Origin of the sequence: Sphingomonas gei (assembly GCF_004792685.1) — a bacterium.
Taxonomy (GTDB): Bacteria; Pseudomonadota; Alphaproteobacteria; order Sphingomonadales; family Sphingomonadaceae; genus Sphingomonas; species Sphingomonas gei.
This window is the reverse complement of the sequence record NZ_SRXT01000004.1, coordinates 1-450,085: the sequence shown is the minus strand read 5'-3', so window position 1 is coordinate 450,085 and position 450,085 is coordinate 1. Positions and strand designations below refer to the sequence as shown.

The following is a 450,085-nucleotide window of genomic DNA, read 5'->3' as shown; positions in this document are numbered from 1 at the left end:
GCGCGGAGTCGAGCTGGACGGCAGGTTCGCGAGCGGGCCGTTCAGCGTGGCGGCGTCCTACGCCTTCGTTGATTCGCGCGTCCACGCCTCCGGCATCGCTGCCGGGCTGGACGATCTTCGCCCCGCGCAGACCGCGGCGCACCAGGCCTCGACGACGCTGGCTTGGCGCCGCGGCGATCTGGGGGCGTCGCTCACCGCACGCTATGCCTCGCCGCAATTCGAAGACGATCAGAACAGCCGCGAGCTGGCGGACGCGCTCACCTTCGACGCCGTGGCGGCGCTTCCGATGACGCAGAACCTGAGCATCGAGGCGCGCGCCGAGAACCTCGCCGATGCGCGAGTCGAGGCCGGGATCAGCGGCCCCGGCGTGGTCGAACGGGCGACGCCGCGCACTTTTTGGCTGGGGCTGCGCTACCGGCTGCGCTGATGCTCAGGGGTGCGGCAGGGAGACCAGCCGGTCGAACAGCGCAAGATAGTCGGAGATCGGATCGCCCTGCGCGATGATCGGAGCAGGGCGGATCGCAGCGGGGCCAAGCCAGTGATCGAGCGCTGCGATCAGCGCCCCGGCGTCGTCGCGCGCGACGACGGTCCCCAGCTCCGGCCCCGCCACGATCTCGCGCACCGCGACGCTCGATTCGGTCGATACCACCGGCGTCCCCACCGAAAGCGCCTCGCACAGCACGCCGGGAACGCCTTCATAGTCCGAAGTCAGCACCGCCACCGCCGCACCTTCCAGCGCGGGCAACGGATCGCCGGCGTGGCCAGGCATCGACACGCGCGCCGACAGGCCGAGCGCGGCCACTTGTGCCTCCAGTTCGCCGCGCAAGCTGCCTTCGCCGAGGATCAGCAAATGGACTTCGCGATCGCCGATCCGCACCATAGCGTCGATCAGCCGGTCCCAGCGCTTCTGCGGCTCGAGCCGTCCCAGGCCGACGATATAGCGCCTCGCGGGAAGCGCTACCGGCGCCGCGTCGGGACGCGGCAAGGCCGGCGGGTTGGCAATTATGCTGACGCGTTCGGGCGCGAGGCCCATCTCGGCCACCGCCTCCGCCGCCATCGCCGGAGTCATCGCGACGACATGATCGACGAAATGCGGGTGAAGCCGGAGCCACCGGCGATAGGCCCAGGCCTCCAAGCCGCTTTGCTCGGGCCGGACCAGCGCGTTGGACACCTTGGCGACGATCGCCGGCGACTCGCGCCCCAGGCGCAACCGAGTCAACGCGGCGACGCCGCTATAGTGATTGCCCGGGCAGAAGATCAGGTCCGGCACCACCCTGCGGACATGCCCGGCGAGCGCGAACAGCGCCGAATAGCGCGCATCGCCGAGGGAGACCAGGTCGACCCCTTGGGGGATCTCCGCGGCGAGTGGCCCTTCATCGCTGCCGACCACGAGAGTCACGCGGCGGCCGGCGCGCAGCCAGCCCTCGGCCATGCGCAACAGCGCCCGCTCGACTCCGCCGCCACGCATCGTCTGGGCGTAGCTGAGGATGTGCTGGGCGGTTCGGGTATCAGTGCGCTGCAACATCGGCCCTTGCGGTTTGCCATCCTTAGGCCCAAATCCACTCGGCAATAAACCGCATTCTGCTGTCAGTCCGCCATCTCCGCACTGCGCCCATTTCGGGGAGGTGATGCAAGACGCGGAAACAAAGTGATATTTGTTTTTACGTGTCTGCAGCGGAAACCAACCCAGTGAACAAATCAGCAGTGGAGGCTTCGGTGAACACCAGCGCTGTCGAAGCCCCGTTGGCGAGCGCGCCCGACCTTGCCGGGCTCGAACCCGTCGAGAAGATCCGGCGCCGCTGGCCGATGCTGCTGGGCGGCGCGCTGACGCTGCTGATGATCGGCGCGCTCGCGCACGAATTGTTCGGATCGGGGCTGGTCGCGCTTTCGCGCAGCGTGCCGACCAACCCCCTCTTCTACCTGGCCTTCGCGCTTTACTATCTCGGGCCGCCGACCTTCGATTACATCATCTTCCGCCGCCTGTGGGGGATCCCGCTCGACGGCATGGCGGCGCTTCACAAGAAGCGGATCTCGAACGAGGTGCTGCTCGGTTATTCGGGCGAGGCCTATTTCTATGCCTGGGCACGCCAGCGCACGCAGATGGTCGCGGCGCCGTTCGGCGCAGTGAAGGACGTGACGATCCTTTCGGCGATCGCCGGCAACGGCATCACTTTTCTGGGCATCACCCTGGCGCTGCCTTTCGGGATCGACCTGCTCACCGCGATCCAGCAGAAGCTGGTGCTCGGTTCGCTCGGGTTGATCATCGCCACCTCGCTTCCTTTCCTGATCTTCTCGCGCCGGGTGTTCTCGCTTCCGCGTCCGACATTGTGGTGGATCTTCGGCATCCACTGCACGCGGCTGGTGCTGGGATCGTTCTTTATCGCGCTCGCCTGGCACGCGGCGATGCCGCAGGTGTCGCTGATGGTGTGGCTGTTCCTCGCGGCGGCGCGGCTGCTCGCCTGGCGCCTGCCGCTGGTGCCCAACAAGGAACTGGTCTTCGCCACGTTCGCGATCATGCTGATCGGTCAGGGCGCGGCGCTGTCGGACCTGATGGCGCTGATCGCCGCACTCAGCCTGCTGGTCCATGTGGCGCTGATCGCGGGCTTCAGCCTCCATTCGCTGCTTTCGAGGAAGTCTCAATGATTCGCACCTTCACCCCGGCTGTCGCCGCAATAGGTGCCGCGGTGCTGGCGTTCGCTGCAGCCCCCGCTGCTGCCGACCCGGTCGACGGATCCTGTGCGTTGCCCGGCGGCCCGCGCGTCCAGGTGAACGTGACGGGGCTCAAGGATCGCACCGGCCGGCTCAAGCTCGAACTCTACCCGGCGAACGAAGCCGATTTTCTGAAGGACGATCGCTCGCTGGTGCGCGAGGGAAAGCCGTTTCGACGCGTCTGGGCGACGATGCCCGCTTCCGGCCCGGTCACTTTGTGCATCCGCGCACCGAGCGCCGGGCAATGGGCATTGCTGTTCACCCATGACCGCGACGGCAAGAACAAGTTCAACTTCTGGCAGGACGGCGCGGGCTTTCCGAGCAACCAGCGACTCGGGCGCAGCCGTCCCAAGGTCCGCCAGGCGCTGGTCAACGTGGCGGCCAGTGGCGGCCAGATCACCGTACGGGCGCAATATCTGAAGGGTCTCGGCGGCTTCGGCCCGCTCGACTGAGGAGGCGATCATGCGCATCGTCGACGTCAACGAATTCTACTCGCCCACCGGGGGCGGGGTGCGGACCTATATCGATCGCAAGATCGGGATCATGGCCGATCTGGGCCACGAGCTGACCGTCATCGCGCCGGCGCTCGAAGAGGGTGTGGAGGATCGCCCGGGCGGCGGCCGCATTCTCTGGGTCAAGTCGCCGGCTTTGGCGCTCGATCGCAACTACTGCATCTTCGTCAAGGACGAGCCGGTCTGGGCGTTGCTCGACCAGCTCCAGCCCGACATCGTCGAATGCAGCTCGCCCTGGCTCCCCGCCTGGACCGTCGCCAACTGGAAGGGCGCCTCGCTCAAGGTCTTCTTCGCGCATGGCGACCAGATGGGTGCCTATCCGCAGCGCTGGCTCGACAATATCGCCACGCCGATCCAGGTCGAACGCGCGTTCGCCTGGTACACGCGCTACATGAATCGCTTCCTCGGCCATTACGACGCGTTCGTCACCAACGGCCCGGCGCTGGCCAAGCGCTTCCGCCGCCGCGGCATGAAGGTCGACGCGTCGATGCCTCTCGGGATCGAGCGCAGCTGGTTCTCGCCCGATCTGCGCGACGAGAAGCTGCGCGTGGCGCTGCTCGAGCAATGCGGGCTGCCGCCCGAGGGACATCTGCTGCTCGGGCTCGGCCGTCATCACAAGGAAAAGCGCTGGCCGCTGGTGATCGATGCCGTCGAGGCGGCGGCGACCGATTTGCCCGTCGGGCTGATCCTGATCGGCGACGGCCCCGAGCGCCGCAAGCTGGAGGACCGCATCGCCGACAGCCCGCATATCCGCATCTTCCGCCCGGTATATGACCGCGTCCGCCTGTCGCGGATCATGGCGAGCTGCGACGCATTGGTCCATGGCTCCGATGCCGAGCCGTTCGGGCTGGTCGCGTCGGAGGCGCTGGCCTCCGGCCTGCCGCTGATCGGCCCCGACGAGGGCGGGTTCGCGGAAATCGCCGATCCGCTGTTCGCCGAAACCTATGCGGCGCGCGACGCGCTGTCGGCCGCCGACGCGATCCGCCGGATGTTCGCGCGCGAGCCGGTGATCCTGCGCGCCGCCGCCTGTGTCGCGGCCGGCAAGGTGCGCAGCGACCGCGACCACACGGTCGAGCTGATGGCCTATTATTCGGAACTGCTCGACAGGCGCGCCCGCGCCGCCGCTTGAAGCGGCGGCGTCAGCAACAGCAGCCGCAGCCGTCCGTCGCCCACCTTTAGCCGCTTCGCGATGCGCGGTTCGGCGATGCGCTCGATCTCCGAATCGAGCCCCGGGTCTCCTCCCGACCAGCGCGCTTCTCCGCCCAGAAGCACGACCGGCGGCAAATCGTTCGGCCGAAGGCGCCCAACCGACACGAGGTGGAAGCGGCGCTCATCGGCTTCGGAGATCAGTGCTTTGCTGCGGAGAAAGAACGGTCCTGCGGCAAAGCGCCGGTCCGGAAGCCTTTCCGCGCCGGGAAGGAGTTGCGGCGCGGTCGACGCGACCGGGCCGTGGGCCCCGGCCGCGTCCAGCGCCCGGTCGATGGCCCGGCCTTCGTCGAGCACGCGGACCATCGGGATTCCTTCGACCGCAGCGCTGCCGAACGCGATCACCGTGGGCGCCAGCCCGGCGAGCGCGAAGGCGGTGAACGCAAACCTTTGCCATTGCAGTTGTGAATCATCCCAGACCCGCGCCAGCCGCACAAACAAAGGCGGCAGCAGCGGCAGCAGATATTGCCGCCAGGTCGGCTCGGGCAGCACCGCCGAAATCAGCCCTACGCCAATGAGGAGATGGAGCAGCCAGTCGATCCGCGCGTGACCGCGCCACGCGCGCAGCCGGGAGGCGACCAGCAGCAGTGCGGGGAGCGCCGCACCAAGCGCCAGAAACTTGGCGAGATCGATCAACCGGAATGCCAGCGTGAGCTTGTATCCCTTGCCCCCGCTCGCGAAATATTGCCGCGGCGCGTCGGCGGGGAAAGTGAAGACGCCAAACCGAAAGGCCTCCGGCGCCAGGCTGGCGAGCCCCAATACGAGCGCGGTCGGCAACGCTGCCCCCACGGCGACCCACAAGGGACGATGCGCACGATCGAGCAGCGTCCACGCCCCATATGCAGCGGCAGGAAGCGCGTAACTGGCCTTTGTCGCGGCTGCGGCGGCCAGCAGCAGCCCCGCGCAGAATGCGGCGAGGGGCGTACGCCGCCGTCCTTCGCCGGCAATGATGAGCCAGAGCGCACCCGCCAGCAATGCTACCGGAAGCGCGTCGTTGCGCGCGCTGCCCGTGCCGAACAACAGGATGTCGGTGGCCGCGAACAGTCCTGCCGCGATCAGCGCGGGGCGAACTCCCACCGCCGCAGCGCGCGCGGCGCGATACACGAACATCACGGCAAGCGCGCCCAGCACCGCATTGATCAGCCGAAGCCCCGGATACGCGTAGGCGCCTAGCAGCTTGGCGACACTGCCGAACAGCAACGGCTGGAGGGGGGTCTGCAGATAGGCATAATCGCGATAGGGAAGCAGCCCCTCGCCCGAGAGCACTGCCGCGGCGACATATTGGCTCTCGTCATGATCGATCGGCCGCGCCATCGCGAACAAGGCGAACACCAGAACCAGCGCGGCAAGCGCCGCGGGTCTCCCGAACGCGGCACCGGGAAGCGGAGCGGCGGCGATCACTGGATATGGAAGGGCAAGGGGTGGTCCCGGCTCGGTGGCAATTCTTTCCCTATGCCCTTTTCGGCACGCGCCACAATGTTCAATCCGGGGCAGTGGGGCCCTCGGCCCAGCCGTCGCCCAAGCACGCTTTATTCCGCCGCGATCTGCGGTCCGAAATCGAGCTCGGCCTGCGCGACGCGCCAGAAGCTGCGGCGATGGTGGGGCGTCGGGCCGAGGACGCGCAATGCCTCCTGGTGGACCTTGGCCGAATAGCCCTTGTTGCTCGCCCAGCCATAGCCGGGATGTTCCGCGTCGAGCGCCTGCATCATGCAGTCGCGCTTGTGCTTGGCGACGATCGAGGCGGCGGCGATCGACATGCACAGCGCGTCGCCGCTGACCACGGCGTGGCTCTGATGGTCCCAATCGGGGCAGCGATTGCCGTCGACGAGCACGAAGGCCGGCCGGAACCCCAGCGCCTCGACCGCGCGGTGCATCGCCAGCATCGATGCCCAGAAGATGTTGATCGTGTCGATTTCCTCGACGCTCGCCATCCCCACGCCGACCTTGGCGCAGGCGAGCAATTCGGCGCACAGCCGTTCGCGCTTTGCCGCGGTGAGCACTTTCGAATCGTCGATGCCCTCGGGGATGCATTTGGGGTCGAGCACGACCGCTGCAGCGACCACGGGGCCGGCGAGCGGCCCGCGCCCTGCCTCATCGACGCCGGCGACGGGCCCCTTGTGCAGCCGCTTGTAGCGGCGTTCGAACTTCAGATCGGGTCCCGGATTTTTAGGCATCGTCCAGCCGCCATGGCGGATAGCGGCGCATCTCGCCAGCCTGATAGAGACGAATCGCATTGCCCGCCGGATCGCGCAGCCGCGCCTCGCGCCAGCCCCATTGCTCGTCCTTGGGCTCCTGCTCGAATTCGAAGCCCTGCTGCTGAAGATAGGCGACCGTCACGTCGAGATCGCCGCATTCGAAATAGACCACCGGGGCGGTATATGCCTCGTCAGTCGCGATCGAGAAGGTGGCGCCGCCCTCGGTTTCGAAGCGGGCATAACGCGGGCTGGCGCGCACCACCTGGCGAAGCCCGAGCAGTCGATAGAAGCGCTCGCTCGCGGCAAGGTCGCGTGCGGGCACGGTGACCTGGTTGAGCATCGGCTCGAAGAAGCTCATGTTGAGATCGAGCCGCACTGCCTGCTGCCCCATCGGGCCGTGGCCCCGCCCGAGCCCCGGTGCCTCGCGCATCGCAATCCGGACGAAACGCCGCGCACGGTTGACCGCTTCGGGGAGGTCCCATTCCTGGGCAAGTCCGCAGGCGATCGCTGACGACAGGGTACAGCCGGTGCCGTGGGTCGCTTCGGTATCGATCCGCGGGTCGCTCCATTCAATTTCGGGCGGGTCGTCGGGGTTGACCGAGTAAAGCCGGTCGGTGACCTGGGGCTCGGCTGCGTGCCCGCCTTTGACCAGCACCGCGCAGCCATGTGCCGTGACCAGAGCCGCCGGATCGCCGCCCAGCGCCTCGAGTTCGGGCAGATTGGGCGTCACCACCGTCGCGCGCGCCATCAGCCGCTCGAACGCGGCGATCGTCGCGTCGTCGGCGAGCGTCGCGCCGCTGGTCGCGACCATCACCGGATCGAACACCACCGGGACACCGGGCAGCTCCCCGAGCTTTTCGGCCACCGCCAGCGCGGTACGCGCCGAGCCGATCATACCGATCTTGATAGCGTCGACGCCAATATCGCGCACGACCGCGTCGATCTGCGCGAGGACCATGTCGGTGGGGATCAGGTGGACGCCGCGCACGCCCAGCGTGTTTTGCGCAGTGATCGCAGTGATCGCCGTCATCGCATGGCCGCCGAGCATGGTGACGGTCTTGATGTCGGCCTGGATGCCGGCGCCGCCGCCCGAATCAGAACCGGCAATGATCAGGATACGCGGCGTCACTGGCTCATCCCTTGAACTTGCGTTCCGTCGAAGCGGGGCGACGCTGGAGCGCTGCACCCGTTCGAGTCGGCCGGTCCATCAATTCGCCGCCGCAATTCGGGCATTGCTCATCGAGCGCATCGGCGCAGGCCGCGCAGAACGTGCATTCGAACGAGCAGATGAATCCGCCGGGATCGTCGGCAGGCAGGTCGACTCCGCAGCGTTCGCAGTCGGGGCGCATTTCGAGCATCAGCGCGCCCCCTTCTCGCCGTCATAATAATCGACATCGTCCGCAACCCGGAAAATGTGACGCACCGATCGCGCACCACGCTCGCCCGCGACGATGCTGATCTTGCCCGAATCGGGATATTCGCAGGTCTCGATCTCGACCAGGTTCGACACGGCGAGATAGCGCATGTCGGTGCTGCCGGTGTTGACGATCTGGTGCGCGACCTCGGCGCCGCCGGTTGGGCAGGCGATCACGTCCATCGCGCGGATCGGGTGGCGCGCGCTCCCGAAGCGCAGCTCGCCCGCGCCTTCGAGGATGAAGAACATCTCCTCCTCGCCGTGGTGGCTATGGAACGGGCATTGGACCTTGCCCGGCGGAAGCACCGTCAGATTGTAGCCGAGCTTGCGCGCGCCGATCAGGTCGCTGATCGTCGCGCGGCGCGAGGTGTAAATGCCGTTATCCTCGACATCGTCGAACTCGACCGCGTCTAGATTGACGACGGGACCGGTCATTTCCTCTCCCATGATGGACAGGAGCTATCCCCGTTCGTGCTGAGCCTGTCGAAGCACCGTTTCTTTCCCGATCCGTGGACGAAGAACGGCCCTTCGACAGGCTCAGGGCGAACGGAGGGGGCGGTGGTCACGCCGCCGCCGCGCGCACTGCGTCGCACACGCGATCGACCACCGCCTCGACCTGCCCGCGATCGTCGCCTTCGGCCATCACCCGGATCACCGGCTCGGTGCCCGAGGCGCGAATCACCAGCCGCCCCTTGCCGTCGAGCTCGGCCTCGGCTCCAGCGATGGCATCCTTTACCCGCGCGTCGTCGAGCGGCTTGCCGCCCTTGAAGCGGACATTCTTGAGGATCTGCGGCAGCGGATCGAAGCGGTGGAGCACTTCGCTGGCCGGCGCGCCGGCGCGGACCAGCTCGGCGAGCACCTGCAGCGCGGCGATCAGCCCGTCGCCGGTGGTGGCATAATCGGAGAGGATGATATGTCCGCTCTGCTCGCCGCCGACATTATAGCCCGAGGCGCGCATCTTCTCGAGGACGTAACGGTCGCCCACGGCAGTGCGCACCATCCCCAGCCCCTGCGCTGCGAGGTGGCGCTCGAGTCCAAGATTGGACATCACGGTGGTCACCAGCCCGCCGCCGGCGAGCCGGCCCTGCCGCGCCCAGCCGGACGCGATCAGCGCCATCAACTGGTCGCCGTCGATCACCCGCCCGGTCTCGTCGGCGACGATCAGCCGGTCGGCGTCACCGTCGAGCGCGATGCCGATCTGCGCACCCGATGCGACGACGGTCTCGCACAAGGTATCGGGCGCGGTCGAGCCGACGCCGTCGTTGATGTTCTTGCCATTGGGCGTGACGCCGATCGCGATCACTTCGGCACCGAGCTCCCACAAAGCGGAAGGCGCGACCTGATAGGCGGCGCCATTGGCGCAATCGATCACCACCTTGAGCCCGTCCAGGGTGAGATCGCCGGGGAAGGTCGACTTGGCAGCGTGGGTGTAGCGCCCCCGCGCATCCTCGACGCGCCGTGCCCGGCCGATATCCGCCGCGGCGGCGAGCGGCACTTCGCCGTCGATCAGCGCCTCGATCGCGAGCTCGTCGGCATCCGAGAGCTTGTAGCCGTCGGGCCCGAACAGCTTGATGCCGTTATCGGCATAGGGATTGTGGCTCGCAGAGATCATCACGCCCATGTCGGCGCGCATCGACTGGGTGAGCATCGCCACCGCAGGAGTCGGCATCGGCCCGACCAGGACGACGTCCATGCCGACGCTGGTGAACCCGGCGACCATCGCGTTTTCGAGCATGTAACCCGACAGGCGCGTGTCCTTGCCGATCACCACGCGGTGGCGGTGATCGCCGCGTGCGAAATGCGCGCCCGCGGCCATTCCCACCTTCATCGCCATCGCCGCGGTCATCGTCGAGACGTTGGTGGTGCCGCGGATTCCGTCGGTGCCGAAATATTTTCTTGCCATGCCCTGCCTGTTCGCGCCCTTGTGGCGTTTCGTGCCCGCAGAGATAGCGGCGAAAACTACAAAGGGCGAGCATGTCGCAACCTACTCGTATTCTTCTCAGCCTGATCGCCGGGCTGACCGTCGGCGCGCTGTTCGCGGCCTATGCGCCGCAGACCGGGCTCAGCGTCGCCGAATGGGCGCAGCCGATCGGCCAGGCGTGGCTCAACGGGCTGCAGATGACGATCGTCCCGCTGGTCGTCGCGTTGCTGATCACCGGCGTCACCGCTACTGCCGAAGCCGCCCAGGCAGGCCGGCTGGCAGGGCGCGCGATCGCCTTCTACGTGATCGTGCTGTTCCTGTCGGCGGCGGCGGCCGCGGTGCTGACTCCGCTCTTCCTCCACATCTGGCCGCTGCCGCAGGAATCGGCGGCGAGCCTGCGCGCGGCGCTGGTCGGTGCGGAGAAGATCGGGCCGGTGCCCCCGCTGGGAGAATTCTTCGCGGCGATCATCCCCGCCAACATCATCAAGGCGGCGGCGGAAAACGCCTTCCTGTCGCTGATCATCTTTTCGCTGGTCTTTGCATTCGCGATCACGCGCGTCGGCGGGGATCAGCGCAAGCTGCTCGTCGGCTTCTTCGCGGCGCTGCGCGACGCGATGCTGGTGGTGATCGACTGGGTGCTGTGGATCGCGCCGATCGGCGTGTTCGCGCTCGCATTGGTAGTCGGTGCCAAGGCCGGAACCGGCGCGTTCGGCGCGCTGATCCACTACATCCTCATCGTCGCGGGCGTCGGCTTCGTCGTCGCGCTATTCGCCTATCCGGTAGCGGTTTTCGGTGGCCGGGTGCGCTTCGCCCGCTATGTCCGCGGAGCATTGCCGAGCCAGGCGGTGGCGATCAGCACGCAATCCTCACTGGCCACGCTGCCGGTGATGATCGAGGGCGCGAGCGCCCTCGAGGTCCCGGTTGTCGTCTCCGGGGTCACCCTGCCGCTGGCCGTGGCGATCTTCCGCGCGACGGGTCCGGCGATGAACTTCGCGGTGGCGATCTATGTCGCGACATGGTTCGGCGTGCCGCTCAACCCCGCAACGCTGGCAGTCGGAACCGTCGTCGCGGCGCTCACCTCGCTCGGCTCGGTAAGCCTGCCCGGCACGGTCAGCTATGTCAGCGCGATCGCGCCGGTGGCCGCGACGATCGGTGCGCCGGTGGCGCCGCTGGGCCTCCTCGTCGCGGTCGAGACGCTGCCCGACATCATGCGTACCGTCGGCAACGTCACCTGGGACCTCGCGGCGACGACCTGGCTGTCGCGCCGCGCGGGCAAAGTGCCGCTCGACGAGGCGGACGCGATGCTTCGACACGACTCGGTTTAGCTTGGGGGCTCGCCAAGGGCTATTTCAGCAGGACCAGTTCCTCGGCCATGCTCGGATGCAGCGCGACGGTGTCGTCGAACGCTTCCTTGGTGAGTCCCGCCTTGACCGCCACGGCCGCGGCCTGGAGAATCTCGGGCGCGTCGGGGCCGATCATGTGGATGCCGACTACCCGGCCGGTCATCCCGTCGCACACCATCTTGTAGAGCGCGCGCTCGTTGCGGTTGGCGAGCACGTTCTTCATCGCGCGGAAGTCCGAGGCGTATACCTTGACCGAGCCGAGCTTGTTGCGCGCTTCCCCCTCGGTCATCCCGACGCTGGCGATCGGCGGATGGCTGAACACTGCGCTCGGCACGCAGCTATAGTCGACCGTCCGCGGATTGTTGCCGAAGATGGTGTCGGCGAACGCCTGCCCCTCGCGGATCGCGATCGGGGTCAGCTGGATGCGGTTGGTCACATCGCCGACCGCGTAGATGCTGTCGATCGTCGAGCGGTTCTGCGCGTCGACCTTGACCGCGCCCTTGGCGTCGATTTCCACCCCGACATCCTCGAGCCCCAGTCCGGTGGAATTGGGCACGCGCCCCGTGGCGAACAGGACGACGTCCACTTCCATCGGATCCTGCCCTGCGAGGAAGACTTTGAGGCAGCCATTTTCGAGCTTCTCGATTCGCTCGAACTCGGCGTGGAAGCGGAAGTCGATGCCCTTGGTCAGCGAGATCTGGAGCAGCCGGTCGCGGACCGAGTGATCATAGCCGCGCAGGATCACGTCGGTGCGGTTGACCACGGTGACGTGGCTGCCGAATTCGTTGAAGATCCCGGCGAATTCATTGGCGATATAGCCGCCGCCGGCGATCAGGATGCGTCTCGGCAATTTATCGAGGTGGAAGACCTCGTTCGACGTGATGCCATGCTCGTTGCCCGGGAATTCGGGAATGTGCGGATGCGCGCCGGTGGCGATCAGGATATATTTCGCAGTGATCTTCTTGCCCGACGCCAGGGCCACTTCGTGCGGGCCGGTGACGGTGGCGCGCTCGAGGATGATCTCGGCGCCGGCATTGTCGAGGCCCTGGGTGTAGAGCCCGTTGAGGCGGTCGACATCGGCGAGGACATTGTCGCGCAATGTCGCCCAGTCGAAGCTGCAATCGGGGACGTTCCAGCCGAAACGCCGCGCATCCTTGAGATCCTCGGCGAAATGCGCGCCATAGACGAGCAATTTCTTGGGCACGCAGCCGCGGATCACGCAGGTGCCGCCAACGCGGTATTCCTCGGCGACCGCTACCCTAGCGCCATAGGCCGCCGACACCCGCGAGGCGCGAACCCCGCCCGACCCGGCGCCGATGACGAACAGGTCATAATCATAGTCGGCCACCATTGCTCTCCCGCGCGTCGATCAGGGGCGCGAGATAGGCGGTGTGGGGCACGATGCCAATGACGGCGCGCTACCGCTTGCGCACGAACTCCGCGCGGAGAACCAGGCCCTTGATGCCTTCATACTTGCAGTCGATCTCCTGCGCGTCGCCGGTCAGCCGGATCGACTTGATCAGCGTGCCGCGCTTGAGCGTCTGGCCCGCGCCCTTGACGGTCAGGTCCTTGATCAGGGTCACCTGATCGCCGTCCTGCAGGATATTGCCGACCGAATCACGGACCTCGACCGTGTCGGCCGCGCCCGTCGCCGCAGCGTCGGCGGCGGGGATCCATTCCCCGCTCGCCTCGTCGTATACATAATCTTCGCCGCCGCCGGGCATCAACCGAATGCCCGCTGGATGAGATCGGTGGTCGAGGCGTCGAAATCACCGCCGTGCTCGGCGGCCCTCGCCATCTCCTTGCCGAGCTCGACGCCGAACTGGTCGAACGGGTTGATCCCGAGCAGCACTGCGTTGACGAAGGTGCGCTGCTCGTAGAACGCCAGCAGCGCGCCCAGGGTGCGCGGATCGAGATCGCTGAGCAGCAAGGTCGAGGATGGCCGGTCGCCGGGATAGGCGCGGGCGAGGTCCTGATGCTCCTTGCCCGCCATCAACGCCGCGCCCTGCGCGAACATGTTGAGCAGCAACTGGCGGTGATGCAAATCGCCCTGGGCGTGGCCCGGCTCGATCACCCCGACGAACTCGACCGGGACCAGCCGGGTGCCCTGGTGGAGCAACTGGAACACCGCGTGCTGCGCATCGGTGCCCACCCCGCCCCAGGTGATCGGCGCGGTCGGCCAGGTTACCGGCTCGCCGTCGGCAGTGACGCGCTTGCCGTTCGATTCCATCTCGAGTTGCTGGAGGTAGCTCGGCAGCAGCCGCAGCCTCTCGTCATAGGCGAAGGTCGCTCGCGTCTCGCAGCCGAGTGCCTGCGTGTAATAAAGGTCGGCGAACGCCGCGAGCGCCGGGGCGTTCCGCGCGAGCGGAGTCAGGCGGAAATGGCGGTCCATCTCGGCCGCGCCTTCCAGCATTTCCTCGAACGCATCCCAGCCGAGCGCCAATGCCGCGGGGAAGCCGATCGACGACCATAAGGAATAGCGCCCGCCGACGCTTTCGGCGAAGGGCAGCACGCGCGTCTCGTCGATACCCCATTCGACTGCCTTGTCGGGCGCCGCGGTCAGCGCGACGACGCGGCCATAGGGATCCTCGACGCCGTTGCCCGACAGCCAGGCGAGCGCGCTCTCGGCGTTGAGCAAGGTCTCGGTGGTAGTGAAGGTCTTGGAGGCGATTGCGATCAGGGTCGCCTGCGGGTCGAAGCGATCGAGCGCTTCCTCCAGCGCCGCGCCGTCGACGTTGGAGACCACCGCCACGTCGTAGCGATCGGCGTCGCGGCCAAGCGCATCGACCAGCAGCTCGGGTCCCAGCGCCGACCCGCCGATGCCGATATGCAGGATGTGGCGAACCGGGCCGAGCGCCTCGGCCTCGATCGCATCGATCAGCGCGCGCATCCGCGCCTGAAAGCCGCGTGCCCGCGCCACGCTGTCGGGCGAACCCTCGCCGCGTTCGGCGGTGTGCTCGACTGCGCGGCCTTCGGTGACGTTGATCGCTTCGCCGGCGAACAGCGCATCGCGCTTGGCGGCGAGCCCCATCGACTCGGCAAGCGCCGCGAAGGCCTGAACCGCTTCCCCGGTCAGATGCGTCTTCGACCAGTCGAAATGGATCCCCGCCACGTCGAGCGAAAGCGCCGCTAGCCGCGCCGGATCCTTGTCGAACAATTGCTTGAGCGAGGCGGGCTTGAGGGCGTGAATCGTCGACCAGTCGGGCAATGCCATGTTCATCTCCTTGAACGCAGGCTGCCCCTATCGTCCCGCACCCCGCGCTTCCAGCGCTATTCAGCCGCTTGACCTACCCGCCCAGCCCAAGCAGAGCACAGTCCATGGAAAACGCGCCCTCCGCAGAGCCCGAAACGCCCGCCATCGAAGCGCCCAAGCCCTATTCGGTGGGCACGGCGGCGGAAAAGCCCAAGTCCGAATGGCGCGACCTCGCGTCGTTCCTGATCAAGCTGGCGCTGATCGTGTTCGTAGTGCGCAGCTTCATCTTCTCGCCCTTCTCGATCCCGAGCGAATCGATGCTGCCGCGGCTGCTGATCGGCGACTATCTGTTCATCACCAAATGGAATTACGGCTATTCGAAGCATTCGCTGCCGTGGAGCCTGCCGCTGATTCCGGGCCGCATCTTTCCGGGCACGCCGGCGCGCGGCGACGTGGTGGTGTTCAAGGCGCCGCCGGGCAACGATACCGACTGGATCAAGCGAGTCATCGGACTGCCGGGCGACAGCGTCCAGATGGTCGGCGGCCAGTTGATCCTCAACGGCAAGCCGATCCCCAAGAATCGCGTCGCGCAGTTCGTGCTGCCGATCTCGCCCAATTTCGAGCGCTGCCAGCCGCAATTCCAGAATGTCGATGCCGAGGGCAACGGCGTGTGCAGCATCCCGCGCTTCCGCGAGACCCTGCCCAACGGCAAGAGCTATGACGTGCTCGACCAGGGCACCTATCCCAAGGACAATACCGGCATCTACACCGTCCCCGCCGGCCACGTCTTCCTGATGGGCGACAATCGCGACAATTCGACCGACAGCCGCTTCAGCCACGCCGATGGCGGCATCGAGTTCGTGCCGCTGGAGAATATCGAAGGCAAGGCCGTGGTTAATTTCTGGTCGACCGACGGCAGCGCCAATTGGTTCCTGCCCTGGACCTGGTTCACCGCGGCGCGCTGGGATCGGCTGGGAGAAGGCTTCTGACCCCCCCGGCTCTGGGGGGATGGATCGCTGAAACCTTCGGCCGCAAGCCCGGTGACATTGCCGCCTATCAGCGTGCGCTGACGCATGGCAGCCAGGCCGCGGCCAATTACGAGCGGATGGAGTTTCTCGGCGATCGCGTGCTCGGGCTCGTCATCGCCGAGTGGCTGTTCGAGTGTTTCGCCGAGGAGCCCGAGGGTGCGTTGTCGCGCCGGCTCAACGCGCTGGTGACCGGGCCGGTCTGCGCCGAAGTGGCGCGCGAAGTCGGCGTGGTCCCGTATCTGCGGCTCGGCAAGCAGGCGCGCGAGGACGGCGCCGCGGACAGCGACAATGTGCTCGGCGACGTGATCGAGGCGTTGATCGGCGCCTTCTACCTCGAATTCGGGCTGGAGGCGGCACGCGGCTTCATCCGCAAGGCGTGGGCCTCCCGGATCGACACCCAGGGCCAGGCGCCCAAGCATCCCAAGTCGGCGCTGCAGGAATGGGCCGCGGCGAACAATCGCCGGCCGCCCGAATATGAAGTCGTCGAGCGTTCGGGCCCCAACCATTCGCCGCGCTTCACGGTGAAGGTGGCGATCGGCAAGCTTCCCGAGGCGACCGGCGAAGGGACGAGCAAGCAGGAGGCCGAGACGGCGGCGGCCGCGGCGTTGCTGGAGAAGTTGGAGTCGAAATAGGGTCGGTAAAACGCCCTTCGTTCCTGTAGCAGTCTCGCACGATGAGCTTCTGGGTTTATATCCTGAAGTGCCGCGACGGCGCCTATTACACCGCACACCGAAGACGTCGCAACACGAGTCGCGCACCACCAATCCGGCACGATCAAGGGTTTTACCTCGCAGCGTCTCCCCGTGACTTTGGCCCGGTGTGCCGATTTCAGCACCCGCTACGAGGCGATCGCGAGCGAACGGCAAATCAAAGGCTGGACCCGCGCGAAGAAGGAAGCGCTGATCGCCGGCGACTGGGAACGCCTGTCCTCGCTCGCGCGCAATCGCCAAGACGATGGCCGCCCTTCGACAAGCGCAGGGCGAACGGCTAGGGGAGAGGGCGATCCCAAGAACCGTTCGCCCTGAGCTTGTCGAAGGGCAAAAGCCCGAACCGCGAGAAGAATGACCGAACCCACCACCCCCCATTGCGGCGTCGTCGCAATCGTCGGCGCGCCCAATGCCGGCAAGTCCACGCTCGTCAATGCGCTCGTCGGCCAGAAGGTCGCGATCGTCAGCCCCAAGGCGCAAACCACGCGCGCCCGGCTGATGGGCATCGCGATCCATGGCGACGTCCAGCTCGTGCTCGTCGACACGCCGGGCATCTTCACCCCCGAGCGCCGGCTCGATCGCGCGATGGTCGCCGCCGCATGGGAAGGCACCGACGGCGCCGACCTGATCGCTTTGGTGGTCGACGGCAAGGGCGGCACCGGATCCAAGGTCCGCCAGGTGATCGAAAGCCTGGCCGGCCGGCCCGAGCGCAAGATCCTGATCCTCAACAAGGTCGACATTGCCGACAAGCCGCGCCTGCTCGGCCATGCCGCCAAGCTCAACGAGATGCTGCCGTTCGACGAGACCTGGTTCGTCAGCGCGCAGACCGGCGACGGCGTCCCCGAATTGAAGGATGCGCTCGCCGCAGCGATGCCTGAAAGCGCCTGGCATTTCCCCGAGGACCAGGTCTCCGACGCCACCGAGCGGATGATCGCCGCCGAAGTCACCCGCGAGCAGCTCTATCTCCAGCTCCATGCCGAGCTGCCTTATGCGAGCGCGGTCGAGACCGAGAAATATTCGGAGCGGCCCGACGGGTCGGTCGAGATCCACCAGCAGATCCTCGTCGCGCGCGACACCCAGCGCGCGATCGTGCTCGGCAAGGGCGGGACGCGGATCAAGGAGATCGGCGCCCGCGCCCGCGCCGAATTGTCGCGGATCATGGGAGTGCCGGTGCACCTCTATCTCCACGTCAAGGTCAACCCGAAATGGCAGGAAGATCGCGAGCTCTACCGCGACATCGGGCTCGACTGGGTGGACTGAAGCAAATCCTGCTACCCGTTCGCCCTGAGCTTGTCGAAGGGCGCCTCTCCACAGAGGTTCAACTTGCGGCACCCGGCCCTCGACAGGCTCAGGACTTAATTGCACCAATCCCTTGCAATGTAGGATTTGGTTTGCTGAGGTCGATGCGCCGCCCTCCAGCGGCCGCTCTTTGACAATTTGAATGCCGACCGAAAACAACGCAGGTCTGCTGCATTCCGGCATCGCCCGTTTGCCGCCCGACATGCGCGATAGTGTGACCTTGGTGTGACCTTCGGCGCGCAGGATGCGCGCGCGCCGGCGCAATCCCCGGCTTTTGCCAGGGCGGGAACCTACGGAGCAAGCATCTCCTCCACCCATGTCGGCACCAGCACCCCCGCCGGCCCCATCCGGCTCTCGGCGAACCACAGGCTCCCCTCGGAGGGATCGAGGTTGAGCTCGAGCGTCGCCGCCCCGCGATGCCGCGCTGTCTGGACGAAGCCGGCGGCGGGATAGACCGCGCCTGACGTGCCGATCGAAACGAACAAATCCGCCTCGGCGAGCGCCGCTTCGATACGCTCCATCTCGTACGGCATCTCGCCGAAGAACACGATGTCGGGGCGCAGCGCCGGAGTGCCGCAATTCGGGCATTCGGTCTGCGGCGGCAGCGCCTCTTCCCATGCGGTGCGGATGCCACACGCCGCGCACAACGCCGATTTGAGCTCGCCGTGCATGTGGAGCAGTCGCGTCGATCCGGCGCGCTCATGCAGATCGTCGACATTCTGGGTGACGAGCAGCAACTCCCCCGGCCATTGCGCATCGAGCCGGGCCAGCGCGCGGTGCGCGGCATTGGGCGCGACGCTGGCGAGCTTGGCGCGCCGCTCGTCATAGAAGCGGTGGACCAGTTCAGGATCGCGCGCGAGCGCCTGCGGGGTGCAGACATCCTCGACGCGATGCCCTTCCCACACCCCGCCCGGTCCGCGGAAGGTCGCGACGCCGCTCTCGGCGGAGACGCCCGCGCCGGTGAGAATCACGATGTTGTGGATATCGGCCATCGCCGACCTCTACCGCCCGCCATGCGGCTGCCGCAAATGCGCTGTTTGATTGCCTGCAGATACTCCGGAGTATTTGCCGATGCTGCTGCCGCTCGCCCTGCTGATCGCCGTCACCGCGTCGCAGCAGCGCACGCTGGTCCCAGGCGGAGACGATGACGGTACGCAGGCGATCGCCGCCGAACCGCGCTGCGACCCCGCCGCCCAGGACGAAATATGCATCAAGGCGAATCCCAACCGCTATCGCCTCGAAAGGATCGAGCCGCGCTATGTCCAGCCGCGGGCGCGCGCGGCGCAGGCGCTGGGGCCGGGCGAAATTTCGATCGAGGCCGAGCAGCGCGAATTGCCGGGCGCGACGGCGCCCGCCGCGATGGTGCGCTTCCGAATGCCGTTCGGGCGCAAGAAGCCGAAATAGCCCCTGTCGCCCCGCCCCCCGATTGTGCCACAGCAGGCGCCATGACGAGCATCGGCATTTTCGGAAGCATGGGGCGGATGGGGCAGGCCATCGCCGCGGTCGCGCCCAGCCTCGGCGGGCAAATCGCCGGCGGCGCGGACATCAGCGACAACCCCGCAGATCTTGCCCGCAAGGCGGATGTGCTGGTCGATTTCTCCGCCCCCGCGGCACTCGAAGCGCATCTGGGGGCGGCGCGCGCCGCATGGACGCCGATCGTGATCGGTACCACCGGCCTGAACGCGCACCATCATGCGCTGATCGACGCCGCCGCGGCGGAGATCCCGGTGCTCCAGACCGGCAATACCTCGCTCGGCGTCGGGCTGCTCGCGCGGCTGGTGCGCGAAGCCGCGGCGCGGCTCGGCCCCGATTGGGACATCGAGATCGTCGAGATGCACCACCGCAACAAGGCCGATGCGCCGTCGGGCACTGCGCTGATGCTCGGCAACGCTGCGGCGCACGGCATCGGCACCACGCTCGCCGAGGCCGGCGTGACCGATCGCGCCGGGCTGACCGGTCCGCGCGCGGACGGGACGATCGGCATGGCGTCGCTGCGCGGCGGCTCGGTGGTGGGCGATCACAGCGTGATCTTCGCCACCGCCGGCGAGCGCATCGAGCTCACCCACCGCGCCGACGATCGCGCGATCTTCGCGCGCGGCGCCGTCCAGGCGGCCTTGTGGCTCAAGGGCCAGCAGCCCGGCCGCTACACGATGGACGAGGTGCTCGGGATTTGAACAAGGCGGAAATCGTCGAGTTCTTCGCGCGGCTCGCCGCCGACAATCCGCACCCGGAGACCGAACTCGAATACAGCAATGCCTTCACCTTGCTCGTCGCGGTGGTGCTCTCGGCGCAGATGACCGATGCCGGGGTCAACAAGGCCACCCGCATCCTGTTCGCCGAGGCCGATACGCCCGAAAAGATGCTCGCGCTGGGCGAAGAGACGCTCAAGCAGCGGCTGCGCACGATCAACTTCTACAACACCAAGGCGCGGAACGTGCTCGCGCTCAGCCAGGCGCTGATCGAGCGGCACGGCAGCGAGGTCCCCGCCGACCGCGACCTGCTCGAAACGCTGCCGGGCGTCGGACGCAAGACCGCCAATGTCGTGCTCAATTGCGCGTTCGGGCGCGAGACCTTCGCCGTCGACACGCATATCTTCCGCGTCGGCAACCGCACTGGGCTGGCGCGCGGCAAGACCCCGCTCGACGTCGAACTGAAGCTCGACAAGCGCGTACCCCAACCCTTCCGCCTTCACGCGCATCACTGGCTGATCCTGCACGGCCGCTACACCTGCAAGGCGCGCACCCCCGAATGCTGGCGCTGCGTGGTCGCCGATCTCTGTGCGTACAAGCCCAAGACCCCCGCCCCGCCGGCGCGCGAGCAGAGGACGCGCTGACGAGGAAACGGCTGGCGCGGCGCGTTTTGCTTTGCTAGGCGCGGCGTTCAGGCACCCGTAGCTCAGCTGGATAGAGCGCTGCCCTCCGAAGGCAGAGGCCACTGGTTCGAATCCAGTCGGGTGCACCAAGTTTCAGCCGCTTGGATGCCTGCACCGGTGGCAGTGCGGAAACGTACGGATAGCATCGTCGGACGAATTGGTCTGTATTGGAACAATCCTTCACGCGCTTCACGGGGGAGGAGGCATGCGATTCGCTCTCGCGATGCAGCGGCAGTGCAGCCAGCTCCGGGCATTAGCCCTGCGAGGGCGTGTCGAGGTTTACAGATGCGCCGCTGAATTGGAGTGCGCCCCCCTGCCACTGACCGCTTTCAGCATCTTCGGCGTTGCACCCCACTGGCAGATTCTGGGCGCATCGGCAGCCGCGCCCAGGTGCCTATTCCTCCGCTGCGAAATCGGTCGAGCGCGTCAGGTCCTCCCAGCGATCGATCTCCTCGATGACCGTGCCAAGCTTTTCACGCGCCCGGCGCAGCGCATCGGTGCCGAGCAGCAGATGCACTGGCGGATGTGCCGAATCCGCGAGAGCGAGGATTGCAGCTGCAGCACGATCCGGGTCGCCGATCTGGCGACCGGCCATCGCATCGAGAATCGCGACCGACTTTCCCACGCTCTCGGCATAATTGCCCGCGCCTTGGCTGCGCCGGATCGAATGATCGCTGAGGAAGTCGGTACGGAAGGCGCCCGGCGCGACCGCGGTAGCCTTCAGACCGAACGGAGCAATCTCCTGCGCCAGGCTCTGGGTCATGCCCTCCAGAGCGGATTTGGTGGCGGCATAGAGGCCCGATGACCCCGTTGGCGCGCGCCCTGCAATCGAAGTGAGGTTGATGATATGCCCGCTTCCCTGCCGGCGCAGCTCCGGCAGCGCGGCCCGAATGATCGCAAATGGCGCGAAGACATTGACCGCGAACAGCCTTTCGAACTCCGCATCTTTTGCCTCCTCCAGCGCGCCCAGCAGACCATAGCCTGCGTTGTTGACCACCACATCGACGCGGCCGGCTGTGGCGAACGCGTCCCCGACCGCGGACTCGATCGCCTTGGTATCGGTCAGATCGAGCCTCTGAACGTGCAGCAGGCCATTGCCTGTCGCGATTTCCGGCCGCCCTTCGCGCACGGTGCCGATGACGGTGTCACCGCGCGCCAGCGCCGCTTCCGCGAGCGCCTTGCCGAGCCCGCGCGAAATACCGGTAATGAACCATGTCTTCATAGCCGCTCTCCTTCGCGACCGGATATAGGAGCGCGACTTGTGGGTATAATCGCCTCACTCCTTCGAAGGCTTGTAAGCTCCGCTTCACAATGCTGTTAGGACATCATGATCCACCCCAGTGAATTTGGCGCGCTGCGGGCGTTCGCCGCGGTTGCCGAGCAGCGCAGCTTCAGCCGGGCGGCACAACAATTGGGTGTTTCGGCGTCGGCACTGAGCCAGATCGTTCGCGGGCTTGAAGAACGGTTGAGCATCCGCTTGCTCAACCGGACGACGCGCAGCGTATCGCTCACCGAGGCAGGCAGCGTCCTGCTTGCCGAAATAACACCGGCGATCGCGTCGCTTTCCGGCGCACTGGATCATGCGCGCAATGCCGGCAATCGGCCCGCCGGCACGGTGCGCCTGCACTGCTTCCATGCTGCTGCCGACTCCTTCGTCGTGCCGGTCCTGCCGGCCTTGGCCCGCGACTATCCCGAAATCCTGCTGGACCTGACGCTTGACGACACGGTCGTGGATATCGTCGCGGGCGGCTATGATGCCGGAATTCGCATCGGCGAAGTGATCGAGCGCGACATGGTGGCGATCCGGCTGGGCGGCGAAATCCGGCAACTCGCGGTCGCCTCTCCAGCCTATCTCGCCGAACATGGCACCCCAGGGATCCCGAAGGATCTGCTCGATCATCGCTGCATCCGCTGGCGCTGGCCGGGCCACGAAAGCACCTATGCGTGGGAATTCTTCGAAGACGGCCACTGGTTTTCCGTCGGCGTCGACGGGCCGCTCATCACCAGCAGCCGCGCCGTCATGCTCGAGGCCGCATTGGCGGGTGTCGGCATCGCTTTCCTCAAGGAGGAATCCGTAGCCGGCGCCTTCGCCGACGGACGTCTCATACCGCTGCTCGCAGAGTGGTCCGTACCGTTTCCCGGTTATTATTTGTGCTATCCGCAACAACGGCAAATGGCGCCTGCGCTGCGGGCGGTGGTGGATGCGATCACGGCATCCAGTGAAACCAGATAGCGAAAACTGGACCCGCGCCTCCTGGCAACCCCGTCGAGCAACCACGTCACCAACGACTGGCAGACGAGGGCCGATAACGACTAATCATCCCGTGGAGAAATTTTCCCGGCCCTCGGCATAAGCGGGTCAAAGGCATCGTCCCCGCCCCAGCTGTTGAGCCGCAGGTCATACCCGCCGGGCTTCTTTCCGACTGGGACATGGATGCCTATCACGGCAAAGCCGTTGTCGATGGCGTGCTGAAGCTCGCGATGCATGTCCGGATCCCAGGACTCGCCCTTCTCGGCCCATCCCAGACAGCGTTCCTTGGGCGATTTCGCGCCCGGCCCGGCGGCGGCGTTCACGCCGTTCTTCGAATATTTCGCCTCGACCACATAGACGATGCCATTGTCACGATCGATCAACAGGCCATCGGCGCCGTTGTTGCTGGTGTTCTGGAACGGCCGCATATTCAGCCCGAGTTCGTTGAAGGCGGCATAGAGCCCGACCGTCTCGCCGGTCCAGCCCGACCGCCCGGGCTCGACCGTGATCGTCTTGTCGTCGCGCTCGCGGTCATATTTGACGACCATGTGCTGCATCATGTCGTCCCGGACATCGATGACCTGCCCCTTGCGCCGAACGATCGCATCCATCGCTTCGGCACCCGTCGTCGGTGCCGCAGGCGGCTCCCACCCGCGCATCCGCTCGCGCGCCTCGGTCAGCTCGTCGCGGGGTTTGGTCGAAAGGTCGAACGGATCGAAGGGTGGCTCACCCGGGGGGGCGGGCGGTCCGCCACCCGGGCGGCGCCCAGCGCCGTCGGTCGCGGGCGCCGGCGGGTCGGGTTCGCCATCGCCGCCCTCGGTCAGCGTCGTGGTTCCCACGGCCGCCGCGCGCGGCCGTTGCTGCGCGCCACCGCTGCCGGCGCTCGCCGATGCGGAAGTTCCGGTTCCGCCCGGCGACCGACCATATCCCGCGGCAACCCCCATGACGATGCCCGTCGCCATGCCAACCGCGTCCATCCCACTGATCCCGGTACCAGCGGATGCCGGCTCGAGGCCGATCGGAATTCCGATCGCGCCGCCTGCGTCGATAGCCTCGAGTCGTTGCTTGTCCGGATGGACGTACAATGTCCTGTCGTCGCGCGCGGCGACCTGCTCCGCGGCATCGCGGTTCGGCGCGAGCGCGGGCTCGGCGGCTTCGCCCGACTGGCGGTCCGCTTGCGGCGGCGCGGGTGGCGGCTCGGATGCAGGCTCGGCCGCTTCCTGCTGGTCCTGTTTTTGCTCGGTGCGAGCGTCCTCGGCCGCAGCGGCCTGTTCGGCAGCGACCGCGCGGCGCTGACGTTCGCTTTCCTCTGCCGACTGACGCCGTTCCTCCTCGCGACGGGCGGTCTCTTCCTCGGCCTTGCGCGCCTCTTCGCGCTGGGTGACCTCGGCCTCGACGCGGGCCGTTTCCTCCGCATCGCGTTCGGCTTGCTCGCTGGCCTCCTGCGCAGCGTCCTCGGCCTTCTTCGCTTCCTCTCTGATCGTCTCCTCAACCTCGGCAGCCGCCGCATCGGCCGCGGCTTTGGTCTCTTCCTCGACCCGTTGCGCGACTTCGGCCTCCCTGGCGGCGTCGGCCTCTGCCGATGCCTGATCCACGGCGTCCTTCGCGTCGGACTCCGCGGTTTCGGCCGCTTCCTCGATATCCTCGGCAGCGTGCTCCGCCGCCTCCGCGGCGCCCTCGGAGGCTTCGGCATCCTGCTCGAGCGCCGCGTCGGTGGCCTCCTGCCCTTCCTCGACCGCCCAATCGGCGGCGTCCTCGATCGCTTCGCCGGCATCTTCGACGGCTTCGTCCGCGGCTTCGGTGACCTTGGGGGCTATTCGTCTTCGGGCGGCGGTTCGTCATCGGCTTCGGGTTCCGGTTCCAGGGGCACCGCGTCGGCACCCACCGGCTCCGCTTCCGACGGCCCGGCGGCTTCGTCCGCTTGCTCCGCCTCGTCGCGATCCGGGTTCGGCCTCGCTTCGGCGTCCGGTTCGCCTGCAGGATCGTCGGCGACCGCTTCTTCGGGCTCAGGCCGGATCTGGCCTTCATCTTCGATCGGAGGCTCGGGCTGGCCTTCCTGGGCGACTGCCTCGGGCTCGGGTCCGTCGCCAGACGGAGGCGTCTCCTCCACGGCCTCCGCCTCCGCAGGCGACGTGTCGGCCACCGCTTCAGGCCGGGGTTCATCTTCGGTTTCGGATTGCGGCACGGCTTCGGCGGCACTTGCCTCTTCGTTGCCGGCTGGTAGGTCCTCAGGCTCGGCGGCAGGGGCCGACGCTTCGTCGATAGCGTCGTCCATTTCCACCTGCCGGGTATCGGCCGCTTCGGCCTGCGGTTCGTCCTCGGCGACGAAAGGCGCCTCGCCGTCCTGCTCGGCGGGCGTGGTCACGTCCGCCTCCTCGATCGGCGGATCCGCGACTGGTTCGTCTTCGCCAACCGGCTCGGAGACCGTCGCCGAATCCTCGGCGTCGGCAGCGAGCGGCGATTCTTCGCCGGCACCGGTCTCGCCGCTTTCTTCCCTAGTCGGTTGCGAAGCAGCTTCGCTCGCGCCGTCGCTGTCGGCGACTTCCGCGTCGTCGGGAGCCGGCTCCGCCGGCGGAGCGGGTTGTTCCTCGATCTCGCCGTCGGCCGTCGGTGGCGGCGTATCGTCGGCGGCAGTCTCCGGCGGCATCTCGCCATCCTCCTCGCCCGACGGGACCAAGGCTGCGTCATTCTCGATCGGCACAGCCGCAGCTTCGTCTTCGCCGACAGGCTCCGCGGCCGACGCGGTATCGTCCGCTTCGCCATCGGCCGCGGGGAGCGGTTCGGCCTCGGCTGGGCCGGTGTCGCTCTCGATGCCGGGCTGCGGAGCAGCTTCGCGCGCCTCTTCGCTGTCGACGGCTTCCTCGTCCGGCAGCTCCACCGTGGGACCGGTCTCCTCGTCGGCCGCACCGTCGATTTCGACCGGGGCATCGGTCGTCTCCGTTTCGGTCCGCGGCTGGGTAGCCATCGCGTCGTCGTCCCGCACTTCGCCGGTCTCGAGAGTTTCCGGGACCTCCCCGTCCTCGCCGCCCGGCGCGACGGCGTCCGCGCCCTCGATCGGAGCGTCCGTGGCCTCGGGATCCGTCTCGGCCGCAAACGGCGCCTCGGATGAGTCCATAGCCTCGTCGACGGCGGGCTCCGCCGTCCCATCGTCGAGCGCCGCTTCGGGCGTATCCCCGCCGGCTTCGAGTGTGGTCGCGGCAGGGGGCTCGGCGGGGCCCTCGGCAGCATCGATCGCCTGTTCGGGCTCGGCTTCGAGGTCGGCCGCGGTTTCGCCGGCAGGTTCGGGCACGTCGCCCGACGGCGCTGCCGCTTCGGCCGAATCGGCCGGTGTCTCGGCACTGGTATCGTCGCCGGCCACGGCTTCGGTCGGGGCCGCTTCGCCGAGGTCGCCGGTCTCGTGCGCCTGATCGCCCGCCGGATCGGTCTCGACTTCGGCAGGCGCCGGCTCAAAGCTGTCCATTTCGGGCGGCGGGGCGGCATCGGGCTCGGGACCGCGCAGGCCCGCCTCCTCGAGCGGTTCGGGCTGCTCGTCGCGCTCGGTGGTCCGGTACGCCTCGCGCATCGCAGCCTGCTGCTCCGCGCGATCGCGATCGCCCTGCTCGCGCGAGGTTTCCAGATAATCGCCGGATATCGCCGACGCCTCGCCGATCGCCTCGATCGGGGCCCGGTCGCGCAGGCTCATCTGGCCTTCATCCGAGCTGATCGTCGGTTCGGTCGATTGCGCGACTTCGGGCGTATCCACGCGCGGCGGAGCCACCACCTGCTCGATCATCCCGGCCGCAGGCATCGCCTCGGCCATCGCCGGCGGCGGCATGTCCGGCGGCCGCTGTGGCGGTTCGAACGTCTCGATCACCGGCGCCTGCACCGGCTCGGGAGCGGGCATGTCTTCCGGATCCATCATCGCGGCGGCTCCGCCGAAGCGTCACGCAGCGCTTCCACGCGCGCCGCGATCGCTTTGGGGAACTGGGTCTCGGCGATCCGGCCGATCAGCGCCCATTGCAGCATCTCGCGCAGATCGGCGGACAGCGTGTCGAACCCGGCGGCGCGTTCGGCGAAGCATCGCTCGAGCGCCTGCTTTGCAGCAGCGGGGTCCTGCGTCTCGGTGAGCGAGTCGCTGATCGTGTAATAGACTTTGGAATCGCCGAGATAGCTGTCGACCAGCTGCTTGAGCCCCGCCGTGCTGCGCCGATCGAGCCAACCCTGCGCGCCGCCATAGCCCGATTTGGCGGCCGCTTCACCCGGCGCACCATCGGCGCCGTCGTGCGCATTGCCCGGCTCGACATAGGGCGCCGCCTCGGGCGGCACCAACCCCTTCGCCTCGGCATTGGCGCGCATCTGTGCGATCAGATCTTCGTTGGGGAACGGGCCTTTTTCCAGCGGTCCCTTGGCGTCCTCCGAACGCATCAGCACCGGCTGGCCTGCGTCGCGGTCGATCACGATCGCGTCGCCGGTCTTGAGCCGGGTCCGCGCATAACGCTGCTGGGCGTCGTTGAGGTTGAGCTCGTTGGCGAGGCGCTCGAACCCCGGCCGATCGGACAGCCGGGTGAGGATCTTGATGTACGAATTGTCGAGCACGCCGCCGACCAGGCTGCTCGGACGCTGATCCATTACGAGGATGCCCTGGCCGAACTTGCGCACTTCGGCGAGCATCATGTTGAGGTCCTCGGCGCTCTTGCCCTCGACTCCTTCGCCCTCGCCGCCGCCCAGCAGGCGATGCGCCTCCTCGATGAACATGACGTGGATGCGGCTTTCGTCCTTGCGATACGCCCATTCGATATGGCCCGCGAGCTGGGTCAGCAGAAAGGCCATGACCAGTGAGATGTTCGAGGAATCGCCCAGTCCGCCCATCTCGATCACGACCGGGCGGCGCAGCAATTTCTGCATGAACTCGCCGTTATTGCCCTCCACGTTGATGATGTGGCCGACCTTCTTGCCGATCGCGTTGACGCGGATCGTGCTGGCGCCGCGGATCACCCCGATCGACTCCTTCGAACCTTCGTACAGGCTCACCGCCTTTTCGTTCACTTCGTCGCGGATCGCCTCGGCGAAGCTAGCGAGCGTGGGCGCGAAGCTGTCGAGCCCGCCTTTCTGGTCCATCCGCATCGGCGGGTGGCCGCCGGCATAGCGCGGATCGGTGTAGATGCGCTCGAGCGCGCCTTCGTAGATCGCCGGCACGGGATCGAACATCTGGAACGCCGCGCGGAACGCGGCGAGGATGCGGGTGGCGTGGTTGCGCACGGTGACTCCCGGCGGCACCGAGAACGGATTGAACTGCAAGGGACATTCGTCGCGATCGCCGACGGTATAGACGACCAGATCCTCCTTGAGCGACGCATCGCGCATCAGCATGCGGAATTCCTGGCCCGTCGACGGATCGAGCACGAGGAACGGCACCTTGTGGTCCCGCCACAGCTGGATCAGCAGCGAGAATGCCAGGTTGGTCTTGCCGCTGCCCGGAGCGCCGACGAGCAGCGACGGCTTCATCAGATCGCCCAACGTGACGCAGAACGGCAGCCCCGCGCCGCCCTCGGCGTCGGGGCCCAGCAGCTTCTCGCGCTGATACATATAACCGATCATCACCTTGTCGGCCTTGCTCGCCTTTTTCTCGGATCCCTCGGGCTTCTCGGGTCCGGCCTCGGCGAAGCGGTCCCTCGCCAGCGTCTCGGGCGGGATCACGAACGGCGCCTCGGCGGTACTCAGCGCCGAGGTCTGCCCCGGCCGGTCGTAAATCGGCACATGGAACAGGCTCACTGCCTCGTCGGGGGTGACCACCCCGCCGAGATCGACCTTGTACGGGCTCGCGGCGTTGGGCGGGCTGCGTCCCCAGCGCGATTGGGTGAGCATCCGGAAGCTCTCCACCGCCTCGTCGCGCTCGTCGGCGGCGGGGCGGGCGATCCCCGGCCGGTTCCAGCCGATCGCCCCCGCCTCGTCGTCGGGCGGCGGGTTCGACAATGCCGAGCGCACGCTGCCGATCACTGCCTCGGGCACCTGCCCGCGCGCGGCGAGCGTGACGCGCGTCGTGAACACGGTGTCGGCATAGGTCGTCAGCCGTTCGTAGATGTGCCGGCCGCGATGGATGTACGAGATCGTCGACGCGTTCGCCGAGGCGGTCGCCACTAGCTCGGCGCGCATCATCTCCTCGGTCACCACGCCGTCGGTGCGGACCTGCTCGCCCTGGCTGGCCTTGCGGGTGAGATCCTCGGTGATCACCGAGAACCAGCGCCCGGCGAGCGCGATGAAATCGAGCCCCTGCCCGTTCGACAGCTGCACCGGCTGCAGCTCGACGCGCACCGCGGTCGGCGTCGACGTCTGCGACAAGGTCTCTATGATCGACAGCCACGGATCGCGCCGGTTGTCGGCCCAGAAGCGATGCGGGACATATTGCATCGACGGCTGGCTCCACGCCGTCAGCACGTCCTCGAACTTGCGGATCTCGACTATGTCGATCGGCACCGCGCCGCCCTCGAACAGAGCCCTGGCCAGCTCGGCGCGATCCATCCAGTGCGGACTGCCATAAGCGAAGATGCCCTCTTGCGGGAAGGTCCGCCGCGCCTGCTCGGCGAACGCCGCGACTTCGCGCTTCGCGCTCTCGGCGTCGGGCTGGGCACTGCGCAGCAGGATGTGGCAGCGCACCCGCGCGTTGAAATGCGATTCGTCGGGGCGTGAAGCGAATTGCAGCGCGATCGAACGATTGCGCCCGGGCTGGTGCAACTCGCTGATGAACGAGCGGAAGCGATAGAGCACCGCGCCGACGACATCGCCCTTCTGAGCGCCCTCGGGGGAAAGCGCGGGGAGCGACGGAATCTCGAAGCCGGTGACGGCGTAGAAGAGCAGGTGCGAGGATTGCGGCACCGATCCGAAGAACGGCGCGAGGTCGTCGGTGCAGACGATCTCGGGTCCGGTCAATTGCATCGGCGGGGCTTTCCTGGCGGCACGCGAATCAACAGACGTACGGCTTGTAGAGCTTCCACGGCGGCCCCTCGGCGAGCGCGATCTTGAGGTATCGCTCGGCGGAGTCGAGGCCCATGAACATCCCCATATTGCTGCCCATCATCATCATGCCGATCTGCTGCTGCTGGATGTTGCTGGTCACCTGCATCGCGATCATGATCTCGCGCTGGGTCGGGCCGTAGTTGCCGGCGCGGCGGACGAGCAGCTCCTGCTGGTCCTGCTGCTCGGCCTGCGCGCGCGGATCGGCGGCGAGCGCGGCGACTTCGGGATCGCCCTGCAGCTGGCGCATACCCTGCGGGCTCTGCATCGCCGCCTGCAGATCGGGACGGCGCTTGATCAGCTCGGCCTGCGCCACCTCGGCGAAGCCGTGCAGCTCGCGCAGCGCGCCGATCGTCATGAACGCCTGCAGATCGAGCGGATCGAGCCGCGCCGGATCGATCGCCATCAGCAGCCGCGGGATCGGGCTGAAATTGGGGATCTGCAACGTCATCGCATATTGCTGGACCACGTCCTGCCGGCGCCCGATGCCCTGTTGCAGGCGGATCGATTCGAGCAATTGCGGCGCTTCCTGCGGGCTCAGCCAGGCGAGCCATGGCGGCAGCATTCCCTGCTGGATCAGCGCGCCGACGTCCTGCTCGGTCAGCTGCGCGATCCGCGCCTGCCCTTCCCGGCTCTCGATCCAGTGGCGGATGTCCTTGGGAATGCGGCCATACGCCGCCTTGTCGATCTGGCGCAGCTGGCCGAGCCAGAACAGATAGCGTTGCCACGGCAGCACCTTCATCTGCTTTTCGAGCTGGTTCTCCTGATAGCCGATCTCGAGCGTCGCGGCGTTGATGTCGATCGTCTCGTCGATCGCCGGGCAGAAATAGCGGATGTGGAAGTCCTGCGGGCCGAGCTGCCCGCCGATGCGCGCGGGATCGATCATCCAGATCATGTTGACCGGCGCGGTGAACGCATCACCATCGGTCAGCGGCGCTTCGAGCCGGCGGCGTCCGGGATGCCCGACCTGCTCGGGCATTTCGGCGCCCGGCGACGCCATGAAGCTCCATGTCGAATCGCAATATTCGCCCGGCCGCAGCCGCGAATAGAGCCGCAGGTCATAGGAGCCGTCGGGACCGGCGAAGCTCACCGCCTGGATCGGCTGCATGTTTGGCCCGGCGACTGCCCGCACTGCCACGAACGCGCCCTTGAACATCACCCGCAGCCAATCTTCCTTGAGCTGCCAGATCGGAAACCCCTGCCCGCCCGCGCCGACCTGCTCCCAGCATTCGGGGTCGATCTTGCGCAGCGTCGCCCATTTCTGGGCCGGATCCACAAGGGCGGCGCTGGCCATCCGCGTAGTGCGCCACTGCCACGCGGCATGCCGCTACACCTCCGCGGCGGGCGGAGGCCCGTAGGGGTTGTCGTGCGGCTGGCCGTCTTGCGCCAGAAGATAGAGCAACGGGAGGAAGCCGACATAAGGGATCAGCACCAGCAAGTTCCACAGCCCCGGCTTGCCGGTATCGTGCAGCCTGCGGCTGGCTTCGGCGAGCCCGCTGACGGCGATGACCACGACCGCCACGAACGCGAGGATGGCGAGCGTTCCCGCTTCGCCATATTGCACATCCTCATCGAGCGCGATCAGCAGCGCGCCGATCAGTGCGGCTGCGGCGCGCCACGCGAACATCCGCCAATACGCACGCTTCGCCATCCGTCCCTTGAACTCGAAATCGGTGAAAAGACGCCGGGTTATAGCGTTGGCCGACGGCTTTCCCGTAGCCGGAAAGGGCGGCGGGCCCAACGGTGCGGGCGGCGGCGGGGTCTTCTGCTGCCGCACGACCACCGGCTCGGGGACAGGCAGCGGATCCGGCTGACGTCCGCCGTCAGGCCGGCTATCCTCCAGAATTGCATCCGACGCGGGAGTTTGCGCGTCGGCCGGTGCGGACGCAGCCGGCGGGATTTCGTCGACAGGCTCCAATTCGGGCAGGTCCGCGCGTGCTTCAGGATCGTCCCCATCGGGCTCGGGCGCAAGATCCGGTTCGAACGCTTCGGGCGCGACCGTCGGCATAGGCGATCCGCAGATTTCGCAGCGCGGCTGCGCACGGACGGTCAGATGGCAGGCGGGGCACTCGATCATGTCGTATGCGTCGGCACCCATGCGCGAGCCCCCAGCCAGCCGCGAAGACTGGCGCCAGATGCAGTGAAGCATCGCGCTTCACCATGCTGAACAGACGCAGGATACATCCCCTTTAATCAAGATAACAGCGCTGGAAAGTTAGTTCAAGGACGCCGCAAGGTCTTCGAGCATCAAATACGTGGGCCACAACTGGCTGGCGACCGCTTCCTTTAGGCGTTGCTTGTGCGCCGAACGGCGTCGACAGCTTGGTCCACATTCTTTCCAGCAGCGAAGACGCCCGTCGGGCGATCAGTGTACGAAACATTCAGGTGCACGGTTGTCGAGTGTCGTGAACCACGAACGCTCGCTTGTGTCGCTTCGCGACCCGAAAGCAGCGGGAGGCAGCGACAGCTACGATTTGCGGTCCCCCGCCTCTTCGGCGCACGCTTTTCCTCGATTTGTGGTTTCGATCTCCGGTCTGCGCCTCTATCGTGCGCCACAAGGGGAAGCATATGGGCATTTTCGATTTTCTCTCGAAGCAGTTCGTCGACGTCATCGATTGGGTGGATGAGCCCGGGACGCTGGCGATCCGCTATCCCATGGAAGACCGCGAGATCCAGAACGGCGCCCAGCTCACGGTGCGTTCGGGCCAGACCGCCTTATTCTACAACGAAGGACAGCTCGCCGATGCCTTCCTGCCCGGGCTCTACACGCTCGAGACCGGCAATCTGCCGGTGCTCACGTCGCTGCTCAACTGGGACAAGGGCTTCGCCTCGCCGTTCAAGGCCGACATCTATTATTACAGCCAGAAGGAACAGACCGGGCTGAAATGGGGCACCACCCAGCCGATCACCGTGCGCGACAAGGAATTCGGCCCGCTGCGCGTCCGCGCCTTCGGCTCCTATTCGTTCCGGATCGAGAGCGTGCCGACCTTCGCAGTCAAGATGATGGGCTCGCTCGACCGGCTGACTCTCGGCGATCTCGAGCCGCAGCTGCGCGGCGCGATCGCGACCGCCATCGCATCGGCGCTGGGAACCGGCGAGATCGCGTTCCTCGACCTGGCCGCGAACCAGGCGGCCTTGTCCGAGCAGCTCAAGGCCGCGGTCGAGCCCGCCTTCGCCGGGTGGGGGCTCAGCTGCACCAGCTTCTTCATCGAGAGCCTGTCCCTGCCCGAGGAAGTCCAGGCGCATCTCGACAAGGCCAGCTCGATGCGCGTGGTGGGCGACCTCGACCGGTTCGTCCGCTTCCAGAGCGCGCAGGCGATCGAGACCGCCGCCGGCCAGTCGGGCGGCGTCGCGGGCGCCGGGGCGGGAATGGCAGCGGGCGTGGCAATCGGCCAGAGCATGGCGAGCGGCATCGGCGCGGCGCCCGCAGCCCCGGCCGCGGCGCCCGGCGAGGACGCCTATGCGCAGATCGAGAAGCTGCACAAATTGCAGACGATCGGCGCGATCACGCAAGAGGAGTTCGACGCCAAGAAGGCGGAGCTGCTCAGCCGCATCCGCTGATTGGGACTTGGGCGCATGAGTCTTCACCTCCCCTGCCCCAATTGCGGCGCCGATGTCGTGTTCCGCTCGCCGGCATTGCCCAACCGGGTCTGCGACTATTGCCGCTCGATGCTGGTGCGCAGCGATGCCGGCGTGGCCAAGGTGGGCGAAGTCGCGGCGTTGCCGTTCGATGTCAGCCCGGTGCAGATCGGCATGCGCGGGCGCGCCGACGACAACGGCTTCGAAGTAATCGGCCGCGTCCGCTGGGCGTGGACCGACGGCGCGTGGAACGAGTGGCTCTTGCTGTTCGACGATGGCGCCAATGCCTGGCTGGGCGAGGCGATGGGGCAGTTCATGCTGCTTCGCGAGCAGCCGATCGGCAAGGTGCGCACCCGCGCGCTGCGCGAAATCGCCAACGGCAAGGACGCGCGGCCGGGCACCGAGTTTCAGCTCGATCAGGAGAAGATGGTCGTCGCCGATGCGCGCGAAGTGGTCTGCGTCGCTGCTGAAGGCGAATTGCCGTTCACTGCGCGGAGCGGATGGAGGCTCTACAGCGTCGACTTGCGCGGGCGGCACGGCCAATGCGCGACGCTCCAGCGCGACGATCAGGAAGTGACCTTCTACAAGGGCCGCTATGTGACTCTCGCCGAGCTGGCGCCGCGCGGGCTGCGTGCGATCGAAGGATGGACGCTGCCTTCCTATGCAGCCTGATACGGCCATCGAGCCCCAGCCCGCCCCGGCGGCGCGGGCGCTGACCTGCCCCTCGTGCGGCGGCAGCGTCGCGTTGCGCGCGGCGGGCTACACCGTCCATGTCGCCTGCCAATATTGCAGCTCGATCCTCGATGTCACCGATCCGCAGGTCAAGCTGGTCACGGCGTATAATCAGCACCTGGCCGAGCTCGAAATCCCGCTCGGAACGCGCGGCGTGCTGCGCGGAGTCGAATGGGAAGCGATCGGCTATCTCCAGCGCTCCGAGGACGGCGATTATGGCTGGGAGGAGTATCTCCTCTTCAATCCGTATCACGGCTATCGCTGGCTGGTGAAGGTCCGCGGCGGCTGGAGCATGGGCGAAGCGCTGACCGTGACGCCCGATTGGCTGTCTTACGATCAGCTCGTAGTCAACGGGGAAAACTACACCCATTTCTTCGCCGACGGCGAGGCGCGGGTCGATTACGTGCTCGGCGAATTCTACTGGCGCGTCGCGGTTGGCGAGCGGGTCAAGACCGCCGATTGGGTCCGCTCCGGCGTCATGCTCTCGCGCGAGGAGAATGCCAGCGAAGTCAGCTGGACCCGCAATGCCTGGCTCGCGCCCGCCGAGATGCGAAAGGCTTTCGCCATCCGGCCGGAGGCAATCTGGCCGCCCTTGCCGCACCAGCCTTCGCCCTGGGGTGCCTGGCTCAGGACCGGGGCGAAGATCGGCGCGCTTGCCTTTGCCTTCCTGCTCGTCTTCGCGCTTTTCTTCGGCGGCACCAGCTGGACCGCGGCGGGAAGCTTCCCGGTCGCCGCCGACGGGCGCGAGCAAAGCGTCACGCTCGGGCCGATCGTGCTGCCGCACCGCTACCAGAGCGTCCATCTTCGCGCCGACGTGCCGCAGCTGGAAAATGGCTGGGTCGATCTCGACTACAGCCTGGTCGAGCGCAAGACGCAGCAGGTCTACGAAGCGTATGGCGCGGCCGAACGCTATTCGGGCACCGATTTCGACGGCCCCTGGAGCGAAGGTTCGCGAAAGGCCGAAGTGTCGATCGCCAGCGTGCCCGTCGGCACCTACGATCTGGTGGTGGAATATAAGGCCAATCGCTGGTCCGGCGCGTCCGGCTATGCCGAGACCGCCGGCTGGATGGACCCCGCCGCCGCGCCGGTGGTGCAAGTGGAAGTGCGGCGCGGCGCGGTCTACGGCTCGAACCTGCTGATCGCATTGCTCCTGCTCGCAGCTCCCCTGGGGCTCGCGCTGATCTGGCACCTCGCGTTCGAAACGGCACGCAAGAGCGAAAGCGATTTCGCCCCTTCCGGAGAGGATGACGACGAATGAACAATCGCACTTTCGTCTATGGGCTCTGGTGCCTCGGCGTCGCGGGGCTGTTCATCATGAGCACCGTCTATGCCTGGTCGCCTTTCGCACAAGGAAGCCGGGCGCGCACCCATGGCGGCTTCTATGGCCCCACTCACAAATAGGAGATCGAAATGGTCACCACCCTGCCTGCGGTGCTGAGCACCCTGCTCTATTCGGTCATCGGCATGATCGTGTTCGTCATCGGCTTTGTGATCCTCGACCTGCTCACGCCGGGCAAGCTCTGGCAGGAGATCGAGCAGAAGCAGAATGTCGCGGTGGCGATCTTCGCCGGCGCGGTCGCGATCGGGCTGGCGATCATCGTTGCCGCCGCCATCCATGGCTGAAGCCGATCCTGCGCGACCCAGAATCCGGGCGTCCGCCTCCACTGCCGCCCTGCTCGCGTCCGCTTTCGTCGTCTCGACCTGCGGGCTGATCTACGAGTTGCTGGCGAGCACTCTGGCAAGCTATCTGCTCGGCGACAGCGTCACTCAATTCTCCACCGTGATCGGCAGCTATCTGTTCGCGATGGGCCTCGGCAGCTGGTGCTCGCGTTACGTGAAGCGCGACGAATTGCGGTTGTTCGTCCGCATCGAGCTGATGATCGCCCTGCTCGGCGGAAGCTCGGCCTGCGCCTTGTTCCTGCTCTTCCCGCTGGTCGAGCATTTTCGCGTCGCGCTGTACGGGCTGGTGCTGGCGATCGGTTTCCTCGTCGGGCTCGAAATCCCGCTGCTCATCCGCATCCTGCGCGGCTTCGATTTCCGGGAGACCGTGTCGAACGTGCTGACCTTCGACTATGTCGGCGCACTGGTCGCCAGCCTGCTCTTCCCGCTGCTGCTGATGCCGCATCTCGGAATGATCCGCACCGGCTTCCTGTTCGGCATCTTCAACGCCGGCGTCGGGCTGGCGCTGTTGTTCACACTCCCGCGCACCGCCGGCTACCGCACCGAGAAGGTCGCGTCGGTGCTCGTGCTGATCGCGCTGATCGCGGGCTTCGTCGCGTCCGACCGGCTCCAGCGCTGGGCCGAAGTGGCGAGCTATGGCGAACCGGTGATCTACGCGACGAGCACCAGGTTCCAGCGGATCGTACTCACCCGCCGCGACGACGATGTCCGGCTGTATCTCAACGGCAATCTGCAATTCTCGTCGCGCGACGAATATCGCTATCACGAGGCGCTGGTGCATCCCGCGCTGGGCCGCGTCGCCAATCCGCGCAACGTGCTGATCCTCGGCGGCGGCGACGGCCTCGCCGCGCGCGAGGTGTTCAAGCATCCCGAAGTCCGGCACCTCACCTTGGTCGATCTCGACGGCGAGATGACCAGCCTGTTCTCGCGGACGGCAATGCTGTCGCGGCTCAATCGCGGCGCGCTGACCGACCCGCGGATGACCGTGATCAATGCCGACGGCTTCCGCTGGGCGCGCGAGGCCAGGGGGCGATACGACGCAATCATCGTCGATTTCCCCGATCCGGTCGATTATTCGGTGGGCAAGCTCTACACCGACACCTTCTACCGCGCAGCGCGGAAGCTGCTCGCCCCCGGCGGGATGATGGTCGTCCAGAGCACCTCGCCGCTGGTCGCCCCCAATGCCTTCTGGACGGTCGCCTCGACGCTCGAGGCAGCCGGGCTGCAGACCCGCGGGTATCACGTCTATGTGCCGAGCTTCGGTGAATGGGGGTTCATCCTCGCCTCGGTCGGACCGATCCCGGCGCGGGGCAACATCCCGACGGGCCGCTTCCTGACCCCGACGATCGACCAGAGGCTGTTCGATTTCCCGCCGGACATGGCGCGCCGGCCGACACCGGTGAACCGGCTCGACAACCAGGTGCTGGTCCGCGAGTTCGCCAACGCCTGGGACAAATATGAAGGCTGACCGCCGCTTCGTGCTCGGCCTCGGCTTCGGCGCCACCACCGTCGCCGCGGCGGGCGGCGGGCTGGCTTATGCGCTCGGGCGCGAGGCGCCGCTGCCCGGGGGTGCGCTGGCCGGTGCCGACATGGCGCGCGGGCATCGGCTCAGGACCGGCGGTTTCCCCGCACCCGATCGATTCGAGGAAGTCGACCTCGTCATCGCCGGCGGCGGCGTCGCGGGCCTGTCGGCCGGGTGGCGGCTGACCGACGCGGGGTTCGATCGGTTCAGGCTGCTCGAGCTCGAAGACCAGGTCGGCGGCAATGCGCGGAGCGGCCGCAACCCTGTCTCGGCCTACCCGCTTGGCGCGCACTATCTCCCCGTCGCCAATCGCGAAGCCAAGGCGCTCCGCCATCTGCTGCGCCAGCTCGGCATGATCACCGGCGATTCGGAAGGGATTCCGGTCTACGATCCGGAACAACTCTGCGCCGACATGCAGGAACGGCTGTTCTGGCAAGGCCGCTGGCAGGAAGGGCTGATCCCGCGCACCGGCATCACTGCGCGGGATCGCCGCGATCTCGCCGCTTTCGAGGCCGCGATGTCGGCTTTCTCGAAGCGTATCGGTGCCGACGGCAAGCCGGCCTTCGCGTTGCCGATGGCGTACAGCTCGCGCGACGCCGACCTGACGGCGCTCGACACGATGAGCTTCGCCGCCTGGCTCGATCGGCAGGGCTGGCATTCGCCGGTGCTGCGCGCGCATGTCCGCTATGCGATGCGCGACGATTACGGCACCGAGCCGCGCGAAGTCTCGGCCTGGGCCGGCATGCATTATTTCGCGGCGCGCCGTGGCTGGGCGGCAAACGGTGCCGGCGACAACGAGCTCGCCTGGCCCGAGGGCAATGCCAGACTGACCCAACGGCTCGCCGGCTTTTTCCCGCAGCGGATCGCCCCGGGCCACATCGTCCATCGCGTTGCGCGCGAGGGGGAGCACATCCTGGTCGACAGCTTCGACGTTGCCGCGAAATCCACGACCCGCACCCGTGCGCGCGCCGCAATCCTGGCATTGCCGCACTTCATCGCCGCTCGCATTTGCGACGGGATCGAAGGCCCGGCGGGCTTCAGCTACGCCCCCTGGTTGGTCGCCAATATCACCGTCGACCGGCTGCCGGCCGGGCGCGGCGTCCCGCTTGCCTGGGACAATGTTTCGAGCACCAGCGAATCGCTCGGCTATGTCGTGGCTACGCACCAGGGTCCGGACGCAATTACTTCGGCGACCGTGCTCACCTGGTATCTGCCCTTGTCGGACATGCCGCCTGCTCAGGCCCGACAATTGCTCGTGCAGAGGTCCGCGGACGAATGGAAGCGTATCGTTCGCGACGATCTGCTCGGCATGCATCCGGAACTCGACGGCGCGATCCAGAGCATCGAGCTGTGGCGCTGGGGCCACGCCATGATCCGTCCGACACCCGGCTTCCTGTGGCGCGGCGACACCGTCGAGCCCGGTCCGCCTTTGTTTCTCGCCCACTCGGATCTCAGCGGCCTTTCGCTGTTCGAGGAGGCGCATTATCGCGGCGTCCATGCCGCCGAGCGGGCGATGGCGATGCTCGGTCATGCGCATGAAAGCCTGTTGTGATCGAGGCCTATCAAGGACAGCATCTGATTGCCGACCTGTCCGGCGGCACGCGTCTCGACGATGTCGGCAATATAGAGCGCTGTCTGATCCATGCCGCGGCTGCAGCCGGCGCGACCCTGCTCCAGGTGAGACTGCACAGTTTCGGCTCCGGTCAGGGTGTCACCGGCGTGGCGATGCTCGCCGAATCGCATATCTCGATTCACACCTGGCCCGAATATAGCAGCGCCTGCGTCGATATCTTCATGTGTGGGCGGAGCCACGATCTCGACGCTGCGCTCGACGCCATCATGCAGTGCCTCGGCGGGCAGATCAGACGCCGAACACTGCTGACGAGGAGCATCGTATAGACCGCTCTTGGCGGAAAGCTGCTGCCTGCAGATCGCTGAGCGCAAGAAACAGCAGGAATGGATGCGCGCCGAGCGCGGGAGGCCAAACAGAGAAGCGCGTCAAGCGAATCCCATGAGGGGGCAATACGCCTTAAAACACTGCATTGTTTAAAACATTAAGTTCGGTTAGGCCCTCGGTCATGCCTGCGACCCAATCCTCCCCGCTCGTCTCGGAGCTCGGTACCGAGCGCCGGATCGTCATTTGCTCCGCTCTGGCGTTGACCCTGCTTTCGCTGGTGTTCCGCAACGATCGCGCACTTCTGCTCGGACCGGGCGCGCCGGGCGACCGCGAGGCGAGCGCATTCACCGCCGTCGTCGCGCCGCCGGCGGTGAATGGTCCGACGTTTTCCGCCTTTTCCGGGCCGGTAGCCGGCCCGCGTCGGGTGGGCACCCGTGCCCCCGGCATCCGCGGTGGCGTTGCTCCTGCCTACACTCCCGGCTTCGTGGCGCCGGCAACGGCCCCCGGCACCTCGCCGGGCGCTGCCGAACCTGCCGCCGCGCCTGCGCTCCCGGTCCAATTGGCGAGCACCAATGGCCCGGCGCGCAGCTACACTCCGCAAATGGCGAGCTTCATCGGGCTGCCGGGCGGCGTGATCTTCGGCTCGGGCAACACCACGCCGACCAACCCGACCGATCCCACGAATCCCACCAATCCGACCAACCCTACCGATCCGACAAACCCCACCAACCCGACTGATCCCACGGGCCCGACGACGCCCCCGGATCCGGGCCCCGGCGCGGTCCCCGAGCCGGTGAGCTGGGCGTTGATGATTCTGGGTATCGGTATGGTCGGAGCGTCGCTGCGCCGCCGTCGGGCCGCAGAGCCCGCGCGTTCGGGGCTCGTCGCCGCGGCATAACCCCTTCCGGCGTCAGAGCCGGTCGCTGCCGATCACCATCTGATCGCCGTCGAGCGTGATCGGCCCGAGCTTGCTCAGCACGCTCTGGCCCAACAGCGACACCTTGAGACCGCCTGACGGGACTGCGGCGGGCATCGCCTCGAACGCGCGCCCGCCCACTTCGAGCGTGTCGGCGCTGACCCACGACATCGTCGCAGGCCCCGATGCGGTCTGCAGCGCGCCGGCGATCGAATCGCCGTCGGCGCGCAGCTTGGCCCGGGCGGCATCCTCCGCGGACAGGATCAGTGCAGTCGCACCGGTGTCGATCAGGAAGCGCACGCGCGTCCCGTTGACTTGCCCGTGGATGTAGAAAAGCCCGTCCGGCGCACGATCGAGCACTATACGCTTGCTCTCGTGCGATGGTCGAGCGTCCGGCACCGGTGCGGCGATCGCGACGGAGGCGATCGGCGCGACCGGTGTGGCACGCACTGGCGGCTGCGCCGACGCGGCCACCAATGCGGTGCCCGTCGCGATCATCGCAGCCAGCCAGAGGAAACGCTCGTCGACCATGCCGGCCGATGTCGCATATCGCCCTGAACATATGGCGAAAGCAGATGGTTAACGCTTAGCCAATCGCGTGCGGGGTTCCGCTCCTGCGCGTTTCGCCGAGCCGGCGAAGCCGCCAGCGCTGCACGCCCGCCGCGGCGCCGAGGACCAGCGCGACCAGCAGGCATTGGAACGCGCCCCAGAAATACGAGACCCGCATCGCGAAATTGCTCGTGTAGAGCACATAATGCGGGGTTGCGACTTCGTAGCCGGCATCGTTGTACAGGCGAATGATGTCGCCGCGCAGCGCGTTGCGCCGCAGCGTGCCCGAAATCTCTTCCAGCTTCGGCGCCTCGGGGCCGGCGCTGGTCTGGACGAAATAGCGGAGCTTGTTGCCCTTCTCACCCTTGCCCATCATCGGCACGAAGCGCACCCCCCAGCCCGAAAGCGGCGTATCGGCATCCATCACGGCGATGCGATCATAGCGGACATTGCCCGAGAGCGTCGCCGCGCCATCGTCGTGCACGATCAGGTCCGCACTGCGCGAGTCGATCCGCGCGGGCGTCCCGGTGGCGAGCGACAGGCTGAATGCGTAAACGAGCAGGCCGATGGCGCCGATCCCGGCGAGAACCGCCAGCACCGCGAGGAACCGGACGAGAAGCCGTCCCTGGCCATAGACCGTCGACGCCTTGCGCTCGCGCTGCGACAGCACATAGAGCACCGGAACCCCGAGCAGCACGACGAGCAGGCACGCCGAAGCCAGCGGGAAATAGCCGCCGAATTGCGCGAACTGCCATTCGGCGAAGCGCGCGATCAGCCCGGTATAGAGCGCGGTCTGCCAGATGAAGAACAAGGCGACGATCGCGAGCCAGCCGATGAGCAGGCGGCTGACGCTGATCGCACGCCTGGATCGCGCCGCTGCAGGCTCGGTGGTATCGGTCATCTGGTCTTCCCCTGTGTGCGATGGTTACCGCAGATGCGAACAACAGCACATCCGGCACGGAAATTCCATGGTTTCAACGCGCTGCCGGGCCAAAACCTTCGCGGTAGCGGATCTGGGTTTCCCGGCGTTCCTTCGCGACGACTGCCTCGAGTCGACGCGCGAGCCTTTCGCGCCGGATGACGGCATCGGCGACCTTGTTGGCCTGCTCGCCCACGATCGCCGCGGGTTCGCGTGCCTGCACCGCCGCGAGCCGCGCCGGCGTCCCACCGGCAAGTGCGACCGGCGCTGTCCCCGCACCGAGCAGGGCGGACGCCTCGGTCGCCGGAAGCTGTGCCGAATCGACACGCAGGCTCCGCCGCTGGAACGATAATTTCCGCGCCGCCAGCCGGCCCGCCGCTTCGTCGATCGTCGCCGCGCCCGCGACGACGCGCACGCCCTCCACGCTCGAAGGAACGATCTCGTCGAGCGTCAGGAATTGCCGCCCGGCGAACATCCACGGCCGGCCGGCGATGAAGTTCGAAATCTCGGCAGCGCTCGGCGCCGGCAGCTCGGAGGCCATCTGGTCATTGAACATGTCGATCAGGATGTCGGCGCGCGCGCGGCGGATCGCGGCGAGATATTCGGGACTGAGATCGAGTTCGCGTGCGCGCGCCGCGCGCAGCAGCAATTCGCGTTCGACGAGTCGATCGAGCGCCGGGCCGGGCGAATCGCCCTGCGCGCCCAGCCGCGCCGCCGCAGCCAGCTCGCCCTGAAGATCGCGCTTGGTAATCGCATCGCCGCCGACCGAGGCGAGGACCTGCCCCTTGGGGGAAGGCTCCTGGTCGCACGCGGCGAGCAGCAACATTGCCGCAATCGACGATCCGAAAAGCCCATGGGTGCCAATGCGCCGCGGCTCGGCTAAGCACGTGCGCAGCAGCTGGGGGAAAGAATTTTGCATACGGCCTATGACTGGGTGACGGTTCTGCTGTTCGGAGGAATCGCGACCTTGTTTCTCCAGCGTTCGGTCGGGCGCCCGGTCGCGGGGGACCGCATCCTCGCTTATCTGCCGGCGGTGCTCGGCTGTGCCGTGGCGAACTATTGCGGCAATAGCGGCTGGCACCTGCCCGCTTTGCTGCTGCTCGCCGCGACGATCGCCTATATTCTGGTCCGGCTGCGGCCGTGGGTAAGCAGCTAGCATTCTCAAATTCCCCGTCCGAGCAGAAGCCGCCGGCCCGGACCGGCAAGCGCCTCGACCAGCAGGCTGTTGAACTGGACCAGCGTATCGATCGCAAACGCCTTTGGCTGCGCGCTCGTCGACAATCGCACCAATACGCCGTCGGGCAAGTCGCGCGTCAGGCCGCGCTTGAGGATCTCGATCCGGCTGGCCCACTCGCTTTCGGGAAACATGCTGCCGATCCGCGTCCAATAGAGAATCTGCTCGACTCGGCCCGGCCGCGCCGCCGACAGCGTCGAGGTCGAGACCGTGCGGGGGCCGATTTGCACGGGCAGGCGCTCGGTTTCGCCGATCGACCAGCCCGACGCGGGATAGCAGGTCTCGGGCCGATGGAGCTGGAGCCCGTAATCCTGCGTGCTGCCATAAGCGATGACGAGAGTAACTGCGGGCTTGCCCGGCGCGACATAGCCGCGGGCGAGGTAGCGATCGTAGATCCGCTTGCTCAATTCATCGCGCGACGGCAGCACGGCGTCGAAACCGGGCGCGGCATGATAGTCGCCGAGCGCGAGCGGCACCGCGGCGTCGAGCTGTTCCTGGCTGATCGGCGACGGCGGCGCGACCGGCCGCGCCAGCGCCGCCGCGGCGCCGCCGCCCGCGAGCATAGCGCCGACGATGAAAGCGCGCCGATCCACCTCAGTCATTGCGCCGGCTTTCGACTCGCCTGGGCAACGCGCGATCGAGCGCGACGAGCAGCGCCAGCGAGACCACGAACATCAGAAACCCCGCGGCGGGATGCGCTGCGGTCTCGAGCACCTGCTCGCCGCGCCAATGGACCAGCGCGATCAACAGCATCACCCGCACGACATTGGCGAAGATCGCCAGCGGGACGATCGCCAGCGCGAGGATCAGGCTCTCATGCCAGCGCCGCCGCCGCTGCCAGAAGATGTAGAACAGCCCGATCGCAGTGAGGCTGAAGATCGAATTGAGCCCCGCGCACGCCGCCTCGACGAGCAATTCGAACTGGTCGATGTAGAGCAGGCTGCCGCTATAGGCGACATCCCATCCCAATGCCGCCAGCGCGCGGACCGATCCATAAGCGACGCCGGTCTTGAGCGTGCCGGTGAGCGCCATCTCCACTGCATAAGGCAACGGCACCAGGCACAGCAGATAGGCCAGCGGGAAGGCAAGACGCCGCAGCAGCACCCGGCCCACGCAACCGTAGAGCGCGGCGACAGCGCCCAGCCATGCCGCGAGGCAGGCGAGCGAGAGCATCCCGATCATGCGGGCAACGACGTACAGCAAGACCGCGACGGCGAACCACAGGATCGTCCAGCCGAGATGGCCGGGAGCAGCGCGTGCCCGCGAACGCCGATATTCGAACCACAGTGCCCAGATTCCGGTCAGCAGGATGATCGGGCCCTGCGCGCCCTGCGGCGTCGACCAGGTGCGCGTGGCCAGACCGGTCAGTGCGGGCAGCAGCCACGCGGCGGCGACGACCAGCAGTACCAATTGCGCCGCGCGCGACATCTTGGCGTCCGGCGCCAGCGCAGCTGGGACCAACGCGGTCGATTCCAGCGATGCACGATGCCCGGCCACTAAACTTACCCCCAAAGTCGATCCTCTTAGCCGATTCGCCCGACCGGGCAATGCGTTGCTGGACAGCGCCGCGCGCCTCGACCACAGCAATGCCATGTCACTTGCCGCCAAACTGCTCCTCGGTGCCGCCGCGATCGGACTCGCCACGGTGGCGGCGCTGTCGGCCCAGGATCATAGTCCCCGCCGCGCGCCTTCGGGGCCGCCGGGCGGTCTCGGCCTCGTCCCGAGCTTTGCCGAGGAATTTGACGGGCCCATGCTCGACAAGAATCGCTGGATCTTCGGCTTTTACGATCCACGCCGCGAGCAGCCGACGGTCGCCAAGCGCAGCCTGTGGGGCAATCGCGAGCTCCAGCTCTATTTCGACTCGGCATTTCTGGGATTGGGCATCAACCCGTTCCGGCTGGGCGATGGCGTGCTCACGATCGAGGCGTCACCCTTGTCTCCGCAGGCCAGCGCCGCGGCGCAGGCCGCCATCGCGGCGGAGACTCCCAACGTCCGCGACAGCGCGCTGCGCAACGTGCGCTACAGCTCGGGCCTGATCTCGACGCGCAGCCGCTTCGCCCAGACCTATGGCTATTTCGAGATCCGCGCGCGCTGGTCGGGCGGCAAGGGGCTGTGGCCGGCATTCTGGCTGCTGCCGGCAAGCGGCAAATGGCCGCCCGAGATCGACATCCTCGAAGCGCATGGCGACAAGCCTCGAATCGCCTATCACAGCGTGCATTCGAACGCAGTGAAGGCAACGACGAAGACGGGGGCGATCAGCGGCACCGGTCAGGACTTCCATACTTATGGTGCGCTGTGGACCGCGCGCTCGATCGACTATTTCATCGACGGCGTGAAGACCGCGACCCTGCCGACCCCGGCGGACATGCACCAGCCGATGTACATGCTAGCCAATCTAGCGGTCGGCGGCGCCTGGCCGGGCAACCCCGATGCCGCGACGCGTTTTCCGGCGACGATGCAGATCGACTATGTCCGGGCATGGCGTTTCAAGGGCGCGAATTGAGCCGGCGGTCTACCGCAGCGATCAGGTCGTATCACGAAGGTTAAAATCGGCAGAAGGGTTAGGGGAGTGGGACTCAGTCCCCCTCATCCTTCCCACGCGCTTCGCGAGCCCCCTTCGCTCTCCCACAGGGGAGAGGGAGCTCTGTCCGCCAACCGCACCGGCCGTTCTCGATTTACGCGCTACCACCCAACCAAGCGCGGAAGTCCGCGGTGGCCGCCTCGGCCCCGAAATGCCGCCGGGCGGCAGCCAATGCGGCGGCGGCGAGCGCGGCGCGGCCATCGGGGTCGCGCTGAAGCCCGGCTATCGCCTGCGCAAAAGCATCCGCATCATCGGCCTGGGCCACCGCGCCCGCCACGAGCGTCTCGACGCCTTGCAGCGTCGTGGCAGTGACCACGCTCGCTTTGCCGTGCGCCAGCGCCTCGACCAATTTGATCTTGAGGCCCGAGCCGTGGAGCAGAGGCGAGACCACGATCCCCGCCTGTCGATAAAGCGCGGCGAGATCGTCGACCAGTCCGAGCAGTTCGACTCCTTCGGGCGCGCCGGCGATCGCCGATCCGACCGTCCCCGCCACCAGCAGCCGGCTGCGCGGCGCGGCGGCGCGAACCGCGGGCCAGACGCTGTCGACGAACCATTGCAGCCCATGGACATTGGGCGCGGTGTTGCTGCCGACGAAGAGCAGGATATCCGGATCGCCCGGCTGCGGCTCGGCAACCGAGTCGATCGCCATCGGCACGAGCACCGGCAGCGTCTCCGGCACATAAGCGGCGACGAACTGCGCTTCGGTCGCCTGGATCGCGAGGACGGCATCGGCGCGGCCGAGCAAGTCGATCTCGGTCGCCTGGTCGAGCGCCGCGACGCTGTCTCCCTTTCCCTTGTCGAACTGCCCGGCGCGCGCGCTGAACAGATCGTGCATCACGATCGCAGTGCGCATCGCGGGGTCGAGCAGATAGGGCAGGGCCTCGGTCTGGAAGACATAGTCGGCGATCGCGACGCGCCCCATCCCCCGGCCGTGCCGCGCTACGTAGAGAAGGTCGTCGCGCGTCCAGGGCGCGGCGATCGCATAGGGCGCCTTGCGCTCGGCCACCCAGGCGCCGGTCGCGCCGAGGCGGCGCAGCAGACGCGTGGCGACGCCGTGCGCGGCGCCGGCGAAGATCGCGGGACGCGACGCGACGAGCATCCCGCCGATCCTGCGTCCGCCGCGCACCTGGATCGTCTCGAACACCTCCATCTCGGGACGCAACCGAAAGAACGGGACCCGCCCGAACAGCACCGGCGACGGCTGGAGCAGATGCGGCACCAGCCCCGCCTCGCGCGCCGCGCGCGCCAGCCCGAGCAGATAGGCCGAGCTCCCGTTGGTCGCGCCCATCAGTCGCTGCCGGCTGATGAACAGCACTGCCTTCGGATCGGCCTCGCGCACCTTCGGCTCCGGCAATGCCCGCGCCCGCATCCGGCCAAGCACCGCAGCGATCGGCTGGCGGAGCAGGAGCAACGCGCCCGGAGTCGCAAGCGCGGCGCGCGCTGCGCCACTAGCATCGCGGCGCTTGAGCGCGTCGACGAACCGCGCGAATCCCCAGGCGCGGCGCAGCGCCGCATATTTGCGGCGCCATGCGGCTTGCACCGCTGGCGCTTGCCCGGTCAGGACCGCGCGCTGGCGATCGGCCGCGGCGAGCATCTTGTCGGCATTGGCGGGCGAAAGCCGGTGCGAGATCGAGCTGCCATGCTTGCGATAGAAATACATCGGACGAGGGACGAGGCGGTAGCGCGCGCCCGCGGCCAGCGCGCGGAGCACCACATCGTCATCCTCGGCAATCCGCAGCCGTGCGTCGTAGCGAATCCCCGAACCGCGCAGCCAATCGAGCCGGAACATCGGCTTGAGGAACCCCAGATTGGGCCGGCCTCCATACATCAGGGTCTCGTCGAGATAGTCGCGCAGCGTGATCCACTGGCCGCCGGAGCGCCGTCGCGCGTCGAGATGCCCGTCGACCGCATCGGGCCGGTCATGGTCGAATACCAGCAGATCGTCGGCCACCATCGTCGCATCGGCGCGAATCGCTTCCTCGATCAGCCGCCGCGAGCGATCCGGATGGAGCAGATCGTCGCCGTCGAGCACTGCCAGCCAGCTTCCCTGCGCCTCATCGATCGCGTGGTTGCGCGCGCCGCCGGGGCCCGCATTCTCCGCCAATTGGAAGGCCCGAACGCGGTTATCCTCCGCCGCGAGGCGCTGGGCCAGCGCCCAGCTGCCGTCGGTCGAGCGATCGTCGACAATCAGCACTTCGACGCCCACCCCGCGCTGCGCCAGTGCACTCTCCACGGCATCGCGGAGGAAGCGCTCACCGTTGAAATTGGCGATCGCGAAGCTGATCGATGGTCGGTTCACTTGTCCCCCGGGGCAGCTGGGTTGCCGCTCCCCCGCCTAGGGAGCGGCTTGGGAAGTGGCAATTGCCGGCGACGCTTATCGGCGACGCATCCAGCGGAGATCGCCCCATTTTCGGACTTGGCGCGCGCCCGGATGGCAATGGGTTAGCGCTGGCGGCGGCACGGCACCGCGTGTAGCGAAGCGGCATGGCGATCGGCGTGACCATCGAGCCCTTTGTGGTGCCGCCTGCACGCGGGTGGATGCGGCGGCGGGCGAGCACCGACGGACAGCGGGTCATCGCGATCGGCGACATTCACGGGCGTTGGGACCTGCTCGAGACGCTGATCCGGGCAGTCGAGCAGCACGTCACCACCGGGCCGGCGATCCCGAATCAGCTGGTTTTCCTCGGCGACTTCATCGATCGCGGGCCCGACAGCCGCCGTGTCGTAGACTTCCTCCGCTCGGCCCAGAAGAATTCGCCGCGAGTCCATGTCCTGCTCGGCAACCACGAACAGGCGATGCTCCACTCCGTAGAAGGCAATTCGGACGCGCAAGGCATGTGGCTCGAACACGGTGCTGCGGCGACCTTGCGCAGCTTCGGTGCGGATTTGCCCCATCCCGGCGAGGACAATTATGCGTTCGGCGCACGAATCGCCGGCGCGCTCGGCGCCGAGACGATCGACTGGCTGCGCGACTTGCCGCTGTCCTTCAGGCTGGGCGGCTATTTCTTCTGTCACGCCGGCGTCCGCCCCGGTCGCTCGCTCGGGAAACAATCGGTGGAAGACCTGCTCTGGATTCGCGAAGCCTTCCTCGACAGCGAGCGACAGCACGGCGCAGTGATCGTCCACGGCCATTCGGTCGCCGAGGACATCGAGATCCGGCCCAACCGGATCGGCGTGGACACCGGCGCCTATCGCACCGGCAAGCTCTCCGCAGTCATCCTGTCCGATTCCGGAAACTGGGCGATCTCAACTCAAGATGACGCTGCGCCCGCACGCCGCAGGATGACCGGAGCCCATTCTTGATGCATCGCCCGACCCCCGCCCCGGAAACCATTGCCGACGCTCCACGGAGGACTGTCCATTTCGGGCTGCTCGACGGGCTGCGCGGAGTCGCGGCGATCGCCGTGGTGCTGATGCACATCGGCGAGATCTTCCTCCTGCCGGATTGGTTTCCGCAGGCCTATCTCGCGGTCCCATTCTTCTTCGTGCTGAGCGGCTTCGTCATCTCTTATGCCTATGAAGACGGGCTGATGCGGACCGGGCGTCTGCGCGACTTCGCCCGCGTTCGAATCGAGCGGCTCTACCCGCTTTTGCTCATCGGCCTCGGCTTCGGCGCGGCGCTTCTCGTGATCAAGGCCTCGTTCGGCGACGACCGATTTTCGTTGCCTTTGCTCATCGGGATGATCGTCGCTGCGCTCGCAATGATCCCGCTGCCGGGCCCCGCAGCTTTCACGATCCTGCCGCCGCAATGGTCGCTCGCGATTGAATTGTGGGGGAATATCGCCCATTTCGCGCTGCGCCGCTGGATCAGCGTCGCGCGGCTGACGCTGGCGCTCCCCATATTCTTCGTGGCGATGGCGGCCGCGGCGTTCGTCTTCGGTGGCCTCGGGACCGGGTGGAGCCTTGCCAATATCGTCGGCGGGATCGCGACCTTTGCCTTTTGCTACGGCGCCGGGATCCTGATCCATCATCTATGGAAGCAAAACCGCCTCCCCCGCTTGCGCATGTCGGTCTGGCTGATCGCCGGCCTGCTCGTCGCCTCGCTCGTGATGCCGCAGGCGCTACGCACGCCCGCCAACGCGGTACGCGACATCCTCTGCGCGGGGCTGCTCTATCCGCTTCTCCTCGTCGCCGCGATCCAGGTCGAGCCCGGCGCGCGGCTGCGCGCGATCAGCGACTGGTTCGGTCGCCTCTCCTACCCGCTCTACATCACCCATTTTCCGGTGGTGAGCTTCTGCTGCCTGGCGCTGCTCCGCTTCGACCTCCCGCAATGGGCGCTCTACGCCAGCGTGCTGCCGATCGCCGGGGTGGCAATCGTCGCGGCGTGGCTGATGCTGACGCGAGTCGACGAACCCGCCCGCCGCTGGCTCAAGCAGTCGCGCAAGGCGCGCTACGCTCCTAGCGCCGGCCCGGCCTGACACATTGGCGCAACCAATTGCGCTTTTCCGCTGCGCTGCAAAATGTTAGGCGGCAGCCTGAGCTCACCCGGAAAGTCAAACCAATGAAGTTTCGCGCAATCATCAACGCGTTCGCGCTCGCTCTTTCAGTGGCGATGCCGCTGGCCAGCGCAGTTGGCGCCACGTTGCAGAGCAGCGACGAACGCCCGCCCATCTATACGCTCGATTCGGGCGACAAGATTCGGGTGGTTGTCTATGGCGAGCAGTCGCTCAACGGCGAATATTCGGTCGGCCCTGCCGGCGACGTCGCTTTCCCGCTGATCGGCAACCTTCCCGCCAAGGGCAAGAGCGTCGCCGAGCTCCAACAGGCGATCACCGCCAAGCTCGCCACCGGCTATATCCTCGATCCGCGCGTGAGCGTCGAAGTGCTCAGCTTTCGACCATTCTACATCCTCGGCGAAGTAAACCGCCCCGGCCAATATCCCTATGCGACCGATCTCTCGGTCGATCAGGCGGTAGCGACGGCGGGCGGCTACACCTACCGCGCCAGCAAGTCGAAGATCTTCATCCGCCATCTCGGCGAGCGCGAAGTCGAGTATAAGCTCGGCAAGGGCAAGGTCGTCTGGGTGCGGCCGGGCGATTCGATCCGCGTCGGCGAGCGCTATTTCTGATCCTCCTGAGGCCGCCGCGCGCGGGATGATGCGATGAATCAAGCTGCGAGCATCGCGCGACCCAGGATCGCCCAGCGGTCGATGGACCTGTTATACTGGTTCGATGCGGTGTGGACCGCCGCGGCGATGGGCAGCGTGCTGTTCGCGTACGCGCTGGGCTCGAAGGCCGCATTGGTGATCCTCGCGCTGATGCCGGTCTATTTCGCAGTACGCTTTCGCGAAACGCCGCGGCTGCTTGCCGCCATAGCGCCGATCCTGCTGCTGCCGGGCTTCGCGATGGCATCGGCGATCTGGTCGCTCGAGCCCGGAACGAGCCTCTATTACGGTTTCCAATATTTCGTCACCGTGATGGTCGGCGCGACGATCGGTGCGGGGACCGACCGACGTCAGGCCTTGTACGGCCTGTTCGCGGCCTTCGCCGTGCTCGCCGTCACCAGCCTGATTTTTGGACGTGAAGTCGGCTGGGGCGGCGGTGGTGCGTCGCGTGTCACCACTGCGTTCGCGGGAATGACCGGGAGCAAGAACGCCGCCGCCGATACCGCCGCCGGCGGCGTCATCGTCGCCTGCGCGATGCTCGCCTTCGCGCTCCGCGAGCGCCGGCTGCTGTGGATCGGCGCGGCGGCGGTGATCGTCGCGATCGACTTGTGGATCCTGCGCCGTGCCGAATCGACCGGTGCGCTTGTCGCGTGCCTGGTGGCGGTACTCGCCTTGATCGGCTGGAACCTCGCGCGTCTGGTCTCGCCGCAGGCGCGCACGGCGTTGTTCATGTCGCTCGGTGGGACGGTGGTGCTCGCCGCCGCGCTCCAGAAATTATGGCTGATGCCGCTGGTCAGCGCGTTGCTCAAGGCGACCGGCAAGGATCCGACGCTGACCGGCCGCACCTATATCTGGGACAAGGCCTTTTCGCTGATCGAGGCGCGCCCGGTGCTCGGGCTCGGCTACAGCGCGTTCTGGCGGCACGGCAATATCGATGCCGAAGGCCTGTGGCTGTTTGCGGGCATTCAGGGGCGCGCCGGCTTCAACTTCCACAACACCTTCATCGAGATTCTCGTCCATCTCGGCTTTCTCGGTCTCGGCCTGTTCGCACTCGTCGCCTGCGGATATTTCGTGCTGCTCGTCATCCGGACGATGCGCGCGCCGAACGACCTCGGCATCCTGTTCTGCGCCTATCTGAGCTATGTCGCTGTGCGGCTTTCGATCGAGACCCAGGCCTTCGGCCCGTTCACTTTCTCGACGACGATGGTGATGGCCGGGCTGGGTTGCGCCGCCTGGGGGCGGAGCCAGGCGCGAAAGCCGGCCACCGTTGCGCCCGCCCGCGCCGCGCCGCGCTGGCGCAGCGTCTGAATCTCAGCGCGGCGGCTGGGTGCGACCGCGCAGCCGCACCAGTAGTTTCTCTACGAGTGCGATGGCCCGCCACAGGGCGATGCCCACCGCCGCGCTGGCCGCGACCGCCGGGATAGCCGTGACGAGCGTCCCGTGCTGGCTGATGAAATGCAGCACGAACGGGTGGCACATATAGATGTAGAGGCTCGCCGACGCGACGATCGCCGCACCGCGTGCCACCAGCGGCGGTGCCGAAATCCGTCGTACGTTGATCAGCAGCCAGACCGCGCCGATTTGAGTGGCGATGAAAATCCACTGGCGCAGGCTCGGCGCGTCGCCGGACAATCTGCGCACCGCATCGTAGAATGCGGGAAGGCCGTCGCCCGAGACCCCGGCGACTTGCTCGAAGCCAAAGCTCCACACCAACCCGACCGCCGCGAGCACCCACGCCACCCGCTTGCGCGCGGCGGTATCGGCTTCGAAGATCAGCCAGCCCAGCGCGAATATCCAACCCACTGAAATCAGCGTCTGCGAGTAAAATGGCCAGAAGCCACGGAGGAATGGCCCCACCATCCCGAGCGGCAGCAGGGTTGCGACGAGGACGAGCGCGAAGCGCCAGGCCGAAGCGCGCATCGCCGTTCGCGCCCAGCCGAGCGACAGCAGCCCGGTGAACAGCAGCACGTAGAGCAGATAGTCTTCCATGAACCAGTAAGGCACGAGAAGACGATTACCCGCAGCGTTGGTAACCCCCTCGGTGAAGTTGCTGACCAGTAGATATTGCGGCCAGAACATCCGGTGGTGACCGACCAAAGTCAGCGTCACGAATGCGAAATAGGGCAGCAGGACGCGCCAGAATGTTGCCGCTAGCAAGGCCCGCCCGCGGCCCTGCAACACCTTCGGCACCTGGAAGCGCGCGAAATTCTGGCCCGCCACGAGCATCAGCGCGACGGCGGCACCCCCGGCCGCATTGATCCAGGCATGGTCGAGCACGACGAGCAGGATCGCGATCGCGCGCACCAGCACGCTGCTGTCGACGACCGCGCCCGTGCCTTTGACGGGCGACAGCTGATCGAGTGCCGCCAGCGGCATGTGTTCCCAGCGTTCGGGAAGATAGCCCAACCGCTCGTCGATCAGCATCGAGACATGAACGTAATTGAGCGAATCGCCGCCAAGCTCGATGAAGCTCGCCGATTCGGGGACCTCGGCGATCCCGAGCAGTCTGGCGACCGCCGATCGCAGCGAATGGGCGCCGTCCTCGTCGAGCGGCAGGTCGATCGCGATCGGCGTCAGCACTCCGCTTTCCTCGGCGATCCGCGCGAGTTCGCGCCGCTGGACCTTGCCCGTCGCCGTCACCGGCAGCGCCGCGAGCCGAAGAAGATGAAGCGCATTGCCCGGCGAGAGACCGTGCTCCGCCAGTGCCGCGCGGGCGATTGCGAGAATTTCGGCATCCGGCGGGGCGACCGTATCTTCCACAGCGATGAGGATTCCGTCGCCACGCTGCGTGTCGGGCACGCGCGTGGCCGCGAGGCCGCCGGCCAAGGACAGCCGGGCGCGCAGCTTCTCCTCGAGCAGCTCGGGGACCAGCTTGATGCCGCCGCAGTTGATCAGATCGTCGGCGCGCCCCTGGAAATACAGGAAGCCGTCCTCGATCGCGCCCAGATCGTTGGTGACGAGCCATCCGTCCGCGTCGACGAGCGCGTGCCAACCGTCATTGTCGATCCAATGCGATGCCACATGGGGACCACGAATTCGGATCCTGCCGTCTTCGGCAATGCCGATCTCGGTTGCGCCGACCGGCTGGCCGACCGAATCGAGCGCGGCACCGCGAGTGCCGGCGATATCGAGCAGGGTGGTTCGCGACGCTTCGGTCAGCCCGTAATGCTGGACAATCCGCGCATTGGGGAACAGGCTTCGCAGCGCCTCCTTTTCGGCGCAGCTCAAATATTGGCTGCCGAGTTCCATCCAGCGAAGCGAAGCCCCCGCCACGCCGATCTGGTCGCAATGTTCGAGCAGGACGCGTGCGAGCGTCGGTACGAGCGACAAGGCGTTGACTTCGCCGGCAGCGAGCATCGCCCCGAACTCGCGCGGATCGAATCCCTTTTCGGGGAGGTAGATCGCGCCGCCCGCCGCGGCGGCGGCGCGAACGCGGCCCAGGCCGAATGAAAAGGTCGGGGGAACCCCGAGATACTCCCGGATTTCAGGGGTGACCCCCATGAATGCGTTCAGCCGGCCGATCGTATCGGCGACGGCGTCGTGGCTCAGTGCGATCCCCTTGGGGGTGCCGGTCGTGCCCGAAGTGAAGCTGACTTGCGCGATCGACGCGCCGCCGCGGGCAGGCAGGCTCTCCGAGAACCAGCCTTGGCGCTCGCCCGTCCGCACGAATCTGCGAATCTTCAGGCCCGGGTAGCGCGTGGCGATTTCGGCACTCGCCGCGATCACGAACGCCTCGCCATCACGCGTGCATTGGAATACGGCGCCGACGAAGTCGATCGAGGCGCGCGCCTCGATGGCGACGACTTCAAGTACCCGCGGTGTCACGCCGAATTCTCCTGGCCAGCCGCGCGCGTTGCATCGCGGCTCTCTCGCAGGTCCCGAATGGTGTTGCAATGCCGCAAAACCGTGTCGCGACGGCACAATCTCGCCCTTCGGCATGCCGCTAGGTTATCTTAGGTTATGTTTGTAAAATGCGCTGGCATTTGAATTTTTGTTCCAACGCCAGTCTCACTGTCCCGCGTTCGCACATTTAATGTTGCAACGCAGTACATTCTTATTGATTAATGTTCCACACTCACAGAGCGAAGCTGACGATCTATGTGGGCGAAAACGTCTTTGTGTAAGCTCTTGAATTCTCAATCGGCGCGGGTAATGGATTTTTGCTGCGGTGCAGCATTCGATGCTGTAGCGCAGGTTTCAGCGTCGCAAGACGAGGTTCGAGGTAAGTACGCATGCAGCAAGCGTCGATCATGGCGCCATTGAGGATCGAAATGCCCGCCCTGGCGCTACCGCGCTGGTTGCGGACGATCGATGTCGGCGGCGCGGCGCTGGCGCTTGTCTTTTTCGCGCCGGTGCTGCTCCTCGTCGTGCTCGCGATGCTGCTGTGCGACCGTGGCCCCGTGCTGTTTCGCCATAAGCGGATCGGCCACAATGGCCGCGAGTTCCTGTGCCTGAAATTCCGGACGATGGTCGTCGATGCCGATGAGCGTCTCCAACATCTGCTGGCGACGTGCCCCGAATCGCGCGCATCGTGGCTCCGCGACCAGAAGCTCAAGAACGATCCGCGCGTCACCCTGGTCGGCAAGTTCCTCCGAGTCAGCAGTTTGGACGAACTCCCGCAGTTCTGGAATGTGCTGGTCGGCGAGATGAGTCTGGTCGGGCCGCGCCCGATCACGCAGAGCGAAGTCGGGCGCTATGGCCGTTACTTCCTGGATTATATCAGCGTGCGTCCCGGCATCACTGGATTGTGGCAGATCAGCGGACGCAACGACGTGTCCTATCGGCGCCGCGTGGCGATGGACGTCACTTATGCGCGCAGCCAGAGCCTGACGCTGTACATGCGGATCTTGGTATTCACCGTGCCCGCCGTGTTGATGGCGCGCGGATCAAGCTGACCTCAAAAAACCACTTGTGCGACGCCCGCCCAGAAAGCGAGCGAAATCCCAGCCGCGATCAAGACGCCGCGAAAGCTGGCCAAGGAACGTGGTGCGTCCGCGCCGTCTCCGATGCGCTGCAGCATGAATGCATTGTGTTGCAGAAATAGTCCGCGCGCTCCGCGGTGTATCGAGGCGATGGATTTCTTCACTTCGCTCTCCCAGGGTCTTCGCCCTTTAACCATGATTATCAACCCATGCCTGTCTTACCTAAAAGCCGCATTGACGCAAATCGTTTCCACCGCGACACTATCAGGCGTTCTACCTACGCGATCTACCGATGGTGCGATGCTAATGCGGAGCCTCCCTCTCAATCCCCACGCCGCGTTTACGCACCGGAAACCTATTCCATTTATCGCACGAACCCATGAGCGCAGCACTGAAGCACAATATGTCCGCCCAGCCGCTGTCGCGCGGCGATCGCCGCGCGGGTGATCGGCGCTCCGTGGCGGAAGCAAGCACGCTGCGCGGGCCGGACGACGCTCCAATCGACGTAATCGTCGGCGACCTCTCTGCCAGCGGCTTCAATATCCAGTGCCCGAAGCCGTTGCCGATCGGCGCGATGGTCCAGCTAGGCCTGCCGGGAAGCGGCCGCTTCGCCGCGCGCGTCGTGCGCAGCGATGGTGATACCTATGGCTGCGAATTCACAGAATATCTGTCAGACGTCCATGTGAGCGACGCATTCCCGACAACCAACGTCGCGCAATTGTTCGTCGCCCCGTCCGAATGGGAGTGGGCTGAGCCGAAGCTCGGCAAATGGCCTCGCCCGGTCCGCGCCTCGGTAGCCATCGGCGGAACCCTCGCCCTCTGGGCAGCGATCCTCTGGGCATTGCTGGGCTGACTCGCCGCGCTTAGTGGATCTCAATATTTTCCTGCTAGATTAACGGCTTAGCGACCATCCCTGTTCTATAGTGACATTAGTCACTCTCGATCGGGATTATCGCCGTGATCCATCGTATTGCTTGCTTCCCAATATTTATGCTCGCGCTCTCCGGCTGCGGCGGCGAGAGCGGCAGCGAAACCGCCGCCGGCGTCGTCGTGGTCGTCCCCCCCAGCGAGCCGGTGGCAGTGGTGGTGCCGACGCCGACCCCCTCCCCCACGCCCGAGCCCGCGCAAAGCGCCGAAGCTGCGGGCGCGGTGGCCGCGCTCGATCCGATCGCCCAATATACCTATCCCGCGATCGCGACCGCCTCGATCGGCGACGTCAATTATCCGCTCGGCGCGACGCAAGTGGACATCCCCGTCCGCCTCGATCACGCGACGCCCAATACCGTGCATGTGCGCGTCAAGACCGCAAACGGCTCGGGCACCAACTATGTCTATTCGGGTGCCTATTTCGAGGCGGTCGACAAATATCTCATATTCCGTCCCGGCGACCCGCTGGTGCAGACGATCAGCGTCAAGATCGTCAAGACCAAGGAGGGTGGCCATTTCAAGGTCTCCTTCCCCGAAGCGCCGCAGGGCGCCAATGCCGGCGTATCGAGCGCGATCGTGACGTCGAAGGCCGGCGCCCTCGCGACCAAGCCGATCATCGCCGGATTCCGCCTGCCGCGGACCTTCAAGGCAAGCGGCACACTCGCCTATGACTTGAACCCGGCAACGGTGCGCTGGTCGGACAAGGGTGGTGCCGGCATCCTCTCCACCTCGTTCACGCACGGCCGCGCCCAGACCGGCAACGCCGAGACCGGGCTCTATCTGGACAATACGCTGCATCCCTCGGCCGAGCCTGCCTTCGCGATCAAGAACGGCAAGCTCGTCATTCACAGCCAGAAGCTGGCGACCCCGCTGACCTATGGCGGCGTGAGCTACAAATACGGCGCGGCGATGCTCAGCGGCCGCAACACCCCCGAGACCCAAGTCACCTACGGCCAGTATGAATGGGTCGCGACAATGCCCAATCGCCGCGGCTCCTGGCCCGCATTGTGGCTGATCGGGGTGCGCGGCTGGCCGCCCGAAATCGACGTCTATGAGGGCTTCGGCCAGAACAGCAATTGGGATTTCGAGCGCGACATCTCGGCCAACATCCATGGCGGCCCGATCAACCAGCGCAAGTTCACCCGCAGCATGTGGATCGACGCGACCACGGCCTATGGAATCGGCAACATCGCGTCGGCGACGCATCGCTATGCAGTCGACATCCAGGCCGATTACATCACCTGGTTCGTCGACGGGATCGAGACACATCAGGCGCGCAATCCGTTCAGCGAGCCCTTTTATCCGGTGATGAACGTCGCAGTGAAGACCAGCAGCGCCTTCACCGATGGATCCGGCGACATGGCGATTGCTTCGTTCAAGGTGTGGCGGAACCGCTGACCGGGGCGGCGGGTCCCGCCGGGGCCGGGGCGCCTCCGGACTGGCGGCTGAGGCACTCGCCCAGATTGGTGCGGCGCGTCCGGCTGCAATCCCAGCGCATGCGGTCCTGCTTGAGGCCCGGATCGCGCAGATAGTGGAAGGTCATCGCCTCGAGCTGCGACGTCGAGGCGGGCAGCGCCTTGGGAGTCAGCACCGCGCTGGGCCACGCCATGAACAGGCAACGCGGCCGCGCGCCGCATGCCTGTTTCGCCAGCGCGGGATAGCTGTCGGCGGCGACGTCGGCACCCAACGTCACCAGAAAGGCGTCGGGATTGTTCGCGGTCGGTGCGAAGCTCGGCGAGGGCGGCGGGGCGGCCGAGGTCACGGCAGCGGCAATCGCCGCAGCCGCGGCCGCTGCCGCTTCGGCATCGCCGGCAAGAGCGGCGTCTCGATGCGCCTCGGAAATCGCCGCAAGCTGCGGAATCAACGGTTCGACACCCCCATAAGCAGCGAAGAAAGCCGGCGGCCGCCCCCAGCCGCCTGTCCAGCGGAAGAACAGATGCGTCTTGACCGCGGTGACCTTGTCGAGGCTCGAACTCCAATAAGGCACCACCCAGTCGGTGTGATAGTGTGTCGCGAGGCCCACCGAAGCGAAGACATTGCCGGCCAGCGCCTGCGCCGCGATCGCCCGCGCGCGCGCCCAGGCGGCCGGCGGCGGCATGCGCGTCATCGCGCCGTCGCAGGTAAATGTGAACTGGCACCCGGTCTTGCGCTCGGATCCCTGGAACACCACGCCGCACACGGTATGCGGAAAGGCCGGGTGCCGCACGCGGTTGAGCACGACCTGCGCCACGGCGCGCTCGCCGACTGCGTCGTCGCCCGCTTCGTAGAGGACGGCCGCGGCCAGGCAATCGGTCGCGCGCACGATATCCGCGGTGCTTCCGCCGGCGATGAACTTGCGCGCCGCCGGGTTTGGCAGAGTCGAGAAAGGCACGGCGGCGTTGATCGCACGGGCGTCCGAAGCGGGCAGCGGCTTCAACTCGAGCGGCTCGACCGCCGGTAGCGGCGCATCGATACCCGGAAGCTTCACCGCGACACCGGCGGCTTGCGCTGTGACAGCCGGCTGACGTTTTTCTGGCTGGGCCGAGCGCCACAGCACTGCGCCCATGACCCCGACGACGAGCAACGCGGCGCACGCAAGTGCAGCAACGACGATCGACCGCCGCCGCGCATCCTGGCGTCGCGCTTGCCGCATTATCTCGATACGCGCCGCCGCGTCCCGTGCATTATCGTACATCAACATCCGCCGTCTAAAATCCGCGCTTTGGGAAGTTGTCCCCTGCCCCCGCATGTCTGCGCAAACGCATATAGAGTCGCCGGGCGGCATGCGTTCTCCGCCCTAACTCGACCGTGATCCTACCGCAACGCAGCAAAAAACGCTCGAATTACCGGAAATGTCCCGGAAACACGCAGCGACCCGCGCTTTGGCGTTGAACTTTACTAAATATCACTGTTGTATCGAGTGAGTCCGGCTTTCGGAGCATTGCCGGTGGGGGCCATAAATGACGGGGACTGGTGGGGACGACGATCGAGTCTATTGGGCGGATACCGCCAAGGGACTGATCATCCTGATCATCGTGCTGTCGCACGGCGGTCTTTTCGTTGAAGGGGCGGGCTATCCGCAAGCGACGCTCCGCAACGCGATCGGAGCAGTGACTCCCGTCGGCATGCCGCTTTTCTTCATGATCTCGGGCATGTTTTCGCGGCGCTACCTCGACGGCAGCTGGAGCGGCTTCTGGCACGGCCGGCTCAAGGCGTTGATCTGGGTGCTGCTGATCTGGATTCCGATCGACTGGCTGCTGTTTTCGATCTTCCCCAATTTCCGCGATCCGACCCACGGCAAGCATCTCTGGCAGATCCTGACTGCGTGGATCTTCCCGTCTTCCTATCTCTGGTTCATCTGGAGCCTCGGCGCCTATTCGCTGCTCGCCTGGCTATTGGGACGGCGCCACGCGAAAATCTGCGCAGCGGCGGCGCTGGCGGTAACCTTGGCGATGCTCGGGCTGACGACCTGGCATCTCGACCATTACGGGCTGCACCTGCTCGCACAGGATTATTATCTGCGTGGCGCGCTGAGCTTCTTCTTCTATTTTTACTTCGGCTATGTGTGTCGCGACCTCATCCTTCGCGCCGCGACGCTTCCTACGGTGCCGGCTACTGTGGTGGCGCTCGTCGGTTACGGCGTGCTGGCGTGGATCGCCTCGACGGTTACCAGCGTGGCCCCCGGCGCGGTGATCAAATTCGTCGCAGTGGGCGTCGGCATGGTCGGCGCAATCTATCTCGGCAAAACGCTGGGCGTCCGTCGCGATACGCGACGCTTCTTCGGGCGGCTTGGGCAGATGACGCTGCCGATCTATCTCACCCATTTGCTGTTCATGATGCCGTTGGTCTATTGGCTCGCCAGCCTCCACAGCCCCTATCTCCTTGGATCGGGCGTAGCGCTGGCGATCGCCGTGTCGATCATCAGCATCCTCGGATCGGTGGCGATCACACAGCTCGCGATCGCGCTGAACCTCACCTTTTTCTTCTTTCCCCCCAAATTGCGGCTGCTCGCTCGGATCGCCGCGCTGTTCGGTCGCGGCGAAACCGCAACGGATGGGAGCGGCGAGACGCCGGAAGCCGAAGCCCGCAGCTGACCTGGTCAGCCCTGAGGGAGTGAACGCACCGCAATGGCGGCGGGCGTCCTGCCGAACAGCCACTGCGCCAGGAAACCGGTACCCCAGGCGGCATGCATGATCATCGCCGCGACGCCGGCCAGCATCGCGCATCGCGAGCGCTGGCGCGCTCCGATGGCAATACCGGCGACAAGGCAGAGCAGTGCCCAGGCGAGCGCCGGGACCGCCAATATCGGCAGCCAGGGCGAACCGAGTGCGAGCAGCAGCGCCAACGGCGGCGCCAGGGGAATGAGTTGGCGAAGCCGCGGCCGCATCCTGTGCAGCGCGATCGTCTGCGCGCGGCCTTTGCCATAGCCGCGATACTGGCGCCAAAGCCCGCGCATGTCGCGGCGCGGGAAATAAGTGATCGCGTGCGCCGGTTCGAGCCAGATCCGCCCGATCGTGCCGAGCCGGTGATCGAGCTCGGCATCCTCATTATGCGACATCGCCTGATTATATCCTCCCGCCCCGCGGAACGCGGCGATGTCCATCAGCGCATGATGGCCGTGCTCGACGAATTGGCCGTGGCCGACATGGCGATGGGCCGAGCCACCGGTGCCGAGCACCGAATTCTGCGCCGCGGCGCAGGCGATCTGGAAGCAATGTACCCCGCGCGTCTGCATCGGCACGACCACCGAAACCGCGCCCACCGCCTCGGCAGTGGCAACGAGACCGCCGGCATAATCGTCGGGATACAGGCAATGCGCATCGACGCGCACCAGCCAGCGCGCCGTATCGCCGAAGCGCGCGACGGCATCGTTGATTCCCGCGCTCTGGATCCGATCTGGATTGTCGAGCAGCATGACTCGCGAATCGGCTGCGGCGTGTTCGGCGACGATGCGCCGCGTGTCGTCGGTGCTGCCGCCATCGGCGACGACGATCCGCAGCGCAGCCGGATCGGCGCGCAGCTGACCCAGCAGCGCACCGATATGCTCCTGCTCGTTGAGCGTGGGGACGACGACCAGCGCGCCGCTCACGCGCTTTTTCCTTCGAGTGCTACTCGAAGCGCGCGGCAGTCCGCGATCGTCGCAGTGAGATCGCCCGGATCGAGTGCCGTCACCGCAGCGCGAAGTGTCGCATAGTCCGCTTGCGACAGCGTACCGAGCGCAGCCAGCGCTTCCAGTCCATCATCGATCGTCAGCCCCGCATTATGCGAATCGAGCCATTTGCCCGTTTCGACCGAGCGAAGCGCGATCGGCACCACGCCAAAGCTCGCCGCCTCGTACAGCCGATTGGGCAGCAGCCATTTCGAGTTGAGCCCTTCTTCGAAATAATCGATCGCCCAGGCGAAATGACAGGGCTGGTAGAACCGAGGCAGATCCTCGGCGGCATAGGGCCCGAGATAGCGCAGGTGCGGCGCCGCGGCGACGCGCACCTCGAAATCGTCGAACACCGCGGGCGACGGGCGCCCCGCGATATGGACTTCGATCCGTCCCGCATGTCTCGCCGCCAGCGCCGCGAGGATGTCGAAGGTCCGCGCACAACGCAGCATTCCGAACCACGCGATTACCCAGGGTGGGCCGGACGACGGGACAAGCGGCTGCGGCGGCGCGCCGTCGAGCACGAACAGCTTGTTCTCCAGCAGCAGCACCGGGGCGTGAAGCGTCGGCCGGTGCGCGAAATAGTCGCGTTCGAATGCCGGCGACGAAGTCAGGACCAGATCGACACGCACGAGCATCCACGCCTCGATCGCCTGGAGCAGCCGCGCCGGCCACGAGCTTCCCAGCAGCAGCCGGTGAATATCGAGGCATTCGTAGACGATCCGGGCGCGCGGCGCCGCCTTGCGGGCACGCAGCGCCAAGGCCAGTGCCTCGAGATTGCGTCCAACGATCACGTCGCAGCCCTGCGCGGCGGCAAGCAGCCGGCCGGGCAATGCGATATTGCGGAGCACTGCGGCCACGCGCTGGACGAAGCGCGCATCCTGCGTCCGCCCGAGGTCGATCACCGGCGCGCCCGCGACATCGGCGGGGACCGCGTCGCGTCGACGGAAACCGGCGACCACGACGTCCACCTCCGCCGCACGGAACATCTGCACCCGACGGATCACCGCCGAATCGTGAAGGTCGTGAACTATATAGAGCAGCTTCAAGCAACGGCCTCCTGGAGCCCGGACGAGGAATTGGACGCGGACGAGGCACTGCGTTCGGCGCGAAACGCGCGGCTGAATGCAGTCATCACCACCCAGGCGGCGACGCTTCCGCCGAGCGCGAAAAGGAACTGCGGGATGGGCTGGTCGGGCAGCAACGCGTGGCGCCACAGATAGAGGAAGAACAAATGGAGCAGGAACACCGTGAACGCCGCCTGGCTGATCACGCGCACCGCCTGGCCGATCGGCCGCGGGAGCGACATGCGCGGCACCGTCACCCAGATCGCAGTCGCCGCGCAGAGCCACCAGAAATCCGATTTGGCCGGCCCGAACGCGACCAGCGCCCCGGCCGCCGCGCATGCCACCACCGCGAGGCGGCGCACGATCGGCCACTTCCCCGAACCGGCATGAAGCGCCGAATAAGCGAGCATCCCGAGCAGGAAGTTCCACGCGTAGAAATGCAGCAGCCGGCCGCGCGACTCCGCGGGCTCGAGCCATTCGGGAGCGATGGCGCGGATCGCCAGCGCGGCGACGAACGCGACCAGAAACGCCTCGAACGGCCTGGCGTGGACCAGACGCGCCAGCGGCTCGATGTGGAAGATCAGCCAGAAAAGCAGCAACAGCCCGATCAGCACCTGCGGATACCAGATCTGCAGAAGCTCGGGGTGGTGCCAGGTGAACCAGTTGCTGTAGAATAGTAGATATCCCGGCGCGGGTTCATGGCCGGTGACCAGCCAGTCGAGCAACACGATCAGGAGCGTCGGCCAGGCGACTCGCCATGCCAGCATCAGGCACGATCGCCGGAATGCCTGCGAGGTGGCGCCGTGGAACGAATAGCGCGCGAGATTGAAGCCCGAGAGCAAGATGAGGAAGGTCAGCCCACCCCCCATCCCGAAACCGGTCTCGTTCTGCACCGGATGCGCGTGGTTGAACACGATCGCGGCAATGGCGAGCGCGCGGAGTACCGTCTCGGTCTCGACCGACATGCGGGCGAAGTGCTTCATCGAAACCTCGCTTGCTCGAGGTCACCCAGCGCCATTCCCTCCCAGCCTTCGGGCAGATGGCCAAGATGGTCCTCGAGCGCGAGCGCGACCTGGATGTAGCTGAGCGAATCGCCGCCGAGCGCCCGGAAGCTGCCCTGCCCGCCCGCGACATAGCCGCCGACGAACATCGCGAAGATCTCGGCCACGCTGTTCCAGCCCGGCTTGCCCATGCCGAGAATCGCCAGCCCCTCGGCCCAGGCGCGGCGGTAGAAAGCCGGCGAAGTGAAGATGTCGACCACGCTCCGCCGGCCGGCGGCGGGTGCGCCGCGCGCGTCCTCGAGGATGCGGCGATAGTCGATTTTGCCGCTCGACAACCGTGGAATCGCATCGAGCGCGATCACCGTCACGCTGTGCGGCGGCAGCTTGTAGCGATCACAAAGCTGCGCGTGCAGCGCCGCGCGCGCCGCCGCATCGCCGCTCTCCGTCACGATGATTAGCCCCACATCGTCGCCGGTCGCCACCGCGTCGGCGAGCATCGCGCGGGCATCGGCCTGGACCTCGTCGAGATTGATCCGCAGCCCGAACGGCTTCACGAACCGCGCAACACGGCCAACGATGCGATAGAACCCGTCGGCGTCGCGCCGGGCGATATCGCCGGTTGCGAGCCGATCGAGCCGCGTTTCGAGCGCCAGATCTCCCCGCCCGGTCGCATAGCCCATCATGACGCTGGGGCCGCGGAAGATCAGTTCGCCCTCGCCTTCGCCCGCGACCGTCCGGCCCTCGCCATCGACCAGGTCGAAGGCGCCGCCGGGGATCGGCCGACCGATATGATCGGCGTGCGTGGCGGCGCGTTCGGGGGGCAGCCACGCCATGCGCGGCGCCGCCTCGGTCTGGCCGTACATCACGAAGAACCGCCAGCCGCGTTCGGCACCCAGTGCCGCGAAATGGCGGACCAACGCGGGTTCGAGCCGCCCGCCGGCCTGCGCGACGTGCCGCAGCGTGTCGAGGCCCGCCCAGCCATCGCCCTGGCGGGCGAGCATCTCGAAACTGTAGGGCACGCCGGAGAAGTTCGTCGCCTCATGCCGCCGAGCCTGTTCCCAGAAACCGGGATTGGTCACCGATTCGTCGGTGAGGATCAATGCGGCGCCCACGGCGAGATGCGAATTGATCACCGACATGCCGAACGAATAATTATATTTGAGGCTGGTCATCGCCCGGTCGTCGGGGCCGAGGCCGAGATACTGCGCAATCGCTTGCGCATTGGCGCCGAGCGCATCGCCCGAGAGCTTGACCAGCTTGGGCGATCCGGTGGTGCCCGACGTCGACAGCAACACGGCGAGCGAGGGCGCGAGCGGGCGCTCTGCTCTCTCCGGCACAGCGTGATCGAGCGGCGTCCAGGCGATCACGCGATCGGGCGCGTAGCGCGTGATCAGGTCGCTCAGCCCGGTCTGGTCCGCAGCGAACAGAAAGACCGGATCCTCGCGTCCGAGACAGGCGAGATATTCGACGATCGACGCGATCTCGTTGCGCGCCTCGAGGAATATCAGCTCGCGCTCTGCGCCGCGCGATGCCGCCGCCGCCTCGACCAAATCGGCCAGTTCGGCATAGCTGCAGGTCCGATCGCCTTCGAACAGCGCGGGCCGCCCACCATGCGTGCGCAGATCCCCGAGCGGCGTCAGCGTCGCGCGACTCACGGCTGCGCCGGCGCCCCGCGCGGTCGCACGCGCTGCATCGCGGACGCGACCAGGCCCGCAGCCATTTCGAACATCGTGGCGAGCAGCGCGCGGCCCGGCTTGGTCAGCAGGTGCGCGAGCAGCCCGAGCGCATACGCCAGCGGCATCGCGACGCAGAGCAGAACGGGGGTCGACATCATCCCGCCGATCGCGTGGACCAGCAGCGCTGCGGCGACTGCGCCCAGCCCCGGCTCGAGCATCACCAGATACAGGTCCCGCGTCCGCACGCTGGTGCCCTGCACGCAATAGGCGTTGAGCAAAGGCGTGCGCAGCAGCAGCACGATGAACAGGCTCGTCGCCACGCCCTCGACACCCCAACGCAGCCCGATCGCGATCGCGATCAGCGTCGTCGCCGTCGAAACCACCCCCCAGCGGAGCATCTCACGGCCGCGCCCGCTGCTGATGAACAGCCAGCCCGTCGCGTTGGAGACCGGCTGGAGCAGGCTCGCCAGTCCGAGCCAGAAGAAGATCGGCCCCGCCGCCGCCCAGGTATCGCCGAGCAGGAAGATCATCAGCCGATCGCTCGTCGCGACCGCGACGGTGATCCCCGGCGTCGCCACCAGCAGGATCGCGCGGACCGAAAGCAGGAACGAGCGGCGATAGCGCTCCGGCTCGTCGCGCAGGCGGCTGAGAATCGGCAGCATCAGCCGCCCGAGCGGGCCGTTGATCGTCTGGAGCGGGAGCATCATCAGCTTGAAGCTGCGATCATAAAGGCCCAGCGCGATGCTCCCCGCGAACTTCGCGATCAGCACGTTGTCGGCGTTGCGCCCGATATAGTTGAGCACATTGAACCCGGTGAGATTGCCGCCGAAGCGCGCCATCTGCCCGGTGCCCGCCAGCGTGATCTTCCAGCTCGGCCGCCACGGCGTGACTGTCCAGGTCAGCACCACCTGCACGAGAGTCCCTGCCATCGTCCCGATCCACAGGGCCCAATAATTGCGCAGCAGATAGGCGGCGATCAGCGCGCCGAGAAAGGTCACCACGGCATTGGCGATGTCGATCGCGCTGAGCACGCCAAAGCGCATGTCGCGATTGAGCAGCGCGCTGTGCTGAAGCGCGGTTCCCGACAGCAGCACCCCGACCGCGCTCGCGGCAGTCACGTAACCCGCACGAACGTCGCCATAGAACCACGCCGCCAGCGGCGCGCAGAGCAGCAACGCGAAGAAGATCGCTGCGGAAGCCGCCATGTTGATCCAGAACAGGCCGTTCGACTGGCCGGGGCTCATCGTCCGCGCCTGAATCGTCGCCGATCCGAGGCCGAGGTCCTGAAACAGGACGATGAAGCCGACCACCGGCGCCGCCATCGCCATCACACCGTAATCGTCGGGCGAAAGCAGCCGCGAGATGACGACCGTCGAAAGCACGGTGAGGACCAGCCGCACGACTTGCGTCACACCCAGAAAAACGGCGCTGTTCGCGGCCTTTCGGCCAAAGGAAGGCTCGGTCTCGCCTGGCGGGGAAGAACTCATATAAGGTAAGGGCCCGAAACCAGGACAGGAAATCGCGCCACCCTTAGCCGGGACAGTCGCGCCACGCGAGCCCGATTGTTGCAACGCAACATCATCATTGACCGATATTGCTACACAATGCGAGGGGCGGCGGATGGGAGTGCGATGATGTTGGGCGCGTGGCGTATCCGCTTATGGCTGAAGCGAAGGCAGCGCGCGCGTCTCGACCGCGCGGCACACGCGGCCGTAGCCGCCTTCCCGACCATCGCACAGCGTCGCCCACACGGGCTCGCAACGCCGCTGATCGTCAACCTCACTTCCTATCCCGCACGCTACCCGACGCTCGCGCCGACATTGCGCAGCCTGCTGGACCAATCGCTCGCCGCCGACCGCACGATCCTCTGGCTTGCGCACCAGGACGTGGAAGTACTTCCCGACGCGGTGCGGCAGCTCGAGTCGCACGGCCTCGAGGTCCGGAGCTGCGACGATCTGCGCTCGTACAAGAAGCTCATCCCCGCGCTGACGCAATGGCCCGAGGCCATACACGTCACCGCCGACGACGACGTGTATTACCCGCCAGACTGGCTCGCCGGGCTCGTCGGGGCGCATGATCCCCTGCGCCCGAGCGTGATCGGTTGGCGCGCGCATCTCGCGCGGGCCTCCGCATCGGGCGTGCTGCCCTATCGCGAATGGGAAATGGCAACTGCGCGCACCGAGGCCGAGCCGGGCACCGCGCTCTTCCCCACTGGGATCGGCGGCGTGCTCTATCCGCCCGGCAGCCTTCACCCCGACGTGCGCGATCGCGCGCAATTCACTGCGCTGTGCCCGCAAGGCGACGATATCTGGTTTTACTGGATGGCGCGTCGCCAGGGTATGCGTCATCGCCGGGTCGACGGGTGGATCGACTTCATCGAATGGCCGGCGAGCCAACAGGCCGGCCTGCGCGTCGACAATATCGAGCGCGACGGGAACGATCGCCAGATCCAGGCGATGGAGGCGGTCTATGGCCCCTTCCCGCTCTAGTTCGCGTTCCCCCACGCGCGGATCACATGAGGTAACGCGTTGACTCGCATCAGCTTCCTGCTGCCCACGTTCAATCGGGCCGCCTATATCGCCGAATCGATCCACGCCGTGCGCGCGCAGATGGGCCCGGCGGACGAATTGCTGGTGATCGACGACGGCTCGACCGACGACACCCCCGCGATCGTCGCGGGGATTGTAGGCGTCGGCTATGTTCGCCAGGACAATGCCGGCAAGTCGGTCGCGCTCAATCGCGGCATGGCGCGCACCGACGGCGAATTCGTGATGATCTGCGACGATGACGACGTGTTGCGGCCGGATACGGTCGCGCCGCTGCTCGCAACGCTGGAGACGCGCAATGCAGGCTTCGCCTTTGGCCGCTATTCGCGCTTCACCACCGACGCGTCGGGCAAGTGGAACGACCTCGGCACCGGCTATTGGCCCGACCTCGGCTCGGGATCGCTGGTCCGGCACATCCTCGAGGATGCGTTCGTGATGCAGAACGCCGCTTTGGTTCGCCGCTCGGCCTATGAAAAGGTCGGCCCGTTCGACGAGACGATGCTCCGCTCGCTCGACTACGAGATGTTCGTGCGGCTCGCATTGGCGGTGCCCGCCGCCTATCTCGACCGCTACATCTTCGACCAGCGCAAGCATGAGGGCGCGCGCGGCCCGGCCAGCGCGCTCCACGCCGCCTCGGCATCCGACCAGGTCTGGCGCGAATGGGATCGGCGCATCTTCGGCACGCTCCACGCGCGGCTGCCGATCCAGGGCTATGAAGGGCTGCTCGAAGGCAGCGAGCCCCTGGTGCTGCGCCGTGCGGCGCTGCTCCAGCGCGCCTGCATCAACGCCCGGCACGATCTGTGGGAGGGCGCGGTCGACGATCTCGAAGCCGCTGCCGCCGCTGCGCAGGGCACACCGCTGACCGCCGTCGAAGTCGAGATTGCGGGGCGCATCCTCAACGGCAAGCACGGCTTTCCCGGCGCGTTCGCCCCCGAAATTCTGCCGCGGCTGAAGGCACTCGCCACGCAGCGCGAGATTGGCAGGCAAGTCGTCGAGGCGATGATCGCCGGCGCGCTGTGGCAACTCAAGAGCCGGGTCCCCGGCGAGGCTGCAGCACTCCGGCGGCTGACGACCGATCTCGTCGGGCCGGCCCGCACGGCATGGCTCCTCGTCCGGCGCAAGCTCGGGCTCGGCAAGCCGTCCGCCGGCAGCGTATGCGAGCGGAACGCGGCGCTGCTGCCCGACGCGGGCTAGCCCCGGCGGCCGAACTTCCGATTGAGCCACTTGCGCACCGGCACGTCGAAGGCACGCGCGAACACCAGTGCCGCAACCATCGCGATCCCCACCGAGAGCGCCAGCATCGCGGCATTGGGCAGATGCAGCCGCCACAGCAGCGCTTCGGAGAGCGCGAGCAGCGGGAAGTGGGTGATGTACAACGGATAGGAAAGCTCGCCGCTCACCCGCATCACGCCATTCCATCGTCCCGCTGCGCGATCGTTGCTCGCCAGCACGATGATTGCGGGGAAGACCAGCATCGTCATCGCGAGATCATAAGCGGCGTTGGCGGCACCGGGAAGCAGCGAGGGCAGCAACGCCGCGATCAGCACCACCGACAGCAGCGGAAAGGGCAGCGCAAGCGCCGGCCAATGCTTCGTTTTGCGCAGGCGATAGAGCCCCACACCCGCGAAGAAGGCGAAGCCGACGCGGACAAATCCCGCGTGAAGCTCGCCCCATTTCCATCCGGCATTGAGCCCGTCGAATCCAAGCGAGGTCGCGATCATCGCGATGCCGAACAACAGGACGACGACACCAAGCGCGCGCCCGCGGAGCCACGGGACGCATGCCGCGAACGCCAGGTTGGCGACGACTTCGAAGAACAGCGACCAGGAAGGCTCGTTGAGCGCGAACGGCAGCGGGAACAGCGCCGGGGGGATCGGCACCAGCAAAGCCGCGAACGGGAACGCAGCGGCGGTCCGCAGGATGTCTCCAGGAACGTGGTGAGTCAGTGCCTGCAGGCACAGCCACGCGGCCCCGAGCACTGCGCCGATCAGGATCATCGGATAGAGCCGGATCACGCGCAGCAATGCGAAGCTGCGCAGGCTCAGCCGCCGCTCGATCAGCCGCTGCTCATATGCCAGCGCAACGACCAGGCCGCTCAGCATGAAGAAGAAGTCGACGGCCAGATAAGCGTGCTGGATGAAGTCCGAATCATCGGCGATCCACCAGCGCCGATGATAGACGACCACCGCGAGCGCCGCGACGCCGCGCAAGCCGTCGAGCGCCAGCAGGTGATTGCGGTGCGGCGGCGGAAGCGCCGGGTCCGGCGCCTCGAGCGCAGTGTGTCCCAAAATGATTCCCCCAGGCTGGCGGCTGCCTAGCGCACGGCAGCAAAACCGACAATCGCCGCTCGGCGCTTGACCGCCGGTGCGCGCGAGAGGAAGGGGGTGCCGACGCAGAATGCCCTGGCATCCGGGCGTTGAACCGGGGGCGGCATTTAAATGGAAGCGTGCGTTTGCGTGATCATTCCGGCGTACGACGCCGCGGCGACGATCGGTCGCGCGGTGGCGTCGGCGCTCGCGCAGCCCGAAGTCGCCGAGGTTATCGTCGTCGACGATGCCTCGGGCGACGCCACGATCGCCCAGGCGCGCGCCGCCGATGACGGGTCGCAGCGGCTGTCGGTTCTCGCCCTGCCCGACAATCGCGGCCCTTCCGCTGCGCGCAATGCAGCGATCCACGCTGGGCGGGCGCCGCTGCTGGCAATCCTCGATGCCGACGACTTTTTGCTGCCCGGACGATTCGCCCGCCTGCTCGCACGGCCCGGCTGGGACTTCATCGCCGACAATATCCTGTTCGTACCCGAGGGTGCCGAGGATGCGCCGGTTCCCGTGCTGGCCGATCGGCATCGCCGCCTCGCGCTCCACGAATTCGTCGCGCGCAACATCTCGCGCCCCGGCCATCCCCGCGCCGAGCTCGGTTTCCTCAAGCCGTTGATTCGGCGCGCGGCGCTGGAGAAGATCGGATTGCGCTACCAGGAGGATATCCGGCTGGGAGAGGACTATCTGCTCTACGCCGAGGCACTGGCGCGCGGCGCCGTCTTCGAATTGTCCGAGGCGTGCGGATATGTCGCGGTAGAGCGCGCCACCTCGCTGAGCGGGCGCCACCGTACCGAAGATCTCGGGCGATTGCTCGCGGCCGACCGGCGGCTGGCCGGACATCCGGACATAGCGGCGGCGGACCGGGCGATCCTCGGCCGGCACGTCGCCGCGCTCGACACCAAGCACGCGCATCGCCGATTCCTCGACGACAAGCGCACCGCCGGCATGCGGCACGCGATGCTGCCGTTGCTCGGCCACCCCCGCCGGCTGTTGGGCATTGCCAGGGCGATCGTGCGGGACAAGTTCGGCGCGCCCTCCGCAACCGGGCCGATCGCGGCCAGGCTGCTGTTCGGCCCGGACGAGTTCGAGTGATCGAATCACTGCACGCCGTCCCCGACGCGATTATCGAGTGTGACGTGCTGATCATCGGCGCCGGGGCTGCGGGAATCACGCTCGCCTCGTTGCTCGACGACGGCCATCGCGACGTCGTGCTCGCCGAAGGTGGCGGAATGGCCGTGGATGCCACGGCGCAGTCGCTGTTCAAGAGCGTGCAGCAGCGGGGTACGCCGTTCGCGGCGCAGGAGGGGCGCTATCGCGTGTTCGGGGGGACGACGGTGGCCTGGACCGGGCGCTGCGCCGAACTCGACCCGATCGATTTCGCCGAGCGCGCGTGGATCCCGGGCAGTGGCTGGCCGATTACGCACGCCGAACTGGCCGCATTCTATCCGCAGGCGATGCGGCTTTGCGGCTTCGCCGATGGCTGGGAAGGCGTTCCCACCGCCGCCGACAACGATATTCCGGCTGAACTCGAGCGATTCGTCTGGCGATTCTGGCATGACGGCGGCGGGCGCTACCAGAATTTCGGCGAGCGCTTCGCCGCCGATTTCCGGCGCTCGCTAAGGCTGCGAGTCCTTCTCGACGCCAACCTCACCCGAATCGAGCCCGCCGCCGACAGGACCGACGCGCACCTCCGTACCGCCGACGGAGCCCGACGCACGGTGCGTGCCCGGCAGATCGTATTGTGTTGCGGCGGGATCGAAAATGCGCGGTTGCTGCTCAACCTGGCGGAGGACAGCCCGAACCTGCTCGCAGGCGTCGCCCCGGTCATCGGGCGCTATTTCATGCAGCACCCGCGCGCCGCGACGGCGCGTTTCGCGCTGGACCGGAGTCAGTCCAAGCGACTCCAGCGGATGTTCAATCGCTTTCGCCGCGCAAAGGGCCTCGAATATGAGGCAGGGCTGAGTCTGAGCGCAGCGACGCAGGCCAGGCACGGCCTCGCCAATGCCTCGGCGGTGTTTCGCTACGCCCGGCGCGGCTGGGGCCTCGACAGTCTGATCGACGTGGCGGCGCATCCTGGCGACGGCCTGATTTCGGGGCTGCGGCGACTGCGCGGGCGCGAACCCTTGCTCGGGCCGGTCACGGCGTCCTTGGTGGTCGATCTCGAACAGGCACCCGACTTCGATAGCCGGATCACTCTCGCCCGCCGCCGCGACTCGCTCGGGCTGCGCCATGCCGCGATCGACTGGCGCGTCGGCGCGATCGAACAACGCACTTCGCGCTTCCTCACCGCGGCGGTTCATTACTGGCTGCGGGCAGGCGGTCTCGCGCGTCCGCTCGCTCTCCCGGGCCTCGAGTCCAGCGGCGCGCTCGAGGCAGGGGGAATGTTCGAGAGCTATCATCATCTCGGCGCGACGCGGATGGCGACATCGCCGCGCAATGGCGTGGTCGATACCGATTTGCGCATCCACGGCACCCAGGGCCTTTATGTCTGCGGCGGATCGGTGATGCCGACCGGCGGGCATGTCAATCCAACCCTCACCATCGTCGCGCTCGCGGCGCGGCTGGCGAAGCATCTTGGGCAAAGCTGACGCCGTGACCGATTATCGTACAGTTTAACTTAAATAATTGCGTATGCTGCAACTGCGAACAATGTATAGCTCGCGCTTTCCTGCCACGTCCATCGATCGAGGTCAGTCATTAACAGCATCACTTTGGCGGACGGCGACAGCGCCAACCCCTCGACAGCGGGCGAAGATCAGCCGGAGACCCGTGCACCGATCGAGACGCGCGCCAACATCCTTCCTGATCCGCGCGTCGTGTGGATGGTGTTCCGCCGCAACATCTGGCTGTTCCTCGGCGTGGTCGTGCTTGTCGCGGGCGCTGCCGCGACCTGGACGCTGCTGCAGACTCCGATCTATTCGGCAACCGCAAGCCTGCTGATCGATCCGATCGCTCCCGACGTAGTCAATTTGAAGTCGGTCACGCCGGACCTTCCGGGGACCAGCGATGTCGTCGACACCCAGGTGCGGCTGATCCAGTCGCCACAGATCGCGCGCCGCGCCGCCGATGCTTATGCCAAGCTGCGTCCCAACGACGCTCGCTCGGCAGCGGCCGGTCGCGCCGAGTTGGCTTCGACCATGGCGAAGATGCTTGCGGTGAACCGCGCCGGACTTACCTTCGTGATCGATATCGAAGCCGAATCGACCGATCCGCAATTTGCGGCCGACACTGCCAATCTCTACGCCGAGCAATATATTGCCGCCCAGCGCGACGCGAAGGTCGGCGCGAATCAGCAGGCGAGCACCTGGCTGACCTCGCGCACCGCGGAACTGCGCGACGCCTCGTCGCAGGCCGATGCGGCGTTGCAGCAGTACAAGATCGCCAATGGCCTGCTCAGCTCCAATGGCGCGACCAACGCCGAGCAGGAAGTCTCGACGCTCAATCAGCAGATCGCCGTGGCCAAGGCCGATCTCGCTGAGAAGTCAGGCCGGCTCGCCGCCGCGCGCGCGCAGCTTCGCGCCGGCGGCGGCGGCGCCGATGTCGGCGCGGCGCTGGGTTCGGGAACGATCGGCAGCCTGCGCCAGAGCGAAGCGGTTGCCAGTTCGGAAGTCGCCCAACTCGAAGCGCGTTATGGCGCGCTCCATCCCGAGCTGGTCAAGGCACAGAGCCAGCTCAAGGAGATACGCGTACAGATCCAGCAGGAGATCGACCGGATCCTCTCAAATCTCGAAGCCGATGTCCGCGTGTCGTCGTCGCGGCTTTCGTCGCTGCAGGGAAGCCAGTCGCGCGCCAATGGAGCGCTCGCAGGCAACAACTCGGCCGGCGTCGGCATGATGGCGCTCCAGCGCAAGTCCGATGCCGCGAAGGCGATCTACGAGACCTTTCTCAACCGCCTTCGCGAGACCAGCGCGCAACAAGGGCTCCAGCAGGCCGATTCGCGCATCGCGGCGGCAGCCGAGGCACCGAAGAGCCCCGATTTCCCCAATCACAAGCTCGCTGCCTTGGGCGGGATCGGCGGCGGCATCGCGCTGGGGCTGATCGCGATCGCGCTTGCCGAATATCTCCAGGGCGGTGTCCGCACCAAGACCGATGTCGAGCGCCGGCTGCGCGTCCGTTATGCCGGCGCGGTGCCGACTCTCCAGTCGACGCTTGGCAAGATGCGCGCCACCGAGCCGCCGCAGGATTATATCGTCTCGCACCCGCTCTCGGTGTTCGCCGAATCGCTTCGTGCGCTCCAGGCGTTCCTGCTGCTCGGCGGCGGAGCGGCGCAGGGGGGTCGCGTCGTCGCGGTCGCCTCGGCACTGCCGCAGGAAGGCAAGACCACCACGTCGGTCTGCCTCGCGCGGACCGCGGCGCTGGGCGGCGCCCGCACGGTCTTGGTCGATTGCGACCTTCGCCGGCGCGGCTCGAGCGAGCAGTTCATCCACGAGAAGCGCCCCGGCCTGTACGAATATATGCGCGGCGAAGTCTCGCTCGACGAGGCGCTGGTGGTCGATCCGGCGAGTGGCGCCTATGTCCTCGGAACTTCGGAATCGCAGCAGGATGCACGTGATCCGCTGACGCCGAATAATCTCGGGCGGCTGATCGCCGAGCTGCGCAAGCGCTTCGACGTGGTCATCCTCGATACCGCGCCGGTGCTCGGCGTCGCCGACGCCCGCGCAGTCGCGGCCGCGGCGGATCGGGTGCTGGTGATCTCACGCTGGGCAAAGACGTCGCTGCGCGCGGTAGAAGCCGCAATCGACGTGTTGCTCGACGCCGGCGCCAAGATCAGCGGCATCGCACTGACGCAGGTGGACATCACCCGCTACGCGAGCACGGGTCACAGCGACACCTACGGCTACCAGAAGAAGTTTCGCGGTTACTACACCAATTGAAGGGGGATGGTCGGATGACCACGGCCAAGACAGACGCGCGTCGGCGCGCAGCCAAATCATGTGCAGCCATGCTGGCGAGCGCCGCGAGTTTCGCGGCCAGCTGCGCAGCGGCGCAAACCGCACCGGTACAGAGCGTGACCGGGCGCGAACGCACTCGGCTCGAAGACAATTCGCACCAGGTCGGCGCGTTCCGGGTGACGCCGCAGATCGCTGTCGATGCGTCGTATGACGACAATATCTACGCGACCGACAGCGACAAGCGTGGCGACGTCTATCTGACGATCCACCCGCAGCTAGACGTCAAGTCGACCTGGTCGCGCAACGCGCTCAACTTCACCGGCTATTTCGACCGGGACGTCCACGCTAAATATACCGGTGAAGACGTATCAGAATATGGCGCGTCGCTGGACGGCCGCTACGATATCTCGCGCCAGACGCGAATCTATCTCGGCGTCGATGCCGCACGCAGCGCCGAGCGGCGCGGCAGCCTGTCGAGCTTCACGCAATCGGCGGAGCCGGTGCGCTACAACAGCTTCATCGCCAATGGTGCGTTCGAGCAGGACATGGGCAGCCTGCGGCTTCGCGGCGAGGGCCGCTTTCGCCGGGTGACCTATGAGGATGCGCTGCTGGCCAACGGTACCAAGATCGACCAGGCCTTCCGCGCGTTCGACATTTACAGCGGCACGGCGCAGGCGAGCTATGACCTCAATACGCTGACCAGCTTCGTCCTGCGCGGGACGCTGGAGCAGCGCCGCTACGACCTGCGTCCGGGCGATGTCGGGTTCGATCCGTTGACTGCAGTCGATCGCAGCGGCGACAGCACGCTGGTCGAGGTGGGCGTCACGCGCGAGATCACCAATTTGCTCTCGGGCACGGTGCGCCTCGGCTATCTGAGCTTCCGCTATCCCGATCCCAGGCTCAACGATGTCAATGGCGTTTCTTATTACGCCAACATCAACTGGAACATCACGCCGCTCACCACCTTGCGGGCGATCGCTCAGCGCCGCGTCGACGAGACCACATCGCCCATCACCGCGGGCAACCTGCGCGACGAGATCAGCGTCTCAGCCGATCACGAGTTGCTGCGCGCGTTGATCCTGCACGCCGATGGGCGGTACGCCTGGATCAACCCGTCGGTGGCCGACGGCGTCACGTCGCTGATCGACAATAGCAGCCGCGAGACCGAATTGGGCTTCGGCGCGCGCTATTATATCGGGCGCAAGCTGCGCCTCGACGCGGATTACACGCATCAGAAGCGCGCATCGGACAATCCGTTGCTATCCTACGTCTCGAATATCGTGACGGTCGGGGTGAGCTTCATGTTCTGATGCGGGCAGGTGCTGCGGCACCTTCCTCTTGTTCAAATCGTTATGCATCGGCGCTCGGCGCCCCAGGAGATCTACGCTCAATGACGATCAAGCCGCTACGCAAGGCCGTTTTCCCCGTTGGCGGTCTGGGCACGCGCTTCCTCCCCGCGACCAAGGCGATGCCCAAGGAGATGCTGCCGATCGTCGATCGGCCGCTGATCCAATATGCCGTCGACGAGGCGATCGAGGCCGGCATTGAGCAGATGATCTTCGTCACCGGTCGCGGCAAGTCGGCGATCGAGGACCATTTCGATATCGCCTATGAGCTCGAAACGACGATGACTTCGCGCGGCAAGTCGCTCGAAATTCTCGACGCGACTCGCCTCAGGCCGGGTGCAGTCGCCTATGTCCGCCAACAGGAGCCGATGGGCCTCGGCCATGCCGTCTGGTGCGCCCGCCACATCGTCGGCGACGAACCGTTCGCGGTGTTGCTCGCCGACGACTTCATGGTCGGCAAGCCCGGCTGCCTCAAGCAGATGGTCGAAGCGTATAATCGGGTCGGCGGCAATCTGATCTGCGCCGAGATCGTCCCCGACGACCAGACCCACCGCTACGGAATCATCACGCCGGGCACACGGAATGGCGCGCTGACTGAAGTGCAGGGCCTTGTCGAGAAGCCGGCCGCCGGGACGGCGCCTTCGAACCTGTCGGTGATCGGCCGCTACATCCTCCAGCCCGAAGTGATGCAGGTGCTCGAGGGACAGCAAAAGGGCGCGGGCGGCGAGATCCAGCTCACCGACGCGATGGCGCAGATGATCGGCGACCAGGCGTTCCACGGCGTCACCTTCGAAGGAACGCGCTACGATTGCGGCGACAAGGCAGGCTTCGTCCAGGCCAATATCGCGACGGCGCTGTCCCGCTCGGACATCGCACCGGCTATCGAGGCATTCCTTCGCACGACGCAGCGCTAGGATCGGTTCGGTTTCGACGGATCCGTTCCCCTGCGAACGCAGGGGGTCCAGGGTCGCGAGCGACGCGCTCTGGGGCCCTGCTTTCGCAGGGGAACTGAATTGCGATCAATCGCGCTGGCAGCGATCGCTCTGGAGCGCCCAGCCCTTACCGCGGATCGACACGATATACTCGCCGCCGTCGCTGGCCAGCTTGAGCTTCTGGCGAAGGTTCGAGACGAACACGTCGATCACCCCGATCCCAGGCTTGTCCTCGCGCGGATAGAGCGCCGCGAAGATCGCATCGCGCGAAACCGGCTCGGACGGCGCTTCCCAGATTTCGGCAAGCACGCGCGTCTCGGTGTCGCTGAGCGGCAACCGGCGCTGGCCGATATAGAAAATGCCTTCGTCGCGGCGAAGCGAGCGCGGAGGTGCGCGCCGCCGGGGTGCGTCGCTGGCCCACGGCTCGAGCGCGGCGAGCATTTGAGTGAGCGCCTCGGGCGCCAGCAGAGCAGGCATTGGATCGGAAGCGGCGCCGTCCTGCGTAAGCCCACGCGTGCGGCGCACTGCGTCGAGCAACTCGCTGAGCACCTGCCGCGTATCGACAAGCCGCTCCTCGCACGTCAGCAACAGATCGGCCATGTGATTGCGCTCAGCGTGCATCAGGCCCCTTCTCAAATGTTGGCCCTGCCAACGCTACATCGTCATCTCGCGGTTGCAGCATACATCATTCGCGACTGCAGCAAAGCCGCGACTGCCCTGCGCTGTAAGCGAATTGTCCCAATTCGATCGTGACGAGTCGAGAACGACTCATTTAGCCCGCGGACACTCAGCTCCCGTCGCTGCGCAGGGTCAGCACTTCGACCCCATTCCCGGTGACCGCGACGGTGTGCTCGAATTGCGCCGAAAGCTTGCGATCCTTCGTGACGACCGTCCATCCGTCCGCTTCGGTCGAAACCATGCGGGTGCCCTGGTTCACCATCGGCTCGACGGTGAATACCATGCCCTCACGCAGCTCGAGGCCGGTTCCCGGTCGACCGAAATTGAGCACTTGGGGTTCCTCGTGCATCTCGCGGCCGATGCCGTGCCCGCAATATTCCCGGACGACCGAATAGCCGTTCTTCTTGGCATGCCGCTCGATCGCGAAACCGATATCCCCGAGCCGCGCTCCCGGCCGCACCTGCTTTATGCCTTGCCACATCGCTTCCTGCGCCACGCGCACCAGCCTGCGCGCCGCCGGCGGCGCATTGCCGACGAGGTAGGTCTTGCTCGAATCGGCTATGAAGCCGTTCTTCTCCAGCGTGATATCGAGATTGATGATGTCGCCGTCGCGGATGATCGCGTCCGCGTCGGGCACGCCGTGGCACACGACATGGTTGATCGAGCAGTTCAGCACATATTGGAAGCCATATTGCCCCTTGCTCGCGGGCCGCGCGGCAAGATCCACGGTGATGAACTGCTCGACCAGATCGTTGACCTGCATCGTCGACATGCCGGCAAGATCCTGCCCGTCGAGCATTTCGAAAACCGAGGCGAGCAGCTTGCCCGAGGTTCGCATCAGCATCAATTCGTCGGGAGTCTTGACCATGTTCAGGCGGCCATCGCGCCCGGCCCGCCGGCCTGCGCAGCCTCGCGCTGCATCTTCACGATCTGGTTGAAAGACAAAGTCGGATTGGCCTCGGCGAGCATCCCGATCTTCATCCAGAACTCGGCCTGCGCGTTGATCGAGCGGCACATGATCGTGCTCGCGCGACGGGCCTCCTCGTGAAGCGCGCCGTCGATTTTCACAATGCCCATCAAATTCCCGATCGAAGATACCACGATACGAAGCATATACGTTTCGTATACTCGATTCAACCGAGGCGAAGGCATGTACTTCAGTCCTGGGGGGGCGCTACCTGTACCTCGACGGCGGGGCGCGCCAGGAAGCGGCTATACGCCCAGCTTATCCCGATCAGCACCACGCCGAGCGCTAGGAACGACAGGATGCGCAGCACGCCGTCGAGCGCGGCGGCATCGATCAGGAACACCTTGAACGTCACCAGGGTCAGCAATGCCAGCCCGGCGAGCCGCAGATCGTGTATCCCGGCAGCGATCCCCCGCCACAACCAGAACAATGCCACCCCGAGCAGCGCTGCCGAATAGCCGCCATTTTCCAGCGTGCCGACCGGGCCGGTCAGGATGCTGCCATGCGTCGCCTGGCGTATCACCGCGAGCGCGGTGGCGATCGTCAGCAGCGCCGCCCCGACGCGCCAGCCGCGCGCTTTCGGCAGCAACCATAGCCAGAAGGCGGCGAGCGCGGTGTGCACCACGGCGGCGTTGAGCAGCGGCAGCGCGCCCACTGCCTGCGGCTCGATCACCGGATTGAGGACCAGCAGGTCGAACCACACCAGCCGCAACAGTCCGAGCCCGAGCAGGATCTTCGCAAGCGACGTAAAGCGGCGGCGGCGCAGCAGGATCCAGCCGGCGGCAAGGCATGCCTGGGTGAGCAGCGCACGCTCGACGAAGCCGAATTCGACGAAACGCGGCAGGGCCGCGATCGCTAGCGCCTGCTTGGCCAGCGCATAGGCGAGCAGGATCGCGACGCCGATCGCCATGCTACCGACCAGCCGCCGGGCACGCCCGAGCTGTCGCGCGTCGAGCAGCGCCACGAGCAAGGCGGCGCTGGGCAGCGCGAGCGCGCGGAACAGATCGGGCAAGGCGGGGAGGGCCAGATAGGGCAGCGAATCACCGGCCAGCGACGCGACGATCAGCTTGGCCAGCCCGAAAAGCGGTATCGCGGCGACGACCAAAGCGGCGAGATAGGGCAGCGCCGGAAGCACGAACAGCGCCGGCGCGCGCGCGACACGCGCCCAGCCGGCAAGCCCGAGCACCGCCAATGCGAGCGGCAGTCCCAGCCACGCGCCGGGCAGGAACCGCGCGAGGCCGAGCGCGGCGAGCAGGGCCGCGGCGAGCGTGGCGGCGACCAATACGGGATCGCCGGCGTCGCTCCTGACACGCCATGCCAGCCTCGCACAGGCCCCGGCGGCGAGCAGTTCGATCACGCCCCAGATTGCCGGCGCGAGCAGCGAAGGCGCGCAAGCGTGCGCCACCAGCAGCGGCCCCGCCGTGCCGCCGAGGGCCAGCGCGGCCCAGCTGCGCCCGCGACTGGCGAGCAGATGGCCGGGAAGCGCGAACAGCAACGTCGCGACAATCGCCGCAATCGGAGTCGCGCTGCGCTCGGGCTGGAGCAACGCGAGCCCCTCGAGCACCAGGAGGAAGCCGAGCGCCGCCAGTGCCGCAGGCAGATATAGCGATCGGCGCCACGACAGGAACAGCGCCGCGCCGGCCAGCACGAGGTAGAAGCTCCACGCCAGCGCGCCGAATTCGAGCGCCGGCGCGAGCGCCAGCAACTGGACGAAGCCGGCGACGAGCGGAGCCAGCCGCAACCAGCGATTGTGCGTGCCGGTGGCGGGCAGCGCCGCGCTGGCGCAGACGGCGAGCAGCATGGTGAAGGCGCCGACTGCCGACAGGTCGTCGCCACCGGGCAGCGCGACGATCAGAAAATTGATCCAGCCGAAACCGGCGATGCTGGCGACAAGCGCGAGCCAGCCCCAGCCGCGATGGATCGCCAGCCCGAACAATGCTGCGATGAACAAGCCGAGATACACCAGCAGCGGGCCGATCCCCGCCGCGTCGAATCCGGCGACGAGCGGCGCCACGAAGCCGCCGATCAGCGCCATCACTGCGGTCGGCGGGCCATGGCGCAGCGCCAGTCCCATTGCCGCGGCAGTGACCAAGACCACTGCGACGAACGCCGTGAGCGGAGGGATCAGATGGTAGAGCGCGGCCGCCATGTAGAGCGTGCCGTAGAGGCTGGCGATGCCGGCGCCGGCAAGCACTTGCGCGACGCGCGGGTCTTCGGCGGTCGCGGGCAAGCGGCGCGCCGCCTCGCTGAGCGCGATCAGCGCCACGCCGAACAAGGCGGCGAGCAGCGTGCGCACCGCCGGGCCGAGCAGTCCACTCTCGATCGAATAGCGAACGAGAAAGAAGCCGGCGAGGACGAGCGCGGCGCCGCCGATCCATATCGGCAGCCGGCCGCCGATCAGCGACTCGAGGTTGAGCGCCGGCGCGGGCTCCGCTCGGATTGGGGCCCGTGCGATGGCTGGATCGGCGGAGCGGTGCGCAGCTGCAATCACCCGCGCGGCTGGTCGTACGACGTCCGGCGTCGCAGGCGTCCCGACTGCCTCCGGCCGTGCGTTCTGCGGCGTTGCAACAAAACGGGACTCGTGACTCTCGGGGGAGGAGACGAGTGACTCGACGCGGCGCAACTCCTGTTCCACAAAGCGCAGGCGACGCAGGACCACGAAGAAGGCCGCGCCGACACCAAGGGCTAACAGGAGCGTCAAAGCGTTCACTGCGTCTCCTTGGCACAGCGGATTCGCGCTGTCGTGGCAAACCAGATGTTCCCGGGGTCCGGAAGGTCAGGTTTGCAGCATGATGGAGAGAATGTCCGATGATCGTATATGGTTCGACGCTGTCGCCCTATGTGCGCAAATGCATGGTGTTCGGGGCCGAAAAAGGGCTGACTCTCGAATTGCAGCAAGCCGGCCTTGGCCGCGGTAGCCCCGATTTCGACGCCGCCAGTCCGTTCGGCAAGATACCGGCCTTCAAGGACGAGGATTTCCTGATCTCGGATTCGTCCGCAATCGTGGCGTATCTCGAAGCCAAATATCCGGAGCCCAATCTGATCCCGCCAGAGCCGCGCGCCCGCGCGCGAACGATCTGGTATGACGAACTGGCCGATACGATGGTGATGGCGGCAGGCACTGCGATCTTCGGCAATCGCTTCGTGCTGCCGCGCGTGCTCAAGCAGCAATGCGACCACGAAGCCGCCGACCACGCCGAACGCGACTTGCTACCGCCGCTGTTCGACTATCTGGAGAAGGTCATCCCGGCGAGCGGCTTCCTCGTCGAGGACCGGCTGACGCTCGCCGATATCGCAGTGGCGAGCCCTTTCGCCACGCTCGGCTGCATCGGCGTGGCGGCGGACGCGTCGCGCTACCCGCGCACCGCCGCCTATATCGCGGCGATATTGGCACGGCCGAGCTTCGCGTCGATTGTCGCGAAGGACCATGCCGTGGTCGCCGCAATGGGCGGACCGGTGACGGCACCGCAGCTGGCCTGAGGCGAGTAGCCAAGCCGCACTCCACGCCCTAAATGCGCGGGATGCGGTTCGCCTTCACCAAATGCCACGGCTCGGGGAATGACTTTCCCCTGATCGATGCGCGCGGGATCACGCTCGACGATTCCGACTGGGCACGCGTGGCGCGCGCACTTGCCGATCGCGACGGGCCGGTGGGGGGTGACGGGCTGTTGCTGCTCGTCGGCGGCGATGGCGGACACGCCTTTGGCATGCGGATGTTCAATTCGGACGGCTCCGAAGCCGAAACCTGCCTCAATGGCCTGCGCTGCGTGGCGCGTGCCGGGTTCGAGGCGCTCGGGCTCAAGACCGCACGGGTAAAGCTCAAGACCAGCTCGGCCGACGTCGCACGGGAGGCCGAACTCGCGCCCGGCGTGGTGACAATTCGCACGATCGTCGGACCAGCCTCGCTCGAGCCGATGGATGTCGGCCTGATCGGCCCGCTGTCCGAACTCCCGAGCACCCGCAGCTTCACGGCGGTGGCGATGCCCAACCCACATCTGGTGACGTTCGTCGACACGATCGACGAAGCCGAACTGGTCGCATTGGGCGAATATTGCGAGGCAGGGCCGGCGTTGATCCCCGGCCGCGCGAACGTGTCGTTCGTCGAGCTGCGGGGCGCCGATCTGTTCGTGCGTACCTTCGAGCGCGGCGTCGGGCTGACCGACAGTTGCGGCAGCGCGATGGCGGCATCGGTGCTCGCCGCGGGACTGACCGGGAGCGTCCCGATCGGCGCGCAAGTGCGGGTGTTCAACAAGGGCGGGCTGGTCCGCGGACGCGCCGACGCCGACCGCATGGTGACGATCAGCGGCAATGCCACTTTCCTCTACGATGCGAGCGTCGAAATCGATCTTCCGGACGAGCGAGCCCAGCCCCCCGAAATCCACGCCCGGCACGAGGACGAAGCCGGGGCATGGAACGCGGCAGTCGCGGCGCTCGGCTGAGCTTGCAAGCCCGGAAGGGCCTGGCTAGCCTGGCTCGATCAGAAGGCCGGACCACCGGCGCCGCGAGAGGAATGCCGATGCCATGGGTCCGTTCGCTAGCAGCCGCGCTGCTGGCACTGCCGCTTTCGCTCGCCGCGCAGGACGTGCCCGAAGCGCAGCTCCCGACAATCGACAAGCCCCTCCCCCCAGCGTCGGACCGCACGCCGCGCGCCAACGTGATGCTCGCCGACTATCGCTACGATGACCTGCTCTGGGAAAACGACCGCACCGCGCACCGCATCTACGGCCATGCGCTCGAAGCCTATGAGCCGCCGTCGGGATCGGGAATCGACAGCTGGGGCAAGAACGTCGCCTGGCCGTTCATGGACCGGCAGCTCAAGAGCGGCGACCAGCACGGCTTTCACGGCGAGGGCCTCGACTATTACAATGTCGGCACGTCGCGCGGCGCGGGCGGGCTGGGCATCTGGCTCGACAACAAATTGTGGACCTCACGCAATTTCACGAAGCACCGCATCCTCCGCAACGGTCCCGACGCTGCCGACTTCGAAGTCGATTATGCGCCGTGGCCGGTCGCTGTGACACGCAAGGTCTGGGAGTCTCGGCGCTTCACGCTGCCGATGGGCACCCACTTCACCCGCATGGTTTCGACCCTCGGTTCGGACAAGCCAGGGCTGCTGGTCGTGGGGATCGGGATCGCCCGCAAACCCACCGGTGCCGAGGGCGAGTTGACCGTCGACAAAGCGCGCGGACTGCTGTCGTGGTGGGGCCCCGAAGAGCGCGGACATGGCCGCATGGCGATCGCCTTGCGCTTCGATCCGTCGATGCTCGTCGATGTCGTCAAGGATGCCGACAATCATCTTGCTTTGCTCCGCGTCACGCCGGGCAAGCCGTTCGTCTATTATTCGGGCTCGGCCTGGAATCTGGGCAATGGCGGCTTCCGCACGCGCGGCGACTGGGACCGCTATGCGGCGGCGGAGCGCGTGACCTTCGCTGCTCCGGCCGCGGGACGATGATCGCCGCGTAGTTCGCCGCCGGCTCAACGCAGCCGGTAATGATCCGCGAGCCGATCGAGCGCGATGCCGAGCACCAGCTTGCCGGCGCGGCTCGGCCATCCCAGCGCCTTCTCCGCGGCTGCCAGCCCTTCGCCGGCGCAGACCACGCGCCACAGCACGTCGGCCAGCCCGGGCCCTGCCGCCGACACCGCCGCGTCGAAGCGGCGTTTCGCGCCGATCTGCGCCAGCGTGGGATCTTCGGCGGGCGCAGCACCGCGCGGTGCGCGCGGGCTGGCGTCCCAGCGCATCGTCACACGCGGGCCCAGCGCCGCGATCTCGTAATCGGTCCGCAGCCGCTCGCCCGCCTCGAATTGCCGCGCATCGACATGCCCGCGCGACCGCAGCCAGCTCAATGGCGACTCGGCAAGGTTGACGGTGACGCTCCGTCGTCCCTGCGCCCGTGCACCGGTTGCGCCAGCCGCATCGATCTTCCGCTCTGCGAGTTCGCGCATTTCGTACTCCTTTCGTTCGATTCGCCGCTATTGCCACGGAGTCCTGTTTGTAGGAAAGAGGAAAAACCAAATCGGTTAGGAGACGGGCGATGATCACCGCCATTCGCGAGGTTCGGCGTGCCAAGGGGCTCACGCTCGACGATGTCGCGCGGCGCTGCGACCCGCCGACCACGGCGCAGACGATCGGCCGGCTCGAGACGGGCACGCGCACCGTCTCGGTCGGTTGGCTCAATCGCATTGCCGCGGCGCTCGGAGTCGACGCGTCGGACCTGGTGCGCCTGCCCGACCGGCCGGAAATCGCCGTTGCCGCGATCCTCGACGGCAGCGGCGCGCAGGCGCCGCGGCGGCCTGCTTCGGTGGTCCCGCCGCGCGGCGAGCCGGGGATGGTCGCCGTCACCGTGGGCGGCGGCATCGGCGATTATCGCGCCGGCGACGAGATCTGGTGCGACCGTCTCGCCCCCGATGGTTATGCCCGCGCGCTCAACCGCGACGTGCTGGTGCCCCGTCCAGCCGGGCGCTTCGTGTTTGGCCGGCTGATCGGGCGCGAAGGCGACAAGCTGCATTTGCTGCCGCTCGGTGCCGGCGCACGCCAGCAGGTAGTGAGCGATCCGCCCTGGATTGCCTGCGCGGTGCGGCTGGTCCGCGCGCTCTAGTCCTTCCGTCGGAGCCCCTTGCCGAGCGCAGCGCGGAGGCGCAGTCTGCGATCAGAAAAGGGCAAAATGCAGGAGGGGACTGCGATGATCAGAACAGCGATGGCAATCGCCGCGGTGGCGATGTTCGCCGTGCCCGCGCTGGCCGAGGACTGGGATTTCGTCCTGGCCAACAACACCGGCAAGCCGATCAAGGGAATCGACATCTCCGCCGCCGGCGCCGGCAGCTGGGTCGCAAACAAGGTCGAGCCCGAGGCGAAGAAGAGCGATACCAAGCCGGGGGGCCGCATGACGGTGCATTTCGACAAGGGCAGCGGCTGCAAATACGACGTCAAGGCGACCTTCGCCGACGACACCAGTGCGATCTGGTCGAACATCAACGTCTGCGACAACGCCTATGTGACGCTCAACTACGCCAATGGCGCGCCGACCTTCAAGGCCAGCTGAGCGACCGGTGCCAGGGGATGGTGGGCGCTGACGGGCTCGAACCGCCGACCCTCTCGGTGTAAACGAGATGCTCTACCAACTGAGCTAAGCGCCCTTGCACCCCGCCGATGCCAAAAGCCGCGTCCCGGGGCAAGGCTTCAAACGAGATAGAGCCCGGCGCGCTTCACCGCGCTGGCATAGCTGCGCATGCCGTCGATCCCCTTGGCGCTCAGTCCGATATAGGCGCGCCGGCGGTCGCTGGGGTCGGCCTGGCGCTCGAACAGCCCCGCTTCGTGCAGCGTGCCGATCCAGCGCAGCGCCGTCGTGGGCGGCACCGCCGCGGCGATGCACAGGCTGGAGACCGACACCTGGCGCCGCTCGAGCTGCGCCGCGAACAAGTCGAGCAGCATGTCCCAGGCCGGGTCGGCGAACAGCTCGTCGGCGAAGAACTGCGCCCGCATTCGCCGTGCGCGGATCACCGAGCGAATCTCCGCAGCGTCGATCTCCACGCCCGGCGCCGGATCGGGCCCGCGATAACCGCTGCCGCGATCGCGCACGCCGACCCGCGGCTCGGCATCGTCGCTGCGGGTCAGCCGCGCCAGCGTCTCGGCGATCCGCGCCACTTCCTCGCTCAATCGGCGCAGGCGGACCGACTCGGCCTCGCGATTGACGTCGTCCATCACGCCGCGGGCATGCCATTTGGCGCCAGCGATCGCGCTGAGCCGCTCGGCACGCGCAGGGTTGCACAGGATCTGGCAATGCGGGCCGAGCAATTGCGCTACGGCGACGTCGACCTGCTCGGGCAGGACCGTCGCAACGATGCCCAGCGAACGTTCGCGCGCCATCGTATCCGCGCGCGCCAATACCAGGTCGAGCAAGGCATCGGGCGCTCCCGCCGCTTCGATCACGATGAGATCGAGTCCATCATAATTGCTGAGATCGGCCGACGCCTCGCCGAAGGATACGCGTTTGCGCGCGGTGCAGCCGGCGAGCGCGAGCGCATCGAGCGCCGCCGCCGCGACATCGGCGCTGTCGGCAATGACCAATGCGGCCGGAGCGCCGCTGGCATAGCCTTGGTTCGGGGCTTCTTGGAGCATGGTCAATCCCGCCATCACCTGCCTCAGGTTCGTCTTCTGTTCCGGAGATGCCGCATGGCCCCGAAACAATTGAGTCCGAATTCCTCCGTTTCGGAGGTTATGAGGCGACCCGCGCGGCGAGTTGGTCGATCAAGCGTCCATTACGGATCGAGTGGCGAGGTACTATTCCCCGTTCCCCCCATCGATCGCAGTCTAGTCGAGCGACTTAACGATCTCTTCCACCATCTTCTTGGCATCGGCCAGAAGCATCATCGTATTGTCGCGGTAAAACAACTCGTTGTCCACACCCGCATAGCCGACCCCGCCCATCGAGCGCTTGATGAACAGCACCGTCTTGGCTTTTTCGACATCGAGCACCGGCATGCCGTAGATCGGCGACGACTTGTCGGTCTTCGCGGCGGGGTTGGTGACGTCGTTGGCGCCGATGACGAAGGCGACATCGGTCTGCGCGAACTCGCTGTTGATGTCCTCGAGCTCGAACACTTCGTCATAGGGCACATTGGCTTCGGCGAGCAGCACGTTCATATGCCCGGGCATGCGGCCCGCAACGGGATGGATGGCGTATTTCACCCGCACGCCATGCGCCTTGAGCTTGTCGCCCATCTCCCTGAGTGCGTGCTGCGCCTGCGCCACGGCCATGCCGTAGCCGGGGACGATGATGACTTGCTCGGCCTGGCTCATCAGGAACGCCGCGTCCTCGGCGCTGCCGCGCTTCCACGGCCGATCGCTCGCCGCTGCGGCCGCGCCGCCGCTGCTGTCGCCGCCAAAGCCGCCGGCGATGACGCTGATGAAGCTGCGGTTCATCGCGCGGCACATGATGTAGCTGAGGATCGCACCCGAGCTGCCGACCAAGGCGCCGGTGACGATCATCGCGGTGTTGTGGAGCGTGAACCCCATCGCCGCCGCGGCCCAGCCCGAATAGGAGTTGAGCATCGACACCACGACCGGCATGTCCGCCCCGCCGATCGGCACGATCAGCAGGAAGCCGATCACAAAGCTCAGCACGGTAATCGTCCAGAAGATCCAGGGCGACTGGTCGGTGACGAAATAGGCGATCAGCCCAAGGATCGAGGCAAGCAGCGCGAGATTGATGACGTGCCGGCCGGGCAGCAGGATCGGCTTGCCGCTCATATTGCCGTTGAGCTTGAGGAACGCGATCACCGATCCGGAGAAAGTGATCGCGCCGATCGCGACGCCGAGCGCCATTTCGATCCGGCTGACCGGCAGGATGGTGATCAGGTCGGGCCCGTAGATCGGCCGGATCACCTGCGCGATGCCGAACGCCAGCGGATTGAGGAACGCGGCTGCGGCGACGAGCACCGCGGCGAGGCCGACGAGGCTGTGGAACGCAGCGACAAGCTGCGGCATTGCGGTCATGGCAATACGGCGGGCAGTGACAATGCCAATGGCAGCGCCGAGCCCGATAGCTCCCAGTATCTCCACCACCACGAGCGGATCCCAGAAGTTCCAGCGATCGTCGATCCTTCCACCACCTGCGTCAAACGGAGGGACGACAACCGGAAGATGCGTCACGAGAGTCGTAACCACCGCGATCGCCATGCCGATCATGCCGAAGCGATTGCCGCGCTGGCTGGTGACGGGGCTCGAAAGCCCGCGCAATGCGAGGATGAAGCAGACGCCCGCGACCAGATAGGCCAGCGACACCCAGGGGCTCACTGCGACGGCATGTTCCATCTCAGCGTACCTTCTTTTTGTACATCGCCAGCATCCGCGCGGTCACCGCGAAGCCGCCGAAGATGTTGACGCTGGCCAGCACCACGGCGAGCAGCCCGAGCCATTTGGAAACCGTGCCCCCATTGCCCAGCCCGGCGGCGGCAGCTGCGATCAGCGCGCCGACGATGATCACCGACGAGATCGCATTGGTCACCGCCATTAATGGCGTGTGCAGCGCCGGCGTGACCGACCAGACGACGTAATAGCCGACGAAGCAGGCCAATACGAAGATCGACAGGATCGAGATGAAGTCCATCGGCTTGCCTTCCCGCTGTTGCGGCTCAATAAAAATTGTACGTCGTACTGGTCATCACGCCGAACGGCTGTCGCGGCATCGCAGCCGAAACGCGAACCAGCATCTTGCCTTCCTGCTCGGCAATCGCAGTGAATTTGGCACCCATCACGGTGAGCTCACGCGGCATCTCAGTCGATTTGAATGAAATCGGCGCGGTCAGCCGGTCGACCTGGCCTTCGCGACCAAAGGCAATCATGAAGCTCTCGCGACTGTAGATGTTGAAATAATTCCGGCGTTCGATCGCTACGAAATATTCGTCGCGCATCGTCTCCGGCGCAACCTCACGATAGGCGGTCTCGGCGATCGGCTTGGGCTTCTTCGGATATTTCCCGGCGAGCGTCAGCAGCCCCTTGGTCTGGCTGACCGCGCTGAACCATCCATCGAAATCGCCATCCCTGTCCGAATCGATCAGGCATGGCTGAAACGACGCGCCGATCAGCTTCTGCTTGGCGACTTCGGCAATGCAGAAGACCTTTGCGCCCTCGGTCCCCGCCGCGATCAGCTGGGTCCCGGAAACCAGCTTCGCTTTACCGCCGCCCAAAGCTATATCGGAACCGAGTTCGGCCAGGCCGGTGGGTAGCAGGCGTTGCTTGAGCACGAACTCGCCGCTGGCCAAGGCCCGGTCGCCCATGGGCGCAGAGGACGGCTGAACGATCCAAAGGCTTTGCAGATCGCGCGACTGAGCATGCCCCATCGAAGGCGTCGCGAGAATCGCCGCGGCAGCCAGGACCTGCGCCAAGGCCGGCCTTTCCGTTCTACCCACCGCCATATCTGACATGCTTCCCCCCATGCGTCGCCGGCTTTCAGCCCTTCAGTCTGTCGTTGACCACCTTACCGCCCTGGGTCAGCCGCACCGCGTTGCCGATTTCCTCGTCGAGCACCGGTCTGCCGGTTTCCTTGTCCCAAAAGGCAGAGAGGAAGTTGAACAAATTGCGCGCGAACAGCGCCGAGGTGTCCGCCGCGAGCCGCGAGGGCACGTTGCGGTGGCCGACGATCTTGACGCCGTGGACGGTCACCACTTCGCCCGCTACCGCGCCCTCGACATTGCCGCCCGCCTCGACCGCGAGGTCGACGATCACGCTGCCCGGCTTCATGCTGGCGATCTGTGCGTCGCTGATCAGCCGCGGTGCGGGCCGCCCCGGGATCAGCGCGGTGGTGATCACGATGTCCTGCTTCGCAATATGCGAAGAGACGAGTTCGGCCTGTGCTGCCTTATATTCGTCGGACATCTCGGTGGCGTAGCCGCCGCTGCCTTCGCCTTCGATGCCCTGGACGTTCTCGACGAAGATGGGTTTCGCACCGAGCGACTGGATCTGCTCCCTGGTCGCCGCGCGCACGTCGGTGGCCGAGACCTGCGCGCCCAGCCGCCGTGCCGTGGCGATCGCCTGCAGCCCGGCGACGCCGACTCCCATCACGAACACCTTGGCGGCGCTCACCGTGCCCGCCGCAGTCATCATCATCGGGAAGGCGCGGCCATATTCGGAAGCGGCGTCGAGCACGGCCTTGTAGCCCGACAGGTTCGATTGCGACGACAGGATGTCCATCGACTGCGCGCGCGTGATCCGCGGCATCAATTCCATCGCCAGTGCCTCGGCGCCGAGCGCGGCATAACGATCGACTCGCGCGCGCTCACCGAACGGGTTAAGCCCGGCGACGATCCACGCGCCCTGCTTCAAACCGGCAAGCTGGTCGGGATCGGGCCCCTGCACGCCGAGCACGATATCGGCATCGGCGAGCACTTGCGCGCGCGCACCGACCGTCGCGCCGGCATCGGCATAGCCCTGATCGGCGATCGACGCCGTCTCGCCCGCACCCGCCTCGACCGCGACGGTGGCCCCCAGCCCGATGAATTTCTTGACGGTCTCGGGAGTCGCGGAGACCCGCCGCTCGCCGGCGGCGGTCTCTTTGAGCACCGCGATCTTCACGTCAGCTGGCGATCATGAAGACGACGAAGGCGCCCACTGCAGCCGACGCGATCGTGCCCCACAGCATCAGCCGGGTGAACCCGCCATAGGTCTCGGCATGGGTCTGGACTTCGGTGCTGCTTTCGCCGGTATCGGCCATGCGACTGGATCCCCTCTGTGCAACGTTTGCCGGACCTTACCCGCCGCACCGCGCTGCCTCAACCCCGGGCAAGAAAACATCGGCGGCGCCCAGGCTTAAGCCCGCCTTTACCCATGGCGATTATGGGATACGACCTGAATTGGGACATTAGGAACAGACGGATGACGCGCAACGGGCAGCGCCTCCTGATGCTGATCGACGACGAGCCGGCGCAGCGCCGCCTCGTCGCGGCCATCGCCGCGCGCCGCGGATGGCGCACGATCTTCGCCGGCGAATCGGAAATCGCGATCGCGACGCTCGGCACCCCCGACGGGATGGCGCTCGATGCGATCATCCTCGACCAGGCTTCGTCCGACGCCGATGCCGCCGCGCTGATCGGCGCGTTGCGCGAGCGGCGCCCGCAGCTGCCCATCCTCGTGCTCACTGCTAACAGCTCGGCCGCCGCCGCGGTCAGCGCGATGCGCGCCGGCGCGACCGATTTCCTCGTCAAGCCGATCGCCGCGGAGCGGCTCCTCGCCGCGCTGGAGGCGGCGGCCGGCGGCCTCACTGCCGGCGAGCTCCGTCCGCTCACCGAAAAGCTCTCGGTCAGCCTAGCCTTCGACGAGATCGTCGGCAGCGCGCCGCAATTCCGCGCCGCATTGGCCATCGCGGCCAAGGCCGCCCGCGCCCGCGTCCCGGTACTGATCGAAGGCGAAAGCGGAGTCGGCAAGGAAGTCGTCGCCGAAGCGATCCACGCCGCGAGCCCGCGCAGCCGCAAGCCGGCGATCGCTGTCAATTGCGGCGCGATCCCCGCCAATCTCGTCGAATCGGAACTGTTCGGACACGAAAAGGGCGCGTTCACCGGCGCGTTCGAGCGCAAGATCGGCCGCTTCCAGGATGCCGATGGCGGCACGCTGTTCCTCGACGAAGTCGGCGAGATGCCGCTCGACGCCCAGGTCAAACTGCTCCGCGTGCTGCAGACCGGCGAAATCCAGCCGCTCGGCGCGCGCCACCCGCGCGAAGTCGACGTCCGAGTGATCGCCGCGACCAACAAGAGCCTGCTCGCCGAAGTCGAGGCGGGGCGCTTTCGCGAAGACCTGTATTACCGGCTCAACGTCGTCCAGGTGACGATCCCCGCGCTGCGCGAGCGCGCCGGCGACATTCCGGCGCTCGCCCGCCACCTGCTCGCGCGAATCGCCGAGCAGCCCGGGCTTCGCCAGATCGGCATCACCGACGACGCGCTGGCCTTGCTCGGCAGCTATGACTGGCCGGGCAATGTCCGCCAGCTCCAGAACGCCTTGTTCCGCGCCGCGGTACTCTGCGAAGGCGACGGGCTTACCCGCGCCGACTTTCCGCAGATCGCCCAGCTTGCCGCTGGTCGCCCCGCCGGCAGCGCGCCGCCGCAGCATGGCTCGGGCAATGCCGGCGTCACCCTGTTCCGCCCCGACGGCAATCTGCGCGCGCTCGACGAGATCGAGGCGGACGTCATCCGGCTCGCGATCGGCCATTATCGCGGGCGGATGACTGAAGTCGCGCGGCGGCTCGGCATCGGCCGCTCGACGCTCTATCGCAAGCTCGGCGAGCTCGGCATCGACCAGAGCGCTGCCTGACGGCTCAGCGCGCGGCGACCGGCCGCGCGCGCCACAGGCTCAGCCCGGGCTGGCGCGCTTCGGTCGTGCCGCCGAGCGGCTGCTCGATCCCCACGGTCACGAGCAGCCTCGCGGGATCATAATCGCCGCGCTTCAGCGTGAAGAAATGCCCGCGCCGCACCAGCAACGCGCGGGCGGCGTGCGCGTCGATGCGTGGCGCGGAGACCAGTCCCTCGGCCCAGCGATCGGAACCGCCTGCGGGATGCGACACGATAACCAGCCTCAGCCGCGCGCGGGCGGCGTCGACATAGTGGCGCGCGGCAACTCCCATCGCGTCCCCCTCGACCAGGAGGACGGCCTGCGGATCGGCCTTCGCCATTGCCGCCACCGCCTGCGGCCACGCTTCGCTTTCCCGCATCGGAAGCCAGCGCAGCGTCGCGCCGACCTGCAGCGCGAGAATCACGGCGATCAGCGCCAGCCGGACCGGACGCGCGCGCTGCCCCGCCAGCGCCACCGCCAGCAGCACGAGCATCGGCCCGGCTGCCCAAAACAAGGTTCGCGGCAGGAAGATCGGCAGCTTCTGGCTCAGCGTCCAGAGCGCGACCGGCGCGCCGACCGCGAGGATCGCGAGCAGCACCACCATGGGACGCCGATCGCGCACGGCGAACCAGCCCAGTCCCCCCAGCCACGCCAAAACGAGCAGCGGCGCCACGGCGATCTTCTCGGCGGCGAGATAGAGCGGGAGATAGATCACCGCGGTCATCTCGAGCGCGGCGCCGGGATCGGGCCGGGCAATCCAGCCGAAGGTCGATGCAGCCGCGCCGGCCTGGCCAAGGCTGATCCAGCCCCACCAGCTCCACAGCAAGGCCACCCCTGCGTTCGCCGCGAGCCACCGCGCCAAAGCCCTCGGATCGCGGCGCAGCAGCCAGAGCATTGCGACATTCGCCAATGCGACGAACACGACCATCGTGGTGTGCGCATAGAGCGCGACCAATGCCGCGAGCGCATAGCCGGCCAGCGGCGCGAGGCGCGGACGCTCGAGATAGGCCCTTATCGCGATGCATCCGAACAGAGCAGCGGTCTGGGCGAGGATATAGCCGCGGACTTCCTGCGAGAAGTCCAGATGCGCCGCCGACGTGGCGAAGAGCGCCGCCGCGAGAAGCCCGGCCCAGCTGCCACCGATCCGCCGCGCGAGCCACCACGCGGCGGCGATGCCGGCGGTTCCAATCGTCACGGAGACCATCTGCACTGCGGTGTCGCCATCGCCGAACAGCGCCATCCAGCCCTTGAGCAACGTGTAATAAAGCGGCGGGTTGGCCTCGCGCGCCATCCAGCCGCTCCACAGCAATTCGAGCGGCTGGTGCGCCAGGGTGACTGCGGCGATCTCGTCGAACCATAGCGAATAGCCCGAGGTGGCAACGCGCAATGCGACGGCGCCGAGCAGGATCGGAACGACGAGCAGATCGCCGCGGCTCCAATCCGCTCTCGCGCCATTCGTCAAAGCCTGTCCCCCACCCGCACTTTAGCCGGGCTGACGCGCGACCAAAGCGGCATCGCGCAGCCCGCGCCAGATACGCAGCGCCTGCGCGGTCTCGAACACGTCGTGGACGCGGAGCAATTGGACCCCCAATTCGGCGCCCTTGAGCGCCACGGCGAGCGAGCCGCCGAGCCGCGCCTCGGCCGGCGCCTCGTTGGCCAGCGCGCCGATCATCCGCTTGCGACTGGCGCCCAGCACCAATCCGCAGCCGATGCCATGGAACAGCGCCAGGCCGTTGAGCAAAGCGAGGTTGTCCGACAGCGACTTGCCGAAGCCGATGCCCGGATCGATCAGGACGCGCGACCGATCGATCCCGCGCGCCACCGCTTCGTCGACGCGGCGCGCGAGCCAGTCATAGACCTCGACCACCACATCGCCATAATTGCCGGCGTCATGCCCGGTCTTGGCGGGATCGGGCGAGTGCATCAGCACCACCGGGCATCCGGCCGCCACCGCGACATCGAGCGCGCGATCGTCGTATAGCAGGGCCGAGACGTCGTTGATCAGTTTCGCGCCCGCGCCGAGTGCCGCCTCCATTACCGCGGCCTTGCGCGTATCGACCGACACCGCCGCGCCGCTGCGCGCCAGCCGCTCGATCACCGGCGCGATGCGCGCAATCTCGTCGCCTTCCCACACGCTCGCCGCGCCCGGCCGAGTCGATTCGCCCCCGACATCCACGATGGCCGCGCCTGCCACGGTCATGTCGACTCCGACCTGCGCCGCCCCGGCGGGATCGCCGACATGGCGGCCGCCATCGGAGAAGCTGTCCGGCGTGACGTTGAGAATGCCCATCACCTGCGGCTGATCGAGCCGCACGACCCGCGCGCCGAGTTGCAGTGGTGCGCGCGGTGCCGAGATGCGGGCCGCAAGGCTCTGCAGTCCTTCGTCCTGCGGCAGATCGGCGACCGGAATGGTTCGCTGCGCGATCCGCCGGCCGTCCTGCACCGCGATCAACTCATAAGCGGAGAACCAGCACAGTCCGCCCGCCAGCCGCGCCACCGCGCCATCGCGCCCGACCGGCGTGTCGGCGAACTGAACCGGACGCAGATAGCGCCGGGCGGTGGCGGGAAAATCGAGCACGGCACCTCAAAAGTAGCGAAGGTCACACCAGGGTCACACTGACGACGCTGTTTTTCGGGTTCCGCATCAACGGTATGGCGCCCGACTCGACCCGAGGCGAGCACAGCAAGCGAAATCCTACATTGCAAGCCCGATCAGGGCTGCGTGGCGAGCAGCCAGGTCTGGCGGAGCGCATCGATCGGCTTGAGCGCGCCCTCGTCCTCATAATGCCACCACGTCCAGCCATTGCACGACGGCGCGTTCTGCAAGGTCGCGCCGAGCTTGTGGATCGAGCCCGCGGCATCGCCGCACTTGAGCGAACCATCGGCGCCGACCACCGCGCGGTGCCGCCGCTTCGAATCGAACAGCAAAGTGCCCGGCGCGAGATAGCCGTTCTCGACCAATTGCCCGAATGCCACCCGCGGCGCCGCCTTGGGCGCCTGCATCGTGGTCAGTGCCGATTCGTCGAGCGGCAATGCCGCGTCGATCCGCGCCTGCGCCGCATCGACATAGACGCCTTCGCGATCGATCCCGATCCAGCGCCGGCCGAGCCGTTTGGCGACCGCGCCGGTGGTGCCGGTGCCGAAGAACGGGTCGAGCACGACATCGCCCTTCTTGGTGCTCGCCAGCAGGATCCGGTAGAGCAAAGCCTCGGGCTTCTGGGTCGGATGGACCTTGTAGCCGTCCTTCTTGAGCCGCTCCTGCCCGCCGCAGATCGGGAATTCCCAGTCGCTGCGCATCTGGAGCTCGTCGTTGAGCGTCTTCATGCTGCGATAGTTGAAAGTGTAGCGCGCCTTCTCGCCCTTGGACGCCCAGATCAGCGTTTCGTGCGCGTTGGTGAAGCGGGTGCCCTTGAAATTGGGCATCGGATTGGCCTTGCGCCAGATGATGTCGTTGAGGATCCAGAAGCCGAGATCCTGGATCGCCGAACCCACCTTGAAGATGTTGTGATAGCTGCCGATCACCCAGATCGAGCCGTCGTCCTTGAGGATGCGCCGCGCCTCGGCCAGCCATTCGCGAGTGAATTTGTCGTACGCGGCGAGGCTGTCGAACTTGTCCCATTCGTCGGTGACGGCGTCGACATGGCTGCCGTCGGGGCGATTCAAGTCGCCGCCGAGCTGGAGATTGTACGGCGGATCGGCGAAGATCAGGTCGATCGACTTGGCCGGCAGCGCCTTCATCGCCGCGATGCAATCGCCCCGCAGGATGGTGTCGAGCGGCAGCACCGGCTCCACAGCCGTGCGGCCCCGCACGTTCACCTTTTCCAACACCCCCATGCACTCAACTCCCTTGCCCGAACCCCCGTATTCGCGGGTCGCGGAGTCCGTCGTCAAGCAAACATTGGTTAACGAAAATGGCTGCTAAAACGTTAACGGCGCAGAACATTCAGGCATCCGCCCAGATGTTGAGTCAAGAAGTTATCCACAGGCGCAAGCGCTGGTGGTGTGGCCGAAAAGACTCAGGTCGGGAGAGCGCGCAACTTTAGCCGCGGGCTCCATGTGGTTCGAGCATCCATCCTTGTGCTCCTGCAGAAGCAGGAGCCCAGGGCGGCAAGCGTGGACTTTGTAACCCTGGGCTCCTGCTTCCGCAGGAGCACGGGAACAGTTCGACGCCGCCCTCAGGCCGCGGTGCCGCCCACGGTCAGCCCCTCGACCAGCAGGGTCGGCTGTCCGACCCCGGCGGGGACCGACTGTCCACCCTTGCCGCACATGCCGACGCCTTCGTCGAGCGCGAAATCATTGCCGATCCCGGTGACGCGAGTCAGCACCGACGGGCCGTCGCCGATCAGGGTCGCGCCCTTGATCGGGCGCCCCAGCTTGCCGTTCTCGATCCGGTACGCCTCGGTGCACGAGAAGACGAACTTGCCCGAGACGATGTCGACCTGGCCGCCGCCGAAGCTTTTGGCATAGATGCCCTTCTTGACGCGCGACATCAGCTCGGCGGGATCATCGTTGCCGGCCTTCATGAAGGTGTTGGTCATCCGTGGCATCGGCGCGTGCTGGAACGATTCGCGGCGGCCGTTGCCGGTCGGCTCGCCCCCCATCAGCCGGGCGTTGAGGCGGTCCTGCATATAGCCCTTTAGGATACCGTCCTCGATCAGCACGGTTTCGCGCGTCGGCGTGCCTTCGTCATCGATCGACAGCGAGCCGCGGCGATCGTGGAGCGAGCCATCGTCGACCACGGTGACGCCCGGCGCCGCGACGCGCTCGCCGATCCGCCCCGCAAAGGCACTGGTGCCTTTGCGATTGAAATCGCCCTCGAGCCCGTGGCCGATCGCTTCGTGGAGCAGCACCCCGGGCCAGCCGGGGCCGCACAGCACCGTCATGTCGCCCGCGGGCGCATCCTCGGCATCGAGATTGACCAGCGCCTGGGCCAGTGCCTCGTCGATCGCGCGGTTCCAGGTCGCGGGCTCGAACAGCCGGTCGTAGAGCGTGCGCCCGCCGGTGCCGAAGCTCCCGGTCTCGCGGCGGCCATTGGTCTCGACGACGACCGACACGTTGAGCCGGACCAGCGGACGGACGTCCGTGGCGATGAAGCCGTCGGGGCGGACGATCTCAACCACCCCCCACGATCCGGTGAGCCCGACCGAGACCTGCACCACCCTGGGATCGCGGGCGCGCGCCGCGGCGTCGATCGTCTGGCACAGATTCACCTTGTCGGCGAACGCGACCAGATCGAGCGGATCGCCGTCGGTATAGAGGTGCCGGTTATTGCCCTGCGGCGGCGGTGCCTTGCCCGCCTTGCCCGGCTCGATCAGCGCCATCGTCTCCGCCGCGCGCCGGATCGCCGCCGGGCTGATCTCGTTGGCGTGCGCGAACGCCGTGGTCTCGCCAGAGACCGCGCGCAGCCCGAAGCCCGATTGCGTGTCGAAGCTCGCGGTCTTCAGCCGCCCGTCGTCGAAGCCGAACGCCTCGGACTTGCGGTATTGGAGATAGAGCTCGCCGTCCTCGGCGTTCGCCAGCGCCTCGGCGGTGAGCCGCGTTGCGGTTTCGGGGTCGAGCTCGCGATAGAGATAGGCGCGGGGATCGGAGGGTATCTGCATCCCTCCGATATAGGCGCGTCAGACGCTGGCGCCAGCCGGATGGTCGGGCAATTGACTCTGGTCGGCGCCGTCGGCGGGTCCGCCGATCAGCACGAAGCGGCGGTCGCAATAGCCGCAATCGACATAGCCATGCTCGTCGATCTGCAGGAACACCCGCGGATGGCCCAATGCGGCGGGCACGCCGGGTCCGCTGCCGTCGCAGGCGATGCGGGCGTGGGAAGTGCGGATCGTCTCGGGCAAGGGCGCGGTCATGAGTCGCCGATAGCAAGGCGGGGGCATGCCTTCAATCGCTTCCAACGGGGAGAGCGAAGTCCGTGCCACGCTAGGCGCTTGGCGCGCGCGCCGCCACGGCCTAGAGCCTGCCCCATGACTCAGGCCGCGATCGAGATCGACAATCTGTGCAAGACCTACGCCGGCGGCAAGCGCGCGCTCGACGGCGTCAGCTTCGAAGTGCCGCGCGGACAGATATTCGGGCTGCTCGGCCCCAACGGCGCCGGCAAGTCGACCTTGATCAACATCCTCGCCGGGCTGGTCAACAAGACCGAAGGCCGCGCGACGATCTGGGGCTTCGACGTCGATGCGCACCCGCGCAACGCCAAAGCGAGCATCGGCATCGTCAATCAGGAGATCACCTTCGATCCCTTCTTCACCCCACGCGAGACGCTCGAGATTCAGGCCGGGCTGTACGGCGTTCCCAAGGCGCAGCGCGATCCAATGGCGCTGCTGCGCGCCGTGCATCTCGAGGACAAGGCCGACGCCTATTCGCGCACGCTCTCCGGGGGGATGAAGCGCCGGCTGATGGTCGCCAAGGCGATGGTCCATTCGCCGCCGATCATCATCCTCGACGAGCCCACCGCCGGCGTCGATGTCGAACTGCGCCAGCAGCTCTGGGCCTATGTCAAATCGCTCAATGCGCGCGGCGTGACGGTGGTGCTGACCACGCATTATCTCGAGGAAGCCGAGCAGCTCTGCGACCGCATCGCGATCATCAACCACGGCAAGTTGATCGCCAACAAGCCGACCCGCGAACTGGTCGGCATGGCGCAGGAGAAAGTGGTCGAAGTCACCGTCGACCGCGACGTGGCGGCGCTTCCCGAGAATGTCTGCTTCCAGAAGATCGAACTCAAGGCCGGGCGGACTTTGGTCATCACGTTCCGCAAGGACCAGGCGAATGCGGGCGAAGTGCTCGGTGCGGTGCAGAGTGGCGGCTATGGTATTGTCGATGTGTCGACTCGCGAGGCCGATCTGGAGGACGTGTTCCTCAACCTGACCCGGGCCGTCGGATAGGGTCTGCGCGACATCATCACATCCGTCACCCCCGCGAAGGCGGGGGCCCATCTCCCAAGCTGGCAACCGAGTGCTCCGGTGCGCTTGGTGATTCGGCAGGAGATGGATCCCCGCTTTCGCGGGGATGACGGAGGGGGGCATGCCGAGCGCATTGCGCGATGGCCGCCATCTGCCGCAAAGGATTAAGAGCGCAGGAGCTCTTTAAGAGTTTGCTGCGATACTCCCGGGATGACGAACGCTCCAAACGCACCGTGCGCCGGGTGCCGCGACGGCGCCGGGCTCGATTTCGAATTCTCGATGGCGTTCCAGCCGATCGTCGACATCGTCCATGGCGCGCCGTTCGCCTATGAGGCGCTGGTCCGCGGCCCCGCGGGGGAGGCCGCGGCGAGCGTGCTGTCGCGCGTGTCCGACGCCAATCGCTATGCGTTCGACCAGCAATGCCGCGTCAAGGCGATCGAGCTCGCCGCCAAAGCCGGGCTGATCGAAAGCGGCGCACGGCTCTCGATCAATTTCCTGCCCAATGCAGTCTATTCGCCCGCCGCGTGCATCCAGCTGACGCTCAAGACCGCCAAGGCGACCGGCTTTCCGACCGACCGGCTGATCTTCGAATTCACCGAGAATGAGGAGATGGCCGACCCCGACCATGTCGCCAATATCATTGCGACCTATCAGAAGATGGGCTTCGGAACCGCGCTGGACGATTTCGGGGCGGGCTATGCCGGGCTCAATCTGCTGGCGCGGTTTCAGCCCGACATCATCAAGCTCGACATGGAATTGATCCGCGGGCTCGACACCAGCATGCCGCGGCGGATGATCGTCGAGGGCGTGGTCAGGATGTGCGCCGCGCTGGGCGTGACGGTGATCGCCGAGGGGATCGAGACCGCAGGCGAGCTCGACGCGCTGCGGGCGATGGGCGTGCGCTACATCCAGGGCTTCTATTTCGCCCGGCCGGGATTCGAAATGCTTCCGCCCGTGACGCTCCATTTGGGCGAGGAACGGCGCACCGCCTGAACGGGCTCAGCGGCGGTGCCGAGCGAAGAACGCCCACATCGCCTCGTTGTCCGCGACCCATTCGTGCCCCGCCCCCGGCGTGATCCGCGCGATCACCTCCGCACCGTTCGCGCAGCCCCCATAGCCGCGCTCGATCACGCCGCTCGCCAGCGTGCGCTCCAGCAACGGCCGGCGGCAGGCGTCGAGGTCGGCCCAGCGCGCTTCGGCCCTGCCCATGGGATATTGCCAGTACGGCGCGCCGCCGCCTTCGATCGGATTGGTGGTGTCCTTGCCGCCGGCGAAGGCGATCACCGGCATCGGGCGCGCCGGGCGGCACGTGGCGGGATCGGGGAAACGTGGATCGGCTGCCGAAGGGTTGCCGGCACGCAAGCCCACCACTGGCGCGATCGCGGCGAAGCGGTCCGCGGCGACGCAGCCTAGCCACGAGCTCATCCGTCCGCCGCCCGACAGCCCGGTGGCATAGACGCGGCGGTTATCGGCGCAGCCCTGCGCGACGAGCCAGTCGATCGTCTTGCCAAGGAACGCAACGTCGTCGGCATCCTCCGGCCCGGGCACCTTGCCGGTGACGGTCGGCACGCCCGGGATGTTCCAGACATAGCCCTTGTCCGCGGCGATCCCGCCATCGGGCGCAGCGAGCAGGAAGCCGTGGCGGTCGGCGGTCGCTTCGAGCTTCGACCCGGCAAGGATCGCGGCGCCGTCGCCGCCGCTGCCGTGGAGGACGAAGACCAGCGGCGCACTGCCCCGCGATTTCGCCGGCACGTGGAGGAGCAGCGAACGCCCGGTATCGCCAATCGCGACGCGCTGGGTGGTGCCGGGCGCGCCGAGCGTGCAGGCGCCGGCGGCGGGGGCGAAGACCAGGGCGAGCGCCAGCCCGACGAAACCCAGGCTTTGGCGGCGCATATCTCTCTCCATTTGCATCGCGGCGGGCTTAGCGCCTAGTCGGAGGCCGAACCAGCGGAAGAGACATGCCCGGCGATCCTCACACCAGCGACATCCTCGTCATCGGCTCGGGCGCAGCGGGGCTCACCGCCGCGCTCAACCTCGCCGCGCGCTTCAAGGTCACCGTGCTCGCCAAGGGGGCGCTCAACGAAGGTTCGACGGCCTGGGCGCAGGGCGGCATCGCCGCGGTGCTCGAACCCGGCGACACTTTCGAGAACCATGTCGAGGACACGATGGTCGCCGGCGCCGGGCTCAACGACCGCGCCACCGTCGAGATGGTGGTCGAGAACGCTCCCGCGGCGATCGAGCGGCTGGCCAAGCTCGGCGTGCCGTTCAACACCGACAAGGGCTCGCTGCATCTGACTCGCGAGGGCGGCCACAGCCATCGCCGCATCGTCCATGTCGACGACGCCACCGGCTGGGCGGTGCAGGAGGCGTTGCTCAAGGCGGCGCGCGCCAATCCCAACATCACCCTCGTCCCCGACATGGTGGTGATCGACTTGGCCACCAGCCGCCACGAGCAGCGTTATTCGGGCGCGGGCAGCGTCTGGGGGGTCTATGCCTTCAACCGCGCGACCAACCGTGTCGAACTGTTCACCGCCAACGCGACCGTGCTCGCAACCGGCGGCGCGGGGCGGACCTATCTGTTCTCGACTGCGCCCAAGGGCGCGACCGGCGACGGCATCGCGATGGCGTGGCGCGCGGGGTGCCGCATCTCCAACATGGAGTTCATGCAGTTCCACCCGACCTGCCTGTACAATCTCGAGGTCAAGAACTTCCTGATCACCGAGGCGGTGCGCGGCGAGGGCGGACAGCTCAAGATCCCGGGCACCGGCTATCGCTTCATGCCCGATTTCGACTCGCGGCTGGAGCTCGCCCCGCGCGACGTGGTGGCGCGCGCGATTGATCACGAGATCAAGCGGCTCGGGCTCGATTACGTCCATCTCGACATCAGCCATATGGGCGCGGATTTCGTGAAGCAGCATTTCCCGACGATCCACGCCCGGCTGCTCGATCTCGACATCGACATGACCCGCGAACCGATCCCGGTGGTGCCCGCGCAGCATTACACTTGCGGCGGCGTGGTGGTCGATCGCGACGGGCGCACCGACTTGCCCAACCTCTATGCCGCCGGCGAAGTCAGCCAGTCGGGGCTGCACGGCGCCAATCGCCTCGCCTCCAATTCATTGCTCGAATGCTTCGTGTTCGGCGAAGCCGTCGCCAACCACATCGCCGCTAATTGGGGCGATCTCGCCCCGCCGCCGCCGATCCGGCAATGGGACGAGAGCCGAGTCACCGATTCCGACGAGGAAGTGGTGATCAAGCAGAACTGGACCGAGATCCGCCGCTTCATGTGGAATTATGTCGGCATCGTCCGCTCGACCAAGCGGCTCGAGCGCGCCGCGCACCGCATCCAGATGCTGCGCGGCGAAGTGAACGACTATTACGGCCATTTCCGCGTCACCGGCGATCTGATCGAATTGCGCAACTTGCTCGAAAGCGCCGATTTGATCGTCCGATCGGCGCTCCACCGCAAGGAGAGCCGCGGGCTGCATTATACGCTCGATTATCCCGAGACGCTCGATGTGGCGGTGGATACGGTGCTGGTTCCGTAGGCGAGACCATATTCCAGGCCGTCACCCCCGCGAAAGCGGGGGCCCATCTCCCGACCTGTCACCAAACCCACCCGCCGTCATCGTGGCTATCGCAGGAGATGGATCCCCGCTTTCGCGGGGATGACGGGAATGGGCGTCCGCTCAGCTGAGACACAACGGCCAGTCGCCGCAAATCAATCCAGGCTCTTGCTCGCCTGCTCGAACATGTCCTTGCTCAGCCCCGGGCTCGCCACGATCCGCTCGAGCTCGGAGCGCATCTTGGCGGCGCGGCCCGCGTCGAAGCGCTTCCAGCGGCCCAGCGGCGGGATCAGCTTGGCGGCGGTCTGCGGATTGAGCTTGTCGAGCGCGATCAACTGGTCCGCGACGAAGCGGTAGCCGCGGCCCGACACATGGTGGAAGGCGCGCTGGTTGACACTGAACGCGCCGATCAGCGAGCGCGCGCGATTGGGATTCGACAAGGTGAAATCGCGGTGCGCGGACAGCCGCTCGACCATTTCGGCGGTATCCTCGCGCGCCGACAGCGCCTGCGCCTGGAACCATTTGTCGAGCACCAGGCCATTGCCCTGATAGCGCTTGTAGAATTCCTCGAGCGCCTCCTCGCGCAGCGGCGAGGCGCCGTTGACCAGAGTCGTCAGCCCGCCCTGCCGATCGGTCATGTTGTCGGCACGCGAGAATTGCTCGAACGCCAGTTCGTCGGCATCCGCCGCGCCGCTCGCGGCGATATAGCCGAGCGACACCGTCTTGAGCCGCCGCGCGCCCTTGGCCGAGGGCGAATATTCGAAGCGGTTGGCGAGGCTGCCTTCATAGGCGGCGCGCCATTCGCCTTCGAGCGCCGTGCCGAGATCCTGGCGCAGCGCCTCGCGCGCGCGGAAGATCGCCTCGGGCTCGACCAGCGCCATCTGGTCGCCGATGAAGCTGTCCGACGGCAGCAGCACCGCTTCGGCGACGAAAGCGCGATCGAGCGCGGAGTCGGTCAGCGTGTTGCGCACCGCGTCGATCACCGGCTGATGATCGGCGCTGCCATTGGTCACCGAAGTCACCAAGGTGTCGAGCATCAATTGCTGCATCGCCTCGTAGCGCGCGAACGGATCGTCGTCGTGCGCCGAGAGGAAGGCGAGGTCCTTCGCGGTGCGGTTGGTCTCGATCACGATCGGCGCCGAGAAGCCGCGATTGATCGACAGCACCGGCGTCTCGGAGAGATTTTCGAACACCAGTTCCTGCGCGTCTTCCTTGAGCAGGATCAGTTGCTCGTCGCACATCGGCCGGCCGGTGAACCCGCCGAACAATTTGAGCTTGAGCGGGAGCACCATCGGCTCCTTGACCGGCTGGCCCGGAGTCGGGGGCACGAGCTGGCGCAGGCTGAGCCGCGCGCGGCCGCCTTCCTGCGCGAGCGTCGCCGACACGCGCGGGGTGCCCGCCTGGCTGTACCAGCGGCGGAACTGCGTCAGGTCCATGCCGCCCGCCTGCTCCATGCACTGGACGAAATCCTCGCAGGTCGCGGCGGTGCCGTCGAAGCGATCGAAATAGAGATCGGTCGCGGCGCGGAATTTGTCAGGGCCGAGGATCGTCGCCATCATCCGGATGACTTCGGCGCCCTTGTTGTAGATCGTCGCGGTGTAGAAGTTCGAGATCTCGATATATTCGTCGGGGCGCACCGGATGCGCGAGCGGGCCCGAATCCTCGGGGAACTGGCTGGCGCGCAAGCCCCGGACGTCCTCGATCCTTTTGACCGCGGCGCTGCCCTGGTCGGCCGAGAAGCTCTGGTCGCGAAAGACGGTGAAGCCTTCCTTGAGCGAGAGCTGGAACCAGTCGCGGCAAGTGACTCGGTTGCCCGACCAATTGTGGAAATATTCGTGCGCGACCACCGCGGCGATCGCGTCGTAGTCGTAATCGGTGGCGGTGTCGGGGTCCGCCAGGATGTAGCGGCTGTTGAAGACGTTGAGCCCCTTATTCTCCATCGCGCCGAAGTTGAAATCGTCGACCGCGACGATGTTGAACACGTCGAGATCATATTCGCGGCCATAGACCTTCTCGTCCCACGCCATGCTGAGCTTGAGCGCGGCGAGCGCGTGATCGGTCTTGGCGAGATCGGGCGCGCGCACCCAGATGCCGAGCTGGACGTCGCGCCCCGACATCGTCGTGAAGCTGCCGCGATTGGCGACGAGGTCACCCGCCACCAAAGCGAACAGATAGCTCGGCTTGAGGAACGGATCGTGCCATTCGGCCCAATGCCTGCCGCCCTCGAGATCGCCCTGCGCGATCGGATCGCCATTGGCGAGCAGCACCGGGAAGCGCGTCTTGTCGGCAGTCAGCTTGACTTTGTAGCGGCTGAGCACGTCGGGCCGGTCGGGGAAGAAAGTGATGCGGCGGAAGCCCTCGGCCTCACACTGGGTGCACAGCATGCCCGACGAGGCATAGAGCCCCTGGAGCTGCGTGTTGCGCTCGGGCGCGATCTCGACTTCGGTCTCGATCGTGTGCGCCGAGCCGGCGAGCGGCACCACGAGGTTGGGCCCGTCCATGTGCCAGCCCGTCGCTTCGGCACCGTCGACCTTGACGTTGAGCGCGGTCAGCCCGTCGCCGTCGAGCCGCAGCGGCCGGTCGTGCGTGCCGTTACGCTCCACCCACAAGGTCGTGCGCACCCGCGTCGCCGCTGGATCGAGATCGAAATCGAGCGCGATCTCCGGAACGCGCCAATCGGGTTCGCGGTAATCCTCGCGGCGCGTCACGTTGGGCGCCTGGGTTGCGGTCTGAGCGTCTGCCATCATGCTCGCGATATAGGAACAGCCCCTTGGCCCGCCACCATAAACTGTGCGCTTGCCTAACGGTTGCGCGCTGCTACCGGTAAGTCATTCCAGACTCTTGAGGACTTTCCATGCTTCGATTGACTGCGCCGCTCGGCCTGGTCGCGCTTGCCGCGGTTCCGGCGCTCGCGCAGGAGGCCCCGGCCCCCATTGCCCAGACCAATGCTTTGCGCAACGCCGCGCTTCCCGCCGACCAGGCGGCGCTCAAGAGCCACATCATGTTCCTCGCCTCGGACCAGATGCGCGGCCGCGAGGCGGGCAGCGCCGAATATGACATCGCCGCGCAATATGTGGCGTCGCAATTCTACGAGCAGGGCCTGCGCCCCGCCGGCGACCAGGGATCGTACCTCCAGAAGGTGCCGCTGATCCGCTACAAGCCCGCCGACAAGGGCAGCATGGCGTTCGTGCGCAAGGGCGGCCAGCCGGTCGCGCTGGTCTTCGGCCAGGACTATCTTCCCGCCGGCAACCCGAGCAAGACCGCCTATCAGCTGACCGCGCCGGTCGTGTTCGTCGGCTATGGCATCGCCGGCCTGGGTCGCGACGATTACAGGGGCGTCGACGTGAAGGGCAAGATCGTCGCCTTTTTCGGTGGTGCGCCGTCGAAATTCCCCGCCGAGGAGCGCGCCCATTTCGGCAGCCCCGCGTCGAAGGCCGAGATCGCCATGCGCAAGGGCGCGGTCGGCTATATCAGCCTCGAATCGCCGCGCACCGGCCATGGCAGCTATCCGTTCAGCGCAGTCGCCGCCAATTGGGACCGCGCGCGGGTGACCTGGGCGGAGGCCGACGGCACCGGCCACCTGCCCACGCCGACCGCGCCTGCGCTCGGCATGCTGAGCAAGGCCGCCGCCGCGCGGCTGTTCGACGGCGCCAGGGTCAAATGGGCCGACGTCGCCAGGCTCGCCCAGGACGATGATGCCAGGTTCAAGGCGATCGAGCTGCCGGTGACGCTGTCGGTGACGCTCAACACCGCCAACACGCCGATCACCAGCTACAATGTCGCCGGGATCCTGCCCGGCAGCGATCCGGCGATCGGCAAGGAAGTCGTCGTGCTGTCGGCGCATCTCGACCATGTCGGCGTCGGCAAGGCCGATGCGAAGGGCGACACGATCTATAACGGCGCGATGGACAATGCCGTCGGCGTGGCCTCGCTGATCGAGGAGGCGCGCCGCTTCGGGGCCTCGGGCAAGCCGCCGCGCCGTTCGGTGCTGTTCCTGGCGGTCACCGCGGAAGAGCTGGGCCTCGTCGGTGCCGATTATTTCGCGCAGAATCCGACCGTGCCGAAGCAGAGCATCGTCGCCGACGTCAATCTCGACATGCCGATCCTCACCTATAAGTTCGAGGACGTCACGCCGTTCGGCGCGGCGCATTCGACGCTGGGCGAGACGGTGGCGCGCGCCGCGGCGCAGATCGGCGTCGGCATGGGCGGCGATCCGCGTCCCGACGAAGCGTTCTTCGTCCGCTCGGACCATTATCGCTTCGTCCAGCAGGGCATCCCCTCGGTGTTCCTGTGGCCGGGCGAGAAGGGCCCGGGCAAGGCGGCGACCGATGCGTTCCTGAGCACGCATTACCACCAGCCCTCCGACGATCTGGTCCAGCAGCCGGCGATCGACTGGGAATCGGGCGCGCGCTTCGTCGACGTCAATTATCGCATCGCCCGCGAGATTGCCGATGCCGACGCCAAGCCGATGTGGAAGAAAGGCGACTTCTTCGGCACGCTGTTCGGCGGACCGATGGAGAAGTAAGTTGCGCAAGGCCCTGATCCTCCTCCCTTTGCTCTTCGCCGCTCCTGCGCTCGCGCAGGAGCTCACCCCTGCGGAGGCCGCGCTCAAGGCGCATGTCGCCTTCCTCGCCTCGGATGCGATGCGCGGGCGCGACACTGGATCGCCCGAGCTTGCCGTCGCCGAGCAATATGCCGCCGCGCAGATGCTCGCCGTCGGATTGAAACCGGGCGGACCGAACGGCGCGTGGCTCCAGCCCGTCCCGCTCCTCGCCTACAAGCCGGCGGACCATGGCAGCCTCGTCCTCAAGCGCGGTTCGGCCGAGACAATACTCGAATGGGGCAAGGATTATATTCCCCGCGCGGTGCCGTCGAATCCCAAGCTCTCGCTGTCGGGCCCGGTCGTCTTCGCGGGCTATGGCAGCGAGGCGGAGTATAAGGGCCTCCACGTCAAGGGCGCGATCGTCGCGGTCCTGCGCGACGCGCCGCACTCGAATGCGAGCGACGTTCGCGCGCATCTCGGCACGCCGGTCGAGCAGTCCCGCACCGCCGCCGCGCATGGCGCGATCGGCATCATCCTGATCGAGGGCAATGCCCGCCACGCAATCTATTCCTTCGCCGCCACCGTCCCCCATGCCCAGAGCGAGGCGATGACCTGGCAGGGGTCGCCCGATGGCGGCGCCGCCCCGGCGTTCAGCTATCTGGGCTTCGACGGTGCCGCCCGGCTGTTTGCCGGTTCGAAGATCAAATGGGACGAGGTGCTCGCCGCCGACAAGGCCGACAGGAAGCTGCCGCTCGGCCCGCTCGGCGTCACCGCGACCGGCACCGCCAACACCGCGCTCCGCACGCTGACCAGCAACAATGTCGTCGGCCTGATCGAGGGCACCGACAAGAAGGCCGAATATGTCGTGATCTCGGCGCATCTCGATCATGTCGGCGTCGGCGATCCCGATGCGAAGGGCGACACGATCTACAACGGCGCGATGGACAATGCCGTCGGCACCGCATCGATGCTCGAAGTGGCCAGGGCATTCACTGCCTCGGGCAAACGCCCGCGCCGCTCGGTTCTGTTCGTCGCGGTCACCGCCGAGGAACAGGGGCTGGTCGGCTCGGATTATTTCGCTGCCAACCCGACCGTGCCCAAGGGCAGCATCGTCGCCGACGTCAATCTCGACATGCCGGTGCTCACTTACAAGTTCGAGGACCTGGTGGTCTACGGCGCCGATCGCACCAGCATCGGGCCGACCGTGGCGGCGGTCGCCAGGGCCGAGGGGCTGACGCTCACCCCCGATCCCGCGCCCGAGCAAGCCAGCTTCGTGCGCTCGGATCATTACAGCTTCGTGCGCGCCGGCATTCCCGCGGTGTCGCTCGAGCCCGGCCCCAAGGGCCCCGGCAAAGCGGCGATCGACGCATTCGGCGAGAAGCACTACCACCAGCCATCGGACGAAGTGGCGCTGATCGACTTCAGCCAAGGCGTCCGCTTCGTGAAGCTCAATTACGCGATCGCCCGCGCGCTGGCCGACGGCGACCAGCGGCCCTTGTGGAACAAGGGCGATTTCTTCGGCCTGCTGTACAACGGCGCCGGAGCGAAGTGAGCTGGCTCCGAGCCCCCTTCTTCTTGCTCCCCTCCCTGCAAGGGAGGGGCTGGGGGTGGGTGCGCGGCGCAGCCGCGCGCGCGCGCGCAGTAAAGCGCGACAATCGGGGCATCGAGCCTCGATTGTCGCAACCCACCCCTAACCCCTCCCTTGCAGGGAGGGGAATTCTATGGGCCGCGCTGCTTCTTGCTTCGCCCGCCCACGCCCAGCAGCTTCCGCCCGAGCAGGCCGCGCTCGAGGCGCATGTCCGGTTCCTCGCCTCGGACGCGCTGCGCGGCCGCGAGGCGGGAACGCACGAGTACGACATCGCCGCCGAATATGTCGCGGCGCAGATGCTCGCGCTCGGGCTGAAGCCCGGCGCCGAGGGCAGCTGGTTCCAGCCGGTCGGGCTCGCCGCCTACAAGCCCGCCGAAAAGGCGAAATGGACGCTCACCCGCGGCGGCACGGCGATCCCGCTCCAGTTCGGGATCGACTTCGTCAATCAGGGGATCGCCACTACCCCCGCTTTCGCTGCCGAAGGGCAGATCGTCTTCGCGGGCTATGGCCTGGTCTATCCCGAGGGCAAGCGCGACGATTATCGCGGGCTCGACGTCCGCGGCAAGATCGTCGCGATCTATGCCGGGGTCCCCGAAGGACTGCCGGGCGAGGTCGCTGCGCATCTCGGCGACGACGACCAGAAGGCGCGGCTCGCCGCGGCGCGCGGCGCCAGGGCAGTGGTCATCGTCGAATCGCTCGAGCGCCGATCCGAATTCCCGATCGAGGCGATGGCGCCTTATTATGATTTCGAACGGACGACCTGGATCGGCGCGGACGGCAAGGCGCATATCCTGTCGCCCGGTGCGCCGGTGGTCGGGTTGCTCGGCCAGGCAGGTGCCGAAAAGCTGTTCGCCGGCTCGCGGATCCGCTGGCGCGACGTGCTCGGCGCGGAGCTAAGCGGCACGCGCATGCCCACCGGCCCGCTCGCCGGAACGCTCAAGGTCGCCGCGAAAACGAACGTGCGCACGACGCGCAGCAGCAACGTGGTCGGCATCCTGCCGGGCTCGGACCCAGCGCTGCGGGGCGAGTTCGTCGTGCTGTCGGCGCATCTCGACCATATGGGCGTCGGCGAACCCGAAAAGGGCGACGCGATCTACAATGGGGCGCTGGACAATGCCGCCGGGGTGGCGGCGATGCTCGAAGTGGCGCACGCTTTCCAGGCTTCAGGCAAGCCGCCGCGCCGCTCGATCCTGTTCGTCGCGCTCACCGCCGAGGAAAAGGGGCTGGTCGGCTCGAGCTATTTCGCCGCGCGTCCCGGCCTGCCGGCGGGCGGCGCCCTCGTCGCCGACATCAATCTCGACATGCCGATCCTCACCTATCCGCTGCAGGACATCGTCGTGCTCGGCGGCGAGCGCTCGAGCCTCGGCGCGGCCTATGCTGCTGCGGCGGCGGCCGAAGGGCTCAGGGTCGTTCCCGATCCGGCGCCCGAGGAGATGTTCTTCGTCCGATCGGATCATTACAGCTTCGTCCAGGCGGGCGTCCCGGCGGTCTCGATCGACAGCGGCCCCGGCGGCCCCGGCGCGGCGGCGCAGCAGGAGTTTCTCGCCAGCCATTATCACAAGCCTTCGGACGATCTGTCGCTGGCGATCGACTGGGCCGCCGCGGCCAAGTTCACCCGCGTCAATTATGCCGCCGCGCGCGCGATCGCCGATGCCGATGCCCGCCCGCGCTGGAACAAGGGCGATTTCTTCGGCGTCGCGTTCGGCGGCCATGGCGCACGCTGACAGATGCGCCTGCTGATCTTCGGCCTCGGCTATACCGGAACGGCGCTCGCGCGGCACCTCGCCCCCGGCGGCTGGCGCATCGCGGCGGTAACTCGCGACGGGCGCGACGACAGCATCGCCTTTGCCGATGCCGAGCGGGTGGCCTTTGAAATCGGCCATGCGACGCACATCGTCTCGACAGTCGCGCCCGACCAGGCCGACCCGATCCTCGCGGCGTTCGGCGCGCAGATCGCCGATGCGCGGGGCTGGCTCGGCTATCTGTCCTCGACCGGAGTTTATGGCGATACGCGCGGCGCCTGGGTCGACGAGACCGCCCCCACCGGTACCGGCCGCCGCACGGCGCGTAGCGAGGCGGATGCGGCGTGGCTGGCGCTCGGCGCGCGCGTGTTCCGCCTGCCCGGAATCTACGGCCCCGGCCGTTCGCCGCTAGACCGGATTGCCCGGGGCGCTGGCGCGCGGATCGATGTCCCGGGGCAGGTCTTCAGCCGCGTCCATCTCGAAGATCTCGTCGCCGGCGTGGTTGCGGGGTTCAACGCGCCGGCGGGGATCTACAACCTCGCCGACGATCTGCCCGCACCGCAAAGCGATGTCGTCGCTTATGCCTGCGCGCTGCTGGGCATGCCCGCGCCGCCGCTGGTCCCGTTGGAGCAGGCCGATCTCAGCCCGCAGGCGCAGGCCTTCTATTCGGAGAACCGCCGCGTCGCGAACGGCAAGGCGAAGCGCGTGCTGCGCTGGCGGCTGCGTTTCCCCGATTACCGATTGGGCCTGCGCGCCTTGAGCGCCAGCACCAGCCCGATCATCACCAATGCCGCCCCCGCCACGGCGAGCAGCGACCAGCGATAGCCTTCGAAGATGGTCGAGAGCAGCATCGCGATCACCGGGATCAGCACGCTGGTATAGGCTGCCTTGGCCGGGCCGATCGTGCGGATCAGCTGGAAATAGATGGTGAAGGCCAAAGCCGATCCGAACACCCCGAGATAGAGCGTCCCCGCGACATAGCTCCACCGCATCTCGATCACCGGCGGCCCGGTGGTGACCCATGCGAACGCCGCATCGATCGCCGCGCCGATCAGCATCGACCAGCCCAAGGTCGTCGCCATCGGATAGGCCCTGGCGGTCTTCGTCGCCTGCATCACATTGGCAATCGAGGCGGAGAGCACACCGAGCAACGCGATACCGATCCCGATCAGCGCCGCGTCCGGCCCGGCGTCGCTCAGCCGCGCCTCGTGGAGGAAGAGCAACGCCACGCCCGCCATCGCCACTGCCGATCCGATCAGCAGCTGGCGCCCCATCAACTGGCCGAGGAAGATCCGCGCGAGGATCGCATTGGGCACCAGCAGCAGCGCATAGACGATCGCCACCACCCCCGAAGTGATGTGCTGCTCGGCGCGGTAGACGAAGTTGAAGTTGAGCACGAACTGCGCGAAGCCGAGCGCCGCGGCAAACCCCCAGCCGCGGGCGTCTAGTCGCAGCGAATCGCGCCGGATCAGCGCCCAGCCGAGGATCACCACCCCCGCGACGGCAAAGCGATACGCCACCGACCAGCTCGCCGGCACCACCGAGAGCTGGTCGCGGATCACGATCCAGGTCGATCCCCAGACGAATGTGACGACGAGGAACGGGATCAGGACGGAGAGGCGGGCGGATTGGGGCGGCGGCGCCTCGCTCACAGCTTCGCGATCGCGTCCGCGAGTGGCCGGATCGCGTCCTCGCTCTGGTCCCACGACGTCACCAGCCGCACTTCGCCCGGTGCCCAATCGTAAAAATCGAAGCCCAACGCCCGCAGCGACGCGGCCTCCTCGGGCGTGACCTTGAGGAACACTTCATTCGCTTCGACCGGATGCGCCAGCCGATCGCCCGCCGCCTGCGCCAGCAATTGCGCTCCGGCATTGGCCGCGCGCGCATTGGCCAGCCACAGATCGCCGTCGAGCATCGCCAGCAACTGCGCCGCCAGATAGCGGCCTTTCGACAACAGCAACCCTGCGCGTTTGCGCCGGTAGAGCGTCGCATCGGCCAACTCGGTTCGGAAGAAGATCAGCGCCTCGGCACTCATCCCGCCATTCTTGACGAAGCCGAAGCTGAGTATGTCGACGCCAGCGCGCCACGTCACGTCCGCCGGCGCGCAATCGAGGTGCGCAACGGCATTTGCAAAGCGTGCGCCGTCCATATGCAGACCCAGTTTGCGCGCTTTGGCGAGTTCGCCGATCGCCGCGACCTCGTCGGGCGAATAAACGAGGCCGTATTCGGTGGCGTTGGTGATCGAGAGTGCGTGCGGCTGAACCCAATGGACGCCGCTCTGGACGCGGTCGAGCACCGCCGTCGCGCCATCCGGAGTCAGCTTGGCGCCGGGCCCCTCGGCGAGCGCCAATTTGGCGCCGTGGGTGTAGAATTCGGGCGCGCCGCACTCGTCGTTCTGGATATGCGCATCGCGGTGGCACACGACGCTGCCGTGCGGCGGGCACAAGGCGGCGAGCGCCAGTGCATTCGCCGACGTCCCCGACGGTACCCACAAAGCCCGCACCGGGGTTTCGAACAGCTCGGAAAACGCGCCATCGAGCTGTTGCGACCAGCGATCGCCGTCATAAGCAGTGTCGAGCGTGTTCGCCCGCGCCAGCGCCTCGAGCACTTGGCTGCAGACCGGGGCGGCATTGTCGGAGAAAAAGCGCATGCCCCGCATTGCGGAGCCGCGCCCGTCAGGTCAATTCCCCTATTCCTCGCCGCGCCGCCCGTCATAGCCGCGCGGCGGCGGGCCCGGCACGTCGTCCTCGGGCGGGAGTTCCTCGTCCTCCGGTCGGTCGCGCGGCCCCTGCACGTCGGTCTCCACGCCCGAACCCTCGACGAAATCGCCGACGCTGTTGAGCACGTCGTCGAGCGTCATCTCGTTGTCGAATTCGTCTTCCACCACCGGCGCCGGCGGCAGCGACACGCCCAATGCGCGCATCATGAAATCGCGCCATACCCGCGCCGGGATCCCGCCGCCCGAAAGACCGGGGATCGGCGAATTGTCGTCATTGCCGATCCACACCGCCGCTACCAGATCGCCGGCATAGCCGATGAACCACGCATCACGCGCATCCTGGGTCGTGCCGGTCTTGCCGAAGGCGGGGATCGACAATGCCGCGCTGCGCCCGGTCCCCGACGTCACCACCGTCTGGAGCATCGAACGCAGATCCTCGAGTTCGCCGCCCGGGATTCGCGTCGCCGAACCCAGCCGCGCGGCGAGCCAGTCGTCCGCCGAATCATCGTCGTTGAGCCCGCGCGGGCGCACCGGATAGCTGCCATTGGCCACCGCGGCATAGGCTGCGGTCAATTCGAGCAAGGACACCGACGAGGTTCCGAGCCCGATCGAGGCTTCGTTGGCGATCGGAGTCGAGATGCCGAGGTCGCGCGCCGCGCGGATCACCTTGCCGACGCCGATCTCGTTGGTCAGCCGCGCCGCCACCACGTTGCTCGATTTGGCGAACGCCTGGCGCAGGGTGATCTTGCCGGCATAGCGCCCGTCGCTGTTGGTCGGCGACCATTCGCCGATCGTCACGCGCGAATCGTCGACGATGCTGTCGGGCGTCATCCCCGAGCGCAGCGCCGCGAGATAGACGAACAGCTTGAAGGTCGATCCCGGCTGGCGCCGCGCCTGGGTGGCACGGTTGAACGGGCTGTCGCGATAATTCTTGCCGCCGACCATCGCCACGACTCGCCCGTCGGGCCGCATCGCGACCAGCGCGATCTGGGTCTTGCGAAGTCCGGCGCCGCGCACCGCGCGCTCGGCGGCGGTCTGGATATTGGTCTCCAGCGTAGTGCGCACGGTCTGCTCGGTGGCGACGCCGCCGGCGCGGTCGCGCGCCTCGGGCAGCACCCAATCGGCGAAATAGGTCCCGTTGGGCAATTCCTTGCTTTTGCTCACCCTGAGCACCGCCGGGCGCACCCGCGCCGCCTCGGCTTCGGTCAGCGCGCCGCTGGCGACCATCGCGCCGATCACCAGCCGCTGCCGGTCGCGCGCGCCCTTGAGGTTGCCCGTCGGCGCCAGCCGGCTCGGCGCCTTGACCAGCCCGGCGAGCAGGCTCGCCTGGCTCACCGTCAGATTCTCCGGCGCAGTGCTGAAATAATGCTGCGCGGCGGCGCGCAGGCCATAGACGTTGTCGCCGAAATAGACGTTCGAGAGATAGCGCGAGAGAATCTCGTCCTTCGACAGCCACGCCTCGAGCCAGAATGCGATCATCACTTCGCGCAGCTTGCGCGTCATCGTCCGGTCGGAGGTCAGGAAGGCATTCTTGGCGAGCTGCTGGGTGATCGTGCTGCCGCCCTGCGAACCGCCATCGCTGGTCGCATTGTGGAAGAAGGCGCGCAGGATGCCGCGCGGATCGACGCCGAGATGCCCGAAGAAGCGCCGGTCCTCGATCGCGACGAACGCCGCGCCAACATGCTCGGGCAGTTTCGACACGTCGACCGGGGCGGCGATCACCGCGCCGCGCCGCGCGATCGGCTTGCCTTCGGCCGAGAGCAGAGTGATCGAAGGCGGCGCCGGCGGCTGTAGCGACTTGGACAAGGGCGCGGTCAGCGCCAGCCACGCGACCGCCAGCACGAACAGCAGGATCAGCCCGGCCACGCCCCAGCTCAGCCAGCGCCAGCGAAAGCGGAAGCGTTTCCGAGCGACGGGAAGTTCGGGCGCGTCGCCATCGCCCGACGGCGGCGTTCCGTCGGGAGGCCCGGGCGGTGGCGGCGGAGGCGGCGGAGACGCGGTGCGCCAGAACGGATCGGAGGTCAGGCTGGGCCGTGGCGCCTCGGGCACCGGCACGCCGATCGTCATCGCGGGCGGCGCGGCCTCGGCCTTCGGGCGCCAGGCGCGCGCCGGCGCACGCGAGTCCGTGGCCGAGTCGGTCGGTCGCCTGAGCGGGAAGCGGACGTCGTCGGAGCCGGGTTCACGGGCCATCAGCGCCTCTTATCCGCCCCTGGCGCTTGGGAAAAGCACAACACGGTGTATTGTTAGGATAATACGGCGCGCGGCGCAAGGAAAGGCGTTCAGGCCTCCAGTTCGACGTCCCAATACAGCCAGTCGCGCCAGGTCTGGTGGAGATAATGCGGCGGGAAGCGGCGGCCATGCTCCTGGAGCTGCCAGCTGGTCGGCCGGATCGGCTCGATATGAAGCGGCATCGCCGCCTGTTTGGGCGTGCGCCCGCCCTTTTTTAGGTTGCACGGCGCGCAGGCAGTCGCGACATTTTCCCAGGTGGTACGCCCGCCCTGGGCGCGGGGAATGACATGGTCGAAGGTGAGGTCGCGCTGGGTCCCGCAATATTGGCAGGAGAATTTGTCGCGGAGGAACAGGTTGAAGCGCGTGAAGGCGGGGAATTGCGAGGGGCGAACATATTGTTTGAGCGCGATGACCGAAGGCAGCTTCAGCCTCGCGCTGGGACTTCGCACCTCGCGTTCGTAGAAGGAGACGACGTCGACCCGATCGAGGAACAGCGCCTTGATCGCGGTCTGCCACGGCCACACGCTGAGCGGATAGTAACTGAGCGGCGTGAAATCGGCGTTGAGCACGAGCGCGGGGCAACTGTCCGGATGACGAATAAGATCGGGATGATACATGCGCTCCCTCACCAATTGCGGCCGCCCCTACCTGACCGGCAACGGTGACGGGCACATGACAGCATATGCCGCGACTCGCGGTCAAGGGCCGGTTTGATGGAAGTGCACACCCGATTCGCGCCGAGCCCGACCGGGCGGCTTCACCTCGGCCATGCCTTTTCGGCGATCCAGGCGCATGATTTCGCGCGCGTCGCGGGCGGGCGCTTCAGCCTGCGCATCGAAGATATCGACGGCACCCGCAGCCGGCGCGAGCATGTCGAGGCGATTTTGCGCGATCTCGAATGGCTGGGGCTGGGCTGGGACGGTCCTGTGACCTTCCAGTCGCGGCGGCTGGACCTCTACCAGCAGGCGCTGGACCGGCTCCGCGTCATGGGGCTGCTCTACCCCTGCTTCTGCACCCGCGCCGACATCGCCGCGAGCCTGTCGGCGCCGCACGGATCCGAAGGGGCGGTGTATCCGGGGACTTGCCGCGGGCTTGCGACGCCGGACCTGTCCAGGCCGCACAGCTGGCGGCTCGATGTAGGGCGGGCGATCGAGCTCCCTCTCCCTTTGGGAGAGGGAAGGGGCCCGCCGCCGTCAGGCGGTGGGAAGGGTGAGGCCAGCACGTTTCGACATGCTGCCCTCACCCTTCCGCCGGCTATGCCGGCTCCCTCCCTCTCCCAAAGGGAGAGGGATTTGACGTGGCACGACGCGCTCGCCGGCTCAGTCCGCGCCGACCCGCTCGCCCATGGCGATGTCGTCCTCGCCCGAAAGGACGCCCCCGCTTCCTACCATCTCGCAGTCACCGTCGACGATGCCGCGCAGGGGATCACGCATGTCGTCCGCGGCAAGGACCTGTTCCACGCCACCCATATCCACCGCCTGCTCCAGGCGCTGCTCGGCCTGCCGACCCCGGAATACCGCCACCACGCATTGCTGCTCGGCCCCGACGGCCAGCGCCTCGCCAAGCGCCACGGCGCGCCGAGCCTCGAGGCGATGCGCCTCGCCGGCGAGGATGGCCGCGCGCTCGCCGATCGGTTGCGTGCAGGGCTGCTGCCAGTTGGCTTCGCGCCGGCAAAGGCGTAGGGAGCCGGCATGACCTTCTTCCTTGCCGCCCTGCTCATTGCCGCGATGCTCGCGGTGGTCTTCGTGCTCATCAAGGGGCTGGTCAACATGGCCCAGACCACCACCAAGGATCTCGAAGGCGACGGCCCGAGCGAGCGCGCGCTCCGCTCGAACAAACTGATGCAGCAGCGCATCCTGTTCCAGGCAGTGGCGATCGCGATCATCGCGCTGATCCTGCTGATCATGTCTTCCAAGGGCTGATCGCCGGAGTCGCGCCCGCTCAGCGGATCAGCATCGCCACGCACCAGATCAACGCGACCAGCATCACGCCGATCAGCACCACCAGTTCGAGATCGAGCAGGGGCGGACGGCGCATCGTCTCGCCCCCATTAGGCCTATAGGAAGCCGAGATGCGTCACCAGCGACTGGTGCAGCGTGCCCTTGAACTTGAGCCCCACCACGCCTTCGCCGGCCCAGCACACCCGGGCCGGCATCGGCGCGAGATGCGCGATCGCGATCCACACTTCGTCGCCTTCGTGCAGACCCCAGGTGTAGATCTTGCAGCCCTCGATCGAGACGTCGGCGACTTCGCCCTTGATCCGGCGCACTTCGCCGCTGGCGCGGATCGTCGCAGTCAGCGCAGTCGGAGTGCGCGGATTGGTGCGTCGGTCGGCTTCGGCGAGCCGGGCGATCAGAGCATCGTTCTTGTCGTCGATCGGGTTCATGGCGAGACTCCCCTGGCTCACCTTTGGCATGAGGATGTTTACGCAGCCTCTCGCGATAGCCTTAGCGACGGAGTAACTGCGTTCGCCGCAAGCCATGGCAAATCGCGTGATGCGGGCGTAGGACCGCGCCGATGGTCAAGCTCAACAAGATCTACACGCGGACGGGCGACGACGGCAGCACCGGGCTGGTCGACGGATCGCGCGTGTCGAAGGCCGATCCGCGGATGGCGGCGATCGGCGATGTCGACGAAGCCAACAGCGCGATCGGCGTGGCGCGCGCCGCGATCGGCCCGGGCAGTTTCAGCGAGATGCTCGCCCGAATCCAGAACGACTTGTTCGATCTCGGCGCCGATCTCGCCACCCCGGTCGAGATCGAAGGCGCGCTGCGCATCGTGCCCGGCCAGATCGAATGGCTCGAGGAGCGGATCGACCACCTCAATACCGCGCTCGATCCGCTGACCAGCTTCATCCTTCCCGCGGGCGAGCCCGGCGCCGCGGCGCTGCACCTTGCGCGCGCCGTGGTGCGGCGCGCCGAGCGGACGACCGTGGCAGCCGGCGCCCAGGTTGCGTTGCGCCCCGAAGCGCTCACCTACCTCAACCGCCTGTCCGATCTGCTGTTCGTCGCCGCGCGTGCGATGAACCTAAACGGCGCGGGTGACGTTCTGTGGGTACCGGGGGCATCGCGCTGATCTAGATTGATTTCTATTGACGCTACGGCCGCCGCGATCTAGAGGAACATTATGAGAACGGAGCGCGACGTAAACCCGGATCCCTCCGCGCTCGCGTCCCGTTTCGCCGCGGTTCGTGCGCTCAGCGCCGCGCTCGTCGCGCCGCTCTCGGATGCCGATGCGACGATTCAGTCGATGGACGATGCCTCGCCCGCCAAATGGCATTTGGCGCATACGACGTGGTTCTTCGAGACCTTCGTGCTGCGCGATCACGTGCCCGGCTACCGCGTGCAGGACGATCGTTTCCCGTTCCTGTTCAACAGCTATTACGAAGCCGAGGGCCAGCGCCACGCCCGTCCGCGTCGCGGCATGCTGTCGCGTCCTTCGCTCGACGAGATTATGGGCTATCGCGCCACGGTGAACGCGGCGTTGCTGGGTGCGCTTCCCGATCTGCCGGCCGACGCGCGCGATCTGGTCGCGCTGGGCTGCCATCACGAGGAGCAGCATCAGGAACTGCTGCTCACCGACATTCTCCATCATTTCTCGGTGAATCCGCTCCAGCCGGCAATGTGGCAGGGCGCGCCCAAGGTCCCGGTCGCGATGCCCGGGCCGGTCGAGTGGATCGAGGGCAGGACGGGGCTGGTCGAGGTCGGGCACGACGAGTCAAGCAAGCGTGAAAACACGCGTATCGAGTCAAGCGAGTCAACCGGCGATACGATCGATGCGGCCGGTTCCGGCTTCGCCTTCGATTGCGAAGGGCCGCGCCACGCCGCCTTGCTCCATCCGCACGCGCTCGCCGATCGCACCGTCACCAATGGCGAATGGGCCGCGTTCATCGCCGACGGCGGCTATGCCGAGCCGCGCCACTGGCTTTCGGACGGCTGGGCATGGGTGCAAGCGCAAGGCATCGTTGCGCCGCTATATTGGGAGCGGAGCGAGGGCGGCTGGAGCCGCTTCGGGCTCGACGGCCGCCGCCCGGTCGATCCGGCCGCGCCGGTGGCCCATGTCAGCTTCTTCGAGGCCGATGCCTATGCCGGCTGGGCCGGCGCGCGGCTGCCTACTGAATTCGAATGGGAGGCGGCGGCGAGCGGCCATGACTCGAACGGCGGCAACCAGCTCGATGCCGCCGGTGCCGTCGAGCCACGTCCGTCGTCTGGTGGCCCCGCCTTTTTCGGCGATGTCTGGGAATGGACCGGCAGCGCCTTCCGCCCCTATCCGGGCTTCCGCGCCGCCGAAGGCGCAGTCGGCGAATATAACGGCAAGTTCATGAGCGGCCAGTTCGTGCTGCGCGGCGGCAGCTGCGCGACGCCGCGCGGGCATGTCCGGGCAAGCTATCGCAACTTCTTCTATCCGCACCAGCGCTGGCAGTTCACCGGCGTACGCCTGGCCAAGGATCTGTAACGATGCTCAAGCAGGAACAAGAGGATGGCGAGCGCGGCCTCGCCGATCCCAATTTCCGCGCCGATGTGCTGACCGGCCTCGCCGCGCGGCCGCGGGCGATCCCCGCACGCTGGTTCTACGATCGCCGCGGCTCCGAATTGTTCGAAGCGATCACCGACCTGCCCGAATATTATCCGACGCGCACCGAGACGGCATTGCTGATGCAGATCGGCCCGCAACTGGGCGCGCTCGCGGCGCGCAATGCCGCGGTGGTCGAGTTCGGCTCGGGCTCGTCGGCCAAGACGCCGATCCTGCTGCGCGCGATTCACCCCGCCGCGTATGTGCCGATCGACATTTCGGGCGAATTCCTCCGTCATTCGGCGCAGGCGCTCGCCGGCAGCTTCCCGGGACTTCCGGTGCTTCCGGTCGAGGCCGATTTCCTGCGCCCGCTGCCGCTGCCGGGCGAAGTCTCGGGGTTGCCCAAGCTCGGCTTCTTCCCCGGATCGACGATCGGCAACATGAATGCCTATCACGCGGTCGATCTGCTCCGCGCGATGCGCGACTGGCTGGGCGAAGGCGCACGACTGCTGATCGGGATGGACCGGGTCAAGTCGCCCGACATATTGATCCCGGCTTATGACGACGCGCAGGGCGTCACTGCCGCGTTCAACCTCAATTTGCTCGAGCGGATCAATCGCGAGCTTGCGGGCACGATCCCGGTCGACGCGTTCCGCCACCGTGCGATATGGAACCCCGATGCCGCCCGCATCGAGATGCACCTCGAGGCGCAGCGCGACGTGACCTTCAGCGTCGACGGCCGGGCGTTCGAGATGGCGGCGGGCGAGACGATCCATACCGAGAACAGCCACAAATATGGCCCCAATGGTGCCCGCATGCTGCTGCGCGCCGGCGGCTGGACGCCGATCCGCGAATGGACCGATCCCAAGGACTGGTTCGCGCTGGTGCTGTGCGAAGCGCAGCCGCTGCGGACGGCGCCGTGACCGTTCAGCGATAGACCGGCTCGGCCTTCCAGGTTCGCAGCCAGTTGATCGATCCGCGGCACTCGCCCATCGACCGCAGCTCGATCAGGCGGAAGCCCTTGCCGTTCCAGACATAGCTCGCGCTCTCGCCGCAATCGCCGATCCCGCGGCCCTTGGCGTGGGTGCCCAGCACGCTGGTCTTGGCGTCCCACCACGCATTGGTGAGCATCGCCGCCTCGCCGCTGCCGTCGCCCGAATAATCCATATCGGCGACCGCCGCCTTGCCGCCGCGCACGACGAAGGGCACGCTGTTGATGTTGTAGGCGCCACTGCCGCACGGCAGCAGCGCCAGAGTCGCACCGCCCCCCAGCGCGAAGGTCTGAACCGCGCTTTCCTTGTCGGACTCGGCCAGGTCCTCGTCGCAGCCCGCAGCCTTTTCCATTTGCTTGCGCAACACGGCGCTCACGGTGGCGGGCGTGCCGCCGCTACGCAATGCGGCGATGCGCGGCACCGCGGGCCCGGCAGGAACGCTGGCGGCGGGCTTCGCGCCCTTGGCCGCCGCCGCGGTGACGGTGCCGGCACGGCCCTGCCCGGCATCGATGAAGCGCAGCGCCGCGGAGGACCCCTTGAGCGAGATCGTGGCGATCGTCCCCCTGGCGTTGGCGAGCGTGAGCGCGCTTCCCTCGATCAAAGCGGCGACGATGCGCGCGGCTTCGGCGCCACCGAACCGCACCGCGCCGTCTTTCGGTACGCCCTGCGCCACCGGCTTGCCGTCGATCCTGAGCGCGACGTTATCGGTCGCCTTGGCCGAATCGACCGTAATTTCGAAGCCGCCCTGCGGCCCCGGCGCGCGGCGGATCGAGGCCGCCAGCGGGCCATCCTCGGGCCAGTCGCCTTCGCCCATCAGCGAGGTCATCTCGCAGATTGCGAGATTGTCGCAGGCCACCGCCCAGTCGCCATAGGTCTGCGAGGCGCCGGCGGCGGGATCGGCGGCGAGGAGCAGGAGCGCGAGCGTCAACATCCCCGGCGTCTAGCCGAGCCCGGCGCGGGGCGGTAGGGGCAGCGCATAAGTTGATCGTGGAGACGGACGATGCAGACGGTTGGAGTGATCGGCGCGGGACAGATGGGCGCGGGCATCGCGCAGGTTTCGGCGCAGGCGGGCTATTCGGTATTGCTCTCCGACATGGACCAGGCGCGGGCCGAGGCGGGCAAGGCCGGGATCGGCAAGCAGCTCGCCCGCGCGGTCGAGAAGGAAAAGATCAGCGCCGCCGATGCCGAAGCGGCGCTCGGCCGTATCACGCCGATCGGTGAACTTGCCGCGATGGCGCCCTGTGCGCTGGTGATCGAGGCGGCGACCGAGCGCGAGGCGGTCAAGCGGACGATCTTCGAGACGGTCGGCAAGGCACTTGGCCCAGACGCGATCCTCGCGAGCAACACCTCGTCGATCCCGATCACCCGCCTCGCCCAAGCCGCGCCCGATGCCGCGCGTTTCATGGGGGTGCACTTCTTCAACCCGGTGCCGGTGATGGGACTGATCGAATTGATCCGTGGCCTTGCCACGTCGGACGCGACGGTGGCGGCGGTCGAGAAATTCGGCGAGTCACTCGGCAAGCGCATCGTCCACGCCAACGACGCGCCGGGCTTCATCGTCAATCGCGTGCTGATGCCGATGCTCAACGAAGCCTGCTTCGCGCTCGGCGAGGGCGTCGCAACGATCCCCGATATCGACGCCGCCTGCCAGCTCGGGCTCAACCATCCGATGGGTCCGTTCGCGCTTGCCGATTTCATCGGGCTAGACACGTGCCTGGAGATCACCCGCGTGCTGTTCGAAGGCACCGGCGACCCCAAATTCCGGCCGGCGCCCGTGCTGGTCAAATATGTCGAGGCGGGCTGGTACGGCCGCAAGACCAAGCGCGGCTTCTACGATTATTCGGGGCCGGAGCCGGTGCCGACGCGCTAAGGCAGCAACAGCCCCGCCAGCGCCGCGCTCATCAGGTTCGCCAGGCTGCCCGCGATCAGCGCGCGGATGCCGAGCTTGGCGATCATCGGGCGCTGGTTGGGGGCGAGGCTGCCGGTCGCCGCCATCTGGATGGCGATCGAGCTGAAATTGGCGAAGCCGCACAGCGCGAAGGTGATGATCGCCACGGTGCGCGGCGCGAGATCCTTCATCTCGCCGAGCTGGATGAACGCGACGAATTCGTTGAGCACGACCTTGGTGCCGAACAGCCCGCCCGCCGCAGTCGCCTCGTGCCACGAGATGCCGAGCAGGTACATCACCGGCGCGAACACGCTGCCGATGATCTTCTGGAAGCTGAGATCCTTGAACCATTGCGCCCATTCGGCATTGCCGCTGGCATAGACCACCCAGTTTCCCGCCCCGCCGAGCAGCCCGTTGGCGAGCGCGACCAGGGCGACGAATGCCAGCACCATCGCGCCCACCGCGACGGCGATCTTGACGCCGGTCGATGCGCCGGTCGCCGCGGCCATGATCAGATTGGCGGCGCGCTCCTCCTCGAGGTCGTGCTCGGCGACCTTGATCACTTGGTCTTCGGGATCGTCGCCGAGCGGCAGTTCGCCGTTTGCCGGGACAAGCTCGTCGGGCATGATGATCTTGGCCATCAGCAGCCCGCCCGGCGCTCCCATGAACGACGCGGCGAGCAGATAGGGCAAAGCCTGCGGCCCGAGCAGGCTGGCATAGGCGGCGAGGATCGTCCCCGCGACACCCGCCATGCCCACGGTCATCACCGCAAACAATTGCGGCGGAGTCAGCCGCGCCAGATAGGGGCGGATCACCAGTGGCGACTCGCTCTGCCCGACGAAGATGTTGGCGGCGGCGCACAAGGATTCGACCTTGCTGGTGCCCACCACTTTCTCGATTCCCCCGCCGATCCAGCGGATGACGAACTGCATCACGCCGACATGGTACAGGATCGACACCAAGGCCGCGAAGAAGATGATCACGGGGAGCGCCGCGATCGCGAAGCTCTGCCCGCCGAGCTCTGGCCTGGCGAGCGGGCCGAACAGGAAGCTGGTGCCCGCCCCGGCATAGCCGAGCAGCGCCGAGACGCCGTTCGACAGCCCGTGCAGCGCGGCCTTGCCCCATTCGGTACGCAGCACGAGGACCGCTATCCCGGCCTGCAACGCAAATGCCGAGCCGACGACGCGCAGCCGGATCGCCCGCCGGTTGCCCGAAAGCAGCCAGGCGATCGCGAGGATCGCGATGATACCAAAAATGCCGATCGGAAACTGAGTCATCCGCTGGTCTGCGCCCCCGAGCCGGCTCCCCGATTTGGCCAGCAAAACCGGGAGCATACACGCTGCGGGCGATCAAACCAGAGGAAGTGCGGCATCTTTCGCGGCGGCTTGTTTCCCGCTAGCGTCGTGCCATGGAAAGCCGTCCCTACATCACCCGTTCGCTCTTTTTCCTCTCGATCTTCTACGGTGGCATGGTCTGCATCGCCGGCGTGCTCGGCAACAAGCAAGTGTCGCTTGGCCCTATCTCGGAGATCGGCAATTGGGTGGGCGTCGGGCCGCTCGCAGTGGAGGCGGGCATCTTCGCCTTCCTGCTGCTGGTAGCGGTGTCGAGTGCGGTCGCCGAACTTAACGGCCCCGATACCGCGCGACGACTGGTGCTGTGGGGCTTCGTCCCGCTGATCACTTCGGTGCTGCTCTCGCTGCTGGTGCTGGCGCTCCCCGCCTCGCCGAGCATGGAGCCTGACCGGCTGAACGCCTTCGCGCTGATGATGTCGGGAACCCCGCGGATCTGGCTGGGGGGGATCGTCGCTTATGGCATCTCGCAGATCCTGAACGTCACGATCTTCAGCGCGCTCAAGGCGGGCGGCGGCAAGCTGCTGTGGCTGCGCGCGGCGATCGCGAGCATGCTCAGCCAGATCGCCGACACGTTGATCTTCATCGGCATCGCCTTTTACGGCGTGTTCCCGATCCAGGAACTGCTCGTCGGCCAGATGCTGACCAAGGTGGTGCTCAGCCTCGTGCTGGTGCCGCCCTTGATCTATTTCTTCGTCGGGCTCGGCCGCTTCCTCGATCGCCGGCGCTCGCTCTAAGGGAACAATCCTCCTTCGCGCAGCGGCGGAAGGGGGACCATGAAGTGGTGGAGGGCCCTCTCCACCGGCTATCGCCCGCGGCTCCGCCCCCTCCGTCGCCTTTGGCGACACCTCCCCCGCTTCGCGAGGGGGGATTGTCGACGGCGCCGTCATCACCATTGCCGCTGGTGCGCGTGCGCCGTAAAGCGCGCGCGATGACCGACAACGCACCCGATCCGGCCTTGCTCGCCAAGGCCGAAACGCTCACCGAAGCGCTGCCCTATCTGCAGCGTTATGCGGGCGCGACCTTCGTCGTGAAATATGGCGGCCATGCGATGGGCGACCCCGAGCTGGCGCGCGATTTCGCCGAGGATGTCGTGCTGCTCCAGGCGGTCGGGATCAATCCGATCGTCGTCCATGGCGGCGGGCCGCAGATCGGCGCGATGCTCAAGCGGCTGGGCGTCGAATCGGAGTTCGTCGGGGGCCTGCGCGTCACCGATGCCGAGACCGCCAAGATCGCCGAGATGGTCCTCGCCGGATCGATCAACAAGGAAATCGTCGGCTGGATCGGCCAGGCCGGCGGCAAGGGCGTCGGCATTTCGGGCAAAGATGCGGGCCTCGTCACTGCCGAGAAGGTCCAGGGCCGCGAGCCCAATCCGCTGAGCGGGATCGAGCGCCATGTCGATCTCGGCTTCGTCGGCGAGCCGGTCGCGGTCGACCCGTCGATCCTGCGCTCGCTCGCGGCGCAGGGGTTCATTCCTGTGGTGGCGCCAATCGCGATGGGCGTCGACGGCCACACCTACAACATCAACGCCGACACGATGGCAGGGGCGATCGCCGCGGCGTGCGGCGCCAAGCGCTTCTTCCTGCTCACCGACGTGGCCGGCGTACTCGACAAAGCGGGCGATCTGATGACCGACCTGGATCCCGCAGGCGTCGCCGCGCTCCAGGCCGACGGCACGATATCGGGAGGCATGATCCCCAAGGTCGAGACCTGCGTCGCGGCGGTTCAGGCCGGAGTCGACGCGGCGGTGATCCTCGACGGACGCGTGCCGCACGCGATGCTGCTCGAGATCTTCACCCGGCGCGGCGCGGGCACGCTGGTCCACGTCTGAACCACGCACTATCTAATGCCAAACACCTCTCACGGAGAACGGGTTTGATCCTGATCCTCGACATCCTCCAGATCATCCTGACCGTCATCTGGTGGATCATCATCGTCCAGGCCATTCTGTCCTGGCTGATCGCATTCAACGTGATCAGCACGCACAACGAATATGTCGGCGCGATCTGGCGCGCGCTCCAGACGATCACCGATCCGATCTATCGGCCGATCCGGCGGGTGCTGCCCGATTTCGGCGGGCTCGATCTTTCGCCGATGGTGGTGCTGGTGATCCTGCTGATCCTCCAGCAGGCAGTGATGCCCGCGCTCTACCGCGTCGCGATCGGCGCACCGCTCTGAGCCGCGAGGGCGCGGCGTGGAAGCTGCGCCCCGACGGTATCGAAATCGCAGTCCGCGTGACGCCGCGCGCCGGTCGTGACGCGTTCGCGGCTGGCACTGACACTCATTTTACGGCGCGGCTGGCTGCACCGCCGGTTGAGGGCGCGGCGAATTCGGCGCTGGTCCAGCTGGTCGCCAAGGCGTTCGGCGTACCGAAGCGCGCCGTTACCTTGATCGCGGGCGACACCGCCCGGCTGAAGCGGCTTGCGATCACCGGCGACGCGCATGCGCTGGCGAAAATTGCCGCCAGCCTTTATGGACACGAGCCATGAGCGCAGCACTGATCGACGGCAAGGCATTCGCGGCGGGCCTCCGCGCCCGCATTGCAGAGCGGGTTCCCGCATTTCGGGAGGCGGCGGGCCGCGCGCCCGGGCTCGCGGTGGTATTGGTCGGCGAGGACCCGGCATCGGCGGTCTATGTCCGTTCCAAGGGCAAGCAGACCCGCGAGGCCGGCATGGAAAGCTTCGAACACAAGCTCCCCGCCGATGCCGATCAGGCGACCTTGCTGGCGCTGGTCGAGCAGCTCAATGCCGATCCCGCGGTGGACGGCATCCTCGTCCAATTGCCGCTGCCCGCGCATATCGACGCCGACGAAGTGCTGCTCCGCATCGATCCCGACAAGGATGTCGACGGCTTCCACCCGGTCAACGCCGGCCGGCTCGCCACCGGGCTGCCGGGGTTCGTGCCGTGCACCCCGCTCGGCTGCCTGATGCTGCTCGAAGACCGGCTCGGCGATCTCTCGGGTCTCGACGCAGTCGTGATCGGCCGATCCAACATCGTCGGCAAGCCCATGGCGGCGTTGCTCACCGCGAAGAGCTGCACCGTCACGCTCGCGCATTCGCGCACGCACAACCTGCCGCATTATCTCCGCCACGCCGACATCGTCGTCGCCGCAGTCGGTCGCCCCCACTTCGTCAAGGGCGAATGGCTCAAGCCCGGCGCCACGGTGATCGACGTCGGCATCAACCGCACAGAGAATGGCCTGACCGGCGACGTCGACTTCGACAGCGCCGCGAGCGTGGCGGGCGCGATCACCCCGGTGCCCGGCGGCGTCGGCCCGATGACGATCGCGGTCCTGCTGCGCAATACTTTGGTTGCGGCCCACCGCCGCGAGGGAGTCGCTCTCGACGAAGGGGAGATCTGATGCTGGCTGTGCTGCTGCTCCAGGCCGTCACTCCGGAAACGGCGGTCGAGGCCGAGCGCGCATTCAGCCGTGCGGCACTAACGCAAGGTCAGTGGACGGCGTTCCGGGAATTCGCCGCCACAGACAGCACGATGTTCGTGCCCGCACCGGTCAAGGCACAGGATTGGCTTAGGGATCGGAAAGACCCGCCACGTTCGGTAGAATGGTGGCCAACTGACAGCTACGTATCGTGTGACGGCAATCTCGCGGTGAACACCGGCGGCTGGAAACGGCCCGATGGATCGCTCGGCTATTTCACCACGGTCTGGCTGCGTCAGCCCGACGGCAGATTCAAATGGCTTGTTGATCACGGCGATGGCCTCAAGATTGCGCGCGTGCGCTTAACCGACCCAAAGGTGATGCGGGCGAGTTGCAGCGGCGCGAAAACACGCGGCCATCTCGGCGATTCCGTGATCAACCCCGAGGAGAAATCGGAAATTCATTTTTCATCCGATGGATCGCTGATCTGGCAATGGCGGGTAACGCCGGACGGGGCCCGAATGTTTAAGGCCTCTCTCTGGACCGGCACGGCCTATAAGACTGTGATCACCGACCAAGTGCCCGCACCCAAATGATCGAGCTCTTCATCTCCTCGTTCATCACCTTCTTCGTGGTGATCGATCCGCCGGGCTGCGCGCCGATCTTCGCCGGGCTGACCGCCGGCGCCAGCGGGGTGCACCGCCGCGCGATGGCGATGCGCGCGGTTCTGGTCGCCTCGGCGATATTGTTCGGCTTCGCCTTGTTCGGCGAGGCGTTGCTCCGCGCGCTCGGCATCAGCCTCAATGCGTTCCGCATCGCCGGCGGGATCATGCTGTTCCTGATCGCACTCGAGATGGTGTTCGAGAAACGCACCGAACGCCGCGAGGACCGCGCCGAGAAGATCCGCGCCGAGGAACCTGCCGACATCTCGATCTTCCCGATGGCGATGCCGATGATCGCCGGGCCGGGATCGATCGCCTCGGTGATGCTGCTGATGTCGCAGAGCGAAGGGATCGCGCGTTCGGCAGTGGTGCTCGCGGCGATGGCCTCGATCCTCGCGCTGACCCTGGTCGCATTGCTGATCGCCGGCCCGATCATGCGCGTGGTCGGCGCCAAGATCGAAGCGGTGGTGTCGCGACTGCTCGGCGTGCTGCTCGCCGCGCTCGCCGCGCAATTCGTGATCGACGGGCTGCGCGCCAGCTTCAGCGCAGGGGCGGCACTTTCGGGGCATTGACCGGCGTTTCGGGCAAGTCGTAGCGGATCCGCCACAGCCGGAACGGCGACTTTTCCGGCAGCTCTACCGGCTCGAGCCAGCGCGGCACCTGGTTGCGATGCAGCTGGCCATAAAAGCCGTCCGGACTGCGCGAGCGATAGACCGTGGTCTCCGCCATGTCCGGGCAGATCAGCAGATATTGCGCCTTGTGCCGTGCCGCGATCGCCCGGAAGCCGCTCGCCGGCCCGGTGAACGCGTGGTGCACGTCGAGGATCGCGTCGCCGTTGCGGTGATACGGCCCGGCAATCGCATCGTGATGGGTGATCGTGATCAGCCGCGGTCCCATGTCGACATGGCTGAACAGGATCGCCCGCGGGATCGCGTCGAGCTGCCGCAGCGGCGTCATCCGCGCGCAGGCGGCATTGGCCTGGGCAACCTTGTCGGGGCCGATCTTGCCGGGCTTGCCCTTGTCCGCGGGCAGCCACGGCAGGACAAGTCCGGCGAAAAGCCCCGAGACGAGCAGGAAGGCAATCGCCGAGCCGAACACCCGGACCAGCATCGACGAGCGGGCGAGGAACCACGGCACCACCAGCCACGCCAAGGCCGTCGCCCCCGGCACGCTCAGCATCTGTGCGGCGGGTCCGGCGCGGATCTGCCAGAGCAGCATCGCCGCGGCGAACGCGGTGAACAAGGCGATCGCTGCCCAGGCAACCGCCGCCTCGCTGCGCCGCGCGCGCCATGTCGCGACCAGCGCGCCGAGTATGCCGATCACCGGCAGCACTGCGATCGGGAAGCCGGTCTTGAACGGGTGCCGGTAGATCGGCCGCGCCTCGCGGACATTGTTGAGCCAGGTCCGCGCGAGCTCGTCCGAAACCTGTTCGGGCCGGCCGAGGCATTGTGGGAACAGCGCCACGAACCCGGCCACGATCACGCTCCCCGCCGCGGCGGCGAGCGCGAGACGAAGCCAGCGATTCTGGGGGCGCAGCAAGGACAATGCGAACAGCAGGGTCCCCGCGGCCATCACCACGCTCAGCCATACCGGAGTCAGCGCGTCGCAGCGCATCGCCTGATTGGCATTCGAGGCGAACAGCGCGAAGCCCAGCGCCGACCCGCCCGCGAGGCTGAGGCCATAGACCTGCATCCGCCGTGCGTCGCCGCCGTCCCACACCCAGCGCAAGGCGATGATCGCCCCCGCCATCGCGCAATAAGGCAGCATCTCGAGTCCGATGCTCAGCGACAGCGCACTCGACAGCCCCACGGTGGCTCCGCCGCGCGCGCGGCTTGTGTCGGCGAGGCCGGCGACGGTGAGCGCGAGACAGGCGAGCTGCCAGCCATGATGGTCGATGCGCATCGGCGCATACATCAGGATGGTCGACGTGCAGCCCATCAGCACGATCAGCGCAAGCGGCCAGGCATGAGGCGCGACCAGCCGGCGGACGGTGAGGCCGAGCCCGGTCATCGTCACCGCCAGCGGGATCAGCGGAGCGAAGCCGCACGCCCATTTCTCCGCCATCACAGTCCCGACGAACGGCTTGAGCAGCAGGATCAGCGCGGCGATCGGCAAATCGACGATGCGGCTCCAATGGATGTCGAACCCGCCCATCGCCGGATCGAGCCGGTATTGGCGGAGATCGTACCAGCCCTGCCCGGCGAGCAGGCCGCGGACCTGCATCAGCCGCATATTGTCGTCGGTGTCGCCAAGCACGAGCCAATTGATATTGCCCTGGCGCTGCCACAGATACCAGACGACCACGCCCAGCCAGAACAGCAGCATGCCGGCCAGCCAGCGGCGGTCCAGTTCGTCTTTCAGGCGCACGCCGCTTATTCCGCTCAGCTTCAAAATTGCTTCCCTCGCTCCGCGCTACGCATTAGGGCGGCGCCCTGCGCGAGGGCAAGCTAGACTAGTGACGGCATTCTTGCATCGGATGGAATCCCTGATGGCCAGCGGCGTGCTCGGCCAGCTGATCCGCTTCGGCATCGCCGGCGGGATTTCCACGCTGATCTATTCGGCAGTCTATCTGCCGCTCGCCTATTTCGTCCTGGCCAAGAACATGGCGGTGGTCGCGGTGTTGCCGGCATTTTTCGTCGCGGCGACCTGCGGCTTTTTCCTGCACAGCATCTGGAGCTTCAGGGGGCACGGCACGCGCGATACCAGCGGGCGGCAGCATTTGAAGTTTTTCCTGGTCCAGGGCTTCGGGCTGGTGCTCAATGCGTTGTTCACCTGGGTGATCACCGGACCGCTTCACGGGCCGCAATGGCTGCCGCTGGTGCCGATCGTGCTGATCACACCGCTCGCGACTTTCGCGCTCAACCGCCAATGGGTATTCGGCTGATATGGACCGTATCGTTTATGAGCGCATGGCCGAGCACGACACCACGCATTGGTGGTATCGCGCGCGCCGCGACATCCTCGCCGATTACCTCACGCGCTGGGGCGATCTGCCCAAGGATGCGCGGATCCTCGAGATCGGCTGCGGCACCGGGCACAATCTGCCGATGCTCGCACAGTTCGGCGAGATCGACGCGATCGAGATCGACGAAACCGCGGGCGCCAAGGCGAGCGAGCGGCTTGGCAAGCCCGTCGGCACCGCGCCGCTCCCCGAGCTGGTCGGAGTGGAGCCTGGCAGCTACGATTTGGTCGCGGTGCTCGACGTGATCGAGCATGTCGAGGACGATGTCGCGGCGCTGAAGGCGATCGCCGCGGCGCTCAAGCCCGGCGGCAGGATCCTGATCACGGTGCCGGCACACCAATGGATGTGGAGCGCGCACGACGTGGTCAATCACCACAAGCGGCGTTATTCGAAGGCGGGGTTCGCGGCATTGCTCGACAAGGCCGGACTGGAGGGTCGCAAGCTCGGTTATTTCAATTCCTTGCTGTTTCCCGTCGCAGTGGCGGCGCGCTTCGCGGGCAAGCTGATGGGCAAGGACGATAGCGACGATTCGCCGCCGCCCAAGCTACTCAACACCTTGTTCGAAGGCATCTTCCGGCTTGAGCGGCATGTGGTCGGCCGGGTGCCGCTGCCTCCCGGGCTGTCGCTGATCGCGCTGGCGACAGTGAAGCGCTGAGCGGCTCCGCTACTCCGCCACCTCGCTCCGCGCGACCTGCGGCGAGACGCTGACTTCGCCCGAATCCTCGAAGCGATAGCCGAGCGACGCGTGCCCCAGCACCGGCCCGGCGACATCCGCTACCAGATAGAGCGGCCGCCGCTTGGACTCGACATAGAGCCGCCCGAGATATTCGCCGATCATCCCGAGCACGAACATCTGGACCGCGCCGAGCACCACGACGACGAGCATCAGCGAGGTCCAGCCCGGGATCGCGCGGCCGAACAGCCAGCCGACCAGAATGTAGAGCACGAGCAGGGCCGAGGCGGCAGTCAGCAGCAGCCCAACATGGCTGGCGAAGCGCAATGGAGCGGTCGAGAAGCCGGTGATCGCGTCGATGGCAAAGCGGATCATCTTGCCGAGCGGATATTTGCTCTCCCCGGCGTGCCGTTCGTGCCGGTCATAGGGAAACGGCACCTGCTTGAATCCGATCCACGCCACCATCCCGCGGATGAAGCGCGCCTGTTCGGGCAGCGACAGAAACGCGTCGAGCGCACGCCGCGTCATCAGCCGGAAGTCACCGGTATCGAGCGGGATCGGCGTGTCGGTGATCCGGTCGAGCATGCGATAGAAGAACGCCGCGGTGATCTTCTTGAAGATCGTCTCGCCATCGCGCTTGCGCCGCACCGCATAGACGACGTCGGCGCCCTGGCTCTTCATCGCCGCGCGCATGTCGGTGAGCAATTCGGGCGGATCCTGGAGATCGGCATCGATGATCAATATCTCGTCGCCCGCGCACAGATCGAGCCCGGCGGTGAGCGCGAGTTGATGGCCATGGTTGCGCGACAGATTGATCGCGACGAGACGCGGATCGCCTTCGGACAGCCGCTGCATCACCTTCCAGCTGGCGTCGCGCGAGCCGTCGTTGATCAGCACGATCTCGTAATCATTGCCCACCGCCGCCTGCGCCGCAGCCGAGATGCGCGCGTGCAGCATGTCGAGGCACGCCTCTTCATTGTAGCAAGGGACGACGACGGAAAGCTTGGGCCTCTTCATGACCGGCCGCTGTAGCGGGGCATGAGGGCGGCGTCACATGAAAATCCGCCGAACCGCCCTCCCCCGACGGGAGAGGGAATTAGGCCCGCTCTACCGAATTGACGACGTCCGCCGCGCGGAGCGCCGCGAGCAGCCGCATCAGATGCGTCGCGTTGCGGACCTCGACGTCGATCGCATTGGTGTGGAACGTCGTGTCGCGATTGTCCATCCGGAGCCCGAGGATGTTGGCCTTCTGCGCGCCGATCAAGGTCGCCACCGCGCCCAGCGCACCGGGCTCGTTCTTGAGCGTCACCGCGATCCGCGCGATGCCGCCCTCGGCGCGGTCGCCCCAGGTCAAGTCGACCCAATCCTCCTCGTCGGTCTCGCCGAGTCCGGCGCAGTCGATCCGGTGAACCTCGATCGGCTCGCCGGGCCGGCGCACCCCGACGATGCGATCACCCGGGACCGGGCGGCAATCCTCGGAGAAGTTGAACGCGACCCCGGGAGTCAGCCCCTTGATGTCGATTGCCCGCGCCTGGCTGGGCATTTCCTGCTCGGCGCCCTCGGTAGAGCCCGGCATCACCGCTTCCATCACTTGCGCATCGGTCAGCTTGCGCCGCGCGATCGCCTCCATCAGCGCACCCTCGTCGGCGAGCTTCAAGCGCTTGAGCGCATCCGTGAGCGCGCCCTCGCCCGCTGGCGTCGGCAGCCGCTGGACGATCTCGTCATACAGTTTGCGGCCGAGCGCCACCGTCTCGTCGCGCTCCTTGTGGCGGATGTGCCGGCGGATCGCCGCGCGCGCCTTGCCGGTGATCGCGAAGTTGAGCCAGTTTGCCTGCGGCTCCTGCGCTTTCGAGCGCAGGATCGCGACCTGGTCGCCCTGCTGGATCTCGGTGCGCAGCGGCACCACCTTGCCGTTGACCTTGGCGCCGACCGCCTGGTCGCCGAGATCGGTATGGACGGCATATGCGAAGTCGATCGGCGTCGCGCCCTTGGGCAGCTGGATCAGCTCGCCCTTGGGGGTGAAGGCGAAGATCCGATCCTGGTACATCGCCATCCGGGTATGCTCGAGCAGCTCCTCGGGGCTTTCGGCATGTTCGAGGATCTCGATCAGGTCGCGGATCCAGCTGACCTGGGTATCGGGGCGCACCGAATCCTGCTTGTATGCCCAGTGTGCGGCGAGGCCGAATTCGGCACGGGCATGCATGTCGCGCGTGCGGATCTGGATTTCGACGCGGGTATCGCCGGCGTGCATGATCGTCGTGTGGAGCGAGCGATAGCCGTTGCGCTTGGGCGTCGAGATGTAATCCTTGAACCGCCCCGGCACCATCGGCCAGCGCCGGTGGATCACCCCGAGCGCACGGTAACATTCCTCTTCACTTTCGACGATCGCGCGGAACGCCATCACGTCGCTGAGCTGCTCGAGCGACACATGGCGCTCGGACATCTTCTTCCAGATCGAATAAGGATGCTTCTCGCGTCCCGAAATCTCCCCCTCGACGCCGCCGCGCGCAAGCAGCAGCTTGAGGCCCGAGGCGATCTTGGCGATGCGGTCCTCGCCTTCGACCTTCAGGCTCTCGAGCCGCTTGGTGATGCTCTCATAGGCTTCGGGCTCGAGCTCGCGGAAAGCGAGCGTCTGCATCTCCTTCATGAACTCGTACATGCCGATCCGCTCGGCGAGCGGGGCATAGATGTCCATCGTCTCGCGGGCGATGCGCTTGCGCTTGTCCGGGTTCTTGATGAAGTGGAGCGTGCGCATATTGTGCAGCCGGTCTGCCAGCTTGACCAGCAGCACGCGGATGTCGTCGGACATTGCGAGCAGGAACTTGCGGAGGTTTTCCGCGGCGCGCTCGCTCTCGGTCTGCGCCTCGATCTTGGAGAGCTTGGTCACCCCGTCGACCATCCGCGCGACATTGTCGCCGAACAGCCGGCGGATCTCCTCGGGCGTGGCGACGGTATCCTCGATTGTGTCGTGGAGGATCGCCGTCGCGATGGTCTCGGCATCGAGATGCAAGTCGGTGAGGATGCCGGCGACTTCGATCGGATGGCTGAAATAGGGATCGCCGCTCGCGCGCTTCTGGCTGCCATGCGCGTTGACCGAGAAGACATACGCGCGGTTGAGCAACGCCTCGTCGGCTTCGGGGTCGTAGGACAGGACCCGGTCTACAAGTTCATATTGACGCAGCACGGGGCCTAGATGGCGCCCCGTGCTGCTGCATTGCAATGTTTTTCGCGGCCTAGCGCGCCTTGGTGTTGCACTTGGCGAGCGCATCCGCGTCGAAGTCCGCGCCGCCCGCGCGGAACGACTGGAGCTGGCCGACTTCGCGGGCGACGAGTTCGCAGACGATGTGGTCGCGCGCATTCGCCTTGGACGCGACGCAGACGCCTTCGCCGCATTTCCAGATCGTCGAGCGCGTGACCAAGCTGTTCTTCTCGGGCGACGTCACCGGCGTCGCGGCATAATAGCCGCGTGCGGTCTGGGCGAAGCCGGTCGCAGGGGTGAGCGCCAGCGTGGCCGCGGCAGCTGCCGCGACGGCAAGATATCGGGTCATATCGTCCTCCTGGGGAACTTCCGGGCGCAACATCAGTTGCGAATCAATACCTAATTGACACACAGGTAAGTTGCAAGCAGAAACTATTGCTGCGTCGCAATGTGTTATCCCGTTTCTCGGGTCGGCGAATTGGAGTAGAGTGCTCAGTCATGGGTGGTGCGGTCCGAGAGTCGCTGCGTGAGCTGGCGAAAGAGTGCAGCCTTCCGGCTGCGCTGGAGGCGATGGGGGAGCGCTGGTCGTTCCTGATCCTGCGCGGCTCGTTCAACGGACTGCATCATTTCGAGGAGTTCCAGTCGGAGCTCGGCATCGCGCGCAATATCCTTGCCAACCGGCTGGCGCGGCTGGTCGACAAGGATATTCTCGTGCGCCGGCCTTGCCCCGAGGATCGCCGCAAGATCGAATATCGCCTCACCGACAAGGGTTATGCGCTGTTGCCGACGATGGTCGCGCTACGCCAATGGGGCGAGCGCTGGGAGACCTGCGTACCTGCCTCGCCGGTATTGGTCGACGCGCGCGACCGCCGGCCGATCGCGCCCGTGACGGTCCAGGCGCAGGACGGCCGCGTGCTCCAGAAGGGCGATCTCGTCTGGGCGCTTCCCGAGGACGTGTTCGACGAGCCCGAGATGCGTGCCGCCGAATAGCGGCATCGAGCGGCGGGTCCTCGCCATGCTGCACCGCAAGATTTAGGTGCCGTTTACCATTCGTTAACGTCTCCCGTTCATATTTCGACAATAGTTTTCGACAATTCGGACGTTGATCGGAGGATCGCCAATGTATCGGCGCATCGCCACGCTTTTTCTGTGTGCAACGCTTGCCGCCTGCGCGGCCAAGGCTCCCCCGCCGCAGGTGGTGTTCGTCAGCACCGTCAAGGTCGAGGAGCCGCCGGCATGGCGCGCCTCGATCCGCCCGGAAGACGAGGCCCGGCTCGGCGATCTGCGGGCGAACTGGGATGGCCTGCACGCGAAGCTGACGCCGCGCGTCCGCACCGCACAGGGTAGATTGGTCGATCCGCAGGCAGGTCTCGACATGCCGGGGGTGACTCCCGGCTCCTATCATTGCCGGGTAGTCAAGCTGCGCACCCCGCGGCGCGGCGCGGCGACCGTCCGCAGCTCGTCGAACGACTTCTGTTACGTGTCGGGCACGGCGGAGGGCGTCGCCTTCGTCAAGCAGACCGGCGCCGATCCCGCCGCCGGCTATTTCTACCCCGACGGCAAGCGCTATGTCTTCCTCGGCGCACGCCAGCGTCGCGCGGGGGACAATTCGATCGGCTATGGCAACCAGCCCGCCCGCGACATGGTCGGCGTAGTCGAGCGCGTCGGCGGGTTCCGCTGGCGGCTGGCGGTAGCCGGCGCCGACGGACGCCAGCTCGACATCTACGAGCTCACCCCGGTCCCGGTCGACCAGCAGCCGCGCGGCTGAGGGGCCGCCATAGGCGCACAGAAGACTCCATTTCGGATACATTTTCGTCCGAAGCGGACCTGAACCGTGGCACGATGCGCTTGTGGCAGAAGGCGGCACTCCTCGGGTAGAATATGCGTGCGAGCGCTGCGGCAGCGTGGCCGTGACGCGCGACGCCTGGGCCGAATGGAACCTGGAAAGCCAAGCCTGGGTGCTCAGCGAGATATTCGATTTCGCCTTTTGCCACACCTGCGCCCGCGAGAGCCGGTTGACCGAACGCGCGGGGCGGTAGGCGCGCGCATCATGATCCTTCGCTGGAGGGGAGGATGAAGCTCCTCTATTCCTCCACCCCCAGCTGCCAGAGCACGAACGCCATTTCGTCGGCGGATTCCCTGAGGCTCTCCCAGCGGCCCGACTTGCCGCCATGCCCCGCGCCCATGTTCGTCTTGAGCACCAGAATATTGTCGTCGGTCTTGGTCGCGCGCAGCTTGGCGGCCCATTTGGCGGGCTCCCAATAGGTTACCCGCGGATCGTTGAGCCCGCCCGAGATGAACAAGGGCGGATAATCCTGCGCGCGGACATTGTCGTAGGGCGAATAGGACCGGATCAGTTCGAACGCCTTGGGGTCCTCGATCGGATTGCCCCATTCGGGCCATTCGCCCGGAGTCAGCGGCAGCTCGGCATCGAGCATCGTGTTGAGCACGTCGACGAACGGAACATCGGCGACCACTGCGCCCCACAATTCGGGGTCCGAATTGACCACCGCGCCCATCAGCTCGCCGCCGGCGGATCGCCCGGCGATCGCGATTCCCCCCGCATGGGTGAAGCCCCGCTCGACCAGCCCCTTCGCCACGTCGACGAAATCGTTGAAGGTGTTGCTGCGCTTCTCGAGCTTGCCTTCGTGATACCAGGTCTGGCCGAGATCGTCGCCGCCGCGGATATGCGCGATCGCGAAGGCCATGCCGCGGTCGAGGAACGACATCCGGCTGGTCGAGAAGCCTGGCGGGACCGCATAGCCGTAGGCGCCATAGGCATAGAGATAGAGCTTGCCGCTACCGTCACGCGGGAAGTCCTTCGGATAGACGATCGACACCGGCACCTCGACTCCGTCGCGCGCCGCGATCTTGATCCGCTCGGTGCGGTATTTCGACGCGTCATAGCCGCTCGGGATTTCCTGCACCTTGAGCGTCTCGATCGCGCCGGTGGCGACGATGTAGTCCTGCACCGTCCCCGGCGTGACCATCGATTCATAACTCAGCCGCAATTTATCGACGGCATATTCGGGATTGTCGGCCAGGCCGGCGACATAGCTCGCCTCGGGAAATTCCAGCCGCACGGGGGCGATTGCGGGATCGTAGCGGTGCAGCTCGACTTGATCGAGCCCGTCCTCGCGGCCCTCGACGATGAAAAAATCGGCGAAGCACGCCACCCCGGTCATATAGAAATGCGGCGAAGCCGCGATCCGTTCGACCCACTCGCCCGGATCGGCAATGCTCGCGGTGACCAGCCGGAATTGCGGGTCCACATCGTTGGTGTGGATGAACAAGGTGTCGCCGTGCAGGTCGACGTCATATTCGCGGCCACGCTTGCGCGGGCTGACCAGGATCGGATCGGCGAGCGGATCTTGGGCGGGATAGAGCCGGATCTCGGTGGTTTCGTGGTCGCTGGTGGTCAGCAGGATCCACTTGCGGTCGCTGCTCGTCTCGGCGCCGACCGAGAAGCCGAGTTCCTCCTCATAATAGATCACCACGTCTTCGGCGGGGCTGGTGCCCAGCCGGTGCAGCTTGATCGTCCGCGTCCGCCAATTCTCGTCGGTAACGCCATAGAGGATGGCGTCGCCCCCGGCAGTGAAGACGATGTTGCCGATCGTCCCCTCGATCGAGACATCGCCCCATTTGCCTGCGGCGCCTTCGATCTTCTCGCCGATCGCGGCACCGCCGCTCAGATCCTTGAAGCGGATCGTGTAGCGCTCGCCGCCGTCATCGTCGGTCGAATAGGCCATCAGCGCGCCGTCCTCGCTGATCGTGATCGCGCCCACGCGGAAATATTCCTTGCCCGCCGCGAGCGCCGGCTCGTCGAGGATCAGTTCGTCCGCGCCGCCCGCTACCGGCTTGCGCCACCAGCGCGGATATTCGCCGCCGGTCTCGTAATCGGTCCAGTAGAGCCAGTCGCCGTCCTTTTGCGGCACGGTCGATTCGTCTTCCTTGATCCGGCCGCGCATCTCCAGGAACAGCCGCTCGCTGAGCGGCTTCAGCGGCGCGATCACCGTCTCGAAATAGGCGTTCTCTTCGTCGAGATAGGCGAGCACATCCTTGTCGGTGACTTCGGGATAGCCGGGATCACGCAACCACGCCCAGGGATCCTCGATGGTCACGCCGTGGACGGAGAAGCTGTGCGGGCGGGTGGCGGCGACGGGGGGCTTGGCAAGATCGGTCATCCCCCGCCCATATCGCAGCTTGGCCGCGTGTCGAAGCCCCTCGTTCAGCCGAGCGGCAACGCCGGCTGGCCACCCTGGTTGGCACGGACGATCCGGTTGCGCCCTGTCTCCTTGGCCTCGTAGAGCGCCTTGTCGGCGCACGCGATCGAATCGTCCAGCGCCTCGCCACCGAAGCGGCAGATCCCGGCGGAGAAGGTCAGCGCTTGGCCGTCGCACACGATCAGCGGACTCGCGATCAGACGCCGGCCGACGCGCGCGAGCACCCGCGCCGCTTCTTCCTCGGTCGCCCCGCGGAACAACACGGCGAATTCCTCGCCGCCCCAGCGCGCGACCAGATCGCCGCGGCGAAGCTCGGACGACAGCCGCGCCGCGAAGTCGCGCAGCACGCGGTCGCCCTCGTCATGCCCGAAGCGATCGTTGACCGCCTTGAACCGGTCGAGGTCGAGCAATGCGATCGCCCCGCGCTGCTCGGCCGGCAGCAAATCCTCGACGTCGGCGATGAAGCCGCGCCGGTTGCGCACGCCGGTGAGCAGATCTTCCTTGGCCGCGAGATCGAGCGTGCGCATCCGTGATTCGGCTGCGCTCGCCGCACGGTTGACGCTGCCGAGCAGGCTGCCGATGACATCGTCGCTGCCATCGGGCAGCGGCGCGACGGTGCCGCCCTCCTCAAGGGTCGCGAGTGCGCCCTGCGCGACATGGATCGGCGCGAGCATCGCGCCGATGCCGTACAAGGCGATCCCCATGCCCACGACCGTCGCGAGGAGGAGCAGCAGGAATTCAGGGAGCGCCAGCCGCCCGCTAGCCGCGCCCCAGCCGGCATAAGCGAGCAAAGGGATATGCGTCGCGACGAAGCAGAGCGCGAACAGTCGCATGCGGAAGCTGCGCGGAAACAGGAACGAGCTGGCCAGATAGAAGCGCATGATCCCTCGGACATGGTGCGGCGATCGTCGCCTGTCCGGCCAATCGTCTCAAAAAACCGTAAAGCCGCCGTCAAGCGCGCGGCGGGCGAACGGGTTCCTTAGCTCGAGCAGCCGCGCGCAGTCACCGGCCAGTCACCGACGATCGTGTCGCCTTCGAGCACCCAGAACCGGTCATAGAGATTGACCGTCGGATCGCAGTGCGGCGGCATCAGCGTCACCCGTCCGCCGAGTTGCGGCAGATTGTCGCCAAACAATGCGCCATGCTCGTCGCCGGTAAAGGCGTAGCGGCTCGCGCGCGGCGCGCCGGCGAGCACCACCGGCACCCCCGCATCGGTGGCGAAGGCCTTGAGTCCCGAATCGATCGTCACCATTCCCGGGGTGTTCGCGCTCACTACGGTGGCGTCGACGAACAAAGCCGGCTCGAAGCGCGGGCCGGCGAGCTCGCAATCCGTATATTCGCGATCGAGAAATACGTACGATCCGACCTGCAGCTCGGTGAACACGCCCAGCGACGCATCGATCGCGAACGTACCGGTGCCGCCCCCCGTCACGATCGGCACGTCGAACCCCGCCCCGCGCAATTCCGCCAGCACCGTATCGAGATATTCGGTCCGCTCGACGATCGCGGCGCGCCGTTCGGCGAGGCTGTGGATATGTTGATGCGAGCCGCAATAATATTGGACGCCGCCCAGCCGCAGCGTTCCGGTGGCAGCGATCGCCTGCGCCAGCGCGACCGCCGCCGCGGCGGAAGTCACGCCGGTGCGGTGGCTTCCCGGATCGACGTCGACGAATACGGTGAGGCCCCCGGCGCCTGAACCCAGCGCCCGCACATTCTCGGGGTGATCGACCACTACCGACAGCGTGATGCGCCGGTTGAGCGCCGCCAGCCTATCGATCGCCGGTGGCGCCACCACGGGCGAAGTCAGGTGGATGTTGGCGACGCCGGCGTCCGCCTGTGCCTCGGCCTCGGCCAGCTTGGCGCAGCAGATGCCGACGGCCCCCGCGGCGATCTGGCGCAGCGCAATGTCCGCGCTCTTGTGCGTCTTGGCATGCGGCCGCAGCGCGATGCCCTGCGCCTCGGCGAACGCGGCCATCGCCGCGATATTGCGCTCCAGCGCGGCGCGGTCGACGATCAAGGCGGGGGTGGGCAGCGCGCTGCGGGGAAAGGCCATTGCCCCTCTTAGCGCTTCCAAAATAGGATTCCATCGGCCAACACCGTCCGATTGCGGAGGCCAGCTTCCCGCGCGCGATGCGACACGCGCCTGGACCGTGAAGTTCGGCTCCCCCCTGAGAAGTTCGAGGATTGGTGCCATGTCCAGCTATGCCGACCGTCTCCACGCTCTCCGCGAGCAATTGAAGCGTGACCGGCTCGACGGCTTCGTCGTGCCGCTTACCGACGAGCATATGTCCGAATATGTCGGCGCTTATGCCCAGCGGCTCGCCTGGCTGACCGGCTTCCAGGGCAGCGCCGGCGGCGCGGTGGTGCTGTCCAGCGAGGCCGCGATCTTCACCGACGGGCGCTACACGCTCCAGGTCCGCCAGCAGGTCTCGGCCGACGACTGGGAATATGTCCCGGTGCCGCAGGTCAGCATCGCAAGCTGGCTCGGCGAACACGCCCCCGATGGCGGGCGGATCGGCTATGACCCGTGGCTGCACACTCGCGCCTGGGTCGACGAAGCACGCAAAGCGCTGGCCGAACGCGGCGCCGAGCTGGTCGCCGTCGACACCAATCCGATCGACGCGGTGTGGCCCGATCGCCCTGCCCCCTCCGACGCGACGCTGAGCGTCCAGGACGATGCGGCCGCCGGCCGTACCTCCGCCGCCAAGCGCGCCGAGATCGCCGAATGGCTGTCAGCGCGAAAGGCCGACGCGGTCGTGCTGTCGGCGCTCGATTCGATCGCCTGGGCATTCAACATCCGCGGCAACGATGTCAGCCACACCCCGGTCGCGCTGGCCTATGCGATCGTGAATGCCGACGGCACTGCGGACCTGTTCGTCGCGCCCGAAAAGATCACCGATGCGGTACGCCAGCATCTCGGCAATGCTTGTCGGCTCCACGATCGCGCCGCCTTCGCGCCCGCGCTTAAGGGCTTTGCCGGCAAGCGCGTCGCCGCCGATCCCGAGCGCGCCGTTGCCGCGATCTTCGATTCGCTCGATGCGGGCGGGGCGAAGGTGCTGAGCCTGCGCGATCCCGTGGTGCTGGCCAAAGCGCTCAAGAACCCGGCCGAGATCGCCGGGCACAAAGCGGCGCAGGCACGCGACGGCGCGGCGCTGGTGCGCTTCCTCAAATGGTTCGAGGAAACCGCGCCCGCCGGGGGGCTCACCGAAATGTCGGCGGCGGACAAGCTGAAGCAATTCCGCGATGCGACCGGCCTGCTCAAGGATCTGAGCTTCGACACGATCTCCGCCACCGGCCCGAACGGCGCAATCCCGCATTACAAGGTGACTGCGGAATCGAGCCTGCCGATCGAGACCGGCCAGCTCTATCTGGTCGATTCGGGCGGCCAATATGCCGACGGCACCACCGATGTGACGCGCGTCGTACCGGTGGGCGAGCCGACCGCGGAAATGAAGGACCGCTTCACCCGCGTGCTCAAGGGCCATATCGGCATCGCCACTGCGCTGTTCCCCGACGGTACCACCGGCGCCCAGCTCGACAGCTTCGCGCGCGCGCCGCTCTGGCAGATCGGGCTCGATTTTGGCCACGGCACCGGCCACGGCGTCGGCGCCTATCTCTCGGTCCATGAAGGGCCGCAGCGGATCGCCCAGCCTTTCTATCCCGGCGGCCAGAGCCTCGAGCCGCTGCGCGCCGGCATGTTCCTGTCGAACGAGCCCGGTTATTACAAAGCGGGCGAATACGGCATCCGCATCGAGAATCTGGTGCTGATCGTCGACGCCGCGATTCCCGGCGCCGAGCAGCCGATGCTCGGCTTCGAAACGCTCACCTTCGCGCCGATCGAGCGGCGGCTGATCGAACCGGCGCTGTTAACCCCAAAGGAACTTCAGTGGGTTAATATGTACCACGCGCGGGTGCTCGAAGTGATCGGCCCGCAACTGGGTGGGGAAGAACGGCAATGGTTGGAAGCGAAGGTCGCGCCAATCGGATGATGTGGTTCCTGGCGGGTGCCGTCACCATGGCGATGTACCTGATGGGCCCGCACGTCCTGATCGACAAGGGCTATGCCTTGGGATCGTCCGCCGCAGGCTGGGTGAAGTCGCGCTGAGGCTCGGCCTGCGCACGCGCCTGCTGCTTGCGTTTCCTGAGATTGGCTCGCAGCGCCTCGGCGCGCCGGGCCTGTTTTTCCGCATCGTTCATGCGGAGCACCGATAAACCGGCCGGCTTCGGGTTGACAATCACTCGCCCCCAAGCACATAGGCCCCTCCCGCCCGGTCCCCGACCGGCGAGTGCTGCCGTAGCTCAGTGGTAGAGCGCATCCTTGGTAAGGCTGAGGTCGTGAGTTCAATCCTCACCGGCAGCACCATTTTTTCAAAGGCTTAGCGAGACTTGCCTTCGGGCACCCGGTCCACGAAGGACGCCGCGCCTGCGACGACGGGAGGGTCGGTTCGGGAACCGACAGCAACCTCGCTAAGGTGTGTCCCTCGAGATCCCGAAGTCCAGATTCTCGCCCGCGGCATAGGCATCCCATTGCCGGCGGGTGCGGAAGGCGCCCTGCCCCTTGTCCCACGCCGAGCCCGAATAATAGACGAACGGCTTTCCGGGCGTGACCCGCAACAGGACCAGGTGATTGTCCGCGTCGGCCCGTATCTCGGCGATCATCGCGGGATCGACGCGAAGCGCAATCGCCATGCGGCCATGATCGCCCTCCGCCGGGCCCCACCAGGATAGCAGGCCTCTCGCCCGGTCGACGGTAAGGTCGCCGGCCCCCTGGCCGGTGGTCCTTTTGCCGATGCCGATGCCGACCAGCATCGGCTTCGAATCGTCGGACGCGATCGTCGAGACCATGCGCGTGAAATGCGTGCCGAGCGGGAGGGTGAAACGCCGCGTTTCCCAGACCCTGCGGCTCACGCCGACCGGCCACGGCGCATAATCGACCGTGAAATCGGCGGACTTTCCGCCCGGCGACAGGATGCGATGCCGGACATAGTTGCGCGAAGTCCACAGCTTGTTGTCGTGCCAGATGCCGAGCCCGCCGGCGCCGCGAGTCGAGCCGACATTGTAGAAATCCAGACCTTCCCCGCGATAGCCGTGCTGATCGCCGCTGCGCAGCTGGCGATCGGCGAAGGGCCAGCCGACATTCTTGCCCCAGGAATCGATCCCCGAGCCGGAAGGCGGCTCCGCTGCCTCGAGCGCGTGCCCATAGATCCGATGCGCAGTGCGATCATTCTCCCACAGCAGATCGTCATAGCGATAGTCGGCAAGCACCACCGCAGCCTGGGCTTCCCGGCTGGGCGGCGGTGGCAAGCTGCCCGTGGCGGCAGGCATTGAGGGCGCGTCTGCGCGCTGCGCCGAACCAGGCAGCGGCAGCGCCATGGCCACCGGTATCGCCAGCGCCGCGAATGCGCTCCGAACGATCAAATTTCGCATCGAGCCTCTCCTTTTGCTGCTTCCGGTCGCCGCCAGAGGCACGGTGGGCATTGCCGCTTCGAATCGGCTTGCGCGCTCCCATTATAAACCGAATTTATTTAAGTTGTCATATGACTGATAACAGCTACAGTCGGGGGGCACGGAGCAGACTCGCACCGGCACAGAGGAGAGGGCTTTTGGGGCAAGCCGGTAACGACGCTGCGCATGACGATCGCCCATCGCTTCGCAAGCGGCGGCCATCGCTGGTCGAGGCGGCGTGCGAACATATCCGCGCCAGCATCGTATCGGGCACCTATTGGCCCGGCGCGCAGCTTCCGACCGAAGCCGAGTTCGTCGACGTGCTGGGGGTGAGCCGCACCGTGATCCGCGAAGCGGCGGCGCGGTTGGCGGCGGAAGGCCTGGTCGAAGCCCGCCAGGGCAAAGGCCTCTTCGTCAGTGACACTGCGCGATACCAGGCGTTTCAGATCACCCGCGACGAGGTCGACAATCTCGGCGACGTGATCCAGTTGCTCGAGCTTCGGCTGTGCGTCGAGACCGAGATGGCGGCGCTGGCCGCCGAGCGGCGGACCGAAGTCGACGTGATGAACATGCGGCAGCAGCTCAAGATTTTGGCGGAGGCTGCGGTCGGCATGGAGGATTCGGTGAAAGCCGATGTCGAATTCCACAGCGTCATCGCGCGGGCGAGCAAGAACGCCTATTACGTCAAGCTGATCGACTTTCTGGGGGTGCGGCTGGTTCCGCCGCGATCGCTGTATCTGCGCCAGGGCCAGGCCTATGCCGGCGACAGCTACAAGGCAGTGATCAGTGCGGAACATGAAGCCATCCTCGACGCGATCATCTGTCGCGACCCCGAGCGCGCCCGGATTGCCGCACACACCCATATGAGCGGAAGCCTCAAGCGGCACCGCGGGCTTCACGACTTTATCGCGGCCGGCGCTTCGACCGGCTGAGCCGAACACACCGCAAATATCAGACCTGAAGACAGTTCGGGCACCGACATTGCCGAAAGATCAACAGATCACGGCCGAGTTGTATGACATCTTATAGGGAGAGGTTCTTTGAAGGTTTGGCTTCGCGCCTCAGTGGCGATGATCGCGCTGGCAGGCGGCGCACATGCGGCAATCGCGCAGACGGCGGCGGCGCCGGATCCGGTGGCTAACCAGCAAGCCGATTCCCCGACGGCAGCGGATCCGCAGGACGGTGCGAGTGAAATCGTCGTTACCGGCATCCGGCAGAGCCTTGCCCGCGCCGCCGAGATCAAGCGCGAGTCGACCGCCGTGGTCGATTCGATCGTCGCCGAGGATATCGGCAAGCTTCCCGATCTGACCACTGCGTCGGCGCTCCAGCGTGTTCCCGGCGTGCAGGTGGTGGTCGGCGGCAACAACGAGATCGTCGGCGCGCGTATCCGCGGCCTCGACGACATCGTCACCACGCTGAACGGCCGCGAGATCTTCACCGGGGTCGGGCGCGGCTTCGCCTTCCAGGACCTGCCGGCGGAAGCGCTCGCTGGAGTCGACGTCTACAAGTCCAATTCGGCGGAGCGAATCGAAGGCGGCGTCGCGGGCGGCGTCAATCTGCGCCTGCGCCGGGCGCTCGACTTCAAGGAGCTGACCCTATCGGGCAGCGCGCGCGCGACCTATCTGCAGGAAGCCGGCTCCAAGAACACGATCAACCCGGCGGTGAGCCTGCTCGCGGCAAACCGGTGGTCGACCGGCATCGGCGATATCGCGGCGATGGCCAGCCTGTCCTACCAGCGCAACGAATATGCCCGGCCGATCGCCTGGAACGACTGGACCCGGAGCACCAACGCCGCTCCGGGGAGCACCACGCCCAATCTACAATCGCCCACGGGCTTCGCGGCCGCCACCGAGTTCGGCCATTACGAACGCCCGCAAGCCAATTTCTCGGTCGAATGGGCGCCCGATACGAGCACGAAGATCTATGTCGAAGGATTATACGCCGGATATCGCGGCAACGTCTTCCAGGCGCGTCCGACCTTCCGCGGCTTCACAGCCACGTCTTTCCAGGCGCAAGCCGGCGACACTTGCGAAGACTTCGCGGTCGGCCCCGACGGCTATTACACCTCGAACCTCCGCGGCCCCGCCAACCCGACCGGAACCGGCACGATCCAGCGGCTGTGCAACGCGACCGGCTACACCGCGCGCAATCTCGAATATTACACTGCGACGGTGGCCAACAAGGCCAGCACCGACATCTATGTGATGGCTACCGGCTTCAACAAGGAATTCGGCGCACTCACCTGGAACACCGACTTCTCCTATGAATCGTCGACGAGCCGGAACAACAGCTTCCGTGTCGATATCGGCAAGCGCATCCCCGAACTCATCCAGGTTCGCGACGTGGATCACGAAGTTCAGGCGACGATGCCCGGCAATCCGATGAACGATCCGGCCGGCCTGACCTTCGTCAACGGCATGACCGAAGACATCAACCGCAGCCGCGGCACCTTGTGGTCGGTCATGAGCGACATGAAGTACGACTTCGACGGCGTCCTCGACTATATCCAGGGCGGTGTGCGCGTCGCCAGACGCAAGGCGGATTTCGAGCAATATCTCGGCGGCCCGCCGGCACCGGGCGGCTCGTTCGTCACGCCGCTGGCCACCGCGGGCCTTCCTGCCGATATTCTGGCGCAGGCGCCCGGCGTTCCGCAGATGAACGAGGGCGCGTCCTTCCTGCAGATCGACCCCGAATATCTGTTGAAGGAGTCGATCAAGCGGCAGTTCCGGACGCTGTACCGCATCTCCCCGGACACCCCGGCGTTCGACCCGACTCGCGACTATGACGCGCAGGAGAAAGCCTATGCCGGCTTCCTGCAGGCAGGGTACGCGTTCGGGCTGTCCGACACGATCTCGGTCGACGGCATGGTCGGCGCCCGCCTCACGCGGACCGACCGCACCATCGCCGGAGCAGGACGCGTGACCGATCCGGTAACCAGCACGTCACGAGTGGTATTGGTCAATCGCTCGACCAGCGACACCGACCTGCTCCCCAATGCCAGCGCGCGAATCAAGTTCGGCGGCGGTCTGCAGGCGCGCTTCAATTATTCGAAGACGCTGTCGCGGCCCAGCTTCGGCCAGCTCAATCCCGGCCTCAGCTATGTCGTATCCTACGTCAACACGATCCAGAACTCCGGGTCGGGCGGCAATCCCGACCTCAAGCCGCAAAAGGCCGACAGCTACGATGCGTCGCTCGAATATTATTTCGGGCGCAGCAACTACGTCTCCGCGGTGGCCTTCTATCGCGACATCAAGGACCGGGTGATTACCGGTACCGAGGTGCGGACGATCGACAGCCTGCAATATGTGATCTCGACGCCGCGCAACCTTGGCTCGGCCAAGATCAAGGGCATCGAAGTCGGCGGGCAGCTGTTCCTCGATTTCCTTCCGGAGGGGCTGGACGGGGCCGGCCTGATCGGCAACTTCACGATCATCGACAGCGAAGTGACGACGCCCGGCGACCGGCTCCAGGGCCTGCCGCTGCTCGGCGTCTCCAAATATAATTTCAACGCCGGGCTGATCTACGAGAAATACGGTGTCTCGGCGCGAGCGATCTACACCTATCGCTCGCAATATTTCGACGCCGACATCACCAACGGCCTGTCGCTCCGGCCGGTCTCGATCCCGGTCGGGCTCAACGGTATCCGTGCGGCGGGACGCCTCGACTTCGGCTTGAATTACGACCTGACGTCGAACATCACCGTGAGCCTGGCAGGGACCAACGTTACCGGACAGCGGACCCGCAACTTCGAATCGCGCGAGGATTTCGTCCGCGAGGTCCGTAACGACGACACGACCTATTCGCTCGGGGTTCGCTTCAACTTTTAAGTGCACTTCGTTCGCCTCGGCTCACAGGCAAGACAGACGCGGCCGCCCGGTCGGCCGGACAGGAGAGATAGTTTTGAGCAAGAATCGAATGTTCGTGGCGCTTCAGCTCGCTGCCGCTCTGGCGACAACTAGCTTCATCGCGATCGATACGGCGAATGCGCAGGTGGCCGCGTTCAGTCAGCCGCAGGCGCTACCCGGGGATGTGCGGGTCGCGCGGACACAGGACGCAGTGACGATCGACTGGCCTTCGGCGCAAGGCGAGCGGGCGCAGCTTGTCCTTTCGCTCGATCGGAGCAAGCCGCTGATCAGCGCGCTCTCCGTTGCAGGCAAGACGGTTATCGGCGGGGTCGATCCCGCCGGCGTGGTCACGGTCGGCACGCGCGACCTCAAGCAGGGCTGGACGATCTTCTTCGACAATCCCCGCACGCGCCCGTTCGAGAGCTTCCCGCTGACCCTGACGCGTAGCGACATCAGCGTCCGCGCCGAGGGCGGCTATACCCGGGTGATCGTCGGCGGCGCGACGGCGGGACCGTTCTCGGGCAGTTATCAGTTCACGATCTACCCCGGCTCGCGACTGGTTCGTGCGGCGATGGTAATGGCGACGCAGCGCCCGGCGACTGCCTATACCTTCGATACCGGCCTCAGCGTCGCATCCTCGGCGGCGCTGCCATGGCGCTCGATCGCCTTCACCGACATGGCCGATGCGCTGGTCCGCCAGGAAGGCGATGCGTCGCGCAAGCCGGCGGTCTCGCCCAAGGTCCGCGCGCGCATGATCGTGGCGGAAGGAACCGGCGGCGGTTCGCTAGGCATCGTGCCGCCGCCGCACCAATATTATTACCCGCTCGATTACGCCAATAACGACAATTCGACCTGGTATGGCAGCGACTATCGCAATCTCAGCGGGCGCACCGGCTTCGGCGTGCGGCAGACGCTGGAGGGCGATCGCCGCTGGGTGCCCTGGGTCAACGCCCCGCCCGGATCGCAACAGGACATGGGCGTGTTCCTGCTGCCCGACGGCGGCGATGCCGCGAGCGTCACCAAGGCCGCATTGGCCTATACCCGGGACGATCGCTTCAAGGCACTCGAAGGGCATCACACCTTCAGCAGCCATTACCATGTCGAGCACACCGAGGCCTATCTCAACACCGCGCGGTTCCAGCAATCGACCGGCATTCCCGACGGGCTCGAGGCACCCGACTTCGTCAAGCGCTTCAAGGCGATGAACGTCGAGATCGTCCATCTGGCCGAGCTTCATCTGGGGCGCGAGGCGCTCGATCGTGCCGGCGACCGGCTGACGCTGCTCAAGACGATGCACACCGAGACCGCCCGGCTGTCGGACGACAAGTTGCTGCTGCTCCCGGGCGAGGAGCCCAACGTCCATCTCGGCGGGCATTGGCTCAGCTTCTTCCCCAAACCCGTTTATTGGACGCTGGACCGCAAGGAAGGGCAACCTTTCGTCGAGGACGATCCGGTGCTCGGCAAGGTCTATCATGTCGGCTCGCAGGACGACGTGCTCAAGCTGATGGAGGCCGAGCACGGCTTGATGTGGACCGCGCACCCGCGGATCAAGGGCTCCTATGGCTTCCCCGACTCGCACAAGGACACTGCGTTCTTCAAGAGCGACCGTTTCCTCGGCGGCGCGTGGAAGAACATGCCGGTGGATTATTCGCAGCCGCGCCTCGGCTGGCGCGTGCTCGACACGCTCGACGACATGAACAATTGGGCGGCCAAGCCTTCCGAGCGCAAGTTCGCGCCGGGCGAAGTCGACGTGTTCCAGATCTCGGCCGAGAGCGAGCTCTACGCGCATATGAACATCAACTATCTGCGGCTCGACGGTCCGCTTCCCCGCTACGCCGACGGGTGGCCCACAGTGCTCGACGCACTGCGCGGCGGGCGCTTCTTCACCACCACCGGCGAAGTGCTGATCCCCGAATTCACCATCGACGGCGCGAAGAGCGGCGAAGAAGCCGCGTTCGGGCGCAACACCCTGGTGCGCGCCAACGTCGAATGGACCTTTCCGCTCGCCTTCGCCGAAATCGTCAGCGGCGACGGCACCAAGGTCTATCGCGATCGCATCGACCTGGCCGGCAGCGCGCCGTTCGGCAGCCGCACGATCGAGAAGCGGATCGACCTGCGCGGCCGCAAATGGGCGCGAGTCGAAGTGTGGGACGTCGCGACCAACGGCGCCTACACGCCGCCGGTCTTCCTGAAATCCAAGTGAACCCCTGAGGGCGCCGGCCAGCCGCGGGCATCTCCGGGTGCTCGCGGCCGGGATGCCGCTTGATGGCCATGGTCTGGAGCCTGGCCAACCTGCGTCCCGGAGCAGATTGCGGCGGCCGTGTTGGCGCCTGCATCTCGTGACTACTGTCCGGCTAAAGTCCGACTGCGGCGAACAAGATGGACGCGGGCGAAGCCGATGTGCCATCCGTGGGCAAACGTCGGCGGCTGACCGGCGCTCAGGGGATGATCCGAGAGGGAGAGATCATGATTTCGATTCGGGCGATACTGGTCGCGCTCATGATGCCCGCAGCCGCGCTGGCGCAGGATTCGATGGAACAAGCGCGCGCGATCGCCGACGCCACACCCTCCGCGCCGCAGCATTTGTCGCTCGTCGAACTACCCCTTCCAGCGGGCAAGGCGATCGCGCTGTTCGACGGTCGCAGCCTTCGCGGCTGGACGGCATGGCTCGGCTATCCCGATCCGAGCGTAACCTACAAGGCAAATCCCGGCGCCGTGCCGATCGGAGTCGGGCGCGATACCCGCGGCGACTTCGCGGTCCGGCAAGTCGACGGTGCGCCGGCGATCTGGGTCAAGGGCGAAACCTGGGGGAGCCTGGTGCATCGCGCGGACCTTCGCGACTACCACCTTCGGCTGCAGTATAAATGGGGGGCGAAGACCTGGGCGCCGCGCGTGGAGGCGCCGCGGAACAACGGCCTGCTCTATCATAGCCATGGCGCGCCGGGGGAGGTGTTCGGGACCTGGCGGCCATCGGTCGAATTCGAGATCATGAAGGGATCGACCGGGATGGTCGTCACCGTCGGCACCAAGGTGCGCGCGCAGACCAAGGTGGCGTTCGATCCGTCGCTGATCGCCCCGCATTTGCGCTTTCGCCTCGGGGGACGCCCGGTCGATATGATCAACGGTACCCCGACCTGGAACGTCGAGGCGGCAAGCGACGCGGAGCGCCCAATCGGCGCGTGGAACACGCTCGATCTCTATGTCCTCGGCGACCGCGCGATCCACGTCGTCAACGGGGTGCCTACCGCCGAGGTAACAGGCCTGGCGACGATTTCGCCGGACGGCACGCGATCGCCGCTCACCCACGGCCATATCCAGCTCCAGTCCGAAGGAGCGGAAACCTGGTTCCGGGCGATCACCATCGAGCCGATCCGCGCCTTGCCGAAGATCGTCGGCACGAACGGTTAGCCTATCGCGCTGGATGCGACTCACCCCGGGCCATGGGCGGGGGCAACCTATTCGAAACCAAAGGCGCTTAGGGGGTGTCTAGGAGCAGGATATGTACAGCATTCAGGTCGATACGGCGCATGATGTCGTCGAGGTGACGCTTGGCGGCCTGATGCCGCTGGACGAAGTGGCGGCCTATATCGCCGATCTCAAGCACACGATCGCCACGCACAAACTCGATGGCAACTACGCGATGGTCATCGACGTGTCCGCCTGTCCGATCCAGTCGCAGGACATGATCAAGGCGATGGGCGCACACATGGCGACGATGCCGAAGGCGCGTTCGCTTGCGATCGTCACGGGCAGCTCGCTCGCCCGGATGCAGATCCGGCGGCTGTTCACCCAGCCCTATGCCCGGATCGTTGCCACCCTCGACCAGGGTCGTGCTTGGGTCATATCTGGAACCGAGCCGACTGCTTGACGCTCTGTGCGGCATATCCGGAAAGCGGCGCGTCGCACGACGGATCAATCTAAAATGGCTTGGCCACTGCCAGCACCGCGATGATCGCGACTGCGAGAGCCACAGCAGCCGGGACGCGCGGCGGACGAGCGGCCGGACCCTGTCGCTCGCCCGGCCATAAACGTCGGAGCCTACCCGACTGGATGCCGTGGAGCCCGGTGAGCGCCACCACGAAGATCAGCTTCGTCCACAGCCAATGACTCGAGAACCATGCTCCGGTGGCGGCCACCAATGTGCCCGACAGCCAGACCATCAGCATCGCCGGAACCGTGACGAGACGATCCCACCGCGCGATGATGCGCAGCGTCTCGGCGCCGCCTCGCGCCTGCGCCGCGATTCCCAGCGACTGCGCGAAAAGGCCCCCGACGAAGATCAGAACCGCAGCGACGTGCACGCCCTTCAGCCAGAGGTAGACCATTTCTGCTCCCCGACTCGGTTCGCGGCGGCATCGACCTGCTTCCGGCGCAGGAGGCCGGCGTTGGCGAAACCTCCGAACGGTATGAATGCCGCAACGATCAACCGCGTCACCTCATGCCGAGACCAGCCGCCGCCCGATACCGTCGCGATGACGCTCCACGCATAAGCGACGAACGCAACCCCGTGGACGGGGCCCATGATCCGGGTAGCCGCCGGATATCCCAAAGCATGCTTGAGCGGCACCGCGATGCCGAGCAGGATCAGCAGCGTCGTCGCCTCCGCGAAGGAGGCAAGGCGCAGCCGGCGGATCTGGGCCTCGTCGGCGTTCGCCACCCCGTCCCCGGCCGCGCTCATGCGCTCGCCGCCTGCAGGTCTGCCGGATTGGCGCCGCTCCGCTGGAGCACCGCCACCAGCGCATGTCGGGCGCGCCGGCCGGCGTGAGGATCCCGGTGGAATCGCATCGAGACATGGTGCGCGAGATATATCCCGCAAAGCTCCCAGACGATCTGGTCACCGTCGGCGTCCGGATACAAATGCCCGAGATCGATTGCCGCCTGAACAGCGGTCCGGAGCAACGCGCGCCACTCCTGATCCGCGCTGGAGACGCAATCGCGCACGACGCCGGGCACATCGTCGAGTTCGAACAGCCCGGCCGCGATCGGACAGCCGCCGCGAAGCCCTGCGCGTGCGGACCAGCCGAACCACAGGCCGACCAGCGCCATCAGCCGGGGCAGCCCTTCCGGATTGCGCAGCGCCGGCTCCACCACATGCTTGTGCGCCATGTCTCTGGCGGCGTCGAGAAGCGCGATCTCCAATGCCTCGCGTGATTGGAAGTGAGCGAACAACCCGCTTTTCGACAGGTTCGTGGCCTCGGCTAGCCGACCGATCGTGACGGAAGCGAAGCCCCCCTCGCTAAGCCTTTGAAGGCCTTCCGAGATGACCTTGTCGCGTGTTGCTGCTGATTTCATATCTTTTAGTACGAACGGTCGTGCTAATCTGCAAGTCGTATCTTGGCTTGTCAGATGCGGCATGGCTTCCAAGGTGAGCGGCGATCGATGAACTGGCGGCATTGGCGCCCCCGTTTCCCTCCTTGCAAGCCGGCCTCGGTTCCCCGATCAGGCGACTGAGCAAGGAGATGCCGGATGAAGACCAGAGCCGCAGTCGCATTCGAGGCGAAGAAGCCGCTGGAGATCGTCGAGCTCGATCTCGAAGGGCCGAGGCCCGGCGAAGTGCTGGTCGAGATCATGGCCACCGGCATCTGCCATACCGACGCCTACACGCTCGACGGTTTTGATTCCGAGGGCATCTTTCCCTCGGTCCTCGGCCACGAAGGCGCGGGAATCGTGCGCGAGCTAGGCGCCGGGGTCACCAGCGTGGCGCCGGGCGACCATGTCATCCCGCTCTACACCCCCGAATGCCGCCAGTGTAAATCGTGCCTGTCGGGCAAGACCAACCTGTGCACGGCGATCCGCGCGACCCAGGGCAAGGGGCTGATGCCCGACGGGACCAGCCGGTTCAGCTACAAGGGCCAGCCGATCTTCCATTATATGGGCTGTTCGACCTTCTCTAACTTCACCGTGCTGCCCGAGATCGCAGTGGCGAAGATCCGCGAGGACGCGCCGTTCCAGACGAGCTGCTATATCGGCTGCGGCGTCACCACCGGCGTCGGCGCGGTGGTCAACACCGCCAAGGTGCAGGTCGGCGACAATGTGGTCGTGTTCGGGCTCGGCGGCATCGGCCTCAACGTGCTTCAGGGCGCGCGGATGGCGAGTGCCGGCAAGATCATCGGCGTCGACATCAACCCCGATCGCGAGGAATGGGGCCGCCGATTCGGGATGACCGACTTCATCGACGCGCGCGGCAAATCGCGCGAGGCGACGATCGCCGAGATCCTCGCGCTCACCGACGGCGGCGCCGACTTCACCTTCGATTGCACGGGCAACACCGAAGTGATGCGCACCGCACTCGAGGCATGCCATCGCGGCTGGGGCACCAGCATCATCATCGGCGTGGCCGAAGCCGGCAAGGAGATCGCCACGCGCCCGTTCCAGTTGGTCACCGGGCGCAACTGGCGCGGCACGGCATTCGGCGGCGCCAAGGGGCGGACCGACGTACCCAAAATCGTCGACTGGTACATGAACGGCAAGATCCAGATCGATCCGATGATCACCCATGTTCTGAGCCTCGACGAGATCAACAAGGGCTTCGACCTGATGCACTCAGGCGAGAGCATCCGCAGCGTCGTGGTCTATTGATGGACAAGGTCAATCTGGCCGAGAAGTTCGCCGCTTTCTCCGATCACTGGGCGCCGCGGCGCGTGGCCGGCTACAACGGCAACGATATCCGCATCGTCAAGGTCGAGGGCGAATTCGTCTGGCACACGCATGACGATACCGACGACTTCTTCCTCGTTGTCGATGGCGAACTCGACATCGAACTGCGCGACCGAACCGTTACGCTCGGCCCGGGCGAGCTCTTCGTCGTACCCCGCGGGGTAGAGCATCGCCCGGTTGCGCGCCGCGGCGAAGTGCGGCTGATCAATATCGAGCCCGGCGGCACGCACAATCTGGGCGAAGGATCGCCGCAACGGCCCGTGGTCGAGGGCTGATGACTCCGTCCTGGCTGCTCACCCTCGATTGCGCGGACCGGCCGGGGATCGTGGCGGCGGTCAGCGGCTTTCTTGCCGGGCGCGACGGCTTCATCCTCGACAGTCAGCAATATGCCGATCTCGACGCCGGCCGCTTCTTCATGCGCGTCGAGTTCAAGGCGGCGGGCGCGCCGCTGGACACCGATTCACTGCGCACCGCCTTTGCCCCCGTCGCCGAAAGCCTGGCGCTGAACTGGGCACTTTCGGACGCGGCCGCCCAGCCGCGCGTAGTGATCGCCGTGTCGCAGGGGTCGCATTGCCTCAACGACCTGCTGCATCGCCGGCAGACCCGGTCGCTGGGCGTCGAAATCGTCGGCGTGGTCTCGAACCACGAAACGCTGCGCCCACTCACCGAATGGCACGGCCTCCCCTTCACTTTGCTTCCCGCGGACAAGACGGCGCAGGAAGCCGCGATGCGCGAGCGCTTCGAAGCGCTGGGCGCGGACTATCTCGTCCTCGCGCGCTATATGCAGATCCTGTCGCCGGCGTTGGTCGAGCGGCTGGCGGGGCGCTGCATCAACATCCATCACAGCTTCCTGCCGAGCTTCAAGGGCGCGCGGCCCTATCATCGCGCGCACGAGCGGGGCGTAAAGCTGATCGGCGCCACGGCGCATTTCGTCACCAGCGAGCTGGACGAGGGGCCGATCATCGAACAGGCCGTCGAACGGATCGATCACCGCGCCTCGATCGACGACATGATCCGCATCGGCCGCGACATCGAAGCGCAGGTGCTTGCCCGCGCAGTGCAATGGGTGGGCGCCCGGCGGGTGTTCCTCAACGGCCTTCGCACGATCGTCTTCCGGTAAGGACTCGCATGGAAACCCTCTCCACCCACAAGGCGCATGGCGGCGTGCAGGGCGTCTATCGCCACGCCTCGGCAGCGACCGGCACCGACATGATTTTTTCGGTCTATGTCCCGCCGCATGCGGCGGGCGCGAAGCTGCCGGTGCTCTGGTATCTCTCGGGGCTGACCTGCACCCATGCCAACGTCACCGACAAGGGCGAATATCGCCGTGCCTGCGCCGAACAGGGCGTGATATTCGTCGCGCCCGACACTTCGCCGCGAGGCGAGGGCGTGCCGGACGACGAGGCCTATGATTTCGGCCAGGGCGCCGGCTTCTATGTCGATGCGACCGAGGCGCCCTGGACGTCGCACTTCCAGATGCGCGACTATATCGAACGCGAGCTGCCCGAGCTGATCGCCGCCGAATTCCCCGCCGACCTGGCACGGCAGGGGATCACCGGCCATTCGATGGGCGGGCACGGTGCGCTGACCGTGGCGCTGCGCAATCCCGGGCGGTTCCGCAGCGTCTCGGCCTTCGCGCCGATCGTCGCGCCGAGCGTCGTGCCCTGGGGCGAGAAGGCGCTCGCCGGCTATCTCGGCACCGATCGCGCGGCGTGGCGGCGCTATGACGCCTGCGCGCTGATCCTCGATGGCGCGCGCGTGCCCGAGCTGCTCGTCGATGTCGGCGACGCCGACCCGTTTCTCCACGAGCAGCTCCGCCCCGAGCTGCTGCAGGCAGCCTGTGACGCTGCCCATATCCCGCTGACGCTGCGGCTCCAGCCGGGCTACGATCACAGCTATTATTTCGTCTCGAGCTTCCTTGCCGATCATGTCGCTTGGCACGCGCTGCGGCTGAAGGCGTGAGCCGCTACGACGTCCTGATCGTCGGCGCCGGGCATGCCGGCGCCCAGGCCGCGATCGCGCTGCGCCAGCACAAGTTCGCCGGATCGATCGGGCTGCTCGGCGACGAGCCCGAGCTGCCTTATGAGCGCCCGCCGCTCTCCAAGGAATATCTCGCTGGCGACAAGCCGTTCGAGCGGCTGCTGATCCGCAACGCCGCGTTCTGGGACGAGCGGCAGGTGGCACTGCTTCCCGGGCGCTCGGTGACGCGAGTCGACTCGGTCAACCACGATGTCACCACTGCCGATGGGGAGACGATCGGCTATGGCACGCTGATCTGGGCGACCGGCGGCAAGCCCCGGCGGCTGGCCTGTATCGGCGGCGATCTGGCCGGGATCCACACCGTCCGCACCCGCGCCGATGTCGATGCGATGATCGCCGAACTGCCCGACGTGCGCCACGTCGCGGTGATCGGCGGGGGCTATATCGGATTGGAGGCTGCGGCGGTGCTGGCGAAGCTCGGCCGCGAAGTGACCGTGCTCGAGGCGCAGGACCGCGTGCTGGCGCGGGTCGCCGGCGAGCCGCTGTCGCGCTTCTTCGAGACGGAACACCGCGCCCACGGCGTCGAGATCCGGCTCGGCGTCACCGTCGAGGCGATCGAAGGCAGCGGCCGCGTCACTGGCGTCCGGCTCACCGGCGGCGAGACCGTGCCCGCCGAGATGGCGATCGTCGGCATCGGCATCGAGCCGGCCGTCGCGCCGTTGCTCGATGCCGGCGCGAATGGCGGCAATGGCGTGCTGGTCGACGCGCAATGCCGCGCTTCGCTGCCGGACATATTCGCCGTCGGCGATTGCGCGCTGCATGCCAATCGCTTCGCCGAGGATCGCTGCATTCGACTCGAATCGGTGCAGAACGCCAACGATCAGGCGACGGTGGCGGCCAAGACGATATTAGGCATCGAGGCTGCTTATGACTCGGTGCCGTGGTTCTGGTCGAACCAGTACGACCTCAAGCTCCAGACCATCGGCATCTCGTCCGGGCATGAGGCGACCGTCCTGCGCGGCGATCCGGCGAGCCGCAGCTTCTCGCTGCTCTATCTGCGCGCCAGCCGCGTGATCGCGCTCGATTGCGTCAATGCGACCAGGGACTATGTCCAGGGCCGCAAGCTCGTGCTCGAAGCGGCGGCGATCGATCCGGCGCGGCTTGCAGACAGCCTGACCCCGCTCAAGGACCTCGCAGCCGTGGATATTCCAAAAGGGGCAACAGGATGCTGAACTTTTTGCGGCCGGCGCTGGCCGCCCTCGCGCTGGCTATCGCCGCCCCGGCACATGCGCAGGCGCTCAAGGACGCCGATCCGGCATTGTGGGTGGTGGAGGATGCCGACACCACAATCTATCTGTTCGGCACCGTGCATGTGCTCAAGCCGGGGCTCAGCTGGTTCGACGAAGCGGTCTGGGCGGCGTTCAACCAGAGCGATCAGATCATGCTCGAGATGATCGAGCCCGATCAGGCGACGATGGCGGGCATGATCATGAAGCTCGCAGTCAATCCCGCCGGCCCCGCGCTGACCGACAAATTGCCCGCCGAAAAGCGCCCGGCTTATACCAAGGCGCTTGCCGATCTCGGCATCCCGGCAGCATCGCTCGATCGGTTCGATCCGTGGTTCGCCGCCGTCACGCTGAGCGTCGCGGGGCTGCCCAAGCTCGGCTACAATCCCGAGAGCGGGGCCGAGCGCACCATCTCCGCCGCCGCCAAGGCCGCGGGCAAGAAGCTGGAAGGGCTCGAGACCGCCGAACAGCAGCTCGGCTATTTCGACTCGCTGCCCGAGCCGCTCCAGATCCAGTTCCTCGTCTCGACGGTGGACGAGTTCCCGAAAATGGGCAGCGAGCTCGACAAGATGGTGGCGAGCTGGGCCGCGGGCGATCCCGAATCGCTGGCGGCTTTGCTCAACGAAGGCATGCGCGAGACACCGGAGATCGGCAAAAGGCTGTTGTCCGATCGCAACGCGCGCTGGGCCGAATGGATCGAGCAGCGCATGCAGACTCCCGGAAATGTGTTCATCGCCGTCGGCGCCGGGCACCTTGCAGGTCGCGACAGCGTTCAGGCGTGGCTGGCGAAGCGCAAGCTCTCCGCCAAGCACATCCGCTACTGATTGCTCTCGGAGAGATTCGCATGTCCAAAGGCCCGCGCCCCCTTCTCGGCCTCCTTGCCGGCGTCGCCGCCGGACTGGTCGCCTCAGCCGCAATGGCGGCGTTCCAGGCGCAGGCGCAGAAGCTGTTGCCCGACAATGGCGACGAGGATCCGGCGACGGTGAAGGCGGCCGATGCCGCGAGCCTGGCAGTGATTGGCGATCCCGTTCCCGAGCTGTATCGTGCGGCGGCGGGACAAGCGGTCCATTATGTCGCCGGCGCCGTGATCGGCGGCATCTATGGCGTGCTCGCCGAATACCGGCCCGAGGCGCGTTCGGGGTTTGGCAGCGCCTATGGCATCGCCACCGCCGCATTGGTCGACGAGGCTGCGGTGCCCGCTGCGGGGCTCGCGCCGGCGGCGGACGAGACACCGTTGATCGCGCACGCTTATGGCGCCGCATCGCACCTTGTCTATGGCTGGGTTCTCGAAGGCGTGCGCGCGCTGATCGCCGGGCGGCGCTAGAGCAGCAAGTCTTGGGTCGCCGCATTGCGGCCCACCGGACCGCCCCCAGTGCGGCGGATATGCTCCTGCTCGGCAGTGTGGCGGACGTCGATATCGCGGTCGCCCAGGAAGACCGCGAGCGAGTCGTCGTCGATCTCGCTCCATTCCTTGCCGCGATCGGGGCCGTAGCGGACCCGCGGCAGCAGCCCGGGTTCGTTCGACCATGCAATCAATTGCTCGACGCTGGCTTCGTTGAGCATGTCGCGCAGATGAAAGGCCGTGACGTAGGCGTCGGGAAACGCGCGGTGCGCCGGCAGGCCGCGTTCGTGCTCCATCCCCACGGGCTTGCGCCAATAGCGCAGCATCTGGTTCGAGAAGCCCGGCGAACTCGGCCATAGCCGCATCGCGCATTTCCAGGTGCAGATCCAGTCGGCGCCGCGGGTGAGAGAGGCCGTGCAGAATTGCTGCTCGAAATCGGCGCGGTGCGCCGCCAGCGCGATGCGGCGCGGCCATGGATCGAGCACCGGCCGGGCGACATCGTGCCAATACGGCGCGTCGGCGACGTCCTCGTCGCGGATATGGTGGACCGCCATCGTCAGCGGCGGAATCTGGCGGCCTGGATTGACCATCCGGTTGCCGCCGTCGCCATAAATCTCCCAGCGCCCATCGGGCTGGAGCGCAATGTCCTGCCAGCCAATCTCGCAGACGCCGTGCGCAGGCGGTGCCTGGCCGGTGGTTTCGAGATCAATGACGCGGATGAGCGAGGGGGCGCGGGAGGCCATGCCGGCTAGGTGGGGCGTGACGTCATGAAATACCAGCCGAAACTTGCGGCTACTTCGTCGACACCGCCGTCGGGTCGCTTGGAGCGCCGCTCTCCTGCCCGACACGGGCCTTGTGCTTCTGCAGCAGCTCCTCGGCGCGTTCGGCCAGTTCCTTGGTCGCCTCGATGCTTTCGCGAAGCGCGGCCTGCGCGTCTTCTATCTCGGCAATGTCCTTGACGGTCTTTTCACGCACGGCCCGCTCCCACTCGAGCGGACAAACTCTTGATCCAGATCAAGGTTCCATCCGCTCAAGTGGTGGCGTGAATCAATGTGCGGCTTGCGGACCCCGCTCCAGCCCGCTTGCGGCGAGCTGCGCATCGATCATCGCCATCAGTCGATCGAGGCCATCCTGGCTCTTGGCCTCGGCGCGCGCAACGAGCACGTCCTGGGTGTTCGAGGCGCGCAGCAGCCACCAGCCATCGGGGGTGTTGACGCGCGCACCGTCGGTGCGGTTGACGTCGGCGCCTTCGGCCTCGAGCCGCTCGAGCACTTCGTCGATCACCGCGAACTTGCGCGTATCCGATACTTGGAAGCGCATCTCCGGCGTGTTGATCATCGCCGGCATCTCGTCCTTGATCTGGGTGAGCGACTTGCCGATCACATGGACCGCCTGGATCAGCCGGATCGCGGCATATTGCGCGTCGTCGAAGCCATAATAATTGTGCGCGAAGAAGATATGGCCGCTCATCTCGCCCGCCAGCGGCGCCCCGGTTTCCTTCATCTTGGTCTTGATCAAGCTGTGCCCGGTCTTCCACATCAAAGGCTGACCGCCCAGCTCGGCGACGCGGTCGTACAGCGCCTGGCTGGCCTTGACGTCGGCGATGATCGTCGCGCCGGGCAGCTCGCGCAGCACGGGTTCGGCCAAAATGGACAGAAGCTGGTCGCCCCAGACCACCCGGCCCTGTCCGTCGATCGCGCCCAGCCGGTCGCCGTCGCCGTCGAAAGCCAGTCCGAAATCGAGGTTCTTCTCGGCGACAAGTCGCTTGAGGTCGGCGAGGTTCTTTTCCTCGGTGGGATCGGGATGATGGTTCGGGAAATTGCCGTCCACTTCGGTGAAGATCGTATGATGCTCACCCGGCAGCAACTTGACGAGCTTCTCGACCACCGGACCGGCGGCGCCATTGCCCGTATCCCATCCGACGCGATAGGCGCCGCCGGCGTACCCTGCCATCAGCCGCCCGACATAATCGTCGAGGATGTCGTAGTCGCTGACAATGCCCTCGTCGCCGGGCTCGACCGATTCCCAGTCGCCTTGCTCGGCCATCCGGCCGAGCGTCTGGATGTCCTCGCCGAAGAACGGGAGATGCTGCAGCACCATCTTGAAGCCGTTGTAATTGCCGGGATTATGGCTGCCGGTTATCTGGATGCCGCCATCTACCTCGAGCACTGCCTCGGCATAATATAGCATCGGCGTGGGGCCGAGGCCGATGCGCACCACGTCGCAGCCCGACGCTGTCAGCCCTTCGACCAGAGCCGCCTCGAACTCGAGCGACGAGTTGCGGCCGTCACGGCCCACCGCCACCCGGTGCCCGCCGGCGCGGCGGACCAGGGTTGCGAAGCCGCGGCCGATCGCGCGCGCGTCATCGGGTCCGAGCGCTTCCCCCACGATTCCGCGAATGTCGTACTCGCGCAGCGAAGTGGGATCGAAACGGTGCGTCATGGTGCCTCCGGGGAAGATGTTGCCCGCGTAAATCGCGAGCGGGGCGAAAGTTCAATTGCGCATGCGTAACAAGCGCGAAGCGGCGGCCCGTGTGGGCTATGCGCTACGGCGAAGCAACGTATCGCGCGCCGCATTGATCCGCCGGGTCAGCTCCTCCGATCCGCCCTTGTCGGGATGGACCGCGCTGACCAGCCGGCGGTGCGCGCTGCGGATCGCTTGCTCGTCGGCATCGGCGCCGACGCCGAGGATCGCGCGGGCTTCGTCCTGCGGCATTTTGGGCGCGCGAGGCTTGGGCCGGGGCTTGACGAACAGGTACCAGAGCGCAGCGAAGATCAGCGCCGCGAGGATAGCCTTGGCCATCAGGCGAACAGCGGCATGGTGACTTCGGGAAGTGCGAGTCCCGCCATCATTTCGCGCAACTCCTGTCGCGCGGCGACATGGCTGAGCCCCATCTCGCCGAATTCGCGACTGTCGAGCATCGTCAGCCCCTGCGGAAACAGTTCGCGATAGATGACGCGCTCGGACAGGCCGGAGATCACCCGAAAGCCGACGCGCTTGGAGAGCTGGTCGATCGCTTCGGAGACGCGGCGCATGTTGCGCGCCTCGATGTGCTGCATGCGATTGCGCAGCACCACCCAGTCGATCGTCTCGCCATCGGCCTTGGCGCGGCGCTTGCGCGATTCCCAGATCAGCTCGGAATAGAAGCTCGGGCGGGTGACCTTGTAGGTATCGGGATCGACATGGCCGATCAGGTCGAAATCGACGAAGCTGTCGTTCATCGGGGTGACGAGCGTGTCGGCGTTGGTGACGGCGATGCGGGCGAACTTGTCGTCGCGCCCCGGCGTGTCGATGACCAGGAAGTCGGCGCGCGAACCGAGCCGTTCGAGCGCATCGGAAAAGAAATCCATGCTCTCGCCGTCATGCGTCTCATATTCAGGCGTCGGCAGTTCGCGCCCCATCCGCTTGACCGTCGCGCGGCGATTGTCGAGATAGCGCCCCATCGTGCGCTGGCGATGATCCAAGTCGAAGCATGCCACCCGCGCACCCTTCGCGGCGAGCGCGATCGCTGCGTGGACTGCCGTCGTGGACTTGCCGGTGCCGCCCTTTTCATTGGCAAAAACGAGCACGTGCAAGCGCTTAGCTCCGTCGGTCAATCGCACAACATCCTTTATTGATCCAGCCGCCCGCGCCCCATAGAAGGCCGCGCTCCTGTTGTATCGAAAGTGATCAAGCGTGCAAACCGTCCGTCAACTCGATGCCCTTCGCGGCGCCGTCGCCACTTGGCGCGCGGCGGGCGAACGCGTCGCGCTGGTGCCGACGATGGGGGCGCTGCACGACGGGCACATGGCGCTGGTCGAGGCGGCGAAGCGCGCGGCGCAACGCGTGGTGGTGTCGATCTTCGTCAATCCGAAGCAGTTCGGCCCGAACGAGGATCTAGCCCAATATCCGCGCAAGGAGCTGGCGGATTCGCGGATGCTCGCGGCGGCGGGAGTCGACTTGCTGTGGCTGCCGCCGGTCGAAACGATGTATCCCGCGGGCTTCGCCACCAACATCTCGGTGGGTGGCGTGAGCGAGGTGCTCGACGGCGCGCATCGCCCCGGCCATTTCGACGGAGTCGCGACGGTGGTGGCGAAGCTATTCAACCAGGTCCGGCCGGATGTCGCCTTGTTCGGCGAAAAGGACTGGCAACAGCTCGCCGTGATTCGCCGTCTCGTCGCGGACCTCGATCTCGACCTCGAAATCCAGGGGGTGATGACCCAGCGTGAGGATGACGGGCTCGCGCTCTCGTCGCGCAACGCATACCTGACTCCCGAGGACCGCGCGCAGGCGGTGGCGCTGCCGCGTGCGCTGGGTCTGGTCGAACGGACGATCGCCAAAAGCGGCGACTCGGAAGCGGCGCTGGCGCAGGCGCGCGAGATACTGACCGCCGCGGGCTTCGATATCGATTATGTCACGCTGGCCGATGCCGAGACGCTGGGCGACCCGATCGAGGGCCGTGCGATGCGGTTGCTCGCCGCGGCTCGGATCGGCGGCACGCGGCTGATCGACAACATTCCCGTGACTACGAGTGAATACGGTTAACCGCATTAACCTTTTGTTTCCCGCTTACCTGCCAATCCTTGCAACACTAGGGATCAGCAATTGGATGAGCGGCAATGGCCAACAGCATCAAGAGCGCACGTTTCCTGATCGAGAGCCGGCTGAGTGACGCAGCGCGCGGTGACTCGAAGGCATGTTTCGATTTGGGCATCGTCTATTCGAGCGGCGCCGAGGGCGTCGCCGTCGATCTGGTCGAAGCGCATAAATGGTTCAACATCGCCGCCGTCTCGGGCAGCGACCGCGCCGCCGAGTGCCGCGCCGAGATTTCCGAGGACATGACCGCGCGCGAGATCACCGACGCGCAAAAGGCAGCGCGGGCCTGGCTGCGTGGGCTGGAGATGCGCGCGGCCTGAGGTTGGTGTCTCTCAGCGACCACGGTCGTCATCCCCGCGAAAGCGGGGACCCATCTCCCGCACGCTCCACTCGATACAACAGCTGTCGTCTTCGCTGGATTCGCCGGAGATGGGGCCCCGCTTTCGCGGGGGGTGACGATGATTATTCCTTAGCGGCTTTCTTAACCGCCGGCTTCTTGGCAGCAGCCTTCTTGGCCGGCGCTTTGGCCGCCGCCTTTTTCGGCGCGACCTTTTTCTTGCCCTTGCCCTTGGGCGGTCCCGCCGCCGCACGCGCGTCGATCAACTGGGCGGCTTCCTCGAGCGTCAGCTGGTCCTTGTCGATCGACTTGGGCAAAGTCGCATTGGTCTCGCCATCGGTGACATAGGCGCCGTAGCGGCCTTCCATCAGCTTGATCTCGGCTTCGGTGCGCGGATGCGGCCCGAGTATCTTGAGCGGCTCACGCGCGGCCCCCCGCGCCGGGCGCCCGCCATTAGCCGCCGCCTCGGCGAGCTTGACCACGGCGGCGTTCATCCCGGTCTCGAACACTTCGGCGGTCGACTGGAGCCGGGCATATTTGCCGGCATGCGCCAGATACGGGCCGTAGCGGCCGATCGACGCCGTGATCGGCTGGCCGCTCTCGGGATGGTTACCCACCGTCCGCGGCAGCTTGAGCAGCTTGAGCGCCCATTCGAGATCGAGCTCGACATCCTTGGGGATCGACGCACGCGCCGCCTCCTTGCCCTCGCCGAGCTGGATATAAGGGCCGAAGCGCCCCGATTTGCGCTCGACGTTGAGCCCGGTGTCGGGGTCCACGCCCAGCACTTCGGGCCCGGTCGATTCGGCGCCGTCGCCCCCCGGCTCGCCGAAGCGGCGGGTGAATTTGCAGTCGGGATAGTTCGAGCACGCCACGAATGCGCCGAACTTGCCGCCGCGCAGCGCCAGCCGACCATTGCCGCAATTGGGGCAGAGCCGCGGATCGCTGCCATCGGCCTTGGCCGGAAACAGATAGGGTTCGAGGAACAGATCGAGCGCGGCGGTGACTTCGCTCGGCTTCTGCTCCATCACTTCCGTCGTGCGCGGCTTGAAATCCTTCCAGAAGGATTCGAGCACTGCCTGCCATTCGGCGCGGCCGCCGGAGACGTCGTCCAGCTCTTCCTCGAGCTCGGCGGTGAAATCATATCCGACATATTTCTCGAAGAAGCGCTCGAGGAACGCCGTCACCAGCCGGCCGCTCTCCTCCGCGAAGAAGCGGTTCTTCTCGATCCGCACATAAGCGCGATCCTTGAGGGTCTGGATGATCGAAGCATAGGTCGACGGGCGGCCGATGCCGAGCTCCTCGAGCCGCTTGACCAAGGAGGCTTCGGAGAAGCGCGGCGGCGGCTGGGTGAAATGCTGCTCGGCGTTGACCGCCTTCTTGGCCGGCGCGTCGCCCGCGGACATGCGCGGCAGGCGGCGCGAATCCTCGTCGCCCTCATCGTCGCGGCCTTCTTCGTAGAGCGCGAGATAGCCGGGGAAGAGCACGACCTGGCCGGTGGCGCGCAGCCCGTGCTGGCCGGTGCCGTCCTCGAGGTCGATCGTGGTGCGTTCCATCCGCGCCGACGCCATCTGGCTGGCGAGCGCACGCTTCCAGATCAGGTCGTACAGCCGGCCATGATCGCCGCTGCCGGCCTTGTCCTTGGAAAAGTCGGTCGGGCGGATCGCCTCATGGGCTTCCTGCGCGTTCTTGGCCTTGGTGGTGTAGATTCGTGGTTTGTCGGGCACGTAGCCGCCGTCATAGCGCGTCGCGACGGCCCTGCGCGCCTCCTGGATCGCATCCGGGTCCATCTGGACGCCGTCGGTACGCATATAGGTGATCGCGCCGTCCTCGTAGAGCCCCTGCGCGATGCGCATCGTGTGGCTCGCCGAGAAGCCGAGCTTGCGCGCGGCTTCCTGCTGTAGCGTCGAGGTGGTGAAGGGCGGCGGCGGGTTGCGCATCGCCGGCTTGGTCTCGACCGAGGCGACCGAGAAGCGGCCCTCCTCGACCGCCTTCTTGGCGGCGAGCGCAGTGCCTTCCGCGCCGATCGTCAGGCGATCGATCTTGTCGCCCTTATATTTGACCAGCCGCGCTACGAACGGGGTGCCGTCCTGCTCCATGTCGGCGGTGACCGACCAATATTCCTGGGGCTTGAAGCTCTCGATCTCGCGCTCGCGATCGACGATGATGCGCAGCGCGACCGATTGCACGCGGCCGGCCGACTTGGCGCCCGGCAACTTGCGCCACAGCACCGGCGAGAGCGTGAAGCCGACGAGATAGTCGAGCGCACGCCGGGCGCGATAGGCATCGATCAGATCGGTATCGAGCTCGCGCGGGGCCTTCATCGCCGCCAGGATCGCCGGCTTGGTGATCGCATTGAAGGTGACTCGCTCGACTTCCTTGGGAAGCACCTTCTTGTTGCGGAGCACTTCCTGGACGTGCCAGCTGATCGCCTCGCCTTCGCGATCGGGATCGGTCGCGAGGATCAGGCGGTCGGCAGTCTTGGCGAGATCGGAGATCGCCTTTAGCTGCTTCGACTTGTCGGCATAGGTCTCCCACTCCATCGCGAACCCGTCTTCGGGGTTCACCGACCCGTCGCGCGGCGGCAGGTCGCGGACATGGCCGTAGGAAGCGAGGACGCGATAGTCCGAGCCGAGATATTTTTCGATGGTCTTCGCCTTGGCGGGCGATTCGACGATGACGAGCTGCATGGGGGTTAAGCTATCCTCACGTGTACGCGTGTAAGGTGGGGACCGGTTGGAGGCGGCGTCAAGCGGGGTCGTTGCGGAACCGCACGGATCGTGGGGCGTATCCAGCGCGCGCAGCATGGAGGCCGAATTGACCAACCCGGAATCCCTGCCGCCCCCCGCACCCCGCCGTCGCCGCATCTGGATCGCCTTGCTGGTGCTCGCGGCGCTGCTCGCCGCGGGCGCGATCGCCCTGATGATCTTCGCGCGCGACACCGCCGTCGAGCCGCCGCCCCGCGTGACCGATCCGATCGAGGCGCCGCGCCACGTCTCGGCGATCGCCGTGCCGCTCGACGTCAACACCTCGGTGTTGTCGCAGGCGCTGGAGCGGGCGATCCCGCGCACTTTGTGGTCGATCGACAAGCATCTCGACGAATGCGTTCCGCCGGCGCGGGTGCGGCTGTTCAAGAAGAGCCTGAAGGTCACGCCGTCGCTGGGCTGCACCGTCACCGGCACGGTCACCCGCGCGCCGGTCCGGCTGCGTGGACAAGGCGAGGACATCATCGCCGACGTGCCGATCCACGCGACGATCGCCGCACGCGATGTCGGCGGTGTGCTGAAGGGCAAGACCGCGACCGGATCGGCGATGGTCCATGCCCGCGTCCGGCTGACGCTGCACGAGGACTGGCGCGCGACGGCCAAGGTGGATCTCGCTTATGACTGGACCGACCCTCCCGGGATCGACTTGCTGGGCAAGCGAATCACCTTCACCGACAAGGCCGACGAGAAGCTCCAGCCGATCGTCGCCGAGCTGGAGCGCACGCTGCCGGCGGAGATCGCCAAGCTCAACATCCGCGCCAAGGTCGCCGATGCGTGGCGCCAGAGCTTCACCGCGCTGGAACTCAACAAAGACAACCCGCCGGTGTGGATGCGGATAACGCCGCAGCGGCTGAGCTATGGCGGATACAGCCTGTCGGGCGGCAAGCTGCGGCTCAAGCTGGGAATGGCGGCGCTGACCGAGACCTTTGTCGGCCCGCGCCCGCAGGATCCGAAACCCATCCCGCTCCCGCCGCTGACCCGCGACGCAGGCGGTGCGCAATTGCGCTTCTTCGTGCCGGTGATCGCCGATTATGCCCAGCTCGAGCCGGTGATCCTGAAGGCGCTGACCAAAAGATCGCAGCGGCCGTTCGAGTTGCCCGGGATCGGGCCGGTGCGGGCGCGATTCGAGAAGGTCGTCGGCTACGGCACGAGCGGCGGGCGGATCGCGGTGGGTCTCACGCTGATGGCCCACCCCGAGGGCAGCAGCGAGGAGACGCGCGGGATCGTCTGGATCACCGCGAAGCCGGTCAATGCGCCCAATTCGCAGCGCGTCGCGTTCGAGGCGCTGGCGGTGAACGGCAACACCGATGGCGTCGGCGGCGACATTCTGGTCCAGCTCGTCCGCAATCCGGCGGTCGCGACTGTCGTCGCGCAATCGCTCACCCAGAATTTCGAGCGCGATTTCCAGAAATTGCTCGGCAAGGTCGAGCGCGCGATCGTCGAAAAAAGGACCGGCGACTTCGTCATCCGCGCGGACATCGGCGACGTCCGCACCGGCGTGCTGCAGGCGGGTGGGCAGGGACTGTATCTGCCGGTCTGGGCCGATGGTTCGGCGCGAGTCGAGTATCGGCCGCACTGATCGTGCGTGAAGTCAGGCGAGGCTCACTCTGCCGCCGGCGTGGCGCTCCAACCGTCCGGCGAGTTCGAGCTCGAGCAGTACCGTCTGGACGATCGCCGGGCTGAGCGCAGCCTGGCGGACGAGCTCGTCCACCTGGACCGGGACCGGGCCGAGCAGGCCGGTAACCTTGCGTCGCTCGGCATCGCTGGCGTCCGCGGGCGGGGGACCTTCGAAGCGGCTGGCGGGCGAACGCACGGCGCGCGCGTCGATCGGGCGGATCGCCTCGAGGATATCCGCGACCGACTGGACCAACGTCGCGCCCTCGCGGATCAGCAAATTGCAGCCTTGCGCCCGCGGATCGAGCGGCGAGCCGGGCACCGCCATCACTTCGCGGCCGGCTTCGGCGGCGATCCGCGCCGTGATCAGCGAACCCGATCTCGGCGCGGCCTCGACCACCACGGTGCCGGTCGCCAGACCGGCGATGATCCGGTTGCGCGAAGGGAAGAAGCGGGCGAGCGGCTCGGTGCCGGGCGGCTGCTCGGCGATCAGCAGGCCTTCGCGCGCCACCCGCTCCTGCAACTCTGCATTTTCCGGCGGGAAGGCGATGTCGATCCCGCTGGCGATTACCCCGATCGTGCCGCCGGCGAGCGACCCGAAATGCGATGCGGTGTCGACGCCACGCGCCAGCCCCGAAACCACCGTGACGCCCTGCTCGGCCAGCCCGAGTGCGAGCTGGCGGGCGAACCGGCACGCCGCCGCCGAGGCATTGCGCGCGCCGACCATCGCGACGCAGATCCGTTCGGCGAGCGCGACTTGCCCGCGCACGATCAGCGCCGGCGGCGCGCTCTCCAGCTCGGCGAGCAGCAGCGGATAGTCCGGATCGTCGAGGAACAGGTGGCGCGCGCCGAGCTTCTCGACCACGGCGATCTCGCGCCGGATCGCGCCCGGGTCGGCAATCACGGGGACACGCCCGCCGCCGCGCGCCGCCAGCATCGGCAGCGCCTCGAGTGCCGCAGCGGCGGTGCCGAAACGGGCGATCAGATGCCGATAAGTGATCGGGCCGATATTCGCCGAGCGCAGCAGCCGCAGCCGTGCCTCGCGCGGATCAGCCATGCGTGCTGCCGATGCGCGGCTCGGTGCCGCTCAGCAGACGGTCGATATTCTCGCGGTGCTTCCACAACACGATCAAGGCGAGTGCGAGCAGCAGCAGGACCAGGTCGATGCGACCCCAGAACGCCGCGCTGACCGGCGCGCTGATCGCCGCGCTGATCCCGGCGAGCGACGAGATGCGCAATGCCGCGAGCAGCCCGAGCCAGACCGCTGCATAGACCAGGCCCGAAGGCCAATGCAGCGCAACGACGATGCCCATCAACGTCGCGACGCCCTTGCCGCCGCGGAAGCGCAGCCACACCGGGTAGCAATGGCCGAGGAACGCCCCCATTCCGGCGAGCACCGCCGTTCCCGGAAACAGCCAGTCGGCGAGCAGCACCGCCGCCGCGCCCTTGGCGAGATCGAGCAGCAAGGTCGCCGCCGCAAGCCCCTTGCGGCCGGTGCGCAGCACGTTGGTAGCGCCGATATTGCCCGAGCCGATCTGGCGCAGGTCGCCCGCCCCGGCGATTCGCGTGAGCAGCACGCCGAACGGGATCGATCCCAGCAGATAGCCGAGCAGGATCGCGGCAGCGGCAGGCATCCAGACGATTTCGGTTGGCAAAATAGACCCCCTGTCGCCGCCAACATAATCCATGTCGGGTAGGGCGCAACTGCCGTGCCCCTACGGTTGACGGAGGCCCGGCTGCGAGCCATGCGCCCGGCATGACCGACAGCCGCCCGATCCTGTTCTTCGATTCCGGCGTCGGCGGGCTTTCGGTGCTCGCGCCGACGGCGCGGCTGCTGCCGCAAGCGCCATTGGTCTATGTCGCCGATTCGGCCGGTTTTCCCTATGGGACGCGTAGCGAGGCCGAAATCGCCGCGCGGGTCCCGGCGTTGCTCGGTCGGCTTGCCGAGCGTTACGATCCGCGGCTGATCGTGATCGCGTGCAACACGGCCTCGACGATCGCGCTCCAGCATGTCCGGGCGGCGCTCGACGTGCCGATCGTCGGCACCGTTCCGGCGATCAAGCCCGCCGCCGAGCGCAGCCGGACGCGCGTGATCGGCGTACTCGGCACCGATGCGACGGTGCGGCAACCCTATGTCGACGATCTCGCCGCGCGGTTTGCCGCCGACTGCACCGTGATCCGGCACGGTTCGGCCGAGCTCGTCGAACTGGCCGAAGCCGCGCTCGGCGGCGAGCGGCCGTCGATCGCTACGGTTCGGGACGCGCTGGCAGGGCTTTTGTCGCAAGACCGCGCCGGCGAGATCGACGTGATCGTCAATGCCTGCACGCACTTTCCGCTGATCCAGGACGCGCTCGAGTCTGCGATTGGCGGCAAGGTCAGCTTCATCGATGGCGGCGCCGGAATAGCGCGGCGCGTGGCGTATTTGACGGCAGGCCAGCAATGGCCAGAGCCAATTTCCGGGCGCGCGGTATTCACTGCAAGGAGCGCACGTACCGACAAGCTTGCGCCTGCGCTGGCGCGGTTCGGGCTGGTCGAAGTCGAGACGCTCTAGGCTCCCGCTGCCATCGCATTTGTTGCCGTGTTTTGCAGCAAGCTCGAATAGCGTTCTGCCAATTCGAGATGGACCTGTTGGGCGACCGTATTTTCCGCCCGCGCAGCATGGTCGCGCTCCTGCCGTTCGCGCCGCCGATAATATTCGAGGTCCCGGCTGTTGTTGTTACCGCTCATGTTGCCGCTCCACTGACCAAGCGAGAGCATGTATCTCTCTGCCGCGGACTTGCTTGCGCCCCGATTCGCCCGCGATACGAATCACATAGCATTCCGGCAGCTTGCGGATCATGATCCGGATCAGGACTTTACCATACGCTTTAAAATCTTTTCTATGGCTTTGGATGAGAATGCGGCATTCCGGCCGCGCATATCGCACGCGGCATTCTATCCTTCCGTATGGGTGGAATTCGACGGATTTTGGGGGTAGGGAGCGGGCCCATGCACACCAAGGACAGCCCGGCACCCGCAGTCGACTATTCGCGGGTCTTCAATCAGGCGATCGGCCGGCTCCACGCCGAAGGCCGATACCGGGTGTTCATCGATGTTCTGCGCAACAAGGGCGCTTATCCCAATGCGCGCTGCTTCGCCGGGCATAACGGCCCCAAGCCGATCGTCGTGTGGTGCTCGAACGATTATCTCGCAATGGGCCAGCATCCCGATGTGATCGCGGCGATGGAGGAAGCGCTCCACGATGTCGGCGCGGGCTCGGGCGGCACGCGCAACATCGGCGGCAACACCCATTACCATATCGAGCTCGAGCGCGAGCTCGCCGACCTGCACGGCAAGGAAGGCGCCTTGCTGTTCACTTCGGGCTATGTCTCGAACGAGGCGACGCTGTCGACGCTTGCGAAGCTGATGCCCGGCTGCATCGTCTATTCGGACGAGTTGAACCACGCCTCGATGATCGCCGGCATCCGCAATTCGGGCTGCGAGAAGCGCGTGTTCCGCCACAACGATCTCGCGCATCTCGAGGAGTTGCTCGCCGCCGACGATCCCTCGGCGCCCAAGCTGATCGCGTTCGAGAGCGTCTATTCGATGGACGCCGACATCGCGCCGATCGCCCAAATCTGCGACCTCGCCGACAAGTACAATGCGCTAACCTATCTCGACGAGGTCCATGCCGTCGGCATGTACGGCGCGCGCGGCGGCGGCATCTCCGAGCGCGACGGCGTGGCCGAGCGCATCACGATCATCGAAGGCACCTTGGGCAAGGCGTTCGGGGTGATGGGCGGCTATATCGCCGCCGACCAGGTCGTCATCGACGTGATCCGCAGCTATGCCCCAGGCTTCATCTTCACCACCTCGCTGTCGCCGGTGCTGGTCGCCGGGGCGCTCGCCAGCGTGCGGCATCTCAAGGCCTCCACCGCCGAGCGCGACGGCCAGCAGGCTTCGGCCGCCAGGCTCAAGGCGCTGATGGCCGAGGCCGGGTTGCCGGTGCTCCCGTCGACCACGCATATCGTGCCGCTGATGGTCGGCGATCCGGTCAAGGCCAAGAAGATCAGCGACGTGCTGCTCGCCGAATACGGCGTCTACGTCCAGCCGATCAACTATCCCACCGTGCCGCGCGGCAGCGAGCGGCTGCGCTTCACCCCCGGCCCCGCGCACGACGAAGCGATGATGCGCGAACTCGTCGGCGCATTGGTCGAGATCTGGGGACGGCTGGAGCTTCGGCTCGCGGCGTAAGCAGCGGGACGCGCGGCGGCTCAGTCGAGCGTGATCGTCGTATCCCCACCGGGAACCCGAAGCGGGTGACCGAAACCAACGACTTCCTGTACGCTATATCCGTCGGCGTTTGGGTCGGTCATCACCCGTACGACTTGGGCGGCAGCGTCGATAACCCAATAATTCGCCACGCCGGCCCGGCCATAATCGATGCGCTTGACGCCTAGATCGCGCGAGAGCGTAGTATCGGCGATCTCGACGACCAGCATGACATCCTTGCCTTCAGGCATGCGGTCCGAGGGGAGATCGCTGGCATAAACCGCGATGTCTGCCGCGCGGACCGTCGTCTCGTCTATCCTGATGGCAAGGTCCGATGCGATTCGGAAGTTCTCGACGGGCAGCACGCTGCGCAATTGAAGCGCGACCGAGATGTTGCGCTCGCCATGCGACGGTAAGGCCGGCATCATCTTTTCGAGCACCCCCTCAGCCAGCTCGGCTCGCATGTCCGCGAAAGCCCCGAGCCGCATCATCCGCTCGAAATCGGCTGCGGTGAAGGCTATTCGCCAGTCCTGATCGGAGGCAATGCGAACCTGCTCGTTCATATCCTCACACTATCACGACATCCGGCGCCATGCGACTCCTACGCCCGGCGCAGCGCGGCGCTCCACGCATAGCCACGATGTAGCGGCGTGAAGTCCAGCCCCAGCCCTTCCGCCTCGGCGACACGCTTGAGCACCGCCGGCAACTCGCGACGGGGAAAGACATGGAAGTCGTTGAGCGATTTGAAGTGCAGCCGCCTCGCCCAGCCCGGCAGCCGCTCATATTGGCCGAAATCGACGATGTGGAGGCTGCCGCCCGGGGCCAGACACGCCGCGCCGCGCTCGATCGCTTCCTGCCAGGGCGGGATCATCGACAAGGTGTAGCTCATGAACGCGCGGTCGACCTGCGCCAGCCCGAACAGCGTCTCCACATCGAAGCTGCCGGCATCGCCCTGGGCGAGGGTGATCCGGTCGCCCAGGCCCGCGCCTGCCACCGACTTGCGGGCGGTTTCCAGCATCGCCTCGCTGATGTCGAAGCCGTAGAAGCGCGCATCGGGCCATCGCCGCGCCGCGACGATCAAGTTGCGCGCGGTGCCGCAGCCGACCTCGAGCACGCTGCCGTTCGGCGGCGGCGCGAGCTGCGCAATCAGGCGGTCACGCCCGAACAGGTAGAATTTCCGCGTGAAGTCGTAGATGTGGCGGTGGAACGCATAGACTGCATCCATCGCCTGCTTCTGTTCCGCAGCGCCGCCGGCCTGACTCATAGATGCGGCTTCAGCGTCCACAGGTGCGTTGCGCCATAGACCGAGGAGCGATCGCGGCGGGTCCAGTCGGCGAGTTGCGCCGGATCGGCATATTGCCACTGGTCGAGGATCGCCGGCGCCACATGCCCCACCACGACGTCGGGCACCGCTGCGGTGCGATACAGCACCCGCGCGCCGGGCTTGGCAGTGCGGGTGATCTCGCTCCAGATCCGGGTCAGCTGCGCATCGGTCATCCAGTCCTGCGCGTCGAGCAGCACATAGCGGTCGAGCGACTGCGCCGGCATGCTCTCGAGATAATCGGCCATGTTCTGGTGGCGAACCTCGACCCTACTGGCACGCGCATGCACTTCGTCGTATCGCCCCGCCTGGAGATAGGGCGGCAGCGGCGCGTCGGCATGCTTGCCATAGCCGCGGCCGAACGCCTGCCACGCGTAATAATTGTCCTTGAGATCGAAGTCGCAGGCGAGCTTGCGCAGGCGGCTCTTCAGTGCGCCGGTGATGCCCTGCGCGTCGTCGGCCTTGAGCAGGTCATATTGCACGGGCGGGATGCCGAAGCCGAACAGGGCCGCCGGCTGATCGACGAGCCAGCGGAAGAACTTCTTCTCGAAAAAGGGTGCATAGCGCGTCTCGAAGATCGCGCGCTGCTCCTCGCGGGTTTGCGCCTCGAGGATCTCGCGCGGATCGATGCGGTAAACCTTGCCGAGGAAATGCGCGAAGCCGATCAGGCGGCCGAGCAGCCCGCGGCGATAAAAGCCGGTGGCGAAGCCCGAGATGCGGCGGCGTCCGCTCCAGTCGCGGGCGTCCCAATACGCGCGCGTCGTCTCGTCGAGGTGATCGCGCAAATGGCGCTTGTAGAGATCGACATTCTCCGCGCGGTCGGCATCGGCGAAGAAGCCGCGGAAGCTGGCATAATCGGGCAGCCGCTGCGCCGCCGCCTGCTTGAGCTTGTTGAGCGCGATGTGGGCGGGATTTAGATCGACCGCGGTGATCGCTCTGGGATTCGCCGTCAGATAAGAGAAGACGTTGCACCCGCCCGAAGCGATGGTGACGACATGGCTATCGGGCGTAATCGCCAGCGCCTCCATGTCGATCTCCGGGTCTTCCCAGATCTGGGCGTAGACGAGGCCGCGGAACGCAAAGGTGAAGGCGCGCTCGAGCAGGCCTTCCTTGCTAAGATGTTCGTGCCGGTGCACCGCACCTCGCACGGCGCCGTTTTTGGGCGCTTTGGCAATAGTTCGCATGGCCGGCCTCCATGAGTGGACGCCCGCAGCATGCGCCGGGCGAAGCCTCGCACTAGCCCGGCCGTATGACAGATTCTTGTCAACCGGCCCAGCGCCCTCGCGCACGCGGATTTACGTCAGCCGCGGCAATAGCCTTCGCCTGGCTTCACGGTGAGGCAGTCTTTCTTCCCGGCAAGATATTTGAGCCCGGTCGCAACGCCATCGGTGGCACGCAGCACCTGCGCGCCGTCGGGGCGGCGGAAGGCGATGCCGGCATCCCTGCCGGTGCCTTCGAAGCTGCCCTTGTCGTCGAGCGTGTATTGCATCTCGAGCTTGTATCGGCCGGGGCCGTCGCCTTTGGCGATGACGAGATAGGTGCCTTCGACTCCGATCCAGCGGCCGATCCAGGCGTTGCGATCGACCGGAGCGGCGATGTCGGAGACGGTATTGCCGAGCGAATCAGCGCCTTGCTCGACGGCGTTGGCGACCGCCGCTCCGGTCGATGCGACGGCGTTGCCGCTCTCCTGGGCAGTCTGGTCGGCCGTGCTGCAAGCCGAAAGGCCAAGCACGAGCGGCGCAAAAATCGCGAGGCGCATCACATTTTCTCCAGTGGCCGCCCGCGCCAATGCGGCGCGGGCGATGTTCGAATCAGCGGGTGTTGTTGTCGATCGCGTTGCCAGCGTCACGGGTGCCCTCGGCAAGGGTGTCGCCGACGTCGTCGGCGGTATTCTCGATCGCCCGGCCTGCGCGATCGGCGCCGTTCTCGATCATGTCACCGGTCTTGGCGGCGGCATTTTCGAGGCTATCGCCCGTGTCTTCGACCGCGCTCGCCAGATTGTTCTGCGAACTCTCCGAGCAGGCGCCCAGAGCGAGGCCAAGCGCGAGCGCAGGCGCCAGGGCGAGAAGTGATTTGCGCATTTCGGTCTCCAGAGATTGTCCCGTCTAGCCAGCACAGGCCCGAGGGCGTAGGGAGCGCGGCATGCCGCGCCGTATCGCCATAGCCTCGGATCATGCCGCCTTCGTCATGAAATCGGAACTCGCCGAATGGTTGCGTGGCGAAGGCCATGAGGTGCTCGATCTCGGCCCCGCCAACGCCGACAGCGTCGATTATCCCGATTTTGGCTATGCCCTCGCCGGCGCGATCGCACAGGGCGAAGCCGATCTCGGCGTGGCGCTGTGCGGATCCGGCATCGGCATCTCGATCGCAGTCAATCGCAATCCGGCAGCCCGCTGCGCGCTCGTCTCCGAGCCGCTTTCGGCCAGCCTCGCGCGCCAGCACAACGACGCCAATGTCGTGGCGCTCGGCGCACGCCTGATCGGCACCGAAATGGCCAAGGCGTGCGTCACCGCCTTCCTCGACACCGACTTCCTCGGCGACCGCCACCAGCGGCGCGTGGACAAACTCAGCCATCCCGAAAGGAGCCCCGCATGAGCACCAACCCCCAGATGGCCGGGCTGCAGCCCGACGGCTTCTTCACCAAGAGCCTGGCCGATGTCGATCCGCAGGTCTTTGCCGGGGTGCGCCACGAACTGGAACGCGAGCAGCACCAGATCGAGCTGATCGCCAGCGAGAACATCGTCTCCAAGGCAGTGCTCGAAGCCCAGGGCTCGGTGTTCACCAACAAATATGCCGAGGGCTATCCCGGCAAGCGTTATTATCAGGGTTGCCACCCGTCCGACGAAGTCGAGACGCTGGCGATCGAGCGCGCCAAGCAATTGTTCGGCTGCGGCTTCGTCAACGTCCAGCCGCATTCGGGCGCGCAGGCCAATGGCGCGGTGATGCTCGCGCTGACCAAGCCCGGCGACACGATCATGGGGCTCAGCCTCGATGCCGGCGGCCATCTGACCCACGGCGCCAAGGCGGCGATGTCGGGCAAATGGTTCAATGCGGTGCCGTACGGCGTCGATCCGAGCACGCATCTGATCGACTTCGACCAGGTCGAGGCGCTCGCCAAGGAGCACCGCCCGAAGCTGATCATTGCCGGCGGCTCGGCCTATCCGCGGATCATCGACTTCGCCAAGTTCCGCGCGATCGCGGATGAAGTCGGGGCGATCTTCATGGTCGACATGGCCCATTTCGCCGGACTGGTCGCGGGCGGCGCGCATCCGACACCGTTCGGCCATGCGCATGTCGTCACCACCACCACGCACAAGACGCTGCGCGGCCCCCGCGGCGGCATGGTGCTGACCGATGACGAGGCGATCGCCAAGAAAATCAACAGCGCGGTGTTCCCCGGCCTGCAAGGCGGCCCGCTGATGCACGTGATCGCCGCCAAGGCAGTCGCGTTCGGCGAGGCGCTGCGCCCCGATTACAAGAGCTACATCACGGCGGTGGTCGAGAACGCCAAGGTGCTGGCGGCGACACTCAAGGAGCGCGGCGCCAACCTCGTCTCGGGCGGCACCGACACGCACTTGGCGCTGGTCGACCTCACCCCGCTGGGCGTCACCGGAAGAGATGCCGACGAAGCGCTCGAGCGTGCGGCGATCACTTGCAACAAGAACGGCATTCCCAACGATCCGCTGCCGCCGGTCAAGACCAGCGGCATCCGCGTCGGCTCGCCCGCCGGCACCACGCGCGGCTTCGGCACCGGCGAGTTCCGCGAGATCGGCAATATGGTCGCAGACGTGCTCGACGGGCTTCGCAAGAATGGCGAGCAGGGCGACGCGCAAGTCGAGGCCAATGTCCGCGAACGCGTTCGTGCGCTGTGCGAACGCTTCCCCATCTATCCGGAGCTCTAATTGCGCTGCCCGTTCTGCGGAAATGAAGACAGCCAGGTGAAGGACAGCCGCCCCACCGAAGACGGGGCGGCGATCCGGCGGCGGCGGCAATGCGAAGCGTGCGCCGCGCGCTTCACGACGTTCGAGCGGATCCAGCTGCGCGACTTGACGGTGGTCAAGAACCAGGACCGGCGTGAGCCGTTCGAGCGCGACAAGCTGATCCGATCGGTGACGCTCGCCGCGCGCAAGCGCCCGGTGACGTCGGCGCAGATCGAGCGGCTGGTCTCCGGCATCCAGCGCCAGCTCGAGACGCTGGGCGACAGCGAAATCCCGTCACAGCGGATCGGCGAGATGGTGATGGACGGGCTCAAGGGGCTGGATTCGGTCGCCTATATCCGCTTCGCCTCGGTTTATAAGGACTTCCGCGAGGCCAAGGATTTCGAGGAATTCGCCGGCAACGTGACCGAGGCGGGCAAGACGTGAACCCGGTCATCGTCCTCGTCCGCCCGCAACTGGGCGAGAATATCGGCAAGGCCGCGCGCGCGATGCTCAATTTCGGGCTGACCGAAATGCGCCTCGTCACTCCGCGCGATGGCTGGCCCAATCCGTCGGCGGGGCCCGCCGCGAGCGGCGCGGACGTGGTACTCGAAAAGGCGCAGGTCTTCGCCAGCGTCGCCGAAGCGGTTGCCGATTGCGGGCACGTCTATGCCACCACGGTGCGCAAGCGCGGGGTGACCAAGCCCGTGGTTACCCCCGAGACCGCCGCGGCCGAGATCCGCGGCGCGGCCGAGCGCTCGGCGATCCTGTTCGGCCCCGAGCGTTCAGGGCTCGAAACCGACGATGTCGCGCTCGCTCGCACGATCATCACCGTCCCGATCAATCCCGAATTCGGTTCGCTCAATCTCGCGCAAGCGGTGATCCTCGTCGCGTATGAGTGGTCGAAGGGCGCGGCGCTGGCCAGCCCACCCGCCACCGAGCTCGATCCGCCGGCGCCGCAAGAGGAGCTGGAAGGGATGATTGGCCAGCTCGACGCGATGCTCGAGCAATTGGGCTATTATTTTCCGCCGCACCGCGTGCCGGTCAATCGCCGGACGCTGCGCAGCCTGCTAACCAAGCCGGGCTGGACTTCGCAGGAAGTGCGCACGCTGCGCGGCGTGTTCTCCGCACTCGACGGCAAAAAGACGCATCGCAGCAACTGATCGCGCGACGATATTGTCTCCCGAGCGGAGATGCGCTTTAATCGCTCCGACTGAACCGGGAGATCTCGATGCGTTTCTTGCCCCTGATCGCGATGATCGCGCTGGCCGCGCCGTCGGCTGCGCTCGCACAGGACGCGTCGCCGCCGGCCGAGACCGCGAAGCCGGACGAGAAGCCCGTCTGCAAGGTGACCGGCACCACCGGGTCGCGGCTGCGCAAGACGCGCTATTGCATGACCAAATGGGAAGCCAAGATCGACGCGGAGAAGTCCAAACGCGATCTCGACCAGATGCGGCGGACCGACACCGCCCCCGGCGCGGCAACGCCCTTCTGACGAACGCTGTTCAGCGTCGGTCGAACGCCTCGAGCTCATAAGCGATCGAGGCCTCGACCAGTCGCTCCCACAGATCGGCCACGGCTTGCTCGGGGACGCCGGCAGCGCGGGCATGCGCACGCGCATTCGCAATGACCTGTGCCTTGCGGGCCTCGTCGCGAACATGGCCGCGCTCGGGTTTGATGCGCGCGGCGGCCTCCATATAGCCGAAGCGGCGCGCGAGCAGGCCGACCAGCGCGCGGTCGACTGCATCGACGCCAGCGCGGACCTCGACCATCGTCGTGCAGTCTTCGGGATCGACAGTGTCTTGCATGGCATGCCATTGGCGGGTGGCCGCGCGCCTGTCCAGCTTGACTCGGCACCACCCAGCCGCTAACCGCGCGCCTTCGCAATGGCCCCGCACCCCGGTGAAGCGGTGGCCCTGCCCTCAGCGATGAGCAAGTAGAGCGAGTACCGGGAACAACGTCGTTCGTATTGCAAAGGATCATCTATGTCGAAGCGCTCCAGCGCCAAGCACAAGCTCGACCGCCGGATGGGCGAGAACATCTGGGGTCGCCCGAAGAGCCCGGTCAACAAGCGTGAATACGGCCCCGGCCAGCACGGCCAGCGCCGCAAGGGCAAGATGTCGGACTTCGGCATCCAGCTGCGCGCCAAGCAGAAGCTCAAGGGCTATTACGGCGACATCACCGAGAAGCAGTTCAAGCGCTCGTACGAAGACGCTTCGAAGATGAAGGGCGACACCGGCCAGAACCTGATCGGCCTGCTCGAAATGCGTCTCGACATGATCGTCTATCGCGCCAAGTTCGCGCCGACGATCTTTGCCGCGCGCCAGCTGGTCAATCACGGCCATGTCCGCGTCGATGGCGACAAGTGCAACATCGGTTCGCGTCGCATCAAGCCCGGCCAGATCGTGTCGCTTTCGTCCAAGGCGCAGGAAATGGCGCTGGTGATGGAAGCACAGAGCCTGTCCGAGCGCGACATTCCCGATTATGTCGTTCCCGAGGGCGCTTCGAAGATCACCTTCACGCGCATTCCGACGCTCGACGAAGTGCCCTATCCGGTGCGCATGGAGCCGAATCTGGTCGTCGAGTTCTACTCGCGCTAAATTCGGATCCGGTCCGGGAGAAACAAGGGCGGTCGCGTGCGACCGCCCTTTTTCGTGTCAGGGCTTGAGCTTGAGCGAGGTCCGCAGGAACTGGTCGGCGCGCGCCAGCATCGTCGTGCGCGCGGTGCCGTCGTCGAGATAATGATCGAGCCCGTCGAATTCGACGAAGTCGACGCTGCCCCCGGCTTCGCGGAGCTTGCCCGCCATCAGCCGCGATTCGCCGATGCCGACATTCAGGTCCTGGTCGCCGTGGAACAGCAGCACCGGCGCCTTGATCCTTTTGGCATTGCGCGCCGGGGATCCTTCGCGGACATGATCGCCGTGCCCGATGCGCGCGTCGACTTGGGGGAAATTGACATATCCGCGCGATTCCTCGCGTAGCGTCTCCAGATCGGTCACCGGCGCAATGGCGACGATCGCCTTGAACAGATCGGGATCGAGCACCGACGATTGCAGCGCGGCATAGCCGCCATAGGACCAGCCCAGAATCGCGAGTTGGTCGGCGCGGCCGATTCCCTGGCCGACCAGCCACCGTCCGCCGTCATTGACGTCGCCGATCGCGGTCCGCCACGACTGGTAGCCGTTCTTCTGGAACCAGGCATCGCCATAGCCGCTCGAGCCGCGGAAATTGGGCTGGAGCACTGCGAAGCCGCGCGCGGCGAAGAACTGGGCGAGCCAGTCGAAACCCCATTCGTCGCGTGCCTCCGGGCCGCCATGCGGCATCACGATGGCGGGAAGATTCCTGCCATCGCTACCGGCCGGCAGCGTCAGATATCCGGGAATGCGGGTTCCGTCGGCCGCTGGGAACTCGACGGGCTTGACGTTCGCGAGCGCCACGCCGGCGAGTCGCGGTCGGCTCGTCAGCACTTCCTCGAGCTTCCGGCTCGCTTTATCGTAGAGATAATAAGTGCCCGGATCATTGTCGCTGCCGGCGAACATCAGCAGCTTGCTCTCGTCGGCGTTGGAATCGACGAAGGTGACCAGCGGCTTGCCCGGAAGCGCCTTGCTCAGCGCGATGCGTAACCGCTGAAGTTCGGGATCGAAGAACTCGACCTGCCGCTTGTCGGTAGCATAGCTCGCGCCCACCACGCGCTCCTGCCGCCCGATGCGGATCAGGCTATCGACATCGACCTGCGGATGCGAAAGCACCAGCGACCGCTTCAGCGTACCGTCGAGTGCCACGCTGTACAACGCTCTGCGACCGTCGATGCGATCGAAGCCATATACCACGTTGGCGGTGCTATCGACCGCATAGGGATTGAACCCTTTGGGCATACCCCCGCCGACATCGAGCGCGCCGAGCTCCTTCCAGTCGCGCGAGCCCGGCAGTCGATAATGATAGTTGATGATGTCGCCCGAATAGCCCGATGTCCGTTCGGGGCGAAGCCCCATGACCCGGACGTTGCCATGGCCGTCGCTGATATAGTCGACCGCCGATGTCTTGGGCTGCTCGAGCGTTTTGCGCCGCAGGCTGGTGGCATCGATGAGTTCGACGCCGAGCCCCTCGCGCGAGCTGGCGAGGTGTGTCCCGGTGGTCTGCTCTGGAATGAATTCGCGCGTCATCACCAGCGAGCCGTTAGCGCCCTCGGGTCCCCAATCAATGATGGCACCTCCCGACTGGGCGACGCCGAGCGACCGCGGGGTATTCGACGCGGTCAGGACCTTCAGGTCCGATCCGTCCAGATTGAGCGACACCATCCGCGTGAAGGCCAGCTTCACGCTATCCTGCTGGATCATGAAGATGTCGCATACGATCCGGCTGTTGCTAGCCCAATGGCATTCGGACAGGCGGTCCGGCTTGCCGCTTGAGTGCAATATCCCTTTCATCGCGCCGCCTTCGACCAGGTCGGCGATCATGAGCGTGGCGCCGGGGCCGCCGTCCGGCTGTATCACTGCGACGTGGTTGCCATCGGGCGAGAGGCTGATTTGCTGGACGGCCTCGCGCGCGCCGAACTGCGCCGCTTGCGGCGTCTGCGCCGCCGCGGGCGCGACCAGGCACAGCGGCAAGCTCATTGCCACGATCTTGTTGATCACGAGACCCCCTCGAACAGCTTCGAGGGGGCAGCCTAAAGCGAACTGGCTAGGTTGCAAGACAGGGCTTGCGACCGGTAAATCGGACTGTCACAGTTTCCGCATCCTATCGCTTCGCAGGAATCTGGCATGCATATCGCCTTGCTTCTGGTTTCATCGCTGCCGGCTCGCATCTCGTGACTGCGTTGCGCTTTTCCCATTTCATTGCCGGCACCGTCTATACGGTCTCGAGCGGAGATCAGGCCTGGCCGCTTGCGCTCGACAAGGTGCAACCCCTATCCGATTCGGGACGCGAAGGCGGATCGTTTCGACTGGAATTCCTGGGGCCCGCCGATCCGGTCCTGCCGCAGGCGACCTATAGCTTCAGCAACAGCGACGCGACGCAGGATATCTTCATCGTGCCGGTCGGCCGCGAGGGCGGCGGCATCCGTTACGAGGCGGTGTTCTACTAGGCCGCGGGCCGCCATTGCCACAGATCATAGGCGCCGCGATCGTCGTCGAGGATCGTGAAACCCAGCCGCGCATATAGCGTGCGCGCCGGGTTGTTCTTCTCGACATGGATGGTGACGTTTTTGCCGCGCGGCGCAATTTCGGCGAACAAGTCGCGCAACAGTGCCGCGCCGATTCCCTGCCCGCGTGCCTGCGGTGTCAGCGATATGTCGACGATCCGGATTTCCGTCGGCATTTCATACAGATACAGTCGCCCGATCGCCGCGCCGCCGCGTTCCACGATCATCGCGTCCATGCCGCGATAATGCTGCTGGTAATGCGCGTGCTGCGCGGCGTGTTGCTGGAGCAGGAACGCCTGTTTGGTCTCGGCCGGCCAGGGGATCGGCGCCAGCTCCTCCGCGCGCGTCGAAGCATAGAGCGCCGCGGTGAAAACCAGATCCTCGTCCTCCATCGGTCGTAACGCGACGCCGAGAGCCGCAGCCTTGATGAGGGGCAACACGGCCCGCGCTAGCCCCGCGGCGGAAACACGCCCTGCAAGGCGATGCAGAAATACAAGGTGAGATACGGCATCATGTTGTTGTGCGGTTGATTTCCGCCGGCGGGCGCCAGCGCACCGGGGTTCATCGCCTTGAGCGTCGTGTTGTTCGAGTAGATATTGCCGTTTTTGGAACGCGACAGGACATTGCCCTTTGGAATGTTGGTCTCGGCCTCGTCGGAGTTCGAGACCACAAGCGCATGCGGATGCATCGGAATCTCGGATTCGAGCAGCGTCACGGTTTCCGAGCCGCCGATCTGGCCGAGATCGTAGAACCCCAGCCCCGGGCCCTGCCCGGGATGAAACGGCACCCTCCCCTGCAGATCGGGAAGCGCGAAATTGCTCTTGCCGTTGCCGCCATAAGTAGTGCCCAGTAGCGAGAACAAGGCGGTATTCTGCGACAGCGGCAATAACTGCCCGTCGCACCATGCCCAGCCTCTGGGCGCGAAGTTGAACGGGAAGACCCGGATTTCGGCGACGAACGGATCAGCCACGAAGCGGCTCCTCAGGTTGGGCTCGGGAAGATCCCGAACAGCGAGATGATGAAGTCGATGCAGAGATAAGGCTGCATGTTCTCGTGCGGCTGGTTTCCGCCGACCGGGGTTATCGACGTTGCGCCGATCGGGTCGGCGGCCTGCGCATTGATGAAGGCGTCGACACCCGTGGATTTGCCGATCACATTGTTCGTCGCCGCCTGCGCGGTGGCGGTGTTGCCCGATGCGAGCAATGGATGCGTGTGCGCCGCCATCTGCTGTACCGTCAGCGTGACTTGTTCGACGCCCGCCATCTGGGCGAGGATGAAGCTGTTGCCCTGATGCAGCGGAACCCGGCCGCGCAGATCGGGCAATGCGAAGGTCTCCTGACCGTCGCCGCCATATGTCGTGCCGATCAGCTGGAACAGCGTCTCATTCTCGGAGATCGCCAGAAGCTGGCCTTCGCAGAAACTCCAGCCGGCGGGCGCGAAATTGCCCGCGAACATCCGGATTTCACCGATATAAGGTTGCGCCATCGGCCCGGCTCCTCAATTTTGCGAGGGGAAGATGCCCTGGAGCGCGATGCACCAGGACAGCGTCAAATACGGCTGCATGTTGATATGCGCCTGGTTTCCGCCGACCGTGCTCACCGAAGTGGCGCCCATCGCATCGAGCGCCGCCGGGCCGGTGTACAGATCATTCGGTGCCGAGCCGCCGAGAAACTGGCTGGCACTGGGGATGTTGGTGTTTGCGGTGGTCTCGGTCGCCTGCAGCGTGTGCAGATGCGTCGGCAGTTCGGCGATCGTCAGGGTATGCGCCTGCTCGCCGCCGCGTTCGCCCAACGCGTGACCGCCGCCGACATGCATCGGAACCCGGCCGCGCAGATCGGGTAGCGCGAAGTTGACCTGGCCGTTGCCGCCATAAGTGGTGCCAAGCAGCGAGAAGAGCGCCTGATTCTGATTGATCGGCAGCAACTGACCGTTGCACAGCGCCCATCCTTTCGGCGCAAAGACAAAGGAAAAAAGCCTCAGCTCCGACAAAAACGGCTCAGCCATGCCTGATTCCCCCCCGGTTGATACGCAATCTACTCGCGTAACGAAGTTGGGCAAGTATTATTATGCATCACCACCGCCTGTTGATGAAAACTCTTCGCAAGTCGATGTTCTTACTCAGAAAGATGCCTTAGGTAACAGGAATGAAGCGCGATCAATTGTATTGATCAACGCGCTCGCCCTGATGCTGGCGGAATCCGATGTTCCCCGCCGTCGCCAAGGCGCGCATCTTTGGAACCTCAGTTGCGGGGTCCCATGGGCTAAGCACCGGCGACCCCGGCCAGACCTCCGCGCGACTGCGACGCTTGCGAGGCCGGAGTGCTGCTGCCACACTCCCTGCCATCCGCTTCCGTAAGGAATTTACATGCGCATCCTGGTTTCCGCCGCTTTACTCCTCACCAGCACAGCCGCGATTGCGCAGACTGCGCCGCCGCTCTCGGTCGACACGCTCAAACAAGTCACCGAGCGGCTTTCGTCGGATGAATTCGAGGGCCGCGCGCCGGCCACCGCAGGCGAGGAGAAGACGCTCGCTTATCTCGTCGAGCGCTTCCAGAAGGCCGGGCTCAAACCAGGCAACAAGGGGAGCTGGTTCCAGGACGTGCCGCTGGTCGAGATCAGCGGGCAGAATGTGTCCGCGCTGACCTTCACCGGAGGCAAGGCGCCGGTCAGCCTCGATTACCGCAAGGACATGGTGATCGCGACCTATCAGGTCACTCCGAAGACCCAGGTCAAGGACAGCGACGTCGTCTTCGTCGGCTATGGCATCAACGCCCCCGAGCGCGGCTGGAACGATTATGCCGGAGTTGATGTGAAGGGGAAGACCGTCGTCATCCTGATCAACGATCCCGATTGGCAGACCCCGGGGCTGCAGGGCGAATTCGGCGGCCGGGCGATGACCTATTACGGCCGCTGGACCTACAAATTCGAAGAAGCCGCGCGGCAGGGCGCCGCCGCGGCGATCATCATCCACGATACCGAACCCGCGGCCTATGGCTGGGGGGTGGTGCAATCCTCCTGGACCGGGCCGCAGCTCGAGCAGGATACGCCGGGCGACCATATGGACCAGTCCAAGGCGATCGGCTGGATCCAGCAGGACAAGGCCAAGGCGCTGTTCGCCAGCGCGGGCAAGGATTATCCGGCGCTGCTGGAAGCAGCGAAACGCAGGGGCTTCAAGGCGGTGCCGCTGGGCGTCAAGGCAAACGTGTCGTTCGACAGCACGATCCGCCGCCAGGCTTCGAAGAACGTCGTCGGAATACTCCCCGGCAACGAGCGGCCCGACGAAGTCGTGCTTTACTCGGCGCATTGGGACCATCTCGGGCGTTGCGACGCAGTGAACGGTGACGACATCTGCAATGGCGCGCTCGACAATGCCTCGGGCACCGCGGCCTTGGTCGCGCTCGCCGAAGCGCATGTGAAGGCCGGGCCGGCGAAGCGCAGCTTGGTCTTTCTCGCGGTCACCGGCGAGGAATCGGGGCTGCTCGGCTCCAAATTCTATGCCGAGAATCCGGTATATCCGCTCGCCAGGACGGTTGGCGGAGTCAATATGGACGGCGTCAACAATGTCGGCCGGGCGAAGGACTTCGTGCTGGTTGGCGTCGGCAAGTCCGAGCTCGAGGATCTGGTGAAGCCCTTCGTCGCGGCGCAGGATCGGGTGATCGTCCCCGAGCCGACGCCCGAGCGCGGCTATTATTACCGTTCGGACCATTTCAGCATGGCCAAGCTCGGCGTGCCGATGCTGTACGGCGAGAGCGGCGAGGATCTCCGCGTCGGCGGCAAGGAAGCCGGCAAGAAGGCTTCGGACGATTATACCGCCAACCGCTATCACAAGCCGCAGGACCAATATGATGCGAGCTGGAACTGGGACGGCGCCATCGAGGATCTGAACATCTTCTACGGGCTCGCCCGCCAGCTCGCCGAAGGGTCGAACTGGCCCAATTGGTATCCGACCGCCGAATTCCGCGCGATCCGAGACAAGAGCCGCGCGGGGAAGTAAGAGCGCGGCCATGATTCTGCCGCCTCCTCCTGAATGGGCCCCGCATGACGCCGTGTGGATCGGCTTCCCGAGCCATCCCGAATTGTGGCTCGAAGACCTCGAACCGGCGCGGGCGGAAGTCGCCGCCTTCGCCCGCGCGGTGCATGCCGCGGGGCGTGGCGAGAAGGTGATCCTCGTCGCCGCCGACGCCGAGGCGGCGATCGCCGCGGAGCTTGCCGCGGCGGGCACGGCACAGGTGGTGGTCGAGCCGTTCGGCGATATCTGGCTGCGCGATACCGGCCCGATCATCGACGGCGCCGGCCGCGCGCACGATTTCCGCTTCAACGGCTGGGGCGGGAAATACGATCTCGAAGGCGATTCGGACGTCGGGGCACGGCTGGCGCGCAGCAGGGCGCTCGCAGTCGAGGCGCATGGCTGGATCCTCGAGGGCGGCGCGATCGACGGCGACGGCACCGGGCTGTGCGTCACCACCGAGCAATGCCTGCTTAATCCCAATCGCAACCCGAACCTGACCAAGGCGGAGGTCGAGGCGCTGCTCGCCGCCGATCTCGGCTATTCGCGGGTGCTGTGGCTCGGCGACGGATTGCTCAACGACCATACCGATGGGCATGTCGACAATCTCGCTCGCTTCGTCGGCGAGAACCGGTTGCTGATCCCGCAAGCGACTGACAACGACCCCAATTGGCGAGTCTATCAGGATGCGGCGCAGCGCGCCGAGGCCTTCGGAGTCGAAGTGGTGCGCTTCCCGTCGCCCGGCCGGGTGCTGAGCCCCGAGGAAGAGATCGTGCCCGCGAGCTACATGAACTTCTATATCGGCAACGCCGCGGTGGTCGTTCCGGTCTACGGCCAGGACAATGACGGCGCTGCGATCGCCGCGCTGGAAGCGCTTTTCCCCGGCCGGCAGGTTGTCGGCCAGCGCGCCGATCATATCTTGACCGGCGGCGGCAGCTTCCATTGCATCAGCCAGCAGCTTCCGCGGCTCTGAGGAATTCCATGACCGAGATTAATGTCGCGGCGCTCCAGCTCGCCTTCACCAGCGATATAGACGCCAACATCAAGGCAGTCTCCGAACTCGTCCGCGAGGCCGCGGGCCGGGGCGCGCAGGTCGTGCTGCCGCCTGAATTGTTCGAAGGCGAATATTTCTGCCGCGTCGAGGACGAGGCGCTATTTTCCAACGCCAAGCCGGTGAACGAGCACAAGGCGGTGCTGGCGATGCAGCATCTCGCCGCCGACCTCGGCATCCATATCCCGACCAGCTTCTTCGAAGCCGATGGGCCGCATCACTATAACAGCCTGGCGATGATCGGCCCCGACGGGCTCGTCGCGGGCGTCTATCGCAAGAGCCACATCCCCGATGGGCCGGGTTATGAAGAGAAATTCTATTTCCGCCCCGGCAATACCGGGTTCAAGGTGTGGAACGGCCCCGGCGCGAAGATCGGCGTGGGAGTGTGCTGGGATCAATGGTATCCCGAAACCGCACGCGCGATGATGCTGATGGGCGCGGAAGTGCTGTTCTATCCGACTGCGATCGGATCCGAGCCGCATGACGACAGCCTCGATACCGCGCGGCTGTGGCGCCGCGCGATGGTCGGCCATGCGGTGTCGAACGTCGTGCCCGTGGTCGCCGCCAATCGAATCGGCACCGAGCACGGCCAGACCTTCTACGGCACCAGCTTCATCACCGACGAGCGGGGCGACATCCTCGCCGAACTGGGCCGCGAAGAGACCGGGGTGATCACCGCGCGGCTCGACCTGGATCGCGTCAAGCGGCATCGCGCCGCGTTCGGCTTCTTCCGCGATCGCCGGCCCGAGCTTTACGGGCGGCTGGTGCAAGACATCTGACGTCCGAGGACGTGCCGAGACCCATTTATGCGATCGCCCTGGGCTCCAACCTGCGGGGGCGCCACGGCAGCCCGGAAGCCGAGATCGCCGCAGCGCGCGCGGCGCTCGCGGCGCTCGGCGCCGTAATCGCGGTCTCACCGGTATTGCGGACTCCGCCGCTCGGACCCTCGAAACGCCGTTTCGCCAATGCCGTCGCGCTGATCGAGACTGACGAGAGCCCACCGGCGTTGCTCGCCCGGCTCAAGGCGATCGAACGCAGCTTCGGCCGTCGGCGCGGACGCAACTGGGGTCCGCGGGTGATCGACCTTGACATCCTGCTGTGGTCCGAAGGCACTTGGGGCGAGCGGAGGCTGACCGTGCCGCATATCCGCTTTCGCGAGCGCGACTTCGTGCTGCGGCCGCTACTGGCGGTTGCGCCCGACTGGCGCGATCCGGTCACCGGGCTCAGCGTGCGGCAGATCGCCGGGCGGCTCGGCAAGCGCTGAAGCTACCCCGTCAGCATCGACTCGGCGAGCAACAACAGCAACTTGACGTCGATCGCGACTCCCTCGCCCCGCTTCTGCGCGACCAAGGCGGGAACGTCGGCCAGCGCGACACGGTGGACGACGATGTCCTCGCCTTCAACGCCGCCGCCTTCGCTCACCTTGATGAGCCCGGTCGCTCGCACCAGCGTGAAGCCTTCGCTGACCATACCCGGCGAGGCGTGGAAGAAACCGAGGTCCTCCGCCTGCGCGCAGCGATACCCGGTTTCCTCCTCGAGCTCGCGCCGGGCGGCGTCGAGCGCGGTATCGCCGTCGTGCGTGTCGCCGATCAGCCCGGCGGGAAGCTCGAGACAGCGCCGTCCGAGCGGCACGCGGTATTGCTCGACGAGAAGGACATGATCGTCCGCGTCGATCGCGACGATCACGGCCGCCTCGATGCCGCGCGCGCGGGCGACATATTCCCATTTGCCCTGCCGCTTCGCAGTGATCCACTTGCCTTGCCAGACGGTCTCGACCGGCTCTTCGGGAATGCTCATAATTCGATCAGACGGTCCGGAAGCTCATTGGTATCGCCTTCGCTGCGCGGGAAATGCTCGGCGAGGACATAGCCGATCTGTGTCACTGCCGCGGCGAGCCCGTCGCCGGGCCGCCCAGCCTTCACTGCGACGATCAGCGCGGCCATCGCCTCGCCCCACACTTCGGCCTGCACTTTCGAATGGATCGATTCGTCGGCGATGATCTCGGCGCGATGCTCGGCGAGGCTCAGATAGAGCAGCACGCCGGTCGCCGCCTTGGTGCGCTTCTCGGCAGCGGTGCGGAACAGCGTCATCGCGCGGGCATGCACGCGGCGCGTCTTGGTCGCGCCCGGGGTCAGCGCGATGCGCAGCGCATCGAGCGCGAGAAGCACGCGCGCGACAAGGAACGTCGCCGCCATCAGGATCAGCGCGAAAGTGAGGTACCAGCGCGGCGGGGTGTCCGACCAGGCGTCGACCAGTAAGGCATGGAGCCATTCGACCGGCGCGGGCTGCCAGGCGAGCAGTGCCAGCACGAACAGCATAATGAGCACAGCCCAGTGCAGCGCGACGTCGTGATAGGCATCCGAACGTCCGGCGACCACGGTGACGATCTCGCCATCGGTGGTGAGTTCGGCTGCGGACACGGCTGCGGTCACCCGCGCATGATCGGCTTCGGTCAATCGCATCACCAGCTCCCCGAGGCGCCACCGCCTCCGCCTGATCCGCCGCCGCCCGAGAAGCCGCCACCGCCACCGCCGCCCCAGCCGCCACCACCGCCGCCCCAGCCGGACGGGCCGCCGCCATCCGAGCCGCGGCTCATTTCGTTGGCGATGCTCCACAGGATGATCGGCAAGGCGCCACCATCGCCGCCACTCCGATAGCGCCGCGCCCCCCAGGGTCCCTTACGGCGCCGGCCTCCGAACCCACGCGCGAACATCGGCAGCAGCACGAACAGGAAGATGATACCCCAGAAGACCAGAGCGATCGGGAAGCCGCCGCCGCTGCGCTTGGTCTGCGTACGCGAGGCGCTCGCTTTGTCGGCCGCCGCTTTCGCCCGGGCCTCGGCAGCTTCGAGCGGCAGCTTCATCTGCTCGCCGATCGCCCGCGCACCGGCGACGATGCCGCCGGGCATGTCTCCCGCCTTGAAGCGGGGCAGAATGGTTTGATTGATGATCGTGCTCGACATTGCGTCGGTCATGATCGGCTCGAGGCCATAGCCGACTTCGATTCTCACCTTGCGCTCATTGGGCGCGACAATCAGGATTATACCGTTGTTCGCTTCCTTCTGGCCGATCCCCCAGGTGCGGAGAAGCTGATAGCCGTAATCGGCGATGTCATAGCCCTGCAGATCGGGGATGGTGGCAACGACGAACTGGCGCGTCGTCGACTTGTTGATGTCCTCGGCCAGCGCGGTGATCTCGGCCTTCTGCGCCGGGTCCAGCAATTTGGCGGCGTCGACCACCGGTTCGCGGTCGCGCTTGGGGAAATTGGGCTGCGCCTGCGCTGCGAGCGGGAGGAGAAGCAGCAGGGCAAGCAGGAACCGCAGAAAACGCATCACCTGATCTCACGAATAAGAGCCGCGCGGCCGGTGCCGATGCCCCCAACCGCGCAAGCGAAAAGCAAACGTGCGATCAGCTGCCGTTTCCGAAATCGACCGTCGGCGCCTTGTCCGCGCCCGCTTGGGCCTGGAACGGCGTCATCGGCTTGGAGCCGTAGAAGATCTTGGCGCCGACCGCGTCGGGGAAGGTGCGGATGCGGGTGTTATAGGCCTGCACCGCGGTGTTGTAGTCGCGGATCGAGATCGCGATCCGGTTCTCGGTGCCTTCGAGCTGATCCATCAGCGTCTTGAAGTTGCCTTGGCTCTGTATCTGCGGATAGGCCTCCTGGAGCCGCTGGAGCCGCTGGAGCGAGAGCGACAGCCCGTTCTGCGCCTGATTGAAGGCCGAGACCTTGGCGGGATCGGTTAGATCGTCGCCGGTCACCTGGATTTGGGTCGCCCGCGCACGTGCGCTGACCACATCGTTGAGGATCTTGCCTTCGGATCCCGCGGCACCCTTCACCGTCGCGACGAGATTGGGGACCAGATCCGCGCGACGCTGATAGTTGGTCTGGACATCAGCCCAGCGCGCCTTGGCGCTCTCCTCCGCGGTGGGCACGCTGTTGAGCCCGCAGGCGGAGAGCAGGACGGCGCCGGCAAGGGCGAGGGCGGCACGAAACTTCATCACCTTGGTGATCCTCCGGATCTGATTGGTGGTGTCTTATACGACAGTAACACTGGAGCCCGATAGCGAAATCGGACATGAAGCGTAACGAACGCTGACAATGGAGGTTTGTGCCATGTGGAAGGAATTCCGGACGTTCATCGCGCACGGCAACGTGCTCGACCTCGCGGTGGGCGTAATCATCGGCGCGGCGTTCGCCACGATCACCAAGTCGCTGACCGACGACATCATCATGCCGGTGATCGGCGCGCTCTTCGGCGGGCTCGATTTCTCAAGCTATTTCATCAAGCTCGGCGCGGTCCCCGCCGGATATACCGGCTCGCTCTCCGACTATGCGGCGCTGAAGGCGGCGGGCGTGCCGCTGCTCGGCTTCGGCCAGTTCGTCACCGTGCTGATCAACTTCCTGATCCTCGCCTTCCTGATCTTCCTGCTGGTGCGCTTCGCCAATCGCGTGCTGCGCCGCGAGGAGCCGGCGGCGGTCGATACGCCCGAACCCGCCGACGTGGCGCTGCTCCGCGAGATCCGCGACGAACTGAAGCGGCGCAACACCCTCTAGGCGGCGGCGAGTTCCTCGGCGACGGCACCGGCGAGGTTGGTGCCGTCGAGGATGCGCGCGGTCTCGTCGCGCACGCGCGCCATCGCGTGGCGGATCGCGCACGTCGCTTCGTCCTTGCAGTCGTTGCACGGGCGATAAGCGGTACGGCTGACGCAGGGCACGAGCGCGAGCGGACCCTCGATCACCCGGATGATCTCACCGAGCGAGATCAGGTGCGGCGGGCGAGCGAGGCGATAGCCGCCCATCTTGCCGCGAGTCGACAGCAGGAAGCCGGCTTCGCGCAGATCCGCGAGGATCAATTCGAGGAATTTGCGCGGCACATTTGCTTCGGCGGCGATGCGGTTCATCGGCACTGGCCCGGTCGCAGCCTGTTGCTGAGTGAGGAAAAGCATCGCGCGAAGCGCGTAGCGGGACCGCTGGGTCAACATGATGCACCTCCATGCCAAGCCGAGGCTTCGCTGTGAACCCCCTAGCGGTTGCAACCTGACCTTTTCATTAAGCGAAAGGCGCCCTATATGAGTCGTGCCGGGTTCGCCCGGCTATGGGGATAAACGACGGCGTGCAATAGGCGCAGCGGACCCGGGGGCAGTACCCGGCGGCTCCACCATAACCGGTGGTGTATCTGGACACCGTTTCTGACGGGGCCGAACCAGGATCGACGTGTGTTGAAAAGCGCCGACTATCTCTCAGCGTGGGCCACTGTGACGGTCTGAAACACAAGTGCCAACGATAACGAAGCACTCGCTATTGCGGCGTAACCCCACGGCCTAACGGTCTAAGGTTATTCTGAAATGCGCGGTTGGACCGCACCGGGCAACAGAAGCGGATTCCAGCGGTACGGGGGGCACCGGGCAACAGAAGCTCCCCACTTCCCTTCAGAGGTCTTGCTGGCCTCGCGCGCGCCTCGCGATGCGAAAAGCGACCGGGCGACAGTCGGGGACCGCCGCCCGGCCAAGACCCCGCAAGGCGAAACCCTCGGAACCTCATTTGCCGATATAAGTTACGGTGACCAACGGAATGCTAGCGGGGCCTTCCGGGAAATTGCCGTACGGGTTTACCGCATTCCGGTGTCTCGGCACACGGCCGAGGCGCATCCGGGAGCATCTCCCCGTCGGGATTGCTCCCGTTGTCTTGCGCCATTGAAGGGAGATCCTCGCGCGCAAGCAGGCGCACGAAGCGCTTCATCGATCCCATAACCACTCTTTTTGCGACCTTTCCGGGCACAGCGAGCGTGCCCCGCGCCCGTTCCGCCGGTTCGCGGTTAACGCGGCGAACGGTGTCGGCGCAGGGGTCGGACCGAACGAAAAAGGGGCCCGGTTTCCCGGGCCCCTCTTCTTGCTTCGATGCCGCGAGGCTCAGTCGTCGTTACCGCCGGTGAGGAACGCCGGCAAGCCGATATCCTCGCCGCCCTTGTCGGCGTTGTCGCCGCCTTCGCGCGCCGGACGCGGACCGCGGTCGCCACGGCCTTCGCCGCGCGGACCACGATCGCCGCCGCCTTCGCGACGCGGACCACGATCCCCGCCGGGGCCACGGCCACCGCCGCCGCCGCGCTGGCGGTCGCCGCGGTCACCGCGATCGCCACCACCGCTGCGCGGACCACGATCGCCGCCTTCGCGGGGCTCGCGCGCCGGACGGGTGTCTTCGAGCTCGGCGCCGGTCTCCTGATCGACGACGCGCATCGACAGGCGAACCTTGCCGCGCGGATCGATCTCGAGGACCTTGACCTTGACTTCCTGGCCTTCGCTGAGGACGTCCGAGACCTTCTCGACGCGCTCGTTGCGGATCTCGGAGACGTGGACGAGACCGTCCTTGCCGCCCATGAAGTTCACGAACGCGCCGAAATCGACGAGGTTGACGACCTTGCCGTCATAGACCTTGCCGACCTCGGCCTCCTCGACGAGGCCCTTGATCCACTTGATCGCGGCTTCGATCTGCGCCGGATCCGAGGACGAGACCTTGATCACGCCTTCGTCGTCGATGTCGACCTTGGCGCCGGTGGTGGCGACGATCTCGCGGATCACCTTGCCGCCGGTGCCGATGACTTCGCGGATCTTCGACTTGTCGATCGTGAAGGTCTCGATGCGTGGTGCGTGCGCCGAGAGTTCCTCACGGGTGTGATCGAGCGCCTTGGCCATTTCCGCCAGGATGTGGATGCGGCCTTCCTTGGCCTGGTCCAGCGCGACCTTCATGATCTCTTCGGTGATGCCGGCGATCTTGATGTCCATCTGCATCGTTGTGATGCCTTCGGACGTGCCCGCAACCTTGAAGTCCATGTCGCCGAGATGATCCTCGTCGCCGAGGATGTCGCTGAGAACCGCGAATTCCTTGCCCTCGAGGATGAGGCCCATCGCGATGCCCGAGACCGGGCGCGTGATCGGCACGCCGGCGTCCATGAGCGCGAGCGAACCGCCGCAAACCGATGCCATCGACGACGAGCCGTTCGACTCGGTGATGTCGGAGGTCAGGCGGATCGTGTAGGGGAACTCTTCCTTGCTGGGCAGCACGCCGTGCAGCGCGCGCCATGCCAGCTTGCCATGGCCGACTTCGCGGCGGCCCGGCGCGCCGAACCGACCGACTTCACCGACCGAATAAGGCGGGAAGTTATAGTGCAGCATGAAGTGCTGGTAGCTGAGGCCACCGAGACCATCGATCATCTGCTCGCTGTCACGCGTGCCCAGCGTGCAAGTCGCGATCGTCTGGGTCTCGCCGCGGGTGAACAAGGCCGAGCCGTGCGACCGCGGCAGGAAGTGAACTTCCGCCTCGATCGGACGAACCGTTTTGGTGTCGCGGCCGTCGATGCGGCGGCCTTCCTTGAGGATCGCGGTGCGGACGATGTCCGCCTCGAGCTTCTTGACCAGCTTGAGCGAGGCCAGATAGGCCTGCGGATCGCTGTCCTTGAGGTCGGTCAGGCCGTCGCGGGCCTTGGTGCGCGCCTCGTTGATCGCGGACTGACGGGCCTGCTTGTCGGTCAACTTATAGGCTGCCTCGAGGTCCTTGCCGATCAGCTTCTTGAGCTTGGCCTTCACTTCGACCTTGTCGTCCTGGACCTTGAGTTCCCAGGGCTCCTTGGCGGCCTGCTCGGCGAGCTTGATGATCGCGCCGATCACCTTCTGGCTCTCGCGATGCGCGAACATCACGGCGCCGAGCATGACCTCTTCCGAAAGCTCCTTGGCTTCGGATTCGACCATCATCACGGCGTCCTGAGTCGCCGCGACGACGAGGTCGAGAAGCCCCGAAGCGACCTGCTCATCGGTCGGGTTGAGGATATAGTCGCTGCCGTCATAGCCGACGCGCGCAGCGCCGATCGGCCCCATGAAGGGCACGCCCGACAGAGTCATCGCGGCAGAGGCGGCGACCATCGCGAGGATGTCCGGCTCGTTCTCCCCGTCATACGACAGGACCTGCGCGATGCAGTTGATCTCGTTGTAGAAGCCCTCGGGGAAGAGCGGGCGGAGCGGGCGATCGATGAGGCGGGAGATCAGGGTCTCCTTCTCGGTGGCGCCGCGCTCGCGCTTGAAGAAGCCGCCCGGGATACGACCCGCGGCAGAGAACTTCTCCTGATAATGAACGGTCAGCGGAAAGAAGTCCTGGCCTTCCTTCACGTGCTTGGCCGCGGTCACGGCGCACAGCACCACGGTTTCGCCGAGCGTCGCGATCACCGCGCCGTCGGCCTGGCGGGCAACCTTGCCCGTTTCGAGTGTCAGCGTCTTGCCGCCCCACTCGATCGATACAGTCTTCTTGTCGAACATTGGATTTCCTTCACTCCCGCTGCCAGATGCGGCGGGGGCCTATGTCCGGGCTATCCGGCCCGGGTCGGTTCGGGATGGTCTTCATCCCTGCCAGAGCCGCTGGCCGGATCGCCTGCGGCTCGAATGTCAAAAGGGCGCCGCAAGGGCGCCCTTTCTAAATTACTTGCGAAGCCCGAGCTTCGCGATGATGCCGGTATAACGGGCCTCGTCCTTCTTCTTCAGATAGTCGAGGAGGCTGCGGCGCTTGTTGACCATCAGCAATAGACCGCGGCGCGAGTGATTGTCCTTCGCGTGGGTCTTGAAATGCTCAGTCAGGTTGGTGATCCGCTCGGTGAGGATTGCAACCTGGACTTCGGGGCTGCCGGTGTCGCCGCTCTCGCGGCCATGTTGCTTGACGAGCGCGTCCTTGCGCTCCTGCGTGATCGACATGTCTCTATTCCTACGACATCGCGTTACAGGTTGAAGCCGCGGACGACCCGGACGAGTCCGGACTGAGCCTCCACCAGCGCGACCGGCACATCGTCCAGCAGCGCAAAATATTGGCCATCATCGGCGGCGATCCCGGCCAGAACCTGCCCCCTGCGGAGCAGCCCTGCCTGGTCGGGCGTGAGGAATAGAGCCGGGATGTCGTCCAGCCCCGCCCTCAGCGGCAGGATTAACTGTTCAAGGGTGCGGGCCTTAGCGGCATCGGCCAATTTGTCCAGCGAAATAGCGGAATCGAGGCCGAACGGGCCGGCCTTGGTGCGCCGGAGCATGGCGACATGGCCGACGGTGCCGAGCGCGAGCGCGATGTCGCGCGCGAGGCTGCGGATATAGGTGCCCTTGGAGACATGGGCGGTAAGGGTCGCGAACTGCTTCCCGTCTTCGCTCCACCACGCCACATAGCCCAAGGCGTGAATGGTCACGCGACGCGTGGCGAGTGTTACCGTCTCACCGGCACGCGCGAGGTCATAGGCGCGCTCGCCGTCGACCTTCAACGCGGAATACGCCGGCGGAATCTGGTCGATCTCCCCAATGAAATCGACCAGCACATCCTCGACATCGGCACCATCGACGAGGGCGTCGGAGGTGGCGATCACCTTGCCCTCGAGGTCGAGCGTGTCGGTCTCCGCCCCGAAGCAGATGGTGAATTCGTAGACTTTGTCACTGTCGAGCATCCGCCCGGCGAGCTTGGTCGCCTCCCCTACCGCGATCGGCAGCACGCCCGTAGCCAGCGGGTCCAGGGTACCGCCATGCCCGACCTTGAACTTGCCATAGCCGCCGTCGCGCAACGCGCGCTTGACCGCGCTGACGCCCTGCGTCGAGCCCAGCCCCAAGGGCTTGTCGAGGATGATCCAGCCGTGCATCCGCTCAGCCCCCGGTACGCTGCATGAAGTGGCGCCGGCACAAGGCGACGTAGCGTTCGTTGCCGCCGATCTGCTTTTGCTCGCCCTGCCGCACCGCCTTGCCGAACGCGTCGACCCGCAGGTTCATCGTCGCCTTGCGCCCGCATTCGCAGACCGACTTGATCTCGACCAGCGAGTCGGCGAGCGCGAGCAGTTCGGCCGAGCCAGCGAACAATTTGCCCTGGAAATCGGTGCGCAGCCCGTATGCGAGCACCGGAATATCGTCTTCGTCGCACAGTGCGGCGAGCTGGCGGACCTGCGCGGCCGAGAGGAACTGTGCCTCGTCGACCAGCACGCAAGCGAGCGGCGCCTCGAGATGCGCGTCCTGCGCGATCTGCCGGAGATCGGTACTGCCGCCGAAAGCAATGGCAGTCGCGCTGATCCCGAGCCGCGAATCGATCACGCCCTTGCCGCCACGATCGTGCACCCCGGCGGTGAACAACAGCGTGCGCATGCCGCGCTCGCGATAATTGAAATCGGCCTGGAGCAAGGTGGTCGATTTGCCGGCATTCATCGAGGCGTAGTAGAAATAGAGCTTGGCCATCAGGCGAGAGTCTCGATCGGGCAGGGCGCTTTGTCTCCCGCATCCGCGGCGACATCTTCATCAAAAGTGAGAAAGGCGGTCGCACCGCGAGCAGCGACCAGATGGATCAGGTCTGCAAAGTCGCCGCGCTCCAGCAGACGGGCCAACGCCCATTCCACTTGCTCGCGACAATCGACCAATACTTTCGGCATATCGAGCAGCGAGCGCAACGCGGTGACCACCTCGCTACGCGACAGCCCATAGCGCGCTCGCAATAACCACCCGGTCTCGAGCAGAACCGTGAGCGGCACAAAAGCCTCGGTGGCGAGCACCGCATCGGCGATCCGGGCTTGATGGGCATCGTCGCGCATCAGCGCCCGCGCAATGACGTTTGTGTCGACCGCTCTCACCAGTTTCCGCGCGAGCCGCTTTTCGCCCATTCCTCTGCAATCGTCTGGTTCATCTCTTGGATGCTGACCGCCGGCCCGTCATAGCGGATCCTCGCTTGAAGGTCGGCGATGATCTGCTCGTAGCTTCGACCCGACTTCGGCCCCGCAGGTCGCAATACGATATCGCCGCCCGACTGGATCACTTCGAAACGCTGGCCTGGTGCAAGCCCAAGCGCCTCGCGCACATCCTTGGGGATGACGACTTGCCCCTTTTCCGACATGATAGTCTTTACGTTCATGCAGGTAAGATGCGTCTTACTGAGGGCGGAGTCAATCTTCGCCGAGGTCGCGCGCGACGCCCGGCGCGCGGAGCAATTGCTCGATATGGCTGCCTTCGTCGAAGCTCTCGTCGGCGACGAATTTGAGCTTGGCGGCATATTTCATCTTCACCCGGCCGGCGACTTCGCGCTGGAGATAGGCGGTGTTGGTCCTCAGCGCCTTGAGGACCGCCTCCTCGTCCTTCCCGAGCAAAGGCTTCACGAACACCGTCGCATGCCGCAGATCGGGGGACATGCGGACTTCGGTGACCGAGACCATGTGGCGCGCCAAGGTCTCGTCATGCACGTCGCCGCGCTGGAGGATCTCGGAAAGGATATGGCGCACCTGCTCGCCGACGCGGAGCAGGCGGACGGTACGGTCTTCGGTCTGGGTGTGCTTCATTCTTCTCTCCCTCTCCCCCTCAGGGGAGCGGTGGGTCGCTGGCCGGGGAGAGGGCAGTCAAACCGCCAAACTTCCCCTCTCCCGCCTTCGCTTCGCTCGGCACCCTCTCCCCGGAAGGGGAGAGGGATTTTAGTTACAGCGTGCGTTCGCGCAGTTCGACCTCGAAGGTTTCGAGATAGTCGCCCGCCTTGATGTCGGTGAAGTTCTGCGTGAACGTGACACCGCATTCGAGACCCGCGCGGACTTCGGGGACATCGTCCTTGAAGCGCCGCAGCGACGCGATCTCGCCCTGGTAGATGATGACATCGTCCCGGGTGATACGCGCCTTGAGCGCCTTGCGGATGACGCCTTCGGTGACGAGCAGACCCGCCGCCTTGCCGTGCTTGCCCGCGCTGAACACTTCCTTGATCTCGGCGCGGCCGACGATCGTCTCGAACGCCTCCGGCCCGAGCTGGCCTGCCATGCCGGCGCGGATCTCGTCGGTCAGCTCGTAGATCACGTCATAATATTTGAACGCGACCTTCTGCCGATCGGCGATCTCGCGTGCCTTGGCGTTCGGGCGCACGTTGAAGCCGATGATCGGCGCGCCGCTGGCACCGGCGAGCGTAACGTCGCTTTCGGTGATGCCGCCGACGCCGGCGTGGAGAACCCGCGCGCGAATGTCGTCGGTCGAGATCTTGTTGATCGCGGCGACGATCGCCTCGACGGTGCCCTGGGTATCCGCCTTGACGACCAGCGGATATTCCATCGCCTGCTTGTCCTTGAGCGCCGAGAACATGCTCTCGAGGCTGGCCGGGGCATTGGTGGTCCGCTTGTTCTGGATCACGCCAGCGCGATATTCGGCGACTTCGCGAGCACGCGCCTCGTTCTCGACGACCTGCAGCGGATCACCCGCCATCGGCACACCCGACAGGCCGAGGATCTCGACCGGCATTGCCGGACCGGCTTCCTTGATCTGGCGGCCCTTGTCGTCGACCAGAGCACGGATCTTGCCGCTCTCGGCACCGACGACGAAGACGTCGCCGACCTTGAGCGTGCCGCGGTTGACCAGCACGGTGGCAACCGGGCCGCGGCCCTTGTCGAGCTTGGCCTCGATCACGGTGCCTTCGGCCTCGCGATTGGGGTTGGCGCGCAGTTCGAGCAATTCGGCCTGAAGCTGGATCTTCTCGATCAACTGGTCGAGCCCGGTCTTCTTGAGCGCCGAGACTTCGACGTCCTGGACTTCGCCGCCCATCTCCTCGACCATCACTTCATGCTCGAGCAGACGCTGGCGCACGCGCTGCGGATTGGCGCTGTCGAGGTCGACCTTGTTGATCGCCACGATCATCGGCACGCCGGCCGCCTTGGTGTGGTTGATCGCCTCGATCGTCTGCGGCATCAGCCCGTCATTCGCCGCCACCACCAGCACGACGATGTCGGTGACGTTGGCGCCGCGCGCGCGCATTTCCGAGAAGGCCTCGTGGCCCGGCGTGTCGAGGAAGGTGATCTTCGACTTGTCCTTCAGGGTGACCTGATAGGCGCCGATATGCTGGGTGATTCCGCCGGCCTCGCCGCGGACCACATCGGTGCCGCGCAGCGCGTCGAGCAGCGAAGTCTTGCCGTGATCGACATGCCCCATGATCGTGACGACGGGGGCACGCGGCTGCAGCGTATCCTCGGCATCCTCGACGGTGTCTGCAGCCAGATCGACATCGGCATCGGAGACGCGGACGATGTTGTGGCCGAATTCGGTGACGAGCAATTCGGCGGTGTCCTGGTCGATCGTCTGCGTCATCGTGACGGGCGAGCCCATCTTGAACAAAGTCTTGACCAGGTCGGCGCCCTTTTCGGCCATGCGATTGGCGAGTTCCTGGACGGTGATCGCCTCGGGGACGACGACGTCGCGGACCTGCTTGGCCTGCGCCTCGCGCGCGCCGCCATAGGAGCGGCGATGCTCCTTCTCGCGCGCACGCTTGAGCGCTGCCAGCGAACGGGCGCGCGCGCCGTCATCGCCGCCGAGCGCGCGGGTGACGGTGAGCTTGCCGGCCTGGCGGCGGTCGTCGCCCTTACGGTCGCGCTGCTGCGGACGCGCGGGCTCGGCCGGACGCCGCGGCGCGAGGCCACCGGCGGTCGGCGCGGTACGCGGCGCGGCCGGGCCTGTGGTTCCGGCAGCGGCAGGGCGTTCCTGCCCCGCGGACTGTGCCTGCGGCTGCGGCTCGGGCTCGGGCTTGGGCTGCGGCCTGGGGATTTCCGGGCGCTGTACCGGCGTGAAGATGCGCGGCGCGGGGCGGCTCGTGTCGAGCTGGATGCCGACCGGCCGCGGGGCGGGCGCGGGGGCCGGCGTAGGTGCGGGAGCCGCAGGCGCGGCGGCCGCGGTCGGCGCAGCGGGCGCGGCTTCGGGGACCGCGGGCGTTGCCACCGGCTCGGGCGCGGCTTCGACCTCGGGCGCGTTGGCAGCTTCGGCCTCGGCGCGGGCACGCTCCTCGACACGGCGGGCTTCGGCCTCGATGGCTTCGGCGCGCTCGCGCTCCTCGCGGCGGCGCGCTTCCTCGAGCGCCTGCATGCGCTGGTCTTCGGCTTCGCGCAGCATGCGCGACTGGCGCTCCTGCGCCGACTCGTTCGAGACGGGCGGGCGTGGTGCCGGCGCGGGCGGCGGCGGCGCCTGCGGCGCGGGGGCCGCGGCGACGGGTTCAGGCGCGGGCGCCTGCTCTTCCTGCGGCGCACCCTGCGGGCCGAGGACGCGGCGGCGCTTTACTTCCACTACCACCGTATTGGAGCGGCCGTGGCTGAAGCTCTGCTTCACCTTGCCCGTCTCGACCGTGCGCTTCAGCCCCAGCGGCGCGCGCATGCCCAGTTTCGGCTTTTCGTTTTCCGTATCGCTCATGCGGCTGCTCAAAGTCCTTCAGTCGAGTTCGTCATAATCTGCGACCCGCCCGGCGGGAACGCCGATGCGCCCTGCGAGCCTGTTTCGCAAGGGCGGGAAGCGGGGTCGGGTCCGATAAAGTGCAGCCAGCGGTCGAGCGCTTCGCTCACCCGCCTGGCCGCCTTGGGATCTGTCAGGCCGGCATGTACCACATTTTCCCGGCCCAGCGCCAAGGACAATATGGTGCGCGGCAGGGGCAATGTTAACCCCTTGCGCCCGCTGCCTTCCATGTCCGAGCCGACGCGCCACGCCTGGGCGAGCTTACCTGCGCCATCCTGGCCCGCATCCGAAGCGTGGAGCAGCAAGTGAAGCTTGCCCGAGCGCGCCGCCTTGTCGAGGCGCTCGCCGCCGATGACGACATTGCCCGCCTTGGATTCGAGCCCGAGGCGATCGAGCAGGTTGCGCAGCAGCTGCGCCTCGATGCGCGCGCCGAGATCGTCGGGAATGCGCAGGTCCTGCGTCTTGAACGCACGCGACAGCGCGCCGCGCAATTTGCCCTTGGCCTGCGCGGCCTCGAGTTCGGCGCGCGGCACCCCGATCCAGGCGCCGCGGCCGGGGGCCTTGGCGCGGATGTCGGGAAGCACTTCGCCGTCGGGCGAGAGCGCAAGCCGGACCAGCCCGTCCCGCGGGGCTTCCTCGCGCGCCAGGATGCAGGTGCGAACGGGATCATGTCCCTCCCGTTTGCGGGAGGGGTTAGGGGAGAGGCTGTCCGCCTCTGAACGGCCTGGCGAGGACAGGCCGTCTTCCGTTCCCTCGCGCAAAGCGGGAGGGGAGGAAGAGGCAGTCGCTGCTAGCGCGCGGGCATCATTGCTCGGATTCCGCAACAGCGTCCTCCGCATTGGCCGATGCCGGCTCTTCTTCGTCCGCAAACCAATGCGCGCGGGCGGCCATGATGATCTCGTTGCCCTGATCGTCGGTCAGGCCGTATTCGGACAGGATCCCGCCCTTGTCCTCGGCGCGCTCCGACGACTTGCTGTTCTCGGCGCGGCGGCGCGGCTCCTGGCGCTTCTTCTGGACCAGCTCGTCGGTGGCGAGATCGGCGAGGTCGTCGAGCGTCTTGATTCCGGCCTTGCCGAGCGTGACCAGCATCGCTTCGGTCATGTACGGCATCGTCGCGAGATCGTCCTCGACGCCGAGCTCGCGGCGCAACTGGCGATTGGCTTCCTCGCGGCGGTCGAGCGCTTCCTGCGCGCGGCTCTGCAGCTCCTGGCCGAGCTCCTCGTCGAAACCTTCGATTGTAGCGATCTCGCCGAGCTCGACATAAGCGACCTCTTCGAGCGACCCGAAGCCCTCGGCGACGAGCAGCTGGGCAAGCGTCTCGTCGACGTCGAGCTCGTTCTGGAACAGCTCGCTGTTCTGGACGAACTCCTTCTGGCGCTTCTCGCTGGCATCCTGCTCGGTGAGGATGTCGATCGCCTTGCCGGTGAGCTGCGACGCGAGGCGGACATTCTGGCCGCGGCGGCCGATCGCGAGGCTGAGCTGGTCGTCGGGGACGACGACTTCGATGCGGTCATCCTCTTCGTCGATCACGACGCGGCTGACATTGGCCGGCTGGAGCGCGTTGACCACGAAGGTCGCGGTGTCGGGCGACCAGGGGATGATGTCGATCTTCTCGCCCTGCATCTCCTGGACGACCGCTTGGACGCGGCTGCCCTTCATGCCGACACAGGCGCCGACCGGATCGATCGAGCTGTCATGCGAGATGACGCCGATCTTGGCGCGCGAGCCCGGATCGCGCGCGGCGGCCTTGATCTCGATGATGCCGTCGTAGATTTCGGGGACTTCCTGCGCGAACAGCTTCTTCATGAAATCGGGATGCGCGCGGCTGAGGAAGATCTGCGGCCCGCGATTTTCGCGGCGGACGTTGAGGATGATCGAGCGGACGCGATCGCCGACGCGGACGACTTCGCGCGGGATCTGCGCGTCGCGGCGGATCACGCCCTCGGCGCGGCCGAGATCGACGACGACATGGCCGAACTCGACCCGCTTGACCACGCCGGTGATGATCTCACCCATGCGGTCCTTGAACTCTTCATGCTGGCGCTCGCGCTCGGCGTCGCGGACCTTCTGGAAGATGATCTGCTTCGAGGCCTGCGCCTGGATGCGACCGAACTCGATCGGAGGCAGCGGATCGACGATGAAGTCGCCGATCGCGGCGTCCTTCTGGAGCTTCTGCGCGCCCTTGAGATCGACCTGCTTGAAATAATCGTCGACTGCCTCGACCACCTCGACGACGCGCCACAGGCGGAGATCGCCGGTGGTTGGATCGAGCTTGGCGCGGATGTCGTTCTCGCTGCCATAGCGGTTCTTGGCGGCGCGCTGGATCGCGTCCTCCATCGCCTCGATGACGATGGCGCGGTCGATCAGCTTTTCCTTGGCGACCGAATCGGCGATCGCGATCAGCTCGGCGCGATTGGCAGTAACGGCAGTGGCCATCAGTCTTGTTCCTCTGCTTCGATTTCTTCGATTTCTTCGGCGCCCTCGATAGAGAGCGGCGCGGTTGCGGCGATCAACCGGTCGGTGATCGTCAGTTTGGCGTCTTCGATCAGGTCGAACGGCACCGAATGCTGCACGCCTTGCGCATCGACGATGCCGACGGTCGTTCCTTCGACACCGGCGAGATCGCCTTTATATTGTTTGCGCCCGTCCAGCTTCTCGGCGAGGTTGATCCGCGCCTCGTGCCCCACCCAGTCCTGATAATCCTGAAGGCGGGTGAGCGGGCGGTCGATTCCGGGCGAGCTCACTTCGAGCCGATAGGCGTGCTCGATGGGATCGCGGCCCTCGGCTTCGAGCGCGTCGAACTTGTCCGAGATGCGGCGCGAAAGATCGGCGCAGGCATCGATGGTGAGCTGGCGGGTGTCGGGCCGCTCGGCCATCACCTGCAGCGTTGGATCGGAGGTTCCGCCGAACATCTTGACGCGCACGAGCTCGAGCCCGAGCGCCTTGGCTTCGGGTTCGATCAGGCTGGTCAATGCGGCGATATTCGCCATCGGGTCTCCGGCAATCAGATAAGCAGGTTCAGCGCCGGAGCCCTGCGGGCCCCGACCTCGGCATGTGTGACGATGTCGAGAAAGTATGAGCGATATACGCGCTCGCCGCCGTGCAGGCAAGTAGCGGTTGTGCGCCGCGGGGTATTTTGGCCGAGGCGGCTCGACAGCGGAGCGCAACTGCGGGATGCGCGTTGCACAGCAAACCGCAAGGGGATGAACGATGCGCAAAATTCGAGTGCTCCTGCCGGCGGCGGCGTTGCTTGCCGCGTGCAACCCCCAGGCCGCCGCCGTCGCGCAGGATAACGCCGCGCCTGCGGCGAATGGACTGCCGTTCCAGGTGACCCCGGTGGCCGATTTCGACGCGCCCTGGGCGATGACCTTCCTCCCCGATGGCCGCCTGCTGGTCACCGAGAAGGTCGGCACGCTGCTGATGGTCACCGCAGATGGACAGCAACGCTCGACCGTCAGCGGCATTCCCGCGGTGTCGAGCGCCGGCCAGGGCGGGCTGATGGATGTCGTGCTCCACCCGAGATTCGCGCGGAACAAGCTGGTCTATTTCAGCTTCTCCGAAGCGAACGCGGCGGGGTTGAAGGGGGTCGCGCTGGCACGCGGCAAACTCGCGGATACACCGCCCTGCGCTGTGGCGCCGTGCCACCCGATGTTGACCAACGTTCAAGTGATCTTCCGCGCCACGCCCTATGTCGAGGGCGATGGCCATTTCTCGGGCCGCATCGCCTTCTCGCCCGACGGCAAATACCTGTTCTTCACCAATGGCGAGCGCCAGAAATTCGATCCGGCGCAAGATCCGAAGATGACACTCGGCAAGGTGCTGCGGCTCACGCCCGACGGCAAGCCTGCGCCGGGCAACCCGCTCGCGGCGAAGGGCTTCCACCCGGCGGTGTGGTCCTATGGCCACCGCAATCTGCTCGGCATCGCGTTCGACGCCAAGGGCAATCTCTGGGAGCAGGAGATGGGTCCCAAGGGCGGCGACGAAGTCAATCTGATCGTGCCGGGCCGCAACTATGGCTATCCCAAGGTCTCGAACGGGAGCCATTATGATGGGCGCGACATCCCCGATCACGCGCCCGGCGACGGCTTCGAGGCGCCCAAGGTGTGGTGGAACCCGGTGATCAGCCCCGGCGGGCTGATGGCCTATTCGGGCAAATTGTTCCCGCAATGGCAAGGCGACCTGTTCATCGGCGGGCTGTCGAGCAAATCGCTGGTCCGCGTCCACGTCAACGGCACCAATGCCGCCAAGGGCGACCAATGGCCGATGGGCGCGCGCATCCGCGAAGTCGAACAGGGGCCCGACGGCGCGATCTGGCTGCTCGAGGACGGAGGCGATGGGTCTCAAGGGCGTTTGCTGCGTTTGACTCCCGCCGGCTGAAGGTAACGCACCGGCGGAGGAGCGTATCATGTGGCACAACCTCTTGCTGGCGAGCGTAGCGCTGGCGACGCTTTCGGCGTGCGGCGGTGGTGGCGACGGCGGCGTCGTCACCCCGACGCCAACGCCTTCGGCCAGCCCTTCCCCGACCCCGTCACCCGCACCGAGCCCGACGCCTACGGCTACGCCGATAACCTCGGTCCGCTCGACGGCAGTCGCCAGCTTTTCCTGGCCGTGGGCGATGGTGTTCATGCCCGACGGCCGGTTGCTGGTCACCGAGAAGCCGGGGACGCTGCGGATCGCGGCGCAGGACGGCACCAAGTCGGCGGCGCTCGGCGGGGTGCCGGCGGTGTCCTATGCCGAGCAAGGCGGGCTGCTCGATGTCGCGCTCCATCCGAATTTTGCGACCAACAAACTCGTCTATCTGAGCTTTGCCGAGCCGGGCACAGGCGGCGCGGGACTCGCAGTCGCGCGCGGGACGCTGGTCGAGGACGCCTCCGGGCCGCGGCTCACCGGCACGACGGTATTCTGGCGCCAGACGCCCAAGGTTTCCGACACCGGCCAATATGGCGGGCGCATGGCCTTCGCGCCCGACGGCAAATTGTTCGTCACCGCCGGCGACCGCCGCGCCATTTCGCGCGTCCAGGATATGAGCACTACGATCGGCAAGATCGTCCGGCTCAACGACGACGGCACCGTGCCCGCCGGCAATCCGTTCGCGGCCACCGCCGGCGCCAGGCCCGAAATCTGGACCCTCGGCCATCGCAATCCCTATGGCCTCGCGTTCGATTCGGCCGGGCGGCTGTGGGAGCACGAAATGGGGCCCGCGGGGGGCGACGAGTTCAACCTGATCGTCGCCGGGCAGAATTACGGCTGGCCCAACGTCTCGAACGGGCAGAATTACGACGGCAGCAACATCCCCGATCACACCCCCGGCGACGGCTATGCCGCGCCGTTCGTGTCGTGGACTCCAGTGATCGCGCCAGGCGGGATGATCATTTACGGCGGCGCCTTGTTCGGCGCCTGGCAGGGCGACGCGATCATCGCCGGGATGACGAGCCGGGGACTGGTGCGCGTGCGCTTCACCGCGACCAGCGGTGCTGAGGCCCAGCGAATCGGCCTCGGCCAGCGCATCCGCGAAGTCGAGCAGGGCCCCGATGGCGCGATCTGGGTGCTCGAGGATGCGGCGAACGGGCGCCTGCTCAAGCTGACCCCCGGCTGAGCTAGCGCACGATCAGGTAATTGATCCGCGCCGCGGCGATCGGACGGTCGGGCTCATCCTGCCACGCGATCGCCTCGACATTGGCGACGCGCGTGCCCAGCCGCGTGACGGTGCCCCGCGCCCGCGTCGGCTTGTCGCGGCCGCCGCGCATATAGTCGACGGTCAGGTTGATCGGCTTGATCCGCACGTCGCCCTCGGCCGCGAGCGCCTGTTTGAGCGCGCCCACTGCGGCCATTTCGAGCAGGCCGCCGATCGCGCCGCCGTGGAGGAAGCTCGGCCGCCCGACCAATTCGATCGCGAACGGCATGACGTAGGTCGGCGCGATGTCGCCGGGCTCGACTTCGAGCCCGAGCAACCTGGCATAGGGAATCACCAATAGCCTCCCACCGCCATGAACGTCCCGGCGACATGCGCGAGCGGGTCGTTCGGATCGCCGTCATGCGCCTGCCCGCGCACGAAGGCGATCGAGCGGGTGATGCGATAGCATTCGCCGCGGCCGATCACCGTCTGCCCGGGGCGCGCCGGACGCAGATAGTCGATCCGTAGGTCGAGCGTGGCGTGCCCCTTGAAGGCGTCGAGCTTGAGCCACACGCCGATGCTGGTCGCCGTGTCCATCAAGGCAAGGATCGGGCCCGATGCGATCACCCCCGAAGCTTCATCGCCGATCAGATCCTTATGGTAGGGCAAAGCGAGCTCGACCCAGTCGTCGCCATGATCGTGATAGACGATGCCCAGCCTGCCGCCATGCCCGCCGAAGCGGCCGCCGAACAGCAATTTGGGATCGAAGGCGCGCGCGCTGTTCGTCATCGCCGAGCCCCTAGCGCGGGGGGCGGGGCCACGCAAACGCAGGGGAAACGCTACATTACAAGGATGTAACGTGCGCCGTGCGGCAGGCTGGCGCAGTCTGACCCGGACTCTGAGGGAGGGTGCAGATGAAACTGGTGCAGATCGATCCGGCGGAGATCGTCGAACTCGACACGCGCGTGGCGATCCACGGCGCCGTGCGGACCGAAGAGACGGGAATCGACGAGCTCTTCGAGATGCTCGTCGGAATTGCCGTGCTGATCTACGAACTGGCGCCGCGCTGAGCGGATGCATCGGATATCCGTCCCGACTCGCGCCGCGATGGCGCGTGCGCGCGAACAATCCGGCGCGACGATGCGGCAATGGCGCGATGGCGCCGAGTATCGCGCGGCTACCGACGCTTTTGACGGTTGTGGAGCATGCCCCGAGCGGGCCGCCGCATGCGCGGAAGGGCTATTGCGGGACGATAGCTGGGCGGGCGCGCTGGTCGCCCCGCTGATCCGCACGCTCGAAGCCGATCCGCTGTTCGACCCGTCACTCAAATTTCACCGCGATTCGCGGCGGGTGGGGGCAGTGCTGTTCGATTGTCCCACCGCGTCGATCGCCGCGCGGGTGAACAGCGCCGCGGCGATGGCGACGCTGCCCCCGCTGCAAACGATCGTGTTCACCGGCAGAATCGCCGTGACACGCGTGGTCAAAGCGGGAGGAGCGCAGCTGCGGCGGTGGCACGCGACCTTTGCGTCGCCCGAGCCCGGCGCTGCCTGCGTCGCGCGATTCGCAGGCACGCGTCCGCTTGACGACGGGGAAGTGTATCGGACCGACGGCAGGGACCAGGCGCAGCTGATTTGCGGCGCAGCGAGCGACGTGGTGACCCTGGTCGCGACGATCCGTGCCGGCGCCGCGCCGCTGATCCGCGAGCATGACCTAGCGAGCGGCGCACTGGTGCGAGTAAGCGACGCCGACGACCGCCCGTCGCGGACCGCGATGCTGCTGCGCTTCCTGCGCGTCGCCGGCCGGGCGGACGCAGCGGAATGTTTCGAGGAAGCGACCCACGCGCCCGAATTCCACCTGCGCTGGGCAGCGATGCGCGAATGGCTCGCACTCGACGCGGCCCGCGCCGCGCCGCGGCTGGCCGAGATGGCGGCTACCGATGCGAACCACGACGTGCGTGCCGCCGCTTCGCTTATGGTTCCGCGCGTCGAGGCGCGGCTGGCGGGGCGATGCCGCGGCTGATCGCTCCCGGCCAAAGCGGGCCGATCGGGCTCGACGAACTGGTCGAAGCGCTCGACGCGGCCGACTTTGATGCGCGCGATGAGGCGAGCTTCGCCGCGCTGGGTCCGTTGCTAGCGCGGCTGGGGCGCAATCGCGATTTCCTCGCCGAGCTCGCGATCGACGAGCTCAAGGGCCGCTGCGAAGACCAGCATCGCGGCAACGGCTATGGCGCGCAGGTCTTCCTGCTGCGGCCGCCCAACGCGCGAACCGTGCTGCGCGCCAATTTCTGGCCGGCGCGCGCAGATCCGCTGGTGCGCGCCAGCGGCCCTGCGGCGTTCTATTACGATCTGCCCCACGACCATAATTTTCCGTTTCTGACCTATGGCTATCTCGGCCCCGGCTATTGGAGCGATTATTTCGAATATGAGGTCGACGCGCTCGCCGGGGTGCCGGGCGAACATGCGGGGCTGCGGTTCGTCGAACGCTCGCGGCTCGAACCGGGCAAGCTGATGCTCTATCGGATGCGGCGCGATATCCACGTCCAGCTGCCGCCCGACGATTTCTCGGTTTCGCTCAACATTCTCGGTGCAGACCCGGCCCAGCCCTGGCTCGATCAGTATCGCTTCGACATCGAGCGCGGCGTGATTGCCGAGGGACTGACCTGCACCGGCGCCGAGGCACTCCTCGCCGTCGTCGTGCACATCGCCAATGGCACCGACCTCGCCGCGGCTTTCGCCCGGCATCATCCGTGCGATCGGATGCGCGTGACCGCGCTCGATGCGCTCGCCTCGGCCCTGCCCGGCGAGGCCGATGCGCTGCTCGAAGCCGCGGCGGGCGCTTCGAGCCGCTATGTCGCGGCGCACGCCCGCGCGCGGATGGCGAGGCGAGCTGCTCCGTAACGGAGATGTTTTGATCCGATCCGGAGAAAATGCGCGGTACGCTCGCGCGGTGGCCGGACTCGTCGCATGCGCGCTCCACATCCCCATGCTCCGGGAGGCCGCCGGCGCGCGCGGGCTGGCGATCGTCCCGGTCGCCTCCGCCGCTTTGGCCGCCAGCGGCGCACAGGCGGCGATCGTCGGGCTGGAGGGCCGCGACCCGGCTGCGTGCGTGGCGCGGGCGCGGGCACAGGGATGGCAAGGCGCACTGATGCTCGTGCTCGCCCGCGATTGCAACGGCGGCGTCGCGGGCGCGCTCGACGCCGGCGCCGACGACGCCGTCGCGCTGCCAGCCTCGGCGAGTGAGATCGCGGCGCGGCTCGCGGCGCGGCTGCGCTGCCGGGCACCCATGATCGCGCTGGGCGGGCTGCGAATCGACACGGTCGAACGGCGCGTGGAGCGTGAAGGCCGCACCGTACCGCTGCTCCCACGCGAATATGGCCTGCTGCTCCATCTCGCGCGGTCCGCGGGGCGCTGTGTCGGGCGTGCGGAACTGCTCGCCGCGGTGTGGGGGCTGCACTTCGATCCCGGCACCAATGTCGTCGAAGTCCATGTCTCGCGGCTGCGCGCCAAGCTCGACCGCGGCTTCGCGATCCCGATGCTGGTGACCGACAAGGGGTGCGGATACCGCCTTGCCGGCTGACCCGAGCGGGGGATTGGCGTAGCATAACGGCTCGAAGAGGAGCCCAAATGACCGAGCAGCGCGTCACCATCGCCATCGAGGACCATGTCGCGGATGTCCGGCTGGCACGGCCCGACAAGCTCAATGCGCTGGATCCGGCGATGTTCGCCGCGCTGATCGACACGATAGCGCAGCTGGCGGACATCAAGGGACTGCGCTGCGTCGTGCTCTCGGGCGAAGGCCGCGGCTTTTGCGCGGGGCTCGACATGGCGAGCATGGCCGGCGCCGGGTCGGGCGTGGATTTGACGGCGCGCAGCCACGGCCTTGCCAATGATTTCCAGCAAGTCGCCTGGGGCTGGCGGACGCTGCCGGTGCCAGTGATCGCCGCGGTGCACGGTGTCACCTTCGGCGGCGGGCTGCAGATCGCCAGCGGCGCCGATATTCGCATCGCCGCCCCCGATTCCCGGCTGTCGGTGATGGAGCTGAAATGGGGCATCGTCCCCGATATGGCGGGCTTTGCCTTGTGGCAGGGAAGCGTCCGCGACGATGTCCTGCGCGAACTGGTCTATACCGCGCGCGAGTTCGACGCCGAACAGGCGCAGACGCTCGGTTTCGTGACTCGGATCGCGGCGGATCCCCATGCCGAAGCGATGGCCGTCGCGCGGGCGATCGCCGGGCGCAACCCCGACGCGATCCGCGCGGCCAAGCGGCTGGCGAATCTGCAAGCGGATGCCGGCACCGTCCTGCTGGAAGAGAGCCGCGAGCAAGCCGCGCTGCTGCGCTCCCCCAATCAGATCGAAGCAGTGATGGCCAACCTGCAGAAGCGCGCGCCGTCCTTTACTGACTGAGTCTTGCAATCGAACCTGGCGCCGCTAGACCGTGCTCCATACCCGAAGCTCGAAAGCGAGTCCCGACATGCGAGAGGCTGCCATCGTTTCGACCGCGCGGACGGGCGTCGGCAAGGCCGGCCGCGGCTATTTCAACGATACCGAAGCGCCGGTTCTCGCCGCCCATGTGATGAACGCGGCGATCGAGCGGGCCGGCATCGACCCCGCGCGGATCGACGACGTGTTCTACGGCATGGGCAACCAATGGGGGACGCAGGGCGGCAACATGGCGCGGCTGGCGCTGTTCGCGGCGGGTATTCCGAATAGTGTCCCGGCGTTCAGCCTCGACCGCAAATGCGGCTCAGGACTGACCGCGATCGCGCTCGCGGCGCGCTCGATCATGACCGACGAAATCGACGTGGCGCTCGCCGGCGGAATGGAGTCGATCAGCCTCACGATGCAGAACGCACCACGCGTGGTGAACCGGTCGGTGATCGAACGGGTGCCCGCGGCCTATATCCCGATGATCGAGACCGCCGAGATCGTTGCCGAGCGCTATGCGATCGGCCGCGAAGCGCAGGACGCCTTCGCCGCGGCAAGCCAGCAGCGCGCCGTCGCCGGGCTCGCGGCGGGCGCCTTCGCCGAGGAGATCGTGCCGATCACCGTCGAAAAGGCGCTGTACGACAAACAAGGCAGTCGCATCGGCAGCGAGACCGTGACGGTGACGCAGGACGAAGGCATTCGCCCGGGAACGACCGTCGAAGGGCTCGCCCGACTCAAGACCGTCTGGCAGGGCGGCGACTTCGTCAAGCAAGGTCGCCATGTCACCGCCGGCAATGCCAGCCAGTTGTCCGACGGCGCCGCCGCACAGATTCTGATGGACCGCAAGACCGCCGAAGCCGAGGGCAAGGCGATCCTCGGCATCTATCGCGGCTTTCAAGTCGCGGGGTGCGAGCCCGACGAGATGGGGATCGGCCCGGTCTTCGCGGTGCCCAAATTGCTCGCGCGCGCCGGGCTGAAGATCGACGATATCGGGCTGTGGGAAATCAACGAGGCGTTCGCCAGCCAATGCCTGTATTGCCGCGATACGCTCGGGATCGATCCCGACAGGCTCAACGTCAACGGCGGCGCGATCGCGATCGGCCATCCTTTCGGGATGACCGGATCGCGACTGGTCGGCCATGCGCTGATCGAAGGCCGCAAGCGCCGGGTGCGCTATGTCGTCGTGTCGATGTGCACCGCCGGCGGCATGGGCGCCGCCGGCCTGTTCGAGATCCCCTAGACCAGCCCCAGCGCCTTGGCCGCAGCGGCCTCGGCCTGGGCGTGCAGTGCCCAGAAGCTGGCGATGTGCTTGCCCTCCAGCCGCCGTTCGAGCACCGCGAGGTGTGCCCCCCATCCGCCGCCGAAGCTGCGCGCGTCCTCGGGACCGCGCAGGCCCGCATGGGTGAGCGTCAAACGGGTACGCGCGTCGCCGATGCGGGCCAGTTCGATCGTCACTTCGCCTGCCTTGCCGTCCGACCAGGTAAAAGCCAGCAAGCGCGGCGGCTCGATCCGCGTGATCGTCTCGGACCAGGCCTTGCCCTGGTTGGCGGCATAGCGCTCCGGGTTCGGCACGTCGTCGTCGGACAGCGCATCGTGCGCGAAGGTCATGCCGAGCTTGCCGCCCTCGCACGGCTCGGTCGGCCCGCCCATGAACCAGCGGGCGCGCAGCTCGGGATCGATCACATATTGCCAGACGGTCTCGATCGGCGCGGCGAGTTCGCGCTCGAAGCGCAGCATCTGCGGGGTGATCGTGTCGGCAGTCAGCGTGTCAGCCATGTCCATTCTCCAATATGCGGGCGAGACTTTCGAGGATCGTCGCCCAGCCCTTGCGGGTCTGGTCCTCATAGGCTGCCCATTGCGGGTCCATTTCGTGGGTCGGAGTGAGCGTGCATCCACCGGGGGCATCGGCGATCTCGATCGTCACGCGAGTCCATTGGGTCTCCTCCGCCGGATCTGCGACGAAAAGGAAGACGAGGCGTTGCGGCCGCTCGATTTGGAGATAGCGGCCGCGATGTTCGGTATCGCCGGCAGCGCGGCGCTCGGTCAGCGTAAAGCTGCACCCGTGGGTCGATGTCACAGCGGATCATTGCGCCGTCGGGGGTAGCGAACAGGAAGCGCGCGGCATCGGCGGGATCGAGCCACGCGTCGAACACCCGCGACGCCGCGACCGCGAAGCTGCGCGTGACCGTCAGGGTCGGCCGCGCGGTCATCCGCCTTTCTCCTTGTCGGCGATGAGCGCTTCGAGCCGGTCGAGGCGCAGCGTCCAGAACTGCTCCCATTGGCGCAGCCATTTGTCGGCCTCGGCCAATGGCGCGGCGTTGAGCCGGCAGAGCTGGTTGCGGCCGACCTTGCGCCGCGCGACGAGCCCGGCGCCTTCCAGCACCTTCACGTGCTTGGCGGCACCGGCGAAGCTCATCGCAAAGGGTTCGGCGAGCTCGCCGATCGATTTCTCGCCGAGCGCGAGCGTGGCGAGCATATCGCGCCGAGTCGGGTCGGCGAGTGCGTGAAAAGTCGTATCGAGTCGTTGTTCAACCATATGGTTGAATCTGGTCGATGCACCTGCTTCAGTCAACCATTTAGTTGAATATCATTTGCGCGCGCCGTGCGTACTGCTCGGATCATGTCGAAGGCATAGAGCGCGCAGCCGATCCAGATCAGCGTGAAGGTGATGATATGGACCGTATGGACCTTCTCGCCGAACAGCAGAACCGCCTCGGCGAATTGGAGCGTGGGCGCGATGTACTGGAGCAGGCCGAGCGTCGCGAGCGGCAGGCGGCGCGCCGCGGCGGCGAATAGGAGCAGGGGCGCCGTGGTGACGATTCCCGCCAGCGCGAGCAGCATATCGAGGTGATTCGACTGGCCGAAGGCGGCGGTGCCCGACTGGCCGGCATAGAGCAGCACGGCGATGCTGAACGGCGCGAGCAGCAACGTCTCGACGGTCAATCCGCCGAGCGCGTCGATCGCGGCGACCTTGCGCAACAGGCCATAGAGCCCGAAGCTCATCGCCAGCAGCAGCGACAGCCACAAGGCGCCGCCGCCGCTCGCGGCGAGGAGGATCACGCCCAGCGCAGCGACACCGATCGCCACTGCCTGGAGCCGCCGCAGCCGTTCGCCGAGAAAGGCGAAGCCGAGCGCGACATTGACCAGGGGATTGATGAAATAGCCGAGGCTCGCTTCGAGCACATGGCCGTTCTGGACCGCCCAGATATAGACGATCCAGTTGATCGCGATCATCACCGCGCTGCCGACGAGCAGCAGCAAGGTGCGCCCACGCGCCGCCGCGACGATCCCGCGGGCGCGGCGCAAGACGACGATCAGCACTGCCAGCAGCGCCAGCGACCAGAGCACGCGATGCGCGAGCACCTGGAGCGCGGGGACCGCTTTCAGCAGATGCAAATAGAGCGGCAGCACGCCCCAGAGCGTATAAGCGCCGACGCCGAATAGCAGACCCGCGGCGCCGGGTTGGGACGAGTTGCGCATGGCTCCCCTTCGCCGCTCGTCCGCGGCACGGCAAGTGCGAGACGCTTGGGGCCGGAAAAGCGCTGCTACGCCCGGGCGCGCTTCAGGCTTGGGGCCGGACCGGGTTGGCCGCTTCGGCGCCGACCACAGTAGCCCAGGGCACCACGCTCCAGCGCGTTACCAAGCCGTTCGCCACATAGGGATCGGCGGCGGGGAAGGCATGTGCGGCGTCGGCGTCGGTGAACAGCAGCAGCGCCGATTCGACCGGCTCGCCGACGGCGCCGCCGAGCAACAACTCGCCGCGCGACTGCCGCCCAGGCAAGCGCAAGATGCGCATCGCGCAGGGCCGCGCGGCGCTCGAGATAATCGGGCGCCAGTTCGTAGCGGAGCAGGAAGTGCACCATCTCAGTCGGCGAACAGCAATACGGGGGTCTCGAGCAGCTTCCGAACGGCCTGGACGAAGCTCGCCGCGTCCCAGCCGTCGACCACGCGGTGGTCGCAGCTGATCGAGAGGTTCATCAATTTGGCGCGGACGATCGCGTCGCCGCGGAACATCGGGCGCTCGACGATCTTGTTCGGCCCGATGATCGCGACTTCGGGGCGATTGATCACCGGCGTGGTGGCGATCCCGCCGAGCGGTCCGAGCGACGTGACGGTCAGCGTCGAGCCGCTCAGTTCCTCGCTCTTCGCCTTGCCGGTGCGCGCGGCTTCGGCGAGGCGGGTGATCTCGGCGGCGAGCTGCCAGACATTGCGGTCCTGCGCGTCGCGGATCACCGGCACCATCAGCCCGGCATCGGTCTGCGCCGCCATGCCGAGATGGACGCGGCCATGGCGAGTGACCACGCCCGCCTCGTCGTCGTAGCGCGCGTTGATCATCGGGAAGTCCGGGATCGTCCGGCAGATCGCGACGATCAGGAAGGGCAGCATCGTCAGCTTGGGACGCTGGCCGCGATTGGCGTTGAGATCGCCGCGCATCTCTTCGAGCGCAGTCACGTCGATCTCGTCGACATAAGTGAAATGCGGGATCGCGCGCTTCGACGCCGCCATGTTCTCGGCGATGCGGCGGCGCATGCCGATGACCTTGATAGGTTGATCCTCGCGGGCACGGCTGGCGTGCGGAGCGTGATAGCCCTGGCCATGGCCGTAGCGGAGATAGGCGTCGAGATCGGAATGGCGCAGGCGGTCGCCTTCGGCCTTTACGGCGGCGAGGTCGATGCCAAGATCCTGCGCGCGGGCGCGAACCGCAGGCGAGGCGAGGACGTGCTTTTGCAGTGCGGGGGCACTCCCCTCCCCGTTCGCGCTGAGCTTGTCGAAGGGCTGTTCTTCCCTGCTGGCTCCGGGTGAAGTGGCGGACGGCGCTTCGACAGGCTCAGCGCGAACGGGGAGAGAATCGTTCTCTGTCGCCTCTTCGACGCCGGGATTTTCGGCTTCGAGGACCTCCTCGCTGGGCGCTTCCGCCGCGTCGCCATCGGTCTCGACCACCATCAGCGCCGATCCGATCGCGACCTGATCGCCGACTTCACCGGCAAGCTCGATCACCACGCCCGACACCGGCGATTCCATCTCTACGGTCGCCTTGTCGGTCATCATGTCGGCAACTTGCTGGTCTTCCTCGACGCGCTCGCCGACACGCACGTGCCACGCGACGATCTCGGCCTCGGCGATGCCTTCGCCGATATCCGGCAGGCGGAAAGTGAAGCGGGCCATCGGGGTCAATCCTTCAGGAGTTTCTTGAGCGCCTCGGTGATGCGGACGGGGCCGGGGAAATAGGCCCATTCGAGGCTGTGGGGATAGGGCGTGTCGAAGCCGGTGACGCGCTCGATCGGCGCTTCGAGATGGTAGAAGCAGCGCTCCTGCACCAAGGCCGAGAGCTCGGCGCCGAAGCCGCCGGTGCGCGTCGCCTCATGGACGATCATGCAGCGGCCGGTCTTCTTGACCGATGTCTCGATCGCCTCGATGTCGAGCGGGACGAGCGTGCGCAAGTCGATGATCTCGGCGTCGATGCCGAGCTCCTCGATCGTGTTCGAAACGACATGGACCATCGTGCCGTAGCAGAGGATCGTCAGCGCCTCGCCGCTGCGGACCGTCGCCGCCTTGCCGAGCTCGACGCGGTAATGGCCCTCGGGCACCTCGCCCGCGGGGTGCGCCGACCAGTTCTTCGACGGGCGGTCGTAATGGCCGTCGAACGGCCCGTTATAGATGCGCTTGGGCTCCAGGAAGAGGACCGGATCATTGTCCTCGATCGCCGATATCAGCAGCCCCTTGGCGTCGTAGGGCGTCGACGGGATCACCGTCTTGATCCCCGAGACGTGCGTGAAGATCCCCTCGGGCGATTGCGAATGCGTCTGCCCGCCGAAGATGCCGCCGCCATACGGCGAGCGCACCGTGATCGGCGCCGTGAAGTCCGCCGCCGAGCGATAGCGCAGCCGCGCCGCTTCGGAAACGAGCTGGTCGAGCGCCGGGTAGATATAATCGGCGAACTGAATCTCGGGGACTGGGCGCAGGCCGTAAGCGCCCATCCCGATCGCGACGCCGATGATGCCGATTTCGGTGATCGGGGTGTCGAACACGCGGGTCTTGCCGAACTTGGCCTGGAGCCCGGCAGTTGCGCGGAAGACGCCGCCAAAATAGCCGACATCCTCGCCCATCACGACCACGTCGGGATCGCGCGCCATCATCACGTCCATCGCCGAGTTGATCGCCTGGATCATGTTCATCCGCACGGTGGCGCCGGCTTCGTCGTCGCCGCTCATATCCCCGCCGCCTTGCGCTCGGCGATCATCTGTTCGGACTGTTCCTTGAGGTGCCAGGGCATCTCCTCGAACACGCCTTCGAACATGGTCTCGAAGGGTTGGTGCATGCCGTGGCCGAGAATGCCGTTCTTCTCGGCTTCCTTCTGCGCGCGCTTCACTTCCTCGGCGAGTTCGAGATCCTGCGCCGCATGGCGTTCCTCGTCCCACTCGCCGAGCGCAATGAGATGCTCCTTCAGACGCCGCACCGGGTCGCCGAGCGGCCAGGCATTGGGCTCGCCCGCCGAGCGATAGGCGGTCGGGTCGTCCGAGGTCGAATGGCCCTCGGCGCGATACGTGAAATGCTCGATCAGGGTCGGGCCCTGGTTGGTCCGCGCCCGCTCGGCCGCCCATTGGGTAGCGGCATAGACTGCCAGCGCGTCATTGCCGTCGACGCGCAGCCCGGCAATGCCATAGCCCACCGCGCGCGCCGCGAAGGTCGTCGCCTCGGCGCCGGCAAAGCCCGAAAAGCTGCTGATCGCCCATTGGTTGTTGACGACGTTGAGGATGACCGGCGCCCGGTACACCGTCGCGAAGGTCAGCGCCGAGTGGAAGTCGCCCTCAGCGGTGCTGCCCTCGCCGCACCAGGTCGCGGCGATGCGGGTGTCACCCTTGGCCGCGCTCGCCATCGCCCAGCCGACTGCCTGCGGATATTGCGTCGCGAGATTGCCCGAGATCGAGAAGAAGCCGTGATCCTTGGCCGAATACATGATCGGCAGCTGGCGTCCCTGCAGCGGATCGCCCTTGTTCGAGTAGATCTGGTTCATCATCGTGACCAGCGGATAGCCGCGCGTGATCAGGATGCCCTGCTGCCGATAGGAAGGGAAGCACATGTCGTCCGCGGCGAGCGCCATCGTCGCGGCGACCGCGATGGCCTCCTCGCCGGTCGACTTCATGTAGAAGCTGGTCTTGCCCTGGCGCTGGGCGCGGAACATGCGCTCGTCGAACGCGCGGACCATCGCCATCGAGCGAAGCATCTTCCGAAGCGCCTGTGCGTCGAGCCGCGGGTTCCACGGCCCGACCGCCTGGCCCGCATCGTCGAGCACGCGAATCAGGGTATAAGCGAGCTCATGAAAGTTGGCGGCAGGCTCGGCGCTGTCGGGCCGGCGCGCCGAGCCCGCAGGCGGGACGTCGACGTCGCTGAAATCGGCCTCGTCGCCCGGCCGGAATTTCGGCTCGGGCACATGCAGCGATAGCGGCGGCAAATTGGCGCGCGGGGCGTCCATGATCTCTCCGAAGTTCGGACCGTATCGTTCCGGAGAACGCACGGACTCGGGTTCCGGACGCTTGTTATAAAATTTCAAAAGCCTTGTCGAGTAGGTCAGCAAGGCTGACCCTATCGCCACCTCACTCAGTGGCGGAAATGCCGCATTCCGGTAAAGACCATCGCGAGGCCCGCCTCGTCGGCCGCAGCGATGACGTCGTCGTCGCGAATCGAGCCGCCGGGCTGGATCACGGCAGTGGCGCCCGCTTCCACGGCGGCAAGCAGCCCATCGGCGAAGGGGAAGAAGGCGTCCGAAGCCACTGCCGAGCCGATCGTGCGCGGCTGGCCCCAGCCGGCCTTGTCGGCGGCGTCCTTGGCCTTCCACGCGGCGATGCGCGCCGATTCGAGCCGGTTCATCTGCCCCGCGCCGATCCCCGCGGTGCTGCCGCCGCTGGCATAGACGATGGCGTTCGACTTGACATGCTTGGCCACCGTCCAGGCGAAAAGGCAGTCGGCGAGTTCCTGCGCAGCCGGCGCACGTTTGGTCACTAGCTTGAGATCGGCCTCGGTGATCCTGCCGTTGTCGCGCGACTGGACCAGCATGCCGCCGGCGATCGACTTGAACATCAGCCCCGGGCGCGCGGGATCGGGAAGATCCCCGGTGATCAGCAGGCGCAGATTCTTCTTGGCGGCGAAGACTGCGCGGGCCTCCGCATCGGCATCGGGCGCGACGACGACTTCGGTGAAGATGCCGGCGATCGCCTCCGCGGTTTCGCGGTCGAGGATGCGGTTGACGGCGATGATCCCACCGAACGCCGAGATCGAATCGCAGGCCAGTGCCCGAAGATAGGCCTCTTTCAGCGTGTCCGCGGTGGCGACGCCGCAGGGATTGGCGTGCTTGACGATGACGACCGTCGGCGGACCGTCCTTGAACTCCGAGACCAATTCGAGCGCGGCGTCGGCGTCGTTGTAATTGTTGTAGCTGAGCGCCTTGCCCTGGAGCTGCTCGGCCTGCGCGATGCCGCGCGCGCCGCTCTGGGGCAGATAGAGCGCCGCCGACTGGTGCGGGTTTTCGCCGTAGCGAAGCTCGGGGCCCTTGGTGAGCGCAACTGGAAGCGTTTGCGGGAACCTCTCCTCCTGGTCGGCGAAGGCGAACCAGCTCGCGATCGCCGCGTCATAGGCGGCGGTGGCGGCATAGGCCTTGGCGGCGAACTTCCGGCGCTGATCGAGCGTGGTGCTGGCCCCGGATACCAGCGGATAATCGGCGGGATCGGTGACGATCGCGACCGAATCATGGTTCTTGGCGGCCGAGCGGACCATCGACGGGCCGCCGATATCGATATTCTCGATAATCTCGTCCCGCCCGGCGCCGCGCGCCACGGTCTGCGCGAAAGGATAGAGGTTCACCACCACCAGATCGATCGCGCCGATATCATGTTCGTCCATCGACGCGACATGCTCGGGATTGTCCCGCACCGCGAGCAGCCCGCCATGGACCTTGGGGTGGAGCGTCTTGACCCGGCCGTCCATCATCTCGGGGAAGCCGGTCAGATCGGAGATGTCGCGCACGTCGAGCCCGGCGTCGCGCAATGCCTTGGCGGTGCCGCCGGTCGAGACCAGTTCGACGCCCTGGGCGGCGAGCGCCTGGCCGAGTTCGACGATCCCGGTCTTGTCGGAGACCGAGAGAAGCGCGCGCTTGATGCTGACCTGATCCATGGCCCGCTCTCCTAAGGATCGCGCCCCGCCTCGCAACCCCTTTCTGGCGTTCGCTCGAGACCGTTCGGCCTGAGCTTGTCGAAGGCCAGCTCTCCGCATGCAAACCGAAGCAAGCTATTTGGCGCGGTGGAAGATCCAGCTGACATTGGCGCCGCCGGCGGGGCTCGCCCCGGTGACGACGAGCTGCTGGCTACCAAGCGGGCGGCCGCGAGGATCGACCCACACGCTGTCCTCGATCGCGAAGCTGCCGCCCTTGCAGCGGAATTGCCAGAGATGCCCCGAGGCCGTGCGCAGGATCGCGGCGAGCCCATCGGCGGTGGGAGTCACCTGAACTTGCGGATGGAGATGAAAGCGCGCGGTAAAGACGATCGGGTTCTTGTGCTTGCGGCGATCGGCGGGGAGCAGCATGTCCTCGCCGCGCACGTCGCGCCCGTCGGGCGACATCGCCACCACCCGGCGATGGAGATAGCCGTGACGGCGGACATAGCCGTCATGGCTCGCCTCGATCCGGCTGGCGGTATCGGTCTCGTGGCGCACCAGTTCGACTTCGACCACGCCGCGCCCCAGCGTGCCGTCAGCATGGATTGCAGTCGAGTTGCTGTTGCTCAGCGCCAGCGTCGAATGCGCGGCGGTGGTGCGCAGGCCTTCGGCGAGCGCGGATGAAACCTTGGCGTGCACCGCGCGCGCACCGCCGCAGTTGACGACGAGGCGATCGGGTCCGTCGGACAGCTCGAAGGCGAGCGTCGAGGCGCAGCCGCCCTCGACCAGCCGGGCGAGCGGCGGCGGCGCGACGTCCATGATCAACACGGTCTGCCCCTGCGACAGCCGCTGATAGCCCCATTCGCGCGCCTGCTTGAGCGGTCGGGTGCGCACCCCGGTGGCTTCGATCAGCTGTTCGATCACCTCGCCCGCGACCGGACCCGAGCCCTGCCAGCTCGAAAGCCCCTTGTCGCCATGGCACAGCCCGAGCAGCGCAGTGACCATGCGGCTGCGCGCCGCCTCGATGAACGCCGGCGCTTCCAGCCGCCGCGCGGCATAGGCTTCGCCGAGGACGGTGAGAAACTGGATCGATTCGATCTGCGCGGCGGGCGAGCGAGTGACGCTCCCGCCGTCGTCGAACACCGATTGTTCGAGCGCGCGCTTGAGGCCGCTCTCGCCATAAGCGCGGCGCGGATCCCCGCCCGGCAGCGACAGCCCGGCGACGAGCACGCCCGACCATGCCGCAATCAGCCCCGCGCCCGGCTGGACACGATTGGCCGCGCGATCGAGATGCCGCGCGCCGCGCGCCAGCGCATGGAGCACGCTCGAGCGATAGACGAGATCGGTCGACGACAGGATCAGCGGGGCGTGCGCGGTCCAGAACAGGATGCGCCGGCCCCAATAATCCGCCCGCCACGCCGGCTCGGACACTTTCTCGCCATGCGCGGCGAGCCAGCGGCGCATGATTTCCTCGGCGATCGGCACGCCGCGGGCGCGTGTGGTGACGCTCGACAGGTCGCGCAGCCAGGCGAAGCTCTGCAGATAATCGCCGAAGCCCGGCGACCAGTCCGGCTTGGCGAAATCGAGCGCGTCGATCGCACGGTCCTCGCCCTGGAAGCGGATAACGCCTTCGAGCAGGGCATTGCCGCGCTGGGCGTCGCCGAAAAACGGATCGTCGGGAACCGCGATGAGCTTGAGCGGGTGGCGCCCGCGCAGCCGCATCGCGTGGAGCGGGGTGCCCCAGGTCAGCCGCTGGAACCGCTCCGAGATGCGCTCGGCGAGGCTGAGGCCACGATCGCCACCGGTGCGGATCAGCCGTTTGCCTTCATCGACTCCGTCGGGGCCGGATTCGGGCGGCGCGTTTTTCATCCGCCTCTCAATGCGGCGATGTTGGCGGCATAATGATCGGGGCCGCCGGTGAAGGTGGCGGTGCCCGCGACCAAAGCGTCGGCGCCCGCGGCGATCACTCGCGGCGCGGTGTCGCGGTCGACGCCGCCGTCGACCTCGAGATCGATCGCACGGCCCGATGCCGTGATTCGGCGACGCAGCTCGCTGATCTTGGGCAGCTGGGTCTCGATGAATTTCTGCCCGCCGAAGCCGGGATTGACGCTCATCACCAGGATCAGGTCGATCATGTCCATGACATGGTCGACGACGTCCACCGGGGTGGCGGGGTTGAGCACCACGCCGGCGCGCTTGCCCAACGCCTTGATCGTCTGGAGCGTGCGGTGGAGATGCGGGCCCGACTCCGGATGCACCGAGATCGTGTCCGCGCCGGCATCGGCAAAGGCGGCGAGCAGCGGATCGACCGGCGTGATCATCAAATGGACGTCGAACGGCTTGGCGGTGTGCGGGCGCAGCGCCTTGATCACCGCGGGGCCGATCGTGATGTTGGGCACGAAATGGCCGTCCATCACGTCGACATGGATCCAGTCCGCCCCCGCCGCGTCGATTGCGCGAATCTCTTCGCCCAGACGGGCGAAGTCGGCGGAGAGGATCGATGGGGCTATACGGACTTCAGGCATACCGGATGCTCTAGCATGGCGTGATTCGCGCGCAACCGGCGCGGACAAGAAGAGATAGTTGTTCACGCGGAGGCGCGGAGCCGCGGAGATACGGTATTTGCCGCCGCAACGCGGCAATCATCATGGTCGCCGCGATAGATGCCCTCGCTATGCAACGTGCGCTGATCCTCCGCGCCTCCGCGTGAACCACCTTGCTTTCTGTCAGGCGGCCCGACGGAGTCGCGCGATGAAGAAGCCATCTAGACCGCCGGCGTCGGCAAGCGCGCCAGGCAACAGGCGCAGCGTGCCGTCTTCCCGCGCCAGGACGCCCTCGGGCAGTTCGTCGGCGGTGACCGGCACGATCGCGAATTGCGGGTGGCCGGCAAGGAAGCGTTCGAGTTGTGCCTCGCCTTCCTGCGGCTCGAGCGAGCAGGTCGAGAAGACCAGGGTGCCCCCGGGCTTCACCCACAAGGCCGCGCGGGCGAACAGGCGCGTCTGAAGCTCGGCCATCTCGGCGATCATTGACGGGCGGACGCGGTGGAGCACGTCGGGATGGCGGCGAAAGATGCCGGTGGCGCTGCACGGAGCGTCGAGCAGCACGGCGTCGGCAGGCTCGGTGGGTTGCCATTTGAGCAGATCGGCGGCGACGACCTTGGCGCTGAGGCCGGTGCGTTCGAGATTCTCGTGAAGTCGCGCAAGACGACTTTCGGAAACGTCGACCGCGGTCACCTGCCACCCTGCCGCGGCGAGCTGGAGCGTCTTGCCCCCCGGGGCGGCGCAGAGATCGAGCGCAGTACCGGAGCCGCTGCCGATCAGCCGGGCAGGGATCGACGCGGCGAGGTCCTGCACCCACCAGTCGCCCTCGGCATAACCGTCGATCCCGGTGACCGACGCCTTCTCGTCGAGACGCAGATGGCCGGGAAGCAGGCTCTTGCCGGCCAGATCGGGTGCCTGTGCGGGATTGCGCAAAGTCAGGTCGAGCGGCGGCGGCACTGCAATCGCGCGCTCGGCATCCTCGATCATCTGGTCGCCCCAGGCGGCGTGCCAGCGCAACGCCACCGGATCGGGCAAGGTCGGCGGCTCGGGCAAAGTGACGCCCTGGCGCAGCAACGTGCCGAACACACCGTGGACGAGTTTTCGCGGGCCGCCCTCTACGAGCGGGAGCACGGTAGAAATCGCGGCGTGTCCGGGCGTGCGGAGCACCAGCGCCTGGACGAGCGCGATGCGCAGCGCGAATCGCGCCTTGGCGTCGTCCGGCAGGTCGCGCTGAGTCGCCGAATCGATCAGCGCGTCGAGATCGGGAAGCCGGCGCAGCGCTTCGGCGGCAATCGCGTGGGCGAGCCCGCGATCGTTCGGGGCCAGGCCCTGCGCCGCCGAATCGAGCGCCTGTTCGAGCGCGAGGCCGCGACGCAGCACGGCGTCGAGCAGCTTGAGTGCCGCGCGGCGGGCGGGGACGCCGGGCGCGTCGGGCTCTTGACCGCTCGGGCGGCGGCGACGATGGGGGGCTGTAGTCATTGGAGCCAGTGCCATGGGCCAGCGCCCGAGCCATGTGAAGCCCCCGCAGCATCTCTCGAAGAGCCCGCCGGTGCCCAAGCCCGCGCCGGCAGAGCCGACAAAGGACCCGCTCGACCCGACGCGCTATGGCGATTGGGAGCGCAACGGCGTGGCGGTCGACTTCTAGTTAGACTTCGAGCATCGCCCACAGCTTGCCTACCGTGTTCCAGTTGCGCGCAGTGGCGATTGCCGGGAATTTGAGCTTGGCCAAGGCGCGATCGAGCTTCGACTCGCCGATATTCTCGGGGTAATCGATGAACAGCTCGCGTCCTTCGGCGTGGAGGCGTTCGGGGCCAGTGTAAATTTCGGGCAGCTTGTCGATCAGCCCCGCCGGGAACGGATCACGGTGGAACACCACGAGCACATGGCTCGGGTGATCGGCCGCGGCCTCGGGGAACGGATTCGCAGCGATCACCGCGTCGATCTCGGCAAGGTCGCGGAGCAGCACGTCGGTCTTGCAGCCATGCTCGGCCAGCGCAGCCTCCAGCTTCGCGACGATCGCGGCAGCGGTGCCGGGGGCGTCGAACACCACATTGCCCGATGCGAGCAGCGTCCTGACGTTGCCGAAGCCGAGCCCCTCGACGAGCGTCCGCAGCTCGGCCATCGGAAGCTTGCGGTTGCCGCCGACATTGACGCCCTTGAGCAACGCGGCCCAGCGCTTCACGCCTGCTCCTCGCGCAACGGGCGGCTGAGCAGAGCCTCGACCACGCGCTGCACCGGCGCGCCTTCGAGCAATGTGTTGACTGCGGCAGTGACCGGCATCTCGACGCCCGCCTCCGCCGCCGCGTCGCGCAGCACCGGCGCCGTGAAGGCGCCCTCGGCGACGGTCTTGCGGTCGGCGAGCAGTTCGGCGGCGCTCCTGCCCTGGCCGAGCCCGACCCCGAGCGAGAAATTGCGCGAGTTGGTCGACGAGCAGGTGAGGACCAGATCGCCGAGCCCCGACAGGCCAGTGAGCGTCTCGGCCAGACCGCCACGCGCGAGCCCGAAGCGAGTCATCTCGGCAAAACCCCGCGCGATCAGCGCGGCACGGGCATTGAGCCCCAGTCCGGCACCCTCGACCACGCCGCAGGCGATCGCGAGGACATTCTTGACCGCGCCGCCGATCTCGGCGCCGATCACGTCGGCCGAGCCATAGGTGCGGAAGGCGGGACCGGCGAGGCGCTCGGCGAGACGCGCGCGCAAATCCTCGTCCTCGCAGGCGAGCGTCACTGCGGTCGGCTTGCCGGCGGCGACCTCGTGCGCGAAGGTCGGGCCTGACAGCACCGCGATCGGCGCGTCGGGCGCGGCCTGGCGCGCGACTTCCCCCACCAGCAGCCGGCTGCCCGCCTCGATGCCTTTGGCGCACAGCACCAGCGGCGTGCTGCCGATCGGCGCCGCGCCGAGCACCGCGCGGACATGCTGCGCGGGCGCGACGACGAGAAGCGCGTCGTGATCGGCGAGGTCCGCAAGGTCGCCCGTCGCGCGGATCGACTCGGAGAGCCGCACCCCGGCAAGAAACTGGCGGTTCTCGTGGAGCCCGTTGACGCTTTCGATCACTTCGGGCTCGCGCGCCCATAATGTCACCGGCTGGCCGCCGCGCGCCGCCACCTGTGCCAGCGCGGTGCCCCAGGCGCCGCCGCCGATGACCCCGATTCTCATGCCTTCACCCCTGCGCCGCGGACCTTCTCGGCGTCCGGATCGAGCGGCCAGCGCGGCCGTGCCGGGAAATCGAGCGGATCGGTCAGCCCTGCGGCAAAGCGCTCGGCGCCGGCCCAGGCGATCATCGCGGCATTGTCGGTGCACAGCCATAGCGGGGGCGCGACGAAGCGCAGGCCGTGCTCGGTGGCAAGCGCCTGGAGAGCGCCTCGGACACTGGCGTTGGCGGCAACACCGCCGGCGACGACAAGAGCCGTGGCGTCTACCGAGGCGAGCGCGCGGCGCGTGCGGTCGATCAGGCAATCGACCACGGCCTGCTGGAAGGAGGCGGCCACGTCTTGGGCGCTGTACTGGCCGACGACGCGCGCGACGGCGCTCTTCAGTCCGGCGAAGGAGAAATGCGGCTCGGCCGAGCCGAGCAGCGGGCGCGGGAGCGGCACGGCACGCGCGTCTCCCAGCGCCGCCGCCTTCTCGACCGCCGGGCCGCCGGGGAAGCCGAGCCCGAGCAGCTTCGCGGTCTTGTCGAACGCTTCGCCCGCGGCATCGTCGATCGTCGTGGCGAGCCGGCGATAGGCGCCGACCCCCTCGACGAGCAGTAGCTGGCAATGCCCGCCCGAGACGAGCAGCAGCAGATAGGGAAAAGCGAGGTCGGGATCGGTAAGCCGCGGCGAGAGCGCATGGCCTTCGAGATGGTTGACCGCGACCAGCGGCTTGCCGCTCGCCAGCGCCAGCGCCTTGCCGGTGACCAGCCCGACCATCACCCCGCCGATCAACCCGGGGCCGGCCGTGGCAGCGATCGCATCGACGTCCGCCAGGGTTATTCCGGCCTCGGCGAGTGCCGCCTCGACCAGGGGCGCCATCACTTCGACATGCGCACGCGCTGCGATTTCGGGGACGACGCCGCCATAGGGCCGATGCGCCGCCTCCTGCCCCGCCAGCGTATGCGCGATGATCCGCCGGTCGCTGGTCACCAGCGCGGCGGCGGTTTCGTCACAGCTCGATTCGAGGCCAAGGATCAGCGCCATTGCATCCAATTAGTCCCCAAGGGCATTAGCGCAAGCCATGCCCATTTTCCGCCTCGGCACCCGCGGCTCGCCGCTCGCCCTCACCCAAGCCCATATGGTGCGCGACGCCCTGGTCGCCGCGCATGCCATCGCCGCCGATCAGGTCGAGATCGTCCCGATCCGCACGACCGGGGATCGCGTGCAGGATCGCGCGCTCGCCGAGATCGGCGGCAAGGCGCTGTGGACCAAGGAACTGGACCGCGCGTTGCTCGACGGCGAGATCCATGCCGCAGTGCATTCGATGAAGGATGTCGAGACGGTCCGCCCGGCGGAGATCGCGATCGCCGCGATGCTGCCGCGCGCCGATGTCTGCGATCGGCTGGTCGGCGCCGACTCGATTGAGGCGCTGCGGCACGGCGCGATAGTGGGAACGAGCTCGCCGCGGCGCTCGGCCCAGTTGCGCAAGCTCAGACCCGATCTCGAGATCATCTTGTTTCGCGGCAATGTCGATACGCGGCTGGCCAGGCTCGCCGCGGGCGAGGCCGATGCGACCTTGCTCGCCGCCGCCGGGCTCGATCGGCTCGGGCGCCATGACGTCGGCGTCGCCATCCCGATCAACGTGATGCTGCCGGCGCCGGCGCAGGGCGCGGTGGGGATCGAATGCCGCGCCGGCGATTCGCATGTGCGGGCGATGCTCGCCAAGATCGACGACCCGGCGACGCATGCCTGTGTGCGCGCCGAGCGCGCATTGCTCGCCGCACTCAAGGCCGATTGCCACTCGCCGGTGGCGGCGCTGGCGACGATCGAGGGCGCGATCATGACCCTGCGCGCCGAATTGCTCACCGAGGACGGCAGCGTCCATGTCGCTGCCCAGGAAGCCGGCGCGCCGACCGATCCGGCGCTGCCGATCGCCGTGGCGCGCGATTTGCTGGTCGGCGCGCCGGAAGCGATTCGCCGGCTGTTCGGCGGATGAGCCGCGCGATCGCGGTGCTGCGGCCCGAGCCGGGCAACCGCGCGACTGCCGCCGCGATCGAAGCGCGCGGGCACGATGCGGTCCGTATGCCGCTGTTCGAAGTCGGACCGATTGCATGGGAAACCCCGGACCCGGACGCGTTCGACGCGCTGATCCTCACCAGTGCCAATGCGCTGAGATATGGTGGAGCGGGACTCGACGCGCTGCACCGCCTGCCGGTCCATGCGGTGGGCAAGGCGACCGCGGCCGCGGCCCGGCAACGCGGTTTCGATGTGGCGTTCGTCGGCGATGGCGATGCCGCTTCGCTGCTGATCGAGGCCGAAGCTGCCAACGTTCGCCATGCGCTACACCTCGCCGGCCGCGAGCGCATGATCGCGCCGGGGCGAATCGTCGCCGAAGTGATCACCGTCTATGCCAGCGAGCGCCGCACACCGAACAACCCTGGACGCTTGGCCGGGAGCATCGCTCTGGTCCAATCCGCACGCAGCGGTGGCTGGCTGGGCGAGCTCGTCGATGCGCAACGCCTCGACCGATCGGCGATTGCATTGGCGGCGGTAAGTGCACGCGCGGCGGCCGCGGCGGGAAGCGGCTGGGAGCGCGTCGTCGTGGCCGGCAAACCGAACAGCGCGGCATTGATCGACGCGGCAATCGCGCTGGCCGATTGACCGCGCGGGCAGGGCAGCGAATAAGGGGGCATGAGCGACGAGCCCCTCGCGCCGGAGCCGACTCGCGGCCCCGAGACGCGCTCCCCCTATCTTATTGGCGGCCTTGCCTTTGCTGGCGGTATCGCGGTGACGGCGGCTGCCTTCCAGCTGGCTGGCGGAATCGGTTCGCCGCAGCCTGCGCCCGCGCCGACGCCGATCGAGGCGGCGCAACCGCAAGCGAATCCCGCCACGCCGCTGCCCCCGGGCACCGACATTGCGACGCTGAGCGCGCGCGAGCAGGAGCTTGCCGGCAAGCTCGACCAGCTCGAACTGCGCCTGCGCGACATCAATGGCAGCGCGCGTAATGCCTCGACCTATGCCAGCCGCGCCGAGCGCCTGCTGATCGCCGCCGCGGTTCGCCGGGCAACCGAGCGCGGCCAGCCGCTGGGCCCGCTCGAAGGCCAGTTGCGCCAGCGCTTCGCCGAGACCCGCGGCGAGGCAGTCGGGATGATCCTGCGCGCCTCGGCCGAACCGGTGACCCTGGGCGACCTGAGGCTCGCGCTTGAGACGATTGCACCAAGACTGACCAGCGGCGCCGATGACAGCATGTGGATGAGCGTGCGGCGGCTGCTCGGCGATCTCGTCGTGCTCCGCGAGGCGGCATCGCCGAGCCCGCGCACCGCCGATCGGCTGCGCCGCGCCCGGCTCGCACTCGATCAGGGCGATGTCGAAGCGGCGCTCGCCGAAGTCGTCCACATGCCCGGCGTCGCCAGCGCGGGAAGCTGGATCGTCGCCGCGCGACGCTACATCGCGGCGCGGCAGGGACTGCTCGAAATCGAACGGGACGCGCTCGAGGCGCCGTCCCCCGCTCCGCCGGCCGCGGGACCGCCCGCGCGCCCGGCAGCGACCTGAAGGAAGAGACAATGGCAGAGATGGGCCGGTTCGACTGGCAGGATCCGTTCGCGCTCGACGCGCAGCTGACCGACGAGGAGCAGATGGTGCAGGGCGCCGCGCGCGATTATGCGCAGGGCGAATTGCAGCCCCGGGTGACCAGCGCGTTCCTCGACGAGCGCTTCGACCGCGAGATCATGGCCGAGATGGGCGCGCTCGGGCTGCTCGGCCCGACGATCCCCGAAAATTACGGCGGCGCCGGGCTCGGCTATGTTGCCTACGGGCTGGTCGCGCGCGAAGTCGAGCGCGTCGATTCGGGCTATCGATCGGCGATGAGCGTCCAGAGCAGCCTCGTGATGCACCCGATCTTCGCCTACGGCACCGAGGAACAGAAGCGCAAATATCTGCCCAGGCTCGCAACCGGCGAATGGATCGGCTGTTTCGGGCTGACCGAGCCCGACGCCGGCTCGGATCCCGGCGGGATGCGCACCCGCGCCGAGAAGGTCGACGGCGGCTACCGGCTGACCGGCACCAAGATGTGGATCACCAATTCGCCGATCGCCGACGTGATGGTGGTCTGGGCCAAGTCCGATGCGCATGGCGGCGGGATCAAGGGCTTCGTGCTCGAGCGCGGGATGAAGGGCCTGACCACGCCCAAGATCGAAGGCAAGCTCTCGCTGCGCGCCTCGGTCACCGGCGAGATCGTGATGGACGGCGTCGAAGTGAGCGAGGATGCCCTGCTCCCCGAAGTGCAGGGGCTCAAGGGCCCGTTCGGCTGCCTCAACCGCGCGCGCTACGGCATCGCCTGGGGCACGATGGGCGCGGCCGAGGCATGCATGCACGCCGCGCGGCAATATACGCTCGATCGCGCGCAGTTCGGCAAGCCGCTCGCCGCGACTCAATTGGTCCAGCTCAAGCTCGCCAACATGCAGACCGAGATCGCGCTCGGGCTGCAGGCGGCATTGCGCGCCGGGCGGATGTTCGACGAAGGCACGCTGAGCCCCGAGGCGATCAGCATCATCAAGCGCAACAATTGCGGCAAGGCGCTCGATATCGCCCGAGTCGCGCGCGACATGCACGGCGGCAACGGCATCTCGGCCGAATTCCACGTCATGCGCCACGCGATCAACCTCGAGACGGTCAACACCTATGAGGGCACGCACGACGTGCACGGGCTGATCCTCGGCCGCGCGATCACCGGGATCGCGGCGTTCTGATGGAGCCCGATCGGCAGCCGACGCTGACCGGCGAGCGGGTGACGCTGCGCCCAAGCACGCCGGACGATTGGGAGGCGCTGTTCGCGGTCGCATCCGATCCGCTGATCTGGGAAGTCCATCCAGCGCACGACCGCTGGCAGGAACCCGTGTTCCGCGCCTATTTCGACGCCGGCATCGCGAGCGGCGGGGCGCTGACGATCCTGGATCACGCCAGCGGTGACGTGATCGGATCGTCGCGCTTCGACAATTGGAAGCCGGAGGCCGACGAGATCGAGATCGGCTGGACTTATCTCGAGCGCGCTTATTGGGGCGGCAGCTATAATCGCGAGATCAAGCGGCTGATGCTCGATCATATCCATGCGCATGTCGGGACCGTCGTGTTCACCGTCGGCGAAGGCAATATCCGCTCGCGCAAGGCGATGGAGAAGATCGGCGGCGTGCTGCGGCCGGGCATCGAAATGCGGCTGATGGCCGGCGAGATGAAGCCGCACGTGATCTACGAGATCCGGCGCCAAGGAAACCTGAAGGCGTGAAGCCGCTCGCCGGGCTCCGGGTCGTCGAGCTCGCGCGGATCCTCGCCGGCCCGTGGTGCGGGCAGTTGCTCGCCGATCTCGGCGCCGACGTGATAAAGATCGAGCGGCCGGGCGAAGGCGACGACACCCGGCATTGGGGGCCGCCCTTTCTCCACGGGCCCGACGGCGAAACTCTCGACGCCGCCTATTTCCACGCGACCAATCGCGGCAAGGAGAGCCGCGCGATCGACATCGCCACGCCGGAGGGCCAGGCCGAAGTGCGTGCGCTGATCGCCGGGGCCGATGTCGTCATCGAGAATTACAAGGTCGGCGGCCTCGTCAAATACCGGCTCGATCCCGCCAGTCTGCGCGCCGCGCATCCGAACCTGATCGTCTGCTCGATCACCGGCTTCGGGCAGGACGGCCCCTATGCCCACCGCGCCGGCTACGACTTCATCATCCAGGGCATGGGCGGGATCATGTCGCTGACCGGCGAGCCGGACGGCGCGCCGCAAAAGGCGGGCATTGCCTATGCCGACATCTTCACCGGGGTCTATTCGGCGGTGGCGATCCTCGCGGCGCTGCGACGCCGTGACGTCACCGGCGAGGGCGCGCATATCGACATGGCACTGCTCGATACGCAGGTCGGCGTGCTCGCCAACCAGGCGCTCAACTGGATGGCATCGGGCAAGGTGCCGCACCGGATGGGAAACGGCCATGCCAATCTCGTTCCCTATCAGGCGTTCGAGGCGAAGGACGGCGCACTGATCGTTGCGGTCGGCAATGATTCGCAGTTCCGCAAATTATGCACGGTGCTCGGGCTCGACCTGGCCGACGACCCCCGCTTTGCCACCAATCCGGCGCGGGTGACCAACCGCGCGGTGCTGATCCCTTTGCTCGAAGCGGCGATCCGAATGCGCGCCAAGGCAGACCTTTACGAAGCGCTCGAAGCCGCCGGAGTGCCCGCGGGCCCGATCAACGCAGTCGACGAAGTGTTCGCCGACCCGCAGGTGATCGCCCGCGGCATGCAGATCGAGCGCGACGGCGTACCGGGCCTCGCCAGCCCGATCGTGATCGACGGTGAGCGGATGGTCTCGGACCGGGCCAGCCCGAAGCGCCCGAACGGCTGATCGCATGCCGCCGCTGGAAATCGCAATCGCCGGCTGCGGCCCGGCGGGGCTCGCCGCGGCGCTGCTCCTCCACCGCGACGGACATCACGTCACTTTGTTCGAGCGCTTCGACGCAGCGCGGCCGATCGGCTCGGGACTGATGATCCAGCCGACCGGGCTCGGCGTTCTCCGCGCGCTTGGCCTCGAGGACCGGCTGCTCGCGCATGGCGCCCGAATCGCGCGGCTGACGGGAGAAGCGAGCGGCCGCAGCGTTCTAGATGTGCATTATGCGGCGTTGGATGGAGACCGGTTCGGCGTCGGGATTCACCGGGCGAGCTTGTTCGAAATCCTGCATGCTGCAGTCGAAGCGGCGGGAATCGCCGTGCGCACCGGCTGCGAGGTCGAAGGATCGGCGCGCGAGGGCGCGCGGCGCCGGCTGCACCTCAAGGATGGCCGGTCGGTACTGGCCGATCTCGTCGTCGACGCGCTCGGCGCGCGCAGCGCGCTGGCGACCGGTCCCACCCGTGCGCTCGCTTATGGCGCGCTCTGGGCGAGCGTGCCCTGGCAATCGGGCTTCGACGAAACCGCGCTCCAGCAACGCTATCGGCGCGCAAGCGTCATGGCGGGCGTCCTGCCGACCGGCGCGCGCCCCGGCACCAGCGTCCGGGAAGCCGCGTTCTTCTGGTCGCTGCGGGCGGATCGGCTCGACGAGTGGCGCGCACGCGGGCTCGACGCATGGAAGGCCGAAGTGACCGCGTTATGGCCCGCCACCCGGCCCCTGCTCGACGACATCGTCGATCTCGATCAGCTGACCTTCGCCCGCTACGCGCACCGCACGCTCGGTACGCCCGCCGAGCCCGGCCTGATCCATATCGGCGACGCCTGGCATTCGACAAGTCCACAACTCGGCCAGGGCGCGAACATGGCCTTGCTCGATGCCTGGGCAATGGCGCTGGCGCTGCGCGGGCACCAGACGCTCGACGGGGCGCTCTTACAGGCAGTGAAGCTGCGCCGGCGCCATGTCCGGATCTATCAGGCGATGAGCCGGCTGTTGACCCCGGTCTATCAATCCGACGGCAGGCTGATCCCGCTGCTGCGCGACCGGCTGGTCGGCCCGATCTCGAAGCTCGGCCCGGTGATGCGGCTCCAGGCAGCGATGGTAAGCGGGCTTATCGGCGCGCCGCTGCGGCCGCTGGGGCTAGCCTAGCCTGCGGATCAGCTCCTGCGCGGCGGCGGGCGCCCGGACTTTGCCGCCGTGGATGAAGAATAGGAATGTCTCGCGCGGAATCGCCGGCGGTAGCGCTTCAGTGACGTAGGGAAGCCCCACGGGGCGCCCACCGCCTGCCCAGGTCCGCGCCGCCTCGGTCCAGCGCGGGAAATCAGCTTCGGGATAGCAGAGCGGATTGTCGTCCTCGCCGGCTTCGAGCCGGGCATAGATGAAGTCCCCGGTGATGTCGGCGATCGCCGGATATTGCGGCGAATCGGCGTAGACGAGCGCAACCCCGGCCTCGCGGCACATCGTGACGAATTCGGGGACACGGAAGCTGTCATGCCGCACCTGGATCGCATGGCGCAGCTTCACGCCGGCCTCCTCGCGCGGGAGCAAGGCGAGAAAGGCACGGAAATCGGCGGCGTCGAACTTCTTGGTCGCCATGAACTGCCAGAAGATCGGGCCGAGCCTGTCGCCGAGCTCGACCAACCCCTGCGACACGAAGCGCTGGACCGATTCGCCCGCCTCGGCGAGCACCTTGCGATTGGTGCAGAAGCGCGACCCCTTCACCGTGAAGACGAAGCCGTCGGGCACCGTTTTGGCCCAACCCTCGAAGGTCGCCGGCTTGAAAGTCGAATAATAGGTGCCGTTGACCTCGATCGCGCTCAGCTGGCGCGAGGCGAATTCGAGCTCCTTCTTCTGCGTGAGCCCTTCGGGGTAGAAGGTCCCGCGCCAGGGGGCGAAGGTCCAGCCGCCGATGCCGATTCGTATGGGTGCGCTTGCCATGACGCGAGTCTAGCCGAGAATGCGCGCTCGGTCAGTCCCGGAAGCTGCGAACTCAGGGCAGCCGCTTCCAGGTCTGCGACTTGCAGATTATCCCGAACAGCACGCAGCCCTTGCCGATCATCGTCTGCGAATCGACAAAGCTGATCGTGCCGGAGAAGGTCTTGCGGAGATCGGGGACGAACACCTTGCCGCGCCACTGACCGCCGCCGGCGGGCGCGAGGTCGCGGAACAGGCGCGTGCCGATCAGATTCTCGGTGCCGCCGCGGCGCGCATCGGCCTGTGCCTTGGCGCTGGCCCAGGTCACCGTAGCGCACAGCCGCTCGCCGCAATTGTCGATGCGGACATGGACGCTGTTGCTCGGATTGCGCCATTCGGTGGCAACCGGCGGCGGCGCAGGCTCGTCGGCAGAAGCGGGGGTCGCGACGGGCAGCGCGACGAGCGCCACCGCCAGAAATTTCGAAACGATAGACTGCATCAAGACCCTCTCTCGAACACCGACGATGGCTCTCCGGTGAACGACACCGAATCTGGAGATTAGGAACGTGCCCGACAAGGCGCAAATTGGGAAACGGAACGTTGGGCTGATGCCGTGCCGGCAGCGCTGCCGATCAAATGCGGGATTTAGCTGACTAAATCCCGCACGGCAGCGCTGGAGCGGGCGAAGGGATTCGAACCCTCGACCCCGACCTTGGCAAGGTCGTGCTCTACCCCTGAGCTACGCCCGCTCTGGCGTTCTGCCCCGTGCTGCAAGCGCTTCGGGGCGGGTGAGGCGCGGCCACTAGCAGCGGGGTTCCGGCAGTGCAACCCCCTACAAGCGATTCGGGAAAAGGCTTGGCGCGCGCGGCGCAAACCCCCACATAGCGGCGCAACCCGACATCACCCCCAGGAGCATCGCTTTGGCCACGCTTGGATTGTCCCCGCAAGAGAAGGAAGCCGTCGAAGCCTTCCGCCGCGATGTCGTCGAGCCGTCGATGACCAGCCTCGTCGTCATCGATTTCTGGGCCGAATGGTGCGGCCCGTGCAAGGCGCTGACTCCGGTGCTCGAAAAGGTCACCGCCGATTACGCCGCCAAGGGCGTCACGCTGGCGAAGGTCGATGTCGACGCGAACCAGTTCATCGCCGCGCAATTCCAGGTGCGCTCGATCCCGACGGTCTATGCGATGTTTCAGGGGCAGCTCGTCGCCGACCTGACGTCTGCGCGCACCGAGACCCAATTGCGCACGATGCTCGATCAGATTCTGCGCCAATTGCCGGTGCAAAGCGAGGAAGCCGAGGCCGAGGCCGAGCTAGAGCCGTTGATCGCGATGGCCGAGCAGGTACTCCACGACGGCGACAACGCGCGCGCGCTTTCGATTTTCGAGCAGATCGCCGAGATGGCGCCCGAACATCCGCAGATCGCCGCCGGCCGCGCGCGCGCGCTGGTAGCGCTCGGTCGCGTAGATGAGGCCGAGGGGGTGCTGGCGGCGCTTCCCGAGGAGGCGGCCAAAGGCGCGGAGATCGAGCAGGCACGCGCCGCGCTGGCGCTCGCCCGCGAAGTGGCTCCGGTCGAGGACCTTTCGGGGCTCGAAGCCAGGGCCGCGAGCGGCGACATGGACGCGCGTTACGAACTCGCCGGTGGCCAGATGGCGGCGGGCGACCGTGACGCGGCGACCGCAACCCTGCTGGCGATGATCGCCGAAGATCGCGAGTGGAACGAAGGTGCCGCCAAGGCGCGGCTGCTCAAGCTATTCGAGGCAGTCGGCCTCGAGGATCCCTGGGTGTCGGCGCAGCGCCGGAAATTATCGGCGATCCTGTTCGGATGACCGCGACGCGGCTCTCGGTGTTCCCGCTGGCGGGGGCATTGCTCTTCCCGCGGATGCATTTGCCGCTCCACATCTTCGAGCCGCGCTACCGTGCGTTGATTTCCGACGCGCTCGCGCGCGACCGGCGGATCGGCATGATCCAGCCGCGCGATGCCAACGAGCCGCCAGCCTTGTTCGATGTCGGCTGCGTCGGCCGGATCGCCGAAGTCGAGGCGCTGCCCGACGGGCGCTACGATATCGTGCTCGAGGGCCTCACTCGGTTCACCGTGCTGCGCGAGCTCGACGTCACGACGCCGTTCCGGCAAGTCGAAGCCGAGCTGGAGGCGGCCGGCGAGGAGGAAGTGCTTGCGATCGCCGAGCGTGCCTCGCTCGAAATGGAGTCGCGGCGCTTTGCCGACGGGCTCGGCTATGCGGTCGACTGGGAGGCAGTGACGCGGCTCGACGACGAATCCCTGGTCAACGGCATCGCCCAGATCGCGCCGTTCGACGTCGCCTCGAAACAGGCGCTGCTGGAGGCCGACGGGCTTTCCGCGCGCGCCGAGCTGATCGTCCAGCTGATGCAGTTCTTCGGTCGCCACGGCGAAGAAGGCGGAGTGACGCTACAATGATCGATCCGTGGCTGCTCGAGCGGCTGGTATGCCCGGTCACGCGCACTCCGCTGCGCTACGACGAGACTGCGGCGGAACTCGTGTCCGACGAAGCTGGCCTCGCTTATCCGGTGCGCGATGGCGTGCCGGTCCTTCTGGTCGAAGCGGGGCGGCAGCTCCGCTAGGACGTGATCCTTCTGTTCCCCAAGCCCAATCTAGCGGCGGCTGAGCCGATAGGTGCCGGTGAACGTCACGTTCGCCCCGCCACAGGCACCATTGTCGTTCGCCAGCAGATAGGGGCCGAGCAGGCGCAATTGCACGCGGCAACGATAGGTCTCGTCCGGCGCGTCCTCGAAGGAGCGCGCCGCAGTCCCGCTTTCGGCGCCCTCGTCGACCGAAAAGGCGATGCGGTCGCCGCTGGCTTTCACATCGACTGCGAATTCGCCGACATGGACTGCGCCGATCGCGACCCGCTGGGGATCGGAGGCCCCCCACGTTGCGGAGCCGGCGACATGCAGCGTGCCACCTCGGCCCGCCGCGACTTCTATCTCGGACTCCCAGGCTTTCCAGACGCCCTGCCAGCCGGTCCCGGGGGCGATCCGGGCCAGGCCCGCGCTTTGGAGCCAGCCACTACGCGTCTTCCCGGTCGGGCTGACGAAGGTGACCGACGTGAAGCCGCCGTGCGTGCCATTGGCCACAAGCAAATCGCCAGTGACGACATAGGCGCGGCTGGCGCGCGGCTTCGCGCCTTCGACGGCGTCGAAGAAATAGAGCTTCGCGCCCGGCTTGACCTGCACCAGCCACGCATCCGCCAGCGGATCGGCGGGCTGGACTGCAACCGGCGCCGTCAGCAGCAGCATCGCCGCGAGCAGCGCCATCACACCGCCAAACCCTGGAGCAGCCTGGGCACATCGCCGCTCTCGCCGCGCGCCTCGGCCATGAACCAGGTCTTGAGCGGCGGCAACTTGTCGACCGCGGACAGGCCGAGGCGGCGCACGCTCGCCGCGGTCTTGCCGGGCACGCCGAACAAGCGAGTGAGGCCATCGGTCGCGGCAGCGACCATGAAGGTGTCGAGCCCGCGCCAGCGCTGGTAGCGCGCGAGCAATTGCGGATCGCCGAGGTCCATGCCCAGCCTTTTGCCGTCGACCAGCACTTCGACCAAAGTCGCGACGTCGCGGAAGCCGACATTGACGCCCTGCCCCGCGATCGGATGAATCCCGTGCGCGGCGTCGCCGACGAGCGCGAGCCGGTTCGACGTGATCCACGCCGCATGATGGAAGCCGAGCGGGTAGCTGAACCGCGACGACAGCGGACCGAGCGGACCGAGAAACCCGCCCATCCGCTTTTCGACTTCGGCGAGATAGCCGCGCTCGGAAATCTTGTTCATCCCCGCCGCGTCGCGCGCATGGACCGTCCACACCACGGCCGAGCGATGGCCATGTTCGTCGTCGAGCAACGGCAGGATCGCGAACGGACCTTCGGGATAGAAAATCTCGAAGGCGATGTTCTCGTGGCTGCGCGCGTGCCCGAGCGTCGCGACCATCGCCGCATGGTCATAGCTCCACCGCGCGGTCTTGAGCCCCGCGGCGTCGCGGGTCGGCGAGTTGCGGCCCTCCGCGGCGACCAGCAGCGGCGAGCGAACGACGGCGCCCGAATCGAGCGTGGCAGTCACGCCGAATTCGCCGCGCTCGACCGACACCGCGCGGGTCTTCATCCGAAGATCGACACCCGGCGCGGCCTGGGCAGCCTCGAACAATGCGGTCCGCAGGATGCGGTTCTCGAACATGTGGCCGAGCGCCGCTTCTTCCGCAGCGGGCACGAAATCGAGCTTGCCGGACGCCAGCCCGTCGCTGACCCGGATGCCCTCGATCGGACACCCCTTGCCGGCGAGCTGGGGCGCGACTCCGATCGCTTCGAACATCCGCATCGGCGCGCTCGCGATCGCCGAGGCGCGTCCGTCATGGCCGGCCGCAAGGATCGTCTCGGGATCGGCGGGATCGACGACGATCGACGTCAGGCCATGGGCATCGAGTGCGGTGGCCAGCGCGCTGCCGACCAGTCCGCCGCCGAGAATGAGTATGTCCGCGCTATCCATGGCGCCTTCCTAAGGTGTTTCGAATGCCGGTGCCAGTCCGAGTCCGGCAGGTACAAAACAGGTCCAGCTTGACGTCAGATCCCCGGTGAGCGATGATTCACCCGCACCCCCTGACATTTTGGAGACTGGGCCATGGCGTCCCGGGCACAACCGTCGCTGTTGCGCGACACGATGAAGGCCGGCGTGCGCCGCAGCAGCGCATTGATCGGCGGAACCCTGTTGTTCCTCGCGACCATCGGCGTCGTGCTGGCGCTGCTCACCTATAATTCGCAGGATCCGTCGCTCAACACGGCCTCCGGCGGGCCGGCGCGCAACCTGCTCGGTCTGCCCGGCGCGTGGATCGCCGATCTTCTGCTGGCGACATTGGGCCTGCCGGCCGCATTGCTGGCGCCGGCGGGGCTCATCATCACCAATCGGCTGTGGCTCGATCGGCCGCTCGGCGACTGGAAAAGGATGCTGCGCGGCGCCGTGATCGGCGTGGTGCTGATGGCGACTGCGCTCGCTTTCTTCTCGAGCGATTCGGTGCTGTGGCTGGTCGGCGGCTGGGGCGGCGTGATCGGCCTCTCGATCGCCGGACTGTTCAGCTGGATGATCGGCTTCATCGGCGATCCGGTGCTGATCTTCTGGATGACGCGCGGGCTGGGGCTGATCTTCGCACTCTCTGGCCTCTGGCTCTGGTGGCGCAGCCTCGACTTCACGCTGCCCGAGCGGACCAGCATCGGAATGCCGCAGCTGTTCGGACCGGGCAAGACGCCGCTGCTGCGCGGCCCCGAGCCGCAGGAGCTGCGCGAAACCCGCGAGCCGCCCGAACCGCGCGAGCCCCGCAAACTGGTGGTGCCCGACAACCGCCCCGGCCCGGTCATCGCCGAGCCGAGCATCGGGCCCTCGCCGGCCCGGCCCAAGCCGCCGGTGCAGAGCAGCCTGGACTTCAGGGACACCTACAAGCTGCCGCCGCTCGATTTGCTCAAGGCGGCGCCGCCCAACCAGAATCCACAAATCGACAAGCTCGCGCTCGAACGCAACGCGCGGCTGCTCGAAAGCGTGCTCGACGATTTCAACGTGAAGGGTCAGATCGTCGAAGTCCGCCCCGGCCCGGTGGTGACGATGTACGAATTCGAACCAAACGCGGGGATCAAGGCGAGCCGCGTGATCCAGCTCGCCGACGACATCGCCCGCAACATGAGCGCGATCTCGGCGCGCGTCGCGACGATTCCGGGGCGCACCGTGATCGGCATCGAATTGCCCAACGCGAAGCGCGAATCGGTCAATCTCCACGAATTGATCGGCAGCGAAGCCTTCGAAGCGCAGGGCGCGACATTGCCGCTCGTGCTCGGCAAGAATATCGGCGGCGATCCGGTGATCGGCGATCTCGCGCCGATGCCGCATCTGCTCGTCGCCGGCACCACCGGTTCGGGCAAGTCGGTCGGGCTCAACGCGATGATCCTGTCGCTGCTCTACCGGCTGACTCCGGACCAGTGCCGGATGATCATGATCGATCCCAAGATGCTCGAACTGAGCATCTACAAGGACATCCCGCATCTGCTCGCCGACGTAGTGACCGACCCGCCCAAGGCAGTCCGCGCGCTCAAATGGGCGGTCGAGCAGATGGAGGACCGCTACCGGATGATGGCGAGCGTCAACGTCCGCAGCCTCGCCAGCTTCAACGACAAGGTCCGCCAGGCCAAGGCGAAGGGCCAGAAGCTCGGTCGGAAAGTCCAGGTCGGCTACGACCCCGAGAGCGGCCGGCCGATCTACGAGGAAGAAACGCTCGAGCTGGCGCCGCTGCCGCAGATCGTCATCATCGTCGACGAGCTCGCCGACCTGATGATGACCGCGGGCAAGGAAGTCGAATTCCTGATCCAGCGGCTCGCGCAAAAGGCGCGCGCGGCGGGGATCCACTTGATCATGGCCACGCAGCGCCCGTCGGTCGACGTCATCACCGGCGTGATCAAGGCCAATCTGCCGACGCGGATCAGTTTCCACGTTACGTCGAAGATCGATTCGCGCACGATCCTCGGCGAGCAGGGCGCCGAGCAACTGCTCGGCAAGGGTGACATGCTCTACATGCCGGGCGGCAAGCAGATCGTTCGCGTCCATGGCCCGTTCGTCAGCGACGATGAAGTCCAGGCGGTCGCCGATTTCTGGCGCGCGCAGGGTTCTCCCGATTACATCACCGCAGTCACCGAAGAGCCCGAGGATGGCGGCTTCGCGCTCGAGGGCGGTCCCGACGGCGACGATTCGCCCGAGGATCAGCTCTATCGCCGCGCCACGCAATTGGTCGCCGAGAGCCAGAAGGCGTCGACGTCATGGCTTCAGCGCCAGTTGCGCGTCGGCTATAATTCGGCCGCGCGACTGGTCGAGCGGATGGAGAAGGACGGGCTGGTCTCCCGCCCCGACCATGTCGGCCGCCGCGAAGTGCTGATGGACACCGACGGGCGGCCGCTCTGAGGATCGTTTCGTCGGGGAACGGGTTCAGGGGGCATTCAAGCCGCGCTTGCTAGCGGTTCTGCTAAAGTATTCGGAGAAGATTGACGTGTTTGCACGCCCCCTCGCCCTCACACTGTTCGCTGCGCCCGCGCTGATCGCCGCGGCGCCTGCGGGCGAGCTCGCCCAGGTACAACAGCATCTGCAGGGTGTGACCAGCATGACTGCGGCTTTCAACCAGACCGACCGCAACGGCCGCGTGCTGACCGGCACGATGACGCTCAAGCGCCCCGGCAAGATCCGCTTCCAATATCAGAAGGGCGTCCCCCAATTGATCGTCGCCGATGGCAGCAGCCTCTATTTCATCGACTATCAGGTGCGCCAGGTCGATCGCTGGCCGATCGGCAATTCGCCGCTGGCAGTTTTGCTCAATCCCAAGCGCGACATCACCAAATTCGCCAAGCTCAACGCGACCGGCGATCCGCGTGTCGTTTCGATCGAAGTCCACGACCCGGCGCATCCCGAATATGGCCGGATCACGATGATCTTCCAGAAGAACGCCGCCGGTCCGGCAGGGCTGATGCTGCAGGGCTGGGTGGCGCTCGATTCACAGAATAACCGCACGACGATCCGGCTGTCGGGCCAGCAGATCAACGGCAACGTCTCCGACGGAGCGTTCCGCTGGAACGACCCGCGGAGCAAAGGTCCCCGGAATCGCTGAGTTTTCTGACTATCGTTCATGCTGGCGACAGGTTGCGGCCTCTAGAAACGGACCTGCGGATGTGGGGCGGTACTCGGGATTTTCCCCCTGTTGCTCGAGGTCGAACCACTTCCCGCCTGCGTGACGAACGCTAGGTCGGCCCTCGCTCCAATGCCCCCGGAGCGAGGGCCTTTCCGTATCCGGCAGACCGCCTTACATCGCCCCCGATGAAGATCGCTTCCTGGAACATCAATTCGGTCCGCTTCCGCATCGAGATCGTCGAGCAATTCCTCCGCGAGGAGGCGCCCGACATATTGTGCCTGCAGGAAACCAAGGTGATCGACGGCGACTTCCCCGAATCGCCGTTCCGCGCATTGGGCTATGACCACGTTATCAAGCACGGCCAGAAGATGCACCACGGCGTGGCGATCATCAGCCGCGTGCCGGTGATCGAGGACGATCGTTTCGACTGGCAAGCGAATCAGGAAGCGCGCCATGTCGGGGTTCGACTGCCCAACGGTGTTCGCCTCGAGAATGTCTATGTCCCGGCCGGCGGCGACGTCCCCAACCGCGACGTGAATCCCAAATTCGGCCAGAAGCTCGATTTCGTCGAACGCATGACGCAATGGGCGGCGGAGCTGGACGTGCCCACTATCTTGACCGGCGATTTCAACATCGCGCCGCTCGAATGCGACGTGTGGAGCCACAAGCAATTGCTCGACGTGGTCAGCCACACGCCCGTGGAAGTCGAGGCGCTGGGGCGGTTGCAGGCAGCGCACGACTGGGTCGATCTGGGCCGCCGCTTCATCCCCGCGCCGGAGCGCTGCTTCACCTGGTGGAGCTATCGCTCGAAGGATTGGACCGCCAACGATCGCGGCCGCCGGCTCGATCACATGTGGGCCAGCCGCGAAGTCGCGGAAAAGGCGACCAGCCACAAGGTGTGCGAGCCGTGCCGCAGCTGGCTCAAGCCATCGGACCATGTTCCGCTCGTCACCGAGTTCGACTTTTGACGAATCCGCGCGCCGTTGCCACCGCGGTCGACGCGCTGCGCCGGGGCTGGCCGGTGGCGATCCGCGGGCGCGACGCGACGCTCAAGCTGCTGGCGATCGAAACCGCCGACGCCGAGCGGCTCAAGGCTTTCGACCCCGAAGGCGTTGCACCGGTGTTGCTCTCCGCCGGGCGCGCAGCGACTCTCAAGCTCGCCAACCAGCGTGAGGCGGCGGCGCCCGACGGGCCGGTGCTCGTCGAACGCGTGCCCTGGCTCGATTTCGACACCGCGACTGCACTCGCTGACCCGCAGCTGGACCTTGCGACTCCGCTCAAGGGGCCGTTCCGGGCGATCGAAGTGGAAGCGCCCGACGCCGCCGCCGCGGCGCTGCGCCTGGCGCGGATCTCCGGTCTGTTGCCGGCCTTTTTCGCGACTCGGGGGACGGACGATGCAGCGATTACTCCCGCCGACATCGACGCGCACGAGGACGCGGACCGGCTGCGCATCGTCGGGCGCGCGCGGCTGCCCGTCGCCGGCGCAGAAGACAGCGAGATCGTCGCTTTCCGAACCGACGAAATGCCGGGCGAGCATGTCGCGCTTCTGATCGGCCAGCCCGACGGCAACCCGCCGCTGGTCCGGCTCCACAGCGAATGCCTGACCGGCGACGTACTCGGCAGCCTGAAATGCGATTGCGGACCGCAGCTAAAGGCGGCGATCGCCGCAATCGAGACGAGCGGCTGGGGCATATTGCTCTATCTGCGCCAGGAAGGCCGCGGGATCGGGCTGATCAACAAGCTGCGCGCCTATGCGCTGCAGGACCAGGGCTTCGACACCGTCGACGCCAATACCCGTCTGGGGTTCGCCGTCGACGCGCGCGACTTCGCCGTCGCCGGGCGGATGCTCGCTTTGCTCGGCCAGAGGACGATAAGGCTGCTGACCAACAATCCGGACAAGGTGGCGGCGTTGGAAGCCGCGGGGATCATTGTTGCCGAGCGAGTAGCGCACAAGCTGCCCCCCAATCCGCACAACCAAGGCTATCTCGCCACCAAGCGCGACCGCACCGGCCACCAGCTCTAAGGCAGGACGATCACGCCGGCGCGCGCGCCTTGCGAACCAAAGGTCACACCAAGGTCACACTGTCGCGCATGTCCAGCGGCGAGTGGGCCATGCCGGAATGCATAAAGGTCCGGCGCAGTTTTCGGTCGCGATCGATAATCTCAAAGAGCGGCCGCCGGGTGGCGGCACATCGATGCCAGCAGGCGAAATCCTACATTGCAAGCGGAAATCCGACCGGATCTAGGCAATCAGCCGGGCGACCGCGTCGAAGTCGGTCGCGATCGCCTGGACGCCGAGCGCGCGCAGGCGATCGGCATGGTCGGGCGCGCAATGCGTGCCCGCGCACAGCCCGACGACGAAGGCCCCCGAGGCGACCGCGCCGGTCACGCCCACCGGCGAATCCTCCAAGATCACGCAGCGGCGAATGTCGACGCCGAGCGCATCCGCGGCATGGAGATAGACATCGGGCGCTGGCTTGCCGCGCGCGACATGTTCGCGACCGCTGAAGATCTTGTCGCCAAACGCCGCGCGCACGCCGAGATGATCGAGATGCCGGGTGATCCACTCGGTGCTGCTCGACGAGGCGATCGCGCGCGGCAGCGCTTCGGGAAGGCTCTCGATGAAGCGGATCGCCCCGGCGACAGCGGGGAGGCCCTCCTCCAGTGCGCGTCGATCCTCGACCGCGCGCACCGCGTGGAAATCGTCCGGGACCGCGCGGCCGATCCACGATTCGATCGCTCCGAGAAAATCGGCGCCGGCCAGCCCCATGAAATTGGCCATCGAATCCTCAGCCGTGGTCGGATGGCCGATGCCGGTCAGATATTCGGCGATCTGGCGGTTTCCGGCATATTCGCTCTCGAGCAGCACCCCATCGAAATCGAAGATCATCGCATCGAATTTCACTCACGCTCTCCGAACAAGGCAGTGCCGACTCGGACGTGCGTGGCACCGATGGTCACTGCGGTCTCGTAATCGCCCGACATCCCCATGCTGAGGTCGGCAATGCCATGGTCGCGGGCGAGCTTGGCGAGCAGGGCAAAATAGGGCGCCGCCTCGACCTCGAGCGGAGGGACGCACATCAGCCCACCCACCGGCAGTTCCGCGGCGCGCGCCTCGCCCAGCAGGGCCGAGAGATCGGCGACCGCGCAGCCGCCCTTTTGCGGCTCGTCGCCCACATTGACCTGGAGAAAGCAGAGCGGGCGCTTTCCGACCTTGTCCGTTGCCCTGGCCAATGCCTGGACGAGCGAGGGACGATCAACCGAATGGATGGCATCGAAGAGCGCGACCGCTTCCTCGGCCTTGTTCGACTGAAGCTGGCCGACCAGGTGCAGCGAAACACCCGTCGTCTCGCGCAACTCGGGCCATTTGGCCGCCGCTTCCTGCACGCGATTCTCGCCGAATACGCGCTGTCCGGCCTCGATCAGCGGCTGGATCGCAGCGGCATCGTGCATTTTGGATATCGCGATCAGCTCGACCGATTCGGGCACGCGGCCGGCGAGCTGCGCGGCGCGGGCGATCTTCTCGCGAACTTCGGCGAGCCGGGTTGAGGCTTCGTCTATGGGCATGCGCCGCGCTATAGGCGGGCCGATGCCACCCCGCCACCCTCTGCCGCACCTCTGGCTGATGACCGACGAGCGGATGGGCGAATCGCTGTGGAATGCGCTCGCGCGGCTGCCGCGCGGGAGCGGGGTGGTGTTTCGGCACTACGGCTTGCCGCTGGCGGAGCGGCGCGCGCTATTTGCCCAAGTGACGCGGATGGCACGGCGCCGGGGGCTGCTGGTGATCCGCGCCGGCGCAGAGCGGCTCGGTCGCGGCGAAGCGGGGGTCCATGGTCGCCGCGGCGCGGGATTGCGCACTTGGCCGGCGCATTCTCGACGTGAGGCGGTTGCGGGGATACGGGCAGGCGCCGATCTGCTGTTCGTTTCGCCGGTATTCGCGACGCGCTCGCATCCGGGGGCGCCGGCACTGGGGCGGGCGCGGCTTGGGCTGATGATCCGCGGGCTTGGGGTGCCGGTGATCGCGCTCGGCGGGATGGATCCGCACCGCGCGGCGGGGCTGCGGCCGCTGGGGATTTACGGCTGGGCGGCGATCGATGCTTGGATAGGACAACCTGGTTCCCCTGCGAAAGCAGGAGCCCAGGATTATCTACCGCCCCGCTTGTGGCGCTAGGCTCCCGCTTTCGCAGGACAGCGCGACGATCTCAGGGGTGAATTAGCCGCATGAGATCCCGGCCTTGGCGGGATGCCCGTTGGCGTCAGAAGCGGAAGGCAGTGCCCACATAGACCGCCTGGCTGTCGCGGCGGTTGTCGGTCACCTTGGGCAGGCGATCCTGCTCGCTCTTGTAGCGCACGCCCGCCGTCACATCGAAGTTGCGCGTCAACGAATAGCTGCCGCCGACATCAATCGAATAGCTCGGCTTGTCGCCGATCAGGACCGGCGTGTTGGCCAGCGGACGCTCGGTTGCGGCCTGGACGCGGCCAGTGACTCGGCTGCCCGAATAGCTGACGCCCAGATTGGCGCGCTCGGTGCTGCCCGGCTGGGTGACGAGTTCGACGCGAGTCACGTCGCCGGCGACGGCAAAGCGCTTCCAGCCGACCGACACGCCGAGATTATAGGCAATCGGCGCGAGGCTCACCGGCGTCGCTGCGATCACGTCGTTGCGGCTGGCGATCGCCGCGGTGCGAGTCGAACGCGCACGGACCGCAACGGTCACCGCGCGGCCGCCGCGGCGCGATTCGGAGGGCGTGAAGCGGAAGCCGGCTTCGGGCATGCCGCTGCGCGCGAGGATCGCGGCAAGCTTGGGATCGGCGGCGGCGGGCGTGAAGGTGCCGATGCCGCTGCGCAACGCCGTGGCCGGCCGCAGGGCATAGCCGCGCTCGACCCTGCCATTTTCCTGCGCCTGGAGCGCGGGTGCAACGAAAGCGCCGGCGGCGCAGATCGCCCCCAGCCCCATCACCGTCGCCCAACGTGCCAAACGCATTTTCATCCCCTTTTATGTAGAGGGCCGTACCATGATTCGGAAGCAAGGTTCCACAGGCTGCTGAAATTTCGTGCCACTGTTGCCCGATGCCCACAGGTTTGGCAGCGAATCGCCTGGTTTGCCGGCGAATCGCCGGCGATCGCTGGGAGCGCTGCCGCCTTGCTCCCGCCACACGAGCCCCTATAGATGCTCTCGCTTTATCCTTTCGGGCTTAGGAATGTGTCGATGAACCGCCTGTTGCGCACCGCGATCCTGGGGTCGCTCGCTCTTTCGATCACCGCATGCGGCGGCAACAAGCGCCCCGAGGCCGACCTTGCGGCGTCGCGTGTGACCACGATCGGCGTCAATTCCTATCTGTGGCGCGCGACGCTGGACACGTTGAGCTTCATGCCGCTGCTCCAGACCGATTCGAACGGCGGCGTCATCGTCACCGACTGGTATGTGAACCCGAACACCCCGGCCGAGCGGATGAAGGTCACCGTCACCGTGCTCGACCAGGATCTTCGCGCCGATGCGCTGCGCGTCGCCGCATTGCGCGAAGTCAACCGCACCGGCCAGTGGGTCGCCGCGCCGGTTCAAGCCGCGACCGTCCAGAAGCTCGAGGACATCATCCTCACCCGCGCTCGCGACTTGCGCCGGGCTGCGATCGTCAAGGACTGAGCGGGCCCTTCCTTCGATTGCACCGCGTATCGTGCCTCCGCCTCGCCCGGGACGGGGGTTGATCGCTCATGCGGCGCTGCCTAGTGCCCGGGCAGCAGATTTGAAGGAATTCCGTACGTGTCGCGGTTCAATGCGCTGAAGTCCGATTCGCACTGGCAGAAGGTCTGGGACGAGCGCCGCACCTTCGCTGCGCGCGACGACAGCCCCAAGCCCAAATCCTACGTCCTCGAGATGTTCCCCTACCCCTCCGGGCGCATCCATATGGGGCACGTCCGCAACTATACGATGGGCGACGTGCTCGCACGCTTCCGGCGGATGAAGGGCATGGAAGTGCTCCACCCGATGGGCTGGGACGCGTTCGGCATGCCTGCCGAGAATGCGGCGATGGAAAAGAAGGTCCATCCCGGCAACTGGACCCGCCAGAACATCGCGACGATGAAGGCGCAGCTCAAGCGGCTCGGCTTCGCCCTCGACTGGAGCCGCGAACTGGCGACCTGCGAGCCCGATTATTATGGGCAGGAACAGGCGATCTTCCTCGATTTCTTCGAGAGCGGGCTGGTCTATCGCAAGGAATCGGCGGTCAATTGGGATCCGGTCGACATGACCGTGCTCGCCAACGAGCAGGTGATCGACGGGCGCGGCTGGCGCTCGGGCGCACTGGTCGAGCGCAAGAAGCTCAGCCAGTGGTTCCTCAAGATCACCCAGTTCGCCGAGGAATTGCTGACCGGAGTCCAGCGGCTCGAGCATTGGCCCGACAAGGTCAAATTGATGCAGGAGAACTGGATCGGCAAGTCGGAGGGGCTGCGGTTTCGTTTTGCGCTGGATGGACTTCAGTTGTCTCAGCAACTGGACGTGGCGTGGGCTTCTAATCCAAATCCTGACGCTATCACGGCAGTCCTAAATCAGGTCGAGGTCTTCACCACCCGCCCCGACACGATCTTCGGATCGAGCTTCGTCGCGATCGCTGCGGATCATCCGATCGCGCAGGCGCTCGCCGCCGGAAACTCCGAAGTGCAGGCGTTCATCGAGCGCTGCAAGCAGGGCGGGACCACCGCGGCCGAGCTCGAAACGCAGGAGAAGCTTGGCTTCGACACCGGCCTACGCGCCACGCATCCCTTTGATCCTGCTTGGCAATTGCCGGTCTATATCGCGAACTTCGTGCTGATGGATTACGGCACCGGCGCGGTGTTCGGCGTGCCCGCGCACGACCAGCGCGACTTCGAATTCGCGACCAAATACGGCCTCCCGATCTTACCACAGCACTTGCCAGCTGGAATCCGATACGACGCAGAGCGCAAAGTAGCTTTTGAACGTGACGAAGAATCCGATGAGAACGTCTTCTATCACGACTTCAACGAAGCGGCCTTGGAGATCAAACCTTCCGAAGGTCGCGAACAAGAATATCTCGATCCACGGATGGAGAAGATTCTCGTAGATAGCGGCGCTAACTTTTTTGCATCAATTCCTGCTGCTGTTCGAGCCGTTATAGCGCTGGCTGAAAGTCAGGCCTGGGGCACCGGTACCACCGTATGGCGGCTGCGTGACTGGGGCGTCAGCCGCCAGCGTTACTGGGGCACGCCGATCCCGATCATCCACTGCGAGAGCTGCGGCCCGGTCGGCGTGCCGCGCGGACAACTCCCGGTGGTACTGCCCGAAGACGTGTCGTTCGATGTCCCCGGCAATCCGCTCGACCGGCATCCGACGTGGAAGCACGTCAACTGCCCGAAATGCGACGCACCGGCGCGGCGCGAGACCGACACGCTGGACACCTTCTTCGATTCCTCCTGGTATTTCATACGCTTCGCCAGCCAGCCGGCCGACAAGCCGTTCGACAAGGCGGTTGCCGAGCAATGGCTGCCGGTCGGCCAGTATATCGGCGGAGTCGAGCATGCGATCCTCCACTTGCTCTATGCTCGCTTCTTCACCCGTGCGCTCCAGCATATCGGCAAGCTCGACGTGGCCGAGCCGTTCGCCGGGCTGTTCACCCAAGGCATGGTGACGCACGCAACATATTCTATTCCCTCGCTTCTCGACCCCCCTCAGCCACCCATGTGGCTGTCTCCAGATGAAGTAGACATCCGACCCGACGGCAGCGCTGTCGCCAAGGACACCGGAACGGCGGTCGATATTGGCCGCATCGAGAAGATGTCCAAGTCCAAGAAGAACACCGTCGATCCCGAACCGATCGTCGACCAATACGGCGCCGACGCGGTGCGCTGGTTCATGCTGTCGGATTCGCCTCCCGAGCGCGACCTGGAATGGAGCGAGAACGGCATCGAAGGCGCGTGGCGCTTCGTCCAGCGTCTGTGGCGGCTGTTCGACGGGGTGGAAGACGCGCCAGAAGCTATTGGCGGCCAGGACAAGGATCTCGACCGCAAGCTGCATCGCACGATCCATGGCGTCGCCGGCGATATCGAGGCGCTGACCTTCAACAAGTCGGTCGCGCGGCTCTACGAGCTGGTCAATGCCGTCGAGAAGGCTGCACCTTCGGCCTCGCGCTCTAATGCGATCCGCACGATCGTCCGAATCGTCGCGCCGATGGTGCCGCATATCGCCGAAGAGGCCTGGGCCGCGATGGGCGAGGACGGGCTGATCGCCGATGCGCCCTGGCCCGAAGTCGACCCGGCGCTGCTGGTCGACGATGAAGTCACGATCGCGCTGCAAGTGAATGGCAAGCTGCGCGATACGCTGGTAATGCCCAAGGGCGCGCCGAACGAAACGGTCGAAGCTGCGGCACTTGCCGCCGACAAGGTCGTTCGTGCGCTCGAGGGCAAGCCGCCCAGGAAGGTGATCGTCGTGCCCGACCGTCTGGTGAACATCGTCGCATGAGGGCCGCGGCTTTCCTATGCGTGGCGGCGTTGACGCTGTCGGCCTGCGGGCTCCGTCCGCTGTATAGCGGCGGCAGCGGCGGCACGGTCGCGTCGACACTGGCCTCGGTCCAGGTCGCGCCGATCGAAGGGCAATCGGGCTGGCTGGTATCCAACGCGCTGCGCGACCGGTTGAACGCCGGCGACACGACGGCGCGCTATCGCCTGGAAATCCAGCTCGACGACCAGATTTCCGGGCTCGGCGTGCGCCGCGACGACAGCGTCGCGCGCGAGCGGCGGGCTTTGCGCGCGCGCTATCAATTGGTCGATCTCGCGAGCGGCGCCGTAGTGCTGGATGCTACTGCGGGTTCGGATGCCGGTATCGACGTGGTCGGCTCCGAATATGCGACGATCGCTGCCGAACGGACCGCTTTGGAGCGACTTTCGGGGATCGTCGCCGATCAGATCGTCGCACGCGTGGCGCGCTATGCCCAATCGGAGTCGGTCCCCGCGCCTGCGGGCGCCGCAGCGCAATGAAAGCCAGCGCGGGGCAGATCCGCGCCGCCGTCGACAAGCCCGATCCTGCAACCCGGCTCTATCTGTTCCACGGCCCCGACGAAGCCGGCGCGGCCGAGCTCGCCGCACGGCTGGGCCGTGCGCTGGGACCCGAGGCCGAGCGCATCGACGTGGACATGAAGGCACTTCGCGAGCAGCCGGGACGGCTGGCGGACGAAGCCGCGTCGCTCTCGTTGTTCGGCGGCGCGCGCTATGTGCGGCTTTCGGGCGTAGACGAAAGCGCGGGCGAGGCTATCGGCCTGCTGCTCGCCGCGGAGCGCGCGGGCAACCCGGTGATCGCGATCGGGCCGGGGCTCAAGGCCAGCGGCAAGCTGGTCAAGGCGGCGATCGCCACGCCCGCGGCACTCGCTTTCGCCTGCTATGTTCCCGAGGGGATCGACGCGGCGCGGCTGGCGACGACGGTGGCGCGCGAGCACGGCCTGCGCCTCACCGGCGACGTGCCCCAGCGGCTTGCCTCGGCGACTGGGGGCGATCGCGCCATCCTTGCGCGCGAGATCGAGAAGCTCGCCCTCTATCTCGATGCCGCGCCCGAGCGGCCGCGCGATGCCGACGGCGAGGCGCTCGACGCGATCGGCGCCGATCTCGGCGATACCGAGCTGTTCCACGCGATCGACGCGGTGCTCGACGGACGTGTCGGCGAAGTCGGCGCCGAACTGGCCGGACTGGGCGATGGCGTGGCGGTGCCGCTGATGCGCCAGCTGTCGCGCCGGCTGATCACCTTGGCCGAACTGCGCAGCGACATGGACAAGGGCGCGAGCGTCGAGGACGTGCTCGAGAAGCACCGCATCTTCTTTCGCGAAAAGGCGGCGACCGGGCGTGCGCTGCGGCGCTGGAATGCCGCCCAGATCGCGCGGGCGATCCAGCGCGTGCGCGAGACCGAGCGCGCGCTGATGCATTCGGGGAGCGCCGGCGAAGTGCTCGCCGAGGCGGAGTGCACCGCGATCGCTCGCGCGGCCGCGCGAGCGCGGGGCTGAGGCTAGGGTAGGGTCTGTGATTCAGGCTGATTCTTGTCCCCTGCGAAAGCAGGGGTCCAGGGTCACAAGCGGGGCGCTATGGGCTCCTGGCCCCCCCTGGCCCCGTGCTTTCGCAGGGAATGACCTGCTTTAGCTCAGGGGGAATCGACTCTAGATGCGCTCGCCGGTCAGCCGCTGGCACACCATGTCGAGCTGGTCGAGCGTCGAATAGCCCAGCGTCAGCGTCCCACCGCCCTTGGGGCTATGCCCGATCTTGACGTGGAGACCGAGCACGTCGCCCAATTGCCGCTCCAGTGCCTCGATATCGGCGTTGCGGCTCGCCCCCACCCCGCTCTTGCGCTGCGTGGCGGGCTTGGCCTCGCGCGCGAGCTTCTCGGTCTCGCGAACCGACAGGCCTTTCTCGGCAACGGTGCGTGCGAGCCTCTCGGCGTCAGCGGTGCCGATCAGCGCGCGGGCATGCCCCATTTCGATCGCACCGGTTACCACCATTTCGCGGACTGGTGACGGAAGATCCAGCAATCGCAATAGGTTGGCGACATGACTGCGCGATTTGTGAACGAGCTTGGCAAGCGCTTCCTGAGTGTGCCCGAACTCACCGATCAGCTTCGAATAGGCCTCAGCTTCTTCGATCGCATTGAGATCCTCGCGCTGGATGTTTTCCACCAGCGCGATTTCCATCGTCTCCGCGTCGGTCAGTTCGCGGACAAGAACGGGGACTTCGTGGAGCCGGGCGCGTTGCGCCGCGCGCCAGCGGCGCTCGCCCGCGACGATCTGGTAGCTATGGCCGTGCGGCCGAACGACGATCGGCTGGATCAGCCCGCGCGAAGCGATCGACTCTGCAAGATCGTTTAGCGCGGCCTCGTCGAAATGCCGGCGCGGCTGCCCCGGATGCGGCGCCATCGCGCTGACCGGCAGCATGCGCACGCCTGAACCGCTACCGCGCTCGGAAGAGCCAGACACCGGCGCTTCGGAGACGTTGTCCCCCAGCAACGCACTGAGGCCGCGGCCGAGGCCGTGTTTGCGGGGGGCAGGTTCGTTCATGCGGCTTTCCTGAGCTTGGGCAGACGCTCGATCACTTCGCGGGCGAGCGCGATATAGGCCTCCGAGCCGGCGCAGCGATAATCGTAGATCAGCGCCGGCATGCCGTGGCTCGGCGCCTCGGACAGCCGGACGTTGCGCGGGATCACCGTATCGAACACAACCTTGCCGAGCACGGCGCGGACATCGTCTGCGACCTGGTCGGTCAGGCGGTTACGGCGGTCGTACATCGTCAGCGCAACCCCGAGGATAGACAGTCCAGGATTGAAGCGGCTGCGGATGCGGTCGATCGTGCTGAGCAATTGGCTGAGCCCCTCTAGCGCAAAGAACTCGCACTGGAGCGGAACGAGCAGCGCATGGGCGGCAACCATCGCATTGATCGTGAGCAAACCGAGCGACGGCGGGCAATCGATCAGCACGACGTCCCACCTGGCCGGGGCGTGGCGCGCAAGTGCCGCATCCAGGCGATGCGTGCGCGCCTCGAACTCGATCAGTTCGATCTCCGCGCCTGACAGATCCTGCGTCGCCGGTACGATATCGAGCCGGGGTACCTTCGTCGGAATTGCGACTTCGTCGAGGCTCGCGCTGCCGACCAGCAGGTCATAGGTCGAATGCTGGTCCCGTGCTGCCCGTCCGATGCCGAGCCCCGTCGAAGCGTTGCCTTGTGGGTCGAGGTCGAGCAACAAGACGCGCATGCCGGTGGCGGCCAATGCCGTCCCGACATTGATCGCAGTGGTGGTTTTGCCCACCCCGCCCTTCTGATTGGCGATCGCAATGCAGATCATCTGGGCCGCACCCCTCGGGCGATCACGATGCCGGATTCCGGCTGCGTGATACTTGGTTCCACGTGGAACGTACCTTGCCATTTCCCGCGCGCGGCATCCACCTCCGATTGCGCGCTCCGCCCCTTGGGTAGCAGCCAGATTGTGGACAAATCGGCGCAGTGCGCGGCTGAACGAAGCAGTTGGGACAGCTCCGATACCGCGCGAGCGGATATTATCGCGACCGGCTCGTCAGGGCGATAGGCCTCTGCCTTGGACATTTGAACACTGACCCTGGCTTCGAGATTCAGTTCCCTGACCACCGCCGCGAGAAACTCCGCCCGCCTAGCGCGCGGCTCGCAAAGCGCTACGGGCCGGTCCTGGAGGATCGCCGCGACAATGCCCGGCAAGCCCGCGCCACTTCCGACGTCCAGCCACATTCCCGATGGCGCGTCTCCAGCCAAAGGCACGAGTTGCGCCGAATCGACGAAGTGGCGCGACCATATCGAGTCCAAAGTCGACGCCGAAATCAGGTTCTGAATCGGCGCTTCCGCAAGGAGAAGTTCACCATAGCGCTGGAGCACTGTTTCACGTGAAACACCAAATCGATCGCGGATCCAGCTTCGTGCCTGCGCCTCGTTCACGCTGCGGATTTCCGCGCATGCATCAGGACGGCAGACAGCGCGGCCGGGGTGACGCCGCGGATCCGCGCCGCTGCGCCCAGAGTCTCCGGGCGCGCCGCATTGAACTTCTCCACCATCTCGACCGACAAGCCCGGGATGGCACTGAAGTCGAGATGCGCACCCAAACGGACATTGTCGTTCGCCCGCAATTGTTCAACCTCAGCGCTCTGGCGTTCGAGATAGGGCGCATACCGCGCGTCCTCGATAAACTCCGCAAGCATCGCAGGATCGGCGTCCAGGCCGTCCGACACATGGGCGAACTCCACCCCTGGGAAGCGCAACCATTCCTTTGCCGAGCGCCGCGCACCGTCGAGCCCGACCGGTGCGCCGCGCGCATGCACCGCGGAAGCCGTGAGCAACGCTTCGAAATGGCGGTCGAGCTGCGCCCGGCTATCCAGGCGACTCGCACGCCGGGCGAGCCGCTCGCGCCCGAGCAGGCCAAGCTCGGCCGCAGCCCCGCCCAGGCGGGTTTCGGCGTTATCGGCACGCAAACGCAGCCGGAACTCGGCACGCGCGGTGAGCATGCGATACGGCTCGGTAACGCCCTGCAGCACCAGATCATCGACCATGACACCGAGATAGCTGGTCGCCCGGTCCAGCGTGAGCGTATCGAGCCGTCGGGCGAAGGCGGCCGCATTGGCACCCGCCACGAGCCCCTGCCCCGCCGCCTCTTCGTAACCGGTGGTGCCGTTGATCTGCCCGGCAAAATAGAGCCCGGGTATGGCGGGCAGCGCCAAATTCGCGTTCAGCGCCCGCGGATCGATATAATCATATTCGACGGCATAGCCGGGAGTGACGATCCGAGCACGCTCAAGGCCCGGCACCGATTTGACCATCGCCTCCTGCACATCGACTGGCAACGACGTGGACATGCCGTTGGGATAGACGAGATTGGTGTTCAGACCCTCGGGTTCGAGGAATATCTGATGGCCGTCACGGTCGCCGAACCGGTGAATCTTATCCTCGATCGAAGGGCAATAGCGCGGGCCCTGGGCATGGATTGCACCGGAAAACAAGGGCGAGCGGTCGAGGCCCACGCGGATCGCATCGTGCGTCGCCTGGTTGGTCCGGGTCACGCCGCAGTGAAGTTGCGGGAGGACTCGCCCCTTGCTCATCGGCGACATCGTCCAGAGATCCGCGTCGGAAGGTTGCTCGGCCACGCGCGCCCAGTCGATCGTACGTCCGTCGAGCCGCGGTGGCGTCCCGGTCTTTAGCCGCCCCACCGGCAGCGCAAGCGCGTGAAGCTGCGCCGCGAGCCGCGTCGCCGCCCCCTCGCCAACTCGGCCACCCAGCTCGCGCTCTTCACCCCGAAAGATTCGTCCGCCCAGAAACGTGCCGGTGGCGAGCACGACGGCCGCAGCGACGAGCCGGGTGCCGTCCGCCAAGCGAACCCCGGCTATTTTGCCGCCAACCAGCTCCAGCGCATCCGCCTCGCCCTCGACGAGTTGGAGGCCGGACTGCGCGCCGAGCATCGCCTGGATCGCCGCAGCGTAGCGCAAGCGATCCGCCTGCACGCGCGGGCCTTGTACTGCAGTGCCCTTGCTGCGGTTGAGCATCCGGTAATGGATTGCGGCGGCGTCGGCCGCCCGGCCGATCAGCCCATCGCAAGCGTCGACTTCGCGGACGAGATGCCCCTTGCCCAAGCCGCCGATCGCCGGGTTGCACGACATGGCGCCGAGCTTGGTCAAATCGAAGCTGAGCAGGGCAGTGCGCGCGCCGCGACGCGCCGCCGCAGCCGCAGCCTCGGTGCCGGCGTGGCCCCCGCCGATTACGATTACGTCGAATTGCATATGTGCGCGGTACCGACTCAGATCGGCCGCGTCAAAACCGTTCCACGTGGAACATAGCTATTTGCCGATGCAAAACCGCGAAAACAGCGAATCGAGCATTGCCTCGACATCGGTCCTGCCGGTGATCGAATCGAACGCGCGGCGCGCTCCGCGTAGTTCCTCGGCGACCAGCAGCAGATCATGTTGCGCCGCAGCAATTGACAAAGACCTCGCCGCCGCACCGGCCAAGTCGCGCTGTCGGGCATTGAACGCGATCAAATCCGGTGGCGGCAACAGATCGCCCGCAAGAGCGTCGAGACGCAACCAGAGCGCGTCCACTCCCTCACCGGTCACTGCCGAGAGTGCGATGTCGCGCGCCGGAAGCGCCTCTCGCCCAGGAACGTCGCAGCGCGGATTGAGCCAGAGGAACGTGGGATGCGGCGGGGGACTTTCGTCGCCGAGCCACAACACTATGTCGGCCTCGTCGAGCGCTGCCCTCGCCCGCCCGACGCCGATTGCCTCGATCGGATCCGTCGACGAATCGGTGAGCCCGGCCGTGTCGATCAGCAGCCAGGCGGTGCCGTTCCGCACCACCGGCGCCTCGATCCGGTCGCGCGTGGTGCCGGCGATCGGCGAGACGATCGCCGCGTCGCGCTCGATCATCGCGTTGAGCAAGGTCGACTTCCCCGCATTGGGCGGGCCCGCCAGCACGACGCGCAGTCCGTCGCGAAGCCGTTCGGTCGGCGGCCGTGCCGTGACTTCCGCAATGTCCTGCGCGAGCGCCGCGGCTTCCGCACGAATCGCGTCGAGCGAGTCGGCACTGCCCGCCACGTCGTCCTCGTCGCTATGGTCGAGTTGCGCCTCCACCTGAGCCGCAAGCTGCAGCAACCGCTCCGCCCATTGCTCGACCTGCCGGCGCACTCCGCCCTCCGCGGCGCGCGTGGCCATTCGGCGCTGCGATTCGGTTTCTGCCATGAGCAGGTCGCCCAGCCCCTCGGCCTCGCTGAGATCGAGCCGCCCGTTGAGCAAGGCGCGGCGAGTGAATTCGCCCGGCTCGGCCGCGCGCAGCCCATGGATCGCAGCGAGCGCAGCCTCGACTGCGCGCACCACGGCGCGACCGCCATGGAGATGCAACTCGACCAGATCCTCGCCGCTCGCGCTGCGCGGCCCGGGAAAGGCGAGGATCAGCGCCCGATCGAGCAGTTCGCCATTCGCCGGATCGTGCAGCGGCCGAAGCCCGGCCCGGCGCGGCGCGGGGAGCGTGCCGGCGAGCAAAGCGGCCGCATCGAACGCGCGCGGGCCGCTCAGGCGCAAAACGGCGATGGCGGCGGGCGGCGCCCCGCTCGACACCGCGAAGATCGTATCCATGTCAGCTCTTGTTGCCGCTCTCGAACATCGTCCGCCAGAAGCTCATCGCGCCCTCGCCCATCGGCCCCCAATTGCGCATCATATCCGCCATCCCTTCGGGGGTGCCTTGCTTGTCGACTGCATCCACCATCATCTGCACATAGCGATCGTGCACCGGTGCCAGGTCGGGAAGCCCCATCGCGCGGCGCGCCTCTTCCGGCGTGCAATCGACTTCGACATTGATCTTCACTGCCCATCTCCGTTGCGCGGGCCGCGGAGCGGCTGCTAGGTCTTGCGCCATGTATGCGCGCGACCATGCCCTGATCGCAACGCCCATCGGTGCCATCAGGATCGAGGGCGGCGAAGCCGTGCTGGACGCGATCCGGATCGGTGCCGACGGCGCGCCGGCGTCCGGCAGCACCAGCGCGGTCCGCCTGGCCGCCGAGCAGCTCGCGCAATGGTTCGCGGGCGAGCGCGACGCATTCGACGTGCCGCTCGCGCCCGCCGGCAGCGCCCGCGGCGAGACGCTGCGCAACGGCCTGATCGCGGTCGGCTATGGCGAGACATTGAGCTACGGCGCGCTGGCCCGGGCTTTGGGATCCAGCCCGCGGGCGATCGGCCAGCTCTGCGCGCGCAACCCCTTCCCGATCCTCGTGCCGTGCCACCGCATACTTGGCGGCGGCGGCGCGCTCGGCGCGTATTCGGCCGGCGACGGCCCGAGGACAAAATCCTGGCTGCTCGAGCACGAGCGGCAGCATTCGAAAAGGACAATGCTATGAGCAACCTCGGCATCGACGCCAGCGACGGCAGCGGCAGCTTCACGGCCTATGTCGCCGAGCCGGAAGGCCCCGCACGCGGTGCGATCGTGGTGATTCAGGAGATTTTCGGCGTCAATCCGGGGATCCGCAAAAAGTGCGACGCCTGGGCAGCGAAAGGCTATGTGGCGCTCGCGCCCGACTTGTTCTGGCGGCTCGAGCCGGGCATCGAGCTCGACCCGGACGTACCCGCGCAATTGCAGCAGGCGTTCGACTGGATGAACCGGTTCGATCAGGGCAAGGGCATCGAGGACCTCGAGGCCGCAATCAAGGCGGCGCGCGGCAAATTGGGGAGCCGCAGCGTCGGAGTCGTCGGCTATTGCCTCGGCGGACGGCTCGCTTTCATGTGCGCGACACGAACCGATTCGGACGCCACCGTCTGCTATTATGGCGTCGGCATCGACAATCTGCTCGGCGAGAAGCACGCGATCGCCAACCCGGTGCTGCTCCACGTCGCCGGCGCCGATCATTTCGTCACCCCCGACATTCAGGCGAAGATGCACGAAGCCCTAGACGACCATCCCAAGGTGACGATCTTCGACTATCCGGGCGAGGATCACGGCTTCGCGGCGGAGATGGGGGCGCGTCGCTCGGAAAAGGCGGCAGAGCTCGCGGATGCGCGGACCGCGGCGTTTTTCGCCGAGCATATCGGCTGAGCGCGGTTGACCGCCGCTTGACGGGTCAACAGGTTTTGCGTGCGGTTGACTCAAGCCGCCAAAGCCGTCCTCCAAATTATAGACCGTGTAATCAGGTAGTTGTAGCGCGGTTAGCCAGGAGTTGCGGCGAATTGGGCCGGCAAGGCGCAAGTGGGGACCAACCCTTTGGTTGGTTCCGCTTCGGCTGATACGACGATGTCAAAGAGCGGCATGCGCATGCGTGCCGCTCTCATACCAGCGCATCAAATCCTACATTGCAACCACTCGCTTGCCAGCGGCTACCGTCGCCTCAGGCGAAGAAGCTGATGATCCCCGGAGTCTGATGGCTGCCGATCCAGCCTTCGTAGATCATCTTCCCGGCGACGAAGACAATCACCGCGAGCCCGAAATAGGCGATCCAGCGATAGCGGTCGATCAGCTTGGCGATGAAATTGGCGGCCAGCCCCATCAGCGCGACCGAGAGCAATAGGCCGACGACGAGGATGCCGGGATGCTCGCGCGCCGCGCCGGCGACCGCGAGGACATTGTCGAGGCTCATCGACACGTCGGCGATCGCGACTGCCCAGGCCGCCCCCGCGAAGCTGCGTGCCGAGCGCACGCCCGAGCGTTCGTCGCCGTGAATCTCTTCCGAGCCATGGCTCTCGCCGGCATGGCGGATCTCGCGCCAGAATTTCCAGCTCACCCACAGCAACAGCAAACCGCCGGCGAAGATCAGCCCGACGATTCCCATCAGCCAGCTGACCACCAGAGCGAACGCGATCCGCAGCACAAGTGCCGCGCCGATGCCGATCAGGATGACTTTCTTGCGCTGCTCAGCCGGAAGCCCCGCGGCGAGCGCGCCGACGACGATCGCATTGTCGCCGGCGAGTACCAGATCGATCATCAGCACCGATCCGAACGCGGCGAGCCGCGCCGGATCGCCGAGATTGGAGAAATCGGCGACGATATGGTGCCAGATGTCGAGCGGCGAACCGATGGCGGTGACGGCGGCGCTGAGGATCAGGTCGAGCATGGGCACCTCCTAGCGGCGGCTGGCGAACTGGCAACCAAAACACGTCATCCCGGCCGAAGTGCCGGGATCCACGGTGCCGCATGCGAAGGACAGGAGGCGCTTGCTTTTCGGCAAGCCGCGCGATGGACCCCGGCACAAGGCCGGGGTGACACTAAATTACTGATTCATCGAGTCGAAGAAGTCCTCGTTGGTCTTCGAATCCTTCATCTTGTCGAGCAAGAATTCCATCGCGTCGATCGTGCCCATCTGCATGAGGATGCGGCGAAGCACCCACATCTTGGTGAGCTTCGCCTTGTCGACGAGCAATTCTTCCTTGCGGGTGCCCGATTTGCCGACGTCGAGCGCCGGGAAGATGCGCTTGTCCGCCACCTTGCGGTCGAGGACGATTTCCGAATTGCCGGTGCCCTTGAACTCTTCGAAGATGACTTCGTCCATGCGGCTGCCGGTGTCGATCAGCGCGGTGGCGATGATCGAGAGTGATCCGCCTTCCTCGATGTTGCGCGCGGCGCCGAAGAAGCGTTTCGGGCGCTGGAGCGCGTTCGCGTCGACACCGCCGGTCAGGACCTTGCCCGACGACGGGACCACGGTGTTGTAGGCGCGGCCGAGGCGGGTGATCGAATCGAGCAGGATCACCACGTCCTTCTTGTGCTCGACCAGGCGCTTGGCTTTTTCGATCACCATTTCAGAGACTTGCACGTGGCGCTGCGCGGGCTCGTCGAAGGTCGAGGAGATCACTTCGCCCTTCACGCTGCGCTGCATGTCGGTGACTTCCTCGGGGCGCTCGTCGATCAGGAGCACGATCAGGAATACCTCGGGATGGTTCTCGGTGATCGCGCGGGCGATGTTCTGGAGGAGAACCGTCTTGCCGACGCGCGGCGGCGCGACGATCAATGCGCGCTGGCCCTTGCCCTGTGGCGCGACGATGTCGATCACCCGCGCCGACTTGTCCTTGATCGTCGGGTCGAGCGTGTCGAGGGTCAGCTTGCTCTCGGGATAGAGCGGGGTGAGATTGTCGAAATTGACGCGGTGGCGGACGGCCTCGGGATCGTCGAAATTGACCGAGACCAGGCGAGTCAGCGCGAAATAGCGCTCGCCGTCCTTCGGGCCGCGGATCTCGCCTTCGACCGTATCGCCGGTGCGCAGGCCGAATTTACGGACCTGGTTGGGCGAGACATAGATGTCGTCGGGGCCGGCGAGATAATTGGCCTGCGGGCTGCGCAGGAAGCCGAAGCCGTCGGGGAGCACTTCGATCGTGCCCTCGCCCATGATCTGCTCGCCATTCTCGGCCTGGGCCTTGAGGATCGCGAACAGCAGATCCTGTTTCCGCAGCGTCGACGCGCTCTCGACGCCGAGCTCCTCGGCCATCGAGACCAGTTCGGCTGGCGGGGTCTTCTTGAGTTCCTTGAGATGCATGGGGAGTCCGAATGCTGGGAAGCTATTGGGGGAGCGTCGGTCGGCGGATGCGCACGATTGGCGATGCTGGGAGGAAGGAACCGCCGCCCGAAGAAGCGTGGTCTGAACTGCGAATTAGGTGCGGCGCGGGCGCAAGTCAACGGGCGTCACGCCGATCCTGCGCAGGAAAATTGCCGAATGTCCGTCAACACCGCAAATTTAGAACGGTTTGACCACTGCCAGCACGACGATGAATATCACTGCGAATGCCGGCACCTCGCCCAGCAGCCGCAAGTTCCGCGGCGATGTGCTGCCCTGCCCCCGGGCAAGCTTCTTGGCATAGCCGACTGCCCAGCCGTGATACCCACTCAGCGCGACGACGAAGAGCAATTTGGCGTGGAGCCAGCCCAACCCCGGCTGACCGTCGAGCAACCCGATATTTACCGCAAGCGCGATGCCCAGCAGCCAGACCGCGCCGATCGACGGGCCGAGGATCATCCGGCGAAGCAGTGCCTCGCGCCTTTCCCACGCCGCCGCCTCGGGCGTACCGAGCGCTTCCTGATGATGGACGAGGTAGCGCGGCAGCAGGAACAGCCCCGCCATCCAGAAGATGACGAAGATGATATGGGCTGCCTTGACCCAAAGATACGCATTGCCGAGCCAGCCGGTCATCCCCGCACCCTCCGCAGCAATTGCTCGACATGCGCGATCGGCGTGTCGGGCAGGATGCCGTGGCCGAGATTGAACACATGCGGGCGATCGGCGAAAGCCGAAAGGATCCGGTCGACAGCGCTATCGAGCGTCGCACCCCCGGCAATCAGCGCGAGCGGATCGAGATTGCCCTGGACCGGCATGTCCGCCGGCAGCGATGCATGCGCCCAGTCGGGATCGACGGTTTCGTCGACGCCGATCGCATCGACCCCGGTTTCGCGCGCATAAGCCGGCAGCTTGCCGCCCGCGCCCTTGGGGAAACCGATCACCGGCACGTGCGGCGCGCGCTGGTGGAGCGCTGCCACGATCCGCGCAGTGGGCGCGATCACCCATTGCTCGAACTGGGCAGGCGACAGGCTTCCCGACCAGCTGTCGAATAATTGAACCGCCTCGACCCCGGCAGTGATCTGGCCGAGCAGATACGCGATCGTGCAATCGGCGATGCGATCGATCAGCGCCTGCATCAGCCCCGGATCGCGATAGGCCAGCCGCCGCGCCTCGGCCTGTTCGCGGCTGCCCTGTCCCGCGATCATATAGGTCGCGACGGTCCAGGGGCTCCCGGCAAAGCCCAGGAAGCCGGTCTCAGCAGGCAATTGCGCCGCTACCCGCCGGACGGTGCCGTAGATCGGCTCGAGCTTGTCAGGCGCGGCCTGAAGCGCCTCCAGCACATTGCGGGCCTGGACGGTTGGCGCGAGCCGCGGACCTTCGCCGGTTTCGAACCAGAGATCCTGTCCGAGTGCCATCGGCACGATGAGGATGTCGGAAAACAGAATTGCGCCGTCCATCCCGAAGCGGCGGATCGGCTGCAGGGTGATCTCGGCGGCGGAATCCGGATCCATCGCCAGCGCGAGGAAGCCGCCTTTCTCCTCCCGCAGCGTGCGATATTCGGGGAGATAGCGACCGGCCTGGCGCATCAGCCAGATCGGCGGGATCGGCTGGCGCTCGCCCTTCAGGGTCGCGAGCAAGGGCTTGTGGACGGATGGTACGTGCATTTGGGCGTCTCTGCCCGGTCCAGCGCCGGGACGAAAGCGGAATTGGGCTTCCTGTCCGTTCGCCCTGAGCCTGTCGAAGGGCGGCCATCCGCTGGGCCATCCGCAGCACAGGTGCTTCGACAAGCTCGGCACGAACGGAAGCGTGAATCCGTCCCGTTCCGGCGAACCCACTATCTATAAAGAAGAGAATCTAAGGATTGTTGGAGATAGTAGGGGCGTGGAAGCCGGGGCTTAGCCATTTGCCCGGATATCGCCCACAGCTTGACTCGTCCGCTCCCGCGGCGCGCCTCGGATTCGAGTCCGCGCTCCCCGCTTTTCACAGGCTGTGGACCGGAACGCCGGGCTGGGGACGGGATTGTGGAAGAAGCTGCACCGATCCCGCGGTTTCGGCGCGCTTGGCCGCTGCGCGTGGTTGCGCTAGCGGCTGTCAGCCATGTTCTCCACAGATTCCCTCACCGCCTGATGCGGCTCCATCTCCACTTGCTCTCGGACTCGACCGGCGAGACGCTGGAGAATATCGCCAAGGCGGCGCTGGCGCAGTTTGACGATGTCGAGACGCTGCGCCATTTCTGGCCGATGGTGCGCAGCGAAGCGCATCTCGAGCGAATCCTGCAGGAAATCGCGCAGAATCCGGGGCTGGTGATCTTCACGCTCGTCAACACCGATGTCCGCCGCACGCTGGAGAATCGCTGCCGGGCGATGGGGCTGCCGGCGATCGCGCCGCTCGATCCGGTCAGCCATGCGCTGTCCGGCCTGCTCGGCCAGGAAGCCAAAGCGCGCCCCGGGCGGCAGCATACGCTCGACGCCGCCTATTTCGCCCGCGTCGACGCGATCCAGTTCACCATCGCGCATGACGACGGCATCGGCGCCGACGATTGGGAGGAATGCGACATCGTCCTCGCCGGCGTGTCGCGTTCGTCGAAGACGCCGACGTCGATCTATCTCGCCAACCGCGGCTACAAGACCGCCAACATCCCGATCGTGGTCGAATCGCCGCCGCCGCCCAATCTGTTCGGGCTGAAGCATCCGCTCGTCGTCGGGCTCACCACCAGCGCCGACCGGCTGGTCCAGATCCGTCGCAACCGTCTGCTGTCGCTCAACCAGAGCCACGAGACGAGCTATGTCAATCAGGAGTCGGTGCAGCGCGAGATCGCGTATGCGCGGCGGATGTTCGCCGACAATGGCTGGCCGGTGATCGACGTGACCCGGCGCTCGATCGAGGAAACCGCCGCGGCGATCATCCAGCTCTGCAACGAGCGCAATCTGCAGGCGCGCGACGCATGAACCTGGTCCTCGCATCGCAGAGCGCGTCGCGTCGGGCGATGCTCGACTCGGCCGGCGTGCCGCACGAAGCGGTGGCCGCGCAGGTCGACGAGGCGACTGCGAAGGAATCGCTGATCGCCGGCGGGATTTCCCCGCGCGACCTGTCCGACGCGCTGGCCGAACTCAAGGCACTCAAGGTGTCCCGGTTGGCGCCGGGCGCGCTCGTCCTCGGCTGCGATTCGGTGGTGGCGCTCGACGACGGCACCTTGCTCGACAAGCCGGTCAGCCGCGAGAACGCCGCCGAGCATCTGCGGATGCTGTCGGGGCGGCATCACGATCTCTACAGCGCTGCGGTGATCGCAGAGAATGGCCATGCGGTGTGGCGGCATGTCGATCGCGCGCGGATGCATGTCCGCCGGCTTTCAGAGGCGTTCATTTCCGAATATCTCGACCGCGAATGGCCCGCGATCGCGGGCTGCGTCGGCTGCTATCGGATCGAGGGTCCCGGCGCGCAATTGTTCAGCCGAACCGAGGGCAGCCATTTCACCATTCTCGGCCTGCCGCTGCTGCCGCTGCTCGACTATTTGCGCGTGCGAGGCGTTTTGACGTCATGACACCCTATGCCGAAGTGATCGGCGACCCGATCGCGCATTCGAAATCGCCGTTGATCCACAAATTCTGGCTCGAAGCGCTGGGGATCGATGGCGACTATAAGCGCTTCCACGTCCCGCCGGAGGAGCTCGCCGACTATCTGGCCGGCGCGTGCGCCGACGCAGACTGGCGCGGGTGCAACGTCACAATTCCCCATAAAGTCGCGATCATGGACCTTGTCGACGATCCGGGCGACGTTCGCGGGACGATCGGCGCCATGAATACGATCCTTCGCGCCGAGAACGGCGCGCTGATCGGCACCAACACCGATGCCGGCGGCTTCTATGCCCCGATCGCCGGGCTCGCTCTCGAAGGGCGGCACGCAGTGGTGATCGGTGCCGGGGGCGGCGCCCGTGCGATCCTGTTCGCGCTTACGAAGGTCGGGATCGGCCGCGTCACCATATTCAACCGCAACGTGCTCAAGGCCGCCGCCTTGCTGTCGAGTTTCGGGATCAAGGGCGACGCGGTGCCGCTCGGCAGTCCGCTGCCGCCCGCCGACCTGCTGGTCAATGCGAGCGCACTGGGGATGAACGGCCAGCCGCCGCTCGACCTCGATCTGGCGCCGCTCCCCGAGCATGCATTGGTGTATGACATCGTCTACGCGCCCCTCGAGACGCGCTTGCTCGCCCAGGCGCGCGACCGCGAGCTCGACACGGTCGACGGGCTCGACATGCTGATCGGCCAGGCCGCGCTGGCCTTCGAACTGTTCTTCGGCGCCGAGCCCCCGCGCGACCGCGACGAGGCGCTCCGGGAATTGCTGACGCGATGATCACGCTCGGCCTCACCGGGTCGATCGGCATGGGCAAATCGACCGTCGCGCGGATGTTCACCGACGAAGGCGTTGCGGTGTTCGACGCCGACGCGATCGTCCATCGGCTGCAGGGGCCCGGCGGTGCGCTGGTCGCGGCGATCGAAGCGGCGTTTCCCGACACCACCGGCGCGCAAGGCGTCGATCGCACGGCACTGCGCGAGGCGGTGTTCGGGGACGAGGCGGCGTTCGCGCGGCTCGAGGCGCTGGTCCACCCCGAGGTCGCCCAGGAACGCGATGCGTTCCTTAAGGCGCATGCGGAGGCGCCGGTGGTGGTGCTCGACGTGCCTTTGCTGTTCGAAGCCGGCGGCTGGGCGAAGGTCGACAAGATCCTCGTTGTCTCGGCGCCGCCCGAGATCCAGCGCGCGCGGGTGCTCGCCCGACCCGGGATGACCGCCGAGCGGTTCGAGTCGATCCTCGCGCGCCAGCTCTCCGATCCGGAAAAGCGCGCCCGCGCCGATTTCGTGATTTCCACCGCCGGGCCGCTGGCGGAGACTCGCGAGGCCGTGCGTGCGGTCCTCACTTGCCTAGCCGCTTCGGCGGGTGGATAAGGCGTCATGCGCGAAATTGTGTTCGATACCGAGACGACGGGGCTCAGCTTCGCGGGCGGCGACCGGCTGGTCGAGATCGGCTGTATCGAGATGCTAAATCGCGTGCCCACGGGCCGGCATTTCCATCAATACGTCAATCCGCAGCGCGACATGCCGTTCGAGGCCGAGCGCGTCCACGGGTTGAGCGCGCGCTTCCTGGCGGACAAGCCATTGTTCCATGACGTCGTCGAGGATCTGATCGAATTTCTCGGCGATTGCCCCCTTGTCGCGCACAATGCCGGGTTCGACTTCTCGTTCCTGAACGGCGAGCTCGGCCGCTGCGGCCGGCCGGTGATCTGCACCAGCCGGATGGTCGACACGCTGGCGATCGCGCGGGTCCGGCATCCCGGCGCCAAGCACACGCTCGATGCCTTGTGCGTCCGCTACGGGATCGATCTCAGCGCGCGCCAGGTCCACGGCGCCTTGCTCGACGCGCAATTGCTCGCGCAGGTCTATGTCGAGCTGACCGGTGGACGGCAGATCACGCTGGGCCTCGCGGTCGACGCGCCGGTGATGCGCGAGACCCCTGCCGAGGCGCCGAATCGGGTCCATGTGCGGCCTGCGCGGCATTTTGCGGCATCGGTCGTGGAACTTGAGCGCCACGCAGCCTTTGTCCAGGGATTGGAGGACCCGCTCTGGGCCCTGGCCGCGACCGGTTGATCCGGGTTCGGCCGCCGCGCGTATACGGGCGGCCTCATATCGAAGTGGAGGTAACATCATGGATATCCGAGTCTCTGGCCATCAGGTCGAAACGGGCGATGCGCTCAAGACGTTGGTCACCGAACGGCTCCAGGCTACCGCCGACAAATATTTCTCGCGTGCGCTCTCGTCGCAGGTGACCTTCGGCAAGGGACCGCACGACAACGGCTTCACCTGCGACATCATCATGCACGTGATGCAGGGGCTCGTGCTCAAGGCCGCCAATAGGGGGATGGAGGCCAATGGCGCGTTCGATGGCGCCGCCGACCGGATCGACAAGCAGCTGCGCCGCTACACCCGCCGCCTCAAGGACCGGCAGACCGGCGCGATCACTGCGCTTGCCGAGAACGGTGCCTATGACAATGCCGGCTATACCTTGTTCCAGGAGCCGGCCGAGGAGGAAGAACCCGTCGAGTCGCCGCTGATCATCGCAGAGACGCGAGTCGACGTGCCCGAGGCGACGGTGTCCGACGCAGTGATGATGCTCGACTTGCGCCACACCAACGCCCTGCTGTTCCGCAACACCGCGACCGGCGCGCACAACATGGTCTATCGCCGCGGCGACGGGACGATCGGATGGGTTGAGCCCAACCGCGCACAGGCCTAGGGGGAGGCCCGCCGGGGGGCGATTGCTTTGGACATCCGATGACCGAACTCAGCGATTTGCTGATCCCCGAGGCGGTGCTCGCCGGCTTGGGCGCAACGAACAAGAAGACTCTGTTCCAGCAGCTCGGCACCGCCGCGGCGCGCGCTTACGGCGTCGACGCGAAACTGGTGACCGAGCGGCTGGCCGAGCGCGAGAAACTGGGCTCGACCGGTTTCGGCGGCGGAATCGCGATTCCGCATGGGAAGCTCGACGGACTCAAGCGAGTCGCGGGCGTGTTCGTGCGGCTCGCCCACCCGGTCGATTTCGCCGCGATCGACGATCTGCCGGTCGATCTGGTGTTCATGCTGCTCTCGCCGGTGAGCGCCGGCGCCGAGCATCTCAAGGCGCTCGCCTGCGTCTCGCGCAAGCTGCGCGACCGCAATTTCGCGGCCAAGCTGCGCGGCGCCGGATCGCCCGACGCGTTATTCGCGCTGCTCGCCGGCTTGGAGACGCGTGACGCCGCCTGAGCCCCGCGGCGCCGAGGCGCATTTCCGCGCGCTCGAATCGCTCTATGCGGCGGCGCCGATCAATCGGCTGTTCGAATCGCGGCTCGAGATTTCCGAGGGCGGAGTCGCGCGGATCCGGTTCGACATCGATTCGCGCTATTTCCACGCTGCCGGCGCGGCGCATGGGACGAGCTATTTCAAGATGCTCGATGACGCCGCTTTCTATGCCGCCAACAGCCTCGTCACCGATCGTTTCCTGCTGACCACGGCGTTCAATCTGCTGTTCACCAGGCCGCTCGGCGAAGGCCCGGTGATCGCCGAGGGGCGCTGGGTGAGCGGCCAGCGCCGGGTGTTCGTCGCCGAGGCGCGGCTGATCGACGCGAGCGGCGAGGAAGCGGCGCGCGGAACCGGCACCTTCATGCGCTCGCGGATCGCACTCGCATCGCTCCCCGGCTATCGGGCAGCCTGATGGCGCGGTTGACCAGCGCGCTGCTGGTGAGCGCGCTGGTTCGCCGCGCGGATCAGCAGGGCGGCTCGGCGATGATCCTCGCCAAAGGCGATGCCGGGGCGGGCGGAATCCTGCTGGTAACCTATTACAAGGGCAGCAATCCGCGGCTGTTCGAGCGCGGCTCCGACCCCCAGGGAGCGCCCACGCTCCTGCCCGCTGGACCACAAGATATTGCGGATGAGATGGCCGTGCGCGACTATTGGCAGCGGCGGCGCGGTTTCGACCGCGATTTGTGGGTGGTCGAGCTGGATATCGCAGACGCCGAACGCTTCGCCGCTGAAACGATGAACCTTTGTTGACTCCAAACGTGCGCGCGGGGCAAGGGCGGCATTCGTTCAACAGCGTTGTGTCGACCGGGGTGTGAAGCCGGGCGATTACGCAGTCGGGGGGAAGTCCGGCGGTTCCACTTGTATCGGGAGCCGGCCGCGCACCACCGCACAGTAATGAAGTTTAATGAAGTTCATGCCACGCGCCGCGACCTTCGCGGCTGTGACTTTTTGCGCTGGCGCACTTGCGAATGCCGCCACGCTCGACGCCGGTCAGGTGAGCCAGCAGGCGCCCGTCCAGGCAGTCAACCTTCAGGAACACCATGTGGTTCCCGCGCCGGCGATCGTGGCGCAGCCGGTCCTCCAGCAGGACGGCGAGATCGTACAGCCCCTCCCCCAGGCGGCGCTCCAGGAAGATCAGGATTTCGCGACGCTCTCGGCCGCAGTTGCTGCGCACGACGATGTCGGCGCTGCCGATGCCGAGCTCAATTGCCTCGCAGTCGGCGTCTATTACGAAGCGAAGAGCGAGCCGCTCGCGGGCCAGCTCGCCGTCGCCGACGTGATCATCAATCGCACCAAATCGGGGCGCTTCCCCAAGTCGATCTGCTCGGTGATCACCCAGCGCGGCCAGTTCTCGTTCGTGCGCGGCGGCAAGCTGCCGACGCCGCCGTCCAATGCGCAGTGGCGCAAGGCGCTCGGCGTGGCCAAGGTCGCCCGGAACGATCTGTGGGACAGCCCCGCCGGCAACGCGCTGTATTTCCACGCGCGCTACGTCAAGCCGAGCTGGAACCGGGCGCGCGTCGCGACGGTCGGCAATCATATTTTCTATCGCTGATACCGAACGCGAAAGCCCTTGGGGGCTTCCCCGTGTTCGCTGAATGTTCTAACAGCCGGGGATGACCTCGGCTGTTTTATCGTCCGATGCCCCGCTCGTGGCGGGCGATGTCGCCCGCGGCGTGACGCGGATGCTGCTGCGCCACGATATCGCGGCGATCGGCGAAGTCCCGCTCGACGGCGGCCGCCGCGCCGATTTGATGGCGCTCGATGCGCGCGGCAATATCGTGATCGTCGAGATCAAGGTGTCGCGCGCCGATCTGCTCGGGGACGCCAAATGGACCGACTATCTCGCGCATTGCGACCGGTTCTTCTGGGCAGTGCCCGAGGGCTTCGATTTGCGCCCGTTCGAGCAGGAGGGTTTCCTGCCGGCGCGCGCCGGGCTGATCGTCGCCGATCGCTACGACGCCGCGGTGGTCCGCGAGGCGGCGACGGTGCCGCTCGCCGGCGCGACTCGCAGGAAATGCACCCTGGCCTTTGCGCGCCGGGCGGCGCGCCGCGTGACCCACCTGCTCGACCCCGAGGCCGAGCAGGTCTTCCAGCGGAAATAAGCGTCTATTTCGAACCCGGGCCGGTCGCGGCGTTCTGGCCCTTTTTCGGGGCATCGGCGAGCAGCTTGGCGATGTTGGGCCAGCGTGCCTCTTCGCGGGCATAATCGCGCGCCGATTTGCCGCTGCCATAATCGGCGCGATCGGGATCGGCCTTGGCGTCGAGCAACTGGCGGACGATCTCGATATTGTGCATCTGCACCGCGCGGATCAATGGCGTCTCGCCGCCGCTGTTCGCCAGGTTCACGTTGGCGTGGTACTTGATCAGGATGCCGACGCCCTCGCCCCAATTCTGCTCGACGGCGATCAGCAGGGCGGTGTTGCCGCGGCCGTCCTGGAGGTTGGGATTGATGTCGTCGGCCTGGAGCAGGACGCGCAGATAGAGCGCGTCCGAGCGCCTGGCGACGATGTGCAGCGCGCCTTCGCCGCTGCCGCGTTCGCGCGTGTTGACGATGCGGAGCGAGCGGTCGAGCAGGAACTTGTTGAGCTTGGCGCCGTCCGAATCGCGGATCGCCTTGAGGAACTCGTATCCGTCGGAAAATTGCTGTGCGGCGAGGGGCGCCGCGGTGAGCGCCATTGCGGCGACAGCGGCTACGCGGAATACCCGAAAATCCATGGTGCGACCGAACCTTTGACTGAACGCGTTCTTGCCAGCCATCGCCTAACAGATCATGGCTGAGCGCGCCATGTACAGGATGTTTTCAGCGCTCGCGCTGCTCGCCGCATTGCCCCTCGCCGGCTGCGGTGCCGGCAAGCCCGAGGAACCGCCGCTCGCCGGCGCCCGCATCGGCGGGCCGTTCGCGCTCGTCGACCAGGACGGCAAGGCCGTGCGCGACGTGGATTTCGCCGGCAAATATCGCATCGTCTATTTCGGCTACACTTATTGCCCCGACGTCTGCCCCACCGACATGGCCAAGATCGGCCAGGCGATGAAGCTGCTCGACAAGCAGGCGCCGCGAGTCGCCGAGAAAATCGTGCCGATCTTCATCACGGTGGATCCCGAGCGCGACACCCCAGCGGTGATCAAGCAGTTCGTAGCCAATTTCCACCCGAGCATCGTCGGGCTCACCGGCAGCCCGCAGGCGATTGCCGCAGTGGCGAAAAGCTATGCGGTGTATTTCAAGAAGCAGCCGCCCGGCCCCGGCGGCGGCTATATGGTCGACCATCTCGCCGTGGCGTTCCTGATGGGTCCCCATGGCGAACCGATCACCTCGCTGCCGATCGACAAGGACGGGGCGGCGATCGCCGAGCAAGCGAAGCATTGGGTCCGATGAGCGGGCGCTTCTGGGAAGATACGCCGCTGGCGAATCTCGATCGCGCCCAATGGGAGGCGCTGTGCGACGGCTGCGGCAAATGCTGCGTCCACAAGCTCGAGGATGAGGATACCGGCGAGCTGCACGCGACCAACGTCGCCTGCCGGCTGCTCGATCGCCGGATGGGCCGCTGCAGCGACTATCGCCATCGCCATGCTTATGTCAGCGAATGCGTGCGGCTCAACACCAGCAACGTCTCCGGGATCGAGTGGCTGCCCTCGACCTGCGCCTATCGCCTGCGCGCCGAAGGCCGCCAGCTGCCCGACTGGCATTATCTGGTGAGCGGCGACCGCGAGACCGTCCACATCGCCGGCCAGTCGACGCGCGGCTGGACGATCTCCGAAGACGATGCCGGCGATTTCGAGCACCATCTGGTGGACCGGGAGCTTTGAGCGGGGCGATCGAGATCGTCCGCCACCCCCGCGCCCGGCGGATGCGACTCGCCGTAGACCCCCGCGACGGCAAGGTCCGGCTGACGCTGCCGCCGCGCGCCTCGGTCAAGAACGGGCTGGCCTGGGCCGAGGAGCAGCGCGCCTGGATCGCCGCGCAGCAGGCGCGCCTCCCCGGCAGCCTGCCGCTGGTTCCAGGTGCGCGCTTCACGTTCGCCGGTCGTGAGATCGCGATCGATTATGTGCCGACAGCGCCGCGAACGCCCCGGCTCGATGGGGATCGCCTGATCTGCGGCGGGCCGCGCGACGGGCTCGAGCGCCGCGTCGAGCGCTGGCTGCGCGCCGAAGCGCTGCGCGTGCTCAGCGCCGAGACCACCGAATATGCCGAGCGCGCCGGGGTGGGGGTGACTCGCGTGTCGATCGGCGATCCGCGCGGCCGCTGGGGAAGCTGCGCCTCGTCGGGCGCGATCCGCTATAGCTGGCGGCTGATCCTCGCGCCTGATCATGTCCGTCGCGCGACGGTCGCGCACGAAGTCGCACACCGGGTTCACATGAACCATTCGCCCGCCTTCCATCGGCTGGTCGAGCTATTGTTCGAGGCCGATCCGACCCCGGCACGGACCTGGTTGCGAAGGAACGGTGCCGCACTGCATTGGGTAGGGCGCGAGGGCGTCAGCTCGTAAATTTCAAACACGATGCAAACTGAAACTAGAACCCGTCCGGAGTCTCCCGCGGCGGTGCCCGGTCCTGCGGCGGCTGGCGGGGGGCTTCGCGCGGCGGGGGCGCGCGGCCGGGATCGGGCTGTTGCTGCGGCGGGCGATTGCCCGTCATCCGGTCGATCCAGTCCTGGTCGAGCTGCTCCTCGCCCTGCGCCTGCGGATCCTCTTCGCCATCCTCGGTGCGCGGCTGCCGGGTGTCGGGCAGCGGATTGCCGTCGGGATCGACGAACATGCCGTTGTCGGGTTGCGCGTAATAGGCATTGTCCTCGGGCTCGAGCTGCCATTCGGGCAAGGTTACTTGCGTCTCGAACTGCTCGACCGGGCGCTTGGCGACGGCCTTGGTCATGAACGCGGCAAAGGCGCGCGCCGGCGCGGTGCCGCCCTGCAGCCCGGGGACGACCTTGGCGTCGTCGCGCCCCATCCACACCCCGGTGGTCAGCCCGCTCGAAAAGCCGATGAACCAGCCGTCCTTGTTCGACGTCGTGGTGCCGGTCTTGCCCGCGACCGGACGACCGATCTGCGCCGCATGGCCGCTTCCCGTGGCGACGGCGGTCTGGAGCAGGTCGGTCATCTGCGCAGCGACATAAGGCGCGACGAGGACATGGCTGGTATCGACTTCGTGCTGGTAGATGACGTTGTTGTTCGCGGTGACCCGGGTGATGCCATAGGGCGTGACCGCCACGCCCTTCTGCCCCACCGAAGCGAAGGCGCGGGTCATGTCGATCAGCCGCACGTTCGACGTGCCGAGCACCATCGCCGGCTGGGTGTTGATCGGCGTGGTGATGCCGAAACGCCGCGCCATGTCCGCCACCGTGCCGAAGCCGACTTCCTGGCCGAGCTTCGCCGCGATCGTGTTGAGCGAATATGCGAAGGCCGTGCGCAACGAGACTTGGCCGGAGTTGCGTCCCGAATTGTTGCGTGGGCTCCAGCCGTTGATCGTCACCGGCTCGTCGACGACGATATCGTCGAGCTTGTGGCCCGATTCGAGCGCGGCGAGATAGACGAACAGCTTGAACGCGGAGCCGGGCTGGCGGACGGCCTGGGTGGCGCGGTTGTAGATCGAGGCGACATAGTCCTTGCCGCCGACCATCGCCCGGACGGCGCCGTCGCGATCGAGGCTGACCAGGGCGCCCTGCGCGTTGCCGGGCGCGTTCTGGCGGATCGCGTCGTCGGCGGCGCGCTGCATCCCGAGGTCGAGCGTCGTCCACACTTCGAGCGGCGCTTCGGTCTCGTCGATCAGGGTCTCAAGCTGGGGCAGCGCCCAGTCGGTGAAATAGCGCACGCTGTTCTGGCGCGGCTCGGGCGCGAGCTTGACGGTGCGCGGATCGGTGGCGGAGGCGGTGGCGCGGCTGATCTTGCCGGTCTCGGCCATCACGTCGAGCACGACGCTGGCGCGGCTCACTGCGGCTTCGGCGTCGGCGGTCGGCGAATAATGCGACGGTGCCTTGACCAGTCCAGCGATCACCGCGGACTCGGCCAGGCTCAGATTGGTCGCCGGATGTCCGAAGAACTTGCGGCTCGCGGCGTCGATGCCATAGGCGCCGCCACCGAAATAGACCTTGTTGAGATAGAGTTCGAGGATCTGGTCCTTCGAGAATTTGCGCTCCATCGCCAGCGCGAGCACCGCCTCGCGCATCTTCCGCCCGACATCATATTTGTTCGACAGGAAGATCGTCCGCGCGACCTGCTGGGTGATCGTCGAGGCGCCCTGGAGCCGGCGGCCGGTGCCGCGATTGGCGATGCCGGTGCGCACCGCGCGCGCCAGTCCGAGCGGGTCGACGCCCCAATGGCTTTCGAAGCGGCGATCCTCGACCGCGACGATCGCGTCCTTCATCACCGCCGGAATATCGTTATATTTGATCCACTCGCCATAGCTCGGCCCGAGCGAGACCAATACGGTGCCGTCGGCGGCATGGACGCGGACCATCTGGCCGTTGGGCGAGGATCGCAGCTCGTCATAGCTCGGCAGCGACGAGCGCGTCGAATAGACCGCGATCAGCAAGGCGACGATTGCGATCAGCCCGACGCTGGCGCCGGCGATCAGGGTCCATATCGCGATGCGCTTCCAGGCCGAGCCGGTGCGCCACCAGGATTTGCGGGAGGTTGTTTGCGGTTTTCTGGAAGCCATCGGAAGCGGTGGTTAAGCCCTAAACCGGCGGCTCACAAGAATCAGCTGCCCGAAGCGTCGCTAGCGCCGTTCGCGTTGCCGCCGCGTGAACGAAAATCAAGGCTCACCGAGTTCATGCAATAGCGCAGCCCGGTCGGCGGCGGCCCGTCGGGAAAGACATGGCCGAGATGGCCGTCGCAGCGCGCACACCGCGCCTCGACGCGGCGCATGCCATGGCTGTTGTCGGCATGCTCGACGACGCGGTCGGGCGCGATCGGCCGGGTGAAACTCGGCCAGCCCGATCCCGAATCATATTTGTCGGCGCTGTCGAACAATTCGAGCTGGCATCCGGCGCAGCGATAAAGGCCGTCGGCCTTGTTGTCGTTGTAGAGCCCCGAAAAGGCGCGTTCGGTGCCGGCTTCGCGCAGCACATGATATTGCTCGGGGGTGAGCCGCTTGCGCCATTCGGACTCGGACAAGTTGAGCTGTTCCATGGCGCAGGATGTGTGCGTGAGAGGTCCGTGCGTCAATCCGCGTCGGCGCTGGCTCGAATCGCTCCGCCACCGGTCTTGAGTCGACGCTTGAGGATTTCCGCGCGCGGCGCCCAGAGGAAGCCGAAGCTGACCGTGCCATGTTTCGACTCGACGGCGTGGTGAAGCCGGTGCGCCTGGACGATGCGCTTCATGTATGCAGAGCGCGCGACATAACGGTGCGGCAGACGGCGATGGACGATGACGTCGTGGAACCCGAAATAGATCGCGCCATAAGCGGCGATCCCCGCGCCGATCCAGGCGAAGCCCGGCCACCAGCCGAGCTGGACGCCGCCCAGCAGCAATATGATCGAAGGGACCGCGAAGATCACCGCATAGAGATCGTTGAGCTCGAACGCGCCGCTGCGCGCCCGGTGGTGGCTCGCGTGCAGGAACCAGCCGGGCCCATGCATCACCCAGCGATGCGCGGCATAGGCGAAACCCTCCATGCCGAGGATCGTTATCGAAAACAGCAGGATGCCGAGAGCCGGGTGCATCGACACGATATAGCGAGGCGGGTCGCTGCTTGCGAGGGGCTGGCGATCTTGGCAAGCATACCGCAAACACGAAGCTGTGTTGAGATCGCGTCGCATTCGCAATATCGTGGAAAGGATTTGGATTCCTCCGCGCGCCGTGCTTAAGGCCTCCGCAAACTATCCCGCCAGCCATATGAGGCGTGCCCAATGAACATCCACGAATATCAGGCCAAGGAATTGCTCGCCAAGTTCGGCGTGCCGGTTCCTGCCGGCTTCGCCGCGCTCACCGTCGAGGAAGCCGTCGCCGCCTCGCAGAAGCTTCCCGGGCCGCTCTACGTCGTCAAGGCGCAGATCCACGCCGGCGGCCGCGGCAAGGGCAAGTTCAAGGAACTGGGCCCCGACGCCAAGGGCGGCGTCCGGCTGGCCAAGACCGAGGACGAGGTCCGCGCCGCGGCGCAGGACATGCTCGGCAACACGCTGGTGACCATCCAGACCGGCGAGCATGGCAAGCAGGTCAACCGCCTCTACGTCACCGACGGCGTCGACATCGCCAAGGAATTCTACCTCGCCTTGCTGGTCAACCGCGCCACCGGCCGCATCTCGATGGTCGCCTCGACCGAGGGCGGCATGGACATCGAGACCGTCGCGCACGACACCCCCGAGAAGATCCATTCGATCGATATCGACCCGGCGACCGGCTTCATGGCGCATCACGGGCGCACCGTCGCGGCCGCGCTCGAACTGACCGGCGACTTGGCCAAGCAGGCCGCCAATGTCGCCTCGAAGCTGTACGACGCCTTCCTCGGCACCGATGCCGAGCAGATCGAGATCAACCCGCTCGCGGTCACCGACGACGGCAAATTGCTGGTGCTCGATGCCAAGGTGGCGTTCGACGGCAATGCGATGTTCCGCCACAAGGATCTCGCCGAATTGCGCGACGAGACCGAAGAGGATCCGGCCGAGCTCGAGGCGTCGAAATATGACCTCGCCTACATCAAGCTCGACGGCGACATCGGCTGCATGGTCAACGGCGCGGGCCTCGCGATGGCGACGATGGACATCATCAAGCTCAATGGCATGTTTCCGGCCAACTTCCTCGATGTCGGCGGCGGCGCCAACAAGGAGAAGGTCACCGCGGCGTTCAAGATCATCCTGAGCGATCCGGCAGTGAAGGGCATCCTCGTCAACATCTTCGGCGGGATCATGCGCTGCGACATCATCGCCGAGGGCATCGTCGCAGCGGCGAAGGAAGTGAATTTGTCGGTGCCGCTGGTCGTCCGCCTCGAAGGCACCAATGTCCAGCAAGGCAAGGACATCCTCGCCAATTCGGGGCTGCCGATCGTCGCGGCCAACGACCTTGGCGACGCGGCGCGCAAGATCGTCGCCGAAGTGAAGCAGGCGGCGTAAATCAAATCCGTCACCCCAGCGAAAGCCGGGGTCCAGGGCGGCAAGCGAACCGCTCTTGGCTCTGGGTCCCGGCTTCCGCCGGGATGACGAACGGGAGAGAGACAAATGAAAGTCCTGGTACCGGTCAAGCGCGTGCTTGATTACAATGTGAAGCCCCGCGTGAAGGCGGACGGGACGGGGGTCGACCTCGCCAACGTCAAGATGAGCATGAACCCGTTCGACGAGATCGCGATCGAGGAAGCTGTGCGGCTCAAGGAAAAGGGCGCCGCCAGCGAAGTCGTCGTCGTGACGATCGGCGTGCCCAAGGCCGAGACCGACATATTGCTCACCGCGCGCGCGATGGGCGCCGACCGCGCGATCCTGATCGCCACCGACGACGAAGTCGAGCCGCTCGCGGTCGCAAAATTGCTCGCCAAGGTCGCGCAAGAAGAGCAGCCCGGGCTGATCATCCTCGGCAAGCAGGCGATCGACGACGATGCCAACCAGACCGGCCAGATGCTCGCCGCCTTGCTCGGCTGGGCCCAGGGCACCTTCGCGTCGAAGGTCGAGGTCAATGGCGAGCGCGTATCGGTCACGCGCGAAGTCGATGGCGGGCTCGAGACCGTCGATCTCAAGCTCCCCGCGATCGTCACCACCGATCTGCGCCTCAACGAGCCGCGTTATGCGACCTTGCCCAACATCATGAAGGCCAAGTCCAAGCCGGTCGCCAAGAAGACGATCGCCGATTACGGCGTCGACGTCGCGCCGCGGTTGAAGACGCTCAAGGTGGTCGAGCCCGGCAAGCGCCAGGCGGGCGTCAAGGTCGGCAGCGTCGACGAACTGGTCGAGCGCCTCAAGGGTCTGGGAGTCGCGAAATGAAGACGTTGGTCTGGGTCGAACACGACAACAAGCACGTCAAGGATGCGACGCTCGCCACCGTCACCGCCGCGGCGAAGCTCGGTGAAGTCCACCTCCTCGTCGCCGGTTCGGGCGCCGCGGGCGTGGCGGACGAAGCCGCGAAGATCGCCGGGGTCGGCAAGGTCCATCTCGCCGATGATGCCGCGTTCGAACACGCGCTCGCCGAGAATGTCGCGCCGCTGATCGTCACCCTGATGGAGAGCCATGACGCGATCCTCTTTCCCTCCACCACCACCGGCAAGAATATCGCGCCGCGCGTCGCCGCGCTGCTCGACGTGATGCAGATTTCCGACATCCTTTCGGTCGAGGCGCCGGACACCTTCACGCGGCCGATCTATGCCGGCAACGCGATCGCCACGGTGCAGACCAGCGACAAGAAATTGGTGATCACGGTGCGCGGAACGGCGTTCGAAAAGGCGGCGACCAGCGGCGGCAGCGGCACCGTGGAAGCGGTGAGCGGTAGCGGCGATGCCGGCCTTTCGACCTTTGCCGGCTCCGAGATCGCCGAATCGGTGCGGCCCGAACTGACCAGCGCCAAGATCATCGTGTCGGGCGGCCGCGCGCTGCAGAACAGCGAGAACTTCCATTCGATCATCGAACCGCTCGCCGACAAGCTCGGCGCCGCGGTCGGCGCGTCGCGCGCCGCGGTCGACGCGGGCTATGTGCCGAACGACTATCAGGTCGGCCAGACCGGCAAGATCGTCGCGCCGGAAGTCTATATCGCGGTCGGCATCTCGGGCGCGATCCAGCATCTCGCGGGGATGAAGGATTCGAAGATCATCGTCGCGATCAACAAGGACGAGGACGCCCCGATCTTCCAGGTCGCCGACATCGGCCTGGTCGGCGACCTGTTCAAGATCGTCCCGGAGCTGACCGAAAAGCTCTGAGCCTTGGTGCTCGACTTCGACGAACATGGGGCGGCGCGCCTGCACGGCGCGGCCGCCCCCTTTCTGTCCGCGTTAGAAGGAATCGCGAAGGGTCTGCCGGGCGGACGTGCGGGCATCCGGCTTCATGATATTCCAGGGCTCGCGCCGTTGCTCGCCCCTTCGGCGATCGGCGCCTTTCCCGCGAAGTTGCTTGGTGGCGAAGTCCGGCCGGTGCGGGCGATCCTGTTCGACAAGCATGAGGCCAATAACTGGGCGCTGGGTTGGCATCAGGATCGAACCATCGCCGTGAAGGCGCGAGCCGACGTCCCCGGCTACGGCCCATGGTCGGTCAAGGCGGGTATGCAGCATGTCGAGCCGCCCTTCGCGATGATCGAACGCATGGTGACCCTGCGCGTGCATCTCGACGACGTTCCAGAAGACAATGCGCCCTTGCTGGTCGCGCCGGGATCGCACCGATTGGGGCGAATCCTCGAAGCCGATTTGTCTGCGGTCGTCGAACGGTGTGGCGCGGTGCCCAATCTCGCGATTGCCGGGGACTTGTGGATCTACGCCACGCCGATCGTCCACGCTTCGGCCGTCGCGTGCGGATTCCGGCATCGCCGCGTCCTGCAGGTGGACTATTCGGCGGACGCGCTCCCGCAGGGGCTCGACTGGCTCGGCATCTGACTCAATCCGCCCCCATCGGCCGCGGCGGAGTGACTTCGGCCATCGGCAGCGGCGGGATCGTCGCCAGTTTCGCCGCGATCGCCAGCGCCGCCACCGTCAGCACGCCGCAATAGAGCGCGACGCCGTTCCACCCCCAGCGGGTCCAGGCGATTCCGCCAGCCGAGCCGAGCACGCTCGATCCGAGATAGTAAAAGAACAGATAGAAAGCGGCGGCCTGCCCGCGCCCGGCGCGCGCGCGGCGCCCCACCCAGCTCGAGGCGATCGAATGCGCCCCGAAAAAGCCGATCGTCACCACGCCGACTCCGGCGATCACCAGCGGCAGCCACGCCGCGGCGGTCAGCGCCGTGCCGATCAGCAGCAGCCCGGTCGGCATCCAGAAGATCAGCCGCCGCCCCTTGCGCTCGGCGAGTCCGCCGAACCAGGTCGAGCTCACCGAGCCGAGCAGATAGAGCAGGAAGATCGCGCCGATCGCCGCGTGGCTCAGGCTGAACGGTGGCGCGATCAGCCGGAAGCCGACATAATTGTAGATGGTGACGAACACCCCCATCAGCAGGAACGCCTCGGCATAGAGCAAGGGCATCGCGCGATCGCGAAACAGCGTCTTGCCCGCGTCGAACACCGCGGCGGGGTGTACCGGGCGCGGCGTGAAGCGGAGCGACGGCGGCGCCAGCCGGCGAAACGCCTCGGCCATCACCAGCCCGGTCAGCCCGGCCAAAGCGAGCGCCCAGCGCCAGTCGGCGAGCTGGGTCATCAGGCTGACGCCGAGCCTTCCCGCCATTCCGCCGACGCCGCTGCCGGCGATGTAGAGCCCCATCGCGCGGCCTACCGAATTCGGATCGATCTCTTCGCTGACATAGGCCATCGCCACCGCGGGCATCCCGGCGAGCGCGATCCCGGTGAGCAGCCGCAGCGCGAGCAACGCCTCCCAGCTCGGCGCAAAGGCAGTGAGCATGGTGAGCAGCCCGGCCCCGAACATCGCGAGCAGCATCAGCGGCCGTCGTCCGTAGCGGTCGGAGAGCAAGCCGGCAAAGACGATCGCGACGGCGAGCGGTCCGGTGGCGAGCGATATCGCCAGGCTCGATTCCTCGGCGCTGAGCGCGAACTCGCGCGCGAACAACGGCAGCAGCGGCTGCACCGAATAGAGCAGCGAAAAGGTCGAGAACCCGGCGAACAGCATCGCCAGCGTCAGCCGGCGATATCCCGGGCTACCTTTCTCCAATCCGCTCATCATCCTATTGTAAAGGTCAGGACCGCCCGGCGGGTGCGATGTCCGCAAAAAAGCATTCTGTGCCCAAGGGCTTGGCATGGGACATGTCGGTCGCGCGATCACCTGACAGAATATGTGCAGCGCCGCCTGGTTGACGCTGCGCTGCAGCATGACCACTTGGGCGCGATGCATGCACCCGTTCGTCGCAAAACGCCCGTAGCGCTCGTCCATCTTGCGCTCGCAATGGGCGGGTTCGCTATCGGAACGACCGAATTCGCGACGATGAGCCTGCTACCCTATTTCGCGCAGGGACTCGGGGTCGACGAACCCACTGCCGGGCATGTGATCAGCGTCTATGCGCTCGGCGTGGTGGTCGGCGCGCCGTTGCTCGCGGTGCTAGGCGCGAAGATGCCGCGGCGCACGCTGCTGATCCTGCTGATGGCGAGCTTCGGGCTGTTCAACGGATTGAGCGCCCTCGCGCCGACCTATGGCTGGATGCTGGTCTTCCGCTTCCTCAGCGGACTCCCGCACGGCGCCTATTTCGGCGTCGCCGCACTCGTCGCCGCGTCGCTGGTGCCCGACGACAAGCGCTCGCAGGCCGTGGGCCGGGTGATGCTCGGACTGACCGTCGCCACGGTGATCGGGGTTCCGGTCGCCAACTGGATGGGTCAGGCGATCGGCTGGCGCTGGGGCTTCGCCGTGGTCGCCGCACTGGCATTGCTGACGATGGCGTTGGTCTATTGGCTCGCGCCGCGCGACAAGCCGGCGAACGACGCCAGTCCCCTGCGCGAGCTCGGCGCGCTGGCCAACGGCCAAGTGTGGCTGACGCTCGGCATCGGCGCGATCGGCTTTGGCGGGCTGTTCTGCGTCTATACTTATGTCGCCTCTACTTTGCTCGAAGTCACCCGCGTGCCCGCGACGATGATCCCGGTGGCGCTCGCGGTGTTCGGCGCCGGCATGACGCTCGGCAACATCATCGTCCCCAAATTCGCCGACCGCGCACTGATGCCGACCGCGGCGGTGCTGCTGGCCGGCAGCGCGATGGCGCTGGCGCTCTATCCGCTCGCGGCAGGCAATTTCTGGACGATCTGCATCGACATCTTCGCGGTCGGCTTTGCAGGGGCGCTCGGCGCGATCCTCCAGACGCGGCTGATGGACGTGGCGGGCGAGGCGCAGATGCTCGCCGCGTCGCTCAACCATTCGGCGTTCAACACCGCCAATGCGCTCGGGCCCTGGCTCGGCGGGATGGCGATCGCCGCCGGATTCGGCTGGACGTCGACGGGCTATGTCGGTGCCGGGCTGGCGCTGGGCGGGCTGGTCGTCTGGTGCTTTGCAGTACTGGCCGGCAAGCGGGCGACGCAGCGGGCGGCGCTGGCCTAAGCGGGCTGGCGCTTTTCGATCAGCCGTATCGCCAGCGCGCGGCGCGGCGGCGCGAAGCGCAGCACCAGATAGCCCGCGATTGCCGACAGCAGCGATCCGGCGAGTACCCCGACCTTCACTTCGTCCGCGAGCATCGCGTTGCCGGGGAAGGCCAGTCCGCCGATGAACAGGCTCATCGTGAAGCCGATCCCGGCAAGCAGCGACACGCCATAGATTTGCGGCCAGCTCGACCAGCCGGGTTTCGGCGCGAATCCGGTGCGATGCGCGATCCAGATGCTGCCGAAGATGCCGATCTGCTTGCCGAGGAACAGCCCCAGCGCGAGGCCGAGCGGCAGCGGCGCGAGCAGGATCGCCGGCGACATGCCGTGCAGCGACACGCCGGCATTGGCGAAGCCGAACAGCGGCACGATCGCGAAGGCCGACCAAGGATGCAGCGCATGTTCGAGCCGGTGGAGCGGCGAATGCGCGTCGTCGGGCGCGGCGGGGGATTTGGTGATGGGAATCATCAGCGCCGCGGCGACTCCGGCAACGGTGGCGTGCACGCCCGACAGGAAGACGAGATACCAGAGCATTGTCGCCAGCGGCAGATAGGCCGCCAGCCGCTTCACGCCGCCGCGGTTGAGCGCGAACATCGCGGCCATCACCCCGGCCGCGCCCGCCAGCGCGAGCAAGTCGAGATCGGCGGTGTAGAACAAGGCGATGATCGCCACGGCGCCGAGATCGTCGACGATCGCCACGGTGGTGAGGAACAGCTTGAGCGACGTCGGCGCGCGTTTTCCGAGGATGGCGAGCACGCCGATTGCAAAGGCGATGTCGGTTGCGGCGGGAATCGCCCAGCCGCTGCTCAGCCCGCTTTGCCCGCCCGCCACGAACAGATAGATCGCCGCCGGCACCGCCATCCCGGCCGCCGCCGCGACCACCGGCAGCCGCCGCCGCTCCCAGCTCGCCAGCCGTCCGTCGACGAACTCGCGCTTGATCTCGAGCCCGACGAGCAGGAAGAACAGTGCCATCGCCGCATCGTTGATCCACAGATGCACCGTCATCGGCCCGTAAAGCGAGCTGATCACCGGGCCGGTCTCGAAATGCAGCGCATGGAAATAGGCTTCGCGCCAGCCCGGCAGGTTCGCGACGATCATCGCGAGCGCTGCCGCGACGATCAGGACGATTCCCCCCGCTGCCTCGCTACGGAGGAAGTGGCGAAGGACCCCCTTCCGTTCGTGCTGAGCTTGTCGAAGCACTGCTCTTCCTCTGTTGGCCAGGCGAAGCGACGGCGCTTCGACAAGCTCAGTGCGAACGGTGGGCTATGCCTTGGCCAACGCCTCGGCGATCAGTTTCCGGCTATTCTCGATCCCGTAGAGCGCGATGAAGCTGCCCATCCGCGGCCCCTGCTCGGAGCCGAGCAAGGTTTCGTACAGCGCCTTGAACCAGTCGCGCAGATTGTCGAACCCGCCGGTCTTGCCGATCTCGTAGACCAGATTCTGGATATCCTCGGCCGATGCGTCGGCAGGCAACGCCGCCAACGCGGCATCGAGCCGCTGCAAAGCTGCCACTTCGACACCCTCGGGCGCCCGCTTGTTGAGCGTCGGCGTCACGAAGTCGCGGGCATAAGCCAGCGCATAGCCGATCAGATCGTCGAGCGCCGGATAGCTCTCCGGCGTCGCGTCGGGAACGTAATTGGCGAGATAGCCCCAGACCTGCTCCTTGCTCGCCTCGCCCATCACCCCGACCAGGTTGAGCAGCAGCCCGAAGGTGACCGGCAGAGTCTCGGCCGGCGGCGGTCCGTTGTGGATATGGTGGACCGGATTGCCGAGCCTCTGCTCAATCGGCTGGGCGGCATAATTGGCGCGGAACTGCCAGTAATCGTCCACTGCGCGCGGAATCAGCCCGAGATGGAGCGCCTTCGCCTTTTTGGGCTCGCGATAGATGTAGAAGGCCAGGCTCTCGTCGGGGCCATAGGTCAGCCACTGGTCGAGACTCAGCCCATTGCCCTTCGACTTGGAGATCTTCTCGCCTTTTTCGTCGAGGAACATCTCGTAATTGAAGCCCTCGGGCGGCTTGCCGCCGAGCACGCGGGCGATCTTCGAGCTCTGGATCACCGAATCGATCAGGTCCTTGCCGGCCATTTCGTAGTCGACCCCCAATGCGACCCAGCGCATCGCCCAGTCGACCTTCCACTGGAGCTTGGCCCGGCCGCCGAGGATCGACTGCTCGATCCGCTCGCCTTCGTCCTCGAACGCGATCATGCCGGCGTCGGCGTCGAGCACTTCGATGGGCACCTGAAGGACCACGCCGCTTTTGGGGCTGACCGGCAGCACCGGCGAATAGGTCGCCTGGCGCTCCTTCCGCAGCGTCGGCAGCATCACGTCCATGATGCCCTGATAGTTGCGTAGCACGCCCTTGAGCGCCTCGTCGAAGGTGCCATCGGCATAATAATCGGTCGAAGAGACGAATTCATAGTCGAACCCGAACCGATCGAGAAACTCGCGCAGCAGCGCGTTGTTGTGCGCCGCGAAGCTTTCGTGCGTGCCGAACGGATCGGGGATTCGCGTCAGCGGCTTGCCGAGATGCGCAGTAAGCATCTCCTTGTTCGGAACGTTCTCCGGAACCTTGCGCAGCCCGTCCATGTCGTCGCTGAATGCGATCAACCGGGTCGGGATATCCGACAATGCTTCGAACGCGCGGCGCACCATCGTCGTGCGCAGCACTTCGTTGAAGGTGCCGATATGCGGCAGCCCCGACGGGCCATAGCCGGTCTCGAACAGTACGTGCCCCTTGGCCGGCGCGCCATCGGGATAGCGCTTGAGCAGTTTGCGGGCCTCTTCATAGGGCCAGGCCTTGGAGTCGAGTGCGGCGGCGCGCAGGGTCTGCTTGTCGGTCATATGTCGGTGCGTCTAGCGAACCGCGCGCGCCGGGGCCAGCATCTCAGGCGGCGCGCACGTCGACCGACTGGCTGTTGAGCATTGCGGTGCCATACGCAGTGAGGAACGCCACGTCGGCGGCGTCGCGCCCGATGCCGATCTTCGCCATCGCGCCTTCCTTGGCCATGCCGGTTGGATCGATCAGATGCCATTCGCCGCCGAGGAACACTTCGGCTACTGCGTGGAAATCCTGCGGCTCGACGCCCAGCGCATAGACGCTGGCCATGCGCGCGGGGATGCCGGATGCGCGCACCAGGGTGATCATGACGTGCGCGAAGTCACGGCATACGCCCTGGCGGCGGACGAAGGTTTCGAGCGCGGTGGTGTCGGCGGTGCTGACGCCGGGGATATAGGCGAAGCGCTGCTCGATCCAGTCGCGCATCGCGACGACGCGTGCGCCGCCCTCGGTTCCTCCGAACTCGGCTTCGACGAAGCTCTGGAACTGGTCCGACGGGCAATAACGCGAGGCCATCAGATATTGCACGGTCTCGCCGGGAAGCTGGTGCGGCGGTACCACCTGCAGGTCGCCGCATTCGGTGAGCAGCCGGTTGATCGTGACCGTCGCGCGATAGTCGACGGTTAGCCTGCCTTGCGTCCGCACCCAGATCCGTTCGCCGATACTGTCCTGCGCGGCGATGCGGGCGAAATGCGCGCAATCCGAGATGTTTAGATGCGAATCGTCGATCGCCTGCTCGGGAAGCGCCGCCGCCTCCATCTGCAGCAGGATGTCGGTGGGCTCGGCGAAGCTATAGTCGAGTTGCGACCGGATCGAGAGTTTCATCGCGCGCCAACGTGCGAGCCCGCGATCGTGTCCATGCGATCAAGTGTTTCGCTTTCGTTCCGCGGCAGCTATCACCGCTGCGTGACCGATCTCCCCTATCCCGCGCTTCACGCCAGCCATGGCGGCATCTGGATCGCCACTGCGGACGAGACGCGGGCAGTGAGCCGCGGCGAGGCGATCCGGTTCGCCGCCGATACGCCGCTGATCCTGCTCAACGCGCCGCTGATCGGCCAGCGGCTCGGCCATCCCGAACTCAACGGGCTCGATCTGCTCGAACTGTTCGCCTTCCTGCGCCCGGCAAGCTTCATGGTGCCGACGCCGAAGGGACTTGCGCGCGCCGCCGGGCTGGCGGTGCCCGAGAGCGACGCCGAGGTCGCCGGGTTTCTCCGCCGCGCCGCGGCGGCACTGCTGGCGATCCCGCGGGGCGATTGGCCCGAGCGCGAAGGCGCGTGGAATTCGGTGCAATCCCTGTTCAAACTGCGCTGGCCGTGGGCGCCGGCGCTGAGCCCGGCGATCGCCAAGCCGGGCCAGGCCGAGCGCTGGCTGTTCTCGAAATTGCCCGAATGGGAGGAGCGTGCGCCACGGCCCGCACCGCGGACGATCACCCTCGCCGATGCCGACATCGCCGAGCGGCTGGCGCGTCTCACCGGCGATGGCGCCGAGCGGCGTCAGGGCCAGCGCGATTATGCCGCCGCTGCAGCGGGTGCCTTCGCGCCGCGCGCAGTGCGCGATTCGCCCAATCTGGTGCTCGCCGAGGCAGGCACCGGAATCGGCAAGACGCTTGGCTATCTCGCCCCCGCGTCGCTATGGGCCGAGCGTGCCGAGGGCCCGGTCTGGGTGTCGACCTTCACCAAGGCGCTGCAGCGCCAGCTCGCGCAGGAAGGCGAGCGGCTGTTCGCCGATCCCGAGACGCGCAAGCAGCGGATCGTCACGCGCAAGGGGCGCGAGAACTATCTGTGCCTCCTCAATCTCGAAGACGCGCTGCAGGGCGGATTCGCCGGCCGCGCGGCGATCCTCGCGCAATTGGTCGCGCGCTGGGCGGCGTACAGCGCCGATGGCGACATGATCGGCGGCGACTTGCCGGGCTGGTTGCCTACCTTGTTCCGCCGCAACGGCTCGACCGCGCTGACCGACCGGCGCGGCGAGTGCATCTATGCCGGCTGCCCGCATTACCGCAAATGCTTCATCGAGCGCGCCGCGCGCGCCTCGGCCGAAGCCGATATCGTCATCGCCAATCACGCGCTCGTGATGGTCAACGCGGCGCGGGGCCGCGAATCCGCGACCCGGCCGACGCGCTATGTGTTCGACGAGGGCCATCATCTGTTCGACGCCGCCGACGCGATGTTCTCGGCGGCGCTCACCGGGCAGGAGGCGATCGAGATCCGCCGCTGGATCACCGGCCCCGAATCGGGATCGCGCGGTCGCCGGCGCGGGCTGGCGGCACGGCTTTCCGACGTCGCCAGCTATGACGAGGAAGGCGGCCGGGCGATCGGCGAAGCCGTCGATGCCGCGCGCGCGCTGCCGAGCGACGGCTGGCTCCAGCGCATGGCCGAGGGCGAGCCGTTCGGCCCGGTCGAGGCTTTGCTCGCCGCGGTGCGCGGGCTGGTCTACGCCCGCGACGTCAACGGATCGGGCGATGCCGGTTACGGGCTGGAGACCGAACTCGCCGAGCCCGACGGCGCGCTTGTCGAAGCCGCCGGGCCGGCAGGGGCTGCGCTCGACGCGCTGGTTCGCCCGATGGTGGCGCTGGGGCGGCGGCTCGAAGCGGTGCTCGCCGACGCGCCCGACTGGATGGACGGCCCGGCGCGCGCGCGGATCGAAGGCGCGATCGCCTCGCTCGGCTGGCGTACCGATACCGTCGGCGCGTGGCTGGCGCTGATCGCACGGATCGGCGGGCCCGCCGACCCCGCGTTCGTCGACTGGCTCGCGGTCGATCGAGTCGAGGGGCGCGAATATGATGTCGGGCTCCACCGCCACTGGCTCGACCCCTCGAAACCCTTTGCCAGGACCGTGCTCGAGCCGGCGCACGGCGCGGTGATCACCTCGGCGACACTGCGCGCCGGCGGCGACTGGGACGTCGCCGAGGCGCGCACCGGCGCGTCGCATCTGCTGCGCCCGGCGCAGCGCTTCGAGGCAATCAGCCCGTTCGACTATCCCGGCCAGGCCGAAGTGCTCATCGTCACCGACGTCAAGCGCGGCGACTTGCCCGCGCTCGCCAATGCCTATGCCCGGCTGATCGTCGCCGCGGACGGCGGCACGCTCGGACTGTTCACGGCGATTCGCCGCCTGCGCGCGGTCCATGCCCGAGTCGCCGACCGGCTCGCCCGCGAGGGGCTGCCGCTGCTCGCCCAGCATGTCGACCCGATCGACACCGGCACCCTGGTCGACATCTTCCGCGACGATCCGCGCACCTCGTTGCTCGGCACCGATGCGCTCAGGGACGGAGTCGACGTCCCCGGCCATTCACTGCGGCTGGTGGTGATGGAAGGTGTGCCCTGGCCCAAGCCGAGCGTGCTCCACGCCGCACGCCGGCTCGCCGGTGGCGGCACCGCTTATGATGATCGCATCGTCCGCGCGCGGCTGGCGCAGGCGTTCGGTCGGCTGATTCGCCGTGCCGACGATCGCGGCAGCTTCGTCTTGCTCTCCGCCGCCAGTCCGTCGCGGCTGCTCGATGCCTTCCCGCCGGGCACGCCGGTGGCGCGCGTGTCACTCGACGAAGCAGTGGCGCGGGTTCGGCTTTCCCTCGAGACCCGATTGCGGCATGAGGCGCCCGCGAACGCCTGACCGGCCTGACGGGAATGTAGTGATGAAGACGCTCACGCTGCTGCGCCATGCCAAGTCGGGCTGGGACGATCCCGTCGCGCGCGATTTCGATCGCCCGCTCAATCCCAAGGGCCAGCGCGCCGCGGCGATGGTCGGGCGCCACATCAAGGCGCTGGGGCTTGCCTTCGATCATGTCGTCGCGTCGCCTGCGGTGCGCGTCGTCGAGACGCTCGACCATGTCGGCCGGGGCTATGGCGGCGATCTCGCCCCCGCCTGGGACCAGCGCATCTACCTCGCTTCGCCCGCGACCCTGCTCGACGTGGTTCACGATCTCCCTGCCGGCGCCGAACGGGTGCTGCTGACCGGGCACAATCCCGGGCTCGAGGAACTGGTGTTGCTGCTGGTCCCCGATGGCGGCGCGCTGCGCGAAAAGGCCGAGGTCAAGTTTCCGACCGCTACGCTGGCGGAGATGACCTTCGATGCCGCTGGCTGGAGCGACGTAAAGGCCGGTGGCGGGACGCTCACGCGGTTCGTTCGTCCGCGCGACTTAGATCCGAGCCTGGGGCCGGACGCGAATTAAGGACGAAAGGGACCTAGCGCCCCTCATCCTCTTCGAGTGCCTTTACCAGCGCATCGCGCACGGCACGAAACCCTTCCGCGCTGCTCTTCGGCGCGGATTTGTTCGCCTTCTCTTCGGCGAGCAGCTTCTGCACGCCGCGGATGGTATAGCCCTCGTCCGAGAGCAGATGGTGGATGCGGCGCACCAGGGCGACGTCGTCAGGGCGATAATAACGGCGGTTGCCGGCGCGAGTCAGCGGGCGCAATTGCGGGAACCGCGTCTCCCAATATCTTAATATATGTTGGGGTCGGCCGATTTCCTGCGCAAGTTCGCCTATGGTGCGGAGGGCGCCGGGCGCCTTCTCCGCGGGCGGCATCGCGTCTCTCAGTTGCCTGCCACGATGCGGTCGCGCATCATCTGGCTGGCTCTGAAGGTGAGCACCCGGCGGGGTGCGATCGGCACTTCAACGCCGGTCTTGGGGTTGCGCCCGACGCGCTCTCCCTTGTCGCGCAGAATGAAGCTGCCGAAGCCCGAAATCTTGACGTTTTCGCCTTTCGAAAGCGCCTCGCACATGTGCGTCAGGATCTGTTCGACGAGGCGGGCCGCATCCGCGCGCGACAGACCGACCTCGTGATGCAGCGATTCGGCCAAATCAGCCCTGGTCAGCGTGCCCGCAACCGGCATGTCCGCTAGTCCCCCGATTAATCCATGTTCAGTCTTGATGGTATCAGATTGTCTTCACGCCGCAAACCACAACATTTCGTTACGGTAACGAGTCGTACTCGTTCTGACACATATCAGAAACGTACGACCGCAGCACCCCATGTAAATCCGCCACCCATCGCTTCGAGGACGATGAGATCGCCCTGCTTGATTCGACCGTCGCGGACTGCGGTGTCGAGCGCCAATGGTACCGAAGCCGCCGAAGTGTTGGCGTGCTGGTCGACGGTCACCACCACCTTTCCGGGGGCAAGCCCGAGCTTGCGCGCGGTGGCGTCGAGAATACGGGCATTGGCCTGATGCGGTACCACCCAATCGACATCCGCGGACGAAAGGCCCGCGACTTCGAGCGTCTCCGACATTACTGCGGCAAGGTTGACCACGGCATGGCGGAACACTTCGCGGCCCTTCATCCGGAGCTTGCCGACGGTGCCCGTGGTCGAGGGGCCGCCATCGACATAGAGCAAGTCGTTGTGGCGCCCGTCAGCGTGGAGGCGCGTGGCCAGGATGCCGCGACCGCCCTGCTCGGCGCTCTCCTGCGCTTGGAGCACGACCGCGCCGGCGCCGTCGCCGAACAATACGCACGTCGCGCGGTCTTCCCAGTCGAGGATGCGGCTGAAGGTCTCCGCGCCGATCACCAGCGCGCGGCGATGCGCTCCCGCACGGATCATCGAATCGGCGACCTGGAGCGCGTAGAGAAAGCCCGAGCAAACCGCCGCGACGTCGAAGGCGACGCAGTCGTTGATCCCCAAAGCGGTCTGGACGCGCGTGGCACTTGCCGGAAAGGTCTGGTCCGGGGTCGCGGTCGCCAGCACGATCAAGTCGATGCTGGTCGCCTCGACTCCCGCCGATTCGAGCGCGGCGCGCGCGGCTTCGGTCGCCAGCGTGCTCGTCGTCTCGTCATCTCCGGCGATATGACGGAAGCGGATACCGGTACGCTCGACGATCCATTCGTCGGTGGTGTCGACGCGCTCCGCCAACTCCGCATTCGAGACACGCTTTGCCGGCAGGAACGAGCCGGTACCGATAATCACCGAACGCAATGTCACGCAGCCTTTGCCTCGAAATTGCCGAGATCCTCGGCGATTCGCCGATTGAGGTCGTCGCGCAGCATCTTCGCCGCGAAACCGATGGCGGTGTCTACGCCCACTTCGTTCGCGCTGCCATGGCTCTTCACGACGATGCCGTTGAGCCCGAGGAAGATCGCGCCATTGTGATTGTTGGGATCGAGATGGGTGCGCAGCAACTCGGTGGCGGGGCGCGAGATCAGGAAGCCGATCTTCGAGCGCGTCGAGCTGGAGAAAGCCCGCTTGAGCAGGTCGGCGACGAAGCGCGCAGTGCCCTCGATCGTCTTGAGCGCGATATTGCCGGCAAAGCCGTCGCAGACGATCACGTCGACTTCGCCGCGCGAAAGCTTGTTGCCTTCGATGAAGCCCTTGAAGTCTAGTCGGAGATGCGTCGCGCCGCGCAGCTCGGCGGCGGCCTCGCGGATATTGTCGGTGCCCTTCATTTCCTCGGTGCCGATGTTGAGCAGCGCGACGCGGGGGCTTTCCAGGTCGAGCGCGATCCGCGCATAAGCGGCGCCCATCACCGCGAACTGAACGAGATTGCGTGCGTCGACTTCGGTATTGGCGCCGAGATCGAGCATCACCGTGTCGTTTTCGCCGAGCGTCGGCATCAGCGCGGCGAGCGCGGGGCGATCGATGCCGGGCATCGTCCGCAGCGACAGCTTGGCCATCGCCATCAGCGCGCCGGTATTGCCCGAGGAAACCGCAGCGCCGGCGCGGCCCTTCTTGACCATGTCGATGGCGATTCCCATCGATGTGGTCTTGGCGCGGCGAATCGCCTGGCTCGGCTTTTCATCGGACGCAACGACGCCCGCCGCGTGGACGATCTCCGACGCAGCGGTCAAATTGGGGTGCGTTTCGAGACCGGCACGGATCTGCGCCTCGTCGCCGACGAGGATGAATTCCATGCCCTCGAATCGGCGACGCGCACGCGCAACGCCCGCGAGCATGACTGCGATCCCCTCATCGCCTCCCATCGCATCGACGGCGATTCGCATTGGGGTTGTCATACCGGCAGGCCTTGAGACGTGTGCGTGGCTCAGCCCTCGACGGAGGTGATTTCGCGGCCGTTATAATGGCCGCACGCGACGCACAGATTGTGCGGGCGCTTCAATTCGCCGCAATTCGAGCATTCCTGGAATGCCGCGACGGTGAGCGAATCGTGCGACCGGCGCATGCCACGCCGCGATGGCGAGGTCTTTCTCTTGGGAACGGCCATTGAGGCACCTTTACTTCGAAGAACACGTGAATCAGGTCGCGATACGCCCGCGTAGGTGTCCGGGCAAGCGACGGTTGGAGCCGGCTGCCCGCCGGACCAACGGGGCAGGTCACGAAGCGAGGCCGCGCGTATACCGATTCTTGCCCGACTTGCAAGGGCGTGGCATCTGTCGGCGCGTCCATTGGGGGTGTATCCATGTTTTTCCTGCCCGTCGCGCTCGTCACTGCCGGCGCTTCCGCGCTGCTCAACTTCTGGCTGGGGCTGCGGGTCAGCCGCCTGCGCATTTCGGAGAAGATCCTGGTCGGCGACGGCGGCAACCTCCGGCTGATCGCGCGGATGCGCGCGCAGCTCAATTTCGCCGAATATGCGCCGCTGGTGCTGATCCTGATCGTGCTGGTCGAGTTGGCGCGCGGTACGCAGACCTGGCTGTGGGGGGTCGCCTTCGTCTTCATCATCGGCCGCGTGCTGCACGCGTTCGGGATGGATGGATGGCGGCTCGGGCGGATGATCGGCATCGCTGCGACGATGCTGACGATGCTCGGGCTTGCCGCATACGCGGTCTATCTCGGCTATACCGGGCTCAACCCGCTGCGCTGAGTGCCGAGTCACCGACAAAGGGATTCGTCCGCCGCTCGTGCCCGAAATTGCTCGGCTGGCCGTGGCCGGGGACGAACACCGTGTCGTCGCCCAGCGGCCATAATTTGCCGATGATCGCGTCGATAAGGTCCTGCGTATTGCTCAGCGGAAAGTCGGTCCGGCCGATCGAGCCCTGGAACAATACGTCGCCGACCAGCGCGAGCTTCGACGGCGGGTGGTGGAAGACGACATGGCCGGGGGTGTGGCCTGGACAATGATAGACGTCGAGCACCAGATCGCCGACGGTCACCTGGTCGCCATCGGACAGCCAGCGGTCAGGCGCGAACGGCACGCCGCGCACGCCATATTTGCGGCCGTCCTCGGCGAGCCGGTCGATCCAGAAGCGATCGGCTTGGTGCGGGCCCTCGATCGGCACGCCGAGCTCGGCGGCGAATTCGCCGGCGAGGCCGCAATGGTCGATATGGCCGTGCGTGATCAGGATCTTTTCGATGATCACCTGATGCTGCAGCGCCGCCGCGCGCAGCCGGTCGAGGTCGCCGCCGGGATCGACGAAAGCACCGCGCATCGTGCGCGTGCACCAGATCAGGCTGCAATTCTGCTGGAGCGGCGTGACCGGGACGATCGCCACGCGCATCGGAGGGTTCGACATGCCGCGCAGATAGGCGGCGGCGCCCGGACGGGCAACACGGGCTTGCCGTGAGGGCGCGGCGGCGGCATGCGCGGCGCGATGGCGCTGCCCCCTCCTCCCTTCCTATTGCTCGACGATGCTCGCCCGGGCGGCGCGGTGGCGCGGCTTTATACCGATCCGGTCGAAATCGTCCGCGCCGATCGTCCCGAAGACGTACGGCCCGCCCTCCACATCCTGCGTGCAGCCCGTGCGCGCGGGCTCGAGGCGGCGGGGTTCATCCGGTACGAGGCGACGGCCGGGCTCGAGCCCCGGCTGGCGCATCTGGCAGGGCAGGCGCCCTTGCTGTGGTTCGGGCTGTTCGACGGCTATCGCGAAGTCGAGCCGGCTGCGATCCTTCCCGATCCCGCCGGCGCCTGGGCAGGAGCGCCGCGGCCGCGGATCGCGCGTCGCGATTATGCGGCCGGCTTCGCGCGCGTCGCCGAGCTGATCGCGGCCGGTGACATTTATCAGGCGAACCTCACCTTCCGATCCGACGTCATGACGGCGGGATCGCCCGCGTCGCTCTACGCGCTGATCCGCGGGCGCGCCGCCGCGGGCTATGGCGCTCTCGTCGCCACCGGTGAGGAATGGCTGCTCTCTTTCTCGCCCGAATTGTTCTTTGCGCTCGACGCCGGCAGGCTGACTGCGCGACCGATGAAAGGCACCGCGGTGCGCGATGCGAGCCCGGCACTGGACGCCGCCAACGCCGCCGAGCTGCGTGCCGATCCCAAGCAGCGCGCCGAGAATCTGATGATCGTCGATCTGATGCGCAACGATCTCAGCCGCGTCGCGCGACCCGGCAGCGTCGCGGTGCCGCAGCTATTCCATGTCGAGCATTATCCCACCGTCCACCAGATGGTGTCGGAGATCACCGCCGAGCTCGACCCGGCGTACGACGCAGTCGATGCGCTTGCCGCCTTGTTTCCCTGCGGCTCGATCACCGGCGCGCCCAAGCTGCGCGCGATGGCGATCATCGCCGAGACCGAGGATGCGCCGCGCGGCGTCTATACCGGCGCGATCGGCCGGCTCGATGCCGATGGCGACGCGAGGTTCAACGTCGCGATCCGGACGCTGACGCTCGCCGGGGGCGACTCGACCGCCAGTTTGGGGCTAGGATCGGGCGTGGTCGCCGATTCGAACGCCGAGCAGGAATGGCAGGAATGCGTCGCCAAGGGCGCCTTCGTGACGGCGGGGGAGCGTCCGTTCGACTTGATCGAGACGATGCGCTTCGATCCGCTCGACGGCATCCCCTTGCTCGAACGCCACCTCGCCCGGCTGCGCGAAAGCGCTGCGGTGTTCGGCTTCGCCTTCGATCGCCATGCGGTGCGCAACGAGCTCCAGGCCGCGACCTTCCGGCTGCGCACGGCATCGAAAGTCCGGTTGCTGCTCGGACCTTCGGGCGCGATCTCGATCGGCATCAGCCCGATGCCGAAGGCCCCTGAAACGCCGGTGCAGGTCGCGACCCGGCCGCTCGAAGTCGCGCCGGACGACTTCCGGCTGCGCCACAAGACCAGCCGCCGCGGCTTTTACGATCGCGCCCGTCTGGCTGCGGATGCATGGGAAGTGGTGTTCACCGACCCGGACGGCTTTCTCACCGAAGGCAGCTTCACCAACGTCTTCGTCGAGCGTAACGGCGTGCTGGTCACCCCGCCCCTCGCGCGCGGGCTGCTCCCCGGCGTGCTCCGCGCCGAGCTGATCGCGAGCGGCCGCGCAGTCGAGCGCGACTTGCGCCCCAAGGACCTCGCAAAAGGCTTTCTGCTCGGCAATGCGCTGCGCGGACTGGTATCCGCCGTAACAGTTGCGGAACGCGCGAACGCCAACGTATAGGCGCGCGCATTCCCTCCCGGAAAGGCGCCCATCCATGCAAACGTCCGCCGCGCTCCAGCGCATCCAGCCTTCGGCGACGCTCGCGATGACGAGCCGCGTGTTCGAGCTGAAGCGGCAGGGGATCGACGTCATCGGCCTCGGCGCCGGCGAGCCGGATTTCGACACCCCCGATTTCGTCAAGGAAGCGGCGATCGAGGCGATCCGCGCGGGCAAGACCAAATACACCAATGTCGACGGCACACCCGAATTGAAGCAGGCGATCGTTGCCAAGTTTGCCCGCGACAACGGCCTGACTTATGCCGAGAACCAGATCAGTGTGAATTCGGGCGGCAAGCACACCTTGTTCAACGCTTTCTGCGCGACGATCGACGCCGGCGATGAAGTCATCGTCCCCGCGCCTTATTGGGTGAGCTACCCCGACGTGGTCGAGTTCGCCGGCGGTACGCCGGTGTTCATCGCCGCGGGTGCCGCGCAGAATTACAAGATCAAGCCCGAGCAGCTCGAAGCGGCGATCACCGCCAGGACCAAATGGGTGGTGCTCAACTCGCCGTCCAACCCCACCGGGGCAGCCTATAGCGCCGCCGAGCTCAAGGCACTCGGCGAAGTGCTCGAACGCCACCCGCACGTGCTGATCTACGCCGACGACATGTACGAGCACATCCTCTACGATGGCTTCGAATTCGCCACGATCGCGCAGGTCTGCCCGTCGCTCTACGAGCGCACGCTGACCGCCAATGGCGTATCCAAGGCCTATGCGATGACCGGCTGGCGGATCGGCTATGCCGGCGGTCCCGCCTGGCTGATCAAGGCGATCGGCAAGCTCCAGTCGCAGTCGACCTCGAACCCGTGCAGCATTTCGCAGGCCGCTTCGGTGGCGGCGCTCAACGGCGACCAGAGTTTCCTCAAGGAACGCGTCGCGGCGTTCCAGGGCCGCCGCGATCTCGTCGTGTCGATGCTCAACCAGGTCAACGGGATGACCTGCCCGCGTCCCGAAGGCGCCTTCTACGTCTACCCCGAATTCGCCGCGCTGATCGGCAAGACCACGCCCAAGGGCCAGGTCATCACCACCGACGAGGAAATGATCGCGTATCTGCTCGACGAGGCCAAGGTCGCAGCGGTGCACGGCGCCGCCTTCGGCCTCTCGCCGGCGATGCGGATAAGCTATGCGACGTCCGAGGCTTTGCTGACCGAGGCATGCACGCGAATCCAGACGGCTTGCGCGGCCTTGCGCTGAGGCCTGCGAAGACCGATCTTGCGGCCATGCTGAAATGGGCCCTCCCCGCTGGTCTCGTCGGAACGGCAATGCTGCTGCCCGCGATCGCCGCCCCCGCTGCCGAACGCGCGGTGCCGATCCCCGCGCCGGCGCAGGACGTCACCGGCGGCAAGAGCGAGCAAGTCGCGGTGCTCGCCGGCGGCTGTTTCTGGGGGATGGAGGCGGTCTTCCAGTCGGTGAAGGGCGTCCATTCGGTGACCAACGGCTTTGCCGGCGGCACCAAGGGCTCGGCCAGCTACAGCCAGGTCTCGACCGAGCGCACCGGCCATGCCGAGGCGGTGCGGATCGTCTATGATCCGCGCAAGGTCAGCTACGGGACCTTGCTGCGCGTCTATTTCTCGATTGCGCACGATCCGACCCAGCTCAATCGCCAGGGGCCCGACACCGGCCCCAGCTATCGCTCGGCGATCTTTCCGCAGGACGCCGCCCAGCGCCGCGTCGCGGACGCCTATATCGCGCAGCTCGGCCGCACCAAGGCGTGGCCGCGCCCGATCGTGACGCGGATCGAGAGCGGCACCTTCTATCCGGCCGAAGCCTATCACCAGGACTTTTTCTGGCGGAACCCGACACACCCCTACATCGTGCGCTGGGACAAGCCCAAGGTCGCCGCGTTCAGGAACGCGTTCCCGCAACTGGCGAACTGAACGTGCTCCTGCTTTCGCAGGAGCACGGACCTTTAGATCAATCCCATTGCCGCCAACTCGCCGACCAGAGCCGGCGGGAGTTCGGAGATCCCCGCCCCCGCCTCGCCGAGATCGGTCGGCGCGTCCGCGCCTTCGAGATAGCGCCAGCCCTGATGGGCACGTTTCGGCCGGGCCTGGACGAGCACCAGCTTCGGCTCGAGATAGATCGCCACGCGTCCACCCTCGGCCTCGCCGAAGCCGGTGATCGGCGAACGCCCGATCAATTGGTGCTTGATGATCCAGAACAATGATCCGCCCACGATCTCTTCGTGCCTTTTGGGCAGATAGCGCGTGGTCAGGAACGCAGGCAGATGCGCTGCCTTGAGCGCGAGGCGTTCCTGCAGATAGTCGATCGAGTCGCAGCCATAGGCGACCTTGGTCAGATGTAGCGGCATGACGCTCGATGTGGCGCGTGCGCCCAGGCGTTCAAGGTCAACCGGCGCCGTGAACGCGGAACAGCGTCGCGAGCCCGAGGAACGCGAAGAAGCCCAGCGAGTCGGTCATCAGCGTGACGAACACCGCCGAGGAAATCGCCGGATCGATCCGGAGCCGATCCATCGTCAGCGGGATCAGCACGCCGGCCAGCCCGGCGATCAGATTATTGATCAGGATCGCCAGCCCGAACACGAACGACAGAGTCGGGTTATGGAAGATCACCAGCGTGCCGAGCCCAATCAGCACACCCAGCGAAAGCCCGTTGACCGCCGCGATCCGCACTTCGCGCAGCACCGTGCGGGTCATGTTCGATTCGGTCAGCTGGTTGGTCGCCAGCGCACGCACCACCACGGCCAGCGTCTGGGTGCCGGCATTGCCGCCCATCCCCGATACGATGCCCATCAACGCGGCGAGCAGCGCATAGCCCGCGATCACGCGGTCGAACAGATTGACTACCGACGCCGCTACCATCGCCGTACCCAGATTGACCACCAGCCAGATCAATCGGGTGCGCACCGTGGTCAGCACCGGCTCGTTGATGTCGCCATCACCCGCGCCCGACAGACGCAATATGTCCTCGCCGGCTTCTTCGGAAATGATGTGGACGATATCGTCGACGGTGATCATGCCGACCAGCCGGCCGCTGCTGTCGATCACCGCGGCGGAGATCAGCGCGTATTTCTGGAAGCGTAGCGCGACTTCTTCCTGGTCCATGTCGGCCGGGATCAAGGTCTGCTCGCGCTTCATCACGTCGCTGATCAGGACGGCACGGGGGGTGCGCAGGATCCACGAGAGCGCACAGGTGCCGACCGGATGGTGCGCCGGATCAACGACGAAGATTTCCCAGAAATCGGTCGCCAATTCCTCGTGGCCGCGCAGATAATCGAGCACGTCGCCGACGGTCCAATGCTCGGGCACCGCGATCAGCTCGCGCTGCATCAGCCGGCCGGCGGTCTCCTCTGGATAAGAGAGCGCTTCCTCGATCGCGGCACGGTCATCGGGGTCGAGCGCGCGGAGCACTTCGCGCTGGTCCTCGAGATCCATGTCCTCGATGATCGCGACGGCGTCGTCGGTATCGAGCTCGGCGGCGATGTCGGCGACCTGTGTCGCGGTGAGCGCGTCGACCAGTGCCTCACGCACCCAGTCGTTCATCTCGGCGAGCACGTCGCCATCGATCAGGTCCGATATCGCCGCGACAAGAAGCGGGCGAAGGTCGGCGGGGGTCAGTTCGACTAGATCGGCGATGTCGGCGGGATGGAGCGGCGCGACCCGCATCCGTGCAGTCTCGGCGTCGCCCGCCGCAACTGCCTCGAGCACGGCGCTGACGAACTCGGGCTTGAGCCGGTCGTCTTCGTCGAGCTCGCTCTCCGGCGGCTTCGACTCGGGATGAAGTTCGGTCTCGCTCATGTCCGACCTCCCTGTTGTGCCCCGGCTCGGGCCGCTAGTGCCAATGCCGAGAGCGTGTTGCAAGTCACTCGCGACCTGCTAGGGCCGCGGGCAACATTTAGGGAGTAGCCCATGTCCGAACCCAGCACGCTCGTCCTGACCCTCGACACCGGCGAAGTCCGGATCAAATTGCGCCCCGATCTGGCGCCCAAGCATGTCGAGCGCATCGTCAAGCTTGCCGATGACGGCTTTTACGACGGCGTGATCTTCCACCGCGTGATCGACGGCTTCATGGCGCAGGGTGGCGATCCCTCCGGCACCGGCATGGGCGGCTCGAAGGAGCCCAATCTCGCGCAGGAATTCAGCAGCGAGCCGCATGTCCGCGGCGTCTGCTCGATGGCGCGGACCAACGATCCGAACACCGCCAATTCGCAATTCTTCATCTGCCTCGACGATGCGAGCTTCCTCGATCGCCAATATACGGTGTGGGGCGAAGTGGTCGAAGGCATGGACCATGTCGACGCGCTCCCCAAGGGCGAGCCGCCGCGCAATCCCGGCAAGATCGTCAAGGCGCGGACTGAGGCGTAATCCGTCGCCCCGGCGCAAGCCGGGGTTTCCTGCCGCACCGGGACCGCCTGAGATCCCGGGTTTAGCCGGGACGACTAAGGAGTCAGGCCTTGTCCGCCCCCATCGCCTCGATCAGCCAGTCATGGAAGATCTTCACCGGGCGCTGGCTCAGCGCGCGAGGGCGGCAGACGAACCAATAGCTGTAATGGCTCTCGACTGTCAGGTCGAAGAGCTGGACGAGTCGCTGGTCGCGTGCCGCCTCGAAATGCGATTCGAGCATGAACGCGACGCCGAGCCCCTGTGCCGCCGCCTCGAGCATCAGATTGCCCGAATCGAAATGATCGATCGCCAGCGGCTCGAGATCGGGGAAGCCCGCGGCGGCGCGCCACGCAGTGAAGGTCTCGGGCATGTCGCGGTGGACCAGGGCCGTGAGCTTGGCGAGCTGTTCGGGGCGGGTGATCGGATCGGGCCCCTCGACCAGCGCGCGTGCACCGATCACATGCACGCGATTGCGATCGAGCCGCTTCGAATAGAAGCCAGGATCGATATCGCGGGCGATCACGATAGCGGCGTCGAGCCCGTCGCCGAGCCGCGTCACGCCATAGCCCGCGGTGTCTACGTCGAGATGCAGTTCGGGATGGCGGCGCTTGAGTTCGGGGAGGCGCGGCAGCAATTGCTGCGTCGCGTAGAGCGGCAGCACGCCGAGGCGCAGCCGGAGCAACTCGCTGCCGCTGGTCATCGCCTCTACCGCGTCGGTCATCGCGTCGAGTGCCGGCGCGATCATGCCGAGCAGGCGATCTCCTTCGGCATTGAGCCGGAGCGCCTGATGCCGACGCTCGAACAAGGGCTTGCCGATGAAGCGCTCGAGCGCCTGGACGCGCCGGCTGAGCGCCGGCGACGATAAAGCGAGCTCTTCGGCCGCGGCCTTGATCGAACCGAGCCGAGCCACCTGAACGAACGCCTCGATCGCAGTGAGGGGGGGTAACCTGCGCATTTCTGATCTTGTGCAGTGCGTCACGCGCTTTGTCGAGCGCTCTCAAGCGCATCAACGTGGCCGCGCCTCCGCTGGTCTGACTATATCGAGCAAAACCAGTTGCAATCTATGCAATCGCCCAAGGATTATTTCGCACTTGCACAAAAATTCGCTGCACGGCAGAAAGAGCAGGCCTTTCAGGCATCCTCTCCTAAAACTTTCCAAGGCGGGCTTCGGCCCGCCATTTTTTTGCCCCCCTCGCGGCACGCAATCCGGCTTCCTATGTTCCGCCTTCACTCCTGAAGGAAAGCATAGTGGCGGACGACGAAAGCAGAGGGCGCAAGCTCCAGGTTGCGAACAGCCGGCCCGAAGACAGCGGCCGCGGCCTCGCGCATATCCCGCGCACGCTGATGGCGGCGATCGGTATCACCGAAGGCGACGTGATCGAGATCGTTGGCAAGCGCGCCACCCCTGCGCGTGCCGTGCTGCCCTACACCGAGGATGAGGGCCTCGAGCTGCTCCGCATCGATGGCCTCCAGCGTGCCAATGCCGGCGTCGGCTCGGGCGATTTCGTCGAAGTGCGCAAGGCGGCGTCCAAGCCTGCGACTCGCGTAGTGTTCGCACCCGCACAAGCCAATTTGCGGCTCCAGGGCTCGGCACAGGCGCTCCAGCGCACCTTTTATGGTCGCCCGCTGGCGCAGGGCGACATCGTCGCGACCGCCGGGCATCACCGCGTCGTCGATCCCAATGTCCAGCGCTGGGTAAATGCCCCGGCCTATGCGCTGCAGGAAATCCGCCTCGCCGTGGTCTCGGCCACGCCCAAGGGCATCGTCCATATCGACGAGAATACCGAAGTCGAACTGCGCCCCGAATATGAGGAAGCCTCGGAAAGCCGGCGCGCCGACGTCACCTATGACGATATCGGCGGGATGGCCGGAACGATCGACCAACTCCGCGAGATGGTCGAGCTTCCGCTGCGCTACCCCGAACTGTTCCAGCGCCTCGGCGTCGATCCGCCCAAGGGGGTGCTGCTCCATGGGCCGCCCGGAACCGGCAAGACCCGGCTTGCCCGCGCGGTGGCGAACGAGAGCGACGCCAATTTCCACTTGATCAACGGCCCCGAGATCATGGGCTCGGCTTATGGCGAATCAGAGAGCCGCCTGCGCCAGGTATTCGAGGAAGCCGCCAAGTCGGCGCCGTCGATCGTGTTCATCGACGAGATCGATTCGATTGCGCCCAAGCGTGGCCAGGTGTCGGGCGAGGCCGAAAAGCGCCTCGTCGCGCAATTGCTGACCCTGATGGACGGGCTCGAGGCACGCGCCAACATTGTCGTGATCGCGGCGACCAACCGCCCCGAGGCGATCGACGAGGCGCTGCGGCGTCCGGGGCGGTTCGATCGGGAGATTGTCGTCGGCGTTCCCGATGAACGAGGGCGGCGCGAAGTGCTCGGCATCCATACGCGCGGCATGCCGCTTGCCGATGATGTCGATTTGGCCGAGCTCGCGCGTACCACTTATGGGTTCGTCGGCGCCGATCTCGCCGCGCTGACCCGCGAGGCGGCGATCGAATCGGTGCGCCGGATCATGCCGCGGCTCAATCTCGAGGACGGCAGCATACCCGCCGAAGTGCTCGACACTTTGTCGGTCACCCGCGACGATTTCGTCGAGGCGATCAAGCGCGTCCAGCCCTCGGCGATGCGCGAAGTGATGGTGCAGGCGCCGCAGGTCCGCTGGGAAGATGTCGGCGGGCTCGACGACGCGCAGATGCGCCTGAAGGAAGGTGTCGAGCTTCCGCTCAAGGATCCCGACGCGTTCCGCCGGCTCGGCATCCGCCCGGCCAAGGGCTTCCTGCTTTACGGCCCGCCTGGGACCGGCAAAACGCTGCTCGCCAAGGCAGTCGCCCGCGAGGCGGAGGCGAATTTCATCGCCACCAAGTCGAGCGACCTGCTGAGCAAATGGTATGGCGAGAGCGAGCAGCAGATCGCCCGGCTGTTCGCCCGCGCCCGCCAAGTCGCGCCGTGCGTGATCTTCATCGACGAGCTCGACTCGCTGGTCCCGTCGCGTGGCGGCGGGATGGGCGAGCCGCAGGTGACCGAGCGCGTGGTCAATACCATCCTCTCGGAGATGGACGGGCTCGAGGAGCTCCAGTCGGTGGTGGTGATCGGCGCGACCAATCGGCCCAACCTCATCGATCCGGCTTTGTTGCGGCCGGGGCGGTTCGACGAGCTAATCTATGTCGGCGTGCCCGACAAGGCCGGCCGCGAGCGGATCCTGCGCATCCAGACCGAAAAGATGCCGCTGGCGAACGACGTCGATCTCGGCGCGATCGCCGATCAGACACTGCGTTATACCGGCGCCGATCTCGAGGATGTCGTCCGGCGTGCCGGCCTCGTCGCATTGCGCCAATCGCTCCAGTCGCGCGAAGTGACCATGGCGCATTTCAAGGAGGCGCTCGCCGATTCGCGCGCGACGGTCACGCCCGAGATGGAAGACGAGTATAAGGCGATGTCCGGGCGCCTCAAGCAACAGGCGTCGTCGATCCAGCCGCTCGGCTTCATTGCGCCGGGGATGCTCCAGGGTCGGGGTCCGAAGGGCGCAGACTGAACCACGCATAGGCCAGCAGGCACGCAAGCGCGGCGGCCGCTGTCAGATAGGGCAGCGGCCGCCAGACTTCGTAAAGTCCGACTCCGATCGATGGCCCGAGCACGAACGAGGCGCCGTTGATGGAAGTGACCTTGCCTGCCACCGAGCCCTGCGCCTCGGGCCCCACGGCGAGCGACGCGCCCGCAGTAAATCCAGGCCGCGCCAGTCCGATGCCAAGCGAGGTCAGCGCATAGCCGAGCGCAATGCCGTACAGCGAGGTCGCGCTCCCTACTGCCACACAGCCCAGCATGCCGAGCATGGCCCCGCCCAGGATCAGCGCACGCGGTTTGAGATCGAGCAGCGGGATCAGTCCCCATTGCGCCAGCAGCGACGACACCGCCCCCATCATCAGCACCAGCCCGGTAGGGTGCAGCGCGTCGGTCGGCCCCAGCATGAGCCGGTCGATGATCAGGAAGCCGATCGCCTGGCCGGTCATCGCCTGGGCGTGGCCGACGACGAGCCCGCTGACGATCCACGCGCGCACCCGCGGATCGAAATAGCCGACCTTCTCGCCCGAGAGCGCAGTCGCCGCGGTCACCGTCGCGCCGGTGCCTTGTCCGCCGATCGATGGATAGCTCGCGGCGGCGCCGTGCTCGATCCCTTCGTCCTTCGGCAGCAGCCTGATCACTGCCACCCAGATCACCGCGCCGATCGCTGCAGCCACGAAAGCGGGACCCGCCAGCCCGATCGCGGGGCCGCCGCGCCACAGGCTGCCGAGCACGAGATAGGGGGCGAATGCCGGCCCCAGGATCGTTCCCAGCCCGAAGGCCGAGGCGAGCAGCGTCAGCGCCTTGGTCCGCTCGTGGGGCGTGGTGCGTCCGGCAACGATCGCCTGCACCGCCGGCGGTGCCGCCGATCCAAAGGTGCCGTAGATGACGCGCGCGGCGATAAAGGCGATGAAGGTGGCGAGCGGGCCGAGCACGCCGTTGATCCCCAGCATGAGGAAGGCCCCGCACAAAGCCAGCGAAACCGTGAATCCGGCGACGCCGAGCAACACCATCGCGCGCCGCCCGTGCCGGTCCGAGCGATTGGCCCAGAACGGTGCGGCGATCACCCACAGCAGCGCCGAGACCGAGAACACCGCGGCGACGGCGCTGTCGGCGGCACCCAGCGACCGGCCGAGCGCGGGCAGCACTGATTGCAGCGCCGTATTGCCGGCCGCGATCGCCAGCATCACCGCGAAGAGCAACGCGAAGGTGCGGTCAAAGCCGCGACGTTTCATTCGCGGGTCCACGAATAGCTGCGGGCAATGTCGGCGACATGCAGCCGGTACCATTTGTACCAGCGTCCACGTCCGGCCTCGCGAGTCGCGGAATGTTCCGGATGCGTGCGCCACGCGACTGCGCTGGCGTCGTCGGCCCAATAGCTGAGGGTGATGCCGAGGCCGTCCGCCGAGACGTTGTCGACGCCGCGATAGCCGGGCTGCTGTGCGGCGAGCCGGTCCATCGCATCGGCGGCGGCGGCATAGCCTTCGGCGTCGTCGCCGGTGCGCTCGGAGATGAACATCACTGCAATCTGCCCGCTGCGATCCTCTGCCATGCCCGCCTCCCCGCGCTTCCGGTGCGATACGCAGTTTGACGCCCGCCGTCACCCGCCTGCGACCTGTTCCCCGGCGAAGGCCGGGGGCCAGTTACGATGATGTCGAGAGGACAGTCTCATTTCATTTGCTTCGCCGAGCCCAGGGCCGCTTTTCGCCGGGAAACGGATCTACGGAAGATGGATAAAAAGAGCGGAGCGCGCGCCTTTCCCGCTCCCTGATTTCGCCCTACTCGCCCCGCCATGCTCACCGATTGGCATTTCTATGCGCTCGCCATCCCCGCAGTGATCCTGCTCGGTCTCGCCAAAGGCGGCTTTGCCGGGATGGGCGCATTGTCGCTGCCGATGCTCACCTTCGCCGTGGATCCTGTGCGCGCTGCTGCGATCCTGCTGCCGATCCTGATCGCGCAGGACGTGGTCGGCGTCTGGGCGTTCCGCCGGACCGTCGACTGGCGGCTGCTCGGCTGGATGATGCCCGGCGCCATGCTCGGCATCTGGCTCGGTTATGCGTTCGCCGCCAGTGTGTCTCCGGTTGGCGTCATGGCGGCGGTCGGTGCGATCTCGACACTTTTCGGCGGGTTTCGCCTGTGGGCGGCGCGCCACACCCCGCGCGAGGCGCTGCGGTGGCCCGAATGGATCGGATCCTTGTTCGGCCTGGCCTCGGGCTTCACCAGCCAGATCGCGCATGCGGGACAGCCGCCGTTCCAGCTTTGGGTGCTGCCGCGCAAGCTCGAGCGCGACGTGCTGATCGGCACCACTGCGGTGTTCTTCGCAGCGCTCAACTGGATCAAGGTGCCGGCCTATGCGGCGCTGGGACAGTTCACGCGGTCGAACCTGCTCACGGCGGCGGCGCTGCTGCCGCTGGCGCTGGCGTCCACCGTCGCCGGCGTCTGGCTGGTCCGCCGGATCGCGCCCGAGCGCTTCTACACGGCGATCTACGTGCTGATGATCCTGGTAGGCGCGGCGCTGATTTGCGAGGCGACCATCTGATCGGTCAGTCGAACAGCGACGATACCGAGCTCTCGTCGGCGATCCGCTTGATCGCCTCGGCGAGCAGCGGCGCGATGGTCAGATGCCGCGTCTTGGCGCTTTCGGCGATCACTGCATGGTTGCCGATCGAATCGGTGATCACCAGCTCGCTCAGGGCCGAAGCGTCTACGCGTGCTACCGCACCACCCGACAGCACGCCGTGGGTGCAATAGGCGACGACATCCTCGGCGCCGGCCGCCTTCAGCGCCGCGGCCGCGTTGCACAGAGTGCCCGCCGAATCGACGATATCGTCGATCAGGATGCAGAAACGCCCTTCGACATGGCCGATGATGTTCATCACTTCGGATTCGCCCGCGCGCTCGCGGCGCTTGTCGACGATCGCCAGCGGGGCATTGTCGAGCCTTTTGGCGAGCGCCCGGGCGCGGACCACGCCGCCAACGTCGGGCGAGACGACCATCCATTGCTTGCCCGAGAAGCGCGTCTGGATGTCCGACGACATCACCGGCGCGGCGAACAGATTGTCGGTCGGGATGTCGAAAAAGCCCTGGATCTGCCCGGCATGGAGATCGGCCGAAAGCACGCGATTGGCGCCCGCGGTGGTGATCAGATTGGCGACGAGCTTGGCCGAGATCGGGGTGCGCGGGCCGGGTTTGCGATCCTGGCGCGCATAGCCGAAATAAGGCAGCACCGCGGTGATTCGCTTGGCCGATGCGCGGCGCAGCGCATCGATCATGATCAGCAATTCCATTAGATTGTCGTTCGCCGGATAGCTGGTCGACTGGAGCACGAAGACGTCCTCGCCGCGGACATTCTCAAGAATCTCGACGAAGATCTCCTCGTCGGCGAAGCGGCGGACATTGGCCCGGGTCAGCGGCATCTCGAGATAGCCCGCGATCGCGCTGGCAAGCGGCAGATTCGAATTGCCGGCCATCAATTTCATCGAACGTCTCCGCGCTGCCCCGTTGCCGCTTCCTTTGTCAGCCGATACGCAGTGGGGCAAGCTGGGGATACGAGTTATGCACCGCGAAGTGACGTTCACCCCGACGCTTGAGGATCATGTGGCCGGGCAAAGGCTATGGTTGACCAATTACGTACGCAAACGCTGGATGAGGCTATTTCTCCTCCTTCTCGCATTCGTGGAATTAGCGACGCTTGTCCGCATTGCGTACGATCTTGCCGGTGGAATTCCACTTTCGGCCAGTCTCTTGGACCAGGCGGTTCCATTGATTTGTCCGCTTGTGATTCTGGGAGTCATGTTCTGGAATTGGCGCAGCATTCCCGGAAAGGTCCGCAGAATGGCGGAGCAACAGCCTTCGCTGCTTTCCGAAACCGAATGGCGCTGGAACGACGAGGAACTGATCGCGCGATCAGCGGCAGGTACCAGCCGGATCGAATGGGGTTCGTTGTACCGGTGGCTATCGAACGAGGAGACCATAGCAGTCATACCGCAGGAGCGGCTGCTGCTGATGCTCCCACGCCGCGCATTGAGTGCTGAACAAGCGATCGACCTGATCTCCACGTTGGACCGGTTTGCGGTGCGCGCGCATCGCTCCTAATGCCCTTGTATGACGGTAACCGCCCGCTTCGCCCCCAGTCCGACCGGCACGCTGCATGTTGGCAATCTGCGTACCGCGCTGCATAATTGGATGTTCGCCCGTGCCAATGGCGGGCGCTTCCTGCTGCGCATCGACGATACCGATCGCGCGCGCTCGGAGGAGCGCCATGTCGATTCGATCCGCGCCGATCTCGCCTGGCTGGGGCTCGTGCCCGATGGCGAAGAGCGCCAGTCCTCGCGCTTCGATCGCTATGAGGCGCGCTTCGCCGAACTGGTCGCCGCGGGCCGCGTCTACCCGGCTTATGAGACCGCGCAGGAACTCGAGCTCAAACGGAAAGTGCTGCTCGGGCGGGGGCTGCCGCCGGTCTATGATCGCGCCGCGCTGGCGCTGAGCGATGCCGAGCGTGCCGCATTCGAAGCCGAGGGCCGCGCGCCGCATTGGCGTTTCCGGCTCGATCATGACGCGGGAATCGAATGGGACGATCTGGTCCGCGGCCATCAGCGCTTCGATCCGAAGACGATGAGCGACCCGGTGGTCCGCCGCGCCGACGGATCGTGGCTCTATCTCTTTCCGTCGGTGGTCGACGATGTCGACATGGCAATCACGCATGTCGTGCGCGGCGAGGACCATGTCTCGAACACCGCCACTCAGCTCCAGATGTTCGACGCGCTGGGGAGCGGCTCGCCGGCCTTCGCGCACGAGGCGCTGCTCACCGGCAGCGAGGGGAAATTGTCCAAGCGGCTTGGTTCGCTCGGCGTCGATCATTTCCGCGATGCCGGCATCGAACCGCAGGCATTGGTCGCCTTGCTTGCCCGGATCGGCACCAGCGATCCCGTAGAGCCGCACGTCGATCCCGCGCTGCTGATCGCCGGGTTCGACTTCGCGCGCTTCGGCCGGGCGCCGGCGCGCTTCGATGAGGTCGAGCTCGCCCAGCTCAACACGCGCATCGTCCACCAGCTCGGTTTCGACGCCGTCGCTGCACGCTTGCCCGACGGCATGACGCCAGAGGGCTGGGACGCGATTCGCCCGAATCTCTCGACGATCAGCGAGGCGGCAGATTGGTGGCATGTCGTCGAAGGCCCGGTGGACGCTGCCGATATGTCCGACGAGGACCGCGCCTATCTCGGGCAGGCGGCAGAGGCAGCCGCCGCGATCGACTGGTCGGGCGACCCCTGGCATGCGCTCACCGGCGCGCTCAAGGAAGCGACGGGCCGCAAGGGCAAGGCGCTGTTCCTGCCGCTGCGACTCGCGCTGACCGGCCGCGCGCATGGTCCCGATATGGCGGCGTTGCTGCCGCTGATCGGCAAGGATCGTGCGCTGGCACGGCTCGCCGCGGTTGGATAGGCAGACTATTTACCTCTTACATGATACGTTGTATCATCACTGAAACCGGCGACAGACCGGTCAACGGATGGAGAGCAACGTCATGTATGCAGAACATCGCTATGCGCCGCCCAAATCCCGCGCCGTCAGCCTAGGAGGCGCCTTCCTGATCAACGGGGCGTTGATCGCCGGGCTGATCTATTCGGCGCCGAACATCGTTCCCACACTCAAACGGCCAGACATAAAGCTCATCGACATCTTCGATCCGCCTGTGCCGCCGCCGGATCAGCCCAAGCCGCAGCCCAAGACCGACGATCACGTCGCCCAAAACCCCACGCCGACTGCGCCCGATCCTTACATCAGGACCGAGTCGGAAAACCCGACCAGGACGACGCCGGAAATCGGGGATCCGCCCTTGCCGCCCCTGCCCAAGGTCGCCGAGGGGCCGATTTCAGTCTCCGAACCGCCTCCGCCGCTGCCGCCGTTGATGCGTGCCGAGCAGGACCGGCGCTACCTCAAGGACTTCCAGCCCGCTTATCCCGCGGCCGAGCTGCGCGCCCAGCGCGACGGCCTCGTCCAGATCCGGGTGCTGATCGGAGTCGACGGTCGGGTGAAGGCGGCGGAGCCGGTCAGCGCGACCAGCGACGCGTTCTTCGAGGCGACGCGGCGCCAAGCGCTGTCCAAATGGCGCTTCAAGCCGGCGACTCGCGGTGGCATTCCGGAGGAAAGCTGGAAGCAATTGAGCGTCCGGTTCCTGATCAAGGACCAGTGACGTCCAGCCTTGCCGGCCGCAATGACGGCCGGCCGGCGCGGGGGTTTGCCCTGAAGCCCCCGCGTCCTTATCTTGTCGGCATCATGGCCTTTCTCAAGAACCTCTCGCCGACCGGCGCCTTTCGCGACCTGCGGCTTTTCTTCGGCACGCGCCGGCCGCACCAGTTCGGGTTCATGGGACTGGCGCTCGCGGTCACCGGGGTGATCCTCTTCGTGTTCTTCAAGGACAATCATTTCGAGCGGCCGTACGAACGCAACATCATCTATGTCGAGCAATGGCCGATCACGCGCACCGACGAGCAGATCAAGGCGCAGCAGAAGATCGACCAGGCCAAGAAGGCCATCCAGAGGGCCGAATTCGAGAAGCGCCGCAAGGCCAAGCAGGCCGAGTTCAAACGGCTCGACGACAAGCTCGAATCGTGGGGCTTCTGACCGACGCGCGCTGGATGGGCGCGGCGTTGGGGCTCTCTGAGCGCTCGCGCGGCCGCACCGCCCCCAATCCCAATGTCGGCTGCGTGCTGGTCAGGGACGGCCGCGTCGTCGGTCGCGGCTGGACTCAGCCGGGCGGGCGTCCGCATGCCGAGGCGATGGCGCTGGCGCAGGCCGGCGAAAAGTCGCGCGGCGCGACTTGTTACGTCACGCTCGAGCCGTGCGCGCATCTCTCCCCGCGCGGCCCGGCTTGTGCCGACCTGCTGGCGACCGCCGGTGTTGGCCGCGTGGTGATTGCGCTCGGCGACCCTGACCCGCGAACCAATGGCGCGGGCGCCGCGCGCCTGCGCGAAGCGGGGATCGACGTGGTGGAGGGTATTGCCGAAGCCCCCGCCCGCGCCGCCATGGCCGGTTTTTTCGCTCGCCAGGCTAGGCGGCGTCCCTTCGTCACGCTCAAGCTCGCGACGTCGCTCGACGGCGGCATCGCTTTGGCGTCGGGCGAAAGCCGCTGGATCACCGGGCCCGAGGCGCGCGCGCATGCGCATCTCGAACGCGCGCGGCATGAGGCGATTCTTGTCGGGCGCCGCACCTGGGAAATCGATCGGCCCAGCCTCGATGTCCGATTGCTGGGTCTCGAAGCGCGTTCGCCGCGCCGCCTTGTCCTGTCGTCGCAAGGCGACCTTGCCCGCCCCGCGGATATCGCCGGCCTCGAAGGCGTCGACCATCTTCTCGTCGAAGGCGGCGCCGAAACCGCCGCGGCGTTCCTGCGCGAAGGCGTGGTCGATCGACTGCTGCTCTATCGCGCGCCGGTCCTGATCGGCGGTGGCAAGCCCGCGCTCGCCGATATCGGGCTCACCGATCTCGCCGCCGCGCATGGCCGCTGGCGGCTGAGCGATACGCGGATGCTTGGCAGCGACCGGCTCGAAGTCTACGCGAGCAACTGATGTTCACGGGAATCGTCTCCGATATCGGCACCATCGCCGCCGCCACGCAGCAGGGCGACCTGCGCGTCGAGGTTTCCACTCACTATGACGTCGACACGATCGACCTCGGCGCATCGATCTCCTGCTCGGGTGTGTGCCTGACGGTGGTCGACAAGGCGCCCGGCCGCGTAGCCTTCGACGTTTCGGCGGAGACCGTCTCGCGCACCGCGTCCGATATGTGGACCGAGGGCCGCCGGCTCAACCTCGAACGCGCGCTCCGGCTGGGCGACGAACTCGGCGGGCATATCGTCACCGGTCATGTCGATGGCATCGGCACCGTTTCCGAATGGCGCGAAGAGGGCGGCTCCCACCGGCTGACCATCGCCGCCGGCAGGGAGCTCGCCCCCTATGTCGCTGCCAAGGGCTCGATCACCGTCGACGGCGTCTCGCTCACGGTGAACGACATCAAAGACACGCCCGCGGGCGTAAATCTTATGCTCAACATCATTCCCCATACCGCCGCCGTCACTACATTCGGGGCATTGCAACCCGGGCAGGCGGTCAACCTCGAGATCGACGTGCTTGCCCGTTATCTCCAGCGCATGGAGGCGCTCCGTGGCAAAGCCTGAACTCGCCCTGCTCAAGCATGGTTTCCTGTCCTCCCCCGAGGAACTGATCGACGAGGCCCGCAACGGCCGCATGTTCATCCTGGTCGACGACGAGGACCGCGAGAATGAGGGCGACCTCATCATCCCGGCGCAGATGGCGACTCCCGATGCGATCAACTTCATGGCGCGCTTCGGCCGCGGGCTGATCTGCCTCGCGCTCACCAAGGACCGCGTCGACCAGCTCGGGCTCGACTTGATGTCGCGCAACAACGGCACCCGCCACGAGACCGCGTTCACCATCTCGATCGAAGCCAAGGAAGGCGTCACCACCGGCATCTCCGCCGCCGATCGCGCGCGTACCGTCTCGGTGGCGATCGACGCTGCCAAGGGCCCGGAGGCGCTCGTCTCGCCGGGTCACGTCTTCCCGCTCGTCGCGCGCGACGGCGGCGTCCTCGTCCGCACCGGCCACACCGAGGCCGCGGTCGATGTCGCCCGGCTCGCCGGGCTCAATCCGTCGGGGGTGATCTGCGAGATCATGAAGGACGACGGCACGATGGCGCGGCTCGACGATCTCGTCGCCTTCGCGCAGTTCCACAACCTCAAGATCGGCACGATCCGCGACCTGATCGCCTATCGTCGCCGCCACGATCATCTGGTGGAGAAGCGCGCCGAGGCCGGCTTCACCAGCGAATGGGGCGGCGATTGGACCGCGTTCACCTTCTGGAACAAAGCGACCGAGAGCGAGCAGGTCGCCTTGGTCAAGGGCAAGATCAATCCCGCCAAGCCGACCCTGGTGCGAATGCACGCGATGTCGCCGTTCAGCGACATCTTCGGCGAAGGCGGCGGCCGCGGCGGGCTGCTCCGGCGCTCGATGGAGATCATCGGCGAAGAAGGCGCCGGCGTGGTGGTAGTGATCAACAAGCCGCGCCCCGACCAGTTCAGTGTCGCGCTTCGGGCCAGGGCCGGGACGCTCGAGCTCAAGGACATGGACGAACTGCGCGATTACGGCGTCGGCGCGACGATTCTCACCGAACTCGGCGTGCAGGACATGATCCTGCTCACCAACACCCACCACACGCTCATCGGGCTCGATGGCTACGGCCTGTCGATCGTCGGCGAGCGCGCAATCGATACGGAAAACTGATGGCCCGCGTTCTGATCGTCGAAGCCCGCTTCTACGCCGAGCTCAACGACATGCTGCTCGACGGCGCCCGCACTGCGCTGCAGGAAGCCGGGCATGACTATGAGATCGTCACCGTCCCCGGCGCGCTCGAAATCCCCGGCGCGGTCGCGCTCGCGGTCGAGACCGGCGAATATGACGCCTTTGTCGCGCTGGGCGTGGTTATCCGCGGCGAGACCTATCATTTCGAGATCGTCGCGGGCGAGAGCGCGCGCGGGCTGATGGCGCTGGCGCTCGATGGCGTGCCGATCGGCAACGGCATCCTCACCGTCGAGAACGAGGAACAGGCGCTGGTCCGCGCCGATCGCGAGCAGAAGGACAAGGGCGGCGAGGCCGCCAAGGCGGCGCTCGCGATGCTGGCGCTCAAGAGCCGGTTCGGCTGAGCCGATGCAGTTGCCGCCCCCCCGCTACAAGATAGTGGAGCGCGGGCGCCGGCTCGAAGTGATCGACACGCGGACGGGGAAGCCTGCTTCTACTTCTGTCCCCCTTCCGCTTGCAGGGGTTAGGGGAGGGCACATCGGAGCCACTCCCCGAGATTTGACAGGCCCTCCGACCCCTGCAAGCGGAAGGGGAGCGGAAGCGGACAGCGCCGGGATCGACTCTGGCGTATTCGTCACCAAGCGCTGGTTCGACGACAAGGCGCCGCGCACGATCCGGATGAACTTTGCCAACCGCGCCCGCCTGCTCAACCTGCGCTGGGTCGCGGCGATTGCGATCGCCTTGCTGGTCGTGCTGAGCTTCTGGTTCTGGCCGCTGGCGATCCTGGTCGTCGCGGCGCTGGCGTTCGGCCCGAAGCTACGCGCGCAACTCCGGGCCGCCAGTACCAGCTGGTTCGACGGATTCGATCAAACCTCTCACCGTTCGCCCTGAGCTAGTCGAAGGGCCGCTCTCGTCGAGCTCATACGCCCGCGAAGAGGCGGCCTTCGACAGACTCAGGCCGAACGGTGGCGGGCGGCGCTAGCTACGCCGCCCGCGTCTCGTCCCACTTCGGATAATCGGTATAGCCCTCGGCACCGCCGATATAGAACAACTCCTCGCGCTGCGGATTGAGTGGCAGCTTCTCGGCGAGGCGGATCGGCAGATCGGGATTGGCGAGGAAGGGGCGGCCATAAGCGATCGCATCGGCTTCGCCCGCGTCGAGCACTGCTTGCGCATCGTCGGCATGATAGTCCGAATTGAGCGCGAGCGGCCCGTTGAACACCTTGCGGATCACCGGATGCACCGGCGGGTGATCGGGCACGCCGCGCGTACCGTCCGGGCGCGGCTCGCGCATCTCGAGGAACGCGATGCCGATCTCGTCGAGCCGCGCCGCGGCAGCCTCGAATAGCGGGTGCGGGTTGCTGTCGTTGACTCCCTGCACTTCGCCATTGGGCGAAAGCCGCACGCCGGTGCGGTCGCCGCCCACGCTATCGACTACGCGGCGCGTCACCTGATCGAGCAGGCGAATGCGGTTGTCGATCGACCCGCCATATGCGTCGTCGCGGAAGTTCGAATTGTCGCGCAGGAACGAGTCGATCAGATAGCCATTGGCGGCGTGGATCTGCACCCCGTCGAACCCGGCGCGGATCGCATTCTTTGCGGCTTTCTCGTAATCGTCGAGCAGGCCGGGGATCTCGTCGGTGCGCAGCGGCCGCGCCTGTTCATACGGCTTCTTGGTCGCGCCGCTGTCCTCGCCGGCATAGGTGCGGACGTGACCCGGCGCCGTGTTCGCCGATGCCGACACCGGCGTCTCGCCGCCGAGAAAGTCCGGGTGAACCAGCCGGCCCATGTGCCACAATTGCGCGACGATCCGTCCCCCCGCTTCGTGCACCGCCGCGACCACCGGCTTCCACGCCTCAACCTGCTCCTCGCTCCACAGCCCCGGCGCATAGGCCCAGCCGAGCCCCTGCTGGCTGATTCCCGTCGCTTCCGAGATGATCAGCCCGGCGCCCGCGCGCTGCGCATAATAGTCCGCCATGATTGGCGTCGGCACATGCCCGCGGGTGGCACGGCCGCGGGTGAGCGGTGCCATCAGGATGCGGTTCGGCAAGTGGATCGCGCCGAACTGGATGGGATCGAACAGGCTGGGCATTGGAACGACGTTACCTTCTGACTTGTGACCTGTGGCACATAGGAGGCTACAGGGCGCTATGCAGGACGGCGCATCCCCAAGGAAAACTATTCCTGTCAGAAGCCATGCGGCGGCGGCGCTGATCGCATTGGTGGTCGCCAACGTGGCGCTCGCCTCGGGAGCGCTGTTCGTGCGCCTGACCGATGTCGGCCCGGTTGCGGCGGGATTCTGGCGCCTTGCCATCGCGACGCCGCTGCTTTTCGCCTTCGCAGCGTCGATCGGCGACAGGCCGGTCCAATCCTCGCGCGGACTATGGGGCGTGCTGGCGATCGCAGGCGTCGCTTTTGCCGCCGATCTGGCCAGCTGGCATCTCGGCATCGTCCGCACCACCCTCGCCAACGCGACCTTGCTCGGCAATTCTGCGACTCTGCTGTTCCCGATCTATGGCTTCATCGCCGCGCGGATGTGGCCATCGCGGCTTCAGGGGTTGGCGCTGGTGCTCGCCACGGTTGGGGGGGCTTTGCTGCTCGGTCGGTCGGCGAGCCTTTCTCCCCAGCATCTCGTCGGCGACCTGTTCTGTCTGTTCGCCGGCCTGCTCTACGCGATCTATTTCGTCCTGATGGCGCGGGCACGCGAGCGGCTCGCGCCGATGCCCGCGCTTGCCTTGTCTTCGCTGGCGACCATCCCGCCGCTGCTGATCCTCGCGCTTGCGCTCGACGAGCAGGTGATGCCGGGCGATTGGTGGCCGCTGATCGCGCTCGCGGTGATCAGTCAGCTGATCGGCCAGGGCTGCATGATCTATGCGCTGGGCCACCTCACGCCGCTGGTGATCGGAATCGCATTGTTGATCCAGCCCGTGGTCGGCGCGGCGTTCGGTTGGGCGCTTTTCGACGAGCGCCTCGCGGCGGCGGACCTGTTCGGCGCCGCGCTGGTGGCGGCGGCGCTCGTCCTGGTGCGGCAGAGCGGGGCCGGCGAACGTGCGCGTGCGCTTGCGCCAAACGCAGGGGAGCCTAAATCCACATGATGGACCTTGCAGACGCAACGCTCGACGAACTCCGCGACGCGCTCGCCCCGGCGATCGCCGCCAATGCCGCCTTCGACGGCTGGAACCATGCCGCGCTCGATGCCGCCGCCGACAGCCGCGGCGTCGACCGGGACGTCGCACGGCTCGCTTTCTCCGCCGGGCCGGTCGCGATGATCGATGCGTGGTTCGCCAGCGTCGATCGGGGGATGGCGGCGCGCTTCACGCCTGAGGCGCTTGCCGCGATGAAGATCCGGGCGCGGATCGCTGCGCTGGTCGAAGCGCGTCTGGAAATATTGGCGGCCAACCGCGAGGCGCTGCGCCGCGCCGTCGCCGTCCTGGCAATGCCCCAGAACGCGCTGCGCGCCGCGAAGCTCGGCTGGCGTTCGGCCGATGTCATGTGGCGGCTCGCTGGCGACGCCGCGACCGATTATAATCATTACACCAAGCGGACCTTGCTCGGCGGCATCTATGCCGCGACGATCGCGGTGTTCCTGCAGGATGACAGCGAGGGCCATGCCGAGACCAGCGCGTTCCTCGGCCGGCGGATCGAAGGCATCATGAAGTTCGAGAAGGCCAAGGCCGGCTTCCTCGCCCGCACCGCGCACCGGCCCAGCCTGTCGCGATTCGTCGGACGGCTGCGCTACCCGGTGGTGTGATCTCCGGCACATCCGCTATGGCGCTTCCCTCCGGTTATTGATAATGACTCGCAGCATGAACATCGCCGCTGCGATTCCCCACCCCATTCGACTCGCCCAATTGCCCCGCCTCAAGCCGGGCACGGTGGCCGGAGTCGACTGGCACGCGCTGTCCGAACCCGAGGGACGGCGCCTGCGCGAGCTTGGGCTCGACGAAGGCGTCGAAGTCGAGATGCTCCATCATTCGGGATTTCTCGGGCGCGGCCCGGTCGCCTGCCGCATCGGGCGGATGACGGTGGCGCTGCGCCGCCACGTCGCTGCGGCGATCCACGTCTCGCCTAACCCATGAACCAGGCCCCTTTGGTCGCGCTGGTCGGCAATCCCAATGCCGGCAAGAGCGCGCTGTTCAACGCGCTGACCGGCGCGCGGCAGAAGGTCGGCAATTATCCCGGAGTCACGGTCGAGCGCCATGCCGGGCGCATGGCGCTGCCCGATGGCCGCCCGGTCGAATTGCTCGATCTGCCCGGCGCCTACAGCCTCGATCCCTCCTCGCCGGACGAGCAAGTCACCCGCGACGTGCTCGTGGGCCGTCAGGCCGGCGAGCGGCTTCCCGACGCGATCATCACCGTGGTCGATGCGTCGAATCTCGACAACCATCTGCGCTTCACGCTCCAGCTGATCGCGCTCGGCCTGCCGATCATCGTCGCACTCAACATGGTCGATCTCGCCGAGCGCGACGGACTGGTGCTCGATCCCGAGGCGCTCGAGCGCGAGCTCGGCGTACCGGTGGTGCCGACCGTCGCGGTGCGCAAGCGCGGGCTCGAAACGCTCAAGGATCGGCTCGGCGACGTCGTCCGCAATGTCCACACGGTGCGCCCCGGCCCCGGCGTCCAGCACGACATCGTCGTCCTCCAGCGCCGCGCCCGCCAGATCGCCACCGCGGTGACTGTCTCCGAAACCGCGGCGCGGCGCTGGACTCACCGCCTCGATGCGATCGCGCTGCACCCGGTCTCGGGTCCGGTTCTGTTGCTGGGGCTGATGTTCGTCATGTTCCAGGCGGTGTTCGCCTGGTCCGAAGCGCCGATCGGCTGGATCGAATCGCTGATGGCGATGCTTGGCGGGGCGATCGGCGACGCGCTGCCGCAAGGCGTGCTGCGCTCGCTGCTGGTCGACGGGGTGATCGCCGGAGTCGGCGCGGTCGTCGTATTCCTGCCGCAGATCCTGATCCTGTTCGGTTTCATCCTCGTGCTCGAGGCGACCGGCTACATGGTCCGCGCCGCCTTCCTGATGGATCGCGTGATGGCCAGCGTCGGACTGTCGGGCCGCGCGTTCATCCCGCTGCTGTCGAGCTTTGCCTGTGCAGTGCCCGGTATCATGGCGACGCGCACCATCTCGGACGAAAAGGACCGGCTGACGACGATCCTGATCGCACCGCTGATGACCTGTTCGGCACGCCTGCCAGTCTATACGATCATCATCGGCGCACTGATTCCCGATCGGGCGATTCTTCCCGGCGTCGGCCTCCAGGGCCTGGTGCTGTTCGCGCTATATGTGCTCGGCATCATCGGCGCGTTCGTCGCGGCTCTGGTGCTTCGCCGCACCGTGACCAAGGGCGCGACCTCGGGCTTCATGATGGAGATGCCCAAATACCAGATGCCGCGGCTGCGCGACGTGCTGCTCGGCCTCTGGCAGCGCGCCGAAATCTTCCTCAAGCGCGCCGGCACGATCATCCTGCTGACCACCGTGGTGCTGTGGGCACTGCTCAGCTTCCCCAAGCCGCCCGAGGGCAGCGGGATATCGAAAGTGGATTATTCGATCGCCGGCCGGATCGGCAACGGCTTGCAGGTTCTGGTCGCCCCGATAGGGTTCAACCGCGATATCGCGCTGGCGCTGATCCCGGCGATGGCCGCGCGCGAAGTCGCGGTAGCGGCGATCGGTACGGTCTACGCCGTCGACAATCCCGAAGACGCCGCCGGCGAGGCGACGATCCGCGAAAATCTGCGCGCGCATTGGACGCTGCCCACCGCGCTTGCCTTCCTGATGTGGTTCGTCTTCGCGCCGCAATGCATTTCGACGATCGCGGTCACCCGGCGCGAGACCAATGGCTGGAAATGGCCGGCCTTCATGGTCAGCTATCTGTTCGTGCTGGCCTATGTCGCGGCGGGGATAACCTATTGGAGCGCGGTCGCGCTGGGGCTCTAGTCGCGTTTCGACTCGTCTAGCAGCCGAGTCACTTTGGCGGTCTCGGCGCCATCGGCCTGTTTTTGCGCCCGCGTCCGCCCGAAGCGCGCGCGATTCTCCGCGGCTTGCGCGGACTTATCCACGCGCGCCTTCGCCTTGCGCGCCTTGTTCAGGTTGATGATATCGGCCATCGAGAGTACTCTGTTCGTTCACCTTATCCTTATCGATCATACAGCGGAGTTTCCATGGCCGGCAGCGTCAACAAGGTCATCCTGGTCGGCAATCTGGGCAAGGACCCGGAAAGCCGCAGTTTCCAGAACGGCGGCAAGGTCGTCGAGCTGCGCATCGCCACGTCCGAGAGCTGGAAGGACCGCAACTCGGGCGAGCGCAAGGAAAAGACCGAGTGGCACACCGTCAAGGTGTTCAACGAGGGCCTTGCCAACGTCGCCGAAAAATATCTGCGCAAGGGCAGCAAGGTCTATATCGAAGGCGCGCTCACCACGCGTAAGTGGCAGGACCAGTCGGGTGCCGACCGCTATTCGACCGAAGTGGTGCTGCAGGGCTTCAATTCGGTGCTGACCATGCTCGATGGTGCACCCGGCCAGGGCGGTGGTGCGGGCCGCAGCAGTGGTGGCGGCGGTGAGGATTGGGGCGCCGGCGGCGGCGACGAATTCTCGGGCCAATCGTCGAACCGCGGCGGTGCCAGCGGCGGCGGTAACTTCAACGGTGGCGGGCAGAAGAGCGGCGGCGGGTTCGGCGGCGGCTTCCCCGACGATCTCGACGACGACGTGCCGTTCTGAGCAACTCGGCGGCCGGCGCGTCGTTGAGCTTCCAAAGAGGATCCATGATGCGCCACTTGTTTGTCAGCACCGCTTTATTGGTCAGTGCCTGCGGCGGCGGCGCTTCTACCGAGACGACGAACGACCCTACCGGGCAGAACGTCGCCGACGCCGCGTCCAAGGGGAAGCCCGCTGCGATAACTGCGGCGGCCGATTGCTCGAACAAGCCCGATTTCGTTCCGGTGCATGATGGCGCGCAGATCACCACCTGCGTGTCGGGCCCCGATGGCACGCCGCAGCATGTCAGCGGCACGATCGTCTATCTGGTCAAGGCCCAGCCTGCCGAAGTGCTCGGCTGGTCGCGCGCCCAGGCCAACGCCTCGGGGCTCGGCCAGCGGATGTCGACGCCGACGCAATATTCGGCCGGCGAGGATTCGAAGCGCAGCCTGCTGATCGTGGTCGAGCCGATGAACGGCGGCACGCGTGCTACGGTCAATTGGGGCAGCGGCGTCTAGCCTGCGATGATCTCGGCAACGCCGAACGTGCCGGCCTGGTAATCGGCGAAGGCCTGGCGGATTTCCTCGACGCTGTTCATCACGAACGGCCCGTGCGCGACGATCGGCTCGGCGATCGGATCGGCATGGCCGAACACGAACAAAGCCGGTTCGGTAGCGGTGACCGTCACGCTCTCGCCCTCGCCGAGCTGGGCGAGATGGAATTGCGGCACCTGCCGCCCGCCGACGTGGAGCTCGCCGCGTGCCACATAGAGGAATACGTCACGGCCGCGCAGCTCGTCGAAGGTCACGCTCGCGCCTGACTGCACCGCGACCCAACCGAGGAAAACGCCGGTGAGCGACTCGACCGCGCCCTTTCCGCCCTGCCATTCGCCCGAGACCAAGTGCACCGTCGCGCCCTCCGACTCGACGGTGGGGATTCCTTCGGCCTGCACGCCGACATAACGCGGCGCGGTCATCTTGAGCCGCGCCGGCAGGTTCACCCGTAATTGCAGGATCTCCATCGGCCCGCCGTCGCGCTTGAATCCCGCGGGCGAGACTTCGGCATGGACGATCCCGCGCCCCGCGGTCATCCATTGGATTCCGCCGGCGCGGATGATGCTCTCATGCCCCGCCGAGTCGGTATGCGCGAGCTCACCCTCGAGGATGAGGGTCACCGTCTCGAAGCCGCGATGCGGATGCGGGCCGAACGGCAGGCCGCGATTGTTCGGCGGATAGGTCTGCGGCCCGTGATGGTTGAGGAAGAGGAATGCGCCGACATTCTCGACACCCGGGCCCGGCACCGGCCGCCGCGTCACTAGATCGCCGATATCGTCGCGATTGGCCGGGTGGATCGAAGTGACGGTGCGACTGGTCATCGATTCTTCCGCAACAGGAACACGGCATGCTCGGCAAACAGGTTGGCGAAGCCCGATCCGGTGCGCTGGTCGCCCGAGAGGAACCAGCATTCCTCGACGATGATCCCGCGCGCCTTCACCAGCGCGCGGAAATCGTCGACCGTGACATGGTGGATGTTGGGCGTGGCGTACCAGGCGACCGGCAGCAGCCGAGTCACCGGCATCCGCCCGCCGAACAACAAAGACGCGCGCACCCGCCAATGCGCGAAATTGGGGAAGGAGACGAAGGCCCGCCGGCCGATCCGCAGCAGTTGGTCGAGCACCCAATCGGGGCGCCGCGTCGTCTGCAGCGTCTGGCTGAGGATGGCATAGTCGAAGCTGGCGTCGGGATAATCGGCGAGGTCGCTGTCGGCATCGCCCTGGACCACCGAAAGGCCCCGTGCCATCGCCGCGGCCACGTCGGCTGGATCGAGCTCGAGCCCGCGCGCGTCGCAGCCGCGCTGGTCGCGCAGCGCCGCCATCAACGCGCCGTCGCCGCAGCCGACATCGAGCACGCGGGTGATAGGCTGGACGTTGGCGGCGATGATCGCGAGATCGGGACGCAGGCTCATCGCGTGTAGATATCCGGATTGTCGCGCACCATCAGCCGTTCGGGGTGCGGATAAACCTTCCAGCCGAATTTGGCGTAGAGCGGCTGCATGTCGCGGGTGAACAATACCCAGCGGCGCAAGCCCCGAAGCTCGGGATGGTCCTCGATCGCCTCGAGCATCTGCTCGGCAAGCCCGCGGCCGCGTTGCCCCTCGAGCACGAATACGTCGGCGAGATAGGCAAAGGTCGCGCGATCGGTGACGACGCGCGCAAAACCGACCTGCACGTCATCGTCGAACGCGCCGACGCACAGCGAGTTTGCGACTGCCTTCGCGACGGTTTCGCGCGGAATGCCTTCGGCCCAGTAAGAGCGCACCAGATAGCCGTGGATAACGTCGAGCTGCTGATCCTCGGGATCGAACGAGATGCGGTAATTCATTGACGGTCTCCGGCGCCGAGGAAGCCCGTGATCACCCGGTCGAGCTCGGGATTCTCGAGCAGGAACGCGTCATGCCCGAACGGCGACTTCAATTCGACGAAGCTCACCGGCGCGCCGGCGGCGTTTAGCGCGTGGACGATCGTCCGCGATTCGCCGGTCGGATAGAGCCAGTCGGTGTCGAAGCTCACCAGGCAGAAGCGCGTGTCGCCGGTAAAGGCATTGGCCAGCACGCCCTCATGCTCCTCGGCGAGATCGAAATAGTCCAGGGCGCGAGTGATATAGAGGTACGAATTGGCGTCGAACCGGTCGACGAAGCTCAGCCCCTGGTGGCGCAGATAGCTCTCGACCTGGAAATCGGCGTCGAAGCCGAAGGTCTTGGCGCCATCGGGTTTTTCGGGGCGGCTCTGGAGCTTGCGCCCGAACTTGGCAGTGAGACCGGCCTCGGACAGATAGGTGATGTGCGCCGCCATCCGCGCCACCGCGAGGCCCGAGGAAGGCGGATCGTTGTCGGCATAATAGTCGCCGCCGCGCCAGCGATGATCGGCCATGATCGCCTGCCGCCCGACTTCGTGGAACGCAATGTTCTGCGCCGAATGCCGCGCCGCGCTGGCAATCACCACGGCGGAAGCGACGCGGGTCGGATAGGTCGCCGCCCAGCTCAGCGCCTGCATCCCGCCCATCGATCCGCCGACCACCGCGAACAGCCGCTCGATGCCGAGATGATCGAGCAGCATCGCCTGCGCGCTGACCATGTCGCGAATGGTGATGACCGGAAAGCCCATCGCCCAGGGCCTGTCGGTGGTGGGGTTGATGCTCGCCGGCCCCGACGAACCGAGGCAGCTGCCGAGCACATTGGCGCAGACGACGAAGTAACGATCGGTATCGATCGGCTTGCCCGGCCCGACCATTCGCGCCCACCAGCCAGGCTTGCCGGTCACCGGATGCGCCGAGGCGACATGATGGTCGCCGGTCAGTGCGTGGCAGACGAGGATCGCGTTGCCGGCATCGGGCGCCAGCATGCCGTAGGTTTCATATGCAATGTCGACAGGCGACAGCAGCACGCCGCCGTCGAGCCTGAGCGGCCCGGGCAGCGTCGCGGTACGGCTCAGGCCAAAACGCGCATCGTCAAGCATGAGGCCCGGTTAGGGGGTGCGGGGCGGAGTGGCAACAAGGTGTCGTACCGCGTCAGCCATCAACGCGAATTTGCGGTTTCCCGTTAGTCACGGACATCGGACCTGGGTGATAGCGGACACTCGCGCGCTGTCGTCTCCGTAGGTCAGCGCGAGCGAATATTCGATGCCGGGCATCAGGTCGTAGAATTCGTGCAGCGGGATGTGGATTTGTAGATTGGCGCCAGGAGCGAGTGCGACGGGCAATCCGACGAGATGATCGGCACGGGTACGGATGTCGGCAGGTTCGATCTCCGACCCGTCCGCGCGCAGGGTCATTTCGAGGAAATGGAAAGAGCGCAAGGCAGCCACTCGATACGCCTCGCGCGAAAATTCCCACCCTTCCGTCGGCCGATAATCCCCCGGATTGTGGATTGTCACGGCCTTGTCCCCGTCATTGGCGATCCGCAGCACGGCCCAAACCCCGCCTTCGCAGCGGATCTCGATCGTGGTCTCCACTAGGACGGATTCGTCACGTCGACGCCGGATGTCGAGCAATCCGCGTTGGCAACCGGGTTCGAAAGCGACATCGGGCCCCCCTGCGGGGTTCGGTGAAAGGCGGCGCCCTTGGTGAAGCTCAGCGTCCGATAGGCTCTCGCGGCCTTTTTGGGGGTGTTGCCCATCGCGGTCCACAAGGCGGCGATCGCATCGGCTTCGGTGGCGCCGGTGAACGCAGTGCCGGCGGTCTTGGCGTCCTGCAGCTTCTTGTCCCATTTGCCGATTTCATCGTCGAACGCGACCTTGTCGTCGGCGACGTGATGATCCTCGTGCCGGCGATTGGCCTTGAAGACCGCATCGTCGGTGGGACTGCCTTTGACGGTGAACGTCGAATTTCCGGCGCCCGCGCAAGCGGCCAGCCCGGTCACGCCGCGGGCGCGCGCCTTGGTGACGACTTTCGTCCACGGCCCAGGACCCAGGACGGTCTCGTCGTCGCTGCCCTCCTGGTCCGGCACGGTGTCGACTTTCGCCATGTAATTGGCGGCCGGGTCGGTGCTGGGAAGCGGAGATGTGAAGAGGCCCGGCATCTTGATCGCGCCGTCCGCGTCGGCTTCGGTCTTCAGGCTGGTACCGTTCAGCTGTTGCCAGCTGACCGGATCGGAGCCCCCGAACGCGATGTCGGCCACGTTCAGCGTTTCGTGGACAGTAGCGCCCTTCCACGTCGCCGAGCGGCGGACCACCTGCTCGACCGCACCGGCCGCCTCTTCTTCGTACTGCGCCATTTCATCGCGCGAATCGATGCCCCCAGCGACATGCTGCCGGTTTGCGGGCTGCCGCCGAACGCGCGCGGCGCCCTGCTGGACGGTATGGGTCAGCTCGTGCGCCAGCAAATGCCGGCCATGATCGCTGCCCGGCGCATATTGACCCGGCGCAAAGGCGATGTGGCGCCCGACGGTATAGGCACGCGCGCCGATGCTCTGCGCGGACTGAGCAGCGCGTTCGTCGGCATGCACCCGGACCTGCGAGAAATCCCGGCCGAAACGCGGCTCGAAAAACGCGCGCGCCGATGGATTGAGCGGCTCGCCGGTCGATCGAAGCACGTCGCCGACGCTGGCGGGGGCCGCGACACCCGAAGCGTCATGCCCATCCTGACGCCTGGCCCGCAGCATTGCGCCCGGCTCCTCTTCCTCGCAGGTGGCGCATTTGCGCTGCAGCGTCGCGCCCCCGGCGGTCCCCGACGGGGCGGCGGACATATGCATCACTCGGTCGGCCATGCGATCCGCCTCATGCTCGAGCGGATCGTCGACGGCGCCGATCACCAGCTTCGTCTGGACGGCAATCGGGGATGGCGGCTGAAATGCAATCGACCGATCGGCGGGGGAGACGGGGACCTCGCTCAAATCGCGAGAGCCGCGTGGGTTTGCACCTGGGGCACTTGCGCTCGCGCGGTCTTGCGTCAGTCCGTCGTTCTGGTCCTGCGTCGCGCCGGAAACGTCCGAATGCGGTCCCCGAGCGGGCTCGGTGGATGCCTTCAGGGGCCTGACGACCGAAGCGAACATGCCTGCCTCCTCTGACCGGTGCGCGTGAGCCGAACTAAGTCGAGATATGGTCCTTAACCAGCTGGGCAGCGGAGATTTGCGCCTGAATCAAAATCATTTCTTCGGCGTTCGGCCCCCCTAATCAACAGGACGGCAGGAATTCGACTCCGGCGCCTGAATAGGTAGAATATCCCGAAACCATAGCTTAAGCCAGTCTGGAGTTTCTATCAAAAACCATGCAGCCTCATATCTGGCATTCTTTTGATATTGGCTGAAAACGTCGCTCATCTGACTCTGATGGAATAGTTGCTGCGATGTTAGGTGAGGTACGGTGCCCCCGCGCGCCGCCGATCGCCTGCGCCGCCACCCGGCCCGTCTGTGCGCCGCCGTTCATATAGCCCGGATACGCTTCGGACAGGTGCTCGCCGGCGAACAGGATCCGACCTGCACCCGGCACGTGGCGCTCGGCGGAGTTGCCGGATTCGACACAGAGCAGCCGGGCGAAGCGCGTGATCTGGCCCGGGCGAAAATTGACATAGGCACCGAGCGTCAGCGCCTGGGCGTGCCAGTTGGTCCGCGCGAACGGCCCCGTCGCGGCCGCTTCCAGCCCCGCTATCGCCGGTGCGGACAGACCCGCGAAGCGCGCGGCCAGCGCCGAGGGCGGCCCGGCCTCGGCACGTCGCACCTCGTCGCCGCCGAGGAACCAAGTCCAGACCGGGCTGACACCATCGGCGCGGTGGACGCTGCCGTCCCAGCCGAGCGCCCAGCCGGCGTCGGCAGACGTCTGCCACAGCTCGCCGCCGATCCCCATCGGCGCGCGCCACGGCATACCGTTCGTGGCCGCCTGGATCTTCTCGTTATGGCCCAGCTCCATCTCGGCGATGAACGCGCGCCAGATCGCGGGGAGGGGCACGCGCCAGTCGATCTGGCGCAGCAACGGGGCTGGCACCGCGACGATCACGGTCTCCGCCGCTTCGGTCGATCCGTCGAGGAAGGTCAGGCGCACGCCGCTGCCTGCCGATGCGATCCGCGCCAGCCTTTTCCCGGTGGTGATGCGATCGGCATAATGCGTCGTCATCGCCTCAATCAGCGAAGAGCTGCCACCCTGGATGACATAGCGCTCGTCCGATTCGCCGAGAACTTCGATTCGCGCGCCGTCGACCGTCGGCAGGTTGAACACCAGCTCCACGGCCGAGGCGAACGCCGGCTCGACGCCATATTCGGTGCGGCTGGTCGCCTCCATGAGTTGTCGTACCCAGGGCGGGCCCATCAGCGCGCGATGCTTGTCGAGATATTGCTCGATCGACATCCGATCGAGCTCGGCGGCGACGCGATCGAAATCCTTTCCGAGGCGCGCCGAATCGCTGTCGATCTGCGCCGCGATCGGACGCAGCGCTTCGGCAAGCTCGGTGTCGTTCAGCAACCTGCCGTCGCCTAGGATCAGAGTGCGGTGCGGCTCGGCCTTGCGATCGACCAACGGCACATCGAAGCGCTTGCACAGCGCCTGCATGTCGTCATGGTCGGTGTTGACCAATTGCCCGCCGACTTCGAACGGCGTGGCGCCGGCGGGCCGGTGGGTGAACATCCGCCCGCCGGTGCGGCCCCGGCCCTCATAGAGGTGCGCATCCACGGCGGCCTCCCGCAGGTGGTGGAGCGCGCTCAGTCCGGCGATGCCGCCGCCGATGATCGCGACGCGGCCCCCGGCGAAGGCGCGCGCCGGGCGCGGCAGCGCCGAGGCCATGCCGGCCGCTGCGATTCCCTTGAGCAAGGCGCGGCGGGTGGCGCCCGGAGCGCCCGGGATGGGCGGGGCCTCGCCGGCTTCCGCGACGTTCCGGGCGCGCGCCGTCGCCAGCGCCCGCCATACCATGCTGCTTCCGCGCATCGCCCCCTCCCATGCCTGCCCACGCCGAGCTTGCCATTGGAAGGCCATTCCGCCAAGCCGCGCGACCATGGATGCACCCGTTCCCAATCGCTGGGTCATGGAGATCGCCCCCTATGTGCCGGGGCGCTCGACCACCGATTCCGGCTCCAAGGCCGTAAAGCTCTCCTCCAACGAGAATCCGTTCGGCACGCCGGAAGTGGCGCGCGCGGCCTTTGCGGCGGCCGCATCGCAGCTCGAGCGCTATCCGGACGCCAGCGCCGCCGAACTGCGCGAAGCGATCGGCGCGCATTACGGGCTCGATCCGGCACGGATCATCTACGGCACCGGATCGGACGAAGTGCTCCATCTCGCCGCCGGCGCCTATGCCGGAATCGGCGACGAGATCATCTATGTCCGCTACGGCTTCGCGGTCTACGACATCGCCGCCCGCCGCGTCGGCGCGACACCGGTGGTGGCGCCCGACAAGGACTATGCCAGCGACGTCGATGCGATCCTCGCCTGCGTGACCGAGCGGACCAAGCTGATCTTCATCGCCAATCCGAACAATCCGACCGGCACCTATACCTCGCGCGCGGAAATCGCACGGCTCCATGCCGCGCTGCCGGCGCAGGTGCTGCTGGTGATCGACCAGGCCTATACCGAATATCTCGATCCCGAGGACGATGACGGCGGGCTCGATCTCGCGCGCAATGCCGGGAACGTACTGGTCACGCGGACCTTCTCGAAGATCTTCGGACTCGCCTCCGAGCGAGTCGGCTGGGGCTATGGCGCGCCCGAGATGATCGACGCGATGCACCGCATCCGCGCGCCGTTCAACTTCAGCACCGCGGCGCAAAAGGCGGCGGTGGCGGCGCTGGGCGATCACGCATTCGTCGAGCGGAGCTACAGCCACAATCGGGAATGGCGGGGCTGGTTCGCCGATCAGATCGGGGCGATGGGCAACAAGGGACTTCGCGCGGTCCCATCCAAGGCCAATTTCCAGCTCGTCCTGTTCGAAGGCGAAGTGACTGCCGAGGCGGCGTACAAGGGTTTGATGGAGCGCGGCTATATCGTCCGCTGGCTGCCGGGGCAGGGGCTGCCGCACGGCTTGCGCATCACCATCGGCACCGAGGACGAGATCCAGGGCGTCGCCGCGGCAATCCGCGAGATCGTGGGGGGCTGATGCTGCCGTTCAGCCGCGTCACCGTCATCGGGCTCGGGCTGATCGGTTCGTCGATCGCCCGCGCGGTGCGGCAGCACATGCCGAGCGTCCGCGTGACGGGTTTCGACGCCGATCCTTCGGTGCGCGAAACCGCCGTCCGGATCGATCTGTGCGACGATGTCGCCGATACCGCGGGCACTGCCGTGATCGACGCCGATCTGGTGGTGCTCTGCGTTCCGGTCGGCGCGATGGGCGTCGTCGCGGCGGAGATCGCGGCGGATCTCCCTGCCGATGCGATCCTCAGCGATGTCGGCTCGTGCAAGGAAAGCGTGATTGAGGCAGTGCGGGCGGCGCTGCCCGAAGCAGTGTTCGTGCCGGCGCATCCGGTGGCGGGAACCGAGAATAGCGGGCCCGAGGCGGGCTTTGCATCGCTGTTCCACCATCGCTGGTGCATCGTCACCCCGCCCGAGGGCACGCCGGGCATCGCGATCGAGCGCGTGCTCGAATTCTGGCGCCGGCTTGGTGCCGAAGTCGAGACCATGGAGCCCGCGCATCACGATCGCGTGCTCGCGGTGACCAGCCATTTGCCGCATCTGATCGCCTATACCATCGTCGGCACCGCCTCGGACCTCGAGGAAGTGACTGCGTCCGAAGTCATCAAATATTCGGCGGGCGGGTTCCGCGATTTCACCCGGATCGCCGCCTCGGATCCGACGATGTGGCGCGACGTGTTTCTCGCCAATCGCGAAGCGGTGCTCGACATGCTCCAGCGCTTCTCGGAGGATCTCACCGCGCTCCAGCGTGCGATCCGCTGGGGCAAGGGCGACGAATTGTTCGACTTGTTCTCGCGCACCCGCGCCGTTCGCCGCTCGGTCATCGATTCGGGCCAGGACGATGCCCGCCCCGATTTCGGCCGCTCGCACGATTAGCCGTTCAGCGCGTTGATTTCGCGGTGGACCAGGCTTTCGATCTCGTTGCGCTTCAGCCCTGCCGGTATCGGTTCGCCGAACCGGAACGTCACCAGCCCCGGCCGCATCGGGCCATGCTTCGGCCATACCCGTGCGGTGTCGAGCGCGATCGGCACCACCGGTCGGCCGACCGCGCGGTAGAGGCCGGCGAGCCCCGACAGCACCGGTGGGGTTTCCCCCATCGCCGAGCGGGTGCCTTCGGGGAACAGGACCACCGAACGGCCCGCCGCACCCGCCGCTTTGGCTTCGCGCATCATCTGGCGCAGCGCCGCCGCCGATCCGCTGCGGTCGATGATGATGATGCCGTAGCGCCGTGCCGCCCAGCCCCACACCGGGATGCGGGCATATTCCTGACGCATCACCACCGCCGGCGCATCGAGCATGCGGACCAGTTCGAAGGTCTCGAAGAACGACTGGTGCTTCGAGGCATAGAGCGCGGGGCCGGCCAGCGGCGCCCCCTCTATGCGGACGCGGATTCCGGCGAGGTTGCGCGCGCACCAGGCATGATATTGCGTCCACAGCAGCACCCAGCGGCGAAATGCGCGCTGGCCGAACAACGCCGTCACCGGCGCGAGCAGCACGATCGCCACCGACAGCCCGTAAAACGCGCTCTTGAACACGATCGTGCGAACCCGGCCCATCAGCCGGCGCCGATCCACAAGGCGATCCGCCGCACCAGATATTTGTGATATTCGCGGAACAGCACCCGCCAGCCGGGGCTGTTGGGGCCGCTGCGCACGGCATCCCCGACCACGTCGACATCGCCGCCCAGCGCGCTCGCCAGCTCCATTCGCGCGCGCGGCATGTGCCAGTCGGTGGTCACCAGCCGCACCGATCGGAAACCGTGCTTACGCACCCATTTCATCGTCTCTTCGGCATTCGAACGCGTGTCGACTGCCTGCCAGCCGAGATCGATGCAGCATGCCATCAGCTTGCGATCGATCTTGAACTGCACCGCGAACTCGACCGGGCGGACATCGGGGTCGACTCCGCTCACCAGCATCCGCTTCGCATCGCCGGCGCGAAGCACGACGAGGCCGCGGTCGATCCGCCCCGAGCCGCCGGTGAGCACGACGATCGCGTCGGTCTTGCGGCCGTCGAGCGGCTTGCCGAGCGACAGCAGGAACAAGGCGAAGCCCAGCGCCCATGCGACGAGCAGCAACAGGCAGGTGCGCCAGATCACAGCCGCTGGCCCAGCGTGCGCAGCACCGCGACGCGCGCCGCGAGCGTCGACAGCAAGGCGAAACCGAGCGGCAGGAGTAGCAGCAGGAACCAGTCGCGCCGCTGGAGCGCGACGCCGCCCAGCATCTCCGAGCCGACCGCGCTCAGCCGCCCCTGCAGGAACCAGACGAGCGTGAGCGCCGCGGCGGTGCCGGCAATCCCGCCGAGCAACGTGTCGAAGGCGATCCGACGCTGGAACAGGCGGGCAATCTGGACGTCGGTCGAACCCAGCATGTGGAGCACATCGATCGTGTCGCGGTGCGTGTCCAGCCCCGCGCGTGCGGCAAGCAGCACGACCGCGGCGGTGGCGCCCGCGATCAGCAGCATCAGGCTCACCGCGAGCCAGCTCATCGACGACAGGAAGTCGCGCACCGGCGACAGCCATTGCGCGTGGCGGTCGACGCGCGCGGCCGGCGCAATCCGCCGCGCCGCCTGCTCGATCGTGGCGAAATCCGCTCCCGCCGCCTCGACGTCGATCATCGCCGGCATCGGCAGATCAGGATCCAGCCCGGCATCGCCGAGCCAGGGCTTGAGCAACTGCGCGAGATGCGCGCGATCGACTTCACGCACGCGCGTCACGCCGGGAAGCTTGGCGAGCGTACCGACCATGGCTCCCGCCTGACTGTCGCGCAGGCTCGCGATCGGCTCGACGATCTGCACCGTCAGCCGGCCCGAAAGCGCGCGGTCGAGCTGCGCGGTCGCGCCGAACATGCCGAGCCCCAGCGCACCGGCGAGCACGGTGAGGAACAGCATGATCGCCATGATCCACGTCATCGCGCGGGTCGGCTGGCCATCGTCGAGCAGCCGCCGCTCGGAGGCGTGGGGATGGAGGCCGAGAATCATGATTCGCCCGGCGGATTGCGCAGCACGCCGGTGGGGTCGCTGAGCCGGCCATGCTCGATCCGCATCATCTGCGCGTTGGGGATGCGATGGAGCAAGTGAAAGTCGTGCGTCGCGACGACGACGCTGGTGCCGAGCCGGTTGAGCGATTCGAACAGATAGAGCAGCCGCTCGGCCATCTCCGGATCGACGTTTCCGGTCGGCTCGTCGGCGACGAGCAGTTCGGGCCGGGCGATCACGGCGCGCGCGATCGCGATGCGCTGCTGCTCGCCGCCCGACAAGGTCGGCGGCTTGGCGCGCGCGCGTTCGGTGAGCCCCACCCAGGCGAGCATCTCGCGCACCGGCGCCTCGACATCGCTCTCCTGCACCCCGGCGACGCGCAGCGGCAGCGCGATATTGTCATAAGCGGAAAGGTGCGGGACCAGCCGGAAATCCTGGAAGACGACGCCGATCCGCCGCCGGAAGCCCGGAAGCCGCTGGCGCGGCAGTGCGCCGGCATCCTCGCCGAACAGCCGGATTACCCCGCGCGAGGGCCGCTGAGCGAGGTAGAGCAGTTTGAGCAAAGAGGTCTTGCCCGCGCCGGAGGGCCCGGTCAGGAAATAAAAGGATCCGCTCTTGAGCGTGAAGCTGACGTCCGAGAGGGTCTCGGATCCCGTGCCATAGCGCAAGCCGACATTCTCGAACTGGACGATATTGGCCATTCGCGGGCGCCGGCCGCTCCTTGCTTGGGGTGGCGCACGGCATCGCACAGCCCGCCGCCGGGCTCAAGCGATGGCGGCACAGATGACTCAAGCGAGACTCTTGTAGGCCCGATTCGTTACAGCTAGAATCGCCGCACCTGGCCAGTGGGCAGCCGGGCGGGTGAGACGTTTCAATGATCCTCGAATGCAGCCAATGCCGCACGCGATATCTCGTTCCGGACAGCGCGATCGGTGCCGACGGCCGTACGGTGCGGTGCGCGAGCTGCAAGCACAGCTGGTTCCAGGCACCCGCCATTCTGGACCTCACCACCCGGACGGCGCCGGCTGAACCGCGTCAGGCCCCGGCTCCCGAGCCCCGGATTCCGGAGCCGCGCGCCGCAGTCGCCAGACCCGCGCCCGCGCCCGGAGAGGTGCTGGAGGCGCCACGCTCGGCGCCACGCACGGCGCGTGTCGAGCCCCCCGCACCACGCGTCTACGAAGACCCGCTCGCCAATGCGCCCCCCGAATACGATCCGTTCGCGCCGCCGCCGCGGTTCAAGCCGCGCCGCAATCCGGCGAAGCGCTGGACCGCCGCGGCAGTGGTCGCGGGGGTTTCGATGCTGCTCGGCACCGGCGCGATCCTCTATTCGGGTGCCCCCAGCATTGCTGCGCAACTGGGTCTCGGCGTTGGGCGCGAGGCGGAGACGCCTTTGCGCTTCACCGACAAGAGCGTCGAATTGCGGCCGATGCCCAATGGCAGCGAAGCGTTCGTGGTGTCGGGCAAGGTGATTAACCCGACCGGCGAGCAACAGCACATTCCCGACATCCGCGTCGAATTGCGCGATGGCGCCGACCAGCTCGTCTATAGCTGGCGGATCAACCCGGAGAATCGTGCGCTGGGGCCCAAGGGTTCGCTCGACTTCACCGGCGCCAAGCTCGACGTGCCGCGCAATGCCAAGGTCGTCGAACTCAGCTTCGCAAGCGAAATCGGCGGCTGACCCAGCCGAGCCGCAGGCCGTGGAGCAAGGCGGCCGCGACCATTCCGAGGCCCGAGGCCAGCACCAGTCCGTTCGGCCCATAGCCACCATGGACCAGCAATACGCCCAGCCCGCCGGTGATGACGAAGAATGCGATGATGCCGTTCACGCCCGCCACTACCTGGTCGCCCAGCGAGCGCAAAGCATAGACGAACACCACCTGCACCCCGTCGAACAGGATGAACGGCGCCCATAGCACCAGCATCGCCGCGGCGAGGCGGTGGACCGGCTCGGTCGCCGGGAAGACCATCACCACCGGCAGCGCCAGCACGATCAGCAGCAGCGACAATAGTCCCGTCGCCAATGCCGCCAGCATCGCGGCGATCGCGGTCCGCCGTCCCGCCTGTTCGGGCACGCCTTCGCCCATTGCGTTGCCGACCCGGACGCCGGCGGCAGAGCCGAGCCCGAGCGCCACTGCGAAGGTGACGTTGTGGATCGAGAAGACGATCTGGAAGGCATGCGCCGTCGCCGCGTCGATCCGCGTGGAAAGCGCGATCAGGATCGCGAAGCCGACCAGCTCGAGCCCGGAGGCGATCGCCGGCACCAGTCCGAACCGCGCCAGCCTGAAGGCACCCGCCCAAGATTCACGGCTGCCCAGCTCGCTGAGGTCCTGGATCCCGCGTGGGCCGGCGCGCGGCAGCGTCCACGCCGCGACGACCATGCCGACCGCGCCGAGCGCCGAAGCGATCGCCGTCGCCAGCGCCGCGCCGACTGCGCCCATCACCGGCAGCCCCAGCTGGCCGGTCGCCAGCACCCAGGCGAGGAGTGCGTTGAGCGGCAGGATGGAAAGGTTGACGACGGTGACGCGTCGCGGCCGGCTGACGCCTTCGAGGAAGAAGCTCGCCGCGACGATGATCAGCTGGAACGGGTAAGCAAGCGCCATCACCTGCACCACATCCGCGGCGGCGGGTGCCATTGCGGGCGCGACGCCCAGCCCGAGCAGCATCGGCTCGGGCCACAGGAACAAGGCGAGCCCGCTGGTCAGCCCGAGGATCAAAGCGAGCAACATGCCCTGGTGAAATACCCGCCCGGTCTCGCGCAATTCGCCGGCGCCGTCGGCGCGCGACACATAGACGAGGATGCCGGTGAGCCAGCCGAGCCCCACGACGATGCCGGGAAAGGTGAGCGATCGGCTCGCGCCCAAGGCCGCGGCCTCGCTAGTGCTGACCAGCCCGACCACGGCGACATCGGTGACGTGGAGGATCGTCCAGTTGAGACTGGTCAGCACCACCGGCCAGGCGAGCACGAGGATACGGCGCATCTCGGCGGACAGGGCGGGGGAGAGCAGCACGGCCGCCGCGTGTAGGCGCAACTGCGAATGGGCGAAAGCGTGCTCGGGTGGGTTGCATGCCCCCAAAGCCTTTGCTAGGGGCCGCGCCTTACCAGACGCCGGGGACCTCCCGGCGAGTTTCACGTGCGGTCGTGGCGGAACTGGTAGACGCGCAACGTTGAGGTCGTTGTGGCCGAAAGGCCGTGGAAGTTCGAGTCTTCTCGACCGCACCAGAAACCCCGGGCGCCGCGGCGCGGCCCCGATTTTCTCCAGAGCTGGCACAATTTTGCGACAAGTCGCTTGTAGCGAGCGGTTCATGCCGGCCCGTGCAGGGTCGTGCCTGTCTGTGTCGGGAGTGAGCAATGGTGAAGTGGGGATGCGCGATCGGTGCGCTGATGGTCGGCGCGCTGCCGATGACGGCGCACGCGCAGGATCAGGCGGTCGCCGCCCCGCAAGGTCAGACGCCTCCCGCCGTTGCGGGCCAGCCTCAGGAAGCTCCGGCGCCCGAGGCCGAAGAGCCGGTCGAGGACGTCGTGGTGCGCGGCGTGGTGCCGGGTGCGGTTCCTGGTGACATCAAGCCCGAAGTCACGCTCGGGCCAGCCGATATCCGCGCGTACGGCGCTTCGAACGTCAGCGAATTGCTCACTTCGCTGTCGGCGCAGCTCGGCAGTAGCTCGGGACGCGGCGACGAACAGCCGGTGATCCTGCTCGCCGGCCGCCGGTCTAGCCGGGGCGAGATCGCGACTTTGCCGACCGAGGCGATCGAGCGCCTCGACATCCTGCCCGAGGAAGTCGCGCTCAAATATGGCTACAGCGCCAACCAGAAGGTGATCAACGTCGTGCTGCGCCGCCGCTTCCAGGCGCTCACCACCGAGATCGAGGGGCGCACCCCCACCGCCGGCGGCAATGCCGGCGCCAACGCCAAGGCCAATCTCGCGATGATCCGGCGCGACAGCCGCACCGAGATCAACGCCGAATACGACCAGTCCTCCGGCATCCTCGAAAGCGAGCGCGGCGTGTCGCGCGCCGGCAGTTCGTTGTTCGATACGCGCGGCAATATCGAGATCCCGGGGACGCCCCCGACGGTCGTCGGGGTTCCCGAATCCGCGGCGAGCGGGCCGCAACCCTTGGGCGCCTTTAACGGCGGCCCGAATGTCACCGACGTCACGGCCTATCGAACGCTGGTGAGCCCGCAGAAGCGGCTGAACCTGAAGGGCGTCTATTACCGACCGCTATCCCCCAAGATCAACGCGACTGCTTCGCTCGAACTGACCGGGACCGAGGACCAGTCGCTGCTCGGGTTGCCGGGGGTCTCGCTCGACCTGCCGACCGGCAATCCCTTCTCGCCCTTCGCGCAGGACGTGCGGCTGTCGCGCTATGTCGAGGGCGGGGTGCCGCTGACGCGCTCGCGCAGCACGCGGGCTGCGACCGGGGCTCTCACCCTCGACGGCGACGGTACCCCGTGGGCGGACAGCTGGCGCTGGTCGTTCCAGGGCAATTACACCCTCAATACCAGCGAGTCGCTCACCGACAACGGAATCGATCCGGTTGCGATGCAGGCGTTGCTCGACGCCGGCGATCCCGGCTTCAATCCATTCGCGGCGATTGCGCCGAGCCTGATCCGCAGCCGTCCGTTCGACACCGCCAAATCGCGGTCGAGCGTCGGCCAGATCGACATGCTGACCAACGGCCCGCTGTTCAAGCTTCCCGCCGGCGACGTCCGCGCCGCCATCCGCATACGCGGGCAGACCAGCGATTTCTCGAGCGACAGCTTCCGCCGCGGGATCGCCACCCGCGCCGACATCGCGCGCGACAGCGCCAGCGTGCGCGGCAATGTGGATGTGCCGATCGCGAGCCGGCGCAACGGCGTGCTCGCGGCGATCGGCGATCTGACGCTCAACGCCAATATGGAAGTCGAGCAGCTCTCCGACTTCGGCCGTCTCGTCGCCACCGGCTATGGCTTCAACTGGTCGCCGATCAACCAGATCCGCGCATTGGTCAGCTGGACGAAGGACCGCAACGCCCCCGGCTCCAGCCAGCTCGGCGATCCGGTGATCACCACCCCCAATGTCCGCATCTTCGATTATGTCCGCGGCGAAAGCGTCGACATCACCACGATCACCGGCGGCAATTCGGCATTGCGCGCGGACCGCCGGGACGTGTTCAAGGCCGGGCTCAACCTCCGGCCGCTGGCCGATACCAATCTCAACCTCAGCGCGACCTATACCAACCAGCGCTACCGCGACACCGCGCGAAACCTGCCCGGCGCCACCGCCGAGATCGAGGCGGCGTTCCCCGATCGCTTCGTTCGCGACGCCGATGGCGAACTGCTCAGCATCGACTATCGCCCGGTCAATTTCGCGCGCGAAGACCATTCCGAGCTGCGCTGGGGGTTCAATCTGTTCCTGCCGATCTCCTCGCCTTTGGCAAAGCGCAATCAGGCGCGCCGCACTGCATTCCAGAAGGCGATGGAAGAGTCGCGGCGCACCGGCCAGCCGCTGCCGCCCGAAATGACCGCCCAGATGGAGCAATTCCGCCGGCTCGGCCAGCAGAGCATCTTCGGCGGCAATCAGGGCCGCCAGCGCGGGCAGGCGCCCGGTCAGGCCCAGCCGCAGGGCCAGGGTTCGGCCCAGCCCCAACCGCAGGGTGCGGCCCCCGGCGAAGGCGCCGATCGCGGGCCGGGTGGCGGCGGTCGCTTCGGTGGGGGCGGCGGCGGTCGCGGCTTTGGCGGTCGCGGTGGCGGCGGGGGTGGCAACATCCTCCAATTGAGCGTCTACCACACTTGGGTGTTCAAGGATGAGCGCGTGATCCGCGCCGGCCTGCCTGCGCTCGACTATCTGAACGGCCAGGCCAAGGGCAGTAACGGCGGCACTCCGGCGCACCGGATCGAAGTCGACAGCGGCATCAGCCGCGACGGCCTCCGCTTCCGGTTGGGGGGCAGCTGGGAAAGCGGCACCGAAGTCGCGACCGGGGTGCTCGGCAGCGCCGAGCGGCTCAACTTCGGCAGCCTGGCGAAGATCAATCTGACCGCGCAGGTCGATATGAACCAGCAGCAGAGCCTGTTGCTCGCGCATCCGTGGCTGCGCGGCACACGGGTCAGCTTCCGCATCGACAATCTGTTCGATTCGCGCCGGCGTGTCACCGATGCGACCGGCGAGACGCCGCGGGCGTACCAGCCCAACCTCCTTGACAGCGTCGGACGGGTGGTGCGGCTCAGCGTCCGCAAGCAGTTCAATTAAAGCGGAGGGTCAGCGCGCGGCGAGCGTGGGCTGGCGGATCGAGCGCCCGAAGCGGTCGCCTTTGTCCTGGTCCATGATCCGCCGGTAGAGCAAAGTGATCGACACGCGGCGGTTGCGCGGGTCGGTCGGCGCTTCGACGATCAGCGGCTCGCGGTCGGCAACGCCTTCGATCCGCTCGAAGCGCATCTCGGGCACCCCGCCGCCCGACAGCCGCCGCCGGGTCGCCTCGGCACGGCCGCTGGAGAGCATCCAGTTGTTCATGTTGCGTGGATCGCCATAGCCCAGGCTATCGGTGTGGCCGCGGATCATGATCGGGTTTTCCATCCCCGCGATGCTCTCGGCGATCGTGCCGATCAATGCGCTGGCATCGGTAACCAACGCCGTCGTGCCGAGGTCGAACATCGAATAATTGGCGTCGTCGAGCAAGTCGATCCGCATCCCGTCGCGCGTCGCGACGAAGCGGATGTGCTTGGCGAGCTTGGCCAATTGCGGCCGCGCGCGCATCTTGTTCTGGATCGTCTTGGCAGTGTTGTTGAAGTTCTTCTGGTCCTGCGCGGTCAGCGCGCGCTGGTCCTTGAGCGTGCCTTTCTCGCCGGTCCCCACGTCCCTGCCGCCGACTCCGCCGACCGGAATGGTCATCGACTTGGTGCCGGTCTGCGAGGCCTTGCTGGGATAATTGTCCTTGGCGTTGAGCGCGTCGCCGCCGAACAGCCCGTTCGACCCCGCGCTGTTCTGCCGAAGCTCGACAAGCGTAGGCGCGAAATAATCGGCGAGCGCCTTGCGCTGCTTCTCGGTGGTCGCGCCGAGCAGCCAGAGCAACAGGAAGAACGCCATCATCGCGGTGACGAAATCGGCATAGGCGACCTTCCACGCGCCGCCGTGGTGCCCGCCATGGCCCTCGATGAAGATCTTCCGGACGATGATCTTCGGCGGCTGGTTGCTACCGTGCGGAGCGCGCGCGGCCATTTAGCGGCCCCGCAGGCCGTCGAACACCTCGCCGAAATTCGGCTGGTTCTGGTGAGCGATTCCCGAGCGCGCCGCTTCGATCACCAAAGGCTGCGGATGGCCGTGGAGCGAGGCGATGATGATCTGCTTGACGGTGTGATAGATCGCAGCATCGGCGTCGATCACCTGCTGGAGCCGGGTCGCGAGCGGGCCGACGATGCCGTAAGCGAGCAAAACGCCCAGGAACGTGCCGACCAGCGCTGAGCCGATCATCCCGCCGAGGATGCTCGGCGGCTTGTCGATCGAGCCCATCGTCTTGACCACCCCGAGCACCGCCGCGACGATACCCAAAGCCGGGAGCGCGTCGGCAAGGCCCTGGAGAGTAGTCTGTGGTCCTTGCACCTCATGGTGGTGGGTTTTGATGGAATTATCCATCACTTCCTCGACCGCGTGAACGTCGAGCGTGCCCGACGAGACGACGACGAGCCGCAGCGTATCGGTGATCAGATTGATCAGGGTATGATCGGCGAGCAGCCGCGGATATTCGGCGAAGATCGCCGACGAGGCGGGATCCTCGACATGCGGCTCGAGCGCGATCGGCCCCTCGGTACGCAGCATCTTCATCAGCTTGGAAACCAGGAAGATCGTGTCGAGATAGTCCTGCTTCTTGTATTTCGGGCCCTTGACGACCTTCATGAAGCCGCTGCCCAAAGCCTTCAATTCCTTCATCGAATTGCCGATGATCAGCGCGCCGATCGCGGCGCCGCCGATGATCAGCATCTCGTGGGGGAGAGCGTGGAGCACGGGTCCGAGTGCGCCGCCGGTGATGACGAACCCGCCGAACACCATTGCGATCAGGACGACAAAGCCGATCAGCACGAACATGCGACTAAATTTCCCCCTGCGCCGCTAGCCGGCCCTTGATCTGGTAAACGACCGCTTCGCCGTGAGTTTGAGCGGAAATGCTGCGCTCAGAGATAGTCGAACAGCGACAGGCTGGAGAGCTTGGAGAAGCTCGCCTGCGTCGCCTGGAGGATGGTCAGCGTCTTCTGGAGCTCGGTCACCGCGACGGTGACGTCGGTATCCTCCAGCGCCGAGCGCACGTCCTCGCGCGCCTCGCCGGCGGCGGTCAGCCGATCGGCGTCGAGCTCGAGCCGCGCCGAGCGCGCGCCTGCCGATGCCCGCGCCAAGGTCACGCTCTCCAGCGATCCCCTGATCCCGGCCATCCCGGCATCGACTGCCGCCTTGACGTCGCCGCCGCTTTCGAGCGCAGCAGAGAGATTGGCGAGCACCGCGAACATGTCGCTGCCGCCTGCTGCAAAGGCGCGTGCGCCGGTTACCGTACCCTGGATGCCAACGCCCTCGCCGATCGGTATCGCGGAGGGCTCGCCGGTGCCGGCGAACGCGATCGAGCCGTCGGAATTGCGGACATAAGCGACTTCACCGCTCGCGCCGCCGAACAGGGGCTGGCCGTGCACGTCCCTGGTGTTGGCGAGCCCGAAGAGCGTGTCGCGGATCGATTCGAGTTCCTTGCCGATCGCCGCGCGGTTGGTGTCCGAAAGCGTGCCGTTTGCCGCCTGGGTGGCAAGTTCGAGCGCGCGGGTGATCTGCGCCTCGACGCTCTCCAGCGTGGTGTCGGTCTGGGCGAGCAGCCCCTGCGCCATGCCGATATTGGCGGCATAGGCGCCGTCGTCGGCGCTCTGCCGGCTGATTCCCTGGAGCCGCAGATAGGCGCCGGCATCGTCCGATGGCGCAAGCAGTTTCTTGCCGGTGGCGATCTGGATCTGGGTCCGGTCCGCCTCGGCGGTCAGCCGCGTCATCAGCGACGCGGGGCGGTTATAGAGCTGCGAAGTCGCGACGCGCATGGCCTTGCCTCACCGGATCTCGAGGATGGAATTGAGCGTGTCGCGCGCGATCTGAATCACCCGGCTCGACGCCTGATAGGCTTGCTGGAAGCGGATCAGGTCGACCGCTTCCTCGTCGACATTGACTCCGGTTGCGGCGGCGCGCTCGGCCACGGCGGAATCGCGCATCGCGGTCTGCGCCTCGGCGACCGACTTGCGCGCGGACAAGGCTGCGGCGTTGGCCGAAGTGACGCTGGCGATCGTGTCCTCAAAGCGACCGCTGCCGCGCAGTGCCTCCAGCCCGGCGAGGTTATTATTATCGCGAATGCCCTTGCCGGGCGCCGCCGCGGCGATGCCGCGCGGATCGTCGAGCACCAAGGTGAGCTTGTAGGCGGGATCGTCGACCGCGAACATCGGCGCGCCGGCAGTGCCGTCGAGATCCTCGCCCGCCGCCTGGACCGTGTTGATGCCCTCGGCGAAGGCCGTCGCGAGCCGGCTCACTTCGTCGCGCGCGCCGGCGATGCGCTCGGCGCCCTCGGCGAAGCCGGCGAGCACGCCGCCGCTCGGGAATACCGGGCTGCCTTCGCCCTGGAAATGGAGCGCATAGGCGACGAGGCCATCGTCGCTGCGCTGATAGGTGATCGCGCCGGTGTTCTCGCCCTGGACGAGCACTGGCCCCGCCACGCCACCGACCCGCACGACGGCGCGCCCCGCCGGATCGGTCATCACCGAAACGTCGGTGATTGCGCTCATCTGTTCGAGCAGCCGGTCGCGCTCGTCGAGCAAGGCGGCCTGGCCGCTGGTGCCTTCCTGCTGGCGCCCGAGCCCGGCATTGACGCGGCCGAGCGACCGGGCGAGCGAATTGAGCTGGGTGGCCGCGGTTTGGGCGCTCTTGTCGAGATCCTCCATCGCGCCATCCAGCGCGCCGCCGGTAGCGGCGAAGGACGAGGCGATGCTGGACGCTGCCTCGAGCATCGCGGCGCGCGGCGCCAGCGAGGCGGGATCGGCGGCGACCGCCTTGGCCGAATTGAAGAAGCCGGTGAGCCGGTCCCCGAGCTTGTTGCCGGTCAGCGATTCCTCGACGCGCTGGAGCCAGGTCGCACCGGCTTCGGTCTTGGCGAGATCGGCGGTTGCGGTGCGGACTTCGGCGGTCTTGTAGACGTCGGCGGCGCGCGTCAGTCCGCGCGCGACCACGCCCATGCCCTGCGCGGTGCCGGTGGTGATCCCGGCGGGGGCGACAACTTCGCGAATGTCGGTCGTCCTGCGCGAATAGCCGGCAGTGCCGGCGCTCGCGATGTTCTCGGACACCGTGGTGAGGGCGGTCTGATAGGCCTTGAGGCTCGACAGCCCGATCGAGAGCATGTCGCTCATGGCGTATCGCTCCCCTCAGCGCGCGGCGCGAGCGACGCGTTCCTGGCGAGGAACTCGGTCATCGCCTTGCCGATGCCGATCGGCGCGTGCGCGGCCATTGCCTGGGCGAGCTGCTGGTCCTGCATGTCGCGGAACTGTTCGCTCGCCTTGCTGTCGAACAGCCCGTCGCCGAGCTTGGCCGAGCGCATCGACTTGAGCATCATGCCGGTGAAGATGGCCTCGAAGCGCTTGCCGGCTGCTTCGAGATTGTCGCTAGACGCCAGCCGCGACGTATCGATCGATACCCCACCGGCGATCGGGGCGATCGGCGTGCTCACAGGATCACCAGCTCGGCCTTGAGCGCGCCGGCTTCCTTGAGCGCCTCGAGGATCGCGACGAGGTCGGCGGGCGAGGCGCCGATCGCGTTCACCGCCTTGACGACGTCGGCGAGCTTGGGGCCGGGCTGGATCAGGAACATCGGCTTCTTTTCCTCCTCGACGTTCACTGCGCTGTACTGCTCGGTGACCGTCTCGCCCTTACTAAACGGCAGGGGCTGGCTGACATTTTGGGCCTCATCGATACGAACGGTGAGTTTACCATGAGTCACCGCGGCCGGGCTGACCCGAACGGCGGAGTTGATCACCACGGTTCCGGTGCGCGCATTGACGATCACGCGGGCCGCGGCCTCCGCGGCCTCGACCGAGAGGTTCTCGATCTCCGACATCAATTCGGCGCGGACATCGGCGCCGGCCGGGGCCTGCACCGCGATCGACACGCCGTCGATCGCGCGAGCGCGGGCACCGCCGAAGCGGCCGTTGATCGCATCCTGGACGCGCTGCGCCGTGGTGAAGTCGGCGCGGGCGAGGTTGAAGGTCAGAAACGGTGCGCGATCGAAGCCGGTGTCGACGACACGCTCGACCGTCGCGCCTTCGGGGATGCGGCCGCTCGACGGGATGTTGACGACGATCCGCGATCCGTCGGCGCCTTCCGCGCCGAGCCCGCCGACCGCGAGATTCCCCTGCGCCATCGCATAGATCTGGCCGTCGGCGCCCTGCAGCGGCGTCAGGATCAGCGTACCTCCCCGAAGCGATTTGGCCTTGCCCATCGACGAGACGGTGATGTCGAGCTTCTGGCCCGGCTTGGCGAAGGCGGGAAGCTCGGCGGTGATCATCACCACTGCGGCGTTCTTGAGCGCGGGGCTCACGCCCGGCGGCAGCTGGAGACCGAAGCGCGAGGCGACGCCCTTCATCGACTGGACGGTATATTCGAGATTGTCGTCGCCGGTGCCGGGCAGGCCCACTACCATGCCGTAGCCGGTAAGCTGGTTGGTGCGGATGCCCTGGAAGCCGCCGAGGTCCTTGACGCGCTGGGCGTGGGCGGGGGCAATGGCGAGCGCGGCGGCGAGTAGCGCCAGGATGACCCCAACCCCGTTCGTGCTAAGCTTGTCGAAGCACTGTTCTTGCTTCTCCCCCGGGAAAGAAGAACGGCCCTTCGACAAGCTCAGGGCGAACGGGGAGAGGTGGTTGCGCAAAAGCGACGTCAGGTGGCGGATCATATCTGCGGCCCCCTCAAAACGGGCTGAGGATCTGGAAGAACCGGCTCAGCCAGCCCTGGCGGCTGGCGCGGGCGACGTCGCCCTTGCCGGTATAAGCGATGCGGGCATCGGCGACGCGCGTGCTCGCGACGCGGTTGTTCGCGTCGATGTCGGCGGTGCGCACGATGCCCTTGATCTGGAGGAACTCGTCGCCGCGGTTGAGCGTGACTCGCTTTTGGCCCTGCACCAGCATCGTGCCGTTGGGATATACCGCGGCCACCGTCACGCTGACTTCGCCGGACAGGGCATTGGCCTGGTCGGCGGTGCCGGTGCCGGTGAAGTTGCGGCCGCCGCTCATGCTGGCGTCGCTCTTGTCGAACAGGTTGAGCGCGCCGGTGGTCGGCGGGGTGAGCGAGAAGCCGCCATTGCTGTCGAGCTTGGTGCCCGCGGATTTGGACGCGCTGGTTCGCTCGACCAATACGATCGTCAGCGGATCGCCGACGCGGCGCGCGCGCATGCCCTCGTAGAGCGCGGCATAGCCTTCGCTCGCCTGGAAGATGCTGCCGTTCGCCGGCGTCGCCACGGGGACCGGCTGGGCAAGCGTCGCGGAGAAATCCTCCTTCGCCTTCTTCTTGCCCAGCCCGAGGAACTGCGCCTTGGCAGGCGCGCTGGTGAATGCGATCGCGGCGACGACAAGCGCGCCGGTGGCGAGGCCGGTGAGGAATTTCATCGCGGCTGCCTCAGATGTTCTGATTGACATATTTGAGCATCTCGTCGGTCGCCGAGATCATCTTCGAATTGACCTCGTACGCACGCTGCGTCTCGATCATGTCTACGAGTTCTTCGACGACGTTGACGTTCGACGCCTCGAGCGCGCCCTGACGAACCTTGGCGCGGCCTGCCTCGTTGGGCGCTCCCAGGCTCGCCGCGCCGCTGGCGGTGGTCTCGACCAGGAAATTGTCGCCGGTCGCCTGCAGCCCGCCCGGATTGGGGAAGGTCGCGACCTGGATCTGGCCGAGCTGGCTGGCTTCGGTCTGGCCGGCGATCTGAGCCGATACGGTGCCGTCGGCGCCGATCGTGATTCCGGTTGTGCCTTCGGGGATCGTTATCCCAGGCATCACCTGATAGCCATCGCTGGTCACCATCATGCCCTCGGCCGAACGCGAGAAATTGCCGGCGCGGGTGTAACCGAGCTGGCCGCCGGGCAGCTGGACCTGGAAATAGCCTTCGCCCTCCAGCGCGAGATCGAGCGACCCGCCGGTGTTCTGGAAGGTGCCCTGCGTTTCCACGCGCGCGGTGCCCTGGATTCGGACGCCGGTGCCGAGGTTGAGCCCAGTGGCGTATTTGGTCTCCGCGGTGCTCTGCGCACCCGGCGCGGTCACCACCTGATAGGCGAGTGTCTGGAACGAAGCGCGGTCGCGCTTGAACGCCGTCGTGTTGACGTTGGCCAGATTGTTCGAGATCACCCGCATGCGCATGTCCTGGGCGTCGAGCCCGGTGCGCGCGATGTGCATTGCCGAGGAACCCATCGTCTAAATCCTTTTCGTTCAGGCGGGCATCCGCATCAAGGATGCGGCGCTCTCGTCCATGGTCTTGGCTTCCTTGAGCAGGCCCGCCTGCACTTCGTAGCTGCGCTGGTTCTCGATCATGTCGACCAGCGCCTGGGTGAGGTTGACGTTCGATTGCTCGAGCGATCCCGAAGCTAGCTTGCCATCCAGATCCTCGGGCAGCGCGCCGCCGCCCTTCACGTGGAGCAGATTGTCGAGTCCCTTGGCGGTCTGGCTGCCCGTTGGGCTGGCCAGCTTGATCTTGTCGATCGCCTGCGGCTGGGTCGGATCGCCGCCCAGCGGCACGATCGAGATCGTGCCGTCCCCGGCGATCGAAATCGACTGGTGGGGCGGCACGGTGATGGGGCCCCCCGACCCCATCACCGGGAAACCGTCACCGGTTTCCAGCACGCCCGAGGCCGCGACGGACAAGTCGCCGCGCCTCGTATAGGCTTCGCTGCCGTCCGCGGCCTGCACCGCGATCCACGAATCCGAAGTCACCGCCACGTCGAGCGGCCGCGCGGTCTGGACGATCGCCCCGGCGCGGCGGTCGAAATCCTCGACTTCCTCGGCGGCAAGCTGGCGTGTCTCGAGCCCTTGGCCCTGCAGCACCAGCCGGTCGAAATTGACGCGCTCGGCGCGGAAACCGATCGTCGACGCGTTCGCGATGTTGTTCGCGATCGTCGACTGCGCCGCCATCTGGCTGCGCAGTCCTGACATTGCCGTGTAGACGAGGCGGTCCATGGTCTAGCTCAGCTGCGGATGTTGAAAATGGTTTGCGAGATCTGGCTTGCGGTATCGAGCGCCTTGGCGTTCGCCTGAAAGTTGCGCTGCGCCGCGATCAGCCCGACCAGTTCTTCGGTGATGTCGACGTTCGAGCGCTCCACAGCGCCCGCCATCAGCCCGCCAAACCCGTTCGATCCCGGCTCGCCGAGCCGCGGCTCGCCCGACAGGCCCGATGCCGACCAGGTGCTGCTGCCGAGCTGGCGCAGGCCGGTGGGGTTAGAGAAGCTGGCGAGCACCACCTTGCCGAGCGCCTGGCTATCGCCGTTCGAGAAGCTGGCGCGCACCGTGCCGTCGTCGCCGATGGTAACGCCCTCGAGTTGGCCGACCGGCGAACCGTCCTGCGAGCTCGCATCGATGCTGAACGGCGAATAGACTTGCGTGGTCGCGTCGCCGAAATCGAGCGTGACCATCTGCTCGGTGGTCGCGCCGGGGGCGAGGAAGCCGAGAAAGCTCGTCGGTCCCGCCGGCGCAGTGAGCTTGCCGGTGGCGTCGAAGGTCATCGAGATCGGCTGGATGTCGTCGGGATCGGTGCCCGAATTGAGCTGTTTGTCGCCAACGAACGAATACGCGGTCCATTCGCTGGTCGGCTCCGCCGTGGTCGGTGTCGTCTCGCGGACGAAATAGGTGGTCAGCGTCAGTGCGTTGCCATTGGCGTCGTAGATCGTGGTCTGCGCCGAATGGTTGTAGGTCGCCGGATCGAACCGGTCGAAGGCATAGGGCACGTCGGTCCAGCGATCGTCGTCCGACGGGATCACCGAATTGGCGTTGAGGTTGAGCGACAGGGTGACGTCCTCGGTCGCCTCGGGCTTGCCGCTGATCTGCGGCAAGCGCAGGCTGACCGTCGAGGCGATGCCGGTCGCGACCACCGCGCCCGAGCCGTCGACCGGATAGACCTGCAATTTGTTGCCCTGCGCATCGACGACATAGCGGTCCGAATCGACGAGGAAGCTGCCGTTGCGGGTGAACGACACATTGTTGCTCGCGTCGCTGCCCTTGACGATGAAGAAGCCCTCGCCCGAGATCGCGACGTCGAGCGCCGAGGACGATTGGGTGAAGCCGCCCTGGCTGAACTGCTGGCGGACCGACTTCACCACCGTGCCCGAACCGACCATCTGGGTCGGGTTCGAATTGGAAGTGGAGGCGATGACGTCGGCGAACTGCGTGGTCGAGCGCTTGAACCCGTTGGTCGAGACGTTGGCGAGATTGTGCGAGATCGTCGACATCTCGGTCTGGGCAGCCTGGAGCCCGCTCAAGGAAGTGAAGAAGGACATTTGCGTTACTCCTGGTGATCAGCCGACTTGCCAGACGGCGTCGAGGGGGACCTGGCCGATGCCAGGGAGCGTGAGGACGGGCTCGCCGTCGGATCCGAGCGAAACGGTGGAGACCGGCGCCCAGACGAGCGGGGCAGCATCGACCTTGGCGCCGGCGTTGAGCGCGGCGACCTTGACCGTGTAAGGGCCGGCGCCGGCCGCCTCGCCGTTGTCCAGCTTGCCGTCCCAGTCGAACGCGACTGCGCCCGCAGCCTGCTTACCCAGCGCGATCGTCTTGAGCGGCTTGCCGTCGGCGTCGCTGATCGTGACGTTGACGTCGGTGGCGTCCTTGGCGAGCGCCACTGCGCCGGCGATGCCGCCGGACTCGCGCGGGTACGCGATCGAGCCTTCGGTGAGCACGGTCTTGCCGACATAGCCGAGCGCGTCGCCGAGCGAGGTGCCGCCCAGCTTGGCCGCGATCCCCTTCAAGGTCGTACTCATCTCGGTGATCCCGGAGAGCGACGAAAATTGCGCCATCTGGGCGACCATCTGGGTGTTGTCGACCGGCTCGAACGGGTCCTGGTTCTTGAGCTGCGCGGTCATCAGCGTCAGGAAGTCGCTCTGGTCCATCGCGGTCTTGCCGAGGCCGGAGGTGTCCTTGGTGCCGTTCGCGGCGGCGCTCGACGCGCCGTAGCGATTGACGCCCAGGGTCTGCAGAATGCTGTCGAAGTCCATGATCAGCGGCCTAGCTTGAGGGTGTCGACGATCAGCTGCTTGGCAGTCTGCATGACCTCGACATTGTTCTGATAGGTGCGCGACGATTCGAGCATGTCGACGAGCTCGCGGGTCTCGTCGACTGCGCTTTCCCAGACATTGCCGTCCTTGTCGGCGAGCGGATTGCCGGGATCGTAGCGCTTGGTCGGCTCTGATCCGGCAGTGACGATCTGCTCGACATCCACCGTCGACAGGCCCGAAGCCTCGTCGAAGGCGCTGCGGAACACCGGCTTGATCGTGCGGTAGGCGGCCTCGGGGCTGGAAGCGACGGTGCCGGCATTGGCGAGGTTCGATGCCGTAGTGTTCATCCGGAGCAGCTGCGCGGACATCGCGCGGCCCGAGACCTGGAAGATGGAGAGCGGCGGATTGCCCATGCTCATTCTCCTCTGAGTGCGCGGGTGATCGTCGAGATGCGGCCGTTCAGGAACGACAAAGTCGTCTGATAGGCGACGGCATTCTCGGCAAAGGCGGTCTGTTCGGTGGCGAGCTCGACGGTGTTGCCGTCCTGGCTGGGCTGCAACGGCACGCGGTAAAGAGTCGCGGCGTCCATTGTGGCATCGCTGGAGCCGCCGGGCGTTTCGATCGCGGCTAGCGCGGTCTGGAAGTCGACGTCCTTGGCCTTGTAGCCCGGAGTGGATGCATTCGCGATGTTCGACGCGAGCACACCCATGCGCTGCGAGCGCACGGCAAGCGCTGCGCCGTGTACGCCGAAGAGGCTGTCGTTGGGCATTGCACGTCTCCCGCACAAAAGTTCAGGCGTGTTGCTGCAATGGCCGTGCCAAGTTCGCTGGGAGCGGCAAGTAGGCCCTGGTGGGTCGATGAGCGGCAAGATGTTGCCGGGCGCACGGCAATCGGCTGCCGTTGCCCTGCCGTGACGATGTGCGACGCGGGCGGCGTTTTGTTTGGCCCGGGGCTTGCAAACACGAGCGCATGAACTTCGCGCCCTTTCTCGATCCCGTAGCGCTCGCCATCGTGCTGGGCGGAACGGTGGTCGCCGTGCTGCTGCGGACTCCGCTCGGCGATCTCGGCCGCGGCCTCGCCGCGCTCCGTACGCTTGGGCGCCGCCGTTTCCACGTCGAGCCGCTGCTCGCGCAGGTTGCCGCCTTCGGCCGCATCGCCCAGCGCCATGGCGTGATCGCGCTCGATCGCTCGGTGATCGCCGATCCCGACCTAGCCGCCGCCGTTGCCGCGATCGTCGACGGCGCGTCGCCCGAGCACGTCGCGGCATTGCTCGATCAGTGTCGAGTCGCCCGCTTCGAGCGGCACCGCGCCGCTGCGGAGATGTGGAGCGGCATGGCCGACATCGCGCCGGCGATGGGAATGATCGGCACGCTGATCGGGCTGGTCCAGATGTTCACGGCGATGCGTGATCCGAAAGCGATCGGCGCCGCGATGGCAGTGGCCTTGCTCACGACGCTCTACGGCGCAGTCATCGCCTGCCTTATCGCCACCCCGGTGGCCTCGCGGCTCAAGCGCTACGCGCGGCACGAGGCGCAGGAGCGTGCCCGGCTGGCCACGCCGCTCGCCGAGCTCGCCATTGTCCAGCCGCGCCTCGCCGCGCGCGAGCTCGCCGCGTGACGCTCGACGACGATCCCCCCGCCCGGCCGATCTGGCTGACCACGCTCGCCGACCTCGCCTTGCTGCTGGTCGGCTTCTTCGTGCTGCTCCAGGCCGATCGGGTCGATCCGAATACGCTCGCCGCGGGTTTCCGCGCCGGCTTCGGCGTCAAGGAGCAGGCGCCGGCGATGCCGGTGGATCTCGCCGCAGTCACCGGCTTCGCGACTGGTTCGGCGGAGCTGCCCGCCGCCGCCGACGCGCTTGCCTGGGCACGCATCGCCGCCGCCGATCCACGCACGCGCCTGCGCGTCATCGGCGAAGTGGACGGCAGCGCCGGCGATGTCGACGCGCTCACCGGCAGCGGCCCGATCCTCGCCGCCGACCGGGCCCGTGCTGTTGCCGCGATTCTCGTCCGTTCGGGTGCAGTGGCGCCTGGGCGCATCGCCATCGCCACTGCGCGCGGCCGGCGCCGTGCGGTTCTCTCGCTCGGTTATGACGGCGGTCGATGATCTGCCACCCAGACTCACTCAAGGAGCCTTTCATGCTGCTGTCCCTCGTTCTCGCCGCCGCAACCCCCGCGGCCGCGCAGGATTTCCAGTCAACGCAGGTGCTCGATACGATCGTCGGACAATTCACCGGCAAGCCGCTCGGCGCGCAGGGTGGGGCGCGGACGCCGATCGACAAGCGGCTCAAGCTCCAGCCCTGCGCCGCGCCGCAGCTCGAATGGCGCAGCGAGGCGAAGGATGCCGTGGTCGTCCGCTGCATGGCCCCGGCCTGGCGTATCTTCGTGCCGGTCGACGCCGTGCCAACGCCGAAGGTCGCGCCCGTCGCCGCGCAGATGCCTGCCGCGGTCAGGCCCGCGCCGGTGATCCGCCGCGGCGATCCGATCACCGTCGAGGCCGGCGCACCCGGCTTCTCGATCAGCCGCGAAGGCGTGGCGATGGGCGATGCCGCGCCGGGCGCGCGGCTGATGGTCAAGGTCGATGACAAGAAGCCGCCGATCCAGGCGGTGGCACTCGAAGCGGGCCGTGCGCGGCTGCCCTGACATTTTTTGCTAAAGCCCTCGCTGAAGCAGTCGTTCCTATCGCTGCAGGATCAGTTTCCCGAGGACGCAATCATGGTGGATCCCATCGGCAACAAGGCAGGCGCGGTCGCTGACCGCCGCATTGCGCCGGTCGCTCCCGCCGCTCCAGTAGCGGCGGCAAAGCCCACCTCGAACGAGGTCAGGGCGGTCGAATCGACCGCGGTCCAGTTGACGGGGACAATGGCCGCGAAGCCTCCGGTCGATGCTGAGCGAGTCGCCAAGATCCGCAAGGCGATCGAAGACGGCAAGTTCCCGATCTATCCGACGACGATCGCCGACCGGCTGCTCGCGCTCAAGCTCGAATGGAGCCCCAATGACCCGGCGTGACGCGCTGATCCAGGTCATCGAATCGCTTCACGCCGAGATCGCGGCGCTGAAGGCCAATGACGTTGTAGCGCTCGAGGCCGCGACGCACGCGAAGCTCACCGGCATCGACAGCGTCGCATTGTATGATGGCGAAGCGCCGTCGCGCGAGGTCAAGGAGCTCGCCGCCGAGGCGCACCGGCTCAACGAGACCTGCCGGATCTACGTCAATCTGATGGCGGCAAATGTCCGCCGCCGCCTGCAACTTCTTTCCGGCGAAGCGGCGCCGGCCTATCGCCCTGGGGGATACGCGATCGCCTGACGGCTGACTGGCACGCTCTTTGCTGATCCTGCCTTACCCAGGGCAATCGGATCACAGCTCGATGAGCATCGTATCGGTCACTTCAAAGGCAGGCATCCAGACGGCGATCGCCGCCGCCAGCCGCAAGACCGGAATCGACTTCAACTATCTGCTGGGTCAGGCGCAGGTCGAGAGCGGCATGCGCGCCAATGCGCGCGCCACCACATCCAGCGCCACCGGGCTCTATCAGTTCATCGAGCAGAGCTGGCTCGGCGTGATCAAGGATCACGGCGCCGAGCACGGCCTCGGCTGGGCATCGGATTCGATCCGCCAGACCGCCGGCGGGCGCTATGTCGTCAGCGACTCCGCGACGCGCCGCGCGATCCTCGACATGCGCAGCGATCCCGGGACGGCTGCATTGATGGCCGCCGAACACGCCTCGGACAACAAGGCCGCGCTCGAGCAAAGGCTCGATCGTCCGGCCACCGGCACCGATCTCTACATGGCGCATTTCCTGGGGCAGGGCGGTGCTGCGAAATTCCTCGGCGCGATGGCGGCGAACCCCGAGCGCATTGGCGCGGCGATGTTCCCTGCCGCCGCCCGCGCCAATCGCGGGATATTCTATGCCAGCAACGGCCAGCCGCGGACGCTCAGCGAGATCTACAGCCGCTTCGCCGGCAAGCTCGACCAGGGCGCCGCCGCGGTCGGCGCGACCGGGCTCGCCTCGGACGGGTTCGACGCATTGTCCGCGGGCCTCGATCCCTTTGGGGACACCGAGGTCCTGCTCGGCAATGGTGCAGTCGATGGCGATCGCCATTGGATCGAGACCACGCTGGCCCAGCTGGGCGCGGCGCGGCCGCCAGCCGAGCCGGTCAATCCGTTCCGGCCGACGCCCGAGACCGCCAAGCTGGCCTATCTGATGCTCGCGAAGCTGGGGGCCTGACCACATGAACGGACGGTCCCTGCCCGCCGGCTTCGGCCCGGCGATGCGAAGCTTCGCGCTGCCCGGCGCGATCCTGCTGCTCGTCGCCCTGCTCGTGGTGCCGATCCCGGCCTTCCTGCTCGACGTCTTCTTCATCATGAACATCATGATCAGCCTCGCGGTGCTGATGGTCGCGCTCAATGCGCAGAAGCCGCTCGATTTCTCGGCCTTCCCGACCGTGTTGCTGTTCGCCACCCTGTTCCGCCTCGGCCTCAACGTCGCCTCGACGCGTGTCGTATTGGTCAACGGGCATGAAGGCGGCGCCGCGGCCGGCCATGTCATCGAGGCGTTCGGCACCTTTCTGATCGGCGGCGACTATGTCGTCGGAATCGTCGTCTTCGCGGTATTGATGATCATCAACATGATCGTCGTCACCAAGGGCGCCGGCCGGGTTTCCGAAGTCAGCGCCCGCTTCACCCTCGACGCCTTGCCCGGCAAGCAGATGGCGATCGATGCCGATCTCAACGCCGGGCTGATGACTCCCGACGAGGCACGCGCGCGTCGCATCGAAGTCGCGACTGAAGCCGATTTCTACGGTGCGATGGACGGTTCGTCCAAGTTCGTGAAGGGCGACGCCGTCGCGGGGCTGCTGATCCTTGGCATCAACATCATCGGCGGGCTGATCCTCGGCGTGGTCAGCCACCACATGGCGGTGGGCGACGCGGCGCAGGCCTATATCATGCTGGCGATCGGCGACGCGCTGGTCGCGCAACTGCCGGCGCTGGTGCTGTCGATCGCCGCCGCGGCAATCGTCACGCGAGTCAATTCGAAGCATGATCTCGCCGGGCAGATCGGCAGCCAGTTCGGCAGCCACAAGACCTGGACTCCGGTCGCGGTGATCCTCGGGCTGCTCGGCGTGATGCCCGGCATGCCGCATCTGGTGATCCTGCCCGCCGCCGCCGCCGCCGGGTTCGCCGCGTGGAAACTGCGCGCGCATGCCAATCGCCCGGCCCCGCCGGAGCCGATGGCCGAGCCCGCCGACCTGTCGAAGATCGGCTGGGACGAAGTCACCGACAATATGCAAGTGATGCTCGATATCGGTTACGGGCTGGTGCCCTTGGTCGACGAGCGCCGCGGCGGGCCGCTGATGGGGCGGATCACCGGGGTCCGGCGCCAGCTCTCGAAAGATCTCGGCTTCGTCGTGCCGCAGGTTCGCGTGCGCGACGACATCAATCTCGCGCCGTTCACCTATCGCATCGTCATCGGCGGCGTGGTCGTGGGCGAAGACACAGTGTCGCCCGACCAGATGCTCGCGCTCGACACCGGCCAGGCAGCCGGCAAGCTGCAGGGCAAGCCGGTGCACGACCCGACCTTCGGGCTAGACGCGGTGTGGATCGCCGGCGGCGACGCTGATGCCGCGACCGGCGCGGGCTATCTCGTCGTCGATCCGGGTACCGTCGTCGCGACGCATCTCAACCATGTGCTGATTCAGAACGCCGCCGACCTGCTCGGCCCCGACGAAGTCCAGGCGCTGCTCGACGGACTCAAGGAGCGCGCCGCCTCGCTGGTGGCGTCGCTGTGCCCGCAGCCGGTGCCGCTCACTACGCTCACCAGCGTGCTGCGCGGGCTGCTGCTGGAGAATGTGCCGCTCAAGGAATTCCGCCGCATCGCCGCGGCGATCGCGGTCGCCGCGCAGAAGACGCTCGATGCCGAAGAGATCCTCGAACTGATCCGCCCCGAGCTCGGTCCGCTGATCATCCAGCGGCTGTGCGGGGTGCGCGAGCCGCTGCGCGTGATGACGCTCGAAGGCCAGCTCGAGGCCTTGCTTGGCCAGGCGGTGCGCTCGGATCCGTCGCGCCGGCATACGATCGAGCCCGATCTCGGCCGGCGCATCGCCGATGCGCTCCAGCATGCCGCCGGCCCGCTGATCGCCGAGGCCAAGCCCTTCGCGCTCGTCGTCCAGCCGGCGATCCGCGTCGCGATCCGCAAATTGGTCAAGTCGATCCTTCCTGACACGCCGGTGATGAGCTTCTTCGAAGTGCCCGAAGACAAGGCCGTCGAAGTCGTCGCGGTGATCGGTGCGCCGGAGGCGCTGGCCGCATGAACGTCCATTCTCCCAGGAACCTCAAGCACATGGCTTCTTTCGCGACCGCGCCGCTGACCTATGACCGCGCGCCTTCGCCGCAGCGCGACGCCGAGGCGATGGTGCGCAAGCATCTGCCTTTGGTGCGCCGCATCGCCTGGCACGTCCACGGCTCGATGAGTTCGATCGTCGAGGTCGAGGATCTGATCCAGATCGGCATGGTCGCGCTGATCGAGGCGGTGAACGGGTTCGAGGATCGTGGCCAGGTCAGCTTCGAGCAATATCTGGTGACGCGCGTCCGCGGTGCGATGATCGATGAACTGCGCCGCCAGGCGACTCTCACTCGCGGCGCGATGCGACGGCGAAAGGCCTATCAGGAGACGGTGTCGACATTGGCGGCCGAATTGGGCCACGCGCCCAACGACGCGCAGGTCGCCGACAGGCTCGGCGTCACCCCCGAAAAGCTGCGCGCCGAATATGCCAGCGCCGAAGCGGTGCGGTTCGATTCGATTGACGAGACCTATTCGGACGAATCGCCGTGGTTCATGTCCGACGCGCCGGACGCCTTCGACCAGCTCGCCGAGGGCGACCAGCGCGCGGCGCTGATCGCTGCGATCTCAGAGTTGCCGACCCGCGAAGCGCAGGTCATCCAGCTTTATTATGTCGAGGAACTCAACCTCGAGGAGATCGGCCAGGTGCTCGGCGTCGGTGCCGCGCGGGTCTGCCAGATCAAGGCCGGAGCGCATGCCCGCCTCAAGCGCGCGCTCCAGCGCCGCCTCGGCTGATTATCGCGGCAACACTGCGCCTGCGCGGAGCTCGAGCTGTGCGGCGACCCCCGCCGCTGCCGGCAGTCCCGGCCGTGCAACCGGCTGGCCGCCGCCGATCCACAGGTCGACGCGCCCCGGCACGAGCCGGCGGACGCCCTTGGCATCGACCACGCTCAGCGCACGAGCGTCGAGCGTGAAGCGGACCCGCCGGGTCTCGCCCTTCTTGAGATGAAGGCGCTCGAACCGCTCGAGCGCGCGAACCGGTGCGCCGGCGGCGCCGGGATGTGAGACATAGAGCTGGACGACCTCGTCGCCGTCGCGCGCGCCGACATTGCCGACCTCGACCGAGACAGCGACCTTGCCGTCCGCGCCGACGCGGGCGCTGCTCAGCGTTGGGGCCGAATAACGGAAGCGCGTATAGCTGAGGCCGTGGCCGAACGGATACAGCGGCGCGCCGGTGAAGTAGCGATAGGTCCGCCCCGCCATCCTGTAGTCGGTGAACGCAGGGAGCTGGTCGGCCGACTTGTAGAAGGTCACCGGCAGCCGCCCGGCGGGGCTGAAGTCGCCGGCGAGCAGCCCGGCCACTGCGTGCCCGCCATCGCCGCCCGGATACCAGGCCTCGACGATCGCCGGGACATGCGCGTCGGCCCAGTTCACGCCGAGGGCACTGCCGTTCATCAGCACGAGCACCAGCGGCTTGCCGGTCGCATGGATGCGCTGGAGCAATTTCTGCTGCGATGCCGGCAAGTCGAGGCTGGTGCGATCGCCGCCCGCGAAGCCCGGCGCCTTGACCTTCATCTCCTCGCCTTCGATCCGCGCCGAAAGCCCGCCGACGAACACCACCAGATCGGCCTGCTTCGCCGCTGCGATGGCATGGCCCTCATCGGCGCTCGGCGGGCTCCATAGCAGCTGCTGGCTGCTGCGCTGGCCGCGCTGGAAACCCTCGACTCGCAGCGGATAATGGCGGCCCTTCTCGAGCGTGATCTTCCCCGACAGGATCGACGGCGCATCGCCGACGCCCCATTCGTCGATCACCAATTTGTCGCCGACCCAGATGCGATAGCCATTCTCGCTGGCGAAGCGGAAGCCGTATTCGCCGCTCTCCGGCGCAACCAGCGTGCCGGTCCAGCGCGCCGAGGTCTCGCGCTCGCCGAGCCAGTCGAATCGCGCATTGGGCTGGGTGCTAGTCTCGGTGACGGAGCCCTGCAGATCGGGGCCCTTGAAGAACTCCACCTTGAGCCCGCGCGTCGCGCAGGCCGCATCGACGCAGAGCATGTCGTCGGGCACCGCGACTTCGGCCGCGCCGATCAGGCCGGTGCCCTGCACGTGCAATATCCTCGCGCCGGGGTAGCGCGCCCGGATCCCGTCGAGCACCGTCACCGGCTTGGAGGGGGTGCCGTAATAATTGCCGACCAGCGCGTCGAAACTGTCGGCATTGGGGCCGATGACGGCGATCGTCTTCGGGGTCCCCTTGATCGGCAGCAGATCGCCCTTGTTCTTGAGCAGCACCATCGACGCCTCGGCCATTTTCCGGGAAAGCGCGCGATGTTCGGGCGTGTCATAGTCCTTCGCGGTGATGTCGGCGAAGGGCGGTTGCGGGTCGAACAGCCCCAGCCGAACCCGCGCCTCGAACAGCCGCAGCAGCGAGCGGTCGACCACGGCTTCGGGCAATTGCCCCGTTTTCACTGCCGCGACGATATTCTCCGGGTCGGTGGTCATCTCGTTGCGATAGTCGCCGCAGATCAGATCCATGCCTGCCTTGAACCCGACCGCCACGCCCTCGGCCGCGGTCTTGGTGTAATGCAGCGCATCTTCGCGATAGATGTTCGCGGCTGCGCCGCAATCCGAGACGACATAGCCCTTGAAGCCCCAGCTCCTGCGCAGCGTCTCTTCCATCAGGAAGCTGTTCGCGCAGCCCGGCACGCCATCCACGGCGTTGTACACGCACATGACCGATTCGACCTTGCCCTCGGTCACCGTCGCGCGGAACGCCGGCAGATAGGTGTCCTCGAGGTCGTGCGCGCTCGGATGGACGTCTTCGCGGTGGCGATTGCTCTCGGGGCCGCTGTGCACCGCGAAATGCTTCGAGGTGGCGACGGTCTTGAGGAATTTGGGATCATCGCCCTGCAGCCCGGTGATGAAGGCGATCCCCAGCCGTCCCGATAGATAGGGGTCCTCGCCATAGGTCTCCTGCCCGCGGCCCCAGCGCGGATCGCGGAAGATATTGATGTTGGGCGACCAGACGGTCAGCCCGCGATAGAAATCGCTGCCGCCGTCGGGATGGCGCCGCTCGAGATGTTTGGCGCGGAATTCGGTCGCGATCGTGTCGCCGACCTGATGCAGCAGCGGCGCATCCCACGACGCGGCCATCCCGATCGCCTGCGGAAACACCGTGGCGATGCCGGCGCGGGCGACGCCGTGCAGGCCCTCGTTCCACCAATTATATTGGGGTATTCCCAACCGCGGGATGGCGGGCGCGGTGTGGCCGAGCTGATGCGCCTTTTCGTCGAGCGTCATCCGCGCGATCACGTCGCGTGCACGCTGCTCGGGGGTGGCCGAGGGATCAACCAGCTTTCCGGGGGCGGCGGTCTGCGCGGTGGCCAGCGGCGCCCATGCGCTCGACGCCAGCACGACGAGCGCAATCGTCAGCTTGTGAGTCACTTACAGCCTCTCCATTCTTGTTTGGAGCGAGGCTATCGCATTTCTGTTAACGCTACCAGCGCCAACCTCCGGCAATAGGAAAACCCCGGCGGCCACACGGACCACCGGGGTTCCTCTTGCGCCCCCTCCGACGCGGAGAGGTGACCGGCCGCGGTGCCTGTCAGGGGGGTGACACCCCGACCGGCACGCGCTTAACGGAGCAGCGAAAGAACCGTTTGCTGGCTCTGGTTCGCCTGGGCGAGCATCGCCGTCGAAGCCTGAGACAGGATCTGTGCCTTGGCGAGCGCGGTCGTCTCGGCCGAGAAATCGGCGTCTTCGATGCGGCTGCGCGCGTCCGACAGGTTGGTGACGTTGGTGGTGAGGTTGTTGACCACCGATTCGAGCCGGCTCTGCGACGCACCGAGCCCGGCGCGGGCAGTGTTGACTGCAATCAGCGCCGCGTCGGCGTTGGTCAGCGTGGTGCCGGCATTGGCGACGCTGTCGACCTTGTAATCGGTCGCCTGGAAATCGTCGCTATCGAAGAACGCCTTGGTCAGCGCGACGGTGTCGGTGCTGTTGATGCCGACCTGGATCGTCACGTCGTCGCTGGCGGTATCGGTCGCGGCATAGTCGAACACCGCGACGCCGTTGAACTTGGTGTTGGTCAGGATCGATTGGATCTGCGTGGTCAGCGCAGTCGCTTCCTTGTCGAGATTGGCGCGGTCGGTGGTGCTGTAGGTGCCCGAAGCCGATTGGACCGCCAGCTCGCGGATGCGCTGCAGCATGTTGCTCACTTCGTCCAGCGCGCCATCGGCGGTCTGGGCCAGCGAGATGCCGTCGTTCGCGTTGCGCACTGCCTGGTTCATGCCGCGGATCGACGCAGTCATCGTCGAGGCGATGGCGAGGCCGGCGGCATCGTCCTTCGCGTTGTTGATGCGCTTGCCGGTCGACAGGCGCTCCATCGCAGTGCCCAGCAGCTTGTTCGCCGAATTCGAAGCGTTCGAAGCACGCAGCGAGGCGATGTTGGTTCCGATAACAGTCATGTTCATCTCCATGCTCGTCGGCTTCCCGCGTCCCCCCTGAACGGGAAAGCGGAGCCGCCAAGCCAAGGAACGGCCGGGCAAATCCCGGCTTAAGAAAAAAATCGTCCATCCCGCGCGCGCGTAGACGCGCCGGAACCGCAGAAGTGCGTTGTTGCGAAGTTTTACGGCGAATTAACCAACCTTCGTCCAAACAGCCTCCACAACAGGGGGTCACTCATGCGCTCGATCGTTCCTTCGGCAGCAGTTCTCCGGCAGAAATACGCGCTCGTTTCGGCGCTTCGGGCGCAGGGCTTCGCGATCGGATCTTGCGAAGACGGCAAGCCCGGTGCGCAGGATCTCTTCCTGATCGCCGACGGCGAAGTCCCCCCAGCGGCAGCGCGCACGCTGATCCTTGGCGAGGGCCCGCGCACCGCGATCCCGTTCCGCGACGGCAACCCCGCCCGGCTGCGCTATGGCCACGAGGATTCGGCGATCGGTGCCGGTTTCGCCAGCGCGATGGCGCGCGGCCCCTACGAACCCGTCGCCGCCGATCCCGAGAGCCTTGCATTGCTCGCGCTCGCCGAGCGCGTCGCGGTGTCCGACATCACCGTGCTGATCAACGGGCCCACCGGCACCGGCAAGGAAGTGCTGGCCAAGGCGATCCACCTGGGCTCGAGCCGCCGCGACGGTCCGTTCGTCGCGATCAATTGCGCCGCGCTCCCCGAGAGCATGCTCGAAGCGATGCTGTTCGGCCACCAGAAGGGTTCGTTCACCGGCGCTTCGTCGGGCGGGCAGGGCTTTTTCCGCGCTGCCAATGGCGGCACCTTGCTGCTCGATGAAATCGCCGAGATGCCGCTCGGGCTCCAGGCCAAATTGCTCCGCGCATTGCAGGAACGCGAAGTCGTCCCGATCGGCGGCACCGTGCCCGAGAAGATCGACGTCCGCGTCATCGCCTGCGCCAACCGCGATCTGCAGGGCGAAGTCACCGCCGGCCGCTTCCGCGCCGATCTCTATTACCGCCTCGCCGTCTTCCCGCTCGCGACCAAGGCGCTCGCCGAGCGTCCCGGCGACATTGCCGCGCTCGCCGCGGCGATGGTGCTTCGGCACGCGGGCGCCCGTTCGGCTCTGCCGTGGATCACCGCCGAGGCAGTCGAGATCCTCGCCGATCACGATTGGCCCGGCAATGTCCGCGAACTCGAGAACGTCATCCAGCGCGCCTTGCTGCTCGCCCCCGGCGACACGATCGGCGCGGAGCATCTGATCTTCGATCGCCGTCCCGAGATGCGCCAGGAGCGTCCCGAGACACTGAGCAACATCGTCCAGATGCACGAATTCCAGGCGATCCGCGAGACGCTCGCCGAGTGCAATGGCAGCCGGATCGAGACCGCGAAGCGGCTCGGCATCTCCGAGCGGACCCTGCGCTATCGCCTTGCCAAGGCGCGCGAACAGGGTGACGACATCGCCCAGGCGGCGTCGGCATGAGCGTCACCGGCCCGATGAGCGTCGACCGCGTCCTGGCGCTCCGCTCGCAGATCCTCGAGCGCAACGCTGCGCTCACGCGCGCGCAGCAGGCGCCGGCGCCGACCGAGACCAAGCCGGCGAGCTTCGTCGATACGTTCCAGGACGCCTTCAAGTCGGTCAACCAGGCGCAAGCGCAGGCCGGGGCGCTCTCCGAAAGCTATGAGCGCGGCGAGACGATCGACATCGCCAAGGTGATGCTCGCCCGCCAGCAGGCCTCGGTCGGCTTCGAGGCGACCTTGCAGGTCCGCAACAAACTCCTGTCCGCATACAAGGACATCATGAGCATGCCGGTCTGATCCGATGAGCAACGCACTCACCCCCGCCGACGCCCCCGGAAACCCGGCCCGCAATCCGCTCAAGCAGGTCTCGGGCCTGCTCGGCCAGCCTGCGGTCAAGCGCAGCCTGCCGCTGGTCTTCCTCGTCGGGCTGATCCTCGCCGGCTTCCTCGCCTGGTCGATGGTGTCGACTTCGCCCCAGCGCATCCTGTTCGCCAATGTCAGCGATGCCGACAAGGCGGCGATCGCGTCGGCGCTCGAAGGCGCCAATATCGCCAACAGCATTGACGGCGCAGGCTCGATCACCGTCGCCGAGGACGATTACCACAAGGCGCGGATGCTGCTCGCCAGCGAAGGCCTGCCCAAGGCTGCGCCGGGCGGCTATGCGATCCTCGACAATCTGCCGATGGGCGTCAGCCGCGCGGTCGAAGGCGAGCGCATGCGCCAGGCGCGCGAGACCGAGCTCGCCCGCTCGATCCAGGAGATCGACGCGGTCGCCGAGGCGCGGGTCCATCTCGCCACGCCCGAGGCCTCGGCCTTCGTCCGCGATCGGGCCGCGCCTTCGGCAAGCGTCATCCTCAAGCTCCAGCCGGGCCGCGCGCTCGGCGAGCCGCAGATCCGCGCGATCGTCAATCTCGTCGCCTCGTCGGTGCCGGGGATGCAGCCTGACGCCGTGACGATCGTCGACCAGATGGGCGCCTTGCTGTCCAAATCGGGCGGAAAGGATGGCGCCAGCGCCGGCGACACCCGCATCGATTTCCAGCGCCGCGTCGAGGACAAGTATCGCGAGCAGCTCGCCCAATTGCTCACTCCGATGGTTGGTGCCGGCAATTTCACTGCCGAGGTCCAGGCCGATGTCGATCTCGACGAGAGCCAGGCGACGCGCGAAAGCTATGACAAAGCGGGCCAGGTGATGCGCGCCGAACAGGGCGCGTGGACCGGCACGATGAAGGACGGTGCGACACCCGGCGGCATTCCCGGGACGCTGTCGAACACGCCGCCGCCGGCGAGCACCCTGGTCGCCCCCAATGCCGGCGGCGCCACCGCTTCGGCCGCACCAGCCGCTCCCACCGCGCCGCAGACCAAGCAGAGCGACAGCTTCACCCGTACGTATGAGACCGGCAAGGAAATCTCGGTCACCCGTGCCACTCCCGGCAATGTCCGCCGCCTGTCGGTCGCGGTGCTGCTGCGCGAGGAGCCCGGCAAGCCGCGCGGTATCGCCGAGATCAACCAGATCAACGAACTGGTCCGCGCCACGGTGGGCTATAGCGCCCAGCGCCAGGACCAGGTCACCGTGGTCAGCCGCAAGTTCAGCGTCGCCGCCGACGCCGGCAAGGCGGGGCTTGCCTGGTACGAGGCCGAATGGGTGCCGATGGCCGCACGCAACGCCACCGCTTTGGTGATCGCCTTGCTGGTCCTCTTTTTCGGCGTGCGCCCGCTGACCAAGGCGCTGCTCAAAAAGCGCGAGGACGCCACGCCGCGCGCCGCGCTGCCCATCGGCGGTCACAACCCGGAGGACGGCGCCCACGCGCCGGCGCCGACGGTGTCCATCGACATGCTCGAGGATCGCGGCAACAGCTATGACGACCGCGTCGGGCTGGTCCGCGGCTTCACCCGTGAGAACCCGGCGCGCGCCGCATTGGCGGTGCGCGACATGATCAAGGCGGACGCGGCATGACCGCGCTGCGCAGCTTCAACGGCGTCGAGCGCGCTGCGGTGCTGATGATGCTGGTCGGCGAGGAGGAAGCCGCGGCGATCCTCCAGAAACTCGATCCCGACGAGGTTCGCGATCTCGGCCGCGCGATGTTCACCGTCGCCGATGTCAGCGAGGCCGAAGTCGATCAGGTGCTCGACGATTTCGTGTTCAAGGCGCGCGGCCGCTCCAGCGTGGTGTTCGATCCGCGCCCGCAGATTGCAGGGATGATGACCCGGGCGCTCGGCAGCCAACGGGCCGAGGGCGTGCTCGCGCGGATCATGCCCGCCCAAGCCAGTGCCGGGCTCGAGCAATTGCAATGGCTCGAACCCGAGGAAATCGCCGCGATGATCGCCGAGGAGCATCCGCAGATCGCCGCGGTCTTGCTCGCCCAGCTCGATTCCGAAATCGCCGCGCAGGTGTTCGATCACCTGCCGCAGGACGTCCAGCCGCAGATTCTGCGCCGCGTCGCCAAATTGGGGCCCGTGCCCCCCGAAGCGGTCGAAACCCTCAAGGCGATGCTGTCGACGCGCGCCGCTGGCGGCCGCAAATCGATCGGCCTCCAGCTCGGCGGCACCCGCGAGGCGGCGAAGATCCTGTCGGGCGCGCGGAAAGTCACCGAGCAGCGGGTGATGCCCAAGCTCGCCAAGATCGACCGCGAAGTCGCCAGGGCGATCGAAGAGGCGATGTTCGTCTTCGACAATCTGCTCGAGCTCGACGACAAGAACCTCTCGACGCTGATCCGCAGCGTCGATGCCGATGTGCTCACCAAGTCGTTGAAGGGCGTCGAGGAGGATGTCCGCAATCGCTTCCTGGGCTGCATGTCGAGCCGCGCCGCCGACGGCATTCGCGACGAGATGGAAGCGCGCGGGCCGATGAAGCTCGCCGACGTGCTCGACGCGCAGAAGGTGATGATCGCCATCGCACGCGGGCTGGTGAAGGACGGCACACTCCAGATGCCGGGCAAGGGCGGAGACGACGATTATGTCTGAATTCGCTCCGGGTTTCGCCAGCCGCATCCAGGCGGCCGCGCACGTGCTGCATCGCGCCTTTGGGGATGGCGCACAGTTCGCCGCGGCGGATATCGGCAGCATCGGCCGCCGTGGTTTCGAGGAGCCCGCGGTAACGCCGCGTCACTTCTCGCCCGCCGATCCGGGGGTGAACCCGACCGAGGGATGGGACCCCTTTGCCGCCGACGCGCCGCCGGCACCCAGCGCTTTCGTCGATCCGATCGCCGCGGCCCATGATGCCGGCTTTGCGCAAGGCCGCGCGGCCGCGCTCGCCGAAATCGAGGAAGTCCGCGCCCGCGAAGCCGCCTTGCTCGACCAGGTATCGCAGGCGCTCGCCGCCGGCGCGCACTTCGACCGCGAGCGCATGGCGGGACACCTCCGCCAAACCGTGCTCCATCTGGTCCAGCGCATGATCGGCGAAATCGGAGTCGCGCCGGACGTGCTCGCGGGCCGTATCACGGCGGCTGTCGACTTGCTTGCCGACGGCGCCGAATCGGCGCTGCTCCGGCTGCACCCCGATGATGTCGTGCTCGTCCAGGGCAAGCTCCCGGCGACGATCTTCCCGATAGGCGACCCGCATGTCACCCGCGGCAGCTTCGTCATCGAGAGCGCCTCGACGATCGTCGAGGACGGCCCCGAAATCTGGCTCGAGCAGCTCGCTCTGGCGATCGACCGCGTTCCGATCCCGCCTGCATGCTGAACACATTCACCGACGACTATCTCGACGGGCTCGGCTGTCGAGACTTTGCGCCGCGTGCCAAGGTTTCGGGACGCCTGTCTTCCTATGACGGGTTGCTGATGGAGGCGGTCGGCCTCTCGCTTCCCGTCGGCACGGTGTGCACGGTCGGCGACGGCGCCACTCGAATCGAGGCCGAAGTGATCGGCTTCCGCGCCGGCCGGACGCTGATGATGAATCTCGGCGGTCCTGCCGCCTTGCTCCCCAATGCGCCCGTCCGCCCGATCGGTTCGCCCGGCGAGGCGGAGGTTGGCGCCGCGTTGCTCGGCCGCGTCGTCGATGGCGCCGGCAAACCGATCGACGGGCTCGGCCCGGTCCGCGGAGCCGGCAAATGGCCGCTCGCGGGCAAGCTCCAGTCGCCGCTCGATCGGGGCCGCGTGCTCCAGCCGCTCGACGTGGGCGTTCGCGCGATCAACGGGCTGCTCACCATCGGCCAGGGCCAGCGCGTCGGCATCATGGCCGGCTCGGGAGTCGGCAAGTCGGTGCTGCTCGGGATGATCGTCCGCGCGGCGCAAGCCGACGTCGTCGTGGTCGGGCTGATCGGCGAACGCTCGCGCGAAGTCGCCGATTTCCTCGAGACCAAAGTCTTCGGCGCTGCGCGCGCGCGCGCGGTGGTGGTGGCGGTACCCGCCAATCACTCGCCGGTGCTCCGCATCCGCGGCGCGCTGCGCGCCACTGCGATCGCCGAGGCCTTCCGCGCCGAAGGCAAGCAAGTCCTGCTGATCATGGATTCGCTGACGCGCGTCGCGCATGCCGGCCGCGAGATCGGCCTCGCACTCGGCGAACCGGCGAGCGCGCGGGGATACCCGCCAAGTGCCATCGCGATGCTGCCCAGTCTGATCGAACGCGCAGGCACTTGCGTGTCGTCGGGGGGCTCGATCACTGCGATCTACACCGTGCTCGCCGACGGCGATGACGGCAACGATCCGGTGGTCGACAGCGCGCGCTCGATCCTCGACGGGCATATCGTGCTCAGCCGGGCGCTTGCCGAACGCGGCGTTTATCCCGCGATCGATCTGGGGCCATCGGTCAGCCGGGTGATGACCGACATCGCCACCAAGGATCACCTCTACGCCGCCCGGGTGCTGCGCCGGCACCTTGCGACCTATGAGGAAAACCGCGATTTGGTGCTGATGGGCGCTTATCGCCCCGGCGCCGATCCCGAGATCGACGCGGCGATCGCCTGCCACCCTGCGGTGATGGAATATGTCCGCCAGGGCGCCGACGAAATCGTCACTTTGCCCGACGCCGTCGCCGAACTGACCGGCGTGTTCGGCGATGGCTAGGACCGCGGAGAAGCTCGAACGGCTGCTTCGCGTCCGCACGCTCCAGCTCGGGCAGGTTCGTGCCGCCGAAGTCGATGCGCGCACCAGGGTCGACCAGGAGGAATCGCTGCGGGAGCGCATTGCCGCCCTGGCTGCCAATATCGCGCCGGCGGGCGCGACGACCTTCGCCACTTCGCTGATCGCCGCCGCGCATTATCGCGATCGGCTTCACCAATCAGCGCACGCCGCCGAGCGCCGCGTCGTCGTCGCGCACCAAGGCCTCGAATCGGCGCGCGCCGCGACCCGCGAGGCGCAGCGCGACCAGAGTGCGATCGAGAAATTGATCGCGCGCGAGGACGTCAAGGCCGCATTCAAGGCATTGCGCGAGCTCGAGGGTCTCCCGGCGACTGCGCGAAAACGGCACGATATTTGCTGAACAGGCGGTGAGGGTTTCACCGGGGTTTCGCACTTGATCCAGCTTACGTTTCTTCCTGCCTCGCCGCACGGGCCGGTTCGCCCGGCGCTGCTCGGACCGGCGGGCACCAGCAGCTTTGCGCTGGCGCTGGGAACGCTCGCTTTGTCGCCGACGGCTAAGGGTGAGGGCCTGCTGCCCGAGCGGCAAATGCTCGCAGAGGCCGGCAAGGATTTGCCGGACCCTGTGCCGGTTGCCGCCGAAGACGACGACAGCGAAGACACGCCAGACCGGGCTGAAATCGCGTTTGCGTGGTTCGCGATCTCTCCGACACCGAATCCCGCTATCCCGCAAGGCATTGCCGCATCCACTGTCGGGATAGCGGCGAGGATGCGCGCGGAGGATGGCGGAGCCGCCGCGCTTCCGGACCTGGACCCCGCCGCGCCGCGGCCGAGCGACTCCGCTTCCGGGAGCGCGGCCCCGAACGCGCCCGCTGCGAAAACGGGGATCGTGCCTCTGGCGGCAATGCCTGCCGCTCCCGCCGCCGCACCGGTATTTACCGACCGCGTCGACGTACCGACCGCACAGGCGGGCGATACACCGCAGCTTGCCCTCGCGAAGGCCGCGCAGGATCACCCGGGCGCCGCGCCTGCAGCCAGTGCCGCGCCCGCCGACCCCGACGCAATCGCAGCCAAAGCCGCAACCCTGCCGGGTCGAGTCGACCAGCCGGTTCGCACCACCGGATCGGAGTTCCAGCCGACGCCGCAACCAGCCGGGCAGGCCCCCACGCCGGAGGCGTCGCGCGCTGCCGTGCCGAATACACCCGCTTTGCCCCCGCTTGCGCCGGCGATCGAGACCGCGATCCTCGCGAGCGGGCCCGCGATCCTGCCGCCCGCTCGCCGCGCGCCCGCCATTGAGCTCGCGGCGCTCGCGCTCGCACCGTCGGCGGCCGATGCGCTCCGTCCGCATGCAGTCACCGCTGCGGGCGATGTCCAGCAGAGTGCGATCGACATGCGCCGACAGGAATGGGTGGGCAAGATGGTCGACCAGATCGAGGCGCTGCGCGATGCCGCGCCGGTGCGCGAGACGCGGCTCAGCCTCGCGCCCGAGGCTCTCGGCAAGGTCGAGGTGTCGATCCGCCACGAAGGCGATCGCGTCCATGTCCATTTCGCCACCGAGACCCAGGCCGCGCGCCAGCTGATCGCCGATGCCCAGCCGCGGCTCGGCGAACTGGCCGAAGCGCGGGGGATCAAGCTCGGCCAGACCAGTTTCGAAAGCGGCACCGCCGGGCAGGGCCCGAATCGCGACACCCGCGACCATTCGGGGGCGCAGCAGTCGCGCCAGCCGCGCCCCGCCAATTCCGATTCACCCGTCGGCACCGCCGACGATGATCGCATCGCCTGAGATCGACGGAGACCATCATGGCCGACACGCAAGCAACGCCCGCCAAGGGCAAGAGCAAGAAACTGATCATCGTGCTGGGGCTGCCGATCGTGCTGCTCGGCACCGGCGGCGGCGCCGCAGTGTACGGGATGCAGGCGGGCTGGTTCAGCGTGAAACCCGCCGAAGCCGATTCGGACGAGCCCAGGCTGCTCCCCAAGAGCGAAGAAAAGCGCGCCGCAGCGAAAGGCGACGGCGGCGGGCACGGAGAAGAAGGCGGAGCCTCGGCAGGCAGCCATGGCAAGGCTACGCCCAAGGGCGAGGGCGGCGACAAATATGCCTCGAGCTATTATCCGATGGAGAAGGAATTCACGTCCAACCTCCAGGACAGCGTCCACTTCATCCAAGTCGGCATCGCCGTCTCGACGCCATATGACGAACGCGTCCTCGAAAACATCAAGACGCATGAGATCGCCATTCGCTCGCAGGTGCTGATGGCGCTCGGAGAAACCAGCGAAGACGAAGTGTTTACTGCCGAGGGCAAGCGCCGCATCCAGGATCGCCTGGTCAAGGCGGTCAACGCCGTCCTGAAGGAAAAGGAAGGTTTCGGGGGCGTAAGTAACGTCTACTTTACCAATTTCATTGTTCAGTGAACGGGCATGGTTAACGTCCCTTCAGACACCGGCACTGCCGAACGGCGCGAACGCCCCCGGGCCGGCGCTGCGCACGCCCCGGCCCTGGGCAGCGCGAACCTCAATCCGTTCGGCGATCTCGTCACGCTGCAGCATCTCTGCGCGCGGCTGGCCAAGGCGCTCAAGCCGGTGTTCGATGGCGTGCTGCGCGCCGATCTGCGCTGCTGGGCCGAGCCGCTCGCGGTCCAGCGCTGGGCCGATTACCGCGCCGAGCGCGGGCACGGCCTCACCGCCTGGCAGCCGCTGGTAATGGGCAATGCGCGGGCCCGCGTCCAGCTTGCGCTCGACGTGACGCTGGTGCTCGAGATGCTCGACGCATTTTTCGGCGGCGATGGCGAGGCGCCCAATCCGCTGCCGGTCGACTTCACTCCCGCCGCCGAAACTTTGGTCGCGCGGCTCGCCACGATGCTGGCAACGCCGCTCGAAGCCGCATGGGAGCCGCTCACCCGAGTCGCATTCCGCGCAGAGGGCGCCAATCTTGCCACGCTTCCCGAGCTCGCCGGCGACGATCCCGTCATAGTCACCCGCTTCGGCATTGCGATCGGCGAGCGCAAGCCCGCCTTTATCGACATCCTCTACCCCGTTGCCGCGCTCAAGCCGCACGGCGCCGCGCTGACCGTCAAGGTCCATGGCCTCCCTGCCGAAGTCGAGCCCGAATGGCGCAGCGGCCTGACGCGCGCCGTGATGGGGGTGCGGTTCCCGATCCGCTCGGTGCTTGCCGAGCCGGTGGTCCCGCTCGGCCTGTTGCTCGATCTCAAGCAGGGCGACGTGATCCCGATCGATTTCGGCCCCGAAGTTCCGGTGATGGTGGCATCGCGCCGCCTCGGCACCGGCCTTGTCGGCACTGCCAACGGCCGCGCCGCGGTCCGGCTCACCCAACTCGAACCGCTCTGCGAAGAGGATTTCCGATGAACGACATGGCTGGGGGCTTCCCCCTCGATTCCGCGCTGGCGACCAATTTCCGGCTGCTCCAGGATGTCGACGTCAAGCTGACCGTCGAGATCGGCTCGACATCGTTGTCGCTGCGCGAATTGCTCGCGCTCGGCGAGGAAAGCGTGATCGAGCTCGACCGCGACGCCAACGAATTGCTCGACATCTTCGTTAACGGCACGCTGATCGGCCGCGGCGAAGTTGTCACCGTCGGCGAGAAGTTCGGCGTGCGAATGACCGAATTGGTCAGCCCGGAGAAGCGGACCGCGCGCGCATGATGTGGTCGTACATCCTCAAGCTGGTGATCCTGCTGCCGCTCGTCTGCGGATTGCTGATCGGCTGCCTCTATGCGTGGCGCAAGCTCGAGGCGCGGCTGCCGAAGAACCAGGGCACGCGGATGGTCCAGGTCAGGGAGACGATGATGCTGGCGCCCGGGCTCCGCCTCGCGGTGGTCGAGTTCGAAGGGCAGAAACTGCTCGTCTCGGTCAGCCGAAGCGGCGTCACTCTGGTGGACAAGGCGGCAGGCTGATGTTGGCGAAGCTCTCGGCGCCCCGCACGATCGGCGGGCGCGCGGCCCTGTTCGTCGGCCTGCTGGCGTTCGTCATCCTCTTCGCCGCGCCGGCATTCGCCCAGGCAGTGCCGGCGCCGGCACCCGTTCCCGGCGTAGGTGACGCAGTCGATCGCGCGCTCGGCGATCTCGGCGGCGGCGACGCGCCGCTCAGTCTGTCGCTGCAGGTCCTCATCATCATGGGGCTGCTCACGGTATTGCCCGGCATCCTGCTGATGATGACGAGTTTCACCCGGATCATCATCGTCCTGTCGGTGCTGCGTCAGGCGCTCGGCCTCCAGCAGACTCCGCCCAACCAGGTGCTGATTGGCCTCTCGCTGTTTCTCAGCTTCTTCATCATGTCGCCGGTGATCAACCAGGCCAATACGACGGCGATCCAGCCTTATGCGGCCGGTCAGATCAGCGCGACGCTGATGATCGAGGGCACCGGCAAGGCGCTCCACGGCTTCATGATCAAGCAGACGCGCAACCGCGACGTGAAGATGTTCGCCGACATGGCCAAGGCGGGTCCGTTCGCCACTTCCGCCGACGTGCCCTTCTCGGTGCTGCTCCCGGCCTATGTGACCAGCGAATTGAAGACCGCGTTCCAGATCGGCTTCCTGATCTTCCTGCCGTTCATCGTCATCGATCTCGTCGTGGCCACGGTGCTGATGAGCCTCGGCATGATGATGATGTCGCCGACGATCATCTCGCTGCCGTTCAAGCTTTTGCTGTTCGTCCTGGTCGACGGCTGGGCGCTGACGATGGGCAGCCTCGCCGCGAGCTTCGCGACCTAGCCGTGGACGCCGATTATTTCCTCACCGTCGCGCGCGAGGCGATGTGGATCCTCGCATTGGCCTCGGCGCCGATCCTGATCCCGGCTTTGCTGTCTGGGCTGATCCTCGGCATGGTCCAGGCGGCGACCTCGATCCAGGAGCAGACGCTCAGCTTCGTGCCCAAATTGATCGTCGTGGCGGTGAGCCTGGTGATCTTCGGCGGGATGATCCTCGGACTGATCGGCGATTTCACGATCAGCATCTTCGAACGCATCCCGGATCTGGTGAAGTGAAAAATCCTCTCCCATTGGGAGAGGGAGGGCCCCACTCGGCGCAGCCGAGCGGGGGGGTGAGGGCAGTTACCTTACACTACCCTCACCCTTCCGCCGACTTCGTCGGCTCCGTCCCTCTCCCGATGGGAGAGGGAATTTGATGGGCTTCGGCCTCGCGATCGAGCCGCAGCTGTGGACCCTGCTGTTCGCGATGGTCCGCATCGGCGCGGCATTCGTCGCGGCGCCGGTGTTCAGCGCCGTCGCGATCCCGCTGCCGGCGCGAATCGCGCTCACCGGCGCGATCGGCGTGCTGGTGATCAACACCACCCACATCACCCCGCCCGCCGAAATCTTCTCGCTCACCACGATGCTCGCCGTTGCCGCCGAGGCGCTGGTCGGGCTTGCACTCGGCTTCGTCGTCCAGATCGCCTTCGCCGCGCCGCTGGTGGCGAGCGAAGTCATCGGCATGTCGATGGGGCTCGGCTTCGCCAATGCGGTGGATCCCAATAGCGGGCATTCGACTCCGGCGCTCGGCCAGTTCCTGTCGCTGCTGCTGACCTTGCTGTTCCTCGCAGTCGACGGCCATCTTGTCCTGGTCGACCTCGTCGTGCGCAGCTACGTCGCGCTGCCCCCCGGCGCCTGGCTCGCGCCCGAGCGGCTGCTCGGCATCGCCATGTTCGGCGGATACGCCTTCCTCGCCGGGTTGCTCCTCGCGCTGCCGGTCGGTTTCCTGCTGCTCTGCCTCAACGTCGTCGTCGGCATGCTCAGCCGCGCGGCTCCCGCGCTCAACCTGTTCGCGGTCGGCCTGCCTGCCAGTCTGGCGATGGGCGTGGTCGCGATCCTGCTCGCGCTGCCGGCGATGGGCGATTACCTCCTGATCATCATCCGCGAGGCGCTCGACGCCGCGCCGCGATTGGTGCTGGGCTGATGTCGGAGAGCTTCGGCGAAAAGACGGAAGCCCCGACACCGCGCCGCAAGCGCAAGGCAGTCGAGGAAGGTCAGCTTCTCAAATCGAAGGATTTCGGCACTGCGTTGGTGATCCTGGTCGGCTGCTTTTGGATGGCGTTTCTCGGCCCGTCGCTGATCGGCGCATGCAAGGAAGTGATGACCGCGAGCTTCTCGTTCGGCCGCGGCGACGTCGAGCATTTCGAGCCTTGGCGCCCGCTCGCCGCGGCCGGGTGGAAGCTCGCGCCGTCGCTCGCCGGGCTGCTCGCGCTGAGCGTGGTCGCCGCGATCCTCGGCCAGGCCGGGCTCGGCTCGATCGGCTGGAACAACAAATTGTTCGCGCCCAAGGCGTCGCGCGTGAATCCGGCGTCGGGGCTCAAGCGGATGTTCGGGCCCACCGGCTGGATCGAGCTCGGCAAGTCGCTGCTCAAGGTGCTGCTGCTCGGCGCGATGGGCGCCTGGATGCTGCGATCGATCACCACCCGTTCGCTCGGCCAGGTGTCGACCGATCTTCCCGGCGCGGTCGGCTCGCTCGGCGGCCAATTCCTCACTTTGATGTTCGTCATGGCGGCCGGGCTGCTGATCATCGCCGGAATCGACTTGCCGATCCAGATGATCCGCCACTTCCGCCAGCTGCGCATGACCAAGCAGGAGGTCAAGGAAGAGCATAAGGAAAGCGAAGGATCGCCCGAGCTCAAGGCGCAGCAGCGTGCACGGCAACGCGAGATATTGAAGGGCGGCTATCGCAAGACCGTCGCCACGGCGCATGTCGTGCTCACCAATCCGACGCACTTCTCGGTCGCATTGCGCTATGATTCGGGCAAGGATCAGGTCCCGGTCGTCGTCGCCAAGGGGCGTGGCCAGACCGCGCTGGCGATCCGCGAACTCGCCGGCGAGTTCGCCGTGCCGGTGCTCGAATATCCGCAACTCGCCCGCGCGGTCTATTACACCAGCCGCGAAGGGCAGGAGGTCCGCGACGATCTCTATCAGGCGATCGCGATCGTCCTCGCCTTCGTGTTCGGGATCAACGCCCGCGCCGGCGCGACGCAGCCGCCGGTCACCGTTCCGCCGGGCGCATTGTTCGACGAGGACGGCCAGAAAATCGAGCGTCCGGCCTAAAGCGCGCGGCTGCGCGGCCGCTTATTGGAACAGGGGGTACCGATGGCTGTGGAATCGATCGCAAAGACGCTGGGAACCGGCTCGGGAGTCGATGTCACTGCGCTCGTCACCGGGCTCGTCGAGGCGAGCTTCGCCAACAAGAACAAGGCACTCGCCACCAAGAGCGACACGCTCACTGCGCAAATTTCCAAGATCGGCGAACTCAAGAGCACGATCAGCGATTTCGCCAGCGCGCTGGCGGCGCTCACCGCCGGCGGCACGCTCAGCACGCAGCCGACCAGCGCGCGCAGCGACGTGCTCACCGTCACCAGACTGGCCGGAGCCGACCTCACCGGGCTGAACGCTTCGGTCGAGGTTCGCCAATTGGCGCAGGGCCAGGTCGCGAGCACCAACGCATTTGCCGGCGGCAAGGACAGTGTGATCGGCACCGGCACGCTGACTCTCACTTTCGGCAGCGCGACGGTCGCGGGCAATGCGATGACCGATTTCGCTGCCGGGCCCGCCGCACCGATCGCAATCACGATCGACTCCGCGCACAGCACGCTCGACGGCGTGGCCAGGGCGATCAACGCGGCCAATGCCGGCGTCACTGCCTCGATCATGACCGACAGCAGCGGCGCGCGGCTGGTGGTCAAGGGCGCAAGCGGTGCGTCGCAGGCGTTCGAGCTCACCGGCACCGGCGATCTCGCCCAGCTCGATATCGGCCGCACCGCCACCGCCTCGCAGGTCAACAGCATCGCACAGGACGCGCTGCTCGCGCTCGACGGCGTCGAGACGCGCAGCCCGACCAACAGCGTCTATGGGCTGATCGAAGGCGTCCGCATCGATCTCGTCTCGGCCGCGGTCGGGACCCGGGTCGCGATCGGCGCCAAGGCGCCGACCAGCGAGATCAACCAGATGGTCACCAACTTCATCGAGACCTACAATCAGGTCTACACGCTGGTGAAGGCGGCGACCAACGCAGTCGACGGTCCGCTGCGCGGCGATCCCGCCGCCAAGGATCTGCTCCGCCAGCTCAAGGGAATGACGCTGGCGACGCTGCTCCCCGACGCCGCTTCCGACACCCCCAAATCGCTCGCCGATATCGGCGTCGCCACGCAGCGCGACGGCAGCTTGAGCGTCGATACGGCACGTCTGGCGACGGTGCTCACGTCGTTCCCGAAGAATGTCGAGGCGATCTTCGCGCAAGGCGCCGGGCTCACCAAGGCGCTCTCCGCGATCGCCGGCAAGGCGACCAACAAGGACACCGGGCTCGGCGTCAGCCAGGCCAATTACGAGAAGGCGCAGATCAAGGTCGCCGACGAGAAGGAGGACGTGCTCGCCGCGACCGAGAAATTGCGCAGCCGGATGACTCAGCAATTCGCCGCGATGGACGCCAAGGTGGCTGCGTACAAGTCGACGCAGAGCTTCCTTGAGCAGCAGATCAAGGCGTGGAACGGCGGCGATTGACGTCATGACGCGCTATGCCACGCTGGCCGATCCCGCCGCGACGTACCGCCAGGTCGATCTCGCCGGGCGCACCAGCGGCGCCGATCCGCACCGGCTGATCGGCCTGCTCTACGAAGAAGGCGTCGCGGCGCTCCGTGCGGCCGCCTGCGCCGCCGAGACTCGCCGGTTCGCGATCAAGAGCGAGCGCGTGGCGCGCGCGACCGCGATCTTGTTCGCGCTCGAGGCGGGGCTCGATTTCGACCAGGGCGGCGAAGTCTCGCGCACCCTGGCGACCTTCTATCACGGGCTGCGCCAGCAAGTGCTGCAGGCCAGCCTCGGCACCGATCCCGAACCCTTCCGCGAAGCCGCGGCGAGCCTCGCGGAAATCGGCGGCGCCTGGGCCAGCGTGCGGGCTTCCTGATCAAAGGGCCAAGCCCGGGCTGACAGCGCGCCAGTGAGTCGCGTAGGAAGCGCGCATGAAGGGCAATGCTCGAGCCTTGGCGCCACCGCTTTCCCCCGCGCGGGCGCGACGCTTGCTTCGTATCGGCGTGCTGCCGTGGGTCGCGCTGACCTTGCTGGTCACGCTGCAAGCCCAGATCCTCGCCGCGCTACAGCAGCGTCCGCAGCCGTTTTTGCCGTCGCTGGGCTACACTGCCGCGATCTATTCCGCCTGGGCGCTGCTCGGGCCGTTGCTGCTTGCGGCAGCGCATCGGATATTGGCGGCCGGCGGCGCGCGGCGCATGCGGGCTGCGATGCTGGCGGCGGGGCTGCCGGTCGCGCTGGCGCTGCATGTCGGGCTGTTCAGCATGCTCTACTGGCCGGTCTACGGACGGTCTTTCGCCTCGCCGGGCGCAATGATTCCCTACGTCCTTGCCGCCAATCTCGATACCGGCGCGCTCGCTTATGCGGCCATCGTGGCGATCGCCGTCCAGCATCGCCGGCGCCTGGCCGCCGTGAAGGCGCCGCCGCACCCCCCTGCTTCGGCGAGCGACGGGCTCTGGGTGCGGACGGGCGGTGGCCGGCAGCATGTCGCGCTCGAGACGATCGAATGGGTCGCGACGGCCGGCGACTATGTCGAGATCCACACCGCTGCGGGGACGATTCTCGCGGACGGGTCGCTTTCGGCGCTGGGGGCCGCCTTGCCCCCCGCCGCGTTCGCCCGCGTTCACCGCACCGCGATCGTGCGGCTGGACAAGGTGCGTGCGGTTCGGCGCTTGGGGCGAGGCGATGCGTTGCTCGAACTCGCCGGAGGGGCGACGGTCCGGCTCAGTCGCCGGTATCGGCCGGCGCTCTCCGGCTGGGCGGCGCTGGGCTGATCGTCCCGGTCGGCGCAAAGGCGATCCCGCTCGGCGATTCGGCCGTGCCTGCGCGGCGCGGTTGCTACAGGCCCCGCCCTCATGATCCTCCCGCTTTCTCCGCTGGCGTTCGCCGCCGCTTTTGTCGCCGTGCTTCCCGCACATGCCCAAACCACGCCACGCGCAGACGACGTGCTGGTGCTCGGCGCGCTGCACGACCTGCACGCGCGCGAGGAAAGTTTCGGCTATGACCGGCTACACCGCCTGCTCGAGGCATTTCGGCCCGATGTCGTCGTGCTCGAAGTCCGTCCCGACGAGCTGGCTGGCCGCACCGACACGCCCGGCCGCCCCGAATATCCCAGGATGGTCTGGCGCTGGCTCGACGAATCGCGAGTCGAGGCCGTGGCGATGGAGCCAGGTGGCGCTCGCTTCGCCGAGCTTGCGGGAGCGGCGGCCGCCGCCTTCGCCGCGCTCGGCCGCAACGATCCGCAAGGTGCCGCTGCGTTGACCGCCTTCGACGAGGCGCTGGAAACCGCTCTGCTCGCTTATTGGCGGCATCCAAGCCAGACTCAGGATGCAACGACCGCACGGATGGTCGACAGCCATGTCGCGCTTCGCGCCGCGATCGTCGGCCCCGCTTTCGCCAAGGTCCAGTCTGCGTGGGACGACGGGATGGCGGAGGTCGCGACGCGCACGGTCCAGTCGCGACCGGGCAAGCGGGTGCTGGTGATCGGCAGCTATCGCAATCGTGGCCAGCTCGAAGATGCGGTCCGCAAGGTCGCGGCCGCGCGCATCGTGCCATCTTCGGCATGGGTGACGCGTGTCGCGGGCGCGGACGACTGACCTGGGCCAGCCTCCGCGGCAGTTGAACACCGGCCGCCGACGGCTCTATTCTCGCGGATCGGCCGCATTGGAGAGAGTGATGCGAATAGATGCCTCGCGCGCCCTCGGGGCATATGCAGCGGTGATGACGCTGACGGCACTCTGGCTGGGCCTGTCCGCCGTTGCCGAGCCTGCGGTCAGCTTCGGCACGATCGACGTGCAGCGCATCAACGTCCGCGAGCCCGACGGCACGCTGCGCATGGTGATCTCCAATCACGCACTGATCCCGGGCATCATCGTCGGCAAAAAGGAATATCCGCATCCGAACCGGCCGGAGGCAGGCATGATCTTCTTCAACGACGAGGGGATCGAAAATGGCGGTCTCGTATTCGATGGCGGCATCAAAGACGGCAAACCTACGAACGGCGGCAGCCTGACCTTCGATCGCTACATGCAGGACCAGACGCTCCAGCTCGTCAGTACCGAGAACGGAAAGCAGCGGCGGGTTGGCCTAGTGATCACCGACCGGCCCGACCGTCCGCTGGATGTCGCCGCCGGCTTTGCCATTCGCGACCTCCCCCGGGCCGCTGCGCGCGACGCCGCGGTTGCCCGTGCTGGGGGCGGCCGCGCGCAGCGGGCATGGCTGGGGCGCACCGAGGACGACGCGGTGGCGCTGATACTCAGCGATCCGCAAGGGCGCCCGCGCCTGACGTTGGGCGTCGGCAGCAACGGTCAGCCGAGCGTCGAATTGCTGGATGATTCGGGCAAGATCCAGCAGCGGCTGCGTTAGCGGCTAAGCCGCGCGGCGCTCGACCCATCGCCTTTGCTAAAGGTCGAGCTTCTCGTAATCGGCCGGCGGCGCAATGCCTTCCATCCGTTCGGCCAGCAACGGACGGAAGCTCGGCCGGCTCTTCATGCCGATATACCAGCGCTTGGCCTGGTCATGGCTCTTCCAGTCGATCCCGCCCAGATAGTCGGCGATCGAGATCTGCGCGGCGGCGGCCAGGTCGGCGAGGCTCATCGTCGGGCCGGCGAGCCAGGTGCGGTGGTCGAGCAGATAATCGATGTAATCGAGATGCGCGACTGCGGCCTTCATCGCCTCGCGCAACGCCTTGGCGTCGGGCGCGGTCTTGTGCACCACGCGCTTGATCATCCGCTCGTGGAGCAGCGGCGCAGTGATGTCGCCATAGAAATGCGCGTCGAACCAGATCACCAGCCGGCGAATCTCGGCGCGGTCGGTGGCGGTGCCGTTGATCATCGCGTTCTTGCTGACCGTCTCTTCGAAGAACTCGCAGATCACGGTCGAATCGATCAAAGTCACGCCGCGCTCGGTATCGACCATCACCGGCACCTGGCCCGTCGGGTTCAAGTCGAGGAACTCGTCGCGGCGCAGCCACGGCGATTCGCGCACCGGCTCATAGCCGATAGCCTTCTCGCCGAGCAGTAGGCGGACCTTGCGCGAAAACGGACAAAGCGGGAATTGGAGGAGCTGCCACATGCAGCCCGTATCTACTGCGGACGCGCGGCGCGTCCAGCCGATGCGTCAATTATCGTCGGAATACGCCTCGGCCGCGCCTTGCAGCGAGGCCAGCGCCTCGCGAAGCCGGTCGGCGGTGCGCGCCAGCTCGCCCGACATCGCCAGCGTATCGCCGGCGACCGCGCCGACAGCGCCGACCGCACGGCGCGTCCGATCGTGGAGCTTGGCTTCGAAATGCGGATCGCGCCGCCGCTCGACGTCGCGCAGCGTGTCCGAAGGGCGGATATCCCCGTCGGAATAGCGCGCGAGCGGCCCGACCTTGGTGTCGAGCACGATGCCGGCCAACGCGCTCATCGCCATGGCCACGCCTTCCTGCACCATCGGGTCGTTGAGCCGGCGCACGGCTTCGGCTTCGCTCCGCGACTGCGCCGCGGCGGGCAGGGCGGTCGCGCACAGGATGGCGGCGATGGGAACGAGACGCATGACATTCTCCCGAGTCGTCAGGAACGCCTTATATATCATTCGCAACGGCTTAGCCTAGGCTGAACGTCACTCCGCCGCGATGAGCTCCACGCTGTCGTCGAGCGGATAGGGCAGCCGGGTGAGCATTTCCTTCGGCACAATCTGCCAGAAATGTCCGATCGAGCGGTCCCAATCCTCGAGGATACCCTGCGACCATTTGCTGTCGGTCGCCTCGGCATGCGCCTCGATCAGTCCGCGCAATTTGGCCTCCCAATGCGCAGAGGACAGCCGCTGCCAGACGATGCTCTCGGGATTGGCGCGGGCTTCGAAGCCGGCGTCGGGGTCATAAACGAAAGCCATGCCCCCGGTCATGCCGGCGCCGAAGTTCATGCCCACCTTGCCGAGCACCACTGCGGTGCCGCCGGTCATATATTCGCAGCCATTGGCGCCGCAGCCCTCGACCACCACTTCCGCGCCCGAATTGCGCACCGCGAACCGCTCGCCCGCCTGGCCCGCCGCGAACAGCCGGCCCGATGTCGCGCCATAGAGCACGGTGTTGCCAATGATCGTGTTGTCCTGCGAGGCGAGCGGCGAGCTCACCATTGGGCGCACGACGATGACGCCGCCCGAAAGCCCCTTGCCGACATAGTCGTTGGCATCGCCGAACACTTCGAGCGTGATGCCCTTGCACAGGAACGCGCCGAGAGACTGGCCGGCCGAGCCGCGCAGCCTGACCTGGACGTGATTGTCGTTGAGCGTCGACATGCCGAATTTCCGAGTAACCTCGGACGACAGCCGCGTGCCGACGGCGCGATGCGTGTTGCGTACCGAATAAGTCAGCTGCATTTTCTCGCCGCGCGAGAACACCGCCGCCGCGTCGCGGATCATCTGCGCGTCGAGGCTGTCGGGGACCTCGTTGCGGAAAGTGCTCAAGCTGAAGCGCCGGTTGGAATCGTCGGCATCGACCTTGGCGAGGATCGGGTTCAAGTCGAGATCGTCGAGATGCTCGGCACCGCGGCTGACCTGGCGCAGCAATTCGGTGCGCCCGATGATCTCGTCGAGGCTGCTGAACCCCAATTTGGCGAGAATCTCGCGCACTTCCTCGGCGATGAAGGTCATCAGATTGATGACCTTCTCGGGCGTGCCGACGAACTTGGCGCGGAGACGCTCGTCCTGGGTGCACACGCCGACCGGACACGTGTTCGAATGGCATTGCCGCACCATGATGCAGCCCATCGCCACCAGGCTCAATGTCCCGATGCCGAATTCCTCGGCGCCGAGGATCGCCGCGATGACGATGTCGCGCCCGGTCTTGAGCCCGCCGTCGGTGCGCAAGGTCACCCGCCCACGCAGGCCGTTGAGGGTCAGCGTCTGATTGACTTCGGTAAGCCCCATTTCCCACGGCGTGCCGGCATATTTGACCGAGGTTTGCGGCGAGGCGCCGGTGCCGCCGACATGGCCGGCGACGAGGATCACGTCCGCATGTGCCTTGGCGACGCCCGCCGCGACCGTGCCGATCCCCGCCGAGCTGACCAGCTTGACGCACACTCGCGCGCGCGGGTTGATCATCTTCAAGTCGTAAATGAGCTGGGCGAGGTCCTCGATCGAGTAGATGTCGTGATGCGGCGGCGGGCTGATCAACGTCACCCCCGGAGTCGCGTGGCGCAGCTTGGCGATGAATTCGGTGACCTTGAAGCCGGGCAGCTGGCCACCCTCGCCGGGCTTGGCGCCCTGGGCCACCTTGATCTCGATCTCGTCGCACGCGCCCAGATATTCGGCAGTCACCCCGAACCGCCCGGAGGCGATCTGCTTGATCACCGAATTGGCATTGTCGCCATTCTCGTACGGCGTGTAGCGAAGCCGGTCCTCGCCGCCCTCGCCCGACACGGCCTTGGCGCCGATCCGGTTCATCGCGATCGCCAGCGTCTCGTGCGCCTCGGGACTCAGCGCGCCCAAAGACATGCCCGGCGTCACGAAGCGCTTGCGGATCTCGGTGATCGCCTCGACCTGGTCGATCGGCAGGCCTTCATTGGGGAAGTTGAACTCGAGCAGGTCGCGCAGATAGACCGGCGGCATATCGCGCACCCCGCGCGAGAATTGCAGGTAAGACGAATAGCTGTCGGTCGACACCGCGGTCTGCAGCAGATGCATCAGCTGCGCCGAATAGGCATGCGTCTCGCCGCCGTGGCGTTGGCGATAGAAGCCGCCGATCGGCAGCGACGCCACTGCGCGGTCGAACGCCGCTTCGTGGCGCATCATCGCGTTCAAGTGGAGCGAGGCATAGCCTTCGCCCGAGATCTTCGCCGGCATGCCCGGGAACAGGTCGTTGACCAAGGCGCGGCTTAGCCCGACCGCCTCGAAATTATAGCCGCCGCGATAGGACGAGATCACCGCGATCCCCATCTTCGACAGGATCTTGAGCAGCCCCTCGTCGATCGCCTTGCGGTGCCGCTTGAGGCATTCGGCGAGGCTCAATTCGCCGAACAGCCCGCGTGCTTGGCGATCGGCGATCGAGGCCTCGGCGAGATAGGCGTTCACCGTGGTCGCGCCGACGCCGATCAGCACTGCATAATAATGCGTGTCGAGGCACTCGGCAGTGCGGACGTTGACGCTGGCATAAGAGCGCAGCCCCCGCCGCACGAGGTGCGTGTGCACCGCCGCTGCGGCGAGCACCCCGGCGATCGCCACCTTGTCAGCGCCGAGATGCTCGTCGGTCAGGAACAATTCGGTGCAGCCGGCGCGGACCGCCTGCTCGGCCTCGTAGCGGATTCGCGCGATGGCGGCGCGCAAGCCTTCGGGCCCACCCTTGGCGTCGAACGTGCAGTCGATCTCGGCGCACTGGCCGCCGAAATGCGCACGCAGGCGATACCAGTCGGCATTGGTCAGCACCGGGCTCTCGAGCACCAGCACCGGGCTCTTGCTGCCCTCGACGTCGAGGATGTTGGCGAGATTCCCGAACCGCGTCTTGAGCGTCATAACCTGGCGTTCGCGCAAGGAATCGATCGGCGGGTTGGTGACCTGGCTGAAATTCTGGCGGAAGAACTGGCTGATCAGCCGCGGCTTGTCCGAAATCACCGCGAGCGGCGTATCGTCGCCCATCGATCCGATCGCTTCCTTGGCGGTCTCGACCATCGGCGCGAGGATCAGCTCCATATCCTCGAGCGTCTGCCCCGCCGCGACCTGGCGGCGGGTCAGCTCGGCGCGGTCGTAATAGCCGCCGGTCTCGGCTGCGGGCAGATCGTCGAGCGTGACGAACTCACCGATCATCGCGGCATAGTTCGCTTCGCCGGCGATGCGGTCCTTGATCGCCATGTCGTCGAACAGCACGCCGTTCTCGAGATCGACCGCGATCATCTGCCCGGGGCCCATCCGGCCCTTGGCGAGGATCGAGGATTCGGCGATCTGGACCATCCCGGTCTCGGAGCCGACGATCAGCAGGCCGTCCGAGGTCTGGGTATAACGCAGCGGACGCAGCGCGTTGCGGTCGACCCCGGCCACGGCCCAGCGGCCGTCGGTCATCGCCAGCGCTGCGGGGCCGTCCCACGGCTCCATCACGCTGGCGAGATATTTGTACATCGACAGATGGCTGGCGGGTGTGTCGTCGTCCCACGCTTCGGGAACCAGCATCAATTTGGCAGTCGGCGCGTCGCGTCCCGAGCGGCAGATCGCCTCGAACACGGCATCGAGCGCAGCGGTATCCGAAGCGCCCGCCGGAATTACCGGCTTGATGTCCTCCGATTGCTCGCCGAAAGCGAGGCTCGCCATCTTGATCTCGTGGCTGAGCATCCAGTTCTTGTTGCCGCGGATCGTGTTGATCTCGCCATTGTGCGCGAGGCAGCGGAACGGCTGCGCCAGCCACCATTGCGGAAAAGTGTTTGTCGAATAGCGCTGGTGGAAGATCGCGACGCGGCTGGTGAAGCGCTCGTCCTTGAGGTCCGGATAGAATTCGCTGAGGCTCTCGGCGAGGAACAGCCCCTTGTAGATGATCGAGCGCGTCGACAGCGAGCAGATATAGAAGCCGCTGATCTGTGCGGCGATCACGCGCTTTTCGATCCGCCGGCGGATCAGGTACAGGTTCTTCTCGAATTCCGCGGCATCGACTGCGCCCGGCAGCGGTCCGGCGATCATGATCTGTTCGATCTCGGGACGCGTCGTCTGCGCCTTCATCCCGATCACGCGCACGTCGACCGGCACCTGGCGCCAGCCATAAATGGTGTAGCCGGCCTCGATGATCTCCGATTCGACGATCGTCCGGCAGGCTTCCTGCGCGCCCAGATCGGTGCGCGGCAGGAAGATCATGCCCACGGCGAGCCGGTTGGGCAGCACGCGGTGCCCGCCCGCGGCGATCGCGTCGTCGAAGAAGCGCACCGGCAAGTCGACATGGATGCCGGCGCCATCGCCGGTCTTGCCATCGGCATCGACTGCGCCACGGTGCCACACCGCCTTGAGCGCATCGATCGCCGACTGGACGACGCGGCGCGACGGCTGCCCGTCGGTTGCCGCGACCATGCCGACGCCGCAGGCATCGCCTTCATATTCGGGGCGGTACATGCCTTCGCGGGCAAGGCGTTCGCATTCGGATTCGCTGGTCATTGCTTGGTCTCGGCCTCGGTTTCGCCCTCGGGCTTGGGCGGCGGCGGCAAATGCGCCGTCTCCTTCTGGACGCGCTGCATGATGCCGGGCATCGCGCGCATCATCTCGGGCGCGGCTGCGGATATCTCCTGCATCATCTCGGGATCCATGAAGGTCAGCAGATAATCCTTCGCGAACACGGCGCCGCTCGGTGTCGCGAAGAAGGCCTCGAGGTCGGTGAGCTGCTCGAGCGTGAAGCGCCGCGCGAAGGACTTGCCCAAAGCGACTCGGACGCGCGGCTCCAGCCTGTCCATCAACTTGCCCATTTCCTCGCCCATCACGCGGGTCAGGATCTTCATCCGCTCGCGAAACGCGGGATCCTTCTCGGCCGCCATCTGCTCCAGCGTCTTGCCGCTTTTGTCCTTCTCGCCGAGATCGGCCGCCGTCATCCCGCTCATCCGGGCGACCATCGCGTCCATCATCTGCGGGAAGGCGTCCCGCATCATTCGCAGATAGGTCCCTTGCGGAACGAGCTTCGCGACCACCTTGTCGGCGACCGCGAGGCGCGTGGGATCGGGCGTCGCTTGGGGAACAGCCTGTGCCATTGCCGAGCAAGGGAGGGCGAGTGCCAGAGCGAGTCCGAGGCCCAGCGTCGAGATCCTGCTCATGCCGCCACCTTCGCCTTCGCGCGCATCCACGCATGCATGTGCGCCGCGACATCGCGCCCGTCGCGGATCGCCCACACCACCAGGCTCGCGCCACGCACGATATCCCCCGCCGCGAACACGCCCTCCAGGCTGGTCATCATTGACTTGCCGTCGGTGCGCAGCGTCCCCCAGCGGGTAACGCCCAGCCCCTCGGCGCCGAACATCTTCGGCAGATCCTCGGCCTCGAAGCCGAGCGCCTTGATCACAAGGTCCGCCGGCAGCTGGAACGCGCCGCCCGGATCGACTTCGGGGGCGCGGCGCCCCGAGGCGTCGGGTGCGCCTAGCCGCATCTTCGATGCGCGCACCCCGGTCACTCTGTCGCCGCCATCGAACGCTTCCGGCCCCGACAGCCAGACGAACTCGACGCCTTCCTCCTCGGCATTGGCGACTTCGCGCTGCGAGCCCGGCATGTTGGCGCGGTCGCGGCGGTAGAGGCACTTCACCGACGCCGCGCCCTGGCGGATGGCGGTGCGCACGCAGTCCATCGCGGTGTCGCCGCCGCCGATCACCACGACATGCTTGCCGTCGGCGTTCAGGCTGCCGTCGTCGAACGTGGGGACCGTGTCGCCGAAGCTCTTGCGGTTCGACGCCGTCAGATAGTCGAGCGCCTCGACCACGCCCGACGCGCCGACCCCCGGCGCCTTGATCCCGCGCGCCTTGTAGACGCCGGTGGCGATCAGGACCGTGTCGTGCCTCGCGCGCAATTGCTCCATCGTTGCGTCGCGGCCCACTTCGAAGCTGCTATGAAAGACGATTCCCGCCTCGGCCAGCCGTTCGACTCGCCGCATGACGACATGCTTTTCGAGCTTGAACCCCGGGATGCCATAGGTCAGCAGCCCGCCGGCGCGGTCGTGCCGGTCATAGATGTGCACGTCATAACCCATCTCACGGAGATATTCGGCGGCGCTGAGCCCCGCCGGCCCCGCGCCGATAACGCCGACCGATTGCCCGCGCGCGGGGCCGACCCGCACCGGCTCGACCCAGCCTTCGTCCCACGCCTTGTCGGTAATGAACTTCTCGACCGACCCGATCGTGACCGCTCCGTGGCCCGAGAATTCGATCACACAATTGCCTTCGCACAGCCGGTCCTGCGGGCAGATCCGGCCGCAGATCTCGGGCATCGTCGACGTGGCGTTGCTGAGCTCATACGCCTCGCGCAGCCGCCCCTCGGCGGTCAGCCGCAGCCAGTCGGGGATATGGTTGTGCAGCGGGCAATGCACCGAGCAGTAGGGCACCCCACATTGCGAGCAGCGCCCGGCCTGCGCCTCGGCATCGGGCACGGCGTAGCGGTCCGCAATCTCGCGAAAGTCCTCCGCGCGGAGTTCAGCCTCGCGCTTGGCCGGGTATTGCTGCCCGCGCGCCACGAATTTGAGCATAGAATCGTCTGCCATGCGCGCGGCACTATCCGAGCCTCACGCATAAATAAAGCAGTATCACTGCCCTATTTATGCGCTTTCTTGCGCTGGGCCCACTCCCGTCTATGTAATTCAGTCGTTTTAGGGCCGTTTCGGACTTATCGCATTCCGAGCCAGACTAAAGCGGATGCACCCGCGACGATCCGGTACCAGGCGAACGGCGCGAAACCGTGGCGCGTCACGATCGCCAGGAATGCCTTCACCACCGCCAGCGCAACGACGAAGCTCACGACGAATCCCACTGCGATCAGCCCCATCCCATCGGCGGTGATCGCGTCGCGATGCTTGTAGAGCTGCAACACCGTCGCCCCGGTCAGCGTCGGCAGCGCTAGGAAGAAGCTGAAATCGGCGGCGGTGCGGCGATCCACGCCCAGCGCCATCGCCCCCATGATCGTCGCGCCCGACCGGCTCACGCCGGGAACCATCGCGAGGCACTGGACCAGCCCGATCTTGATCGACTGGGCGGTCGAAACCCCTGAAATTCCCAGCACATTCTCGGTCCGCGCGAATCGCTCGACGACGAGGATCGCGACACCGCCGACGATCAGCGCCCAGGCGACGACCACGGCATTTTCGAGCAAAGCGTCGATCTGGTCGCCAAAGGCGAGCCCGAGGATCACGGCGGGGATGAAAGCGATCAGCAGATTGCGTACGAACGCGATCGACGCCTGCTCCCAGCGCAGCAGGCCTTTGAACACCGCCAGGAAAGTCCGCCAATAGAGTACGACGATGGCCAAGATCGCGCCGGGCTGAATCGCGATGTTGAACACCGCCCATTGCGCGGCATCATAGCCCATCAGCTCGCTGGCGAGGATCAGATGCCCGGTCGACGATACCGGGAGGAACTCGGTGACGCCTTCGACGATGCCGAGCAGGATCGCGACGAGATATTCGGTCATGGGCAGAAAGGCCTCTCGTTCACGCGCGCGCCAGCGCAGAGCTGGCGCACCAGGTCTGGCTGAGTCGGGTCAGGCGGCCGCGCCGAGTTGGCCGAACCGGCCATGGCGGCGGAAGCGCACCAGCCAGCTCGGCGCGACGGTAGCCAGCGGAGTCGGGGTGATGCCGAGCTGCGCCAGTCCTTCGGCACCGGCAGCGACGACATTGTCCCGCTGGAGCATCCGCCACTGATCGCTGGTGATCGGCGCGCCCGGCAAAGCGCCAAACATCGCGATCAGTCCGCCCAGCGCGTCGGGAAGTTCGACGAATCGCGCGTCGCGTCCGATCGCGCCGGCGATCCAGCGATAGAGCGCGGCCATCGTCAGTACGTCGGGGCCACCCAGTTCATAGGTTTGGCCGCCATGGTGTTCTGGATCCGCCAATGCCTTCGCCACTGCGGCGGCAACGTCGCCGACATAGACGGGCTGGAAGCGCGCCCCGGCACGCAGGACGGGCACCACCGGCGCGACCGCGATTATCGCGGCGAAGCGGTTCACAAAGGCATCCTCGCGGCCGAACACCACTGCCGGGCGCAGGATCGTGGCGTTGGGATAGGCTTCGCGCACTGCGCGCTCACCCTGCGCCTTGGACCGGCCATAAGCGGCCGGCGAATCGAGATCTGCGCCGATCGCGGAGAGGTGGACCAGCGCGTCTACGCCGCTCCGCCGCGCCGCTTCGGCGATGTTGCGCGCGCCGTCGACATGCACTTTCTGCATCGCGCTGCCGAAGGTGCCGGCGAGATTGACGACCAGGTCCGATCCTTCGATCGCGCGCGCGATGGTGTCGGGCCGGCTGACGTCGGCGGCGACGAACTGGGTCTGGCCAAGTCCGCCCAGCGGCTTGAGGAACCAGGCGTCGCGTGGCCTTTTCTGTGCGATTCGCACCCGTGCGCCGGTGCGATAGAGTTCCTGTGCAACATAGCGCCCCAGAAATCCGCCGCCGCCGATGAGCGTTACCAGCCTGTCTTTCATGCCTGCCTCTTGAGCCTCGTGCGAGCGGCCCCCATGCCGTGTGGCCGGCCAAACGGCAAGCGGCGGGACGATGGTCCGGGCCGAACCTGCGATGCCGACGCGCTGTTGACAGTCGCCCGACCCTCCAATAGAGCGCGCCCCCTACCCCGTGCCCAGATGGCGGAATTGGTAGACGCACCAGCTTCAGGTGCTGGCGCTCGCAAGGGCGTGGAGGTTCGAGTCCTCTTCTGGGCACCAGGGCCCCCTTTTCAGGGGGTCCCAAACGATCCCGAAAGCTTGAAAAAACCACGGTTTTCTGCCATAAACTGGCTCGGGAAGACCCGCGACGTGCCACTGCATCCCGATCCGATGTTGGCATCATTGTTGGTATTTCCGGGTGCCGACAATGGGAGATACCAACATGGCTCTCACCGCATTGGAAGTCCGCTCCCTCAAGGGCAGGGAGCGTCCGTACAAGGTTAGCGACTCAGGCGGCCTCTATCTGTTCGTTCAGCCCTCTGGGCAGCGCTACTGGCGACTGGCCTATCGGTGGGGCGGCAAGCAGCAAACGAAGGCTCTTGGCGTATTTCCAGATGTCAGCCTTGCCGACGCGCGGGCCAAGCGCGATTCAGTCAGGAAAATTCTCGCCGACGGGAAGAATCCGGTTTCCGCTGCTCGTGAGGAAGAGCTAGCCGCAAAGCTTGCCGAGCAGATCACGTTCCAGGTCGTGGCCGAGGAATGGTACAGCAAATGCGAGCGCGAGGGCCGCGCGGAAATCACGTTGCAGAAGCAGCGCTGGCTGCTCGACTTCGCCTATCCCAAGCTTGGAACGCGTCCGATCAATCGCATCTCCGCCCATGAGGTGTATGAGGTCCTGCGCGGTATCGAAGCCAAGGGCCATTATGAAACGGCACGTCGCCTGCGCGGCACCTGTAGTCAGGTGTTCCGCTATGCAGTCGCAACGGCACGCGCGGAACGTGATGTATGTGCCGATCTGCGCGGCGCGCTGACCGCCCCAAAAGTGAAGCATCTCGCCGCGCTGACAAAGCCGGCAGAAGTCGGCGAGCTGATGTGCGCGATCGACGGGTTCGACGGCTACCGCGTAACCCACGTCGCCTTAAGGCTGGCGCCACATCTGTTTGTACGCCCGGGCGAGCTGCGCCAGGCAGAGTGGTCGGAGTTCGATTTCGAGGAAGGCGTCTGGGCGATCCCGCCGGAGAAGATGAAGATGCGTCGGCCGCACCATGTCTCGTTGTCGAAGCAGGCACTCGCGATCATCGCTGACATCCACCCCGTGAGCGGCAAGCATCGCTATCTATTCCCATGTCAGGGGAAGCGCGATCGCCCGATGTGCGAGAACACCCTGAACCTCGCACTTCAGCGCCTTGGCTATGGCGGAGGCCGCATGACCACGCACGGTTTCCGCGCGATGGCGAGCACGCTTCTCAATGAATCCGGGAATTGGACTCCGGACGCGATCGAACGGCAGCTTGCCCATGTCGACGCGAACTCCGTGCGGCGGGTCTATGCCCGAGGTGAATATTGGGACGAGCGCGTTCGCATGATGCAGGCATGGTCCGATGAGCTGGACCGCCTTCGTGCCGAAGCACTCGCCCGCTCGATGGACAAGAAGGCGGCGTGATCGCACCCCGCCGTTCGACGTCGAACGGCTGCTGACACGATTGCCTTTGGGAGGATGAACCTTGGCCAGAGTTTTCACGCGCGGCGAGTTCTACGATCTCGTCTGGTCCAAGCCGATGACTCACTTGGCCAAGGATTTCGCGATCTCGGACGTTGCGCTCCACAAGATTAGCAGGAAGCACGACGTTCCCACTCCCCCTCCTGGATGGTGGGCGAAGAAGGCGGCGGGGAAAAACGTCAAGCAAACGCCACTTCCCAAGGCAAAAGTCGGGTCAGAGGACAAGATCACCATTGCCGGTGGTGAACTGTCTCAGGAGCAGCCTTCGATCGCGGCGGTGCGTGAACAGGCACGAATCTTGGCCACTGGGGAGAAGCTCGATGCGGCGCCTCATCCGATCGTTGAGCGTACGCTTGCGAAGTTGAGGAAGGCCAAGCCTTCGCCCATCGGCATCGTCTCCGTTGCTGGACCGGGCCTTATCAAATGCGAAGTCGCGCCCGAGACGATCGATCGCCTTGGAGCGATTCTGAGCCAGATCGTGCAGGCAGCGGCAATGCAGGGATTTAGCCTGATCGATGGCGAGCCTTCGGCGCGTTTCAGAGACGAGGCCGAAAGCGTTGGATTTGCGATCTCGGAGCTGACCAAGCGCGAGAAGCACATCCTGACGGAGGCCGAACAGGCGAAGGAAGAGGCGTGGCTCCTCAAGCGCGAGCGGGCATCGAAGGCCGATTCCTGGCGCACCTACAGCTTTGACCGACCGCGCTTTCCTGAATGGGATTATCGGCCAACCGGACAACTCTCGTTCGAATTCGAGCAGGTCTGTTTTTGGGGCGGCTCACCGCGTCGCAGCTATCGCGATGCCAAGATCCAGCGGCTCGAAAACATGACGGCCGATATCGCGGTTGGCCTCGCTGTGTTTGCGGCTGCCAAGACCGAAGACAAGCTCCGGCGTGCCGCAGAGCAGCAACGAGTAGAGGAAGTACTCCGTCTTCGTCAGCTTGAGGCCCGGGCCAAGCATGTCGAGGAACGTCGTACCTCAGCCCTTGGGGCGATCCTTGGAGAACTCCAGGAACTCGACCGGCTTCGCGAGCTGATGGCGCTTCTTGCAAAACAAGCGCCCGTAAATCCGGCGCCACGCGTCGCCGGCTTTCTCGATTGGGCCACTGATCATTTGGCAATGCGGGAGGCGCGGCTGTCGGCTCCGTCGTTGGAAGAGCGCTTCACCGGTGAGCGGCTCTTTGGCGATACCGACGATTTCGGTTTTCAGGTGCGCAGGTATTAGTCGTGAAAGGCACTCGCTTGAATCCGAGACGGTCACGGCTGCGCCGATGACTCCGCCGGACCCGCGTTCTTCTCAAGGATGATCTCGCTGGCGAAAGTGCCGCCGACCCGCAGCTCGCCGCGTGCGCCCTCGGTAATGAGGGCCATCCCGCCAAGACCGGCCTTGTGCAACCCGAACGAGGCCAGCGGCCCCTCAAGCAGCCCGGTCTCCAAAACGTTGCCAATTAGGTCGGGGGTCACCCCCTGCCGAATGATTGCGCGGCGATAAGTTGCCCCCTCGATTGTCAGCGGGACCGGTAGCACCATGGAGACCTCGCGCCCGATCAGCTTCGTGTCACCGATCGTGAAGGTCACGGCGGCGGGCGCTATCATCTCGGCCCGCGCCGCTGCAATGCGCTGGTCGACCACGCGCCGACGGCTTGCCCGCAGGACGGCAGGGCTCTCCTCGATTGGCTTCGCCCGTGCGGACAGGCCGCTCGGTGCCGCGATGGCAGCGGCAGTGGCCCCGAATCCCGCGCCGCGTAGCGCCTTCGCCAACCCAGAGCGGACCACAGGATCGCCGATCACTGTGTCGTCTACCTCCGACAAATCGAACTCGGGATCAAACTCCGGATCGACGATTTTAAGGTCACTTGGGCCAGGTCTGCCGGAAACAGCCAGCGACAGGCCGCAGGCAAGCCGCTGTCCCTGACGGTGGGCGGGAAGCAGGACCATGCGCTTCTGAACGACGCCGCCCGAAGGCTCGCCCTTGGTGGTCGTATGCGACAGCTGACGGTCGCGTGCGTCCGGACCGCTCTGGCCGCCCTTGCACTCGACGACGTGCAGCGCGCCGGCATGGTCCATGAACACGAAATCAGGAGCCTTGCGCGGCCCGCGCTTGCGCGGCACCGGCAGTGGCCCACTTACAAGTGCACTCATCCGATCCATGAAGTATCGACCGTCGCTCCAGTCGGTCAGGCCGAGCGATGAGATGAGAAAGCCGATCGGCACACCCATGCCGAAATCATCGCTCAAGATCGTCTTCTGGTGCGTGTCCAAGTTCGCGAAATCCACCGAGATCCGAAGGTCGCTGTCCGCCGATACCGCGTAAAGATACCGCACCCACGCCCAGAACTCGCTAAGCGAGACGCCGCGCGCGAGTTGCGGGGTTGTCAACTGACCGATGAGCAGCAGGGTCGGAAGGATCGGCACGTTCCAGCCGGACATGCCAGCGCTGAAGGTCGCCGGGAACGGCGGCGCGCCCGAGGCGGGCCAAGTGGTGTCGTCGATGAAGATGTCCAATGTTCTGATCACGTGCAGCTCTCCCTCGCGGATGCTAGCCCTTTTGTGCGAAACGCGGAGAGCAGGGCCATGGCGACATTGATCGACGAGTATAAGCGCGAAGCGTGCAGGATGAAGCCCGTCACTGCCAAGGAAGCGGCGGCAGACTGGAGCGCGATCGTCGATTGGTGGCTTGTCGGCCGCTCATTGTTCGAAGAGGTCTTCCTTAATGAAGTTGGAAAGGCCCCATCCAAGGCACCGGTCGACGATTTGCTGGGCGCCGCTATTCCGAAGAGTCTTGGTGACCTGCAACGGAAGGAAGTTGACGACGCTTATTATGCCGCTCACGCGACCCTCTTCCTGCAGGAGATGGATGCTATCATCTCCCGCGTTCCTAGAGACAGCCCGGACGTAGAGGCGGCTTTAGTCTTTGGCAACGTTCTCCGCTTCGTCAATCAGGTCTTGTTCGACAGCGTTGTGCTTCTCGAGCATTGGGCCGAACGGAGCCGCAAGGTCCCCGGTGTCTTCGGCGTCGGCAAGAATGAGGTCGAGCACCTGCACACCTTCTTCTTCGGCGCCCAGCAGACGATTTATGGCCATGGCAGCTTTCAGCTCAGCTTTGTAGAGAACCATTCTGATCTTGTGATCGGGTCTATCCGTCAAGCTATCGAGATAAGGCTCCGCCGCGCATTTGGCATCTATGGCCGCGTTTCGGACAGCGCCGGGGCATTCGAACCAATACCGATATCGGCACTATTCGAGGCCATACGCCCTTTCGAAGCACGAATATTTTCGGAGGTACCATTCTCTATTCTTCGTCGCGTGAACGGTTGGGCGAACATGTACATGCATGGCGCCCTCAAGCTACCGGTCTGGACAGCCCCGCGAGTCCTGGACCGGCTTAAACCGCTTATGCTTGGACAGGGACGCCGAGCGGGAGATGGTCTTCGTATCAGCCGGGCGGCGTTCGACGGAGTGCGCCAAGCCCTGAAGGACAAGTACGACTCTACATCTTCCCCGATCGGCCTTCTGCTGGAGGCCCACTGCGAAGCGGTGATCGAATCATAGCCAAGGCGAAGCCCTCCTACTGGCCGTGTTCATCTGCACTATAGAACATGGGATTGCGCATCCAATCGTTGACCGCCGTTTCGCGCCAGCCCTTGCAGCGGGTGCTGATCTGGACGTTCTTCGGGAACGTGCCGTTCTGCATCTTCCGGTACATCGTCGAGCGGCTGAGTCCGGTCCGCTGGAGAACCGCCTTCAGGCGAAGTATCCGGTCGGGAATGTCGGTCATGGCTGGTCCTGTCTGCGTAGCTTTGGCTCCCCGCGAACAGGATTGGGATCGTGGGCGAAGGTGCAAGAGGGCTAGGTCCGAGTTGCACCGGTGAGCGCCCTATAGCGCCCAAAAAGATGCTCTGGCGTAGGGGCCGTTATCGAGGCCGGAGTCCCAGGGCGTCTCACGCCTTCGGCGTAACCGCGCTCTACGCCGCTTGCGCGTCGCCGAGTCGCTCTTTGAGCGTCTCGGTCCATTCGGATGACGATCGCATGACGCATGCCGGAGCTTCGCTCCGGTGTGCGGGCATCGCGCAGGCGCGATGGCGTTGTGCCTCCGGCACTCGAACTGGCGGGGTGGGCGTCGCTTCCCTCTAGTCCCGCAGCGGCGGGCAGCAACCCGAGGCAGGCCTCGGGTGCGGCACTTCGTTGGCCCCTTCGGGTGCAACCCGTCGCTCTTGCGGGACTGCCGGTCCGCTCCTGCCGCCCACCCCGCCATTCCGGCGCCGGTTGCGGTGTTTGGAGTGAGTAAGATGGAAGAAAGGACCGGAAACCATCGGCAGAGCCTTTATGCCGAGGTGACATCGCGGGTGATTGCCGAGCTGGAAGCTGGCCGGCTGCCATGGGTTCAACCGTGGGATGGTGTGGCGTGTGGCTGCACTATGCCCCACAACGCAGGGACCGGGCGGCGCTATTCAGGGATCAATGTGCTGATCCTCTGGGCGGCAGTGATCGAAGGTAGGTATTCCTCGCAGCGCTGGTTGACCTATCGGCAGGCACAGGCGGCGGGCGGCAACGTCCGGCGCGGCGAAAAGGGGACCGTTGTCTGTTACGCTGATCGCTTCACGCCCAAGGGCGAAGAGACGCGGGCACAGGACGAGGATCGCGCCGCGCGGCAGATTGCGTTTCTCAAGCGGTTCACGGTGTTCAATGTCGACCAGTGCGAGGGGCTTCCGGATAGGCTGACCGGTACGCCCGATCTTCCCGCCAAAGTGGATATCCTGCCGCAGGTGCAGGCGCTTATCGAGGCGAGCGGCGCTGACTTCCGGGTTGGCGGACCTGAAGCCTATTACTCGCCGGGCGCCGACTATGTCGCGGTGCCGCCGCCGACTGCCTTCCGCGAGCCGATCAACTGGCACCGCACCGCGCTGCATGAGCTTGGGCATTGGACCGGGCATCGCAGCCGTCTCGATCGCAACCAGCGCGGCGGGTTCGGCAGCGCCGAATATGCACGCGAGGAACTTGTGGCGGAAATGGCGAGCGCGTTCGCCTGCGCCTCGCTCTCGATCCGGCCGACCGTGCGCCACGCCGATTATGTCGGGAGTTGGCTTGCCGTGCTGCGCGAGGATGAGAAAGCGATTTTCCGGGCGGCGAGTGCTGCGAGCAAGGCGGCCGACTATCTGCTCGCGTTCGCACCGGAGGCGGTGTGATGCTCGAAGGCCTGACCGATGCCGAGATCATCGCCCGGCTGGAAATCGGCCTTCGCCGCATGCCCAAGATGCGGCGCGAGATCTTCCTGGCAATTCGGCTAGATGACATGGGCTATCCCGAGATTTCGGAGCGGACCGGGCTGAGCGTCAGCCAGGTGGAGCGGCAATTCGCGCAAGCGCTTTTGCAACTGCACAGGGTCCTCAACGACCCCGCGCCGGTGTCGGGGTGGAAACGTCTTTTTCGGTTGATCACCGGAAAGGGAGACTGATGAAAACCGCGACCTCGCCGGCATGGCCGGCGAGGTTGGCGCGCGCATGGCGTGCCGCTAGGAAGACAACGTGAAATCCGACCTCGATCATCTCCCAGAAGTTCAGCAAGCCGAACTGGCGCATGTGCAGCGCATCCTGATGGACGAGTTCGGCACGGCGATCGCGCGCGCGACGCAGCCACATCGTCGGGACGGCAAGATCTACAAGATCATTCTGTTCGGGAGTTATTCGCGCGACGATTGGGTCGACGAGGCAGAAAACGGCTATCAGTCCGATTATGACCTGCTGGTCATCGTCAGCCACGCCGACCTCACCGACGTCGCCGATTACTGGTATGTCGCCGAGGATAAAATCCTGCGTGACCCGTCAATCGCGCGCCCGGTCAACATCATCGTGCATTCGCTCGACGAGGTGAATTCGGCCCTCAAGCGCGGCGAATATTTCTGGGTCGATATCGCCCGTGATGGCATCGCGCTCTACGAACTGCCCTGTCACCAGCTCGCGACGCCGATGCCCCTGACGCGGGCCGACGCTTACCGCATCGCGCAAGCGTATTTCGACGATTGGTATCCCAGCGCAAACGAGTTCTTCGACGACTTCCAATCGAACCTGGAACGCGGGCGCTTAAAGAAGGCCGCGTTTGAGCTACACCAGGCAACAGAGCGCTTCTATATCTGCTATCTGCTGGTCCAGACGCTCTATTTCCCGCGCTCGCACAACATCAAGTTTTTGCGCTCGCTTGCCGAGGACAAGGAGCCTCGCTTGATCGACGCATGGCCGCGTTCAACCCGGCTCGACCGCAGCAGGTTCGAACGATTGAAACGTGCATATGTCGAGGCGCGCTATTCGCCGAGCTACGCCATCAGCGGCGAGGATCTGACCGCACTGGCCGGGTGCGTGGCGAGCCTTCGCGGGATTGTCGAGGCGGTCTGCCGGGAGCGGCTTGCCGCGCTGCGGGAAGCAGCCCGCGAATAGGATCAGTCGCGGATCGATCCATCCCGCTCCTCAGGGTCGCTTACGAAAGCGCGTTTTCCCCGCCGTCGCCAGAGCATCACGAATGCTTCCCGCTCTGCGCTTCGCAGCCGCGCCGCGACTTCCACCAAGGCACCGAGTATCACGGCGCGGTCGTCGTCGGTCAGTTCGATCAGTCCAGCCTTGGCGATCAGGCCGCCTAGTTCGATCAACTGGCGCGTCCGTTTGCGGCGTTTCACTTGCCAGTCTTTCGTTCCGCTACGCGCCAGCTTCGCGAGCAGCCGATTCCGCGACGTCGTGACCCGCCGGCTTGCAGCCAACGCTGTGACCAGCATTGCTGCCAGATTTGCGCGCCGTCCGTTGAAAGAACGCAGCGCCGCGTTTGCGCCAGCCCTCCATTGTCGCGCCGTCTTTCGTTTCGATCACAGCCAACAGCGCTCCGGCGAGATGTTCGACAGACAGAGAATCCGCGCCCGTCGCGATCACCAGCTCGCCCAGCTGATATAGCTTGCGGTCTTTCAGAAGTTTGGCCCGCTCGTTGAGCGCCTTCATCTCCGAATCAAAGTCGCGGGGTTTGCGCATGGGTCAGTCCTCTTGTTGCTTGTCGAGGACGGACCAGTTATCGCCTCGGTCGATCAGGCTCAATGTCGTGAAATCTCTTGGGACCTTTGTGTCCCGAGATTGATGAAATCTTTCGAGGGCGCGCTTATACGTCGTGCCGACGTGCTGCTTTAGGTGTAATTGGATCGCCGTCATGGCGATCTACCATTTCTCGGCCAAGGTCATCTCCCGCGCCAATGGATCGAGCGCGGTTGCTTCCGCTGCCTACCGTTCTGCCTCACGGCTGCACGACGAGCGGCTTGACCGGCACCACGATTTCTCGAACAAGGCCGGTGTCGTTCACTCGGAAGTGATGCTGCCGGACGGCGCCCCCGAGAACCTCTCCGACCGCGAAAAGCTCTGGAACGAGGTCGAGGCGGCCGAGAAGCGGATCGACGCCCAACTCGCCCGCGAGATCGAGTTCGCGATTCCGCGCGAGCTATCCACAGAATTTGGTATTGCGCTCGCCCGCGACTTCGTCCGCGACGAGTTTGTCGACCGCGGGATGATCGCCGATCTCAACGTGCATTGGGATGTCGGCGCCGACGGCATGGCGAAGCCCCACGCACATGTGATGCTGACAATGCGCGAGGTCGGCGAGGACGGATTCGGCAAGAAGAACCGCGACTGGAACCGCGCCGACCTTCTGGAGAAATGGCGCGAGCGCTGGAGCGATCACGTCAACCAGCGCCTGGCCGAACTCGATATCGACGCACGGATCGATCACCGCTCGCTTGCAGCGCAGGGGATCGAGCTTGAGCCGCAGCACAAGATTGGGCCGGCGGCGTCGCGCATGGCGTCGCAGGGGCTGGAGTCCGAGCGGCTCGAAGAACACCAGACCATTGCCCGCGCGAACGGCGAGAAGCTGTTGGCGAGCCCGGCCCTCGCGCTCGACGCGATCACGCACCAACAGGCGACGTTCACCAATCGCGATCTCGCGATGTTCGTCCATAGGCACAGCGACGGGAAGGAGCAGTTCGACCGGGTGATGGCAGCGGTGAAGGCCGCTCCCGAATTGGTCGCGCTCGGAAAGGACGGGCGCGGCGAACAGCGGTTCACCAGCCGCGCCATGGTCGAGACCGAACAGCGGCTCGAACGCGCAACTCGTGTCATGGCGAACCGCGATCATCACGCGGTCGCCGATCGCTACCGCGACACCGCTTTGGCGCGCGCGGCGGCGCGGGGCATGTTCCTCTCGCCCGAGCAGCGTAGCGCGTACGAGCACGTCACCGATTCAAAGGGTCTTGGTGTCGTCATCGGTTATGCCGGCAGCGGAAAGTCCGCGATGCTGGGTGTTGCGCGCGAAGCATGGGAGGGTGCCGGCTACGCCGTCCATGGCATTACCCTGTCCGGTATCGCCGCCGAGAATCTCGAAAGCGGCTCTGCCATCCCATCGCGCACGATCGCAAGCATGGAGCACCAATGGGGGCAGGGTCGCGAACTGTTGACGAACCGCGACGTGCTGGTGATCGATGAAGCCGGGATGATCGGCACGCGCCAGATGGAGCGCGTCATCAGTGAAGCCGAAAAGCGCGGCGCCAAGGTCGTGCTGGTGGGCGATCCCGAGCAGCTTCAGGCGATCGAGGCTGGCGCCGCGTTCCGCTCGACTGCCGAGCGTCACGGCAGCGTCGAGATTACGCAGATCCGCCGCCAGCGCGATGACTGGCAGCGCGACGCGACCCGGCAACTCGCGACCGGACGGACAGCGGAGGCGGTCGCCTCCTATGATCAACGCGAGCGCATCCATGCCGCCGAAACTCGTGAGCAGGCTCGGGGCGAGTTGATCGATCGGTGGGATCGAGATCGCAACGCTTCGCCAGGCTCAACGCGGATCATTCTCACCCACACCAATGATGAGGTTCGCGCGCTCAACATCGCGGCGCGCGAGCGGCTGCGTGCGCGCGGCGAGCTTGGCGAGGATGTCACGCTTCGCGCCGAGCGCGGCGAGCGGCAGTTCGCGAGGGGCGACCGGGTCTTGTTCCTCAAGAACGAGCGCAGCCTTAGCGTGAAGAACGGTACACTTGGGCAAGTGCAGTCGGTCACGCAAGGCCGGATGGCGGTGATGCTCGACGATGGCCGATCGGTCGCGTTCGACGTGAAGGATTATGCAAACATCGATCATGGCTACGCGGCGACCGTGCACAAATCGCAAGGCGTGACCGTTGACCGAGTGCATGTGCTCGCGACGCCCGGCCTCGATCGCCACGCTGCCTATGTCGCGCTGTCGCGGCATCGCGACAGCGTCGATCTCCATTATGGGCGGGACGACTTTACCGACCAGGGCAAGCTGGTGCGCGCGCTGTCGCGCGAACGGGGAAAGGACATGGCCTCGGACTACCGGCAAGCGCCTGGGCCGGAGCGCGCGCCGCCACTGCCACCGCCGCGCAATCCGTTCGCCGGGCTCCGGATCAAGCCGGCGCCGGCAATCGAGGCCCAGCCAACGCCGCTGGACAAGGCGGTCGAGCGCTACGCGCGCGCCGCCGCCGATATCCTGCGTATGCGCAAGGCAAACCTGCCGGAGTTGCCGCACCAGAAGATCGCGTTTGCCGAAGCAGGCAAGGCGCTCGACGCGGTACGGCCGAACGCTGCCCGCGATCTACGCAGTGCCTTGAACGCGGATCTTGCGCTGGTCGACCAGGCGGCCAGCGGCAAGACCGCCGCAGCAATCCGCGCGATGGCGCTCGAAGCCGAAGTACGGATCGGCACCGCGCAGCGTGCCGACCAGTTCGTCGCAGACTGGCAGCGGCAGACACGCCGGCTCCACGCGCTCAACCGCGCCGGGGATTATGATGCGGTTCGTGGCGTGAAGGAGAGCATGACCGACATGGCCAAGAGCCTTCACCGTGATCCCCAGCTCGAGTCGCTGCTCCGGAATCGCGTCAAAGAACTCGGAATCGGGAAGCTGAGTGGGGCATCTTTGTCCCATGACCTCCAACAAGTACCCGCCCTCTCGCGTGGCCGCGGACTGGGCCTGTAGGCTCCGATCATGACCGATGATCTTGCCCAAGCCGCCCCAACCGACGACATTGCCCAGGCGTTCGAAGCCCTGCGCGGCGAGGTTAGCCTGACGCGCGTTGCGCTTGAAGGGCTGACCGCAGCCCGCGAGCGGATACCGGACTACAGCACAACGCTTGGTGAGATGGCCGAAGCGTTGAAAGGAGCGGCCGACGGCATCGATCGACTCGAACGGAGTCCAGCAGCCCGGCTATCACCGGCCACCCTGACGGTGGCGATCGTCAAAGCGAGCGTTGAAGCCCGCGCCGAGGATCACGCGCTTTTGCAGGAGGCGCGCGACGCTTTGTCGCGGTCGATTGGACGGATTGATGGCATTATAGAGCGTGGTCAGGCCGCGGATCAGCAGGTGAAGTGGCTGATCTGGGTTGGTGTGGGAGGCCTGATCGCAGGCATTTTGCTCTGGTCGATATTGCCGGGTGCGATTGCTCGTTCATTGCCAGCCAGCTGGCATGTCCCGGAGTGGATGGCGGCGCGTACGATGGGGATGACGCAAAGGGATGCGGGCGAAAGAATGATTGCATCTGCGTCAGCTTCGAACCGGATGCAGCGCTAGTGAGTTCTAGCTCGCTCTGGCCCGGATAGCACTTGCGATTCCATCAGCGGTGGCGGCTACCTTCGCGGGCGAGCCAAGATCGCATTCCCAGGCAACAAACACGTACCAACCAGCAGATTGCAACTGCTCGATGACCGAGGCGTCCCGAGCCACATTGCGACGGAATTTCGCGGCCCAAAACTCAGTGTTGGACTTGGGCATCGTTGCGATCTTGCATCCTGCGTGCCGGTGCCAGAAGCAACCGTGAACAAAGATGACCGTGCGATGCTTCGGAAGCACGATGTCGGGCTTGCCTACCAATCGACGGCCCTGGAGCCGAAACCGAAACCCGAGTCGATGAAGGGCTTTGCGCAGGGCGACTTCGGGCTTCGTGTTGTTGGACCGAATGCGCGACATGCGTTCGGATCGCTGGGCCGGAGTCAGGGTGTCGACCATCCCGGCTAGCCTTCCCCTGCCTCGCGACGCGCCTCCAACTCGAAGAACGGCAAGCCGCGGACTACTTCGCCCGGTACGTCGAATGACTTGTAGAGGCATTGGTGTACTTGGAGCGACTTCACCCGTTCTGCCATCTCGGCGGCGCCGCCCGTCAGCCCCAGCGCGGACAGCTCGGCCGGCGTGACGTTCGGGACCTTGTGGACGAACCAACTGAGCAGCGGCTCTCGATAGTCGGTCGCGTTCACCTTGAAGTGCCGCAGGTATTGCGACGCAAGGATAACGCCGGTCCCGAACTCCCGGCCTTGCAAGAGCAGTTTGCGCAGCACGTCGAACTCATACCGCATGATGTTGTCGGCTTCGTCGACCAGTAAATAGGAATCAACCGCGCGAAGCTGCGGGTCGCTGCCAATGAAGGACCGCTTGGGCGTACGAAGCATGTTTTCGTAGAACATGTTGAGCATGACAGCGACGAGCATGTTCTTGCTGCGATCGTCCTGGCCCAGGGCATCGAGCGAGATGACTACCACGCCATCGAGAAACTCGTCGAATGGCTGCGTGTCGCTCGTCTTGGCGGCAAAAACCTCCATGTCCACGAGGTCGTCGATGATCGCCATGGGCGAGTCCGACTTACCATCAAGCAGCTCGGCATAGGCCGCATGGACATCGTAGAGTGTCGGTTGTTGCCCAGGCAAGCATGCGTCATAGGCAGCGCGAACCGCCCGCTTGAGCTTGTCGCGCTGCACGGGTCCGATCCCGGTGTAGATCTTGTCGAGTACGTCGGCGAAGAAGCGGAACCGATCGAGCCAGGGCGCGGCGGCATCGCCGATCGCACTCGTATCGAACAGGTTGAGCGGCAGCCGGTATGGCTTCACGACGCGCGCGCCCGTCGCCTTTACGAACTCGGGACTGCTATAATCGCGCTTGTAGTCGAAGATCAGGAAGCGCGGCCGGATTCCGCGGTTGGCGGCTGACGCGTCCGAGATCTGCATAATCAGCGACTTCAGCAGCTGCGTCTTGCCCGTACCCAGATCGCCGACCACGCCCATGTTGAGCTGGTTCAACCGTGTGTCAGAAATATTTAGCTGAACCTCGCCGGGTCGGAAACTGTCCACGGTGGTGCCGATCGACAGCACGATGCCGGTCAAGACCTCGTCCGGCGTGGCCACGACCGGCATTGCGACCAGGGTTGGAACCGGCGCTAGCTCGACTGCGACCGGCTCCGCGCCTTCGTCCCCGGTGGGCGCCGATGCCGCCCCGGAAGTTGCTTCCGCATCCAGGCCTGCAGGGGGTTGCACGAGGCCCGTGGTAAACGCGCCCGCGGCCGGGAAGAGATCCCATTGCCCAACCCTGGCCCGAACACTGTCGTAGAAGGCCAGTGGGTCTCCGGCGACAACTTGGCCGGCGTCGCTGCTGCCGATCGTGATGGTCTCGTCGAAGCCGTCGTCGTCACGGTCGCGCACGCCGCTGCGAGGACTGTCATCCACGATTATCAGTCGGCCGCGCTGGTCGACCGAGACGCATGGTCGTGGATCGAGGATGGCGGACGCTATGCGCTCATGGAGCGACGCCCATTGTGCCTCCCGGCCAACGACGTCTGGATGCTGGCTATAGACCCGCATGCCAAAGCCGATGATCGAGAGCAGCAGGTGCTGGAACCCAAGGGCCCAGGCAACAGGCTGGCCGTCGTGCGGGAGCATGCCGGCAAGAAGCCGGGAAAAGGTCCGCGCTTGCTCCAGCGCGTCGTTCACCTCCGACGGCGGGAACACGGACCCGGGCCGGCACTTCACCTCGATAGGCGTGAGGTGGATTCGGACGCCTTCCGTCCCGAGCTTGACGCCCACGACCAGAAGGTCGGGACGAGAGAGGGAGGTGTCCTTCCGATCCTTGCCCAAGGATTTCGCGAGGTCGGAGAAATACCCCCGAAATGGATCGACCGGCACGATGATGCAGACGGTGACGTCCTCGCCGGTGCCATCGATGACCGGGACTAGGCTCTCGCCAATGTTCGACAGCCGAAACCGATCCTGCAGTAGTCGGACGGCCACGAACAAGCCGAGGTCGCCCGTCGCGCCGGCATTGTCGCCAGCCAGGCCCCTAATCGTGGGAATCCCGCGGCGAGCGATCTCGAGCAAGACGTCCTGGACTTGGTCTGGCTCGATGGCTGCGCATCCCGGCAGGCGGCCAAGCGCCTTTGAAAGTGCTTCGCGATCCGCCTGCTTGACCCGCGACAACAGGTAGTAGCCGTTCGTATCGCCAGCCCGATGGGAATAGGACGGCATGTCATAATCCCAGAGGTAAGCGTCCTCCAACCATCCGCCGAGGAAGCAGGCTGGATCGATCGCCGAGGACGAGACCGCGACGAAATCGGTCCGGCGCGTCTCGAGCATGTCGCGCACGGCGTTGACGTTCGGCGCGAACCGCATGCCGGTCCGACGATCGCCAAGGCTTTCCATCGTGCCAACGCAAGCGGCGACCTTGTCGGCAAGGACATCGCCGGAGGTCGACCCTGCCAGCGACTGGCGTGTCTCGCTTAGGAACGCGCCAGGGAGTTGGCGGCGGACCCGATGGCGCAGCAAACCGCCATGGCCAAGCGGCGATCGCCCCGAAACCGGCGCGGCGCTGGGCTCGGACATGTCGAGCTGTGCGATGATCCCAAGGTCGGGTCGGGCGGTCGCTGGCTGGCCATCGAACCACCGCACGCTGTTGCGGGTATCCTCCGATAGGTTGGCGATTGTCGCATCGTCCGGGCGTGAGTCGCCATCGCGGTGGTCATATATCTCGACGAAGCGTGGCCCCGCCGCCTGGCGGGGGGCGCGGCCGTCGCCGTCGCGGTATCGATCTGAGCACCAGTTAATGAGGCCCTCGTTGCAAGCATCCGTCGTGCCGCCGGCGCTTGCGACCACGACACCGACGACCGGCTTTGCCGAGAGGAGGCCCGACACATCCTCCAGCGCGCGGGCGACCTGTGCCGCGCTAAATCCAACGGAAATGCCGCCAACCGAGATGCCGAAAGCTTCGCCGAATGGGGCGATCCTCGACCGGCTGGGAAGGCGGCCAAGTCGCTCGCCGTTCCACAAGACCGACCAGTAGTCGGTGCCATTTTCCACGGCTAGGAAATCGACCTTCTCGATGCCGCCCGGCGATCGAAGCGACAGCGTCAATAGGTCGGGGACGCAGTCGGGATCGAGGACGCTCACCGCCGGGCACGGATTCCCCCCGGACTCGGCCTCTAGCAGGACGCCCTGGGCAACCGCGTGCCATGCGAGACGGAGCGGGTGGAGCGGCGACAGCATGATCGCGTCGGGTATCCGTGAGATGGTCCTGCGATCATCTTCCAGCGACGTGATGATACCCACGTCGACCCAGCATGCCACGTCGGGTTCGGCGGCGAGCCACGCTTGGTAGGCGTCGAGATACTGCTCGACGAGGGCGCGGAAATCCTCGTCGCTTACGAGCCACTTCCCGAGCTCGGCCGACTCCATCAGCCCAGTTTGGTCGCCAGTGCCGCGAATGCGCGCCGCAAGTTGCTGCCTCGCTTCCACGAAGCCAATTGGCGGCTGGAACTCGGCGGCGTCCGGGCGCGGATCCTGCAGGAAGCGCCCGGTAGAGAAGATTGGTCCGGTGCCGGTGCCCCAGACGGGCTGGACCCAAGCATCGACATAGTCGTCGGCGAGCACGATCGGGAGATATGATCTCCCGGCGGAATCCTCAGACAGCATCCAATCCTGCAGGCTCGAAGCCCGGGCGCTCCGGTTCAGTTGGACGACGGGCTTTGCCTCCGAAGGCTCGATCGCCCGGCGATTGGCGCGGATCAATCGTTCAAACTCGCTCCGACAGCCCTGCTCGACGACGTCCTCGACCGCGAGGAACACGCGGCAGGTCTCGTGCGAAACCGAGCCGTCCGCTGCTGGCCGGCTGAAGCCAATGTCCACTTGGTAGTTCGTTTCCGCTTCAACCTCGACCTGATGGAATCCCTCGCGCACGGGCCGAACGACAAGTTGTTGGATGGCATCGATGCGATCCTGGGTATCGTCGGCGGTGCCCGTTGCCCCGGCGTCCAGTTCGACTCCTGGCGATGTGAACACCAACAGTTCGTAGCGACCGCCGCCGGGCACGACCAGGCTCGTCTCGAGTTCTGGCGCTCCCTTGGCGCGACGCGTAGGCTTGCGCGGCGGGGTCAGCTTGCGGGCGAGCCGGCAGGCGACGAAAATTCCGGGCTGCCAAGTCGCGAGCGACACGATCTTGATCGCACCGGGCTTGAAGCCGTCGGCGGACGCCGCGTACCGAAGGGGCGTCTTGTGGCCGGGCGGCGCTTCATCGAGGAAGACAGCCTCCTCGTCGCCAACCCGGATTTCGCCGAGCTTGTTGCCCTTGCCGCGCTCGATAGACACCACGGTGCCCGTCGCGTCCGGGCCGACGGTCTCGAATGTGAGTGCGACATTGCCTTCCACGAGGATCGGCATGCCCTTGGCCAGCGGTACAAGCGCATTCGAGCAGCCCATTCGGATGTCGCCCTGCGCGGCGGCATCCTCGGTCAACAGTTCCGACCACTTCTCGGTGGTTAGCGCCCTCCACCAATCAGGTGCGGCTGGCATATCCAATCCGCTGTCCGGAGCATAGTAGGCGGCCGTTGCCCTTTCGAATGCCGTTGGAAGGTCGCATGTTTCGCGCAAGTGGGCGAGGAAGGCGTCGAGGTGGTGACTGTCTTCATCGCTGGCATTCTCCTGCGCACGACGGACGCCGGGACCGAACCCATCAGACATGGCATCCGCGATCTTCTCCAAGACCGCCACTTGCTCGCGGGACGATATCGAGCCGTCGCGCATCGGCGGCATCCCGCAAGCAAGGCTGACCTGCTGCGCTGGCGTGAGGCCGGCCAAGCCCGGCACCACCGAGAACAGGCGCGAGAGCACCTTCCACGCTGCGGCGCGCTGAGTTCGTTCCGGATCCATTTCATCCGCGGCAGCGGCCGCCCTGCCAACCAAGGTCCGCGCATCGTCGCGCTGCTGCTGTTCCTGGATGCCCGCCTGGCCAACGCCGACGCGTACCAATTCCTGGATGAACTCGTCCCCCCACCAATCCTCGAAGGGCACGTTGCCCCCGTTGTTGGCGGCTGCGACGCCGAACTCATCGGTCGTTGACGTCACAGAGCGCATGCTGTGCTGGCCCGGAGGGACAAGGGCCAGGAACGTCGGCTGGGAGGGTGAATTGCGCAGGTTGAGCAAATGGGTGTCGTCGCAACAGCCAGACACGCCGACCGGCGGGTTCTCCTCGCCTGGGGCCAAGCTTGGCAGCTGAAGCAGGATGGGCACCTTCGGGCCTACCTCGCCATCGACGGCCAAGAAGTCGAAGACCTTAGCCAGGATTTCCTTCTGGGGGCCGTGGAAGATCAGCCGCACTTCGCCACGCTCGCCGCCCGGGGCTTGCGAGAGCTTGTCACGAATGAGATCCGCGATGGTGGATGCCAAGCGGTTCATGCGGTTTCTTCCTGGCGGGTGGGAAAGGGCGGCACGAGCAGCATGCCGCTTTCCGCATCGGGGCTGTCGAGCACCAATCCGAGCATGCGCAGCTGATGGCCGAGGTCGTTCGTCGCGATATCCCTATAGTCGACGATCGCCCCGTATCCGGCCAGATGCTGGGACAGGCGGCGCACCGACCGTGGCCCTGTCGTGCCTGCCAAGGAGCAATGCACCAGCGCCAGCACGCTGACCGGTCCCAGGCCGACAACCCAGGGACTCGAATTGCTAGTGCCGCGCTTTCGGAGCGAGAAGCCCTGATCATAGCCGCGCAAGACCGGGTTCGCGGCCTGCCGCTGGCCGAGGACATGGCGCGCGAACTCCATGATGTTCGAGCCAATTCCCTTCTTGCACAGGAGCGTCCGAGTCTCACGTTCGGACACGTCGGCCAAGACATCGCGGACCCCGGTCGCCTCCACGGCGCCCGCCCTCGCCCGCACGCGTTCGCAAACTTCCGCGACGGCGGCCGCCGATGACAACGACGTTATCTCGACCCCGGCGGCCTGCAGCGCCCACAGCGTCGCGTTGAGGCCGAGACGGGCCTGGAGGAAGGCTGACGCGCGGTCCTTGATACCGGGAAGGGCGCGATCACCATAGGACAAGAACTGGAAGGCCTTGGGGTAAATCGCTGAGCGCGCCGCCGCCGCGTCGGCCGGACCGTTGCCGTCGAGCGCACCCCTAATGCAATCCCATGACTTGGCATGGACGTCGCACAGCCATGTGACATGCGCGACCGCAGCGAGCCTAACGATCGCCTCGAGAAGGCTTGTCCATTGCCGGCGGGTCATCGAATCCTTGGCGGAAATGATTGAGCCAAGATCACGGACGAAGCGCCGTGCTGGATAATCCAAGCCATCTCTGTCGGCCGGGTCCAGCGTCGATTGCTCACCAGGCTCAACGGCCGCCCAGGCTGGCTGCGGCGACCAAGCCTCGATCTCGGCTTGCAGGAAGCGGGCGAAGATATCGTCGTTGTCGGTCACCGAAAGGGCATCGAACAACGCTTGCCAAGTCGCGGTCGCCGTTGCCGCGTCAGGCGACCCGAGCCACACCATGCGGCGGATCAACGCGCCTGCCGGCCATGAATTGCTGCTAAGCCGCGCCGATCCTGAGAAGACCGTAGCTTGGGGTACCAGCGGCGTAACCTGCACGAACCGCTTCGAGGATTGATTCGGGAGCTTGGGGCTTTCCAGGACCGAATGGAGCAGCATATGGAAGGTGTCCGCGTCGAGCGCCGCCGCATCTGGCTTGCGCGCCCGATCGCGGTACCATTGGACTTCCTTGTCGAGGTCGCGCCCGCGCTGCGGCACGGTGCGCTCAGTTGCACCCTCCAGACCGACATGCCGGTACAATGACGACAGGATGACCTCGGAGCTTGCATATTCGGGAGCGGGCGACATCGCGAGCGCCGAATCCTGGTAGGCCGCATGGGAGGTGCGCCACGGTTCCTCCCTAAATTTTGCCAGCGTCATCGGCCCCCGCCTTCCTTGCGAATGGCGAAGCCAGACCGCCGTTGAACGACCGACGTGCCGCTAGATCCAATCCGGATACGAGCCCGGTCGAGCACGAGCTTGTCCCTAACGATCGGGCCGGAAAGACGCGCACGCGTGGTATCGAGCAGCGCGAGTACGGTTCGCGGCAGCGACGCCACCGACATTCCCTTCTCGAGTTCCTTCACCGCCTTGAAGAGGTCGTAGGTCAACGCAATTGGCTGGCCCGATCGGCCATCGCCGACCATTAGAAAGCAAATCGGGGACGCCGGCCTGCCGGCCTTCTCGGCATCAAGCGGCTGCACCGAGCGGGACGGCACGACCAGGGTGGCGCGCCGGATCATCGGCGGCAGTGGTTGGCCGAAGGTCGTCGTCAGGGAAATTTCGAAGTCCTGGTTCCGATTGAGCAGCTGTTCTACCTCCTGCGCGACATCGAACAGGTCGTCGCCGGCGGTGTCCTCAAGCACGCGCTGGAAATCTTGGAGGATCGGCGCATCGAGCACGGCGGCTGTTCGGGTCCCAAGAGCCCGCCGGACGAGGCGGCAGGCAAAGTCGCGGACGAAGCGCTGCACATTGGTGGCCGATGTTGGCCTTTTCCGGCGGACTCCCCCGACCGACAGCGCTGCGTCAAGCTTAGCCAACCGCTCGACGAGGTCGACCTCGAGCCGCGATAGCACCTGCAGCTTCCGGACGTAGTCTAAGCCCTCTAGGACCGAGCGACTGAACCTGACATCGATCTCGCGGAGCGCAAAGCGGGTATTCTTGGTCGCCTGCACTTCCGTGTCGGGGTCGGTGAGCGCGGGGTCGAGCAGCTCGGCGACGCCTTCGAGTGCGCTGCCGATCATCGCGGGCAGGTATGCCGTCCGGCGGGACGACAGGAACCACTGCAAGCCCATCGCAGTATTGTCGTCGTCCAGCTCGAGTTCCTTGATCTCGCGCAGGAGCGCGGGACCAGCGTCGCGCTCCCAGCGGTGGAAGAGCGCATGCTGGTATTGCGCCGCGACCAATTGGAAGATGGCCGTCGATTGCTCCTTTGACGGCTTGCCGCCCCGGCGCGCTATCTCGTCGAGCCCAACGAGCTTCCCTGCCCATTCACAAGGTTCGAGGCCGGCTTCGCGGGGCGATACGCGGTGGCCGGCAAGTAGGTAAGATGCCAGCGAAAATAGGTCGCGAAAACTCCAGCGCTTCCCGCTTGCCACCTCGAACCATCGAAGGATTTGTAGGAGCGACGTTTCCTCGCGTTCGCGTGCCAGCCGCTCGCGACTACCGCAAAACGGACAGGAGGCGCCACCGGCGCACGACCCTGGTGCGGGCCATTTCTTGTCGTCGAGCGCGGTGCGCAACAGGCTCCGCGCTGGTTCCTCGCCACCTGCCAGAGGTGGGAGGAGCAACGATTCCGCATCCATGGGCCACACAGCCACGTCGGAGTAGCCGGCGAGCGGCCAGCAAGATGGAGCGTCTGGGGCCAGGCTAACCGCGCGCGTCACGGCTTCGAGCAGGCGGCGAGAACCTTCTCGGTCGTTGTCGATCGCCTCGATTAGCGCATCATCGAGCACGCCGCGGTTCACGCAACACAAATAGGCCTCGCCTGGATCGGCTGCCTGCGCGGCGTCGAGTTCCTCGAGCAGGAGCTGCGCGGCTTGTTTGCCTGCCGCGCCAACGACAGCGGAGGCATCCTGAACGATCGACAAGCCAAGTTGGCGCGACCCGATCCCGAGACCCGTCGTATCGACGCGGACGAGGCGCGGAACCGCCGTACCCTCTGGCGGGAAGAAGGATTTCCTGAGCTCCGCCGCAAGCTTGCCATCGGCGCCCAACGCCGCGTCGAGCCAGCCCACCGTGGATTCGATCGCCTCGGTCTTGCCATTTCCTGGCCCGCCAACCAGCATCAAAATGCGCGGGACGCTACCTGGCCCGGACGCGATCGATCCAGCCCAGGCTTCCAGACGATGCAACAGGTTCGTCTCGAACACCGCTTGGCCTGGCCGGCCGCTGCCTGCATCGAATAGGCGGCGAACGCCGCCCGACCGATTGCCGGCCCAATTCAAGAGTTGCGCCGGAAACGGCGCCACTACGGCTTCCCCCGTCATAATCCCCCCTAGGCCGTCGCGACGGCCGGTAGTTCCGCTGCGCCGTCGCCGAACAACGATTTCGTTAGGGCGACTTCCTCAAGGAGCTTGCGCACCGCGATGCCGATCGCGCGCGCAAGGTAGGGCGGCACGGCGTTGCCAACCTGCGTATAGCGCGGGCACTCCTTCGTGCGCCGGTCGCCACCGGTCGTGAACTTCCCCTTGAAGGCGAACCAATCCGGGAACGACTGAAGGCGAGCGCTCTCGCGAACGGTCAAGATGCGCGGCTCGCAATAATGGAGGATGTCGTCCGGTAAGGTGGTGACTGTCGGGGCGGGTTCGCCGCTGTCCATCGGATAGATCCGGTGCTTCTTGAGGCCGTAGGTCTTGCGGCTTTCGTCATTCATGCGGACGCCCTTGCGACATTCCACGAGGATGCGGGCGAACCGTTCCCTCACGTCGTCGCGGTGCCGGGCGAGGCGCATGCTATCCATGCTGCCATCGTGCCCGGCTTGCATTAGCCGCTGGTAGGTCGTTGTCGGTGCGCTGTATTTTACCTCGCGGAAGCCGCGGGTCGATTCCGGGTCGGTGCAGTCGATCATCTCACGGCCAGCGGTCTCCAGGTCTGATAACGCACTGGAGGCGCTGACCGCCTCGGGAAGGCCAAGCTCCTTGAGCTGCGCAAGCCGCGCTTCCTCGAGCAGCACGAACATCCGCGCGATCCCGCCATCCAGCCATTCGCAAAGGTCCTTCCGGATGCCGACGGCGATCAGGCGCGAGCGACGCTGGGGTACGCCGAACCGGGATGAATCTACCAGCATGGCCTCCATCTTGTACCCAGCCAGGTCGAGGCTATCGACGAGCTTGTCATAGAAGGACTTCGGCTTCTCGACCTGCTCGCCGGGAACCGGGAGATCCACGACGTTTCGACGCGCATGGGCGACGCGCATCCCCGGCACGTTCTCCAAGATGAGGGCCTGTGGCTGGAGTGCAGCGACGACCTCCACGTATTTCTCGAACAACAGGTTGCGAGGGTCTCCTTCGACGCGCCGCCCGGCAAAACTGAAGCCCTGGCACGGCGGTCCACCGGCCAGCACGTCGATCGTGCCCCGCAGCCCGACCAAGTCATCCTTGTGCTGCGCGAGGAGAAGTTCGATGTCCCAAGCCTGCTTCGCAAGCCAGGCCGGCCAATCAAAGGCGACCGTGGACAGTGGGCTTTCGACGAAGTTGGCCGAAAAAGTCTCGAAGGCCATCGGATCGCGCTCGACCGCGAACTTACCCTTCAATCCTGCCAGCGACAGCCCAAGTGAAAGGCCCCCGCACCCTGCAAATAAATCGGCGAAACTATAGGACTTCATCGGCCACTAAATACCTCGTTGGCTTGCAGGCTATCCGGCGAGGCTAGCTTCAAGTTCCCATCATTCTGGCCAAGGAAAATAGTGGCCCCGGCCAGGGCTCGGCCGGCGATGTTGTCTCGACCTACCGAGGCCCGCCCCAAGCATAGCGAGCTCGCGACGATCCTACCATCGCGAAGAGGCGACCCGATCTCGCGGTCGCTCAGATCGAAAATCCGTCGATTCCGGCCGGCCGAAAGGAGGGAAATGACTTTACTCACCGACATCGGCGCTGGGGTACTCGACGTCCATCCAGGTCGCATGGGCAACGTGGAATTTCTCGTTGATGGCCCTGATCGTCGACCGGGCTTCCGCAAGTGGGGCTGCGTCGACCCCCACGAAGCGATACCCAACACCTAGACGGAGATAGAGGAACATCAGGATATCGGAGATCAGCCGGCCCTCATGGGCAACGTGGATAGTTTCGCGCCGCTCGGGGGATCGTCGGTCCCGATCAAGCGGAATCGATGCGCCCACCATGTCCATGTGGTGGATATGGCTCGCCATGGAATAGCTTTGTGCCATGCCGCCGAGGTTGCGAAAAAGTGGATCGCCAGATCGCGACAGCTCGCCGACGAGGCCAGTGAAGCCCCACCGATTCTCAAGCTCCCGACGATGAACTCGATCATAAGTCGCGCTAAGCTCGGCGAGTTCATCATCAGCCAACAATCGATCTCGTATCGGGCGCCATTGCGGGTGGTCCGGGTCCGTGACAGCGTCGAGCAGTTCAACGCACTTCCGATGGTCCTTCATCAATGCGACGCTGAACAAGTCGTGGGCAAATTCGGAATGCCGATCATCGAAGGTCGTTGGGCTCTGCAACATGTAGGCGAATTTGAGCGAACCCTCGAGCACGGATCGCGCCAGGATATCCGCGTCCCACAGCTGACCATAGGCGCAAAGTAGAAGCGCACTCTCCGAGGCGCGTGCGGTTGCCGACAGAAGAAAGCCGATCGTTTGGCGCTCCCCTGGCTGCCAAGGATGGGTTGCAACGGGAGCCATCAACGGGAGCAACTTGCGCGCCGACATCAAGCCTTCTTCCGCCCATTCCCTTTGGGCCGAGATCATGTCCTCGGTGTACAAGTTTACCTCCGCTTTGAAACGCAGCCGACTTCCCTGAATAGACCCGCAGAAACGTCAGATCGTTCCTTGTTTGTTCCGAACGTTAGGTCAAGTCAAGCAGGCGCGTGGTCCGTCATCGAGTGAGTTGCGCCGCCAAAAGGGCGAACAGCGCCACCAGCGCCAGCGCTTGTTGGAACAAGCGGTAACATGTCGATCAAAGGCAGCATCCTGGGTCGCCCAGACCGTCTCGTCGATTGCGCTTCACCGCTGCATTAGGTCGAGCCCGGCCGGGGCTCGAATACGAACAGGGCTATCTGCGTGCTGCCAAGTCTCGGTAGTCGTATAGCGTGACTTCAATTCCGCTTTCACGGAGCATGCTGGAGGCAAACTCGAATTCCGATCCCCACCGCTCGTCGGCATGATCAGGCTTAAGTCCGACGAGCCGTACTACTCCCGCCTGAACGATGGCACGCGCGCAATCTATACAGGGGAACCAGTTCACGTAGGCTGTGCACCCTTCAAGCACGATGCCGAGTCTGGCGGCGTTGTAGATGGCGTTGCGTTCCGCGTGTTCCGTCCAGGAATATTTTGCTGGTCGCTCGTGCCGTTCCGATATGTCGTCGTCGATCCCGCGAACGAAACCGTTGTAGCCCGATGCGCGCAATAGTCGATCCGGGCCGACGATGACGCACCCAGTCCCGGCGGACCGGTCCTTGCTCCACGTACCAAACATCTTGGCTAGCTCAAGGAACCTCCGGTCCCAGCGTTCCTGGTGGTCGATCTCGCTCACGCGGCGAGCCTGTCGTGTTGCCGCAAGTCCGACGAGAGCTTGGACCATGCCTCCATCTCGACCGGATCGGTGGCAACGTCCGCCCGGGCATAGAACAGCCGCGAAATCTCCATCGACCAATTTTCAGGAGCGCATCCCTTCGAGAGAAACACCGCGTTCTTGAGCTCCGCCATGACGCGCGGCGATTGCGCAATCTCGTCGAGAAGCGGCCGTAGATCCTCGACGAGCCTGGTAGCGAATTCCGGCGAATGCGAGCCAAGCTCAACAAGCGACCTCATCGAGCCATATCGAACATTCTCGTCCTCGTCCTTGATGACCCGGTCGAGCAGGGCTTCTCGAAAGCAGTCCATGGTCGCGCTTCCCATGACATGGCACGCCCGCCACCGGATGACCGGCCGGCCATTGTAAGCAATGTGAACGAGTCGATCACACTGGTCCGCCGTGAACGACAACCGCTTAAGCACGTTTGCCGCCGTCCAGCCGATGATCGAGTCGTCTTCCTCGACTGCGTCGATCGTGGCGTCGCCCGCGGCCTGTCCGCTGGGTAACGTGAACAGGGTCTTCCAAGTGGCGAACAGCTCGGAATGCTCAGGTTCCCCTGCAACGATTCCGATCAGCGCCTCTCGGTTGGCTGCGCCCCTCATCGCGACTGCCGCGCCGTCCGTGAACAGCTCGAGGGCATCCAGCGCCTTGCGCGCGGAACGGTAATGCCGGTCGAATTTCTTCTCGGCTAGCATCGCGAGGATGATCGTGCGCAAGGAGCGCGAAATGTTCGCCGGGGCGATTTCCTCGACTTCCGCGAGCGCGTACCCGGCCGCATAAGGATTCCAGTCATACACCGCGCGCAGGAACTCGTCCTTCGCTTCCGCCTGAAGCTCCTCCAGCGCAAATGCGACGGCGTCGAACGAATTGCCCCGGAAGGTCAACGCGTCCAACGAGCTGTGCCGATGCTCGAAATCCCACAGCTGGGGCTCTGACGCGAGATACCTGGCTGCAAGATAGTCGTGCACCCAGTGATGGTTGAATGCGACCCGTCCGTCAGGCAGGCGAACGAGCACGCCGCTCTGGCGGAGCGTATCCGCAACGCCAGGGCCCTGCTCGCCGGGGAACTTCCCGGGATCGAAGGAACGGGATTCGTCGTCCCGGTAGGCTGCGAATGCACCTTCGGCGGCCACGTCCATGCCCGCGGCGTCCAGCTTGCCGTGGCTCTCGACGAAGTCCCGGATCGTGGCGAGCGGGGAATTCTTCAAGGCGCCCTTCATGGCCTTGTCGACGAAGTACGGGCTGTCGAGCAACCGCTGGGCGCCGGCCGACAGCGCATCAACGTCGAGATGCTTCCTGGCCTCGTTGATGTCGACGTCCAACGGCATGGCGAAGAACCAGCGTTCGTCCCCGTTCGTGCGGCGGCGCACCAAGCGGTCGGAAACGATCACCGAGCAGTTGATGATCAGGGAAGCGATCTGGTCGCACGCGGACAGGATATCGTCAGCGGTCGACCCCGGTGTCTCATTGAGGCCATCAATAACTAGCAGCTTTTCCTGCCGGGCCGGCAGGAAGTCGAGGTCCGCGACATCCCTTTCGCCGGCGCCAAACCGTCGCAGTAGGAAATCGATCGCGTCACGGGCGCCGTCGCGGCGGGCGTTCCAGCCCTCGCTCGCATCGTGGTCCCATCGCGACAAATCGACCAGCACCACGGTCGCCCCGGCGGCCGCGCCGTCCACGACGAGCCGACGCATCAACGTACTCTTCCCGGACCCGCCGCGGCCGGAAAGCAGGATGCGGCCTCGCTGCTTGGCAAGCGACAGGAGGCCTTGATGGGTGAGCGGATCGCCGTGCTCGCCACGCAGTAGCGCGGAATAATCGGCGCACAGCGCAACCGACAGCGAGATCTGCTCGCCCAGCGCATCCAGGTACTCGTTCGCAATTCCAACGTCGGCGCTCATGCTGCCACCTTCAGTCGATGGGAAGGCGATCGGGCTTCGCCCGATGTTCCCATTTCGTTCTCGATATAAGACTTCATTTGCATATGGCAACGATCTCGTCTGCCACGCTAAGGGAGAAGGCGGCAGCCGTCGCTGCAGCGTAGTCGCGCCATTGCTTGCGCTGGTCGTTGTTTCCCGCCGCGTTGACGAGGTCGGAAATGCCCCGGACGACGAGGTAGTTCAGGTTGTAGTGCCGGGCACTCCTGGCGTTGTAGACGCCCCGCGCAAGGCCATAGGATTCCATGTCGACGGCCAGCGCTTTGTCGAATTCGTCGAGGATCATCCGCTGGTATTCATTTTCGCCGTCGCCAAGGATCTTGTCCCCGGCGATCAAATTGCCTTCGAAGACTTGTGGCTTGCCCTCGACCGGCCGCTCCATACCAATCCGAGCGAGCCACTTTTCCTGGTGCTTGACCCGCTGGAATATCGTCTCGCGCAAGTATAGCGACGGGTGGTCAAGCGCCATCTTGCGAATGACGTCCTTGCCTTCCGCCATCTTGCGCATCTCGTACCAGTCCACGTGGTCGGCGACCACGACGTCGCCGAGGCCGACGCCCTCGCGCCCGACGCCGCCCGCGATCCCCGACAAGATGATGAATTCAGGACGAAATTGCTCGGCAATGGTGCGAACGAGGTCGCCGCACGGCCCGTTGCTGCGATCCACGGTCCTCGCGAGGATCATGTCATAGACGCCGGGTGCTACCTCGTTTCGGCGGAGATAAGGACTGTCGCCCGCCAATTCGTTGAAATCGCCCCGCGCGCGAACGGCAACGTACTCTTCCTCGACGATGGTAATGATCGCGACCAACGCGTTTCCGCCCCTGCCAGGCAGTCGGACCCAATCCGGCGCCGGGCTAGGGGCAGGGCCTTGCTGCACGGGGAGCATTTGTTCGGGCATGATGCTTCGATAGAGACTCCGTCGATCTCGATCAAACTTATCGTCCGCTCCCGCACCAAGCTCTGTGATGCTCTCAACGGTGGCTTGGCGTGCGATCAGCGTTCCAACTTCAAGTTGCGCCCAAACCTGCGCCCCGCTCGCTTGTCGATCACCGATAAAACAGCTCAGACCGCCAAATCGGCAGCAACGTAGGCGCGAATTGCGCAACGTTTTGCTAAGATTGCGGCCCGCAGAGGACCAGATGCCTATATAAGTGCTATTAGTATTTGGGCATTATCAAGTCATCAGGAGAATACGTGATGGCATTGATCAACCCGAATGTAGCAAAGCGCGAGCGCCAGAAGTTGAAGCTCAGCCTCGACGAACTGGCCCGGAAATCCGGCATCAACAAAGCGACGCTGCACCGCATCGAGAATGGGCGCATGAAGCGCAACGCCGACCATGTCGTCGCGCGCCTCGCTAAAATCTTCAAGCTCGAGCGCGATGCGCTAACGGCGGTGAACGTCGAAGATGACGATACCGCTGCGGAGAGCAGCTTCTCCTACCGCTCGCAACTCAATGTCCGGGTGTCGCACGAAACGCGCAATGCCCTCAATCTGGTGGCATGGCGCTATGGTGTGAAGCCACTCGACATCATCGAGCTTGCGCCGCTGATGTTCCATCTTGTCGCGGCGGAAACCCTGAAGGAGCGAGCTGGCCGCTTAGCGGTCCTGCGTGAAGCCCGCGAACGGATCGCCGATCTCTCGGGCGGTTTTCGCCATCTCCACGAGCGCATGGTCAATGATTGGAATGGCGAGGAGGTCGAGCAGCGCGAAGAACGCTCTATCGCGGCGCATGACATTCGCGGGGAGAAGGTCGATGACCCCGATGGTTTCGCCGACACAAGGCCGCTCGACTATGACGACGGTTCCCACAACCCTTTTGTCACCCAGGTCCGCGAGCGTCTCGCTGCGGTGCAGCCATCCGGTGCCGAACCGGAGCTGTTCGATTATTGGTCGAACGGGTTCGGCCCGCGCTTCGAGATCTGCCGCGAGGAGGCAGCGGCCTATCTGGGCGGAGACGACGAAGCCGCCGAAGAAATCGTCATGGGCCGGGTTGGCCTGCACGAAATCCCCAAAGAGCTTCGCGACGCAGACAAGGTCGGGCAGCGTGCGGCCTGGGTGCGGGAACGCGCAGTCGAACTTGGCGCGTTCAACGCCGAATGGCTGGAGACACTCGGCATCGGGGAACTCGAGCTGTGAGGGCACTGTTCGAATGCGGCTGCGCCGCTGGGCGCTGCACCATGCTAACGCGCCATGCTAAGACGCGTGTGCGCCAGCGCTCGATTCCGGCCTCAGTGGTGGATGCGTTGCTCGACTTCGGCGAACGCGCGCGATCGGGTGCCGGCACCGAGACCTGCTATTTCACAAAAAAGTCGTGGAAGCGATTCGCGACCTATCTCGGACAGGAAGCGCGGCATTTCGAACGCTACCGGGCAGTCTACGCGGTGGTTGCCGACGACGGGCAGGTCGTCACTGCGTGCTGGCGGCGATGACCGACCGCACAGCCGGTCAGCCAGCGCATTTGAACGGATCGGCTGATGAAAAGTCATTATCGACACAAGCGAAGTTTATTTTCGGTTCGCGTTGGTATTTCCGTTGGTACGAATTCCGAGATGCGCAAAAACATATCTATATCGTGGTGGCTTAGGGGTATGCTTCCAGTCCTCTTCTGGGCACCACCGCCCCTAAGGTATTGAAACCTTAGGGAATATCGGAGAACGAGGCTTTTTACAGGCGTCTGTTACAGATGTAACAAGGGCCAAAGCCATGTGTACCTATCTCGCCAAACGCGGCGCTACCTATTATTTTCGACGGGCCATTCCCGTTGAGCTTCGGCCTGCCTTTGGCGGTCGGGCTGAGTTTAACCGCTAGAATGCGATTGAGGCTCGATAGGTTCCAACCGATATTGTGGATCAAATCCATCGGCCAAGTGACTCTCAAAACCAGAGGCGTGGACCTCCTTTTTCGATTTGCCGTCTCGGCGCTTCCAAACGCCAGTGTAGCACCTTGTCTCACCAGCTATACTTTTTGGAACAAGTCTTTCGCTGATATATATGCCAGCCGTATCGCGGCCATATCGCTTGGATAGCACAATTCCGTCAGGCATCTTTACAATGACGCCGCAAATGTGGAGCGCATTTCCAACCCAGTCGAGGGGGAGGCCACTCAACCTACCAATCTCAAGCTCGGTGGCGGGCTGCTTTTGCGCATACGACAGGGCTGCGCTCGGCGGAAGCAGACTCAATACAAATATCGATGCGGCAGCTATGCTCATGTTTCCGCCTCTCGCGAAAGAAAATGCGTTATCACCTACCCGAAGAAATAGTCGCTGTGATAGTCTGCAACGTAACCTTGATAGGCAGTCGCGTGGCACCAGATTTGCCCAACGATTTGAATGCCCATCTTCGTCGCCTGTGACATGCCATTTTCTGGTAGCAGTGTTGCCGCGTGCGAGCTCTTGCGAACCCACTTGGCAAGCTATGTCGGAAGCATTTATTCTCGACTTGTAGGAAAGTGTTCCTCGAATGCTCTCCCGCAATCACGGTGCGGGGGCAATCAATGGACATTCTGGGGGAGCAGCAACGGCGGGCTTTTTCCGTCTGGCTGCGCACGGGCCGACGACCGAGGCCTGGCGATGGTCGCAAACTCGAATTGGAATTCAATCCGTGGCACGATCCGGACGATGGCCGATTTACGTTTGGGGGGGGCGGGTCGATATTACAGTGCTGGCGGGGCGAGCAGGGCCGATGGCCGGGGACAACGCACTCCGAAGATCAGCTATGCCGCGGACCCTCGTCTGCCTCCTATTCTCGACGAGGGAGCAGATGGAGGCTTGGAGGATGGAGGAGTTGGCCAGGAATGGGCATAGACCGGGTTTCAGGGAAGCCATTGGGAACAGTACCCCTGCTATCTCCAGGAACTTGATCTACAAACCCGCGTCCGGGCGGGTGCCCTCGGCATTCCCGACCGCTCCGATGGTCGTTCCGATCCGGTTGCCAGACGAAGCACTAGCCCGTCGGGCCAAGATGACTTCGGCGGCGGCGGCCGGAGTTTTGGGGGTGGCGGTGCGAGGGGTTCCTGGGGGCGGACCGGCACGACCTGACTATCCCGCGTCCACGCCTTCAGCCGGGCCGAGCTTCAAGGCCATGCAGGCGGATCGGCGAGTGCCCCCGACGGGCGAGTTGCCAGTGACGCGAGCGAACAGCGTCACATCATCGTGCGCAACGGCTACACCTATGAAAATTGACACGTGCGATAGGACGAGGCGCGTGTCGGGCGTGCTGTCGGATACCGATACGCCAGTCCGTTCAGCCACGACCCAGGCGAAAGCAGGCGGTGAAGACCGACGGACCAGCGACGATGGCGGGCACTATATCGCAGGGCGATTCGACGGCCCAACGGATGCCTTCAATCACTTCGCCCAAAAATGCCAATTTCAACCGCGATCGCTATCGAGTGCTCGAGGACGAGTGGGCGAAAGCCAAGCGAGCGGGCAAGGAGGTGACCGTGCCGATCGTGCCGCATTACCGTGAAGGGGCATTGAGGCCGTTTGAGATCGACGTCAGCTTCACGGTCGACGGTCAAAAGAGGAGCATCAAATGCCCGATGAGCGAACGGAGAAACGCCGTGGCAGACGATTAAACCGGGCGCCTGCCAATCAAGATCGGGCGCTTCCTGGCAAAGATACAGAGTATCCGTTCGACGGGACACTGCTCTATGCAGAAGTCGACCAGAACTTTGTTGCGCCAGCGATATTCAAGAATCTCGCGGACCAAATCCTGTATCGCGACCCTGACCTCAGGGAGCTGGGTGATACCTTGCTAGACCCTGGGAAGCGCAGGACACCGATGATCGGTGGGAAGAGATGAAAGTGCAGTACCTCGGTATGAATTGTAGCGCGAAATCATCGCCTTTGACGCAAGATTAAAATTCTCCAATGATCTGAGTGCCTATCTTTGTCCGCTGTGGGGAACCATCGCCCCAAACCTATCCTTGGCACCCTTCAAAGCCCTATCGAGCTGGTTAGATGCATCAATGGCTCGCCGATCAGATCAATAGTGGCATTCACTTTGAGTGGATTGGCACTGAGGGTTTCAATCTCGCTGGCAATATCATCAAGCGTAGTTATTCTGGGTGATATGCGGGGAGATCGCATCAGGTCTATCTGAGGAGACCTTCTCGCAAATCTCTATGCAAAATAGGTCGTAGTCAGCTAGTTTTGATGCTCTTTGGGCCGAAACGAGCAGGCCGGTATTACGAGCCTGGAGGAATAGCGACTTTGACCGGATTATTGAATCCCGAGAGCGTCGATACTACCTCGCCGTCCTTTACGAATATGACACGAGAGTTATCCGTATCCGCCAACCACATACCATCCTTTAATAGCTTTATCCCGTTTGGCGCGTACAGAGTCATCATGCCAGAGCAAGTATCAGACGCTCCGAGCCTAAGCGACGAGCCAGAATTACAAGTATATCGCGGCGCTGATCCTAGGGTTATATTTGCATCCCAATAGCCAATTATAGGCGGCGCCAAAACGACGAATGACTTTCCAGTTAAAATATTGATGGCGATGACCCGGTCATGGTGCTCCTCAACGACGTATACGAAGTCACCACGCCACTCTACGTCATTCGCGTAATAAGTTGATCTGTTCATTATAATCTTACCGTCGCGAACGGACTGCACAACGGTTCTATCTCCAAAAGTATCGGCGATAGCCAGATTGTCATTTAACAATGACGCGGACCGAGCATATGATACAGAAAGACTAGAAAACTTAAGAGAACCCAATCCGGTATTTTTATCCCAACCGTACACATCCACCGGTGCAATAGTATTATAAACAACAATAAGACTATCACCGGAAGTTGCTACATAATTTATGTCCATGTCAAACTTAAGGTCTTTAACTAGTTTTCCAGCACCATCCAACAAATGAACTATCGTCAAATCGGTTAAATCACTAACAAATATGAAGTTTTCATCCGCAAACACAAACCGACCACCGGTCGGATAGGTCCAGGCGACATCACCCTTGGAATCAATTCTAGATAGCGTCTTCGAGCCTTGTGATAATACCAACAAGTCAGACTTTAAACTATCCCCTATAAGCTTCGGTGCTTCGAAAGCAGTGTAATCGAATGCAACGGTGCCCCCAAATGTATAATATGAATAACGTGTCTCTGGAGTATAAGTCAGAGCCGTGAAGGTTGGCGAATATATCAGCGGAGGTTGGTCATTTACAGGTATGAGAAGAGCCGCTCGCGCATTGCCATTACCCGTCGCATCGGTAAAAGATCCCGATGGAATTTCGAATGAAACGCTTTGCCCCGATGAAATGGTTGACTCTACTTCAACCGTGAAATTTGTTTCGGAGTGCTGAGTCGATGAAATGACTGTCGCACCGGATACGTGCAGGTCATCCTGAACGCTGAACCCTACGGGAACTTCGCTGAAAACAAGAGAAACCTTGCCGTGTTGTTCAACACGTAGTGACGCTAGATCTGTCGCGGGCGCGATGGTCGCAATCGGTGCCACTGTATCTTTTGGCGGCGTCGGTGCTGTATTGCCCCCACAACCACTAAGCACCGCAGGCAATAACGCCATCAACCACTTCAATTTCACGCCACTCGCCCCCGTTATTCTCTGCGCGCCTTTTCGGATGACGCGAGTGAAACATTGATAATCGCCCATCCAAAATCTGACAAGCAGAATGCCTCCGACACGCGGCAGATGCGGGGTTAGAACCGCATGCTGATCGCTGCACGCGCACCGTGGTCGGTCGTCCGCGAACCATAGGCGCCGGTATAGGAAATGCCGAGCACGGTGGACTTGCCGAGACCGAACTCGATTCCGGCATCTACCACACCAGTGGTGCGATCGAGCGGCATGCTCTGCACCTGGAACGGCGCACCACCGGCGAAGCGCAGATCGACCGTCGGCACAGGGTGGCCGAAGGTCTGGCGCAGTGCTGCCGAGCCAGCGAGCCGCAACGTGGTTTCGCCGAGATTGAACGCCAGCTTGGTGCGCACGCCGGCATTGCCATAGGTCACCTTGACGCTGTCCACCCCGCCGGAGAGCGCGGCGGAGCCGCCATGTTCGGCGATGCTCCCATCGAACAGCGTGACATGTGCCACGCCGACGAACGGCTGGAGATCGAATCCGCCGAGATCGGTCCTGGTGCCGATCTCGCTGAAGACCTGGAAGGTCCGGGCGTCGTATTGGTCGCCCAGCATCTGGGCGAGACTGCCGAATGCGACGCTACGCTGCGAACGGATGTCGTGCCAGCTATACCCACCGCCCAGCTGCACGCGCAGCGCGCCGTAGGAACCGAGCAAATAGCCGCCGGCGCTGTAGCTGTCGGCATTGTGCGTGGCATTGCCGCTGTGCAGCTCGATCTTGTCATAGCCGAGCGCCACGCCCACCCGCCAGTTTGCGCCGAGCGAACCGTCGAAGCCGGTCAGGAAGCCCTTGATCGAGCGATCATAGCCTTGGGCCTCGGCATTGCCATCCATAGTGTTCGACGAACCCATCGCACGGCCCCAGACCGATAGGCCCTCGACTCCGCCGAGCTCGGAACGCGACAGCATCGCGTCGCGAATAAAGTGACTGTCCTCGACCAGCCGTCCGCGCATGCTCGCATAGTCGGAGCCGGCAAGCTGGTCGAACGCTGCGCGCGCCTCGGGCGCGGTCAGCAAGACCGTCGCGTCGAACACCGTATTGCCAAGGCCCAGCGCCTCGACCGCCGGAGCGACGGCGCGCTGGTTGCGGGTCTGAGCGATAGTGGCGAAGTCGATCGTGTTGCGCCGCAAGTTCAGGACCACCGCCGTGGTGTTGTAGATTAGCGTCGGGGTCAGGAAAGCAAGGTTCGATGCCACGTTGGAGAAGGTGCCGGAAAGGCCGCCCGTGGCGGTGAGGATCGTGTAGCTGGTATTGGCAGCGTAATTGCCGTTCGCCGCGAGCACCGTGACCGTGGTGCCGCTGGCGATGGTAGCGCTGCCGCCGACGACGATCTTGTCGCTCTGGCCCGCAGCGTTGACCTCGACCGCATACACACTGCCCGCCAGGAAGCTGAGATCGCCGGCGACGGATAGCGTGCCGATCGAATTGCCCGGCGCGATCGTGCCTGCGATCCGGGTCGAGCCGATGGCGCCCATGCCCTGCAGGCGCCCGCCGGTGAGCACGTCGACCATGCCGCCCAGCTTGCCGTTCACCGACAGCGCGTTGCTGACAATGGCGCTGCCGGTAAAGGCCGAGCTGTCGCCGGTCAGCAGCACTGCGCCGCGGCCTTGGACGAGAAATTGACCTGAACCGTTGATCACGCCGGCATAACTGCCATCGCCGGCCTGATCGAACACCAGGCTGGCACCGTCGCTCAGCGCAACATCGCCGGTGAACAGCGCCGAGGTCGTGACCAGGCTGCCGCCGGTGATCGACCAGTTGGTGGCATTGGCCCCAGTCAGGGTGAGCGCGCCGGCGCCTGCCTTGGTAACGGTGCCCGCGCCGGTGACGCTACCGGCATAGCTGCCGCCCACCGCCTGGTCGAACATCAATGCGCCGGCATTGGCGACATTGCCCTGGATCGAGCCGGCATTGCCGATCAGCGTGCCCGCCTCGATCACGGTGCCGCCCGTGTAGGTGTTGGCGCCGGTTAGCGCGAGCGTGCCGAGATCGGCCTTGACCAATGTCGCGCTGCCGGTGAGCGCCGAGGCGATGGTGGCGGTGTAGCCCGCACCCGCTGCCGTGCCGTCGCCGACGCGGATCGTCGACCGCGCACCCGATAGTGCCAGTGCGCCGCCGCTCAGCGTATAGCCGTCGCTCGCGAATTGCATACCGGTGGCCGCGACCTGGCCGGTATTATTGTCGATCGTCACCGCGCCGCCAGCGCCTTGGAACACCGCGAAGCTCGGCGCCGGCGTCATCGCGCCGTTCAGCGCACCGTTCGGCGTCGTCCAGTTGCGCCCGCCAACGCTCCAGCTGCCCGCGCCGCCATCGACTGCATTGTTGTCATGGAGCACGGTGTTGCCGCCGTCCCAGAAGGCCAGCGTTGCGCTGTTCAGATTGACCAGATTGACTTGGCCCGCGGCGGCGGTCTGTACGCTCAGCCCGGTTGCCGCAGTGCCGTTGATAGTGCCGATCGCCAGGCCGTTGTCGGTCAGCGTACCTGCATAATCGAACAGCCGGTAGATGCCGGGGCCGTATGCCGGCCCGGTGCTGATGTTGAGCGTGCCGTCGAGCGTCAACGCTCCACCGACATCGAACAACGCCGATGACGAAGGCTGCGACAGCAACACATCGACGATCGAGCCCGCATTCAGCACGAGCGAACCCATCGACAATACGCCGCCCTGTGCGCCGACCAGGTGGGCACCGTCCGCAATGGTGACCGCGCCGCCGATGCTGCCGGTGCCCGACAGCGCGCCCTGGTTGACCGCGACCGCGCCGCCGAGCGTACCGGCCACCGTCAGGCCGCTACCCGATACGGTGGTAGTGCCGGCAAAGGCCGAGCTATCGCCGCTGAGCGTCAACACGCCGCCTTGCTGGGTGACGCTGCCATTGCCCGAGAGGGCCCCGGCATAGCTGACCGCGTCGCTGCGGTTGAACACGAGATTGGCCGCGACGGCCACGTCTCCCGCGAAGCTGCCCGACGTCCCGCCGTCGCCGATCTGGAACGTGCCACCGTCCACCCGCGCCGTGACCCCGGTGGCGGTGCCGCGCAGGATCGAGACACCGCCAGCCTGAGTCAGCGTGCCCCCGCTCAGATTGGCATCGATCGCCGCGCCGTTCAGCGTGTAGCTGGTCGCCGAAAGCGTACCAGTGCCAGAGAGCGCGCCGTTCAGCGACAGCGAGCTTATGGTGTCGTCGAAGCCCTGGAGATCGAGCGTGGTGCCGCCGGCGACGGTGACCGCCGCAGTGTCGGCAAGCCGGTTTGCTGCGCCGAGACGCAGCGAGCCGCCGGCAACCGTCACGGCCTGCGCCGCGGCGCTGCCGTTCAGCTCGGAAACGCCGCCTGCCTGCGTCAGCGCGCCGGTGCCGAGATTGGCGCCGAGCCTGGCGCCGTCGAGCGTGTAGGTCCCTGCAGTGAGCGTACCGGCACCCGAGAGCGTGCCGGCCAGTACCAGCGACGCCACCGCGTCGTCGAAGCTGCCAAGATCGAGCATGGTGCCGCGTGCCACGGTAACTGCCGCATTGTCCGCCAGACGGTTCGCCGCCCCCAGGCGCAGCATGCCGCCGGAAACCGCCACCGTCTGCGCGCTCGCGCTGCCGCTCAGCAGCGACGTGCCGCCCGCCTGAGTCAGGGTGCCCGCGCCGAGATTGGCGTTCACGGCCGCACCGTCGAGCGCGTAGCTCGATGCGGCAAGCGTGCCGGTGCCGTCCAGCGTGCCGTTCAGCGCCAGCGTATCGACGGTCTCGTCGAAGGCGCCGAGGTCGAGCGTGGCGCCGGTCTGGACATCTAGCGCGGCGCTGTCCGACAGGCGCTCGGTCGCGCCGAGCGCAAGCGTGCCGCCCTGCACATACACCGTTGCGGCGTCCGAGGTGCCCTGGAGCAACGTGGCGCCGGAGATCTGATAGACCGCACCCGCGCCGAGCCCCTGGCCGACGGTGCCGCCATAGAAACGGTAGGCGCCCGCAATCAGCTTGCCGTTGCCGATCAGATTGCCCTGGATCGAGAAGCTGGCAACCGTCTCGATGAAGCCCTGCAGGTCCAGCGTCGCGCCGTTCAGCACCGCAAGCGCGCCATCGTCGGGCAGGACTTCGCTCGCGCCCAGCCGGAGCGTGCCTTCGCGCACTTCGGTGAGGCCGGTATAGGTGTTGGCGCCAGACAGGGTCAGCACGCCGGTGCCGACCTTGTTGAATCCGCCGGTGCCGGAGATCACGCCGTCAAAGGCTGTGGCGCCGGTGCCGCCAACCGTCAGCGTGGTCGCACCAAGCTGAATGGCGCCTCCGCCAACGCCCGTCAGGCTCGCGAAGCTGGCAGTGCCGCCGGTCAAGGCGCCAAGATTGAGCGTGCCGCCATTGACCGTCAGCGCGGCACCGGTCGTTGGATCGCCAACCAGCCTCAATCCGCCGCTGGCGACAGTAATGCCGGTCAGAGCGCTGATGCCGGTCAACTGGGTGGTGCCGGTACCGCCCTGCACGAAGCTGCCGGCGCCGGTGATCCCGCTCAGCACGATATCGTCCGAACGGTTGATCGCGAGCGTGCCGCCGGCGAGCGCAATGGCGCCCGCGACCGACCCGGAGGTGCCGCCATTGCCGAGCTGCAGCGTGCCATTGGTGATTGTGGTGACGCCGGTATAGCTGTTGGTGCCGGACAGCGTCTGCGTACCGCCGGTGACATTGAGCCCGCCGCTGCCCGCGATCGTGCCGGCGAACACGCTGTTGCCGCCGGCGCCGCTCAGCACCAGCGTCTTCGCGCCCAGCGCGACGCTGCCGCTGCCGCCGATCCGGCTCACGGTGAAATCACCGCCGTTGACGCCCGAAATATCGAATGCCGCGCCTGCCAGGACGTTGATGCTGGTGGCCAGGCTGGCAGCGCCGGTGACGGCGAAGGTCCCGCCGCCCAGCGTGAGCGCATTCACCCCGCCAAGCGCGCCAGCGAAGCTGCCGCCAATGCGCAGCTGGAGGTTGAAGCCATTGCCGCTGACGACGCCAGCACCCGACAGGCTCTGCACGATATTGTCCGCTGCGAGCGAGAGTGTGCCGCCATTGTTCACCGCGAAGTCGCTGGTGAAGAGGGTGTTGGCCCCGAGCGACAGCGTGCCGGCATTGACGATCGTGGCGCCGGAATAACCCCCGCCTGCCAGCGACAAGGTGCCGGTGCCGTCCATCGTCAGCGCGCTCAGCCCGGTCACCGGTCCGTTGAGGGTCAGCCGCCCGGCGCCCGCCACCGTCAGCGCGTTGCCGTTGCCCGCAAGCAGCGACTGGAGGACGAGTTCATCCACGCCGAGAGCCGCACTGTCCTCGACGACGATCCGCGAATTTGATCCCAGCGAGACGGCACTGCCCCAGGCGTTGTTTCCCGAGACGTTGCGCAATGCGCCGCCATTGCCAGCGCCGGTGCCGTACAGGATCAGCGTTTCGCCGGCGATGGTGATCCCGCCCTGCAGCTCGAGCGCGCCGCCGGTAAAGACGGTCGTGCCGCCGGACGAAGACCCGAGCGCGCCGCCGTTGCGGATGTTGAGGATCCCGGCGGAAACCGAAGTCGTGCCGGTATAGGTGTTGGCGCCGGTCAGGATCGTCGTGCCGCTGCCGAGCTGGTTGAGGCTGCCGCTGGCCCCGCCCGTAATGATATTGGCGACCGTCAGCACGTCGCTGCGGTTGAACGCCAGCACCGCATTGGTGACGACATTCCCGCTGCCCAGCGTGCCGGTCGTGCCGCCATTGCCGATCTGCAACGTGCCGCTGTTGATCGTCGTGATCCCGGTAAAACTGTTGTTGCCGGTCAGGATCGTCGTGCCGATGCCGATCTGCTGAACCGTGCCCCCGCCGCTGATCGCACCTTCGATCGTCAGTGCGTTGCTGCGGTTGAACACGAGCGCGGCGTTGTTGATGACGTTTCCGGTGCCCAATGCGCCCGTCGTGCCGGCATTGCCCACCCGCAGCGTGCCACCGCTGATCGTCGTCGTGCCGGTGTAGCTGTTGTTGCCGGACAGCGTCAGCGTGCCCGTGCCGATCTTGGCGAGGCTGGCCACATTGGCACCGCTGTTCTCGAGCGCTCCCGAGAAGGTGGTCGAAACGTTGTTGCCGCCGACCACCAGCGTCGCGGGACCGAGGGCCGCCATGATGCGCCCGCCGCCGGCCAGCGACCCGACCGTCTCCGAAGGCGCGCCGAGCTGTACGACCGCGTCGGTGTTGACCGTGAGCGCGACGGTATCGGCCAGAGCCTGACCGTTCGCCAGCTGCAAGTAGCCCCCGTTGATAGTGACCGGTCCGGTGAACGTGTTCGTCCCAAGGAGCGCAAGCACCCCATCGTCCTGCGTCAGCGACGACAGATTGCTGATATCGCCGGGGAGCGAGATCCGGCCGGTGCCCGTCGTCGACAGCGCAAAGCCGCCACCGTTGAACGCACCGGTCAACCGCATTTCGGACAGCGGCGGGCCGTTCGGATCGCCATCCGCACGGAGCAGCGTGTCTCCCGCCAGATTAACGGCGCCGGTGACCAAATTCTGTTCCGACAGGTTGCGAAGCGCGCCGCTTCCGGCCGTGCCGCTGCCGCTCAGCGTCAGATCCTCGGCGACGGAGATGCTAGCCTGCAGTTCCAGCGTCCCACCGTTCTGGATGGTTGTGCCGCTGGCGTTGGACCCCAGCGCGAGCGAGTTCGCGATGGTCAGCGTGGCGCCCGACAGGATCGTTGTGGCACCGGTATACGTGTTGAGGTTGGAGAGCCTGACCGGTCCGGTGCCGCCGATCGTGACCGTGCCGGTGCCCTGGATCCGGTTGGCAACAACGTAGGCGTTGGAGCGGTTGAACCGCAGCGCTGCGTTGTTGATGACATTTCCGGTACCCAGCGTGCCGGTCGTGCCGCCATTGCCGATCTGCAACGTGCCGCCGCTGATGGTGGTAATGCCGGAATAGCTGTTGGCGCCGGTCAGCGTCTGCGTGCCGGTGCCGATCTTGGCGAAGAGGGCGACATTGGCACCGCCGTCCTGGAGCGATCCGGAGAAGGTCGTCGAAGCATTGTTGCCGCCGACCGTCAGCGTCACCGGGGCGCCCACTGCAAAGGGGTCCTCCGCCGCAAAGACGCTTCCGCCACCGGACAGCGATCCGATCGTCTCCGAATTGGCGATGTGCACGGCTGCGCCGGTGTTGACGGTAAGCGCGACGGTGTCAGCCAAGGCCTGGCCGTTCAGCAGCTCGAGATAGCCGCCATTGATGCTGACGGGACCGGTAAAGGTGTTCGTATCATCCAGCGTGAGGCGGCCCTCAATCTGCGTCAGCGATGCTATGTTGGTGAGAGGGGAGTGAATCCATATCCGTCCCGTGCCCGTGGTCGTCAGATCGAAACCGCCGCCGTCGAGGCCACCGGCCACCACCAATGTGGATGCGGGCAGACCGATCGGAGCGGTATCTGCACGGAGCCAGGTGTCCCCTGCCAGCGTGATGTCGCCGGTGACGACGTTGGTGCCCGACAGATTGCGCAACGCGCCGCTTCCGGCGGTGCCGCTGCCGCTCAGGGTCAGGTCCTCGATCACCGTCCAGTTCCCCTGCAACTCGCGCGTTTCGCCATCGTTGACGACCGCCTGGGCCATGGCCGGCCTGACGCCCGCGACCAGAAGCGCAGGAACCGAAACCCCGGCGATGAGGAGGAGGCGCAGAAGTTCGGCTTTGCGCGGGCGTGACGAAGAAACAGGCATGGCGGGCTCCGGCATATCGACGAGAGGGTCTGATCGGACCGACGCGGCGTGAGGCCGGGCGATCTGTGGAATCAGACGATCTGGACAGTCGAGCCGCCGGTAGCAGGCGATTGTTTGCGCAATATTTGAAAATGGCACGATTGCGCCGCGGCCCCGAATGGCGTGCAGAAATTCTGCGCTGGCCGCGTGCTCAGATCGGCGCTTTGAGCCCCGTTCCCGTCAGTACGAACGGCGGAATGACGTCCGCGCCGTGCAGCCGGGTGAGGTGGGCAAGAAGCCCCTGCAGGATGTTGGCGCGCGCCTCTGGCGAGGTGAGCTGGCGCGCGGAGGTCATGTAGGTGAACTCGATTGCATTGCGTGCGCCGTCGGGACCGGCGGCGACGAGGACGTCCATGGCCACCTGCGGTGTCGCGTCGCCGGGCGGGGTGACCAGAACGGCGACCATCACGCGGAGTGCAAGCGGGGAGTGCGGGCTCTCATAGGCGGTGGGCTCTGCCTTCAGCGCTTCGCGATCGCCGGCGGCGAGCAACGCGATGCATTTGATAACACGCATGTGCGTTTCGAATTCGGAACCGGCATCCGCCATCTCGATTCCGCGATCGAAGAAGGCCAAAGCAGCCGGAAAGTCGCCGTGCGCCTGTCGGATCTGCCCAAGTATCGGCAGCGCAGCAGCAAAATCTGCCGTCCGGGCGAAGGCCCGCTCGGCGAGATCCTCCGCCAGCTCCAGATGGCCGCGATCGACGAAATATAGGAGCTTGGCGGCGGCGAGCATCAGCAGGGGATTGCTTTCGATGAGCGGCAGGCACTCCAGCACGGTCGCTTCGATCTCACTCTCCAGATCATCGCGCTCGCCGCGGCTGATGCCGATGAAGGGGTTGGCGAGGACGAGGCGTGCGAACAGGTGCAGGCACCATTGGAGCGCGATGTCCGCGCTGGCCGGGTTCTGCTCCCGGGCTTCGCGCAATTGCAGGCCTTTCTCCAGCCATTCCGGGTTGGAGGCCGATAGCAGTGTCGTTGCCTTGCGAAAGCGGATCTCGAGTGGCTGGTCGGCAGGCGTGCCGAGCCCTTCCGAAGCCTCGGCCAGATTTCTCTGCAACGCCTCGACGACATCGTTCGCGGCGCGTTCGATCTCGGGCGTGAGCGACGTCGTGCCGAAACCTCCGAACTCGACGCGAAGCGCCCGGATGATGCGCCGTGACTGGACCTCCCGGAGCGTGGCTATTCCACAAAGGTTGGCCCCGCTCTCCTGATAGCGCACCTCCAGCAGATATCGTGTGGCGATGTCCTCTTCGCTGGCCATGATGATCACGGCCTGGCCCGGGCCGATCGTGCTCACGATCCTGTCACGCATCTGTCCGATGATCGCCTCTGCCTGTTCGGCCAGGCGCGTATCCGGTCGAGGGACGACAGGGACAATCGCCAGAATTCCGCTTGCGGTCCCGCGATCCGGTTTCGCGGCGGCGACCGGCGATCGGGCGGCGATCCATATATAGCCCTCGCCATATTGCGTAGCGATAAATCTGGGAGATCTTGCGCTGTCGCCCAGCTTTGCACGCAGCCGGTTGATGAGAAAATCGACGTTGCGATCCGAGATGTCCGAGTCCGTCGATGCGATTGCGTCAAGCAATTGGCTCCGCCGCATCAGGCTGTGGGGTTGCCGGGACAGCATCAAAAGGAGCGCCCGCTCGCTTCGGGTGAACCGGATTTGCTTGCCGTCGCGATGCGCGAACAGGCAGCTGCGATCCAGTACGACATCACCGAACACCAGAGCGTCCGACTGTAGCATTCCAAAGCCCTCGGCGGTGGATGTTGTGTTCACGCAAGACGCAGATGATTCTTCCGCACACCGATCTTGTAACCTTATGACGTGGACACCGGCAATTGTGGCGCTCAGATCGCTGGCAAGAGCGGCCTTCGGGTGAGTTTCAAAATGTGTCGTTATTTGCATCTCAACCAGCCAGATGAGCGAAACGCCGCTTTTTGACGGCCATGGCGGGGATGCCAAAGGCCTGCAATTTGGCGCAAAGCGAGCGCGTACCGCTCCACACCTCCCCACAAAATCTTACGCCTAGTGGGGGAAAATGTGGGGTGGGCAAAGGCGACCTGAGCAATCCCGCGCCAAATCAAATCATTAGTCCAGGATCTGAGATTCCGCCCGCGGCGTTCATTGCGAATGCTGCGGCAGGAAACGGCCGCGTTGCGCCCCTCTCTTGGACTCATTTCCTCTCCTCGCTTCACGCCTGGCTCGTTTGGCGGCGCATTTGAGAGAGGTGCTGACTAGGCACTGGAAAAGTAAAACAAGTTCCTTTATTATTTGCGGCGATACCTTGGACGGTAGACACAAAAGGAGAAGGGTGGTCCACTGGGACGATATTCGGAAGCGGCGAGACGCCAGCCTTCGATGTCTCCAAGCTATGGCGGAGCATTCTATTCGGCCGTTTGTGGCCAAGGGCCGGACGACCGACAGGAGGGAGCATTTCATGACCGACACGCGAACCAGCCTTACCCGGCGCGACTGGATGCGCGGCGCTGCGGCAACTGCCGGCCTCCTCGCGGCACCGGGCCAGGCGTCCGCCCGCCGCATCGCGCCGAGCGACCGGGTCAACGTGGCGATCATCGGTGCCGGCGGCATGGGCGCGCAGAACATGACCAAGCTCACCGGCGAGAACATCGTCGCGGTGGCCGACGTCGATTTCGGTTATGTCGCTAAGGCTTTCGTCGACGACAAGGGCCTTGCTCGTCCCGAACGGCAGCTGCTCAAGCAAGCCTATGATCGCGCGGCGAAGTTCGCCGATTACCGGCGCATGCTGGACAGCCGCAAGGATATCGACGCCGTGGTGATCGCCACCCCGGACCATCACCATGCGATCGCCGCGAAGACCGCCATGGAGCACGGGCTTCACGTCTATGTGCAAAAGCCACTCACTTACACGGTGCGCGAGGGACGGAAGCTGCTCGATCTCGCCAGGCGCAATCCCAAACTGGTGACTCAGATGGGAAATCAGGGTCATTCGGGCGATGACGGGCGCCGCGTGGTGGAGCTGATCCGCGGCGGCGTCATCGGCCGGGTCCGCGAGGTGCATGCCTGGACCAACCGACCGGTCTGGCCGCAGGGAGAAGCGCGCCCCGCCGCAGTCCCGAAGCCTGCCGCCCTGGATTGGGACCTGTGGCTCGGGCCGGCAGCGGTCGATTGGGGCTACAATCCGGATTATGCCCATTTCAACTGGCGCGGCTGGGTTCCGTTCGGAATCGGTTCACTGGGCGATATGGGCGCGCACCTGATCGACTTCCCCGTCTGGGCGCTCGAGCCCGGTCTGCCGACGCGGATAGAAACACGGCACAGCCGCTGGGGTGGCGATGCCGACATATGGGACGGCAAGCCGCCCGCCGATTTGGGCAGCTACCCGCTCGCCAACATCACCACGTACCAGTTCGGCCATGCCAAAGGCGGGCCGATCACGATGACCTGGTATGACGGCGGGCTGATGCCGCCTACCCCGGCGGCGATGCCCGCCACTGCCCGGATGAATCCCGATGGCGGCGTCCTCTATATCGGCGAGCGCGGGATGTTGATGCACGATACTTATGGCGAGAAGCCGGTGTTGGTCGGCGAGGGAACCGCCGCGCGTGCGGCGGCGGTGCCGGTATCGCTGGCGCGGGTGCAGGGCGGCCGCGAGGGACACGAGATGAACTGGATCCGCGCGATCCGCGGCGAGGAGGCGATCTCCTCGCCCTTCGCGGTCGCAGTGCCACTCAACGAGACGATGATTCTCGGCATGGTTGCGATGCGCGCGGATCAGCCGATAGAGTATGACGGCGCAGCCGGGCAGATTACCAACCTGGCGGATGCCAACCGCTTTTTGGACCGGGAGTATCGTGAAGGATGGGCACTATGATCTTTACCTTGGCGGCCGTCACCCTGCTGGGCGCCCCGCTTGGCATGTCGGTCGCGCAGACCGCCGCACAGTCCCGTCCGCAGGACACCGAAGTCTGGGCGCCCGAAGTGCCGTTGATCACGCCCGGGCCCTTTTCGACGGTTGCCGCGCCGTCTGACGCGATAGTGTTGTTCGACGGCAAGAACCTCGGCGAGTGGGTTACCACCAAGGACAAGTCGCCCGCCCGCTGGACCGTGGCGGATGGCGTGCTGACCGTGCGCAAGGGCACCGGCAACATCGAGACGCGGCGAAAGTTTCGCAACTATCAACTGCACCTCGAATGGCGGATCCCGGCGGGCATTACCGGCGAGGGCCAGGGGCGGGGTAACAGCGGCCTGTTCCTCGCATCCACCGGTGACGGCGATGCCGGATATGAGCTCCAGATCATGGATAGCTTCCGCAACAAGACCTATGCCAACGGCCAGGCGGGCAGCATCTACAAACAATATGCTCCCCTCGCGAACCCGGCCCGGGCGCCCGGCGAGTGGCAGAGCTACGACCTGATCTGGGCCGCGCCCGTTTTTGGCGCGGATGGATCGCTGACCAGTCCAGCCTATGTGACCGCCTTCATGAACGGCGTCCTCGTGCAGGACCATGTCGCGCTCAAGGGCGCGACCGTCTATATCGGAGCGCCACGCTACGCCGCACACGGCGCTGCACCGATCAAACTGCAGGATCATGGCGATCCCAGCGCGCCGATCAGCTTTCGCTCTATCTGGTTGCGCGAGTTGAAGTGACTGCGCCGGGCAACTCCGGGCGGGCGACGATATCTAGAAATCCAGCTTGATCCCGGCCGTGAAGTACGTGCCGATCGCATCATAATACATCGCCTGGGCCGGGCTGATCGGCGGGGCCTGGTCGAGCACGTTGTTCACGTTGGCCCAGAAAGTGTACTTGTCCGCCACCTTGAACTGGGCGCCGAGATCCAGATAGGCCCGCGCCGAGATGTCGTTGTTGACGAGCCCTTCGAGAGTGGCGGTGGCGGGGTTGTCGACTGATAAATGGTTATGCTTGCCGCCACCGACATAGCGTAAGCGGGCATCCAGACCCACCGCCTGGTCCTGATAGCTGAGGCTCAGTGTGCCGCGCCACTTGGGGATCGTGTTGCCCGTGCCGCTCCCTACATCGCCTGCCGAATCGACGCGCGTCGTGGTGGTGCCCGCGGGGGGGACCCCGGTATCGATCACGAACTCGCGCACGTGCGTCGCCAGCGCACGGATCCGGAGCGAGCCCGGTAGGGAGCCGCTGACATCCGACAGGCGGACGACATAGGATGCCTCGATATCGAAGCCGGAAGTCTCGAAGATCGCGAGATTCTGCTGGTTCGACTGGACTTCCACCACGGTCCCGGTCGCGTCACGCGTGATCCGGCCACAGGCGGCGGCGTTGCCGTTGCGGCACGCACCGGTCAGGTTCGAGGCCGAGAGCGCAGTGATCGCGCCGTTGATCTCGACGTTGTAGTAATCGACCGAAAGGTTGAAGCTTCTCAGGAAGCTGGGTGTGAAGCTTGCGCCCAGGGTAGTGGTATGGCCGATCTCGGGCATCAGATCGGAATTTCCGCCGGTGTAGGTCCGCACCTGCTGCGGCGCTGGATTGTATGCCGGATTGGCGGCGGCCCTGCCGGCGCTGTCCTGATCGACGAGCGGTCCGACAGTGATCGAACGCACCGCGAACAGTTCGCCGACGGTCGGCGCGCGGATATCGCGCGAGCGCGTCCCCCGGAACATCAGGCTGTTGAACAGGCTGACCGTGGCACCGCCCTTCCACGACCAGATGCCACCGCTGCGACTATAATCCGAATAGCGTGCGGCGCCGTTGAGGTCGATTTTCACCTTGTCTTCGACATTCAGCAGCGGCAGCGCGACTTCGCCAAAGGCTTCTCGCACGCTGAAGCCGCCGCTGACCGGATTGCCGTAGAGTGTCAGCACGGGACCGAATACGCCGGCCAGATCCAAGTCGCCGCTACGCGCGCCTTGCTCCTCCCACCGCGCCTCTGCGCCGACGGCGACCGTCACCGGGCCCGCCCATAGCGAGAACAGATCGCCCTGGATCTCCACCGCGGCGGCATCCAGCTTGGTGACGGTGTCGCTGCGCTGGGTGTCGGTCACATAGTCGAGAGCCTCCGCCGAAGGAGCGTTTCGTCCGAACAGATTGAGCGGACGGCACGCCGCGTCGTCATTGGCGGCGCTGGCATCCGCGTTGATCGCGCACACGATCTGGCCGTTGCTCGAGACCGCATTGATCGCGTTGTTGAACCGCGAGACCACGCGCGTATTGCCGGCGCGCTGCCGGAAATCCACTTCGCCGTGGCTGAAATGGGCGCTGGCTTTCCAGGTGCCGCCGAGTTCGGCGTCGACTCCGACCGCGCCCTCCTTCTGGGTACGCGTGCCGTCATACTCGATCATGAACGGGCCATCGAAGAACCGGCCCAGGGTGAAACTCGTCTGACCGGCCCCGGCCAGGGCGCTTCGGATTTCGGGCGACAGGAAAGGGTTGGTCGCCTGGACCGTGATGCTTGCCGGCGCGCCGATATCGGGCAGGAACCCGTATTTGGACCGCGATCGGCCATAACTCGCGTCGGCCCATGCCACGATGCCGCCGAAATCGTAGGTCGCCCGGCCGAAGGTGCTGATCCGTTCGAGCGGCGTCGTGACTGCGATCGCATCGAACAATCCAACGCCGTCGGCGCCTCCGATCATCTGCCCGGGAAACGGCGTCGCGGCCGGGTTGGCCGCGAGCGACGTGCCGCCGCGGAACGGCCGCAGGGTTCCGTCGTCGTTGAAGATCTGCCCTGCGAAGATGCCGCTGGTGATCAGGCCTGCCGAGGCCGTGTTGCCGTTGTTGACGTCGCGGACCAGGATCTGGCGAAGATCGGTCGCCACGGTCGGGTTCAACCGCACCGACGCCGCGCTGCCGAGATTGCGGCGTGAGTTGCGGTCCGGGATCGCCTTGTCGTCTATATATTCACCGGTGAGCAACAATTGCCCCCGGCCATCGGCGAAGGATGTTCCCAAGGTCAGATCCGCGCCGTAGCGCGCGCCGTCTCCGCGCGACGAGATACCCGATTGCACGCCGAGATGGATTCCCTCCACCTTGTTCTTGAGCAGAATGTTTACAACCCCCGCAACGGCGTCGGAACTATAGGCGGCGGACGCGCCACCGGTCACGATCTCGACACGCTCGACCAGCGCCAGCGGGACATAATTGAGGTTGTTCTGCCCGACGAAGCGGCGCCCGTTGATCAGCGTCAGCGTCCGGTTGGCGCCCAGGCCGCGGAGATCCACCGGCGCACTGCCGCTGGTAGTATTGCCGGCCGATACCTGGGTTGTCGTCGTAGGGCGGAACTGCGGGGAGTCGTTCAGGACCTGCTGGAGGTTGGAGCGTTGGCCCTGGCGTATCTCGAGAGCGCCGATCACGGTCGTCGGCGTCGGCTGGTCGAACCCCGCGCGCTCGATGCGCGACCCCGTGACGACGATGGTGTCGCTCGCCGTCTCATCGACTTCCGCCTCGGCGATGGGCTCGGTCTGCGGCGCCGACTGCGCCGCGGCGGGAAGCGAGATCAACCATCCCGCCGCCAAGGCGGACAGGCCGACTCCCTGAGCGAAGGTATGAGCAAGGCTGGAAATGGATTTGTGCATGATCGCCCCCGATGATGGACTGCTTGGTTGCAGTTCCGTTTCAGCGGAGATCGTGACATACTGTCCCAATCAGGACAATACTTTTCCTAAGAGGCATAAATGGCGCAAATATCGACCTTTTTCTCCAAACCTTGACTCGTTGCTTACCTTAGGGTCCGTTGCATTCGGCATCGGAATCGGCATCGACTTCGGCGTCATTGAGGGAGTGGCCATGCCTAGTGGGCTCCTGTCGTCGGTGAGCCGGCGAGGAAGATATTCGCGCATTGACGTTCCCAATCAGGACGATATTGTCTCAGATAGAAATATGGGGAACGCGATGCTGATCTCTCGCCGACAGGCGCTTTGCGGCGCTGGTGCTGCTCTTGCCGCTCCCTATGTTGCACGCGCTGGATTTCAGGTCAGTCCTGCGACCGGGCGCAGCTATTCGAAGCGCGCGATCGAGCTGGTTCGCAGCGCCGTGGTGATCGACATGCTCGCGCCCATCAAGATCGACTTCGAGCCGGAATTCTACGCGAAACCCCTCAGCGATACTGCGGCCGCCGACTTCCGCGCGAGCGGCATCACCGCGATCCACCATGCCATCGGGATCGGCGGTCCCACCGCCAGGGAGCAGGCGCTCAGCTTCTTCGCGATCTGGGGTAATTACGTCGCGCGCAACAGCCATGTCTTCACCGGGGTCGACAAGTTCGCGGACATCCTGCGCGCCAAGAAAAATGGCAGGGTCGCAGTGATCATGGGCCTGCAGAATGCAGACCATTTCCTGCGTCCCGCCGACGTGAAGAGCTTTTACGAGATCGGCCAGCGGTGCGCCCAACTCACCTATAATTCGCAGAACCGCATCGGCTCGGGCTCGACGGACCGAGTCGATGGCGGCGTCAGCGATTTCGGGGCCGAGATCATCAAGGCGATGAACGATGTCGGCATGCTGGTCGATGTCTCGCATTCGGGCGATCGGACCACGCTCGACGCGATCGCCATCTCGACCAAGCCTATTGCAATCACCCACAGCAATTGCCGCGCGCTGATCGAACATCCGCGCGTCAAGACGGACGAGGCGATCAAGGCGCTCGCCGCCAAGGGCGGCGTGATGGGGATCACGGGCGTCCGCAACTTCGTCAGCAAGACCGATCCCACGACGATCGTGAACTATGCCGACCATATCGACCATGTCGTGAAGCTCGTCGGCATCGACCATGTCGGGATCGGCACCGATTCCGACCTGTACGGCTATGACGACACCTCGCCCGAGATGAACAAGATGCTGCGCGGCGCCTACAAGGACAGCTACGCCTTTCGCGAGAAGATCGACGTCGATGGCTTCGATCATCCGCTCAAGATGTTCGATCTCGCCGACGAGCTGATCCGCCGCAAATATTCCGACGCGAACATCCGCGCCGTGCTCGGCGGCAATTTCCAACGACTGCTGACCGCAACCTGGGGTGGCTGACTATGGAAAACCTGTGTCTGCCTTCGACCTTGCGAGCCGTTCGATGAACGCCCCGATGGAGCACGCGCTCGGCGCGCTGGCGCTGCCGCAGCCTTATGTACTGTTCCTCGGCGACACCACTATCGCGGGCTTCGCCAAGACTGCGCTCGGGCTCAAGGACTGGGCGCCGGAAAAATGCGTGGGCGAGCTGCGGCTGCCGGGCGCGACGGTTACCACCGGGCTGGAGGCGCTCACCCCGTCCGAGGCAGCCGCGCGAGGCGCACGCGCGCTCGTGATCGGAGTGGCCAACCAGGGCGGTGTGATCCCGCCGCACTGGCGCGCTTCGCTGATCGAGGCGCTGGAGGCGGGACTCGACCTGATTGCCGGCATGCACATGCGGCTCTCCGACATTCCGGAACTCGCGGACGCCGCGGAACGGTTCGGCCGCCGCCTCATCGATGTCAGGGTGCCGCCTGCCCGGATCCCGGTCGGGACCGGGCGCAAGCGCAGCGGCAAGCGGCTGCTCACTGTCGGAACGGATTGCGCGCTCGGCAAGAAATATACTGCATTGGCGCTGGCCCGCGCACTCGAGCGGCGGGGCGTGGATGTGGATTTTCGCGCGACGGGACAGACCGGCATCATGATCGCGGGCGGCGGCATCCCGATGGACGCCGTTGTCTCCGACTTCGAGGCCGGAGCCGCCGAACTGCTCTCCCCCGACGCAGCCGAAGATCACTGGGACGTGATCGAAGGCCAGGGTGCCATCACCCACCCTTCTTATGCCGCGGTGTCGCTCGGGCTGCTCCATGGTAGCCAGCCCGACGTTTTCGTGGTCTGCCATGAACCCGGCCGCACCGAGATGCTCGGCACTGCGGGTTATCCGCTCACCAGCGTCGAACGGATCGTCGAGCTCACCATTGCGCTCGGCAGCCGAACCAATCCCGCGATCCGCTGCGGCGGCTTCGCGTTCAACACCTCGGCGCTCGGGGCGGCGGAAGCCGCCGAACTGATGGCGCGGGAAAGCGAGCGGCTCGGACTGCCTGTCGCCGACCCGATCCGCGGCGGCTCCGCCTTCGACGCTCTGGTGGCCAGCTGCCTCGCATGACCGATCCGGCGCCTCGCACGCGGGACGCGGGGACATCTTCGACTCAATATCGTGCGGGGGATACTGTATGACTCGATTTCCGGCCCTTCTCGGCGCCGCGATCGCCGCTTCGCTGCTATGCTCGGCAGCGCTGTCGTCCGCCGCAGTGGCACAGACGCCACGAACCGCCGCCTATGCTGTCCCGCAAACCCGAATCGCTGGACTTGCCGACTTCGTCGACGGCGTGATGGCGCAGCAGATCGCGACGCGCGAAGTCGCCGGCGCGGTCGTTACCGTGGTCCATCGCGGTCGCGTGCTGTTCACGCGGGGCTATGGTTTCGCCGATGTCGACAAGGGCGTCCCGGTAGACGCGCAGCGAACGCTGTTCCGCCCGGGCTCGGTATCCAAGATGTTCACCTGGACGGCGCTGCTGCAGCAGGTGGAGCTGGGCCGCGTCAGCCTCGATGCCGATGTGAACACCTATCTCGATTTCAAAATTCCGCCGCTGGAAGGCAAGCCCATCCGCGTGCGCGACTTGTTCTCGCATACGGTAGGCATGAGCGACGTGGCCGGGATCACCGCCCCGTCGGTCGACAAACTCGTGCCCTATCGCGAGTGGATGAAGACCCATATTCCGAAGCGGCTGTGGCCGGCCGGGACCGAGGTATCGTATTCGAATTACGGCGCGGCGCTCGCCGGCTACATCGTGGAGCAGGTCTCGGGCGAACCCTTCCCCGATTATGTCGAGCGGCACATCTTCAAGCCGCTCGACATGCACTCCTCGACCTTTCGCGAACCGCTTCCCGCCGCGCTCGCACCGCGCATGGCGACGGGGTACGGCTTCAAGGAAGGCCGGTTCGAGGCCAAGCCGTTCGAGCTGTTCAGCATGATCATGCCCGCCGGCTCGGGGACGAGCAGCGGGCCGGACATGAACCGGTTCATGATGGCGATGCTGAACGGCGGCGCCCTGGGCAAGGCGCGGATCCTCAAGCCCGAATCGGTCAAGCTGCTGATGCGCGATTCGCGCGCCAACGCGCCCGACCTGCCCGGCATGGCGCACGGCTTCTTCGTGGTCCGCGAGGCCGGCCCGCGCCTGGTGGGTCATGGCGGCAATACCGGCGACTTCCATTCGAACATGATCCTCGCGCCCGAGGCGGGCCTCGGCTTCTTCATCTCGGAGACCGGCGGCCAGGGCAGCTATGGCGGGCGTACCGAGCTCACCGAGGCTCTGATCGGTCGCCTCTTCCCGCAAACCCCCATGCCGCGCGTTGCCGCACCGGCAGGCGAGAAGCTTCCGCTCGGCGCCTATCGTGGGAACCGGCGCGACTATTCACGGCCCATCGATCCCGAGCGCGACCTCAAGGTCGCCGCCGCCGGCGCCAATGCGGTCACCGTCCTCAACGACGGCCGCACGACCTATTGGGAACGGGTCGGGCCGATGCTGTTCGAGCAGGTGACCGGCGCGCGCGCCGGCGGCCCCTACGAACGGCTTCGCTTCTACGGTGAGGTCGGCCGCTGGCGCCTCTCTTTCTCTTCCCAGCCGCACACCACCTATCATCTGGTACAGCCCTGACGCAGGAGAACACCCCATGAAGCTGTTGATCGCACTCGCGCTCACCTGCGCTCCCGTTGCGGCATATGCCCAGACCGTGGCTGCCGACACGCCCGGCAAGACCGCCAGTGGCGTCCAGTACGTCCAGCCCAAGGACTGGACGGCGAGCAAGCAGGGTGCCGCAACTGTCTTCGCGTCGCCCGAGAACGATCTGCGCATCGTGGTGGTCGACGTCGGCGCCGCGACCGACGGCAAGGATGCCGCGGCAAAAGCCTGGACGGTCTTTCGCACCGGGAGCGCACCCGCGCCGCGGCTCGCCACCGCCGCTCCTCCCGGTGATGGCTGGGACGAGCGCCTGAGCATCGCCTACGAAACCCCGCCTACCGAACGCGCCACGCGTTCGGCGCTGGCGCTGCGTAACGGCACCGCCTGGACGGTATTGATCGTCGATGGCGCCGCCGGAACCGCAGCCAAGCGTTCTGCGGCGGTCTCGGTGGTGCAGCAGGGCCTGCGCCCCGCGGGCTATCAGCAAGAAAGCTTCGCCGGCAAGACCGCGCACGAGCTGACGCCCGCGCGCGTCCAGCTGATCCGCGACTTCGTCGAAAAGAGCCGCCAGGCACTGGAAGTGCCGGGTATCGGCTTCGCGCTGATCGATAACGGCAAGGTTTTGTGGCAGGGCGGCTTCGGCGTGCGTGCCCTCGGATCGCCGGAAAAGGTGGACGAGAACACCAAGTTCATGATCGCGTCGAACACCAAGGGCATGACGACCCTGCTCCTTTCGGTGCTGGCCGACGAAGGCAAGCTGCGCTGGGACCAGAAGGTCGTGGACCTCTATCCCGAGTTCCGCCTCGGCAACGACGAAGTCACCCAGTCCGTGCTGGTCAAGCATCTGGTCTGCGCCTGCACGGGACTGCCGCGCAAGGATTACGGTTTCATCCTCGCCGACAGAGGCGCTCCGGCTTCGGCCACTTTCACCCAGCTCGCCGCCACCATGCCCACCAGCAAATTCGGTGACCTGTTCCAGTATAACAACCAGATGGCTTCCGCCGCGGGCTATGTCGCCGGGCACATCCTTTACCCCAAGACCGAATTCGGGGCTGCCTATGACCGGGCGATGGAAGAGAAGATCTTCAAGCCCCTGGGCATGAAGGACAGCACCTTCGACTATGCCAAGGGCATGGCCGGCAATTGGGCGTCGCCGCACGGTCTCGACATCGATGGCCGCGTGACGCGGATGACCAACGATTTCAACTATGCGCCCTATCCCTATCGCCCTGCCGGCGCGGCGTTCTCGACCACCGCGGACATGGTCCACTATGTCCAACTGGAACTCGCCAAGGGTCTGCTGCCGAACGGCAAGCGGATGGTGAGCGAGGCGAATATTCTCGAGCGCCGCAAGAAGGGTGTCCAAGTCGGTCCCGACGCCTGGTACGGCATGGGGCTGTTCCAGCGCTACGATTCTGGCGTCCAGATCGTCACGCATGGCGGAACGCTGCTGGGCTATCACAGCAACTGGTATGTGCTTCCCGAGTCTGGCGTCGGCGTGGTGATCCTGACGAATTCCGATCCGGCCGCGCAGATGCTGGATCCGGTCCTGCGCCGCGTGCTCGAAGTTCTCTATGATGGCCAGCCCGAAGCGGAGCGCGATGTCGCGGCGGCCGCGGCGCGGGTCAAGGCGCAGGCGCAGGCGCGCCGTAGCCGCCTGACCTATCCCGGCGATCCTGCGGTGCTCGGCAATCTGGCCGGCCATTACAGCGATCCGTCTGTGGGCCAGATCACGGTCAGCGAAAAGGGCGGCGAGAAGTGGATCAAGGCCGGCTTCGTCGAAGGTCCGATCGCAACCCGCAAGAATGCCGACGGCACCGTGTCGATCATCTCGGTAGGCCCAGGCAATATCGGCATCGATGCGCTCGTCGGCAAAGCGGGCGACAAGCGCACGCTGATGATCAACGACGGCCAGCAGAATGAGTATGTCTATGTTGAGGACGGGCAATGAGGAGCCGCACCGTCATCGCTCTGGCCACACGCGCGGGTTGGCAGCCTCAGGGGAAATTATCGATGAAAATTGTCGGACCTTTGGTCTTTGGGCTCGTCCTTGCGTTGCTGCTGCCCTTCGCTGCGCATGCGGCGGGCGATCCCTTTCTCGGTACCTGGCGCCTCAGCAAGGCCAAGTCGGTCATAGCCACGGATCCAGGCGTCAAGAGTAAGGAGTTCGTCTTCTCGCCTGGCACCGAAGGCGTTCTAATCACCGAAACGCTGGAGATGGTTTCGGAAAATGGGGAAAAGCATATTTCGCACATTCCCTATGTGTATGGGAAACCCACGCCGCAGACCGGTCCCGGCATGGATACCTTGTTGGTCGTCAAGGCAGACAGTCGCACCGCTTACTGGACCGTGCTCGCTAAAGGGCAGGTCCTGTCTCAGCTACAGGTCAACATTTCAGACGACGGCAGGCAGATGACATTTCGCTACCTGTGGAGCGCCGCCGATCCGACGGGCAAGGCATTCAACGATCGGTACGTCTATGAAAAACAGTGAACGGGGAGCCCTAGCGCGAGCAAGAGTTGCTTGCGGCTCTAGGCCCACCTGATTGCATAACGGCAGGATATCCGAAGGGAAGGTTCAGATGCTCGAGCGACTTGGTGTTGGCAGCTCAAGAACCTTCGTGATCGCGATCCTTGCCCTTGCGACGGGCAGGCCGGCGGCGGCGGTCGACACCCCGCGAGCCACGCAGATAGTCGCTCCCGCTCCGGACCTCACCGATCAGGTTCCGCCAGGCGCCACGATCGGCGACTATGTCGGTGAAGACCTGATGGTCCCGATGCGCGATGGCGTAAAGCTGCACGTGCAGGTCTGGCGGCCCAAGAACGGCAGCGACCCTCTGCCCGTCCTGATGAGTCGTTCGCCCTATGGCTTCAGCATGGCGCATGTCGGCAGCCTGCTCACTGCGTCCTACAAGGAGCTGGCGGCCGACGGCTTCATCTTCGTTCTCCAGGATATCCGGGGCCGGCTCGGCTCGGAGGGCAGCTTCACGAATCTCCGGCCGCGAAAGGCCGGTGCGAGCGGCGTCGACGAATCGACCGACACTTATGATTCGATCGATTGGCTGGAGAAGAACGTGCCGGCCAACAACGGCAGGGCCGGCGTGATCGGCGTTTCCTACGGAGGCTGGACCGCGGCGATGGCCACGATCGCTCCGCACCCGGCGCTGAAAGCAGTCTCGTCACAGGCCTCGCCCAACGACATGTTCATAGGCGACGACTTCCTGCACAACGGCGCCTTCCGGCTCGATTATGCCTGGAGCTGGGTGACGGCACTGGAAACGGACGGCCGCACGATGAAGCCGTTCGATTTCGGCGGAGAGAAGGACGCCTTCGCGTGGTACCTGCGGCAGCAGGACCTCGCCACGTTGGACCGGCAGCATCTGGGCGCCAGCATGCCCAGCTGGCAGAACTTCGTGAACCACCCGACCTATGATTCTTACTGGAAGGCTCAGCGGACCACCAACAACATGGGCGCCCGCGTCGCGATCCCGAACCTGATCGTCGCCGGATGGTATGATCAGGAGGATTTCTATGGCCCCATGTCGATCTACGAGGAGCAGGAAAAAGGCGATACCAAGGGCTTGAACTATCTTGTCGTCGGCCCCTGGAATCATGGCGGCTGGCGCGGCTCGGGCGCCGCCTATGGGCCGTACGAAATGGGAGGCGCGACCGGCGCCTGGTACCGCAAGGAAGTCGAGCTTCCTTGGTTTCGATACTGGCTGAAGGGAGAGGGCACGCTCAACCAGCCCGAGGCGCTGGTGTTCCAGACCGGCAGCAATCGCTGGCAGCGCCTCGACGGCTGGCCGCTGAAGCGGGGCACCGCGACGCGTCGCCTGTACTTTCGCGCCGGCGGCAAGCTGTCGTTCGACGCGGCCCCGCGCGGCGAAGCGCCTGCAGACAGCTTCGTCTCCGATCCGGCTGATCCGGTCCCATATCGAGAGCGCGGCCTGATCAAGCCGTTCATGTCCGAAGGATCGAGTTGGTCCACCTGGCTCGCCGACGATCAGGCGCCGTTTACCCGGCGCAACGACGTGCTCTTCTGGCAAACCGATGCCCTCGCCGAGGACCTCACCATCTCCGGCGATATCGCGGCGAAGCTCTTTGCCAGCACCACCGGATCGGACGCCGACTGGGTAGTGAAGTTGGTCGACATCTATCCCACCGACGCGAGCGTGCCGACCGCGTTGCGCGGTCGCCAGCGAATGATCGCCAACGATGTGTTCCGTGGTCGATTCCGCACCAGCTACGAGAAACCCAGGGCGATCACCCCGAACGCCATCCTGGGCTATCGGATCGACCTTCATTCTGCGTCGCACGTATTCAGGAAAGGCCACCGGATCGGGGTGCAGGTCCAGAGCAGTTGGTTTCCGCTGATCGGCCGCAATCCGCAGACCTATGTGGAGAACATTTTTCGAGCGAAGCCGAAGGATTATAAGAGGCAGATCCATGCCATCTACCACACACCCGTCCACGCGTCGGCAATCACGTTGGCGGTGGTTCGATAACTGCGATCTGCCGCTGGCCGGTCGCTCCGAACAACCTCAGAGCGGGTTAATATCAATTATAAGATAAATCATTGCCACTGGCTCGGGAACCCTCTAACAAGCCGGCGAACCGCGCGCTCCGACGCGGAAACTGTCAGGGGAGATCAAATGAGAGCTAAGGCATTCTTGTGCGCCACCGTCGCGATCGTGGCTTTGACGAGCCAGTCGCGCGCCTTGGCGCAAACCGCAACCGAAGCTGAGGCCTCGACCGCACCGGTCCAGTCTCCCGAAGCGCAAACTCCGGTCGAAGCGTCGGCAGATCAAGAGGACGCGATCGTCGTTACGGGCCTGCGCCGCAGCCTCGAATCCTCGCAGCGGATCAAGCGCGAGTCCGAGGGCATCGTCGATGCGATCGTCGCCGAGGATATCGGCAAGCTGCCCGACACCTTCGCTTCCTCCGCGCTGCAGCGCGTCGCCGGCGTCAACGTCACCCGCGGCGGCGGCGAAGCGGCGGGCGTAACCGTGCGCGGGCTGCCCGATCTGACCACTACCTATAACGGCCGCCAGATATTCACTGCCGAGGGCCGCTACGTCCAGATCCAGGACTTTCCCGCCGGCACCGTCGCGGCGCTCGAGGTGTACAAGTCGGGCCTCGCCCCGCAGATCGAAGGCGGCATCGCCGGCGCGGTCAATGTGCGCGGGCGCAAGCCGTTCGACTTCAACGGCTTCGAGATTTCCGGCTCGCTCAATTATGTGCATTCCGAACAGTCGCAGGGCGGCGCCCCGAATGGCAATCTGCTGATCAGCAACCGTTGGGATACCGGCATCGGCGAGATGGGCCTGCTGGTGAACGCTTCCTATGTCGGGATCGACTTCCTCGATTCAACGCGCGAGCAGTCGCTGGTGATCGCGCGGACCAACCAGATCAATCCCGACAACGGCAGGATCTCGAACTACGCACCGGGCTACGCCGCCGGGCTCCGCTTCCCCGATGCGCAGGGCAATTTCCTCGGCTATGGCAAGCGCTGGCGTCCGTCGGCCAATGCTGCCTTCCAGTGGAAGCCAACCCCCGAGCTGGAAATCTACGCGGACGGCCTGTACCAGGGTTTCCGCTCGCAAGATTATAACCGGTGGATGTTCATCCCGATTTTCGGTCCAACCTTGCCGAACCCGGAGAATCAACCCCCGCTCACGCTGTCGAACATTACGACCTTCCCCGGCACTAACCAGATCTCTTCCATGACCGTAACCAACGCGGCAAACCCCGATGGCTGGACCGGCTCGTTCAACGGCAAGACCGATACCTATCAGGCTGGCGGCGGCGCCATATGGACGCGCGACCGGCTGCGGATCTCGGCCGACCTGGCCTATACCGACAGCCAGTACACCGCGGACAATGTCAACGTCGACTACTCGATGCTGGGTTCGCCGGTCCGCAATGTCCAGTTCGAGGCGACGCGAGACGGCGGGCCGACACAGACATTCGTCAATTACGACATCACCAATCCCGCCAATTTCACCACCCGCGGCCTCTGGCAGGAGCGGTCGGTGGTGACGGGCAAGGACTGGCAGGCGCGCACCGACCTATCCTACGATCTCGACCTTGGCTTCCTCAGGCGGATCGACGTCGGCATCCGCTACGCCGACCGGAAGGCGGGGCGAGACCTTGGCAACGTGTACGCCAACGGCCAGGGGATCGGCGTGCCGCTCGCCTCGCTGCCTGGCGCGGAAGTGAAAACCAGCCTGCCCGGCTTCACTTACAATAGAGTCCAGCCCAACGTCTTCTATGCGACGGTCACGCGCGACAGCATCCGCGATAATCTGACCGAGCTTCGTTCCTTCTTCGGTGCCCCTGCGGGTCAGCCCGCCTTCAATCCGTCCGAGAATTTCCGTGCCAACGAGAAATCCTACGCCGCCTACGCGCAGCTCAAATACGGCTTCGATCTGGGCGGGACAGTGATCGACGGCGTGGTCGGATTGCGTGCGGTCAAGACCAAGACCAAGATCGATGGCTTCTCGCGCGTCGAGCTTCCTAACGTGCCCGTCACCAACCCGGCGGTCTCGGCCGAGAGCGAATATACCGACTATCTGCCCAATGCGAGCGCGCGGATCGGGCTCAGCGACAAGCTGCAGGTGCGTTTTGCCTATACGCAAACGCGCACCCGGCCGAACTTCTTCGATCTTCGCCCGAATACGACCTTGTTCCAGCCGCCAACCTTCACCGATCCGGCCGATCCCTGCTTCGACGCGGCGAACGTGACCGAGCCCTGTATCGAGCGCCGGCGGCGCGGCGGCTCGGCGGGCAACCCCGATCTGAAGCCGCTCACTTCGGACAATTATGACGCGAGCTTCGAATATTATTTCTCGCGGACCGGCTCGTTCACCGCGGCGGTCTTCCGGCACGACGCCGCCGGATTCCTCGCGACGGTGGCGGATCGCTCGCAGCCAGGCTTGCGCATCGACCGGCCCGTGAATCTGGGTCAGACCCGGTTGCAGGGTGCCGAAGTCACGTTCACCAGCTTCCTCGATATCGATGGACTGCCCGAGTGGATGAAGGGCTTCGGCCTCCAGGCGAACGGCACGTATATCGACGCCAAGGGTGACCTTCAGCCGAACTTCGCCTCGACGCTCAACAACGAGCAGCAAGAATTCCCGGGCGTCTCGAAATGGGCGTACAATCTCGTCGCCTTGTACGAGAAGCCGCAATTCTCCGCGCGTCTGGCCTATAATTACCGGTCGAAGTTCGTGACGGGCTACACCCTCGAGACGTTCGATCCGATCGCGCATGCGATCAAGGAAAAGGGCCGCGGCCAGCTCGACTTCTCGACCTCGGTCACGCCGGTGCCGAACATTACGCTCGCGTTCGACATCGTCAACGTCCTCGGCAACCCGCTGCAGCGCGAGCGCGCGTATGACACCGGCGATGTCTATGCGCGCCAGATCCTGTATCTGGAGCGAAGCTATTCGCTCGGCGTGCGCTTCCGCTTCTGACGTTTGGCGCCCGTCCAGGGATTCCGGCGGCGTCGCTCGCCGCCGGAATCTGCTGGTCGCGGGCGCGAACGGACGATCGAGTGACGATACCGAACGAGTGGGTCACGGCAGCCGGGGGCGATTTGTCGGTCGGCAGGGATATGCGGCCGCTCGCCGGACATCTCCGGAAATAGCGTCGACTTGCGTTCCCACGCCGCCGCCTCGACCGATATCGTCGAGAGAGGCTCCGGCTCTATATGACCTGCCTCTATAGGATCGGCCTTTTTAAGTCCGATGGCGCTTCGATTGGATTGCCGCGGGGCTGCCCAGTCCCTTGACGCGTTATGTCCCGAAACCAGGGACCAGGACGATATGCGCACCATTGACCTCGCCAGCGGCGAACGTGTGCCTTGCCTAGGGCAAGGTACGTGGATGATGGGCGATCGCCCCCAGCGTCGTGCCGAGGAAATCGCCGCACTCCGAACTGGTATCGAGCTCGGCATGACGCTGATCGACACCGCCGAAATGTATGGCCAGGGCGCGAGCGAGACGCTGATCGGCGAGGCGATCGCAGGCATGCGCGACCAGATCCTTCTGGTCAGCAAGGCCTATCCGCAAAATGCCTCGCGCGAGCGCTTGGCCCGGTCATGCGAGGCGAGCCTGAAGCGGCTCCGAACGGATCGCCTCGATCTCTACCTGCTCCATTGGCGCGGCAGCGTGCCCCTGGCGGAGACGGTGGCGGCGATGGAGAAGCTCCAGTGCGAGGGCAAGATCCGCCACTGGGGCGTCAGCAACCTGGATACGGACGACATGGGGGAGCTCGTGGCGGCCGGTGGCGGCGCCTGCGCGACCGACCAGATCCTCTACAATCTGTCCCGCCGCGGGCCCGAGCACGACCTGCTGCCATGGCTTGGCGAGCGCGGCATGTCGGCCATGGCCTACAGCCCGGTCGAGCAGGGGCGGCTTCTCGGCAATCCGGCGCTTGCGGCGATCGCGTCTGAAATCGATGCGACGCCGTCGCAGCTCGCATTGGCCTGGGTATTGCGTCGGCCCGGCGTGATCGCGATCCCGAAGGCCGGCAGCGTCGAGCATGTACGCGAGAACCGCGCGGCGGCGGATCTCGTGCTGGACGTGGAGATACTGACCAGGCTCGACGCACTATTCCCGGGACCGCGTGCCCCGCGGCCGCTCGAGATGCTCTAGCGGCGCCCGTTCGCGCATCTGGGACGACGGGTTGGGTAGCGTTCCGCGATAAATGTCGCGCCATTGTCACTTTTTTCGATTCGGTGGGTTGACGGGTGGGGCCGACACCCATAAATGCGGCGCTCCCGGCACGATGCGAATGCGTCGCCGAGACTTTCGCGGTGGTCTTCGACTGGCGCGGAAAAATCAAAGCTCTCTGGCTTTAGGCGGATTGTTCTGCAATCCGCCGCGCGCCATTGGGTGTGGAGCATCCTCGGATGTTCCATCGCTCTTTGACATAGTGATTTAGATGAAGGGACATGTGGGCGGCGGCTCCGGGTCTGGACGGCTTCAAGGCGTTCGGTACTCGGTTAAAGCTAAGCTGCTCTAAACATGTCCTGTCACGTTTCCATACGTAATTGGTTTTGTGCAGAGCGGCTCCTTGAGATGCTGTTTTGGCTGGGGGATTCCACCTCGGTTATAACAGTCATAAACTTGAG

The 450,085-nt window shown here is 66.2% G+C and carries 440 protein-coding genes, 6 tRNA genes and 1 other RNA gene (1 of these 447 cut by a window edge); 234 read left to right on the top strand and 213 right to left on the bottom strand.

Translation table 11 applies throughout. The features are described 5' to 3' along the window. Positions 1-427: the 3' end of a TonB-dependent receptor gene (locus E5A73_RS12025; protein ID WP_135964057.1), read on the top strand. 1,610 nt of this gene lie to the left of the window's left edge; only the last 427 of its 2,037 coding nucleotides appear in the window; its start codon lies off the left edge, out of view; it ends in the stop codon at positions 425-427. A gap of 3 nt (positions 428-430) precedes the next feature. Here the strand turns inward: E5A73_RS12025 and E5A73_RS12020 are convergent, their stop codons facing one another. Next, a complete protein-coding gene (locus E5A73_RS12020; protein WP_135964056.1) occupies positions 431-1,525 on the bottom strand; it encodes a glycosyltransferase in 1,095 nt (364 codons plus the stop codon). Between the two features lie 191 nt (positions 1,526-1,716). Here E5A73_RS12020 and E5A73_RS12015 point away from each other — a divergent pair, with 191 nt between their 5' ends. The 3 genes from E5A73_RS12015 to E5A73_RS12005 are packed head-to-tail and all read left to right on the top strand — an operon-like array spanning position 1,717 to position 4,350. Continuing rightward, positions 1,717-2,643: a hypothetical protein gene (locus E5A73_RS12015; RefSeq protein ID WP_206366472.1), complete on the top strand. Its 927-nt coding sequence runs from the start codon at positions 1,717-1,719 to the stop codon at positions 2,641-2,643. After that, complete coding sequence (locus tag E5A73_RS12010) at positions 2,640-3,161, top strand: DUF2141 domain-containing protein (RefSeq protein WP_135964055.1); 522 nt, start codon at positions 2,640-2,642, stop codon at positions 3,159-3,161. The genes E5A73_RS12015 and E5A73_RS12010 overlap by 4 nt, the downstream gene beginning before the upstream one ends. Positions 3,162-3,171: 10 nt before the next feature. Continuing rightward, positions 3,172-4,350: a glycosyltransferase gene (locus tag E5A73_RS12005; RefSeq protein ID WP_135964054.1), complete on the top strand. Its 1,179-nt coding sequence runs from the start codon at positions 3,172-3,174 to the stop codon at positions 4,348-4,350. Here the strand turns inward: E5A73_RS12005 and E5A73_RS12000 are convergent. From E5A73_RS12000 to glmM, 6 genes are all read right to left on the bottom strand, one after another. Further along, the gene (locus tag E5A73_RS12000) at positions 4,308-5,828 is read right to left on the bottom strand and encodes a glycosyltransferase family 39 protein (protein WP_206366471.1); all 1,521 of its coding nucleotides are present in this window, start codon (positions 5,826-5,828) and stop codon (positions 4,308-4,310) included. The genes E5A73_RS12005 and E5A73_RS12000 overlap by 43 nt on opposite strands. Positions 5,829-5,956: 128 nt before the next feature. Next, entirely contained in the window at positions 5,957-6,601 is a 645-nt protein-coding gene (locus E5A73_RS11995; protein ID WP_135964053.1) for a ribonuclease HII, read from the bottom strand. Beyond that, positions 6,594-7,751, bottom strand: coding sequence for a bifunctional hydroxymethylpyrimidine kinase/phosphomethylpyrimidine kinase (gene thiD, locus E5A73_RS11990; protein WP_135964052.1), 1,158 nt, complete (start codon positions 7,749-7,751; stop codon positions 6,594-6,596). The genes E5A73_RS11995 and thiD overlap by 8 nt, the downstream gene beginning before the upstream one ends. Positions 7,752-7,755: 4 nt before the next feature. Next, positions 7,756-7,980: a DUF1272 domain-containing protein gene (locus E5A73_RS11985; RefSeq protein WP_135964051.1), complete on the bottom strand. Its 225-nt coding sequence runs from the start codon at positions 7,978-7,980 to the stop codon at positions 7,756-7,758. Continuing rightward, positions 7,980-8,471, bottom strand: coding sequence for a cupin domain-containing protein (locus E5A73_RS11980; RefSeq protein WP_135964050.1), 492 nt, complete (start codon positions 8,469-8,471; stop codon positions 7,980-7,982). The genes E5A73_RS11985 and E5A73_RS11980 overlap by 1 nt, the downstream gene beginning before the upstream one ends. A gap of 127 nt (positions 8,472-8,598) precedes the next feature. Beyond that, positions 8,599-9,939, bottom strand: coding sequence for a phosphoglucosamine mutase (gene glmM, locus E5A73_RS11975; protein WP_135964049.1), 1,341 nt, complete (start codon positions 9,937-9,939; stop codon positions 8,599-8,601). A gap of 71 nt (positions 9,940-10,010) precedes the next feature. Here glmM and E5A73_RS11970 point away from each other — a divergent pair, with 71 nt between their 5' ends. Beyond that, entirely contained in the window at positions 10,011-11,282 is a 1,272-nt protein-coding gene (locus tag E5A73_RS11970) for a dicarboxylate/amino acid:cation symporter (RefSeq protein WP_135964048.1), read from the top strand. Positions 11,283-11,301: 19 nt separating this feature from the next. On the opposite strand, the gene gorA is transcribed toward E5A73_RS11970, so the two are convergent. The 3 genes from gorA to pgi all read right to left on the bottom strand — a co-directional run bounded on the left by gorA (position 11,302) and on the right by pgi (position 14,514). Beyond that, positions 11,302-12,648, bottom strand: a complete 1,347-nt coding sequence (gorA, locus tag E5A73_RS11965; RefSeq protein ID WP_135964047.1) for a glutathione-disulfide reductase — start codon at positions 12,646-12,648, stop codon at positions 11,302-11,304. Between the two features lie 70 nt (positions 12,649-12,718). Beyond that, positions 12,719-13,024 (bottom strand): alkylphosphonate utilization protein, encoded by a 306-nt coding sequence (locus tag E5A73_RS11960; protein WP_135964046.1) that lies wholly within the window; start codon positions 13,022-13,024, stop codon positions 12,719-12,721. After that, positions 13,024-14,514, bottom strand: coding sequence for a glucose-6-phosphate isomerase (pgi, locus tag E5A73_RS11955; protein ID WP_135964045.1), 1,491 nt, complete (start codon positions 14,512-14,514; stop codon positions 13,024-13,026). The genes E5A73_RS11960 and pgi overlap by 1 nt, the downstream gene beginning before the upstream one ends. 104 nt (positions 14,515-14,618) lie before the next feature. On the opposite strand from pgi, the gene lepB reads away from it, so the two are divergent. The 4 genes from lepB (at position 14,619) to era (ending at position 17,488) form a co-directional block, all read left to right on the top strand. Then, entirely contained in the window at positions 14,619-15,482 is an 864-nt protein-coding gene (gene lepB, locus E5A73_RS11950; protein WP_135964044.1) for a signal peptidase I, read from the top strand. After that, positions 15,479-16,153: a ribonuclease III gene (rnc, locus tag E5A73_RS11945; protein WP_420822573.1), complete on the top strand. Its 675-nt coding sequence runs from the start codon at positions 15,479-15,481 to the stop codon at positions 16,151-16,153. The genes lepB and rnc overlap by 4 nt, the downstream gene beginning before the upstream one ends. Before the next feature lie 84 nt (positions 16,154-16,237). After that, positions 16,238-16,546, top strand: coding sequence for a GIY-YIG nuclease family protein (locus E5A73_RS21750; protein WP_338112867.1), 309 nt, complete (start codon positions 16,238-16,240; stop codon positions 16,544-16,546). Positions 16,547-16,582: 36 nt separating this feature from the next. Then, the gene (gene era, locus E5A73_RS11935) at positions 16,583-17,488 is read left to right on the top strand and encodes a GTPase Era (RefSeq protein WP_135964043.1); all 906 of its coding nucleotides are present in this window, start codon (positions 16,583-16,585) and stop codon (positions 17,486-17,488) included. A 329-nt stretch (positions 17,489-17,817) separates the two neighbouring features. On the opposite strand, the gene E5A73_RS11930 is transcribed toward era, so the two are convergent. Further along, positions 17,818-18,519 (bottom strand): NAD-dependent deacylase, encoded by a 702-nt coding sequence (locus E5A73_RS11930; RefSeq protein ID WP_135964042.1) that lies wholly within the window; start codon positions 18,517-18,519, stop codon positions 17,818-17,820. Between the two features lie 79 nt (positions 18,520-18,598). Here E5A73_RS11930 and E5A73_RS11925 point away from each other — a divergent pair, with 79 nt between their 5' ends. The 4 genes from E5A73_RS11925 to E5A73_RS11910 all read left to right on the top strand — a co-directional run bounded on the left by E5A73_RS11925 (position 18,599) and on the right by E5A73_RS11910 (position 20,488). Continuing rightward, positions 18,599-18,931, top strand: coding sequence for a hypothetical protein (locus E5A73_RS11925; protein WP_135964041.1), 333 nt, complete (start codon positions 18,599-18,601; stop codon positions 18,929-18,931). A 41-nt stretch (positions 18,932-18,972) separates the two neighbouring features. Continuing rightward, a complete protein-coding gene (dapB, locus tag E5A73_RS11920; protein ID WP_135964040.1) occupies positions 18,973-19,701 on the top strand; it encodes a 4-hydroxy-tetrahydrodipicolinate reductase in 729 nt (242 codons plus the stop codon). After that, entirely contained in the window at positions 19,698-20,360 is a 663-nt protein-coding gene (nth, locus tag E5A73_RS11915; RefSeq protein WP_135964039.1) for an endonuclease III, read from the top strand. The genes dapB and nth overlap by 4 nt, the downstream gene beginning before the upstream one ends. Positions 20,361-20,411: 51 nt before the next feature. Further along, positions 20,412-20,488, top strand: a tRNA-Arg gene (locus tag E5A73_RS11910). A 305-nt stretch (positions 20,489-20,793) separates the two neighbouring features. Here the strand turns inward: E5A73_RS11910 and E5A73_RS11905 are convergent. Beyond that, on the bottom strand, positions 20,794-21,621 hold the full coding sequence (locus E5A73_RS11905; protein WP_135964038.1) for an oxidoreductase: 828 nt from the start codon (positions 21,619-21,621) through the stop codon (positions 20,794-20,796). Positions 21,622-21,726: 105 nt separating this feature from the next. On the opposite strand from E5A73_RS11905, the gene E5A73_RS11900 reads away from it, so the two are divergent. Next, positions 21,727-22,632 carry a LysR family transcriptional regulator gene (locus E5A73_RS11900; protein WP_135964037.1) on the top strand — a complete coding sequence of 302 codons (906 nt, stop codon included), beginning with the start codon at positions 21,727-21,729 and terminating at the stop codon, positions 22,630-22,632. 80 nt (positions 22,633-22,712) lie between these two features. Here the strand turns inward: E5A73_RS11900 and E5A73_RS11895 are convergent, their stop codons facing one another. The 5 genes from E5A73_RS11895 to E5A73_RS11875 all read right to left on the bottom strand — a co-directional run bounded on the left by E5A73_RS11895 (position 22,713) and on the right by E5A73_RS11875 (position 31,738). Then, entirely contained in the window at positions 22,713-24,245 is a 1,533-nt protein-coding gene (locus E5A73_RS11895) for a hypothetical protein (RefSeq protein ID WP_135964036.1), read from the bottom strand. A 218-nt stretch (positions 24,246-24,463) separates the two neighbouring features. Further along, the gene (locus E5A73_RS21385) at positions 24,464-26,551 is read right to left on the bottom strand and encodes a midas domain-containing protein (RefSeq protein WP_168355918.1); all 2,088 of its coding nucleotides are present in this window, start codon (positions 26,549-26,551) and stop codon (positions 24,464-24,466) included. After that, entirely contained in the window at positions 26,548-29,562 is a 3,015-nt protein-coding gene (locus tag E5A73_RS11885) for an ATP-binding protein (protein WP_135964035.1), read from the bottom strand. The genes E5A73_RS21385 and E5A73_RS11885 overlap by 4 nt, the downstream gene beginning before the upstream one ends. A 28-nt stretch (positions 29,563-29,590) precedes the next feature. Beyond that, complete coding sequence (locus tag E5A73_RS11880; protein WP_135964034.1) at positions 29,591-30,934, bottom strand: hypothetical protein; 1,344 nt, start codon at positions 30,932-30,934, stop codon at positions 29,591-29,593. Positions 30,935-30,967: 33 nt separating this feature from the next. Beyond that, positions 30,968-31,738 (bottom strand): DUF805 domain-containing protein, encoded by a 771-nt coding sequence (locus E5A73_RS11875; protein ID WP_168355917.1) that lies wholly within the window; start codon positions 31,736-31,738, stop codon positions 30,968-30,970. 470 nt (positions 31,739-32,208) lie between these two features. Here E5A73_RS11875 and E5A73_RS11870 point away from each other — a divergent pair, with 470 nt between their 5' ends. The 9 genes from E5A73_RS11870 (at position 32,209) to E5A73_RS11835 (ending at position 39,948) form a co-directional block, all read left to right on the top strand. After that, positions 32,209-33,201 carry an SPFH domain-containing protein gene (locus tag E5A73_RS11870; protein ID WP_135964032.1) on the top strand — a complete coding sequence of 331 codons (993 nt, stop codon included), beginning with the start codon at positions 32,209-32,211 and terminating at the stop codon, positions 33,199-33,201. Positions 33,202-33,216: 15 nt separating this feature from the next. Next, positions 33,217-33,891 (top strand): DUF4178 domain-containing protein, encoded by a 675-nt coding sequence (locus E5A73_RS11865; RefSeq protein WP_135964031.1) that lies wholly within the window; start codon positions 33,217-33,219, stop codon positions 33,889-33,891. After that, complete coding sequence (locus E5A73_RS11860; RefSeq protein WP_135964030.1) at positions 33,881-35,209, top strand: DUF4178 domain-containing protein; 1,329 nt, start codon at positions 33,881-33,883, stop codon at positions 35,207-35,209. The genes E5A73_RS11865 and E5A73_RS11860 overlap by 11 nt, the downstream gene beginning before the upstream one ends. Continuing rightward, the gene (locus E5A73_RS21380; RefSeq protein ID WP_168355916.1) at positions 35,206-35,352 is read left to right on the top strand and encodes a hypothetical protein; all 147 of its coding nucleotides are present in this window, start codon (positions 35,206-35,208) and stop codon (positions 35,350-35,352) included. The genes E5A73_RS11860 and E5A73_RS21380 overlap by 4 nt, the downstream gene beginning before the upstream one ends. A gap of 9 nt (positions 35,353-35,361) precedes the next feature. Further along, a complete protein-coding gene (locus E5A73_RS11855; protein WP_135964029.1) occupies positions 35,362-35,574 on the top strand; it encodes a DUF350 domain-containing protein in 213 nt (70 codons plus the stop codon). Beyond that, a complete protein-coding gene (locus E5A73_RS11850) occupies positions 35,567-37,099 on the top strand; it encodes a polyamine aminopropyltransferase (protein WP_135964028.1) in 1,533 nt (510 codons plus the stop codon). The genes E5A73_RS11855 and E5A73_RS11850 overlap by 8 nt, the downstream gene beginning before the upstream one ends. Beyond that, complete coding sequence (locus E5A73_RS11845; protein ID WP_135964027.1) at positions 37,089-38,705, top strand: FAD-dependent oxidoreductase; 1,617 nt, start codon at positions 37,089-37,091, stop codon at positions 38,703-38,705. Before E5A73_RS11850 ends, E5A73_RS11845 begins: the two co-directional genes overlap by 11 nt. Further along, entirely contained in the window at positions 38,702-39,052 is a 351-nt protein-coding gene (gene speD, locus E5A73_RS11840; protein ID WP_135964026.1) for an adenosylmethionine decarboxylase, read from the top strand. Before E5A73_RS11845 ends, speD begins: the two co-directional genes overlap by 4 nt. Positions 39,053-39,231: 179 nt before the next feature. Then, positions 39,232-39,948: a PEPxxWA-CTERM sorting domain-containing protein gene (locus E5A73_RS11835; RefSeq protein WP_135964025.1), complete on the top strand. Its 717-nt coding sequence runs from the start codon at positions 39,232-39,234 to the stop codon at positions 39,946-39,948. A gap of 12 nt (positions 39,949-39,960) precedes the next feature. Here the strand turns inward: E5A73_RS11835 and E5A73_RS11830 are convergent, their stop codons facing one another. The 3 genes from E5A73_RS11830 to E5A73_RS11820 all read right to left on the bottom strand — a co-directional run bounded on the left by E5A73_RS11830 (position 39,961) and on the right by E5A73_RS11820 (position 42,260). Further along, the gene (locus tag E5A73_RS11830) at positions 39,961-40,497 is read right to left on the bottom strand and encodes a retropepsin-like aspartic protease family protein (RefSeq protein ID WP_135964024.1); all 537 of its coding nucleotides are present in this window, start codon (positions 40,495-40,497) and stop codon (positions 39,961-39,963) included. 55 nt (positions 40,498-40,552) lie between these two features. Further along, entirely contained in the window at positions 40,553-41,416 is an 864-nt protein-coding gene (locus tag E5A73_RS11825; RefSeq protein WP_135964023.1) for a hypothetical protein, read from the bottom strand. 73 nt (positions 41,417-41,489) lie between these two features. Next, positions 41,490-42,260 (bottom strand): hypothetical protein, encoded by a 771-nt coding sequence (locus E5A73_RS11820; protein WP_135964022.1) that lies wholly within the window; start codon positions 42,258-42,260, stop codon positions 41,490-41,492. Positions 42,261-42,347: 87 nt separating this feature from the next. Between E5A73_RS11820 and E5A73_RS11815 the strand changes: the two genes are divergently transcribed. Beyond that, positions 42,348-42,590 (top strand): XrtV sorting system accessory protein, encoded by a 243-nt coding sequence (locus E5A73_RS11815; RefSeq protein ID WP_135964021.1) that lies wholly within the window; start codon positions 42,348-42,350, stop codon positions 42,588-42,590. 5 nt (positions 42,591-42,595) lie between these two features. On the opposite strand, the gene epsI is transcribed toward E5A73_RS11815, so the two are convergent. Together epsI and xrt are read right to left on the bottom strand one after the other, a co-directional pair. Continuing rightward, positions 42,596-43,270: an exosortase-associated protein EpsI, V-type gene (gene epsI / locus E5A73_RS11810; protein ID WP_135964020.1), complete on the bottom strand. Its 675-nt coding sequence runs from the start codon at positions 43,268-43,270 to the stop codon at positions 42,596-42,598. Continuing rightward, on the bottom strand, positions 43,263-44,165 hold the full coding sequence (xrt, locus tag E5A73_RS11805; protein WP_168355915.1) for an exosortase: 903 nt from the start codon (positions 44,163-44,165) through the stop codon (positions 43,263-43,265). Before xrt ends, epsI begins: the two co-directional genes overlap by 8 nt. 94 nt (positions 44,166-44,259) lie before the next feature. On the opposite strand from xrt, the gene E5A73_RS11800 reads away from it, so the two are divergent. After that, a complete protein-coding gene (locus tag E5A73_RS11800; protein WP_168355914.1) occupies positions 44,260-45,171 on the top strand; it encodes a glycoside hydrolase family 16 protein in 912 nt (303 codons plus the stop codon). Positions 45,172-45,343: 172 nt separating this feature from the next. Here E5A73_RS11800 and E5A73_RS11795 read toward each other — a convergent pair whose 3' ends face one another. Then, complete coding sequence (locus E5A73_RS11795) at positions 45,344-47,548, bottom strand: glycosyltransferase (protein ID WP_135964017.1); 2,205 nt, start codon at positions 47,546-47,548, stop codon at positions 45,344-45,346. A 185-nt stretch (positions 47,549-47,733) separates the two neighbouring features. Between E5A73_RS11795 and E5A73_RS11790 the strand changes: the two genes are divergently transcribed. The 4 genes from E5A73_RS11790 to E5A73_RS11775 all read left to right on the top strand — a co-directional run bounded on the left by E5A73_RS11790 (position 47,734) and on the right by E5A73_RS11775 (position 51,661). Next, the gene (locus E5A73_RS11790) at positions 47,734-48,552 is read left to right on the top strand and encodes a metallophosphoesterase family protein (RefSeq protein WP_135964016.1); all 819 of its coding nucleotides are present in this window, start codon (positions 47,734-47,736) and stop codon (positions 48,550-48,552) included. Beyond that, on the top strand, positions 48,552-49,667 hold the full coding sequence (locus E5A73_RS11785; RefSeq protein WP_135964015.1) for an acyltransferase family protein: 1,116 nt from the start codon (positions 48,552-48,554) through the stop codon (positions 49,665-49,667). Before E5A73_RS11790 ends, E5A73_RS11785 begins: the two co-directional genes overlap by 1 nt. 83 nt (positions 49,668-49,750) lie before the next feature. Next, positions 49,751-50,317: a polysaccharide biosynthesis/export family protein gene (locus tag E5A73_RS11780; RefSeq protein ID WP_135964014.1), complete on the top strand. Its 567-nt coding sequence runs from the start codon at positions 49,751-49,753 to the stop codon at positions 50,315-50,317. Between the two features lie 33 nt (positions 50,318-50,350). Beyond that, positions 50,351-51,661 carry an O-antigen ligase family protein gene (locus tag E5A73_RS11775; protein WP_135964013.1) on the top strand — a complete coding sequence of 437 codons (1,311 nt, stop codon included), beginning with the start codon at positions 50,351-50,353 and terminating at the stop codon, positions 51,659-51,661. 3 nt (positions 51,662-51,664) lie between these two features. On the opposite strand, the gene E5A73_RS11770 is transcribed toward E5A73_RS11775, so the two are convergent. Next, positions 51,665-54,178, bottom strand: coding sequence for an AMP-binding protein (locus tag E5A73_RS11770; RefSeq protein WP_168355913.1), 2,514 nt, complete (start codon positions 54,176-54,178; stop codon positions 51,665-51,667). Between the two features lie 425 nt (positions 54,179-54,603). On the opposite strand from E5A73_RS11770, the gene E5A73_RS11765 reads away from it, so the two are divergent. Then, positions 54,604-55,248 carry a sugar transferase gene (locus tag E5A73_RS11765; RefSeq protein ID WP_240700148.1) on the top strand — a complete coding sequence of 215 codons (645 nt, stop codon included), beginning with the start codon at positions 54,604-54,606 and terminating at the stop codon, positions 55,246-55,248. Positions 55,249-55,250: 2 nt separating this feature from the next. Here the strand turns inward: E5A73_RS11765 and E5A73_RS11760 are convergent, their stop codons facing one another. Continuing rightward, positions 55,251-55,439, bottom strand: a complete 189-nt coding sequence (locus E5A73_RS11760) for a hypothetical protein (protein WP_135964011.1) — start codon at positions 55,437-55,439, stop codon at positions 55,251-55,253. Positions 55,440-55,654: 215 nt separating this feature from the next. Here E5A73_RS11760 and E5A73_RS11755 point away from each other — a divergent pair, with 215 nt between their 5' ends. Both E5A73_RS11755 and E5A73_RS11750 read left to right on the top strand, forming a co-directional pair. Next, a complete protein-coding gene (locus E5A73_RS11755) occupies positions 55,655-56,128 on the top strand; it encodes a PilZ domain-containing protein (RefSeq protein ID WP_135964010.1) in 474 nt (157 codons plus the stop codon). Between the two features lie 137 nt (positions 56,129-56,265). After that, positions 56,266-57,600 (top strand): glycoside hydrolase family 16 protein, encoded by a 1,335-nt coding sequence (locus E5A73_RS11750; RefSeq protein ID WP_135964009.1) that lies wholly within the window; start codon positions 56,266-56,268, stop codon positions 57,598-57,600. Here the strand turns inward: E5A73_RS11750 and E5A73_RS11745 are convergent. Further along, complete coding sequence (locus E5A73_RS11745) at positions 57,578-58,876, bottom strand: cell wall hydrolase (RefSeq protein ID WP_240700147.1); 1,299 nt, start codon at positions 58,874-58,876, stop codon at positions 57,578-57,580. The genes E5A73_RS11750 and E5A73_RS11745 overlap by 23 nt on opposite strands. A gap of 265 nt (positions 58,877-59,141) precedes the next feature. Here E5A73_RS11745 and E5A73_RS11740 point away from each other — a divergent pair, with 265 nt between their 5' ends. Further along, positions 59,142-60,275: an acyltransferase family protein gene (locus tag E5A73_RS11740; protein ID WP_135964007.1), complete on the top strand. Its 1,134-nt coding sequence runs from the start codon at positions 59,142-59,144 to the stop codon at positions 60,273-60,275. A gap of 5 nt (positions 60,276-60,280) precedes the next feature. On the opposite strand, the gene E5A73_RS11735 is transcribed toward E5A73_RS11740, so the two are convergent. Genes E5A73_RS11735 through E5A73_RS11715 form a run of 5 tightly spaced genes read right to left on the bottom strand, consistent with a single transcriptional unit; the run spans position 60,281 to position 66,564 of the window. Beyond that, positions 60,281-61,270, bottom strand: a complete 990-nt coding sequence (locus tag E5A73_RS11735; protein WP_135964006.1) for a glycosyltransferase family 2 protein — start codon at positions 61,268-61,270, stop codon at positions 60,281-60,283. Beyond that, positions 61,267-62,382 (bottom strand): glycosyltransferase family 4 protein, encoded by a 1,116-nt coding sequence (locus tag E5A73_RS11730; protein ID WP_135964005.1) that lies wholly within the window; start codon positions 62,380-62,382, stop codon positions 61,267-61,269. The genes E5A73_RS11735 and E5A73_RS11730 overlap by 4 nt, the downstream gene beginning before the upstream one ends. Next, positions 62,379-63,383, bottom strand: a complete 1,005-nt coding sequence (locus E5A73_RS11725; RefSeq protein WP_135964004.1) for an acyltransferase family protein — start codon at positions 63,381-63,383, stop codon at positions 62,379-62,381. The genes E5A73_RS11730 and E5A73_RS11725 overlap by 4 nt, the downstream gene beginning before the upstream one ends. After that, on the bottom strand, positions 63,380-65,056 hold the full coding sequence (locus tag E5A73_RS11720; protein WP_168355912.1) for an AMP-binding protein: 1,677 nt from the start codon (positions 65,054-65,056) through the stop codon (positions 63,380-63,382). Before E5A73_RS11720 ends, E5A73_RS11725 begins: the two co-directional genes overlap by 4 nt. Further along, complete coding sequence (locus tag E5A73_RS11715; protein ID WP_135964002.1) at positions 65,053-66,564, bottom strand: lipopolysaccharide biosynthesis protein; 1,512 nt, start codon at positions 66,562-66,564, stop codon at positions 65,053-65,055. The genes E5A73_RS11720 and E5A73_RS11715 overlap by 4 nt, the downstream gene beginning before the upstream one ends. Before the next feature lie 144 nt (positions 66,565-66,708). Between E5A73_RS11715 and E5A73_RS11710 the strand changes: the two genes are divergently transcribed. Next, positions 66,709-67,566: a glycosyltransferase family 2 protein gene (locus E5A73_RS11710; RefSeq protein ID WP_168355910.1), complete on the top strand. Its 858-nt coding sequence runs from the start codon at positions 66,709-66,711 to the stop codon at positions 67,564-67,566. A gap of 39 nt (positions 67,567-67,605) precedes the next feature. Then, entirely contained in the window at positions 67,606-68,817 is a 1,212-nt protein-coding gene (locus tag E5A73_RS11705; RefSeq protein WP_135964000.1) for a glycosyltransferase family 2 protein, read from the top strand. Here the strand turns inward: E5A73_RS11705 and E5A73_RS11700 are convergent. Further along, complete coding sequence (locus tag E5A73_RS11700; RefSeq protein ID WP_168355909.1) at positions 68,814-69,911, bottom strand: acyltransferase family protein; 1,098 nt, start codon at positions 69,909-69,911, stop codon at positions 68,814-68,816. The genes E5A73_RS11705 and E5A73_RS11700 overlap by 4 nt on opposite strands. A 168-nt stretch (positions 69,912-70,079) precedes the next feature. On the opposite strand from E5A73_RS11700, the gene E5A73_RS11695 reads away from it, so the two are divergent. From E5A73_RS11695 to galU, 5 genes are all read left to right on the top strand, one after another. Next, positions 70,080-71,030: a glycosyltransferase family 2 protein gene (locus E5A73_RS11695; RefSeq protein WP_206366469.1), complete on the top strand. Its 951-nt coding sequence runs from the start codon at positions 70,080-70,082 to the stop codon at positions 71,028-71,030. Beyond that, entirely contained in the window at positions 71,027-72,526 is a 1,500-nt protein-coding gene (locus E5A73_RS11690; RefSeq protein WP_135963997.1) for a GMC oxidoreductase, read from the top strand. Before E5A73_RS11695 ends, E5A73_RS11690 begins: the two co-directional genes overlap by 4 nt. A 123-nt stretch (positions 72,527-72,649) precedes the next feature. Next, entirely contained in the window at positions 72,650-74,812 is a 2,163-nt protein-coding gene (locus E5A73_RS11685) for a GumC family protein (protein WP_240700146.1), read from the top strand. Between the two features lie 14 nt (positions 74,813-74,826). Further along, positions 74,827-76,140 (top strand): outer membrane beta-barrel protein, encoded by a 1,314-nt coding sequence (locus tag E5A73_RS11680; RefSeq protein ID WP_135963996.1) that lies wholly within the window; start codon positions 74,827-74,829, stop codon positions 76,138-76,140. An 80-nt stretch (positions 76,141-76,220) separates the two neighbouring features. Next, positions 76,221-77,090: a UTP--glucose-1-phosphate uridylyltransferase GalU gene (galU, locus tag E5A73_RS11675; protein ID WP_135963995.1), complete on the top strand. Its 870-nt coding sequence runs from the start codon at positions 76,221-76,223 to the stop codon at positions 77,088-77,090. A gap of 105 nt (positions 77,091-77,195) precedes the next feature. Here galU and E5A73_RS11670 read toward each other — a convergent pair whose 3' ends face one another. The 4 genes from E5A73_RS11670 to E5A73_RS11655 all read right to left on the bottom strand — a co-directional run bounded on the left by E5A73_RS11670 (position 77,196) and on the right by E5A73_RS11655 (position 81,244). Beyond that, a complete protein-coding gene (locus tag E5A73_RS11670) occupies positions 77,196-77,708 on the bottom strand; it encodes a winged helix-turn-helix domain-containing protein (RefSeq protein WP_168355908.1) in 513 nt (170 codons plus the stop codon). A 187-nt stretch (positions 77,709-77,895) separates the two neighbouring features. Further along, positions 77,896-78,654 (bottom strand): type I methionyl aminopeptidase, encoded by a 759-nt coding sequence (gene map / locus E5A73_RS11665; protein ID WP_135963993.1) that lies wholly within the window; start codon positions 78,652-78,654, stop codon positions 77,896-77,898. A 2-nt stretch (positions 78,655-78,656) separates the two neighbouring features. Further along, positions 78,657-78,863, bottom strand: a complete 207-nt coding sequence (locus E5A73_RS11660; RefSeq protein ID WP_135963992.1) for a ParD-like family protein — start codon at positions 78,861-78,863, stop codon at positions 78,657-78,659. A gap of 80 nt (positions 78,864-78,943) precedes the next feature. Then, positions 78,944-81,244, bottom strand: a complete 2,301-nt coding sequence (locus E5A73_RS11655; protein ID WP_240700145.1) for a DUF2339 domain-containing protein — start codon at positions 81,242-81,244, stop codon at positions 78,944-78,946. 317 nt (positions 81,245-81,561) lie between these two features. Between E5A73_RS11655 and E5A73_RS11650 the strand changes: the two genes are divergently transcribed. The 3 genes from E5A73_RS11650 (at position 81,562) to E5A73_RS11640 (ending at position 84,205) form a co-directional block, all read left to right on the top strand. Beyond that, entirely contained in the window at positions 81,562-82,233 is a 672-nt protein-coding gene (locus tag E5A73_RS11650; RefSeq protein WP_135963990.1) for a glutathione S-transferase family protein, read from the top strand. A gap of 41 nt (positions 82,234-82,274) precedes the next feature. Next, positions 82,275-83,192 (top strand): diaminopimelate epimerase, encoded by a 918-nt coding sequence (dapF, locus tag E5A73_RS11645; RefSeq protein ID WP_206366468.1) that lies wholly within the window; start codon positions 82,275-82,277, stop codon positions 83,190-83,192. A gap of 77 nt (positions 83,193-83,269) precedes the next feature. Then, complete coding sequence (locus E5A73_RS11640; protein WP_240700144.1) at positions 83,270-84,205, top strand: DUF4861 family protein; 936 nt, start codon at positions 83,270-83,272, stop codon at positions 84,203-84,205. Positions 84,206-84,228: 23 nt separating this feature from the next. Here the strand turns inward: E5A73_RS11640 and E5A73_RS11635 are convergent, their stop codons facing one another. Further along, complete coding sequence (locus tag E5A73_RS11635) at positions 84,229-84,696, bottom strand: DUF6456 domain-containing protein (RefSeq protein WP_135963987.1); 468 nt, start codon at positions 84,694-84,696, stop codon at positions 84,229-84,231. 89 nt (positions 84,697-84,785) lie between these two features. Here E5A73_RS11635 and E5A73_RS11630 point away from each other — a divergent pair, with 89 nt between their 5' ends. Together E5A73_RS11630 and E5A73_RS11625 are read left to right on the top strand one after the other, a co-directional pair. Next, entirely contained in the window at positions 84,786-85,349 is a 564-nt protein-coding gene (locus tag E5A73_RS11630) for a helix-turn-helix domain-containing protein (protein ID WP_135963986.1), read from the top strand. A gap of 84 nt (positions 85,350-85,433) precedes the next feature. Beyond that, entirely contained in the window at positions 85,434-85,793 is a 360-nt protein-coding gene (locus tag E5A73_RS11625; protein ID WP_135963985.1) for a hypothetical protein, read from the top strand. 18 nt (positions 85,794-85,811) lie between these two features. Here the strand turns inward: E5A73_RS11625 and E5A73_RS11620 are convergent. From E5A73_RS11620 to E5A73_RS11590, 7 genes are all read right to left on the bottom strand, one after another. Continuing rightward, positions 85,812-85,887, bottom strand: a tRNA-Val gene (locus tag E5A73_RS11620). 43 nt (positions 85,888-85,930) lie between these two features. After that, on the bottom strand, positions 85,931-86,869 hold the full coding sequence (locus tag E5A73_RS11615; protein ID WP_168355907.1) for a winged helix DNA-binding protein: 939 nt from the start codon (positions 86,867-86,869) through the stop codon (positions 85,931-85,933). 192 nt (positions 86,870-87,061) lie between these two features. Continuing rightward, positions 87,062-88,564, bottom strand: coding sequence for an NAD(P)(+) transhydrogenase (Re/Si-specific) subunit beta (locus E5A73_RS11610; protein WP_135963983.1), 1,503 nt, complete (start codon positions 88,562-88,564; stop codon positions 87,062-87,064). 1 nt (position 88,565) lies between these two features. After that, the gene (locus tag E5A73_RS11605; protein WP_135963982.1) at positions 88,566-88,859 is read right to left on the bottom strand and encodes a proton-translocating transhydrogenase family protein; all 294 of its coding nucleotides are present in this window, start codon (positions 88,857-88,859) and stop codon (positions 88,566-88,568) included. Between the two features lie 25 nt (positions 88,860-88,884). Beyond that, positions 88,885-89,637: a hypothetical protein gene (locus tag E5A73_RS11600; RefSeq protein ID WP_135963981.1), complete on the bottom strand. Its 753-nt coding sequence runs from the start codon at positions 89,635-89,637 to the stop codon at positions 88,885-88,887. A gap of 64 nt (positions 89,638-89,701) precedes the next feature. Continuing rightward, complete coding sequence (locus E5A73_RS11595; RefSeq protein ID WP_135963980.1) at positions 89,702-90,823, bottom strand: Re/Si-specific NAD(P)(+) transhydrogenase subunit alpha; 1,122 nt, start codon at positions 90,821-90,823, stop codon at positions 89,702-89,704. A gap of 1 nt (position 90,824) precedes the next feature. Further along, positions 90,825-90,962 (bottom strand): aa3-type cytochrome c oxidase subunit IV, encoded by a 138-nt coding sequence (locus E5A73_RS11590; protein WP_135963979.1) that lies wholly within the window; start codon positions 90,960-90,962, stop codon positions 90,825-90,827. A 161-nt stretch (positions 90,963-91,123) separates the two neighbouring features. Here E5A73_RS11590 and E5A73_RS11585 point away from each other — a divergent pair, with 161 nt between their 5' ends. Further along, positions 91,124-92,551 carry a sigma-54-dependent transcriptional regulator gene (locus E5A73_RS11585; RefSeq protein ID WP_135963978.1) on the top strand — a complete coding sequence of 476 codons (1,428 nt, stop codon included), beginning with the start codon at positions 91,124-91,126 and terminating at the stop codon, positions 92,549-92,551. A gap of 4 nt (positions 92,552-92,555) precedes the next feature. Here E5A73_RS11585 and E5A73_RS11580 read toward each other — a convergent pair whose 3' ends face one another. From E5A73_RS11580 to E5A73_RS11560, 5 genes are all read right to left on the bottom strand, one after another. Then, the gene (locus E5A73_RS11580) at positions 92,556-94,031 is read right to left on the bottom strand and encodes a glycosyltransferase family 39 protein (RefSeq protein ID WP_135963977.1); all 1,476 of its coding nucleotides are present in this window, start codon (positions 94,029-94,031) and stop codon (positions 92,556-92,558) included. Between the two features lie 21 nt (positions 94,032-94,052). Next, positions 94,053-95,147 carry a dihydropteroate synthase gene (gene folP / locus E5A73_RS11575; protein ID WP_135963976.1) on the bottom strand — a complete coding sequence of 365 codons (1,095 nt, stop codon included), beginning with the start codon at positions 95,145-95,147 and terminating at the stop codon, positions 94,053-94,055. 134 nt (positions 95,148-95,281) lie between these two features. Beyond that, positions 95,282-96,403: a site-specific DNA-methyltransferase gene (locus E5A73_RS11570; RefSeq protein WP_135963975.1), complete on the bottom strand. Its 1,122-nt coding sequence runs from the start codon at positions 96,401-96,403 to the stop codon at positions 95,282-95,284. 341 nt (positions 96,404-96,744) lie between these two features. Beyond that, positions 96,745-98,169 (bottom strand): metalloprotease TldD, encoded by a 1,425-nt coding sequence (gene tldD, locus E5A73_RS11565; protein ID WP_135963974.1) that lies wholly within the window; start codon positions 98,167-98,169, stop codon positions 96,745-96,747. Positions 98,170-98,187: 18 nt separating this feature from the next. Then, positions 98,188-98,421 (bottom strand): zinc-finger domain-containing protein, encoded by a 234-nt coding sequence (locus tag E5A73_RS11560; RefSeq protein WP_100283195.1) that lies wholly within the window; start codon positions 98,419-98,421, stop codon positions 98,188-98,190. A gap of 114 nt (positions 98,422-98,535) precedes the next feature. Here E5A73_RS11560 and E5A73_RS11555 point away from each other — a divergent pair, with 114 nt between their 5' ends. Continuing rightward, a complete protein-coding gene (locus E5A73_RS11555; RefSeq protein WP_135963973.1) occupies positions 98,536-99,456 on the top strand; it encodes an ABC transporter ATP-binding protein in 921 nt (306 codons plus the stop codon). 228 nt (positions 99,457-99,684) lie between these two features. After that, positions 99,685-100,467: an EAL domain-containing protein gene (locus E5A73_RS11550; protein ID WP_476712830.1), complete on the top strand. Its 783-nt coding sequence runs from the start codon at positions 99,685-99,687 to the stop codon at positions 100,465-100,467. Positions 100,468-100,473: 6 nt separating this feature from the next. On the opposite strand, the gene E5A73_RS11545 is transcribed toward E5A73_RS11550, so the two are convergent. After that, entirely contained in the window at positions 100,474-101,367 is an 894-nt protein-coding gene (locus E5A73_RS11545) for a CE1 family esterase (protein WP_135963972.1), read from the bottom strand. Between the two features lie 65 nt (positions 101,368-101,432). Between E5A73_RS11545 and nadB the strand changes: the two genes are divergently transcribed. Then, positions 101,433-103,022 (top strand): L-aspartate oxidase, encoded by a 1,590-nt coding sequence (gene nadB / locus E5A73_RS11540; protein ID WP_135963971.1) that lies wholly within the window; start codon positions 101,433-101,435, stop codon positions 103,020-103,022. 173 nt (positions 103,023-103,195) lie between these two features. Here nadB and pepN read toward each other — a convergent pair whose 3' ends face one another. Next, positions 103,196-105,784, bottom strand: a complete 2,589-nt coding sequence (pepN, locus tag E5A73_RS11535) for an aminopeptidase N (RefSeq protein ID WP_135963970.1) — start codon at positions 105,782-105,784, stop codon at positions 103,196-103,198. 110 nt (positions 105,785-105,894) lie between these two features. Here pepN and E5A73_RS11530 point away from each other — a divergent pair, with 110 nt between their 5' ends. From E5A73_RS11530 to E5A73_RS11515, 4 genes are read left to right on the top strand one after another with little or no spacing between them, the layout of a single operon-like run. Then, positions 105,895-107,565, top strand: coding sequence for a M28 family metallopeptidase (locus tag E5A73_RS11530; protein WP_135963969.1), 1,671 nt, complete (start codon positions 105,895-105,897; stop codon positions 107,563-107,565). 1 nt (position 107,566) lies between these two features. Further along, positions 107,567-109,135 (top strand): M20/M25/M40 family metallo-hydrolase, encoded by a 1,569-nt coding sequence (locus E5A73_RS11525; protein ID WP_240700143.1) that lies wholly within the window; start codon positions 107,567-107,569, stop codon positions 109,133-109,135. 59 nt (positions 109,136-109,194) lie between these two features. Then, a complete protein-coding gene (locus E5A73_RS11520) occupies positions 109,195-110,895 on the top strand; it encodes a M20/M25/M40 family metallo-hydrolase (protein WP_240700142.1) in 1,701 nt (566 codons plus the stop codon). A 3-nt stretch (positions 110,896-110,898) separates the two neighbouring features. Beyond that, entirely contained in the window at positions 110,899-111,738 is an 840-nt protein-coding gene (locus E5A73_RS11515; protein ID WP_135963967.1) for an SDR family oxidoreductase, read from the top strand. Here the strand turns inward: E5A73_RS11515 and E5A73_RS11510 are convergent. The 4 genes from E5A73_RS11510 to E5A73_RS11495 form a co-directional block, all read right to left on the bottom strand. Next, a complete protein-coding gene (locus tag E5A73_RS11510; RefSeq protein ID WP_135963966.1) occupies positions 111,648-112,565 on the bottom strand; it encodes a DMT family transporter in 918 nt (305 codons plus the stop codon). The two genes, E5A73_RS11515 and E5A73_RS11510, sit on opposite strands and share 91 nt — an antisense overlap. Next, on the bottom strand, positions 112,562-113,563 hold the full coding sequence (locus E5A73_RS11505; protein ID WP_135963965.1) for a threonine aldolase family protein: 1,002 nt from the start codon (positions 113,561-113,563) through the stop codon (positions 112,562-112,564). Before E5A73_RS11505 ends, E5A73_RS11510 begins: the two co-directional genes overlap by 4 nt. A 39-nt stretch (positions 113,564-113,602) precedes the next feature. Then, positions 113,603-115,699 carry a transglycosylase domain-containing protein gene (locus E5A73_RS11500; protein ID WP_135963964.1) on the bottom strand — a complete coding sequence of 699 codons (2,097 nt, stop codon included), beginning with the start codon at positions 115,697-115,699 and terminating at the stop codon, positions 113,603-113,605. Between the two features lie 212 nt (positions 115,700-115,911). Beyond that, a complete protein-coding gene (locus E5A73_RS11495; RefSeq protein ID WP_135963963.1) occupies positions 115,912-116,478 on the bottom strand; it encodes an HNH endonuclease in 567 nt (188 codons plus the stop codon). A gap of 96 nt (positions 116,479-116,574) precedes the next feature. On the opposite strand from E5A73_RS11495, the gene E5A73_RS11490 reads away from it, so the two are divergent. Next, positions 116,575-117,543 carry a glutamyl-Q tRNA(Asp) synthetase gene (locus E5A73_RS11490; protein WP_135963962.1) on the top strand — a complete coding sequence of 323 codons (969 nt, stop codon included), beginning with the start codon at positions 116,575-116,577 and terminating at the stop codon, positions 117,541-117,543. Between the two features lie 9 nt (positions 117,544-117,552). Then, positions 117,553-117,783, top strand: a complete 231-nt coding sequence (locus E5A73_RS11485) for a twin transmembrane helix small protein (protein ID WP_135963961.1) — start codon at positions 117,553-117,555, stop codon at positions 117,781-117,783. Positions 117,784-117,917: 134 nt separating this feature from the next. On the opposite strand, the gene E5A73_RS11480 is transcribed toward E5A73_RS11485, so the two are convergent. Next, a complete protein-coding gene (locus E5A73_RS11480) occupies positions 117,918-118,247 on the bottom strand; it encodes a PilZ domain-containing protein (protein WP_168355905.1) in 330 nt (109 codons plus the stop codon). 131 nt (positions 118,248-118,378) lie between these two features. On the opposite strand from E5A73_RS11480, the gene E5A73_RS11475 reads away from it, so the two are divergent. Genes E5A73_RS11475 through egtD form a run of 3 tightly spaced genes read left to right on the top strand, consistent with a single transcriptional unit; the run spans position 118,379 to position 121,296 of the window. Further along, positions 118,379-118,936 (top strand): cob(I)yrinic acid a,c-diamide adenosyltransferase, encoded by a 558-nt coding sequence (locus tag E5A73_RS11475; protein ID WP_135963959.1) that lies wholly within the window; start codon positions 118,379-118,381, stop codon positions 118,934-118,936. Between the two features lie 51 nt (positions 118,937-118,987). Beyond that, the gene (gene egtB, locus E5A73_RS11470; RefSeq protein ID WP_135963958.1) at positions 118,988-120,316 is read left to right on the top strand and encodes an ergothioneine biosynthesis protein EgtB; all 1,329 of its coding nucleotides are present in this window, start codon (positions 118,988-118,990) and stop codon (positions 120,314-120,316) included. A gap of 2 nt (positions 120,317-120,318) precedes the next feature. Continuing rightward, positions 120,319-121,296 (top strand): L-histidine N(alpha)-methyltransferase, encoded by a 978-nt coding sequence (gene egtD, locus E5A73_RS11465; RefSeq protein WP_135963957.1) that lies wholly within the window; start codon positions 120,319-120,321, stop codon positions 121,294-121,296. Between the two features lie 4 nt (positions 121,297-121,300). Here egtD and E5A73_RS11460 read toward each other — a convergent pair whose 3' ends face one another. Next, on the bottom strand, positions 121,301-122,293 hold the full coding sequence (locus E5A73_RS11460) for a DUF1176 domain-containing protein (protein WP_168355904.1): 993 nt from the start codon (positions 122,291-122,293) through the stop codon (positions 121,301-121,303). Positions 122,294-122,365: 72 nt separating this feature from the next. Between E5A73_RS11460 and E5A73_RS11455 the strand changes: the two genes are divergently transcribed. Continuing rightward, complete coding sequence (locus E5A73_RS11455; RefSeq protein ID WP_135963955.1) at positions 122,366-123,235, top strand: 3-hydroxyacyl-CoA dehydrogenase NAD-binding domain-containing protein; 870 nt, start codon at positions 122,366-122,368, stop codon at positions 123,233-123,235. On the opposite strand, the gene E5A73_RS11450 is transcribed toward E5A73_RS11455, so the two are convergent. Further along, a complete protein-coding gene (locus E5A73_RS11450; protein WP_135963954.1) occupies positions 123,232-124,530 on the bottom strand; it encodes a NupC/NupG family nucleoside CNT transporter in 1,299 nt (432 codons plus the stop codon). The two genes, E5A73_RS11455 and E5A73_RS11450, sit on opposite strands and share 4 nt — an antisense overlap. Positions 124,531-124,661: 131 nt before the next feature. Between E5A73_RS11450 and E5A73_RS11445 the strand changes: the two genes are divergently transcribed. The 7 genes from E5A73_RS11445 (at position 124,662) to E5A73_RS11415 (ending at position 129,215) form a co-directional block, all read left to right on the top strand. Then, a complete protein-coding gene (locus tag E5A73_RS11445) occupies positions 124,662-125,339 on the top strand; it encodes a queuosine precursor transporter (RefSeq protein WP_135963953.1) in 678 nt (225 codons plus the stop codon). A gap of 194 nt (positions 125,340-125,533) precedes the next feature. After that, on the top strand, positions 125,534-126,433 hold the full coding sequence (argB, locus tag E5A73_RS11440; RefSeq protein WP_135963952.1) for an acetylglutamate kinase: 900 nt from the start codon (positions 125,534-125,536) through the stop codon (positions 126,431-126,433). A gap of 44 nt (positions 126,434-126,477) precedes the next feature. Continuing rightward, positions 126,478-126,780 carry a YggT family protein gene (locus E5A73_RS11435; RefSeq protein ID WP_135963951.1) on the top strand — a complete coding sequence of 101 codons (303 nt, stop codon included), beginning with the start codon at positions 126,478-126,480 and terminating at the stop codon, positions 126,778-126,780. After that, positions 126,777-127,091 carry a DUF167 domain-containing protein gene (locus E5A73_RS11430; protein WP_135964233.1) on the top strand — a complete coding sequence of 105 codons (315 nt, stop codon included), beginning with the start codon at positions 126,777-126,779 and terminating at the stop codon, positions 127,089-127,091. The genes E5A73_RS11435 and E5A73_RS11430 overlap by 4 nt, the downstream gene beginning before the upstream one ends. Beyond that, on the top strand, positions 127,088-127,963 hold the full coding sequence (gene folD / locus E5A73_RS11425; protein WP_135963950.1) for a bifunctional methylenetetrahydrofolate dehydrogenase/methenyltetrahydrofolate cyclohydrolase FolD: 876 nt from the start codon (positions 127,088-127,090) through the stop codon (positions 127,961-127,963). The genes E5A73_RS11430 and folD overlap by 4 nt, the downstream gene beginning before the upstream one ends. Continuing rightward, positions 127,963-128,577: a Cif family virulence factor gene (locus E5A73_RS11420; RefSeq protein ID WP_135963949.1), complete on the top strand. Its 615-nt coding sequence runs from the start codon at positions 127,963-127,965 to the stop codon at positions 128,575-128,577. The genes folD and E5A73_RS11420 overlap by 1 nt, the downstream gene beginning before the upstream one ends. Continuing rightward, a complete protein-coding gene (locus tag E5A73_RS11415; RefSeq protein ID WP_135963948.1) occupies positions 128,574-129,215 on the top strand; it encodes a MarC family protein in 642 nt (213 codons plus the stop codon). Before E5A73_RS11420 ends, E5A73_RS11415 begins: the two co-directional genes overlap by 4 nt. On the opposite strand, the gene E5A73_RS11410 is transcribed toward E5A73_RS11415, so the two are convergent. Continuing rightward, positions 129,184-130,968 (bottom strand): AcrB/AcrD/AcrF family protein, encoded by a 1,785-nt coding sequence (locus E5A73_RS11410; RefSeq protein WP_135964232.1) that lies wholly within the window; start codon positions 130,966-130,968, stop codon positions 129,184-129,186. The two genes, E5A73_RS11415 and E5A73_RS11410, sit on opposite strands and share 32 nt — an antisense overlap. A gap of 163 nt (positions 130,969-131,131) precedes the next feature. Here E5A73_RS11410 and E5A73_RS11405 point away from each other — a divergent pair, with 163 nt between their 5' ends. Both E5A73_RS11405 and E5A73_RS11400 read left to right on the top strand, forming a co-directional pair. Then, a complete protein-coding gene (locus E5A73_RS11405) occupies positions 131,132-131,527 on the top strand; it encodes a GtrA family protein (RefSeq protein WP_240700139.1) in 396 nt (131 codons plus the stop codon). Position 131,528: 1 nt separating this feature from the next. Beyond that, positions 131,529-132,260, top strand: coding sequence for a class I SAM-dependent methyltransferase (locus E5A73_RS11400; protein WP_135963947.1), 732 nt, complete (start codon positions 131,529-131,531; stop codon positions 132,258-132,260). 9 nt (positions 132,261-132,269) lie between these two features. Here E5A73_RS11400 and E5A73_RS11395 read toward each other — a convergent pair whose 3' ends face one another. The 3 genes from E5A73_RS11395 to E5A73_RS11385 form a co-directional block, all read right to left on the bottom strand. After that, entirely contained in the window at positions 132,270-133,295 is a 1,026-nt protein-coding gene (locus tag E5A73_RS11395; protein WP_135963946.1) for a glycosyltransferase family 2 protein, read from the bottom strand. Positions 133,296-133,374: 79 nt separating this feature from the next. Continuing rightward, positions 133,375-135,462: a RelA/SpoT family protein gene (locus tag E5A73_RS11390; protein ID WP_135963945.1), complete on the bottom strand. Its 2,088-nt coding sequence runs from the start codon at positions 135,460-135,462 to the stop codon at positions 133,375-133,377. 49 nt (positions 135,463-135,511) lie between these two features. Beyond that, a complete protein-coding gene (locus E5A73_RS11385; RefSeq protein ID WP_135963944.1) occupies positions 135,512-135,826 on the bottom strand; it encodes a CC_3452 family protein in 315 nt (104 codons plus the stop codon). Positions 135,827-135,975: 149 nt separating this feature from the next. On the opposite strand from E5A73_RS11385, the gene E5A73_RS11380 reads away from it, so the two are divergent. From E5A73_RS11380 to E5A73_RS21905, 3 genes are all read left to right on the top strand, one after another. Beyond that, entirely contained in the window at positions 135,976-136,467 is a 492-nt protein-coding gene (locus E5A73_RS11380) for a winged helix-turn-helix transcriptional regulator (RefSeq protein WP_135963943.1), read from the top strand. Positions 136,468-136,597: 130 nt separating this feature from the next. Further along, positions 136,598-137,245 carry a DUF4893 domain-containing protein gene (locus E5A73_RS11375; RefSeq protein WP_135963942.1) on the top strand — a complete coding sequence of 216 codons (648 nt, stop codon included), beginning with the start codon at positions 136,598-136,600 and terminating at the stop codon, positions 137,243-137,245. A gap of 142 nt (positions 137,246-137,387) precedes the next feature. Further along, complete coding sequence (locus E5A73_RS21905) at positions 137,388-137,516, top strand: hypothetical protein (RefSeq protein WP_276605809.1); 129 nt, start codon at positions 137,388-137,390, stop codon at positions 137,514-137,516. A 45-nt stretch (positions 137,517-137,561) separates the two neighbouring features. Here the strand turns inward: E5A73_RS21905 and E5A73_RS11370 are convergent, their stop codons facing one another. The 3 genes from E5A73_RS11370 to E5A73_RS11360 form a co-directional block, all read right to left on the bottom strand. Further along, a complete protein-coding gene (locus tag E5A73_RS11370; RefSeq protein WP_135963941.1) occupies positions 137,562-139,661 on the bottom strand; it encodes a S9 family peptidase in 2,100 nt (699 codons plus the stop codon). Between the two features lie 44 nt (positions 139,662-139,705). Further along, the gene (locus E5A73_RS11365) at positions 139,706-140,581 is read right to left on the bottom strand and encodes a GGDEF domain-containing protein (protein WP_135963940.1); all 876 of its coding nucleotides are present in this window, start codon (positions 140,579-140,581) and stop codon (positions 139,706-139,708) included. A gap of 98 nt (positions 140,582-140,679) precedes the next feature. Further along, positions 140,680-141,753 carry a DSD1 family PLP-dependent enzyme gene (locus tag E5A73_RS11360; protein ID WP_135963939.1) on the bottom strand — a complete coding sequence of 358 codons (1,074 nt, stop codon included), beginning with the start codon at positions 141,751-141,753 and terminating at the stop codon, positions 140,680-140,682. A 139-nt stretch (positions 141,754-141,892) separates the two neighbouring features. Between E5A73_RS11360 and E5A73_RS11355 the strand changes: the two genes are divergently transcribed. The 3 genes from E5A73_RS11355 (at position 141,893) to E5A73_RS11345 (ending at position 144,063) form a co-directional block, all read left to right on the top strand. Next, a complete protein-coding gene (locus E5A73_RS11355; protein ID WP_135963938.1) occupies positions 141,893-143,689 on the top strand; it encodes an aminopeptidase P family protein in 1,797 nt (598 codons plus the stop codon). Beyond that, positions 143,656-143,805, top strand: coding sequence for a hypothetical protein (locus E5A73_RS21375; protein WP_168355903.1), 150 nt, complete (start codon positions 143,656-143,658; stop codon positions 143,803-143,805). Before E5A73_RS11355 ends, E5A73_RS21375 begins: the two co-directional genes overlap by 34 nt. Before the next feature lie 183 nt (positions 143,806-143,988). Continuing rightward, positions 143,989-144,063, top strand: a tRNA-Thr gene (locus tag E5A73_RS11345). Between the two features lie 104 nt (positions 144,064-144,167). On the opposite strand, the gene E5A73_RS11340 is transcribed toward E5A73_RS11345, so the two are convergent. Continuing rightward, a complete protein-coding gene (locus E5A73_RS11340; protein WP_135963936.1) occupies positions 144,168-145,127 on the bottom strand; it encodes a DUF4861 family protein in 960 nt (319 codons plus the stop codon). Between the two features lie 176 nt (positions 145,128-145,303). Here E5A73_RS11340 and E5A73_RS11335 point away from each other — a divergent pair, with 176 nt between their 5' ends. The 5 genes from E5A73_RS11335 to E5A73_RS11315 all read left to right on the top strand — a co-directional run bounded on the left by E5A73_RS11335 (position 145,304) and on the right by E5A73_RS11315 (position 152,858). Continuing rightward, on the top strand, positions 145,304-146,077 hold the full coding sequence (locus E5A73_RS11335) for a FadR/GntR family transcriptional regulator (RefSeq protein WP_240700138.1): 774 nt from the start codon (positions 145,304-145,306) through the stop codon (positions 146,075-146,077). Positions 146,078-146,185: 108 nt separating this feature from the next. Then, the gene (locus E5A73_RS11330; protein ID WP_135963934.1) at positions 146,186-148,972 is read left to right on the top strand and encodes a TonB-dependent receptor; all 2,787 of its coding nucleotides are present in this window, start codon (positions 146,186-146,188) and stop codon (positions 148,970-148,972) included. A gap of 73 nt (positions 148,973-149,045) precedes the next feature. Continuing rightward, positions 149,046-151,193, top strand: coding sequence for a CehA/McbA family metallohydrolase domain-containing protein (locus E5A73_RS11325; protein ID WP_135963933.1), 2,148 nt, complete (start codon positions 149,046-149,048; stop codon positions 151,191-151,193). A gap of 263 nt (positions 151,194-151,456) precedes the next feature. Further along, entirely contained in the window at positions 151,457-152,398 is a 942-nt protein-coding gene (locus E5A73_RS11320) for a 3-keto-disaccharide hydrolase (protein ID WP_168355902.1), read from the top strand. 91 nt (positions 152,399-152,489) lie between these two features. Next, positions 152,490-152,858, top strand: coding sequence for a hypothetical protein (locus E5A73_RS11315; protein ID WP_135963932.1), 369 nt, complete (start codon positions 152,490-152,492; stop codon positions 152,856-152,858). A 49-nt stretch (positions 152,859-152,907) separates the two neighbouring features. On the opposite strand, the gene E5A73_RS11310 is transcribed toward E5A73_RS11315, so the two are convergent. The 3 genes from E5A73_RS11310 to E5A73_RS11300 are packed head-to-tail and all read right to left on the bottom strand — an operon-like array spanning position 152,908 to position 154,345. Beyond that, the gene (locus tag E5A73_RS11310) at positions 152,908-153,315 is read right to left on the bottom strand and encodes a CopD family protein (protein WP_135963931.1); all 408 of its coding nucleotides are present in this window, start codon (positions 153,313-153,315) and stop codon (positions 152,908-152,910) included. Next, complete coding sequence (locus E5A73_RS11305; RefSeq protein WP_135963930.1) at positions 153,297-153,668, bottom strand: DUF3817 domain-containing protein; 372 nt, start codon at positions 153,666-153,668, stop codon at positions 153,297-153,299. The genes E5A73_RS11310 and E5A73_RS11305 overlap by 19 nt, the downstream gene beginning before the upstream one ends. Beyond that, the gene (locus E5A73_RS11300; protein WP_206366466.1) at positions 153,665-154,345 is read right to left on the bottom strand and encodes a TetR/AcrR family transcriptional regulator; all 681 of its coding nucleotides are present in this window, start codon (positions 154,343-154,345) and stop codon (positions 153,665-153,667) included. Before E5A73_RS11300 ends, E5A73_RS11305 begins: the two co-directional genes overlap by 4 nt. Before the next feature lie 111 nt (positions 154,346-154,456). On the opposite strand from E5A73_RS11300, the gene E5A73_RS11295 reads away from it, so the two are divergent. The 7 genes from E5A73_RS11295 to E5A73_RS11265 are packed head-to-tail and all read left to right on the top strand — an operon-like array spanning position 154,457 to position 160,237. After that, positions 154,457-155,569 (top strand): S-(hydroxymethyl)glutathione dehydrogenase/class III alcohol dehydrogenase, encoded by a 1,113-nt coding sequence (locus tag E5A73_RS11295; protein WP_135963929.1) that lies wholly within the window; start codon positions 154,457-154,459, stop codon positions 155,567-155,569. Next, entirely contained in the window at positions 155,569-155,922 is a 354-nt protein-coding gene (locus E5A73_RS11290; protein WP_206366465.1) for a cupin domain-containing protein, read from the top strand. Before E5A73_RS11295 ends, E5A73_RS11290 begins: the two co-directional genes overlap by 1 nt. Then, positions 155,922-156,767: a formyltetrahydrofolate deformylase gene (purU, locus tag E5A73_RS11285; RefSeq protein WP_135963927.1), complete on the top strand. Its 846-nt coding sequence runs from the start codon at positions 155,922-155,924 to the stop codon at positions 156,765-156,767. Before E5A73_RS11290 ends, purU begins: the two co-directional genes overlap by 1 nt. An 8-nt stretch (positions 156,768-156,775) precedes the next feature. Then, entirely contained in the window at positions 156,776-157,609 is an 834-nt protein-coding gene (fghA, locus tag E5A73_RS11280) for an S-formylglutathione hydrolase (protein ID WP_135963926.1), read from the top strand. Then, the gene (locus tag E5A73_RS11275; protein WP_240700137.1) at positions 157,582-158,859 is read left to right on the top strand and encodes an NAD(P)/FAD-dependent oxidoreductase; all 1,278 of its coding nucleotides are present in this window, start codon (positions 157,582-157,584) and stop codon (positions 158,857-158,859) included. Before fghA ends, E5A73_RS11275 begins: the two co-directional genes overlap by 28 nt. Further along, entirely contained in the window at positions 158,853-159,737 is an 885-nt protein-coding gene (locus tag E5A73_RS11270; protein ID WP_135963924.1) for a TraB/GumN family protein, read from the top strand. The genes E5A73_RS11275 and E5A73_RS11270 overlap by 7 nt, the downstream gene beginning before the upstream one ends. A gap of 20 nt (positions 159,738-159,757) precedes the next feature. Further along, positions 159,758-160,237, top strand: coding sequence for a DUF1440 domain-containing protein (locus E5A73_RS11265; protein ID WP_135963923.1), 480 nt, complete (start codon positions 159,758-159,760; stop codon positions 160,235-160,237). Here E5A73_RS11265 and E5A73_RS11260 read toward each other — a convergent pair. The 5 genes from E5A73_RS11260 to E5A73_RS11240 all read right to left on the bottom strand — a co-directional run bounded on the left by E5A73_RS11260 (position 160,234) and on the right by E5A73_RS11240 (position 163,830). Beyond that, positions 160,234-160,998 (bottom strand): 3'-5' exonuclease, encoded by a 765-nt coding sequence (locus tag E5A73_RS11260; RefSeq protein WP_135963922.1) that lies wholly within the window; start codon positions 160,996-160,998, stop codon positions 160,234-160,236. The two genes, E5A73_RS11265 and E5A73_RS11260, sit on opposite strands and share 4 nt — an antisense overlap. A gap of 49 nt (positions 160,999-161,047) precedes the next feature. Beyond that, positions 161,048-161,230, bottom strand: coding sequence for a hypothetical protein (locus tag E5A73_RS11255; RefSeq protein ID WP_135963921.1), 183 nt, complete (start codon positions 161,228-161,230; stop codon positions 161,048-161,050). A gap of 72 nt (positions 161,231-161,302) precedes the next feature. Beyond that, complete coding sequence (gene pgmG, locus E5A73_RS11250) at positions 161,303-162,697, bottom strand: phosphoglucomutase/phosphomannomutase PgmG (protein ID WP_135963920.1); 1,395 nt, start codon at positions 162,695-162,697, stop codon at positions 161,303-161,305. A 96-nt stretch (positions 162,698-162,793) separates the two neighbouring features. Further along, positions 162,794-163,057, bottom strand: a complete 264-nt coding sequence (locus E5A73_RS11245; RefSeq protein WP_135963919.1) for a J domain-containing protein — start codon at positions 163,055-163,057, stop codon at positions 162,794-162,796. Beyond that, positions 163,057-163,830: a division plane positioning ATPase MipZ gene (locus E5A73_RS11240; protein WP_420822572.1), complete on the bottom strand. Its 774-nt coding sequence runs from the start codon at positions 163,828-163,830 to the stop codon at positions 163,057-163,059. Before E5A73_RS11240 ends, E5A73_RS11245 begins: the two co-directional genes overlap by 1 nt. Positions 163,831-163,930: 100 nt before the next feature. Here E5A73_RS11240 and panC point away from each other — a divergent pair, with 100 nt between their 5' ends. Both panC and E5A73_RS11230 read left to right on the top strand, forming a co-directional pair. Beyond that, the gene (panC, locus tag E5A73_RS11235; RefSeq protein WP_135963917.1) at positions 163,931-164,779 is read left to right on the top strand and encodes a pantoate--beta-alanine ligase; all 849 of its coding nucleotides are present in this window, start codon (positions 163,931-163,933) and stop codon (positions 164,777-164,779) included. 74 nt (positions 164,780-164,853) lie between these two features. Next, positions 164,854-165,150: an SEL1-like repeat protein gene (locus E5A73_RS11230; RefSeq protein WP_135963916.1), complete on the top strand. Its 297-nt coding sequence runs from the start codon at positions 164,854-164,856 to the stop codon at positions 165,148-165,150. A 142-nt stretch (positions 165,151-165,292) separates the two neighbouring features. On the opposite strand, the gene topA is transcribed toward E5A73_RS11230, so the two are convergent. Next, on the bottom strand, positions 165,293-167,854 hold the full coding sequence (gene topA / locus E5A73_RS11225) for a type I DNA topoisomerase (protein ID WP_135963915.1): 2,562 nt from the start codon (positions 167,852-167,854) through the stop codon (positions 165,293-165,295). A gap of 127 nt (positions 167,855-167,981) precedes the next feature. Here topA and E5A73_RS11220 point away from each other — a divergent pair, with 127 nt between their 5' ends. Further along, on the top strand, positions 167,982-169,508 hold the full coding sequence (locus E5A73_RS11220) for a DUF4403 family protein (RefSeq protein ID WP_240700136.1): 1,527 nt from the start codon (positions 167,982-167,984) through the stop codon (positions 169,506-169,508). Positions 169,509-169,520: 12 nt separating this feature from the next. Here the strand turns inward: E5A73_RS11220 and dprA are convergent, their stop codons facing one another. Continuing rightward, positions 169,521-170,600, bottom strand: coding sequence for a DNA-processing protein DprA (gene dprA / locus E5A73_RS11215; protein ID WP_135963914.1), 1,080 nt, complete (start codon positions 170,598-170,600; stop codon positions 169,521-169,523). After that, complete coding sequence (gene plsY, locus E5A73_RS11210; RefSeq protein WP_135964227.1) at positions 170,593-171,177, bottom strand: glycerol-3-phosphate 1-O-acyltransferase PlsY; 585 nt, start codon at positions 171,175-171,177, stop codon at positions 170,593-170,595. Before plsY ends, dprA begins: the two co-directional genes overlap by 8 nt. Positions 171,178-171,299: 122 nt before the next feature. Here plsY and murI point away from each other — a divergent pair, with 122 nt between their 5' ends. After that, positions 171,300-172,094: a glutamate racemase gene (gene murI / locus E5A73_RS11205; protein WP_135963913.1), complete on the top strand. Its 795-nt coding sequence runs from the start codon at positions 171,300-171,302 to the stop codon at positions 172,092-172,094. Here murI and E5A73_RS11200 read toward each other — a convergent pair. Then, complete coding sequence (locus tag E5A73_RS11200; protein WP_135963912.1) at positions 172,091-172,300, bottom strand: hypothetical protein; 210 nt, start codon at positions 172,298-172,300, stop codon at positions 172,091-172,093. The genes murI and E5A73_RS11200 overlap by 4 nt on opposite strands. Before the next feature lie 231 nt (positions 172,301-172,531). Between E5A73_RS11200 and hemA the strand changes: the two genes are divergently transcribed. After that, positions 172,532-173,776 carry a 5-aminolevulinate synthase gene (gene hemA / locus E5A73_RS11195; protein WP_135963911.1) on the top strand — a complete coding sequence of 415 codons (1,245 nt, stop codon included), beginning with the start codon at positions 172,532-172,534 and terminating at the stop codon, positions 173,774-173,776. A gap of 20 nt (positions 173,777-173,796) precedes the next feature. On the opposite strand, the gene E5A73_RS11190 is transcribed toward hemA, so the two are convergent. From E5A73_RS11190 to E5A73_RS11170, 5 genes are all read right to left on the bottom strand, one after another. Beyond that, complete coding sequence (locus E5A73_RS11190; protein WP_135963910.1) at positions 173,797-174,357, bottom strand: Uma2 family endonuclease; 561 nt, start codon at positions 174,355-174,357, stop codon at positions 173,797-173,799. Between the two features lie 38 nt (positions 174,358-174,395). After that, complete coding sequence (locus E5A73_RS11185; RefSeq protein WP_135963909.1) at positions 174,396-175,058, bottom strand: class I SAM-dependent methyltransferase; 663 nt, start codon at positions 175,056-175,058, stop codon at positions 174,396-174,398. After that, a complete protein-coding gene (locus tag E5A73_RS11180) occupies positions 175,055-176,299 on the bottom strand; it encodes a BtaA family protein (RefSeq protein ID WP_135963908.1) in 1,245 nt (414 codons plus the stop codon). The genes E5A73_RS11185 and E5A73_RS11180 overlap by 4 nt, the downstream gene beginning before the upstream one ends. 116 nt (positions 176,300-176,415) lie before the next feature. Continuing rightward, on the bottom strand, positions 176,416-176,874 hold the full coding sequence (locus E5A73_RS11175; protein ID WP_206366464.1) for a hypothetical protein: 459 nt from the start codon (positions 176,872-176,874) through the stop codon (positions 176,416-176,418). Positions 176,875-176,926: 52 nt separating this feature from the next. After that, on the bottom strand, positions 176,927-177,196 hold the full coding sequence (locus tag E5A73_RS11170) for a hypothetical protein (protein WP_135963907.1): 270 nt from the start codon (positions 177,194-177,196) through the stop codon (positions 176,927-176,929). A 61-nt stretch (positions 177,197-177,257) separates the two neighbouring features. Between E5A73_RS11170 and rpiB the strand changes: the two genes are divergently transcribed. The 5 genes from rpiB to E5A73_RS11145 all read left to right on the top strand — a co-directional run bounded on the left by rpiB (position 177,258) and on the right by E5A73_RS11145 (position 180,527). Then, complete coding sequence (rpiB, locus tag E5A73_RS11165) at positions 177,258-177,710, top strand: ribose 5-phosphate isomerase B (protein WP_135963906.1); 453 nt, start codon at positions 177,258-177,260, stop codon at positions 177,708-177,710. After that, the gene (gene glyA, locus E5A73_RS11160; protein ID WP_135963905.1) at positions 177,707-179,017 is read left to right on the top strand and encodes a serine hydroxymethyltransferase; all 1,311 of its coding nucleotides are present in this window, start codon (positions 177,707-177,709) and stop codon (positions 179,015-179,017) included. Before rpiB ends, glyA begins: the two co-directional genes overlap by 4 nt. Then, complete coding sequence (nrdR, locus tag E5A73_RS11155; protein ID WP_135963904.1) at positions 179,018-179,479, top strand: transcriptional regulator NrdR; 462 nt, start codon at positions 179,018-179,020, stop codon at positions 179,477-179,479. Beyond that, positions 179,476-180,195: an RNA methyltransferase gene (locus E5A73_RS11150; protein ID WP_135963903.1), complete on the top strand. Its 720-nt coding sequence runs from the start codon at positions 179,476-179,478 to the stop codon at positions 180,193-180,195. Before nrdR ends, E5A73_RS11150 begins: the two co-directional genes overlap by 4 nt. A gap of 68 nt (positions 180,196-180,263) precedes the next feature. Continuing rightward, positions 180,264-180,527, top strand: a complete 264-nt coding sequence (locus E5A73_RS11145) for a hypothetical protein (RefSeq protein WP_135963902.1) — start codon at positions 180,264-180,266, stop codon at positions 180,525-180,527. A 10-nt stretch (positions 180,528-180,537) separates the two neighbouring features. Here the strand turns inward: E5A73_RS11145 and E5A73_RS11140 are convergent, their stop codons facing one another. Continuing rightward, entirely contained in the window at positions 180,538-180,840 is a 303-nt protein-coding gene (locus E5A73_RS11140) for a chorismate mutase (protein WP_135963901.1), read from the bottom strand. A gap of 177 nt (positions 180,841-181,017) precedes the next feature. Between E5A73_RS11140 and rpsD the strand changes: the two genes are divergently transcribed. Then, complete coding sequence (rpsD, locus tag E5A73_RS11135; RefSeq protein WP_135963900.1) at positions 181,018-181,632, top strand: 30S ribosomal protein S4; 615 nt, start codon at positions 181,018-181,020, stop codon at positions 181,630-181,632. Between the two features lie 57 nt (positions 181,633-181,689). Here rpsD and E5A73_RS11130 read toward each other — a convergent pair whose 3' ends face one another. After that, a complete protein-coding gene (locus E5A73_RS11130; RefSeq protein ID WP_240700135.1) occupies positions 181,690-183,666 on the bottom strand; it encodes an alpha/beta hydrolase family protein in 1,977 nt (658 codons plus the stop codon). A gap of 173 nt (positions 183,667-183,839) precedes the next feature. Between E5A73_RS11130 and E5A73_RS11125 the strand changes: the two genes are divergently transcribed. Then, positions 183,840-184,115: a DUF6916 family protein gene (locus tag E5A73_RS11125; protein WP_135963899.1), complete on the top strand. Its 276-nt coding sequence runs from the start codon at positions 183,840-183,842 to the stop codon at positions 184,113-184,115. Here E5A73_RS11125 and E5A73_RS11120 read toward each other — a convergent pair. Genes E5A73_RS11120 through E5A73_RS11105 form a run of 4 tightly spaced genes read right to left on the bottom strand, consistent with a single transcriptional unit; the run spans position 184,112 to position 186,176 of the window. Next, positions 184,112-184,612 (bottom strand): GNAT family N-acetyltransferase, encoded by a 501-nt coding sequence (locus E5A73_RS11120; protein WP_206366463.1) that lies wholly within the window; start codon positions 184,610-184,612, stop codon positions 184,112-184,114. The genes E5A73_RS11125 and E5A73_RS11120 overlap by 4 nt on opposite strands. Positions 184,613-184,620: 8 nt before the next feature. Then, positions 184,621-185,142 (bottom strand): phage tail protein, encoded by a 522-nt coding sequence (locus E5A73_RS11115; RefSeq protein WP_135963898.1) that lies wholly within the window; start codon positions 185,140-185,142, stop codon positions 184,621-184,623. An 11-nt stretch (positions 185,143-185,153) separates the two neighbouring features. Beyond that, the gene (locus tag E5A73_RS11110; protein ID WP_135963897.1) at positions 185,154-185,657 is read right to left on the bottom strand and encodes a phage tail protein; all 504 of its coding nucleotides are present in this window, start codon (positions 185,655-185,657) and stop codon (positions 185,154-185,156) included. Between the two features lie 12 nt (positions 185,658-185,669). After that, the gene (locus E5A73_RS11105; RefSeq protein ID WP_135963896.1) at positions 185,670-186,176 is read right to left on the bottom strand and encodes a phage tail protein; all 507 of its coding nucleotides are present in this window, start codon (positions 186,174-186,176) and stop codon (positions 185,670-185,672) included. A 361-nt stretch (positions 186,177-186,537) separates the two neighbouring features. Between E5A73_RS11105 and E5A73_RS11100 the strand changes: the two genes are divergently transcribed. The 4 genes from E5A73_RS11100 to folK are packed head-to-tail and all read left to right on the top strand — an operon-like array spanning position 186,538 to position 190,493. Then, positions 186,538-188,166 carry a M28 family metallopeptidase gene (locus tag E5A73_RS11100; RefSeq protein WP_135963895.1) on the top strand — a complete coding sequence of 543 codons (1,629 nt, stop codon included), beginning with the start codon at positions 186,538-186,540 and terminating at the stop codon, positions 188,164-188,166. Between the two features lie 10 nt (positions 188,167-188,176). Continuing rightward, positions 188,177-189,151, top strand: coding sequence for an agmatine deiminase family protein (locus tag E5A73_RS11095; protein ID WP_135963894.1), 975 nt, complete (start codon positions 188,177-188,179; stop codon positions 189,149-189,151). Positions 189,152-189,159: 8 nt separating this feature from the next. Next, positions 189,160-190,008, top strand: coding sequence for an N-carbamoylputrescine amidase (gene aguB, locus E5A73_RS11090; protein ID WP_135963893.1), 849 nt, complete (start codon positions 189,160-189,162; stop codon positions 190,006-190,008). 11 nt (positions 190,009-190,019) lie between these two features. Next, on the top strand, positions 190,020-190,493 hold the full coding sequence (gene folK, locus E5A73_RS11085) for a 2-amino-4-hydroxy-6-hydroxymethyldihydropteridine diphosphokinase (RefSeq protein ID WP_135963892.1): 474 nt from the start codon (positions 190,020-190,022) through the stop codon (positions 190,491-190,493). Between the two features lie 2 nt (positions 190,494-190,495). On the opposite strand, the gene E5A73_RS11080 is transcribed toward folK, so the two are convergent. From E5A73_RS11080 to E5A73_RS11065, 4 genes are all read right to left on the bottom strand, one after another. Continuing rightward, the gene (locus E5A73_RS11080) at positions 190,496-191,026 is read right to left on the bottom strand and encodes an NUDIX hydrolase (protein ID WP_135963891.1); all 531 of its coding nucleotides are present in this window, start codon (positions 191,024-191,026) and stop codon (positions 190,496-190,498) included. Beyond that, positions 191,023-191,691 (bottom strand): TPM domain-containing protein, encoded by a 669-nt coding sequence (locus E5A73_RS11075; RefSeq protein ID WP_135963890.1) that lies wholly within the window; start codon positions 191,689-191,691, stop codon positions 191,023-191,025. The genes E5A73_RS11080 and E5A73_RS11075 overlap by 4 nt, the downstream gene beginning before the upstream one ends. Next, positions 191,691-192,560 (bottom strand): TPM domain-containing protein, encoded by an 870-nt coding sequence (locus E5A73_RS11070; RefSeq protein WP_135963889.1) that lies wholly within the window; start codon positions 192,558-192,560, stop codon positions 191,691-191,693. The genes E5A73_RS11075 and E5A73_RS11070 overlap by 1 nt, the downstream gene beginning before the upstream one ends. A gap of 76 nt (positions 192,561-192,636) precedes the next feature. Continuing rightward, positions 192,637-193,227 (bottom strand): LemA family protein, encoded by a 591-nt coding sequence (locus tag E5A73_RS11065; RefSeq protein ID WP_135963888.1) that lies wholly within the window; start codon positions 193,225-193,227, stop codon positions 192,637-192,639. A gap of 115 nt (positions 193,228-193,342) precedes the next feature. On the opposite strand from E5A73_RS11065, the gene mscL reads away from it, so the two are divergent. Further along, on the top strand, positions 193,343-193,783 hold the full coding sequence (mscL, locus tag E5A73_RS11060) for a large conductance mechanosensitive channel protein MscL (protein ID WP_135963887.1): 441 nt from the start codon (positions 193,343-193,345) through the stop codon (positions 193,781-193,783). On the opposite strand, the gene E5A73_RS11055 is transcribed toward mscL, so the two are convergent. Then, entirely contained in the window at positions 193,780-194,211 is a 432-nt protein-coding gene (locus E5A73_RS11055) for an RrF2 family transcriptional regulator (protein ID WP_135963886.1), read from the bottom strand. The two genes, mscL and E5A73_RS11055, sit on opposite strands and share 4 nt — an antisense overlap. 57 nt (positions 194,212-194,268) lie before the next feature. Between E5A73_RS11055 and ssrA the strand changes: the two genes are divergently transcribed. Beyond that, positions 194,269-194,614, top strand: a transfer-messenger RNA (tmRNA) gene (gene ssrA / locus E5A73_RS11050). A gap of 524 nt (positions 194,615-195,138) precedes the next feature. On the opposite strand, the gene pnp is transcribed toward ssrA, so the two are convergent. From pnp to rimP, 11 genes are all read right to left on the bottom strand, one after another. After that, positions 195,139-197,532: a polyribonucleotide nucleotidyltransferase gene (gene pnp / locus E5A73_RS11045; protein ID WP_135963885.1), complete on the bottom strand. Its 2,394-nt coding sequence runs from the start codon at positions 197,530-197,532 to the stop codon at positions 195,139-195,141. A gap of 159 nt (positions 197,533-197,691) precedes the next feature. Then, a complete protein-coding gene (gene rpsO, locus E5A73_RS11040; protein WP_135963884.1) occupies positions 197,692-197,961 on the bottom strand; it encodes a 30S ribosomal protein S15 in 270 nt (89 codons plus the stop codon). Positions 197,962-197,984: 23 nt separating this feature from the next. After that, positions 197,985-198,878: a tRNA pseudouridine(55) synthase TruB gene (truB, locus tag E5A73_RS11035; RefSeq protein ID WP_135963883.1), complete on the bottom strand. Its 894-nt coding sequence runs from the start codon at positions 198,876-198,878 to the stop codon at positions 197,985-197,987. A 4-nt stretch (positions 198,879-198,882) separates the two neighbouring features. Continuing rightward, a complete protein-coding gene (locus E5A73_RS11030; protein ID WP_135963882.1) occupies positions 198,883-199,461 on the bottom strand; it encodes a thymidine kinase in 579 nt (192 codons plus the stop codon). After that, a complete protein-coding gene (locus E5A73_RS11025; RefSeq protein WP_135963881.1) occupies positions 199,461-199,880 on the bottom strand; it encodes a type II toxin-antitoxin system VapC family toxin in 420 nt (139 codons plus the stop codon). The genes E5A73_RS11030 and E5A73_RS11025 overlap by 1 nt, the downstream gene beginning before the upstream one ends. Continuing rightward, a complete protein-coding gene (locus tag E5A73_RS11020; RefSeq protein ID WP_135963880.1) occupies positions 199,847-200,128 on the bottom strand; it encodes an AbrB/MazE/SpoVT family DNA-binding domain-containing protein in 282 nt (93 codons plus the stop codon). The genes E5A73_RS11025 and E5A73_RS11020 overlap by 34 nt, the downstream gene beginning before the upstream one ends. Before the next feature lie 31 nt (positions 200,129-200,159). Next, entirely contained in the window at positions 200,160-200,549 is a 390-nt protein-coding gene (rbfA, locus tag E5A73_RS11015) for a 30S ribosome-binding factor RbfA (RefSeq protein ID WP_135963879.1), read from the bottom strand. Between the two features lie 133 nt (positions 200,550-200,682). Continuing rightward, on the bottom strand, positions 200,683-203,412 hold the full coding sequence (infB, locus tag E5A73_RS11010) for a translation initiation factor IF-2 (protein WP_135963878.1): 2,730 nt from the start codon (positions 203,410-203,412) through the stop codon (positions 200,683-200,685). An 8-nt stretch (positions 203,413-203,420) separates the two neighbouring features. Beyond that, positions 203,421-204,101, bottom strand: a complete 681-nt coding sequence (locus tag E5A73_RS11005; RefSeq protein ID WP_240700163.1) for a DUF448 domain-containing protein — start codon at positions 204,099-204,101, stop codon at positions 203,421-203,423. Positions 204,102-204,255: 154 nt separating this feature from the next. Beyond that, on the bottom strand, positions 204,256-205,887 hold the full coding sequence (nusA, locus tag E5A73_RS11000; RefSeq protein WP_135963876.1) for a transcription termination factor NusA: 1,632 nt from the start codon (positions 205,885-205,887) through the stop codon (positions 204,256-204,258). Then, positions 205,887-206,441, bottom strand: a complete 555-nt coding sequence (gene rimP / locus E5A73_RS10995) for a ribosome maturation protein RimP (protein WP_135963875.1) — start codon at positions 206,439-206,441, stop codon at positions 205,887-205,889. Before rimP ends, nusA begins: the two co-directional genes overlap by 1 nt. A 220-nt stretch (positions 206,442-206,661) precedes the next feature. Here rimP and E5A73_RS10990 point away from each other — a divergent pair, with 220 nt between their 5' ends. Both E5A73_RS10990 and E5A73_RS10985 read left to right on the top strand, forming a co-directional pair. Then, positions 206,662-207,828 (top strand): PQQ-dependent sugar dehydrogenase, encoded by a 1,167-nt coding sequence (locus E5A73_RS10990; protein WP_135963874.1) that lies wholly within the window; start codon positions 206,662-206,664, stop codon positions 207,826-207,828. Between the two features lie 28 nt (positions 207,829-207,856). Then, positions 207,857-209,047 (top strand): PQQ-dependent sugar dehydrogenase, encoded by a 1,191-nt coding sequence (locus E5A73_RS10985; RefSeq protein ID WP_135963873.1) that lies wholly within the window; start codon positions 207,857-207,859, stop codon positions 209,045-209,047. A gap of 1 nt (position 209,048) precedes the next feature. Here the strand turns inward: E5A73_RS10985 and E5A73_RS10980 are convergent, their stop codons facing one another. Together E5A73_RS10980 and E5A73_RS10975 are read right to left on the bottom strand one after the other, a co-directional pair. Further along, a complete protein-coding gene (locus tag E5A73_RS10980; protein WP_135963872.1) occupies positions 209,049-209,423 on the bottom strand; it encodes a PaaI family thioesterase in 375 nt (124 codons plus the stop codon). Then, complete coding sequence (locus E5A73_RS10975; RefSeq protein ID WP_135963871.1) at positions 209,417-209,854, bottom strand: PaaI family thioesterase; 438 nt, start codon at positions 209,852-209,854, stop codon at positions 209,417-209,419. The genes E5A73_RS10980 and E5A73_RS10975 overlap by 7 nt, the downstream gene beginning before the upstream one ends. Before the next feature lie 125 nt (positions 209,855-209,979). Here E5A73_RS10975 and E5A73_RS21370 point away from each other — a divergent pair, with 125 nt between their 5' ends. From E5A73_RS21370 to E5A73_RS10950, 6 genes are all read left to right on the top strand, one after another. Next, a complete protein-coding gene (locus E5A73_RS21370; protein WP_168355901.1) occupies positions 209,980-210,135 on the top strand; it encodes a hypothetical protein in 156 nt (51 codons plus the stop codon). Between the two features lie 4 nt (positions 210,136-210,139). Then, positions 210,140-211,084: a hypothetical protein gene (locus E5A73_RS10970; RefSeq protein WP_135963870.1), complete on the top strand. Its 945-nt coding sequence runs from the start codon at positions 210,140-210,142 to the stop codon at positions 211,082-211,084. After that, entirely contained in the window at positions 211,072-211,962 is an 891-nt protein-coding gene (locus E5A73_RS10965) for a transposase (RefSeq protein WP_135963869.1), read from the top strand. Before E5A73_RS10970 ends, E5A73_RS10965 begins: the two co-directional genes overlap by 13 nt. An 85-nt stretch (positions 211,963-212,047) precedes the next feature. Further along, positions 212,048-212,641 (top strand): response regulator transcription factor, encoded by a 594-nt coding sequence (locus tag E5A73_RS10960; RefSeq protein ID WP_240700133.1) that lies wholly within the window; start codon positions 212,048-212,050, stop codon positions 212,639-212,641. A 47-nt stretch (positions 212,642-212,688) separates the two neighbouring features. Then, positions 212,689-213,468 (top strand): crotonase/enoyl-CoA hydratase family protein, encoded by a 780-nt coding sequence (locus E5A73_RS10955; RefSeq protein ID WP_135963868.1) that lies wholly within the window; start codon positions 212,689-212,691, stop codon positions 213,466-213,468. A 67-nt stretch (positions 213,469-213,535) separates the two neighbouring features. Continuing rightward, positions 213,536-214,729, top strand: coding sequence for an acetyl-CoA C-acyltransferase (locus E5A73_RS10950; protein WP_135963867.1), 1,194 nt, complete (start codon positions 213,536-213,538; stop codon positions 214,727-214,729). Here E5A73_RS10950 and E5A73_RS10945 read toward each other — a convergent pair. The 12 genes from E5A73_RS10945 to E5A73_RS10890 form a co-directional block, all read right to left on the bottom strand. Then, on the bottom strand, positions 214,726-215,265 hold the full coding sequence (locus tag E5A73_RS10945) for an SRPBCC family protein (protein WP_206366462.1): 540 nt from the start codon (positions 215,263-215,265) through the stop codon (positions 214,726-214,728). The two genes, E5A73_RS10950 and E5A73_RS10945, sit on opposite strands and share 4 nt — an antisense overlap. Beyond that, positions 215,258-215,566 carry an SRPBCC family protein gene (locus E5A73_RS10940; RefSeq protein ID WP_206366461.1) on the bottom strand — a complete coding sequence of 103 codons (309 nt, stop codon included), beginning with the start codon at positions 215,564-215,566 and terminating at the stop codon, positions 215,258-215,260. The genes E5A73_RS10945 and E5A73_RS10940 overlap by 8 nt, the downstream gene beginning before the upstream one ends. Positions 215,567-215,695: 129 nt before the next feature. Further along, the gene (locus E5A73_RS10935; protein ID WP_135963866.1) at positions 215,696-216,025 is read right to left on the bottom strand and encodes an ArsR/SmtB family transcription factor; all 330 of its coding nucleotides are present in this window, start codon (positions 216,023-216,025) and stop codon (positions 215,696-215,698) included. A gap of 32 nt (positions 216,026-216,057) precedes the next feature. Next, positions 216,058-216,969 (bottom strand): EamA family transporter RarD, encoded by a 912-nt coding sequence (gene rarD, locus E5A73_RS10930; protein ID WP_135963865.1) that lies wholly within the window; start codon positions 216,967-216,969, stop codon positions 216,058-216,060. Positions 216,970-217,051: 82 nt separating this feature from the next. Next, positions 217,052-217,285, bottom strand: coding sequence for a YciI family protein (locus tag E5A73_RS10925; protein WP_240700132.1), 234 nt, complete (start codon positions 217,283-217,285; stop codon positions 217,052-217,054). Positions 217,286-217,353: 68 nt separating this feature from the next. Then, on the bottom strand, positions 217,354-218,655 hold the full coding sequence (locus E5A73_RS10920) for a dihydrolipoamide acetyltransferase family protein (RefSeq protein WP_135963864.1): 1,302 nt from the start codon (positions 218,653-218,655) through the stop codon (positions 217,354-217,356). A 5-nt stretch (positions 218,656-218,660) separates the two neighbouring features. Beyond that, positions 218,661-219,665 carry an alpha-ketoacid dehydrogenase subunit beta gene (locus tag E5A73_RS10915; protein WP_135964222.1) on the bottom strand — a complete coding sequence of 335 codons (1,005 nt, stop codon included), beginning with the start codon at positions 219,663-219,665 and terminating at the stop codon, positions 218,661-218,663. A gap of 32 nt (positions 219,666-219,697) precedes the next feature. Continuing rightward, a complete protein-coding gene (locus tag E5A73_RS10910; protein WP_135963863.1) occupies positions 219,698-220,963 on the bottom strand; it encodes a 3-methyl-2-oxobutanoate dehydrogenase (2-methylpropanoyl-transferring) subunit alpha in 1,266 nt (421 codons plus the stop codon). 125 nt (positions 220,964-221,088) lie between these two features. Then, entirely contained in the window at positions 221,089-222,657 is a 1,569-nt protein-coding gene (purH, locus tag E5A73_RS10905; RefSeq protein WP_135963862.1) for a bifunctional phosphoribosylaminoimidazolecarboxamide formyltransferase/IMP cyclohydrolase, read from the bottom strand. 114 nt (positions 222,658-222,771) lie between these two features. Further along, positions 222,772-224,505 carry a heparinase II/III family protein gene (locus E5A73_RS10900; protein ID WP_135963861.1) on the bottom strand — a complete coding sequence of 578 codons (1,734 nt, stop codon included), beginning with the start codon at positions 224,503-224,505 and terminating at the stop codon, positions 222,772-222,774. After that, entirely contained in the window at positions 224,502-225,161 is a 660-nt protein-coding gene (rpe, locus tag E5A73_RS10895) for a ribulose-phosphate 3-epimerase (protein ID WP_135963860.1), read from the bottom strand. The genes E5A73_RS10900 and rpe overlap by 4 nt, the downstream gene beginning before the upstream one ends. A gap of 201 nt (positions 225,162-225,362) precedes the next feature. Then, on the bottom strand, positions 225,363-226,655 hold the full coding sequence (locus E5A73_RS10890) for an RsmB/NOP family class I SAM-dependent RNA methyltransferase (protein ID WP_135963859.1): 1,293 nt from the start codon (positions 226,653-226,655) through the stop codon (positions 225,363-225,365). A 13-nt stretch (positions 226,656-226,668) separates the two neighbouring features. On the opposite strand from E5A73_RS10890, the gene E5A73_RS10885 reads away from it, so the two are divergent. Next, positions 226,669-226,821 carry a DUF1674 domain-containing protein gene (locus E5A73_RS10885; protein WP_135963858.1) on the top strand — a complete coding sequence of 51 codons (153 nt, stop codon included), beginning with the start codon at positions 226,669-226,671 and terminating at the stop codon, positions 226,819-226,821. On the opposite strand, the gene E5A73_RS10880 is transcribed toward E5A73_RS10885, so the two are convergent. From E5A73_RS10880 to tsaD, 3 genes are read right to left on the bottom strand one after another with little or no spacing between them, the layout of a single operon-like run. Continuing rightward, positions 226,822-227,358 (bottom strand): DUF1697 domain-containing protein, encoded by a 537-nt coding sequence (locus E5A73_RS10880; protein WP_168355900.1) that lies wholly within the window; start codon positions 227,356-227,358, stop codon positions 226,822-226,824. After that, the gene (locus tag E5A73_RS10875) at positions 227,355-228,332 is read right to left on the bottom strand and encodes an NAD(P)H-dependent glycerol-3-phosphate dehydrogenase (RefSeq protein ID WP_135963857.1); all 978 of its coding nucleotides are present in this window, start codon (positions 228,330-228,332) and stop codon (positions 227,355-227,357) included. The genes E5A73_RS10880 and E5A73_RS10875 overlap by 4 nt, the downstream gene beginning before the upstream one ends. Further along, on the bottom strand, positions 228,329-229,354 hold the full coding sequence (tsaD, locus tag E5A73_RS10870) for a tRNA (adenosine(37)-N6)-threonylcarbamoyltransferase complex transferase subunit TsaD (protein ID WP_135963856.1): 1,026 nt from the start codon (positions 229,352-229,354) through the stop codon (positions 228,329-228,331). The genes E5A73_RS10875 and tsaD overlap by 4 nt, the downstream gene beginning before the upstream one ends. 37 nt (positions 229,355-229,391) lie before the next feature. Between tsaD and hemC the strand changes: the two genes are divergently transcribed. From hemC to E5A73_RS10835, 7 genes are read left to right on the top strand one after another with little or no spacing between them, the layout of a single operon-like run. Beyond that, a complete protein-coding gene (gene hemC, locus E5A73_RS10865) occupies positions 229,392-230,306 on the top strand; it encodes a hydroxymethylbilane synthase (protein ID WP_135963855.1) in 915 nt (304 codons plus the stop codon). Then, positions 230,303-230,971, top strand: coding sequence for a uroporphyrinogen-III synthase (locus E5A73_RS10860; protein WP_135963854.1), 669 nt, complete (start codon positions 230,303-230,305; stop codon positions 230,969-230,971). The genes hemC and E5A73_RS10860 overlap by 4 nt, the downstream gene beginning before the upstream one ends. 30 nt (positions 230,972-231,001) lie before the next feature. Continuing rightward, positions 231,002-231,862: a hypothetical protein gene (locus tag E5A73_RS10855; RefSeq protein ID WP_135963853.1), complete on the top strand. Its 861-nt coding sequence runs from the start codon at positions 231,002-231,004 to the stop codon at positions 231,860-231,862. 11 nt (positions 231,863-231,873) lie between these two features. Then, positions 231,874-233,058: an acyl-CoA dehydrogenase gene (locus E5A73_RS10850; protein ID WP_135963852.1), complete on the top strand. Its 1,185-nt coding sequence runs from the start codon at positions 231,874-231,876 to the stop codon at positions 233,056-233,058. Next, a complete protein-coding gene (locus E5A73_RS10845; RefSeq protein WP_135963851.1) occupies positions 233,058-233,591 on the top strand; it encodes a GNAT family N-acetyltransferase in 534 nt (177 codons plus the stop codon). The genes E5A73_RS10850 and E5A73_RS10845 overlap by 1 nt, the downstream gene beginning before the upstream one ends. Further along, positions 233,588-234,700 (top strand): CaiB/BaiF CoA transferase family protein, encoded by a 1,113-nt coding sequence (locus E5A73_RS10840; protein WP_135963850.1) that lies wholly within the window; start codon positions 233,588-233,590, stop codon positions 234,698-234,700. The genes E5A73_RS10845 and E5A73_RS10840 overlap by 4 nt, the downstream gene beginning before the upstream one ends. A 4-nt stretch (positions 234,701-234,704) precedes the next feature. After that, entirely contained in the window at positions 234,705-235,886 is a 1,182-nt protein-coding gene (locus E5A73_RS10835) for an FAD-dependent oxidoreductase (RefSeq protein WP_135963849.1), read from the top strand. On the opposite strand, the gene E5A73_RS10830 is transcribed toward E5A73_RS10835, so the two are convergent. From E5A73_RS10830 to E5A73_RS10820, 3 genes are all read right to left on the bottom strand, one after another. Further along, on the bottom strand, positions 235,878-236,675 hold the full coding sequence (locus tag E5A73_RS10830; protein WP_135963848.1) for a DUF72 domain-containing protein: 798 nt from the start codon (positions 236,673-236,675) through the stop codon (positions 235,878-235,880). The two genes, E5A73_RS10835 and E5A73_RS10830, sit on opposite strands and share 9 nt — an antisense overlap. Before the next feature lie 52 nt (positions 236,676-236,727). Beyond that, the gene (locus tag E5A73_RS10825; RefSeq protein WP_135963847.1) at positions 236,728-237,150 is read right to left on the bottom strand and encodes a DUF2147 domain-containing protein; all 423 of its coding nucleotides are present in this window, start codon (positions 237,148-237,150) and stop codon (positions 236,728-236,730) included. Between the two features lie 175 nt (positions 237,151-237,325). Further along, positions 237,326-237,400, bottom strand: a tRNA-Gly gene (locus E5A73_RS10820). A 186-nt stretch (positions 237,401-237,586) separates the two neighbouring features. On the opposite strand from E5A73_RS10820, the gene E5A73_RS10815 reads away from it, so the two are divergent. From E5A73_RS10815 to E5A73_RS10805, 3 genes are read left to right on the top strand one after another with little or no spacing between them, the layout of a single operon-like run. Next, positions 237,587-238,477 (top strand): tetratricopeptide repeat protein, encoded by an 891-nt coding sequence (locus E5A73_RS10815; RefSeq protein ID WP_135964220.1) that lies wholly within the window; start codon positions 237,587-237,589, stop codon positions 238,475-238,477. Beyond that, on the top strand, positions 238,474-239,085 hold the full coding sequence (locus E5A73_RS10810; protein ID WP_135963846.1) for an LON peptidase substrate-binding domain-containing protein: 612 nt from the start codon (positions 238,474-238,476) through the stop codon (positions 239,083-239,085). Before E5A73_RS10815 ends, E5A73_RS10810 begins: the two co-directional genes overlap by 4 nt. Then, positions 239,082-239,249, top strand: coding sequence for a Trm112 family protein (locus tag E5A73_RS10805; RefSeq protein ID WP_135963845.1), 168 nt, complete (start codon positions 239,082-239,084; stop codon positions 239,247-239,249). The genes E5A73_RS10810 and E5A73_RS10805 overlap by 4 nt, the downstream gene beginning before the upstream one ends. Positions 239,250-239,279: 30 nt before the next feature. Here the strand turns inward: E5A73_RS10805 and E5A73_RS10800 are convergent, their stop codons facing one another. Both E5A73_RS10800 and E5A73_RS10795 read right to left on the bottom strand, forming a co-directional pair. Then, complete coding sequence (locus E5A73_RS10800; protein ID WP_135963844.1) at positions 239,280-239,942, bottom strand: hypothetical protein; 663 nt, start codon at positions 239,940-239,942, stop codon at positions 239,280-239,282. Beyond that, positions 239,942-241,159 carry a UbiH/UbiF/VisC/COQ6 family ubiquinone biosynthesis hydroxylase gene (locus tag E5A73_RS10795; RefSeq protein ID WP_135963843.1) on the bottom strand — a complete coding sequence of 406 codons (1,218 nt, stop codon included), beginning with the start codon at positions 241,157-241,159 and terminating at the stop codon, positions 239,942-239,944. The genes E5A73_RS10800 and E5A73_RS10795 overlap by 1 nt, the downstream gene beginning before the upstream one ends. A 132-nt stretch (positions 241,160-241,291) precedes the next feature. Here E5A73_RS10795 and E5A73_RS10790 point away from each other — a divergent pair, with 132 nt between their 5' ends. From E5A73_RS10790 to ribA, 4 genes are all read left to right on the top strand, one after another. Continuing rightward, the gene (locus E5A73_RS10790) at positions 241,292-243,607 is read left to right on the top strand and encodes a DNA translocase FtsK (RefSeq protein WP_135963842.1); all 2,316 of its coding nucleotides are present in this window, start codon (positions 241,292-241,294) and stop codon (positions 243,605-243,607) included. Positions 243,608-243,692: 85 nt separating this feature from the next. Next, entirely contained in the window at positions 243,693-244,304 is a 612-nt protein-coding gene (locus E5A73_RS10785) for a LolA family protein (protein ID WP_476712829.1), read from the top strand. 206 nt (positions 244,305-244,510) lie between these two features. Then, positions 244,511-245,293 (top strand): exodeoxyribonuclease III, encoded by a 783-nt coding sequence (locus tag E5A73_RS10780; protein ID WP_135963841.1) that lies wholly within the window; start codon positions 244,511-244,513, stop codon positions 245,291-245,293. Continuing rightward, a complete protein-coding gene (gene ribA / locus E5A73_RS10775) occupies positions 245,290-246,348 on the top strand; it encodes a GTP cyclohydrolase II (RefSeq protein WP_135963840.1) in 1,059 nt (352 codons plus the stop codon). Before E5A73_RS10780 ends, ribA begins: the two co-directional genes overlap by 4 nt. A 219-nt stretch (positions 246,349-246,567) precedes the next feature. On the opposite strand, the gene E5A73_RS10770 is transcribed toward ribA, so the two are convergent. Then, positions 246,568-247,230: an HAD family hydrolase gene (locus E5A73_RS10770; RefSeq protein WP_135963839.1), complete on the bottom strand. Its 663-nt coding sequence runs from the start codon at positions 247,228-247,230 to the stop codon at positions 246,568-246,570. Further along, positions 247,227-247,892, bottom strand: coding sequence for a YggS family pyridoxal phosphate-dependent enzyme (locus tag E5A73_RS10765; protein WP_135963838.1), 666 nt, complete (start codon positions 247,890-247,892; stop codon positions 247,227-247,229). Before E5A73_RS10765 ends, E5A73_RS10770 begins: the two co-directional genes overlap by 4 nt. On the opposite strand from E5A73_RS10765, the gene E5A73_RS10760 reads away from it, so the two are divergent. Continuing rightward, positions 247,891-248,496 carry a thiamine phosphate synthase gene (locus tag E5A73_RS10760; RefSeq protein ID WP_338112865.1) on the top strand — a complete coding sequence of 202 codons (606 nt, stop codon included), beginning with the start codon at positions 247,891-247,893 and terminating at the stop codon, positions 248,494-248,496. The genes E5A73_RS10765 and E5A73_RS10760 overlap by 2 nt on opposite strands. A gap of 85 nt (positions 248,497-248,581) precedes the next feature. Here E5A73_RS10760 and E5A73_RS10755 read toward each other — a convergent pair whose 3' ends face one another. Further along, positions 248,582-249,307 (bottom strand): hypothetical protein, encoded by a 726-nt coding sequence (locus E5A73_RS10755; protein WP_240700131.1) that lies wholly within the window; start codon positions 249,305-249,307, stop codon positions 248,582-248,584. A gap of 225 nt (positions 249,308-249,532) precedes the next feature. Between E5A73_RS10755 and E5A73_RS10750 the strand changes: the two genes are divergently transcribed. The 4 genes from E5A73_RS10750 to holA all read left to right on the top strand — a co-directional run bounded on the left by E5A73_RS10750 (position 249,533) and on the right by holA (position 254,324). Further along, the gene (locus tag E5A73_RS10750) at positions 249,533-249,967 is read left to right on the top strand and encodes a DUF3576 domain-containing protein (RefSeq protein ID WP_135963835.1); all 435 of its coding nucleotides are present in this window, start codon (positions 249,533-249,535) and stop codon (positions 249,965-249,967) included. Between the two features lie 117 nt (positions 249,968-250,084). Next, positions 250,085-252,796, top strand: coding sequence for a leucine--tRNA ligase (leuS, locus tag E5A73_RS10745; RefSeq protein ID WP_135963834.1), 2,712 nt, complete (start codon positions 250,085-250,087; stop codon positions 252,794-252,796). After that, positions 252,793-253,311, top strand: coding sequence for an LPS assembly lipoprotein LptE (gene lptE / locus E5A73_RS10740; protein WP_135963833.1), 519 nt, complete (start codon positions 252,793-252,795; stop codon positions 253,309-253,311). The genes leuS and lptE overlap by 4 nt, the downstream gene beginning before the upstream one ends. Beyond that, positions 253,308-254,324 (top strand): DNA polymerase III subunit delta, encoded by a 1,017-nt coding sequence (holA, locus tag E5A73_RS10735; protein ID WP_135963832.1) that lies wholly within the window; start codon positions 253,308-253,310, stop codon positions 254,322-254,324. Before lptE ends, holA begins: the two co-directional genes overlap by 4 nt. Positions 254,325-254,474: 150 nt before the next feature. Here holA and E5A73_RS10730 read toward each other — a convergent pair whose 3' ends face one another. From E5A73_RS10730 to E5A73_RS10705, 6 genes are read right to left on the bottom strand one after another with little or no spacing between them, the layout of a single operon-like run. Next, positions 254,475-255,365: a ParB/RepB/Spo0J family partition protein gene (locus tag E5A73_RS10730; protein WP_135963831.1), complete on the bottom strand. Its 891-nt coding sequence runs from the start codon at positions 255,363-255,365 to the stop codon at positions 254,475-254,477. Beyond that, positions 255,362-256,147 (bottom strand): ParA family protein, encoded by a 786-nt coding sequence (locus tag E5A73_RS10725; protein WP_135963830.1) that lies wholly within the window; start codon positions 256,145-256,147, stop codon positions 255,362-255,364. Before E5A73_RS10725 ends, E5A73_RS10730 begins: the two co-directional genes overlap by 4 nt. Beyond that, positions 256,144-256,767 carry a 16S rRNA (guanine(527)-N(7))-methyltransferase RsmG gene (gene rsmG, locus E5A73_RS10720; RefSeq protein ID WP_135963829.1) on the bottom strand — a complete coding sequence of 208 codons (624 nt, stop codon included), beginning with the start codon at positions 256,765-256,767 and terminating at the stop codon, positions 256,144-256,146. Before rsmG ends, E5A73_RS10725 begins: the two co-directional genes overlap by 4 nt. Beyond that, complete coding sequence (mnmG, locus tag E5A73_RS10715) at positions 256,764-258,596, bottom strand: tRNA uridine-5-carboxymethylaminomethyl(34) synthesis enzyme MnmG (protein ID WP_135963828.1); 1,833 nt, start codon at positions 258,594-258,596, stop codon at positions 256,764-256,766. Before mnmG ends, rsmG begins: the two co-directional genes overlap by 4 nt. A gap of 57 nt (positions 258,597-258,653) precedes the next feature. Next, positions 258,654-259,943 carry a tRNA uridine-5-carboxymethylaminomethyl(34) synthesis GTPase MnmE gene (gene mnmE, locus E5A73_RS10710; RefSeq protein WP_135963827.1) on the bottom strand — a complete coding sequence of 430 codons (1,290 nt, stop codon included), beginning with the start codon at positions 259,941-259,943 and terminating at the stop codon, positions 258,654-258,656. Position 259,944: 1 nt separating this feature from the next. Continuing rightward, entirely contained in the window at positions 259,945-260,172 is a 228-nt protein-coding gene (locus tag E5A73_RS10705; RefSeq protein ID WP_135963826.1) for a DUF6489 family protein, read from the bottom strand. A gap of 49 nt (positions 260,173-260,221) precedes the next feature. On the opposite strand from E5A73_RS10705, the gene E5A73_RS10700 reads away from it, so the two are divergent. Together E5A73_RS10700 and E5A73_RS10695 are read left to right on the top strand one after the other, a co-directional pair. Next, positions 260,222-260,701, top strand: a complete 480-nt coding sequence (locus E5A73_RS10700; protein ID WP_135963825.1) for a methylated-DNA--[protein]-cysteine S-methyltransferase — start codon at positions 260,222-260,224, stop codon at positions 260,699-260,701. After that, positions 260,698-261,393, top strand: coding sequence for a dienelactone hydrolase family protein (locus tag E5A73_RS10695; RefSeq protein WP_135963824.1), 696 nt, complete (start codon positions 260,698-260,700; stop codon positions 261,391-261,393). Before E5A73_RS10700 ends, E5A73_RS10695 begins: the two co-directional genes overlap by 4 nt. A gap of 289 nt (positions 261,394-261,682) precedes the next feature. On the opposite strand, the gene E5A73_RS10690 is transcribed toward E5A73_RS10695, so the two are convergent. The 4 genes from E5A73_RS10690 to hemE form a co-directional block, all read right to left on the bottom strand. Then, complete coding sequence (locus E5A73_RS10690; protein WP_135963823.1) at positions 261,683-262,405, bottom strand: TerC family protein; 723 nt, start codon at positions 262,403-262,405, stop codon at positions 261,683-261,685. A gap of 156 nt (positions 262,406-262,561) precedes the next feature. Then, positions 262,562-263,818 carry a transcription termination factor Rho gene (gene rho, locus E5A73_RS10685; protein WP_100282918.1) on the bottom strand — a complete coding sequence of 419 codons (1,257 nt, stop codon included), beginning with the start codon at positions 263,816-263,818 and terminating at the stop codon, positions 262,562-262,564. A 198-nt stretch (positions 263,819-264,016) separates the two neighbouring features. After that, complete coding sequence (locus E5A73_RS10680) at positions 264,017-264,469, bottom strand: CopD family protein (protein WP_135963822.1); 453 nt, start codon at positions 264,467-264,469, stop codon at positions 264,017-264,019. Then, a complete protein-coding gene (hemE, locus tag E5A73_RS10675) occupies positions 264,466-265,500 on the bottom strand; it encodes a uroporphyrinogen decarboxylase (protein ID WP_135963821.1) in 1,035 nt (344 codons plus the stop codon). Before hemE ends, E5A73_RS10680 begins: the two co-directional genes overlap by 4 nt. A gap of 462 nt (positions 265,501-265,962) precedes the next feature. Here hemE and E5A73_RS10670 point away from each other — a divergent pair, with 462 nt between their 5' ends. From E5A73_RS10670 to E5A73_RS10620, 11 genes are all read left to right on the top strand, one after another. After that, the gene (locus E5A73_RS10670; RefSeq protein ID WP_206366460.1) at positions 265,963-266,784 is read left to right on the top strand and encodes a pyruvate, water dikinase regulatory protein; all 822 of its coding nucleotides are present in this window, start codon (positions 265,963-265,965) and stop codon (positions 266,782-266,784) included. Then, positions 266,781-267,377, top strand: a complete 597-nt coding sequence (locus tag E5A73_RS10665; protein WP_135963820.1) for a Maf family protein — start codon at positions 266,781-266,783, stop codon at positions 267,375-267,377. Before E5A73_RS10670 ends, E5A73_RS10665 begins: the two co-directional genes overlap by 4 nt. After that, complete coding sequence (gene aroE / locus E5A73_RS10660; protein WP_135963819.1) at positions 267,374-268,183, top strand: shikimate dehydrogenase; 810 nt, start codon at positions 267,374-267,376, stop codon at positions 268,181-268,183. Before E5A73_RS10665 ends, aroE begins: the two co-directional genes overlap by 4 nt. Continuing rightward, positions 268,180-268,773, top strand: a complete 594-nt coding sequence (gene coaE / locus E5A73_RS10655) for a dephospho-CoA kinase (RefSeq protein ID WP_135963818.1) — start codon at positions 268,180-268,182, stop codon at positions 268,771-268,773. Before aroE ends, coaE begins: the two co-directional genes overlap by 4 nt. Positions 268,774-268,779: 6 nt before the next feature. Continuing rightward, entirely contained in the window at positions 268,780-269,472 is a 693-nt protein-coding gene (gene dnaQ, locus E5A73_RS10650; protein ID WP_135963817.1) for a DNA polymerase III subunit epsilon, read from the top strand. A gap of 58 nt (positions 269,473-269,530) precedes the next feature. Beyond that, the gene (gene hpf, locus E5A73_RS10645; protein ID WP_135963816.1) at positions 269,531-270,118 is read left to right on the top strand and encodes a ribosome hibernation-promoting factor, HPF/YfiA family; all 588 of its coding nucleotides are present in this window, start codon (positions 269,531-269,533) and stop codon (positions 270,116-270,118) included. Between the two features lie 38 nt (positions 270,119-270,156). Continuing rightward, on the top strand, positions 270,157-270,624 hold the full coding sequence (locus E5A73_RS10640; protein WP_135963815.1) for a PTS sugar transporter subunit IIA: 468 nt from the start codon (positions 270,157-270,159) through the stop codon (positions 270,622-270,624). Then, complete coding sequence (locus E5A73_RS10635; protein ID WP_135963814.1) at positions 270,611-271,072, top strand: PaaI family thioesterase; 462 nt, start codon at positions 270,611-270,613, stop codon at positions 271,070-271,072. The genes E5A73_RS10640 and E5A73_RS10635 overlap by 14 nt, the downstream gene beginning before the upstream one ends. After that, positions 271,072-271,410, top strand: a complete 339-nt coding sequence (locus E5A73_RS10630; protein WP_135963813.1) for a DUF1491 family protein — start codon at positions 271,072-271,074, stop codon at positions 271,408-271,410. The genes E5A73_RS10635 and E5A73_RS10630 overlap by 1 nt, the downstream gene beginning before the upstream one ends. A 154-nt stretch (positions 271,411-271,564) precedes the next feature. After that, complete coding sequence (locus E5A73_RS10625; RefSeq protein WP_135963812.1) at positions 271,565-272,212, top strand: cell wall hydrolase; 648 nt, start codon at positions 271,565-271,567, stop codon at positions 272,210-272,212. Between the two features lie 61 nt (positions 272,213-272,273). Then, positions 272,274-272,762 (top strand): MmcB family DNA repair protein, encoded by a 489-nt coding sequence (locus tag E5A73_RS10620; protein WP_135963811.1) that lies wholly within the window; start codon positions 272,274-272,276, stop codon positions 272,760-272,762. A gap of 4 nt (positions 272,763-272,766) precedes the next feature. On the opposite strand, the gene E5A73_RS10615 is transcribed toward E5A73_RS10620, so the two are convergent. Next, positions 272,767-273,375 carry an ankyrin repeat domain-containing protein gene (locus tag E5A73_RS10615; RefSeq protein ID WP_135963810.1) on the bottom strand — a complete coding sequence of 203 codons (609 nt, stop codon included), beginning with the start codon at positions 273,373-273,375 and terminating at the stop codon, positions 272,767-272,769. 55 nt (positions 273,376-273,430) lie between these two features. Between E5A73_RS10615 and E5A73_RS10610 the strand changes: the two genes are divergently transcribed. From E5A73_RS10610 to E5A73_RS10600, 3 genes are read left to right on the top strand one after another with little or no spacing between them, the layout of a single operon-like run. Then, positions 273,431-274,033 (top strand): SCO family protein, encoded by a 603-nt coding sequence (locus tag E5A73_RS10610; RefSeq protein WP_240700130.1) that lies wholly within the window; start codon positions 273,431-273,433, stop codon positions 274,031-274,033. Further along, positions 274,030-274,464 (top strand): YcgN family cysteine cluster protein, encoded by a 435-nt coding sequence (locus E5A73_RS10605; protein WP_168355899.1) that lies wholly within the window; start codon positions 274,030-274,032, stop codon positions 274,462-274,464. Before E5A73_RS10610 ends, E5A73_RS10605 begins: the two co-directional genes overlap by 4 nt. A gap of 41 nt (positions 274,465-274,505) precedes the next feature. Beyond that, positions 274,506-275,144 (top strand): M48 family metallopeptidase, encoded by a 639-nt coding sequence (locus E5A73_RS10600; protein ID WP_420822571.1) that lies wholly within the window; start codon positions 274,506-274,508, stop codon positions 275,142-275,144. Between the two features lie 25 nt (positions 275,145-275,169). On the opposite strand, the gene E5A73_RS10595 is transcribed toward E5A73_RS10600, so the two are convergent. Genes E5A73_RS10595 through E5A73_RS10585 form a run of 3 tightly spaced genes read right to left on the bottom strand, consistent with a single transcriptional unit; the run spans position 275,170 to position 278,314 of the window. Continuing rightward, the gene (locus E5A73_RS10595; protein WP_135963806.1) at positions 275,170-277,308 is read right to left on the bottom strand and encodes a PBP1A family penicillin-binding protein; all 2,139 of its coding nucleotides are present in this window, start codon (positions 277,306-277,308) and stop codon (positions 275,170-275,172) included. Between the two features lie 41 nt (positions 277,309-277,349). After that, on the bottom strand, positions 277,350-277,781 hold the full coding sequence (msrB, locus tag E5A73_RS10590; RefSeq protein ID WP_135963805.1) for a peptide-methionine (R)-S-oxide reductase MsrB: 432 nt from the start codon (positions 277,779-277,781) through the stop codon (positions 277,350-277,352). Positions 277,782-277,813: 32 nt separating this feature from the next. After that, on the bottom strand, positions 277,814-278,314 hold the full coding sequence (locus E5A73_RS10585; protein WP_135963804.1) for a sterol desaturase family protein: 501 nt from the start codon (positions 278,312-278,314) through the stop codon (positions 277,814-277,816). A gap of 186 nt (positions 278,315-278,500) precedes the next feature. Between E5A73_RS10585 and sucC the strand changes: the two genes are divergently transcribed. The 4 genes from sucC (at position 278,501) to E5A73_RS10565 (ending at position 282,150) form a co-directional block, all read left to right on the top strand. Further along, on the top strand, positions 278,501-279,700 hold the full coding sequence (gene sucC, locus E5A73_RS10580) for an ADP-forming succinate--CoA ligase subunit beta (protein WP_135963803.1): 1,200 nt from the start codon (positions 278,501-278,503) through the stop codon (positions 279,698-279,700). Between the two features lie 105 nt (positions 279,701-279,805). After that, on the top strand, positions 279,806-280,558 hold the full coding sequence (locus tag E5A73_RS10575; RefSeq protein WP_135963802.1) for an electron transfer flavoprotein subunit beta/FixA family protein: 753 nt from the start codon (positions 279,806-279,808) through the stop codon (positions 280,556-280,558). Then, positions 280,555-281,484, top strand: coding sequence for an electron transfer flavoprotein subunit alpha/FixB family protein (locus E5A73_RS10570; protein ID WP_135963801.1), 930 nt, complete (start codon positions 280,555-280,557; stop codon positions 281,482-281,484). The genes E5A73_RS10575 and E5A73_RS10570 overlap by 4 nt, the downstream gene beginning before the upstream one ends. A gap of 6 nt (positions 281,485-281,490) precedes the next feature. Beyond that, positions 281,491-282,150 (top strand): phytanoyl-CoA dioxygenase family protein, encoded by a 660-nt coding sequence (locus tag E5A73_RS10565; RefSeq protein WP_338112864.1) that lies wholly within the window; start codon positions 281,491-281,493, stop codon positions 282,148-282,150. 1 nt (position 282,151) lies between these two features. Here E5A73_RS10565 and E5A73_RS10560 read toward each other — a convergent pair whose 3' ends face one another. Continuing rightward, on the bottom strand, positions 282,152-283,378 hold the full coding sequence (locus E5A73_RS10560) for an MFS transporter (RefSeq protein ID WP_135963799.1): 1,227 nt from the start codon (positions 283,376-283,378) through the stop codon (positions 282,152-282,154). Positions 283,379-283,543: 165 nt separating this feature from the next. Here E5A73_RS10560 and E5A73_RS10555 point away from each other — a divergent pair, with 165 nt between their 5' ends. Continuing rightward, positions 283,544-284,737, top strand: coding sequence for an MFS transporter (locus tag E5A73_RS10555; protein ID WP_135963798.1), 1,194 nt, complete (start codon positions 283,544-283,546; stop codon positions 284,735-284,737). Here the strand turns inward: E5A73_RS10555 and nhaA are convergent. The 3 genes from nhaA to E5A73_RS10540 all read right to left on the bottom strand — a co-directional run bounded on the left by nhaA (position 284,734) and on the right by E5A73_RS10540 (position 288,436). Next, positions 284,734-285,975: a Na+/H+ antiporter NhaA gene (nhaA, locus tag E5A73_RS10550; RefSeq protein WP_135963797.1), complete on the bottom strand. Its 1,242-nt coding sequence runs from the start codon at positions 285,973-285,975 to the stop codon at positions 284,734-284,736. The genes E5A73_RS10555 and nhaA overlap by 4 nt on opposite strands. A 63-nt stretch (positions 285,976-286,038) precedes the next feature. Continuing rightward, positions 286,039-287,616 carry a lysine--tRNA ligase gene (locus E5A73_RS10545; protein WP_135963796.1) on the bottom strand — a complete coding sequence of 526 codons (1,578 nt, stop codon included), beginning with the start codon at positions 287,614-287,616 and terminating at the stop codon, positions 286,039-286,041. A gap of 43 nt (positions 287,617-287,659) precedes the next feature. Further along, a complete protein-coding gene (locus E5A73_RS10540; protein ID WP_135963795.1) occupies positions 287,660-288,436 on the bottom strand; it encodes a transglutaminase-like domain-containing protein in 777 nt (258 codons plus the stop codon). 81 nt (positions 288,437-288,517) lie between these two features. Between E5A73_RS10540 and E5A73_RS10535 the strand changes: the two genes are divergently transcribed. After that, entirely contained in the window at positions 288,518-291,220 is a 2,703-nt protein-coding gene (locus E5A73_RS10535) for an ATP-dependent DNA helicase (RefSeq protein WP_240700129.1), read from the top strand. Positions 291,221-291,242: 22 nt separating this feature from the next. Next, positions 291,243-291,779 carry a SixA phosphatase family protein gene (locus E5A73_RS10530; RefSeq protein ID WP_135963793.1) on the top strand — a complete coding sequence of 179 codons (537 nt, stop codon included), beginning with the start codon at positions 291,243-291,245 and terminating at the stop codon, positions 291,777-291,779. 13 nt (positions 291,780-291,792) lie between these two features. Here the strand turns inward: E5A73_RS10530 and E5A73_RS10525 are convergent, their stop codons facing one another. The 5 genes from E5A73_RS10525 to rpmF form a co-directional block, all read right to left on the bottom strand. Next, on the bottom strand, positions 291,793-292,134 hold the full coding sequence (locus E5A73_RS10525) for a MerR family transcriptional regulator (protein WP_135963792.1): 342 nt from the start codon (positions 292,132-292,134) through the stop codon (positions 291,793-291,795). Positions 292,135-292,142: 8 nt separating this feature from the next. Beyond that, positions 292,143-292,442 carry an integration host factor subunit alpha gene (locus tag E5A73_RS10520; protein WP_135963791.1) on the bottom strand — a complete coding sequence of 100 codons (300 nt, stop codon included), beginning with the start codon at positions 292,440-292,442 and terminating at the stop codon, positions 292,143-292,145. A gap of 113 nt (positions 292,443-292,555) precedes the next feature. Next, positions 292,556-293,527, bottom strand: a complete 972-nt coding sequence (locus E5A73_RS10515; protein WP_135963790.1) for a beta-ketoacyl-ACP synthase III — start codon at positions 293,525-293,527, stop codon at positions 292,556-292,558. Beyond that, entirely contained in the window at positions 293,524-294,555 is a 1,032-nt protein-coding gene (gene plsX, locus E5A73_RS10510) for a phosphate acyltransferase PlsX (protein WP_135963789.1), read from the bottom strand. Before plsX ends, E5A73_RS10515 begins: the two co-directional genes overlap by 4 nt. A gap of 29 nt (positions 294,556-294,584) precedes the next feature. Continuing rightward, positions 294,585-294,764 (bottom strand): 50S ribosomal protein L32, encoded by a 180-nt coding sequence (gene rpmF / locus E5A73_RS10505; RefSeq protein WP_135963788.1) that lies wholly within the window; start codon positions 294,762-294,764, stop codon positions 294,585-294,587. Positions 294,765-294,959: 195 nt separating this feature from the next. Here rpmF and E5A73_RS10500 point away from each other — a divergent pair, with 195 nt between their 5' ends. After that, a complete protein-coding gene (locus E5A73_RS10500) occupies positions 294,960-295,361 on the top strand; it encodes an MAPEG family protein (RefSeq protein ID WP_135963787.1) in 402 nt (133 codons plus the stop codon). Here the strand turns inward: E5A73_RS10500 and E5A73_RS10495 are convergent. After that, entirely contained in the window at positions 295,345-296,010 is a 666-nt protein-coding gene (locus E5A73_RS10495; RefSeq protein WP_135963786.1) for an MBL fold metallo-hydrolase, read from the bottom strand. The genes E5A73_RS10500 and E5A73_RS10495 overlap by 17 nt on opposite strands. Positions 296,011-296,088: 78 nt before the next feature. Between E5A73_RS10495 and pabB the strand changes: the two genes are divergently transcribed. Genes pabB through msrA form a run of 3 tightly spaced genes read left to right on the top strand, consistent with a single transcriptional unit; the run spans position 296,089 to position 299,772 of the window. After that, a complete protein-coding gene (pabB, locus tag E5A73_RS10490) occupies positions 296,089-297,855 on the top strand; it encodes an aminodeoxychorismate synthase component I (RefSeq protein ID WP_135964217.1) in 1,767 nt (588 codons plus the stop codon). 34 nt (positions 297,856-297,889) lie between these two features. Further along, positions 297,890-299,089, top strand: a complete 1,200-nt coding sequence (locus E5A73_RS10485) for a pyridoxal phosphate-dependent aminotransferase (protein WP_135963785.1) — start codon at positions 297,890-297,892, stop codon at positions 299,087-299,089. A 26-nt stretch (positions 299,090-299,115) separates the two neighbouring features. Then, a complete protein-coding gene (gene msrA / locus E5A73_RS10480) occupies positions 299,116-299,772 on the top strand; it encodes a peptide-methionine (S)-S-oxide reductase MsrA (protein WP_135963784.1) in 657 nt (218 codons plus the stop codon). 32 nt (positions 299,773-299,804) lie between these two features. Here msrA and E5A73_RS10475 read toward each other — a convergent pair whose 3' ends face one another. After that, on the bottom strand, positions 299,805-300,206 hold the full coding sequence (locus E5A73_RS10475) for a DUF1489 family protein (protein WP_135963783.1): 402 nt from the start codon (positions 300,204-300,206) through the stop codon (positions 299,805-299,807). A gap of 37 nt (positions 300,207-300,243) precedes the next feature. Beyond that, positions 300,244-301,653 (bottom strand): magnesium transporter, encoded by a 1,410-nt coding sequence (gene mgtE / locus E5A73_RS10470; protein WP_135963782.1) that lies wholly within the window; start codon positions 301,651-301,653, stop codon positions 300,244-300,246. Between the two features lie 111 nt (positions 301,654-301,764). On the opposite strand from mgtE, the gene E5A73_RS10465 reads away from it, so the two are divergent. Beyond that, complete coding sequence (locus E5A73_RS10465) at positions 301,765-302,220, top strand: peptidylprolyl isomerase (protein ID WP_135963781.1); 456 nt, start codon at positions 301,765-301,767, stop codon at positions 302,218-302,220. Between the two features lie 82 nt (positions 302,221-302,302). Here the strand turns inward: E5A73_RS10465 and E5A73_RS10460 are convergent, their stop codons facing one another. Then, a complete protein-coding gene (locus E5A73_RS10460) occupies positions 302,303-303,193 on the bottom strand; it encodes a LysR substrate-binding domain-containing protein (protein ID WP_135963780.1) in 891 nt (296 codons plus the stop codon). A 293-nt stretch (positions 303,194-303,486) separates the two neighbouring features. Between E5A73_RS10460 and E5A73_RS10455 the strand changes: the two genes are divergently transcribed. Beyond that, positions 303,487-305,775, top strand: a complete 2,289-nt coding sequence (locus E5A73_RS10455; protein WP_135963779.1) for a CDC48 family AAA ATPase — start codon at positions 303,487-303,489, stop codon at positions 305,773-305,775. Here E5A73_RS10455 and E5A73_RS10450 read toward each other — a convergent pair. Both E5A73_RS10450 and E5A73_RS10445 read right to left on the bottom strand, forming a co-directional pair. Further along, entirely contained in the window at positions 305,726-307,036 is a 1,311-nt protein-coding gene (locus E5A73_RS10450; protein WP_240700128.1) for an MFS transporter, read from the bottom strand. The genes E5A73_RS10455 and E5A73_RS10450 overlap by 50 nt on opposite strands. Further along, positions 307,033-307,353 (bottom strand): antibiotic biosynthesis monooxygenase family protein, encoded by a 321-nt coding sequence (locus tag E5A73_RS10445; RefSeq protein WP_135963777.1) that lies wholly within the window; start codon positions 307,351-307,353, stop codon positions 307,033-307,035. Before E5A73_RS10445 ends, E5A73_RS10450 begins: the two co-directional genes overlap by 4 nt. Positions 307,354-307,593: 240 nt before the next feature. On the opposite strand from E5A73_RS10445, the gene E5A73_RS10440 reads away from it, so the two are divergent. Next, positions 307,594-308,340, top strand: coding sequence for a sulfite exporter TauE/SafE family protein (locus E5A73_RS10440; protein ID WP_135963776.1), 747 nt, complete (start codon positions 307,594-307,596; stop codon positions 308,338-308,340). Positions 308,341-308,344: 4 nt separating this feature from the next. Here E5A73_RS10440 and E5A73_RS10435 read toward each other — a convergent pair whose 3' ends face one another. Next, positions 308,345-309,280 carry a ribose-phosphate pyrophosphokinase gene (locus tag E5A73_RS10435; protein ID WP_135963775.1) on the bottom strand — a complete coding sequence of 312 codons (936 nt, stop codon included), beginning with the start codon at positions 309,278-309,280 and terminating at the stop codon, positions 308,345-308,347. Between E5A73_RS10435 and E5A73_RS10430 the strand changes: the two genes are divergently transcribed. From E5A73_RS10430 to E5A73_RS10390, 9 genes are all read left to right on the top strand, one after another. Further along, positions 309,261-309,896, top strand: a complete 636-nt coding sequence (locus E5A73_RS10430; protein WP_206366459.1) for a YcxB family protein — start codon at positions 309,261-309,263, stop codon at positions 309,894-309,896. The two genes, E5A73_RS10435 and E5A73_RS10430, sit on opposite strands and share 20 nt — an antisense overlap. Before the next feature lie 9 nt (positions 309,897-309,905). Next, complete coding sequence (gene gltX / locus E5A73_RS10425) at positions 309,906-311,240, top strand: glutamate--tRNA ligase (RefSeq protein WP_135963773.1); 1,335 nt, start codon at positions 309,906-309,908, stop codon at positions 311,238-311,240. An 82-nt stretch (positions 311,241-311,322) separates the two neighbouring features. Continuing rightward, positions 311,323-311,991 (top strand): energy transducer TonB, encoded by a 669-nt coding sequence (locus E5A73_RS10420; RefSeq protein WP_135963772.1) that lies wholly within the window; start codon positions 311,323-311,325, stop codon positions 311,989-311,991. A gap of 83 nt (positions 311,992-312,074) precedes the next feature. After that, the gene (locus tag E5A73_RS10415) at positions 312,075-312,422 is read left to right on the top strand and encodes a hypothetical protein (protein WP_135964216.1); all 348 of its coding nucleotides are present in this window, start codon (positions 312,075-312,077) and stop codon (positions 312,420-312,422) included. Between the two features lie 14 nt (positions 312,423-312,436). Continuing rightward, complete coding sequence (gene ribD, locus E5A73_RS10410; RefSeq protein ID WP_206366482.1) at positions 312,437-313,363, top strand: bifunctional diaminohydroxyphosphoribosylaminopyrimidine deaminase/5-amino-6-(5-phosphoribosylamino)uracil reductase RibD; 927 nt, start codon at positions 312,437-312,439, stop codon at positions 313,361-313,363. Then, the gene (locus tag E5A73_RS10405) at positions 313,363-313,971 is read left to right on the top strand and encodes a riboflavin synthase (RefSeq protein WP_135963771.1); all 609 of its coding nucleotides are present in this window, start codon (positions 313,363-313,365) and stop codon (positions 313,969-313,971) included. The genes ribD and E5A73_RS10405 overlap by 1 nt, the downstream gene beginning before the upstream one ends. Then, positions 313,958-315,094 (top strand): 3,4-dihydroxy-2-butanone-4-phosphate synthase, encoded by a 1,137-nt coding sequence (gene ribB / locus E5A73_RS10400; RefSeq protein ID WP_135963770.1) that lies wholly within the window; start codon positions 313,958-313,960, stop codon positions 315,092-315,094. Before E5A73_RS10405 ends, ribB begins: the two co-directional genes overlap by 14 nt. After that, the gene (gene ribH / locus E5A73_RS10395) at positions 315,094-315,513 is read left to right on the top strand and encodes a 6,7-dimethyl-8-ribityllumazine synthase (protein ID WP_135963769.1); all 420 of its coding nucleotides are present in this window, start codon (positions 315,094-315,096) and stop codon (positions 315,511-315,513) included. Before ribB ends, ribH begins: the two co-directional genes overlap by 1 nt. Before the next feature lie 154 nt (positions 315,514-315,667). Further along, a complete protein-coding gene (locus tag E5A73_RS10390) occupies positions 315,668-316,000 on the top strand; it encodes a hypothetical protein (RefSeq protein WP_240700127.1) in 333 nt (110 codons plus the stop codon). Positions 316,001-316,091: 91 nt separating this feature from the next. Here the strand turns inward: E5A73_RS10390 and E5A73_RS10385 are convergent, their stop codons facing one another. Then, positions 316,092-317,201, bottom strand: a complete 1,110-nt coding sequence (locus E5A73_RS10385) for an alkene reductase (RefSeq protein WP_135963767.1) — start codon at positions 317,199-317,201, stop codon at positions 316,092-316,094. A gap of 127 nt (positions 317,202-317,328) precedes the next feature. On the opposite strand from E5A73_RS10385, the gene E5A73_RS10380 reads away from it, so the two are divergent. The 4 genes from E5A73_RS10380 to feoB are packed head-to-tail and all read left to right on the top strand — an operon-like array spanning position 317,329 to position 321,041. Continuing rightward, entirely contained in the window at positions 317,329-318,204 is an 876-nt protein-coding gene (locus E5A73_RS10380) for a DMT family transporter (RefSeq protein ID WP_420822570.1), read from the top strand. After that, entirely contained in the window at positions 318,204-318,860 is a 657-nt protein-coding gene (locus E5A73_RS10375) for a COQ9 family protein (RefSeq protein WP_135964214.1), read from the top strand. The genes E5A73_RS10380 and E5A73_RS10375 overlap by 1 nt, the downstream gene beginning before the upstream one ends. Positions 318,861-318,915: 55 nt before the next feature. Beyond that, a complete protein-coding gene (locus tag E5A73_RS10370) occupies positions 318,916-319,188 on the top strand; it encodes a FeoA family protein (protein WP_135963765.1) in 273 nt (90 codons plus the stop codon). Continuing rightward, positions 319,185-321,041, top strand: coding sequence for a ferrous iron transporter B (gene feoB, locus E5A73_RS10365; RefSeq protein WP_135963764.1), 1,857 nt, complete (start codon positions 319,185-319,187; stop codon positions 321,039-321,041). Before E5A73_RS10370 ends, feoB begins: the two co-directional genes overlap by 4 nt. On the opposite strand, the gene E5A73_RS10360 is transcribed toward feoB, so the two are convergent. Then, complete coding sequence (locus tag E5A73_RS10360; protein ID WP_135963763.1) at positions 321,038-321,211, bottom strand: DUF4169 family protein; 174 nt, start codon at positions 321,209-321,211, stop codon at positions 321,038-321,040. The genes feoB and E5A73_RS10360 overlap by 4 nt on opposite strands. 54 nt (positions 321,212-321,265) lie before the next feature. On the opposite strand from E5A73_RS10360, the gene ssb reads away from it, so the two are divergent. Beyond that, entirely contained in the window at positions 321,266-321,820 is a 555-nt protein-coding gene (gene ssb / locus E5A73_RS10355) for a single-stranded DNA-binding protein (RefSeq protein ID WP_135963762.1), read from the top strand. Positions 321,821-321,867: 47 nt separating this feature from the next. Continuing rightward, the gene (locus E5A73_RS10350; RefSeq protein ID WP_240700126.1) at positions 321,868-322,314 is read left to right on the top strand and encodes a hypothetical protein; all 447 of its coding nucleotides are present in this window, start codon (positions 321,868-321,870) and stop codon (positions 322,312-322,314) included. Here E5A73_RS10350 and E5A73_RS10345 read toward each other — a convergent pair. The 7 genes from E5A73_RS10345 to E5A73_RS10315 form a co-directional block, all read right to left on the bottom strand. Further along, complete coding sequence (locus E5A73_RS10345; protein ID WP_135963760.1) at positions 322,311-323,171, bottom strand: pirin family protein; 861 nt, start codon at positions 323,169-323,171, stop codon at positions 322,311-322,313. The two genes, E5A73_RS10350 and E5A73_RS10345, sit on opposite strands and share 4 nt — an antisense overlap. Next, positions 323,168-323,761: a methionine biosynthesis protein MetW gene (gene metW / locus E5A73_RS10340; RefSeq protein WP_135963759.1), complete on the bottom strand. Its 594-nt coding sequence runs from the start codon at positions 323,759-323,761 to the stop codon at positions 323,168-323,170. The genes E5A73_RS10345 and metW overlap by 4 nt, the downstream gene beginning before the upstream one ends. After that, positions 323,758-324,177 carry a GNAT family N-acetyltransferase gene (locus E5A73_RS10335; protein ID WP_135963758.1) on the bottom strand — a complete coding sequence of 140 codons (420 nt, stop codon included), beginning with the start codon at positions 324,175-324,177 and terminating at the stop codon, positions 323,758-323,760. Before E5A73_RS10335 ends, metW begins: the two co-directional genes overlap by 4 nt. Next, positions 324,174-325,310 carry a homoserine O-acetyltransferase MetX gene (metX, locus tag E5A73_RS10330; protein ID WP_135963757.1) on the bottom strand — a complete coding sequence of 379 codons (1,137 nt, stop codon included), beginning with the start codon at positions 325,308-325,310 and terminating at the stop codon, positions 324,174-324,176. Before metX ends, E5A73_RS10335 begins: the two co-directional genes overlap by 4 nt. 87 nt (positions 325,311-325,397) lie before the next feature. Then, positions 325,398-325,805: a hypothetical protein gene (locus E5A73_RS10325; protein WP_168355898.1), complete on the bottom strand. Its 408-nt coding sequence runs from the start codon at positions 325,803-325,805 to the stop codon at positions 325,398-325,400. Continuing rightward, entirely contained in the window at positions 325,805-327,103 is a 1,299-nt protein-coding gene (locus tag E5A73_RS21595) for an eCIS core domain-containing protein (RefSeq protein ID WP_206366458.1), read from the bottom strand. Before E5A73_RS21595 ends, E5A73_RS10325 begins: the two co-directional genes overlap by 1 nt. 463 nt (positions 327,104-327,566) lie before the next feature. After that, on the bottom strand, positions 327,567-329,204 hold the full coding sequence (locus E5A73_RS10315; RefSeq protein ID WP_135963755.1) for a flavin monoamine oxidase family protein: 1,638 nt from the start codon (positions 329,202-329,204) through the stop codon (positions 327,567-327,569). 67 nt (positions 329,205-329,271) lie between these two features. Between E5A73_RS10315 and hisC the strand changes: the two genes are divergently transcribed. Together hisC and E5A73_RS10305 are read left to right on the top strand one after the other, a co-directional pair. After that, entirely contained in the window at positions 329,272-330,366 is a 1,095-nt protein-coding gene (gene hisC, locus E5A73_RS10310; protein WP_135963754.1) for a histidinol-phosphate transaminase, read from the top strand. Further along, the gene (locus E5A73_RS10305; RefSeq protein WP_135963753.1) at positions 330,366-331,274 is read left to right on the top strand and encodes a prephenate/arogenate dehydrogenase family protein; all 909 of its coding nucleotides are present in this window, start codon (positions 330,366-330,368) and stop codon (positions 331,272-331,274) included. Before hisC ends, E5A73_RS10305 begins: the two co-directional genes overlap by 1 nt. Here E5A73_RS10305 and E5A73_RS10300 read toward each other — a convergent pair. From E5A73_RS10300 to ftsE, 4 genes are read right to left on the bottom strand one after another with little or no spacing between them, the layout of a single operon-like run. Continuing rightward, positions 331,271-331,954, bottom strand: a complete 684-nt coding sequence (locus tag E5A73_RS10300) for a lysophospholipid acyltransferase family protein (RefSeq protein WP_135963752.1) — start codon at positions 331,952-331,954, stop codon at positions 331,271-331,273. The two genes, E5A73_RS10305 and E5A73_RS10300, sit on opposite strands and share 4 nt — an antisense overlap. Continuing rightward, positions 331,954-332,496, bottom strand: coding sequence for a YdcF family protein (locus E5A73_RS10295; RefSeq protein WP_135963751.1), 543 nt, complete (start codon positions 332,494-332,496; stop codon positions 331,954-331,956). The genes E5A73_RS10300 and E5A73_RS10295 overlap by 1 nt, the downstream gene beginning before the upstream one ends. Beyond that, the gene (locus tag E5A73_RS10290) at positions 332,493-333,377 is read right to left on the bottom strand and encodes a cell division protein FtsX (protein ID WP_135963750.1); all 885 of its coding nucleotides are present in this window, start codon (positions 333,375-333,377) and stop codon (positions 332,493-332,495) included. The genes E5A73_RS10295 and E5A73_RS10290 overlap by 4 nt, the downstream gene beginning before the upstream one ends. Continuing rightward, positions 333,374-334,075 carry a cell division ATP-binding protein FtsE gene (gene ftsE, locus E5A73_RS10285; protein WP_135963749.1) on the bottom strand — a complete coding sequence of 234 codons (702 nt, stop codon included), beginning with the start codon at positions 334,073-334,075 and terminating at the stop codon, positions 333,374-333,376. Before ftsE ends, E5A73_RS10290 begins: the two co-directional genes overlap by 4 nt. Positions 334,076-334,248: 173 nt before the next feature. Between ftsE and E5A73_RS10280 the strand changes: the two genes are divergently transcribed. After that, positions 334,249-335,052, top strand: a complete 804-nt coding sequence (locus tag E5A73_RS10280; protein WP_135963748.1) for an MJ0042-type zinc finger domain-containing protein — start codon at positions 334,249-334,251, stop codon at positions 335,050-335,052. Here E5A73_RS10280 and E5A73_RS10275 read toward each other — a convergent pair. After that, on the bottom strand, positions 335,024-336,382 hold the full coding sequence (locus tag E5A73_RS10275; RefSeq protein WP_338112863.1) for an MATE family efflux transporter: 1,359 nt from the start codon (positions 336,380-336,382) through the stop codon (positions 335,024-335,026). The two genes, E5A73_RS10280 and E5A73_RS10275, sit on opposite strands and share 29 nt — an antisense overlap. 125 nt (positions 336,383-336,507) lie before the next feature. Here E5A73_RS10275 and E5A73_RS10270 point away from each other — a divergent pair. After that, positions 336,508-336,594: transfer RNA gene (locus tag E5A73_RS10270), tRNA-Leu, on the top strand. A gap of 129 nt (positions 336,595-336,723) precedes the next feature. Then, complete coding sequence (locus E5A73_RS21365) at positions 336,724-339,600, top strand: TonB-dependent receptor (RefSeq protein ID WP_168355897.1); 2,877 nt, start codon at positions 336,724-336,726, stop codon at positions 339,598-339,600. A gap of 9 nt (positions 339,601-339,609) precedes the next feature. Here the strand turns inward: E5A73_RS21365 and E5A73_RS10260 are convergent, their stop codons facing one another. From E5A73_RS10260 to E5A73_RS10200, 13 genes are all read right to left on the bottom strand, one after another. Continuing rightward, positions 339,610-340,566: a flagellar motor protein MotB gene (locus E5A73_RS10260; RefSeq protein ID WP_135963747.1), complete on the bottom strand. Its 957-nt coding sequence runs from the start codon at positions 340,564-340,566 to the stop codon at positions 339,610-339,612. Continuing rightward, complete coding sequence (gene motA, locus E5A73_RS10255; RefSeq protein ID WP_135963746.1) at positions 340,567-341,430, bottom strand: flagellar motor stator protein MotA; 864 nt, start codon at positions 341,428-341,430, stop codon at positions 340,567-340,569. It abuts the gene before it with no gap. A gap of 86 nt (positions 341,431-341,516) precedes the next feature. Next, the gene (gene flgL, locus E5A73_RS10250; protein WP_135963745.1) at positions 341,517-342,410 is read right to left on the bottom strand and encodes a flagellar hook-associated protein FlgL; all 894 of its coding nucleotides are present in this window, start codon (positions 342,408-342,410) and stop codon (positions 341,517-341,519) included. Between the two features lie 9 nt (positions 342,411-342,419). Further along, positions 342,420-343,760 (bottom strand): flagellar hook-associated protein FlgK, encoded by a 1,341-nt coding sequence (gene flgK / locus E5A73_RS10245; RefSeq protein WP_135963744.1) that lies wholly within the window; start codon positions 343,758-343,760, stop codon positions 342,420-342,422. Continuing rightward, positions 343,757-344,077 (bottom strand): rod-binding protein, encoded by a 321-nt coding sequence (locus tag E5A73_RS10240; protein WP_135963743.1) that lies wholly within the window; start codon positions 344,075-344,077, stop codon positions 343,757-343,759. Before E5A73_RS10240 ends, flgK begins: the two co-directional genes overlap by 4 nt. Then, positions 344,074-345,294 carry a flagellar basal body P-ring protein FlgI gene (locus E5A73_RS10235; RefSeq protein ID WP_135963742.1) on the bottom strand — a complete coding sequence of 407 codons (1,221 nt, stop codon included), beginning with the start codon at positions 345,292-345,294 and terminating at the stop codon, positions 344,074-344,076. Before E5A73_RS10235 ends, E5A73_RS10240 begins: the two co-directional genes overlap by 4 nt. A 13-nt stretch (positions 345,295-345,307) precedes the next feature. Further along, on the bottom strand, positions 345,308-346,003 hold the full coding sequence (locus E5A73_RS10230; protein WP_135963741.1) for a flagellar basal body L-ring protein FlgH: 696 nt from the start codon (positions 346,001-346,003) through the stop codon (positions 345,308-345,310). A gap of 10 nt (positions 346,004-346,013) precedes the next feature. Continuing rightward, the gene (flgG, locus tag E5A73_RS10225) at positions 346,014-346,802 is read right to left on the bottom strand and encodes a flagellar basal-body rod protein FlgG (RefSeq protein ID WP_135963740.1); all 789 of its coding nucleotides are present in this window, start codon (positions 346,800-346,802) and stop codon (positions 346,014-346,016) included. 18 nt (positions 346,803-346,820) lie between these two features. Then, positions 346,821-347,564: a flagellar basal-body rod protein FlgF gene (gene flgF, locus E5A73_RS10220; protein WP_135963739.1), complete on the bottom strand. Its 744-nt coding sequence runs from the start codon at positions 347,562-347,564 to the stop codon at positions 346,821-346,823. Between the two features lie 8 nt (positions 347,565-347,572). Beyond that, on the bottom strand, positions 347,573-348,877 hold the full coding sequence (locus tag E5A73_RS10215; RefSeq protein ID WP_135963738.1) for a flagellar hook protein FlgE: 1,305 nt from the start codon (positions 348,875-348,877) through the stop codon (positions 347,573-347,575). Between the two features lie 18 nt (positions 348,878-348,895). Then, positions 348,896-349,591: a flagellar hook assembly protein FlgD gene (locus E5A73_RS10210; RefSeq protein WP_135963737.1), complete on the bottom strand. Its 696-nt coding sequence runs from the start codon at positions 349,589-349,591 to the stop codon at positions 348,896-348,898. Between the two features lie 2 nt (positions 349,592-349,593). Further along, entirely contained in the window at positions 349,594-350,004 is a 411-nt protein-coding gene (gene flgC / locus E5A73_RS10205; protein WP_135963736.1) for a flagellar basal body rod protein FlgC, read from the bottom strand. A 2-nt stretch (positions 350,005-350,006) separates the two neighbouring features. After that, positions 350,007-350,360 carry a flagellar basal body rod protein FlgB gene (locus E5A73_RS10200; RefSeq protein ID WP_135963735.1) on the bottom strand — a complete coding sequence of 118 codons (354 nt, stop codon included), beginning with the start codon at positions 350,358-350,360 and terminating at the stop codon, positions 350,007-350,009. Between the two features lie 200 nt (positions 350,361-350,560). Here E5A73_RS10200 and E5A73_RS10195 point away from each other — a divergent pair, with 200 nt between their 5' ends. From E5A73_RS10195 to E5A73_RS10160, 8 genes are all read left to right on the top strand, one after another. Then, positions 350,561-351,208 carry a motility protein A gene (locus E5A73_RS10195; protein ID WP_135963734.1) on the top strand — a complete coding sequence of 216 codons (648 nt, stop codon included), beginning with the start codon at positions 350,561-350,563 and terminating at the stop codon, positions 351,206-351,208. After that, positions 351,205-351,696, top strand: coding sequence for a flagellar motor protein MotB (locus E5A73_RS10190; protein WP_240700125.1), 492 nt, complete (start codon positions 351,205-351,207; stop codon positions 351,694-351,696). Before E5A73_RS10195 ends, E5A73_RS10190 begins: the two co-directional genes overlap by 4 nt. Before the next feature lie 32 nt (positions 351,697-351,728). Next, positions 351,729-352,232, top strand: coding sequence for a flagella basal body P-ring formation protein FlgA (locus E5A73_RS10185; RefSeq protein WP_135963733.1), 504 nt, complete (start codon positions 351,729-351,731; stop codon positions 352,230-352,232). Positions 352,233-352,304: 72 nt separating this feature from the next. Next, positions 352,305-352,598, top strand: coding sequence for a flagellar biosynthesis anti-sigma factor FlgM (gene flgM, locus E5A73_RS10180; RefSeq protein ID WP_135963732.1), 294 nt, complete (start codon positions 352,305-352,307; stop codon positions 352,596-352,598). Continuing rightward, the gene (locus tag E5A73_RS10175; RefSeq protein WP_135963731.1) at positions 352,585-352,896 is read left to right on the top strand and encodes a flagellar protein FlgN; all 312 of its coding nucleotides are present in this window, start codon (positions 352,585-352,587) and stop codon (positions 352,894-352,896) included. Before flgM ends, E5A73_RS10175 begins: the two co-directional genes overlap by 14 nt. Positions 352,897-352,957: 61 nt before the next feature. Then, positions 352,958-353,818 carry a lytic transglycosylase domain-containing protein gene (locus E5A73_RS10170; RefSeq protein WP_135963730.1) on the top strand — a complete coding sequence of 287 codons (861 nt, stop codon included), beginning with the start codon at positions 352,958-352,960 and terminating at the stop codon, positions 353,816-353,818. 4 nt (positions 353,819-353,822) lie between these two features. Next, positions 353,823-355,901, top strand: a complete 2,079-nt coding sequence (gene flhA, locus E5A73_RS10165) for a flagellar biosynthesis protein FlhA (protein ID WP_240700124.1) — start codon at positions 353,823-353,825, stop codon at positions 355,899-355,901. Next, positions 355,898-356,665, top strand: a complete 768-nt coding sequence (locus tag E5A73_RS10160; RefSeq protein WP_240700123.1) for a sigma-70 family RNA polymerase sigma factor — start codon at positions 355,898-355,900, stop codon at positions 356,663-356,665. The genes flhA and E5A73_RS10160 overlap by 4 nt, the downstream gene beginning before the upstream one ends. Here the strand turns inward: E5A73_RS10160 and E5A73_RS10155 are convergent, their stop codons facing one another. Both E5A73_RS10155 and E5A73_RS10150 read right to left on the bottom strand, forming a co-directional pair. Beyond that, a complete protein-coding gene (locus E5A73_RS10155; RefSeq protein ID WP_206366457.1) occupies positions 356,666-359,308 on the bottom strand; it encodes a glycoside hydrolase family 3 protein in 2,643 nt (880 codons plus the stop codon). Between the two features lie 191 nt (positions 359,309-359,499). Further along, positions 359,500-360,330 (bottom strand): flagellin N-terminal helical domain-containing protein, encoded by an 831-nt coding sequence (locus E5A73_RS10150; protein ID WP_135963729.1) that lies wholly within the window; start codon positions 360,328-360,330, stop codon positions 359,500-359,502. A gap of 216 nt (positions 360,331-360,546) precedes the next feature. Here E5A73_RS10150 and E5A73_RS10145 point away from each other — a divergent pair, with 216 nt between their 5' ends. The 21 genes from E5A73_RS10145 to E5A73_RS10045 all read left to right on the top strand — a co-directional run bounded on the left by E5A73_RS10145 (position 360,547) and on the right by E5A73_RS10045 (position 378,217). Beyond that, complete coding sequence (locus tag E5A73_RS10145; protein WP_135963728.1) at positions 360,547-361,791, top strand: sigma-54 interaction domain-containing protein; 1,245 nt, start codon at positions 360,547-360,549, stop codon at positions 361,789-361,791. Then, a complete protein-coding gene (gene fliE, locus E5A73_RS10140) occupies positions 361,788-362,126 on the top strand; it encodes a flagellar hook-basal body complex protein FliE (protein WP_135963727.1) in 339 nt (112 codons plus the stop codon). Before E5A73_RS10145 ends, fliE begins: the two co-directional genes overlap by 4 nt. 4 nt (positions 362,127-362,130) lie before the next feature. After that, positions 362,131-363,783, top strand: coding sequence for a flagellar basal-body MS-ring/collar protein FliF (gene fliF / locus E5A73_RS10135; protein WP_135963726.1), 1,653 nt, complete (start codon positions 362,131-362,133; stop codon positions 363,781-363,783). Beyond that, the gene (gene fliG / locus E5A73_RS10130; RefSeq protein WP_135963725.1) at positions 363,780-364,790 is read left to right on the top strand and encodes a flagellar motor switch protein FliG; all 1,011 of its coding nucleotides are present in this window, start codon (positions 363,780-363,782) and stop codon (positions 364,788-364,790) included. The genes fliF and fliG overlap by 4 nt, the downstream gene beginning before the upstream one ends. Further along, complete coding sequence (locus E5A73_RS10125) at positions 364,783-365,508, top strand: FliH/SctL family protein (protein WP_135963724.1); 726 nt, start codon at positions 364,783-364,785, stop codon at positions 365,506-365,508. Before fliG ends, E5A73_RS10125 begins: the two co-directional genes overlap by 8 nt. Next, positions 365,502-366,830: a FliI/YscN family ATPase gene (locus tag E5A73_RS10120; RefSeq protein WP_135963723.1), complete on the top strand. Its 1,329-nt coding sequence runs from the start codon at positions 365,502-365,504 to the stop codon at positions 366,828-366,830. The genes E5A73_RS10125 and E5A73_RS10120 overlap by 7 nt, the downstream gene beginning before the upstream one ends. After that, positions 366,823-367,245 carry a hypothetical protein gene (locus tag E5A73_RS10115; protein ID WP_135963722.1) on the top strand — a complete coding sequence of 141 codons (423 nt, stop codon included), beginning with the start codon at positions 366,823-366,825 and terminating at the stop codon, positions 367,243-367,245. The genes E5A73_RS10120 and E5A73_RS10115 overlap by 8 nt, the downstream gene beginning before the upstream one ends. 33 nt (positions 367,246-367,278) lie before the next feature. Then, positions 367,279-368,625, top strand: coding sequence for a flagellar hook-length control protein FliK (locus E5A73_RS10110; RefSeq protein WP_135963721.1), 1,347 nt, complete (start codon positions 367,279-367,281; stop codon positions 368,623-368,625). A 17-nt stretch (positions 368,626-368,642) separates the two neighbouring features. After that, positions 368,643-369,254, top strand: coding sequence for a flagellar basal body-associated FliL family protein (locus tag E5A73_RS10105; RefSeq protein ID WP_135963720.1), 612 nt, complete (start codon positions 368,643-368,645; stop codon positions 369,252-369,254). Between the two features lie 6 nt (positions 369,255-369,260). Beyond that, the gene (locus E5A73_RS10100) at positions 369,261-370,205 is read left to right on the top strand and encodes a FliM/FliN family flagellar motor switch protein (RefSeq protein WP_135963719.1); all 945 of its coding nucleotides are present in this window, start codon (positions 369,261-369,263) and stop codon (positions 370,203-370,205) included. Then, on the top strand, positions 370,202-370,501 hold the full coding sequence (fliN, locus tag E5A73_RS10095) for a flagellar motor switch protein FliN (RefSeq protein WP_135963718.1): 300 nt from the start codon (positions 370,202-370,204) through the stop codon (positions 370,499-370,501). The genes E5A73_RS10100 and fliN overlap by 4 nt, the downstream gene beginning before the upstream one ends. Then, a complete protein-coding gene (locus E5A73_RS10090; protein ID WP_240700122.1) occupies positions 370,501-370,752 on the top strand; it encodes a flagellar biosynthetic protein FliO in 252 nt (83 codons plus the stop codon). Before fliN ends, E5A73_RS10090 begins: the two co-directional genes overlap by 1 nt. Beyond that, positions 370,752-371,567 (top strand): flagellar type III secretion system pore protein FliP, encoded by an 816-nt coding sequence (fliP, locus tag E5A73_RS10085; protein ID WP_135963716.1) that lies wholly within the window; start codon positions 370,752-370,754, stop codon positions 371,565-371,567. Before E5A73_RS10090 ends, fliP begins: the two co-directional genes overlap by 1 nt. A 2-nt stretch (positions 371,568-371,569) precedes the next feature. Then, positions 371,570-371,839, top strand: a complete 270-nt coding sequence (fliQ, locus tag E5A73_RS10080; protein ID WP_135963715.1) for a flagellar biosynthesis protein FliQ — start codon at positions 371,570-371,572, stop codon at positions 371,837-371,839. A gap of 139 nt (positions 371,840-371,978) precedes the next feature. Then, entirely contained in the window at positions 371,979-372,746 is a 768-nt protein-coding gene (fliR, locus tag E5A73_RS10075; RefSeq protein WP_206366455.1) for a flagellar biosynthetic protein FliR, read from the top strand. Further along, positions 372,746-373,882, top strand: a complete 1,137-nt coding sequence (flhB, locus tag E5A73_RS10070) for a flagellar type III secretion system protein FlhB (RefSeq protein ID WP_135963714.1) — start codon at positions 372,746-372,748, stop codon at positions 373,880-373,882. Before fliR ends, flhB begins: the two co-directional genes overlap by 1 nt. A 42-nt stretch (positions 373,883-373,924) precedes the next feature. Further along, the gene (gene fliD, locus E5A73_RS10065) at positions 373,925-375,331 is read left to right on the top strand and encodes a flagellar filament capping protein FliD (RefSeq protein ID WP_135963713.1); all 1,407 of its coding nucleotides are present in this window, start codon (positions 373,925-373,927) and stop codon (positions 375,329-375,331) included. A 4-nt stretch (positions 375,332-375,335) separates the two neighbouring features. Then, on the top strand, positions 375,336-375,731 hold the full coding sequence (locus tag E5A73_RS10060; RefSeq protein WP_135963712.1) for a flagellar export chaperone FliS: 396 nt from the start codon (positions 375,336-375,338) through the stop codon (positions 375,729-375,731). A 55-nt stretch (positions 375,732-375,786) separates the two neighbouring features. Next, positions 375,787-376,626 carry a LytR/AlgR family response regulator transcription factor gene (locus E5A73_RS10055; protein ID WP_135963711.1) on the top strand — a complete coding sequence of 280 codons (840 nt, stop codon included), beginning with the start codon at positions 375,787-375,789 and terminating at the stop codon, positions 376,624-376,626. Positions 376,627-376,707: 81 nt separating this feature from the next. Beyond that, a complete protein-coding gene (locus E5A73_RS10050; protein WP_135963710.1) occupies positions 376,708-377,448 on the top strand; it encodes a TraB/GumN family protein in 741 nt (246 codons plus the stop codon). A 79-nt stretch (positions 377,449-377,527) separates the two neighbouring features. Then, positions 377,528-378,217: a hypothetical protein gene (locus E5A73_RS10045; RefSeq protein WP_135963709.1), complete on the top strand. Its 690-nt coding sequence runs from the start codon at positions 377,528-377,530 to the stop codon at positions 378,215-378,217. 36 nt (positions 378,218-378,253) lie between these two features. Here E5A73_RS10045 and E5A73_RS10040 read toward each other — a convergent pair whose 3' ends face one another. From E5A73_RS10040 to E5A73_RS10010, 7 genes are all read right to left on the bottom strand, one after another. Next, on the bottom strand, positions 378,254-378,925 hold the full coding sequence (locus E5A73_RS10040; RefSeq protein ID WP_135963708.1) for a glutathione S-transferase family protein: 672 nt from the start codon (positions 378,923-378,925) through the stop codon (positions 378,254-378,256). A gap of 45 nt (positions 378,926-378,970) precedes the next feature. After that, on the bottom strand, positions 378,971-379,387 hold the full coding sequence (locus E5A73_RS10035) for a hypothetical protein (RefSeq protein ID WP_135963707.1): 417 nt from the start codon (positions 379,385-379,387) through the stop codon (positions 378,971-378,973). 66 nt (positions 379,388-379,453) lie between these two features. Further along, positions 379,454-383,959, bottom strand: a complete 4,506-nt coding sequence (gltB, locus tag E5A73_RS10030; protein WP_135963706.1) for a glutamate synthase large subunit — start codon at positions 383,957-383,959, stop codon at positions 379,454-379,456. Continuing rightward, positions 383,956-384,606 (bottom strand): DUF2059 domain-containing protein, encoded by a 651-nt coding sequence (locus E5A73_RS10025; RefSeq protein WP_135963705.1) that lies wholly within the window; start codon positions 384,604-384,606, stop codon positions 383,956-383,958. The genes gltB and E5A73_RS10025 overlap by 4 nt, the downstream gene beginning before the upstream one ends. Further along, the gene (locus tag E5A73_RS10020) at positions 384,603-386,036 is read right to left on the bottom strand and encodes an NAD(P)-dependent oxidoreductase (RefSeq protein ID WP_135963704.1); all 1,434 of its coding nucleotides are present in this window, start codon (positions 386,034-386,036) and stop codon (positions 384,603-384,605) included. The genes E5A73_RS10025 and E5A73_RS10020 overlap by 4 nt, the downstream gene beginning before the upstream one ends. A 122-nt stretch (positions 386,037-386,158) precedes the next feature. Continuing rightward, complete coding sequence (locus E5A73_RS10015) at positions 386,159-386,959, bottom strand: undecaprenyl-diphosphate phosphatase (protein ID WP_135963703.1); 801 nt, start codon at positions 386,957-386,959, stop codon at positions 386,159-386,161. 69 nt (positions 386,960-387,028) lie between these two features. Next, positions 387,029-387,967 (bottom strand): complex I NDUFA9 subunit family protein, encoded by a 939-nt coding sequence (locus E5A73_RS10010; RefSeq protein ID WP_135963702.1) that lies wholly within the window; start codon positions 387,965-387,967, stop codon positions 387,029-387,031. 150 nt (positions 387,968-388,117) lie between these two features. Between E5A73_RS10010 and E5A73_RS10005 the strand changes: the two genes are divergently transcribed. The 3 genes from E5A73_RS10005 to E5A73_RS09995 all read left to right on the top strand — a co-directional run bounded on the left by E5A73_RS10005 (position 388,118) and on the right by E5A73_RS09995 (position 390,867). After that, positions 388,118-388,204: transfer RNA gene (locus E5A73_RS10005), tRNA-Leu, on the top strand. Positions 388,205-388,367: 163 nt separating this feature from the next. Further along, complete coding sequence (locus E5A73_RS10000) at positions 388,368-389,588, top strand: tyrosine-type recombinase/integrase (protein ID WP_135963701.1); 1,221 nt, start codon at positions 388,368-388,370, stop codon at positions 389,586-389,588. Between the two features lie 61 nt (positions 389,589-389,649). Continuing rightward, positions 389,650-390,867, top strand: a complete 1,218-nt coding sequence (locus E5A73_RS09995; RefSeq protein WP_240700121.1) for a hypothetical protein — start codon at positions 389,650-389,652, stop codon at positions 390,865-390,867. A 32-nt stretch (positions 390,868-390,899) separates the two neighbouring features. Here E5A73_RS09995 and E5A73_RS09990 read toward each other — a convergent pair whose 3' ends face one another. After that, positions 390,900-392,159 (bottom strand): hypothetical protein, encoded by a 1,260-nt coding sequence (locus E5A73_RS09990; protein WP_135963700.1) that lies wholly within the window; start codon positions 392,157-392,159, stop codon positions 390,900-390,902. A 57-nt stretch (positions 392,160-392,216) separates the two neighbouring features. On the opposite strand from E5A73_RS09990, the gene E5A73_RS09985 reads away from it, so the two are divergent. Continuing rightward, the gene (locus E5A73_RS09985) at positions 392,217-393,194 is read left to right on the top strand and encodes a hypothetical protein (RefSeq protein ID WP_135963699.1); all 978 of its coding nucleotides are present in this window, start codon (positions 392,217-392,219) and stop codon (positions 393,192-393,194) included. A 16-nt stretch (positions 393,195-393,210) separates the two neighbouring features. Here E5A73_RS09985 and E5A73_RS09980 read toward each other — a convergent pair whose 3' ends face one another. Continuing rightward, positions 393,211-393,420 (bottom strand): helix-turn-helix transcriptional regulator, encoded by a 210-nt coding sequence (locus E5A73_RS09980; protein ID WP_135963698.1) that lies wholly within the window; start codon positions 393,418-393,420, stop codon positions 393,211-393,213. Between the two features lie 511 nt (positions 393,421-393,931). On the opposite strand from E5A73_RS09980, the gene E5A73_RS09975 reads away from it, so the two are divergent. The 3 genes from E5A73_RS09975 to E5A73_RS09965 all read left to right on the top strand — a co-directional run bounded on the left by E5A73_RS09975 (position 393,932) and on the right by E5A73_RS09965 (position 396,073). Then, positions 393,932-394,828, top strand: coding sequence for an ArdC family protein (locus E5A73_RS09975; protein WP_135963697.1), 897 nt, complete (start codon positions 393,932-393,934; stop codon positions 394,826-394,828). Beyond that, the gene (locus E5A73_RS09970; RefSeq protein ID WP_135963696.1) at positions 394,828-395,097 is read left to right on the top strand and encodes an RNA polymerase sigma factor; all 270 of its coding nucleotides are present in this window, start codon (positions 394,828-394,830) and stop codon (positions 395,095-395,097) included. Before E5A73_RS09975 ends, E5A73_RS09970 begins: the two co-directional genes overlap by 1 nt. Positions 395,098-395,167: 70 nt before the next feature. After that, a complete protein-coding gene (locus E5A73_RS09965) occupies positions 395,168-396,073 on the top strand; it encodes a HEPN domain-containing protein (RefSeq protein ID WP_168355896.1) in 906 nt (301 codons plus the stop codon). A gap of 2 nt (positions 396,074-396,075) precedes the next feature. Here E5A73_RS09965 and E5A73_RS09960 read toward each other — a convergent pair whose 3' ends face one another. Both E5A73_RS09960 and E5A73_RS09955 read right to left on the bottom strand, forming a co-directional pair. Then, positions 396,076-396,309, bottom strand: a complete 234-nt coding sequence (locus tag E5A73_RS09960; protein WP_135963695.1) for a conjugal transfer protein TraD — start codon at positions 396,307-396,309, stop codon at positions 396,076-396,078. Positions 396,310-396,328: 19 nt separating this feature from the next. Beyond that, the gene (locus E5A73_RS09955) at positions 396,329-396,652 is read right to left on the bottom strand and encodes a conjugal transfer protein TraD (RefSeq protein WP_135963694.1); all 324 of its coding nucleotides are present in this window, start codon (positions 396,650-396,652) and stop codon (positions 396,329-396,331) included. A gap of 172 nt (positions 396,653-396,824) precedes the next feature. Between E5A73_RS09955 and traA the strand changes: the two genes are divergently transcribed. Then, positions 396,825-399,647 carry a Ti-type conjugative transfer relaxase TraA gene (gene traA / locus E5A73_RS09950; protein ID WP_135963693.1) on the top strand — a complete coding sequence of 941 codons (2,823 nt, stop codon included), beginning with the start codon at positions 396,825-396,827 and terminating at the stop codon, positions 399,645-399,647. A gap of 9 nt (positions 399,648-399,656) precedes the next feature. Beyond that, positions 399,657-400,238: a hypothetical protein gene (locus E5A73_RS09945; protein ID WP_135963692.1), complete on the top strand. Its 582-nt coding sequence runs from the start codon at positions 399,657-399,659 to the stop codon at positions 400,236-400,238. Positions 400,239-400,244: 6 nt separating this feature from the next. On the opposite strand, the gene E5A73_RS09940 is transcribed toward E5A73_RS09945, so the two are convergent. The 9 genes from E5A73_RS09940 to E5A73_RS09900 all read right to left on the bottom strand — a co-directional run bounded on the left by E5A73_RS09940 (position 400,245) and on the right by E5A73_RS09900 (position 415,781). Beyond that, complete coding sequence (locus E5A73_RS09940; protein ID WP_135963691.1) at positions 400,245-400,673, bottom strand: very short patch repair endonuclease; 429 nt, start codon at positions 400,671-400,673, stop codon at positions 400,245-400,247. A 5-nt stretch (positions 400,674-400,678) separates the two neighbouring features. After that, complete coding sequence (locus E5A73_RS09935; protein WP_135963690.1) at positions 400,679-406,150, bottom strand: ATP-binding protein; 5,472 nt, start codon at positions 406,148-406,150, stop codon at positions 400,679-400,681. After that, entirely contained in the window at positions 406,147-407,658 is a 1,512-nt protein-coding gene (locus E5A73_RS09930; RefSeq protein ID WP_135963689.1) for a hypothetical protein, read from the bottom strand. The genes E5A73_RS09935 and E5A73_RS09930 overlap by 4 nt, the downstream gene beginning before the upstream one ends. Beyond that, positions 407,655-409,766, bottom strand: a complete 2,112-nt coding sequence (locus E5A73_RS09925) for a hypothetical protein (protein ID WP_135963688.1) — start codon at positions 409,764-409,766, stop codon at positions 407,655-407,657. The genes E5A73_RS09930 and E5A73_RS09925 overlap by 4 nt, the downstream gene beginning before the upstream one ends. Before the next feature lie 8 nt (positions 409,767-409,774). Beyond that, positions 409,775-411,103, bottom strand: coding sequence for a DNA cytosine methyltransferase (locus E5A73_RS09920; protein WP_135963687.1), 1,329 nt, complete (start codon positions 411,101-411,103; stop codon positions 409,775-409,777). A gap of 249 nt (positions 411,104-411,352) precedes the next feature. After that, entirely contained in the window at positions 411,353-412,222 is an 870-nt protein-coding gene (locus tag E5A73_RS09915; RefSeq protein WP_135963686.1) for a DUF5677 domain-containing protein, read from the bottom strand. 289 nt (positions 412,223-412,511) lie between these two features. Next, positions 412,512-412,991: a deoxycytidylate deaminase gene (locus E5A73_RS09910; RefSeq protein WP_240700120.1), complete on the bottom strand. Its 480-nt coding sequence runs from the start codon at positions 412,989-412,991 to the stop codon at positions 412,512-412,514. After that, a complete protein-coding gene (locus E5A73_RS09905; protein ID WP_135963684.1) occupies positions 412,988-414,934 on the bottom strand; it encodes a hypothetical protein in 1,947 nt (648 codons plus the stop codon). Before E5A73_RS09905 ends, E5A73_RS09910 begins: the two co-directional genes overlap by 4 nt. A gap of 73 nt (positions 414,935-415,007) precedes the next feature. Further along, positions 415,008-415,781, bottom strand: coding sequence for a 5'-methylthioadenosine/S-adenosylhomocysteine nucleosidase family protein (locus tag E5A73_RS09900; protein WP_168355894.1), 774 nt, complete (start codon positions 415,779-415,781; stop codon positions 415,008-415,010). Between the two features lie 389 nt (positions 415,782-416,170). On the opposite strand from E5A73_RS09900, the gene E5A73_RS09895 reads away from it, so the two are divergent. The 4 genes from E5A73_RS09895 (at position 416,171) to E5A73_RS09885 (ending at position 419,554) form a co-directional block, all read left to right on the top strand. Next, the gene (locus E5A73_RS09895; RefSeq protein ID WP_135963682.1) at positions 416,171-417,112 is read left to right on the top strand and encodes a helix-turn-helix domain-containing protein; all 942 of its coding nucleotides are present in this window, start codon (positions 416,171-416,173) and stop codon (positions 417,110-417,112) included. 41 nt (positions 417,113-417,153) lie between these two features. Next, positions 417,154-417,405 carry a DUF4258 domain-containing protein gene (locus E5A73_RS09890; protein ID WP_135963681.1) on the top strand — a complete coding sequence of 84 codons (252 nt, stop codon included), beginning with the start codon at positions 417,154-417,156 and terminating at the stop codon, positions 417,403-417,405. 274 nt (positions 417,406-417,679) lie between these two features. After that, positions 417,680-417,784, top strand: coding sequence for a DUF6538 domain-containing protein (locus E5A73_RS22015; RefSeq protein ID WP_420822569.1), 105 nt, complete (start codon positions 417,680-417,682; stop codon positions 417,782-417,784). A 1,464-nt stretch (positions 417,785-419,248) separates the two neighbouring features. After that, the gene (locus E5A73_RS09885; RefSeq protein ID WP_135963680.1) at positions 419,249-419,554 is read left to right on the top strand and encodes a DNA/RNA non-specific endonuclease; all 306 of its coding nucleotides are present in this window, start codon (positions 419,249-419,251) and stop codon (positions 419,552-419,554) included. Between the two features lie 612 nt (positions 419,555-420,166). Here E5A73_RS09885 and E5A73_RS09880 read toward each other — a convergent pair. From E5A73_RS09880 to E5A73_RS09870, 3 genes are all read right to left on the bottom strand, one after another. Then, positions 420,167-421,540: an Ig-like domain-containing protein gene (locus tag E5A73_RS09880; protein ID WP_135963679.1), complete on the bottom strand. Its 1,374-nt coding sequence runs from the start codon at positions 421,538-421,540 to the stop codon at positions 420,167-420,169. A gap of 116 nt (positions 421,541-421,656) precedes the next feature. After that, a complete protein-coding gene (locus E5A73_RS09875; protein WP_168355893.1) occupies positions 421,657-429,165 on the bottom strand; it encodes an autotransporter-associated beta strand repeat-containing protein in 7,509 nt (2,502 codons plus the stop codon). A 295-nt stretch (positions 429,166-429,460) separates the two neighbouring features. Next, a complete protein-coding gene (locus E5A73_RS09870; protein WP_168355892.1) occupies positions 429,461-431,035 on the bottom strand; it encodes a winged helix-turn-helix domain-containing protein in 1,575 nt (524 codons plus the stop codon). A gap of 715 nt (positions 431,036-431,750) precedes the next feature. Here E5A73_RS09870 and E5A73_RS09865 point away from each other — a divergent pair. Beyond that, positions 431,751-433,166 (top strand): Gfo/Idh/MocA family protein, encoded by a 1,416-nt coding sequence (locus tag E5A73_RS09865; protein WP_168355891.1) that lies wholly within the window; start codon positions 431,751-431,753, stop codon positions 433,164-433,166. After that, a complete protein-coding gene (locus E5A73_RS09860) occupies positions 433,163-433,942 on the top strand; it encodes a 3-keto-disaccharide hydrolase (protein WP_135963675.1) in 780 nt (259 codons plus the stop codon). Before E5A73_RS09865 ends, E5A73_RS09860 begins: the two co-directional genes overlap by 4 nt. Positions 433,943-433,975: 33 nt before the next feature. Here the strand turns inward: E5A73_RS09860 and E5A73_RS09855 are convergent, their stop codons facing one another. Then, complete coding sequence (locus E5A73_RS09855; RefSeq protein WP_135963674.1) at positions 433,976-436,843, bottom strand: TonB-dependent receptor plug domain-containing protein; 2,868 nt, start codon at positions 436,841-436,843, stop codon at positions 433,976-433,978. A 316-nt stretch (positions 436,844-437,159) separates the two neighbouring features. Here E5A73_RS09855 and E5A73_RS09850 point away from each other — a divergent pair, with 316 nt between their 5' ends. The 8 genes from E5A73_RS09850 to E5A73_RS09815 all read left to right on the top strand — a co-directional run bounded on the left by E5A73_RS09850 (position 437,160) and on the right by E5A73_RS09815 (position 449,606). Next, positions 437,160-438,290, top strand: coding sequence for a dipeptidase (locus E5A73_RS09850; RefSeq protein ID WP_240700119.1), 1,131 nt, complete (start codon positions 437,160-437,162; stop codon positions 438,288-438,290). Positions 438,291-438,333: 43 nt separating this feature from the next. Further along, entirely contained in the window at positions 438,334-439,374 is a 1,041-nt protein-coding gene (locus E5A73_RS09845; protein ID WP_135964205.1) for an N-acetyltransferase DgcN family protein, read from the top strand. Positions 439,375-439,441: 67 nt separating this feature from the next. Further along, positions 439,442-440,926 (top strand): serine hydrolase domain-containing protein, encoded by a 1,485-nt coding sequence (locus E5A73_RS09840; protein WP_135963672.1) that lies wholly within the window; start codon positions 439,442-439,444, stop codon positions 440,924-440,926. 16 nt (positions 440,927-440,942) lie between these two features. Next, positions 440,943-442,901 (top strand): serine hydrolase domain-containing protein, encoded by a 1,959-nt coding sequence (locus E5A73_RS09835; RefSeq protein WP_135963671.1) that lies wholly within the window; start codon positions 440,943-440,945, stop codon positions 442,899-442,901. Further along, positions 442,898-443,443 carry a hypothetical protein gene (locus tag E5A73_RS09830; protein ID WP_135963670.1) on the top strand — a complete coding sequence of 182 codons (546 nt, stop codon included), beginning with the start codon at positions 442,898-442,900 and terminating at the stop codon, positions 443,441-443,443. The genes E5A73_RS09835 and E5A73_RS09830 overlap by 4 nt, the downstream gene beginning before the upstream one ends. 88 nt (positions 443,444-443,531) lie before the next feature. Then, entirely contained in the window at positions 443,532-445,454 is a 1,923-nt protein-coding gene (locus tag E5A73_RS09825) for a CocE/NonD family hydrolase (protein ID WP_135963669.1), read from the top strand. Positions 445,455-445,601: 147 nt separating this feature from the next. Further along, positions 445,602-448,424, top strand: coding sequence for a TonB-dependent receptor (locus E5A73_RS09820; RefSeq protein ID WP_135963668.1), 2,823 nt, complete (start codon positions 445,602-445,604; stop codon positions 448,422-448,424). A 351-nt stretch (positions 448,425-448,775) separates the two neighbouring features. Further along, positions 448,776-449,606: an aldo/keto reductase gene (locus E5A73_RS09815; protein WP_135963667.1), complete on the top strand. Its 831-nt coding sequence runs from the start codon at positions 448,776-448,778 to the stop codon at positions 449,604-449,606. The last annotated feature ends 479 nt before the right edge of the window (positions 449,607-450,085 follow it).

Coding starts and splice junctions, on each gene's coding strand:
- E5A73_RS12020 (WP_135964056.1), bottom strand. CDS start 1,525: ATGTTGCAGCGCACTGATACCCGAACCGCCCAGCACATCCTCAGCTAC.
- E5A73_RS12010 (WP_135964055.1), top strand. CDS start 2,640: ATGATTCGCACCTTCACCCCGGCTGTCGCCGCAATAGGTGCCGCGGTG.
- E5A73_RS12005 (WP_135964054.1), top strand. CDS start 3,172: ATGCGCATCGTCGACGTCAACGAATTCTACTCGCCCACCGGGGGCGGG.
- E5A73_RS11995 (WP_135964053.1), bottom strand. CDS start 6,601: ATGCCTAAAAATCCGGGACCCGATCTGAAGTTCGAACGCCGCTACAAG.
- E5A73_RS11985 (WP_135964051.1), bottom strand. CDS start 7,980: ATGCTCGAAATGCGCCCCGACTGCGAACGCTGCGGAGTCGACCTGCCT.
- E5A73_RS11980 (WP_135964050.1), bottom strand. CDS start 8,471: ATGACCGGTCCCGTCGTCAATCTAGACGCGGTCGAGTTCGACGATGTC.
- glmM (WP_135964049.1), bottom strand. CDS start 9,939: ATGGCAAGAAAATATTTCGGCACCGACGGAATCCGCGGCACCACCAAC.
- E5A73_RS11970 (WP_135964048.1), top strand. CDS start 10,011: ATGTCGCAACCTACTCGTATTCTTCTCAGCCTGATCGCCGGGCTGACC.
- E5A73_RS11960 (WP_135964046.1), bottom strand. CDS start 13,024: ATGCCCGGCGGCGGCGAAGATTATGTATACGACGAGGCGAGCGGGGAA.
- pgi (WP_135964045.1), bottom strand. CDS start 14,514: ATGGCATTGCCCGACTGGTCGACGATTCACGCCCTCAAGCCCGCCTCG.
- lepB (WP_135964044.1), top strand. CDS start 14,619: ATGGAAAACGCGCCCTCCGCAGAGCCCGAAACGCCCGCCATCGAAGCG.
- era (WP_135964043.1), top strand. CDS start 16,583: ATGACCGAACCCACCACCCCCCATTGCGGCGTCGTCGCAATCGTCGGC.
- E5A73_RS11930 (WP_135964042.1), bottom strand. CDS start 18,519: ATGGCCGATATCCACAACATCGTGATTCTCACCGGCGCGGGCGTCTCC.
- E5A73_RS11925 (WP_135964041.1), top strand. CDS start 18,599: ATGCTGCTGCCGCTCGCCCTGCTGATCGCCGTCACCGCGTCGCAGCAG.
- dapB (WP_135964040.1), top strand. CDS start 18,973: ATGACGAGCATCGGCATTTTCGGAAGCATGGGGCGGATGGGGCAGGCC.
- E5A73_RS11905 (WP_135964038.1), bottom strand. CDS start 21,621: ATGAAGACATGGTTCATTACCGGTATTTCGCGCGGGCTCGGCAAGGCG.
- E5A73_RS11900 (WP_135964037.1), top strand. CDS start 21,727: ATGATCCACCCCAGTGAATTTGGCGCGCTGCGGGCGTTCGCCGCGGTT.
- E5A73_RS21385 (WP_168355918.1), bottom strand. CDS start 26,551: ATGATGGATCCGGAAGACATGCCCGCTCCCGAGCCGGTGCAGGCGCCG.
- E5A73_RS11885 (WP_135964035.1), bottom strand. CDS start 29,562: ATGCAATTGACCGGACCCGAGATCGTCTGCACCGACGACCTCGCGCCG.
- E5A73_RS11880 (WP_135964034.1), bottom strand. CDS start 30,934: ATGGCCAGCGCCGCCCTTGTGGATCCGGCCCAGAAATGGGCGACGCTG.
- E5A73_RS11875 (WP_168355917.1), bottom strand. CDS start 31,738: ATGGGTGCCGACGCATACGACATGATCGAGTGCCCCGCCTGCCATCTG.
- E5A73_RS11870 (WP_135964032.1), top strand. CDS start 32,209: ATGGGCATTTTCGATTTTCTCTCGAAGCAGTTCGTCGACGTCATCGAT.
- E5A73_RS11865 (WP_135964031.1), top strand. CDS start 33,217: ATGAGTCTTCACCTCCCCTGCCCCAATTGCGGCGCCGATGTCGTGTTC.
- E5A73_RS11860 (WP_135964030.1), top strand. CDS start 33,881: ATGCAGCCTGATACGGCCATCGAGCCCCAGCCCGCCCCGGCGGCGCGG.
- E5A73_RS21380 (WP_168355916.1), top strand. CDS start 35,206: ATGAACAATCGCACTTTCGTCTATGGGCTCTGGTGCCTCGGCGTCGCG.
- E5A73_RS11855 (WP_135964029.1), top strand. CDS start 35,362: ATGGTCACCACCCTGCCTGCGGTGCTGAGCACCCTGCTCTATTCGGTC.
- E5A73_RS11850 (WP_135964028.1), top strand. CDS start 35,567: ATGGCTGAAGCCGATCCTGCGCGACCCAGAATCCGGGCGTCCGCCTCC.
- E5A73_RS11845 (WP_135964027.1), top strand. CDS start 37,089: ATGAAGGCTGACCGCCGCTTCGTGCTCGGCCTCGGCTTCGGCGCCACC.
- E5A73_RS11835 (WP_135964025.1), top strand. CDS start 39,232: ATGCCTGCGACCCAATCCTCCCCGCTCGTCTCGGAGCTCGGTACCGAG.
- E5A73_RS11830 (WP_135964024.1), bottom strand. CDS start 40,497: ATGGTCGACGAGCGTTTCCTCTGGCTGGCTGCGATGATCGCGACGGGC.
- E5A73_RS11825 (WP_135964023.1), bottom strand. CDS start 41,416: ATGACCGATACCACCGAGCCTGCAGCGGCGCGATCCAGGCGTGCGATC.
- E5A73_RS11820 (WP_135964022.1), bottom strand. CDS start 42,260: ATGTTGCTGCTCGCCGCGTGCGACCAGGAGCCTTCCCCCAAGGGGCAG.
- epsI (WP_135964020.1), bottom strand. CDS start 43,270: ATGACTGAGGTGGATCGGCGCGCTTTCATCGTCGGCGCTATGCTCGCG.
- E5A73_RS11800 (WP_168355914.1), top strand. CDS start 44,260: ATGTCACTTGCCGCCAAACTGCTCCTCGGTGCCGCCGCGATCGGACTC.
- E5A73_RS11790 (WP_135964016.1), top strand. CDS start 47,734: ATGGCGATCGGCGTGACCATCGAGCCCTTTGTGGTGCCGCCTGCACGC.
- E5A73_RS11785 (WP_135964015.1), top strand. CDS start 48,552: ATGCATCGCCCGACCCCCGCCCCGGAAACCATTGCCGACGCTCCACGG.
- E5A73_RS11780 (WP_135964014.1), top strand. CDS start 49,751: ATGAAGTTTCGCGCAATCATCAACGCGTTCGCGCTCGCTCTTTCAGTG.
- E5A73_RS11775 (WP_135964013.1), top strand. CDS start 50,351: ATGAATCAAGCTGCGAGCATCGCGCGACCCAGGATCGCCCAGCGGTCG.
- E5A73_RS11765 (WP_240700148.1), top strand. CDS start 54,604: ATGGCGCCATTGAGGATCGAAATGCCCGCCCTGGCGCTACCGCGCTGG.
- E5A73_RS11755 (WP_135964010.1), top strand. CDS start 55,655: ATGAGCGCAGCACTGAAGCACAATATGTCCGCCCAGCCGCTGTCGCGC.
- E5A73_RS11750 (WP_135964009.1), top strand. CDS start 56,266: ATGCTCGCGCTCTCCGGCTGCGGCGGCGAGAGCGGCAGCGAAACCGCC.
- E5A73_RS11745 (WP_240700147.1), bottom strand. CDS start 58,876: ATGTACGATAATGCACGGGACGCGGCGGCGCGTATCGAGATAATGCGG.
- E5A73_RS11740 (WP_135964007.1), top strand. CDS start 59,142: ATGACGGGGACTGGTGGGGACGACGATCGAGTCTATTGGGCGGATACC.
- E5A73_RS11725 (WP_135964004.1), bottom strand. CDS start 63,383: ATGAAGCACTTCGCCCGCATGTCGGTCGAGACCGAGACGGTACTCCGC.
- E5A73_RS11715 (WP_135964002.1), bottom strand. CDS start 66,564: ATGAGTTCTTCCCCGCCAGGCGAGACCGAGCCTTCCTTTGGCCGAAAG.
- E5A73_RS11710 (WP_168355910.1), top strand. CDS start 66,709: ATGATGTTGGGCGCGTGGCGTATCCGCTTATGGCTGAAGCGAAGGCAG.
- E5A73_RS11680 (WP_135963996.1), top strand. CDS start 74,827: ATGACCACGGCCAAGACAGACGCGCGTCGGCGCGCAGCCAAATCATGT.
- galU (WP_135963995.1), top strand. CDS start 76,221: ATGACGATCAAGCCGCTACGCAAGGCCGTTTTCCCCGTTGGCGGTCTG.
- E5A73_RS11670 (WP_168355908.1), bottom strand. CDS start 77,708: ATGGCCGATCTGTTGCTGACGTGCGAGGAGCGGCTTGTCGATACGCGG.
- map (WP_135963993.1), bottom strand. CDS start 78,654: ATGGTCAAGACTCCCGACGAATTGATGCTGATGCGAACCTCGGGCAAG.
- E5A73_RS11660 (WP_135963992.1), bottom strand. CDS start 78,863: ATGGGCATTGTGAAAATCGACGGCGCGCTTCACGAGGAGGCCCGTCGC.
- E5A73_RS11650 (WP_135963990.1), top strand. CDS start 81,562: ATGATCGTATATGGTTCGACGCTGTCGCCCTATGTGCGCAAATGCATG.
- dapF (WP_206366468.1), top strand. CDS start 82,275: ATGCGGTTCGCCTTCACCAAATGCCACGGCTCGGGGAATGACTTTCCC.
- E5A73_RS11640 (WP_240700144.1), top strand. CDS start 83,270: ATGCCATGGGTCCGTTCGCTAGCAGCCGCGCTGCTGGCACTGCCGCTT.
- E5A73_RS11635 (WP_135963987.1), bottom strand. CDS start 84,696: ATGCGCGAACTCGCAGAGCGGAAGATCGATGCGGCTGGCGCAACCGGT.
- E5A73_RS11630 (WP_135963986.1), top strand. CDS start 84,786: ATGATCACCGCCATTCGCGAGGTTCGGCGTGCCAAGGGGCTCACGCTC.
- E5A73_RS11625 (WP_135963985.1), top strand. CDS start 85,434: ATGATCAGAACAGCGATGGCAATCGCCGCGGTGGCGATGTTCGCCGTG.
- E5A73_RS11615 (WP_168355907.1), bottom strand. CDS start 86,869: ATGCTCCAAGAAGCCCCGAACCAAGGCTATGCCAGCGGCGCTCCGGCC.
- E5A73_RS11610 (WP_135963983.1), bottom strand. CDS start 88,564: ATGGAACATGCCGTCGCAGTGAGCCCCTGGGTGTCGCTGGCCTATCTG.
- E5A73_RS11605 (WP_135963982.1), bottom strand. CDS start 88,859: ATGGACTTCATCTCGATCCTGTCGATCTTCGTATTGGCCTGCTTCGTC.
- E5A73_RS11590 (WP_135963979.1), bottom strand. CDS start 90,962: ATGGCCGATACCGGCGAAAGCAGCACCGAAGTCCAGACCCATGCCGAG.
- E5A73_RS11585 (WP_135963978.1), top strand. CDS start 91,124: ATGACGCGCAACGGGCAGCGCCTCCTGATGCTGATCGACGACGAGCCG.
- E5A73_RS11570 (WP_135963975.1), bottom strand. CDS start 96,403: ATGGGGGTGTTGGAAAAGGTGAACGTGCGGGGCCGCACGGCTGTGGAG.
- tldD (WP_135963974.1), bottom strand. CDS start 98,169: ATGCAGATACCCTCCGATCCCCGCGCCTATCTCTATCGCGAGCTCGAC.
- E5A73_RS11560 (WP_100283195.1), bottom strand. CDS start 98,421: ATGACCGCGCCCTTGCCCGAGACGATCCGCACTTCCCACGCCCGCATC.
- E5A73_RS11555 (WP_135963973.1), top strand. CDS start 98,536: ATGACTCAGGCCGCGATCGAGATCGACAATCTGTGCAAGACCTACGCC.
- E5A73_RS11550 (WP_476712830.1), top strand. CDS start 99,685: ATGACGAACGCTCCAAACGCACCGTGCGCCGGGTGCCGCGACGGCGCC.
- E5A73_RS11545 (WP_135963972.1), bottom strand. CDS start 101,367: ATGCGCCGCCAAAGCCTGGGTTTCGTCGGGCTGGCGCTCGCCCTGGTC.
- nadB (WP_135963971.1), top strand. CDS start 101,433: ATGCCCGGCGATCCTCACACCAGCGACATCCTCGTCATCGGCTCGGGC.
- pepN (WP_135963970.1), bottom strand. CDS start 105,784: ATGGCAGACGCTCAGACCGCAACCCAGGCGCCCAACGTGACGCGCCGC.
- E5A73_RS11530 (WP_135963969.1), top strand. CDS start 105,895: ATGCTTCGATTGACTGCGCCGCTCGGCCTGGTCGCGCTTGCCGCGGTT.
- E5A73_RS11515 (WP_135963967.1), top strand. CDS start 110,899: ATGCGCCTGCTGATCTTCGGCCTCGGCTATACCGGAACGGCGCTCGCG.
- E5A73_RS11505 (WP_135963965.1), bottom strand. CDS start 113,563: ATGCGCTTTTTCTCCGACAATGCCGCCCCGGTCTGCAGCCAAGTGCTC.
- E5A73_RS11500 (WP_135963964.1), bottom strand. CDS start 115,699: ATGACGATCGGCGTGCCGGTGCCCGAGGCGCCACGGCCCAGCCTGACC.
- E5A73_RS11495 (WP_135963963.1), bottom strand. CDS start 116,478: ATGTATCATCCCGATCTTATTCGTCATCCGGACAGTTGCCCCGCGCTC.
- E5A73_RS11490 (WP_135963962.1), top strand. CDS start 116,575: ATGGAAGTGCACACCCGATTCGCGCCGAGCCCGACCGGGCGGCTTCAC.
- E5A73_RS11485 (WP_135963961.1), top strand. CDS start 117,553: ATGACCTTCTTCCTTGCCGCCCTGCTCATTGCCGCGATGCTCGCGGTG.
- E5A73_RS11480 (WP_168355905.1), bottom strand. CDS start 118,247: ATGAACCCGATCGACGACAAGAACGATGCTCTGATCGCCCGGCTCGCC.
- E5A73_RS11475 (WP_135963959.1), top strand. CDS start 118,379: ATGGTCAAGCTCAACAAGATCTACACGCGGACGGGCGACGACGGCAGC.
- egtB (WP_135963958.1), top strand. CDS start 118,988: ATGAGAACGGAGCGCGACGTAAACCCGGATCCCTCCGCGCTCGCGTCC.
- egtD (WP_135963957.1), top strand. CDS start 120,319: ATGCTCAAGCAGGAACAAGAGGATGGCGAGCGCGGCCTCGCCGATCCC.
- E5A73_RS11455 (WP_135963955.1), top strand. CDS start 122,366: ATGCAGACGGTTGGAGTGATCGGCGCGGGACAGATGGGCGCGGGCATC.
- E5A73_RS11450 (WP_135963954.1), bottom strand. CDS start 124,530: ATGACTCAGTTTCCGATCGGCATTTTTGGTATCATCGCGATCCTCGCG.
- E5A73_RS11445 (WP_135963953.1), top strand. CDS start 124,662: ATGGAAAGCCGTCCCTACATCACCCGTTCGCTCTTTTTCCTCTCGATC.
- argB (WP_135963952.1), top strand. CDS start 125,534: ATGACCGACAACGCACCCGATCCGGCCTTGCTCGCCAAGGCCGAAACG.
- folD (WP_135963950.1), top strand. CDS start 127,088: ATGAGCGCAGCACTGATCGACGGCAAGGCATTCGCGGCGGGCCTCCGC.
- E5A73_RS11420 (WP_135963949.1), top strand. CDS start 127,963: ATGCTGGCTGTGCTGCTGCTCCAGGCCGTCACTCCGGAAACGGCGGTC.
- E5A73_RS11415 (WP_135963948.1), top strand. CDS start 128,574: ATGATCGAGCTCTTCATCTCCTCGTTCATCACCTTCTTCGTGGTGATC.
- E5A73_RS11410 (WP_135964232.1), bottom strand. CDS start 130,968: ATGCTGCTGTTCTGGCTGGGCGTGGTCGTCTGGTATCTGTGGCAGCGC.
- E5A73_RS11405 (WP_240700139.1), top strand. CDS start 131,132: ATGGCCAGCGGCGTGCTCGGCCAGCTGATCCGCTTCGGCATCGCCGGC.
- E5A73_RS11400 (WP_135963947.1), top strand. CDS start 131,529: ATGGACCGTATCGTTTATGAGCGCATGGCCGAGCACGACACCACGCAT.
- E5A73_RS11395 (WP_135963946.1), bottom strand. CDS start 133,295: ATGAAGAGGCCCAAGCTTTCCGTCGTCGTCCCTTGCTACAATGAAGAG.
- E5A73_RS11385 (WP_135963944.1), bottom strand. CDS start 135,826: ATGACCCGATATCTTGCCGTCGCGGCAGCTGCCGCGGCCACGCTGGCG.
- E5A73_RS11380 (WP_135963943.1), top strand. CDS start 135,976: ATGGGTGGTGCGGTCCGAGAGTCGCTGCGTGAGCTGGCGAAAGAGTGC.
- E5A73_RS11375 (WP_135963942.1), top strand. CDS start 136,598: ATGTATCGGCGCATCGCCACGCTTTTTCTGTGTGCAACGCTTGCCGCC.
- E5A73_RS11370 (WP_135963941.1), bottom strand. CDS start 139,661: ATGACCGATCTTGCCAAGCCCCCCGTCGCCGCCACCCGCCCGCACAGC.
- E5A73_RS11365 (WP_135963940.1), bottom strand. CDS start 140,581: ATGCGCTTCTATCTGGCCAGCTCGTTCCTGTTTCCGCGCAGCTTCCGC.
- E5A73_RS11360 (WP_135963939.1), bottom strand. CDS start 141,753: ATGGCCTTTCCCCGCAGCGCGCTGCCCACCCCCGCCTTGATCGTCGAC.
- E5A73_RS11355 (WP_135963938.1), top strand. CDS start 141,893: ATGTCCAGCTATGCCGACCGTCTCCACGCTCTCCGCGAGCAATTGAAG.
- E5A73_RS21375 (WP_168355903.1), top strand. CDS start 143,656: ATGGTTGGAAGCGAAGGTCGCGCCAATCGGATGATGTGGTTCCTGGCG.
- E5A73_RS11340 (WP_135963936.1), bottom strand. CDS start 145,127: ATGCGAAATTTGATCGTTCGGAGCGCATTCGCGGCGCTGGCGATACCG.
- E5A73_RS11320 (WP_168355902.1), top strand. CDS start 151,457: ATGATTTCGATTCGGGCGATACTGGTCGCGCTCATGATGCCCGCAGCC.
- E5A73_RS11315 (WP_135963932.1), top strand. CDS start 152,490: ATGTACAGCATTCAGGTCGATACGGCGCATGATGTCGTCGAGGTGACG.
- E5A73_RS11310 (WP_135963931.1), bottom strand. CDS start 153,315: ATGGTCTACCTCTGGCTGAAGGGCGTGCACGTCGCTGCGGTTCTGATC.
- E5A73_RS11305 (WP_135963930.1), bottom strand. CDS start 153,668: ATGAGCGCGGCCGGGGACGGGGTGGCGAACGCCGACGAGGCCCAGATC.
- E5A73_RS11300 (WP_206366466.1), bottom strand. CDS start 154,345: ATGCCGCATCTGACAAGCCAAGATACGACTTGCAGATTAGCACGACCG.
- E5A73_RS11295 (WP_135963929.1), top strand. CDS start 154,457: ATGAAGACCAGAGCCGCAGTCGCATTCGAGGCGAAGAAGCCGCTGGAG.
- E5A73_RS11290 (WP_206366465.1), top strand. CDS start 155,569: ATGGACAAGGTCAATCTGGCCGAGAAGTTCGCCGCTTTCTCCGATCAC.
- purU (WP_135963927.1), top strand. CDS start 155,922: ATGACTCCGTCCTGGCTGCTCACCCTCGATTGCGCGGACCGGCCGGGG.
- fghA (WP_135963926.1), top strand. CDS start 156,776: ATGGAAACCCTCTCCACCCACAAGGCGCATGGCGGCGTGCAGGGCGTC.
- E5A73_RS11270 (WP_135963924.1), top strand. CDS start 158,853: ATGCTGAACTTTTTGCGGCCGGCGCTGGCCGCCCTCGCGCTGGCTATC.
- E5A73_RS11265 (WP_135963923.1), top strand. CDS start 159,758: ATGTCCAAAGGCCCGCGCCCCCTTCTCGGCCTCCTTGCCGGCGTCGCC.
- E5A73_RS11260 (WP_135963922.1), bottom strand. CDS start 160,998: ATGGCCTCCCGCGCCCCCTCGCTCATCCGCGTCATTGATCTCGAAACC.
- pgmG (WP_135963920.1), bottom strand. CDS start 162,697: ATGACGCACCGTTTCGATCCCACTTCGCTGCGCGAGTACGACATTCGC.
- E5A73_RS11245 (WP_135963919.1), bottom strand. CDS start 163,057: ATGGCCAAGGCTATCCTCGCGGCGCTGATCTTCGCTGCGCTCTGGTAC.
- E5A73_RS11230 (WP_135963916.1), top strand. CDS start 164,854: ATGGCCAACAGCATCAAGAGCGCACGTTTCCTGATCGAGAGCCGGCTG.
- topA (WP_135963915.1), bottom strand. CDS start 167,854: ATGCAGCTCGTCATCGTCGAATCGCCCGCCAAGGCGAAGACCATCGAA.
- dprA (WP_135963914.1), bottom strand. CDS start 170,600: ATGGCTGATCCGCGCGAGGCACGGCTGCGGCTGCTGCGCTCGGCGAAT.
- plsY (WP_135964227.1), bottom strand. CDS start 171,177: ATGCCTGCCGCTGCCGCGATCCTGCTCGGCTATCTGCTGGGATCGATC.
- murI (WP_135963913.1), top strand. CDS start 171,300: ATGACCGACAGCCGCCCGATCCTGTTCTTCGATTCCGGCGTCGGCGGG.
- E5A73_RS11200 (WP_135963912.1), bottom strand. CDS start 172,300: ATGCTCTCGCTTGGTCAGTGGAGCGGCAACATGAGCGGTAACAACAAC.
- hemA (WP_135963911.1), top strand. CDS start 172,532: ATGCACACCAAGGACAGCCCGGCACCCGCAGTCGACTATTCGCGGGTC.
- E5A73_RS11190 (WP_135963910.1), bottom strand. CDS start 174,357: ATGAACGAGCAGGTTCGCATTGCCTCCGATCAGGACTGGCGAATAGCC.
- E5A73_RS11185 (WP_135963909.1), bottom strand. CDS start 175,058: ATGAGTCAGGCCGGCGGCGCTGCGGAACAGAAGCAGGCGATGGATGCA.
- E5A73_RS11180 (WP_135963908.1), bottom strand. CDS start 176,299: ATGCGAACTATTGCCAAAGCGCCCAAAAACGGCGCCGTGCGAGGTGCG.
- E5A73_RS11175 (WP_206366464.1), bottom strand. CDS start 176,874: ATGCGCCTCGCGATTTTTGCGCCGCTCGTGCTTGGCCTTTCGGCTTGC.
- E5A73_RS11170 (WP_135963907.1), bottom strand. CDS start 177,196: ATGCGCAAATCACTTCTCGCCCTGGCGCCTGCGCTCGCGCTTGGCCTC.
- rpiB (WP_135963906.1), top strand. CDS start 177,258: ATGCCGCGCCGTATCGCCATAGCCTCGGATCATGCCGCCTTCGTCATG.
- glyA (WP_135963905.1), top strand. CDS start 177,707: ATGAGCACCAACCCCCAGATGGCCGGGCTGCAGCCCGACGGCTTCTTC.
- E5A73_RS11145 (WP_135963902.1), top strand. CDS start 180,264: ATGCGTTTCTTGCCCCTGATCGCGATGATCGCGCTGGCCGCGCCGTCG.
- E5A73_RS11140 (WP_135963901.1), bottom strand. CDS start 180,840: ATGCAAGACACTGTCGATCCCGAAGACTGCACGACGATGGTCGAGGTC.
- rpsD (WP_135963900.1), top strand. CDS start 181,018: ATGTCGAAGCGCTCCAGCGCCAAGCACAAGCTCGACCGCCGGATGGGC.
- E5A73_RS11110 (WP_135963897.1), bottom strand. CDS start 185,657: ATGGCGCAACCTTATATCGGTGAAATCCGGATGTTCGCGGGCAATTTC.
- E5A73_RS11105 (WP_135963896.1), bottom strand. CDS start 186,176: ATGGCTGAGCCGTTTTTGTCGGAGCTGAGGCTTTTTTCCTTTGTCTTT.
- E5A73_RS11100 (WP_135963895.1), top strand. CDS start 186,538: ATGCGCATCCTGGTTTCCGCCGCTTTACTCCTCACCAGCACAGCCGCG.
- E5A73_RS11095 (WP_135963894.1), top strand. CDS start 188,177: ATGATTCTGCCGCCTCCTCCTGAATGGGCCCCGCATGACGCCGTGTGG.
- aguB (WP_135963893.1), top strand. CDS start 189,160: ATGACCGAGATTAATGTCGCGGCGCTCCAGCTCGCCTTCACCAGCGAT.
- E5A73_RS11080 (WP_135963891.1), bottom strand. CDS start 191,026: ATGAGCATTCCCGAAGAGCCGGTCGAGACCGTCTGGCAAGGCAAGTGG.
- E5A73_RS11075 (WP_135963890.1), bottom strand. CDS start 191,691: ATGCGATTGACCGAAGCCGATCATGCGCGGGTGACCGCAGCCGTGTCC.
- E5A73_RS11070 (WP_135963889.1), bottom strand. CDS start 192,560: ATGCGTTTTCTGCGGTTCCTGCTTGCCCTGCTGCTTCTCCTCCCGCTC.
- E5A73_RS11065 (WP_135963888.1), bottom strand. CDS start 193,227: ATGAAGTTTCGTGCCGCCCTCGCCCTTGCCGGCGCCGTCCTGCTCTCC.
- mscL (WP_135963887.1), top strand. CDS start 193,343: ATGTGGAAGGAATTCCGGACGTTCATCGCGCACGGCAACGTGCTCGAC.
- E5A73_RS11055 (WP_135963886.1), bottom strand. CDS start 194,211: ATGTTGACCCAGCGGTCCCGCTACGCGCTTCGCGCGATGCTTTTCCTC.
- pnp (WP_135963885.1), bottom strand. CDS start 197,532: ATGTTCGACAAGAAGACTGTATCGATCGAGTGGGGCGGCAAGACGCTG.
- rpsO (WP_135963884.1), bottom strand. CDS start 197,961: ATGTCGATCACGCAGGAGCGCAAGGACGCGCTCGTCAAGCAACATGGC.
- truB (WP_135963883.1), bottom strand. CDS start 198,878: ATGCACGGCTGGATCATCCTCGACAAGCCCTTGGGGCTGGGCTCGACG.
- E5A73_RS11030 (WP_135963882.1), bottom strand. CDS start 199,461: ATGGCCAAGCTCTATTTCTACTACGCCTCGATGAATGCCGGCAAATCG.
- E5A73_RS11025 (WP_135963881.1), bottom strand. CDS start 199,880: ATGGGCGAAAAGCGGCTCGCGCGGAAACTGGTGAGAGCGGTCGACACA.
- E5A73_RS11020 (WP_135963880.1), bottom strand. CDS start 200,128: ATGAACGTAAAGACTATCATGTCGGAAAAGGGGCAAGTCGTCATCCCC.
- rbfA (WP_135963879.1), bottom strand. CDS start 200,549: ATGAAGCACACCCAGACCGAAGACCGTACCGTCCGCCTGCTCCGCGTC.
- infB (WP_135963878.1), bottom strand. CDS start 203,412: ATGAGCGATACGGAAAACGAAAAGCCGAAACTGGGCATGCGCGCGCCG.
- nusA (WP_135963876.1), bottom strand. CDS start 205,887: ATGGCCACTGCCGTTACTGCCAATCGCGCCGAGCTGATCGCGATCGCC.
- rimP (WP_135963875.1), bottom strand. CDS start 206,441: ATGGCGAATATCGCCGCATTGACCAGCCTGATCGAACCCGAAGCCAAG.
- E5A73_RS10990 (WP_135963874.1), top strand. CDS start 206,662: ATGCGCAAAATTCGAGTGCTCCTGCCGGCGGCGGCGTTGCTTGCCGCG.
- E5A73_RS10985 (WP_135963873.1), top strand. CDS start 207,857: ATGTGGCACAACCTCTTGCTGGCGAGCGTAGCGCTGGCGACGCTTTCG.
- E5A73_RS10975 (WP_135963871.1), bottom strand. CDS start 209,854: ATGACGAACAGCGCGCGCGCCTTCGATCCCAAATTGCTGTTCGGCGGC.
- E5A73_RS21370 (WP_168355901.1), top strand. CDS start 209,980: ATGAAACTGGTGCAGATCGATCCGGCGGAGATCGTCGAACTCGACACG.
- E5A73_RS10970 (WP_135963870.1), top strand. CDS start 210,140: ATGCATCGGATATCCGTCCCGACTCGCGCCGCGATGGCGCGTGCGCGC.
- E5A73_RS10965 (WP_135963869.1), top strand. CDS start 211,072: ATGCCGCGGCTGATCGCTCCCGGCCAAAGCGGGCCGATCGGGCTCGAC.
- E5A73_RS10960 (WP_240700133.1), top strand. CDS start 212,048: ATGCTCCGGGAGGCCGCCGGCGCGCGCGGGCTGGCGATCGTCCCGGTC.
- E5A73_RS10955 (WP_135963868.1), top strand. CDS start 212,689: ATGACCGAGCAGCGCGTCACCATCGCCATCGAGGACCATGTCGCGGAT.
- E5A73_RS10950 (WP_135963867.1), top strand. CDS start 213,536: ATGCGAGAGGCTGCCATCGTTTCGACCGCGCGGACGGGCGTCGGCAAG.
- E5A73_RS10945 (WP_206366462.1), bottom strand. CDS start 215,265: ATGGCTGACACGCTGACTGCCGACACGATCACCCCGCAGATGCTGCGC.
- E5A73_RS10935 (WP_135963866.1), bottom strand. CDS start 216,025: ATGGTTGAACAACGACTCGATACGACTTTTCACGCACTCGCCGACCCG.
- rarD (WP_135963865.1), bottom strand. CDS start 216,969: ATGCGCAACTCGTCCCAACCCGGCGCCGCGGGTCTGCTATTCGGCGTC.
- E5A73_RS10925 (WP_240700132.1), bottom strand. CDS start 217,285: ATGCGCATCTTGCGCTTGCCTGGGCGGCAGTCGCGCGGCGAGTTGTTG.
- E5A73_RS10920 (WP_135963864.1), bottom strand. CDS start 218,655: ATGGCCCGCTTCACTTTCCGCCTGCCGGATATCGGCGAAGGCATCGCC.
- E5A73_RS10915 (WP_135964222.1), bottom strand. CDS start 219,665: ATGAACATGATCCAGGCGATCAACTCGGCGATGGACGTGATGATGGCG.
- E5A73_RS10910 (WP_135963863.1), bottom strand. CDS start 220,963: ATGGACGCCCCGCGCGCCAATTTGCCGCCGCTATCGCTGCATGTGCCC.
- purH (WP_135963862.1), bottom strand. CDS start 222,657: ATGGATCAGGTCAGCATCAAGCGCGCGCTTCTCTCGGTCTCCGACAAG.
- E5A73_RS10900 (WP_135963861.1), bottom strand. CDS start 224,505: ATGAAAAACGCGCCGCCCGAATCCGGCCCCGACGGAGTCGATGAAGGC.
- rpe (WP_135963860.1), bottom strand. CDS start 225,161: ATGCCTGAAGTCCGTATAGCCCCATCGATCCTCTCCGCCGACTTCGCC.
- E5A73_RS10890 (WP_135963859.1), bottom strand. CDS start 226,655: ATGACTACAGCCCCCCATCGTCGCCGCCGCCCGAGCGGTCAAGAGCCC.
- E5A73_RS10885 (WP_135963858.1), top strand. CDS start 226,669: ATGGGCCAGCGCCCGAGCCATGTGAAGCCCCCGCAGCATCTCTCGAAG.
- E5A73_RS10875 (WP_135963857.1), bottom strand. CDS start 228,332: ATGAGAATCGGGGTCATCGGCGGCGGCGCCTGGGGCACCGCGCTGGCA.
- tsaD (WP_135963856.1), bottom strand. CDS start 229,354: ATGGCGCTGATCCTTGGCCTCGAATCGAGCTGTGACGAAACCGCCGCC.
- hemC (WP_135963855.1), top strand. CDS start 229,392: ATGCCCATTTTCCGCCTCGGCACCCGCGGCTCGCCGCTCGCCCTCACC.
- E5A73_RS10860 (WP_135963854.1), top strand. CDS start 230,303: ATGAGCCGCGCGATCGCGGTGCTGCGGCCCGAGCCGGGCAACCGCGCG.
- E5A73_RS10855 (WP_135963853.1), top strand. CDS start 231,002: ATGAGCGACGAGCCCCTCGCGCCGGAGCCGACTCGCGGCCCCGAGACG.
- E5A73_RS10850 (WP_135963852.1), top strand. CDS start 231,874: ATGGCAGAGATGGGCCGGTTCGACTGGCAGGATCCGTTCGCGCTCGAC.
- E5A73_RS10845 (WP_135963851.1), top strand. CDS start 233,058: ATGGAGCCCGATCGGCAGCCGACGCTGACCGGCGAGCGGGTGACGCTG.
- E5A73_RS10835 (WP_135963849.1), top strand. CDS start 234,705: ATGCCGCCGCTGGAAATCGCAATCGCCGGCTGCGGCCCGGCGGGGCTC.
- E5A73_RS10830 (WP_135963848.1), bottom strand. CDS start 236,675: ATGGCAAGCGCACCCATACGAATCGGCATCGGCGGCTGGACCTTCGCC.
- E5A73_RS10825 (WP_135963847.1), bottom strand. CDS start 237,150: ATGCAGTCTATCGTTTCGAAATTTCTGGCGGTGGCGCTCGTCGCGCTG.
- E5A73_RS10810 (WP_135963846.1), top strand. CDS start 238,474: ATGACCGCGACGCGGCTCTCGGTGTTCCCGCTGGCGGGGGCATTGCTC.
- E5A73_RS10805 (WP_135963845.1), top strand. CDS start 239,082: ATGATCGATCCGTGGCTGCTCGAGCGGCTGGTATGCCCGGTCACGCGC.
- E5A73_RS10800 (WP_135963844.1), bottom strand. CDS start 239,942: ATGGCGCTGCTCGCGGCGATGCTGCTGCTGACGGCGCCGGTTGCAGTC.
- E5A73_RS10795 (WP_135963843.1), bottom strand. CDS start 241,159: ATGGATAGCGCGGACATACTCATTCTCGGCGGCGGACTGGTCGGCAGC.
- E5A73_RS10790 (WP_135963842.1), top strand. CDS start 241,292: ATGGCGTCCCGGGCACAACCGTCGCTGTTGCGCGACACGATGAAGGCC.
- E5A73_RS10780 (WP_135963841.1), top strand. CDS start 244,511: ATGAAGATCGCTTCCTGGAACATCAATTCGGTCCGCTTCCGCATCGAG.
- E5A73_RS10760 (WP_338112865.1), top strand. CDS start 247,891: ATGCGCCGCGCTATAGGCGGGCCGATGCCACCCCGCCACCCTCTGCCG.
- E5A73_RS10765 (WP_135963838.1), bottom strand. CDS start 247,892: ATGCCCATAGACGAAGCCTCAACCCGGCTCGCCGAAGTTCGCGAGAAG.
- E5A73_RS10755 (WP_240700131.1), bottom strand. CDS start 249,307: ATGCGTTTGGCACGTTGGGCGACGGTGATGGGGCTGGGGGCGATCTGC.
- E5A73_RS10750 (WP_135963835.1), top strand. CDS start 249,533: ATGAACCGCCTGTTGCGCACCGCGATCCTGGGGTCGCTCGCTCTTTCG.
- lptE (WP_135963833.1), top strand. CDS start 252,793: ATGAGGGCCGCGGCTTTCCTATGCGTGGCGGCGTTGACGCTGTCGGCC.
- holA (WP_135963832.1), top strand. CDS start 253,308: ATGAAAGCCAGCGCGGGGCAGATCCGCGCCGCCGTCGACAAGCCCGAT.
- E5A73_RS10730 (WP_135963831.1), bottom strand. CDS start 255,365: ATGAACGAACCTGCCCCCCGCAAACACGGCCTCGGCCGCGGCCTCAGT.
- E5A73_RS10725 (WP_135963830.1), bottom strand. CDS start 256,147: ATGATCTGCATTGCGATCGCCAATCAGAAGGGCGGGGTGGGCAAAACC.
- mnmG (WP_135963828.1), bottom strand. CDS start 258,596: ATGCAATTCGACGTAATCGTAATCGGCGGGGGCCACGCCGGCACCGAG.
- mnmE (WP_135963827.1), bottom strand. CDS start 259,943: ATGGATACGATCTTCGCGGTGTCGAGCGGGGCGCCGCCCGCCGCCATC.
- E5A73_RS10700 (WP_135963825.1), top strand. CDS start 260,222: ATGTATGCGCGCGACCATGCCCTGATCGCAACGCCCATCGGTGCCATC.
- E5A73_RS10695 (WP_135963824.1), top strand. CDS start 260,698: ATGAGCAACCTCGGCATCGACGCCAGCGACGGCAGCGGCAGCTTCACG.
- E5A73_RS10690 (WP_135963823.1), bottom strand. CDS start 262,405: ATGCTCGACCTGATCCTCAGCGCCGCCGTCACCGCCATCGGTTCGCCG.
- rho (WP_100282918.1), bottom strand. CDS start 263,818: ATGCATCTCAAGGAACTCAAGAAGACCCCGCCAGCCGAACTGGTCTCG.
- E5A73_RS10680 (WP_135963822.1), bottom strand. CDS start 264,469: ATGACCGGCTGGCTCGGCAATGCGTATCTTTGGGTCAAGGCAGCCCAT.
- hemE (WP_135963821.1), bottom strand. CDS start 265,500: ATGCACGTACCATCCGTCCACAAGCCCTTGCTCGCGACCCTGAAGGGC.
- E5A73_RS10670 (WP_206366460.1), top strand. CDS start 265,963: ATGCGGCTCCATCTCCACTTGCTCTCGGACTCGACCGGCGAGACGCTG.
- E5A73_RS10665 (WP_135963820.1), top strand. CDS start 266,781: ATGAACCTGGTCCTCGCATCGCAGAGCGCGTCGCGTCGGGCGATGCTC.
- aroE (WP_135963819.1), top strand. CDS start 267,374: ATGACACCCTATGCCGAAGTGATCGGCGACCCGATCGCGCATTCGAAA.
- coaE (WP_135963818.1), top strand. CDS start 268,180: ATGATCACGCTCGGCCTCACCGGGTCGATCGGCATGGGCAAATCGACC.
- dnaQ (WP_135963817.1), top strand. CDS start 268,780: ATGCGCGAAATTGTGTTCGATACCGAGACGACGGGGCTCAGCTTCGCG.
- hpf (WP_135963816.1), top strand. CDS start 269,531: ATGGATATCCGAGTCTCTGGCCATCAGGTCGAAACGGGCGATGCGCTC.
- E5A73_RS10640 (WP_135963815.1), top strand. CDS start 270,157: ATGACCGAACTCAGCGATTTGCTGATCCCCGAGGCGGTGCTCGCCGGC.
- E5A73_RS10630 (WP_135963813.1), top strand. CDS start 271,072: ATGGCGCGGTTGACCAGCGCGCTGCTGGTGAGCGCGCTGGTTCGCCGC.
- E5A73_RS10625 (WP_135963812.1), top strand. CDS start 271,565: ATGAAGTTCATGCCACGCGCCGCGACCTTCGCGGCTGTGACTTTTTGC.
- E5A73_RS10620 (WP_135963811.1), top strand. CDS start 272,274: ATGACCTCGGCTGTTTTATCGTCCGATGCCCCGCTCGTGGCGGGCGAT.
- E5A73_RS10615 (WP_135963810.1), bottom strand. CDS start 273,375: ATGGATTTTCGGGTATTCCGCGTAGCCGCTGTCGCCGCAATGGCGCTC.
- E5A73_RS10610 (WP_240700130.1), top strand. CDS start 273,431: ATGGCTGAGCGCGCCATGTACAGGATGTTTTCAGCGCTCGCGCTGCTC.
- E5A73_RS10605 (WP_168355899.1), top strand. CDS start 274,030: ATGAGCGGGCGCTTCTGGGAAGATACGCCGCTGGCGAATCTCGATCGC.
- E5A73_RS10600 (WP_420822571.1), top strand. CDS start 274,506: ATGCGACTCGCCGTAGACCCCCGCGACGGCAAGGTCCGGCTGACGCTG.
- E5A73_RS10595 (WP_135963806.1), bottom strand. CDS start 277,308: ATGGCTTCCAGAAAACCGCAAACAACCTCCCGCAAATCCTGGTGGCGC.
- msrB (WP_135963805.1), bottom strand. CDS start 277,781: ATGGAACAGCTCAACTTGTCCGAGTCCGAATGGCGCAAGCGGCTCACC.
- E5A73_RS10585 (WP_135963804.1), bottom strand. CDS start 278,314: ATGCACCCGGCTCTCGGCATCCTGCTGTTTTCGATAACGATCCTCGGC.
- sucC (WP_135963803.1), top strand. CDS start 278,501: ATGAACATCCACGAATATCAGGCCAAGGAATTGCTCGCCAAGTTCGGC.
- E5A73_RS10575 (WP_135963802.1), top strand. CDS start 279,806: ATGAAAGTCCTGGTACCGGTCAAGCGCGTGCTTGATTACAATGTGAAG.
- E5A73_RS10570 (WP_135963801.1), top strand. CDS start 280,555: ATGAAGACGTTGGTCTGGGTCGAACACGACAACAAGCACGTCAAGGAT.
- E5A73_RS10560 (WP_135963799.1), bottom strand. CDS start 283,378: ATGAGCGGATTGGAGAAAGGTAGCCCGGGATATCGCCGGCTGACGCTG.
- E5A73_RS10555 (WP_135963798.1), top strand. CDS start 283,544: ATGCATGCACCCGTTCGTCGCAAAACGCCCGTAGCGCTCGTCCATCTT.
- E5A73_RS10545 (WP_135963796.1), bottom strand. CDS start 287,616: ATGACCGACAAGCAGACCCTGCGCGCCGCCGCACTCGACTCCAAGGCC.
- E5A73_RS10540 (WP_135963795.1), bottom strand. CDS start 288,436: ATGAAACTCTCGATCCGGTCGCAACTCGACTATAGCTTCGCCGAGCCC.
- E5A73_RS10530 (WP_135963793.1), top strand. CDS start 291,243: ATGAAGACGCTCACGCTGCTGCGCCATGCCAAGTCGGGCTGGGACGAT.
- E5A73_RS10525 (WP_135963792.1), bottom strand. CDS start 292,134: ATGCCGCCCGCGGAGAAGGCGCCCGGCGCCCTCCGCACCATAGGCGAA.
- E5A73_RS10520 (WP_135963791.1), bottom strand. CDS start 292,442: ATGCCGGTTGCGGGCACGCTGACCAGGGCTGATTTGGCCGAATCGCTG.
- plsX (WP_135963789.1), bottom strand. CDS start 294,555: ATGACAACCCCAATGCGAATCGCCGTCGATGCGATGGGAGGCGATGAG.
- rpmF (WP_135963788.1), bottom strand. CDS start 294,764: ATGGCCGTTCCCAAGAGAAAGACCTCGCCATCGCGGCGTGGCATGCGC.
- E5A73_RS10500 (WP_135963787.1), top strand. CDS start 294,960: ATGTTTTTCCTGCCCGTCGCGCTCGTCACTGCCGGCGCTTCCGCGCTG.
- E5A73_RS10495 (WP_135963786.1), bottom strand. CDS start 296,010: ATGTCGAACCCTCCGATGCGCGTGGCGATCGTCCCGGTCACGCCGCTC.
- pabB (WP_135964217.1), top strand. CDS start 296,089: ATGGCGCTGCCCCCTCCTCCCTTCCTATTGCTCGACGATGCTCGCCCG.
- E5A73_RS10485 (WP_135963785.1), top strand. CDS start 297,890: ATGCAAACGTCCGCCGCGCTCCAGCGCATCCAGCCTTCGGCGACGCTC.
- msrA (WP_135963784.1), top strand. CDS start 299,116: ATGCTGAAATGGGCCCTCCCCGCTGGTCTCGTCGGAACGGCAATGCTG.
- E5A73_RS10475 (WP_135963783.1), bottom strand. CDS start 300,206: ATGCCGCTACATCTGACCAAGGTCGCCTATGGCTGCGACTCGATCGAC.
- mgtE (WP_135963782.1), bottom strand. CDS start 301,653: ATGAGCGAGACCGAACTTCATCCCGAGTCGAAGCCGCCGGAGAGCGAG.
- E5A73_RS10465 (WP_135963781.1), top strand. CDS start 301,765: ATGTCCGAACCCAGCACGCTCGTCCTGACCCTCGACACCGGCGAAGTC.
- E5A73_RS10460 (WP_135963780.1), bottom strand. CDS start 303,193: ATGCGCAGGTTACCCCCCCTCACTGCGATCGAGGCGTTCGTTCAGGTG.
- E5A73_RS10450 (WP_240700128.1), bottom strand. CDS start 307,036: ATGAAACGTCGCGGCTTTGACCGCACCTTCGCGTTGCTCTTCGCGGTG.
- E5A73_RS10445 (WP_135963777.1), bottom strand. CDS start 307,353: ATGGCAGAGGATCGCAGCGGGCAGATTGCAGTGATGTTCATCTCCGAG.
- E5A73_RS10440 (WP_135963776.1), top strand. CDS start 307,594: ATGCTCACCGATTGGCATTTCTATGCGCTCGCCATCCCCGCAGTGATC.
- E5A73_RS10435 (WP_135963775.1), bottom strand. CDS start 309,280: ATGAAATTGATGGCCGGCAATTCGAATCTGCCGCTTGCCAGCGCGATC.
- gltX (WP_135963773.1), top strand. CDS start 309,906: ATGACGGTAACCGCCCGCTTCGCCCCCAGTCCGACCGGCACGCTGCAT.
- E5A73_RS10420 (WP_135963772.1), top strand. CDS start 311,323: ATGTATGCAGAACATCGCTATGCGCCGCCCAAATCCCGCGCCGTCAGC.
- E5A73_RS10415 (WP_135964216.1), top strand. CDS start 312,075: ATGGCCTTTCTCAAGAACCTCTCGCCGACCGGCGCCTTTCGCGACCTG.
- ribD (WP_206366482.1), top strand. CDS start 312,437: ATGGGCGCGGCGTTGGGGCTCTCTGAGCGCTCGCGCGGCCGCACCGCC.
- E5A73_RS10405 (WP_135963771.1), top strand. CDS start 313,363: ATGTTCACGGGAATCGTCTCCGATATCGGCACCATCGCCGCCGCCACG.
- ribH (WP_135963769.1), top strand. CDS start 315,094: ATGGCCCGCGTTCTGATCGTCGAAGCCCGCTTCTACGCCGAGCTCAAC.
- E5A73_RS10385 (WP_135963767.1), bottom strand. CDS start 317,201: ATGCCCAGCCTGTTCGATCCCATCCAGTTCGGCGCGATCCACTTGCCG.
- E5A73_RS10375 (WP_135964214.1), top strand. CDS start 318,204: ATGGACCTTGCAGACGCAACGCTCGACGAACTCCGCGACGCGCTCGCC.
- E5A73_RS10370 (WP_135963765.1), top strand. CDS start 318,916: ATGAACATCGCCGCTGCGATTCCCCACCCCATTCGACTCGCCCAATTG.
- feoB (WP_135963764.1), top strand. CDS start 319,185: ATGAACCAGGCCCCTTTGGTCGCGCTGGTCGGCAATCCCAATGCCGGC.
- E5A73_RS10360 (WP_135963763.1), bottom strand. CDS start 321,211: ATGGCCGATATCATCAACCTGAACAAGGCGCGCAAGGCGAAGGCGCGC.
- ssb (WP_135963762.1), top strand. CDS start 321,266: ATGGCCGGCAGCGTCAACAAGGTCATCCTGGTCGGCAATCTGGGCAAG.
- E5A73_RS10350 (WP_240700126.1), top strand. CDS start 321,868: ATGCGCCACTTGTTTGTCAGCACCGCTTTATTGGTCAGTGCCTGCGGC.
- E5A73_RS10345 (WP_135963760.1), bottom strand. CDS start 323,171: ATGACCAGTCGCACCGTCACTTCGATCCACCCGGCCAATCGCGACGAT.
- metW (WP_135963759.1), bottom strand. CDS start 323,761: ATGAGCCTGCGTCCCGATCTCGCGATCATCGCCGCCAACGTCCAGCCT.
- E5A73_RS10335 (WP_135963758.1), bottom strand. CDS start 324,177: ATGAATTACCGCATCTCGTTCGATCCCGAGGATCAGCAGCTCGACGTT.
- metX (WP_135963757.1), bottom strand. CDS start 325,310: ATGCTTGACGATGCGCGTTTTGGCCTGAGCCGTACCGCGACGCTGCCC.
- E5A73_RS10315 (WP_135963755.1), bottom strand. CDS start 329,204: ATGCGCGGAAGCAGCATGGTATGGCGGGCGCTGGCGACGGCGCGCGCC.
- hisC (WP_135963754.1), top strand. CDS start 329,272: ATGGATGCACCCGTTCCCAATCGCTGGGTCATGGAGATCGCCCCCTAT.
- E5A73_RS10305 (WP_135963753.1), top strand. CDS start 330,366: ATGCTGCCGTTCAGCCGCGTCACCGTCATCGGGCTCGGGCTGATCGGT.
- E5A73_RS10300 (WP_135963752.1), bottom strand. CDS start 331,954: ATGGGCCGGGTTCGCACGATCGTGTTCAAGAGCGCGTTTTACGGGCTG.
- E5A73_RS10290 (WP_135963750.1), bottom strand. CDS start 333,377: ATGATTCTCGGCCTCCATCCCCACGCCTCCGAGCGGCGGCTGCTCGAC.
- ftsE (WP_135963749.1), bottom strand. CDS start 334,075: ATGGCCAATATCGTCCAGTTCGAGAATGTCGGCTTGCGCTATGGCACG.
- E5A73_RS10280 (WP_135963748.1), top strand. CDS start 334,249: ATGATCCTCGAATGCAGCCAATGCCGCACGCGATATCTCGTTCCGGAC.
- E5A73_RS21365 (WP_168355897.1), top strand. CDS start 336,724: ATGGTGAAGTGGGGATGCGCGATCGGTGCGCTGATGGTCGGCGCGCTG.
- E5A73_RS10260 (WP_135963747.1), bottom strand. CDS start 340,566: ATGGCCGCGCGCGCTCCGCACGGTAGCAACCAGCCGCCGAAGATCATC.
- motA (WP_135963746.1), bottom strand. CDS start 341,430: ATGTTCGTGCTGATCGGCTTTGTCGTCCTGATCGCAATGGTGTTCGGC.
- flgL (WP_135963745.1), bottom strand. CDS start 342,410: ATGCGCGTCGCGACTTCGCAGCTCTATAACCGCCCCGCGTCGCTGATG.
- flgK (WP_135963744.1), bottom strand. CDS start 343,760: ATGAGCGACATGCTCTCGATCGGGCTGTCGAGCCTCAAGGCCTATCAG.
- E5A73_RS10235 (WP_135963742.1), bottom strand. CDS start 345,294: ATGATCCGCCACCTGACGTCGCTTTTGCGCAACCACCTCTCCCCGTTC.
- E5A73_RS10230 (WP_135963741.1), bottom strand. CDS start 346,003: ATGAAATTCCTCACCGGCCTCGCCACCGGCGCGCTTGTCGTCGCCGCG.
- flgG (WP_135963740.1), bottom strand. CDS start 346,802: ATGGGTTCCTCGGCAATGCACATCGCGCGCACCGGGCTCGACGCCCAG.
- flgF (WP_135963739.1), bottom strand. CDS start 347,564: ATGGACCGCCTCGTCTACACGGCAATGTCAGGACTGCGCAGCCAGATG.
- E5A73_RS10215 (WP_135963738.1), bottom strand. CDS start 348,877: ATGTCCTTCTTCACTTCCTTGAGCGGGCTCCAGGCTGCCCAGACCGAG.
- E5A73_RS10210 (WP_135963737.1), bottom strand. CDS start 349,591: ATGGACTTCGACAGCATTCTGCAGACCCTGGGCGTCAATCGCTACGGC.
- flgC (WP_135963736.1), bottom strand. CDS start 350,004: ATGGGCAATCCGCCGCTCTCCATCTTCCAGGTCTCGGGCCGCGCGATG.
- E5A73_RS10200 (WP_135963735.1), bottom strand. CDS start 350,360: ATGCCCAACGACAGCCTCTTCGGCGTACACGGCGCAGCGCTTGCCGTG.
- E5A73_RS10195 (WP_135963734.1), top strand. CDS start 350,561: ATGAACTTCGCGCCCTTTCTCGATCCCGTAGCGCTCGCCATCGTGCTG.
- E5A73_RS10185 (WP_135963733.1), top strand. CDS start 351,729: ATGCTGCTGTCCCTCGTTCTCGCCGCCGCAACCCCCGCGGCCGCGCAG.
- flgM (WP_135963732.1), top strand. CDS start 352,305: ATGGTGGATCCCATCGGCAACAAGGCAGGCGCGGTCGCTGACCGCCGC.
- E5A73_RS10175 (WP_135963731.1), top strand. CDS start 352,585: ATGACCCGGCGTGACGCGCTGATCCAGGTCATCGAATCGCTTCACGCC.
- E5A73_RS10170 (WP_135963730.1), top strand. CDS start 352,958: ATGAGCATCGTATCGGTCACTTCAAAGGCAGGCATCCAGACGGCGATC.
- flhA (WP_240700124.1), top strand. CDS start 353,823: ATGAACGGACGGTCCCTGCCCGCCGGCTTCGGCCCGGCGATGCGAAGC.
- E5A73_RS10160 (WP_240700123.1), top strand. CDS start 355,898: ATGAACGTCCATTCTCCCAGGAACCTCAAGCACATGGCTTCTTTCGCG.
- E5A73_RS10150 (WP_135963729.1), bottom strand. CDS start 360,330: ATGACTGTTATCGGAACCAACATCGCCTCGCTGCGTGCTTCGAACGCT.
- E5A73_RS10145 (WP_135963728.1), top strand. CDS start 360,547: ATGCGCTCGATCGTTCCTTCGGCAGCAGTTCTCCGGCAGAAATACGCG.
- fliE (WP_135963727.1), top strand. CDS start 361,788: ATGAGCGTCACCGGCCCGATGAGCGTCGACCGCGTCCTGGCGCTCCGC.
- fliF (WP_135963726.1), top strand. CDS start 362,131: ATGAGCAACGCACTCACCCCCGCCGACGCCCCCGGAAACCCGGCCCGC.
- fliG (WP_135963725.1), top strand. CDS start 363,780: ATGACCGCGCTGCGCAGCTTCAACGGCGTCGAGCGCGCTGCGGTGCTG.
- E5A73_RS10125 (WP_135963724.1), top strand. CDS start 364,783: ATGTCTGAATTCGCTCCGGGTTTCGCCAGCCGCATCCAGGCGGCCGCG.
- E5A73_RS10120 (WP_135963723.1), top strand. CDS start 365,502: ATGCTGAACACATTCACCGACGACTATCTCGACGGGCTCGGCTGTCGA.
- E5A73_RS10115 (WP_135963722.1), top strand. CDS start 366,823: ATGGCTAGGACCGCGGAGAAGCTCGAACGGCTGCTTCGCGTCCGCACG.
- E5A73_RS10105 (WP_135963720.1), top strand. CDS start 368,643: ATGGCCGACACGCAAGCAACGCCCGCCAAGGGCAAGAGCAAGAAACTG.
- E5A73_RS10100 (WP_135963719.1), top strand. CDS start 369,261: ATGGTTAACGTCCCTTCAGACACCGGCACTGCCGAACGGCGCGAACGC.
- fliN (WP_135963718.1), top strand. CDS start 370,202: ATGAACGACATGGCTGGGGGCTTCCCCCTCGATTCCGCGCTGGCGACC.
- E5A73_RS10090 (WP_240700122.1), top strand. CDS start 370,501: ATGTGGTCGTACATCCTCAAGCTGGTGATCCTGCTGCCGCTCGTCTGC.
- fliP (WP_135963716.1), top strand. CDS start 370,752: ATGTTGGCGAAGCTCTCGGCGCCCCGCACGATCGGCGGGCGCGCGGCC.
- fliR (WP_206366455.1), top strand. CDS start 371,979: ATGGGCTTCGGCCTCGCGATCGAGCCGCAGCTGTGGACCCTGCTGTTC.
- flhB (WP_135963714.1), top strand. CDS start 372,746: ATGTCGGAGAGCTTCGGCGAAAAGACGGAAGCCCCGACACCGCGCCGC.
- fliD (WP_135963713.1), top strand. CDS start 373,925: ATGGCTGTGGAATCGATCGCAAAGACGCTGGGAACCGGCTCGGGAGTC.
- E5A73_RS10060 (WP_135963712.1), top strand. CDS start 375,336: ATGACGCGCTATGCCACGCTGGCCGATCCCGCCGCGACGTACCGCCAG.
- E5A73_RS10055 (WP_135963711.1), top strand. CDS start 375,787: ATGAAGGGCAATGCTCGAGCCTTGGCGCCACCGCTTTCCCCCGCGCGG.
- E5A73_RS10050 (WP_135963710.1), top strand. CDS start 376,708: ATGATCCTCCCGCTTTCTCCGCTGGCGTTCGCCGCCGCTTTTGTCGCC.
- E5A73_RS10045 (WP_135963709.1), top strand. CDS start 377,528: ATGCGAATAGATGCCTCGCGCGCCCTCGGGGCATATGCAGCGGTGATG.
- E5A73_RS10040 (WP_135963708.1), bottom strand. CDS start 378,925: ATGTGGCAGCTCCTCCAATTCCCGCTTTGTCCGTTTTCGCGCAAGGTC.
- E5A73_RS10035 (WP_135963707.1), bottom strand. CDS start 379,387: ATGCGTCTCGTTCCCATCGCCGCCATCCTGTGCGCGACCGCCCTGCCC.
- gltB (WP_135963706.1), bottom strand. CDS start 383,959: ATGACCAGCGAATCCGAATGCGAACGCCTTGCCCGCGAAGGCATGTAC.
- E5A73_RS10025 (WP_135963705.1), bottom strand. CDS start 384,606: ATGAGCAGGATCTCGACGCTGGGCCTCGGACTCGCTCTGGCACTCGCC.
- E5A73_RS10020 (WP_135963704.1), bottom strand. CDS start 386,036: ATGGCAGACGATTCTATGCTCAAATTCGTGGCGCGCGGGCAGCAATAC.
- E5A73_RS10015 (WP_135963703.1), bottom strand. CDS start 386,959: ATGACCGAATATCTCGTCGCGATCCTGCTCGGCATCGTCGAAGGCGTC.
- E5A73_RS10010 (WP_135963702.1), bottom strand. CDS start 387,967: ATGAAAGACAGGCTGGTAACGCTCATCGGCGGCGGCGGATTTCTGGGG.
- E5A73_RS10000 (WP_135963701.1), top strand. CDS start 388,368: ATGGCTCTCACCGCATTGGAAGTCCGCTCCCTCAAGGGCAGGGAGCGT.
- E5A73_RS09985 (WP_135963699.1), top strand. CDS start 392,217: ATGGCGACATTGATCGACGAGTATAAGCGCGAAGCGTGCAGGATGAAG.
- E5A73_RS09980 (WP_135963698.1), bottom strand. CDS start 393,420: ATGACCGACATTCCCGACCGGATACTTCGCCTGAAGGCGGTTCTCCAG.
- E5A73_RS09975 (WP_135963697.1), top strand. CDS start 393,932: ATGGAAGAAAGGACCGGAAACCATCGGCAGAGCCTTTATGCCGAGGTG.
- E5A73_RS09970 (WP_135963696.1), top strand. CDS start 394,828: ATGCTCGAAGGCCTGACCGATGCCGAGATCATCGCCCGGCTGGAAATC.
- E5A73_RS09955 (WP_135963694.1), bottom strand. CDS start 396,652: ATGCGCAAACCCCGCGACTTTGATTCGGAGATGAAGGCGCTCAACGAG.
- traA (WP_135963693.1), top strand. CDS start 396,825: ATGGCGATCTACCATTTCTCGGCCAAGGTCATCTCCCGCGCCAATGGA.
- E5A73_RS09945 (WP_135963692.1), top strand. CDS start 399,657: ATGACCGATGATCTTGCCCAAGCCGCCCCAACCGACGACATTGCCCAG.
- E5A73_RS09940 (WP_135963691.1), bottom strand. CDS start 400,673: ATGGTCGACACCCTGACTCCGGCCCAGCGATCCGAACGCATGTCGCGC.
- E5A73_RS09935 (WP_135963690.1), bottom strand. CDS start 406,150: ATGAACCGCTTGGCATCCACCATCGCGGATCTCATTCGTGACAAGCTC.
- E5A73_RS09930 (WP_135963689.1), bottom strand. CDS start 407,658: ATGACGCTGGCAAAATTTAGGGAGGAACCGTGGCGCACCTCCCATGCG.
- E5A73_RS09925 (WP_135963688.1), bottom strand. CDS start 409,766: ATGACGGGGGAAGCCGTAGTGGCGCCGTTTCCGGCGCAACTCTTGAAT.
- E5A73_RS09920 (WP_135963687.1), bottom strand. CDS start 411,103: ATGAAGTCCTATAGTTTCGCCGATTTATTTGCAGGGTGCGGGGGCCTT.
- E5A73_RS09905 (WP_135963684.1), bottom strand. CDS start 414,934: ATGAGCGCCGACGTTGGAATTGCGAACGAGTACCTGGATGCGCTGGGC.
- E5A73_RS09895 (WP_135963682.1), top strand. CDS start 416,171: ATGGCATTGATCAACCCGAATGTAGCAAAGCGCGAGCGCCAGAAGTTG.
- E5A73_RS09890 (WP_135963681.1), top strand. CDS start 417,154: ATGCTAACGCGCCATGCTAAGACGCGTGTGCGCCAGCGCTCGATTCCG.
- E5A73_RS22015 (WP_420822569.1), top strand. CDS start 417,680: ATGTGTACCTATCTCGCCAAACGCGGCGCTACCTATTATTTTCGACGG.
- E5A73_RS09875 (WP_168355893.1), bottom strand. CDS start 429,165: ATGGCCCAGGCGGTCGTCAACGATGGCGAAACGCGCGAGTTGCAGGGG.
- E5A73_RS09865 (WP_168355891.1), top strand. CDS start 431,751: ATGACCGACACGCGAACCAGCCTTACCCGGCGCGACTGGATGCGCGGC.
- E5A73_RS09860 (WP_135963675.1), top strand. CDS start 433,163: ATGATCTTTACCTTGGCGGCCGTCACCCTGCTGGGCGCCCCGCTTGGC.
- E5A73_RS09855 (WP_135963674.1), bottom strand. CDS start 436,843: ATGCACAAATCCATTTCCAGCCTTGCTCATACCTTCGCTCAGGGAGTC.
- E5A73_RS09850 (WP_240700119.1), top strand. CDS start 437,160: ATGCTGATCTCTCGCCGACAGGCGCTTTGCGGCGCTGGTGCTGCTCTT.
- E5A73_RS09845 (WP_135964205.1), top strand. CDS start 438,334: ATGAACGCCCCGATGGAGCACGCGCTCGGCGCGCTGGCGCTGCCGCAG.
- E5A73_RS09840 (WP_135963672.1), top strand. CDS start 439,442: ATGACTCGATTTCCGGCCCTTCTCGGCGCCGCGATCGCCGCTTCGCTG.
- E5A73_RS09835 (WP_135963671.1), top strand. CDS start 440,943: ATGAAGCTGTTGATCGCACTCGCGCTCACCTGCGCTCCCGTTGCGGCA.
- E5A73_RS09830 (WP_135963670.1), top strand. CDS start 442,898: ATGAGGAGCCGCACCGTCATCGCTCTGGCCACACGCGCGGGTTGGCAG.
- E5A73_RS09825 (WP_135963669.1), top strand. CDS start 443,532: ATGCTCGAGCGACTTGGTGTTGGCAGCTCAAGAACCTTCGTGATCGCG.
- E5A73_RS09820 (WP_135963668.1), top strand. CDS start 445,602: ATGAGAGCTAAGGCATTCTTGTGCGCCACCGTCGCGATCGTGGCTTTG.
- E5A73_RS09815 (WP_135963667.1), top strand. CDS start 448,776: ATGCGCACCATTGACCTCGCCAGCGGCGAACGTGTGCCTTGCCTAGGG.